The 461,373-nt window shown below is 54.7% G+C and carries 400 protein-coding genes, 3 tRNA genes and 1 pseudogene (2 of these 404 only partly in view); 147 read left to right on the top strand and 257 right to left on the bottom strand.

Going from position 1 to position 461,373, the window contains the following annotated elements:
* From K6123_RS09345 to K6123_RS09330, 4 genes are all read left to right on the top strand, one after another.
* A protein-coding gene (locus K6123_RS09345) for a DUF11 domain-containing protein (protein ID WP_221796955.1) crosses the window boundary here: on the top strand, positions 1-3 show its end. The gene continues 465 nt to the left of window position 1, outside the view; 3 of the gene's 468 nt are visible here — the last part of the coding sequence; the start codon falls outside the window, past its left edge; the stop codon is at positions 1-3.
* 18 nt (positions 4-21) lie between these two features.
* Complete coding sequence (locus tag K6123_RS09340) at positions 22-1,242, top strand: DUF11 domain-containing protein (RefSeq protein WP_221796953.1); 1,221 nt, start codon at positions 22-24, stop codon at positions 1,240-1,242.
* Between the two features lie 105 nt (positions 1,243-1,347).
* On the top strand, positions 1,348-7,116 hold the full coding sequence (locus tag K6123_RS09335; RefSeq protein WP_221796951.1) for an OmpA family protein: 5,769 nt from the start codon (positions 1,348-1,350) through the stop codon (positions 7,114-7,116).
* 136 nt (positions 7,117-7,252) lie between these two features.
* A complete protein-coding gene (locus K6123_RS09330) occupies positions 7,253-8,254 on the top strand; it encodes a hypothetical protein (RefSeq protein WP_221796949.1) in 1,002 nt (333 codons plus the stop codon).
* 436 nt (positions 8,255-8,690) lie between these two features.
* Here the strand turns inward: K6123_RS09330 and ccmI are convergent, their stop codons facing one another.
* The 9 genes from ccmI to ccmA are packed head-to-tail and all read right to left on the bottom strand — an operon-like array spanning position 8,691 to position 15,769.
* On the bottom strand, positions 8,691-9,896 hold the full coding sequence (ccmI, locus tag K6123_RS09325; protein ID WP_221796947.1) for a c-type cytochrome biogenesis protein CcmI: 1,206 nt from the start codon (positions 9,894-9,896) through the stop codon (positions 8,691-8,693).
* Between the two features lies 1 nt (position 9,897).
* Positions 9,898-10,392, bottom strand: a complete 495-nt coding sequence (locus K6123_RS09320; RefSeq protein WP_221796945.1) for a cytochrome c-type biogenesis protein — start codon at positions 10,390-10,392, stop codon at positions 9,898-9,900.
* A complete protein-coding gene (locus K6123_RS09315; protein ID WP_221796943.1) occupies positions 10,389-10,913 on the bottom strand; it encodes a DsbE family thiol:disulfide interchange protein in 525 nt (174 codons plus the stop codon). Before K6123_RS09315 ends, K6123_RS09320 begins: the two co-directional genes overlap by 4 nt.
* Positions 10,910-12,904 (bottom strand): heme lyase CcmF/NrfE family subunit, encoded by a 1,995-nt coding sequence (locus K6123_RS09310; protein WP_246624691.1) that lies wholly within the window; start codon positions 12,902-12,904, stop codon positions 10,910-10,912. The genes K6123_RS09315 and K6123_RS09310 overlap by 4 nt, the downstream gene beginning before the upstream one ends.
* Complete coding sequence (gene ccmE, locus K6123_RS09305; RefSeq protein WP_221796941.1) at positions 12,904-13,422, bottom strand: cytochrome c maturation protein CcmE; 519 nt, start codon at positions 13,420-13,422, stop codon at positions 12,904-12,906. The genes K6123_RS09310 and ccmE overlap by 1 nt, the downstream gene beginning before the upstream one ends.
* Position 13,423: 1 nt before the next feature.
* Positions 13,424-13,642 (bottom strand): heme exporter protein CcmD, encoded by a 219-nt coding sequence (gene ccmD, locus K6123_RS09300; RefSeq protein WP_221796939.1) that lies wholly within the window; start codon positions 13,640-13,642, stop codon positions 13,424-13,426.
* On the bottom strand, positions 13,642-14,403 hold the full coding sequence (locus tag K6123_RS09295; RefSeq protein WP_221796937.1) for a heme ABC transporter permease: 762 nt from the start codon (positions 14,401-14,403) through the stop codon (positions 13,642-13,644). The genes ccmD and K6123_RS09295 overlap by 1 nt, the downstream gene beginning before the upstream one ends.
* A 20-nt stretch (positions 14,404-14,423) precedes the next feature.
* Positions 14,424-15,092: a heme exporter protein CcmB gene (gene ccmB / locus K6123_RS09290; protein WP_221796935.1), complete on the bottom strand. Its 669-nt coding sequence runs from the start codon at positions 15,090-15,092 to the stop codon at positions 14,424-14,426.
* A complete protein-coding gene (gene ccmA, locus K6123_RS09285; protein ID WP_221796933.1) occupies positions 15,089-15,769 on the bottom strand; it encodes a cytochrome c biogenesis heme-transporting ATPase CcmA in 681 nt (226 codons plus the stop codon). Before ccmA ends, ccmB begins: the two co-directional genes overlap by 4 nt.
* 272 nt (positions 15,770-16,041) lie before the next feature.
* Here ccmA and K6123_RS09280 point away from each other — a divergent pair, with 272 nt between their 5' ends.
* Both K6123_RS09280 and K6123_RS09275 read left to right on the top strand, forming a co-directional pair.
* Entirely contained in the window at positions 16,042-17,766 is a 1,725-nt protein-coding gene (locus K6123_RS09280) for a flagellar hook-length control protein FliK (protein ID WP_221796931.1), read from the top strand.
* Positions 17,763-18,053: an EscU/YscU/HrcU family type III secretion system export apparatus switch protein gene (locus tag K6123_RS09275; RefSeq protein WP_221796929.1), complete on the top strand. Its 291-nt coding sequence runs from the start codon at positions 17,763-17,765 to the stop codon at positions 18,051-18,053. Before K6123_RS09280 ends, K6123_RS09275 begins: the two co-directional genes overlap by 4 nt.
* Positions 18,054-18,060: 7 nt before the next feature.
* Here K6123_RS09275 and K6123_RS09270 read toward each other — a convergent pair whose 3' ends face one another.
* The gene (locus tag K6123_RS09270) at positions 18,061-18,723 is read right to left on the bottom strand and encodes a TetR/AcrR family transcriptional regulator (protein WP_221796927.1); all 663 of its coding nucleotides are present in this window, start codon (positions 18,721-18,723) and stop codon (positions 18,061-18,063) included.
* A gap of 310 nt (positions 18,724-19,033) precedes the next feature.
* Between K6123_RS09270 and hemN the strand changes: the two genes are divergently transcribed.
* Positions 19,034-20,428 carry an oxygen-independent coproporphyrinogen III oxidase gene (hemN, locus tag K6123_RS09265; protein WP_221796925.1) on the top strand — a complete coding sequence of 465 codons (1,395 nt, stop codon included), beginning with the start codon at positions 19,034-19,036 and terminating at the stop codon, positions 20,426-20,428.
* A 73-nt stretch (positions 20,429-20,501) separates the two neighbouring features.
* Positions 20,502-20,984, top strand: coding sequence for a TlpA family protein disulfide reductase (locus K6123_RS09260; protein WP_343223979.1), 483 nt, complete (start codon positions 20,502-20,504; stop codon positions 20,982-20,984).
* A gap of 8 nt (positions 20,985-20,992) precedes the next feature.
* Here the strand turns inward: K6123_RS09260 and K6123_RS09255 are convergent, their stop codons facing one another.
* Positions 20,993-21,712 (bottom strand): hypothetical protein, encoded by a 720-nt coding sequence (locus K6123_RS09255; protein ID WP_221796921.1) that lies wholly within the window; start codon positions 21,710-21,712, stop codon positions 20,993-20,995.
* A 59-nt stretch (positions 21,713-21,771) separates the two neighbouring features.
* Here K6123_RS09255 and K6123_RS09250 point away from each other — a divergent pair, with 59 nt between their 5' ends.
* Together K6123_RS09250 and K6123_RS09245 are read left to right on the top strand one after the other, a co-directional pair.
* Complete coding sequence (locus tag K6123_RS09250; protein WP_221796918.1) at positions 21,772-22,545, top strand: GNAT family N-acetyltransferase; 774 nt, start codon at positions 21,772-21,774, stop codon at positions 22,543-22,545.
* A 72-nt stretch (positions 22,546-22,617) separates the two neighbouring features.
* Positions 22,618-22,944: a hypothetical protein gene (locus tag K6123_RS09245; RefSeq protein WP_221796916.1), complete on the top strand. Its 327-nt coding sequence runs from the start codon at positions 22,618-22,620 to the stop codon at positions 22,942-22,944.
* Between the two features lie 3 nt (positions 22,945-22,947).
* Here K6123_RS09245 and K6123_RS09240 read toward each other — a convergent pair whose 3' ends face one another.
* Positions 22,948-23,868: a GGDEF domain-containing protein gene (locus K6123_RS09240; protein WP_221796914.1), complete on the bottom strand. Its 921-nt coding sequence runs from the start codon at positions 23,866-23,868 to the stop codon at positions 22,948-22,950.
* Positions 23,869-24,065: 197 nt separating this feature from the next.
* On the opposite strand from K6123_RS09240, the gene K6123_RS09235 reads away from it, so the two are divergent.
* The 6 genes from K6123_RS09235 to K6123_RS09210 all read left to right on the top strand — a co-directional run bounded on the left by K6123_RS09235 (position 24,066) and on the right by K6123_RS09210 (position 28,802).
* On the top strand, positions 24,066-25,001 hold the full coding sequence (locus K6123_RS09235) for a glucosaminidase domain-containing protein (protein WP_221796912.1): 936 nt from the start codon (positions 24,066-24,068) through the stop codon (positions 24,999-25,001).
* 21 nt (positions 25,002-25,022) lie between these two features.
* A complete protein-coding gene (locus K6123_RS09230; RefSeq protein WP_221796910.1) occupies positions 25,023-25,418 on the top strand; it encodes a PilZ domain-containing protein in 396 nt (131 codons plus the stop codon).
* A 92-nt stretch (positions 25,419-25,510) separates the two neighbouring features.
* Positions 25,511-26,398, top strand: a complete 888-nt coding sequence (locus tag K6123_RS09225; RefSeq protein ID WP_221796908.1) for an acyltransferase — start codon at positions 25,511-25,513, stop codon at positions 26,396-26,398.
* A gap of 97 nt (positions 26,399-26,495) precedes the next feature.
* Positions 26,496-27,443: a cysteine synthase A gene (cysK, locus tag K6123_RS09220; protein ID WP_221796906.1), complete on the top strand. Its 948-nt coding sequence runs from the start codon at positions 26,496-26,498 to the stop codon at positions 27,441-27,443.
* 213 nt (positions 27,444-27,656) lie between these two features.
* Positions 27,657-28,181, top strand: coding sequence for a hypothetical protein (locus tag K6123_RS09215; RefSeq protein ID WP_221796904.1), 525 nt, complete (start codon positions 27,657-27,659; stop codon positions 28,179-28,181).
* Positions 28,182-28,211: 30 nt separating this feature from the next.
* Complete coding sequence (locus tag K6123_RS09210; RefSeq protein ID WP_221796902.1) at positions 28,212-28,802, top strand: alpha-ketoglutarate-dependent dioxygenase AlkB family protein; 591 nt, start codon at positions 28,212-28,214, stop codon at positions 28,800-28,802.
* Here the strand turns inward: K6123_RS09210 and K6123_RS09205 are convergent.
* The 9 genes from K6123_RS09205 to K6123_RS09165 form a co-directional block, all read right to left on the bottom strand.
* Positions 28,799-29,869 carry a hypothetical protein gene (locus tag K6123_RS09205; RefSeq protein ID WP_221796899.1) on the bottom strand — a complete coding sequence of 357 codons (1,071 nt, stop codon included), beginning with the start codon at positions 29,867-29,869 and terminating at the stop codon, positions 28,799-28,801. The genes K6123_RS09210 and K6123_RS09205 overlap by 4 nt on opposite strands.
* A gap of 3 nt (positions 29,870-29,872) precedes the next feature.
* Positions 29,873-30,739: a cation diffusion facilitator family transporter gene (locus K6123_RS09200; RefSeq protein WP_221796896.1), complete on the bottom strand. Its 867-nt coding sequence runs from the start codon at positions 30,737-30,739 to the stop codon at positions 29,873-29,875.
* 114 nt (positions 30,740-30,853) lie between these two features.
* Positions 30,854-32,179, bottom strand: coding sequence for a sensor histidine kinase (locus tag K6123_RS09195; RefSeq protein ID WP_221796894.1), 1,326 nt, complete (start codon positions 32,177-32,179; stop codon positions 30,854-30,856).
* 2 nt (positions 32,180-32,181) lie between these two features.
* Entirely contained in the window at positions 32,182-32,871 is a 690-nt protein-coding gene (locus K6123_RS09190) for a response regulator transcription factor (RefSeq protein WP_221796892.1), read from the bottom strand.
* Positions 32,865-36,026, bottom strand: a complete 3,162-nt coding sequence (locus K6123_RS09185) for an efflux RND transporter permease subunit (RefSeq protein ID WP_221796891.1) — start codon at positions 36,024-36,026, stop codon at positions 32,865-32,867. The genes K6123_RS09190 and K6123_RS09185 overlap by 7 nt, the downstream gene beginning before the upstream one ends.
* On the bottom strand, positions 36,019-37,350 hold the full coding sequence (locus K6123_RS09180) for an efflux RND transporter periplasmic adaptor subunit (protein ID WP_221796888.1): 1,332 nt from the start codon (positions 37,348-37,350) through the stop codon (positions 36,019-36,021). The genes K6123_RS09185 and K6123_RS09180 overlap by 8 nt, the downstream gene beginning before the upstream one ends.
* Position 37,351: 1 nt before the next feature.
* Positions 37,352-38,866, bottom strand: coding sequence for a TolC family protein (locus K6123_RS09175; protein ID WP_221796886.1), 1,515 nt, complete (start codon positions 38,864-38,866; stop codon positions 37,352-37,354).
* A 122-nt stretch (positions 38,867-38,988) separates the two neighbouring features.
* Entirely contained in the window at positions 38,989-40,137 is a 1,149-nt protein-coding gene (locus K6123_RS09170) for a DUF4377 domain-containing protein (protein ID WP_221796884.1), read from the bottom strand.
* 37 nt (positions 40,138-40,174) lie between these two features.
* On the bottom strand, positions 40,175-41,320 hold the full coding sequence (locus tag K6123_RS09165) for a 1-acyl-sn-glycerol-3-phosphate acyltransferase (protein WP_221796882.1): 1,146 nt from the start codon (positions 41,318-41,320) through the stop codon (positions 40,175-40,177).
* 142 nt (positions 41,321-41,462) lie between these two features.
* On the opposite strand from K6123_RS09165, the gene K6123_RS09160 reads away from it, so the two are divergent.
* Positions 41,463-41,870 carry a hypothetical protein gene (locus K6123_RS09160; RefSeq protein ID WP_221796881.1) on the top strand — a complete coding sequence of 136 codons (408 nt, stop codon included), beginning with the start codon at positions 41,463-41,465 and terminating at the stop codon, positions 41,868-41,870.
* A gap of 37 nt (positions 41,871-41,907) precedes the next feature.
* Here K6123_RS09160 and K6123_RS09155 read toward each other — a convergent pair whose 3' ends face one another.
* Positions 41,908-43,983, bottom strand: coding sequence for a response regulator (locus K6123_RS09155; protein ID WP_246624720.1), 2,076 nt, complete (start codon positions 43,981-43,983; stop codon positions 41,908-41,910).
* Between the two features lie 59 nt (positions 43,984-44,042).
* Positions 44,043-44,549: a hypothetical protein gene (locus K6123_RS09150; RefSeq protein WP_221796879.1), complete on the bottom strand. Its 507-nt coding sequence runs from the start codon at positions 44,547-44,549 to the stop codon at positions 44,043-44,045.
* Positions 44,550-44,751: 202 nt separating this feature from the next.
* Between K6123_RS09150 and K6123_RS09145 the strand changes: the two genes are divergently transcribed.
* From K6123_RS09145 to K6123_RS09130, 4 genes are all read left to right on the top strand, one after another.
* Positions 44,752-46,620 carry a response regulator gene (locus K6123_RS09145; RefSeq protein WP_221796878.1) on the top strand — a complete coding sequence of 623 codons (1,869 nt, stop codon included), beginning with the start codon at positions 44,752-44,754 and terminating at the stop codon, positions 46,618-46,620.
* 50 nt (positions 46,621-46,670) lie between these two features.
* Positions 46,671-46,928: a hypothetical protein gene (locus tag K6123_RS09140; protein WP_221796877.1), complete on the top strand. Its 258-nt coding sequence runs from the start codon at positions 46,671-46,673 to the stop codon at positions 46,926-46,928.
* 140 nt (positions 46,929-47,068) lie between these two features.
* The gene (locus K6123_RS09135) at positions 47,069-49,909 is read left to right on the top strand and encodes an insulinase family protein (protein ID WP_221796876.1); all 2,841 of its coding nucleotides are present in this window, start codon (positions 47,069-47,071) and stop codon (positions 49,907-49,909) included.
* Between the two features lie 57 nt (positions 49,910-49,966).
* Positions 49,967-51,439, top strand: coding sequence for a protein adenylyltransferase SelO (locus tag K6123_RS09130; protein ID WP_221796875.1), 1,473 nt, complete (start codon positions 49,967-49,969; stop codon positions 51,437-51,439).
* A gap of 213 nt (positions 51,440-51,652) precedes the next feature.
* On the opposite strand, the gene K6123_RS09125 is transcribed toward K6123_RS09130, so the two are convergent.
* The 8 genes from K6123_RS09125 to K6123_RS09090 all read right to left on the bottom strand — a co-directional run bounded on the left by K6123_RS09125 (position 51,653) and on the right by K6123_RS09090 (position 62,329).
* Entirely contained in the window at positions 51,653-52,228 is a 576-nt protein-coding gene (locus K6123_RS09125) for an AraC family transcriptional regulator (RefSeq protein WP_221796874.1), read from the bottom strand.
* Positions 52,228-54,027 (bottom strand): TIGR03545 family protein, encoded by a 1,800-nt coding sequence (locus tag K6123_RS09120; protein ID WP_221796873.1) that lies wholly within the window; start codon positions 54,025-54,027, stop codon positions 52,228-52,230. The genes K6123_RS09125 and K6123_RS09120 overlap by 1 nt, the downstream gene beginning before the upstream one ends.
* Positions 54,028-54,033: 6 nt before the next feature.
* Positions 54,034-54,540 (bottom strand): TIGR03546 family protein, encoded by a 507-nt coding sequence (locus tag K6123_RS09115; protein ID WP_221796872.1) that lies wholly within the window; start codon positions 54,538-54,540, stop codon positions 54,034-54,036.
* 141 nt (positions 54,541-54,681) lie between these two features.
* Complete coding sequence (locus K6123_RS09110; RefSeq protein ID WP_221796871.1) at positions 54,682-57,795, bottom strand: efflux RND transporter permease subunit; 3,114 nt, start codon at positions 57,793-57,795, stop codon at positions 54,682-54,684.
* Positions 57,796-57,809: 14 nt separating this feature from the next.
* Positions 57,810-58,958 (bottom strand): efflux RND transporter periplasmic adaptor subunit, encoded by a 1,149-nt coding sequence (locus K6123_RS09105; protein WP_221796870.1) that lies wholly within the window; start codon positions 58,956-58,958, stop codon positions 57,810-57,812.
* Between the two features lie 204 nt (positions 58,959-59,162).
* Complete coding sequence (locus K6123_RS09100) at positions 59,163-59,642, bottom strand: DUF4124 domain-containing protein (RefSeq protein WP_221796869.1); 480 nt, start codon at positions 59,640-59,642, stop codon at positions 59,163-59,165.
* Positions 59,643-59,698: 56 nt separating this feature from the next.
* Positions 59,699-61,420 (bottom strand): single-stranded-DNA-specific exonuclease RecJ, encoded by a 1,722-nt coding sequence (gene recJ / locus K6123_RS09095; protein WP_246624689.1) that lies wholly within the window; start codon positions 61,418-61,420, stop codon positions 59,699-59,701.
* A gap of 57 nt (positions 61,421-61,477) precedes the next feature.
* Positions 61,478-62,329, bottom strand: a complete 852-nt coding sequence (locus K6123_RS09090) for a DNA ligase (protein ID WP_246624688.1) — start codon at positions 62,327-62,329, stop codon at positions 61,478-61,480.
* 214 nt (positions 62,330-62,543) lie between these two features.
* Here K6123_RS09090 and folK point away from each other — a divergent pair, with 214 nt between their 5' ends.
* Positions 62,544-62,948 carry a 2-amino-4-hydroxy-6-hydroxymethyldihydropteridine diphosphokinase gene (gene folK / locus K6123_RS09085; protein ID WP_221796867.1) on the top strand — a complete coding sequence of 135 codons (405 nt, stop codon included), beginning with the start codon at positions 62,544-62,546 and terminating at the stop codon, positions 62,946-62,948.
* 12 nt (positions 62,949-62,960) lie between these two features.
* Here the strand turns inward: folK and K6123_RS09080 are convergent, their stop codons facing one another.
* The 3 genes from K6123_RS09080 to K6123_RS09070 form a co-directional block, all read right to left on the bottom strand.
* Positions 62,961-63,686 (bottom strand): SDR family NAD(P)-dependent oxidoreductase, encoded by a 726-nt coding sequence (locus tag K6123_RS09080; protein ID WP_221796865.1) that lies wholly within the window; start codon positions 63,684-63,686, stop codon positions 62,961-62,963.
* 583 nt (positions 63,687-64,269) lie between these two features.
* Positions 64,270-64,346: transfer RNA gene (locus tag K6123_RS09075), tRNA-Met, on the bottom strand.
* A 43-nt stretch (positions 64,347-64,389) separates the two neighbouring features.
* Positions 64,390-64,466, bottom strand: a tRNA-Met gene (locus K6123_RS09070).
* Positions 64,467-64,642: 176 nt separating this feature from the next.
* Here K6123_RS09070 and K6123_RS09065 point away from each other — a divergent pair.
* Positions 64,643-65,695 carry an AraC family transcriptional regulator gene (locus tag K6123_RS09065; protein ID WP_221796864.1) on the top strand — a complete coding sequence of 351 codons (1,053 nt, stop codon included), beginning with the start codon at positions 64,643-64,645 and terminating at the stop codon, positions 65,693-65,695.
* Between the two features lie 82 nt (positions 65,696-65,777).
* Here the strand turns inward: K6123_RS09065 and K6123_RS09060 are convergent, their stop codons facing one another.
* From K6123_RS09060 to K6123_RS09040, 5 genes are all read right to left on the bottom strand, one after another.
* A complete protein-coding gene (locus K6123_RS09060; protein ID WP_221796861.1) occupies positions 65,778-66,314 on the bottom strand; it encodes a hypothetical protein in 537 nt (178 codons plus the stop codon).
* A 45-nt stretch (positions 66,315-66,359) separates the two neighbouring features.
* Positions 66,360-67,013: a class I SAM-dependent methyltransferase gene (locus K6123_RS09055; protein WP_221796859.1), complete on the bottom strand. Its 654-nt coding sequence runs from the start codon at positions 67,011-67,013 to the stop codon at positions 66,360-66,362.
* A gap of 3 nt (positions 67,014-67,016) precedes the next feature.
* Positions 67,017-68,114 carry a murein transglycosylase domain-containing protein gene (locus K6123_RS09050; RefSeq protein WP_221796857.1) on the bottom strand — a complete coding sequence of 366 codons (1,098 nt, stop codon included), beginning with the start codon at positions 68,112-68,114 and terminating at the stop codon, positions 67,017-67,019.
* Positions 68,115-68,169: 55 nt separating this feature from the next.
* Entirely contained in the window at positions 68,170-69,534 is a 1,365-nt protein-coding gene (locus K6123_RS09045) for a DUF1329 domain-containing protein (RefSeq protein WP_221796855.1), read from the bottom strand.
* Positions 69,535-69,726: 192 nt separating this feature from the next.
* Complete coding sequence (locus K6123_RS09040; RefSeq protein ID WP_246624718.1) at positions 69,727-70,497, bottom strand: TatD family hydrolase; 771 nt, start codon at positions 70,495-70,497, stop codon at positions 69,727-69,729.
* A 412-nt stretch (positions 70,498-70,909) separates the two neighbouring features.
* Between K6123_RS09040 and K6123_RS09035 the strand changes: the two genes are divergently transcribed.
* The gene (locus K6123_RS09035; protein WP_221796852.1) at positions 70,910-71,287 is read left to right on the top strand and encodes a hypothetical protein; all 378 of its coding nucleotides are present in this window, start codon (positions 70,910-70,912) and stop codon (positions 71,285-71,287) included.
* Positions 71,288-71,308: 21 nt separating this feature from the next.
* On the opposite strand, the gene K6123_RS09030 is transcribed toward K6123_RS09035, so the two are convergent.
* Together K6123_RS09030 and msrA are read right to left on the bottom strand one after the other, a co-directional pair.
* Entirely contained in the window at positions 71,309-72,043 is a 735-nt protein-coding gene (locus K6123_RS09030) for a ParA family protein (protein WP_221796849.1), read from the bottom strand.
* 120 nt (positions 72,044-72,163) lie between these two features.
* Complete coding sequence (gene msrA / locus K6123_RS09025; RefSeq protein ID WP_221796846.1) at positions 72,164-72,796, bottom strand: peptide-methionine (S)-S-oxide reductase MsrA; 633 nt, start codon at positions 72,794-72,796, stop codon at positions 72,164-72,166.
* A 59-nt stretch (positions 72,797-72,855) separates the two neighbouring features.
* Between msrA and K6123_RS09020 the strand changes: the two genes are divergently transcribed.
* Together K6123_RS09020 and K6123_RS09015 are read left to right on the top strand one after the other, a co-directional pair.
* Complete coding sequence (locus K6123_RS09020; protein ID WP_221796844.1) at positions 72,856-73,599, top strand: MBL fold metallo-hydrolase; 744 nt, start codon at positions 72,856-72,858, stop codon at positions 73,597-73,599.
* Positions 73,600-73,613: 14 nt separating this feature from the next.
* A complete protein-coding gene (locus K6123_RS09015) occupies positions 73,614-74,264 on the top strand; it encodes a class I SAM-dependent methyltransferase (protein ID WP_221796841.1) in 651 nt (216 codons plus the stop codon).
* 84 nt (positions 74,265-74,348) lie between these two features.
* Here K6123_RS09015 and K6123_RS09010 read toward each other — a convergent pair whose 3' ends face one another.
* Entirely contained in the window at positions 74,349-76,217 is a 1,869-nt protein-coding gene (locus K6123_RS09010) for an alkaline phosphatase D family protein (RefSeq protein WP_221796838.1), read from the bottom strand.
* 201 nt (positions 76,218-76,418) lie between these two features.
* Between K6123_RS09010 and K6123_RS09005 the strand changes: the two genes are divergently transcribed.
* Positions 76,419-78,350 carry a VacB/RNase II family 3'-5' exoribonuclease gene (locus K6123_RS09005; RefSeq protein WP_221796835.1) on the top strand — a complete coding sequence of 644 codons (1,932 nt, stop codon included), beginning with the start codon at positions 76,419-76,421 and terminating at the stop codon, positions 78,348-78,350.
* A 143-nt stretch (positions 78,351-78,493) separates the two neighbouring features.
* On the opposite strand, the gene K6123_RS09000 is transcribed toward K6123_RS09005, so the two are convergent.
* A complete protein-coding gene (locus K6123_RS09000) occupies positions 78,494-78,952 on the bottom strand; it encodes a hypothetical protein (protein WP_221796833.1) in 459 nt (152 codons plus the stop codon).
* 349 nt (positions 78,953-79,301) lie between these two features.
* Here K6123_RS09000 and K6123_RS08995 point away from each other — a divergent pair, with 349 nt between their 5' ends.
* Both K6123_RS08995 and feoB read left to right on the top strand, forming a co-directional pair.
* Entirely contained in the window at positions 79,302-79,535 is a 234-nt protein-coding gene (locus tag K6123_RS08995) for a FeoA family protein (protein WP_221796830.1), read from the top strand.
* Positions 79,535-81,832 carry a Fe(2+) transporter permease subunit FeoB gene (feoB, locus tag K6123_RS08990; RefSeq protein ID WP_221796827.1) on the top strand — a complete coding sequence of 766 codons (2,298 nt, stop codon included), beginning with the start codon at positions 79,535-79,537 and terminating at the stop codon, positions 81,830-81,832. The genes K6123_RS08995 and feoB overlap by 1 nt, the downstream gene beginning before the upstream one ends.
* A gap of 30 nt (positions 81,833-81,862) precedes the next feature.
* Here the strand turns inward: feoB and K6123_RS08985 are convergent, their stop codons facing one another.
* A complete protein-coding gene (locus K6123_RS08985) occupies positions 81,863-82,462 on the bottom strand; it encodes a flavin reductase family protein (protein ID WP_221796824.1) in 600 nt (199 codons plus the stop codon).
* A 173-nt stretch (positions 82,463-82,635) separates the two neighbouring features.
* On the opposite strand from K6123_RS08985, the gene K6123_RS08980 reads away from it, so the two are divergent.
* Both K6123_RS08980 and K6123_RS08975 read left to right on the top strand, forming a co-directional pair.
* Positions 82,636-83,010, top strand: coding sequence for a hypothetical protein (locus tag K6123_RS08980; protein WP_221796821.1), 375 nt, complete (start codon positions 82,636-82,638; stop codon positions 83,008-83,010).
* A gap of 38 nt (positions 83,011-83,048) precedes the next feature.
* Entirely contained in the window at positions 83,049-84,011 is a 963-nt protein-coding gene (locus K6123_RS08975) for a bile acid:sodium symporter family protein (RefSeq protein ID WP_221796818.1), read from the top strand.
* Here K6123_RS08975 and K6123_RS08970 read toward each other — a convergent pair.
* Positions 83,996-84,880 carry a class I SAM-dependent methyltransferase gene (locus tag K6123_RS08970; RefSeq protein WP_221796815.1) on the bottom strand — a complete coding sequence of 295 codons (885 nt, stop codon included), beginning with the start codon at positions 84,878-84,880 and terminating at the stop codon, positions 83,996-83,998. The two genes, K6123_RS08975 and K6123_RS08970, sit on opposite strands and share 16 nt — an antisense overlap.
* Positions 84,881-85,182: 302 nt before the next feature.
* Here K6123_RS08970 and K6123_RS08965 point away from each other — a divergent pair, with 302 nt between their 5' ends.
* A complete protein-coding gene (locus K6123_RS08965) occupies positions 85,183-85,392 on the top strand; it encodes a cold-shock protein (RefSeq protein WP_221796811.1) in 210 nt (69 codons plus the stop codon).
* Positions 85,393-85,461: 69 nt separating this feature from the next.
* On the top strand, positions 85,462-85,923 hold the full coding sequence (locus K6123_RS08960; protein ID WP_221796808.1) for a DUF1289 domain-containing protein: 462 nt from the start codon (positions 85,462-85,464) through the stop codon (positions 85,921-85,923).
* Here K6123_RS08960 and K6123_RS08955 read toward each other — a convergent pair whose 3' ends face one another.
* From K6123_RS08955 to K6123_RS08935, 5 genes are all read right to left on the bottom strand, one after another.
* Positions 85,924-86,715, bottom strand: coding sequence for a hydroxypyruvate isomerase family protein (locus K6123_RS08955; RefSeq protein WP_221796806.1), 792 nt, complete (start codon positions 86,713-86,715; stop codon positions 85,924-85,926).
* Positions 86,699-87,586, bottom strand: coding sequence for an NAD(P)-dependent oxidoreductase (locus K6123_RS08950; protein WP_343223975.1), 888 nt, complete (start codon positions 87,584-87,586; stop codon positions 86,699-86,701). Before K6123_RS08950 ends, K6123_RS08955 begins: the two co-directional genes overlap by 17 nt.
* Positions 87,587-87,906: 320 nt before the next feature.
* Positions 87,907-88,890, bottom strand: a complete 984-nt coding sequence (locus K6123_RS08945) for an alpha-L-glutamate ligase-like protein (RefSeq protein ID WP_425517704.1) — start codon at positions 88,888-88,890, stop codon at positions 87,907-87,909.
* Positions 88,890-90,419 carry an inactive transglutaminase family protein gene (locus K6123_RS08940; protein WP_221796801.1) on the bottom strand — a complete coding sequence of 510 codons (1,530 nt, stop codon included), beginning with the start codon at positions 90,417-90,419 and terminating at the stop codon, positions 88,890-88,892. Before K6123_RS08940 ends, K6123_RS08945 begins: the two co-directional genes overlap by 1 nt.
* Positions 90,416-91,084 carry an ATP-dependent zinc protease family protein gene (locus tag K6123_RS08935; protein WP_221796798.1) on the bottom strand — a complete coding sequence of 223 codons (669 nt, stop codon included), beginning with the start codon at positions 91,082-91,084 and terminating at the stop codon, positions 90,416-90,418. The genes K6123_RS08940 and K6123_RS08935 overlap by 4 nt, the downstream gene beginning before the upstream one ends.
* Positions 91,085-91,560: 476 nt before the next feature.
* Between K6123_RS08935 and lrp the strand changes: the two genes are divergently transcribed.
* A complete protein-coding gene (gene lrp, locus K6123_RS08930) occupies positions 91,561-92,049 on the top strand; it encodes a leucine-responsive transcriptional regulator Lrp (protein ID WP_221796795.1) in 489 nt (162 codons plus the stop codon).
* Between the two features lie 32 nt (positions 92,050-92,081).
* Positions 92,082-92,675: a TetR/AcrR family transcriptional regulator gene (locus K6123_RS08925; protein ID WP_221796792.1), complete on the top strand. Its 594-nt coding sequence runs from the start codon at positions 92,082-92,084 to the stop codon at positions 92,673-92,675.
* Positions 92,676-93,110: 435 nt separating this feature from the next.
* Here K6123_RS08925 and rarD read toward each other — a convergent pair whose 3' ends face one another.
* The 3 genes from rarD to K6123_RS08910 form a co-directional block, all read right to left on the bottom strand.
* Positions 93,111-94,058 (bottom strand): EamA family transporter RarD, encoded by a 948-nt coding sequence (gene rarD, locus K6123_RS08920; protein ID WP_221796789.1) that lies wholly within the window; start codon positions 94,056-94,058, stop codon positions 93,111-93,113.
* Positions 94,051-95,094: a nucleoside recognition domain-containing protein gene (locus K6123_RS08915; RefSeq protein WP_221796787.1), complete on the bottom strand. Its 1,044-nt coding sequence runs from the start codon at positions 95,092-95,094 to the stop codon at positions 94,051-94,053. The genes rarD and K6123_RS08915 overlap by 8 nt, the downstream gene beginning before the upstream one ends.
* 241 nt (positions 95,095-95,335) lie before the next feature.
* Positions 95,336-96,196 carry a siderophore-interacting protein gene (locus tag K6123_RS08910; protein WP_221796784.1) on the bottom strand — a complete coding sequence of 287 codons (861 nt, stop codon included), beginning with the start codon at positions 96,194-96,196 and terminating at the stop codon, positions 95,336-95,338.
* A gap of 94 nt (positions 96,197-96,290) precedes the next feature.
* On the opposite strand from K6123_RS08910, the gene K6123_RS08905 reads away from it, so the two are divergent.
* On the top strand, positions 96,291-96,731 hold the full coding sequence (locus K6123_RS08905) for a MarR family winged helix-turn-helix transcriptional regulator (RefSeq protein WP_221796781.1): 441 nt from the start codon (positions 96,291-96,293) through the stop codon (positions 96,729-96,731).
* 36 nt (positions 96,732-96,767) lie between these two features.
* Here the strand turns inward: K6123_RS08905 and K6123_RS08900 are convergent, their stop codons facing one another.
* The 3 genes from K6123_RS08900 to K6123_RS08890 all read right to left on the bottom strand — a co-directional run bounded on the left by K6123_RS08900 (position 96,768) and on the right by K6123_RS08890 (position 100,585).
* A complete protein-coding gene (locus K6123_RS08900; protein ID WP_221796779.1) occupies positions 96,768-97,313 on the bottom strand; it encodes a glutathione peroxidase in 546 nt (181 codons plus the stop codon).
* A 27-nt stretch (positions 97,314-97,340) separates the two neighbouring features.
* The gene (locus tag K6123_RS08895) at positions 97,341-97,856 is read right to left on the bottom strand and encodes a MarR family winged helix-turn-helix transcriptional regulator (RefSeq protein ID WP_221796776.1); all 516 of its coding nucleotides are present in this window, start codon (positions 97,854-97,856) and stop codon (positions 97,341-97,343) included.
* A gap of 284 nt (positions 97,857-98,140) precedes the next feature.
* Positions 98,141-100,585 (bottom strand): membrane-bound PQQ-dependent dehydrogenase, glucose/quinate/shikimate family, encoded by a 2,445-nt coding sequence (locus tag K6123_RS08890; RefSeq protein WP_221796775.1) that lies wholly within the window; start codon positions 100,583-100,585, stop codon positions 98,141-98,143.
* Between the two features lie 455 nt (positions 100,586-101,040).
* Here K6123_RS08890 and K6123_RS08885 point away from each other — a divergent pair, with 455 nt between their 5' ends.
* Both K6123_RS08885 and K6123_RS08880 read left to right on the top strand, forming a co-directional pair.
* Positions 101,041-102,420, top strand: a complete 1,380-nt coding sequence (locus tag K6123_RS08885; RefSeq protein ID WP_221796772.1) for an NAD(P)-binding domain-containing protein — start codon at positions 101,041-101,043, stop codon at positions 102,418-102,420.
* Positions 102,421-102,587: 167 nt separating this feature from the next.
* A complete protein-coding gene (locus K6123_RS08880; protein WP_221796769.1) occupies positions 102,588-102,935 on the top strand; it encodes a cupin domain-containing protein in 348 nt (115 codons plus the stop codon).
* A 269-nt stretch (positions 102,936-103,204) separates the two neighbouring features.
* Here K6123_RS08880 and K6123_RS08875 read toward each other — a convergent pair whose 3' ends face one another.
* Positions 103,205-103,612: a DUF2750 domain-containing protein gene (locus tag K6123_RS08875; RefSeq protein ID WP_221796766.1), complete on the bottom strand. Its 408-nt coding sequence runs from the start codon at positions 103,610-103,612 to the stop codon at positions 103,205-103,207.
* 517 nt (positions 103,613-104,129) lie between these two features.
* Between K6123_RS08875 and K6123_RS08870 the strand changes: the two genes are divergently transcribed.
* Together K6123_RS08870 and K6123_RS08865 are read left to right on the top strand one after the other, a co-directional pair.
* Positions 104,130-105,218 carry a BMP family ABC transporter substrate-binding protein gene (locus K6123_RS08870; protein ID WP_221796763.1) on the top strand — a complete coding sequence of 363 codons (1,089 nt, stop codon included), beginning with the start codon at positions 104,130-104,132 and terminating at the stop codon, positions 105,216-105,218.
* A gap of 195 nt (positions 105,219-105,413) precedes the next feature.
* On the top strand, positions 105,414-106,388 hold the full coding sequence (locus tag K6123_RS08865; RefSeq protein ID WP_221796761.1) for an isopenicillin N synthase family dioxygenase: 975 nt from the start codon (positions 105,414-105,416) through the stop codon (positions 106,386-106,388).
* A 167-nt stretch (positions 106,389-106,555) separates the two neighbouring features.
* Here K6123_RS08865 and K6123_RS08860 read toward each other — a convergent pair whose 3' ends face one another.
* From K6123_RS08860 to K6123_RS08850, 3 genes are all read right to left on the bottom strand, one after another.
* Positions 106,556-107,275 carry a DUF1266 domain-containing protein gene (locus tag K6123_RS08860; RefSeq protein ID WP_221796758.1) on the bottom strand — a complete coding sequence of 240 codons (720 nt, stop codon included), beginning with the start codon at positions 107,273-107,275 and terminating at the stop codon, positions 106,556-106,558.
* Positions 107,262-109,457 (bottom strand): tetratricopeptide repeat protein, encoded by a 2,196-nt coding sequence (locus K6123_RS08855; protein ID WP_221796755.1) that lies wholly within the window; start codon positions 109,455-109,457, stop codon positions 107,262-107,264. Before K6123_RS08855 ends, K6123_RS08860 begins: the two co-directional genes overlap by 14 nt.
* A gap of 220 nt (positions 109,458-109,677) precedes the next feature.
* Entirely contained in the window at positions 109,678-110,202 is a 525-nt protein-coding gene (locus K6123_RS08850; RefSeq protein WP_221796751.1) for an ureidoglycolate lyase, read from the bottom strand.
* A gap of 253 nt (positions 110,203-110,455) precedes the next feature.
* On the opposite strand from K6123_RS08850, the gene puuE reads away from it, so the two are divergent.
* Complete coding sequence (puuE, locus tag K6123_RS08845; protein WP_221796748.1) at positions 110,456-111,400, top strand: allantoinase PuuE; 945 nt, start codon at positions 110,456-110,458, stop codon at positions 111,398-111,400.
* 8 nt (positions 111,401-111,408) lie between these two features.
* Positions 111,409-112,431: an allantoicase gene (alc, locus tag K6123_RS08840; RefSeq protein WP_221796745.1), complete on the top strand. Its 1,023-nt coding sequence runs from the start codon at positions 111,409-111,411 to the stop codon at positions 112,429-112,431.
* Positions 112,432-112,595: 164 nt separating this feature from the next.
* On the opposite strand, the gene K6123_RS08835 is transcribed toward alc, so the two are convergent.
* Both K6123_RS08835 and pip read right to left on the bottom strand, forming a co-directional pair.
* Positions 112,596-113,120 (bottom strand): HugZ family pyridoxamine 5'-phosphate oxidase, encoded by a 525-nt coding sequence (locus tag K6123_RS08835; protein ID WP_221796742.1) that lies wholly within the window; start codon positions 113,118-113,120, stop codon positions 112,596-112,598.
* A 145-nt stretch (positions 113,121-113,265) separates the two neighbouring features.
* The gene (pip, locus tag K6123_RS08830; protein ID WP_221796739.1) at positions 113,266-114,240 is read right to left on the bottom strand and encodes a prolyl aminopeptidase; all 975 of its coding nucleotides are present in this window, start codon (positions 114,238-114,240) and stop codon (positions 113,266-113,268) included.
* A 313-nt stretch (positions 114,241-114,553) separates the two neighbouring features.
* On the opposite strand from pip, the gene K6123_RS08825 reads away from it, so the two are divergent.
* Together K6123_RS08825 and K6123_RS08820 are read left to right on the top strand one after the other, a co-directional pair.
* The gene (locus tag K6123_RS08825) at positions 114,554-115,942 is read left to right on the top strand and encodes a uracil-xanthine permease family protein (RefSeq protein ID WP_221796736.1); all 1,389 of its coding nucleotides are present in this window, start codon (positions 114,554-114,556) and stop codon (positions 115,940-115,942) included.
* Positions 115,943-116,075: 133 nt separating this feature from the next.
* A complete protein-coding gene (locus K6123_RS08820; protein WP_221796733.1) occupies positions 116,076-116,729 on the top strand; it encodes a TetR/AcrR family transcriptional regulator in 654 nt (217 codons plus the stop codon).
* A 30-nt stretch (positions 116,730-116,759) separates the two neighbouring features.
* Here the strand turns inward: K6123_RS08820 and K6123_RS08815 are convergent, their stop codons facing one another.
* The 3 genes from K6123_RS08815 to K6123_RS08805 form a co-directional block, all read right to left on the bottom strand.
* Complete coding sequence (locus tag K6123_RS08815; protein WP_221796730.1) at positions 116,760-118,556, bottom strand: ATP-binding response regulator; 1,797 nt, start codon at positions 118,554-118,556, stop codon at positions 116,760-116,762.
* A gap of 3 nt (positions 118,557-118,559) precedes the next feature.
* Positions 118,560-119,189 (bottom strand): response regulator, encoded by a 630-nt coding sequence (locus K6123_RS08810; protein ID WP_221796727.1) that lies wholly within the window; start codon positions 119,187-119,189, stop codon positions 118,560-118,562.
* Positions 119,190-119,450: 261 nt separating this feature from the next.
* Positions 119,451-120,095 carry a DJ-1/PfpI family protein gene (locus K6123_RS08805; RefSeq protein WP_221796724.1) on the bottom strand — a complete coding sequence of 215 codons (645 nt, stop codon included), beginning with the start codon at positions 120,093-120,095 and terminating at the stop codon, positions 119,451-119,453.
* Between the two features lie 83 nt (positions 120,096-120,178).
* On the opposite strand from K6123_RS08805, the gene K6123_RS08800 reads away from it, so the two are divergent.
* Complete coding sequence (locus tag K6123_RS08800; protein WP_221796721.1) at positions 120,179-121,546, top strand: aminotransferase-like domain-containing protein; 1,368 nt, start codon at positions 120,179-120,181, stop codon at positions 121,544-121,546.
* Between the two features lie 99 nt (positions 121,547-121,645).
* On the opposite strand, the gene K6123_RS08795 is transcribed toward K6123_RS08800, so the two are convergent.
* From K6123_RS08795 to xdhA, 8 genes are all read right to left on the bottom strand, one after another.
* Positions 121,646-123,148 carry an immunoglobulin-like domain-containing protein gene (locus K6123_RS08795; protein WP_221796718.1) on the bottom strand — a complete coding sequence of 501 codons (1,503 nt, stop codon included), beginning with the start codon at positions 123,146-123,148 and terminating at the stop codon, positions 121,646-121,648.
* Positions 123,149-123,286: 138 nt separating this feature from the next.
* Positions 123,287-124,474, bottom strand: a complete 1,188-nt coding sequence (locus K6123_RS08790) for a urate hydroxylase PuuD (protein WP_221796715.1) — start codon at positions 124,472-124,474, stop codon at positions 123,287-123,289.
* Positions 124,474-125,790, bottom strand: a complete 1,317-nt coding sequence (gene guaD / locus K6123_RS08785) for a guanine deaminase (protein ID WP_221796712.1) — start codon at positions 125,788-125,790, stop codon at positions 124,474-124,476. Before guaD ends, K6123_RS08790 begins: the two co-directional genes overlap by 1 nt.
* Before the next feature lie 2 nt (positions 125,791-125,792).
* Positions 125,793-126,128 (bottom strand): hydroxyisourate hydrolase, encoded by a 336-nt coding sequence (gene uraH, locus K6123_RS08780; protein ID WP_221796709.1) that lies wholly within the window; start codon positions 126,126-126,128, stop codon positions 125,793-125,795.
* Between the two features lie 20 nt (positions 126,129-126,148).
* A complete protein-coding gene (gene uraD, locus K6123_RS08775) occupies positions 126,149-126,661 on the bottom strand; it encodes a 2-oxo-4-hydroxy-4-carboxy-5-ureidoimidazoline decarboxylase (RefSeq protein ID WP_221796706.1) in 513 nt (170 codons plus the stop codon).
* A complete protein-coding gene (gene xdhC / locus K6123_RS08770; protein ID WP_221796704.1) occupies positions 126,658-127,572 on the bottom strand; it encodes a xanthine dehydrogenase accessory protein XdhC in 915 nt (304 codons plus the stop codon). The genes uraD and xdhC overlap by 4 nt, the downstream gene beginning before the upstream one ends.
* Positions 127,569-130,025: a xanthine dehydrogenase molybdopterin binding subunit gene (xdhB, locus tag K6123_RS08765; protein WP_221796700.1), complete on the bottom strand. Its 2,457-nt coding sequence runs from the start codon at positions 130,023-130,025 to the stop codon at positions 127,569-127,571. The genes xdhC and xdhB overlap by 4 nt, the downstream gene beginning before the upstream one ends.
* Positions 130,018-131,538 (bottom strand): xanthine dehydrogenase small subunit, encoded by a 1,521-nt coding sequence (gene xdhA / locus K6123_RS08760; protein WP_221796697.1) that lies wholly within the window; start codon positions 131,536-131,538, stop codon positions 130,018-130,020. The genes xdhB and xdhA overlap by 8 nt, the downstream gene beginning before the upstream one ends.
* 301 nt (positions 131,539-131,839) lie before the next feature.
* Between xdhA and K6123_RS08755 the strand changes: the two genes are divergently transcribed.
* The 4 genes from K6123_RS08755 to K6123_RS08740 all read left to right on the top strand — a co-directional run bounded on the left by K6123_RS08755 (position 131,840) and on the right by K6123_RS08740 (position 137,119).
* Entirely contained in the window at positions 131,840-133,396 is a 1,557-nt protein-coding gene (locus tag K6123_RS08755; RefSeq protein WP_221796694.1) for an ABC transporter ATP-binding protein, read from the top strand.
* The gene (locus tag K6123_RS08750) at positions 133,393-134,520 is read left to right on the top strand and encodes an ABC transporter permease (protein ID WP_221796691.1); all 1,128 of its coding nucleotides are present in this window, start codon (positions 133,393-133,395) and stop codon (positions 134,518-134,520) included. The genes K6123_RS08755 and K6123_RS08750 overlap by 4 nt, the downstream gene beginning before the upstream one ends.
* Positions 134,521-134,523: 3 nt before the next feature.
* Entirely contained in the window at positions 134,524-135,450 is a 927-nt protein-coding gene (locus tag K6123_RS08745; protein WP_221796688.1) for an ABC transporter permease, read from the top strand.
* 313 nt (positions 135,451-135,763) lie between these two features.
* Positions 135,764-137,119, top strand: a complete 1,356-nt coding sequence (locus tag K6123_RS08740; protein ID WP_221796685.1) for an 8-oxoguanine deaminase — start codon at positions 135,764-135,766, stop codon at positions 137,117-137,119.
* A gap of 616 nt (positions 137,120-137,735) precedes the next feature.
* Here the strand turns inward: K6123_RS08740 and K6123_RS08735 are convergent.
* The 12 genes from K6123_RS08735 to K6123_RS08680 form a co-directional block, all read right to left on the bottom strand.
* The gene (locus K6123_RS08735) at positions 137,736-138,362 is read right to left on the bottom strand and encodes a C39 family peptidase (protein WP_281423926.1); all 627 of its coding nucleotides are present in this window, start codon (positions 138,360-138,362) and stop codon (positions 137,736-137,738) included.
* Positions 138,363-138,634: 272 nt separating this feature from the next.
* Positions 138,635-138,913, bottom strand: a complete 279-nt coding sequence (locus K6123_RS08730) for a hypothetical protein (protein ID WP_221796679.1) — start codon at positions 138,911-138,913, stop codon at positions 138,635-138,637.
* A 124-nt stretch (positions 138,914-139,037) separates the two neighbouring features.
* A complete protein-coding gene (locus tag K6123_RS08725; protein WP_221796676.1) occupies positions 139,038-139,643 on the bottom strand; it encodes a DUF3592 domain-containing protein in 606 nt (201 codons plus the stop codon).
* A 352-nt stretch (positions 139,644-139,995) separates the two neighbouring features.
* The gene (gene scpA / locus K6123_RS08720) at positions 139,996-142,101 is read right to left on the bottom strand and encodes a methylmalonyl-CoA mutase (RefSeq protein WP_221796672.1); all 2,106 of its coding nucleotides are present in this window, start codon (positions 142,099-142,101) and stop codon (positions 139,996-139,998) included.
* Entirely contained in the window at positions 142,094-143,062 is a 969-nt protein-coding gene (locus K6123_RS08715) for a Pnap_2097 family protein (protein ID WP_221796670.1), read from the bottom strand. The genes scpA and K6123_RS08715 overlap by 8 nt, the downstream gene beginning before the upstream one ends.
* A 161-nt stretch (positions 143,063-143,223) precedes the next feature.
* Entirely contained in the window at positions 143,224-144,501 is a 1,278-nt protein-coding gene (locus K6123_RS08710) for an MSMEG_0569 family flavin-dependent oxidoreductase (protein ID WP_221796667.1), read from the bottom strand.
* 128 nt (positions 144,502-144,629) lie between these two features.
* A complete protein-coding gene (locus K6123_RS08705; RefSeq protein WP_221796664.1) occupies positions 144,630-144,923 on the bottom strand; it encodes an MSMEG_0570 family nitrogen starvation response protein in 294 nt (97 codons plus the stop codon).
* A gap of 84 nt (positions 144,924-145,007) precedes the next feature.
* Positions 145,008-146,009, bottom strand: coding sequence for a sll0787 family AIR synthase-like protein (locus tag K6123_RS08700; RefSeq protein WP_221796661.1), 1,002 nt, complete (start codon positions 146,007-146,009; stop codon positions 145,008-145,010).
* Between the two features lie 39 nt (positions 146,010-146,048).
* On the bottom strand, positions 146,049-146,687 hold the full coding sequence (locus K6123_RS08695) for an MSMEG_0567/Sll0786 family nitrogen starvation N-acetyltransferase (RefSeq protein WP_221796658.1): 639 nt from the start codon (positions 146,685-146,687) through the stop codon (positions 146,049-146,051).
* 38 nt (positions 146,688-146,725) lie between these two features.
* Positions 146,726-147,922, bottom strand: coding sequence for an MSMEG_0568 family radical SAM protein (locus K6123_RS08690; RefSeq protein WP_221796655.1), 1,197 nt, complete (start codon positions 147,920-147,922; stop codon positions 146,726-146,728).
* Complete coding sequence (locus tag K6123_RS08685; RefSeq protein WP_221796652.1) at positions 147,882-148,913, bottom strand: Nit6803 family nitrilase; 1,032 nt, start codon at positions 148,911-148,913, stop codon at positions 147,882-147,884. Before K6123_RS08685 ends, K6123_RS08690 begins: the two co-directional genes overlap by 41 nt.
* Before the next feature lie 14 nt (positions 148,914-148,927).
* Complete coding sequence (locus K6123_RS08680) at positions 148,928-149,410, bottom strand: MSMEG_0572/Sll0783 family nitrogen starvation response protein (RefSeq protein WP_221796649.1); 483 nt, start codon at positions 149,408-149,410, stop codon at positions 148,928-148,930.
* Between the two features lie 380 nt (positions 149,411-149,790).
* Here K6123_RS08680 and K6123_RS08675 point away from each other — a divergent pair, with 380 nt between their 5' ends.
* On the top strand, positions 149,791-151,191 hold the full coding sequence (locus tag K6123_RS08675) for an aminotransferase-like domain-containing protein (protein ID WP_221796646.1): 1,401 nt from the start codon (positions 149,791-149,793) through the stop codon (positions 151,189-151,191).
* Between the two features lie 52 nt (positions 151,192-151,243).
* Here the strand turns inward: K6123_RS08675 and ccoG are convergent, their stop codons facing one another.
* Positions 151,244-152,722: a cytochrome c oxidase accessory protein CcoG gene (gene ccoG, locus K6123_RS08670; RefSeq protein WP_221796643.1), complete on the bottom strand. Its 1,479-nt coding sequence runs from the start codon at positions 152,720-152,722 to the stop codon at positions 151,244-151,246.
* Between the two features lie 105 nt (positions 152,723-152,827).
* Here ccoG and K6123_RS08665 point away from each other — a divergent pair, with 105 nt between their 5' ends.
* The 3 genes from K6123_RS08665 to K6123_RS08655 all read left to right on the top strand — a co-directional run bounded on the left by K6123_RS08665 (position 152,828) and on the right by K6123_RS08655 (position 156,535).
* On the top strand, positions 152,828-154,270 hold the full coding sequence (locus K6123_RS08665) for an aminotransferase-like domain-containing protein (RefSeq protein WP_221796640.1): 1,443 nt from the start codon (positions 152,828-152,830) through the stop codon (positions 154,268-154,270).
* Between the two features lie 115 nt (positions 154,271-154,385).
* Complete coding sequence (locus K6123_RS08660) at positions 154,386-156,080, top strand: nitrite/sulfite reductase (RefSeq protein WP_221796637.1); 1,695 nt, start codon at positions 154,386-154,388, stop codon at positions 156,078-156,080.
* Positions 156,080-156,535 (top strand): DUF934 domain-containing protein, encoded by a 456-nt coding sequence (locus K6123_RS08655; protein ID WP_221796634.1) that lies wholly within the window; start codon positions 156,080-156,082, stop codon positions 156,533-156,535. Before K6123_RS08660 ends, K6123_RS08655 begins: the two co-directional genes overlap by 1 nt.
* A 236-nt stretch (positions 156,536-156,771) precedes the next feature.
* Here K6123_RS08655 and K6123_RS08650 read toward each other — a convergent pair whose 3' ends face one another.
* Positions 156,772-157,872, bottom strand: a complete 1,101-nt coding sequence (locus K6123_RS08650) for an oxidoreductase (RefSeq protein WP_221796631.1) — start codon at positions 157,870-157,872, stop codon at positions 156,772-156,774.
* 150 nt (positions 157,873-158,022) lie between these two features.
* On the opposite strand from K6123_RS08650, the gene K6123_RS08645 reads away from it, so the two are divergent.
* On the top strand, positions 158,023-158,913 hold the full coding sequence (locus K6123_RS08645; RefSeq protein ID WP_221796628.1) for a LysR family transcriptional regulator: 891 nt from the start codon (positions 158,023-158,025) through the stop codon (positions 158,911-158,913).
* A 149-nt stretch (positions 158,914-159,062) separates the two neighbouring features.
* On the opposite strand, the gene cydB is transcribed toward K6123_RS08645, so the two are convergent.
* The 5 genes and pseudogenes from cydB to K6123_RS08620 form a co-directional block, all read right to left on the bottom strand.
* Complete coding sequence (gene cydB, locus K6123_RS08640) at positions 159,063-160,067, bottom strand: cytochrome d ubiquinol oxidase subunit II (protein WP_221796625.1); 1,005 nt, start codon at positions 160,065-160,067, stop codon at positions 159,063-159,065.
* Position 160,068: 1 nt separating this feature from the next.
* Complete coding sequence (locus K6123_RS08635) at positions 160,069-161,496, bottom strand: cytochrome ubiquinol oxidase subunit I (protein ID WP_221796621.1); 1,428 nt, start codon at positions 161,494-161,496, stop codon at positions 160,069-160,071.
* Between the two features lie 124 nt (positions 161,497-161,620).
* A pseudogene (locus K6123_RS08630) lies at positions 161,621-161,785 on the bottom strand (DinB family protein); the annotation flags it as partial.
* A gap of 11 nt (positions 161,786-161,796) precedes the next feature.
* Positions 161,797-162,738 carry a DUF1848 domain-containing protein gene (locus K6123_RS08625; protein ID WP_221796618.1) on the bottom strand — a complete coding sequence of 314 codons (942 nt, stop codon included), beginning with the start codon at positions 162,736-162,738 and terminating at the stop codon, positions 161,797-161,799.
* Positions 162,735-163,529 carry a hypothetical protein gene (locus tag K6123_RS08620; RefSeq protein WP_221796615.1) on the bottom strand — a complete coding sequence of 265 codons (795 nt, stop codon included), beginning with the start codon at positions 163,527-163,529 and terminating at the stop codon, positions 162,735-162,737. The genes K6123_RS08625 and K6123_RS08620 overlap by 4 nt, the downstream gene beginning before the upstream one ends.
* A gap of 629 nt (positions 163,530-164,158) precedes the next feature.
* Here K6123_RS08620 and K6123_RS08615 point away from each other — a divergent pair.
* Positions 164,159-165,250 (top strand): CobW family GTP-binding protein, encoded by a 1,092-nt coding sequence (locus tag K6123_RS08615; protein WP_221796611.1) that lies wholly within the window; start codon positions 164,159-164,161, stop codon positions 165,248-165,250.
* Between the two features lie 66 nt (positions 165,251-165,316).
* Here K6123_RS08615 and K6123_RS08610 read toward each other — a convergent pair whose 3' ends face one another.
* From K6123_RS08610 to K6123_RS08600, 3 genes are all read right to left on the bottom strand, one after another.
* Positions 165,317-166,009, bottom strand: a complete 693-nt coding sequence (locus K6123_RS08610) for an aspartate/glutamate racemase family protein (RefSeq protein ID WP_221796608.1) — start codon at positions 166,007-166,009, stop codon at positions 165,317-165,319.
* A 59-nt stretch (positions 166,010-166,068) separates the two neighbouring features.
* Positions 166,069-166,539 carry a DUF4231 domain-containing protein gene (locus tag K6123_RS08605; RefSeq protein WP_221796605.1) on the bottom strand — a complete coding sequence of 157 codons (471 nt, stop codon included), beginning with the start codon at positions 166,537-166,539 and terminating at the stop codon, positions 166,069-166,071.
* A 178-nt stretch (positions 166,540-166,717) separates the two neighbouring features.
* Positions 166,718-167,215: a P-loop nucleotide/nucleoside kinase family protein gene (locus K6123_RS08600; RefSeq protein ID WP_221796602.1), complete on the bottom strand. Its 498-nt coding sequence runs from the start codon at positions 167,213-167,215 to the stop codon at positions 166,718-166,720.
* 215 nt (positions 167,216-167,430) lie between these two features.
* On the opposite strand from K6123_RS08600, the gene gpt reads away from it, so the two are divergent.
* The 3 genes from gpt to K6123_RS08585 all read left to right on the top strand — a co-directional run bounded on the left by gpt (position 167,431) and on the right by K6123_RS08585 (position 170,289).
* The gene (gene gpt, locus K6123_RS08595; protein WP_221796599.1) at positions 167,431-167,934 is read left to right on the top strand and encodes a xanthine phosphoribosyltransferase; all 504 of its coding nucleotides are present in this window, start codon (positions 167,431-167,433) and stop codon (positions 167,932-167,934) included.
* Positions 167,935-168,499: 565 nt separating this feature from the next.
* The gene (locus K6123_RS08590; RefSeq protein ID WP_221796596.1) at positions 168,500-169,228 is read left to right on the top strand and encodes a DUF5020 family protein; all 729 of its coding nucleotides are present in this window, start codon (positions 168,500-168,502) and stop codon (positions 169,226-169,228) included.
* 602 nt (positions 169,229-169,830) lie between these two features.
* On the top strand, positions 169,831-170,289 hold the full coding sequence (locus K6123_RS08585; RefSeq protein ID WP_221796593.1) for a DUF3237 domain-containing protein: 459 nt from the start codon (positions 169,831-169,833) through the stop codon (positions 170,287-170,289).
* 81 nt (positions 170,290-170,370) lie between these two features.
* Here the strand turns inward: K6123_RS08585 and K6123_RS08580 are convergent, their stop codons facing one another.
* The gene (locus K6123_RS08580; protein WP_221796589.1) at positions 170,371-170,856 is read right to left on the bottom strand and encodes a LabA-like NYN domain-containing protein; all 486 of its coding nucleotides are present in this window, start codon (positions 170,854-170,856) and stop codon (positions 170,371-170,373) included.
* Positions 170,857-171,135: 279 nt separating this feature from the next.
* Between K6123_RS08580 and K6123_RS08575 the strand changes: the two genes are divergently transcribed.
* A complete protein-coding gene (locus tag K6123_RS08575) occupies positions 171,136-174,366 on the top strand; it encodes an AAA family ATPase (RefSeq protein WP_221796586.1) in 3,231 nt (1,076 codons plus the stop codon).
* A gap of 22 nt (positions 174,367-174,388) precedes the next feature.
* On the opposite strand, the gene K6123_RS08570 is transcribed toward K6123_RS08575, so the two are convergent.
* Complete coding sequence (locus K6123_RS08570; RefSeq protein ID WP_221796583.1) at positions 174,389-174,841, bottom strand: DUF1842 domain-containing protein; 453 nt, start codon at positions 174,839-174,841, stop codon at positions 174,389-174,391.
* Between the two features lie 320 nt (positions 174,842-175,161).
* Between K6123_RS08570 and K6123_RS08565 the strand changes: the two genes are divergently transcribed.
* Positions 175,162-176,910: an FAD-binding oxidoreductase gene (locus K6123_RS08565; RefSeq protein ID WP_221796581.1), complete on the top strand. Its 1,749-nt coding sequence runs from the start codon at positions 175,162-175,164 to the stop codon at positions 176,908-176,910.
* A 163-nt stretch (positions 176,911-177,073) separates the two neighbouring features.
* On the opposite strand, the gene K6123_RS08560 is transcribed toward K6123_RS08565, so the two are convergent.
* A complete protein-coding gene (locus K6123_RS08560; protein WP_221796578.1) occupies positions 177,074-178,000 on the bottom strand; it encodes an AraC family transcriptional regulator in 927 nt (308 codons plus the stop codon).
* A 488-nt stretch (positions 178,001-178,488) separates the two neighbouring features.
* On the opposite strand from K6123_RS08560, the gene K6123_RS08555 reads away from it, so the two are divergent.
* Both K6123_RS08555 and K6123_RS08550 read left to right on the top strand, forming a co-directional pair.
* The gene (locus tag K6123_RS08555; RefSeq protein ID WP_246624687.1) at positions 178,489-179,592 is read left to right on the top strand and encodes an aldo/keto reductase; all 1,104 of its coding nucleotides are present in this window, start codon (positions 178,489-178,491) and stop codon (positions 179,590-179,592) included.
* Between the two features lie 41 nt (positions 179,593-179,633).
* Positions 179,634-180,014 carry a RidA family protein gene (locus K6123_RS08550; RefSeq protein ID WP_221796574.1) on the top strand — a complete coding sequence of 127 codons (381 nt, stop codon included), beginning with the start codon at positions 179,634-179,636 and terminating at the stop codon, positions 180,012-180,014.
* Between the two features lie 147 nt (positions 180,015-180,161).
* Here K6123_RS08550 and K6123_RS08545 read toward each other — a convergent pair whose 3' ends face one another.
* The 4 genes from K6123_RS08545 to K6123_RS08530 form a co-directional block, all read right to left on the bottom strand.
* Positions 180,162-181,817, bottom strand: a complete 1,656-nt coding sequence (locus tag K6123_RS08545; protein WP_221796571.1) for a tannase/feruloyl esterase family alpha/beta hydrolase — start codon at positions 181,815-181,817, stop codon at positions 180,162-180,164.
* 454 nt (positions 181,818-182,271) lie between these two features.
* The gene (locus K6123_RS08540) at positions 182,272-183,510 is read right to left on the bottom strand and encodes a serine hydrolase domain-containing protein (RefSeq protein ID WP_246624686.1); all 1,239 of its coding nucleotides are present in this window, start codon (positions 183,508-183,510) and stop codon (positions 182,272-182,274) included.
* Between the two features lie 274 nt (positions 183,511-183,784).
* The gene (locus K6123_RS08535) at positions 183,785-184,903 is read right to left on the bottom strand and encodes a helix-turn-helix transcriptional regulator (RefSeq protein WP_221796565.1); all 1,119 of its coding nucleotides are present in this window, start codon (positions 184,901-184,903) and stop codon (positions 183,785-183,787) included.
* 62 nt (positions 184,904-184,965) lie between these two features.
* The gene (locus K6123_RS08530) at positions 184,966-185,640 is read right to left on the bottom strand and encodes a TetR/AcrR family transcriptional regulator (protein WP_221796562.1); all 675 of its coding nucleotides are present in this window, start codon (positions 185,638-185,640) and stop codon (positions 184,966-184,968) included.
* A gap of 106 nt (positions 185,641-185,746) precedes the next feature.
* On the opposite strand from K6123_RS08530, the gene K6123_RS08525 reads away from it, so the two are divergent.
* The 8 genes from K6123_RS08525 to K6123_RS08490 all read left to right on the top strand — a co-directional run bounded on the left by K6123_RS08525 (position 185,747) and on the right by K6123_RS08490 (position 194,910).
* Positions 185,747-186,235 (top strand): DUF3237 family protein, encoded by a 489-nt coding sequence (locus tag K6123_RS08525; RefSeq protein WP_221796559.1) that lies wholly within the window; start codon positions 185,747-185,749, stop codon positions 186,233-186,235.
* A gap of 54 nt (positions 186,236-186,289) precedes the next feature.
* Complete coding sequence (locus tag K6123_RS08520) at positions 186,290-187,399, top strand: extracellular solute-binding protein (RefSeq protein WP_221796557.1); 1,110 nt, start codon at positions 186,290-186,292, stop codon at positions 187,397-187,399.
* A gap of 123 nt (positions 187,400-187,522) precedes the next feature.
* On the top strand, positions 187,523-189,154 hold the full coding sequence (locus tag K6123_RS08515; protein WP_221796556.1) for a carboxylesterase/lipase family protein: 1,632 nt from the start codon (positions 187,523-187,525) through the stop codon (positions 189,152-189,154).
* Between the two features lie 288 nt (positions 189,155-189,442).
* Positions 189,443-190,219, top strand: coding sequence for a TorF family putative porin (locus K6123_RS08510; protein WP_221796553.1), 777 nt, complete (start codon positions 189,443-189,445; stop codon positions 190,217-190,219).
* Positions 190,220-190,582: 363 nt separating this feature from the next.
* Positions 190,583-191,803, top strand: coding sequence for an ABC transporter ATP-binding protein (locus K6123_RS08505; RefSeq protein WP_246624685.1), 1,221 nt, complete (start codon positions 190,583-190,585; stop codon positions 191,801-191,803).
* 15 nt (positions 191,804-191,818) lie between these two features.
* A complete protein-coding gene (locus tag K6123_RS08500) occupies positions 191,819-192,712 on the top strand; it encodes an ABC transporter permease (protein WP_221796550.1) in 894 nt (297 codons plus the stop codon).
* Position 192,713: 1 nt separating this feature from the next.
* A complete protein-coding gene (locus K6123_RS08495) occupies positions 192,714-193,526 on the top strand; it encodes an ABC transporter permease (RefSeq protein ID WP_221796547.1) in 813 nt (270 codons plus the stop codon).
* A 55-nt stretch (positions 193,527-193,581) separates the two neighbouring features.
* The gene (locus K6123_RS08490; protein WP_221796544.1) at positions 193,582-194,910 is read left to right on the top strand and encodes an MATE family efflux transporter; all 1,329 of its coding nucleotides are present in this window, start codon (positions 193,582-193,584) and stop codon (positions 194,908-194,910) included.
* 104 nt (positions 194,911-195,014) lie between these two features.
* Here K6123_RS08490 and K6123_RS08485 read toward each other — a convergent pair whose 3' ends face one another.
* Positions 195,015-195,428, bottom strand: a complete 414-nt coding sequence (locus tag K6123_RS08485; protein ID WP_221796542.1) for a PH domain-containing protein — start codon at positions 195,426-195,428, stop codon at positions 195,015-195,017.
* Positions 195,429-195,779: 351 nt separating this feature from the next.
* On the opposite strand from K6123_RS08485, the gene K6123_RS08480 reads away from it, so the two are divergent.
* A complete protein-coding gene (locus K6123_RS08480) occupies positions 195,780-197,135 on the top strand; it encodes an alanine/glycine:cation symporter family protein (RefSeq protein ID WP_221796540.1) in 1,356 nt (451 codons plus the stop codon).
* Positions 197,136-197,223: 88 nt separating this feature from the next.
* Here K6123_RS08480 and K6123_RS08475 read toward each other — a convergent pair whose 3' ends face one another.
* The gene (locus tag K6123_RS08475; protein ID WP_221796538.1) at positions 197,224-197,559 is read right to left on the bottom strand and encodes a hypothetical protein; all 336 of its coding nucleotides are present in this window, start codon (positions 197,557-197,559) and stop codon (positions 197,224-197,226) included.
* A gap of 188 nt (positions 197,560-197,747) precedes the next feature.
* Between K6123_RS08475 and K6123_RS08470 the strand changes: the two genes are divergently transcribed.
* Positions 197,748-198,329, top strand: coding sequence for a hypothetical protein (locus K6123_RS08470; RefSeq protein ID WP_221796536.1), 582 nt, complete (start codon positions 197,748-197,750; stop codon positions 198,327-198,329).
* 378 nt (positions 198,330-198,707) lie between these two features.
* Here the strand turns inward: K6123_RS08470 and K6123_RS08465 are convergent, their stop codons facing one another.
* Positions 198,708-200,105 (bottom strand): aldehyde dehydrogenase family protein, encoded by a 1,398-nt coding sequence (locus tag K6123_RS08465; RefSeq protein WP_221796534.1) that lies wholly within the window; start codon positions 200,103-200,105, stop codon positions 198,708-198,710.
* Between the two features lie 218 nt (positions 200,106-200,323).
* Positions 200,324-200,674 (bottom strand): cupin domain-containing protein, encoded by a 351-nt coding sequence (locus K6123_RS08460; RefSeq protein ID WP_221796532.1) that lies wholly within the window; start codon positions 200,672-200,674, stop codon positions 200,324-200,326.
* Between the two features lie 487 nt (positions 200,675-201,161).
* Between K6123_RS08460 and K6123_RS08455 the strand changes: the two genes are divergently transcribed.
* The 5 genes from K6123_RS08455 to K6123_RS08435 all read left to right on the top strand — a co-directional run bounded on the left by K6123_RS08455 (position 201,162) and on the right by K6123_RS08435 (position 206,092).
* The gene (locus tag K6123_RS08455; protein WP_221796530.1) at positions 201,162-201,311 is read left to right on the top strand and encodes a hypothetical protein; all 150 of its coding nucleotides are present in this window, start codon (positions 201,162-201,164) and stop codon (positions 201,309-201,311) included.
* Between the two features lie 504 nt (positions 201,312-201,815).
* Entirely contained in the window at positions 201,816-202,793 is a 978-nt protein-coding gene (locus K6123_RS08450; RefSeq protein ID WP_221796528.1) for a TRAP transporter substrate-binding protein, read from the top strand.
* 4 nt (positions 202,794-202,797) lie between these two features.
* Positions 202,798-203,322: a TRAP transporter small permease subunit gene (locus K6123_RS08445; protein ID WP_221796527.1), complete on the top strand. Its 525-nt coding sequence runs from the start codon at positions 202,798-202,800 to the stop codon at positions 203,320-203,322.
* Complete coding sequence (locus tag K6123_RS08440) at positions 203,322-204,635, top strand: TRAP transporter large permease (RefSeq protein ID WP_221796525.1); 1,314 nt, start codon at positions 203,322-203,324, stop codon at positions 204,633-204,635. Before K6123_RS08445 ends, K6123_RS08440 begins: the two co-directional genes overlap by 1 nt.
* A 392-nt stretch (positions 204,636-205,027) precedes the next feature.
* Positions 205,028-206,092 carry a GlxA family transcriptional regulator gene (locus K6123_RS08435; RefSeq protein ID WP_221796523.1) on the top strand — a complete coding sequence of 355 codons (1,065 nt, stop codon included), beginning with the start codon at positions 205,028-205,030 and terminating at the stop codon, positions 206,090-206,092.
* 1 nt (position 206,093) lies between these two features.
* Here the strand turns inward: K6123_RS08435 and K6123_RS08430 are convergent, their stop codons facing one another.
* From K6123_RS08430 to K6123_RS08420, 3 genes are read right to left on the bottom strand one after another with little or no spacing between them, the layout of a single operon-like run.
* Positions 206,094-207,383 (bottom strand): TRAP transporter large permease, encoded by a 1,290-nt coding sequence (locus K6123_RS08430; protein WP_221796521.1) that lies wholly within the window; start codon positions 207,381-207,383, stop codon positions 206,094-206,096.
* Positions 207,380-207,889: a TRAP transporter small permease gene (locus K6123_RS08425; protein ID WP_221796519.1), complete on the bottom strand. Its 510-nt coding sequence runs from the start codon at positions 207,887-207,889 to the stop codon at positions 207,380-207,382. Before K6123_RS08425 ends, K6123_RS08430 begins: the two co-directional genes overlap by 4 nt.
* Before the next feature lie 17 nt (positions 207,890-207,906).
* Complete coding sequence (locus K6123_RS08420; protein WP_221796517.1) at positions 207,907-208,953, bottom strand: TRAP transporter substrate-binding protein; 1,047 nt, start codon at positions 208,951-208,953, stop codon at positions 207,907-207,909.
* Positions 208,954-209,542: 589 nt separating this feature from the next.
* Between K6123_RS08420 and K6123_RS08415 the strand changes: the two genes are divergently transcribed.
* The 3 genes from K6123_RS08415 (at position 209,543) to K6123_RS08405 (ending at position 210,946) form a co-directional block, all read left to right on the top strand.
* Positions 209,543-209,698, top strand: a complete 156-nt coding sequence (locus K6123_RS08415) for a hypothetical protein (RefSeq protein WP_221796515.1) — start codon at positions 209,543-209,545, stop codon at positions 209,696-209,698.
* 443 nt (positions 209,699-210,141) lie between these two features.
* Complete coding sequence (locus tag K6123_RS08410) at positions 210,142-210,420, top strand: L,D-transpeptidase family protein (RefSeq protein ID WP_221796514.1); 279 nt, start codon at positions 210,142-210,144, stop codon at positions 210,418-210,420.
* Positions 210,421-210,424: 4 nt separating this feature from the next.
* Positions 210,425-210,946 carry a hypothetical protein gene (locus tag K6123_RS08405; protein ID WP_221796512.1) on the top strand — a complete coding sequence of 174 codons (522 nt, stop codon included), beginning with the start codon at positions 210,425-210,427 and terminating at the stop codon, positions 210,944-210,946.
* Between the two features lie 63 nt (positions 210,947-211,009).
* Here the strand turns inward: K6123_RS08405 and K6123_RS08400 are convergent, their stop codons facing one another.
* From K6123_RS08400 to K6123_RS08390, 3 genes are all read right to left on the bottom strand, one after another.
* The gene (locus tag K6123_RS08400; protein ID WP_221796510.1) at positions 211,010-211,393 is read right to left on the bottom strand and encodes a DUF3127 domain-containing protein; all 384 of its coding nucleotides are present in this window, start codon (positions 211,391-211,393) and stop codon (positions 211,010-211,012) included.
* A gap of 211 nt (positions 211,394-211,604) precedes the next feature.
* Positions 211,605-212,852, bottom strand: coding sequence for an ammonium transporter (locus K6123_RS08395; RefSeq protein WP_221796508.1), 1,248 nt, complete (start codon positions 212,850-212,852; stop codon positions 211,605-211,607).
* A gap of 310 nt (positions 212,853-213,162) precedes the next feature.
* Positions 213,163-214,407, bottom strand: a complete 1,245-nt coding sequence (locus tag K6123_RS08390) for an ABC transporter substrate-binding protein (protein ID WP_221796506.1) — start codon at positions 214,405-214,407, stop codon at positions 213,163-213,165.
* Between the two features lie 283 nt (positions 214,408-214,690).
* Here K6123_RS08390 and zwf point away from each other — a divergent pair, with 283 nt between their 5' ends.
* The 3 genes from zwf to pgi all read left to right on the top strand — a co-directional run bounded on the left by zwf (position 214,691) and on the right by pgi (position 218,768).
* On the top strand, positions 214,691-216,166 hold the full coding sequence (zwf, locus tag K6123_RS08385; RefSeq protein WP_221796504.1) for a glucose-6-phosphate dehydrogenase: 1,476 nt from the start codon (positions 214,691-214,693) through the stop codon (positions 216,164-216,166).
* 99 nt (positions 216,167-216,265) lie between these two features.
* On the top strand, positions 216,266-216,916 hold the full coding sequence (locus tag K6123_RS08380) for a bifunctional 4-hydroxy-2-oxoglutarate aldolase/2-dehydro-3-deoxy-phosphogluconate aldolase (RefSeq protein ID WP_221796502.1): 651 nt from the start codon (positions 216,266-216,268) through the stop codon (positions 216,914-216,916).
* Positions 216,917-217,109: 193 nt separating this feature from the next.
* Positions 217,110-218,768, top strand: coding sequence for a glucose-6-phosphate isomerase (pgi, locus tag K6123_RS08375; RefSeq protein ID WP_221796500.1), 1,659 nt, complete (start codon positions 217,110-217,112; stop codon positions 218,766-218,768).
* Positions 218,769-218,851: 83 nt separating this feature from the next.
* Here the strand turns inward: pgi and K6123_RS08370 are convergent, their stop codons facing one another.
* The 3 genes from K6123_RS08370 to K6123_RS08360 all read right to left on the bottom strand — a co-directional run bounded on the left by K6123_RS08370 (position 218,852) and on the right by K6123_RS08360 (position 221,845).
* Positions 218,852-220,924: a TonB-dependent receptor domain-containing protein gene (locus K6123_RS08370; RefSeq protein WP_221796498.1), complete on the bottom strand. Its 2,073-nt coding sequence runs from the start codon at positions 220,922-220,924 to the stop codon at positions 218,852-218,854.
* 285 nt (positions 220,925-221,209) lie between these two features.
* Positions 221,210-221,626 (bottom strand): GNAT family N-acetyltransferase, encoded by a 417-nt coding sequence (locus K6123_RS08365; protein ID WP_246624684.1) that lies wholly within the window; start codon positions 221,624-221,626, stop codon positions 221,210-221,212.
* A gap of 27 nt (positions 221,627-221,653) precedes the next feature.
* A complete protein-coding gene (locus K6123_RS08360) occupies positions 221,654-221,845 on the bottom strand; it encodes an oxidoreductase-like domain-containing protein (protein ID WP_221796494.1) in 192 nt (63 codons plus the stop codon).
* 284 nt (positions 221,846-222,129) lie between these two features.
* Between K6123_RS08360 and K6123_RS08355 the strand changes: the two genes are divergently transcribed.
* From K6123_RS08355 to K6123_RS08340, 4 genes are all read left to right on the top strand, one after another.
* Entirely contained in the window at positions 222,130-222,939 is an 810-nt protein-coding gene (locus tag K6123_RS08355; RefSeq protein WP_221796492.1) for an amino acid kinase family protein, read from the top strand.
* A gap of 4 nt (positions 222,940-222,943) precedes the next feature.
* Complete coding sequence (locus tag K6123_RS08350; RefSeq protein ID WP_221796489.1) at positions 222,944-223,768, top strand: amino acid kinase family protein; 825 nt, start codon at positions 222,944-222,946, stop codon at positions 223,766-223,768.
* A 289-nt stretch (positions 223,769-224,057) separates the two neighbouring features.
* Entirely contained in the window at positions 224,058-228,548 is a 4,491-nt protein-coding gene (locus K6123_RS08345) for a beta strand repeat-containing protein (RefSeq protein ID WP_221796485.1), read from the top strand.
* Positions 228,549-228,730: 182 nt separating this feature from the next.
* On the top strand, positions 228,731-230,617 hold the full coding sequence (locus tag K6123_RS08340) for an ATP-binding response regulator (protein ID WP_221796483.1): 1,887 nt from the start codon (positions 228,731-228,733) through the stop codon (positions 230,615-230,617).
* 12 nt (positions 230,618-230,629) lie between these two features.
* On the opposite strand, the gene K6123_RS08335 is transcribed toward K6123_RS08340, so the two are convergent.
* The 5 genes from K6123_RS08335 to K6123_RS08315 form a co-directional block, all read right to left on the bottom strand.
* The gene (locus tag K6123_RS08335) at positions 230,630-231,277 is read right to left on the bottom strand and encodes a response regulator (protein ID WP_221796480.1); all 648 of its coding nucleotides are present in this window, start codon (positions 231,275-231,277) and stop codon (positions 230,630-230,632) included.
* 246 nt (positions 231,278-231,523) lie between these two features.
* Positions 231,524-232,141: a LysE family translocator gene (locus tag K6123_RS08330; RefSeq protein ID WP_221796477.1), complete on the bottom strand. Its 618-nt coding sequence runs from the start codon at positions 232,139-232,141 to the stop codon at positions 231,524-231,526.
* Positions 232,142-232,220: 79 nt separating this feature from the next.
* Positions 232,221-233,198, bottom strand: coding sequence for a quinone oxidoreductase family protein (locus K6123_RS08325; RefSeq protein WP_221796474.1), 978 nt, complete (start codon positions 233,196-233,198; stop codon positions 232,221-232,223).
* A gap of 210 nt (positions 233,199-233,408) precedes the next feature.
* Positions 233,409-234,293 (bottom strand): arginase family protein, encoded by an 885-nt coding sequence (locus K6123_RS08320; RefSeq protein ID WP_221796471.1) that lies wholly within the window; start codon positions 234,291-234,293, stop codon positions 233,409-233,411.
* A gap of 122 nt (positions 234,294-234,415) precedes the next feature.
* Positions 234,416-235,336 carry a DMT family transporter gene (locus K6123_RS08315; protein WP_221796468.1) on the bottom strand — a complete coding sequence of 307 codons (921 nt, stop codon included), beginning with the start codon at positions 235,334-235,336 and terminating at the stop codon, positions 234,416-234,418.
* 373 nt (positions 235,337-235,709) lie between these two features.
* Between K6123_RS08315 and K6123_RS08310 the strand changes: the two genes are divergently transcribed.
* Positions 235,710-236,630, top strand: a complete 921-nt coding sequence (locus K6123_RS08310; protein ID WP_221796465.1) for an AraC-like ligand-binding domain-containing protein — start codon at positions 235,710-235,712, stop codon at positions 236,628-236,630.
* Positions 236,631-236,662: 32 nt separating this feature from the next.
* Here the strand turns inward: K6123_RS08310 and K6123_RS08305 are convergent, their stop codons facing one another.
* Positions 236,663-237,136, bottom strand: coding sequence for a GNAT family N-acetyltransferase (locus tag K6123_RS08305; protein WP_221796462.1), 474 nt, complete (start codon positions 237,134-237,136; stop codon positions 236,663-236,665).
* Positions 237,137-237,556: 420 nt separating this feature from the next.
* Here K6123_RS08305 and K6123_RS08300 point away from each other — a divergent pair, with 420 nt between their 5' ends.
* The gene (locus tag K6123_RS08300; RefSeq protein WP_221796459.1) at positions 237,557-238,459 is read left to right on the top strand and encodes a transporter; all 903 of its coding nucleotides are present in this window, start codon (positions 237,557-237,559) and stop codon (positions 238,457-238,459) included.
* A 598-nt stretch (positions 238,460-239,057) separates the two neighbouring features.
* Here K6123_RS08300 and K6123_RS08295 read toward each other — a convergent pair.
* The 4 genes from K6123_RS08295 to K6123_RS08280 all read right to left on the bottom strand — a co-directional run bounded on the left by K6123_RS08295 (position 239,058) and on the right by K6123_RS08280 (position 243,671).
* Complete coding sequence (locus tag K6123_RS08295; protein ID WP_221796456.1) at positions 239,058-239,741, bottom strand: energy-coupling factor ABC transporter permease; 684 nt, start codon at positions 239,739-239,741, stop codon at positions 239,058-239,060.
* Positions 239,742-239,913: 172 nt separating this feature from the next.
* Complete coding sequence (locus K6123_RS08290; protein WP_221796453.1) at positions 239,914-240,645, bottom strand: helix-turn-helix transcriptional regulator; 732 nt, start codon at positions 240,643-240,645, stop codon at positions 239,914-239,916.
* Between the two features lie 202 nt (positions 240,646-240,847).
* Positions 240,848-242,128 carry an MFS transporter gene (locus K6123_RS08285; protein WP_221796450.1) on the bottom strand — a complete coding sequence of 427 codons (1,281 nt, stop codon included), beginning with the start codon at positions 242,126-242,128 and terminating at the stop codon, positions 240,848-240,850.
* A 13-nt stretch (positions 242,129-242,141) separates the two neighbouring features.
* Entirely contained in the window at positions 242,142-243,671 is a 1,530-nt protein-coding gene (locus K6123_RS08280) for an amidase (RefSeq protein ID WP_221796447.1), read from the bottom strand.
* Between the two features lie 224 nt (positions 243,672-243,895).
* Between K6123_RS08280 and K6123_RS08275 the strand changes: the two genes are divergently transcribed.
* From K6123_RS08275 to K6123_RS08260, 4 genes are all read left to right on the top strand, one after another.
* Entirely contained in the window at positions 243,896-245,059 is a 1,164-nt protein-coding gene (locus tag K6123_RS08275) for a substrate-binding domain-containing protein (RefSeq protein WP_221796444.1), read from the top strand.
* Positions 245,060-245,111: 52 nt separating this feature from the next.
* On the top strand, positions 245,112-246,737 hold the full coding sequence (locus K6123_RS08270) for a sugar ABC transporter ATP-binding protein (RefSeq protein WP_221796441.1): 1,626 nt from the start codon (positions 245,112-245,114) through the stop codon (positions 246,735-246,737).
* 3 nt (positions 246,738-246,740) lie between these two features.
* Positions 246,741-248,777 carry an ABC transporter permease gene (locus K6123_RS08265; RefSeq protein WP_221796438.1) on the top strand — a complete coding sequence of 679 codons (2,037 nt, stop codon included), beginning with the start codon at positions 246,741-246,743 and terminating at the stop codon, positions 248,775-248,777.
* Between the two features lie 189 nt (positions 248,778-248,966).
* Positions 248,967-249,767, top strand: coding sequence for a helix-turn-helix transcriptional regulator (locus K6123_RS08260; protein WP_221796435.1), 801 nt, complete (start codon positions 248,967-248,969; stop codon positions 249,765-249,767).
* A gap of 70 nt (positions 249,768-249,837) precedes the next feature.
* Here the strand turns inward: K6123_RS08260 and K6123_RS08255 are convergent, their stop codons facing one another.
* From K6123_RS08255 to glnT, 15 genes are all read right to left on the bottom strand, one after another.
* Positions 249,838-250,317, bottom strand: coding sequence for a nitrile hydratase accessory protein (locus tag K6123_RS08255; protein ID WP_221796432.1), 480 nt, complete (start codon positions 250,315-250,317; stop codon positions 249,838-249,840).
* Positions 250,310-250,996: a nitrile hydratase subunit beta gene (gene nthB / locus K6123_RS08250; RefSeq protein ID WP_221796429.1), complete on the bottom strand. Its 687-nt coding sequence runs from the start codon at positions 250,994-250,996 to the stop codon at positions 250,310-250,312. Before nthB ends, K6123_RS08255 begins: the two co-directional genes overlap by 8 nt.
* Positions 250,993-251,625, bottom strand: a complete 633-nt coding sequence (gene nthA, locus K6123_RS08245) for a nitrile hydratase subunit alpha (protein ID WP_221796426.1) — start codon at positions 251,623-251,625, stop codon at positions 250,993-250,995. The genes nthB and nthA overlap by 4 nt, the downstream gene beginning before the upstream one ends.
* Before the next feature lie 330 nt (positions 251,626-251,955).
* The gene (locus tag K6123_RS08240) at positions 251,956-252,858 is read right to left on the bottom strand and encodes a cyclase family protein (RefSeq protein WP_221796423.1); all 903 of its coding nucleotides are present in this window, start codon (positions 252,856-252,858) and stop codon (positions 251,956-251,958) included.
* A gap of 125 nt (positions 252,859-252,983) precedes the next feature.
* Entirely contained in the window at positions 252,984-253,310 is a 327-nt protein-coding gene (locus K6123_RS08235; protein ID WP_221796420.1) for a DMT family transporter, read from the bottom strand.
* A gap of 3 nt (positions 253,311-253,313) precedes the next feature.
* Positions 253,314-254,045, bottom strand: coding sequence for an aminomethyltransferase family protein (locus K6123_RS08230; protein WP_221796417.1), 732 nt, complete (start codon positions 254,043-254,045; stop codon positions 253,314-253,316).
* Between the two features lie 185 nt (positions 254,046-254,230).
* A complete protein-coding gene (locus K6123_RS08225) occupies positions 254,231-257,248 on the bottom strand; it encodes an FAD-dependent oxidoreductase (protein ID WP_221796413.1) in 3,018 nt (1,005 codons plus the stop codon).
* The gene (locus K6123_RS08220) at positions 257,245-257,586 is read right to left on the bottom strand and encodes a sarcosine oxidase subunit delta (RefSeq protein WP_221796412.1); all 342 of its coding nucleotides are present in this window, start codon (positions 257,584-257,586) and stop codon (positions 257,245-257,247) included. Before K6123_RS08220 ends, K6123_RS08225 begins: the two co-directional genes overlap by 4 nt.
* 208 nt (positions 257,587-257,794) lie before the next feature.
* Complete coding sequence (locus tag K6123_RS08215; RefSeq protein WP_221796409.1) at positions 257,795-259,051, bottom strand: FAD-dependent oxidoreductase; 1,257 nt, start codon at positions 259,049-259,051, stop codon at positions 257,795-257,797.
* A 24-nt stretch (positions 259,052-259,075) separates the two neighbouring features.
* Positions 259,076-259,942: a bifunctional methylenetetrahydrofolate dehydrogenase/methenyltetrahydrofolate cyclohydrolase FolD gene (folD, locus tag K6123_RS08210; RefSeq protein ID WP_221796406.1), complete on the bottom strand. Its 867-nt coding sequence runs from the start codon at positions 259,940-259,942 to the stop codon at positions 259,076-259,078.
* Positions 259,943-259,952: 10 nt separating this feature from the next.
* Positions 259,953-260,819 carry a formyltetrahydrofolate deformylase gene (gene purU / locus K6123_RS08205; RefSeq protein ID WP_221796403.1) on the bottom strand — a complete coding sequence of 289 codons (867 nt, stop codon included), beginning with the start codon at positions 260,817-260,819 and terminating at the stop codon, positions 259,953-259,955.
* Positions 260,820-261,165: 346 nt separating this feature from the next.
* Positions 261,166-262,503, bottom strand: coding sequence for an FMN-binding glutamate synthase family protein (locus tag K6123_RS08200; protein ID WP_221796399.1), 1,338 nt, complete (start codon positions 262,501-262,503; stop codon positions 261,166-261,168).
* A 24-nt stretch (positions 262,504-262,527) separates the two neighbouring features.
* Positions 262,528-263,211: a GltB/FmdC/FwdC-like GXGXG domain-containing protein gene (locus tag K6123_RS08195; protein WP_221796396.1), complete on the bottom strand. Its 684-nt coding sequence runs from the start codon at positions 263,209-263,211 to the stop codon at positions 262,528-262,530.
* 32 nt (positions 263,212-263,243) lie between these two features.
* Positions 263,244-264,140 (bottom strand): class II glutamine amidotransferase, encoded by an 897-nt coding sequence (locus tag K6123_RS08190; RefSeq protein ID WP_221796393.1) that lies wholly within the window; start codon positions 264,138-264,140, stop codon positions 263,244-263,246.
* A 221-nt stretch (positions 264,141-264,361) separates the two neighbouring features.
* Complete coding sequence (gene glnT, locus K6123_RS08185; protein ID WP_246624683.1) at positions 264,362-265,711, bottom strand: type III glutamate--ammonia ligase; 1,350 nt, start codon at positions 265,709-265,711, stop codon at positions 264,362-264,364.
* 288 nt (positions 265,712-265,999) lie between these two features.
* Here glnT and K6123_RS08180 point away from each other — a divergent pair, with 288 nt between their 5' ends.
* Positions 266,000-266,590: a helix-turn-helix domain-containing protein gene (locus K6123_RS08180; protein WP_221796389.1), complete on the top strand. Its 591-nt coding sequence runs from the start codon at positions 266,000-266,002 to the stop codon at positions 266,588-266,590.
* 21 nt (positions 266,591-266,611) lie between these two features.
* Here the strand turns inward: K6123_RS08180 and K6123_RS08175 are convergent, their stop codons facing one another.
* The 3 genes from K6123_RS08175 to K6123_RS08165 all read right to left on the bottom strand — a co-directional run bounded on the left by K6123_RS08175 (position 266,612) and on the right by K6123_RS08165 (position 269,649).
* Positions 266,612-267,502, bottom strand: coding sequence for a LysR family transcriptional regulator (locus tag K6123_RS08175; protein ID WP_221796386.1), 891 nt, complete (start codon positions 267,500-267,502; stop codon positions 266,612-266,614).
* Between the two features lie 131 nt (positions 267,503-267,633).
* Positions 267,634-268,299: a TetR/AcrR family transcriptional regulator gene (locus tag K6123_RS08170; RefSeq protein WP_221796382.1), complete on the bottom strand. Its 666-nt coding sequence runs from the start codon at positions 268,297-268,299 to the stop codon at positions 267,634-267,636.
* 66 nt (positions 268,300-268,365) lie between these two features.
* Positions 268,366-269,649 (bottom strand): NAD(P)/FAD-dependent oxidoreductase, encoded by a 1,284-nt coding sequence (locus K6123_RS08165; RefSeq protein ID WP_221796379.1) that lies wholly within the window; start codon positions 269,647-269,649, stop codon positions 268,366-268,368.
* 451 nt (positions 269,650-270,100) lie between these two features.
* On the opposite strand from K6123_RS08165, the gene K6123_RS08160 reads away from it, so the two are divergent.
* The 8 genes from K6123_RS08160 to K6123_RS08125 all read left to right on the top strand — a co-directional run bounded on the left by K6123_RS08160 (position 270,101) and on the right by K6123_RS08125 (position 280,491).
* The gene (locus K6123_RS08160) at positions 270,101-271,447 is read left to right on the top strand and encodes a glutamine synthetase family protein (protein WP_221797033.1); all 1,347 of its coding nucleotides are present in this window, start codon (positions 270,101-270,103) and stop codon (positions 271,445-271,447) included.
* A gap of 231 nt (positions 271,448-271,678) precedes the next feature.
* Positions 271,679-272,803, top strand: coding sequence for a polyamine ABC transporter substrate-binding protein (locus tag K6123_RS08155; RefSeq protein ID WP_246624682.1), 1,125 nt, complete (start codon positions 271,679-271,681; stop codon positions 272,801-272,803).
* A gap of 445 nt (positions 272,804-273,248) precedes the next feature.
* On the top strand, positions 273,249-275,318 hold the full coding sequence (locus K6123_RS08150) for a TonB-dependent receptor plug domain-containing protein (RefSeq protein ID WP_221796376.1): 2,070 nt from the start codon (positions 273,249-273,251) through the stop codon (positions 275,316-275,318).
* A gap of 57 nt (positions 275,319-275,375) precedes the next feature.
* Positions 275,376-276,572: an HmuY family protein gene (locus tag K6123_RS08145; protein WP_221796373.1), complete on the top strand. Its 1,197-nt coding sequence runs from the start codon at positions 275,376-275,378 to the stop codon at positions 276,570-276,572.
* A 5-nt stretch (positions 276,573-276,577) separates the two neighbouring features.
* Positions 276,578-277,690 carry a hemin-degrading factor gene (locus K6123_RS08140; RefSeq protein ID WP_221796370.1) on the top strand — a complete coding sequence of 371 codons (1,113 nt, stop codon included), beginning with the start codon at positions 276,578-276,580 and terminating at the stop codon, positions 277,688-277,690.
* A complete protein-coding gene (locus tag K6123_RS08135; protein WP_221796367.1) occupies positions 277,687-278,556 on the top strand; it encodes a heme/hemin ABC transporter substrate-binding protein in 870 nt (289 codons plus the stop codon). Before K6123_RS08140 ends, K6123_RS08135 begins: the two co-directional genes overlap by 4 nt.
* A 10-nt stretch (positions 278,557-278,566) precedes the next feature.
* Positions 278,567-279,628, top strand: coding sequence for a FecCD family ABC transporter permease (locus K6123_RS08130; RefSeq protein ID WP_221796364.1), 1,062 nt, complete (start codon positions 278,567-278,569; stop codon positions 279,626-279,628).
* Positions 279,625-280,491, top strand: a complete 867-nt coding sequence (locus tag K6123_RS08125; protein ID WP_221796361.1) for a heme ABC transporter ATP-binding protein — start codon at positions 279,625-279,627, stop codon at positions 280,489-280,491. The genes K6123_RS08130 and K6123_RS08125 overlap by 4 nt, the downstream gene beginning before the upstream one ends.
* A 154-nt stretch (positions 280,492-280,645) precedes the next feature.
* Here K6123_RS08125 and K6123_RS08120 read toward each other — a convergent pair whose 3' ends face one another.
* The 4 genes from K6123_RS08120 to K6123_RS08105 all read right to left on the bottom strand — a co-directional run bounded on the left by K6123_RS08120 (position 280,646) and on the right by K6123_RS08105 (position 285,293).
* Positions 280,646-281,761 (bottom strand): ABC transporter substrate-binding protein, encoded by a 1,116-nt coding sequence (locus K6123_RS08120; RefSeq protein ID WP_221796359.1) that lies wholly within the window; start codon positions 281,759-281,761, stop codon positions 280,646-280,648.
* Between the two features lie 521 nt (positions 281,762-282,282).
* Complete coding sequence (gene alr / locus K6123_RS08115; RefSeq protein ID WP_221796356.1) at positions 282,283-283,371, bottom strand: alanine racemase; 1,089 nt, start codon at positions 283,369-283,371, stop codon at positions 282,283-282,285.
* 106 nt (positions 283,372-283,477) lie between these two features.
* Complete coding sequence (locus K6123_RS08110; protein ID WP_221796353.1) at positions 283,478-283,858, bottom strand: RidA family protein; 381 nt, start codon at positions 283,856-283,858, stop codon at positions 283,478-283,480.
* A 178-nt stretch (positions 283,859-284,036) separates the two neighbouring features.
* Entirely contained in the window at positions 284,037-285,293 is a 1,257-nt protein-coding gene (locus tag K6123_RS08105; protein ID WP_221796351.1) for a D-amino acid dehydrogenase, read from the bottom strand.
* A gap of 431 nt (positions 285,294-285,724) precedes the next feature.
* On the opposite strand from K6123_RS08105, the gene K6123_RS08100 reads away from it, so the two are divergent.
* Positions 285,725-286,762, top strand: a complete 1,038-nt coding sequence (locus K6123_RS08100) for an LLM class flavin-dependent oxidoreductase (RefSeq protein ID WP_221796348.1) — start codon at positions 285,725-285,727, stop codon at positions 286,760-286,762.
* 142 nt (positions 286,763-286,904) lie between these two features.
* Here K6123_RS08100 and K6123_RS08095 read toward each other — a convergent pair whose 3' ends face one another.
* The gene (locus tag K6123_RS08095) at positions 286,905-287,717 is read right to left on the bottom strand and encodes a helix-turn-helix domain-containing protein (RefSeq protein ID WP_221796345.1); all 813 of its coding nucleotides are present in this window, start codon (positions 287,715-287,717) and stop codon (positions 286,905-286,907) included.
* Between the two features lie 152 nt (positions 287,718-287,869).
* On the opposite strand from K6123_RS08095, the gene K6123_RS08090 reads away from it, so the two are divergent.
* The 7 genes from K6123_RS08090 to K6123_RS08060 all read left to right on the top strand — a co-directional run bounded on the left by K6123_RS08090 (position 287,870) and on the right by K6123_RS08060 (position 294,114).
* Positions 287,870-288,466, top strand: a complete 597-nt coding sequence (locus K6123_RS08090) for an amino acid synthesis family protein (protein WP_221796342.1) — start codon at positions 287,870-287,872, stop codon at positions 288,464-288,466.
* Positions 288,467-288,478: 12 nt separating this feature from the next.
* Positions 288,479-289,327, top strand: a complete 849-nt coding sequence (locus K6123_RS08085; protein ID WP_221796339.1) for an alpha/beta fold hydrolase — start codon at positions 288,479-288,481, stop codon at positions 289,325-289,327.
* Positions 289,324-290,802: an aldehyde dehydrogenase gene (locus K6123_RS08080; protein WP_221796335.1), complete on the top strand. Its 1,479-nt coding sequence runs from the start codon at positions 289,324-289,326 to the stop codon at positions 290,800-290,802. Before K6123_RS08085 ends, K6123_RS08080 begins: the two co-directional genes overlap by 4 nt.
* A 50-nt stretch (positions 290,803-290,852) precedes the next feature.
* Complete coding sequence (locus tag K6123_RS08075; RefSeq protein WP_221796332.1) at positions 290,853-291,395, top strand: flavin reductase family protein; 543 nt, start codon at positions 290,853-290,855, stop codon at positions 291,393-291,395.
* The gene (locus tag K6123_RS08070; RefSeq protein WP_221796329.1) at positions 291,395-292,849 is read left to right on the top strand and encodes an NAD-dependent succinate-semialdehyde dehydrogenase; all 1,455 of its coding nucleotides are present in this window, start codon (positions 291,395-291,397) and stop codon (positions 292,847-292,849) included. The genes K6123_RS08075 and K6123_RS08070 overlap by 1 nt, the downstream gene beginning before the upstream one ends.
* Positions 292,850-292,879: 30 nt before the next feature.
* Positions 292,880-293,290: a 4-carboxymuconolactone decarboxylase gene (pcaC, locus tag K6123_RS08065; RefSeq protein WP_221796326.1), complete on the top strand. Its 411-nt coding sequence runs from the start codon at positions 292,880-292,882 to the stop codon at positions 293,288-293,290.
* Positions 293,291-293,382: 92 nt separating this feature from the next.
* A complete protein-coding gene (locus tag K6123_RS08060; protein WP_221796323.1) occupies positions 293,383-294,114 on the top strand; it encodes a GntR family transcriptional regulator in 732 nt (243 codons plus the stop codon).
* A 94-nt stretch (positions 294,115-294,208) separates the two neighbouring features.
* Here K6123_RS08060 and ribBA read toward each other — a convergent pair whose 3' ends face one another.
* The gene (gene ribBA / locus K6123_RS08055) at positions 294,209-295,333 is read right to left on the bottom strand and encodes a bifunctional 3,4-dihydroxy-2-butanone-4-phosphate synthase/GTP cyclohydrolase II (protein ID WP_221796320.1); all 1,125 of its coding nucleotides are present in this window, start codon (positions 295,331-295,333) and stop codon (positions 294,209-294,211) included.
* 64 nt (positions 295,334-295,397) lie between these two features.
* Here ribBA and K6123_RS08050 point away from each other — a divergent pair, with 64 nt between their 5' ends.
* Positions 295,398-295,688 (top strand): DUF1330 domain-containing protein, encoded by a 291-nt coding sequence (locus K6123_RS08050; RefSeq protein ID WP_221796317.1) that lies wholly within the window; start codon positions 295,398-295,400, stop codon positions 295,686-295,688.
* A gap of 175 nt (positions 295,689-295,863) precedes the next feature.
* Here K6123_RS08050 and K6123_RS08045 read toward each other — a convergent pair whose 3' ends face one another.
* A complete protein-coding gene (locus K6123_RS08045; protein ID WP_221796314.1) occupies positions 295,864-297,492 on the bottom strand; it encodes a BCCT family transporter in 1,629 nt (542 codons plus the stop codon).
* Between the two features lie 175 nt (positions 297,493-297,667).
* Here K6123_RS08045 and K6123_RS08040 point away from each other — a divergent pair, with 175 nt between their 5' ends.
* Positions 297,668-297,844 carry a hypothetical protein gene (locus K6123_RS08040; RefSeq protein ID WP_221796311.1) on the top strand — a complete coding sequence of 59 codons (177 nt, stop codon included), beginning with the start codon at positions 297,668-297,670 and terminating at the stop codon, positions 297,842-297,844.
* 337 nt (positions 297,845-298,181) lie between these two features.
* On the opposite strand, the gene K6123_RS08035 is transcribed toward K6123_RS08040, so the two are convergent.
* The 9 genes from K6123_RS08035 to K6123_RS07995 form a co-directional block, all read right to left on the bottom strand.
* Positions 298,182-299,168 carry a glycine betaine ABC transporter substrate-binding protein gene (locus K6123_RS08035; protein WP_221796308.1) on the bottom strand — a complete coding sequence of 329 codons (987 nt, stop codon included), beginning with the start codon at positions 299,166-299,168 and terminating at the stop codon, positions 298,182-298,184.
* 235 nt (positions 299,169-299,403) lie between these two features.
* A complete protein-coding gene (locus tag K6123_RS08030) occupies positions 299,404-300,402 on the bottom strand; it encodes an NAD(P)-dependent alcohol dehydrogenase (RefSeq protein WP_221796305.1) in 999 nt (332 codons plus the stop codon).
* The gene (locus K6123_RS08025) at positions 300,399-300,650 is read right to left on the bottom strand and encodes a hypothetical protein (RefSeq protein ID WP_221796302.1); all 252 of its coding nucleotides are present in this window, start codon (positions 300,648-300,650) and stop codon (positions 300,399-300,401) included. Before K6123_RS08025 ends, K6123_RS08030 begins: the two co-directional genes overlap by 4 nt.
* Positions 300,651-300,660: 10 nt before the next feature.
* Positions 300,661-301,236 carry an outer membrane beta-barrel protein gene (locus tag K6123_RS08020; RefSeq protein ID WP_221796299.1) on the bottom strand — a complete coding sequence of 192 codons (576 nt, stop codon included), beginning with the start codon at positions 301,234-301,236 and terminating at the stop codon, positions 300,661-300,663.
* A gap of 159 nt (positions 301,237-301,395) precedes the next feature.
* Positions 301,396-304,026 (bottom strand): winged helix-turn-helix domain-containing protein, encoded by a 2,631-nt coding sequence (locus tag K6123_RS08015; RefSeq protein WP_221796296.1) that lies wholly within the window; start codon positions 304,024-304,026, stop codon positions 301,396-301,398.
* A 94-nt stretch (positions 304,027-304,120) separates the two neighbouring features.
* Positions 304,121-305,767: a sensor histidine kinase gene (locus K6123_RS08010; RefSeq protein ID WP_221796293.1), complete on the bottom strand. Its 1,647-nt coding sequence runs from the start codon at positions 305,765-305,767 to the stop codon at positions 304,121-304,123.
* Complete coding sequence (locus K6123_RS08005) at positions 305,760-306,332, bottom strand: hypothetical protein (RefSeq protein ID WP_221796290.1); 573 nt, start codon at positions 306,330-306,332, stop codon at positions 305,760-305,762. Before K6123_RS08005 ends, K6123_RS08010 begins: the two co-directional genes overlap by 8 nt.
* Positions 306,333-306,386: 54 nt before the next feature.
* A complete protein-coding gene (locus K6123_RS08000; RefSeq protein WP_221796287.1) occupies positions 306,387-308,426 on the bottom strand; it encodes a TonB-dependent receptor plug domain-containing protein in 2,040 nt (679 codons plus the stop codon).
* Positions 308,427-308,470: 44 nt separating this feature from the next.
* Positions 308,471-308,869 (bottom strand): response regulator, encoded by a 399-nt coding sequence (locus K6123_RS07995; RefSeq protein ID WP_221796283.1) that lies wholly within the window; start codon positions 308,867-308,869, stop codon positions 308,471-308,473.
* Positions 308,870-309,106: 237 nt separating this feature from the next.
* Here K6123_RS07995 and K6123_RS07990 point away from each other — a divergent pair, with 237 nt between their 5' ends.
* On the top strand, positions 309,107-310,660 hold the full coding sequence (locus tag K6123_RS07990; protein ID WP_221796280.1) for a sigma-54-dependent transcriptional regulator: 1,554 nt from the start codon (positions 309,107-309,109) through the stop codon (positions 310,658-310,660).
* 67 nt (positions 310,661-310,727) lie between these two features.
* On the opposite strand, the gene K6123_RS07985 is transcribed toward K6123_RS07990, so the two are convergent.
* Positions 310,728-312,806 (bottom strand): DNA topoisomerase III, encoded by a 2,079-nt coding sequence (locus K6123_RS07985; protein WP_221796277.1) that lies wholly within the window; start codon positions 312,804-312,806, stop codon positions 310,728-310,730.
* Positions 312,807-313,019: 213 nt separating this feature from the next.
* Here K6123_RS07985 and K6123_RS07980 point away from each other — a divergent pair.
* A tRNA-Gln gene (locus tag K6123_RS07980) sits at positions 313,020-313,094 on the top strand.
* A gap of 122 nt (positions 313,095-313,216) precedes the next feature.
* Here the strand turns inward: K6123_RS07980 and K6123_RS07975 are convergent.
* The 9 genes from K6123_RS07975 to K6123_RS07935 form a co-directional block, all read right to left on the bottom strand.
* Positions 313,217-313,681 (bottom strand): hypothetical protein, encoded by a 465-nt coding sequence (locus K6123_RS07975; RefSeq protein WP_221796274.1) that lies wholly within the window; start codon positions 313,679-313,681, stop codon positions 313,217-313,219.
* A gap of 230 nt (positions 313,682-313,911) precedes the next feature.
* A complete protein-coding gene (locus K6123_RS07970; protein WP_221796271.1) occupies positions 313,912-314,472 on the bottom strand; it encodes a CBS domain-containing protein in 561 nt (186 codons plus the stop codon).
* Between the two features lie 88 nt (positions 314,473-314,560).
* On the bottom strand, positions 314,561-314,842 hold the full coding sequence (locus K6123_RS07965; protein ID WP_221796268.1) for a hypothetical protein: 282 nt from the start codon (positions 314,840-314,842) through the stop codon (positions 314,561-314,563).
* 778 nt (positions 314,843-315,620) lie between these two features.
* Positions 315,621-316,598 carry a choline ABC transporter substrate-binding protein gene (choX, locus tag K6123_RS07960; protein ID WP_221796265.1) on the bottom strand — a complete coding sequence of 326 codons (978 nt, stop codon included), beginning with the start codon at positions 316,596-316,598 and terminating at the stop codon, positions 315,621-315,623.
* 330 nt (positions 316,599-316,928) lie between these two features.
* Entirely contained in the window at positions 316,929-317,840 is a 912-nt protein-coding gene (locus K6123_RS07955) for an adenine nucleotide alpha hydrolase family protein (RefSeq protein ID WP_221796261.1), read from the bottom strand.
* Complete coding sequence (locus K6123_RS07950) at positions 317,830-319,149, bottom strand: electron transfer flavoprotein subunit alpha/FixB family protein (protein WP_221796258.1); 1,320 nt, start codon at positions 319,147-319,149, stop codon at positions 317,830-317,832. The genes K6123_RS07955 and K6123_RS07950 overlap by 11 nt, the downstream gene beginning before the upstream one ends.
* Entirely contained in the window at positions 319,149-321,080 is a 1,932-nt protein-coding gene (locus tag K6123_RS07945; protein WP_221796255.1) for a (Fe-S)-binding protein, read from the bottom strand. The genes K6123_RS07950 and K6123_RS07945 overlap by 1 nt, the downstream gene beginning before the upstream one ends.
* Before the next feature lie 21 nt (positions 321,081-321,101).
* Complete coding sequence (dgcA, locus tag K6123_RS07940) at positions 321,102-323,165, bottom strand: dimethylglycine demethylation protein DgcA (RefSeq protein ID WP_221796253.1); 2,064 nt, start codon at positions 323,163-323,165, stop codon at positions 321,102-321,104.
* 292 nt (positions 323,166-323,457) lie between these two features.
* Complete coding sequence (locus K6123_RS07935) at positions 323,458-324,036, bottom strand: 4-vinyl reductase (protein ID WP_221796250.1); 579 nt, start codon at positions 324,034-324,036, stop codon at positions 323,458-323,460.
* Between the two features lie 700 nt (positions 324,037-324,736).
* On the opposite strand from K6123_RS07935, the gene K6123_RS07930 reads away from it, so the two are divergent.
* Entirely contained in the window at positions 324,737-325,099 is a 363-nt protein-coding gene (locus K6123_RS07930) for a hypothetical protein (protein WP_221796247.1), read from the top strand.
* A 121-nt stretch (positions 325,100-325,220) separates the two neighbouring features.
* Here the strand turns inward: K6123_RS07930 and K6123_RS07925 are convergent, their stop codons facing one another.
* The 15 genes from K6123_RS07925 to hsdR form a co-directional block, all read right to left on the bottom strand.
* The gene (locus tag K6123_RS07925) at positions 325,221-325,814 is read right to left on the bottom strand and encodes a hypothetical protein (RefSeq protein WP_221796244.1); all 594 of its coding nucleotides are present in this window, start codon (positions 325,812-325,814) and stop codon (positions 325,221-325,223) included.
* Between the two features lie 22 nt (positions 325,815-325,836).
* On the bottom strand, positions 325,837-326,070 hold the full coding sequence (locus K6123_RS07920; protein WP_221796242.1) for a hypothetical protein: 234 nt from the start codon (positions 326,068-326,070) through the stop codon (positions 325,837-325,839).
* A gap of 148 nt (positions 326,071-326,218) precedes the next feature.
* Positions 326,219-327,184: a restriction endonuclease gene (locus tag K6123_RS07915; protein WP_221796239.1), complete on the bottom strand. Its 966-nt coding sequence runs from the start codon at positions 327,182-327,184 to the stop codon at positions 326,219-326,221.
* 37 nt (positions 327,185-327,221) lie between these two features.
* Positions 327,222-327,914 carry a hypothetical protein gene (locus tag K6123_RS07910; protein WP_221796236.1) on the bottom strand — a complete coding sequence of 231 codons (693 nt, stop codon included), beginning with the start codon at positions 327,912-327,914 and terminating at the stop codon, positions 327,222-327,224.
* A gap of 106 nt (positions 327,915-328,020) precedes the next feature.
* The gene (locus K6123_RS07905) at positions 328,021-329,547 is read right to left on the bottom strand and encodes a restriction endonuclease subunit S (RefSeq protein WP_221796233.1); all 1,527 of its coding nucleotides are present in this window, start codon (positions 329,545-329,547) and stop codon (positions 328,021-328,023) included.
* Positions 329,548-329,812: 265 nt separating this feature from the next.
* Positions 329,813-331,480 carry a class I SAM-dependent DNA methyltransferase gene (locus K6123_RS07900; RefSeq protein ID WP_221796231.1) on the bottom strand — a complete coding sequence of 556 codons (1,668 nt, stop codon included), beginning with the start codon at positions 331,478-331,480 and terminating at the stop codon, positions 329,813-329,815.
* 51 nt (positions 331,481-331,531) lie between these two features.
* Positions 331,532-332,068 carry a hypothetical protein gene (locus tag K6123_RS07895; protein ID WP_221796227.1) on the bottom strand — a complete coding sequence of 179 codons (537 nt, stop codon included), beginning with the start codon at positions 332,066-332,068 and terminating at the stop codon, positions 331,532-331,534.
* An 18-nt stretch (positions 332,069-332,086) separates the two neighbouring features.
* Positions 332,087-333,271, bottom strand: coding sequence for an AAA family ATPase (locus tag K6123_RS07890; protein WP_221796224.1), 1,185 nt, complete (start codon positions 333,269-333,271; stop codon positions 332,087-332,089).
* Between the two features lie 144 nt (positions 333,272-333,415).
* Positions 333,416-333,988, bottom strand: coding sequence for a dTMP kinase (locus K6123_RS07885; protein WP_221796221.1), 573 nt, complete (start codon positions 333,986-333,988; stop codon positions 333,416-333,418).
* Entirely contained in the window at positions 333,966-335,339 is a 1,374-nt protein-coding gene (locus K6123_RS07880) for a B12-binding domain-containing radical SAM protein (RefSeq protein ID WP_221796218.1), read from the bottom strand. The genes K6123_RS07885 and K6123_RS07880 overlap by 23 nt, the downstream gene beginning before the upstream one ends.
* Positions 335,291-335,647, bottom strand: a complete 357-nt coding sequence (locus K6123_RS07875; protein WP_221796216.1) for a hypothetical protein — start codon at positions 335,645-335,647, stop codon at positions 335,291-335,293. The genes K6123_RS07880 and K6123_RS07875 overlap by 49 nt, the downstream gene beginning before the upstream one ends.
* A 75-nt stretch (positions 335,648-335,722) precedes the next feature.
* Positions 335,723-336,370, bottom strand: coding sequence for a hypothetical protein (locus tag K6123_RS07870; protein WP_221796213.1), 648 nt, complete (start codon positions 336,368-336,370; stop codon positions 335,723-335,725).
* A 9-nt stretch (positions 336,371-336,379) separates the two neighbouring features.
* Positions 336,380-336,775, bottom strand: coding sequence for a hypothetical protein (locus K6123_RS07865; protein ID WP_221796210.1), 396 nt, complete (start codon positions 336,773-336,775; stop codon positions 336,380-336,382).
* Positions 336,776-336,847: 72 nt separating this feature from the next.
* The gene (locus K6123_RS07860) at positions 336,848-337,393 is read right to left on the bottom strand and encodes a hypothetical protein (protein ID WP_221796207.1); all 546 of its coding nucleotides are present in this window, start codon (positions 337,391-337,393) and stop codon (positions 336,848-336,850) included.
* Between the two features lie 74 nt (positions 337,394-337,467).
* Positions 337,468-341,016 (bottom strand): type I restriction-modification system endonuclease, encoded by a 3,549-nt coding sequence (gene hsdR, locus K6123_RS07855; RefSeq protein WP_221796204.1) that lies wholly within the window; start codon positions 341,014-341,016, stop codon positions 337,468-337,470.
* A 183-nt stretch (positions 341,017-341,199) separates the two neighbouring features.
* On the opposite strand from hsdR, the gene K6123_RS07850 reads away from it, so the two are divergent.
* On the top strand, positions 341,200-342,153 hold the full coding sequence (locus K6123_RS07850; RefSeq protein ID WP_221796201.1) for a helix-turn-helix domain-containing protein: 954 nt from the start codon (positions 341,200-341,202) through the stop codon (positions 342,151-342,153).
* A gap of 94 nt (positions 342,154-342,247) precedes the next feature.
* Here K6123_RS07850 and K6123_RS07845 read toward each other — a convergent pair whose 3' ends face one another.
* From K6123_RS07845 to K6123_RS07825, 5 genes are all read right to left on the bottom strand, one after another.
* Positions 342,248-342,835, bottom strand: a complete 588-nt coding sequence (locus K6123_RS07845) for a DUF2889 domain-containing protein (protein WP_221796199.1) — start codon at positions 342,833-342,835, stop codon at positions 342,248-342,250.
* 171 nt (positions 342,836-343,006) lie between these two features.
* Positions 343,007-344,227, bottom strand: coding sequence for a nucleoside recognition domain-containing protein (locus K6123_RS07840; protein WP_221796196.1), 1,221 nt, complete (start codon positions 344,225-344,227; stop codon positions 343,007-343,009).
* Between the two features lie 82 nt (positions 344,228-344,309).
* On the bottom strand, positions 344,310-345,383 hold the full coding sequence (locus K6123_RS07835; RefSeq protein WP_246624681.1) for a TRAP transporter substrate-binding protein: 1,074 nt from the start codon (positions 345,381-345,383) through the stop codon (positions 344,310-344,312).
* A 148-nt stretch (positions 345,384-345,531) separates the two neighbouring features.
* A complete protein-coding gene (locus K6123_RS07830) occupies positions 345,532-346,503 on the bottom strand; it encodes a PDR/VanB family oxidoreductase (RefSeq protein ID WP_221796193.1) in 972 nt (323 codons plus the stop codon).
* A 3-nt stretch (positions 346,504-346,506) separates the two neighbouring features.
* Positions 346,507-347,574 (bottom strand): aromatic ring-hydroxylating oxygenase subunit alpha, encoded by a 1,068-nt coding sequence (locus K6123_RS07825; RefSeq protein ID WP_221796190.1) that lies wholly within the window; start codon positions 347,572-347,574, stop codon positions 346,507-346,509.
* Between the two features lie 259 nt (positions 347,575-347,833).
* Between K6123_RS07825 and K6123_RS07820 the strand changes: the two genes are divergently transcribed.
* On the top strand, positions 347,834-348,541 hold the full coding sequence (locus K6123_RS07820) for a GntR family transcriptional regulator (protein WP_221796187.1): 708 nt from the start codon (positions 347,834-347,836) through the stop codon (positions 348,539-348,541).
* Between the two features lie 11 nt (positions 348,542-348,552).
* Here the strand turns inward: K6123_RS07820 and K6123_RS07815 are convergent, their stop codons facing one another.
* On the bottom strand, positions 348,553-349,458 hold the full coding sequence (locus tag K6123_RS07815) for a LysR substrate-binding domain-containing protein (RefSeq protein ID WP_221796183.1): 906 nt from the start codon (positions 349,456-349,458) through the stop codon (positions 348,553-348,555).
* 172 nt (positions 349,459-349,630) lie between these two features.
* On the opposite strand from K6123_RS07815, the gene K6123_RS07810 reads away from it, so the two are divergent.
* Positions 349,631-349,855, top strand: a complete 225-nt coding sequence (locus K6123_RS07810; protein WP_221796180.1) for a hypothetical protein — start codon at positions 349,631-349,633, stop codon at positions 349,853-349,855.
* Between the two features lie 143 nt (positions 349,856-349,998).
* On the opposite strand, the gene K6123_RS07805 is transcribed toward K6123_RS07810, so the two are convergent.
* The 4 genes from K6123_RS07805 to K6123_RS07790 all read right to left on the bottom strand — a co-directional run bounded on the left by K6123_RS07805 (position 349,999) and on the right by K6123_RS07790 (position 352,578).
* Positions 349,999-350,844 carry a class III extradiol dioxygenase family protein gene (locus K6123_RS07805; protein WP_221796178.1) on the bottom strand — a complete coding sequence of 282 codons (846 nt, stop codon included), beginning with the start codon at positions 350,842-350,844 and terminating at the stop codon, positions 349,999-350,001.
* On the bottom strand, positions 350,844-351,209 hold the full coding sequence (locus K6123_RS07800) for a protocatechuate 3,4-dioxygenase (RefSeq protein WP_343223974.1): 366 nt from the start codon (positions 351,207-351,209) through the stop codon (positions 350,844-350,846). The genes K6123_RS07805 and K6123_RS07800 overlap by 1 nt, the downstream gene beginning before the upstream one ends.
* A gap of 107 nt (positions 351,210-351,316) precedes the next feature.
* Positions 351,317-351,757: a nuclear transport factor 2 family protein gene (locus tag K6123_RS07795; protein WP_221796175.1), complete on the bottom strand. Its 441-nt coding sequence runs from the start codon at positions 351,755-351,757 to the stop codon at positions 351,317-351,319.
* A gap of 110 nt (positions 351,758-351,867) precedes the next feature.
* Positions 351,868-352,578 (bottom strand): alpha/beta fold hydrolase, encoded by a 711-nt coding sequence (locus tag K6123_RS07790; protein WP_221796171.1) that lies wholly within the window; start codon positions 352,576-352,578, stop codon positions 351,868-351,870.
* 172 nt (positions 352,579-352,750) lie between these two features.
* Between K6123_RS07790 and K6123_RS07785 the strand changes: the two genes are divergently transcribed.
* Both K6123_RS07785 and K6123_RS07780 read left to right on the top strand, forming a co-directional pair.
* Positions 352,751-353,656, top strand: a complete 906-nt coding sequence (locus K6123_RS07785) for a LysR family transcriptional regulator (protein WP_221796168.1) — start codon at positions 352,751-352,753, stop codon at positions 353,654-353,656.
* Positions 353,657-353,807: 151 nt separating this feature from the next.
* Positions 353,808-354,704, top strand: a complete 897-nt coding sequence (locus tag K6123_RS07780; protein ID WP_246624680.1) for a delta-class carbonic anhydrase — start codon at positions 353,808-353,810, stop codon at positions 354,702-354,704.
* A 96-nt stretch (positions 354,705-354,800) separates the two neighbouring features.
* Here the strand turns inward: K6123_RS07780 and K6123_RS07775 are convergent, their stop codons facing one another.
* From K6123_RS07775 to maiA, 6 genes are all read right to left on the bottom strand, one after another.
* Positions 354,801-356,075: a TRAP transporter large permease gene (locus tag K6123_RS07775; RefSeq protein ID WP_221796164.1), complete on the bottom strand. Its 1,275-nt coding sequence runs from the start codon at positions 356,073-356,075 to the stop codon at positions 354,801-354,803.
* Entirely contained in the window at positions 356,072-356,608 is a 537-nt protein-coding gene (locus K6123_RS07770) for a TRAP transporter small permease (RefSeq protein ID WP_221796161.1), read from the bottom strand. Before K6123_RS07770 ends, K6123_RS07775 begins: the two co-directional genes overlap by 4 nt.
* Positions 356,609-356,698: 90 nt before the next feature.
* Positions 356,699-357,694, bottom strand: coding sequence for a TRAP transporter substrate-binding protein (locus tag K6123_RS07765; RefSeq protein ID WP_221796158.1), 996 nt, complete (start codon positions 357,692-357,694; stop codon positions 356,699-356,701).
* 100 nt (positions 357,695-357,794) lie between these two features.
* The gene (locus K6123_RS07760) at positions 357,795-358,493 is read right to left on the bottom strand and encodes a fumarylacetoacetate hydrolase family protein (RefSeq protein WP_221796155.1); all 699 of its coding nucleotides are present in this window, start codon (positions 358,491-358,493) and stop codon (positions 357,795-357,797) included.
* 90 nt (positions 358,494-358,583) lie between these two features.
* Complete coding sequence (locus tag K6123_RS07755) at positions 358,584-359,630, bottom strand: cupin domain-containing protein (protein ID WP_221796151.1); 1,047 nt, start codon at positions 359,628-359,630, stop codon at positions 358,584-358,586.
* 101 nt (positions 359,631-359,731) lie between these two features.
* On the bottom strand, positions 359,732-360,373 hold the full coding sequence (gene maiA / locus K6123_RS07750; protein ID WP_221796147.1) for a maleylacetoacetate isomerase: 642 nt from the start codon (positions 360,371-360,373) through the stop codon (positions 359,732-359,734).
* Positions 360,374-360,506: 133 nt separating this feature from the next.
* On the opposite strand from maiA, the gene K6123_RS07745 reads away from it, so the two are divergent.
* The gene (locus K6123_RS07745) at positions 360,507-361,433 is read left to right on the top strand and encodes a LysR substrate-binding domain-containing protein (RefSeq protein ID WP_221796145.1); all 927 of its coding nucleotides are present in this window, start codon (positions 360,507-360,509) and stop codon (positions 361,431-361,433) included.
* Between the two features lie 56 nt (positions 361,434-361,489).
* Here the strand turns inward: K6123_RS07745 and K6123_RS07740 are convergent, their stop codons facing one another.
* From K6123_RS07740 to K6123_RS07730, 3 genes are read right to left on the bottom strand one after another with little or no spacing between them, the layout of a single operon-like run.
* The gene (locus K6123_RS07740) at positions 361,490-362,812 is read right to left on the bottom strand and encodes a TRAP transporter large permease (protein ID WP_221796143.1); all 1,323 of its coding nucleotides are present in this window, start codon (positions 362,810-362,812) and stop codon (positions 361,490-361,492) included.
* A complete protein-coding gene (locus K6123_RS07735) occupies positions 362,809-363,327 on the bottom strand; it encodes a TRAP transporter small permease (protein ID WP_221796141.1) in 519 nt (172 codons plus the stop codon). Before K6123_RS07735 ends, K6123_RS07740 begins: the two co-directional genes overlap by 4 nt.
* The gene (locus K6123_RS07730) at positions 363,324-364,376 is read right to left on the bottom strand and encodes a TRAP transporter substrate-binding protein (RefSeq protein WP_221796139.1); all 1,053 of its coding nucleotides are present in this window, start codon (positions 364,374-364,376) and stop codon (positions 363,324-363,326) included. The genes K6123_RS07735 and K6123_RS07730 overlap by 4 nt, the downstream gene beginning before the upstream one ends.
* 667 nt (positions 364,377-365,043) lie before the next feature.
* Here K6123_RS07730 and K6123_RS07725 point away from each other — a divergent pair.
* Positions 365,044-365,955, top strand: coding sequence for a helix-turn-helix domain-containing protein (locus K6123_RS07725; RefSeq protein ID WP_221796136.1), 912 nt, complete (start codon positions 365,044-365,046; stop codon positions 365,953-365,955).
* A 423-nt stretch (positions 365,956-366,378) separates the two neighbouring features.
* Here K6123_RS07725 and K6123_RS07720 read toward each other — a convergent pair whose 3' ends face one another.
* Positions 366,379-367,476 (bottom strand): hypothetical protein, encoded by a 1,098-nt coding sequence (locus K6123_RS07720; RefSeq protein ID WP_221796133.1) that lies wholly within the window; start codon positions 367,474-367,476, stop codon positions 366,379-366,381.
* Between the two features lie 444 nt (positions 367,477-367,920).
* On the opposite strand from K6123_RS07720, the gene pobA reads away from it, so the two are divergent.
* Positions 367,921-369,126, top strand: coding sequence for a 4-hydroxybenzoate 3-monooxygenase (pobA, locus tag K6123_RS07715; protein WP_221797023.1), 1,206 nt, complete (start codon positions 367,921-367,923; stop codon positions 369,124-369,126).
* Between the two features lie 189 nt (positions 369,127-369,315).
* Here pobA and K6123_RS07710 read toward each other — a convergent pair whose 3' ends face one another.
* From K6123_RS07710 to K6123_RS07700, 3 genes are read right to left on the bottom strand one after another with little or no spacing between them, the layout of a single operon-like run.
* Positions 369,316-369,816, bottom strand: a complete 501-nt coding sequence (locus K6123_RS07710; RefSeq protein ID WP_221796130.1) for a hypothetical protein — start codon at positions 369,814-369,816, stop codon at positions 369,316-369,318.
* An 11-nt stretch (positions 369,817-369,827) separates the two neighbouring features.
* Positions 369,828-371,207, bottom strand: coding sequence for a class II fumarate hydratase (locus tag K6123_RS07705; protein ID WP_425517702.1), 1,380 nt, complete (start codon positions 371,205-371,207; stop codon positions 369,828-369,830).
* Positions 371,208-371,224: 17 nt separating this feature from the next.
* Complete coding sequence (locus K6123_RS07700) at positions 371,225-371,596, bottom strand: hypothetical protein (RefSeq protein WP_221796124.1); 372 nt, start codon at positions 371,594-371,596, stop codon at positions 371,225-371,227.
* Positions 371,597-371,787: 191 nt separating this feature from the next.
* Between K6123_RS07700 and K6123_RS07695 the strand changes: the two genes are divergently transcribed.
* The gene (locus tag K6123_RS07695; RefSeq protein ID WP_221796121.1) at positions 371,788-372,330 is read left to right on the top strand and encodes a flavodoxin; all 543 of its coding nucleotides are present in this window, start codon (positions 371,788-371,790) and stop codon (positions 372,328-372,330) included.
* Positions 372,331-372,401: 71 nt separating this feature from the next.
* On the opposite strand, the gene K6123_RS07690 is transcribed toward K6123_RS07695, so the two are convergent.
* The 7 genes from K6123_RS07690 to betC all read right to left on the bottom strand — a co-directional run bounded on the left by K6123_RS07690 (position 372,402) and on the right by betC (position 382,230).
* Positions 372,402-373,286 carry a heme/hemin ABC transporter substrate-binding protein gene (locus K6123_RS07690; protein ID WP_221796117.1) on the bottom strand — a complete coding sequence of 295 codons (885 nt, stop codon included), beginning with the start codon at positions 373,284-373,286 and terminating at the stop codon, positions 372,402-372,404.
* Positions 373,287-373,534: 248 nt separating this feature from the next.
* On the bottom strand, positions 373,535-375,130 hold the full coding sequence (locus tag K6123_RS07685; protein ID WP_221796114.1) for a BCCT family transporter: 1,596 nt from the start codon (positions 375,128-375,130) through the stop codon (positions 373,535-373,537).
* 30 nt (positions 375,131-375,160) lie between these two features.
* On the bottom strand, positions 375,161-376,237 hold the full coding sequence (locus K6123_RS07680) for a hypothetical protein (RefSeq protein WP_221796111.1): 1,077 nt from the start codon (positions 376,235-376,237) through the stop codon (positions 375,161-375,163).
* A gap of 332 nt (positions 376,238-376,569) precedes the next feature.
* Positions 376,570-377,676, bottom strand: a complete 1,107-nt coding sequence (locus K6123_RS07675; RefSeq protein WP_221796108.1) for a hypothetical protein — start codon at positions 377,674-377,676, stop codon at positions 376,570-376,572.
* A complete protein-coding gene (locus K6123_RS07670) occupies positions 377,673-379,559 on the bottom strand; it encodes a SulP family inorganic anion transporter (protein ID WP_221796104.1) in 1,887 nt (628 codons plus the stop codon). Before K6123_RS07670 ends, K6123_RS07675 begins: the two co-directional genes overlap by 4 nt.
* 106 nt (positions 379,560-379,665) lie before the next feature.
* Complete coding sequence (locus tag K6123_RS07665) at positions 379,666-380,619, bottom strand: choline ABC transporter substrate-binding protein (RefSeq protein ID WP_221796101.1); 954 nt, start codon at positions 380,617-380,619, stop codon at positions 379,666-379,668.
* Between the two features lie 75 nt (positions 380,620-380,694).
* Entirely contained in the window at positions 380,695-382,230 is a 1,536-nt protein-coding gene (gene betC / locus K6123_RS07660) for a choline-sulfatase (protein ID WP_221796098.1), read from the bottom strand.
* A 136-nt stretch (positions 382,231-382,366) separates the two neighbouring features.
* Here betC and K6123_RS07655 point away from each other — a divergent pair, with 136 nt between their 5' ends.
* A complete protein-coding gene (locus K6123_RS07655) occupies positions 382,367-383,260 on the top strand; it encodes a LysR substrate-binding domain-containing protein (RefSeq protein ID WP_221796095.1) in 894 nt (297 codons plus the stop codon).
* Positions 383,261-383,433: 173 nt separating this feature from the next.
* Here the strand turns inward: K6123_RS07655 and thrC are convergent, their stop codons facing one another.
* From thrC to K6123_RS07625, 6 genes are all read right to left on the bottom strand, one after another.
* The gene (gene thrC / locus K6123_RS07650) at positions 383,434-384,843 is read right to left on the bottom strand and encodes a threonine synthase (RefSeq protein ID WP_221797021.1); all 1,410 of its coding nucleotides are present in this window, start codon (positions 384,841-384,843) and stop codon (positions 383,434-383,436) included.
* A 164-nt stretch (positions 384,844-385,007) separates the two neighbouring features.
* The gene (locus K6123_RS07645) at positions 385,008-386,387 is read right to left on the bottom strand and encodes an NADPH cytochrome P450 oxidoreductase family protein (protein WP_221796091.1); all 1,380 of its coding nucleotides are present in this window, start codon (positions 386,385-386,387) and stop codon (positions 385,008-385,010) included.
* 44 nt (positions 386,388-386,431) lie between these two features.
* Positions 386,432-387,262: a DUF4198 domain-containing protein gene (locus K6123_RS07640; protein WP_221796088.1), complete on the bottom strand. Its 831-nt coding sequence runs from the start codon at positions 387,260-387,262 to the stop codon at positions 386,432-386,434.
* Positions 387,263-387,314: 52 nt separating this feature from the next.
* A complete protein-coding gene (locus K6123_RS07635; RefSeq protein ID WP_221796085.1) occupies positions 387,315-387,836 on the bottom strand; it encodes a DUF2271 domain-containing protein in 522 nt (173 codons plus the stop codon).
* Positions 387,837-387,972: 136 nt separating this feature from the next.
* Positions 387,973-388,602, bottom strand: a complete 630-nt coding sequence (locus K6123_RS07630; protein WP_221796082.1) for a PepSY-associated TM helix domain-containing protein — start codon at positions 388,600-388,602, stop codon at positions 387,973-387,975.
* A 291-nt stretch (positions 388,603-388,893) separates the two neighbouring features.
* Entirely contained in the window at positions 388,894-389,415 is a 522-nt protein-coding gene (locus K6123_RS07625; protein ID WP_221796079.1) for a flavodoxin, read from the bottom strand.
* Positions 389,416-389,746: 331 nt separating this feature from the next.
* On the opposite strand from K6123_RS07625, the gene K6123_RS07620 reads away from it, so the two are divergent.
* From K6123_RS07620 to K6123_RS07610, 3 genes are all read left to right on the top strand, one after another.
* On the top strand, positions 389,747-390,661 hold the full coding sequence (locus tag K6123_RS07620; RefSeq protein ID WP_221796076.1) for a helix-turn-helix transcriptional regulator: 915 nt from the start codon (positions 389,747-389,749) through the stop codon (positions 390,659-390,661).
* A gap of 115 nt (positions 390,662-390,776) precedes the next feature.
* Positions 390,777-392,903, top strand: a complete 2,127-nt coding sequence (locus tag K6123_RS07615; protein WP_221796073.1) for a TonB-dependent siderophore receptor — start codon at positions 390,777-390,779, stop codon at positions 392,901-392,903.
* Between the two features lie 30 nt (positions 392,904-392,933).
* Entirely contained in the window at positions 392,934-394,100 is a 1,167-nt protein-coding gene (locus tag K6123_RS07610) for a PepSY-associated TM helix domain-containing protein (RefSeq protein WP_221796070.1), read from the top strand.
* On the opposite strand, the gene K6123_RS07605 is transcribed toward K6123_RS07610, so the two are convergent.
* Both K6123_RS07605 and K6123_RS07600 read right to left on the bottom strand, forming a co-directional pair.
* Entirely contained in the window at positions 394,097-395,314 is a 1,218-nt protein-coding gene (locus K6123_RS07605; RefSeq protein WP_221796067.1) for an ABC transporter permease, read from the bottom strand. The genes K6123_RS07610 and K6123_RS07605 overlap by 4 nt on opposite strands.
* Before the next feature lies 1 nt (position 395,315).
* Positions 395,316-396,026, bottom strand: coding sequence for an ABC transporter ATP-binding protein (locus K6123_RS07600; protein ID WP_221796065.1), 711 nt, complete (start codon positions 396,024-396,026; stop codon positions 395,316-395,318).
* A gap of 64 nt (positions 396,027-396,090) precedes the next feature.
* Between K6123_RS07600 and K6123_RS07595 the strand changes: the two genes are divergently transcribed.
* Positions 396,091-396,714 carry a DUF3299 domain-containing protein gene (locus tag K6123_RS07595; protein ID WP_221796061.1) on the top strand — a complete coding sequence of 208 codons (624 nt, stop codon included), beginning with the start codon at positions 396,091-396,093 and terminating at the stop codon, positions 396,712-396,714.
* Between the two features lie 61 nt (positions 396,715-396,775).
* On the opposite strand, the gene K6123_RS07590 is transcribed toward K6123_RS07595, so the two are convergent.
* The 4 genes from K6123_RS07590 to K6123_RS07575 all read right to left on the bottom strand — a co-directional run bounded on the left by K6123_RS07590 (position 396,776) and on the right by K6123_RS07575 (position 401,079).
* Positions 396,776-397,411 carry a ZrgA family zinc uptake protein gene (locus tag K6123_RS07590; protein ID WP_221796058.1) on the bottom strand — a complete coding sequence of 212 codons (636 nt, stop codon included), beginning with the start codon at positions 397,409-397,411 and terminating at the stop codon, positions 396,776-396,778.
* Complete coding sequence (locus tag K6123_RS07585) at positions 397,408-398,583, bottom strand: acetyltransferase domain-containing protein (RefSeq protein WP_221796054.1); 1,176 nt, start codon at positions 398,581-398,583, stop codon at positions 397,408-397,410. Before K6123_RS07585 ends, K6123_RS07590 begins: the two co-directional genes overlap by 4 nt.
* Positions 398,573-400,723 (bottom strand): TonB-dependent siderophore receptor, encoded by a 2,151-nt coding sequence (locus K6123_RS07580; RefSeq protein WP_221796051.1) that lies wholly within the window; start codon positions 400,721-400,723, stop codon positions 398,573-398,575. Before K6123_RS07580 ends, K6123_RS07585 begins: the two co-directional genes overlap by 11 nt.
* 158 nt (positions 400,724-400,881) lie before the next feature.
* Positions 400,882-401,079 (bottom strand): heavy-metal-associated domain-containing protein, encoded by a 198-nt coding sequence (locus K6123_RS07575; RefSeq protein ID WP_221796047.1) that lies wholly within the window; start codon positions 401,077-401,079, stop codon positions 400,882-400,884.
* A 215-nt stretch (positions 401,080-401,294) separates the two neighbouring features.
* On the opposite strand from K6123_RS07575, the gene K6123_RS07570 reads away from it, so the two are divergent.
* Both K6123_RS07570 and cueR read left to right on the top strand, forming a co-directional pair.
* Positions 401,295-403,772 (top strand): heavy metal translocating P-type ATPase, encoded by a 2,478-nt coding sequence (locus K6123_RS07570; RefSeq protein ID WP_246624678.1) that lies wholly within the window; start codon positions 401,295-401,297, stop codon positions 403,770-403,772.
* 21 nt (positions 403,773-403,793) lie between these two features.
* Entirely contained in the window at positions 403,794-404,183 is a 390-nt protein-coding gene (gene cueR, locus K6123_RS07565) for a Cu(I)-responsive transcriptional regulator (protein WP_221796044.1), read from the top strand.
* 10 nt (positions 404,184-404,193) lie between these two features.
* Here the strand turns inward: cueR and K6123_RS07560 are convergent, their stop codons facing one another.
* From K6123_RS07560 to ffh, 9 genes are all read right to left on the bottom strand, one after another.
* Entirely contained in the window at positions 404,194-404,580 is a 387-nt protein-coding gene (locus K6123_RS07560) for a hypothetical protein (protein WP_221796042.1), read from the bottom strand.
* Complete coding sequence (locus K6123_RS07555) at positions 404,567-404,899, bottom strand: rhodanese-like domain-containing protein (RefSeq protein ID WP_221796039.1); 333 nt, start codon at positions 404,897-404,899, stop codon at positions 404,567-404,569. Before K6123_RS07555 ends, K6123_RS07560 begins: the two co-directional genes overlap by 14 nt.
* Entirely contained in the window at positions 404,899-405,300 is a 402-nt protein-coding gene (locus K6123_RS07550; protein ID WP_221796037.1) for a hypothetical protein, read from the bottom strand. The genes K6123_RS07555 and K6123_RS07550 overlap by 1 nt, the downstream gene beginning before the upstream one ends.
* Before the next feature lie 91 nt (positions 405,301-405,391).
* On the bottom strand, positions 405,392-405,910 hold the full coding sequence (locus K6123_RS07545; RefSeq protein ID WP_221796034.1) for a DUF3087 family protein: 519 nt from the start codon (positions 405,908-405,910) through the stop codon (positions 405,392-405,394).
* A gap of 58 nt (positions 405,911-405,968) precedes the next feature.
* Positions 405,969-408,716, bottom strand: coding sequence for a pilus assembly protein (locus K6123_RS07540; protein WP_221796031.1), 2,748 nt, complete (start codon positions 408,714-408,716; stop codon positions 405,969-405,971).
* Positions 408,717-408,735: 19 nt separating this feature from the next.
* A complete protein-coding gene (locus K6123_RS07535) occupies positions 408,736-409,374 on the bottom strand; it encodes a pilus assembly PilX family protein (RefSeq protein ID WP_221796029.1) in 639 nt (212 codons plus the stop codon).
* A 4-nt stretch (positions 409,375-409,378) separates the two neighbouring features.
* Positions 409,379-410,386 carry a PilW family protein gene (locus tag K6123_RS07530; RefSeq protein ID WP_281423923.1) on the bottom strand — a complete coding sequence of 336 codons (1,008 nt, stop codon included), beginning with the start codon at positions 410,384-410,386 and terminating at the stop codon, positions 409,379-409,381.
* A 14-nt stretch (positions 410,387-410,400) separates the two neighbouring features.
* On the bottom strand, positions 410,401-410,904 hold the full coding sequence (gene pilV / locus K6123_RS07525) for a type IV pilus modification protein PilV (RefSeq protein WP_221796026.1): 504 nt from the start codon (positions 410,902-410,904) through the stop codon (positions 410,401-410,403).
* 269 nt (positions 410,905-411,173) lie between these two features.
* Entirely contained in the window at positions 411,174-412,589 is a 1,416-nt protein-coding gene (gene ffh / locus K6123_RS07520) for a signal recognition particle protein (RefSeq protein WP_221796023.1), read from the bottom strand.
* Between the two features lie 276 nt (positions 412,590-412,865).
* On the opposite strand from ffh, the gene K6123_RS07515 reads away from it, so the two are divergent.
* The 3 genes from K6123_RS07515 to K6123_RS07505 all read left to right on the top strand — a co-directional run bounded on the left by K6123_RS07515 (position 412,866) and on the right by K6123_RS07505 (position 415,132).
* Entirely contained in the window at positions 412,866-413,588 is a 723-nt protein-coding gene (locus K6123_RS07515) for a hypothetical protein (RefSeq protein ID WP_221796020.1), read from the top strand.
* Between the two features lie 92 nt (positions 413,589-413,680).
* Positions 413,681-414,499, top strand: a complete 819-nt coding sequence (locus K6123_RS07510; RefSeq protein WP_221796017.1) for a cytochrome C assembly family protein — start codon at positions 413,681-413,683, stop codon at positions 414,497-414,499.
* Positions 414,500-414,520: 21 nt separating this feature from the next.
* Positions 414,521-415,132 (top strand): trimeric intracellular cation channel family protein, encoded by a 612-nt coding sequence (locus tag K6123_RS07505; protein WP_221796013.1) that lies wholly within the window; start codon positions 414,521-414,523, stop codon positions 415,130-415,132.
* A gap of 70 nt (positions 415,133-415,202) precedes the next feature.
* Here the strand turns inward: K6123_RS07505 and K6123_RS07500 are convergent, their stop codons facing one another.
* The 3 genes from K6123_RS07500 to K6123_RS07490 all read right to left on the bottom strand — a co-directional run bounded on the left by K6123_RS07500 (position 415,203) and on the right by K6123_RS07490 (position 419,408).
* Positions 415,203-415,859, bottom strand: a complete 657-nt coding sequence (locus K6123_RS07500) for a carbonic anhydrase (protein WP_221796010.1) — start codon at positions 415,857-415,859, stop codon at positions 415,203-415,205.
* Between the two features lie 307 nt (positions 415,860-416,166).
* A complete protein-coding gene (gene oadA / locus K6123_RS07495; RefSeq protein WP_221796007.1) occupies positions 416,167-417,978 on the bottom strand; it encodes a sodium-extruding oxaloacetate decarboxylase subunit alpha in 1,812 nt (603 codons plus the stop codon).
* Positions 417,979-417,992: 14 nt separating this feature from the next.
* Entirely contained in the window at positions 417,993-419,408 is a 1,416-nt protein-coding gene (locus K6123_RS07490) for an acetyl-CoA carboxylase biotin carboxylase subunit (RefSeq protein ID WP_221796005.1), read from the bottom strand.
* A gap of 135 nt (positions 419,409-419,543) precedes the next feature.
* Here K6123_RS07490 and K6123_RS07485 point away from each other — a divergent pair, with 135 nt between their 5' ends.
* Positions 419,544-420,539 (top strand): LysR family transcriptional regulator, encoded by a 996-nt coding sequence (locus K6123_RS07485; RefSeq protein WP_221796002.1) that lies wholly within the window; start codon positions 419,544-419,546, stop codon positions 420,537-420,539.
* Positions 420,536-420,967 carry an MAPEG family protein gene (locus tag K6123_RS07480; protein ID WP_221795999.1) on the top strand — a complete coding sequence of 144 codons (432 nt, stop codon included), beginning with the start codon at positions 420,536-420,538 and terminating at the stop codon, positions 420,965-420,967. Before K6123_RS07485 ends, K6123_RS07480 begins: the two co-directional genes overlap by 4 nt.
* Positions 420,968-421,018: 51 nt before the next feature.
* On the opposite strand, the gene K6123_RS07475 is transcribed toward K6123_RS07480, so the two are convergent.
* The 4 genes from K6123_RS07475 to K6123_RS07460 form a co-directional block, all read right to left on the bottom strand.
* The gene (locus tag K6123_RS07475; RefSeq protein ID WP_221795997.1) at positions 421,019-421,711 is read right to left on the bottom strand and encodes a response regulator; all 693 of its coding nucleotides are present in this window, start codon (positions 421,709-421,711) and stop codon (positions 421,019-421,021) included.
* A 22-nt stretch (positions 421,712-421,733) separates the two neighbouring features.
* Positions 421,734-423,197, bottom strand: coding sequence for an ATP-binding protein (locus tag K6123_RS07470; protein WP_221795994.1), 1,464 nt, complete (start codon positions 423,195-423,197; stop codon positions 421,734-421,736).
* Between the two features lie 3 nt (positions 423,198-423,200).
* Complete coding sequence (locus K6123_RS07465; protein WP_343223971.1) at positions 423,201-424,649, bottom strand: TrkH family potassium uptake protein; 1,449 nt, start codon at positions 424,647-424,649, stop codon at positions 423,201-423,203.
* A 253-nt stretch (positions 424,650-424,902) separates the two neighbouring features.
* Positions 424,903-425,337, bottom strand: coding sequence for a PaaI family thioesterase (locus tag K6123_RS07460; protein ID WP_221795991.1), 435 nt, complete (start codon positions 425,335-425,337; stop codon positions 424,903-424,905).
* Positions 425,338-425,524: 187 nt separating this feature from the next.
* Here K6123_RS07460 and K6123_RS07455 point away from each other — a divergent pair, with 187 nt between their 5' ends.
* Entirely contained in the window at positions 425,525-426,523 is a 999-nt protein-coding gene (locus K6123_RS07455; protein WP_221795987.1) for an LLM class flavin-dependent oxidoreductase, read from the top strand.
* A 39-nt stretch (positions 426,524-426,562) separates the two neighbouring features.
* Here the strand turns inward: K6123_RS07455 and K6123_RS07450 are convergent, their stop codons facing one another.
* The gene (locus K6123_RS07450; RefSeq protein ID WP_221795984.1) at positions 426,563-427,501 is read right to left on the bottom strand and encodes a 2-hydroxyacid dehydrogenase; all 939 of its coding nucleotides are present in this window, start codon (positions 427,499-427,501) and stop codon (positions 426,563-426,565) included.
* 308 nt (positions 427,502-427,809) lie between these two features.
* Here K6123_RS07450 and K6123_RS07445 point away from each other — a divergent pair, with 308 nt between their 5' ends.
* Entirely contained in the window at positions 427,810-428,784 is a 975-nt protein-coding gene (locus K6123_RS07445) for an MBL fold metallo-hydrolase (RefSeq protein ID WP_221795981.1), read from the top strand.
* A 15-nt stretch (positions 428,785-428,799) separates the two neighbouring features.
* Here the strand turns inward: K6123_RS07445 and K6123_RS07440 are convergent, their stop codons facing one another.
* Positions 428,800-429,441: a glutathione S-transferase family protein gene (locus K6123_RS07440; protein WP_221795978.1), complete on the bottom strand. Its 642-nt coding sequence runs from the start codon at positions 429,439-429,441 to the stop codon at positions 428,800-428,802.
* Positions 429,442-429,562: 121 nt separating this feature from the next.
* Between K6123_RS07440 and K6123_RS07435 the strand changes: the two genes are divergently transcribed.
* A complete protein-coding gene (locus tag K6123_RS07435; RefSeq protein ID WP_221795975.1) occupies positions 429,563-430,117 on the top strand; it encodes a TetR/AcrR family transcriptional regulator in 555 nt (184 codons plus the stop codon).
* Between the two features lie 113 nt (positions 430,118-430,230).
* Here K6123_RS07435 and ahpF read toward each other — a convergent pair whose 3' ends face one another.
* Together ahpF and ahpC are read right to left on the bottom strand one after the other, a co-directional pair.
* On the bottom strand, positions 430,231-431,784 hold the full coding sequence (ahpF, locus tag K6123_RS07430; protein WP_221795972.1) for an alkyl hydroperoxide reductase subunit F: 1,554 nt from the start codon (positions 431,782-431,784) through the stop codon (positions 430,231-430,233).
* A gap of 471 nt (positions 431,785-432,255) precedes the next feature.
* On the bottom strand, positions 432,256-432,813 hold the full coding sequence (ahpC, locus tag K6123_RS07425; RefSeq protein ID WP_221795969.1) for an alkyl hydroperoxide reductase subunit C: 558 nt from the start codon (positions 432,811-432,813) through the stop codon (positions 432,256-432,258).
* 454 nt (positions 432,814-433,267) lie between these two features.
* Between ahpC and K6123_RS07420 the strand changes: the two genes are divergently transcribed.
* Genes K6123_RS07420 through K6123_RS07405 form a run of 4 tightly spaced genes read left to right on the top strand, consistent with a single transcriptional unit; the run spans position 433,268 to position 439,936 of the window.
* Entirely contained in the window at positions 433,268-434,422 is a 1,155-nt protein-coding gene (locus tag K6123_RS07420) for a hypothetical protein (RefSeq protein ID WP_221795966.1), read from the top strand.
* Positions 434,419-435,708, top strand: coding sequence for a cytochrome P450 (locus tag K6123_RS07415; RefSeq protein WP_221795963.1), 1,290 nt, complete (start codon positions 434,419-434,421; stop codon positions 435,706-435,708). The genes K6123_RS07420 and K6123_RS07415 overlap by 4 nt, the downstream gene beginning before the upstream one ends.
* Positions 435,709-435,714: 6 nt before the next feature.
* Complete coding sequence (locus K6123_RS07410; RefSeq protein WP_221795959.1) at positions 435,715-437,685, top strand: carbamoyltransferase C-terminal domain-containing protein; 1,971 nt, start codon at positions 435,715-435,717, stop codon at positions 437,683-437,685.
* The gene (locus K6123_RS07405; RefSeq protein WP_221795956.1) at positions 437,678-439,936 is read left to right on the top strand and encodes a tetratricopeptide repeat protein; all 2,259 of its coding nucleotides are present in this window, start codon (positions 437,678-437,680) and stop codon (positions 439,934-439,936) included. Before K6123_RS07410 ends, K6123_RS07405 begins: the two co-directional genes overlap by 8 nt.
* Here the strand turns inward: K6123_RS07405 and stpA are convergent.
* The 8 genes from stpA to K6123_RS07365 all read right to left on the bottom strand — a co-directional run bounded on the left by stpA (position 439,928) and on the right by K6123_RS07365 (position 451,708).
* Complete coding sequence (stpA, locus tag K6123_RS07400; RefSeq protein WP_221795953.1) at positions 439,928-441,172, bottom strand: glucosylglycerol 3-phosphatase; 1,245 nt, start codon at positions 441,170-441,172, stop codon at positions 439,928-439,930. The two genes, K6123_RS07405 and stpA, sit on opposite strands and share 9 nt — an antisense overlap.
* A gap of 70 nt (positions 441,173-441,242) precedes the next feature.
* On the bottom strand, positions 441,243-441,551 hold the full coding sequence (locus tag K6123_RS07395) for a hypothetical protein (protein WP_221795949.1): 309 nt from the start codon (positions 441,549-441,551) through the stop codon (positions 441,243-441,245).
* 142 nt (positions 441,552-441,693) lie between these two features.
* Positions 441,694-442,953 carry a mechanosensitive ion channel family protein gene (locus K6123_RS07390; protein WP_221795946.1) on the bottom strand — a complete coding sequence of 420 codons (1,260 nt, stop codon included), beginning with the start codon at positions 442,951-442,953 and terminating at the stop codon, positions 441,694-441,696.
* A 189-nt stretch (positions 442,954-443,142) separates the two neighbouring features.
* Positions 443,143-444,654 (bottom strand): chorismate-binding protein, encoded by a 1,512-nt coding sequence (locus tag K6123_RS07385; protein ID WP_221795944.1) that lies wholly within the window; start codon positions 444,652-444,654, stop codon positions 443,143-443,145.
* A 376-nt stretch (positions 444,655-445,030) separates the two neighbouring features.
* Positions 445,031-446,845 carry a GGDEF domain-containing protein gene (locus tag K6123_RS07380; RefSeq protein WP_221795941.1) on the bottom strand — a complete coding sequence of 605 codons (1,815 nt, stop codon included), beginning with the start codon at positions 446,843-446,845 and terminating at the stop codon, positions 445,031-445,033.
* A gap of 104 nt (positions 446,846-446,949) precedes the next feature.
* Positions 446,950-449,949, bottom strand: coding sequence for an ATP-binding protein (locus K6123_RS07375; RefSeq protein ID WP_221795938.1), 3,000 nt, complete (start codon positions 449,947-449,949; stop codon positions 446,950-446,952).
* A gap of 41 nt (positions 449,950-449,990) precedes the next feature.
* Positions 449,991-451,088, bottom strand: coding sequence for a response regulator (locus K6123_RS07370; RefSeq protein ID WP_221795935.1), 1,098 nt, complete (start codon positions 451,086-451,088; stop codon positions 449,991-449,993).
* Positions 451,085-451,708 carry an Hpt domain-containing protein gene (locus tag K6123_RS07365; protein ID WP_221795932.1) on the bottom strand — a complete coding sequence of 208 codons (624 nt, stop codon included), beginning with the start codon at positions 451,706-451,708 and terminating at the stop codon, positions 451,085-451,087. Before K6123_RS07365 ends, K6123_RS07370 begins: the two co-directional genes overlap by 4 nt.
* Before the next feature lie 285 nt (positions 451,709-451,993).
* On the opposite strand from K6123_RS07365, the gene K6123_RS07360 reads away from it, so the two are divergent.
* A complete protein-coding gene (locus K6123_RS07360; protein ID WP_221795928.1) occupies positions 451,994-452,815 on the top strand; it encodes a hypothetical protein in 822 nt (273 codons plus the stop codon).
* A gap of 71 nt (positions 452,816-452,886) precedes the next feature.
* Here K6123_RS07360 and rlmB read toward each other — a convergent pair whose 3' ends face one another.
* The 3 genes from rlmB to K6123_RS23165 all read right to left on the bottom strand — a co-directional run bounded on the left by rlmB (position 452,887) and on the right by K6123_RS23165 (position 456,961).
* Positions 452,887-453,624 (bottom strand): 23S rRNA (guanosine(2251)-2'-O)-methyltransferase RlmB, encoded by a 738-nt coding sequence (gene rlmB, locus K6123_RS07355; RefSeq protein WP_221795924.1) that lies wholly within the window; start codon positions 453,622-453,624, stop codon positions 452,887-452,889.
* A gap of 69 nt (positions 453,625-453,693) precedes the next feature.
* Positions 453,694-456,417, bottom strand: coding sequence for a ribonuclease R (rnr, locus tag K6123_RS07350; RefSeq protein ID WP_221795921.1), 2,724 nt, complete (start codon positions 456,415-456,417; stop codon positions 453,694-453,696).
* Between the two features lie 172 nt (positions 456,418-456,589).
* Entirely contained in the window at positions 456,590-456,961 is a 372-nt protein-coding gene (locus tag K6123_RS23165) for a gamma-butyrobetaine hydroxylase family protein (protein WP_343223970.1), read from the bottom strand.
* 146 nt (positions 456,962-457,107) lie between these two features.
* Between K6123_RS23165 and K6123_RS07340 the strand changes: the two genes are divergently transcribed.
* From K6123_RS07340 to K6123_RS07330, 3 genes are all read left to right on the top strand, one after another.
* Positions 457,108-458,748 carry a methyl-accepting chemotaxis protein gene (locus tag K6123_RS07340; protein WP_221795916.1) on the top strand — a complete coding sequence of 547 codons (1,641 nt, stop codon included), beginning with the start codon at positions 457,108-457,110 and terminating at the stop codon, positions 458,746-458,748.
* 157 nt (positions 458,749-458,905) lie between these two features.
* A complete protein-coding gene (locus K6123_RS07335; RefSeq protein WP_221795913.1) occupies positions 458,906-460,543 on the top strand; it encodes a methyl-accepting chemotaxis protein in 1,638 nt (545 codons plus the stop codon).
* A 366-nt stretch (positions 460,544-460,909) separates the two neighbouring features.
* Positions 460,910-461,373 carry the 5' portion of an aminomethyl transferase family protein gene (locus tag K6123_RS07330; protein WP_221795910.1) on the top strand. The gene runs 676 nt beyond the window's last position, so the window shows 464 of its 1,140 coding nt (coding positions 1-464); its start codon is at positions 460,910-460,912; the stop codon falls past the right edge of the window.

Raw genomic sequence — 461,373 nt, 5'->3', positions numbered from 1 at the left:
TAATCCCAGGAGAGAACCATCATGAAATTGCAACAAGCCCTTTGGCTGCCAGCAGTTGTGGCCCTCAGCGCCGTATCTCTGAATGCAGCAGCAGTAGGTACCGTCGCTGGTACTGACGTTGATAACGTCGCGACCCTTGACTACAAAGTGGGTAACACCAGCCAGCCAACTGTAAGCTCCAAGCCAACCGATACCGGTACCGAAGGCGACCCGACCAGCTTCACCGTTGACCTGAAAGTCGACTTCGATCTCACCAATGACCTGCCAACCCTGCAAAGCGTTGACAACAGTGGTGGTGCGAGCTTTGTCGTTTCCCAGATCAAACTGCTGAACAACTCCAACGGCCCGGTTGATTTCAGCCTGACCTACAACGAGCAGAGCGGTGACTTCTCACTGGACGACGGTACCAGCTACACAGGTACCAACGGTGATACCCTGAACTTCGGTGGCCTGACCTATGGCAGTTCCGTCGCCAACACCGTGACCTTCTACCTGTCCAACTCCTCAACCCTGAACACCGCTACGGCTGTTCAATTGACTTCTTCAACCACCACCGCGACGACTTCAGCTCTGTCGCTGACCGGTAAGTCTGATGAAGTCAGCGGCGCCGCAGCAATGCTGACTGGCGGTATCCCGGCTGACGATGGCACAGGTACCGTCGGTTACGTATACCTGTTTGCAGTAATGGACGTGGAAGACGGTTTTGTTGGTGACGACGGTGCCAAAGCCGCGCTGCTGGCAACCGTCAACGCCGACACCGCCTATGACAAGGATGGTGGTAGCTACCCTGCCACTGCCGGTGCCACCGGTACCGCCGCCAACATGGAAGTGGTTGAAGTTGTGATGGCTGACGATGACCTCGACAACGAAGAAACCGCCATGTCTGGTATTCAGCTGACCTTCCCGGATCTGGAAGTGATCAAAACCGTTGAAGTCACCGACGACTCCCTGGGCGGCTCTACCCAGTCTGCCATTCCTGGCGCGACTCTGACCTATACCCTGACCGTTAACAACCTGGGTTCACTGGCAGCCAGCAATGTGGTGGTTGAGGATATTATCCCGGCTAACACCACTTACGTTGCCAGCTCAGTGAAACTGGACGGCGCAACTCCAGCTACCAGCTCCTACGATGACACCACAGATCCTAGTAACCCGGTTCTGAGTGTGACCATCCCGACCATCACCGCAGCTGGCGGTTCTGACGATCAGGTCGTGATCACTTTCGAAGTGACCATCGACTAAGCCATGACTCTGTTTCCTGGGATAAACAGCGTGTGGACTACAGCATTCGGGGCTTTGCCCCGGGTGCTGTCACGTCCGTCGTTTGGCCAGGGAATAGTGGCCGGCATGCTGATGGGTATTAGTGGGTGGAGCCAGGCTGTAACACCCTCCAATACCGTCATCACCAACCATGCCATCGCCAACTATCAGGTTGGTCAGGCTGCCATGCGTCAGTCTGATTCAGCCAGCTTTACCGTGGGAGAAATCAGCTTTTCTCCGGTGGCCACCAGCGCCACACTGGAATTGTTACACCTCAGCCAGGCCAGTGCCGCTGAGCAAATCAGTCTGGCCGCTTCCGAGTGTTCAGACAGCAGCGGTAATTTTACCGCCAACACCAGCTTTACCAATTTTTCTGGCAGCAGCTCAAGCCTGCCCGGCAGCTATGGCATCAGTAGCCAGGACTATGGTTTCAAAGTCGGCGAGCCGCTGATTCTGATGGTCGAAGACCAGGACAAAAACCTCAACCCGGTACGAGCCGATCAGCTCGATGTCGATCTGGTTAACGCCGACGGCAGTGATCTGGAAACCGTGCGACTGACCGAGTCCGCCGTCAACAGCGGTATTTTCTACGGCGTTATCAACACCACCGCGCTGGACTCATCCGTACTCAGCTATAACTGCGTCTTGTCCGTCGGCACCAGCGAAGTAGTGACCGCCACCTACACCGATCCGACAGACTACACCGACACCATCAAGGACACCGGTTATTTTGACCGCTACAGCCGCGTCTTTGATGCCACCAGTGGTGCCCTGATTAGCGGTGTTGTAGTGCGTATTATTGACGCCGATACTGGCGAAGAAGCCACCGTCTATGACGACGATGGTGTCACAGCCATGTCTGCTGAGACGACCACGGGTAGCGGCAATACAACCGCCAGCGCAACTACCACAGCAACGACCACCGCAACCAATCCGCTCGGCAGTTTCCGTTTCCCCTATTTGCCAAACGGTAACTATCGACTGGAGTTTGAGCCACCCAGCAACTATCAGATCCCCTCCGAAGCCAGCAGCGCCGAACTGGCCGCATTGGGCGATGACTATCTGATCAACGATATTTCGCTGGGTAACGATTTTACCGTCAGCGACCATATTTTTGCGGCTGACATCCCGGCAGACCCACTGGAAACCGGTGTCCTGCTGAGTAAGACCGCCAGCCCTTCCACCGCCGGTGTCGGTGATTTTGTGCAGTTCACCGTCAGCCTGACGCTGGCAGATGTCGCCCTTACCGATGGCCAGTTGCGTGACCAGTTGCCAGTCGGCATGAAATACAAAAGCGGCTCGGCCCATTGGGGCGGCGAGTCTATCGACGACCCGGTGATCAGCAGCAACGGCCGCACCCTGCTGTTTTCGATTCCCGACACAGCCGCTGAAAGCACCACTTCACTGACCTATGTGGTACAGATCAGCACCAACGCCAAAGGCACCCTGACCAACAAGGTTGAGCTGGTTGACGATGTCCTCAGCGCCAACGTCGCCAACGCTCGCGTTGACATTGAAGACGACTTTTTCAAGGACTACGCCCGTCTGTATGGCCGTGTCTACATCGGCGACTGCCAGAATGAAACCCCGCAGGAAGGCGTAGCCGACGTTCGTATCTATATGGAAGACGGCACCTATGTGGTGACGGACGAAAACGGTGAATGGCACATCGAGCAGGTAACCGCAGGCAGCCACGTCGTGCAGCTCGATACCGTCACCATTCCCGGCGACCTCGAACTGCAACGCTGTGACAACCTCGGCTTCCACGCCGGTCGCGACTTCTCCCAGTTTGTCGATGTTCAGGCGGGCAGCCTGTGGCGGGTCGATTACACCCTCAAGCGCAAGCAACCGCCAGAAGCCGAGTTGACCCAGCAACTGACCCAGTCGCTGCTGCCACTGGCTGCTGACGATGCCGCCGCCAAAGCACTCAACACCATGGTGAAGGAACAGCTGGCTTATCAGGTGGATGTCAGCGGTGAAGGTGGCCTGGCGGTTCAGAACGTGCGTCAGATCATATCCTTGCCCGCAGGCGTGGTTTACCGCAGCGGTTCAACCCTGATTGATGGCCTGCCAGCCCAGGACCCGGAGTTGTACGGCAATGCGCTGGTGTATCGTCTGGGCGACAAGCCGGAGGTCTGGCAGCAGCAGATCACCTTCACGGCGATCGTTTCTGGTGAAACCAAAGCCGGTGAACTGGAAACCCGTTCACTGACCAGCTTCGATGTGGACGATCAGAAAGGCCTCAAAATCAAACCGGTTGTGACCACTGCCCGACTGCGTATTCCGCCACCGAAAGGCATCGTCAAACAACCGGCGCAGCCTAAATTCGAGGTCTTTTTTGCCAGCCTGTCCGATGAAGACAAGCTGACTCTCGACAATGTGGTGACCTCACTGGCGGACTTGCAGAGCATTCAGCTGGAAGTGATTGGCCATACCGACAGCACCCGCATTGCGCCGCGCAGCCGTCATATCTATGCCGACAACCAGGCGCTGTCGGAAGCCCGTGCCGACTCGGTTGCCGATTATCTGCAGCAGCAGCTGCAATTGAACGATAGCCAGATCGACTCCTCTGGCCGTGGTCAGGACGATCCGATCGCCAGCAACGCCACCGCCGAAGGCCGTGCCCTCAACCGGCGGGTAGATGTGAAACTGCTGGCCGCCGAACCAACCGTCAAACTGGAATCCATCGGTGCCCAGATTGAATCGGAGCGCGCCCAGGCCAGCCTTGAATCGCTGCGAGTGCAGGGTCGTCTGCGTAAGCCAATCAAACCAGACAACTATCAACCGCCACAGATGCCGGACTTCGATGAAAACTGGTTCAGCCAGCAGCCTGAATCCGCTGGCTGGGTATGGCCAATGCTGGATCGCAGCCCGGATATCAGTGCGGTTAACATCGCCGTGCGCTATCGCAAGGACCAGACAATCAAGCTGCTGCTCGACGGTAAGCCGGTTTCCAGTCTCAACATCGACCAGGTCTACCGCAGCAACAGCCGTAACCTGATGGTTACCACCTGGCGTGGTGTTGATATTGACTCCGGCGCCAACCGCTTCCAGCTCAAGGTGTTCGACAAACAGAACCAGCTGACAGAAACCCTCGACTACCGGGTGCAGCTGGCCGAAACCGCCGTGCGGGCCGAACTGCTGGAAGATCAGAGCGAGCTGGTGGCTGATGGTATCAACCCGCCAGTGGTTGCCGTACGGCTGTTCGACAAGGATGGCTACCCGATTCGTTCGAACCTGCAAGGTGCCGTGGCGGTTGCCTCGCCATATGCGCTGTATTCCGAAAAAGTACAGGCGGAATCGTCACCACTGCTGGAAGATGCCCAACCGATGTACACCGTCGGCGGTGATGGTATCGCCAAAATCCGGCTGGCGCCGACCAGTCGCTCTGGCGAAGCAGAGCTGACCTTCAACTACGCCACCGGCCAGACCGACACCATTCGGGTGTGGCTCAAACCCCAACCACGGGAATGGATTCTGGTTGGCCTGGGTGATATGACGCTGGGCTACAACCAGAGCAAGGGTGACGCTGCCAGCCGTCGTGCTGCCGGTATTGATGACAACGTCTATCAGGATGGTCGGGTCGCTTTCTATGCCCAGGGTCAGGTGTCTGGTGACTGGTTGCTGACCGCTGCCTATGACAGCGCCCGCCCAGAATCAGAGGCCTTCTCTCACCTGATTGACGCCGACAAGTATTACACCCTCTATGGCGATGCCAGCGAGCAACAGCTCGAAGCCAGCTCTGGCCGCAAGCTCTACGTGCGGGTCGATCGAAATCGTTTTTATGCCATGTTTGGTGACATCACCACCCACATGACGCAGACCGAACTGGCCGATTACAACCGCCGTATGACCGGCTTGCAGACTGAATATCACGGCGAAGTCTTTGAAGGCACCGCCTTTGTGTCGCAAACCGACAACGGCTTCATCCGCGATCAGATCCAGGGCGATGGTACTTCCGGCCTTTACCACCTGAGCCGTGAAAAACTGGTTTCCAGCTCCGAACAGATCACCATCGAAGTTCGTGATCGTTACCGCAGTGAAGTGGTGGTCAGTTCCACCCCATTGGTGCGGGATTACGACTATGTGATCGACTACGACGACGGCACCATTTATTTCAAACAGCCGATTCGCGCCAATGATGAAGACTTTAACCCACGCTATATCGTCGCTGAATACGAAGTCGACGGTGAAGAACTCGGCTATGTGGCTGGCGGCCGCGCAGGCGTCAAACTACTGGATGACACCGTCAAGGCCGGGGTTTCCGTCATCAACCAGAATCAGCCGGATCATGAAGGCCGCCTGACAGCGGTTGATACCACAGTCAAGCTGGGCAACACCGAAATCATCGCGGAAATGGGCCAGAGCAACCAGAGTACGGTTGAAGGTGACTACACCGACTCCGCTCACCGGCTTGAAATCAACCACCGCTCCGATGCCCTGCAAGCCAAGGTTTATGTGCGCCGTCAGGGTGAACACTATGGCGTTGATGACACCGACGACAGCGAAAATGGCAGCCGTAAGGAAGGCATTGAGGCGACCTGGTACATCGACGACCGCGACCGTCTGAACACGGTGATATTCCACCATAACGACTTGGACACCGGCCTCGACACCTACCAGAGCCAGGTTGAAATGTCCCATGCGATTACCAATGAGCAGCGCATCAAGTTCAGCCTGATCAACTCCCAGGCTGAAGGCACTGACAGCACCACCTATACCGATCAGGCCGGTGTTGGCGTCACCCAGCAACTGTTGCGTAAACGTCTGCAGTTGGGCGCAACCTTCCTGGCCAACATCAGCAAGCGCAGTGAAGCCTACGACCAGATGATTCTGACCGGTGATTACAAGTTCACCGACCGTACCAGTCTGTTCTCCAGCTTCGAAACCGGCTTCAGCAGCTCAGCCCCACAGCGTATGAGTGTTGGTGTTCGCACCACCCCATGGAAAGGGGCGACCATCGAACAAAGCGTTGAGCAGCTCAAGCAAGACGACGCTTATCAGTTAATGGCACTGTCTGGTCTGGCGCAGGACTTCGCTATCACCGATGCCTGGACCGCCAGCCTCGGCTTCGACCAGGCCGTTAATATCGAGGCCAATGCCCCGGCAGAGTCCAGTGACCTGACCGAAGACTATTACGCCATGTACACCGGTATCAGCTACAACACCCGTATCTGGCAATGGAATAACCGTATCGAATACCGCGACGGCAGTGACACCGATAAATGGGTCGGCAGCAGTGCGATCTACCATCCGTTCAGTGAATCACTGGCAGCCGGTGCCAGCATCGACTATTTCCGTTCCATCACCAGCGGCGCCTACGACCAGCAGACTGACGCCATGTTCGACCTGGCACTGCGACCTCAACAATCGCGTTACGCCGTACTGTGGCAAACCCGTTGGGTGCAGGATGCCAGCGGCGACAGTGGTGCACCGGACCGCACCCGCAAGCTGATCAATAATGTCCACGCCAACTGGGTCGTCACCGATGACGATCAGCTCGCGGGTCAATATGGTATCAAACGGGTACTGAGCCAGTACGACTCGGAAGACTATGCCGCCACGGTGGACTTTGCCGCCCTCGAGTGGCGCCGTCACCTGACGGATCATTGGGATATTGGCGCCCACGGCCGCCGCCTGCATTCCTATGAAGCAGGCCAGAGCAATCATGGCATGGGCATGTCCGTCGGCTGGATTCCGAAAACCAACACCTGGCTGGGGGTTGGCTACAACTTTACCGGCTTTATCGACAGCGACTTTTCGGCCACCAACTTCACCGCCCAGGGGCCGTTTATCAAAATCCGTATCAAGGCAGACCAGAACTCACTGGCTGGCATGAGATCAGCGTTCAACTGATCCTTTTGACGGCTGTGGCACATAGATGAGTGGCAGGATCAGCCACTCATTGACCAGATCAAGTTTCAAGCAAACCTGAGTTCGACTATGCTCTTTTTGTATAGTTCAGTAATCAATTTCCTGCAGGAAGCTACTTATGAATTCACAGTTTCTGAAATTACTGTCATCGGGCCTGACAGTATCGGCCTTGTCTGCTCTTGCCATGCCCTGCTGGGCGGAGTTTGAAAACCGTTCCTTCAGCGTCTTTGGCGCTGCTGGCATGCAGTACGTCAACTACAGCGAAGAACTGAAAGACTGGTACGGCGTCGACATGAAATCGAAGTTCGAAACCACCAACTTCGTACAGCGTTCCGGTGGTTACACCGCCGTTAATGACACGCTGGGGTTTTCGATTATTTCCACCTCAACCCTGTTGAGCTTCGAAGATAATGAAAACTGGAAACTGGCCGGTAGCGACGGTTACGTGCAGGAAAACACCACCTCACTGGACTTCCAGACCCTCGACGTGATGATGTCGTATCACTTCCACAATGGCTGGTACACCACCGCCGGCATGCATTACCAGAAAACTGCATTTTCCCGTTTTGACTGGAAGGTTGGCAGCGCCAACGACACCTACAACCAGACCATCGAAAATTACATTCGCAACAACGCCGATATGATGAACGTGGTGCAGCAATACATTGATGCCCCAGGTAACAGCATCAATAGTGCAGATGATTATTTCGCTGAGATTGCCAACGACCCGGAAGCCAACCAGACCGTAGTATTTGAAGACGCCAGCAGCTTTGGCGTGATGGTGGGTATCGCCTATGACAGCTACTTCATGAAGCAGTCCGAAGGCATGCGCTACCAGTTCTCACTCGACGTCGGTACGCCAATGTACGAAAAAGTCATCAACAGCAGTGTTGAAGGCAGCCTCGACCGCGGCTTTGGTGGCGGCCTGGATGTGACCGGTAAACTGGGTATTGGCTACCAGTTTAACCACCAGTTCAGCACCATGTTGCTGGTGACCGGCTTCTACAGCCACCGCGACAAGATCCAGGAATGGTACGACGACCTGAACTCCGTCACCCTGCCAGAGAACGTAATCTACGGTGGTGCGGCCTACCTGTCACTGGGCTGGAATTTCGACTGATCCGGTTCGTATTCAGTCCCGGCATGCCGGGACCCTACAGAATGAATCAGGGAAGGTTGCTGTAGGGGTGGCAATGCTGGCGCGAGTCCGATTCAAAGACACAAGGCTACAATGGAATGGCTAACGCCTTATGCCTCTTGGGGAGAACTTCTCTCCCCGGCGGCAGGCCTCCCGCCTCTGCCTTGCGCTACCGATTCGCTAATCAATTTTCACTTCAAACTCACAACGAGCCACCCGGATGCGGCATCCCTGCCTTAGTCCGGGTTATCCGGCCATCCATGGCGGGAACTCTGCTCGTTTTTTGCTCAAATTGGCTCATCTTGAGGCGCTTTGGATTGAACACGGTAATCCGTGTTTTCCAACTCTGTTGTAGGGGCAAGGCATGCCTTGCCAGCGGTAATCCTAAAAATCGCTCGAAAGACGAATCAGAACCCGGTCACTCGACCGGGTTGCTGATCACCAGCTGGTAAGGACCGGCTTCTGAGGTGTTCACCGGCGACAAGGTGATTTCCCAGTCGCCAGGCTGTGGCATTGGTTGACCGGATTTCGACACCCGCGCCACCAGGGCGACTTGCTCGAAACTACCGATGTTCATGCCAGCCACCATCGCCATGGAATTATCCAGCGTCAGCTTGACCGGCAGATCCGCCACCGTCAGACGCTGAACCGCCAGCGGTGCCGGAGGGCCACTGACCGCCCGCGCCAGCACAAACACAGTATCGGTTGGCGCTACTGCGGCCCTGGCTTGCGGACTGATGTCCACGGCAACCCGCAAACCGGCACGTTCAAGCCAGCTGAGATCCACTTCGGTACCCTGCTGTTGCAGCTCTTCCGCCGCCCGCTGGATGCCCTGCACCAGAATCTGTGATTCCGGCCCGGCTGGCAGACTCATCCACAGCTGCTTCCAGTACTGAATCGCCTGCTCAAGCTTGCCCAGTTCAAACGCCATAATGCCTGCCAGTCCCAGCGCCTGACGGTTGTTCGGGCTGAGGTCGATGGCCTGCTGTAACAGTGCATATGTGGTTGCATCAGCTTGCTGATCGGCGGCGAAAAAACGTGCTTCGGCCAGCAGGGTCAAAGTGGCGGCACGATCGGCAGTAGCGTCTTCCGGCAAGCCGGAGAGAATCTTCTGGAACTCAGCAACCGCCTTGTCGTAGTCGCCATTGGCGCTCAACAAGCGGGCATTGAGATAGGCCCACTCCGGATTATCACTGTGTGCACGGGCGGCAACGGCCATCCGTTGCATCAGTTCATCACGTTCCTTGCTGGTCAGCTCGACCTGGCCACCCTTGTTCAATAAGGCGGTAGCCCGCAGTTCGTTGTCCGCCCCCCAGAAGCCGTACAGCAGGAAGGTACCGAGCCCGGCGATCAACACCATAACCAGCAGCAGTGGCCACTGGCCCTTGCCAATAGCCAGCTGTTCTTTTTCGGCAGTGGCGCTGGCGAGAAACTCGCGGTCCAGTTCCAGCTGCATGACTTGCCGCTCATCGTCTTCAAGGTCAGCGGTTTTCAGTTCTTCGGTACGCTCCTGATACAGCCGACGGTTTTCTTCCGACTGCACATTCGCCTGTGGTTGGTACCACACAGGACGCAGCAACAGCAGTGCCAGTGGCACCAGCAAAACAAGTAACAACCAGATCATGTTAAGCCTTTGGATCGGTGTGATTGGGCTGAGCGGCCTTCAGGCGCTCAAGCTGTTGTTGTTCTTCTTCAGTGAGTGGCGCCAGTTTGCGCGAACCCTGGCTGCGGCGCAGCTGACGCAGCACCAGCAGGCCGAGCAGGAACACAATCACAGGCCCAAACCACAGCAACCAGGTATCCTTGCGGACCGGCGGTTTGTAGTGGACAAAATCACCATAACGGGCAACCAGATAATCGACGATCTGGTCGTCGGACTGGCCCCCCTGCATCAGTTCATAAACCTTCTCGCGCATGTCGCTGGCGACCGGCGAGTTGGAATCCGCGAGGTTCTGGTTCTGACACTTGGGACAACGCAACTCTTCCGCCAGCGTATTAAAACGCTGCACATCGGTTTCACTGTCGAACTGGTATTTGTAGCCTTCCACCACCGCACTGGCGGCGGCACTCAGCAACAGGCTGGCGCACAGCAACAAAAAACGGCCGTAAATCTGTTTCATTGCAGGCTCTCGAACTGGGGTTGCAGTTGCTTCCACACCTTGGCATTGAGGTCGCCAACGTGCTTGCCACGAATCACTCCGGCGGAATCAATCAGGAAGGTTTCCGGTGCCCCGTAAACGCCCAGCTCCAGCCCCAGCTTGCCATCCGGGTCGGAAATATTGCCCTGGTACGGGTTGCCATAGGACGCCAGCCATTGTTTGGCCTTGTCGTCTTCATCCTTGTAGTTGATGCCAATAATGCGAATGCCTTGTTCAGCTGCCAGCTGATTCAGGAAGGCGTGTTCGGCCTTGCAGGTTGGGCACCAGGTGGCCCAGACATTCACCAGCGCCGGTTTTCCCAGCAGATCGGCACGCTGGATCGGCTCACCGGTTTCCAGCGCCACCATGTCAAATTCAGGGAATAGCTGACCAATTAATGGCGACGGCAGTACGTCCTTGTCTTCCCGGTCGATGGTGAGGAAAAACAGCCCCGCCATCACCAGAAAGCCAATCAGGGGGACAAACAGATAGACCCGTTTCATGCAGTTGCCTCCTGCAGGGCAGCATCCGCTGCCGGTTGTTCCTTACGACGGTAACGTTTGTCGAACATCGCCAGCAGGCCACCCAGGGCCATCAGCACACCGCCAAGCCAGACCCAGCGCATAAACGGCTTGATCTGCAGACGCATGCCCCAGGCTCCGTTATCGAGTGGTTCGCCCATGGAAACGTAGACGTCGCGCAGCAGGGTAACGTCGATGGCGGCTTCGGTCATGATCGAACCACGAGCCAGATAACGACGTTTTTCCGGGTGCAGGTCAGCGATCAGCTTGTCACCGTCGTAGACCCGGAAGTGGGTTGCGTCAGAGACATAGTTAGGGCCTTCGATATGACCACCTTCGACAAACTGGAAGCGGTAACCATCCAGTGTGAATTCCTCGCCCGGTGCCATTTTGACCGACTCTTCAATGCTGTAGTTGGCCACCATGGTGACGCCAATGACTGTCACGGCGACGCCCAGGTGCGCCAGAATCATGCCGTTGAAGCTGGGACTCAGCGCTGGAATCCGGCTGATCTGGCCACGACACTTGCTCCACAGATCACGCAGACTGACCAGAATCAGCCAGGCGGAAATACCAATGCCCAGCACCACTGACCAGTTCATATCACCACTGGCCAGCAGTGGCGCGGCGAAACCCAAGATCAGTGAGGCAACCGCCACCAGCCCGGTTTCACGGGTCAGACGGTCGAACTTGTCCTGCTTCCAGCGGCTCATGGCACCAACACCAATAATCAGCGTCAAGGCCACCGACAGCGGCACAAACATCAGGTTAAACCAGCTGGCGCCCACCGAAATCTTGCCCATGCCAAGGAAGTCGATCGCCAGTGGATAGAGGGTACCCAGCAGAATCGCAAAGGCGGCCACCAGCAACAGCAGGTTGTTCATCAACAGGAAACTTTCCCGCGACAGCCATTCATAACGACCAACCGAGGCTACCGTTGGTGCCTTGATGGCGTACACCAGCAGTGAACCACCCACGACCAGCCCCAGCAGTGCCAGTACAAACACACCGCGCTCAGGGTCTGATGCAAAGGCGTGTACCGAGGTCAGTACGCCGGAACGCACCAGGAAGGTACCCAACAGACTCAGCGAGAAGGCAAAGATAGCCAGCAATACTGTCCAGCTTTTGAACAGACCGCGTTTTTCCGTTACCGCCAGCGAGTGCAGCAGTGCGGTCGCCACCAGCCAGGGCATCAGCGAAGCGTTTTCAACCGGGTCCCAGAACCACCAGCCGCCCCAGCCAAGTTCGTAATAGGCCCACCAGCTGCCAAGGGCGATACCAATGGTCAGGAATATCCAGGCCGCGGTGGTCCATGGTCGCGACCAGCGCGCCCAGGCAGCGTCCAGTCGACCGCCCAGCAAGGCCGCAATGGCAAACGAGAACACCACCGACAGCCCCACGTAACCCATATACAGGGTTGGCGGATGAACGATCAGACCGAAGTCCTGCAACAGCGGATTAAGGTCAGCCCCTTCCGTCGGCACTGATGGCAGAATCCGTTCAAACGGGTTGGAGGTTTCCAGCGTGAAGGAAATAAAGCCGGTCGCCACCAGGCCCATGATGCCGAGCACCCGCGCCAGCATCACCAGTGGCAGTGAACGGCTGAAGACGGCAACGGCCAGGCCCCAGCAGCCCAGCAAGGTCACCCACAACAACAGCGAACCTTCGTGAGCACCCCACACCGCGCTGATCTTGTACGGCGTTGGCAAGGCGGTATTGGAGTTGGCAGCGACATAGGCGACCGAGAAATCATCCTGCACAAAGCAGTAGGCCAGCACCACCAGACTGATCATCAGAAACAGCGCCTGGGCGGCTGCCAGCGGGCGGGCGTAAGACATCGCCAGAGGATTACCGGCAGCAACTCCCCACAGTGGTACCAGGGTTTGCAGAAACGCAGCCATCAGCGCCATGATCAGCGCCAACTGGCCAAACTCGGGCAGCGAACTCAGCATGCCGTAAACATCTCCAGGCATCAGTTTGCTCCACTCATCGACTCATTCGCGGAATCATTCCCGGAGTCATTCATTGCCGCTTTCATCGCTCCCTGCATGGCCGCGCGACCTTCCTTGTCGGCTTTTTCCAGCGCTTCCTTCACTTCTGGCGGCATGTAGTTTTCATCGTGTTTGGCCAACACTTCAGAGGCCTGCATCATGCCGTTATTGTCGAGCTGGCCCATCGCCACAATGCCCTGACCTTCACGAAACAGGTCCGGCAAAATGCCTTCGTAGTGAATCGGCACCGTGGCGGAACCATCGGTCACTTCAAAAGTTACCGCCAGGCCATCGGTCGAACGCTTGACGCTGCCAACCACCACCAGACCACCGGCACGAATGGTACGACCGTGAGGCGCTTCTCCCGACGCCATCTGGGTCGGGGTATAAAACAGATTGATATTCTGAGTCAGCGAGTACATCAGCAGCCCGACGGCAACGCCAAATCCGATTACCAGAAACAGGATTAACTGCAGGCGTTTTTTACGCTTGGGGTTCATTTTACTTCTCCTCACTGGCCAGCGAACTGGCCGCCGATTTATTCCCCTGACTGCGTTCACGACGCAGCCGGCGGTTTTGTTCTTTGATCAGGCGGCGGCGCTGCATCAGCGGCTGCACCACATTGGCCGCAATCACCACGGCGGTCAGACCATAGGACAACCAGACATAAAAGCCGTGTTTGCCCATCGCCAGAAATTCACTGAAGCTATGGAATTCCATCAGCGTTTGCCTCCTGCCATCTCCGGCAACTGCTGAACCCAGCTGCGTTTGCGTTCCTGCCAGAGGATTTCATTACGGGTCCGCAAGATCACCAGCAGCGCAAAAAATACGTAGGTCGTGACAATCATGATCAGCAAGGGCCACAACATATCCGGCGCCATACTGGGTTTTTCGGTCAGCTTGAGGGTGGCTGGCTGATGCAGCGTGTTCCACCATTCCACCGAATATTTGATGATCGGAATATTCACCAGCCCCACCAGCGACAGAATTGCACCGGCCTTGTGGCTGGCTTCTTCGGATTCAATCGCCCGTTGCAACGCCATCACGCCGAAATACAAAAACAGCAGCATCAGCATCGACGTCAGGCGGGCATCCCAAACCCACCAGGTGCCCCAGGTTGGCTTGCCCCAGATAGCACCGGTGAACAGGCTGATCAGGCACATGCTGGCACCAATCGGCGCAATCGCCCGAGCGACCCAGGCCGCCATCTTCATACGCCAGATCAGGAATACCGCACCCGCCACCGCCATCATCACAAAGCCGCTCTGAGCCACAATCGCCGCTGGCACATGGATGTAGATAATGCGGAAACTGTTGCCTTGCAGGTAATCCGCCGGGGCATACAACAGACCCAGTGTCAGGCCAATCACAGTGCCAATAACGGACACCAGCGCCAGCCAGAAGATCCAGCCGGAGGTCAGCTCATAAAACCATTTCGGCGATCCCAGACGGTGATACAACCGGACAAGCCACTGCCACATACTTCAAACCCCAATAGCGACTAGCGCGATAAATTCAGTTTCAGCGCTGCCGCAGCAGCAAAGGGCGTCAGACAGACCGCCAGCGCCAGCATGGCACCGAGGAAGCCAATCTGGCCATTGTAAGTCATGCCAAGCCCGGCGTGATAAACCGCACTGGCCGCAAATATCAAAACCGGCACATACATAGGCAGGATCAATAGACTCAATAGCAATCCGCCACTACGAACGCCCGCCGTTAATGCTGCTCCAACCGATCCCAGCAAACTCAGAATCGGCGTGCCAATTAACAGACTCAGCAACATCGCCCAGTAGGCATCATTCGGCAATGCCATCATCAACCCCAGTACCGGCGCCATGATCGTCAGCGGCAAACCACTGCAGAGCCAATGCACCAGCGCCTTGCCCAATGCCAGCAAATACAGCGATTCCCCTGATGCCAGCCACTGTTCCAGCGTGCCGTCGTCAACGTCAGCTTTGTAAAGAGCGTCAAGAGACAATAAAGTTGCCAAAAGTGCTGCAACCCAGATGACACCACCGGCAATACGGGCAAGAAATTTGGGATCCGGGTCCACCGCCAGAGGAAACAAGGCCACCACCATCAGGAAAAACATCAGTGGATTAAGCCATTCGCCCGGGTTGCGGGCAGCCAGCAACAGGTCGCGGCGAATTGTCGCAGTCACCAGACTCATGCGGCACCTCCACGGCGATTGGCCATCAGGGCACCCAGATCCAGACGTTGCAGGGACGGAATATTTTGCAGGGCATGGTGGCTGGTAATAATGACCGCCCCATTACGATTGATGTGTTGCAGGATACGTTGTTCGAGCCACTCGACACCGTAAACATCGAGGGCGGTAAAAGGTTCGTCGAGAATCCACAGCGGTGCCGGGATGACATCCAGCCGTGCCAGTCCGACCCGCCGCTGCTGCCCGGCCGACAACTGGTTGCAGGGAGTTTCTTCATAACCACCCAGCTCCACCTGCTCCAGCGCCTGCCACAGTTGCTCGTCGTCGATACCGGCTTCGGCCTGCCAGGGGCTGACCAGCCAGCGCAGGTTTTCAATCGGCGTCAGCGCCCGCTTGATACCGGCCAGATGGCCCAGGTACAAACGACAGGCGGCGTATTCGGCAAACACGTCCTGCAAGGCTTCGCCCTGCCACGACACATCGCCTTCGTACTCACGGTTGAGCCCGGCCAGCAGTCGTAACAGGGTGGTTTTACCCGCGCCATTGGGTCCGGCCAGTTGCAACAGATCACCATTGCCAACCGCAAACGACAGGGATTCAAACAACACCCGATCATCACGCTCACAATACAAATCTGTAGCGCTGAGAGACACACTGTTATTGTCGTACCGATCGAGCATTTATCCCCCGCCGCCCTGGTTTGATCCACACTGATTACTAATGGTCTGACCTTTGTTCCACCGGTCAGTCAGAAAAAGGCGCGCCATTATATACAAAAACGACAATCACTGCGGCTTGACTCAGGTGGGTCTCTGGATCAATTTGACCCGTAGTGGCTGACACTTAAGAACAAGATCGAATGGCCGATAGCAATGGCACAGGATCTCTGGCCAACAACCAGTTCCGGGTTAACCATGACACCAATGTGTTTTACCAGGCTGCCGTTTAGCCGATGACAACCCCACTGATTCCGCCCGCCCTGCTGCAACAGGCCGGACTGGTTTCCGACCGCAACACGAGTGCTGCTCCAGAGCGCTTTGTGGGGGAAGTGGTGGCCAGCAAACCGGCCGCCGATGGCCAGTCGCTGGTGACACTCAAGGTTGGCAACGAAAAACTGCAGGTGATGAGTGAACGGCCGCTGGCCAATGGCAGCCAGCTGACCCTGCAGCTGCAACCCGATCAACAACTGGACGTTGTTGATGTGCGCCCGCCGGCGGCCAATGGTCAAACCCCCACGACCAATTCAGTATCAGCCGCACTCGCCAGTGCGATTGAACGGCTGTTGGCATCACGTCAGGGATTGCTGGCCGATACCGCAGGGAAACCTGCGGTGGCCACCAACCCATTGACCTACAGCCAGACCACCATCAGCAACGGTACTGCATCCCCCCGAAGCAATGTCACCGCAACTGCCCTCAACCAGCTGGTCCAGCTGTTGGCCAATAGTGCCAGCAACTCTGCCACTCAAGCGGCTCCATCCGCGAATAACAGCCTGACGCCAACACAACTACAAAATTTTCTGCAGCAACTGCCCACGGCTGCCGAACCGACCCCGGCGCGGGTGCAAAATGCCATTCAGCAGTCGGGTGTTTTTCATGAACAGCAGCTGCTTAAACAACTGGGCAACCATCAATCCACCACACCTGCCCCAACCAGCACAACTACTGTGGCCACCGCGACGGACCCGGCCACCGGCACCGCAACGTCTAACCGACAAGCCAATAACTGGTTTCAGGCCGCGTTACAGGGATTGGGCATCAACAGCCGACTGACCCAGCCAGGTCAGCCAGACAGTGCCGGAATCAGCCAGCCAACAGCCCCGCTCAACACCGGGACAGCTGCTGCGCAGCCCTCCCCCCAGGCCAGCATAACGACCAACAGCCTGCCGCCGGGCACCGATATCCAGCAAAATCTGGCCAGTCAGGGCCAGCAATACAATCAACGCTTGCAGGCCGCGGTGGCCGAACTGGCGCTGACGAAGCCGGAGGCTACACCTACCAACCTGAAAACAATCTTAACGCTGGCACTGGCGGCAAGTGGTGGTTTACCTACGGATCAGAACCAGCAGCCATTACCACTCAAGGACGGCATCAATGGATTTCACGGTAATGAACTGACACGGCTGTTACACAGTGCGCTGGCAACGATTGAGCACAACCAGATCAGCATGCGACAGGCGACCGAGCATTCGTTATTGAAGACCCTGTTACTGTTCCAGCATGGGGATGAACTGCAGCAAGCTGAGCTGGAGCTACGCCACCCAGCCGAGCAACGTAGCACCGAGCAACGACCTGCAGATCCACGCGACGGCAGTTGGGCCGCCCAAAACGGCTTGCCGCAGAGCCATGCAGATAATCACCAGCAAACGTCATCTGATGCCGACAAACCTGTGGCAAATCACAACCAGCAGCGCATCTGGCAATTAAAACTACACTTTGATCTGGCCGATTATGGCCCGCTGGATGTCGAGGTCAGCCTTGGCTGGCCAGCCATCACAGTCACATTCTGGTCGTTACAACAGCACACCCGTCAGAGTCTGCAACAGCAGCTGCAACCATTACGGCAACGGCTTGAAACACTGGGGGCCAAGGTCGAACAGCTGGAAGTCCGCCACGGTGCCTTGCCGGTCCAACAACATAACCAGATCAGCCAGCGGCTGGTGGATGTCCGCACATGAGCATTCCTGAATCACTCAAGCAGTCAACTCAGGCAGTGGCACTGAAATACCGGCCAGAGCAGCAGCAAACTGCTCCCAAACTGGTGGCAAAAGGAGAAGAGGAGCTGGCGCAGGCAATTATTGAACTGGCGTTGGCACACGAAGTACCCATTTACGAGAACGCCAGCCTGACCCAGTGGCTGGGCCAGCTTGACGTTGGCGAGGACATCCCTGAAGCGCTCTATCAGGTGATCGCTGAAATTCTGGCGGTGGTCTATCAGCTGCAAGGCAAGCAGCCAACCTGCTAGACGTTAGCTAAACACCGACCGAAACGCGGGTTTTCACTGCATCGACCAGCCAGCTGGTATAGGTGGCCACCATGTCGTCCGGGATCAGATCAATATCCTGCAACAGTAATGGCAGTGAATTGTGATGGTAACAGTCGATCAGGCCATGCAGGGCACTGAGGAAATACAGCGTCACCTGACGACGCTTGTTTTCGGCAGTATCAGCCATGCCACCAACCGCATCAGTCAGCACACTCTGGACGTGTAACTGCCACTCTTCCACCAGCCGGTCCAGCAGCATACTGACCGTTGCATCTTCCTGATTCAGTGGTCCCTGACGAATCACGGGGGCCTTGAACATCAGCTGGAAATAACCGGCATGCTGGCGTGCAAATTCGAGCATCTGACGGCACAGGCGATAGAGCGCATCCTGAGCATCCTGGCTGTCCAGCAAACTCAGATTGGTATCGTGGAACAGCATTTCAAAACCGCGCTGGCGAATATGCAGCAGCAGCGATTCCTTGGAAGGGAAATAGTTGTAGATATTACTGGCCGTCATATCCAGTTCGGCCGCCAGCTTGCGCATCGATAACGAATGAAACCCCTGTTCCGCCATCACCGCAGCGGCGCTGTTCATGATGCGTTCACGCTGATAGGCAACTTCTTCGGGAGAGAACGGTTTTTTCGGCATGACGGCTCCTGGTCTGTGCTGGGGTTGTCGGCTGGGACTCTGATTCCTTGAGGCCGACCAAATACCGTAAATTAACAGTGTCGTTTTATCTTGCAGGCGTTCGAGGGTACCCCAGCTTACTGTCAAATCAATAGATAAGCTGATAAAACACTATGGTCCGTTAGTAGAGTTATTGATAATGGTCAACAGGTTTGACCCAAGACAAGACTAATTGCGCCAACAGGGATTAGCATCGATATCCTTTTCCCTGCGGCTGCTGTTTGAGCACCCTGCTGCAGGCGTTCTGTTCACCGACCCGTTGAGTTGCCGTATGAACACACAGGTTTCCTGGGATCCATTGCTGATCCAACGCTACAACCGTCCTGGCCCTCGTTATACCTCCTACCCGACTGCGGTGGAATTTGCAGCCGTCGATAACGATCAGACCGAGCTGCAGGCATTTGCCGAACGAGATCCGGCCAAGCCGCTGTCGCTGTATCTGCACATCCCGTTTTGTCGCCATGTTTGTTATTACTGTGGCTGCAACAAGATCGTGACCAAGGACACCAGCAAGGCACGGCCGTATCTGGACATTCTCAAACGCGAGATCGATGCCAAGGCAGCCCTGCTGGAACAGCACGCCAACGGCCAGCCACAAATCGTCGAACAGTTGCACCTGGGCGGTGGCACACCAACCTTCCTGTCCGATGACGAGTTACAGGAACTGGTCGAGCACCTGCGCCGTCGCTTTGCCTTCAGCAACGCTGCCAGCGCCGACTATTCCATCGAAATTGACCCGCGCGAGCTGCGCCCGGGCACTCTGGTTTTATTGCGCAAACTGGGCTTTAACCGCGTCAGTTACGGCGTGCAGGATCTGCAGCCGGAAGTACAGGCGGCGGTGAACCGTGTTCAATCCGAAGAAATGATTCGCGAAGTGATGGCCGAGGCCCGCGCGCTCGGTTTCCGCTCAATCAATATCGACCTCATCTATGGTTTGCCACATCAGAGCCTGGCCAGCTTCGACCAGACGCTCGACACCATTATTGATATGCGGCCAGACCGCTTATCGGTGTTCAACTACGCTCACTTGCCAGAACGCTTCAAGCCGCAGAGACGGATCAATGGTGATGACTTACCCGATGCCCAGGAAAAACTGGCAATTCTGGGTCACTGCATTCAGCGTCTGGGCGCTGCTGGCTACCAATACATTGGCATGGATCACTTTGCGCTGCCCGATGACGAACTGTCGGTAGCGCAGAACTCAGGCAAGCTGCACCGTAACTTCCAGGGCTACACCACCCATTCACAATGCGACCTGATTGGTTTTGGTGTCTCGTCTATCAGCCAGATTGGTGATTATTACCTGCAGAATCAGGTCGGTATTGAGGGTTATGAAAAAGCCCTGGCCGCAGAGCAGCTACCACTGGCACGGCAGATCAAGACCAGCCACGACGACCGGGTGCGCCGTTATGTGATCACCCAGCTGCTGTGTCACCTGCAAGTGAGTTTTGCCAGCATCGATCAGCGGTTCAACATCGACAGCCGCACCTACCTGGCGGATTCGCTGCAACGCCTGCAGCCAATGATCGACGATCAACTGGTTGCGGTAGACGCCGATTCCATCCGGATTCTGGACAGAGGCCAGCTGCTGGTGCGTAATGCCTGTATGGCATTTGATGAGTACCTGCAACAACATGAGCAACAACGCTTCTCCAAAGCGATCTAGACTCCGGTCTCTCCCTTCCTACTGGCAAGCGCAGTCCAGATGGCTGCGCTGGCCGGTCGAACTGTTGCTGCTGGTGCTGTTGATCACACTGGCCAGCCAATGGCTCAGCCGACATATGCTGGCCAAGCAGAGCCAAATTCCCGACCTCTCGCTGACTACCCTTGATGGTCAAACCACCAGCCTTTATCAACAGCTGGCAGAGCTGCCACAGCAGCCAACACTGGTATATTTATTCGCTCCCTGGTGTAGTATCTGCAAGGTCAGCATGCCCGGCCTGCCACTGGTAACCGGCACTCATACCAACCTGTTGACGATTGGACTTTCCTGGCAAAGCCGACAAGAGGTGGCAGAAATGGTCCAACCCATGAATTTACCGGACAAGCCCTTGCTGGGCGATGTAAACACAGCTGCCAAACTGGCCATTAGTGGTTTTCCCAGCTATTACCTGATTGATCCACAAGGCCGGATACTGACGTTGGATCGCGGCCTCACGACCCCCGTCGGGCTATGGCTGAAACTGCGCTGGCAACAGCTGAAAAGCTGGTGGCACAAATAATATATCGGTCAGCTATCCGGCTGTTCCCAGAACTGCCAGCCCGCTTCGGTGAACTGCAGATAGACCGAGCGCGTGAAAGGTTTTTGATAGGATTCGATGCTGCGACGGAACAACCGCTCACGTTTGAAAACAGGCAGCTTGGCCCAGTGCGCCAGTCCGGCGACGTGCCATTCCACCACGGCCTCAGCGTACCAGGCATCATCGACCCAATACGCCGGACTCAGCGAAACCAGTTGCTGCAATTCAGGATAACCGTAGACCAGCCGCTTGCCATCCGGGTATTGGCGCCAGTCAGCCTGCTCCGATAACTGGTAATCCCACACCGCTTCAAACAGTATGCCGCCATCTTTGGAACGGGATTTCTGCATTTTTCCGGTACGGCTGACGACGCCATCAGAACTAAGATTGTCCAGCCACTGCAGCCGTTGCCCCTGTTCGTTGCGGGGGATCTGAAGTGGAAAGGAAAGCTTGTCCCACACCAATGCGTGGCTGCGTATGCCTTGCTCAATCAGACGCACGGCGTCGGCCTTTAAAAGCGGCGGCTGTTCCTTCGGTGGATTCCAGGCGCCCACCCAGCTCGGCAGCATCAGTAAACCTGCCGCCAATAAAAATTGGAGGTAGCACTGATTCCGGCCAATTAATCCGAAATATTTTTGTAACAAGTATTCACCCACAAGGTCCATACCAATACCATAGCGCTTCCTGAGCCAAATGGGCGTCAATGTCACCCAAATGTCACACGTGCCCCGTACATTCGGCCGGATAAATTCAACAGTCAGGTACTAACATGCAACATGCCACTGCTGCCCAGAGTGCCGCGAGCAGCGACTCTCCACTCGTGGCCCGTATCACCCAGGACCCTACTGAAATTCGTCAGGCGCTGGAACTGCGCTACCGGGTATTTGCTGAAGGCATGGGAGCCAAGATCGACAGCGGAGAAGCGGGCATTGATCGTGACCGTTTCGATGATGTTTGTCTGCATCTGATTGTAAAAGACGTCAATAACGATTGTGTGGTTGGTTACAGTCGTATCCTTACCAACGATTTGGCTCAGCAAGCCGGTGGTTTCTATTCAGCCAGCGAGTTTGACCTCAGCAAGATCATTCAATCCGACAAGACCTATATGGAAATTGGCCGCACCTGCGTCGATCCGAACTTCCGCAGCGGTGCCGTTATTGGTTTGCTGTGGTCTGGTATCGCCCAATTCATGTCGGCGCACAACATTGATTATCTGATGGGTTGTGCCAGCATTCCCTTGAACGAAGGTTATGCCCGTGCTGTGGCCATCATCAACCACCTGCGCGAAAAGCATTACACCAGTGCAGATGTGCGTGCCGAGCCACGTGTTCATATGCCACGTATCGATACCGATATTGATGGTGCCCGACTGGTACCACCGCTGTTGAAAGCGTACCTGCGTATTGGTGTGAAAGTGTGTGGCGAGCCGTTCCTCGACAAGGACTTCAACGTCGCCGACGCCCTGATTCTGCTTAACCGCGACAACATCAACCAACGCTATCTGCGCCACTTCGCCAAAACCGAAGGTCAGGATCAAGCCTGATTTTGCGGCAGTCTGCGGATCCTTTGCTAGGCTGAATAAAACAACCTTTTATTCAGCCTGGCGGGAACCGGTATGAGCAAGCTTGTGATCAGCACAGCCCTGGAATCGATCTGGGAAACCATCGAAGCTCTGGAAGACGGCTATTGGGAAGCCTCTGCCATGGCCGACAAGGATCTGCTGTTCAGTCTGATCCAGATGCTGTACCGCGAGTACAACGAACTGCTGAAAGTCAGCGTGCAGGATCACCATTTCCCCTACGAAGTCATCGGCGTACCGCAACAGCAATTTATCAGCTTACTCGGACGCATCAGTCAGCAATTGCCACAGCTGTGTCAACGCCCAACCACCCAGGACAGGCTGCAATCGCTTTGCAGCCTGTTGTTGAGGTCGATTCAATAACTTCTAGAGGCTGACTTCACCAGCATCCACATGGCGATTGCGACCGCTGCGCTTGGCCCGGTATAGCGCCTGGTCGGCGGCATCCAGCAAGGTCATGGCGTCATCGCGGATACCCGGCTGACACCAGGCACTGCCAATGCTGACGGTCAGCCACTCACTCACAGGCGAGCCCGGGTGGGCAATCTGTAATTGATGCACAGCGGCCATCATACGTTCGGCAATAACTCCAACACCGCTGAGTTCAATGGCTGGCAAGACCGCTGCAAACTCCTCACCGCCATAACGGGCGACCAGGTCGTGAGCGCGTTTGACAGACCCCTGCAGCGCCTGGGCGACCTGCAGCAAGGCCTGATCACCAGCCAGGTGACCATAGCTGTCGTTGTAGAGTTTGAAGACGTCAACATCGATCATCATCACCGCCAGACCACTGCCCTGGCGCTGGGCCCAGCGCCATTCGGAGGCAAATACCTCGTCAAAGCGGCGGCGATTGGCAATGCCAGTCAGACCATCGGTGACCGACATGCCTTCCAGCCGCTGAATCAGGGTACGTTTCTGTAACAGCACCCCGAGGCGGGCTTCGACAAGAGCACGATTCAAAGGCAAGGGGAGATAGAGGCTGGCACCGGCAACCAGTATGGCAGCTTCTGCAGTGGTATCGTCAGCACCGATCACCACCAGGTCCACCGCGTGACGATCAATAAAATGACGCCAGCGATCCATAAACACCGGCAGCCGGATACCCGGTAAGTTATCCGCCAGCAATAACAGGTCTGGCTGGAATTCCGGTTGCTCAAGACAGCGTTCGAGCTCCTGCAACGAGCTGATATTTATCACCCGACAGGCAGTCGGAAAAAGCTCGCCAAACAGGGCCTGACGGGCCAGGCTGGCATCGGCCAGCAACACGGTTACGGGTTGATCCATCATTTTGCAGGAACCATTTAAGCAGCGAAAACTTCTTAATCCATATAATCATGAAAACGCCCGAATGGTAACTCACAGATATATAAGATTGCGCATTTAACAAAAATCCGGGCCTTCATTAACGCTTTTTGGAACTGGCCGTACCTTTTGCCACAACATGGCTATAACATCGGCCCCAGCAATTTTCTCAAGGAGTTTACATGCCTGTTCAATCATCCCTTTCGCGTCCAACCCGTTTGCTGGCCTCCACTCTGATGGGCGGCCTGCTGTTGTCTGTCGCCAGCTGTGGCCAGGCTGATGAAAAAACAGCGGAACAACAAAAAGCTGAACAGGGCCAGCCTGCCATGCAAGTCAGCAAGATGCCCAACCCCTTGCTGACGGAAACCGACAAGCCGATTACCCTCGCGGCCGCCCAGCCAACTACCAGCCCAACCAGGCCTGCAACCGAAAAAGCGGCTGCCCATTCCAGCAGCGAGTTGCCAGCCATTCCCAACTTCGCCTCCTACACCGACGTCAAGCAGAAGAAAAAAGTCTTCTTTGATTTCATGCTCGATCTGGTCAAGCGGGTCGATGAAGACGTTCTGAAAGAGCGCCATCTGGTCGAAAAATGGAATCCGGCTGACGGCATGAGCAATGACATGCTGGCACTGGTTGAAAAATACCGGGTTGATGAAAACCTCGACGCCAAAGCCACCAAGGCCGAACTACTGAAGCGCGTGCAAGTGATTCCACCATCACTGGTATTGGCCCAGGGAGCCAATGAAAGCGCGTGGGGCACTTCCCGCTTTGCCCGTACCGGTAACAACTATTTTGGCCAGTGGTGTTTCGTCAAGGGTTGTGGTCTGGTGCCACAACAGCGCAACGATGGTGCCATTCATGAAGTTGCCAAATTTGATCACCCGCTGGAATCCGTGCGCAGCTACGTGCTCAACCTCAACCGTCACTACACCTATGAAAAACTGCGCACCTTGCGTCAGCAGGAAATAGCCAAGCAAGGTTACCCAACCGGCATCAACCTGGCTGCCGGGCTGGAAAACTATTCCGAGCGTCGGATGGAGTACGTGAAGGAAATTCGCAGCATGATCAGCTATAACAAGTTAGACAAACTTGATCCGCAACTGCTCAGCCTGAAGTAATCGGCTGCAAGGAACCCTGACTTGAACGACCGCGAAAGACGTTTTGCTCCCCGTTACGATGCCGCCCCATTGCAGGTGGAACTGCAATGCCGTCGCTTGCTGGGGGGCTGGCAGGCTCCTCATCGGGCCATTGGTATCGACATCGCCCGTGGTGGTCTGGCGATTCTGTCACCGCTGAAACTCAAATCCGGCAGCCGGGTACGTCTTTCGCTGGGCAACCGGCATCTGCGTCTGCACCAGGTACCAGCCCGTATCCTGCGACAGACCAGCCGTGGCAGTGATTTTATTTATGGCATCAGCTTTGAACTTGATGATCTGCCAGCATCGGCTCGCCAGAGCGCCGATGAAATCCTTGCCCAGTTATTGCAGCCGCTGACACATCTGCTTGCCAAGCCGCCAGCGGAGCAGGTTGCCTGAGCGCTCATTGGGGTACATCAAAGCCTTGACCCCGGCCTGCGGCTGGGGTTTTATGCGGCCGATTTTCCGCCAAGCCACAAGAAGAACACACGATGCCAATACTGACGGGAATACTGGCTTTTCTGCTGCTGATTCTGAATACCCTGTTCTGGGCCCCCCTGCTGATCCTCGCAGGTTTGCTCAAGGCAGTGGTCATCCCTTACCAGAAACAACTCACCATCCTGGTTAACTTCTGTGCCGATGCCTGGATCAAGGGCAATGTGTTGTGGATGAAGCTGGCCCAGAACACTCGCTGGACCATTAACGCTCCAGCCCAACTGAACAAGCGTGGCTGGTATTTTGTGGTCAGCAACCACCAGAGCTGGGTCGATATTCTGGTGCTGCAATACTGCCTCAACCACCGTATTCCGCTGCTGAAATTCTTCCTCAAGCAACAGCTGGTATGGGTACCGATTCTGGGCTTCGCCTGGTGGGCGCTGGATTTCCCCTTTATGAAGCGTTACAGCAAGGCGTACCTGGCCAAATACCCGGAGAAAAAAGGCCAGGATCTGGAAACCACCCGCCGCTCCTGTGAAAAATTCCGTCAGCTACCGACCAGCGTAATGAACTTTCTGGAAGGCACCCGCTTTACTCCGGCCAAACATGATGAGCAGGCATCCCCCTTCCAACATTTGTTGGCACCCAAAGCGGGCGGCATGGCGTTTGCGTTAAGCGTTATGGGCGACAGCTTCCATTCCATGCTCGACGTCACCATCTATTACCCGGATGGAGCCCCTACCATGTGGTCGTTTATGAAAGGCCAGATGAAACGCTGCCACGTCGACATCCAGGAACTGGAAATTCCGCCGGAATTCCAGCATGGCGACTATCAGAACGACGAAGCCTTCCGGCTGCAATTCCAGTTGTGGGTACAGCAACGCTGGCAACAGAAAGATCGTTTGTTGAGCGAACTTGAGCTTATCTATCACCCTGCGTCATAAGCTAATAGTCGAGAAGTATTACGATCTGCCAGAACATTGGTGTATTAACCCAGTCTGTTTGATACGAATTTGCACCCAACAGGAACAGGAGCTTTCCGTGAAGGTTTATGAAGACATCAGCCAATCCATTGGCAATACACCGCTGGTTCGCATTCGCCATCTGAGTGACCACCCGCATATTTACGCCAAACTGGAAAACCGCAACCCGGCTCATTCAGTCAAATGCCGTATCGGCGCCAACATGATCTGGCAGGCCGAGCAAGACGGTAAACTCAAGCCTGGTATGGAAATCGTTGAACCGACCAGTGGCAACACGGGTATTGCGTTGTCGTTTGTTGGTGCTGCCCGTGGTTACAAGGTCACCCTGACCATGCCGGAAACCATGAGCATTGAGCGCCGCAAGGTAATGATGGCACTGGGTGCCAATCTGGTGCTGACCGAAGGTGCCAAGGGCATGAAAGGTGCCGTCGACAAGGCCGCTGAGCTGCTGGCAGAAGATCCGCAAAACCGCATCCTGCTGCAACAATTCGAAAACCCGGCCAACCCGGCGATTCACGAAAAAACCACCGGCCCGGAAATCTGGAACGACACCGATGGCGAAGTTGACGTGCTGGTTGCCGGTGTTGGCACTGGCGGTACCATTTCAGGTACCAGCCGTTTCCTCAAGCAACACAAGGCGATCACTGCGGTTGCTGTAGAGCCTTCTGCTTCGCCGATCATTACCCAGAAACGCGCCGGTCAGGACCTGACGCCAGGGCCTCACAAGATTCAGGGTATCGGCGCCAACTTCATCCCGGGCAACCTGGATATTGATCTGCTTGATCGCGTTGAACAGGTCGACAACGACGAAGCCATGGCAATGGCCCATCGTCTGATGGCTGAAGAAGGTATTCTGGCCGGTATTTCCTGTGGTGCAGCCATGGTTGCCGCATTGCGTCTGGCCGCAGAAGATGAATTCAAGGACAAGAAGATCGTGGTGATCCTGCCGGACTCCGGCGAGCGTTACCTGACTTCGCCACTGTTCGAAGGATTCTTCGACAAGTAAGACAGAATGGTACTATCTATGAAGAGGGACGCTTGGCGTCCCTTTTTCTTTTCTGGCCGCAGCCAGACACTGAATCAGCAACAGCCGCTTTTCCTTGATCCTGATTATCCAGAAAGGCACTAAAACCTGCGTTCTCTCCATCTATAAATTGACTATTCATATAACAACTATCTATATTCCGCTGCCCTATTTATTCATTAATCAAGGATGCGAATGATGAAATCCACAATGCTTTCTGCTGCCATCGCAGCTGCCCTGCTTTCCAGCACTGCCAACGCCGAGAACCTTGCCATTGGCATTGGCGCCGGTATTCCCTATGGCGGCATTACCGGTGCCAATATTTCCTACCAGGTGGCAGACCATGTCGACGCACTGGGAGCCCTGGGGTTGTCACTGGATGGCCTGGCCTGGGAAGTCGGTGGCCGAGCCTATTTGTCTGCCGCTCAGGAGAAGCATAAAGATTGGCGCCTGACTGCCGTATACGGCACCAACGCCGTGATCGAAACCAAGGTTTGTAGCTGGTGGGACTGTGAGTCTGAATACGAGTCCTTTAACGGCCTTACTCTGGGCGTCGGCTGGGGAACCCGTGCGGGTTACCGCGGCTGGAACTTCGACCTGCTTTACATCGTTACCACAGGTGCGGATGATCGTGCCGATGAGCTGCGTGATGAAGGTTATGAAGTCGATAAACAATCCAACGGTCTGGCACTGTCGTTCGGCTACCAGTGGGGGCTGTAACCTCACTCCGAATCTGACCGGTGTTCCGTCATGATTCAGCTGGATCATGGCGAAACCCTGTTGGATGGCTTGCTGGATTATTATCCGCAAGCCATCTGCGCGGCCGATCAACTACTCCGGCAACTGCTGACAGAACTGCCCTGGCATTCCGATACCATTACGGTTTACGGCAAACAGCACGTGATTCCACGCCTGCAATGCTGGCTCGGTGACCCCGGCCTGAGCTATTGCTATTCCGGTAAAACCCTCAGCACCCAACCCTGGCATCCATTGTTGCAACAACTCAATCAGGCACTGAACCAGAAGCTTGGGCTCAACAATAATTCCGTGCTGTGTAATCTTTATCGGGATGGCCAGGATGTCATGGGCTGGCACAGTGATAATGAGCCGGAACTCGGAGCTGAGCCGGTTATAGTTTCTGTCAGTCTTGGAGCCATACGGGATTTTGCCCTGCGCCGCCGCGGTCACAGCCGAATGGACTGTAAATTACCCTTGCCGCACGGCTCTGTACTGGTAATGCAGGCGGGGATGCAGCGCAGCTGGCAGCATTCCTTACCAAGACGAGCCGGGATAAGCCAGCCGCGGATCAACCTGACCTTTCGACGGTTAGTAACCGGTTAGTGTGAGATCACACTCTCAAGCCGGAACATGATCACCGGGGTGGTTTCGTAGTCCTTGCCACGTTCCCACACCAGCTCGGGGGCAAATTCGCCAAACACCCAGTCCTGATAGAGTTTGCGGCGATAACGCACGCTGGCGCTGTAGTTATAGAAAGTTGCGCCATCGGCAGTATCACCGGATGCCCCGGCAACATAACCCAACGCCGCTCGCGAACTCAGCTCGTGGTAAAGGCCACCACTGTAGCTGAGCTTGAAATAGTCGTCGTTGAGCAGGTAGGCTGCCTTGGCCTTGAAACGAAACAGCTTCTCGATATTGAGCGGATAGTCGAGCTGCAGGCTGGAGTCCTCACCCCAGCCCTTGCTGGTGTAATAGGAAACTGTTTGGGTCAGTTTCATCTTCCAGGCGTCCATATAGGCATAACGACGGGTACGGAAACGGGTGAAGGGATCTGGTGGCAGGCCCCAGTTAATGCCGGAGTCAATGCTGGTTTTCCATTGCTCGGATTCCTGCAGAATAAACCGCAGTGCCGCACTGTAGTTGTTGTTTTCGACGCTTTCGAATGGATCGGATTCCCGCGCCTCCTCATCTTCTGATTCCAGCAGCAGATTGAGGCGATCACTGATATTGGGCAATTCCAGTTTAACGCTGACGCTGAACTTGTAGTCGACCGGATCACCCAGCTCGCGGCGGGTATAAAAAGAGACTTTGGCACGACTGCCACGAACATCGTCGTTGAGGATGTCTTCGCTGAAAAAAGCGTCGACAAAAAAAGCGTCGAGATCCCCCGACAGGTTATCCAGATAGTCCGCGATCCAGTAGCGCGAACGCTCAACCATATCGTCGGTAACGCGGGTTTCTTCGGTGTAATGATCAGACGCCGGTTCCGAGCTTGCCAACGGCACCCGCACGCCCTGCTCTTCAACCAGCCGGGGTTCAAACCCCACCGCCAGTGCCACACCTGGCAGCAGCGTTAATAACAGCCCCGCCAGCAGCGACAACGACCACACTGTTACCGGCGCTAAAACGCCCGATAACAACAGTGACAACCGCATCCCGGCGCTATTCACCAATCAGACCGGGTCGTGGTGAACCAATATTTCGGCACGTGGGAACTGCCGTAAAATCGCGGCTTCCACTTTTTCCCCCAGATCATGAGCGACCTTGAGTGGCAGCTCACCATCGAGATCAAGGTGCATCTGGATAAACTGCACAGCACCGGACTGCCGCGTCCGCAGGTCGTGATAACCCTTGATACCCGCAACCGAATGAATAGCCTTATCAAGCAGCTCGATGTCTTCGTCCGGCATCGCCTGGTCCATCAGCACAGTCAGGGCCTCGCGAATGATTTCATAAACACTGTGCAGCAGCACTGCCGCAATCAACAGCGCCACCACGGGGTCGAGCCAGAATTGGCCAAACCAGGCAGCTACCAGTGCGACCACCACCGCCAGACTGGTCATGATGTCGCCGTAGTAGTGGGCTGAATCGGCTTTTACCGCCAGCGAGCCGGTTTGCTTCACCACCCAGCGCTGGTACATAACCAGCCCGCTGGTCATCAAGGTAGAGAACAGCATCACCGCGATACTTTCCGGTACTGCCGTCAGTGCCTGAGGATGCACCAGACGATCCATCACGTGAATCAGCAGCGCCGCAGCAGAGCCCAGAATAAAGGCAGACTGCACCAGCGCAGCCAGACCTTCAGCCTTGGAGTGACCGAACGGGTGATCGTCATCAGCAGGCATCAGTGCGTAACGCACCGCAAAAAAATTCACCACTGACGCTGCGATGTCCATCATGGAGTCCAGCAAGGAGGACAACACACTGGTGGAATCACTTACCAGCCAGGCGGCTACCTTGGCCACCAGCAGAATCGCCGCCGTGGCAATAGACGCCATGGCGGCGCGCTGAATCAGGGTCGAATGCGCAATCGCTGTCATAGTGTTGGTTCCGGCAACAGTTGGTCTGGATTATGCCAGATAGTCAGGCAACATGCTGCCCGCCATCCGAATTCGTCACACTGGCGCAAGCCGGATTGCTGACACAGCCGGGATTTATACGGGCGCTGCAGGCGGCTGATATTCGCGCAACTGCAAGCTGACCCGGTGGCCATCAGCACAGCTTTCGTTGCGGTAATCCCAGCCCAGCCGACGGGTCAGGTCCGCCGTCAGAATCAGCCCGAGGCCAAAGCCCTGATTACCTTGCTCCAGCGCCTCGGCAGTGGCCTGACTGATGTAGGACTCGTGGTTGTTGATCTGGATAAGCCCCTGCTGCTGACTGATCACCACCCGTCCTTCCCAGGTATGCTGAAAGGCGTTGCGAATCAGGTTACCCAGCACAATGCGTAGCGGCGTCAGCGGCAAGCGAGCCGACCAGTCATCGTCCAAATGCAGCTCCAGCACCACCTGCTTGTTATCCAATAGAAACGCCAGTTCTTCGGTTAGCTGCCGAGTCAATTCTCCCGGCGTCACTGCGCTGGCTGGCAGCGCCTCAATGTCATCACGACTCAACCACAGCAGGGTTTCGGTCAGCTGCGACATGGTAATCCCGGCTCGCTCCAGCCGATGCAGGGTCGATTCAACCCGGCTATCGGTCAGCGCCATGCCCTTGTCGGCCAGCCGTGACAACAGCTCGGTATTATTGCGAATTACCGCAATCGGCGTGCGCAGCTCGTGACTGGCGAACGATAAAAAGGATTTTTCCCGCTGCAGGCTTTGCTGCACCCGCGCCAGGCCACTGTGCATGATGCGGGCAAGCTCGTTGAGTTCGGTGTAGCCAAAATCGGGCAACGGCTGTTGCAGACCTTGCTGATCGAGTGTGTGGGTCCAGTCGAGCAATTTTTGTGCGGGCCGTGAAATCATCCGGTACAACAGCACCGCAATCGAAAACACCAGCAACAAGGCGGCGATGCCAATCATCCAGATGTCACGGCGACTCTGATAAAACTGCTCATCCACCACACTGGGTTCCTGTGGTCGCTGCAGGGTGGTCAGAATAAACCAGGTGCTACGCTTGCCCTGCTGCTGCACCTCATACGGCATGACGAAATGCAGCCTGTGTGGATAACTGCCACCGTCTTCAGCAACTGCCCGTGCCTTGTAGAGAACACCGGGTTCTTCCGGAATATTGCCAAAAGCGCTCTGATATTCTGCCGGTGCCTTGGTCCACTGATCGGTAATGAAATAGCCTTCATATTGGCCACTGGACAGCTGTCCACGCTGCTCCAGATGCTGCAAGGTAAGTTCCATGTCACGGCTCAACACCAAATCCATGCCACGCACCAGAAAGTCGGCCGTCAGCATTGAATAGCCAATCGCCAGCACCACACCCAGCAGCAGGAAGGCGGTGATCAGCAAGGTGCGCAGACGAATTCGTAACATTTTCAGCGATCGCCAGCCGGGGCTGTCGGGCAACGAATCACCACGCCCTGCCCGGTGATGGTTTCAATCAGGGCGATTTCGAAGTCACCATCGACGGCCTTACGCAGATTGAACAAGTGCACCTTGAGGGCATTGCTGTCTGGCTGTTCATCCCCCCAAACGGCGCGTCCCAGCTGTTCCCGACTGACCACGGCAGGCGACGCCTGCAGCAGACATTCAAGCAGCTTCCAGCCGGTTGGCGCTATTTTCAGGGGCTGGCCAGCACGCGTCACCTGATAACTGTCGAGATCCATCACCAGATCACCACAACTCAGACGGGTCGCCTGAGCGCTGCGACGTTTGGACAACGCCAACACCCGCAACACCAGCTCCTGCATTTCAAACGGTTTGACCAGGTAATCATCGGTGCCAGCCTGAAAACCTGCCACCTTGTCGGCCAGCTGATCACGGGCGGTCAGCATCAGCACCGGTGTCTGATCGCCTTGCTGCCGCAGCCGTTCACAAACACTGAGGCCGTCCAGCCGTGGCAGGTTGAGATCGAGCAAGATGACATCATAGTGGTTGTCGTTAATCAGATTCAGACCCGCCACACCATTGCTGGCGTGATCGCACTGGATATCCTCCAGCGACAGGTAGTCGATCAGCGTTGCCGCCAGATCAAGATCATCTTCAACCAGTAACACTGTCAGCATGCATTGGCCTCATCAGCATCGGCCGCCGCACGGCGGCCGAATTTGCGCATTAACCAGCGGCGGCCTTCATTACCGTCTTCCTGAATGGCCACCAGTGCCGGAATCAGAATCAGCGTAATCACGGTCGCAAACATGATGCCGCAACCCAACGATACCGCCGCCGGAATCAGGAACTGCGCCTGCATATCGGTTTCACCCAGCAACGGCATCAAACCGGCAAAGGTGGTAAACGAGGTCAGCAACACCGCCCGCAAACGATCACGACAGGCAGTGCTGATCGACTCATGGTTATGCACCGCACCGGTCTTCAGATCATTATAGCGGGCCACCAGCAACAGGCTGTCGTTCACCACCACACCACTGAGGGCGATGATGCCGTTGAAGGACTGAATGCCGAGCGCAATATCAAACAGCCAGTGGCCCAGAATCGCGCCGACGATACCAAACGGGATTGCCGTCATAATGATCACCGGCTGCACGTAGGACTTCAGCGGAATCGCCAGCAGCATATAAATCACCAGCAGCGCCAGCAGCGACAGTCCAATCATGCTCGACTGTGTTTTGGCCTGTTCTTCGGCTTCACCGGCAAAATGCATACCCAGGCCGGGGAAGGTTTTCTTCATCTGCGGCACCACATCACGCTTGATCATGCTGACCAGCTCGTTGGAGGAGATGATGTCCTTGTCGACATCGGCGGTCATGTAAACCGCCCGCTTGCCATCAATACGGGCAATAGACTTGCGTGAATAGCCATAACTGATGGTCGCTACCGCCGCCAGCGGCACCACGGTACCGTCACTGGTGCGCACCCGCGCACTGAGAACATCGGATGGATTCTGACGGTCGGCTTCCGGATAACGTACCTTCACCTCAATTTCATCGGCACCGCGCTGGTAACGCTGTACCACCTGGCCACTGAACGCCTGTAAGACCTGCTGCGCCAGCATTGCGGTGGTGAATCCCAGCGCTTCGCCCTGGGCGTTAAGCTTGAGGCTGACCTGCGGCTGGGTCGGATCAAGGTTGTCTTCCACCCCACTGACGCCGGGTATATTCAGCAATTGCTCGCGGAAAGCCTCACCGGCATTGGTTAACACGTCATCGGCACTGGCACGCAGCTCCAGCCGGAAAGCAGAAATATCATCACGGCGGGACTGGATCTTGAGGCTGCGGACACCTTCCGGATTTCCCACCAGCTGTTTCCACTTGCGGGTAAAGTCGGACAGGCTGTAAGGAGCATCTTCGGTCAGCTGCACGGTAATCGTGCCCGACTGATCCGACTCCGACATCACCTGCAAATAGGCCAGGCCATTGCCACCTAACGCCTTGTCGACTTCATAGGCTTGCTGTTCCATGGCCAGCAAATGACTGTGGGTAAGGCCATAACTGGCGTCCTGTTCCATGGTCAGGTTGGCTCGTACCGTGTCACCTTCCACTTCCGGGAAAAAGCTGATCCGTACCGCACCGGTAAACGGCATGCCGATCACCAAAACAAACAGGCCGATAAAGGCGATTGCTACGGCATAACGATTGGCCAGCGAAAAACCGATCACACGACGATAAATTCGCTCGGAGAACCATTGCAAACCACCATCACACTGACGCTGAATCCATCCCCAACCGCGAGCCAGCGGGTTGGTGCCCGGCTTGCGGTGAGTATTCAGGTGGGCCAGATGCGATGGCAGGATCAGCTTGGATTCCACCAGCGACAACAACAGGCAGATGGTCACGATGGAGGCGAACTGGCTGTAGAGCTGGCCCATATGCCCTTCGACATTGGCCAGTGCAAAGAAGGCGGCGACAGTGGTAAACACCCCAAACAGGGTTGGCACGGCTACCCGCAAGGTGCCACTGATGGTGTTGCGCAAGGTATCGCCATGGCGGCTGCGTTCGGTATAAATACTTTCCCCCACCACCACAGCATCGTCGACCACGATCCCCAGCGCCATGATAAAACCAAAGGTGGTCAGGGCATTAAGCGACAAGCCGGTCCAGGAATCCCCCATAAAATACAGGGTGCCAAAGAAGATAAACGGCAGTCCCATCGCCACCCAGAACGCTACGGTCAGGTTGAGGAACAACGCCAGTAGCAGGAACACCAGCAAAATGCCGCCAACGGCATTTTTGACCAACAGCTCCAGTCGCTGATTGATGTTTTTACTGCGGTCATACCAGGTTTCCAGCTCTACCGAAGCAGGCAGACGACCGTCGTCGATCCACTCCTTCACCACCGCCCGGGCCGCTACCACGGTATCGGAAATATCATCCTGACCTGTGGTGATCACCTGCAGGCCAATACTGTTCTTGCCCTGAAAGCGTGACAGCACAGCGCTGCTGTCGTCATAGGTATCGCGGATGCTGGCAACATCCCCCAGCAGCAGCTGTTTGCCCGACGCCAGGCTGATCAACGGCAGCTTTTCAAAGTCGGTGATCTGATACGCCTGCTCGGAAGCCTGCAATTGCAGGTACAGCTGCTTGCTTTTCAAAACAGCCGTCATGCTGGACGTAGAACCGGAATTGATAGCGTCTTCAACATCCGACAGTGTCAGCCCATAGGCCTGCAGCTTGCCTTCGTCTATTTCCACCACCATTTGAGGATCACGCCAACCGGCCTCGTCCACTGAGGTGATATCCGACTGCGCCAGCAGATCAGACTCCAGTTCAGCCCCCAGCATCTGCAAGGTATGACGATCAACGTCGCCGTAAAGCTGAATCCACAGCGAGTGTTCCTCGCGCTGGGCCTTGGAAATCACCGGATTCTTGGCATCGGCCGGAAAGCTGGAAATACCATCCACTGCCGCCCGCACATCCCGCATCAGGATATCGAGATCGTAGTCGCTCTGGCGTTCCACCGTGACCGTAGCCCCTGTGGTACTGGAGGTCGAGGTGACACTCTCGATGCCGACCACGCCACGCAGGGCCTCTTCAATCTTGATCGCCAGACCTTCTTCCGACTGTTCCGCCGAACCACTGTCGTAGCTGATCGATACCGTTACCGAATCCGGCTCCATGCTCGGAAAGGCCTCACGGCGCAGATCGCCCATCTGGAAAATGCCCAGCGCGATCACCAGGATCATCAGCAGGTTGGCGGCCACCGGATTGTCGGCAAACCAGCCGATCACTCCACCGCCGGTAAGCGGTTTGTTCGGATTACTCATAGCCAGCTTCTCCGCTGTGCTGCTGGTCATCCTGGGTCAAACCAGAAGCGCCAGCCTCGACCACTTTCGGCTCAACCAGCGAACCTTCGGCATAGCTCGACAGCGGCTGCATCACCACCAGCTGTTTGCCGGTCAGTCCTGCAGGCACCTGCACATAAATCGAACTGGCGTCCGAGAACAACACGCTGGCAGCACGACGTGCCAGCTGCTTGTTATCGCCAACAAACCAGATATCACCGCGCTGGCTCAGCGCCGAGGCTGGCAGTTTCCAGACCTGGTCAACCTGTTTGCCCTGCAGACTGATTTCCACAAAGGTGCCTGGCGGCAGGATTGGCTGTTGCTCAAATGGCTTGTCGAGCGCGACGATCAAGGAGCGCTGGCGGGTATCGGTATCCAGATGTTGTTCCACCCGGTTGACGTAACCCTGCCATTGATAGCCAGATTCCACCGCGCGTATCTGTACCGGCCAACGCTGCTTCTGCAACGTCAATCCATCCGGCAGCATCAGCCATTCACGTTCGGAGAAGGCCACCGGAATTTCGATACGATCCGTGCTGTAGAGGCTCGCCACTTCACCACCGGTGCTAACATAACCGCCCGGAATCAGGCTACGGTTCACCACCAGCGCGTCAAACGGCGCTGTAATTCGGGTTGATTGCAGATCCTTGTTGGCAGCTGTCAGGCTTGCTTGTGCCGTTGCCAGAGCAGCTTCGGCGGCCTCCAGCTGTGGTTTTCGCAACAGTAACGGAGAGTCCGGTTCACCATCTAATCCGGCGGCTTGCCAGTCGGCCGCAGCCTGCTGATATTCACGCTGTTCTTCCAGCAAGGTGACTTTGGCATCAGCAAGGTTTTGTCTGGCAGTGGCCACCGCCGAGCGGTAATCACTGTCTTCCAGCTGCGCCAACAGCTGATTACGCTTCACCAGAGTGCCGGATTCGAAGTCGGCCGCCAGCGATTCCACCACGCCACTGACTTTAGCGGTCAGTGTCAGTTCAAAGCGGGCTGACGCTGCACCATAACCGCTGAGCTGGGCCTGATACTGGCCAGCAGTGGCTTCAACCACACGAATATTGGCAGCGTCGGTATTGGTGGCGGGCTTGCTGCCGGACGGCTTACCCGCAGGCTGACCGGTTGCTGCTCCTGATGACGCCGGTCCTGATGACGCCGTCGGTGCTCCACCAGGCTGTCCGCCGGGCATCGGTCGACTTGACTGCGCCGCCATCTGGCTGCTGTTCCAGAACCAGACGATTGCGACAAAAACGACGGCAACACCAACCCAGACAAATTTGACTGACGAGGATGAGGGGGATTGTTGGGCACTCATCTCAGCGAGCCTCCGATGCATCTGACAGGGTTGAAGTGGTGGACAGGTTGGATTGATTCGAGCTAACACCCGGCAGGCCAAGCGCCAGTCCCAGAGTGATACGGTTATTCAGACGTTGATAGGTCAAGCTGTTGAGCTGGCTTTGCTGGCTGTAGCGGCTCTGCTGTACGTTCAACAGTTCCAGCAGTGTTGCCAGCCCGGCGCGATAGCGTTGCTGATAGCGTTGTTCGTTGCGAATGGCCGTCTGCAACGATTGTTCGGTCGCGGCTTGCTGAAGCTGCAGTGAGCGTTCAAGGTCGAGTGCATTTTCGACTTCCTGCACCGCAGTCAGCAGGGTTTCTCGATAGCTCTGGGCTGACTGGGCAGCGCTGTATTCCGCCGCGTCAGCCGCCGCCTGCAAGGCACCGGCGCGAAACAGCGGTGCTGTCAGCTGCCCAAGAATGGTCCAGACCGGATTATCGAACAGTGCCGCCGACGGCGAGCCACCGGAATCTGACAACGAGGCCGACAAACTGATACTCGGCAGCATGTCCTTATAGGCGATATCAACACGCAGCTCGGACGCTTTCAGCGCATGCCAGGCGGCCAGTAAATCCGGCCGCCGCGCCAGTGTCTGTTCCGGCAGTTCGATCAAGGGCATACCAACGGCAGGAAAATCCGTCGGAATGGTCAACCCCAGAGCGGCGAGTTCGGTATCGTCGGCCAGTCCCAACAGCGTCCGCAAACTGCGTTTGGCCGCCACCAACTGATATTGATTGTCGGCCTGGGTGGCTTCGGCACTGGCCAGCGAGGTGCGAGCGCTGTCGAGGTCATCCAGCTCGCCAATACCGGAACGATAACGGCTGAGGATGGTTTGTTCGTTATTCCGCAAGGTGACCAGCAACTGCTGCTGAATACTGATCGCCTGCTGCAGCTGGATCAGCTGCAACCAACCAGACATGACTTCGGCCACCAGCGTGTCACGGGCGGACTGAAAGGTCGCCAGCTGTTCAGCAACATCTTCGCTGGCAGCTGAACGGTTGTCTGCCAACTGCGCCCACAGGTCCAGTTCCCAGCTGACACTGACTGCAGCATTGAAGCTGTTGCCAGAGTCCTTGCTGCGCTGACCCGAAAACGACAGATCCGCTTCCGGCCAGCCATTGGCATCGGTCACTCGTCGCTCAGCACGGGTTTTACGTAAGGTATACAGGGTCTGCTGCAATCCCGGATTGGCTGTCAGGCTCTGCTGTACCAGTTGTTCCAGCTGCTCGCTCGCCAGCAGTGCAAGAATACTGCTGCTGTCCGCAGTGTTAGGCGCAGAGTTGTCGTCAGCAGGCTGGGCAGCCTGCCAATGGGCCAGCTGCGACTGCTGTTGCTGGATATCCTGCTGATAACCCGACTTGTCGGCAAAGGAGCTGCAACCACTGACAGTCAGCAGCAAGAGCAGCCCGGACAGGTGTTTGATGCCCATGGAAGGTAAGGGGATTTTGTCAAAGTGCCCTGGCGGCATGGTGGCAGCTCCGGTGCGATAATCCATTCGATGAATGCTGCATCATACCTGCATTAGCGTTAATACAGGGTTAACAGTCGCACCAGCGCAATTGACGCCAGGTAAAGAAACGCAAAGTGGCCGCAGAAGGCAGCCACCATCAAGCGGCATCAGATGCCCCAGGTTACTTCATCAAAGCTGCTGATACAGGACTGGAAGGAAGTCAGGGATTCCCGCTCACAGTCATAGTCCGTCGCCACCAGCGTGCCGTCGGAATCCACGTACACCTCTACCAGCATGTATTTTTCCGTCACATCGTCGTCGAGGTCACTGATTGCATCATTGATGTCATCACAGTAGCTGTGGGAGCTACAGTCCATTGAGATGCCTTCATCATAGAGAGTGATATAGCCGCCGCTGCTTTTGCTCAGGCCACTGGCCCGCAGCACAATACGATAATCGTAGCTGCTGCCAAAGCGCTCATCCGGGCTGTCATCGTCTTCATCCAATACCGCTGCCGTAATAATGCCGCCGTTGCTGACGGTTTTGACCACATCGATATGGTAGCGATAACCCCAGCTCGGGCTGAAGTCTTCGATATCATCTTCCAACGGCAACAGTTCCCAGTCATCCGAGCTGTTGACCTTGAACAACAGGCACAGCATGGGTTCGGACAAACCGCAGTCGGATTGCACCGGCGCTATGTACCAGGAAACATTGGTTTCACCTTCACAGTCGCTGGAGAAGTCATCTTCGGAGGCGGCACAAATCACCGAATCAAGGCTGATGCCTCCTTCACCATCGACACTGAACTGCAGCTGGGTTACGTAGGCATTGGAGACTGCACTGTCGAGGTCATCACAGGCGGTGTTACAGGCAAAGTCGACTTCACTGCCCATTTCCCAGTTATCGGCATCCAGCGCGTAGACAATGCCAACGTCGCTATAGAGCGTCAGTGCAAAGCTTTCTTCAGCAGCACTGACCGCGACGGCGCTTTTGGTCGATTTGTAGGTGTAGCCGTCAGGGTCGCCGTTGTCGTCGTAGGAGATGGTGACGGTGGCGGTGTAGCGATAGCCCCAGAGGAAATCATCAAGGCCGCTGAAAGGAACGTCGGCGACTTCCCAGCTGTCATCGGTATCTTCCCGCACACGGAAGCACAGGCTGGTACTGTTGCTGTCACACTGTTCCTTGTAATAGTCGATGTAGAGGGTTTTGGTTTGGTCATCCCAGTGACGCCCGAGCTCCGGGCAACCACTCAACATCAGGCAGGACAGCAATAACGCCATTCCTGCGACAATCCGTTTGCTTACAGCCAACATAGAGTTTCCTGCGCCGATCAAGCTCGGCGGCCGAGATTTATTCTGTGTAACCGTGTTGCAGCAGGATTGGCATGGCGTAACCCATCAGCACCTGCCGACGAACATCACGGTCTTCGTGTTCAATACGTTGCAGCAGTCGATTTTCCAGCTCAGTGCTGACCATCGCCGCCTTGAGTTCGGTATGACTACCAAATTCACGCTGCAACAGACCGAGCGCCGCATTGTGCACCGGTAATATTTCAGTCATATCACGAATTTGCTGGTCAATGGCAGCCGCCATGGTATCCGCCGACTCCATTTCGACAGCCGTCAGCGGACGACCAAAATCGACATGCACCACGCCTTTATGCCCAGTAATACCGGTCAACAGGCTGCGGGTGTCTTCGCCGTCTTCCTTGCTGTAACTGCCATAACGGGCACGAGCTACCAACTCACGCGCCTTCATGACATCACACGGGTCCCATTCGTACTGGATACAGACCGGCACCGGCCGCAAGGCCGTCATGCTGGCGCAAAAGTCTTCGGAACGCTCACGCCCCTGCAACGCCATCATTTTCAGCACGGCGGTATCGGTCTGGTCGATACCGTTCTTGGCCCGACCTTCACGCTGGGCAATCCACACCGAACCCGGTTCATCGAGAGTAAAACGGATGAAATTGGACAGCTTCTGCAACGCCGCCAGTTTCTCACGCTTGTTGGTAATGTTGCGTTTAACAATGAAAGACTTGTTCAAACGCATCACATCTGCAACATCGGGGTGGCTCAGCAGGTTGTCACCAATGGCAATGCGCGAGGTTGGCCAGCCGGCTATATGCAGCGAATAGTTAATCAGGGTTGGATCCATGGCGATATCGCGATGGTTGGAGATCCACAGATGGCCCTGATTCGGTGCCATACTATCAAGCCCGCGCACCACCACATCCGTGGTAGTTTTGGCCAGCAGCTTTTCCACCCATTTACCCATCCAGACCTGAAATTGCTGCACTGTCTGAACATCCGCCATCTGGCGCTCCAGCAACTTGCGGGCAAGCGGCAGCATCAGCTCGCGCAGCCAGTGCGGCAAGAACCCCAACCGGTACTTCAGCAAAGCACGATGGAGAGTCTCGGAACGACAAATACGATCCAGTACGACAGCAACTTCATCATCCTGGTAGGGGCGAATATCGGCGTATAAATCTTGCATTGGAGTTTGGGAGTTCAGACAGAAAAAAGGCGGCGTGGATGATGCCTGAAGTCGACGCTCCTGTTAAGGCGAATTCGGGACTGTGGTAGTGTAAAGGCCGTTTTATTGAGCAGTGTCGCTCTATCTTTCGTGGAGAATCCCGATGATCGAACAATGGCAACCGGCCAGCAGCAGTAGTTCCGGCCCTGATGCCAGTACCCTTGGCCGCCTGATCAGTGTGATCCCGGCCGAGCTGTCAGCTGGCCTGCAATTAACCCAGAATCAACAGGACGCCAGCGACCTGCAACAGGCCAAACTCTGGACCCAGCTGGATGAAAGCCAGTGGGCCAATGTCTGGAGCCAGCTGAGTCTGCAACAGGTGTGGCAGGTAGCCGTCTGGTACGTCTGTGCTGAGCAGCAGTTTGACGGCTGGCATTGCGGCAATCGTAATCCCGCCATCTGGGCATTCCGCTGGTTGAAACAGCAGGGTCAGGCCGCCAGCAAGGACTCAATCCGTACCATCAAAAGCATGACCAGTAACCGCTTTATTCCTTACGGCAGCGTGCTCTGAGCGTTTGTAAACCCGGCGTTAGCATGCTTAGAGGCAATCAGCGGTGAATTACCGGTGCCAGAAACTCCGGTAATTCACGCCGCAAATCTTCCAGCCGGATCGGTTTGGCCAGATAACCGTTCATACCCACCGCCTCACATTCGGCCTTGCGATCCGCCATCACATCGGCGGACAAGGCCACAATCGGCAAGGCGACCAGCCCTTGCCGTTGCTCGCGCTGGCGAATCTCCTGACAGGCCTGCATGCCATCCATCACCGGCATATGACAGTCCATCAACAGCAGATCAAATTCCGCCTCGGCACTCTTCTGTACCGCCTGCTGGCCGTTATCAACAATGGTGACCTCACAGCCCAGCCGTTTCAGCATCTGGCCAGCGACTTTCTGGTTCACCGGGTTATCTTCCGCCAGCAGAATCCGACAGCCTTGCAGTACGTCAGCGTTATCCGCAAGGACCGGTGCCACCTGTTCGTCGTGGCGACGGTGAAGATAACGACTGGCGCGGGTAATCAGCTGGGGCACCGGCAAGGCAGTATGCAGTAGCACGTTCAACAATTCTTTCAGGTTGCTCTGGCTGATCGGCCAGTCCCAATAGGCGCCAATGCCCGCTGCCAGCAGCTCGTTCTTGCCAGTGGTCAACACATCCGGTGACGACAGCCCAACATGCATCTGCCGTTGCTGCAACAGGCGACGGAATTCAGCCGGACTTTCTTCGTAACAGCGTTGGGAAATCACCAGCAAGGCGGGCTGCTCATTGGCCAGCAACGGTAATAGTTCAGCGGCACTGGTGAAATCGCGGCTCATCATATCCATGCTGCGAGCCACCGAAATCAACAGGGTGCGGTTGACCAGCAGGTCATCGACGATCCAGATGGATTTTTCGGTTGGCAGCAGCGTGGCAGGTTGCGGTTTCTGCTCACAAACGGCCACCGGCAAGGTAACATCAAACCAGAAGTTAGAGCCAATGCCAGGGCTGCTGACCACGCCAACGTGGCCATTCATCAGTTTTGCCAGCCGCTGACAAATACTCAGCCCCAGACCACTGCCGCCTGCATCCGCCGAAATACGGCCATGAGCAAAGCTGTATTCCTCAAACAGCGCCATCACCCGGTTGGCACCAATCCCAATGCCCGAGTCTTCCACCGAAAAACGTAATTGCACCGAACTGTGCAGATCGCGCACCAGCGCCACGCGCAGCAAGACATGCCCTTCGCGGGTGAACTTGATGGCGTTGTTGAGGTAGTTGATCAGAATCTGGCGAATCCGCATGGGATCGCCAACCAGCTTGTCAGGCAGCTGATCGTCAACAAAAGACTGTAATGACAGGCGCTTTTCCTGCACCTTGCCAGACACCATATCGAGCAGGTTTTGCACCAGCTCAGGCAGATCGAACACTTCCTCTTCCAGGCTCATCTTGCCGGCGTCGATACGGGAAATGTCGAGGATATCGTTGATGATCGCCAGCAAATGTTCAGAAGAACTCTGGATCACTCGCTGAAAACCCTGCTGTTCCTCGTTGAGATCGGTCTGCTCCATCAACGACACCATGCCCAGCAAGCCGGTCATGGGGGTACGGATCTCATGACTCATACTGGCGAGGAAACGGCTTTTGGCCAGATTCGCCCGCTCAGCCTGATCCTTGTCAGCAATCAGCTGCTGACGGCTGACAGCAATGCGAGTGAGATCATGCACCACCACCATCACTTGTCTTTCACCGTCCGAACTGATGCCGGTCAGAAGAATTTCACTAGCGCTGAGACCATCTTCATGAAGCACTTCAAAAGCATCGGGAGCGGCGCCTACCAGCGCGCCCTGAAAGGCTTGCAAGAAATAATCACGACTGCTTTCAGGCAACAAATCTATGAACAGCGCGTCATCGCGCAGATCCAGACCCGCCCCGGCGTGGTTGAATTCCAGTATTTTGCCGCCAGCATCGAGCCGTACCAGCAAGTCCGGGCCTTGCCACCACCAGGCCATACGATTGCGATTCTGCTGATGCAGACAGCGGTTATCACGTTCCAGCTGGCGATTGCGCAACAGCAGCCAGGCAGCGACCAGCAACAACAATAGCACCAGCAGGATGCCTAGCCAGTAATATACCGAGAGTTCTGCCATCACCTGTAAATCTGCCTTCCCTGAGACTGCGCCCGCGTTTATTAACCGCAGGTATTATGTCATGCCGGTCGTTGGGCAGGGCTTTCACTCATGTCCAACAAACCGCTGAAGCGTTTCTGTTCTGTTGGCCATTGTATCCGACACCAGCCATCTGTGCTCACCCCAACCGGCGTGTCGGCACTGGCAAGAATACAGAGGATTTCCGGGCTTTCGGCATCACGCCGCAAGCGGTTGAACGCCTGCACCATATCCTCACCCGATACCACCACCGCCGACGGCTGTTGTTCCGCCAGCGCATAGCCAAATTGCATCGGATCGGCAGCAACCATCGGGTCCCAACCCGCCCGGCGGGCGGTAGACGCCAACTCGGCGGCCAGATCTTCCGGCTCAGCCATAATCAGCAATGTTTTACCGTGCTCACGCAATTCATCGGGCACCGGCATCTGGTTGCTTTGCAGGAAACTGATAAAGCCCGGCAGCGGAATACGGTTATCCCCACGCCCCGGCAATTTGTACGCTTCCAGGTGACCGCGCTCAATCCAGCGGATCACAGTTCTGAAATTCACACCACAATATTTGGCCACTTCACCTGTGGTAAGAGCTTGTTTTCCCCTCACGACACCGCCCAGCCTGTCTGTTACTTTGATTTCAGTATAGATAGCCTTTGGTCTTTGCAAGTCCAAAACAGTATTCTGATAGAGGAAAGATCAGCAAAGCATGAGATCTGAACCGTCAGGTCTTTTACGCGTGGATGAGGAATTACACAGCGTGACGCAAACCGTATTGCTAGTGGACGACGAGCAGGGAATTTTACAGGCCGTATCAACGATTCTGCGGCAGCAAGGCTTCACGGTCCTGACAACCACCAGCCCGATCGAAGCCCTGCAACTGTTGCAGGATCGTGCCGTGCACTTGTTGATCAGTGACTATCGTATGCCAGAGATGGACGGCCTTGAGTTTTGCCGTCAGGCCCGCGACATCAGCCCCGGCAGTTACCGTATCCTGCTCTCCGGCAAGGTCGACAACACCACCTTGCGACACGCTCGCCAGAACGGCGATATTCACAAGTTTATTGCCAAGCCCTGGGATAACCAGCAATTGCTGCTCGATGTCGAGGAAGGCCTCAGTCAGGCCGTGCTGATGCGCCGCTTGCTGAACCTGAAAGCGGCGGTCAACAGTTGCCAGCTGACCATGATCACCGACCGCAACTGGATTATCCGACTGGCCAACAAATCGATTTGCGAGGCGCTGGGGCAGACCGAGAGCAACCTGATTGGTCGCAACCTGTTCGCCAGCGCCATCAGTAACATGCCGGTGGCACTGGAAGCGGCGGTCACCCAGCAGGTTGAAAGCGGCCAGACCTGGCTCGGCTATTTCAACTTGCAGGACCAACAACAGCAGCAATTATCGCTCTGGACGTCCATTACAGCGCTTAGCGAAGACTACTGCATTTGTATGTTCGAGCAGCCCAGCATGGCGATTACACAGCGCTCAGAAAGTCACGAGCTGCAACGCTTTGCCGGTCACCACCAGCTCAGCCTGCTGGAAAGTTTTATCAGCCAGTCTGAAGGCATCAACTGTCTGTTTTCGGTGGTTTTCGACGCCGCTGAAGTCAATAACTCGGACCTGTCGAGTTTCTGCCTGGCACGCCTGATTCAAGCCGCTGGCCATCAGCAGACGATTTTTCGTCCCGATCATCACATCTTTTTATTGCCACTGGTTACGGATGAAAAATCCACCAAATGCGCACCGGAACTGCGGCAACAGATCGCTCATCAATTCGAACAGGCAATCCGGAGCCAGCACGGCGAACATCGCCTGACACCACATATCCAGTGCTATGTGATTGATCTGGACAATAACGACAGCCCCAATCCGATTGACGCCATCCGCCAGCAATTACAGCAAGCAGCTGAGGCACAGGATCCGGCGCCACTGCCAGCCAGTGAACAGTCCGCCGTCGACGAAGAGCGCAGCCGACTGGAGCAGGAATGCCAGAACTACCGCGCCAACCCGGTGTTCAACCCGATGGGCGGACTAGTCGGGCTGGAGCTACTGCCGGAATACATGCACGACAAACAGCTCTGTCATATCTGGCTCGAAACCATGCACAAACAATGGCGTAAACAATTCGCCACCACGATGCGAGTCGTTATTCGTATTGACAGCCTGACCAGCGAACACTGGACTGAAATGAGCCTGTGCATTGCCAGCTGGATAGCTGAAAACCCACAGAGCAATCCCCAGTGGGTGGTGATCGTCCCCTGGCAGTTCGACAGCCTGCCAGCGCCACAAAGCAATGCCAACCTGCGACGGCTGGGCATTGAGCTGATGCTGGAAATTGACGTACCGGAACCCGGCCAGCGAATTCCCGGATTCCGTACCCTGCAGCAGCTGGACTGCACCGGTTTTGCCATGCCGCCGGAAGTCCTCAGCTACTGGCGTCGCCAGACTGCGGCTGGCTCATCGGCGATTCGTCAGCTGATCGAACATGGCAAATCCGTCTATGCCTATAACATCAGTTCGACCGAAGCACTGGCCGCCGCTCATCAAAGTGGTGCCGACTGGCTTGGTGGCACCGCACTGTCTCGGCCGATTGGCGCCCATCAGCTGCACTGGTTTGCCACTGATGACTGATTTCCCGGTGGCCAGTCATGTATCATGGCCGCCCAACAGGAGGACCGCCCGTGAATAAAGACCAAGCCTACCACCAGATTGCACTCGCCTGTCTGAAGACCCTGCGTAACACCAACGCCAGCAGCTCAGACGCCGTGACCGAGCTGTACGACACCATCGACGCCGCTTTCCAGCAACAATTTGCACTGCTGCTGGCGGAGCTGGAAGAAAATCGCGACCGTCTCAATCGCATTTGTGAGCTCGACCCTAACACTTGTACACTGGCCGACGCCCAGGCCATTGCCGAGATTCGTGGTACCGCCCACTGAACCCGACCGGAAGCCAGCCAGTCGGCTGTTTTCCGTGTCACCCAACCGGACCAGCCCAGCACGCTGACTCAGGAGCCAACATGCTTTCGCCTCGATATTGGGCCTTTTTAATCATTGTCCTTGCAGCCATTGGATATTCCATGTTCAAACCAGATTCGCAATCCGACAATGCCAGTGCCGCCCCTGCTTCAGCGACACCCGGCTGCACCGACACCGCGCCCTGGAACTGCCGCAGCGCTGACGACCAGAGTCTGATCGTCAGCCCCGCCGATCCGTTCAGCTACCAACAGCTGCAACTGGATAACGGCCTGCAGGTGCTGCTGGTATCAACGCCCAACACCGACAAGGCTGCCGCAGCGATGACAGTCGCCACCGGTAGCGGCGATGATCCGAAAGGCCGCGAAGGCCTCGCCCATTTCCTCGAACACATGTTATTTCTCGGCACTGAGCCATATCCACAAGCCGGTGAATATCAGGCCTACATCAGCCGCCACGGTGGTAATCACAACGCCTTCACCGCCAACCAGCAAACCACCTATTTCTTCTCGATTGATAACGACGCCATGGCCGGCGCGCTGGACCGCTTTGCGCCCTTCTTCATTTCGCCAACCTTCGACGCCGCCTATGTCGATCGTGAAAAGAACGCCGTCAACGCCGAATACACTGCCAAGATCCGGGATGATTTCCGCCGTATCTATTCAGCCGAAAAACAGGCCTATAACCCGGATCACCCCTATTCGCACTTTTCGGTCGGCAACCTCGACACCCTCGCTGACCGTCCCAACAGCAAGGTGCGTGACGACCTGATCAATTTCTACAACAGCCATTACAGCGCTGATCGCATGACGCTGGTGCTGGCCGGCAACTATCCGCTGGAACAGCTCAAGCAATGGGCCAGCAGTCATTTCAGCGCCGTACCCAAGCGCCAGGTTGAAGTCGTCGATTCACAGCCACCGCAATTTGTGCCCGGCCAGCTGCCACTGGATATGAACATTGAGCCAGTGAAGGAAATCCGCCGCCTGCAATTCACCTTCCCGATGCCGGAAAGCCAGTCGCTGTATGAATCCAAGCCACTGAGCCTGCTGTCGAGTCTGATTGGTCACGAAGGTGAAGGCAGCCTGCTGGCGTTGCTGAAAGAAAAAGGCTGGGCTGAAGGACTGAGCGCCGGTCGCAGCATCAACACCCGTTTTGAAGCCAACCTGGTGATTCAGGTGCAGCTGACCCAGGCCGGTCTGCTGCATGTGGAAAACATCACCCAGATGCTGGAACACTATTTTGGCCTGCTGAAAAAAGGGCCGCTGCCACAGTACCTGATGACCGAGCAAGAGCAGCTCAACGAAATCGCCTTCCGCTTTATGGAACATGGTTCACTGTCGGATTACGCTGTGCGCCTGAGCAGCAATATGCAACTGTATCCGGTGCCGCAGATCATTCACGGTGATTATCTCGCACTGCCGATCAGCCAGACCAAACTACAACCGTATCTGGACGCGCTCAGCATGAACAATGTGCTGCGTACCCTGATTGCACCCGGTGTTGCCACTGATACGTCAGATCCCTGGTACAACACACCAATGCGTATCCGGCCGATGGATTACCAGCCAGACCAGGTCGTCACCAAAGACCTTGAGCAGCTGAGTCTGCCAGCGCCAAACCCCTTTATTCCAGAACATTTCGGCCTCAATCAGGAACCAGAACAAACCATCCCGTCGAAACTGATCGATCAGGATGGCCAGCAGCTCTGGTATTACCCTGAGCATGAATTCAAGCAGCCGAAGTCGCGCATCCTGATCGAGTTACAGCACGCTGATAACGCCAACGCGCGCAGCATGGCTATTGCCCAGCTCTATACCCGCGCAGTCAACGAAAATCTCAGCAGCTACAGCTATCCCGCCCAGCTGGCCGGACTGGCCTATAACCTGGTGCCAAGGGCCGACGGTTACCAGCTGCTACTGTCCGGTTACGAAGACAAGCTGCCAGAATTGCTGCAGCGGATTCTCGACAGCATGCAACACCTCAGCCTCACCGACGAACAGTTCGAGCGTTACAAGGCGTCGCTGAAGCGACGGCTGGAAAATGCGCTGAAGTCGAAGCCTTACGAGCGTGGACTGGCGGAACTGAAACGCTGGATCAACACCCCCAGCTTCAGCGAAGCCGAATTACTGGAAGCACTCGACAGCATCAGCCGTACCGATGTCGAAGTACTGGCAAATACCCTCAAGGGCCAGACCACCAACCGTATTTATGTACATGGAAGCATGAGCGCCGACGACGCTACCAAGGTGGCGGCGCAAGTGAACAGTTACTACCCGGGCAACCCGGATGATCAGGCGATTCGCGATGTTGTCCACTTGCCAGAAGGCCAGTACGTCAAGGACCTGCAGCTGGATCACGACGACGAAGTCATGGTGCTGTACCTGCAAGGGCAGGATAACAGCGACCATAACCGGGCTCGTTTTGCGCTGCTGGGCCAGATGATCAGTGCGCCTTATTACCAGTACATGCGTACCGAACAGCAGCTGGGTTATATCGTTTTTGCTGCTGCCTTCCCGCAACGTAGCGTGCCAGGGCTGATCTTTATTGTGCAGTCGCCTGCCGCCCAGCCAGCCAACATCCTCAAGCACAGCGAGATCTTCTGGAAGACCTATCAGGACACCCTCGCCAGCATGAGCGAGGAAGAGTTCACCAGCTTCAAGGAAGGCTTGATCAGCCGTTTGCTGGAGCCCGCCAATAACATGGGTGAAAAAGCCGACCGCTTCTGGGCCAATCTGGATATGAACCGCACCAGCTTCGACAATAACGAAGCCATTGCCGCCGAAGTGAAGCAACTCAGCCTTGCAGAAATCCAGCAGTTGTATCAACGTCTGATTATTGACGCTGAAGTGCCCCGGGTGATGTTCAGCCAGGGCCAGCCGGTTGACTGGCAGCCACTGGATCAGGTGATCCGTGAGCAACAGCCAACCTACAATCTCAAGCAATAACGCAGTCGGGGCAGCGCCACTGCCCCGACTACTGCCGTCCAGCGACAGGAGCCCGCAATGACCCAATGGCAACCACTGCAGTCACTGTCACTGGAAAATGATTTTTCCCGTCTGCCCGGCCACCTGTATACCCGTCTTGATCCAACGCCATTGCCGGACCCAAGGTTGGTAAGCGCCAACCCCAAGGTCGCCGAAATGCTCGGCCTGGACCCCTGTAGCCTTGACCCTGAATTGCTGGCCGGCCTGCTCGGCGGCCATCAGCTACCTCAGGGTGCACAACCACTGGCGATGAAATATGCCGGTCACCAGTTCGGTATCTATAACCCGCAATTGGGTGACGGTCGCGGCTTGTTATTGGGAGAGCAGCCAGTCAATGGCGAGTTATGGGACTGGCATCTGAAAGGCGCCGGTCAAACGCCGTATTCACGCATGGGTGATGGTCGCGCGGTATTACGCTCCAGTTTGCGCGAATACCTGATCGGCGAAGCCCTTACCCATCTTGGAATCCCGTCGACCCGCGCACTGGCGCTGGGTGTAACCAGCCAGAAGATCCTGCGTGAGCGGGTTGAGCCAGGCGCGACCATTTTGCGTATCAGCCGCTGTCACGTGCGTTTTGGCCATTTCGAACATCTGTTCTATACCCGCCAGCACGATGATCTCAAACTGTTGGCTGACTACTGTCTGCAGCGCTGGTATCCAGAGTGTCTGGAGGCCGAAAATCCTTATCTTGCGATGTTCCGCGCCATCAGCAAACGCAGTGCTGAAATGGTTGCAGGCTGGATTGCCTATGGCTTCCTGCACGGCGTGATGAACACCGACAACATGTCGATTCTGGGCGAAACCTTTGACCATGGTCCGTTTGCCTTTATCGACCGCTGGAAGGAAGACGCTGTCTACAACCACACCGATCAGGAAAGCCGCTACGCCTTTGAGCAACAGCCCTATGTGATTCACTGGAATCTGTCAGCACTGGGTCAGGCGTTAACGCCGCTGATTGACGTTGAACTGCTGAAAGAAGAGCTCAACCGCTATTCCGGTTATTACAACAAAGCCTATCTGCAGCGCATGCGCGACCGTCTGGGGCTGGCACTCAGTGACCCCGGCGACAAGGATTTTATCCGCCGCTGGCGGGCGCTGCTGAACAGCAATCAGGCAGACTTCAACCCACTCTACCGGGCCTTGTCTGAAGCCCAGACAGAAGAGGATGGCAAGCCGGTGATCAACCGCCTGGATGTCGCGGCCTGGCAAACCATGCTGGCCGACTGGTTACCGGAATACGAAGCCCGACTCGCGCTGGAAAGCCGCAGCAGTGCCGACCGCAAACAGGCCATGTTGCAAACCAATCCGAGCTATATTTTGCGCACCCATGTCACCACTCATCTGGTCGATCAGGCTGAAGAAGGAAACTTCCAGCCAATTCACGACTGGCTGAAGATTTTGCAGAATCCATACGAAGAGCACGCCGGGTTTGAAGAATGGAAACGCGCACCAGACAGCAAGCGGCTGATTATGCTGAGCTGCTCGTCCTGACAAGCCAGGTTTGATCGGGGATAACCTTGATCGGGAATAAATTCCCTCCTACACATTTTGATGGCGTCGTGTAGGAGGGAATTTATTCCCGAACAGCGACAGCAGCACGTCATTATGACAAGCGGATTTACGGCTTTCTGTAGGGTCCCGGCATGCCGGGACTGCGGCCTGAATCATTCGCAGGGAATGATTCCCGCCCGCTTTCAGACAAACTCAAATCCGGGCTTCTACCGGCACCAGAATATCAACCAGGGCCTGTTCCGGCTCCACAAACGGCGGAAACTGTAGCCGTTCAAACAGCACGATACCTTCCGCCATTTCATAAGCGGATTGGGGTAACCAGTGTTCAATCAGCCACTGTGCCGCCAACATCAAACCGGCTTCGCCTCCCTGCAAGCGCAGCCGGGCGTATTCACCGGCACCAAACAGGTGTAGCCGGAATCCCTCAGCCAGTTTGCCAGCATTGATCGCCGCCTTGCGTTGCGGTGGAATTTCCGCCGCAATGCCGATATGCCAGTTGCCGTCAGCATCCGGCGCCCGCCGATAGTTGAGACTAAAGGTACGGCTGATGTTTGGAAATAACTCCAGCTGTTTACGCTGTTCAACAAAATGCCGAATGCTTTGCTGTAGCTGCTCAATCGGACCACGATGATCGTGAACCAGCAGACTCAGCGACGGCAGTTCGGTAACGTCGACAACCTCGTTTGACCACTGGCGGCTGCTGTCTGTCCAGTCAGCCGACAGGGTTACCTGTGGGGTGGTTTGTTTGCTGGTATCGGTAGCGGTCATCAGAATAGTCCTTTCAGTTTGTCAGTCGCTTTGGATTTCAGCTCATCCTTGGCCTTGCTCTTCTGCTGGTCAACATAGTCATCCAGCTTGGCCTGAGCCAGATCTTCCAGCTGCGCCAACTTGTCCGTCAGCTTGGAATCGTTGTTGTTGAGTGCCTGCAGATCATCAGCATAGGCACCGGCATACTGACTGATCTTGTCGTTCAGCTGGCTTTGCAATTTGGCTTCCAGCTCATCCTGTTTGGCACTCAAACGCTTCTTGAAAGCAGCGTTGAGCTGCTTGTCGAGATCCGAGCCAAATTCCAGTTTCGGGCTACCCAGCGGGCCAGTGGCACGGCCATCAATGGTGAAGCTGCTGATGCTGTTAAGCGCGCCTAGCAGCTCCTTGGCAAAGACAGTTTGGCCGTTGCCGTCGAAACGGGTCTGGCCAAACTGGCCTTCCAGGCGGCCAGTCAAGGCATCACCGGTTTTATCGGTTTGCACCTGCGCCATGCCCTGAATCTGCGCCATGGCGGAATCCAGTTTGGTATCGCCAAGGCCCAGATTGACGCCATCGAGTTGCCAGTCACTGGCTTCCAGGGACACCAGATCCGTGCTCGGGCTGCGGGTATGATCAAGAGTGATGTTAATGGCCAGCGCCTTGACGGTTTTCAGCTCGCTGCCATCAATGTCGATACGGGCCGGACGTCCCAGTACGCGCTGCTGGCTGGTCAGGTCTGTACCTGTAATGGCCAGATTACCGGCACTGGTGATGGCACTCATGCTGGTATGACGAATCAGGAATTCCGGCCATGGGTCATCCGTCGGGAAATGCACAAAGCGGCCTTCCGGACGCAGGTATTCGGCTTGCTGTTCTTCATCACCGCCACTGCTGAGGAAAGGTTTCACCTTCTCATACCAGTACAGCGCCTGCTGCGCCCATTCACCGGCTTCGTCACCAAACAGCAGGGACGACAGGTTGGCAGCGCCCGTGGCGTTCAGCTGGTACTTGTCGCGGATGCTGGCAAGGTCTTCACCCGGAGCGGCTTTCAGTTGCTTCAGCCGTTCGGTGATTTCTGTACGGGAGTCACCAATCAGATCCTTGGCAGTATTGATCGACTTCTTGTCGGCCTTGAACTGCTCTTTCAGGGCATCGAGCTTTTTCTTGCGCTCATTAAAGTCTTCCAGCGAAGCGACCTTGCCCGAAGTGATGGCTTTGACGTCAACCTGATATTGCGCCAGACGGGCATCGTCAGGCACCGCCGCCAGCGCATCGTTCACCTGCTGCTGACGACGATCGAAGGTTTCTTTCAGAGCCGAACCGGCAGCGTCGGTTTTCAAAGATTCACGGGCCAGAATCTCACTGGCAGATGGCAAATTACCCACCACTGAATCTTTCACACTGGCTGCGGCATCCGCAACGGCCGAAGATTGTTTGCTGGTCGAGCTGCTTTTCTCCAGTGCTCCGGACGTGGTGCGAGTGGTGTTGAACTGCAGGCCGTTAACGCTGAGATCACGGATAATGCCCTTGCCCAACAACAGCGGAGCCAGATCAACAGTGGCCGCCGCAGACTGGAACTCAAGCAGGTTTTCCATTGGCTTGTCGGCGTTGGCGACGGTCATACGGCCGAGTTCAAAGCCCAGCGGCGACAGGTTAAATGCCACATCATCGACGTCTACCCTGGCACCGGCAGCTTTGGAGCCAACACTTTCAATCGCCATTTTTACCAGCGGTCCGGCCGCCAGCACAAAAAACGCCGCCAGCAAAGCTACAACCACCACAAAGCCAATCAGGCCGGACCAGCGAATCCATTTCAACATAATCGATTACCCCGCCAGCGACTGATAGAGGTTGTAGAACTTGCTGGCTTTCAGCACTTGTACCACCTTGAGCTTGTTCACCCATACCATCACTCGATGACGGTATTGATTGATCAATACCCGCAGCACCACAAACAGCGGCGCAAATGCCACCATGGCAATCACAAAGCCACCCAGGGTCAGGGTGTGGTTAAAGCCCATCAGGCGCCAGAAGTCGTTCTGATACAGCGAAGTCCAGGTGTCTATTAATGCCGGATTAGCCAGCAGGCTTTCACCCAGTCGTACTGACAGCGGGTCAACCACCATCGCCAGCAACGAAAACAACGCCAGCCCCACCAGAAAGCTGCTGAAGTTGCAGCGAATCAGCAGCGCTACTAACAGGATCAAGAGGTTATGCAGTCCCCAGAACGGGGTCAGGGCAACCGGCAACGCCAGGCACAGAGCCAGAGCAATTTGCCAGGGGGCAGTTTCAGAGTTGAGCGCTTTGAGCAGTTTGGCCAGAGAGCTGAGCATATGCAGTTCCTTGAGCTTTGGCGGCGGGCGTATGAATGAAGAACAATACGAGCGGCCAATATAAAACCGGGCGGAGGATAAATCCACCGCCCGGCTCTCATCTCAGCTAGCCCCGGATATTCCATCATCCGGGCAGTTGGATCAGGCTTGCTGATCCTTGTTACCGCTAATGAGGCGCGACAACTTCATCACCAGCAGGTAGAACACCGGCACAAAGAAGATGGCCAGGAAGGTTGCGGTCAACATACCACCGATGACCCCGGTACCAATCGCCTGACGGCTGGCGGCACCTGCGCCGGTGCTGATTGCCAGTGGCAATACACCCAGCATAAAGGCCATCGAGGTCATGATGATCGGCCGCAGACGCAGACGGGCAGCTTCCAGTGACGCTTCCAGCAGCGACTTGCCGGCTTCATATTCCGCCTTGGCGAATTCCACAATCAGAATCGCGTTTTTGGCAGACAGACCAATGGTGGTCAGCAGACCGACCTGGAAATACACGTCGTTGGCTAGGCCACGACCATAGGTCGCCAGCAAGGCACCCAGCACGCCCAGAGGCACGACCAGGATTACAGCGAACGGTACCGACCAGCTTTCGTACAGAGCTGCCAGACAGAGGAACACCACCAGCAACGACAGGGCATACAGCATTGGCGCCTGGGAGCCCGCCATTCGTTCCTGATACGACATACCGGTCCATTCATAACCCACACCGGCAGGCAGTTTGGCAATCAGCTCTTCCATTGCCGCCATCGCATCACCGGTACTCAGACCCGGCGCGGCTTCACCCTGGATGTTCATTGACGGAACGCCGTTGTAACGCTCCAGTCGTGGTGAGCCGTAATCCCAATAGGTGGTTGCGAAGGAGCTGAACGGCACCATCTCACCCTTGTTGTTACGCACGTACCACTTCTCAAAGTCTTCCGGCAGCATCCGCGCCGGAGCATCACCCTGAACATAAACCTTCTTGACCCGACCGCGGTCCATGAAGTCGTTAACGTAGGCAGAGCCCCAGGCTGTACTGATTGTGCTGTTAACGTCAGACACATTCAGACCCAGTGATTTAACCTTCTCGTAGTCGATATCGAGACGGAAAATCGGCACGTCCTGCATACCATTAGGACGCACACGTACCAGCCGTGAATCCTGTGACGCCATGCCCAGCAGCATGTTACGGGCCTGAGTCAGTTTTTCATGGCCAATGTTGCCACGGTCCTGCAGCTGCAGGTTGAAACCGGTAGCCGTACCCAGCGCAATGATCGGCGGCAGGTTGATCGGGTAGATCACCGCATCCTTGACCTGGCTGAGTGCTCCCCAGGCTCGACCAATAGCCGCTCCCACAGACAGACTCGGATCCTTACGTTCATCCCAGTGCTTCAGCTTCACAAACGCCATGCCCTGGTTTTGGCCCTGACCAGCAAAGCTGAAACCAGACACGGTGAACACAGAATCCACGGCGGGATCCTGTTTGAAGTAGGCGCTGATCTCGTCCATTACCTCATGGTTACGCTCCATGGTGGCACCCGTTGGCAGCATCACCAGGTTGAGGAATACCCCCTGATCTTCGTCCGGCAGGAATGACGCTGGCAAACGCACATAAACCACAGCCAGAATAGCGATCATGCCTGCATAAACCAGCAGCATCCGAATCGGCGCATTCAGAGTCCGGCGTACACCGTTCTGGTAGCGGCCAGTCGCCTTGGCAAACATACGGTTGAAGAAACCAAACAGTCCTTTTTCACCATGATCGTCTTTATGTGGACGCAGCAACATGGCACACAGAGCTGGCGTCAGTGTCAGTGCCACCAGAACCGACAGCCCCATGGCAGACACAATGGTCAACGAGAACTGGCGGTAAATCGCACCGGTAGAACCGGACATAAAGGCCATCGGCACAAATACCGCCGACAGCACCAGCGCAATACCAATCAGGGCACTGGTGATCTGCTCCATCGAACGACGAGTCGCTTCACGTGGTGGCAGACCTTCTTCTTCCATCACCCGTTCAACGTTTTCCACCACCACGATGGCATCATCCACCAGCAGACCAATCGCCAGCACCAGACCAAACATGGTCAGGGTGTTAATGCTGTAGCCAGCGGCAGCCATAATCCCGAAGGTACCCAGCAGGACGACCGGCACCGCAATGGTTGGAATCAGGGTTGCGCGGAACTTGCCGAGGAACAGGAACATCACCAGGAACACCAGTACCACAGCTTCAAACAGCGTGTGTTCAACCTCGGCAATGGAGATTTCCACAAACGGTGTGGTGTCGTACGGATAGATAATTTCCAGCCCTTGCGGGAAGAACGGCTTCAGCTCATCCAGACGCTTGCGAACGGCATCGGCGGTGTCCAGTGCGTTGGCACCAGAGGCCAGCTGGATACCCAAACCGGTAGCCGGTTTGCCGTTGAAATAGCTGTCAACGGAATAGCTTTCAGCACCCAGCTCAATACGGGCGACGTCTTTCAGACGTACCTGGGAACCATCCGGGTTTACTTTCAGCAGAATGTTTTCGAACTCGTCGACGTTCGACATCCGCGTCTGCGCCACAATGGTCGCGTTCAGTTGCTGACCATCCACGGCAGGCAGGCCGCCCAGTTCACCGGCCGGAAATTGGGTGTTCTGCTCGGAAACAGCCTGACGAACTTCCAGTGGCGTGAGGTTGTAGGCGGTCAGCTTTTCAGGCTGCAGCCAGATACGCATGGCGTACTGGGCACCAAATACGGTGATGTTACCAACACCGGGAACCCGTGACAGTGGCTCTTTCAGCTGGCTGATACCAAAGTCAGCGAGGTCACCCTTATTAAGGCTACCGTCACCGGAAACCAGACCAACCACCATCAGGAAGCCTTCACGGCCCTTGCTGACGGAAACCCCCTGGCGCTGCACTTCTTCCGGCAGCAGAGGCTCGGCCTGGGACAGTTTGTTCTGCACCTGAACCTGGGCAATATCCGGGTCGGTACCGGCTTCAAAGGTCAGCGTAATGGTCGCGCGGCCGGAGCTGGCACTGTTGGACGACATATACAGCAGACCGTCCAGGCCAGTCATGTTCTGCTCAATCACCTGGGTCACGCTGTCTTCCAGGGTCTGTGCAGAAGCACCCGGGTAGGTCGCTTCAATGGCCACGCTTGGCGGCGCAATCGTCGGGTACTGCTGTACCGGCAGATTCACAAGGCTCAGGCCACCCGCCACCATAATGATGATGGCGATTACCCAGGCAAATACGGGTCGATCAATAAAAAACTTTGCCATGATCCTGCGACTCCTCAGTGGCCCGCTTCAGTGCCAGCACTGACAGGGTTCGGGCTCACTGGAATCCCAGGCTTGATCTTCTGCAGGCCGGAAACAATCACGCGCTGGCCTTCTGACAGACCGGAAGCCACCAGCCACTGGTCACCCACCGCACGGGTTACCACTACAGGGCGCATCTGCACAGTGTTGTTTTCATCCACCAGCATTACAGTGGTGCTGCCATCCGGGTTACGGCTGACGCCACGTTGCGGTACCAGAATGGCACTATCAACATGATCGACGGCAATGCGGGCACGCACGAACATACCAGGCATCAGAGCGTGGTTCTTGTTCTCGAAAATGCTGCGCACGTTAACGGTGCCAGTGCCCTGGTCAACACCCACATCGGCAAACTGGATCTTGCCGGTTTCCGCCAGTACTGAGCCGTCCTGCATTTCCAGTGCGACGTTGGCAGAGACACTTTCCTGCTGCATCTTCACAACGCTCAAAGCCGGTGCCTGAACGTCGACATAAACCGGTGAAGTCTGACGGATAACGGTCAGCGGAGAAGCCTGCTGGGCAGACACCAGTGAACCTTCGGTAATGGTAGAGCGGGAAATCACACCGGAGATCGGTGCGGTGATTTCGGTATAACCCAGGTTAACCCGGGCGCTTTCAACCGCAGCCTTGGCCGCTTTAACCTGGGCTTCAGCCTGCAGTGCAGCGGCTGATGAGTCATCGACGTCCTGACGGCTGATGGCTGATTTTTTCGACAGCTCAGCGTAACGGTCAGCTTTCAGACGAGCGCTATAGGCATTGGCTTCCGCCACTGCCAGTGAGGCTTTGGCGCTTTCCAGATTGGCTTGATAGAGGGTTGGGTCAATCTGATAAAGCTTGTCGCCGGCCTTGACGCTGGTACCTTCTTCAAAGAAACGACGCAGGATAATGCCGTTAACCTGAGGGCGAATTTCAGCAACACGGTAGGCAGTCACACGACCAGCCAGTGTATCGGTCAGCTGGAAAGACTGTGCACTGACGGTGACCACATCCACGGCTGGTGGTGGCATTTGCTGTGCTGCAGCTGCCGGTGCCGCCTTTTCTTCCTGACAGGCACTCAGTGTAACGACCAGAGCTGCCATCAACGGGAGTTTGAGGTAACCCGAACCTGCGTACTTTCTTCCCATACCATCCTCTTGAAATTAAAAAGATTCTGCTGGAGAACCTGCAAATATTGCTATTGGCCACTGCTCAATGGCGGTGACACTTTATGGATTCTGGCCAGAATTCTGGTGTAGCTGACCTTCAAAAACTAGGTTGTACTGACGGAATGAATTGTTAGCATAATTGAGAAAATAATCATCTTGAGTTTCACTGATGGATCGATGCAACTAGTAGCAGTACTCAATGATTTTGTTTCTCAGCTGCTGTTGGCGCTTTGATCCATCCACGGCAGCCTTGGCATCGTTATAGATCTTGTAACTGGCAGCACGGTGCTGCTCTCGATAACGCTCGCATTTGGCGTCGATGGCAGCCTGTCGTTTTTGTTCTTGTTCCAGTTTATACGCTTTGTATTGACGGCTTTGGCTGCTGTCAGTAGTTGAGGAAAATTCCAGCGCCTGCTTGTGTAACTCAGGCGTCTGATATTCCGACATCGGCTTAAGCTCCACGGCCTCGGCCTTGCTGGTATCTGCTGGCGGCTCGTCACTGAAATGCAGCTTGCCCTCTGCATCCGTCCAGCGGTAGATCTCGGCCTGCACCAGGCCACACCAGCTGAATATCAACGCCATTAATAGAATGACAGTATTTAAATTAATAACACCGCGCTGCCACCGGCAAGCTGAACGCATGGGTCGTGACAAACCAGCCATCCTTGGCCTCCTTTATCCATTCACAAATAGCAGCCCGTCGGCATGTGCCGCATGAGTCATCCAGCGACCGCGTGGCGCACCAGCAACTGTACCGAACGACGGCCACGAAAATCATTAACATCGAGCTGAAACACCAGCTGAGCCTGCTTTTGCGGCGATGGCCATTGACTGATATCGACATTAAACCAGATAGCATCCAGCAACAGATCTGTACTTTCGGGTTGCACCACCATTTTCAGATGTTTTGCCCCAACCAGCCGTTGTTGCACCAGTGTGAAACGCCCACTGAACACCGGCTCCGGGAATCCCTGTCCCCAGGGGCTGGCCCAACGCAGCTGTTCTGCCAACCCCAGGCTGAACTCTTCTGCCGACAGCTCGCCGTCCACTTCAATGATCTGATCCAGTGCTGCCGGTGTCAGCAACTCTTCGCAGACGCTGGCGAACGCCTGACTGAAACGCTCAAAGCCGCCTGCTTGCAAGGTCAATCCTGCGGCCATTGCATGACCACCAAATTTCAGCATCAGACCAGGATAACGCTTATCGAGCAGGTCCAGTGCATCGCGCATATGCAAACCGGCAATCGAGCGAGCCGAACCCTTGAGGTTGCCATCATCACCGGGGGCAAAGGCAATCACCGGGCGATATACCTTGTCCTTGATGCGCGACGCCAGAATGCCAATCACGCCCTGATGCCATTCCTGATTAAACAGACAGACACCGGCAGGACAGGCCTGGGTCATTTCCAGCTGCTGCAAAAAGCGTTCGGCATCCGCCGTCATGCTGGCTTCGATTTGGCGACGGTCACGATTCAGCTCATCCAGCTGGGCAGCCATTTGTACCGCCAGCTGCGGCTGCTCAGTCAACAAACATTCAATCCCCAACGCCATGTCGTCGAGTCGGCCTGCTGCATTCAGCCGTGGCCCGACCACAAAACCAAAGTCGGCAGCGACCACTGCATTGGCATCCCGACCGGCAACCTCCAGCAGTGCACGAATGCCTGGCTGACAACGGCCTGCCCGAATCCGCCGCAAGCCCTGTTCCACCAGAATACGATTGTTGTAATCCAGCGGAACCACATCCGCGACCGTTGCCAGCGCCACCAGATCCAGCAGCTCTGCCAGATTCGGCTCTGGCCAACCACGGGCGTTAAAAAAGCCAACACTTGCAAGACGCGACTTCAATGCCAGCATCAGATAAAAAATAACGCCACAGCCACAGGCAGCCTTGCTGGGAAATTCACACCCTGGCTGATTGGGATTGATGATCGCTTCGGCCTCTGGCAGTTGCTCACCCGGCAGGTGGTGATCAGTTACCAGTACCCGGATACCTTGCTGGCGCGCCGCCGCCACACCGGCTACGGCAGCAATGCCGTTATCAACGGTAATGATCAGATCTGGTCGCATGGGTATCGCCACCGCCACCAGCTCAGGAGTCAGGCCATAACCAAAATCAAACCGGTTCGGCACCAGGTAGTCGACTTGCTGCAAGCCCATACTACGCAGCGCCCGAATGGCCACTGCGGTACTGGTGGCACCATCCACATCGAAATCGCCCACCACCAGCACTCGCCATTGCCGCTCGAGTGCTTGCTGTAATAAATCCAGCGCGGGCTGTAATCCCTTGAGGGAATGGTAGGACTGCAGGTTTTTCAGGGTCAGCTGCAGCTCAGCGCTGTCAGTAACACCACGGGCAGCATAGATACGCTGCAGCAGTGCCGGTAGATCCGGCAACTGCCAGCGGTCAGGCAGGGAACGTTGAATAATGCGCGGTTGTTGCAAGGTCAGCCTCCAGTCGAAGCTGGCAGTATAACAATGCCGTCAGGCTGGCGCAGGACCTCATTCCAGCGGTCGCACCCGCTCAAAACGGGCAAAGCGTGGCAGGCCGCTGCTGGTATAACCATTATAGGAATAGGTAACCCGTGTGCCCTTGTCAGGAGGGTCACGGCGCAGGTCATCCGTCAGGCCTGAGCCCAGCCGCATCACCCGACCATTGTCGAGCCGGACTTCCAGTGAGCCGGTCATGCCTTCATATTTGCCTTTGCCTGCAACATAGCCGATGACGATTGCCTCGCCATCCTGATGTATTTTGAGCTTCAGCATGTCGTCACTGCGACTGGCCTGATAAAACGAAGCCCTCCGTTTCAGCATCAGACCTTCACCACCCGCCTCGACCATCTGCTGTAACTGTTGCTGCAGCTCACCATCATTACTGACGGCCTGCTGACTGACGACCTGAACCCACGGGTTCCCCAACTCTGCCACCAGGGTTTTCAACACCCAATAACGATCCTCGAAAGCTGCCGGGTTACTAGGCAAGTCAAACACCATAAAGCGGACCGCTGCCCAGGCTTCATCATCCGGCACGCCCATTTGCTGTACCAGACTGCTGACCTGCTCAAAACGATTACGGCCCGCCCACAGCTCACCATCCAACGGCGTATTGGGCAAATGAGCAATAAACCAGGCTGGTGCATTAATCTTCAGGCCGCTACGGCTGCGCAACTCGGAACCCGTCCAATAAGCGCGTACACCATCGAGTTTTTCGCTGATGAAATAGTCTGCCGGGTTATAGGACTGCTGCCATTCTTTGGCGAGCATTAAAGGAGGGACTGACGGCGAGGCGCTCCACAAGGGCGTCGATACCATCAGCAACATAACAATCATCAAGCCAGCGAGTGCCAAATCCATAGCAACCTCCATCCGGTTCCATTTACACAGGGGATCTTGCGGGTAATTGCTCCTGCTACCCGAGGCTCTTTATACCCTGCCAAAGCATCAATTTCCCACCGCTTTTACAAAACCGGGGCGCTCACCTCAACTTTTGCCAAGGAGATCAAACTTGACAGTCGCTGTACAACTTTCCCATGCTTGTACAACTTATTCAGGGATTAGCGGAGCCGCCATGCGCTTCTATTTGCTGGGGCTGGGCAGCAACATCGACCCGGCCAGTAACCTCAACAAGGCCATGCAGTTGCTCCAGCAGCAACTACAGGTACTGGACTGTTCGCCGGTAATCGACACCGCCGCCGTCGGTTCCTGCTTTAATGCCGCGTTCAAGAACCAGCTGATACTGGCGGCCTGCCCACTCTCGCCCGAGCACCTGAAGCAGCAACTGCTGCAAATGGAAGAACGCCTGGGAAGAGAACCCAAAACGCCAGAACGCCAATTTCACGACCGGCCAATCGACATCGACATTCTTGCCTATGCCGACGAGCCCGAGCCATGCCTGCAAACCGAACTGAGTGAAAGCTATTACCAGACCGCGCTGCAGCGCTGGCAACCGCAACTGGCACTCAGATCCGTCTGAACATCACACCACTCAGAGACTGAAGGTTTGATCGTAGCGGTTAGCAACAAAACGACCGCCATCAACCCGCATCGCCGAACCTGTGATTGCATCGTTATCAATCAGATAATCACAGGCCTTCACAATCGAGCCATAACCGAGTTCGCGTCGAATCAGCGACTGCGACAACACCTGTTGACGATAGGCTTCGTCATGATCCGGCAGAAACTGGATTGGCCCCGGTTGCAGCATATTTACCCGCACCTTGCCCGCCAGTCTCTGCGCCATACTCAGCCCCCAGTTGTGCAACGCCGCCTTGCTGGCACAGTAGGCCGCAAAACGTTCGTTAGGAATTTCCACATAGATGTCGGAAATCACAATCATTGAAGCGTCTTCACGCCAATGATTGGTCAAGGCCTGGGTAATCAGCATCGGTGCTGTCACATGCACGTTCAAATGCTTGTTGATATGAGCCGCCTGCTCAGCCGGGGTAAAACCGGCAGAACTGTCGGTGGCAAAACAGGAAGCGTTGTGAATCACCACATCGAATGGCTCTTCTTTGGCCAACTCGACACACAGCCGAATGGTGTCGGCGTTATCACCCAGATTGCCCTGAATCACCCGCAACGATGGATGCGGTGCCAACTCATTACGGGTGTTGTAATGAGCAACCACCTGCCAGCCTTGCTCCAGATAATGCTCGGTCAGGGTTTTGCCCAGACGACGGGCACCGCCGGTAATCAGAATTCTGCGTGACATACACCAACCTCATTTGAAAACCTGCTCAGGGTACCGAGCGATGGTCAAAATGGAAAGGTGGCTATAGTCCCCATAAATGAGGGTGATGGCGTCTGAAGGAATGATGGGAATCCAAATTTCAGACACAAAAAACCGACTCAAGGCCGGTTTCTATGAAAATCGATGATGTTCTTATAAATGATTGCGGGAGCCGGATTGAACGGGGGCGCTCAGCTCGACGGCCGTAGGTCGGTGGTTCGCAACAGAGCGTGACGGCAGCAATCGGGAATAAACTCCCTCCTACAACACCGACAAAGCTAGAAGGTCATTGGCCACCCTAAGCTCCAGACACAAAAAGAACGACTCAGGCCGGTTTCTTTGAAAATCGATGATGTTCTTATAAATGGTTAGCCGGATTGAACGGGGGCGCCCAGCTCGACGGCCGTAGGTCGGCGGTTCGCAACAGAGCGTGACGGCAGCAATCGGGAATAAATTCCCTCCTACAACACCGACAAAGCTAGAGGCTAATTAGCCCCCTAAACTCCAGACACAAAAAAACCGACTCAAGGCCGGTTTCTTTGAAAATCGATGATGTTCTTATAAATGGTTGCGGGAGCCGGATTTGAACCGACGACCTTCGGGTTATGAGCCCGACGAGCTACCAGGCTGCTCCATCCCGCGACATCATCTTGCTACTCTGACTTAAACCTTCACTACGAAAAATTGGTTGCGGGAGCCGGATTTGAACCGACGACCTTCGGGTTATGAGCCCGACGAGCTACCAGGCTGCTCCATCCCGCGTCAGAGGCTGCGTATAATACGGATAGAATTTTCTAAGTCAAGCATATTTATTCAGCGAGACATAAAAGAAGAGACAGGCAGAAGATTCACAATAAAAAGCCCAAGATGGGGCTGGCCTGATGGCAGATGTGGTGTTAGGTTTAGATGCAACAAAAATAACAACAACGACATTGCTTATGAGTGCTTACCTTACACCGACATTGACGTCGGCTGCATTGCACCCTCTGTTCGCGCTAATGCGTGATCGTGGCCTCAACCCCGAAGAATTACCGGAGTTAGCCAACGACTGGGGGAATAACCAGACACAGTTTCCGGTGCCGGTTTTCGATCGGATTCTGGAGCAGGCCAGCAATTCACTGAGGCTTCCCGCCATCGGTGTGCAGCTTGGCAGCCGTCTCGACTGGAGACGCTTCCGTCTACTCGCCTATCTCCTCAGCGAGTGCCGTACCGGCCGGGATGCCCTGTCTCAGTTACGCCGCTATTACCCCCTGATCAGCGATAGCCATCCACCCGATGTGTTTATCGGCCAACATTCCGTCAAGGTCGTTTTCTACGTCAGTGACGGCAGCCCAACCAATAAACAAACCCGTGCCGAACTGGTTGCCGCTGGCATCCACGACGTTGGTTCGCGTTTGGGCGATGGTTTCTACAAGATTACCGGCATTGGTTTCCAGCAGCCTGCTCCGGCCTACCGCGAGCAGCTCGACCGCTATTTCACGGTACCGGTTCGGTTTGGTGAAAGCTGCAACTGGATCAGTTTCTCCAGCGACTACCTCGACAAGTCGATGAAACAGGCTCAGCCATTCCTGGAAAGCATGCTGGAAGGCGCGGAAGTGCCGTGGAAATCAGAAGACCGCGAACGGCCATTCAGCCGCAAGCTGCGTCATATTCTGTATTACTGGCCAACCTGTTTGCCGATGACCAAGGAAGCGGTAGCGGATCTGCTGGGCACCAGTGCCCGCACCCTGACCCGCCGCTTGCAGGAAGAAGGCAGCCAGTTCTCTGAACTGAGCAAACATTGTCGCCTGGTTCGTGCAGCCGCTGCGCTCAAACGCACCAGCAAGGACGTCCAGCAACTAGCCAATGAACTGGGATTTTCGGATCGACGGGGATTTGAGCGGGCGTTCAAGCAGTGGACCGGCCAGACTCCGGCAGCCTTCCGCCGCCAGTGGCGCAACCAGAGCAGCGCTGTAAGCGGTGCCACCATGGAAGCCAGCGGCTTTTACTAGCCACTGCTCTTCGCAGTCGTTATTCACTGCTCTGCAACAACACCCGTACGACCAGCATAGCTGGCCCTACGGGTGTTCGTCGTTATTCCATTATGGATTCAATATCGTCCTTACGACGCTTGACCATTTCCAGCACATCTGTCGGAACCTGATCCGCTTCAGCCAGAATCTGCAAAGATGATTTTAACAGCTGCTCCATCGAATCCAGCTGTTCAGCTGGCATGGCATTGCTGCTGCGCAGCTGTTGCAGTTGCGCCAGCTGCTGCTGGATTTGAGCGCGAGCGCCTTCTGGTTCGTCATTTTCCAGCGCCAGCATGGCCATGCTGATATCGGTGCTGACTTCAGCCCAGTGCTCTACGGAATTAAACCCGTACTGCATCACCTGACTGTTAAACTGGCTGTATAAACCGGCACTTTTCAGAGCATTGATACCCTGTTGGTAAACTTCTTTCAGTCCCTGCCCCGGTTGCATGGTCTGCTCCGGAGCAACATTGGGATGTTGCTCCATCCACTGATCCAGCTTGGGCATCGAAGTGATCCACTGATCAATTTCCTTGTCGGTCAGTGCCAGAGCCTGGGAAGCCGTCAACAGGGCCGCCACTGCAATCGCTAAACGCATAATCTGTCTCCTTGATATTTTTGCCGACACCTTAGCAGAAAGCCTTTACGGATGATCAGCCACAGCAACAATTTCTATCGTGACTGACTCGTCAAAATCACCGATAACCGGCAGCGTTGAACTGGCAAATGTCGCCAGTACCTTGGCGTCGCCAATGGCGGCCTGACGGTAACCACTGGCTGATATCGGCTCGGCCAGCAAACCGGCTGGAATCTGTCGGCACAGCTCGGCTAATAACGGCCGGCAGTCGGGGTCATACAAGAGGTCACTGCCCAGAAACAGGTCGATCTCACTCCAGTCCTGCCCTTGCCATGGCCGCCAGTCAACGCCATTCAATGCGGCATTGTATTGACTCGCCTGCAAGGCCAGCAGGTCAATATCCATCCCCCAGACGGTCGCTCCGGCGCGCGCGGCGGCAATACCGGCAATACCGGAGCCGCAGCCCACATCAAGAACCCGCTTACCAGATACGGCTTGTGGATTGGCCAGGAGCCATTGTGCCAGCGCCCGGCCACCGGCCCAGGCAAATGCCCAATACGGCATATTGGCCCACATTTCCGTGATTTGCTGGCTCTCAAATAGCTGGTCATCCGGCACCTGCAACAACAACAGTCGTAACGAGTGCAGTTCCGTCTCACTCAGATCCGCAAAGTTCCAGCCTGGCAGCTGCTGCAGGCATTGGCGTAGCTGTGCAGGCATACCTCAGCCTCCAGCCGCATAACGACTTTGTGCTGCGCTGACCTTCTTGAGGTAGTTACGTGATTCCTCACTGGGATGAGAAGTCAGGATAGTGCGGTACACCTGGCTGGCTGGCATGGCATTGATGCGATCAATGGCGCGGCGGCGGTCACGGTTAAAGGTTTTGAACAGATTGCCGGCGCCACCGTTATAAGAGGCAATCACACAATAGAGCCGCTTCTGCGGGTCGATAATCCCACTGAGATAACGATCTCCCAAAATCGACAGATAGGCGGTACCAATATCAATATTGCGCTCCGGCCGAAACAGCTCATCGCGAGATGGATGACCAGACTGTTGATATATCTTTTCGTAAACATCCTTGCCCGCGGTCCGCTGCATCACCTGCATCAGCCCATAAGCTCCCACTGGCGATACCGCAAACGGGTTAAAGCTGCTTTCGGTTTCAATCACCGCCAGAATCAGCGACGGATCAACACCATAACGATTGGCGGCCGCATTGACATAACTGCCGTACTGACGGGCACTGACCTGCTTGAACTGTCGCACCATCGGAATGGTCAGCCAATAACGGTCACCGGATTGTTGCAGCCGATGGGCCAGCAAATAATCGGCATAGCGCTGCGCCCGCCAGGCGTATTCCACCGGCTTGCCATCCTGATCCACTACCTTGCCCGCCAGAAACGGCTTGCCGGTCAGACCAAAATCCGCAGCGGTATAAAGATCAACATCCGATGGATTGGCCGGTGTCAGCAAGGTTGCCTCCACCGCATGACGCATCGACTGGATCGGCGTTTTGCTGCCGCGACTTTCAATTCGGATCAGTCCCTGATCAAAGTCAATCCGTACCTGGGTATGGAAGTCATCGAGGTATTTAACCAGCGAATAAACGCTGGAGACCTGTAAATCCTGCCCCCAGACCTGGTTGGCCTGCTCCGGAAAAAACATAAACTCCAGAATCACCGATTGCACATCACTGGACAGATTGACGAAGTCATCCGGTAGTTCGGGCGTCGCTCGCGCCGACCAGCCCGGCAGCCACAGGCCAACAACCAACAGCAGCCCGCGAAGCTGCCAAACGGCGGGAAAGTTCAGGGTCATATAGTTACTTCAGAAATCGTTACAGGCCGCAGTGTAGCGGCCTGCAGGAACAGTGTCAGCGTTTCGCCTGACGACGCACTGCACTGGTGGAAAAATCGCGTTCGGAGAGACCGGTATCGAAGAATTTCAGGGGGTGTCCACGTTCGTTATCCAGCCCCTCAGCGTAATAGCGTCCGGATGGAAAATCGTAGGTGACCTCCAGCGTGGTGTAAACCATCTGGATATCATAATAATTAATCACATGTGCTTCAGTCAGCTGCTGTAGCTCGCCGTTGGCGTCGTATTCTTCGGCATAGATGATCTGCCAGGAATCCTCATCCAGGTAGTAGCGACGCTTGGCGTATTTGTGACTGAAACCGGTACGCAGGTTAGCTTCCAGCACCCATACCCTGTGTGGCTCATAACGCAGCCATTGCGGATCCGGGTGACGGGCCGCCAGAATATCATCGACCTTCAGATCGCCCTGATGTACCCGATAGGCGTTGTAGGGAATATAGATTTCCTTTTTGCCTTCCAGCGTCCAGTCGTAATAGTCCGGCGCGCCATTAAACATATCCACCTGATCAATGGTCCGTAGCGCCTGGGTATTAGGGTCTGCCGTATCGTAAGCCAGATCCGGAGTGCGTCGCAGACGACGGGCATCAGCACTGTAAATCCACGACTTGCGCGGTGAACGCATCTGATCCAGTGTTTCATGCACCAGTGTCAGCGTACCAGCATGTTGCGGCGGTGACAGCGTCTCACGGGTCAGCAGGAATATCTTGTTGTCGAGATCACCTGGTGCAAGCCCAGGCTCACTGTATTTGAAGTAATAATTGTATTCGCGCAGGGTGTCCATACGCTGGCCATTAGCCGTTACCAGCGAGCTTACGGCTTCATAGGACACCGTCAGCCCCCGGAATCTGAGCGTATGATTCCAGAGCACCTCCAGGCCATTGTCGGGTATTGGAAACGGCGTTGCCATAGTCGCACCGGTAACACCGGAACCATAAGGCAAGAGTTTCGCCCGATTGGCATTTGCCCGAATGGCGTCATAAACATATTGCGGATACGACGCACTGCGATGGGATGGATATACATTGATAAAATAATCAGGAAATTCCTTTAACAGCTTTTGCTGGCCGAACGTAAGGCGGTCCAGATGCTTTTGCATATTGCCAGCATCAATACGGAACAGTGGCTGCTCCCTGCCATAGGGATCAGGATGAAACGGCGTATCCCACGGCCCTTTATCCTGGGCCAACCCGCCACTCCAGGCGGGGATATCCGAGCCATTGCCGGCACGCTCAGCACCAACCGGCGTTAAATCATTATCAAGACGGCTAACATCCCTTGTTTCACCATGAGAATTGTTATTGATTACCAATAACAAGGAAAACACCGACGCAATCGCAGCGCGGGAGATAGTGATACATTTCATATTAAATACGACGTCCTGAACCGGCGGGGTAACCGGTTTGGTTATTGTAATTGTTATGTCGCCGAGCCTAGCCCAAGCTTGCTCGGGCAATCAATTTGATACTACAAATCACTACAATCCTCTGATTTTAAATATTCCCACCGAAGCATGAATAATACTTAAGAGTGATAGCTGGAACAATGTAACCAGCAGTTACCGATGAAAAACCTGCTGAATCAGCTGCCACTGCTGCTCTTGTAACTCTGCCATTGTCACCTCCTTCATGGCCGCCAAGGCCGCGGCGGTCAGAGGAATAAACTGCGGGGTGTTACGCTGTAATGAGGTGATAGTGGGAATCATATCGGGCGCATCGGTTTCCAGTAACCAGCTGTCGAGCGGTAGGGCCGTTACAGTTTGCCTCAAGCGGGTCGCACGCGGTGACAACAACAAGCCGCCCAGCCCCAACCGGACCCCCAGCGCGAGATAATTGTGCGCCTGCTGCAGGCTGCCACTGAAAGCATGAATCACGCCGCCACCGGTAAATCCCGACCGTTTAATCCGTGTGGTGATTTCGTCATGAGCGCCGACACCGTGCAGTATTACCGGCAAGCCGTGCTGTTTCGCCAGTGCTAACTGGGCATCAAACCAGAACAACTGCTGTTGCCGCAGCTCTGCGGTCTGGCCCTTGCGAAAATCCAGGCCGAATTCCCCCACTGCAATCGCATCCGTCTGGCCCAATGCCATATCCAGCCAGTCGAGATCTGGCTGCTGATGGCGCGCCAGAAAACAGGGATGCAGTCCCAGTGCAAACCACCAGCCCTCCGGGCGACAAAAATCCGCCAGTCGTTCACCCTGATGGCGATCGACCGCCGGAATAATCAGCTGTCTCACCCCTAGGTCGCGGCAATGCCGCCAGATTTCATCCCTGTCCTGGTCAAATAACGGGAAATCAAAGTGGCAGTGTGTATCGATCCAACCCGGCATATTGGAATATTTTGTCATCTAAAAGCCCGTAGTTAGACAAAGTTTAACTAATTCCGCTCAGCCACGTAACGGGCCGGTTACGCAGCACCGGATAACCAGCACAAGCCAGATCTGACGCCATGCACCAAACTGAACCCGGATTTGCCAGAATGCTCTGCCAAATAACCCGATTAACCTGATCTCACAGGCTTTCATCGCAATAAAGGATCGAATATAAACCCCAAGGAACATATTGCTGAAATATACCGAACACAGCACAAGGATAAATATTGGCAAGTTGTTTGCTGAATGCTTTTACAGAGCAACAGCGGCAAATAACGATCCATCAGCTAGAATTCTGGTTGAGTCAATATGACTGGTTGTTTATTGCCAGCGTGCTATTACTGAATTACCTCGATAACGGGAGGACGCTATGAAACTTGCGCCTCATGAGCTTCGTGATTGTGTTATTCGCCCTACCATGAAATATCTTGGTTGCGATTCCATTGCAGTAGAAAACTTCCTGATTGCCTTGTCACAAATGCAACAAGTTGATACCACTGCCGACAATAGCCATTGTTCGATTTACCCCATTAACCGCAATATGCACCGCGTTTTGTGGGATGAACATCTGGCATTTGATCCGGATCGTGCCAGCCTGGTCAGAGGACTGGCATCTCAGCGTCAGTTCCTCAACGACCCGGATATTGAATTACAAACCAACCTGGCCTACGCCACCGCCATTGCCTGGGCAATGTACGTGGTTTACCCCGGTGCCAGTGAATTACACGCGATCGCCCGACCGGGCTGACTCAGCGCTTGCAGACGAGGGTTAAAGCTTCAGCTGCTGCCGAACAGCCTGCCACAATTCCCGGTAGGCTCGCGACAGCGGCACATGCGGCAAGCAACTAACGATCGGCGCCTGCAACTCCAGCATCCGTTCGGCACTGGCTGAATGGCCAATCTGCACCGGTAACAGCCCGGCAATGGTTGGCGCGGTTTCTTCCACCCACCGAATATGCGCGGCCTTGCGGCGATCAACCTGGGTAACGAACGGCATCCACTGCTTTTTCTTCAGCCAGTCGAGATGCTCAACGCTTTGTTCATAGGCACGGATCGACAGAATCGATGGTTCTATTGGCACCAGAATACGATCCACTGCCTGCAGTACGCCTTCAATCTGGGGCGTCAGCAGCGGCGGACAATCAATAATAACCAGCTGATATTCTTCACTCAGGCGACTGATAGCGTCTGCCATGGTCTGCCGGGCTGCCCGTTTATCCTCGACGCTTTGGTGAAATTTGCGTAACGACAGGTCGGCGGCCAGCACATCCAGATGATCGTACTGAGTATGCTGGATGAAACGCCCGATAGGCTTCCCTTCACTCCAGACCTTGTCCTGCTTCTGGTCAGCGGCAACCCCCAACAACCAGGTCGCGGCACCCTGTGGATCAAGATCCCACACCAGAGTACGCACCGAGTCGGCTGCCGCCAGGGCCGCCAGGTTCACAGCGGAGGTGGTTTTCCCCACCCCTCCCTTGAGCTGAAATACCGCCAGAGCTTTCACCAGCTGTCATCCCTAAATAATCAAAAAGTACCAGTCTAGCAGAGTTTTCTGACAGCCTGATTGCGACACAAGCCGCATAGCCACAACATCTAACAGTGGTTAGCTGCCATCAAACAGCTGTTAAATTTCCAGCTCAACACCACAACCACCGAGGCCACAATAACCATTCGGGTTCTTGGCCAGATACTGCTGATGATAGGCTTCCGCCAGGTAATAAGCCGGTGCCACCATGATTTCCGTGGTGATATCCGGCTTGCCAGCCTGTTGCAAGGCCTGTTGGTAGACATCCCGGCTGACTGCCGCACGAGTTAGCTGATCGAAGTCTGGCAAATAGATACCGGAGCGATACTGGGTGCCCACATCGTTGCCTTGCCGCATTCCCTGAGTCGGATCATGGCGCTCCCAGAACACCTTCAGCAACTGCTCCAGGTTGATCTGTTGTGGCTGATACCAGATCCGTACCACTTCGTTGTGACCAGTCAGCCCGGTGCAAACTTCGTCGTAAGTTGGGTTCGGCGTATGACCGGCGCAATAACCCACCGAAGTTGAATAGACACCTGGCAAACTCCAGAACGCCCGTTCGGCCCCCCAGAAGCAACCCATTCCCACAATCAGTTCGTCCATCCCCTCTGGTCGTTCACCAGCAATACGATTGCCATTCACAAAGTGATGACTGGCGGTTTGCATCGGGGTCGCCCGGCCCGGCAAGGCTTCTTCCGCTGTCGGAATCGCCATTAATTTTGGTCGCCACATGGCCTTCTCCTGATTCTATTCGGTGTATGCTTGAGCGAAAGCGCAATTCGAAACAGTCTATGACAACACAACTCCAGCCTCTATCCCTGTTCTTTCATGGCACCGGCAGTGGTGGCCATCTGGCTTTGGGCAGCGCCGCAGCAACCTTGCAGGTGGATCAACAACCCTTGTTGCTGATTGATTGTGGCCCCGGCACACTGGCAGATTTTCAGCGCCGCTATGGCTGTTTGCCACCGGCGTTGTTTATGACACACGCTCACATGGATCATATCGCCGACCTGGAAATTCTCTCGGTACGGGCACGACTGCAACAACTGCCACCGATTCCGATGTTTGTGCCCTTGCAGGTCATTGCCATCCTACACCAGCGGCTGGCGACCTATCCCGGTGCCATGGCCGAAGGCGGTCATAATTTCTGGCAATCCTTCCAGTTGATTCCGGTCAGCAGCAGTTTTGAATGGGCAGGCAAAACCTTCACGGTGTATCCGGCGCGCCATCATGCGCCGGGCTCGGCCTGGTCACTGCATCTGCCTGGTTGTTTCTTTTATAGCGGCGACACCCGGCCAATTCCGGAAACCCTGCATCATTGCCTCTGCGGTGGCGAACGGATTTTTCATGACTGTGGTCTGATCGCCAATCCATCCCATACCGGGCTGGATGATCTGGCGCGGGAATATACCGACGCGGTCCGTCAGAGACTGGTGTTGTATCACTATGCCGATCAGGCAGCTGGAGAACAATTGGCTGACGCCGGTTATCAGGTTGCCAGCCCCGGTGACTGTTTTGAATTACCAACACTGTAGCCGTATCACTGGTGATGAAATTTCCCCAACCAATGCAAACGGCCCTGCAGCGAATGTTGGCCGACGCCCGACTGGAAAACCAGCCATTACAGGCCTGCCCGCCAATCAGTCTGGCCTTGATTGCGGCTGAATGTCTGGAGCGACCATTTTCTGCTGATGAGCAACTGCGCATTGCTGATTTTCCGGCTTACTGGAGTGTTTGCTGGCCCGGCGGCCTGGCATTGGCCAACTTTATTCTGGCCAACCCTCAACTGGTTGCCGGCAAAACCCTGATGGACGTTGGTGCCGGTTCCGGGCTGGTGGCGATTGCCGCCATGCTGGCGGGCGCCAGCAAAGCCATTGCCTGCGACCTGGACCCGGCTGCGCTGGTTGCCTGTGAATACAATGCGGCCTTGAATCAGGTCCCCGTGGTGTCACTACAGGACTACCGGGAAGCTGGAGAGATGGATGTGATTTGTGCTGCCGATCTGCTTTATGACGACTCGAACCAGCAGTTATTATCGGATTTTCATCGTCAGGCAAGCAGTGTCTGGCTGGCCGAATCCCGCCAACCGGATATCCGCCATCCGGACTATGAACTGATCCAGCAAAGTGAATTTGCTACCGAACCCCTGTCGAGCCAACCAGACCCTTACCGATTCGCAGCACTCTATCGCAGTCGTTAAATGAAAAACGTCCGCTACCTGCAACAGATAACGGACGTTAGATTTTGATCAAACAGCACGCTCAGGCTGCTACCAGCTCCAGGCTCAGGACAAGGCAACGTTTTCCAGTTGCAGATTACCGCTGTCCGCCATCACCTGCATGCGTTTGGCTGTGGTGGCGGTATAGTCGCTGCTGGCGATGGTATCGACGAAAATCCAGTCACAGCTGGCTTTTTCTGGTGTAAAGGTCACCAGTGTAAAACCACGCTGACCGGCGTTGAGGTATTCCAGATCGTCGACCAGCGTCTGAATCACCATTTCAAACTGGGCTTGTGCAGTCTCATCCGTACCAAAACCGGCGTACAGCTCCAGCCCCGGCGAGGTCACAGATGAAGTCGCAAACTCAACCCCGATTGTCGCAGTACGATCAACCGCCAGCGTGCTCATATCGAGAGGATAGAGATTGCTGGCCCAGGCATTGTGCGTATCACCGGCCAGAGATATCAGATTAACGTTGCCGGAGCCGGCCGCCGCTTTGATCTGGGCAAACAATGATTGCCGGGCGATTTCATAACCGTCCCAGGCATCCAAGTTGTAAGGTGCTGTGGTGTTAACCAGTGCAATTTGCTCGTCCGTCAGCGTGCTTTCATAGCCAGCATCAATTGTGGCTTTGATGGTATAGAGATTGGTCAGTTCGGTGGTCAGCTGGGTCTGTAAAGCGGCCACGGTTGTTTCGTCTTCAGCAGCTTCCAGCTGCCCCAACAGCAACAGCAGGCTTTGCGGCACGTACATACGGCCCATCAAGACTTGCTGGCCCAGTACATCCCACTTGGCATCCGAAGTAGCGATGCTGTCGCCAAACCAGGTCGATTGCTCGGCTCCCAGCAGTACCCGACTGGTATCGGCCATGGCGGTCATAAAGGCGGTGGTATCGACAGAATAGCTCGCGGTAGTCGCGTCGTAGGTGAGGTAATCGTTGTAGCTCAGCTGTTTGCTGCGAGCAACGATACGGGTATCAAGCATGTGCAAACGCACCAGATCACCAAAATCGAAAGCCCGGTAAATTTTGGTGGTATCTGAACCGCTGCGAATTGGCAGCCATTCATGATAGGCCTGAATCGCGGCTGCACGACGTTCCGCAAAGCTGCCTTCGGTTGCCTCATCGTGGTTTTCAGCACCATCAATATAAGTATCGTTGGCCAGTTCATGGTCATCCCAGACACAGATAAACGGCTTGGCCGCATGAGCTGCCTGCAAATTGGTATCCGTGTGGTACTGGGCATAACGATGACGGTATTGATCGAGCGTCAGCAGCTCGGCAGCTGGCTCTGGCTGGCGGCCATCAGCATCCTCAGTAGGATATTCATTGGAACCATATTCATAGATGTAATCGCCCAGATGTACCACGGCATCCGCTTCACTATTGGCGATCTCGGCATAGACGTTAAACAGCCCGGCCGGGAAGTTGGAACAGGAGCAGACCGCCAGCTTAACGCTGTCGACCGAGCCTTCTGGCAAGGTTTTGGTGGTACCCAGCGTGGATGTTTCACCATCGGCGGCGGAGAACTGGTAATAGTACGTGGTATTAGCGCTCAAGCCGGTCACATCAACCTTGACGGTGTAGTCGGCGTCGGCTGTAGTCGTAACCGTGCCAGAGGCCACCACACTGGTCAGCGCTTCGTCAGTTGCGACCACATAGTCGACCTCTGCCTCGGCATCATCTTCGGCATCTTCATAGGGTGTGACACGGGTCCAGATAATCACCGCATCGGCCAGCGGGTCGCCGGAGGCCACACCATGACCAAACACATAAGCAGTCGTATTGGTTTGCTCTTGCTGTTCAGCCGCCGAATTGTTGCTGTTGTCATCATCGCCAAAACAACCCGTAATGACGGCTGGCACAGATACTGCTCCAGCGGTACCGGCAGCTGATTTCAAAAAACGTCGACGACTCAATCCAATAAAGCGTTGCATACGGAAATCCCTGGAAGTGTGGAACCTGGCCTGCCACGGTTTGCGACACGGGTTGGTAGCCGGGTTTATTTTTGATCTTGGGTCCATATTCTTTCCAAAGTGTTAAGAATTAAAGACAGCGACACAGATACCAAACTGGCCTAAGCGGAACCGCTCCATTACACTCTACGACCTTTTTTTGAATGGCCGGGATTGATCGGGATGCTAGACAAAAACGCACTGTCACAACTGCAATCGCTCAAACAGGAAATCCACAACAGCATTCCCAGATACGAAGGCAAGGTTCGTTCAACCGCCGGTCGCTTTGGTTTTGCTGTCACCGACGACAACCAGCAGTTTTATCTGGCTCCGGAAGAGATGGATAAAGTGCTGCCGGGTGACCGGATTGAATTTCGCGTTGAGCAGGTTGACGAGAAAAAATCACAGGCGTTGATCGAAAAGCTGGTCTGTTCAGAAATCACCCGTTTCTGCGGTCGCTACCTGGTCAAGGGCAAGGGCCACTTTATTGAAGCGGATCACCCTGCCCTCAACCGCTGGATTTTTGTTGCGCCCAAGCAACGCGCTGGCGCCCAGGACGGTGACCTGGTCGCAGCAACCCTGTCACAGCATCCCTACCCGCATGGTAAAGCCCAGGCATCGATCACCCAGGTAATCGGTCAACCCGGTGATGCCGGTGTTGAAAACCGCTTTATGTGTGCCAAGTGGGAACTGCCAACCGAGTTTACCGAAGCCCAGCTGCAAGCGGCTCGTGCTGAAGTTGAAAAAGGCATTAGCGAACAACTGGAACAGCGTCTGGATCTCAGTGAGTTACCGCTGGTGACCATCGACTCTGCATCCACCCGTGACCTCGATGATGCCCTGACCGCGACGGCCAACGACAACGGCTGGTTGCTGCAGGTTGCCATTGCCGACCCGGCTGCCGTGGTAACACCCGGCTCCGAGCTGGACCAGTTGGCCCAGCAGCGCGCCACGTCTGCCTATTTCCCCAACATGATGCTGCCAATGCTGCCAGCTGAATTGTCGGAACAGCTGTGTTCACTGCAGCCAGGTCAACGCCGGTTGGCACTGGTCGCGGATATTCAGGTAATGGCCGACGGCGCCAGTGAACTGCTGCAACTGCGTCAGGCCAGCGTGATCAGCAAGGCCAAACTGAGCTACAGCCAGGTTGCCGAATTTATGGCTGACTCACAGCAAGGCGATATTCCGGCCGAACTGCAAGCATCCCTGCAGGCACTGGCCGACTGCTACCGGGCACTGGCCAGCTATCGTCAGGCAACCGCCCTGATCATGGATGAACGTCCGGACTATCGGCTGGCAATGAACGAACACGGCAAGGTCACTGAAATCCTGCGCCTGGATCGTAACGATGCCCAGAAGCTGGTGGAAGAATGCATGCTGGTGTGTAACCGCCAGACCGCCAACTGGATGGCGACCCGCGAGACCGGTATTTTTGTGCAGCATAAAGGTATCCGCAGCGAACGTATTGGCGATGCCAGTGCCTTGCTGAAAGACACCCTGCAGCTGGAACAGAAGCCCAAGTTCAAAACGCTGGAAGCCTATGTTGATCTGCTCAAACAGGCGGCCGCTTACGAGGGCTCGCTGAAGTTGAAAGACATCCTCAACCGTCAGCTTGATCGCAGCGTACTGGTCACCGAAGCCACCCCACACATGGCGCTGGGCTTCAGCAGCTACACCACCATGACGTCGCCACTGCGCAAGTATAATGACTTGCTGGTGCACCGCATGATTGCTGCCAGCCTGCAGCAGCAGGACAAACTGACCGTCAGTGACGAATTACTGGGCAGCATCCAGGAACGTCAGGGGCGTGCCCGCGTGGCTGCCAACCAGGCAGAATACTGGCTCAAACTGCAGTGGCTGCAAACCTTGCCAGCAGGTGCACAGTTTGATGCGGTCATTCATTATGCCAACCAGTCATCGATTACGGTTCGGCTGGATGACTTTGGTATCGATGGTCAGATTGATCGTCGTAAAGCCAAAGAGTGGAGTTTTGACAGCAAGACCTTTACCCATAGCAAGGGTGAAGAAGCCTTTGTCATTGGTCAGGCAGTGCGCGTCAGCATTGAAAATATTGACCCGGCCAAACGGGAACTGAAGTTCAAACTGTGCCAGTAACAATAACCGGCAGTAATAAACCGGGTGCCTTACAGCCGCCTGGTTTATACCCCGATTATTGTTGCCTGGCATACCGCAGACATAAAAAAGCCGGTTCGTTATGAACCGGCTTTTTTATTGGGCAAGCACTCAGCAGCAAACGATCAGTTTTGCTGCCAGTCTTTTACAGTTTCAATACCGAATTCGGCAATCCACTGATCCAGCTGACGAGGGTTACGCTTGATTTTTTCAACGCGCTCGCCGCTGTTTGGATTAACATATACACCAACCGCCAGTTTGGCTTTTGGCTGGGCTACTTTCTTTTCACGTTTGCCGGAACGAACACCAGCGCGCTCAAAATGTTTGCGCAGGCTGCTGTAAATGGCTGCAGGAACGTCCTGTTTTGCCATGCTGGTAATCCAGCTTTCAATCTGCTCGGCACGAGAAGCATATAACTCTTCTTCGCTAACGGCGCTTTCGGTACAAAGACGTTTGATTTCGTTATCAAACTCCTGCAGACCTTCCAGCTTCTTTTCGTGGTCTTTTTTCAGTTGCTCCAGTTCCAGAATTTTCTGCTGGTGCTGCTGAATTTGTTTATCGATATCGTTATCCAGGATGCTCACAATCACCTCAACAACTTTTGCAAGTATAGTTATTTAAGTTACCGGGCCCGATCCATGAACCACCTGTAACATGTTGTTTACAAAACCAACCCGCAAAATTATCTGCAGGAGTGATACGACAATAATAAACCAGTTATTTCGATTTATACAAATACTGATAACCGTCAAGTTGGTAATTTCAGAATAGATGAATATCTATTTTGTGAATATTAGCCGTGAAAATTTCCGACAACAGGGCAGCATGCTGACCTGAATGGCCACTTGCCACAAAGAACGAGAACCGCTTGCCCAACAAAATGATAAACATTATCATCTATTTTCACATTTTCTTAACTTCGGGGTCCGCCGTATGAGTACATCACTGGATCAGGCCGCAATCGGTTCCGTCGTCAGGGTCACGGGGTTCGCTGCAACCGAAGCGCAATTCCGTCGCAAACTGTTGTCACTTGGGGTTGTCCCCGGCGCAGAACTCACTGTCTGCCGCGTTGCGCCGCTCGGCGATCCGATCCAGATCCAGCTCAAGGGTCGTTCCGTCAGTCTCAGGAAATCAGAAGCCGCGATCCTGCAAGTGGAGGGCATTTAATGAAACCAGCCACAATTGGCCTTATCGGCAACCCCAACTGCGGCAAAACCACTCTCTTTAACCAACTCACCGGTACTCGTCAGAAGGTCGGTAACTGGCCCGGTGTTACGGTTGATCGCAAGGAAGGCGCAGTTACCATTCGCGAGCAGCAACACGTGCTGGTCGACCTGCCAGGCACCTATGCGCTGGACTGTAACGACGAAGAACTGTCACTCGACGAAAAGATTGCTCGCGAGTTTATTCTTTCCGGTGAATCGAGCCTGATCGTCAATATTCTCGACGGCAGCAACCTCGAACGTAACCTTTATCTGTCAAGCCAGCTGCTGGACATGGGCGTGCCCATGATCGTCGCAGTGAATATGCTGGACGTGGCTGAGCGTGAAGGCATCCATATCGATGTGCAACAGCTGTCCAACCTGCTGGGCGTACCTGTGGTGCCAATTGTCGCTGCCAGCGGTGAAGGTATCGATGAATTGCGCCGGGTGGTTGGCCATGCGCTGGAACATTCTTCCGTACCAACCCCGGTTTGGCGAATCGACGGCCCTCTGCACGAAGCAGTAGAGGAAATCCTCCACAGTTTCGGCACCACGGCTACTCACCCTCGCTGGTACGCGGTGAATATGCTGGAAACGTCCGCTTTGCCAGATAATTGTGGTATTCCCGGTAACGACAATCTGTCCTCGCTGGCAACCCAATGGCGCAACCGGCTGGAAAGCGAATATCACCAGCCTATTGACGTTATTATCGCCAATTCACGTTTTCAGACCCTGCAACGCATTGCCGGTCAGGTGACCACCCACAACGGCAAAAGCAAAACCATTACCGAGCGGATCGACGATATTGTTATCAACCGTTTCATTGGTATTCCGTTTTTCTTTGGCGTGATGTACCTGATGTTCACCTTCGCCATCAATATTGGTGGCGCCTTTATCGACTTTTTCGATATCGCCTCGGCAGCCATTTTTGTTGATGGAACCCATTATGTGCTAGAAGCTATTTCATTGCCGGATTGGCTGGTAACCATTATTGCCGATGGTTTTGGTGGTGGTATCCAGTTGGTTGCGACCTTCATTCCGGTTATTGCCGGTTTATACCTGTTCCTGTCGATCATTGAAGATTCCGGTTATATGGCGCGGGCGGCCTTTGTAATGGATCGTCTGATGCGTGCAGTTGGATTACCGGGTAAATCGTTTGTCCCCCTGATTGTAGGTTTTGGCTGTAACGTGCCTTCAGTTATGGCTGCCCGTACCATGGACACTCAAAAAGATCGTTTATTGACCATCGCCATGGCGCCTTTTATGTCCTGTGGTGCCCGGCTGTCTGTATTCGCTCTGTTTGCTGCCGCCTTCTTTACCGATAACGGCGCAACCATGGTATTCAGCCTTTATATCCTGGGTATTGTTATGGCACTGCTGACAGGTCTGGCTTTAAAGAACACCCTGTTCAAGCCTGAGCTGACGCCATTTGTGATGGAATTACCGGCTTACCACATTCCAACAGTCAAAGGCGTGTTGCTGAAAACCTGGGAACGTCTGCGCTCCTTTATTCGCCGTGCGGGTAAAACCATTATTATCGTTGTGACCATCCTGTCGTTCTTTAACTCGATTGGCAGCGACGGTTCCTTCGGTAACGAAAACAATGAGAAGTCCGTATTGTCCGGCTTCGCCCGGGTAGTAACACCAGTACTGCACCCGCTCGGTGTTGAACAGGATAACTGGGCAGCAACCGTGGGTATTATTACTGGCCTGTTCGCCAAGGAAGCTGTGGTCGGTACGCTGGATGCGCTTTATAACCCGGAAGATTCTGCGGATGACGGTGAATACGACCTGATCGGTTCACTGACAGAGGCAGTAATGACCATCCCGGCTAACCTGATTGATGTATCCCACAATCTGCTCGACCCATTGGGTCTGAGTCTTGTGGGTGCAGATCAGACCGAAGAACAAGGCGTGCATGCCAGCACCTTTGGTGCCATGGCTAGCCTGTTTGGCAGCCAGCTCGCAGCCTTCTCCTATCTGGTTCTGGTGCTGCTTTATACCCCATGTGTCGCCACTCTGGGAGCCATGGTTCGTGAAGCGGGTAGCCGCTGGATGCTGTTTGTTGCGGGCTGGAGCACCGGTTTGGCCTACACTTCCGCAGTACTGGTTTATCAGATTGGCAGCCTGCCACAGCATCCGCTGAGTTCAAGCCTGTGGATTCTCGGCTGTATTGGCTTTATCGGCGGCTCACTGCTGTTGATGCGTCGTCACGGCAAACGCCGCGACGCCCAGTTGATTCCAATCGCCCAGATTGGTTAACAGCTGTTCCTGAATGCTGGGGCCAAGGCCTCAGCCAGGACGCTTGCGGGTCAGCAGCTCACCCAGCAAGCTGTATTCGGCACCGCCTAGACGTGCCAGTGGCGCCAGTAATTCCGGATCGATTTGCTGGCGCTCCCCCACCTGCATCATCACCTCTTCAGCCACATACATAGACTCGACCTGCAGCAACGTCAGATGCTGCTCGCCCAACTCCAGCTGTTGTTGAAAATGGCAGGCGAAAGCGACCGGAGTATCCACCAAACGCTGCTGTTCGCCGAATGGTTGTAATCGCAATCCCAGACGCTCCACTTCACTGTCACCAAGTGCCAGACTGGCCGAACTTTCATTGAGGCTGTCGATCTGGCTGGCCGTCGCAATGTGCACCACCGCTTTGCCGGTGCGCTGCAAATTCACCCAGGTATCCTTGTCTTCTCCGGACGGCTTTTTGCCGATCGATACCAACAAGGTTGGCGGGTTGGAGCATACCGGTGTGAAAAAAGAAAAAGGGGCCAGATTACTCGAGCCATCTTCGTTGTCGGTCAGAATCCAGGCGATGGGTCTAGGGATCACCGCCTGGGTCATCAGGAAATAACGCTGGGCGGGGTTGCAATCGTCAAACTCAAAAATCATCTAGTGCTCTCCAGTTGGTTGCTTAATCCATTGCTGGTTTGTCAGGCCAACGACTGCTTCAAAAATCCGGGGACATGGTCACTGCCCTGCCATCAAAACATCATAGACACGCCATCAAGGCGTCATTGCCATGGTGAGTAATCAGCGACACAACCCAGCCGGAGTATTAGTGCATGATTGCACGCTTTATCCGTCACAGCCTGATCGCCTTTGTCACCGTCGCCGCACTCTTGCTCAGTGGCAGCCAGAATCTGCCGTCATACTGGCACAACTGGCAACAGGCCCAAACCCGCTGGCAATATCTACAGCCAGACTGCAAGCAGCTCCAAAGCCCGAACTGTTTGGCCCACTGGCGACTATTCCTCAGCCGCACCATGGACTACAACCGTGAAGCCAATCAACTGCCCGGCTTTTTATGGCGCCGTTGGCTTTATCCTGAGCTGCCCGACTGCCTCAGTATTCCAGCCGCCTTGATTCCAGCCGCCAGTCAACTCAGCGTGATAACCAGCCAGCGGTTATGCCAGCCTGACGAGCGGATTGAATCCTGATAAGGTCAGCGCTGATTTTGACTGCCCTCCGGTGATCCATGTTTTCCCTCCAATCCCTGTTTCCACTCTTGGCGATGCTGGTCAGCTTGCTGGCCTGGCATGACCCTCAGCCCCTGATCGTCTGGAAAGGTGCCGTGATCCCGTTGCTGATGGTGATCATGTTTGCCATGGGGCTGACCCTGCGCTGGCAGGATTTTCGCCGCATCGCCCGTAAACCCAAGCCTCTGATGCTGGGCGTGGGATTACAATTTACTGTGATGCCACTACTGGCCTGGCTGCTGGCCCGGGTGCTGGCCTTGCCGCCGGAACTGGCGCTGGGAATCCTGATGGTCGGTGCCTGCGCAGGCGGCACAGCATCCAATGTGATGACCTATCTGGCCAACGGTGATGTGGCCTTATCGGTCAGCATGACACTGGTTTCGACCCTCGCCGGCATTGTGCTGACTCCAGCCCTGTTGCTGCTACTGGCCGACACCAGCATCCAGATTGATGCCATGGCGATTCTGTTTACCACCGCCAAAATCGTCGTTTTACCGTTAGCCGCTGGTTTGCTGATCAGCCAGTACCTGCCAGACTTGCGACGTCAGTTGTTTCCCCATCTGGGCAAGGTTGCTACCGCCGCTATTTTGGCGATCATCGCCATTGTGGTTGCTCTCAACGCCGACGAACTGGCCGTGGTTGGTACCACTACGGTGGTTGCTGTGATGCTGCACAACCTGCTTGGTATGAGCATTGGTTATGGCGTCGCCCGGCTAAGCGGTATGACGGCAGCCGAATGCCGTACCATTGCCATTGAAGTGGGCATGCAAAACTCTGGTCTGGCGGCGGCATTGGCGTTGAAATACTTCACGCCAATGACGGCCTTGCCAGGTGCCTTGTTCAGCATCTGGCACAACATCAGTGGTTCGCTGTATGCCAGTTACAGCCACTGGTACATCCAGCGGGCAATTCGCCAACAGCGCCAGCAAGCCAAACAGTCAGGCTGTCACGGGCACGAATAACGCAGCACCTTGAGGCCAGCGGTATCGGTGGCCTCAACAAAGACTGACGGCGTGGCAATTCGCTCGACAAATGTCCAGTCTGGACATTCCTGCTCGACACAGTGATGTAAAAAGGCTTCACCCAGCTCCGGCGCATTCAGGCACAGCAGCAGCTGGGCTGACGGCGCCAGCATTTCCCGCAAGCGGCGTAACAGGCGTGGATAATCCTTGCGAATACCAACACTGCCCTTCTGGAAAGTTGGCGGATCACAGACCACCAGATCGTAGGGGCCGTGTTTTTTCAGACGTCCAAACGAACGGAAAATATCGACGCCTTCAAACACTACCCTGGCAAGGTCGTGCTGGTTGAGACGGTGATTTTCCCGCCCAATGGTGAGTGCCCGGCGGCTCATATCAACATTAACCACTTTGTCAGCCTGACCTGCAATCGCAGCCACCGAAAAGCCACAGGTATAAGCAAACAGATTCAGTACCCGCAGGCCGTTGGCGTGCTGTTGTACCCACTGGCGACCATTGGCCATATCGAGAAACAGCCCGGTGTTCTGAAACTGACCGAAGCTGAGCTGATAATTTAGGCCGTGCTCTTGCGCTACCATTTGGTCAGGAATCTCGCCGTAGAGAGCTTCCAGCGGCGCCATTGGCCGGCAGCGATACTGCACCAGTACATCACGAGCCGCCGGAATATCTGCCTTCAGGCGGGCCGCGAGCTGGGCCAGCTCACCCACGTCCATTTCATCGTAGAGCGTGATCAGCACCAGTGGTGCATACCAATCGATATTAATGAACTCATAACCCGGGTAGGCATGGCCACGACCATGGAATAACCGACAGGCTGAGTCCGACTCTGGGAGGGAAAACGTAATCATCATTTTTTTATTCACAAAACAAGGCCAAACGGGCCAACTTTGGCCATAACTGATCCAACTTTCTGCCAAAACGACTGAACAAAGAAACTATTTGACAAGAGTTCTTGGTGCCATGCTTCCGGTAGGCTACTATGAGTGTGCGCTTCGACAGCGTTATCGACGATTGCTCAATAACCACTCAACGGTGAACCAGCAGAAAATCGATAGCGGCATTGCTAGATTGCTTTCCGGACCTCCGGCCAGTACGACAGTGCCAGAAACAATGCATTAATTGGCTTCGGCCAGCACTACCCAAGGATATACCAATGGCAGAACAAGTTCAGGGCACTGTAAAGTGGTTCAACGATGAGAAAGGATTCGGTTTTATCGAGCAGGAGTCCGGTAAAGACGTATTCGTACACTACAGCGCCATCAATGGCGGTGGTCGTCGTACACTGGCCGAAGGCCAAAAAGTTACTATGGAAGTAACTCAAGGTCAGAAAGGTCCTCAGGCTGAAAACGTAACTCCTATCTAATCAGCCTCGCTGTCAGAGTCCGGCCTGCCGGGCTCTGCAGTTTTTCCAGCCTTCCTACCAGAGCGAATAGTGACTTTGACAGTGCTTGATCAAGGTGAGCTGTTCGAGATTCCCAATCCCTGTGTTGGTATTTGTACCAGCAACAATAAGGGGTATTGCAAAGGTTGCCTGCGCAGTCGTCAGGAACGCTTTCACTGGAATGACTTCACACCTAATCAGCGCCAGCTGGTCATTAACCTGTGTGAAAAACGTCGCCAGAAAATTCTCGCCGCCAGAGTTCCGAAACCAGCTGAAGAAGTCGTGCCGGAAAACTCTCCACAGACAGACCTGTTTGCCGAGATGCCAACCGGTGTTACCACGGCTGGAACAACCGAACAGACTATAGCCGTGATACCAACAGAAGCGGTCCCAGATCAACAATCTGCTCCAGCGAGCCAGCCTGCAGTTCCTGCAACCATTGACGTAAATACTGAGCGAGCCTCGACCCAGCCGCCATCACCGACAACCGGGGATCAGCTCGGTTTGTTCTGATCAGCCTTGCATCTGCAGGGGTTCAAAATACTGCAGCCAATCCAGTGTCGCTGTCGTCGCCTTGCTGGGACGATATTCCGCCCCAACCCAGCCTTCATAGTGGCTTTGCTCAATCGCCTCAAACACTTCACGGAAATGAATGCGGCCGGTACCCGGCTCTTGCCGCCCAGGCATATCAGCAAACTGGATATGACCAATTTTGCGACCGTGTCGCTTCAGAAAACCCAATACATCTACGCCCATACGGGACATATGGTAGACATCAAACTGGGCCTTGATATTGGGATGTCGCAGTTCAACCATGATCGCCAGCATTTCCCGACCGGTACAGACCAGAAAATCCGGCATATCAAAGCGGTTAATGGCTTCAAACGTGGTGGTAATACCAAACGGCGCAAAAGCGTCAGCGGTAATCTTGAGGTTGGTGGTAAAGGTTTTCATGTATTCGTCGCGCAGTTCCGGCTGCTTGCAGCGGCCTGGCAACACATTCACCGTCGGCACTTTTAAGGCCCGAGCATAGGACAAACATTCCACCATGGCCGCAGCGTATTCGGCCGTCTTGCGCGGTACACTGGCAAGCCCTTCGCCACCATCCATCAGGTCACCAGCCGGGACATTGATCAGCACCAGTTCCTGATCGTTATCCACCAGCTGGCGTTTGATATCGGCAATCGGGTATTCATAGGGGAACTGGATTTCGACAGCCCGAAAGCCGTCACGTCGAGCCGCCGTAAAACGCTTCATAAACGGCAGCTCTGAATACAACATCGACAGGTTAGCGCTTGGTTTCACCCAGTGTCTCCATATACAAGTGAACCAGTGTCGCCGGATCCTGGTCAGCAAAGCCCTTGCCAGCATGCTGACGCATCAACTCTGCGCCCAGGCCAGCCATTGGCACGGCACTTTGCAGGGATTGCGCAAGCGTATTGGCAAGGTCCAGATCCTTTAGCAGGGTTTTCACATGCCAGCGAATCTCTTCAAAATCGTGTTTGGCCATTTTTGGCCCGGTTAACTGCAGCGGGATAGAGTCGGCGAATCCGCCCTGCAAGGCGACCGGTAAAAGTTCGGTTTGCACTCCCGCTTTGGCAGCCAGGGCAAACACTTCGGCCATAACCAGTACATTACAGCTTACTAACATTTGGTTACAGACCTTGGTCACCTGACCAGAGCCAACGGGTCCCATATAGGTAACCCTTTGTGACAATGGTGCCAGTAATTCGCGCAGGCTATCGACAGTGGACTGCTGCCCGCCGACCATAATTGCCAGCGTGCCTTGCTCGGCACCGGCCACACCACCGGAAACCGGTGCATCAACCCATTCCATGCCGGTTTGCTGCTGCAGCCGAGCGGCCATATCGCGGGTTGCCTGCGGCGCAATGCTGGAGAAATCAACCAGCAGCTGGCCCGCCCGGGCACAGCTGGCAATCCCCTTGTCACCGAATACCAGCTGCTCAACAGCGGCGGTATCCGACACACACAGCATCACCACGTCAGACTGCTCAACCAGATCCGCGACCGATGCCGCCGCAACAGCGCCTGCTGACGTAACCGCTGCCAGCTTGTCCGCCGAACGGTTCCATACCCTTACAGGATGCCCGGCCGCTAACAACCGCTTGGTCATAGGCACTCCCATCAGCCCCATGCCAATAAATCCAGCTCTCACTTTGACCACTCCAGCCACAACCCCGTAATAATTAGTGTTTTTTATCCGCCTTTGCCGGGTTTGCCAAGGGCCATATTCCAGCCAATATTGACCTGAGTAGCCTATCAAACCAGACAGCAAATCTGCTGGCGGTACGGAAAGCTGGCCAGTATATGCCAGATTCCGGCACGGGTAGGTGAATTTAATGTCAGATTGTGACGGTCAGGCCGTCGGAGCAGAGCTTGCAACGTGACCCCTGTCGCAACCTGTTTCCAGAGTTATGGAAGGCGTTGCGTCAGGAGCCAGAAAAGGGGATACAAAAAGGACTAAGCGATAGCTGACTAATCAGCAAACCATTGCTGACTCAAACGTACCCGTTCAGCCACCGGTTTGCGGATTTCGGCGTGGCTGAGCTGATCAATTTTGCGCAAACGAGGTAACAGCCCCTGACCATTGGCCATCTGAATCGCCAGCCCTGGACGGGCGTTCAGTTCCAGTAACATAGGGCCACGTTCGGCGTCGATCACCACATCAGTGCCCAGATACCCCAGGCCGGTGACATCGTAGCAACGGGCCGCCAGTTCCAGCACGGTTTGCCAGTGTGGGATCTGCAGTCGAGCGAGGTCTTCACCGGTATCCGGATGAATTTTCACCCGCTGGCCCTGCATCACACCAAAAATCGCCTTGCCGGTCAGCAGCGAAATCCCCACCCCTACAGCGCCCTGATGCAAATTGGCCTTGCCGTCAGATGAATGGGTCGCCAGTCGTGTCATTGCCATGACCGGGTAACCACGACAAACAATCACCCGAATATCCGGCACGCCTTCATGGGAAAAGCCAACTAACGACTGATCGAACTGGATGCAATGTTCAATGATGGCGACATCTGGCGTACCACCCAGGCTGTAAAGACCAGCAAGAATATTCGACACATGACGCTGAATTTCCTGCAGGCTCACCAACGCGCCACTGGATTTGATCCAGTGATCACCATCACGCCCCTGCAACACCAGAATGCCTTTGCCACCGGAACCCTTTGACGGCTTGATCACAAAGGAATTCAGCAGCTGCAAATAGCGTTGCAGATCAGCAACCTGGTGCTGCGACTCGATCACATCAATCAACTCCGGCACCGGAATATCAAATTGCTCCGCCAAGCGTTTGGTTTTCAGCTTGTTATCGACCAATGGATAGAAAGCCCGGTTGTTATAACGGCTGATATACAAACGATTGCGGGCATTCATTCCCAGCACACCGTTACGACCAAGAACCGCCGGAGCAATCAGCATCTTGCGCAGCGGTTGCCACCAATTCAGCAGCGCCATCAACGGGTCTCCATATCCACAAAACGCCGTAACTCCAGCAGGCGATAACCTGTGTAAGTGCCCAGAATCAGTACCAGTGCCAGCACCACCAACTGAACGCCGATAAAGTTGAAGGTGAGGTGCTGAATCAGCGGATTATTCATTGCCCAGAACGCCAAAACCGCGGTCAGCAACGAACCACCACCCTGTTTTACCACTTCACGCGGGCCTTCTTCTTCCCACAGAATGGACATGCGTTCGATGGTCCAGGACAGGATAATCATTGGGAAGAAGGTAATTTTCAGACCTTCGGTCAGACCAAACTTGTAGGCCGCCACACTGAACAGACCAATAATTGCGATCACGGTAATAATCACCGCCGATATTCGCGCCACCAGTAATAAATTAAGCCGCGACAGATAACTGCGAATCACCAGTCCGGTCGCCACCACCACCAGAAAGCCGACCAGCCCGGTGATCAGCGAGGTCTGGATAAAGGCCAACGCAATCAGTACCGGCATAAAGGTCCCCGAGGTCTTGATCCCTACCAGCACCCGCAACAGACACACCACCAGCGCGCCAATTGGAATCAGCAGAATGGTTTTGAACATCGCCTGTTCTTCCACCGGCAAGCTGTGGATCGAAAAGTTCAGCAGCTCATGCTGGTCCGACAGCCGGTTAGCCACTGAAGCAAAAGCCGACTCTTCCTTGCGGATCATCGAAAAACGCAGCTGTGAATTGTCAGCGCCAGTAACATCAATCACCGGATCGCCACGCTGCTCCCACAACAAGAGCGGTGCATCGGGATCGAACAGCGCCGGATTACGCTGTTGCAGTGGCACATCAAATACCTGGCTGGACTGTCCCTGCCAAACCCGGATGTAGGGTTCCAGCAATTGCTGGCGACGACCGTCCTGCAGCCGTAAGCCATAAACCACCCGCGCCGGAACTCCGGCCATATTGAGCATGTTGACCAACAACCCTGGCAATTTGTCGTGGTACTGGCTGACCAACAGCTGCACATGCTGGGCCTTGGGTTCCGCTTCAAAGGCCTTCAGTAACTCGCGGGTCAGACTGAAATGATCGGCCGACGTGCTGTAGGCCTCTTTCACCACCTGAGCAACCGCGCTGGCATAAGGCTCCGGCCAGCTGGCCTGCATGATCGGCGGCGCCTTTTCGGTCATCAGGTCGTGGGCATCACTTTCGAGTAAATCGACCCGATAGAACAGTACCTGACGGCCCTCCGCACTGCGCTTGGTCCATTCCGCTGCCGAGTGCTCCCCCTGAATAAAGTTGAGGCCATAGCCCGGTGAGGCACCACTGTCACGCAGCACCATAAAACCCGGCTGCGAATCTGGCGTCGCCAATCGAACCCGCACCGGTTCGCCATGAGCAGTGAATTCCAGCTTGGCTTCAACCGACCAGATGCTCTGCGACTCGCCCGGTAGCAAAGGCACATCAAAAACCCAGTGGCGATGCAGAATCTGGCCGATACCAGCGGCCAGTAACACCAGTACCAACAAGGCATAGGGTAAATTACGTTTGATCATGAGGGATTTTTCTCGACCGGTACCACGGTCTCATTGGGGTGGTACTTTTCGTTGAGGAACTGTTTACCGACGTCGATCAGGGTGATGTCGCGAAGGAACGAACGTCCCAACAGGATTGGATAGGTCATGTGCGAACGGTCGGTGAGGGTAAATTCGGTCTGCTGCTGCAAGGTCTGACCGATATGCACGGTCAGTTCAATTACCGGACGGCGATCAGCCTCGTCAGCAGAAGACTGACGGATCAGAACGTTACGCACGACCGGCGCTTCTATTTCGATCGGCTCAGCTTCGTCATCATGCTGCAGCTGGAAACGCACCCAGGGTTCACCGTTCCGCTCGAAGCGCACAATATTCCGGGCACTCAACGATGAGGTGGTTGCGCCGCTGTCGATACGAGCCCGGTAGTGATGTCCCGGTGGAGCCAGATAAATCCACTCGGTAGCCCCAACAATCAAACGACCGTCCAGCTCGTTTTGCTCAGCTGGTTGCGGTTCACAAACCGGCTGCTCGGCTTCCAGCGTTTGCTGCACATCGCCGAGCTGACGGGTCAGTGACTTCAACTGCCGCCGCTGCTGCTGCAACTGCTCAGATACCGAGGAAATATCCGGACAGGTCAACTCAATCCGCGGTTGATTACGGCTAACCACCGCTTCAATCTTGTCCATGGTCACATCCCGGTGGGCTGGGCTGGGCCAGCTACTGCATCCTGCAAGAATCAAAAAACACACAGCCAGTACAGCTCGCCAGGCAGGCACAAACATTCAATTACTCCAGGCAAAAACCGGATTATCCAATACAAATGGCCGCCATTCTGCGGCCGATTAATCCAACTGATGAGATGCTTTGTTGGTCGTTGGCGAACCACACTGCCGTAATAGCCGGAATTCTGACCTTACAGACGTTTCATGACGTTCAAGCCCGTATTCACAAGTCTACAATGCCTCCGACAAACGCCTTTTAGAGTACTATCAGCACCATCGCGGTAGCCGGATTTGTGCCAAAAGGTTGAGACCTGGCGCAAAATCTGTCCTATTAATGGTGGGATTGCCCGATAGTACAATTAACAAAAGCTGAAAACTCCACCAGAATGCTCATGGTTGGATATTTCCACCAGCGTATGAAAACAGCAGCGGGAAATTTCATGAAAGCGACGGGTAAAAAGCGGCAGCTGGATCGTCTCGACAAACGTATTCTGAATGAGCTTCAAAAAGACGGCCGGATCAGTTACGTCGATTTGGCAGACAGAATTGGCCTGAGTTCCACCCCTTGTATTGAAAGGGTCAAACGACTCGAAAAAGAAGGTTATATCCTGGGTTATTACGCCCGTCTTGATCCAGCCATGCTGGATTACAGCATGCTGGTGTTTGTAGAAATCTCACTTTCTTACCAATCTCCCGACGCGTTCCAGAAATTCAATCAGGCAGTTGCTACCCTGCCCTATATTCTGGAGTGCCATCTGGTATCAGGTGATGCAGACTATTTGCTCAAGGCACGTATCAACGATATGTCAGAATACCGGGCGCTGCTGGGCGACCTGTTATTGACGTTACCAGGCGTAAAAAACTCCAAGAGCTATATTGTTATGGAAGAGGTGAAGGAGAGCTCGCTGCTTCCAATTGAGGAACGCTGATTCCAGCCCAACGATAAAAAACGGAACAAGATATGGATACCAGAAGGCTCAAGAGTCGCGCCAAGTTGCGCAAGGCACTGGCAGAACTGCTGCAGCAACATTCACTGGAAGATATCAGTATCGAACAAATCGCCGAGAGTGCCGGGGTAACCCGGCCGACTTTTTATTCCAACTACCAGTCTCGCCAGGACATCGTTAACGAACACGTGCGTGATTGGCTCGACCAACGCCAGCAGCGTCTGGATCAGTTTGTATTTGATGACAGCCTGCCATCACCGCAGCGAATCAAGGCTCTGATCGAACAGACCTGTCTGCTGGCAATTGATCCCAACGACACCCTGCTACACCTGGCCTTGTCTGGCCGGGCTGGCAATACTGCGCTGGAACTGGTGGAACAACAGAACCTTGAATATTTCCGCCGTCGCGCCAGCCAGCGCTTTATGGTCGATCTGAGTCAGCAACAGCTGGAACTGATGTCGACCTTCTATAGCAGCGCCACCATTGGCATCATGCGGGCAATCTTTCTGAAGCGGCTGGATTACCAGCCGGAGCAACTGGCCGAAGACATCGCCAATATGATTTATGGTGGTATCGGCCACATGTTTCTCAGCCATACCCCAACCTGATCAGATCCTGATCACGGCTCCCCTGCGCTGAATTGCGAGCAAAAAAAAGCGCAGCCATTGGCTGCGCTAAAAAACCTCGATTAAGAGACTAGAGGTAACCGTGTAGACCACGGGTTCTTGCCACGGTGATGAAGGGCACCGCCACAAGAGTCGATCAGCAGATCGAAAACACATGAGTGTCAGAACCGCTACAGGCGCGGAATCCGGGCCGACTGATAGCTGCCGAAGCTAGCGGACATCCGGGGGCGCGCTGTTGCGAAACTGTGCGCATAGTACGCAAACTCCCCCAACAATTCTGAACAAATAACAACCAGTTCGTGGTTATTTGCCCCGTTTTCGACATTTATTTGGTGAAAACCACTATCCACGATATAGGACAGGATAAAGCCCTTCAGAAAGGTATCATTTCGAGCCAGATCGGCATGTTTCATCCGTTCAGAGAGTCATTTGGTTCTTGCTGGCCTGCATCTTCAGGCGCCGGGAACGAATGCCCTCGACAGTGAATACCAGCAAGGCAATCCAGATGATCACAAAGGTCATCAATTTGGCCGAATCAACGGGTTCGTCGTAAACCAGTACTGCCAGCGCAAACGAAATCGTCGGCACGCTGTATTGCAGAAAGCCCATCATCATCAGCGGTAAACGCCGTGCAGCAGCAGCAAACAACAACAGTGGCACACTGGTTACCACCCCGGACAACAGCAGCAAGGTGTCCTGATGCCAGTTATCCGCGTGCAGAAATACCAGTTGCTGGTGTTGCTGCAACCACCACATATAAATCAGCGCCAGCGGTAGCAGGATAAGGGTTTCGACAAAGAGTCCGAGAATCGACTCAATCGCAATACGTTTGCGCATCAGGCCATACAAACCAAAAGAAAATGACACCCCCAGTGCCACCAGTGGCAGGCTGCCAAATACGATCACCTGCAGCAACACACCAAAGGTAGCCAGCCCCAGCGCCAGCCACTGCCCCTTGCGCAGCCGCTCCGACAAAAACACCATACCGAGAAAAATGCTGATCAGTGGATTAAGGAAATAGCCAAGGCTGGTTTCGAGAATCCGTTCATTGGCAACCGCCCAGATAAATACCAGCCAGTTGGCCGCCATTAGCACCGCACTGAGCGCCAGCGAAGCCAATAATTTCGGCTGCCGCAACACCTGCAAAAACGCCTTGCCACGCCGGGTAGCCAATACCAGCAACAGCAGAAATCCCACTGACCAGACCACCCGGTGCAACAGCACTTCAAACGCCGGGACGTTTTCGAGCCATTTGAAATAGACCGGGAATAATCCCCACAGTCCATAGGCTGCCATCGCAAACCAGATACCGGCACTGGAATAGCCAGCGGCGGTCGTTGCCCTGGCCGTCACAGAATCAGTCATGAGTTTGTCCTCTTGCGGTTGTAGCAGTCGTGGTAGCAGCAGTTGTCGCGGTCGTTGCTGCAGCCGCTGTTGGATACACCAGCCAACGTTGCCAGAATTGTTCACTGCGACGCCCCAGCAAGCGGGTCGCCAAAGCGACCACCAACAGCGCAAAGCCCAGCCGGAACCACAGTACGCCGGAAATATCCGCGCCCAGCAGCAGGATCAGCAGGGTGTCTTCGATCAAGCTATGGCACAGCCCCAATAACAGCATGGCGGAAAAAATATCCTGCCGGCGGATATGGCCTCGACCAGCCTCCTGAATCAACAAGCCGCCACCAAACGACAACCCCAGCGTCATGCCAACAATGGTCAGGCTGGCGGCCTGATTACTGATGCCTAACAGGCGTAACAGCGGCTGCAGCAGCCAGATCATGGCTCGTTCAACATGCATCCAGCGCAACAACTTCAGCAAGCTGATCAGTGCCGCGACCACCAGCAGAATCATCAACAGACTCTGGATTTGATGCCCGGCCCAGGCCAGCAGGCCCTGCGACTGGGGTTCTGGCTGCCACAAACTACTCATGGGCTGCTGTAACCAGTCACCCGTCTGATACACACTGCTCAGCAGGGCACCGTACAACAAGGCGCCGACCACCCGAATCGCCAATGCCACCGCCAGCCGCACACCGGACTTTTGAACAATACGAACCTCGACCGGCAAACCATGTGCCACCAGCATCATGCCGCCCAGTACCGTCACCTGGGCGACCGATAACTGGCCATTCAGGCCGAGGTCAAAAAATACGATCATGCCGCCATAGATATTGGTCACCATGGTGGTAGCCCATACCAGCCCGGCGGTTTCCGGCAGCCCGACCAGACTCATCAGTGGTGCCAGCAACTGGCTCAACAGTGGAATCGCACCCAGCTCCTCCAACAGTTTGACCACCACAATGACCGGCACCATCAGCTTGAACAGGGTCCAGTAAACAGACCAGATTTCACGCGCCAGCGCAGGCAGAGTCTGACGGCTAAAACGACTTATCAGGGACACAGACGTCTCCAGCGTTATTTCCGCACACCAATACCGGGCCAGACAGGCAACCGGCATAACAGGGAAATTCGCAATAACGGGGAAACTGACAGGATTCGTCAGCAAAGGCGGGATTCTACCTGAGCCGTTGCTCAGGCATAGATACAGATCCGTTCCATACAGGCGTTACAGCGACCAGTGGCTGCAACAATCGATCATAAACAGCGGATAACCGCTGAGCCAGCAACTACAACAACCGCGATCAGCCTTTTTCACTGAAGCCTTGCTGGCCCAGCTTCCAGTAAGAAGAGATACGTACCGCATCCGATGGCTGCTGTTTTTCAGCCACAATAATGCGGCGTAATTCGCTCATGCAGTGACCTTCACCAGCTCCCCAGACAAAACCCTCACCAGCCGGTAACTCAAGCCGACGAACCTGTTCCAGCAGGGTTTCATAATCAGCAACCCACAGGGTATCGAGACTGGCGCGGCTGTTGAAAATGCGCTGGTCGGTCGGGTGTTCGGTCTGGATCACAGCAATTACCCGGGTACCCTGCTCAGCCTCATCAAGAAAACGGTGGATCGCTGGCAAGGAAGTCGGATCACCTACCAGTAGATACCAGTCAAAGTCCTGCGGAATAAGCATTGAGCCCTTGGGGCCACCAATCTGCACAGCGTCACCGATTTCCAGAGTTTGCGCCCAGTCACTGGCAGCACCACCCTGATGGACGGCAAATTCCAGTTCCAGACGACCTTCCTGCGAATCAAACGCCCGTGGCGTGTAATCGCGCATCAGCGGTTCGCCGTGCTGTTGCGGCACAAACACCTTGATATGGTCATCAAACGACTGCGACGGGAAACCCTTGAGGTCATCACCGGCGACGGTCACTTTTACAAACCCGGTCGACAGCTGTTCAACCTGCTCAACCCGGGTGTGGCGAAATTTCAGTTCGTGACGAACCCGTTCGAAACGGCGGCGACTGCCGTTTGCAGCAGTCTGTTTTGCTGTTGCTGGCGCTATAGCAGCAACCGGAAAAGGTTCAACATTGGCAGACAGGGCAACAGCTTCCCGGCTGTCGGCTTTCAGCGCCCGGTTTTTCAGATTGGCCATCAATCTTTTCATTGAGACAACTCCATTTAGTTGATAATGTCATCGAAGTTATTCTTACCCATATTGGTTGATACTGTCAACCAATAATGTTTTGGCGACAGATTCAATGAAAAAAAACATTGCCCGGGATATTTTTGATGCCATCAGCGAACTCAGCCACAACCTGCGCAGCCAGCATCATCAGGCCAGCCGTGAGCAGGGCAGCAATGTTGCAGGCATGGGATTCAAGGCGCTGGCGTTTATTGCCAGTCATGAAGGCGCCACCCAGAAAGATCTGGTGGAACGCTCCGGCCGCGACAAGGGCCAGATTGCCCGGATCGTCACCGAGCTGAAAAATCAGCAACTGGTAGAAGCCATCGCCGACAGCAAGGACCGCCGTATCTCACGCTTGCGGGCGACCGCACAGGGACAGGCACTGGCACAACAGTTTGAAAGCCGCCATACGGAACTGGCCGAACGGGCGGTTTCGAGTCTCGATCAGCAACAGTGCGAACAGTTGCTGGCGCTGCTGAAGCAGCTGAACATCAATCTCGATCAGAGCGAATAAATCGCCACCGTGGTGGCGATTTATCGGCACAGCCGCTTACTTGGCCAGTTCGGCTTCGATAGCGCCTTTCAGCTCGGCATCAGCTGGCGTCATGTCTGGCGCAAAACGACCAACCACCTGACCGTCAGCGTTCACCAGGAATTTCTCGAAGTTCCACATGATGGCAGTTTCGTCGTCAGACAGCAGGTTCATACCCGCCAGCTTGGCCTTGAAGCCAGAGCCTTCAGCGGTAGTGCGAGCTGGCTGGGCAGCGATCAATGACTGATACAGTGGGTGGCGACCTTCACCGTTGACTTCGATCTTGGAGAACATCGGGAAAGTCACGTTGTAGGTCAGTGAGCAGAATTCTTTTACTTCTGCATCGCTGCCGGGTTCCTGACCCAGGAACTGGTTGCAAGGGAAACCCAGGATTTCCAGACCCTGTTCTTTCTTCTCCTGGTACAGAGCTTCCAGCGCTTCGTACTGGGGAGTCAGACCACACTTGGAAGCAACGTTGACGATCAGCAGGGTTTTGCCCTTGAAGTCAGACAGTTGCTGGGTTTGGCCATCAATAGTGGTAACTGCGATATCGTGAATGCTCATAACAGGGTCCTCCTGCGAGTGGTTTGGTTAGTTGCCGGATCCGGCGTCGTCTTGTGACAAGCGCCCAATCAGCAAATTCAGATTGTCCTGCAGCTGCAGCAGCCATTGCGGATCGGCCGCCAGCTTGCAGGCCATGGCCTGAGGTACGGCCGTTGCCGCCTGACGAAGTTCCATGCCCGCAGTGGTCAGGCTCACCAAAACCCGCCGTTCATCTGCGGGACTGCGCTGGCGTTTGATCAGGCCGTTGTTCTCCATCCGTTTCAGCAGCGGCGTCAGGGTGCCGGAATCCAGATGCAACTGTTTGCCCAGCTCGCCAACCGCCAGACTCTGGTGCTGCCACAACAACAACATCACCAGATATTGCGGATAGGTCAGCCCCAGCGGCTTCAGCAACGGCCCATAGCTTTTCACCACCAGGTTGGACACCGCGTAGAGCGGAAAACAGATCTGCTGTTGCAGTAACAAGTGATCCTGCGCCAGCGACTCAGCCGTCAGTGCTGAATCAGAAGAAATCTTGCTGTGCTGGCTTGCCGGTGTGGTCATGGAAAATTGCGGGGCTGGCGAATGATGACCAAAACCATAAACCGATTTTACATTGCACACAACTTAATTTAGTAAAATTAAAATCCCGGTCCCGTTCGGGTACATCTGAGCAACTAAAGAACAGACAACAAAACCCGACAACCAAAAAGCCGCTGACAGACAGTGAAGCAAACAGGCTGCAGAACAAAGACAGTCAGCCTGTTCAAGCGCAATGTTGGGAAAAGAGGGGTAAGCCGATCGAGCAGCAGGGCAAGGCGATTGCCCTGCCCTGTGTATAACGAGGATTAATGCGGCAGTGCGTAAGCCACTACATAGTCACCACGATCCGGTGACTGACGAGCGCCGCCGGCCGAGATAACAAGGTATTGCTTGCCATCGGCAGGTGAACGATAGGTCATTGGAGTGCCCTGACTACCAACCGGTAAACGAGCCTTCCAGACTTCCTCACCGGTGGCGCTGTCGAAGGCACGCAGGTAATAATCCTGAGTCGCAGCAAAGAAGATCAGGCCACTCTGGGTAGTCAGCGAACCACCAATGGTTGGCATGCCAATCGGGATCGGCATCTTCATCTTGATGCCAAATGGGCCGGTATCCTGCACTGTGCCCAGCGGCGCTTCCCAGGCAACCTGCTGGGTCTTCATGTCAATTGCGGTCAGCGTGCCGAATGGTGGTTCCTGACATGGAATTCCCAGTGGCGACAGGAAGCGGTTTTTGTTGACGGAATAAGGTGTACCTTTCAAAGGCACCGCGCCCATCCCGGTATTCACCGCTTCGCCACCATCAGATGCCTTGGCATTTTTCTGCTGTTGCACCATCTGAACCCACAGACCCAGACGCATATCATTCACCACCAGCAGATCAGCAACCGGGTCGTAGGACAGACCACCCCAGTTCATGCCACCGAGGGAGCCCGGGAAGCTCAGTGATACATCCGTATCCGGGGCAGTAAACAGACCTTCATAACGCATGCCCTTGAAGCTAATCCGGCAAATCATCTGGTCAAACACGGTGGCTCCCCACATGTCCGCTTCGGTCAGGTGTGGAGTACCGATTTGTGGCATACCGACAGATACAGGCTGGGTCAGCGAGTATTTTTCATCCGGGATAGTGGCCGCCTTGACCGCCGTTTCCTTCACCTCGGTGAGTGGTTTGCCGGTTGCTCGATCAAGTACAAAAATCTGTCCTGCCTTGGTACCCACTACCACTGCTGGCACCTTGCCATTGGCCGTCGGGAAGTCAATCAGGGTTGGCTGCATCGGCACGTCAAAGTCCCACAAATCGTGGTGAACGGTCTGATACACCCATTTTTCGTTACCTGTGGCAGCGTCGACTGCCAGCACTGAAGCGCCGTATTTTTCATCCAGTTTGGTACGGTCAACGCCCCACAGATCCACTGCGGCACTGCCGACCGGCATAAATACGGTGTTGGAATCGGCGTCATAGGTCATGCCGGCCCAGACGTTTGGTGTTGAACGAGTGTAGGTTTCACCATCAGCCGGAGCCGAACGTTGATCCGGATTACCCGGGTCAAAAGCCCACTTGAGTTCACCTGTGATTACGTCGAAACCGCGCACCACACCACCAGGCATATCCAGCGCAACGTTATCGGCAACCCGGCCGCCCACCACAATGGTGGTACCCGCCAATGTTGGCGCGGAGGTCAGTGAATACAGGTTGTCAGCACCTTCGCCAATACCCTGCTTCAGACTCACACGGCCAGGCTTACCGGCCTCGCTACCAAAATCCGGGCAGAACTCACCGGTATTGGCATCCAGCGCAATCAATTCTCCGGTGTTGGTATTGGTGAATACCCGTTGATGACACAGGCGGTTATCCGGATTAGCGACGAATGCCTCAACCGTATCCAGCGGCACCATGGAAGCACCATCAGCCACAGGTTGTTGTACTGGCTGGTCGGCGTCGAAATAAGCCAGGCCACGACAACGCATCCACACCTTGGTACGGGAGTCGATAATGGTTTTCCACTTTTCTTCGCCGGTCGTAGCGTTCAGGGCAATCACATTGTTGTGTGGCGTACACAGGAACAGGGTGTTACCAACCTGCAGCGGAGTCTGCTGGTCTTCAGCACCGTTACCGGTGCTTTCAGCAATATCGCCGGTGCGATAGGTCCAGGCGACCTGTAATTCGTCAACATTGTCGCGGTTGATATCATCCAGCGCCGCAAAACGCTGACCTTCGGCAGTATTGCCATAAGCCGCCCAGTTTTTCTGTTCGGTTGCCGGAGTCACGGCGGTCTTACCGGTCTCGGCGACGAAGTTGTGCTGGCCGTGTGGCAGGAACATCCCCCAGAAACCGGCAATCACAGCGACTGCAAAAACAGCAGCAACCGACCAGTTTTTGCCAGCGTTGGTAAAATGTCCGGCTTGTTTGCGAATAATCGGATTCACCAGCAGTAATAACAGCCCCATTACCGTAAAGGCATATAAACGGGCGTGTAATGGCCAGAATTCGAACCCGGCTTCCCATATTGCCCATATAACGGTTAATACGTAAGCGCTGAAAAATACAGTAACCGCCGCTGGCCTGGCACGAGCAACCTGCACACCGGAAACCAGCAACGCCAGCCCCATCAACAGGTAATACCAGCTGCCGCCTTCACTGATCAGTACCACACCGCCAACCAGCAGACCGAGGCCTGACAGGGCAAAGAGAGCACCAACCAGCCAGAGCAAAAGTCTTGCCCCACCCGATACGTTGGAATTTGTCATATTGAATTTCCCGAAAAAGAATCCGGCCGAAGTGGTTGCAGAAAAGGCAACGAGGCCGAAATGATCGCTATTAAGCACGACGATATATTACCGCGTTAAATCATTTAATTCAGGCTGCAACAATCATTTCCAAAGAATATGTCATTCCATATATAAAAAGATACATAGCAATTCTGGAATAATAAATAACACCACTAATTAAAGGGATATATGAACAGTGAAATAAATTCACCATATATATTAAATATAAGTCAGCATTGGCTGTTGCAGCCTCGTGGTGGAGGCATCTATCCCCTTTTGTTTACCCTCTTTTTACCCTCACTGGGGAATACCTTGCCCCGCGCCACGCGCTTAGTGTTTTCCCCACAATAAATTTTTTGTCGCCTAACTACATAAACCGAAGCAGAAATTCGAAGCAGAAATTCGAAGCAGAAAACAGAACGAGGGAAACAGCCATGACTCAACGCGTTGCTATTATCGGTGCAGGCCCAAGCGGCCTGGCCCAACTCCGTGCATTCCAGTCAGCCCAGGCCAAGGGGGCCGAAATTCCGGAACTGGTGTGCTTTGAAAAACAGGCCGACTGGGGCGGTCAGTGGAACTACACCTGGCGCACAGGCCTGGATGAAAACGGTGAGCCGGTACACAGCTCGATGTACCGTTACCTCTGGTCCAACGGTCCAAAAGAAGCGCTGGAATTTGCCGACTACAGCTTCGACGAGCACTTCGGCAAACCCATCGCGTCCTACCCGCCACGGGAAGTGCTGTGGGATTACATCAAGGGCCGGGTAGAAAAAGCCGACGTGCGCAAGTACATCCGCTTCAACAGCCCGGTTCGCCACATCGAATTCAACGTCGACAAGGACAACTTCACCGTCACTGTTCACGATCACAACGAAGACAAGGTCTACTCGGAAGAGTTTGACTTCGTCGTGGTCGCCAGCGGTCACTTCTCGACGCCGAATGTGCCGGAATATCCTGGCTTCAGCAGCTTCGGCGGTCGCATTCTGCACGCCCATGATTTCCGCGATGCACTGGAATTCAAAGGCAAGAATGTACTGGTCGTTGGCTCCAGCTACTCCGCCGAAGACATCGGTTCCCAGTGCTACAAGTACGGCGCCAAGAGCATCACATCCTGCTACCGCAGCGCGCCAATGGGTTACAAGTGGCCAGCCAACTGGGAAGAAAAGCCAGCCATGACCCATGTTGATGTGGATAACGTCTATTTCTCCGACGGTTCCAGCAAGCAGATCGACGCCATCATTCTGTGTACCGGCTACATCCACTCCTTCCCGTTCCTGCCAGAAGAACTGCGACTGAAAACCGACAACCGTCTGTGGGCCATGAACCTCTACAAGGGCGTGGTGTGGGAGCCAAACACCAAACTGCTGTATCTCGGCATGCAGGATCAGTGGTACAGCTTCAACATGTTTGATGCCCAGGCCTGGTTCGCCCGTGACGTAATTATGGGTCGAATCCCTCTGCCTGCACTGGCCGACATGCAAGCCGACAGCCAGCTGTGGCGTGATAACGAACTGAAGGTGTCCAGCGACAAGGAAGCCTACGAATATCAGGGCTCCTACATCCAGCACCTGATCGACGCCACCGACTACCCCAACTTTGATATTCCGGCGGTTAACGAAACCTTCCTGCAGTGGAAGAAGCATAAGAAGGAAAACATCATGACCTTCCGTGATTTCTCCTTCCCGTCCGTGATGACAGGCACGCCGTCACCAGCACACCACACCCCGTGGCTGTATGCGCTGGACGATTCACTGGAAGCCTACCTGAGCGATACCGCCAAGCCTGAAGAAATGCAAAAGGCGGCCGGGGAATAACAACGTCTGACGTCGGAAGACTGACGTCAGAGGCTGCAGATTCCGTCTCCCCCATAGCCGGGAAGAGCGCAAATCCAGCGGCTCCCAAATGCGTATGCGGGAGCCAGCAATATAAATAGCGTCAGACGTCTGACTTCCAGCGTCTGACCGCAAACCGAGAATCACATATGACCATTAGCAAAATTCCGGCACCGTCTGTCGAGCCCATCACGACCGACCTGCCGGGCTGGACCAAGGCCGACGGTAACCCAACCATGACCACCTGGATTGAATACACAGCTCCGGACGGTTCCATGATCGCCGGTTGGTGGGAAGCCACTCCGGGTACCTATTACGCGGAATATTCCGGCTGGGAATTTGTTCATCTAATTGAAGGCAAGGCCATCATCACTCCTGACGGTGGCGAGCCGGTCGAAGTAGGCCCGGGTGATGCCTTTGTGTTTGAAGCGGATTTCAAAGGCCACTGGCAAATTGTTGAACCGGTGAAAAAGCATTTCACCATCAAGCTGAAATAAGCAGATTCCCTCGCGCTGGCAGCGCTGTTGATTGTTGTTTTCGAGGCCGTCCATATAAAGTAAAAACAGACGCAAGACAAAAACAGGAGAAAAGAGGGAGTTTATGCGTAATAAATGACCGACTTGAGCCTGTTTTTAACGCCGCAGTGGCAACGCAGATAGAAAATCAACGCCCTGCCAGAGGGAATCGGCAACCGAGTTGCGGTAACCAGGCCACGCCCCGGTCTGGTTACCCGGCTTTTGTCCGGATTTGAACCCGAACGACCCCATCAACCTTCCAGTCGATATTCCCCGGCATCCTGCATGCCTTCCAGAATCCCCGCCAGCTGCCTCGGAGTAATCACACAGCCCGGCTGGTCTTCACGCGGCATCACATCAAACAGAATATTGCGGGCTTCCAGTTCGGCGATTTCACTGTCCATAAAAAATTCCAGCGACATGGCATCCGGTCGGCAATCCATCCAGACATCCAGCGCGGCATCACTGGCGTAACGCTTGTAGGGCCACAACGGCATCAACAAAACACCATCGACCTCGCGGGCAAACCAAGCCTTGCCCTGCCGCAGCGCCCAGATATCTTCGGTCTCGAAAGCCCGCATCAGAAAATAATCGAGCCGGTCGGTATCCGACAGCGTGGGTATCGCAGCGTACTCAACATCATAGGGTTCAAAGCGCATCCCGAAATCCTTTGCTTTATCTGGCTTACTGAAAACTGAGGGTTAGCGATAGCCTGTTGCAAACAGCAAACCAGTTTAAAATCAAAAATAGTCTATGTTTTTCAATAGCTTATATTTATTCAAAAAGGATCAAACCAGACCGGATGAAGTTTTTGTAGCAAACCCGACAAGGCAAACGCCAGTGCCAGGCTGAGCCATGCCCAGCAATTGTTGGGCTCGGCCCAACCTACTTCAGGCACCAGATCCGAACGCGGCCCGGCAGACGCCCGACTCCCAGAGCCAAGCTCTACAAAAGTGCAATCCAGCAACATAAATGCACTACTTAAATGCACATCAAATCAATTTCCGCCTGAATTTTCTGACTGCAATCTGGCTCACGAGCCGCCAGCACACTAGTATTGGGAGTTTGGCAAAAACATGACAAGTTGGTCAGCATCTTGCTTCTGCGAAATACTGTCCAAACGGTCAAATTATGAAAAACATTGGCTTTGCCAAGCCACAACAGGAGAGAGGACGGATGAAGCGACGTCAATTCCATAAACTGCTTACCGGTCTGGCCGCCAGCGCCATGATGGCCCTGTCGATTCCAGCTGCACAGGCACAAGACCCGGTGAAAGTTGGTTTCGTATACGTAGGCCCAATCGGTGACCACGGCTGGTCCTACCAGCACGACCAGGGTCGTAAATCCCTGGAAGCCTATTTCGGTGACAAGGTAAAAACCACCTACGTTGAAAACGTTGCTGAAGGTGCCGACGCCGAGCGTGTGATCCGTAACCTGGCCAAAGCCGGTAACGATATCATTTTCACCACCTCTTTCGGTTTCATGAACCCGACTGTCAAGGTTGCCAAGCAGTTCCCTAACGTCAAGTTTGAGCACGCCACCGGCTACAAGATGTCCAAGAACCTGGGCACCTACGTATCCACTACCTATGAAGGTCGTTACGTAGCTGGCTACGTGGCTTCCCAGATGACCAAAACCAACAAGATCGGTTACATCGCTTCATTCCCGATTCCTGAGGTTATCCGCGACATCAACACAGTGCAGCTGGCACTGGCCAAGTACAACCCTGAAGCCGAACTGAAAATCGTCTGGGTAAACACCTGGTTCGATCCAGGTAAAGAAGCTGACGCCGCCAACGCCATGATGGACCAGGGTGTTGACGTGATTCTGCAGCACACTGACTCTCCTGCGGCCATGCAGGCTGCCGAACGTCGCGGTGCCTACGCCGTAGGTCAGGCTTCTGACATGACTCACTTCGGCCCACATGCCCACCTGCTGTCTGTAGTAGACGAATGGGGTCCACACTACATTCACCAGGTTCAGGCTGTGATGGACGGTACCTGGAAATCCGAAGCCATGGTTGAAGGTATGAAAGAAGGTGCCATCGTGATCCCAGGCTTCAACGAATCCATTCCAGCCGACGTGGTAACCCACGCCAAAGAGCTGATTGCAGGCATCAAGGACGGCAGCGTTTACCCGTTCACAGGCCCACTGAAAGACAACAAGGGCGAGCTGAAAGTGCCAGCCGGTACCAAGTTGACGTTTGCTGATCTGGAAAAAATGGACTGGTACGTCGAAGGCATCAAGGCCGATATTCCTAAATAATGCCTGCCAGACGCCTGTAAAAGGCTGCCAGAAGATAGATGCAATACCAGCAGCCAGCGCTGATTCAGCCGCTGGTTGCACGTAAAAAAGGTTGCCGCCGGAACGGGTTCTCCGGCGCAGCCCTATGTCCTGACGAAAAGCAGGACGGATCGGGAGCCACATTCAAGCAACGCTCCCTCATTGGACTCAACTCAGATGAACATTCCACTGATCGACATATCCCCGCTTTACAACAACGACTCTGCCACTCAGCAAAGCGCCAAACTGGCGGTGGCCAACGCCATCGACGGTGCCTGTCAGCAAAGCGGCTTTTTCTACATCACCGGACATCCCATCCCGGCTGAACGCATGGCAGAAATGCGCCAGCTGGCGGAGCAATTTTTTGCCCTGCCGATGGAAGAAAAACTCAGCATCAACATCAAGAACTCCGCCAACCACCGGGGTTATGGCGAAGTTTCGGCCGAACAGCTCGACCCGAGCAAACCGGGGGATTGCAAGGAATCCTTCGACATGGGTCTGAACCTGCCCGCCGACCATGCCCTGATTGGCCCGCAACGACCACTCTACGGCCCCAACCAGTACCCGGCAGCAATCGCCGACTTCCAGCAAAAAATGGAACGCCACTACTGGGACATGCTGGAACTGGGCAAGAAGGTACTGAGCGCACTGGCGCTGGCACTCAAGATCGACGAAAACTTCTTCGCCGACAAATTCGAACACCCGCTCAGTGTGCTGCGTTTCCTGCATTATCCGCCGCGTCCGGCGACCACCGAAGAAGCGCCGATTGGCGCTGGTGCGCATACCGACTACGGCTGTATCACAATTCTGTGGCAAGACGAAATTGGCGGCCTGCAAGTGCAGGACCTGCAAGGCAACTGGGTTGATGCGCCGCCGATTGACGGCAGCTTTGTAATCAACATCGGTAACATGATGGCGCGTTGGAGTAACGACCGTTACAAGTCGACGCCACACCGTGTCTACAGCCCATCCGGTGCCGAACGTTACTCCATGCCGTTCTTTGTAGAACCCGACTTCGACACCGACGTCAGCTGTCTGCCGAACTGCTGTGAAGCCGGTGAAGCACCCAAATACGCACCAATTTCCGCCGGTGACTGGATGATTTACTGCTTTAACACCACCTATTCCTACCGGCAGGAAGAAGAAGCCTGATCGAAAACCATGCGATGGGCACTTCTGCCCATCCTATGGTTATCCGCAGCGCGGTGCGCATTGTACGGTGCGCACCACGCACCAAATACGTCGGAGGCAAGCCTTTCCTACAACATGATTCTCGATCCCCCGTAGGGTACGCACTGCGCATCAAACGAGATTTGAAATCACAACCCAGGAAAAACCGGTTTCTGCGGCTCGGATGTCTTCACCCCAAAGCCAGATTCTGACGGGGTATCCCAGCTCAACCAGTTCCAGGGATGTTCAGGATCATTCTGGATCGAACGCAAATGATCAAAAACACCATCACAGTAGGCATTATCGTGATAGCCAGCCTGCCAATAGGCGCGGCCAACCGTATAGCTCAACCCATACTGCAACCAACCGCTGAAACGCGGATACACCAGTTCCGTCAATCGGTCCATTAACTCCCAGCAACGCTGTTCCGAGATCATGCCGGTATAAAAACCACAACGAGCCAAGTGGGCACCTCGGCCAATATCCCAGGCGAAAACACCACAGCCCTTCAACGATTGCTGATGCTGAGTAACCAACTGCAGTTTGCTGATATATTTATCACCTTCATGACGACGCGACACTTTTTGAAGCTCCATTTCGGAGACACCCTGCCATTCCTTGGCCATTTCCTGAAAGCTGTCGTTATGGCCCTGCTCTTCCAGCCACTCAATCATGTCAAGCAGTTCGGCTTCATTGTGAATGCCCCAGTCGCGGTGCATCGACATGGTCCAAGACTCGATCATGTTGGCATCTGACATCCCTTCCAGCGCCAGACAGTGGTGACGGCTGTTATTCATTTTTGCCAACAGGCCAGACAGGGAAACCTGCCATAATTTCAGACCACGGAGTGGTTGCTCAGCTGCGTGCATATTGATCTCCCTTCAATTCAGCCATTAGCTCGTCCAGATTCAAATTCAGACTGTGTTCGTGAAGCCCGGGGCACTTTTTCAGATACATCTCCCGGAAATGATCAACGCCATAGCCGTCATTTGACTCCCCCTCAGTCAGCTCCGCCGCCAGCTGGAATAACACCGCGAGGTCTGCGGCCATCTCACGGGTTTTGGAATAGAAAGGATTGATAACGACGAACAATTTTTGCAAAAGCTCAACGTCCAGCTCTGGCTTGGCAGCCACCAGATACCGTGCCATCAAGGGCACAGCAGTCCCCAGTGCGTCACGGTATTCAGGGTGATTGCGGTAATGTTCCTTGTAGGTATCCAGTACGTCCTGAATCTCCCCACAAGCCCCTTTGGCAATCAACAGCCTGGTACCCGCGTCGAGACGGTTTTGGTCTTCCAGGTTTTCCATACCCAGGTAAAATTCCAGGTTAGGAATGGCTTCCTGATAGTCTTCCAGTTCGAACAAGGCAAAGGCCAGGTTGTGGCGCAGGTTGTAATTACTGCGATAGGCAGGCACGGCCAAAAAGCCACTCTCGGCCGTGGCCTGATAATCGCCGTGCTCGAATTTCAACAAGGCCCGTTCGAAGTTGTACCGGGCATTCAATGGTTGGGTCTGTACCGCCATATCAATAAATTCAGTGGCTTTGAGCTTGAAAGGTCGAGCTGCATCACCCGTCAGGTTCTGACTTTGAATCAATCGTGTGTAAACCTGGTTCATCGCAAAGGCATATTCGGGATCAGACCGCGCCATTTGCTCCAATGCATCAAGTTCGTTGCTGCAAAGTGTATTGACCTGCGAGTAGTAATATCGACCGCCAAAATTGAGCACGTAATCAAAAATCAGCGAGATGGTATCCGTGCCAGCGGCTTTGGCCTGCTCATACATGGCAATGGCCAGTTCACCTGCTTGCTTGTGTTCACCAGATTGGCCAACACAGCGACCATATAAGGTGTCGGACTCAGCCAACCAACGATCCGCCTGCGGTGCCAACAATTCAGCGGCTTCGGCATAGCGGCCGTTTTCATACATCAGCTCGGCAATCTCGTACTCACGTCCTGTAATCCCTTCCTGATGCAAGCTCTGGATCAGACGATTACAGGCGTCATAACACAGCTGCCTGATGGCAAAGTCGTGCGGGCAAGCGACCAGACACTCTGAGTACAGAGCCGCTGCGACTTCGTAATGCCCCAGGTGATAAAAGCAGTGAGCAATGTTCTGTTCGCACAATTTGCGACTGGCATCCGGCAGTTGCAGCTGGGTGAGCTGATAGGCTCTGAGCGCTTTTTCGTACTGCTTTTGTGCCAGCAAACTGTGCCCCACCAACAGCCAGTTATCCGCCGTAATGTGCTCACTGAGTGACATCGGCAGCAACTGTTCGACCAGATCATGACGATCTTCATCAAGGCAGCGGCGAGCAACAAAATTGGTAAGGTCTGGATGTTCCTGCACATTGAAATGTTCGGCATAGCGACCTACTAGTTCGTCAATATCGCACTTGGCGAAAAGCCACTGGTCTTCCAGATAGCGGCGGGCTTTCCACTGCTGAATGTGGGCACCGATATCCGACTGGTCAAGGCCAGACTCATCCATTCGATAACGACGTGTTTGAACGACCCCGAATAGATACCGAAGCGGATTTTCAAGCTCGCTACCTGCAAATTTTTCAAAGGTTTCAGCAACAAAGAAAAACGACAGCACAGCACTCAACACGGAAGCCGACAGCAAATGATTGCGAGCGACAAACTCCAGAATGTGCATCTCGAATTGTTGGGAAAGTTCTGCCGACAGTGGCTGTCGAAAGATTCTGGAAAACGTACCGACCCAGGCTTTTGACTCGTTTCTGAGTTCCAGGTCGACGTACAGCGCTTCCAGTACACCTGCCAGTTGTTCATGGTCCTGCACAGCTCCGAAATCAGGAACTTCAGGTTCACTTCGAACTGTTTCACTGTTACTGAAGGAGGACGCCGCAGAGATCCCTGCAGCCTGCTGGAATCGGGCTTCAGACAGCGCTTGCCGATAAGCTGATGTCAATTCCCGGAACTGTTTGCCGATATTCTGCGGGTCGATCAATTTCAATTGCGCAGTGTACTGCCGCTTGATTTCAAGGCGATTTGGGGTCGCTGTTATCCCCAGTTGTTTCCATGCATCCATACATTTGATTCCTGTTCGAATGAGTGAACCAAACTATACGGACAGCACTCAATATGAATGTCTGGCATTGGTAACTATGTGACGGACTCACGGACTGGGTGCTATCAATTTCGTGTTTTGTGAGCGATATCCAGTACCGGGGCCCCTCCACTCTGTACAGCTCTGCGCGAGTCCTGAGTTATTCAGAGGGTCCCCAACAGGCCAAAGCAGGACCATACATTCAGATAATTTCTCCACGCACCCCATCGGCAAAATAATGCAGATCGCAGTTTTTCTCTGGGCCACCACGGTCAACAATCAGAAACTCCTGATCGACTTTTTCCACCAGCAGCGGGTAATGCCAAACACCGCGAGCGAAGTTCACTCCCTGACGGCCATTCGTTCGGAACAGCGTCAGATTCTCCGGTGACGGCGCTTCACCCGCCGGTGCGACTAACACCAGAAATGGTGTATCCGACAACGGAATAAAAGCCTGGCTCGACATCGGATGACGCTCCATCATTTCCACCAGCAACGGCCGAGGGCGCGGCCGGGCGCGGAAAATACTCAGCAGCGGCTTGCCATCGGCTTCGGTCAGATCGACCTCAGCAAGATTGTGAAAACGCTCGGCATAACCGTCGTTGATGGTGAAATGGTCACGATCTTCGGTCTCAATAACATCACCAAACGGCGCAAACGCTTCCCGGGTCAACGGCTGTGGCGTCAGGCTCACATAACCGGAAGGCTGTTCAACAAAAGATTCCATAGCGGGTTCCTGCAATAAAAATTGAGCTGCCAGATCGACGGAAAACACGCTTAAAAGCGACTCCGGTCCAGCCATTGTAGTCGACGGATTTAGCGGATTATGAGTGCAAATGTCGGATTTGACCAATCGGTCAGGATTTTTCATTGAGCGAAGCCAAAGGACAAGCTAATCTGCCCACATTGTCATTAGCACTCGCATTTTCTTCCTGCCCGGCAGCTTCCTGCAGCGCGGCAGTTTCCGACTGGAGAACACAATGTCTGTGGATTATCCCCGCGATTTAATCGGTTACGGTGCCGAACCACCACACCCTCACTGGCCAGGTGATGCCCGTATCGCCATCTCGTTTGTCCTCAACTATGAAGAAGGCGGCGAGCGCTGCATTCTGCATGGCGACAAGGAATCTGAAGCCTTCCTGTCCGAGATGCCAGCCGCTGTAGCACTGCCGGGCGTGCGTCATATGAGCATGGAATCCATCTACGAATACGGCAGTCGCGCTGGCGTCTGGCGGGTTCTGAAGCTGTTTGAACAGCACAACATTCCGCTGACCATTTTTGCCGTAGCAATGGCTGCCGAGCGTTACCCGGAGGTCATCAAGGCGATGCACGCCGCCGGTCACGAAATCTGCAGCCATGGCTACCGCTGGATCGACTACCAGCACATGAGCAAGGAAGAGGAAACCAAACACCTGCACAAGGCCATCGAGATCCTCCAGAACATCACTGGCGAACGCCCACTCGGCTGGTACACCGGTCGTACCGGCCCCAACACCCGTGACATCGTTATGGAAGAAGGCGGTTTCCTGTACGACTCCGACACCTATGACGACGACCTGCCCTACTGGGTCAACGGCCCGGCCGACGCCACCGGCACCAGCAAGCCGCATCTGGTGATTCCCTACACGCTCGACACCAACGACATGCGCTTTGCCACCCCGCAAGGTTTTAACAGCGGCGAACAGTTCTACCAGTACCTCAAGGACGCCTTTGACGTGCTGTATGAAGAAGGCAGCAACGGCGCTCCCAAGATGCTGTCGATTGGCTTGCACTGCCGCCTGATCGGCCGCCCGGCCCGGTTGGCCGCCCTCAAGCGTTTTGTTGAATACGCTGCTGGCCACCAACAGGTCTGGTTCCCGCGCCGGGTCGATATTGCCCGTCACTGGTACGACAACCACTACCCAACCACTTCTGCACAGAGCTGAGCCCAACCATGAGCAACACCCAACAACCTTCTTTCGACGTCGAAACGCTCAAGCAATACGTCAACCTGGCGAACAGCCGCCTGGGCACCGAAGTGATTTACGTAACGGACGACTGGTTTGCCGAAGCCAACCGGATGCTGAACCCGGACGCGCCGGTCTGGAAAGAAGGCGTCTACGACGACAACGGCAAGTGGATGGACGGCTGGGAATCACGCCGCAAGCGCCAGGCCGGTTACGACCACGCCATCATTCGCCTTGGTGTTACCGGCATGATCAAGGCTGTGGACATCGACACCAGCTTCTTCACTGGTAACTACCCGCCATCAGCTTCACTGGAAGCCTGTTTTAGCGCTGCCGGTGATCCAACCGCCGACACCGAGTGGACGGAAATCCTGCCAGCAGTGAACCTGCAGGGCGACAGCCACCACCTGCACACACTGGCCGGGCAATTCAGCGAGCAGCCATGGACGCACCTGCGTCTGAACATCTTCCCGGACGGCGGCGTTGCCCGTCTGCGCGTTTACGGCGTGCCATTCAAGGACTGGTCCAGCCAGTCTGCCGATGAACTGGTCGACCTGGCTGCCGCCCTCAACGGTGGTCGTGCACTGGCCTGTAACAACCAGCACTTCGGCCATATGAGCAACATTATCCAGCCGGGCAAAGGCATCAACATGGGTGATGGCTGGGAAACCGCCCGTCGCCGTACTCCAGGCAACGACTGGGTGATTCTGGCCCTGGGCCACGCTGGCACCATCGAGGAAATCCTGCTCGATACCAACCACTTCAAGGGCAACTACCCGGACAAGTGTTCGATTCAGGCGGCCTACGTCACCGGCGGCACCGACGATCAGATCGAAACCCAGAGCCTGTATTGGCAGGAACTGCTGCCACAGCAGAAGATGCAGCCGAACCAGGAACACAACTACAAGGCGGAAGTAAACGACCTTGGCCCGGTGACCCACGTGAAGATCAACGTCTTCCCGGATGGCGGTATCAGCCGTGTGCGCTTGCTGGGCAAGGTTTCAAAATAAGGGACAGAACTGCAGGCACTCCGCTTGCAGTTCCCGGTGTGGGCGGGACTCCCGCCCTCCCAGTGTTGTAGGTCAGATAAAGACGCGAAGCGGCTGCCATCTGACAACGCCGTGTTGGATGGCACTCACTGCGCTCGCATATCCACCCTGCAATCGTGACCATATCAACGCTGCTGCAGCGTTACCTCAGCCAGCCCATCCCCCTCCAGCCGATACGCCTTGCCAAAACCCACCACAAAACCGGCACTTTGCGGCTGCAGTTCAAACAAATGGAAATCGGTCAGCTGACGTACCAGGCCAATCATATCGCCCAACTGTTCGGCCATCTGGTCGAGTATCCGTTGCCAGTCTTCGGCATCCCGTGAAATCACCTGGGCGTGAACCTGAATGGTCGCGCGCTTGCGGGCAAACAGGTTACGGGCGTCCTGTTCAGCCTCGATCAGTAACAGGCTGGCCACAGGCTTGACCAACAAATTCTGCGTGTGACTCGCCAGTTCAGAGATGTAGATATAGAAGCGGCCATCAAGCTGAATAAAGGGCGCATAGCTGGATTCCGGCAAGCCGTCGGCGGACACCGTGGCCAGAATCAGGCTGTTAAAACCACTGATAAAGGCGTGAAAGTCGTCGCGAATTTGCGCCAATTCCTCTGCTTCTGGAGTCCGGCTCGATCCTTCAGATGTTTTGCTCATCGTTGTTTCCTTGCTTGATCCAGCGTGTTTGCCAATTCTGCATTGCGACTCGATGTATTACGCGTTCCGCTAATACATCCTACCCGTTAATCAAATAGCACCGGTGTAATACATCCGGCCAGGAAGTATTACACCAAGCGCCGATTTACCCCGCAAACCGGTCCGTCGCCCGGATCAGCTGATCGAGAATGCCCGGCTCGCTCATGGCGTGGCCAGCGGCTTCGACAATATGCAGTTCGGCATCCGGCCAGGCTTTGGACAGGTTCCAGGCGTATTTCAGCGGGCATGGCATATCAAAGCGGCCGTGCACAATCACGCCAGCAATGCCGTGGAGTTTATAGGCGTCACGTAGCAGCTGGCCGTCTTCCAGCCAGCCCTTGTTGATAAAGAAGTGGTTTTCGATGCGGGCGAAGGCCAGTGCAAACTGGTCACCGCCAAAGTCGTCGACCAGGTTTTCGTCCGGCAGCAAGGTGACCGTACCGCCTTCCCACTGGCTCCAGGCTTTGGCGCAGGCAAGCTTTTCAGCTTCGTTATCACCGGTCAGACGCTGGTGATACGCCAGCATCATATTGTCGCGTTCGCCTGCCGGAATCGGTGCCTGAAACCGCTCGAACTTTTCCGGGTGCATTTCCGAGACGCCGTACTGGTAGTACCAGTCCAGTTCAGCCTGGGTGAGGGTGTAAATACCACGCAGCACCAGTTCGGAGACGTGTTCAGGGTGGCTTTGTGCATAGGCCAGCGCCAGCGTAGAACCCCAGCTGCCGCCAAATACCAGCCATTTGGCGATGCCAAATTTTTCGCGCAGTCGTTCGATATCTGCGACCAGATGCCAGGTGGTGTTGGCGTCAAGATTGGCATGCGGCGTCGAGCGACCACAGCCGCGCTGGTCAAACAGCACAACGTCGTATTTGGCCGGATCAAACACCCGTCGGTGAGACTCATTACAACCACCGCCCGGGCCTCCGTGCAGAAACACCGCTGGTTTGGCACCCGGTGTGCCGACACGCTCCCAGTAAACCTGGTGGCCATCGCCAACATCCAGCATGCCGGAGTCGTAGGGTTCAATGGCGGGATAAAGGCTACGAAGCTCGGTACTGGCATCGCTGCTGACAGTTGTCATGGACAGTTCCTTATGCGGGCAAACAATGGAAAAAGCCAGATTACCACCAGCTGGCGGAGATGCGTATCCATACTGAAATGGCCCGGTTTTTGTGCGGTTTCCCGCTGAGTGTACACTTTGAGGGCGTGTCAAAAAATTCTCACAAGCTCTGAAAGCCTCAACAAAAAACCCCTAAATAATTGTTTTTAAACGATTAAATAAATTATCCACATGAATCTGACCGATTGGCCAAGTTTTTGCTCTTCTGGTACCCATCTGACCATTTGGTCAACTGACATATCGACGACTGCTGACGACTACCAGGGAGACAATCATGTCCAACCACCCCAACGAGCTGCTCTACCCGCTCGATTCCCGGCCCGGTGCTGTGGAATCCGCTTTTGCCGCGATCCAGCATGTGCTGGCCAGTTTTGTTGGCATCATTACGCCAACCCTGATTGTTGGTGGCGTGCTGGGGCTGGGTGAACATATTCCCTACCTGATCAGCATGGCGCTGATGGTTTCCGGTGTCGCGACCTTTATTCAGGCCCGTCGTCCAATGGGCATTGGTACCGGCATGATCTGTGTGCAAGGCACCAGCTTTGCGTTTCTGAGTTCAGTGCTGGCAGCCGGTTTTGTTGCCAAGGGCCAGGGTGGCGGGCCAGAAGAAATTCTGGCGATGATTTTTGGTGTCTGTTTCCTCGGTGCCTTTGTAGAGATTTTCCTGAGCCAGTTCCTGCACAAACTGAAGACCGTTATCACACCGCTGGTCACCGGTATTGTCATCACCATTATTGGTGTCAGCCTGATCAAGGTGGGGATGACTGACCTCGCCGGTGGTTTCAAGGCACCAGACTTTGGCAGCCCGGGCAACCTGATGCTGGGTGGTCTGGTACTGGTGAGCATTATTGCCATGAACCGTTCTTCCAACAGCTGGATCCGTCTGTCATCCATTGTTCTGGGCCTGGCAATTGGTTTTATCGTTGCTGCGTTTATGGGCAAGATCAGCTTCAGCAACCTGGCTAACCTGCCACTGATCAGCATCCCGGTACCCTTCAAATATGGCTTCTCGTTCGACTGGACTGCTTTCCTGCCGATCTCACTGATTTACCTGATCACTGCAATTGAATCGACCGGTGACATCACTGCCAACTGCATCGTTTCCCGCCAGCCAATCAAGGGCGACAGCTACATCCAGCGCGTCAAGGGTGGCGTACTGGCCGATGGCCTGAATTCCATGCTGGCGGCATTGTTCAACAGCATGCCAAACACGACGTTCAGCCAGAATAATGGTGTGATTCAGCTGACAGGTGTTGCCAGCCGTCATATCGGTTATTACATTGCCGCCATTCTGTTTGTACTGGGCATGTTTCCGGTCATTGGTGGTGTGCTGCAGAACATTCCCAAGCCGGTTTTGGGTGGCGCAACGCTGGTGATGTTCGGTACTGTGGCGGCTGCGGGGATCAAGATTCTGGCGACTGAACACCTCGACCGTCGCAAGATGCTGATTATGGCTGTGGCCTTTGGTATGGGCCTGGGTGCCATGATGGTACCGGATGTACTGTCACAAATGCCCAAACTGGTACAGAGCATCTTTGGCTCCGCAATTACGACCGGTGGTCTGGCGGCCATTATCCTGAGCGCCGTACTGCCAGAAACCAAAGCCGTTGCGGCGGCAGAGGAACCTTCGGCTGATGAAACGGCCGAAGCACAGGCTTCATGATCCGAATCGGGTTGCTGATGGCAAGGGTGTGATCACCTTTGCCAACCCCGACTTTACCGCCTTCGGGCGGCTTTTTCGGCTCTGGAGTGTTTAAGGCTACAATGCCTCATCTTTGTATAAACCCGACAGATCCATGCCATTAAATATCGCCTCTCATCGTAATGAGAAACCGGCTGGCGACATCCGTCAGCGTAACGAAAAAGTGATCATCGCCGCCGCCGAGCAGGAATTTGCTGCATTTGGCTTCAAAGGCGCCAGCATGCGCGAAATCGCCAGACGGGCGGATTTGCCAAAAGCCAATATTCACTACTACTTCAAGAACAAGCTGGGCCTGTATCTGGCGGTACTGAGCGACATCATCGATTTGTGGGACAGCAGCCTCAGCCGCATGACCGCTGACGATGACCCGTATGAATGCCTGCAACGCTATATTCGTCAGAAGATCGAGTTTTCCTGGAAACACCCGCTGGCATCACGCATCTTCGCCAGTGAAATCATCAGCGGTGGTCCGAATCTGGAGGGCTATTTCAGTGGCCCTTACGTCGAATGGTTCAACTCCCGTCTGGAAGTGTTCCGCGAATGGCAACGACGCGGCAAGATGGACGCCGAAGTTGATCCGACTCACATGATCTTTTTGCTGTGGTCCAGCACCCAGCATTACGCCGACTTCAACTTCCAGATCACTTCAGCGCTTAACAAGCCGGAAATGAGCCCGGAAGATTATGAAAGGGCCACCACCACTCTGACGCATATCATCCTCAACGGATGTGGTATTCGGCCGGGCTGATCGCTGCAGACGACCGACAGCAGCAACCTGTCAGCGGCTGCTGGCTTCGGTCTGGTACTTCGCCAGCATCCGGGACGCCTTGATTCTGAGGCGTGCCGGTTTGATCGGCTTGTGCATAAACCCCAGCTTGCGGGAGCTGATTTCCTCCACCACCTCAGGGCTGGTATCACCGGTGATGATCAGTGCTGGCAGCTGCGGCAAATGCTGATGAATCTGTGCCACCAGATCACAGCCATTGGCAATCCCCGGCATCCGGTAGTCCACCAGCAGCAGATCTGGCTGCAAGCCCTGTTCTATCGCCTCCAGTGCCGCCCCGGAACTGATAAAGCCATGGCAAATGCTGCCCCAGGAGTGCAGTAACTCCTTCATGGCGTCGACAATCACCATTTCGTTATCCACCACCAGCACTTTCAGGCCGGTGAAAATATCCTCTGTCAGGCTGATGCCGCGATCAGCAACAACGGGCTGCGGCAATGAGGCAGCCAATGGCAGTGTCAGCGTAAAAGTGGTTCCCAGCCCCGGACTGGACTGCACATCTAACGGATGATCGAGCATGGCCATGATGCGTCGCACAATCGCCAGCCCCAGACCCAGACCGTGGCGACGATCGCGTTCCGGGTTATGCACCTGAAAGAACTCATCAAAAATACGCTTGAGATCATCAGACGAAATACCCACGCCGGTGTCACGGATATGCAGCTGCACAAGCTGGTTGTCCAGTAGCTCGGTATCAACCGTAACGCCTCCTCTATCGGTATAACGAAAGGCATTCACCAGCAGATTGGTAAGCACCCGCTCCAGCAACACCGGGTCTGAATCTACCGTCAGATTGTTGCAAGCGAGCTGGAAATCCAGCCCCTTGAGCCGCGCTTCCAGTGCAAACTGGCTTTCCAGCTTGCCGATAATATCGTCGAGCCGGAAGTTCTGGCGACTCACTGTCACTATGCCGGAATCCAGTCGGGACACGTCGAACAGGGCATCCAGCAATTCATGTAATGAATCCACGCCCTGTTGGATATTTCGCAAGCCCTTGTGCTGTTCAACCGTATTCAGCTGACCCGCCAGCGACTCACTGTAAAGACCAATCGCCTGCAACGGCTGGCGCAAGTCGTGGCTGGCGGCGGCAAAAAAACGCGACTTTTCGAGGCTGGCGGCGTTGGCCCGCTCGGTTTGCTGACGCAGGTCTTCGATCAGATCGAGGTTTTCATATTGCAGCTGAATTGAACGATCCATAACCCGGTGAATAGTGCGACTGAAACCAAAGGTCGCCAGTAAATACACCGTTGCACCAAAGCCCATCCAGTTATAAAACTCCTCCTGAGCCAGCACCATGCGGGCAATCAGCGGTGTCATCAGGGCGGCTGCAAACAGCATATAGGACAGCGGTCGTGACGACAGCGATACCAGACTGCCAGCGATCATGCTGACAAAGGTCAGAATCAGGAAAGAGACGTTCTTGATTTCATTGGCATCAAAGAAGTGCCAGCCGGCTGCGCCCCAGATAAAACCAGTCAACAAGATCAACAGCATCTGCTGGCGGTCATACCCACGCAGCTCATCAGTGCCAGCCGCCTCCGCCAATTGCGGTTTATGCCACAAGAAATGCAACAGCCGCAGGGCCAGCAGAGCGACCAGTGCGCCTTCCCATAGCAGCACGGAATTCGCGTGGCGTTGCTCCCAAAAAATAATCAACAGCGGCATGCTGCCAAACAGGTTACCGAGCAAAATCAGCGGCGTGTTACGTTGCACAATGCGGATTTTTTCTGCTTCAACCTCGCTATCGAAAGTTGGTTTCGAGCGCTTGTCAGCAGCGGATCTCAGCGACATCAATCAGTCGAGCCCCAACTGGTGAGCCTTCTTGCTGGATTCAGAGCGACTCTTCGCCCCTAGCGCCATGAAGATGGCACTGAGATGGGTTTTGACAGTTGCCAGGCTCAGATGCAACTGATCGGCAATTTCAAGATTGGAAAGCCCCTTGCGCACCAGTCGCAACACTTCCAGCTGACGCGGCGTAAGATTATGCAGCGAAGCCCACTGCTCATCGGATAACGATGCCAAATCCTGCTCTTCAGCGGTTTCTTCGCTGTACACCAGCTGGCCGGCCAGCACAGCCTCAATCGTTTGCACAATACGCTGGCCAGAAGAAGATTTGGGGATAAAACTCATGGCTCCCAGAGATTTGGCACGACGAATATCGTCCGGGTCACGAGAAGCAGAAACAATAATAACGGGGGTCAGGTTTTCACGCCTGCCCAGCTCTTCCAGCAAGCTGAAGCCATCCATGATAGGCAAGCGCAAATCGATCAGGGCAATATCAAAATCGACCGCCAGCATCTGCTGCAGGGCATCACGACCATTGTGTACGGCTTCAACTTCGGCTTGCAGATCTGACGAACCCAGCAACATACCGCGCAGTCCGTCGACAAACATCTGGTGATCATCCACCAACAAAATCTTCATAGCAGATTTTCCCTAACCTTTCTGACAGCTGCCTATGATGCCGTACCAATCCGATCAGGAAGTAGATCTCAGTAACAAATTGGTCAATATTCACCCAAACAAGTGAATATAAACGCCAAAAACACCCGCCAACCAGCGAAATAAAGTCGGCGAGTATAGAAACCAGCCCGGCCAATCCCATCAGCCAAAAGGATGATTTAATTACGAATCGTTACAATTTCTCCAATGCGCAAATAATTGGCAAACTTCGACACCATCCAGTCAATGAATTGAAGGCTCTGCCGCCTGGCAAGCTGATCGAACAACATCCTGGAGATAGGGGGAGATATGACTGATTGCCCGTTCAACATAGGCAATTTTCTCCCCAACCGGGGCAACGTAATGCAATGCCTGACGAGCTGCTTCAAGACCTTTGAGACGGGCAATCACCCAGCCAGCCAGATACTGGGAAGCCAGGCAACCACCGGCTGTTGCCACATTGCCGACAGCAAAAAATGGCTGCTCAACGACTGCAACACCCGCTTCCTCAACCCAGGGTTTGGTGGTGAGATCGGTACTGGCTGCGCGCTCCGGCAGCAAACCCAGTCTGGCCAGCACTAAAGCACCTGAACACTGGGAACCAATCAACTGGCGCTCTGGATCCATTTTCAGACTATGCAACAAGTGCTCATCGGCACAGATTTCACGGGTTTTGACACCGCTGCCCACCAGTACAACATCGGCCTCACAGACCGCTTGCCAATTCATCTGAGAGTGCAGCACAACACCATTCATCGACGTAACGGTATCTGTTGGACAAGCGATAGAAACCGTCCAGTCCGGCGATTTCACCTGCCTGAGAATTCCCAACGCCAGCAACGAATCCAGTTCGTTAAAGCCATCAAAGGTCAAAATTGCAATATTCATAGCAGCTCCATGTTCGGTTTTGGAAGCCGCTATGCTATTAGCAGCAATCAATACAAAGAAAAAATTGTCATGGATACAATTGAATGGCCAAAGCACGCTACAAACAATTAGTTGATAGCCTGGCTGGCGATATTCGCAGTGGTCGCATTGCGCCCGGCAGTGCCTTGCCAACCCACCGCCAGCTAGCCAGACAACATAAAATGGCGCTGGTAACGGCCTCTCGGGTGTATGCAGAACTGGAAGCAATGGGGCTTATCAGCGGCGAGCCTGGCCGTGGCACCTTCGTCAAACAGCCGGATATTTCCGCCGCCCATGGCATCGACCAGCCTGTGGTCAGCAGTGATATGGTCGACCTCAACTTCAACAACCCGGCTTTGCCAGAGCAGACCCAGTTGTTACGCGAAGCCCTGCGGCAACTGTCTGTCGCCGGTGATCTGGAAGCCATTCTGAAATACCAGCCCCATGCCGGTCGCCCACACGAACGACTGATCATTGCCAACTACCTGCAACGCCAGGGCGTACAGGCAAAGGCAGATTCACTGTTTATTGTCAGCGGTGCCCAGCACGGTATAAGTCTTGCTCTGATGGCGTTATTCCGGCCCGGCGATGTGATCGCAGCAGATTCCCTCACCTACTCCGGCTTCAAGGCCGCGGCGGAGCTGTTTAATATCGAACTGGTTCCCATCCCGATATTACAGACAGACGAGTACCACGGCCCGGATTTACAGGCACTCGACAAACTTTGCCAACAGCGAGACATCAAGGCGATCTACACCATTCCAACGGTACACAATCCGTTAGGCTGGGTACTCGACCGCCACACACGGACAAGACTGGTCGAGATTGCCCGCCAGTACGATCTGCTGATTCTGGAAGACGCCGCCTATGCGTTTCTGCATCCCAGTCCGCCACCTGCGCTGATCAACCTGGCTCCCGAACGGACGTTCCACATCACGGGCCTATCCAAGAACCTGGCCACTGGCTTACGGATCGGTTTTCTGGTTGCACCAACACCGCAATGCGAACAGAGCAAACGCTGGTATCGAAACATCGAACGAGCGATTCGAGCGACGACCTGGAATACCCCGGCCCTGGTTACCCGGCTGGCCTGTCAGTGGATTGAAGATGGCACGCTGGAGAAGCTGCAGCAGGCCAAACGACAAAATGCCGCTCAAAGACAAGCAATTGCCCGGCAAATATTCGAAGGCATAACCCTTATCAGTCATCCAGCTTCCTATTGCCTGTGGATACCTCTCGGCAATGAGATTCGCGCCGATGCCATCCTGGCGGCCTTGCTACAGCAAAATATCGCCGTCTCCAGTGCCGAACCATTCGCCATCAGCCAGCATATTCCCCATGCACTCAGGATTGCACTGGCCTCGCCGAAGATAGCAGAACTGGAGGTAGCACTAAGGGCTGTCAAACAGGTATTAGACAGGTTTGATTGGTAGTAATAGCAAACGCCCTCTGACGAACTGCCGGCAGAGGGCGTTTTTAGTGTTTGCTGGTTATTGGCTTGCCGTCAAACAACCGCAATATTCAGATAAAAATTAATAGACGTAGTCATCACCAATGTACAGGGAACTCAAGGTATTGGCCGCAAATAAACTGTAATAATCATTACCAACAACATACACCTTCCCCTTATACATAAATGAATCCTGATATTTTTGAGAGTCCCCAATCATAAGAACATCCTGATAGACATCACTCTCGGTATCGTATCTATGAATTTGAAGAGTCCGGGTTTCCTGAGAAATTATCAGATATATATACTTCCCTGAACGTACAGCTGTATCAAACGACCCCAGGGAATTTAGGGAACTGATAAAAGACCATTCATTAGCCGAAATATCATAAACCTCGGCAGTATCCGAGGAATAATTACCGCCAAAAACATAGATACTGTCATCCACAACAGCAGATGCTCCACCGTATCGCTGCTGATTCATCCCTTGCTTTCGGGACCAGACTCCGTTTAAAAAATTATAGGTAACGGTGGTTGTACTGGCTTCCCCAAATTGATCAACTTCAACATGCCCACCAAAAACAAACAGCTCATCACCTACCACCTGAATTTCGGATGTCCATTCGAGGTACCACGGAGATTCAGATATCTTTTCAATGGAAAGCGTGTTTACATCTATTTCATATAGAACGCCTTCGGAAAATACATAATGCTGGCCATTATATGAGGCCGCATCAGCATAACCGGAGAGAGAATAATCAGAGTCTACTTTTTCGATTGTCTGATCCGATACAAGATCATATTTTTCAACATCTCCAGCATCAGAAACAATCATATAGTCACCAACAACGGTAGCAACGGGATTAAAATAGTCACCGGCCAATCCCATATGGGCCACTGGTTGCTGGGTTGTATCATCGAGAGTTACAAAGATTTCTTTATAAAAACCATAACCATCCGTAATTTCCAGGACTATGGACTCTTCACCCTCATAGTCATCATCATCCAGGATCTCAAGACTGAGATATGCAGTATTTTCACCTGCAGGAACAGTAATTTCAGAATCAACAAGATTAAAATCTTCAGTTTCCTGAGCAGTCGACAAACCTGAGACAGATATAGAAAGAACACGATCTAACTCATATGTATCATCAAAATTCAATTCATATGAATGTGTGTAGTAGCTTTCATACAAGGTTAAATCCTTGTCGCGTAATACCATAATCGACGAAAGTACAGTAATGATACGAGAAACAGAAGCCTGGTTACCCGCGCTATCTGACACCTTGTAGACCAACTCGTAACGACCTTCCTGACTCGTATCCACTTCACCGGAAACAGTGATGGCACTCGTTAAATTGCCATCAACATCGTCTTGAGCGGAAGCTCCCTGGTCAACATAATCACTGCCAAGAGTAACGGGTAATGAAGCGGAGCCAATCAGCGTAATGACGGGAGCAATAGAATCGGCAACATTGGTATTATCTCCGGTAGAATCTGAACCGCTTCCGCCACACCCGGACAAACTTACAGCTGCGGCCAATACAGCAAACCGTAGATACGACCAGCATAAATTCCCTTTCATTCTTTCTATTCCCTACAATAATTGACCAAGCGAATAATAGTGCCTGAAAAAAACCGACAATTCACCTGGTCAATTACTCAGCCCTGATCAGCGACCAGCCATAAAGCCGTCTGCCAATTTCAGGTTATCCAGACAAGATTATTGCTGTTCCAGCCAGCGTCCCAGCACGGCCCTCTCATCGTCGGTCATTTGGGTCTTGTTGAGGAATGGCATATCGTGGGTATGTACCGAACGCGCCAGAATACGATCTTTCATGGCCTTGATCTGGTCGAGATTGTCGAACATCACCCCGGCAGGTGCCACTTTGAAAACGTCGTCGGTGGCGTTGGCACTGTGACAGGCGGTACAGCGATCACCAATAATCGACAGCGCCTGAACGTCTGTTACCCGTGGGCCGTCAGTGGTTGCCGCAGCGGCCTGCTCTGCTGGTTTGGCCAGCCAGGCGATAACAACAAAGGCAGCCAGTGCAGATACCAGAATCATTGGTTTGGTCTTGCCATGATGACGCAGGTTGAAGAAGTGACGTGCCCAGGCACCGGTCAGGATCAATGCCGCCAGAATCAGCCAGCCGTATTCATGGCCGTAGGTGATCGGGAAATGGTTGCTGAGCATGATAAACACCACCGGAATGGTGGCGTAGTTGTTGTGGGTTGAACGCAACTTGGCCTTATTGCCGTAATAAGGGTCCGGAGTCTCTCCTTTGGCAGCCGCCTCTACCATCACCCGCTGTGACGGCATAATGGTGTTGAACACGTTACCAGCCATACAGGTGCCAATAATCGCACCGATGTGAATGTAGGCCGCGCGGTCGCCCAGCACCTGACTCAGTGCCCAGGCCATCACCGTCAGGAATGCCAGCATCACCAGGCCAAAGGCCAGATCGTGTTTGATCAGTGGCGTACGACAGGCGGCTTCGTAGAAACCAAAGCCGAGCAGCAATGAGCCAACACCAATGCCAATCGCCTGCCAGCTGGTCAGGTCAACCTTGGTGCTATCAATCATGTAGCTTTGAGCACCGACGTAGAACACCACAATCAGCAGCGCCATACCGGTCAGCCAGGTGGAATAGGCTTCCCATTTAAACCAGTGCAGATGCTTTGGCAGCGTCGCCGGAGCATTCCGGTACTTGGCGATTTCATAGAAACCACCGCCGTGAATGGCCCACAGGTCACCCTTGATGCCCTTGTCGGCTTTCTCTTTGGGCGGCGTTTCCAGTGAGTTATCCAGCCAGACGAAATAAAACGAGGCGCCAATCCAGGCAACGGCGGTGATCACGTGCAGCAGGCGCACCAGCAGGTGCAGCCAGTCGTGAATATAGGCTTCCATCAGTTGTCTCCCTCGACGGTAGCAGTGCTATGGGCCAGTTGGCCCAGAATGTAAGTGGCGGCGATCACGCGGTCGTCTCCCAGTGTATTAAGTACAAATAAAAGTTCTTTCAGGTTGCGGCAGTGTTCGGTACGGAACGCCAGGAAGTCGGTTGCCTGCGGGTCGAGCACAATAAAGTCGGCTTCCATCCCGGCCTGAAAACTGCCGATCTGATGATCCAGCGACAGCGCTTTGGCACCGCCTAACGTCGCCAGATACAAGGCCCGGAACGGATCCAGATTGACGTTCTGTAACTGCTGGATCTTGTAGGCATCGGCCAGTGAATCAAACGCCGAGAAACTGCTGCCACCACCCACATCGGAACCAATCCCGACCCGGATGCCGTAGTCATCCATTTTGCTGAGGTTGAACAGGCCGGAGCCGAGGAACAGGTTCGACGACGGGCAATGGGCAATCACCGAATCGGTCCTGGCCATGCGCTGACATTCGTCGTCACAGAGGTGAATGCCGTGGGCAAACACGCTGCGAGGCCCCAGCAGTCCAGCCTGATCATAAACGTCCAGATAGTGGCTTGATTCCGGGAACAGCGACTGCACCCAGGCCAGTTCATCGCGGTTTTCCGACAAATGCGTGTGCAGATACACGTCCGGATATTCTTCTAACAAGCGTCCGGCCTGAGCCAGTTGCTCCGGCGTGCTGGTCGGTGCAAAGCGCGGCGTTACCGCATAGCTGAGGCGGTCGACACCATGCCATTTTTCGATCAGTGCCTTTGATTCGCTGTAGCTGCTGGCGGCGCTGTCGAGCACGCTGTCCGGTGCGTTGCGATCCATCATCACCTTGCCCGCAATCATCCGCAGCTGACGCTGTTGCGCCACGGTAAAGAAGGCATCAACCGATTCCGGATGCACAGTACCGAACACCAGTGCGGTGGTGGTGCCGTTACGCAGCAGCTCGGTGCAGAAACGCTCGGCGATTTTGACGCCGTAGTCGTAATCGCTGAACTGGCTTTCAACCGGAAAGGTGTGGGTTTGCAACCAGTCCAGCAGCTGGGTGCCGTAAGCAGCGATCATTTCCGTTTGCGGGTAGTGAATATGGCAATCGACAAATCCCGGCATCAGCAGCTTGCCACGGTGATCAGTGATCACCGTGCTGCTGTCGAGCTGATCGACCAGACTGGCGTAGCTGCCAACCTGACGAATCAGACCGCTGTCATCAACCACCAGCAAGCCATCTTCGATGTATTGCCAGGCCTGTTCACCGGCATCTTTTGGGTCCGCCGTGAAGAACAGCAAGTTGCCGCGAAATGCGTTTGCCATGATCACGATCCCCGGTAGGTCGAATAGCTGAACGGGCTGACCAGCAGCGGAATATGGAAATGTTCGGCCGGGTTCTCAACACAGAACACCACTTCCGCCCAGGGATAAAACACACTCTGGCCCTGTTTGGCGAAATAGTCCTGCATTTCGAAACGGACCCGGTAAGTACCGGCTTGCAACGCGGGTTTGCCATCCAGCCAGTCACGAATACGGCCGTCGTCGTTGGTTTCGCCGCGAGTCAGCTCGACCCAGTTGTCCTGTTGCAGCAGCGCCAGTGACACCGGAATCGCCACACCCGGCTTGCCAAGCGCGGTATCCAGTACGTGAGTTGTAATCATGGTGAAGTCCTGTACTGCGCTCAGGCAGCAATATCGAGTAATTTGTTGATCCGGATGCGGGTGATTTTGGCCTGCTCATCGGCGGCGTTCTGCACCTCTACCGAACGCTCGTTACCGAGACGGGCCTGCAGCAGTGCCAGCATTTCAGCAGCACTCTTGCCGGTGGCACAGACGATAAAAATAAAGCCATAGCGGTTTTCATAATCGCTGTTGCCAGTCGCCAGCGCCTGGATCACCTCATCAGTCGCGTCGTTTACGCTGGACTGTTCACCGGCGGCCAATGCCTTGGTGCTGGCATATTTCTGTTTCAGAGAGGTCACATCACCAATCTTTGGATGGCCTTCAAAGGCTTCCAGATAATCGGCTTCTTCGAGGTCCTGCCAGATGCTGTCGGCAAGCTGATACAGCTGTTCGAGCGAAACAAATGGCCGCGCGGCGACCATGCCTTCGATCCAGCGGCTGGCAACACAACAGTTGGCAAACGCTGTAGCAGCATCGTCTGCCGACAGTTGGTTGAGTTGTTCGAGGTTCATGATTGAGACACCTTGTTGTTCTCTGTTGCCTGTGGAGAGGTTGCTAATTGGGGATTGGCACCGCGTTCAAGTTTGTCCTGCTTCATCAGTGCCTTCAGCGTTGGCAATGGCACACCGGTACTGCGAGCAGGTTTGCTTTGCTCGCTCTGGTACTGCTGAATCAGCTGGCCCGCCACCGAGACAGCCACTTCCATCGGCAACTTGCCGCCGACCTCAGTCAGGCCAATCGGGCAGATCAGGGTCGCCATTTGTGCTTCCGAAACGCCACTGCTGACCAGTCGGTGACGGAAACGGGCGGATTTGTTGGCTGAACCGATCACCCCGACCGAGGCAAAACGATCCAGCTTCAAGGCAGTTTCGGCGAGTCGGTAATCGAGGGCGTGGTCGTGGGTCAGAATCAGCACCCGACTGCCTGGCGCAGCGTTCTGCAGCAAGTCTTCCGGGGTCTCGGCATAGACGCATTCGATATGCGAAGGCAGGCTGCCTGACGCCGGGAACAGTTCTGGACGGTTATCGATCCAGCGAGTCGCCACCGGCAACTGGCCGAGAATCTGCACCAGCGCCTTGGCAACGTGGCCCGCACCAAACATCAACAGCTGGGCTTCACGCGCCGGGTAGCTTTCAAACAGCAGGGTGGCGTAACCACCACAGCATTGTCCCGCGTCGGCCCCCAGCAACACCTGCTTGATCAGCTGTTGCGGCTCATGGGCCAGCAGCAGTTCACGGGCAATATGGGTTGCCTGATATTCCAGCTGACCGCCACCGATGGTGTCGATGGTGTTTTCGTCGAGCACCAACATCTTGCTGCCAGCAGCGCGCGGGGTCGATCCACCGGTGCTGATAACAGTCACCAGCACATGGGGTTGCCCGCTACGCTGGCAGTCGGCCAGCGAGTCGGACCAGATCTTCATACGCTGACACCCTGATTATCCGTCTGTAATTGTTGACGTTGCACATCCATCACCGCCTTCAACACCCGCTCCGGTGTTGCCGGAGCATCAAGGTCCGGGCTGATGGAATAATTCGACAGGCTGCTGATGGCATCGCGCAGAGCTGACCAAACCGAGATGGCCAGCATGAAAGGCGGCTCGCCCACGGCTTTGGAGTTGTAGACCGTCTCCTCGTCGTTGGCGTGTTCGTACAGCTCGACGTTAAACACTGGCGGCGTATCGCCAATGGCCGGAATCTTGTAGGTCGCCGGGTTATTGCTCAGCAGGCGACCGTCTTCGTGCCACACCAGCTCTTCGGTGGTGAGCCAACCCATGCCCTGAATAAAGCCGCCTTCGATCTGACCACGGTCGATGGCCGGGTTAATGCTGCGGCCAACGTCGTGAAGAATATCCACACGGCTGACCTTGTATTCACCGGTCAGGGTATCCACCAGCACTTCGGAAACCGCAGCTCCCAGAGCAAAGTAGAAGAACGGACGGCCCTTGGCCTGACTGCGGTCGTACCAGATTTTCGGAGTGCGATAGTAGCCAGTCGAAGACAGCGAGATACGGCCGACGTAAGCGGCCTGAACCAGCTCGGCGAAGGTCATGCTGGTTGGCTCGTTTGAGTCGTCAGACAAGCCCCAGCTCACCACGCCGTCTTCGAATTTAATGGATTCTTCAGCAACGGATTTTTCACCTGCAAGAAACTCGACCAGCCGTTGCTTCAGTGTCAGCGCCGCATTCTGGGCTGCCTTGCCATTAAGATCAGTGCCGCTGGACGCTGCGGTTGGCGAGGTGTTCGGCACCTTGTCGGTGCGGGTCGCCGTGACCTGAATGGATTCCAGTTTGACTCCCAGGGTTTGGGCCACAATCTGGCCGACCTTGGTGTGCAGCCCCTGCCCCATTTCGGTACCGCCGTGGTTCACCTGAATCGAACCGTCGGTGTAAATATGGATCAGTGCCCCGGCCTGATTCAGATGCTGCAAGGTAAAGGAAATACCGAATTTGATGGGCGTCAGCGCCAGACCTTTCTTCAGAATCGGACTGGTTTGGTTGAATTCGGTAACGGCCGATCGACGGGCACGATAGTCACTGCTGGCTTCCAGCTGTTCGATAATCTCTGGCAGGTAATTGAATTCCACCTGCTGGTGATACGGCGTCATCGAACGTTCGGGATTGACCGTATCTGTGCCATATAAGTTGAGCTTGCGAACGTCGAGCGGGTCCTTACCCACCGCGCGGGCAATATCGTCCATCGCCCGTTCGATGATCATCATGCCCTGCGGGCCACCAAAGCCACGATAGGCCGTGTGCGACACCGTGTTGGTAAAGGCACGATGACCGGCAATCTTCGCATTCGGCAGGAAGTAGGCGTTGTCGGCATGGAACATGGCGCGATCGACGATGGCATCGGACAGGTCTGGTGAGTTACCGCAGTCGCCAATCACCTCTATGTCTGCTGCCTGAATCAGCCCCGCGGCGTCGATACCAATGCGATACTGGTTGGCAAACGGATGGCGCTTGCCGGTCATGATCATATCGTCCTGACGTGGCAGACGCAGCTTAACGGCCCGACCGGTCTTGTCGGCCAACAAGGCTGCCAGACAGGCCCACTGGGCTGCCTGACTTTCCTTACCACCGAAACCACCGCCCATACGGCGCATATCCACAGTGACGCGATTGAGCGGAATATCCAGTACTTCGGCCACCAGCTTTTGTACTTCACTGGGGTGTTGGCTGGAGGTGTACACCAGCATGCCGCCTTCTTCGGTCGGCATCGCCAGCGATACCTGACCTTCGAGATAAAAATGCTCCTGACCACCCACATGCTGTTTGGCTTCCAGCACCAGCGCGGACTGTGCAAATGCAGCATCAACATCGCCAAGGGTCATGTAATGGCTTGGTCGCACCAGAGTGTTTTCAGCCACGGCTTTACGTGGGTCGAGCAAGGGTTTGTTTTGTTCGGGAGCCTGTTGCTCGAATTCAATTACGGCTTTTTGAGCCGCCCGGCGCGCCTGCATTTCCGTCGTCGCGGCAACCACGGCTAACACCTGTCCGAAGAATTTCACCTCGGTTGAGGTCATCAGCGGATCGCCTGGGAATACCGGACCAATATCCTTATGGCCATGCACTTCGTCGATGGTCATCACAGTGACCACACCCGGGCTGGCTTTGACGGCGCTGAGATCGAGTTTGCTGAGGGTGCCTTTGGCAATCGGGCTGCGAATCACCGCAGCGTACAGGCCGTTGGCCGGTTCGATCAGGTCATCAACGTAACGGGCGCTGCCGGTGACATGCTGCACCGCGCTTTCGTGTTTGGATGGCTTGCCGACAGCACCGCTGACGACATTCACCCCCGCTACATCTGCACCGCTGCCATCATTCAACTGGCCAAGCGGGCTGCTGGCGCCCTGCAATTCAACCTTACGCATGGGCAGAGACCTCGCTTGCCAGAGTGAGTGACTGATCAGGGTACACGTATTCCAGCACCGCGCGAGTCAGCAGGTTCTGGGCGATTTGCAGCCGGTATTCTGCCGTTGCCCTAACGTCCGACAGTGGCTTGAGTGTATTGGCCAATTCGGCCTGTGCTGCCTTGATACCGTCCAGTGTGGCTGGTTGGCCAATCAGCGCCTGTTCGGCAGATTCAACTCTCAACGGCACAGCTGCGACACCACCAAAGCCCAGCCGGGCATCGACGATCAGGCCGTCTTCGACCTTGAACATAATGGCGGCCAGCACGGCGGAAATATCGTCTTCCAGCCGTTTGGAGACCTTGTAAACCCGGCGATGCCAGTCGGTTTTGGTCAACGGAATTTCAATCGCGGTAATCACACCGCCGGCTGGCAAGGTGGTCTGACGGTAACCGGTAAAAAAGCCATTCACAGGGATCACAGCTTCGCCTTCTGGAGAATGCACATGCAGCAAGGCATCCAGAGCCAGCAGTACCGGCGGGGTATCTCCAATCGGCGAGGCGTTGGCGACGTTGCCTGCGATAGTGCCCTGATTGCGCACCTGCAGCGCCGCAAAGCGCTCCATCATGGTGGCAAATTCCGGCAGTACTTGCTGGATATAAGGAATCGCCTCAGACAGCGACACCGCACCGCCGATAACCAATGCATCGTCGGTGAGAGAAACCGTTTTCATCTCTGCGACTGCGCCGGTGTACACCAGTACATCCAGCGGCTTCAGCATCTGGGTGTATTCCAGCGCCAGATCCGTGCCGCCCGCGACCAGCCGCGCCTGTGGATATTTCGCCAGCAGGCCGGTTAATTCACTGATGGATTGTGGCGAGAAGAAATGGCGTTCTGTTGGCGAGCCGCTATTGGAAGCAACCTCAGTAACAGAACCAGCGGCCGAATCCTGCGCCCGCAAGGCCATCAGCTGATGCCAGGTGTTGGCTTCCTGTTCATCGAACTGATCGGTTTCTTCAGTTGAGAGTACTGTGGCGGCCGCATCAATAATTGGCCGGTAGCCGGTGCAACGGCAAAGGTTGCCGCCTAACGCCAGCTCGATGTTATGACGTTGAGACTGGCTGGCAGGCTCAAAGTCCTGCACGACAGAGTCTGGCGCGTTTTTCTGCAAGGCAAACAGCGACATCACAAATCCGGGAGTACAAAAACCACACTGGGAGCCATGACAGTCAACCATTGCCTGCTGGGCGATATGCAGTTCCTTGCCCTGTTTCAGTGCTTCTACTGTGATCAGTTGTTTGCCATGCAGGCTGCCAACAAAGGTAATGCAGCTGTTCACGCTGCGATAACTGAGTTTGCCAGTAACGGCAGACGGCTCTGCCACCACAACCGTACAAGCACCACAGTCACCGGAGGCGCATCCTTCTTTGGTTCCTCTTTGCACCTCAATGGTGCGAAGATATTCAAGGATGGTCAAGTCAGGGGCAATATTTTCAATTTCCCGCAACTGATCGTTAAGTAAAAAACGAATCAAGGGTGATCCCTCCGGTTACTCGGCAAATTTGCCTTAAAACCTTTAAGTACATGATTTTTATAAGAATTTTTCAAATCCATCAAAATCATTCCCAAATTTAGTGGCTCAGGATGGAAACACTGCTGCAAGCCGCGCAAAACCTGACCGATCGGTCATGTATTGCATTTAGCATACCAGCCACTCAAGCTATTGCATAAAATATTCTGACCAATTGGCCAGCTTTTTGCTCACTGGTCTCAGATCGCTCAGAATAGCGCCTGTTAAACAATCCCTGGGACCCGGACCAGAGAGGAAATTCCTAGTGTCAAATCACCCCACACCCCCGCGGCTGAGCCTGCGGGGTATCACCAAACAGTACCCCGGCTGTTTGGCCAATGATGACATCCATCTCGATATTGCAGCGGCTGAAATCCATGCCCTGTTGGGCGAGAACGGTGCCGGGAAAAGCACCCTGATGAAAGTTATTTATGGCCTGGTCAAACCCGACCATGGCGAAGTGTTGTGGGACGGCCTGCCACTGGACGTCAAGGACCCGGCCCATGCCCGCAAGATGGGTATCGGCATGGTGTTCCAGCACTTCTCACTGTTCGACACCCTGACCGTGACCGAAAACATTGCGCTGGCACTGGGCGATGACGCCGGTGATCTGACCAGTCTGGCCAACAAGATCCGCAGCGTGTCCGAAAAGTATGGCATGGCAATCAACCCGGAGCGGGAAATTCACACCCTCTCGGTGGGCGAACGCCAACGGGTCGAAATTGTCCGTTGTCTGGTGCAGGACATCCGTTTACTGATTCTGGATGAGCCAACTTCGGTACTGACGCCACAGGAAGTGGAAACCCTGTTCGTGACCCTGCGACAGCTGGCCAGCGAAGGCTGCTCGATCCTGTTTATCAGCCACAAGCTCAATGAAGTGAAGGCGCTTTGCCATCGCGCCACCGTACTGCGTGGCGGCCGTGTATCCGGTGCCTGTATTCCGGCCCAGGAAGACACCATCAGCATGGCCAAAATGATGGTCGGCGATGACACTCCGGTGAGCACCACCTATCCCAAGGTGCTGGGTAGCGAGCCGGTCCTGACCATCAAGGATCTCAGCCTGCACAGTGACGATCCGTTTGGCGTGCATCTGAAAAACCTCAATCTGACCGTCAACGCCGGGGAAATCGTTGGCATTGCCGGTGTTGCCGGTAATGGTCAGGAAGAACTGTTGGCCAGCCTCAGCGGCGAAACCCTCAGCCCCGCTGGCACCATCAGTTTCCGTGACACCCAGGTCGCCACCCTGACGCCGGAAAAACGCCGCGCCATGGGGCTGGGTTTTGTACCGGAAGAGCGTCTTGGCCGCGGTGCGGTGCCGGAAATGAGTCTGACCGAAAACGCCCTATTAACCGGCTTCCTCACCGGCATCGTTAACAAGGGCATGGTGGCCTGGAAGAAAACCGAGGCCTTTGCCGACCAGATCATCAGCGACTACAAGGTCAAGACCGCCGGGCGTCACGCCCAGGCCGATAGCCTGTCGGGCGGTAATCTGCAGAAATTCATTATTGGCCGGGAAATCCTCCAGAACCCGAAAATCCTTATTGCCGCACACCCGACCTGGGGCGTTGATATTGGCGCTGCAACCGCGATTCACAAGGCGCTGATCAAGCTGCGCGACCAGGGTGCAGCAATTCTGGTGGTTTCCGAAGACATCGACGAGCTGTTCCTGATTTCTGACCGTATCGGTGCCATCTGTGACGGCCAGCTGTCGCCATTAAAACCGACACCGGAATCATCGATTGAAGAATTGGGCCGCATGATGGCGGGTGATTTCAGCACAACCCCGGCCCATGCCCAGAGCAGTCAAGCGGAGCACTCATGATCAAACTGGAACCACGGGGCGAACGCTCCAAAACGATGGCCTATTTGTCGCCGGTATTGGCGATTCTGCTGACCATGCTGACTGGCCTGATTCTCTTTACCGTGCTCGGCGTTGCCCCCTGGGAAGCGCTGGTCACCATCGTCTATATGCCCATTTCCGATACCTATGGCATGGCCGAGCTGGCCGTCAAAGCGACGCCGATTCTGCTCTGTGCGATTGGTCTGTCCGTCGTCTTCAAGGCGCAGATCTGGAACATCGGTGCGGAAGGCCAGCTGCTGATGGGCGGCCTGTTCGGCAGCTATATGGCGCTGCAACTGCTTGATGTGGAAGGCGGCTGGGTACTGCCAATCGTACTGCTGGCCGGTATGGTCGGTGGCATGTTCTGGGCCGGTATCGCTGCGCTGCTGAAGGTGAAGTTCAACACCAACGAAATTCTCACCACCATCATGATGAACTACATCGCCCTCAATATTTTGCTGTGGGCGGTACACGGGCCGCTAAAAGACCCGGAAGGCTACAACTTCCCGGAATCGGCGATGTTCTCCGATTCCTCCATACTGCCGATCCTGATTGACGATACCCGTATTCACTTTGGCCTGGCGTTGGCGCTGCTGGCGGTTGTCGCCGTGTGGGTGCTGATGAGCCGCGCCTTTATGGGTTTCCAGATCAAGGTGATGGGGCTCGACAGCGGCGCTGCCCGGTTGTCTGGCTTCAAGGATAAAAAGCTGGTGTTTTTCGCCCTGCTGCTGAGCGGTGCTCTGGCTGGTCTGGCCGGTGTGGGTGAAGTGACCGGGCCAATCGGCCAGCTGATTCCCAGCATCTCACCGGGTTACGGTTACGCAGCCATTATTGTGGCCTTCCTCGGTCGCCTGCATCCGGTCGGCATTGTGCTGGCAACCCTGCTGATGGCACTGCTCTACATGGGCGGCGAGATGGCCCAGATCAACCTCGGCCTGCCACTGGCACTGACCGATATGTTCCAGGGCATGCTGCTGTTCTACCTGCTGGCCTGTGACGTGCTGATCGGCTTCCGGCTGCGCTGGATCAGCAATCGCCCGGGCACCCAGGGCAACAGCACCGCACCTTCCCAACCTATGACTTCCGTTTCCACAGGGGCCAAGTAACCGATGGATATTGATCTGATTACCAATGTTCTCTACGCCATGGTGCGTACCGGTACGCCACTGTTGATTGTCGCGCTGGGTGAGCTGATTTGTGAAAAAAGCGGGGTACTCAACCTCGGCCAGGAAGGCATGATGCTGATGGGTGCCGTGGTTGGCTTTATCGTCACCCTCACCACCGGCAGCCTGATGCTGGGCTTTGTACTGGCGATGGTCGCCGGGGTGCTGATGTCGCTGATCTTTGGCGTCATCACCATGGAACTGAGCGCCAACCAGGTCGCCACCGGTCTGGCACTGACCATCTTCGGCACCGGTCTGTCGGCGTTTATTGGCGCCGGTTACGTTGGTAAGCCAATCGAAGGTCTGGACCCAATCTATATTCCGGTACTGACCGACCTGCCGATTATCGGCCGCATGCTGTTTGGTCAGGACCTGCTGGTGTACCTGTCGTTTGTGCTGTTCGCTGGCGTTTACTGGTTTATCAACCATTCCCGTCCGGGGCTGATTCTGAAAGCCGTCGGTGAAAACCCGCATTCTGCCAACGCCATCGGCTTGCCGGTCTTCAAGACCCGCTACCTCGCCATCATGTTTGGCGGCGCCATGGCCGGTCTGGCTGGCGGTTACCTGTCACTGGCCTACACTCCCCTGTGGGTTGAAAACATGAGCGCCGGTCGCGGCTGGATTGCACTGGCCCTGGTGGTCTTTGCCAGCTGGAAAGCCGAACGGGTGTTACTGGGCGCCTGGCTGTTTGGCCTTGCCAGCATCCTCCACCTGGTATTCCAGGGCATGGGCTTTGCCGTTTCACCGAACCTGCTGGCGATCCTGCCGTATCTGGCCACCGTGGTGGTGCTGGTGATCCTGTCCAGCAACCAGAGCCGCAGCCGACTGGTCGCACCGATGTCGCTGGGCAAACCGTTCCACGCCAAGAGCTGAGGCAGAACCCGGCCTCAGCGGGAATAAATTCCCTCCTACAATATTATTCCCGAACAGGAAAACCGAACCCGCAATGGCCTTGTAGGAGGGAATTTATTCCCGAACAAGGTAAACAATTTGAACAACCGCAGGCCGGATAAATGAGCGCAGAGGGCGCCATCCAACGGTTAGGTTAATCGCATGGTCGCTGCCATTGCACAGCGGCCTGTGGCTTTATCCGACCTGCACCCAACATCCGAATAAACCGTAGGTCGGATAAACGGCGTCTGGTATCCCGCAGTGGGGCCAGCACGCCTGCACCAAAGAGCACGACATGAACCATCAAAAGCTCTGGATCGCCAACCCTCTGGCAATCCACACCAACACCTCCGACAACTGTGGCGGCGGTCTGGTTATCCAACATGGCAAAATCATCGAAACCGTCGCCGCGGGCCAACAGCCAACGCACTTTGACGTGAAATTCGATGCCAGCCGCCATGTGCTGATTCCGGGCCTGATCAACACCCACCACCACTTCTACCAGACCCTTACCCGCGCCTTGCCAGCGGCGTTGAACAAGGAATTGTTCCCCTGGCTGCAAACCCTCTACCCGGTTTGGGCAGGTCTGGAACCTGACATGCTGCAACAGGCCACCCGGCTGGCATTGACGGAACTGCTGCTGTCCGGCTGCACCACCGCCGCCGACCACCACTACCTGTTCCCGCAAACCCTGACCGAAGCCATCGACGTCCAGGTTGCTGCAGCGCAGCAAGTTGGTATGCGTGTAACCCTGACTCGCGGCTCCATGAGCCTGGGCCAGGACGACGGCGGCCTGCCGCCACAACACGTAGTCCAAACCGAAGCAGCCATCATGGCCGACAGTGAACGCCTGATCAGCCGCTACCACGACGCCGCCGAAGGCTCGATGGTACAAATCGCGCTGGCTCCTTGCTCGCCATTCTCGGTCACCCGCGACATCATGATCGCCAGCGCTGAACTGGCGCAGCAACACGACGTGCGGCTGCACACGCACCTGGCCGAAACCCTCGACGAAGAAGCCTTCTGCGAGAAAATGTTTGGCCTGCGTACCGTCGATTATCTGGAAAGCGTCAACTGGCTGAACAACCGCACCTGGCTGGCCCACGGCATCCATTTTGATGCCTCTGAAATCCAGCGCCTCGGCGCAGCCGGCGTTGGTATCTGCCACTGCCCAAGCTCCAACATGATGCTGGCCTCCGGCATCTGCCCGGTGAAAGATCTGGAAGCCGCAGGCAGCCCGGTCGGTATTGGCGTTGACGGCTCTGCCTCTAACGACTGCTCGAACCTGATTCAGGAAGCCCGTCAGGCCATGTACCTGCAGCGGCTGAAATACGGCTCATCCAACGTCACCCACCAGGACGCCCTACGCTGGGCGACCCAGGGCTCCGCCAACGTGCTTGGCCGTACCGACATCGGCACCCTCGCCGTTGGCAAACAAGCCGACCTGGCCTTGTTCAACCTCGACGAACTGCGTTTCTCCGGCAGCCACGACCCACTTGCAGCACTGCTGCTGTGCGGCGCCCATCAGGCCGACCATGTCATGGTCGCCGGTGAGTGGAAAGTCAGCGCTGGTGAAGTTATTGGTGTCGACATCCGCAAACTGCGGGCGGAACACCAGCAAGCGGCTGAAAGGCTGGCAGCGAAGGTGTAAGGCTGGCGGGAATCTCACAGGTCTTGTAGGAGGGAATTTATTCCCGCCGGGTACGTTCGCGAATAAATTCGCTCCTGCGTCCACATTCAATCAACAGCACAGACCTTGTAGGAGGGAATTTATTCCCGCTGGATACGTTCGCGAATAAATTCGCTGCTGCGTCCACAGTCAATCAACAGTACAGGCCTTGTCGGAGGGAATTTATTCCCGTTGGATGCGTTCGCGAATAAATTCGCTCCTACACCCACAGTCACTCAACAGTACAGGCCTTGTAGGAGGGAATGTATTCCCGCTGGATGCGTTCGAGAATAAATTCGCTGCTACGTCCACATTCAATCAACAGTGCAGGCCTTGTAGGAGGGAATTTATTCCCGCTGGATGCGTTCGCGAATAAATTCGCTGCTACGTCCACATTCAATCAACAGTGCAGGCCTTGTAGGAGGGAATTTATTCCCGCTGGATGCGTTCGCCAATAAATTCGCTGCTGCGTCCACATTCAATCAACAGCACAGGCCTTGTAGGAGGGAATTTATTCCCGCTGGATGCGTTCGCCAATAAATTCGCTGCTGCGCTTTATCGTCTGAATCTCCGCACAGCTGCCGTTAGATTTTTGATTTTATAACTGTACATCCAAAGAGCTGCGATCCAGATTAAATATGATTGCGTTGTAGTGCAACCACCGCTGATCAAAATTCCAGAGCTGCATGAATTCCTCATATGTCTGGGTGATCTTTCGTCCGGGGTTGGCATCATTCAGATATACTATTTTCTTGTCTTCGTCATACCCTGTTACGACACGATAATGCCCCCTAGACGTAGGCATCCTCCAATATTGATGAACAATCACAGGTATTCCATCAGAAAGATATTTTTTGACTACGTAGAACATTTTATTTTTTTGCTCAGCTGAAACCGGCCCATATTCCAACATAATATTCTTTGTTTCTCCAAAGCGTTCAAGAAACCCACGCATATTAATAGTACCTGTGCCTGGATACCTACTCCAATCGATGGGGTTTGTTTTTAAAATACCCGAATCTATATACCTTCTGGAGTTTGAAAACTGCACCAGTATCGAGTCTGCTATATCATACTGGTTATACTCATTCACGCCCCAATACCTGAACAACATTTCTATCGTCGCGGGACCACAGAGTGATTCCCCCTGCTTTACCACAGGAACATTTAGCTGAACCCGATTTTTGATGGATGCCCCAGCCGATACACTAATCAGACATATCATCAATATTGAAAATATTTTTATCAAAATTAATTCCCTCCGTGGAAAATCTAATCCCCCAGTCACCAGGCCAGAGTAGTGGAGCAATTTTTTTAGAATAAAAGAGCGTAACGAAACCACAGGAATTTCGCATAGCTTATTGACCCCAGGTCGGGTGGGTAGCAGGCAGGTGGAATGATCGGAGTTTGAGTGATTCCAGCAGATAAAAATCCGCTTTAGTGATAACAAAAGCGGATTTTTTCAGCCATAAACAATGGCTGCCAATTGTTGTACTTCTATTCAGATTTCTGTTTGCACTGCGTTTTTGCGAGTTCTTTAAGATGTTTTAAAAAATCTTCGCCTTCAAAAGCAGTACAGTTACCCATCGCATTATCGGAACTATAACGCTTGGCACATGATGCTCTGACGAACTCTTTATTTTCAGCAGTTAAACTCAGATACTCCATATCAACCCAATCTCCGCACTGCTCATTCGTAAGTTGAACAGTCGGTAATGCTTCTGCATGGACGTAGACACCAAACAGACAAAATATTACGGCAATATATTTTTTCATTTTTCCTTCCATTGGATAAGAGACTAATATTTATATAGTACTGAAAACAGAGGAAAGGCCAGCGACTCACCGCATTTTGGCCTTTTTCCTTCGGGGTACGGCGAGTGCTTGCCAAGTTTCCTTGTTATAGGGTTTGTGCCGCCATGACCCGACGCATTTTCATACCGACAAAAACACGAATTACTTCAAAAAACAGTAGGACGACTACAAACAGGATGAATGCGCGCTTAAAAACACCAAAAACAGATAGCTGCTTTTCAATCACACTCATGCGCTGATGGTTATCAACGTCGTCAGGCATATAGCGCATGGTAATTTCATCACCGACACCTAGCGATTCAAAAAAGCTCGAACCAGTTTCCATATCGTAGATATGTTCGGCCCCATTTTGGTCGGTAAACTTGTAGTAAACGACGTGTACCTCTTTTATTTTCCCACCCTTCTTAAGTCGGTGGTCAATTTGAAGGTCGGTAATTACCGCGCTGGTTTCCAATCCTTCACTCATCAGAAGCTTCGCATTTTCCATGGAGTTAAAGCCAATACCGATTCCAACGATGACCAGTATAACGGCTATTATGATTCCCACCTTTCTGAGGCCAGCCATCCGCCCAGCTATTATCTCAGGAGTTATTACAGTTACTTCTTCTTTGGCTTCAGTTGTCATTACATATCCTTGTTTATTAACACTGAGTAAAAGTATTTCGACGCAGGCATGGGCAAAGTCAGACATCTTTCTGCCTTGCCTTGTTATAAATCACTTCCAACAACTCTAAAATGAGCCCTTAAGCTATCAATAAATGCAAAGTTGAGCAATTATTTATATCAAAGTGCAAACACAGTAGTGATATTTGTCAATGATAGAGCGCCTGACAGATAAGGAAATGCAGAATTATGGGATGAGGAGATGGCTCATACAGCACGATTGTGAATGAATTCACTGCTACAGGTTTAGCGCCTGTGTTGTAAGAGTGAATCCGAACGCGGGGTCTTATTCCTGATAAAATTAAAATCACCAAGCGCAGGCATGGCCGTGTTCTGAATAGCACTCGCCATGCTCATGATCCGGCACTCCAAAGCGACACTCAGGCCTGACGCAAGCCTGATTCTTCTGCGACAGCAACCGCTTCAACAATCACTTTGGCAATTTTCTCTAATGGCGTCCCCGGCCCAAACACGGCTGCAATTCCCTGCTGTTGCAGGCTGGCGGCGTCATCATCACTGATTACGCCACCCACCAGCAAGGGCAACGGCCATACCGGGTACTGTTGCAGCTGGGACTGAAATTGCTCTAGCAGTGTCATATGGGCTCCCGATAACAGCGATATGCCCATCACGTCCGGCCGTTGTTGCTGGCACTGACGAGCGACTTCCGCAGGCGTTATAAACAGCGGCAGCACCTCAACGTCAAATCCCAGATCAGCCATTCCGGCCGCAATAATCCGAATGCCCCGATCATGACCATCCAGCCCCAGCTTGCTCAGTAGCAATCGTGGAGCCCGGCCCAGTCGCTGCTGCAGACGGCAAGCCTGTCGGCGTACCTGATGCCAGAGATGATCGTCCTGGCGGATATCCGCGTATATCGATGCCTGCCACTGCTGCGGCCGTTGATAGCGTGGCCACACCTGAGTCAGTGCCGATACACATTCCCCCACGGTAGCTCGAACCCGTATGGCGGCAATCGTCAGGCTCAACAAATTATTATTGCTGTCGCCTGAATCGCAGTGCTGTGCGGCCTGTTGAAGATTATACAACGCCTGTTCAACCGCTATTGGGTTGCGCCCCGCCTTGAGTCTCTGCAGGCGCTGCTTCTGGTTGGCAGCGGTCAGGCTGGCGTCGATGCTACGTACAGCAACCTGGGGCTGGTCTTCCGAGCGGCAGGTATTGACGCCAATAATCGGGGTTTCACCACGATCGAGCCGGGCCTGGGTCACCAGTGCCTGTTGATGCAGGGTGCGCTGGACCCAGCCGGATTCAATCGCCGCCACGACGCCACCCTGCTGCTCAATCTGTGTCAGCCAGTCGCGGACTTCATTGACCAGTCCAGCGGTCAGGCTTTCCATCATGTAGGACCCGCCCCAGGGATCAACCACCTCAGTCAACCCCGTTTCCTGTTGCAAGATCAGCTGGGTATTACGGGCCAGCCGGGCCGATTCATCGGTCGGAATCGACACCGCTTCATCGTAACCATTGGTATGCAGGGATTGAGTACCGCCAAACACCGCCGCCATCGCCTCGATGGTGGTACGAATCAGGTTGTTGTGGGGCTCCTGAGCCGTCAGCGACCAGCCGGATGTCTGACAATGAATTTTCATCCGCGCGGATTTGGCCGATCCACCACGCCCCAGTACTTCTTCACTCCACAGCAAGCGGGCTGCCCGTAACTTGGCAATTTCTTCAAAGAAATTCATACCAACGCCGAAGAAAAAACTCAGTCGCGGGCAAAAATCATCCAGATTCAGTCCGGCCCCGGTCATGCGATCAAGATATTCACGGCCGTTGGCGAGGGTCAGCGCCAGTTCCAGTGAAGCACTGGCCCCCCCTTCCTGAAAGTGATAGCCCGAAATCGATATGCTGTTAAAACCTGGTGCATGCTGACTTAGCCAACGGACAATATCCGTGCTGATGCGCAATGACGGTTCAGGCGCATGAACCCAGGTATTACGCACCATAAACTCCTTAAGAATGTCATTCTGAATGGTGCCGCGCAGCTGTGCGGGCGAGTAGCCAGATTCTTCAGCAGCCACAATAAACGCCGCCATTACCGGCAACGCCGCACCATTCATGGTCATGGATACTGAAGTAGTGGACAGATCAATACCATCGAACAGCTGCTTCATATCTTCCACGCTGTCGATAGCGACGCCGGTTTTGCCAACCTCGGCTGCCGCCAGCGGCTGGTCGGAATCAAAACCCAGATGGGTTGGCAAATCGAATGCCACCGACAACCCCTGACCACCTTCCGCCAGGCTGGTTTTAAAAGCCTGATTGGTTGCCGCTGCTGAGCCAAAGCCGGTGTACTGGCGAATGGTCCAGGGCTTGTCGCGATACATGCTCTGGTAAGGGCCGCGAGTATATGGCGGAACACCCGCACTGGCCGCCAGCTGCTGCTGCAGCCGGGGCTCCAGCTGCTGCCAGTCTTGTTGGCTGTAGAGCCCGGATTTACGACCGTTAGATGAAAAATCAGCCATTTTTCATCACCCTGATCAAAGTGCTGGCAGACTGCTTGCCAGGAGCATCAGCACTTGTCATGGCACGACGATAGCCTGAGCTATCCAGCGCTTGCTTGAGTGTAACGATATCGGCAATACAGCGACCATCTGACAACCGATAGATGCGCTGCCAGTGACGCAGTTGCTGATTATCCTGCTGACGCGCACACAGCATGACCCGCAATTGATCACCCGGATTGATATTGCCGTAATAATTGAGCTGACGCTGGCTGGTTTGCCATAACCAGTCCTGGCTGCCAGCACTGGTTTGCTGCTGCCATTCAGCCCGGTCAACAAACTGCTGGAAGTTGGCGAAATACAAAAAATCCGCGCCGTTAAAATCACTGTGCGGACAGGGAGCAAACTGGCTTTCGGCCAGCACGCCCGGTGTCGGTTGCCAGTCGGTCAACAAGGTAAAATCAGGCTGGCGCCCCTCCTGCAGTCCACGGAACTGACGATAAGACTGCATCATGGAATCAGCAGCCGTAGCCAGCGCCACGCTGGAAGAATCAGGCTCTGGCGCGGACGAATCGGCATGGCGCAGAATATCCGAACGGGCGACAGACTGGTTATTGCCCGCTTCCCGGCGGCTCACCAGCGTCGAAATCATCTCGATTTCGCAAAAAGCTCCCGCCGGGCCAGACAACCGGTGGCGGGAGAAAAAGCGTGCCTTGCCAGCAGGACACAGGCACGTATCCATCACCAAAGCATCGTTTTCATTAATCAGCTGCAGACGGGCATCTCGTAGCGCCACACATACAAATGCCGCATAAACCGGATCACCGGCAGCATTACGAAAATCCGGTTGTGCTTGCCCCATCAACCTGGCCAGTGCCAGCCAGTGCTGATGGCCACACTCTTTCAGCAGCCAGTTCTCCGACAAACCAGCCAGTGACAGGTTGGGCATACCGGCGTAGAACTCCGCCGTGCGTCTGATCATATTGGGCTCCGTTAAAACAGGTGACTGGTTGATGGCGACATCAAACACAGATGTCGGATGGCGCTCGCTGCGCTCGTTTATCCGACCTACGGTCCGAGCATGGTTTGTAGGTCGGATAAGCCAGAGGCGTCATCCGACACGCGGTTGTGCGGTGTCAGCGTTTACGCCGCGCTTTCGGTGTTGCGGTTGTGGCTGTATACCTTGATCGCTTCACACAGGTAATCGGCATCCTGCTTCACCGCACCAAAGCGGCCAGAGCCCCAGGTGTGCAGCCATGGCAGGCCGATAAAATACAAACCTGCCTGGGCTGTTACACCGCGGTCGTGTTTTGGATGGCCCTGGCCGTTGAAGACCGGCGCATCCAGCCAGCTGAAGTCCGGCCGGAAGCCAATGCACCAGAGAATGGTAGTGATGCCGGATTCGGCCAGATTCAGGGAGGTACGTTCTTCCGGCACTTGCCACACAGGTTCGTAACGGGATGGGCCTTCGGCGGTTTCAATGCCTTGCTGTTCGATCCAGGCGTCGATGCGGGCATTGATGTTGTTATAGGTGTCGTCGGCTTTCTGCAGGTTGCTGGCCAGATTAGGCTGGAAGATCAGGTTTTCGCCGTCGAAGTCGGTCATCAGGCCGTAGAGTTCCATGCCTTCAGTGGCGAACTTGCGCAGGTCGATATCACGACCGCCGTCACGACCGGTGACGTAATGGTTGGTTTTGGCAGCAACGTTCTTGCCCAGCGGGTGATCCTTGACGGACATTTCGTAATAACCCATGTCGTACAGCCATTCGACCACATCCTTGCCGCGGTAGAAACGGGCCACCCGTGGTGCATCACCAGTAGCGAGATACACCTTGCGACCTTCCAGGTGCAGGTCTTCTGCAATCTGCGCACCAGACTGACCGGAACCCACCACCAGCACCGCGCCTGCTGGCAGTTGGGCGGCATTCTTGTATTGGGCCGAGTGAATCTGATGCACGGTTTCCGGGATGCGTTCGGCCATACGCGGAATCACCGGCAGGTGGTAACCACCGGAAGACACCACGACCTGATCAGCGGTGTAGTCACCTTCACTGGTGCTGACGTGATAGAGGCCGTTGTCGTCACATTCGACCATTTTTACCGCCACGCCCTCACGTACCGGCGCATTCACTTTGGCAGCAAAGCGCTCCAGCCAGGCGACGGTCTGTTTGCCGGTCATAAAGCCTTTTGGATCGTCGCCGTCGTACGGCAGGCCGGGCAGATCACATTGCCAGTTTGGCGTGACCAGGGTGAAGGAGTCCCAGCGTTCGTGCTTCCAGCCGTGCAGAATGGTGTTTTTCTCGAATACCAGATGGCTGAGGTTGGCCTGTTGCAGGAAGTAGCTCATGGTCAGGCCAGACTGGCCACCGCCAACGATGATGACGTCCAGATGCTTGCTGTTGGATGAGGCTGTGAGTGTCATGGTGCTCTCGCTTTTTCAGTCTGTTTTTGGTTTTGGCCTGACGTCCCTGTTTTTCAGCGGGCTGTTGAACAGGGAGCAGGCTGATACGGATGTCTGTTTATTCGTGCTCAGGGGTGCTCGGCCCAGAATCAGCGGGCGATGTCGCTCATCGACAAAATGGTGATCAGCTGGCTGTGATCGTCGTACTCACTGGCCCGCCGCTGCAGCTGACCACTCTGGTCAGCAGCACTGGAGCAGTAATAGCCATAACTGGCCTTGACCCGCTCGCTGGCCTGTTCCAGTGCAGCTTCGGCCTTCTGCATAAATTCACTCAGCGGCATGCTGTCGCCCGGTTTGAACGCCTGATAGATCACAGTGGATGGCGAGTAGCACTGCTCTTCCTTGCCATCCGGCCATCGAATGTAAAAGTTAACTGCGGGCATAAGGTCTCCCTGGCAGGCTCATGGCCGCCATAATGTGTAATGAATTTAATGTGGGGTGTTGTCTGCCGACGCTGCTACAGCGGCTCAGGTAAAGCCGGTCAGGCTCTGCTCCCGCAGGTTGTAGAAGCAACGCTGCTCGCCTTGCCAGCTGACCGTCAGGGTCTGACTGTCATTGATCTCGCCGATCGCTGCTGCGGTGATCTCGCGTTCGGCAAAGGTCGCCAATAACTGCGGCAAGCGCTCGGCATCCGTGGTGAGCAAATAGCCATAGCTCGGGAACGCACAAAGCCAGTCATTGAGGCTCGCCAGCGCAGGCACCGGTAGCCGATCCAGGTCCAGTTCGGCACCGCACTGCGAGCTTTCCAGCAGCATGATGACGGTACCCAGCAACCCGGCCTGACTGATGTCCTTACAGGCGTAAGCCAGCTGCTGTTCGGCAATCAGGGGCAATAATTCCAGATCACCGCGCAGCCGTTCAGCCGGAGCCATGGTGGCGGCGTTCCAGTTAAGACTGCCGTTCTGGAAGCGACCGCGATGGTCGATGGCAGCCACCAGAATTTGTCCGGGCCTGGCCGCAAAAGCACTCAGCAAGCGGTTGGCATGACCGATGATAGAAACCGCCAGATTGGCTTCGACAGAGCGAATATTGGTATGGCCGCCAACAATGGGGACACCCAGATGGCTGGCCGCATCGCGCATACCGCGCAACAGTTCCGCCAACAGCTTGTGGTCGCCATTGCACCAGAGCGCATCCACGACCGCCGTTGGTCGCCCGCCCATGGCAGCAATATCACTGCAATTCACCATCACGCTGCACCAGCCAGCAAACCAGGGTTGCTCCGTCACCAGCTTGCCTTGCATGCCTTCGATGGCAAGCAGCTGATAACCAGCCCCGGAATCTGAAGCGCCGAGGGGAATGGCGGCGGCATCGTCACCGTTGGGATGCCAGCCAGCCGGTAATGGCGGCAGATGTTGACTGACCGCAGCGATGTCCTGCTTGAGCGCGATGCCACTGCGTTGTGACACGTCCTCTAACAGTTGCTGCAATGAGAGTGAGACCGGCGGTTTTTTCATCATCATATTCATGGGCTGTTCCCCCGCTGTTTTACTACTGGCCATGCTGGCTCAGACCGCCAGCGCAACCAGATCCGGCTGCTGTTCGTTTGCCGCAGACGCCAACTCGGCGGCCATTTGCGGGTCGAGCAAGCCGGGCCAAAAACCGGTGTACTGGTGCTGTTTACGAGCCTGCAGTACAAAGCCGCTGGTCGGCGTATGACATGGCGGATAGGCCGCCAGATCGGCTTCCATCACTGCGTGTTTCATACCCAGAATGTCGCGATAGCTGTGAGTGCTCCAGTTGAGGCGCTGGAACAAGGGTTCGTTCTGAATCTGTACCGTCGCCATAAAGGTTTCGCAGCCCAGCGCATGCGCACTGCTGACAGCCAGCTTGATCAGCGTTGATCCCAGCTGGCCCTGGCTGCGAAAGTCCGGATCAACCGCCAGCCGCGAGCCATACCAGAGGTTCGCTGCCGCTTCACCTTCACGATGAATACGCACGGTTCCCACGACCTGCTGATGCCAGCCGCCGTTATTGCCGAGGGCGACCAGAATCCGGGCATGGTCATCGGTAGCATCGCGGTCATCCGCATCGAACAGCCGTTGTTCTTCGCAGAACACCTTGCGACGCAAGGCATACGCCTGTTCAACTTCCCAGGGCAAGGTTGCCCACTTGATGGTGTAGTCAGAGTAATCCGGGTATTTCATGGCGACGTCCTCTTTGCAGCGCGTAGTTGGAAGCATGGTCAGTTACAGGCACCAGACAGAGTCAGCGGGCCGGTTTCCATTCGATCAATACTTGCTTCAGTGCTTGCGCCTGCTTCAAGCGCCGCCGCCTTTTCATAGCCAGACAGCGTTGAGCAGGCACCACACTTGCTGCATCCGGCCTTGCCGGTGTCAGCAGTCATGCCAGCTTCAAATAGCCGCTTGCCGAGCGGCTTGAGGATGGCTTCCATAAACTCCGGCGTTGGTGATGGATGATCTTCCAGTGGCGTACCGCGAATCGGTACGAACGGCACCACAAACGGGTACACACCAATCTCGATCAGCCGTTCGCTGACCTCCAGAATCAGCGCTTGCGAATCCCCCAGTCCAGCCAGAATGTAGGTACTGACCTGACCACGGCCAAACACTGCCACCGCCTGTTTGAAGGCTTCGATATAGTCTTCCAGCGTGTCTTCGGCCTTGCCGGGCAGAACCTCTTCCCGCAGCGCCTGACCCAGCACTTCGATGTGCATGCCGAGGCTGTCGATACCGGCGTCTTTCATCACCTGATACCAGCCTGGGTCTTTGGGTGGTTCGCACTGGCCCTGAATCGGAATATCCACCACCGCCTTGATGGCACGGGCACTGTCCGCCATGACTTTGGCACCGCGATCGGGCGTCGCCGGCGTACCTGTGGTCATGATCATCTGGGTCACGCCATCCAGCTCGACCGCCGCTTTGGCAACCTCGGCCAGCTGGGCCGGGGTTTTCTCGGCGATGGTGCGACCAGCACGCAGCGACTGACCGATTGAGCAGAACTTGCAGGCTTTCTTGCGGCTTTCGTAGCGAATGCAGGTTTGCAGCACCGTGGTCGCCAGCACATCCTTGCTGTGCAGGGTGGCGATGTGCGAATACGGCACGCCGTCAGCCGTTTGGCCGCTATAGAACCTGGGTTCACTGGCGAAGCTGACGTTCTTGAGTGGAATCAGCTGGTTATTCTGACGCTGGACGATTTGCTCGCCATTAGTCAGCGATTCCACTTCAAACGGCGACTGCCAGGCCGATTCGGTATAAATCGGCACCATCACCGTGGTGCCATCAATGGTCACCGCCTGATGGTCGGATGGCCCTGCGCCGCCCCGACGGGCGACGTGGCGCTGGTCCGGCCGGGTCAGCCGCAAGCCGCGGGTCTGTAACTCAGTGATCAAACGCTGGGGTGATTCGATAGCCTGATTCATGCTCTTCTCCTGCCACGTTGTGCTGGGTGGATTCGCTCTGCGGTACTGCAAACATGTCCTGCTTGTAGGCGGTGGGCTGATCATTGATGGCCAGCCGCAACAGTTCCGGGCGGGCGTAATGACCAACGGAATCCATCATGCGTTTGCGTTTGGTGATCAGGCGGAAGTCGAGATCGGCGATCACCATGCCTTCGCCAGACGTCAACGCAGGCGCCAGATGCTTGCCTTCCGGCGAGATAATCGCGGTGTTGCAACCATCACGCAGGGCTTTCTGCAGCTTCTCGTCCGGGGTAATGGATTCGATCTGCTCGTCAGTCAGCCAACCGGTGGCGTTGACCACAAAGCAGCCGGACTCCAGTGCATGATGGCGAATGGTGGCTTCAATCTGGTCGCCAAACACCGGCCCGACCAATGAGCCCGGGAACTGACTGCAATGGATCTGCTCGTGCTGGGTCATCAGCGCATAACGAGCCAGCGGGTTGTAATGCTCCCAGCAAGCCAGCGCGCCAACACGTCCAACCGCTGTTGCAGCGACCTTCAGACCAGCCGCATCGCCCTGACCCCAGATCATGCGTTCGTGATAGGTCGGGGTAATCTTGCGACGCTTCAGCAGCAGCTGACCGTCGGCATCAAAAATCAGCTGGGTGTTGTAGAGACTGCCGTGGTCGCGTTCGTTAACGCCCAACACCACCACCATGCTGTGTTTACGGGCACGCTCGGCCACCGCATCGGTAATCGGGCCGGGCACCACCACCGCTTCGTCGTACAGGCGCAGGTGTTCAGGTCCGCACTGCACGGCGGGCAATACAAATGAAAAATACGGATACCAGGGCACGAAGGTTTCCGGGAACACGATCAGCTCGACGCCTTTGGCGGCAGCTTCATCCATCGCGTTGAGTACATTGGCCAGCGTACCGTTGGCACTCCGGAGATCCGGAGCGATCTGAACGGCCGCGGCCCGCACTGTCTTGTGGTTATCGCTATAAGACATGGGCCGCGTATTCCTTACAGAGTCCAGGTGTCGATGATCACTGCGTTGTCACGCATGTGCAGCAGTTTCAGATCCATCACATCCAGCGGGTTGATCGGCGTGATGCCTTCGATCAACGATGGCTCGCCGTGGCCATACAGCGCCTGCAGGGCAAAACGACAGCAGTACACTTTGCCGCCTTCTGCCATGAACTTTTTCAGCTGGTTGGCGTAGTTCTGGTGGCCGGGGAAAGCCTCATCGCCCAGGGTCGGGAAGCCGCGCTGGATACCCAGAGTCACACCCGGGCCGTACAGCAAAATGGAGGTTTCATAGCCTTTACGTTGCAGACGAGTGGCTTGCAGCATGTTCACCAGACCGATGGAGCCTTCGAAGGCAACGGTGTGGAAAGTCACCAGGGCTTTTTCGCCGTCACGAGCCTTAACGTCTTCAAATACCTTCTCTTCGTAATCAACGAAGAAATCACCCGCTTTGTGTTTTGGCTGAGTCACTTGTGGCATGTTTCTGCTCCTTTCGATTGTTAGAGAGACCGCAAGCTGTTGTTTTTCATGCGATCAATTTGTGCGATCAAGTAAGAGCAATCAAAGGGCCAATATTGATTCAAGTGATTGCAATCAAGTTGCAATCAAGCAGTCATACGAAGTTCTTAAACGCCACAAAAAAATTTTAAAAAGGTTAAAAAGCAATCAATAACCGATCAATTCAATCAGGTATTTTGCCCCCAGATTGTGCCTTTTTATAACCATGCGCCCAGTAAAAATGCCACCTACATGCCAATATACTTATTTATTTCTTTACTTCAGCTGGCAGTCACAATCAATCAGTGCAATCATTACCGAATTGATCGCATTAATTGATTTGTAAACAATTCTGGAAGGCTATGAAAAATACCGAGCTGGCGCGTTGGGCACGGCGTCTGAAAAACAGTCAGGGGATCCCTGCCTATCGCCTGATTGCCGATCTGATTGGTGAAGATGTCGACAGCGGCCGCCTGCAAGCCCGTGATCGGCTGCCGACGCTGCGGGATCTCGCGACCGCCACCGGTATCAACTACACCACCGCCGCGCGGGCCTATCAGGAAGCCAAAACCCGCGGCCTGATCGACTCTCACCCGGGTTCCGGCACCTTTGTAAAAGGCAAAACCGCCACCGTGCGCCCCAGCCTCGGCAGTTACGAAATGACCATGAACCTGTTGGTCGAGCCAGCGATTCCGACTCTGGTCGAACAGATTCGTGACAGTGCCATCGGGGTGCTGGCACAGCGCGACCTCTACGCCATGCTGCGCTATCAGGCGTTCGGTGGTACTCGTGAAAACAAGGAAGCGGCGCTGATCTGGCTCGACCAGCGGCTGCCCAATCCGCAGCTGGAACAACTGCTGATCTGTCCGGGTATTCACTCGGCACTGGTAGGGCTGATGAGCACATTGATTGAAAAGCATCAGGTGCTGTGTGTCGAAAGCCTCGCCTATCCTGGCATCAAGGCCATTGCCGCCCAGCTGGGGATTCAGCTGCATTCACTGGAGCGAGATAACGACGGCCCGCTCGTACGGCCGTTCGAGGAATTCTGCAAACTCGGTGCTGTCGGTGCCATCTATCTGAATCCAACCATCCAGAACCCGACCACCACCACCATGAGCAAAAGCCGTCGCGAAGCCATCGCCGACGTTTGCCTGCGCTACAGCATTCCGATTATTGAAGACGAGGCCTACACCATGCTGGCGGAAGAAGCTCCCGTCAGCTTCGTTGAACTGGCACCGGAACTGAGCTGGTACATTACCGGCACCTCCAAATGCTTTGGTCCCGGCGTACGCTCGGCCTTTCTCTACACCCCGGGCAAACGCCACCAGCAACGGGTTGCCGCAGCAATGCGCGCACTGCACGTGATGTCCAGCCCACTGACCGATGCTCTGGTAAGCCAGTGGATTCTGGATGGCACCGCCGATCAGATGGTGAAATGCATCCGCCGTGAATCCATCGCCCGCTTGCGTATCGCCGAAGAACAACTCGGCAGCCGCAATATTCGCTCGGCCGAAGGAGCCTTTCATTTGTGGCTGCAGATCCCCAAAAGCTCCGACTGGAACCCGTCGGAACTCGCCGTGCAACTACGCCAGCTGGGCGTCAGCGCGGTCTCCAGTGCCGCCTTCTCCACCGACAACAACCCACCCAACGCCGTCCGCCTGTGCTTCGGCGGGCCGATCAGCCGGGACCAATGGCAGGAAAACCTGCATCAGGTAGCCGATTTGATTGAGCAGCCGAGTTATTTGAGCACCGGGATGCATTGAATAGGCAGTAGTCGGATAAGCCTGCGCCATCCGACAAGCCCGGCAACCGCCCTCATCTGGGCACGATAAATTTGGCTTCGCGCTGCTGCTGAATGCCATCCATATTGAAGTTAAACACCAGCATATCCGGGCGGGCTTGTTCGGAGCTGGAACATACCCGGAAATTTTGCCAATGGCCCTGGTTCTGGTGGAGGTCGAGCTGTTCCGGCCCCATCAGTTCAAAGGCTGCCCCGCTCTGGCTGCTGACGCTGATGTTTACCAGTTGGGAGCCCGCCACAAAGCTTTCGAGTTTGATTTCAAAGTCGTTGCACCAGCGGTCGTCCGGCCGTTGCACATACAGTTGGCCACGGCTGCGGTGGACTTCCGCCAGCAGTTCGGTTGACTGCAAGAAGCCCCACAGTACAGCACCGACACACACGGCCATCACAGCACCGTAACTGAGCAATTTCGGCCGAATAAAGGGGCTGCTTTTGCCCAGCAGCTGGTTTTCCGAGGCGAAGCGGATCAGGCCGGTGGCTTTGCCGAGTTTTTTCATCACACCATCGCAGGCGTCGATGCACGCTCCGCAGTCGATACACGGCAGTTGCAGGCCGTTGCGAATATCAATGCCGACCGGGCACACCTGCACGCACAGCGAGCAATCCACGCAATCCCCCTGCGCTTTCGCATCGCCCTTCTCGCCCGAGCTGCCACAACCACTCTGTTGCGCCCGGGCTTGATGGCGGCTACGTGGCTCACCACGGGCAATGTCGTAGCTGACGGTACGGGTGTCAGCATCAAACATCACACTCTGGAAACGGGCGTAAGGACAGGCATGGGTACAAATTTTTTCCCGCACCAAACCAGCATTGGCGTAGGTCAGCAAGCCCATGATGATGGTCCAGGCCCAGGCCAGCGAGAGGAAATCAAAGCTGGCCATGTCGACCAACAGCTCAGGCATCGGCATAAAATAACCGGCGAAGGTGACAGCGGTTACCAGTCCAACCGCCAGCCAGGCCAGATGTTTGAATCCACGCCGCAGCCATTGCACAGCCGTCAGACCCTGCTCATCCATCTTTTTCAGCTTGCGCGCATCCCCCTCTACCAACTGTTCGATACGGATAAACAGCCAGGTCCAGACACTTTGCGGGCAGGCGAAACCACACCACACACGGCCGTAGGCGACTGCCGCAAAAAACAGCAGCGCTGCTCCGGCGATCAATAGCCCGGCCAGCAATGGCAGGTCGTACCAGCTGAGCGTCAGGCCAAACAGGAAAATGCGGCGCTCTGCAAAAGAAAACAGTACCGCAGGATGATCACCCCACGGAATCCACACCGTCGCGAAGAACAGCAATAGCAGCGGCACACTCACCAGCCGTCGCAGATTCTGATACAAGCCACTGACCAGCCGCACATAGAACTTGCCATTCACCTGGTAGTTCTTCTTCGGCGGCAGCATGCTGCTGAGGGTTTCGCTGGTCAGTGCTTCGGAAAGCCTTGCTGGAGTGTCTTCATTCACCAGCGGAATTCGTGCCGTGCGGGTATTTTCCATCGTCAGGGCCTCTCATCGAATAATCATTGCCCCCAGACTAGAGATTTGACAGCAATCGCATCAGGCCTAAAAATTTTAAAAATAATAGGTACAGATGGAAAACCCATGTCAGCACCATCCCGCAGTTATCGCTATCAGGATCTCGAACAAAAATTATTACAAGGCATCCAGCAGCAACGCTGGCGGTTGGGTGAACGGCTGCCTTCCATCCGTAGTTTGTGTGAAGAATTTGCCGCCTCCAAAGCCACCGTCCAGCACGCCCTGCAACGGCTCGAAGCCCAGGGCTTGCTGGAAGCTCGCCCCAAGTCCGGTTTTTACGTCACTCTTAAACCTCACACCATCAGAACACCCACCACCAGTGCGCGCCTGGAGCCACCACGGCCGGTTAACGTCAGTGAACTGCTGTTAGATATCATGCGCCGCAGCGCCGCCTTTGATATTTTGCCAGGCCGCCCATCCGGCGACCTGCCGCCTGGCATTGTGGCTCTTAACCGTTCGATTGGCCGGGCCTTGCGACGCCAGCGCGGTGATGATTATCTGTATTACGATGACCCGGCCGGTCTGCTTGCCTTGCGCAGCCAGCTGCAACTGATGTTAGGTCGGCGTGGCTGCGCGCTGGAGCTGGATCAGATCGCCATTACTTGCGGCTGCCAGAATGCCTTGTTTCTGGCGCTGTCAGCCTGTTGTCAGCCCGGTGATGTGGTGGCGGTAGAATCACCCGGCTTTTACGGCGTGATGCAGCTGCTGCAACAACTGCAGTTGCAGGTGATTGAAATTCCCGCCCATGCCGACAGCGGCATGGACATCGACGCCCTGGAATCCGCCCTGCAGCAATGGCCAATCAAGGCCTGTGTGGTGTCACCGGCATTCGCCACACCGACTGGTGCACTGATGCCAGTGCCACAACGTCAGCAGCTATTGCAACTGGCCGACCAGCACGATCTGGCGATTGTTGAAGACGACATCTATGCCGACACCGCCTTCAACCAGATTCCCGACCCGCTAAAAGCGCTGGATGCAGGCCCAAACGGCCGGGTGATCCTGTGCAGTTCCTTGTCGAAATCACTGTCGCGTGACCTGCGTATCGGCTGGGTCTGCGGCGGCCGCTGGCATCGCCAGATCCTTCAGCTGAAAATGATCACCCAGCTGGCTTCCAGCCGCTCACTGCAACAAGGCATCGCCGACTTTATCGCCGAAGGCCACTACAGCGCCCATCTCAAACGGCAGAAATATCAACTGCGCTATCAACGCGACCAGCTATTGGCCTACCTGCGTGGCTGGCAAACCAGTCACAAAATCAGTGTGCCGGAAGGCGGCCTCGCGCTGTGGCTGGAGTTTGGCACTAAAACCGGACTGCAACAGCCAGCAGATACCGACGCTCTGGCGCTCTATCCCAAAGCCTTACAGCAAAAAATTGTGATTACCCCGGGGCCGCTGTTTTCAGCTTCCGGCCAGTTTGGTCACTGTATCCGCCTCAGCTTTGCCCATGACTGGAACCCGCAACGTCTGCAGGCACTGACGACCTTGCGGGGGTTGATGGAAACCTGAATCTGTCCCCATTTATTTTTATTTTTTTGAGCCTGATCCTAAATCACATCAAACCGTAGCCTGTAACAACCCCAATCCAACCCCCAATACAACCCAATGACTCAGGCTGGTGTTTGTGTACCAATACAACGACTACGACGATGCTCTGGTGCTGTCCAGAGTGGAAGAATTCCGCGATCAGGTTGCCCGCTATCAGGGCGGCGAACTGAGCGATGATGAATTCCTGCCGCTGCGACTGCAGAACGGCCTTTACATGCAGCGCCATGCCTGGATGCTGCGTGTTGCTATCCCCTACGGCACTCTGTCGGCAGATCAGCTGCGCTTGTTAGGTAATATTGCCGACCGCTACGACCGTGGTTATGGCCACTTCACCACCCGCCAGAATCTGCAGTTCAACTGGATTGAACTGAGTGATGTGCCCGACATTCTGGAAGCTCTGGCCGGTGAGCATATGCATGCCATCCAGACCTCCGGTAACTGCGTGCGCAATATCACCACCGAAGCCTTTGCCGGTGTCGCTCATGATGAAATCATGGACCCGCGCCCGTTCGCCGAACTGTTGCGCCAGTGGGCCACCATCAACCCGGAATTCCTTTTCCTGCCACGCAAGTTCAAGATTGCCGTGTCATCCGCCGATGAAGATCGCGCTGTTATTCGTGCCCACGACATAGGCCTGTATCTGTACCAGCACAAGGGTGCCGCGTATTTCCGCATCATGGTTGGTGGCGGGCTTGGGCGCACGCCCATCCTCAATCAGATGCTGTTCGAACAGGTTCATTGGCAGGACTTGCTGGGCTGCCTTGAAGCAACCTTACGGGTGTACAACCGCTTTGGCCGTCGCGACAACAAGTACAAGGCTCGCATCAAGATTCTGGTGAAGTCGCTTGGCATTGATGCGTTCCGCGACGAAGTCGAACAAGAGTGGCAGAAAATCCGCAACAGCAACTCGGCTCCCGTGGTCAGCGAGCAGCAACTGGCTCGTATCAGCGCCGGTTTTGAGCGGCAATATCCAGTGGTCAGTGCCGAACTGGATCTTGAATACGGTGCCTGGCTGGCCCGAGACCAGGACTTCGCGCAGTGGATTCAGCAAAACACCCGGCCGCAGAAACAGGCGGGTTATGTCGCCGTGGTTGCATCCACCAAAAGAGGCCCTGCCAGCTATGAAACCTGCGCTCCCGGCGACCTCAGCAGCGACCAGATGCGCGAACTGGCCGCTCTGGCCGACCGCTACAGCTGCGGTGAAATCCGCGTCACCCATGAGCAAAACCTGGTGCTGACCGACGTTGCCCGCTGCGATCTCTACCCGCTCTGGAAAGCCTTTCAGCGCATTGGCCTGGCGACGCCAAACATTGGTCTGCTAACAGATGTTATATCCTGCCCCGGCGGTGATTTCTGCGCCCTCGCCAATACCAAAACCCTGCCGGTCGAACGCCAGATACAACGCCAGTTCGACCAGCTCGACTACCTCCACGAGCTCGGCGAACTGAGCCTTAACATTTCTGGCTGCATGAACGCCTGTGGCCATCACCATGTTGGCAATATCGGCATTCTGGGCGTTACCAAAAACGATGAGGAATGGTTTCAGGTGACCATTGGCGGTCAGCAAGGCAAAGCAGCCCGAATCGGCAAAATCATTGGCCCGGCCTTTCGCGCGGAGGAAATTCCGACCGTACTGCAGCGCCTGACCGACCATTACCTCAGCGCCCGTGAAGGCGATGAAAACTTCGCCGACTGCATCGCCCGGCTGGGCGTCGAACCGTTCAAACAGGCGGTCTACCAGACCAACGAAAAATCGGAGGAAAGCTGCTGATGAGCCAACTGATCGCCATTCGTAACGGCGTTGCCGAACAAGTGTTTGATGACCCTTGGTATGTCCCGGCCAGCAATCAACAAACCCAGGTGCTGAAGGTTGAGGATTACCGCCAATGGCTGGCTGAACAAGCCGGCACAAGCAGCAGTCTGGTCCCGGCGCTGCAGCTGAGCGCCGCCGACGAACCGGAAGAACTCGTCGAGCTGCTGCAACAAGCTCCAATGGTGGCACTCAACTTCGAGAAATTTACCGACGGCCGGGCCTACTCACAAGCAGCCGTATTACGCCGCAACCTGGGTTATCAAGGGGATATTCGAGCGGTCGGCGACGTCCTCCGCGACCAGCTGGTGCTGATGCAGCAATGCGGCTTCAGCTCGTTCCTGATCCGTGCAGATAAAAATGCCGAACAGGCGTTACAGGGGCTGCAACGGTTCCGTTATGGATTTGCCCGTTAAGGGCAAATGGTCGACAGGATCTTTTGGGCAGGGCTATACCACCTGAAATCCGAAAGGGCAGTCCTTACCTGCCGACTGTTTCCCGCCCCGGCAGACTCATGTCAGGGCGGGCTTTTTGGTGCATATCTAACAGAAGATAGCCTGAGCAGAGGAAGCAGCCTGGGCCAAGGTCCCAGTCTTATCCGTGGCTTTGAAATCCGTTCCCGCAATTCCAGGAGCTCAAGACCCCGGCAGCGCTATTCGATGGTCGCCGGGAAATTGATACGGATATTATCAATCATCACCTGCGGTACGGTACGCTCCAACGAATCCGTTGCTTTCATCGTGGAACGAACCGGTAACCCTTGCTGTACCAGACTCAACCAACGCGGCTCGGTAACCAGAGCGCGACCAACCGCCACCAGGTCATATCCCAGCTCAAATGCATGGTTTAAGTCATCACCGCTTTTCACCATGCCCACGCCAATCACTGGCAAACGCCCCTCGACAATCTTCAGAATGCGATGTGCTACCGGCTCGGTTTGCTGCGGATTACGACGTGAGGATTGGTCAAATTGCTGCAACGACAGATGCAGGTAACTGATGTTTCGTTGCGCCAACTGCTCCACAAACACATCGGCATCTTCCAGCGTCAGGCCCGGTTCCATTTGCGGTACTTCTTCTGGCGTTAAACGGTAACCAATCACAAAGTCTTCCCGGCCGGATTGCTTCACGACGTCTATCACCGCATCCACCACTGCCAGCGGAAAACGCATACGGTTTTCCAGTGAGCCACCCCATTGGTCATCACGCTGATTGGTTGCTGGCGACAAAAACTGTTGCAACAAATAGCCATTGGCGCCGTGCAGTTCAATACCGTCAAAGCCTGCCTCCATGGCCCGCCGAGAGGCCCTGGCAAACTCGTCAATCAGCGTCTGTATCTCACCTTCGGTCAACGCGCGCGGGTTGGTGTGATAGGCAAAGGTTTCCGGAATCGCCGAGGCACCGACAATATCCTCGTTCAGCTCGGTACTGGTAGAACGCCCGGCATGAAATAACTGCAGAATTGCCCTGGCACCACCAGACTTCAGAGTGATGGCCAGCTCCTTAAGCTGTGGCAGGCAGTGGTCGTCACCAGCGTAAAACTGGCCACTGAAACCGCGGCCATTTTCCACTACATGAGCCGTAGCACTGATAACCATCCCCACGTCTTTCACCCGTTCACGGTAATAAGCCAACTCGGTGGCAGTCAGCTGGCCATCACTGGACCCAGCCCAGGTGGTCATCGGCGCCATTACCACAGCGTTTTTCAGCACAACACCGTCTTGTAGTTGAAATGCTTCATACGGCTTTTTCATTATTTCCCCTCAATCATCAGGCGCGGTCGAATGACCAGTGTGCAAAGAATGAAGCCATGCTAGCGCAAGGGGCTGACGACAAATATGCTACAGTCAGGAATCAAAAATTCCTGTTTTGGAATAATTAGCACATCGAAAGAGATCTCCAGCATGAGCGCCAGCATCGAGAAATTGAAAATATTTTGCGTATGCGCTGAAAGCACCTCGTTTCGCGAAGCCGCCATCAAGCTGAATACCTCGCCGCAATCCGTTACCCGAGCCATCCGCGATCTGGAAACCTCCTTCTCTGAAATCCTGTTTGTACGCAGCACCCGCAATATCAGAATTACCCAATTCGGTGAGCATATTTACCAAAAGGCAAAACCGGCCATCAGCGAAATATCCAGCCTGCTGGAAGGTGTCAGCGACCAGGACATTCCGATTCGTATTGCCGCGCCCTCACTGATTTGCAGCCACTTCATCATGCCAATGCTGCCCAGGCTGCATCAGCAAGACAGCCGCCTGCGATTTGAATTCCAGCTCAGCGACACTGTCAGCGACGTGGTGGACGACCGTATCGACATCGGTATCCGGCTCGGCCCACAAATTCGTGATGGCCGCTTTATCGCCCGCTCCATCGGCAAACTGAGGTTCTCGATTGTGGCAACCCCGGCATTGATTGAACGCTGCGGTAAACCCGAACATTTGATCGAACTCGACCAATTCCCCATCGTCGCCCTGCAAGACACCCACAGCGCCAGGCTGTGGCCATGGCGCTTTGCCCACAACCATTCCTACACTCCGGCGTCGCCGCTGGTGGTATGCAACGACGCTGAAGCCGAATTACAGGCGGTACTGAATGGTATGGGATTTGGCCGCATCCCCAGCTGCCTGGCCGACCCATTGATTGCCGACGGCAAACTGGTCGCGGTGCTGGAAGACTTCGCAGCAGATAGACCCTGGGACGTATTTATCTACCGCCCTCAACGGGGGCCGGTCTCCAGACGGGTCCGGCTGGTGTACGACTTTATGATAGAAGAGTTGCGGATGAGATGGAGCTAGCGATTAGCACATCGGAAAGCTCAATGACCTTGAATGGTTCAGTGCTTTGAGAGGGTTACAAATCCATTTCCACAAACCATTCCCTCAGATACAGCGCCGGAGCTGGTCCGGCGCTGTGTGCGTATAAATTAGCTAACGACTGACAGGATTCAGTGATAGCCATCCTCCATATTCACCTTGCCGCGGAACACATAATACGACCAGGCGCTGTACATCAGGATCACCGGGATAATCAGCAAAGCGCCGACCAGGGCAAAGCCCTGACTGGAAGCCGGTGCAGCGGCATCCCAGATACTGACGAATGGAGGTATCACGTTGGGCCACAGACTGATGCCTAACCCGGCGTAACCCAGCGCCATGATCAATAGCGAGTACATAAACGGCGCCGATTCACCCTGCTTTACTGAACGCAGTAGCTGGATCGCTGCCAGCAGCGTCAGCACAGGCATGGGGAGTAGCCAACAGATATTCGGGAAGGAAAACCAGCGCTCGGCAATGGCCGGATGTTCCAGCGGGGTCCAGATGGAAATGCCAGCAATAAACACCAACAACCCCCACACCAGTTTGGCGCTGATAGCGCGCATCCGGGTTTGTAGCCGATGTTCGGTTTTCATAATCAGCCAGGTACTGCCTAACAGGGCATAGGCGGCGATCAACGCCAGCCCACAGAAGACCGAAAATGGGCTCAACCAGTCCAATGCACCACCAGCGTATTGGCCATTTACCACGTCGAGGCCAGCGACATAACCGCCCAGAATCAGGCCCTGACAAAAGGTCGCAAGGATTGAACCGGCAAAGAACGACAGATCCCATAAATGACGGCTGCGAGGGCTGGCCTTGCCACGGGCTTCAAACGCCACGCCACGAAAAATCAGCCCTACCAGCATCAGCACAATGGGAATATACAAAGCGCTCAGAATCACCGAATAGGCCATAGGAAAAGCCGCCAACAAGCCTGCACCACCGAGTACCAGCCAGGTTTCGTTGCCATCCCAGATAGGGGCAACACTGGCCATCATACGGTGTTTGTCGTGGTCCGATTTTACCAGCGGAAAGAGGATGCCAACGCCCAGATCAAAGCCGTCAGCCATCACATACAGCATCACCCCAACCAGAATGATGACTGCCCACAGCAGCGAGGTATCAATGCCCATGTTATTTGCCTCCACGTGGCTGGTCGGGAATATCCCGGATGCTCGATAACGAGAAGTGACTGGCCAATTGCAGAGGGTTTTCTTCCGCACTGACGGCAAGATCATCCGGGCCAGCTGCAATCAGCCGCAACAGGTAACGGATACCCACGCCAAAGATGGCGAAGTACACCACTACAAACAGCAGCAGAGTGAAGCTGAGCACCGGTACACTGTGGTTGCTGGCGGCCTGGTCAGTACGCAGCAGGCCGTACACCACCCATGGCTGACGGCCCAGCTCGGTAGTGAACCAGCCAGCCAGCAGGGCAATCAATCCGCTTGGCCCCATCAGCAGGACAAATGTCAGCAATGCTTTTTGTTTGAACAGACTGCCGCGCCACCAGCTCCAGACGCCCCACACACCCAGTAACAGCATCAACAAACCAAGTCCCACCATGACCCGGAATGACCAGAACACCGCTGCCGCATTCGGACGCTCGTTAGCCGGAAATTCTGACAATCCCTTGAAGGTGCCATCAACGCTGTGGGTCAGAATCAGACTGGCTGCGTGGGGAATTTCCAACGCGAAGCGGGTGGTTTCGGTGTCGTTGTCGGGCCAGCCAAACAGAATCAGTGGCACACCCTCTCCCGCCTCGCCATTGCGCCAGTGACCTTCCATTGCGGCGATTTTGGCAGGCTGATGTTCCAGCGTATTGAGGCCGTGCGCATCACCGGCGATGATTTGCAGCGGTGTGGTAACGACCAGCATCAACAACGCCATGGTCATCATCTTGCGAATGGCCGGGCTGTTGTTGCCACGCAGCAGATGCCAGGCAGCGCTGGCGGCAACCATCAGCGCCGTGCTCAAAAAGGCAGCCAACACCATGTGGACCAGCCGGTACGGGAAAGACGGATTAAAGATAATCCTGAACCAGCTTTGCGGCTCAACAACCAGCCCATGAGCACCCTGTACCAGGCTGTACCCGGCGGGTGTGTGCATCCAGCTATTGGAAGCAATGATCCAGGTAGCGGAAATCAGCGTGCCAATGGCCACCATTACCGTAGCGAAGAAGTGCAAGCGGTTGCCGACCCTGTCCCAGCCAAACAGCATCACCCCCAGAAAACCGGCTTCCAGAAAGAAAGCGGTCAGTACTTCGTAGGCCAGCAAGGGGCCGGTAATACTCCCCGCAAAGGTCGAAAACCCGGCCCAGTTAGTACCGAACTCGTACGCCAGCACCAACCCGGCCACCACCCCCATCCCAAAGTTAAGAGCAAAAATACGCGACCAGAAAACATAGAGGGTTTTGTACACAGGTTGCCCGGTGCGCAACCAGAGAAATTCCAGCACTGCCAGAAAACTTGCCAGGCCGATGGTGATGGCCGGGAAAATAATATGAAAGGAGACCGTGAACGCGAATTGAAGCCGCGCCAACATCAAAGCCGTTTCGTCCATTCTGAGTACCTCCGCAACAGACATAAACCCGAATTCGGGAATGTCAGGTTAGGAGGACGAGCGCATTAATGTCAGGGGTAAAAAAATCAGAATGAATGGGTACAGATGTAAAAACCGGCGACTACTACGTCGCTGATGAACTGCCAGGAATATCCACAAGAAAGTCCGTCACGCCAATATCTTTGCCGTGCTGGCTTAGCAAGGTGCTGACCTGACCACGGTGATGGGTCTGGTGGTTGAAGAAGTGGGCAACCAGCTCACCGAAGTTCTTGTTGAACTTATGGCCTTTGGTATTTTGCCTCAGAACAAGGAGCCTTGAGGTTCGTCGCTGTTTAACAGCGCCGGATCAACACCCTCGATTCCGCCAAGCAAGAAAGGACTCGATGGGTCGTGTTTCTGCTGATTCTTGATTACCGTATCGTGATTGAAAGTTGCATAGCAGTAAGAACAGCCATGTAAACATGTGTTATAAACACCAATATCGATACTTTTTATGCAACCACATTCTTCGCGCTGACCACTATCTTTTTTCCCATCAAGACTTAGGCCGAAAACATCTTTAATCAATGTATCATCAATGCACTTACCATGAGGCACCCCAGCACTAGCGACATCGACGGCTTCTGCACAACTTTTTATTTCCATGCCATTCGCAACAGCTACCTTCGCCATGTAAGTCGATAGATCCAGTAGCTGCTCATGTTGTTGAGTGATATCCGAGCAAATCAGACGATCAACCTGTTTCAGGTTCTTTTCGGTTTTCTTATAAAAGTCGGCGAAACTTATCACCACTCGACTAGTTTTTCCTGCCAACGCACTAGCAATTTTACTGAACAAGCGTTTATGTTCACCCAGAGGTAACAGATTAGACAGCAATATCGGGTCATAGCGCCACACTACCCTGTCTGGGCCAATTTGTTGGCTAAGGTGGATGAAGGTTTCGATCGCACGGTGGGGATTAGGTACCGACTTTTCGACCGTGCGTGGATAACCTGTAATGGTGTATTGGAAGTAGTAGCGATAACCCTGGGCATCCATCTCTGGCAAAAAAGGCATAAGTTTGGACGGATTTCTGGTCCAGAACACTAGTACCTCAACATCCTCTGGCTTTAACGAGACTCGCTTAATCTGATGAGCGTTAAATGGGTTACGAGTAAGTAAGAAACCTTCGCGCATGCGATTGACAAACCAGTCGGAGTAAAAAGCCGGAATATCTGTGCGGCGGCTAGCGCTGATAATCATTCCTTGACTCCAATAAAAATGCTTGAGTTCATATTGAATTTCGGGCCTACAACATCGGCAATATCATTTGGGTAACGATACCCAGCCCAAGCAGATAAAGAATATTCCTCGTAGCTCACCTCAATTCGATCAAACATAGATCGAATATCTTGTTCTACAACGTCCTCAGGGCGGTCATTGATCATGAGTACTCCTCCATCAACAAGCAAGGAATCCACCTCATCAGCCAAGTTCAAACATGCCTCCGAGCTCAACTCAGAAGTTAGGTAAGAAAGTGTTGCCATGTCAAAGTTACCATCAGAGCTCAAATCAATGCCGTCGTTCACATCCAAATGCACTGTCCGATAACTAGCCCAAGGAAAGAAACGTTCCATTACATCGTCGAATACTTCGTCCCATTGATCCTCGATATCCAGTCGCACTACATCAACAGACAAGTCAACCTGTCGACTTCGTGCTTCATCCTCCAGGTATTCCAGAACACCACAAATGTCTGACCCCGGTCCACCTCCGACAGATAATATGTTTACGTGTCCATCTTCAAACCAGTTATCAATCACATCACTAGGAATGTTTTTTGCTCCACGATAATTCTCCGCGCAATGAACAGGAAAATATCGCAGTACATAGAGTTTTCGTTTTTCCTCACAGTCATAACTTATTTCATTTCCACCAAAAAACTGGCTTTGAAAACAGTCCAAACAGCTGTTGCTTCTGGGTGTTCGGCATTCACAATCTGAAAATGCTCCTGGATTTAAATTGTCGTAATAATCAGTGATCAAATCATTCATTAATCAATCCTTCGAAGATAAAGATCAAACCAGTAGGGAAGCAGTTGCAAAGATAGCGGTAACTTCCATGCTCACATAGGACACATAACAGCATTAGTGCGCATGCGCACTTTCTGGGTGAACCAGTTTCTGGAAAGGTGCTGTAACCAGCTGAAATATAGGATGTAAATTCCATTTCCAGATCAATCCATTCTGAGAAAGCGCGTCCGGCCGGGCAGGCTGCGCATTAACTCCGGATTTCGTTGCGCACTAACACCTGTTTCGCTTACACATATAGCTGTAAACCTGCGCAATAACCTTCCGGGTTTCAAGGTCTTACCCTATTAGCGCTCAGGAAAGCGCACAAGCCTGCTGAAAGAGCGTACATTAATCTGAGTCCCCATCCTATTACACTGTATGCATGCACTGTGTTTCTCGGGAGACAATCAGTGGTTTCCAGTTCCTTGCTCAGCGACATTCGTCGGTTCATGCGTACACGCAGTCAGCACCGAAAACTGGTTACCGGTCTGACTATACCCGCACAAACCCGCAAATCTCTTTTACCCAACACCTGTACCAGCTGCTATAGGGTAACATTCGGCTCGGCAGCAGAAGTTTTTCCCGGTTTTATCGAGCAGCAAAGAGTCACTATGAACGAACAATCCAGAGTCATTCCGACCAATATCATCACCGGCTTTCTGGGCGTTGGTAAAACGACGTCGATTAATTCACTGTTGGCGCATAAGCCAGCGGGTGAGTCCTGGGCGGTGTTGGTGAATGAGTTTGGTCAGGTGGGGATTGATCAGGAAATGATGCCTGATCAGGACGGTTTGCATGTGAAGGAGTTGACCGGTGGTTGTATCTGCTGTGCCATGGGGCCTTCGCTGAATAAAACGCTGCAGGCCCTGATTGAGCAAGCCCAACCCGACCGGCTGATTATTGAGCCAACCGGTATCGGTCACCCGGAAGGCATTATCGACACCCTGATGGGCCCGGCCTTGCGGGACAAGCTCGATCTGCGTGCCACGGTTTGTTTGCTGGACCCACGTCTGCTGGAACAGCCAGACGTGATCGACAATGAAACTTTCCATGATCAGCTGAACCTGGCCGATGTAGTGCTGATTAACAAATGCGATCTGGCCGATGCGGCACAGCTGGAGCTGGCCGAAACCAGCCTCGGCAATATGTTCCCGCCGAAGCAGTACGTTGGCCGTACTACCCGCGGGGTTATCGATCCGGCTCTGCTGGATCTGGTGCGCGATGGTCAGTTACAGGCGCAGTTCCCGGATGCGCATAAACATCAGCATCACGATCATGACCATCAGCATGACCATGCGCATAACCACGGCCATGATCATGACCATCAACACGGTCATAACCACCAGCACAGCCACGACCATTCACAGGCATCACCAGCGGAGCAGATTCCTGAACCGGGCAAACCGATCCGCAAGACTGGTAATGGCAGCGGTTTGTTCAGCTGTGGCTGGATTTTCCACCGTGACGATTGTTTTGATTATTGGGCGCTGGAAGAGGTTCTGAACAGTCTGGAGGGGATCAGCCGTATTAAAGGCGTGATTCATATTGATGGTGCCTGGGTGTTTTATAACCGGGTGCAGAACGAGCATGATTTCGACAAGGTGGCCTACCGTCGCGATAGCCGCATTGAAATCATCAGCTCTCGCGAGCTGGACTGGCCACAAATCGAACAGGATATGATTGCCTGTATGATTGAAGCCTGAATGATTGCCATCCGACGCGGCAAGTTGTCGGATGGCCCTCGCTACGCTCGGTTATTCGACCTACAGTTAACCCAGCGCAAATTCAACGGCTTTCTGGGCATGAATAGCGGTGGTGTCGAATAAGCGAACGCGGGTGTCACTCTGACTGACCAGCATGCCGATTTCGGTACAGCCCAGAATCACAGCTTCGGCACCTGCGGCTGCCAGCGCTTCAATAATGCGCAGGTATTCTGCTCTGGAGTCCGGGTTGATGGTGCCAAGACACAGCTCGTCATAAATGACCCGGTGGACAATGGCGCGATCCTGTTCTTCTGGCACCAGTACCTTGAGGCCGTGGTTTTCGGTCAGGCGGCCTTTGTAGAAGTCCTGTTCCATGGTGAACGCGGTACCCAATAATCCAACGGTTTGGATACCGGCCTGCTGCAAGCTGGCGGCGGTTGCATCGGCAATGTGCAACAGCGGGATTTGTAGTTCAGCTTCGATTTGCGGGGCGACTTTGTGCATGGTGTTGGTGCAGATCAGCAGTACATCGGCACCAGCGGCCTGAATATTTTTTGCCGCAGCCGCCAATATCTTTGCAGTGCCCGGCCAGTCGCCAGCATGCTGGAGTTTTTCAATGGGTTCAAAATCAACGCTGTAGAGGGCAATTTGGGCGGAGTGCAAACCACCCAGCGCCTGTTTTACCCCTTCATTAATGGCCTTGTAATAGCCTTGCGTGCTTTCCCAGCTCATACCGCCCAATAATCCGATGGTTTTCATTTAACCTCTCTGGTTATCTCTGTTCATACTGATTTTTTATGAATCAATAGCGCTATCCGTTATTTGGCGTCCGGAAAACTGACATTGGTAAAAAATCCTTCGGTGTTTGCGGCAGTGATAGCCTGAGCCGAGCGGAGAAATCTCCTGGAAGCCTCAAAATGCTTTTTGAGGCTTTCTGATGTATCTGGCAAAGATCTGGTTTCCAGACACTCCAGTTTCCAGATAGCGAACAGAGACTCCAGATTCAGTTTGGCTCCCATGTTCAGCTTCCACGTTTCATCTGGTTTGAAAAAGGTCGATATACCAGTCACGACTGTAATACCAAGCGACAGGCCAGTGATCCAAAGTGATTTATGTTCCAGCGGAAGCTCACTTTGAGAAATAAACGGAATAGCGACACTCAGAAAAAGCGTTGATGTACCAAGTATCCGAAAGCTCAACCTGGGACCTGCCACATGGGTCGCGTAGAACGAGTGGGCAACGTTCATTTCGCTAATAATCAGTTGTTCGATCTCATCCAGTATTTCCATATCCGACTTTTCCCTGCCAGCAGTTCGGTGTCCCGATTTAACAGCCAAGCGACGTCCCGATGACCTCGCCAATAGAGTAACAAATGATACTTGAGCCAATAGCCAGTTTACTCACAAAGGATCAGAAAACGATCAATGATTCGGGTTTTGCGTTACCAATGCCAGTCTATGTTGCCCTTCAAAGGCAGCCATGTGCCATTCGAATAACGTTAAACCCTTCTTCCGCCTGCGGCGCTACAAAATACTGATTCATGGCAGCAAACATCTCGGGGGTATCCGTCGCCGCCCGTTGCGGTTGTTCGATGCTACGTTGGGCAATCCGTTGCAGACAAACGTTATCCTCTATATCCAGCCAGATCAGTTGGTGTGGAGCCTTTATTTCGCTGAACAGTTGCTGGAACCAGCCACGCTGATTAAAGGTATTGGCAGGGAAATCCATCACCACATGGGTTCCCGCCGCCAGCATGGACTGCACCAGTTGTTTGATCGGTGGCTTCAGCAGGTTGCTGTAATGAACATAGTCGCCCAGCGATGTGATTTGTCCCGGATAGAGGGCTGCCAGCCACTGGTCTTCTGATAGCAAGACGGCATTTTGCTGCCGGGCTATCTCACCGGCTTTGGTCGATTTACCGGCGCCCATTTTGCCGCAGAAAAAAGTGAGGGTTCCTGTGGTCATTCCGGTCTGGCTCCTGTGGCGATAGTTGGCGTTATACCATCCTGTTGGAACAAGGCTGTAGTTGCCGGTTCAATCCTGTAACCCAGCTGGCCAGCCAACCGCTTTCTGTACTATTTTTAATCATGATCAGTCGCCTGATACTTGAACCCTGCGCGCTCTGCGAATAAAGTGACCGATTGGTCAGCTTTTTCAGAAATTCAGACAGGTTTTGCCCTATGCCAGATCTCACTTATTCCATGGATTACCCGGTCAGCTGGGAAGAATTACATCGTAATGCCCGCGCGCTGTCGCTGCGTTTGCTCGATAAAGGCCCGTGGAAAGGCATGATTGTGATTACCCGTGGTGGTCTGGTGCCCGCAGCGATTTTGGCCCGCGAGCTGAACATCCGTTTGATCGACACCATTTGTGTCACCAGTTATAAGCCCGCGGCGGACGACGATGCCACCCAGTCGGTGCAGGGCGAGCTGGAGTTATTGAAAGGTGTTGATGGTGATGGCGAAGGCATGCTGCTGATCGACGATCTGGTCGATACCGGCAAGACCGCCCGTTATGTACGTGAGATGCTGCCGAAAGCACACCTGGCAACCATTTATGCCAAGCCTGCCGGTGTTGATCTGGTGGATACCTACATTACCGAAGTGAGCCAGGATACCTGGATCCGTTTCCCCTGGGATATGGAGTACACCTTCTCGACGCCATTGGCGGATCGTAACAAGTAAGATCCTGGCGGCTGGGCCACGCTGTGGCTCGGCCTGATTTCGGGAATAAATTCCCTCCTACGCTTCCAACCATGTAATGGGCGCAGCCCATTCTGCTTTAATGTCCATGCAGGTCAGATAAGACCACGAAGTGGCCGCCATCCGGCAAGCCGTCGTTGGATGGCTCTCGCTACGCTCGTTTATCCAACCTACGTACGCTGATTTCGGGAATAAATTCCCTCCTACGCTCCCAACGGTGCATGGGCACGCCTGCCGGCTTCGAAACTCTCAGTTGCGCTATTTGCGCCAATTCTGTGCTGACCGTTTGGTCAAGTGCACTATCCACAGGCATTTTTTTACAGACGTTCAAACTTCAAACGCTGGCTGGCATGCGAAAACCCGCGAATTCCGGGGTATCAGTAACTTTTTTCACAACACCTGCCCAGTTGGTCAGGAAATTGCTATTTCAGGTTCACTGTCCAAACGGTCAGGTTTATGACCATGACATTGGCTGGATCGGCTCAATAACAACCGCCGTCCGCAGAGTGATTTACCGAACGTTAATCCTGTGAATAGAGAGAGAAGCATGAAAAAACAGATTCTGGCCCTGGCCGTTGCTGCTGCCGCTATCGTCCCTGCCGCTCACGCTGAGCGTTATTTTGCTGACAACAGCATTTCTGTACTGATGGGTGGTGATTTCAAAATCGAATCCGAAGACTGGCCGCAGAATAACGACGACCATGGCCTGACTACCTACACGGTTGAGCACGTATCCGGTTACAGCTGGGGTGGTCTGTTCTTCTTCATGGACCGCGATCAGGGCGACGATAACTTCACTGCCAGTTACAGCGAATTCTCGCCAAAGTTCTTCCTGACCAAGTTTGATAACAGCATCATCAAGAACATCAACCTGGCTTTCACTGTTGAATCCGGCTCCAACTCCAGCGGTTTCAGCCAGGACAACTACCTGTTCGGTATCGGTGCCGACCTGGCGATTCCTGGTATGAACTACGCCAGCGCCACCGTGTACCGTGCCAAGAACGACAACGATGTTAACGACGACAACCAGCTGACCCTGACCTACGGTGCCAACTGGGGTAACGTCGCTTTGGAAGGTTACATCGACTACTCCACTGGCAGCGACGACCACAAGTCCAGCTTCAACTTCAACCCACAGCTGACCTACGATATTGCTTCCCTGATTGGTTACGACAACAAGTTCAAGGTAGGCGTCGAAATCAGCTCCTGGCACAACAAGTACAACAGTGAATTCGACGAAGACACTGTCAGCGCGCTGATCAAGGTACATATGTAATTCGGTTGCCTGCAAAACAGGCGAACATTGGGCCAGGTACCGGCTCAAACAAGTGTTAGGGGGTTCGCGGCCGGTAATTCTCCGGCTGGCTGCGAAAACCCCGACATTCGTCGGTCAGTACAGATAATCGGCCAAACAGTTAACCTCTACTCCACGAAAATTGTTCTATTACCGGATGGGCTATTAGCTGCTGCCAATTGCCATCAGTTCTTCCACGCCCTCACATTCAGCAATCTGCGAAGGCCCTGCGCAAATGGATGATATTTGCCGCAAAACATGCCGATCTCCCCCCCTGATCCCCCTGTCGTTATTAAAAACCCGGTTTTGTCAGCCAGCAGTCCTGTATGTTCATAGTCTGCTGGCGTTTTCTGGATGGAACCTGACACTGGTCAGATCCCTCTGGATTATCCGGCCAACAACATTTCACAACTGGCTTTTCTACAAAGTAGAGATCGTTAAGATCTAACGATCGATACAGAACTATATAAAGCTTCATTTGCAACACCTTGTTCAGAGCCTGTGGAATACACCCGGGCGCAGCGTGCCTGAAACCATCACACCACCAGAGCCATTGGGCCCAGACGGTGCCTAAGGAGATTTTTATGCAGCAACCTCAACTCCGTTTCTTCGCCCGTCTGAAGGTGACGGTCGATGGGCCGCAGGAGATTGGTCAGATCAGCCAGGGCCTGCGCCGGGTGATTCCGATTACCGGTGGCACTGTCGAAGGCGATGGCTGGAGCGGTAAGGTACTGCCAGGTGGTGCTGATTTTCAGCTGGTAATGACACCAAGGATGGCTGCACTGGACGCCCGTTATATATTGGAAAGTACGTCCGGAGAGCGGATTTTCATCGAGAACCGTGCGGTCCGGGTGGCGGAGCCGGAAATCACCGCCAAACTGGTAGCCGGAGAAGTGGTTGATCCGGCGCTGATTTATTTCCGCTGCACCCCGCGGATGGAGAGTGCTGCCGAACGTTTCCAGTGGGTTAGCGAGCGCATCTTTGTCGGTACCGGAGTTCGTCACCCGGACAGTGTGGAGCTGACCTTTTACGAAGTATTGTGAAACCCGCCAACATCCCCTGCTTGCTGGACGGCCTGACTCTGGTGCAGCAGACCGGACCGCTTCACCGGTCTGTTGAGCCGTTTACAGCAGCAGCTCACCTTCAATCGGAACATATTCACTGGCGGCAGCCACCAGCGAGGCTGCCGTCAGTTTTTCCACGCCGTAAACTTCAACCCGTTTGCCTTCCTGGCCAGCAATCCCCTGGCGCAATTTTTTCACCAGCAAGTCAAAATCGCCATCACCGGATACCAGCACCACCACATCCGCTGCGGCACCATATTCCAGCGCATCAATGGTAATACCCACATCCCAGTCGCCCTTGGCAGAACCGTCCGAGCGCTGGATAAAGGGTTTCAGTTTTACCTCAAAACCAATCGCCCGCAGGATATTCTGGAATTCCCGTTGTTTGGTATCACCTCGATCCGTCGCATAGGCAATCGCCTTGACGACCTCGCGGCCTGCCGTTGCCCGGGCCCAGAAGCGGTTGTAGTCGAAGTTACGCCGAAAGGCGCTGCGAGTGGTGTAATAGACGTTCTGCACATCGACAAAAATAGCGACACTGGTCATGAATAAATCCGGCGGAGTTAACCTGCTGAGGTGAGTCTGTTCAGACTACAGGGTTGCTTGGGCAACGACTACTGACTGGCCGGAATGAGCAAGATGCGCCGTCAACCTATGGATCAGAATCAAGCCTTTACAATAACTGACAGCTATATTAGCAATCTGCCTTTAACGCCTCTGGCGCCACCCCGGTGATCGCGGGTAATCTCTCATACTTGTGACTGATGTCACACTTAACACAGCCAGTGGCCCACCAGATCGGTCAATCCAGAGGACGGAACACGCATGAGCAGTAAGGACGGACGCATCCCCCTGAACGTTGCGGTATTGAAGGAGCAGCGTAAACGCATCGGTCTGAGCCAGGAAAAACTCGCCGAACTGTGCCAGGAACAAGGCTTTCTGGTCTCCGTCTCTTCCATCAAGCGCGCCGAATCCGGTATGAACGTGCTCTATCGCACCGCCACCAATCTGGCCGAGTTTTACGGTATCGCTATCGAACAGCTGTTACTGACCGATGATAACGGCGATGTCGATGCACAAACCCATGCAACGCTGGCCAGTCTGCCTTTCTACGAACGCTCCTTGCTGACGCTGGTGTTGGAAAGCCCGGAACCAGCCGTATTTGATCAGCTGGCGACCCTGCTTGATGGCAGCCACAGCCACTTTGGCCAGCAACATCAGCAACTGGTGCTGGGCTGGAGTGTGGATAACAACGACGAATACGTGTTCGAACGTATCAGCCAGCTGTGTGCCAGCCTGCAACAGCGCTTTCAGGACTCCGTTCGGATGTTCGTTGAAGCCACAACGCTGGAGCACAGCAGCCAGCCACTACCGGCGAACAACACGGAAGTCAGCCTGTTGCCCGTCAGCGAGCGCATGCAAACCATTCTGCAGCGGGTACCCTGGGGCCAGATCATTGCCTGCCCGTGTTTTGTATCGTCTAACCGCATGACTCCAGAAGCCGTGGTAGACCCGGCAGACCCGCAGTTCTGTTATTGGTATCTGGTGTCCACTCATTCACACGACAGCGACCGCTTTGTTGGCCGTCAGGAAGAACTGGCAGCCTTGCGCGAAGGCATCAACCGGCTGCAACACAGTGGCCAGGGCCGTGGTTATTGCCTGTCCGGCATGGCCGGTATTGGTAAAACCCGGTTGTTACAGGAAGCACTGGAATACGCCGCGACCACAGGCTGCCCGCTCACCCAGGTACAACTGCTCAATCACGGGGTGGTCGACAGCCGCTCGCCGCTGACGATTCTGAGCCGGGCGCTGTTTGGCTTCGACAAGGACGAATCCGACGAGCTGATTCGCGGCCGTATTGCACTGTCCGAAATTCCCTCTTCCCATCACCTGTTTATCTACTGGCTGATGGGTCTTGGCCTGACCGACTCGGAAAAACAGCTGCTCGACCTGATCGACTTCAATTCGCTGCAGCAAGCCATTGTCAGCAGCGTTGAACTGCTGCTCAACGCCCGTCGTCAGCTGCCTGCAGCCATTATTGCGGTTGAAGATATTCACTGGGCCGACGATGCCCTGATGACGGTGTTAAAAGCCCTGCTACAGCAGAGCAGCCAGACCAACCTGTTACTGCTGCTGACGTTCCGTCAGCAAAACCGGCTGGCAGTGCGCCAGAGCTGGTTTGACCATGTCGAACTGATTGAGCTGGACGCCCTTTCCAGTGCCGAAGCCTGGGAACTGGCGGAACATATGGCACCGCAACAAAGCGAGTTGATTCGCCATTGTGTTGAACTGGCCCAGGGCCATCCGCTGTTCCTGCGCCAGACCCTGCTGTGCGCCAACCTCGGCAGCGATATTCCGGAATCGCTTGAGCATCTGGTGATCGCCCAACTCAAGCAGCTGGAGCCACTCGACCTTGAAGCGGTGAAATCGGCCTCGGTATTCGGTCAGGTATTTGGCCTCGAACAACTGAGGTTTGTGGTGAACAACCCGGGCTATACGCCAGAACGGCTGTTAGCCAAAGGCCTGATCAAGGACATCGGCCAGCAGTACATGTTTCACCACGATCTCATCTGCGGCGCGGTCTACAAGCAACTGACCGATGGAGAGCTGGTTGAGGTAAACAAACTCTGCGCCAGCTGGTACGAACCACGCGATAAGTATCAGTACGCCCTGCACATCAGGCAGGCCCAAAGCCAGGACGCCTTCGACGTACTGGTCACCACAGCACGCCATTACCTTGATAACTTCCAGTTTGAAAAAGCCCTGCGGCTGATCGAAGAAGCCATCGCCATCGCGCCACCAGCACAGCTGGCCTTTGCGCTCAACTTTCAGGGCAACTGCCTGTACACCATGGGACGCATGGAAGACAGCATAACGTCGCTTGAAAAAGCCCTCGAACAGGCCCAGAGCACGTCAGGATCAGAGCAGGAACACAGCCGTTATTACCTCGATCTGGTCAAGCCCTACCGACTCACCGACAACAACGACAAGGCCATGGCATTGCTGGATCAGGCCCAGACCCTGTCGGAACAGCACCAGCAATATGTACAGCTGGCGGAAATTCATTCGATGCGCGGCAACATGCTGTTCCCTACCGGCCAGATGGATGCCTGTGAACGCGAACACCAGCAGGCGCTGGCCTACAGCAAACAGTCCGGCAGCCAGGCCACCATCGCCAAATCTCTCGGTGGTCTTGGCGACTGTTCCTATGCCCAGGGCAAGATGACCACGGGTTATCAGTATTTGCAGGAGTGTTTGCAGATTTGCGAGCAGCAAAGCCTGCTCAATGTCGAAACCACCAACCGTTACATGCTGGCGACTGTGATGATTTATCAGCTGGCGTCAATTCCGGCGTTGCAGCAAGCCCAGCAGGCTTCCAACCAGGCCTACCTGACCGCTAACCGACGGGCGGAAATTGTTTCGCGGTTAACCGCTGGCTGGATCTTTCTCGACAGCAATGCGCTGGTGCAGGCAGAAAACGAAATCAACACCGCCTTACAGCTATCCGAGCAGCTCAAGGCCAGTCGTTTTATCGCCTTTATGCTGGAATCCAAAGCCCGTTTGCTGCACTACAAGGGCGACCACAGCGGTGCCGAAGCCTGCATCCAGCAAGGTCTGGAACTGGTGCGTGAATACCGTATGCAAAGTTTTATTGGCCCCTGGTTATGCGCTACCCGAGCGCTGGTCAGCCAGCAACCGGAACAGATACGGGCAGCCCTGGCGGAAGGCGAGCTGTGGCTGCAATCTGCCTGCGTTGGCCACAACTATCTGCGTTTCTACCAGCAAGGTATTCAGGTCGCCTGGCAGCAACGGGACCCGCTTTTACTGCAACGCTACCGGACTGGTCTGGCCGACTTCACCCGGGCTGAACCCAACCCCTGGAGCGAATTTCACATCGAACGGGCGGATCTGCTACTGGGGTTGCTGAACCCGCAAGCCAACCAACAAACATCGGTGGCCGAGCTGTTGCGCTTTAATCAGAAAGCCACCAGCTGTCATATCAATCAGGCTCAGATCGACCTGACGGAGCTGCAACAGTTGTTGCAAGAAAACTGAAAACGGCTAGCTGTTCGGCGGCTCAACCGGCAGCCTGCTGCTGAAACCGGGCATCCTGTTTTACCTCCAGCAGCTGCACTGGCTGGCTTTCAACATCAACCCAGTTACCGTCCTTTTCCTTGTAGCGGTAGCTGGCGATACCGGTTTTCCAGCCCTCGTTCAGCAGGATGGAAGCGCTGATATTCTGCATATCCAACCCGACCGGGGGGACGCCTGGAAACGGATGATTACCCTTCAGCTCCAGCATGATATGGCAGGTCTTGATGCCATATTGATACTGGTATTCACCGGCAATCATCGACTGGATATTCACCGCACTATCACCATCCTGCGACACCCGCCCCTGACCGGCAATGGTCTTGGCAGCAGTGCCCACCAGCACGTTCAGTTCAAACGCCTTGCTGCCAGGGCGTTGGTTGCCAATTCGATAACGAGCCAGAAAAACACCAGCAGTCTGCATATCCCTTGTTCCCATAACTTGTCCTCCTGACTGGTCCAGACCCTGAGTGGTAATGACCGTGAGTGATAGTGCCGTGATTGATGGCCACACAGTAAAGCCTGACTGATCAGTCGTCAGGTTCAGTTCAGTATCATTTGCACTGAACGGGAGACAGGAACATTAGCGTAGGCTGGGCCGTGCCCAGCAAATGTTGGGCGTGGCCCAACCTACTTCCGACGCCCGACACCTGAGCTGTCGCACCACTCCCGCCATCTGACACCAAACTGATACTGACGCCCGACTGACCGGATACTAATGTAAGCATCACTAATTGCTGACATGACGATGGAACGAGCATGACCAACAAGATCCCCCAGGATTCATCGACCACGACTAATCCGATTCCGGAACTGCAACGTCTGGGGGTGCTGGCAACCTATGCCCTCTCTGTGCGTAACGCCCGTCAGTTTCGTCACCATATGCTGGATAACGGCTTTCCGGTCGAACGACTGCTGACGCCACTGGATACCCGCGAATCCAATCTGCCAGGACTGGCCGGGCTAACCCACTACCAGACCGAAACCCTGATTTTTAACACCCGTTACCAGTATCAGCCGTTTGCCATTGTGATGTGCAGCTCCACCGACGAGGTGGTACTGGCCTATAACACCGCTGTCCGTTTCAACCTGCCGGTCCGTATTCGCGCCGGTGGCCATGACCATGCTGGCGAATGCAGCGGTGATAACGTGGTGCTGATTGACGTTACCGGGCTGCGCAAATTTGACATCGACGACGACGGCATCGCGACCATTGGTGCCGGCTACCGCTTCTATCAACTGACCCCCTTACTGGCCAAACACGATCGCATGATTGCCCACGGCACCTGCGCAACCGTTGGTTTGGCTGGCTATATTCAGGGTGGCGGCTGGGGACCCTGGACCCGCAAATATGGTATGGGCTGCGAACGCCTGATCGGCGCTACGCTGGTACTGGGCAACGGAACCGTGGTCGAAGTCAGTGAGGAATCACATCCCGAATTGCTGTGGGCGCTGCGTGGTGGCGGCGGTATGAGTTACGGCATTGTCACTGAGCTGAAAATGCAGACCTTCCCGTTACCTGCGGAAATTCATCGCTTTGAGCTGGAGTGGAATATCCCCGCCAAAACCTCAGCTGGTCCGGACTGCACCCCACAGCAAGACGTCACCACGCTGACCCTGTTGAAAAACTGGGAAGCCGTGATTCAGTCTGACCAGACCAGTCAGTTGCTCGGCACCAATCTGAAGATCAACGCCATTCCGGCACCGGCTGGCGACTATGACCTGAAACAGCTGTTTCATAACAGCCTGATGTACGGCTACTGGGACGGTGACCAGAATACGCTGGAAGCCTTTATTGCCAGCCAGTTCAGCAACACCCCACCCAGTCGGGTGCAGATTCACAAGGCCGGGGGCGCTGACTCAACCGTTAAATACGACCATTCCCTGATGGGCAACTGGGACAGAAACTCGCTCGCTGATGCCAGCGCCGAACAGGGACACATCGCCTTTGCTGCCGTTGGCGGAACCCCGTTTGTGCCGGATTACGATGCCCCGGCACCGCACAAGCTGACTTCCCGTCTGGTATCTGCTGGCGGTCTTGGTGACGGTGACGATGCTGAACAGGGTTATCTGCAACTGCTACAGACCCTTACCTCGCCGCTGCTGCAACTAAACAACAGCGCCAGTGGCCTCTACAGCTACGTCACTCTGGGTGCGATCGATGGTGACTTTTACCGCAACCAGCAGCAGCTGTCTGAGATGGCCTTTCCCTATCGCCGCTGCCAATACACCATCCAGTACCAAACCTGGTGGAACGAGAGCCTGCGCCTCAAGATCGAACAGCAGAACAACGACGTCTATGTCGACACCAACCGCGCGATGGACTGGATTGATGCCTGCCGGGATGCCGAGATTCAGGGTACCTACGGCGCCTTTATCAGCTTTAAGGATGCATCGATCCCGACCGAGGTTTATTTCGACAGCAGCTATCAGCGGCTGGTACAGATCAAGCAAGAGTACGTAGAGGACAAGGATAACCACCTGCGTACCCGGAAAACCATTATCTGATGGCTGAACCCAACGGCTGATGTGCCTCCCAACACAGCAGCCTTTCTGCCACGCCTGACCACAGGGAGGATCCAATCAAATCTGTACCAATGACCCAACCAAGCCGGACTGTCCCCCCAGTCCGGCTTTTCTATATGGGCAATATGCTGCTCTGGCAACAGGGCTAGATAGCCGTTTCGATAGCAATTTCCGACCGCATGATCGCCTTGTCCTTGCCCGGCGGGGCACCAAACAACTTGCGATAATCACGGCTGAACTGCGACGGGCTTTCATAACCAACCTGATATCCCACGCTGGCGACTTCCTGATCGCCCAACAACAAGCGGCGAGCCTCCTGCAACCGCACCAGCTTCTGAAACTGAACTGGCGTTAGCTGGGTAATCGCCTTGAAGTGACGATGAAACGAAGCCGGACTCATATTCGCCATCTGCGCCAGCTCAGCCACCTGAAAGGCCTGCTGAAAATGTGTACGCATCCAGGCCGCGACCTGGCCAATACGAGCGGTTTCACTGTCCTTGATGCCAGTTTGCTGCAACGCCAGCGCCAATGGTGAACGCAACAACCGCCAGCAGATTTCCCGCCGGATCAAGGGTTCCAGTACCGGACGGTCGTCCGGCTGGTCCAGCAGCTGCAACAGCCGGATGACAGGATCGTACAAGTCTGCCGGTGCTGTCGCCGTAATCAGCGCCTGCCGGGAAGTGCTCGAACGCGGTGCCCGGCTCACCACCTCCGGATGCGCCAGCAGCAGCTCAGCCACCATCGCCGGATCGATTTCCAGACTCATGGCCAGATACGGCCGCTGCTCGGACGCTTCAATAATGCGCGACACCACCGGCATGTTGACCGAGGCAAACAGACACTGGCCAGTGTGATATTGCAGCGCAAAATCCCCCGCTGCAGTCTGCTTGGCACCCTGTAACACCAGACAGAATGACGTCTGATACAAGGCCCGGATCGTGCCGCTGGGGGCGGTCGCCCGGGTCAGCCGCAGCCCGGCAATCGCACTTTCAGAACCGTGCTGCAGCCATTGCTGTTCCACCAGCTGACGCAGCTGTTGGTGCGGTTGTGAAATTACAGTGGTCGCCGTCATAGGTTGATTCCTTATGGTCGATTATCACAGCCAGCCGTCATCACGCAGAGCATGGCAACGAGGTGAAATTCGTAGGGTCAGGACATGTCCCGACAGCCACTGAGATATCATCAGAGTGTTGTCCAGGCATGCCTGGACCCTACGGCATAAATTCCCCGGTATCATCCTGCGCCTCTGGTGTCACCATGCAGAGCGTGGCAACGAGGTGAAATTCGTAGGGTCAGGACATGTCCCGACAGCCACTGAAATGTCATCAAAGGCGTTGTCCAGGCATGCCTGGACCCTACGGAATAAATTCCCCGGTATCATTGGTGTCATTACGCACAGAGTGGCAAGGAGTCGATCCTTCGTACTCTAGCGAGTCCGCTCACAGAAACCAGCCCTTGCAGATCATCCTGAGAGGATCGTGCAATTCTGTGCGAGTTTCTGCCAGCCTCAAAAGCCGCACCGCCGTCTAGCATGGACAAACACTCAACGAGGACTTTGCCATGACGGATTCAGCACCTGTAATGAACAACCTGCCACAATCAGCAAAACCAACCAGCCTGTCTTATCGCACGCTTGGCCACTCCGGCCTGTTTGTCTCCGAACTCTGCCTCGGCACCATGACCTTTGGCGGCGGTGATAACGACATGTGGGGCATGATCGGCAAGCTGCAACAACAGCAAGCCGACGAACTGGTGCAGGCCGCACTCGACGCCGGTATCAACTTTATCGACACCGCCAACGTCTACGGCTTTGGTAACAGTGAACGGATTGTCGGCCAGTCACTGCGTAATCTGGCGGTGAATCGTGAAGATGTGGTGATTGCCACCAAGGTGCTCGGGCCAATGGGCGCTGGTCCCAACAACCGTGGCGCTTCCCGTGGCCACATCATCAACCAGTGCAAGGCCAGCCTCAGCCGCTTGCAAACCGACTATATCGACCTTTACCAGATTCACGGTTTTGATCCGGCGACACCGATGGAAGAAACCCTGATGGCGCTGAATACACTGGTCCAGCAAGGCCATATTCATCACATCGGGCTGTCGAACTGGGCCGCCTGGCAAATGATGAAAGCCATTGGCATCAGTCAGGCGCGCCAGCTCTGCCCGATCATTTCCCTGCAAGCCCACTACACCCTTGCCGGTCGCGATCTTGAGCGCGAAGTCATTCCCATGCTGCAGTCCGAAGATGTTGGCCTGATGGTCTGGAGTCCGCTGGCCGGTGGCTATTTGTCGGGTAAATACGAAGGACAACCGGCCAGCACCGATAACCGCCGCGCCAGTTTCGATTTCCCGCCGGTGAACCGTGAACGCGGCAGTCAGGTAATTGCAACCTTGCGCGACATCGCCGCTGGCAAGCAGCTTGATGGCAAAGCCGTCAGCGTCGCCCAGCTGGCACTGGCCTGGCTGTTACACCAGAGCGCTGTCAGCAGCGTGATTATCGGCGCCAAACGTATCGATCAGCTACAAGACAACATCGCTGCCGCGGCCATTCAGCTGACGGATGACGAGCTCGCCGCGTTGGATCAGGTCAGCCGTTTACCCGCGGAATATCCCGGCTGGATGCTGGAACGGCAGGGCGAATATCGCTCCCATATGCAGGGCTGAACCACACCCATATGTCCAAACAGCTAAAACAGGGACTCGATATGCAACTGGAGAGAATCAATTATCCGGCGCTGGCGGCGCCGGTCGGCCCCTATGTGCACGCGGTAAAACACCAGCACACGCTGTATCTGTCGGGTCTGACGGCCTTTGGCAGTGCCGCTCAGGGGCAGCCAGTCGCACAACAGGCAGCAGAAATATTCCGTCAGATAGCAGCAATTGCCGCGGCTGAAGGCAGCGATTTGGGCAGCCTGATCAAGGTGACCGCCTTTGTGACATCATTCGACGACATCGACTCATTGCGCCTGGCCTTGTTTGAGATCTATCAGCAACGGCTGCCAGCCAGTTCTCTGGTACAGGTCGCGGCGCTGTTCAGCCCGGCGATTGATATCGAAATCGAAGCCATACTGGCGTTGCCGAGATAGCTCATTGATCAGAGCCAGCTGTCGCTGCTTGTTTGTCTGTAAACTGCCAAAAGCCGGATGGGGTTAATCATCCGGCTTTTGGAGTTCAATAGTTGGGGCATCCCTGCCTCCGCTCTCTTTATGATCCTGACTGGTTAACCCCGCCGGTTATTCGGCAGTCGGGGTCTGGCAGCTGAAGCTGTCGGCGCTTTCAATATCACCGCTGCCGTTGTAAACCGCTTCCTCAGGGTAAGGACACAATGGACGGGTACGGCCCGGCCAGGAGGTGTCATCACCTGCAGTAGCGATGATTTCTGCCGGTTCGTTGTCTTCTTCGACCCAGGCCTGCAAGGCACTGAATGAGTCGAATTCATCGGTCGCATCACCACCGGAACAGTGGCCCATGCCAGGCACAAAGTAGGCTTTGACGAAGTCTGCCGTCTCGGTGCCGTAGCGAGCTTCCAGTTCGGCGTAATAGGCTTCAACGTCTTTCAACGAGAACGCCAGATCCGCGGAACCGTTCAGAATCATCAGCTTGCCACCACGCGCCAGGAAAGCATCCAGGTCTGGCGATTCGCCATTGGTGAACTCCACACCGGAACGTTGGAAAGTACCGTTGGTGGCGTACATTTTGGCGAATTCGGTGTCGATATCCGCATTCAGGGCATAGCTTTTCAGGTCTTCGGTAATGGTTGGTGGTGTGGTGTAGATGTGGGAAGCTTCACCCGCAAAAATGGTCAGGAAGGGATTGGCAAACTGGCTCGACATGCCAGGGTCAAACGGCCAGGCCGCATAGATAAGTTCGCCTTCGCTGGTATAGGCACCGGCAAACATCTTGCTGACGTACTCGGCTTTTTCTTCGCTCAGGCAGTTGTCCGATTCACCATCCGCACAGACCCAATCCATCGGGTCCGGATTACAGGACGAAAAGCTGCTGACCATACCGTCTTCAACCCCATCCAGTGCATCACAGCTACTGAAAATACGGGTTTTCAACGTGGTGATTTCAGCAGCAGTCAGCCCCTGGGTCAGATCCGGTTCGCCATCGTCACCGGTTGGAGCCACGGCCGCTGTCAGCTGCGCCTGATACAGCGCTTGCACGGACGATTGCGCCAGCTTGAAACCTGGCGCCGAGGCGATGATACCGTCGAACAGGTCAGGATATTCCTGCGCCGCAACCATTGCCTGACGGCCACCATTGGAACAGCCAACAAAGTAGGCGTATTCATCTTCGCTACCGTAGAAGGATTCAATCAGGGTACGTGCCGCTGCGGTAACCTGCGGGATCTGCATATCGCCGTATTCATCACGGGCCTGAGGATCGGCACCAAACAGGTAGGAGCCATTGGCAACGCCGGTTTCGGCAATATGGCCGGAGTCTGTGGTTACGACAGAGAAGCCGTCAGACAGCGCATTACTCGTATTACCGCCACCCGCGTACTTACCGACGGCAGTAAACAAGGTGCCATCAACCCCACTGCCCCCCTGATAATACAAGCGGTTATTCCAGTCTTCCGGCATCCGCACTTCAAACTGCAGCTTGTAGTCCTTGCCGTCGATCCCGGTACGTTCATTCATCGCCCCCCGTACCAGACAGTGATTGGGCCACAAGGCGCTGGAGGCATCGCCGTCACTGGCTTCGGTATAGGTAGCCTCGGTCACGGTACCACCGCTGACTTCGAGCCCGACCAAAGCTTCACACGACTGCTGAAAAGCAGAAACATCCGAACCAGCAGAGCCACTGTCTGACGAGCTGCCACAGCCAGCCAATACCCCTGCCAATATTGTTACCGAACCAGCGATCAATGGTTTTGAAATCTTCAACCCTGTCTCTCCTTCTTTTGGATTTTATGACGTACACATCAATAAACCTTGCAATCCGAGAACCAGAAAGATGATTCAAATCAATTTAATTACAATGTAGACACTATAAAAATAGATTATAAAAAGCCCACTAAATCGACCTAAAGCCGCTTAAAACCTGACTAAACTGCATAAAAAACAACAGACAAAAGTTGTAGAAGCAGTGTAAACAAAGGATTTTCAGAAGCTGACAATAGTGTCAATCAAACCTTTTCAGCTCAACAACCAAACCTGACTGCCAGCATAAAAATAAGGTGTATGCACCATTTTAAGAAATAAATTCAGCAGAACGCACCAGATCGATACCCGGCAACTGCCAGCAACAAAGGTAAAATGTCAGAAAAACACCCGCCGGCTGCAGAGGGCAAGCAGTGCAGCGGGCAGGTGTATCCTCAGGCGTTCGCCCTGAAGATTCTTACTTGGCAGGATTCCAGTGGGAAGCCGCCATAAAGAAGCCGAAGGTTTCACCCATCAGGATTTCTTCATCCACGTCGAGCGGGAAATAGCTCAGTTTGACGATCACGGTGTTGGTGGATGGATCGACAAATACGAACTGACCTTGCAGGCCAATGGCTGAGTAGGCTGGTGTATGGGAAACGGTCCAGAACTGGTAGCCGTAATCCACCACTTCGTGTTCGTCACCAGCGGGTTTGGAAGCGGCTTTCACCCACTTTTCAGAAACGATACGACGACCTTCGATTTCACCGCCGTGCAGCATCATTTTGCCGAAACGGGCAAAGTCACGCAGGGTGGCGTTGAAACCAGCACCGCTGAATTCGCGGCCCACACCTGGCTCACCGTCCATGATGAAGAAGCCATCGTGTTCTGCACCCAGCGGTTCCCACAGGTTTTCCGCCATGAAGTGCGCCAGTTTCTGGCCGCTTACACGCTCCAGCAGCAGACCCAGTACGGCGGTATCAATGGTCTTGTAAGCGAACACTTCACCCGGCTTGTGAGCACGCTTGATGTCTTTGGCGACATCAACAAAACGCACTACGTTCTTGATCAGGGCTTCGATGTGGTTTTTGGCAGCGATGCCTGGCTTGGCGAAGTCATAGCTTTCTTCGTAATCAACACCAGAACGCATTTCCAGAACCTGACGAATGGTCACGCCTTTGTAGCCGCCTTTCTTCAGTTCCGGCAGGTATTTGGTAACGTCTTCGTCGATGTCCTTGATCAGGCCCTTATCCACCGCGATCCCCACCAGAATACTGACCACGGATTTGGTCATCGACCAGCCCATGAAAGTGGTCTGCGGGTTGCTGTGGTTGAGGTAGTTTTCATAGACGATCTTGTCGTCTTTCATGATCAGCAAGGCGTTGGTGTAGGTACGATCCAGAAAATCTTCCGGGTCCATCTGCTGACCATTGAACTCGTATTTGAAGTTCAGTGGCTGCTCATCTTTCAGCAAGGGTGTCACAGCACCGGAACGACCCACTTTGCGGGTCGTGAAGAGGGTATCCATGGAACGGAATGTCAGGGTGTTGATGCCCTTGTCGTTCATGTGCCAGCGTGCATTCTGGATGGCAACCGGTACTGAAGATTCAGGGCCAATACTGGCGACCAGCGGGTTCAGTTCAACACCATAGGAAGGCAGGGAAATAGCCACAGCAGCGGCGGCACCCAACAGAGGCTTGCTATTGATAATCGGCATGGGGAACTCCATACGAGCCGAACAACCGTTCGATTGTCGGCGGGTTAACGATGGAGTGGATGTTAGAAACCGCAGTAGCCGAGCGTCATATCCCAAACAGGATATGCCAGCGCGAACACGTTGGTTTGACCCGCAAAGACACACAGGAACAGCGGACAAAGCGGTCTATTTAAACGTCTGGAGTCAGGAATATCAGGCCCGGCGCACGCAAGGTTTGATCGGCCTGCACAGAGTCGGCATTTGGAACGCCGGCCGCGTCCCGGGTGGTATGACTTCAGCCGATGGAAAACGCCGACAGTGCCGTCATGGTGCTGCTGATCTTGCTGACCAGCTCCGCCTGACGGTTCACGCCCAGCTTGAGGAAAATGCTTTTCAGCTGAATCCGTACCGTCCCCACCGACACCTGGTAACGATCAGCGTGATCCTGCAGTGTCAGACCATTACACAGCGAAGCGGCCAGCCGCGACTCCGCCGGAGTCAGGCCAAAGGTAGTGCGAATGGTGTCGATGCTGGCACCGCCACGACGTGGCAAACCGCTGAGGTTCAGCAACAGTACCGGCCGCTGGGCCGCTGTTGGCAAGCGACAGGCCATTAAATAGAGCGGATTTCCCGGATCGCCGTCGAGGCGGGTATAAAACCGTTGTTGCTGCTGGCACTGACTGGCCTGAGTCAGGGTTTGCAGAAGGCGCTGCTGGTCTTGCGGTTGCCGACAGCGTAAGCGGCCATGTTGCAGCTGCAGGGTATCGAGCAGTTCCAGGCCATCACGGGCGCTCTGGTTCATCCATTCCAGCCGCCCGTCCGGTAATACCAGCAAGGTCGCCGTGGCGGTCGTATCCAGCGCCGACGTCATGTTCTGTTGTTGTTGCTGTAACTCGATCACCTGCTGTTGTAACTGTACCGTCTGACGCAGATGCGGGGCGATACGCGTCAGCAGTTGCCCGGCACCGACTTCAAACTCATCGTTGTTAGTCAGGCGTCGGTGCATGATCAGACTGAGATACTGGTCGGTGCCCAGGTCCATGGTGACGCTCAGCGAACGCCCAAGGCCGATCAGCGCCAGCCGTTGCCGCAACTGCTGGAATTCCCCTGGCTCGGCCGGGCTGCTGTCTGGCTCCTGAAACACCAGCAGCGCCGGAATCCCTGCCAGGTAACGGGCGTCCAGACGTGGATTATCGGCGTTGTTCACCACCTGATCATGCCACTCGGCCATTTCGGTGGATTCACTGTCACGGACCGTCCAGACCTCGTTGAGGCGGTCGTTATGGCGCTGAAACAGCTGCACCGCCACATTACCAACGCTGAATTCCTGTTTGATCTGATCCAGTACGGAAGGCCACTGCTGCGGCTGTTGGACAGCGCCATAAAGGTCGCTTAACAAGGATTCAACAAACACTGGACACCTCTTTTTCAGCGGTCTGAACGGCCATCAGAATCGACCGTCTCTGCCAGCCAGGGTCAGATTAACCAGGGGCCGATCAGCGTTGAGAGCATGCTGTGGAGATGCTGATGCAGGGTTTCCCTGTCATCAAAGCCACCACTGACGTACTCCTGAAACTCATGGGCACTGATGCAATAAATAATGTCGGAGATCTTTTCCAGCGGACATTCTGCTTGCAGGCTGCCGCTGTCTATCAGCCGTTGCATCGCCACAATCATCTGCTGGCTATAAAAAGAACGCTCAGACTGCAGACCTTCAACGCGCTCCTTATCTGTCTTTAATAACAGCGACGCGGCCAGAATTTCCCGCCACATCGCCTTGTCGACGGTTTCCCCGGGCGGGTGCAGGGCTACCAGAATAATCTCCAGCATAAACGCCACCGCATCACTGATGTCGCCCTGGGTCGCCTGTTCAACCGCTGCGACCGAACGCTGCTGTTCATCTTCCAGCAGGCCCAGCAACACCGACTGCTTGGATTCGAAATAATTATAGAAGGTCGCAATCGATACGCCGGCCTGCTTGCGCAGACGGGTAATGGTTGCGGCCTCGTAACCCTCTTCCGAGATCAATTGCCGGGCCGCCGCCAGAATATTGCGGCGAATTGCCAGCGCATTGGCTTCGCGTTTTCCCATCTTGGCCGTTTTCCCACCAGCTTTGTCAGCTTTGGCCGCACTACCTTGCGTTGCCGTCATATTTTGTCCCGCTTTGCCGCCTTGTTAGCTAAAACAGAATGTGTTCTACTTTTTAAAACAGAACGCGTTCTACTTTAAATACTAATAGATTCAAGAAGATTATCAAATGACTCCAGATATCGAAAAACGTCTGACCGCCGCTGACGATTCCAATCGTTTCGAAATCGAGCTGGCATTTCGTCTCTATGTAGAAATTGGCGCGGAAGAAATTATTGGTAAAACCCACGACGGTTTCCGTCGTAATTATCCGATTACCGGTGGCACTTTTATTGGCCCGGATGGCATGCGCGGACGAGTGATTGGCAGTGGTGCCGATATTTCGCTGGAACGCCACGATGGTGTCACCGAGCTGGATGCGGTCTATCGCATTGAGACCGATGACGGCGTCGTGATCGTCATTGATAACAAGGGTATCTGGCGCAAGGCCGAAGCGCAGGACCATTCCGCTGATGGTCATTACCTGCGCACCGTACCGCGCTTCAAGGCGCCACAAGGCAAGTACGAGTGGCTGAATAAAAGTGTTTTCGTCGGCATGGTCGATGACTTCAGCGACAACGCCCTGATTGTTTCCATGTACCGTCTGTTTGGTGCCTGATTCGGCTAACGGACTTATTTAATCGACACCGGTCAAGGCCGGAGAGAGGCTCACATGAACACATTGAAAAGCGCGATTCTGGCAACGTCTCTGGTAACAGGTCTGACGGTCACAACAGCTGCTGCCATGGCTGCAGACGAAGCCCTGCATCTGTACACCTGGGCAGGTATTTTCGATAGCAAGGTTCTGGCTGACTTCACTGCCCGTACCGGCTTCAAGGTGCAGGAAGACAACTACGATTCCGATGAAATGCTGGAAACCAAGTTGTTGGCCGGTGCCCAGGGCTACGATATTGCCATCCCCACCGCAGTGCCGTTCCTGCAGCGGGAAATCAAGGTTGGAGCCATGCAGAAGTATGACCCGGCCCAGGTTCCCAATATGAAAAACCTCGACCCGGACGTAAAAGAACTGCTGAAAGTGGCCGACCCAACGCTGCAATACGCCGCGATTGCTGCCTGGGGCACAACCGGCATGGGCCTGAACAAGGCCATGATTGCCAAACAATTCGGCAACACGGAAGCCCCGCTCAACAGCTGGGATCTGTTCTTCAAGCCAGAATATGCCAGCAAGCTGTCGGGGTGTGGCTTCTATATGGTCGATTCCGCCACCGACGTCGTGCCGGTGGTGGCAAATTATCTGGGGCTGAACCCGCAGAAACTCGACAAGAAAACCGTCGACACTGTGATGGCCGAGCTCGACAAGATTCGTCCGTACGTTTATCTCGACACCGGCAAGTACGGCCCGGAACTGGCGAATGGTTCAATCTGTGCGGCGCTGGGTTGGTCTGGTGACGTGATTCGCGCCCAAATGAATGCCAACGAAGCCAACAATGGCGTCCAGCTTTCCTATGTGATCCCGCAAGAAGGCTCAATGGCCTGGCTGACCGCCATTGCCATTCCGGCCGGAGCCAAAAACCCGGCAGCTGCGAATGCCTTTATGAACTATCTGCTGGAGCCTGAAGTGGCCGGTTATATGTCGATGCAAACCGGCTTTCCGACGCCGGTTCTGGGAGCACGGGATTATTTGCCGGAAGCCATGGCCAATGACGAAGCCCTGTTCCCATCGAAGCAGACCATGGCCAAGTTGTTCTCCGGCTCTGCCCAGACCGACCGCGACAGCCGTTATCTGAATCGTAAATGGGCGCAATTCCGCAGCGCCCAATAACCACCGTCGCAACTCATTAATAACCGGGGCACGGCCCCGGAACACAGAAATATCCAGGCCAGATCAGGAGGCAGGCTGTCTTCATGTCTGCCGCCTGCATATCTCTTCAGTAACGAGGTATACATGACAGCTTTTAACTATTCCGACATCGTCCAGACCACTTCCGGTCCGGTCGTTGGTCGCCGTATCGAAGCACTCGATTTGTCGGCCTGGTTGGGTATCCCCTACGCCCAGCCACCGGTTGGCAATCTGCGCTTCAAGCCGACTGTGCCGGTCAAGCCGTGGATTGAAGTGCGCGAGGCCCTGAAGTTCAGCCCGCCATCCATGCAGGTATGCTTCCCGGACATGGATGTCAGCGACTTTGTTGACCAGCCACAGCAACCAGCGCTTGGCTGTATCGGTTCTGAAGACAGCCTGACCCTGAATGTCTGGCGTCCGAATGCAGCGAGCCAGCACAAACGTCCGCTGTTTATCTGGATACACGGTGGCGCCAACCATCTGGAAGGCAGCCGCAGCCGTATGTACAACGGTGAAATGCTGGCCAGCAAGGGCGACCTGGTATTCGCTTCGCTGAACTACCGTCTGGGGCCACTGGGCTTTATGGACGTCAGTGAACTGGGTGGCGTCGAATACGCCGGTTCTTCCTGCAATGGTCTGCGCGACCAGCTGACAGCGGTTGAGTGGATTCTGGATAACGCAGAAGCCTTCGGTGCGGATCCGGACAACGTCACCCTGGCAGGTGAATCCGCTGGCGGTATGGACATCAGCTGGCTGCTTGCCAGTGGCCGCCTGAAGGGTCGGATCAAACGCGCCATCATTATGAGTAACGTCAAGGGACCTTGCGGTTTTGGCGAGAATACCGATGGTATGTCGCGCCATGACAAGCGTTTCTCCCAGCGCATTGCCCGCCAGCTGCTGCAACGTCTGGACTACGAAAACTTCGAGGCCTTGCGCAGTGCACCAGCCGATGAGCTGTTCCAGCGACTGGCAACCCGTTCTGCAGACAGTGATCTGATCTTCGACCTTGATGGTCTGTTCTATCCCTGCGTGGATGACAGCTTTGCCAGCGAAGAGCCATTCCGGGCCATTCGCTCCGGCCAGCTGGACGGCCTGGATGTGATGATTGGTTACACCAATTACGAAGCCGGTTTGTGGCTGATGATGGAACCCGCCATGCTGGACTGGCCAGCCCAGAAGATGGCCGACCGTTTCGGCAATCTCGGTGAACAGGTCAAGGCCGACATCGTTGAGGCCTATCGCCAGTTCCACCCGCAGCTGGATGAAGGCCAACTCGGCATGACCATCATGAGCGACTGTGGCTTTGTATTCCCGCAAATCTGGTTCGCCGAAGAACTGGTGAAGCGTGGCAACAAGGTCTGGATGTACCGTTTCGACTGGCCGGTGAACGACACTCTCAAGGCCATGCATTCAGCCGAACTGCCGTTCTTCTTTGGCCGTCCCAACGATGAAGCGGCGGGCGATGTGATTGGCAAACCAGCCAGTCATGCGATTGCTGCCGAACGCTTGCAGTTGTCCCACGAGTTCTGTCAGCGGGTTATCAGCTTTGCCCGTCAGGGTTTGCCCAAGCCCAATGCACTGACTTCCGGGCATCTGTGGCCAACCTATGATCTCGACCAGCGGCCGATGCTGCGGCTGGATCTGCAACCGGAAATTATCCATGACCCCGACGCCAACAAGCGTCAGTGGTGGACTTCACGGGTATATAGCCCGGTGATGAATCCGGCAGAAGAATAGGTCAGTCGAGTACTGGTTATTATGACCAGATATTCATAGCCCGGATAAAACCCCGGTTGTTAAGCGGATATTTTTCAGACAAGACCCGAATTACAAACAAGATTAAAAAGGCAAGCCGGTCCCCAGTGACCGTTTTTATACCAGGCAATACAGGCTGAATAAGCAGCCAATCAACAGGTGTTTGTTAATGGCAATCGATAAGCTGCCAGGCATTGCTGCAGCTGCCATTAGCAAACCCGATATATAACGCCAAATATCTATTATGATAAGGCAGAGTGGAGATATATCATGAAAGACCTGAATAAAATAATGATTGCAGTATCCCTGGCCACCCTGGCAAGCCAAACGCTGGCGGCCCAGACAGAAGAAAGCCAGCCACCACAGGACGCTCCGCCAATGGCTGGCCTGCCGCCAGAAGGCTTGCTGATTGCCGGTGTCTCCGTCACCAGCAACTATATGATTGGTGGTGTCACCATCAGTGGTAACCAGTCATCTGTCCAGCCTTTCATCGAATACGACACACCATTCGGGCTGTACGTTGGCGCCTGGGGCGCCAGTGGTATTGTCGACGTCGATAACAACAAGTGGGAGTACGACTACTTCCTCGGTTACCGTACCCAGCTGCTCGACAAACTCCACGTCGATGCCAGCTACTGGCTCTATAACTACGATAAAACCGCCTACTTCGGCGAAGCGGGTTTCCTGAATCTGGATTACGACCTGACTGACAAACTCAGCGTTGGTCTGGGTGTGAAGCATGACACCTTCTTCGACAACCAGATCTTCACAGCCCGCTTCAACTACAACATCAACCACCAATGGCGTATTTCCGGCAAGGAAGAAGCGGTTAACCAGCGCAGTACCATGGAAGTTGCCGGTTACGGTGAAGTGGAACTGCAATCCGGCAAGGAGCTGAACTGGGATCTTGGTGTCACCCACCAGTTCGACCGTACCTGGTCTGTGGATATGCGCATGTATGACTCCAACTTTGTCGACCCGAATACCGGTGATACCGGCAGCCGCTTTGTATTAACCCTCAATGCCTATACGGATTTACTGCATTAACTGGAAAAAGGCCTTTATCCGATAAAGGCCAAACGATTTCTTCATCAGAGTTCTTCGTGCTTTGGGGTCTTCGGGCCCCCTTTTTTAAATTCACGAAACACCGATAATCGTTTATAAATATCAGCCGGATATACCCCAATGGGTATTTATAAAATGACTGGAATATCGTTTTATAGGCAATAGCAAGATAACCACTCCCGGTTGGTCTGGCCCATTGGCTGCCCACCTGGCAGAGCCTGCAGGTAAAGCCTGTTACCGCTGGACGGTTATAAAAATACACACATGATCGAATCTATATCAGGTAATCAGCCATACTGATCTGCCTGTGTACGAACATCAGCAACAAATGGTGAGGGCCTCCGAATGTTGGCTTTATCAGAAGTGCCCGGAACCGGGGTTGTGACACCCGCTTCCCACAAAAAAGAACTGGCGACACCCCTGGTGGAAATTCGCTCGGTATCCAAACACTACGGTGATTTCACCGCCATTGGTGATCTCTCGCTGCAAATCCATCGCGGTGAGTTTTTTGCCCTGCTGGGGCCATCCGGCTGTGGCAAGAGCACCCTGCTGCGGATGCTGGCCGGTTTTGAAACACCAAGCTCCGGTGAAATTCTCCTTAACGGTCAGGATATGGTGCCCATTGCGCCCGAGAAACGGCCAGTCAACATGATGTTCCAGTCGTACGCGCTGTTCCCGCACCTGTCACTGGCCGACAACATCGCCTTTGGCCTCAAACGTATGAAGCTGCCAAAGGACGAAATCGCCAGCCGCGTCGATGAAATGCTCAATCTGGTACAGATGACTGCCTTTGCCAAACGCAAGCCACATCAGGTTTCCGGTGGTCAGCGTCAACGTATTGCCTTGGCCCGGTCGCTGGCCCGCCGTCCCCAGATGCTGCTGCTCGACGAACCGATGGGCGCGCTCGATAAAAAGCTGCGCCGAGAGACCCAGCTGGAGCTGATGGATATTCAGCATCGTCTTGGAACCACCTTTGTGATCGTTACCCACGATCAGGAAGAAGCCATGACCGTCGCCAGCCGTATCGCCATCATGGACCACGGCAAACTGGTGCAGGTGGCTACACCGCTGGAAACCTATGAAAATCCCAGCTGCCGTTACGCCGCTGAGTTTGTTGGTGACACCAATATTTTTGAAGGCCGGATCAGCCCCGATAGCAGTACTGCCAGCACTTCCGCGACGGATAAAACCGCGTCAGACAACAGCCCGGATAACCACTGGAGCTTTGAGCTGACAGGTACTGACCGCAAGGACGCCGGGCAAAGATTGATGGCCAGCGCGCAGCCAGGTATCGACAGCAGCAGTGTCCGCTTCCTCAATATCCGCCCCGAGAAAATGGCCGTCAGCAGTGACCGCATCGACGATGGTTCCAACTATCTGCGCGGCGTTGTCGATGAAGTCGCCTATCTGGGCAATCTGTCGACCTACTATGTCAACGTCGGCCTGCCACAACGATTGATGGTGCAGATGACCAACAGCCAGCGCCTTGGCAAGGAACGTTTTGTCGAGGGTGATTCTGTGTGGGTGTCCTGGTATCCCCAGGATGGCCAGTTGCTGGCGCGCTAGGCGAGGAACATCATCATGTCTGCACAACGTCGCTGGATGCTGATTGGCGTCCCCTACAGCTGGCTGCTGCTATTTTTCCTGATTCCGTTTGTGATTGTGATGGGGATTTCCCTGTCCGATCCCGCGATTGCCATTCCACCCTACGCCCCAGTACTGGATGTACAGCAAGGGCTGGCAGGTATCTGGCAATATTTCAGCCAGCTGGATTTTGAAAACTTCCAGATGGTGCTGGAAGACGAGGTCTACTTCACCTCGTATCTCAACAGTTTGAAAATGTCGTTCGTGACGACCTTGCTGTGCCTGCTGCTGGGGTACCCGATTGCCTATGCCATTGCGTCAGCGCCGGGCAGCTGGAAGCCAAACCTGATTATGGCCATCAACCTGACCTTCTGGTGCTCCTTCCTGATTCGCATCTATGCCTGGATTGTCTTGCTCAGCAACCAGGGCGTGATTAACCAGATCCTGCTGGCGCTGGGCGTTATTGATACCCCAATCCGCATTCTCAACACCGATTTCGCAACCTACCTGGGGCTGGTGTACGCCTATCTGCCGCTGATGATCTTCCCGATCTACGCCACGTTAGAGAAGCTCGACAACAGTGTTTACGAAGCCTCGCGCGATCTTGGCTGCAGCCATATTGGCTCCTTTGTGAGAGTCACCCTGCCACTCAGCCGCCCCGGCATTCTGGCCGGTTGCTTCCTGGTCTTTGTGCCAGTGACCGGCGAATACATAGTGCCAAGCCTGCTAGGTAACTCCTCCACGCCAGTTATCGGACGGGTGTTATGGAATGAGTTTTTCTCCAACGGCGACTGGCCACTGGCAGCGTCCATTTCAGTTTTGCTGATGCTGGTACTGGTGGTGCCCATTGTGTTGTACCAGTTCTTCCAGAACCGTAACGCGGAGTCCTGATATGAATCGTAATCTGACCTGGTTTGGCATTACCGCGCTGACCTTCGGGCTGGCCTTTATGTACCTGCCGATTCTGGTACTGGTGATCTACAGCTTTAATGATTCCGAGATGGTGACCCTGTGGTCGCATCCGTCACTGCGCTGGTATCAGGCGCTGTTCAACAACGGCACCTATTGGGGCCCGGCCTGGACCACCTTGCGGATTGCGCTGGTGTCGTCGGTGCTGGCAACCATTCTGGGCATCATGATCAGCCTGGTGGTGACCCGCATGCGTAAATTCCGCGGCCGCTCGCTGTTTATCGGCATGACGATTGCGCCACTGGTATTGCCGGAGGTGATTACCGGCCTGGCGCTGTTGCTGCTGTTTATTGCCATGGGGGTGGAGCGCGGTTTCCTTACCGTGATTATTGCCCACACTACCTTTTCGATGTGCTTTGTCTCTGTGATTGTGACGGCCCGCATGGCCGAGTTTGATATTGCGACGGAAGAAGCTGCCCGTGATCTCGGTTGCGGCCCGGTAATGGCGTTTTTTCACGCCACCCTGCCAGCGATTCTGCCAGCGGTAATTTCGGCCTTTTTGCTGGCCTTTGCACTGTCGCTCGACAATCTGGTGGTCACCACGTTCACAACCGGGCCGGGTATCACTACCCTGCCAATGCGGGTGTTCTCGGAAATTCGAACAGGTGTTAAACCCGAGATCAACGCACTGTCGACCTTGCTGATTGTACTGGTAACGGCCGTTGCAGTGACCAGTTCGCTGATGACCAAACGCGCAGCCAAACGGCAACAACAGTTGCTGGCTGCCACCGCCTGATCACAAGTTCAGGCAAAAGCCCGGGCAAGGCCCTTGTAAAGGACAAGCAACAAGCATGACTCAACCGAGTGTTCAGCGCGAATTCTGGCGCTACACCCTACCGTCGATCGGCGCGCTGATGGTCAATGGCCTCAACGAACTGGTCGACGCTGCCTTTGTTGGCAGCCACGTCGGCTATCAGGGGCTGGCCGCCATCACCCTGTCATGGCCGATCATCTGTGCAGTGATCGGCGTTGGCCTGATGATCGGCGCTGCCGGTGGCAGCCTGATGTCGATTCATCGTGGTGCTGGCGAGCACGATCAGGCACAGCGGATTCTCAACCGCAGCGTTGGTCTCTGTTTGCTGTTGGGGCCAGTGTGCGCGCTGATCGTGATGCTGGCGGATGGCCCCTTGCTGCAACTGCAAGGCAGCGCCGGTGAAACCGCCCGGCTGGCACAGCTCTATTCCGGTGTATTTGCGGCAGGCTGTGTGATCAATCTGGTCGCCATTGCGCTGCCAATGATGGTGCGTAACGACGGCAGCCCAATGGTTTCTACGCTGATCATGGCCAGCAGTGCCCTGGTGAATCTGATCGGTGACTGGCTGCTGGTGAGCTGGCTCGACCAAGGGGTCGCCGGTGCCGCGCTGGCCAGTATCGTTGCCAAAGCCGCAGCACTGGCTGGCGGCTTGTTGTATTTCTGTCGCTACAGCCCACAACTGCGCTTACGCCGGGCGGAAATGCTGCCTGATCTGGCTTTTGCCAAACGCGTCGTCGGGCTCGGTGCCTCGACCTTTATCATGTATATCTATGCCGGAGTCGATATCAGTATCCACAACGCTCTGCTGATGCGTCTGGGGACGCCGCTGGATGTGGCGGCACTGGCCATCGCCGGTTATTTGATGATGCTGTTTTATTTTCTCTCGGAAGGCGTCGCCAATGGCATGCAGCCACTGGTCAGCTTTCATCATGGCCGTGGCAACCCGCAACGGGTGCACACCACCATCACGTTGGCGATTCAGGTGATTCTGGTCGCCGGGCTGAGCTGGACAGCGCTGGTGTATCTGGCGCCGGAATGGCTGATCAGTTTGTTCTCGAACGACAACCCGCAATTAACCGAAGTCGCCCGCAACGGCATGTATCTGCATTTGTACGCCATGACCATCGACGGCTTGCTGGTGCTGTCTGCCGTGTATTTTCAGGCGCTTGATCAGGGCCGCCGCTCGCTGTTTGTCTCGGTGGGGAATATCGCCATCCAGATTCCGTTTTTCCTGATACTGCCCTGGTGGCTGGGAATTGATGGCGTCTGGCTGGTACTGCCGACCTCAACCACGGTGTTGTTTCTGATTCTGTTGCCTATGTTCTGGAAACAATGGCAGCAAGATCGTTGTGCCTTGAGGGTGTAGTAACCGGGAGCAACAGGGCTATCGGCAGGGTGCCAATAGCCGCAGACATATTGCACCTGAACGAGGTATTCCTCGTTGGAACACAGGAACCAGAAAACAGCGAATCAATCCGTCGCCGCTTCCTCATAATCGGCACTCTCAATATCCCGTTTGGCCTTGACCGGATTCGCCATCCAGGTCATGACCACATCGCCGTCACCGCGGCCGGAGATGGTCAGCGTGCCGAATCCCAGAATCCGCCCCCAGATGCCCTGGTTGATCTCGATCGCTTCAATCGCGCCCAGCTTCATCTCATCCGTCTTGCGGGAAATAATGCCGCTCTTGCGAATCACCCGCTTGTTGGTGACGCCCTGTTCGGTGAATTTCCAGCTCAGCCAGTAGTACAGCGCTACCGGAATCCACACCACCGTCAGACACAGGATCAGGTGTAGCACCAGAAAGAATTTGATCACCCAGTGATGTTCAAAAACCCGGTAGATTTTTTCGCCTTTGGAGAGCGAATTTTCGATATAGGACACCCGTTAGCTCCTTGTGGTACGCATTGTCATGTTGTCACCGCTGACAATAATTCAGCCAGAAAAGGACAACGCTGACCATCGGAAATTCCACCCCGTCCGATCAATCCTGAATGCGCAATCTGACATTTATATACAAATAGCTGGCCGACAAAGTTACCTTTTGATCTGGCTAAAAAATAATTTATCTACACCGGGGTATTGTGTCTTTCAAAAACCAGTTCCACCACCCAAATTACACGTAAAATTCAGAAAAAATCCCTGCTGAAATTTAACTATGGTAGCGAAATCCTTTTAACCATCGCGTTAAACGGATTATTAAAAGATCAAAATTAAAAAAGCACGGGATTACACATGGAATTATTTAACCAATGGGTCGGCGCCATAAATGGCGTGGTGTGGGGACCCATGATGCTGGTACTCATCCTTGGCGTCGGTCTGTTCCTGCAGATCGGCCTCAAATTGATGCCTATACGAAAATTAGGCACCGGCTTCAGCCTGATGTGGAGTGGCCGCCAGACAGCCGAATCCGACAAATCCGAAGGCGATATTTCCCCCTTTCAGGCCCTGATGACCGCCATGTCGGCCACGGTCGGTACCGGTAACATCGCCGGTGTGGCAACCGCCGTTTTTCTGGGTGGCCCTGGTGCCTTGTTCTGGATGTGGTGTACTGCGCTGGTCGGCATGGCAACGAAATACGCGGAAGCTGTGCTGGCGGTGAAATACCGTGAAGTCGATGCCGACGGCAACCACGTTGGCGGCCCCATGTACTACATCAAAAACGGCCTCGGCAAGAACTGGGCATGGATGGGCGCGGCTTTCGCCATTTTTGGCACCATCGCCGGGTTTGGTATCGGCAATACCGTACAATCCAACTCGGTCGCTTCCGTACTCGAAAGCACCTTTGCGGTCCCCTCCTGGATTACTGGCCTGGTACTGATGGTGTTAACCGGCGCAGTCTTGCTGGGCGGTATCAAACGGATCGGCTCCGTTGCTGGAGCCCTGGTACCTTTGATGGCAGTGGGTTATCTGGTGATTGGCCTGATCGTACTGGCCATCAATGCCGCTGAGATTCCCCATGCGCTGAGCCTGATCATCAAATATGCCTTCACTGAATCTGCCGCTGAAGGTGGCTTTGCCGGCGCAGCAGTTTGGGCAGCCATTCGTTTTGGTGTCGCACGCGGGGTATTTTCCAACGAAGCCGGTCTGGGTTCAGCACCCATCGCCCACGCCGCTTCACAAACCAAAGACCCGATTCGTCAGGGCCTGATCGCCATGCTGGGTACCTTTATCGACACCATCGTGATCTGCTCCATCACCGGTCTGGTGATCATCACCTCCGGTGCCTGGACTTCTGGTGCTTCCGGTGCCGACCTGACTTCCGCTGCCTTTGCCGCTGCCTTGCCCGGCGTGGGTAACTATCTGGTGGCCGTCGCACTGGCGATTTTTGCCTTCACCACCATTCTGGGCTGGAGCCTCTACGGCGAACGTTGTGCCGAATACCTGTTCGGCGTGAAAGTGATCCTGCCATTTCGCATCCTCTGGATTCTGGCAGTACCACTGGGCACCGTCGTCAGCCTCGACACCGTCTGGCTGTTGGCCGATACCCTGAATGCCATGATGGCAATTCCAAACCTGATCGCACTGGCGCTGCTCAGCCCGGTCGTTTTCAAATTGACTCGTGAGTACTTCATCAAGTCACAGGGATGATGACATTCACCTGATTGAAGCAGGCCAGCTGCGCGGATGGCAGTGCAGTTGGTCTGGTACTTTCTGCCTCGCATTGCAGGCAAAGCAGTTACAGCCCCAGCCAGCGTTTCCAAACCGGCTTGGGAGTATTTTGAGCAGCATTCGTCTGTGACACAGAATCAAACTGCCGCTGTAATTCACCTATCGCTTCGATGGCGATCATTCCTTGCAGACGACGTGCCGCATCCAGGTGCTCGCCACAGAAATATTCCAGCCCTCCTGGATGAGACAAATCAGAAACCTCGCTGGCTTTAAAATCTGCAAACGCAAGCCAGTCACCGTCCTGAGAAGATTTTGGTGCTTTACCACAAACCGTACATATCACTGGTTTCATAATAATCACGAGTGTAGAAATCAGAGCCGAATCGAATCCCAAATTATACATTGCTAAAAGCACCGGTCGAATTCAGATTCAAGTCCATTACATACCAAATTCCATGCACATATCATGAAGCATTGACATGTGCAGCCCAAAATTGTTAAAACTCAGTGTTCTGCCTATCAAAAAGAAGAGCCAAATCAGGGCATCAAATAAACCTTTTACTTATTTTCCACCTGACTTAATGAGATAAAATGGACTTACAATCAGAATATCAAAAGGATTCACAACATATAAAAAAACTGATACTGACAATACTGATAATGTGCTTTATTTCTCCTTTAAGCCATGCAAAGGAAAAGCTGAATTTAGCAGTAGACGATAGTCAGGTTTATCAGGATAAAAGTTACCCAGGCTGTGATTGGGACCATTGTCTAAAAAAAGCCAAGAAGATCGAGAAAAATTATTTAAAAAAACGCATTCTGAAAGAATTTAATGGCGATAAATCATTTACTATTAATGAAATTGATCCTGATAAAATCAAAAATGGACTAAAAATAACTATTTCATTAAGTATGACCGCATCTGGTCGAGGCTACGCAGAGTTCACCACCGGTTTAATCACAATGGGAACAGCCCCGTTAAAGCAAAAAGGAACATTTAAAATAACATACGAAATATATAAAGGTGGAATCATCGCAGAATCCAGAAGCAAGGAATTTACAGAAAATAGAAATATATCAGTATTGCTTGACATCCAAGAGTACAAAAAGAAAGCTGCAGGTAGAATTTATAAGTCCGGAAAGGCATTTTGGAAAGATTTCAAGAAGAAATAATCCAATCAGGAGTGTTTAAAATGCGTACAAAAATATTTGCGTTCTCAAGCAGCATAATATTTATCATAAGCTTCATATACTTCAACCACGTATTAACATCTATTTATGAACCTGGCGTAAAAGTCAGTTATTATTCAGTGATCCCATATACAATAACACATGTATTTTTATCAGCATTACTGGCACTTGGCATATGGTTATTTAAAAAAAGAGACTACATAAATTACTTTTATAAATCACTGTCAGGATTTTTTCTTGCCGGTGTTATTCTAAACCTGATAGCCGTTTATCTGATGTTCTGGTCAAAAAACCACTAAAATAATCAAAAAACCGCCATTTGAGCGGGTTCGATCAGATCAATAGTGACAACCTCTCTACCTAGCCAACCCAAACCTGTTTGGCGTTGGTAAATTCGCGAATTCCCTGTGGCCCCAGTTCGCGGCCGTAGCCGGATTGTTTGATACCGCCGGATGGCAGCCGTGGGTCGGTTTTGACCATACCATTGATGGCAACCTGCCCCGCCTGCAGATTCAGAATAGCCTGCCGCTTGTTACGCGGTGTACGGGTCCAGATGCTGGCAGCAAGGCCATAGCGAGTCTGGTTGGCGACGGCTAACGCTTGCTCGAATGTATCCACACAGGTGACGGCCAATACCGGCCCGAAGGTTTCTTCGTCAAAAGCAGGCATGCCTGGCTGTACGTCTACCAGCAGGGTTGGCGGGTAATAAAAACCCGGCCGCGCCAAAGGTTCTCCACCCAGCAGGCATTTGGCGCCCGCAGCAATCGATGCGGTGACCTGATGCTGCAGGGTGTTGAGTAACTCCTGACGGGCGATCGGGCCGATATCCGAGTCCTGCAGCAGCGGATCGCCGACCTGTAGTTTGGCCATACGCTGTTTTAGCAGCTCGATCACCTGTTGATAGACTGGCGCTTCTACCAGCACGCGTTTGACCGCCAGGCCAGACTGACCGCTGTTTTTCATGCGCGACTGCAGTGCCATATCGACCGCCTGTTCGAGGTCGCCATCGGCCATCACAATACAGGCGTCAGAACCCGACAGTTGCAGTACTGTTCGTTTGATTGCCGAAGCCGCCACGGCTGCCAGCTGAGCGCCAACCGGGCTGGAGCCAGCGAACGACAAACCCTGAATCGCCGGATGGCGAATGGCTGCTGCAACCTCGCTATCGGCAATCGGCAAGTTGACGACGATGCGGGCATCCGGCACTTTCATGCGGCCACACACCTGTTGAATGAGTTCGACGATCAGGTTGGCAGTGCCCTGTACCTGAGCCGCGTGTTTGAGCACACAGGTGTTACCGGCCATCAGGGTTGGTGCCAGGAAGCGGAATGCCTGCCAGACCGGTTCGCTGGCATCAACAACACCCAGCACCGGGCCGATCGGCTGATAGGTAACATAGTGGTCGCGGGGGCTCTCGGAGCCGCTATCAGGGCTGGTATCAACATGTTCACTGCCCAGATAAACCGCCGCCTGATTGGCAAAGTACTCCACGCATTCGATCGCCTGGGCAACTTCACGCCGCCCTTGCCGTATCGGTTTGCCCATTTCCAGCGCCATCAGTTCGGCCAGCTCCTGAGTCTGGTCGCGCAGCTTTTCGGCCACCGCCATCATCACCTTGCTGCGCAGGTTCATGCGTGCCAGATTCCAGCCTGGCCAGGCATCTGCCGCCTGATTGATACGGTCGTTCAGTTCTTCAGCTTGCAGAGCCGGGTATTGTTCCAGCACCAGTCCGGTGGCCGGGTTAGTGGATGTCAGCATAGTTCCCCCTGCATAGTTTCCCCTGCATCGTTCCTCTCGTCGCAGACCCACCGGCCCACTATTGAGTATGACTTTGCGGAACAGGCAGCGACGGCAACCAGACCGCGATACCGGCATCAGACGCCTGTTTCCTTTATGAAGGGCCTTGTACAGGGATTCTCCCGCTGCGCCAAGTTCTCTGGCCATATCCGGTCACTGGCGCTGAACAGTCTGACGCCTCAGTGGGCTTCGTAAACGGCGTAAAACTTCTGCACCTGGCCAACAGTTTCCCAGCTACCGCTGAAACCGGCGGGAATCACAAAGGCCTGACCGGCAGTCACTTCCTCAACCGCGCCACCATCGGAGCGAATAATCGCCCGGCCTTTAACGATGTAGCAAAACTCGTCTTCGGTGTATTGCACCCGCCACTGGCCAGAGTCCGACGACCACACACCACAGTGGAAATTGTTGTCTCTATTGGTGAACAGGTTCAGCAGCAGTTCTTTAGGGTCGCCAGACAAAACCCGCTCGGGCTTGATCGGGCTGTTTGGCATGCGGCAGGAAGGGGTAATACGTTGCAGGGTTTTCATAAGGATCCTTGAAAGCAGTCTCTGTAGCACCCGGATAAACCGAGTAATTGTTCGAATTATACCGACAGCAAGGGCTCCATAAGCTACCTCCACGGGGATACTTTACTCTTGTTGAAATGCGGATCATGACAATTGCCCGACTACGACCGCCTTCCAACGAGAACCCCCAAATCACCCCACAACCGCCCGAAATCTATCCGCAAACCACCTGGTAACAAGATCAAAAAACTTGGCTTTAAATGTAACCAGAGAGTAACAGAATGGTTTCCATGTTTTGTCAAAAACTGGCTATAGGCCTTTATCTATAAGGGTTTTCCAGATTCCCATGGTGATTACAAATGCTGGCCAGATGTTTTCCAGATAATTATTGATCAGTTTTTCTCAGCATTAGCGTGAAAAAGCATCGCTTTTTCAAAAGTCTGGCCGGAACTACTATGCACTTATCGAAAGACAACACGCACAGACAACAACCCTTGAGGTAGACGCTATGAACAACGCTTATGTAGTAGACGTAGAAAAAGCCATCGAAGACGCCAAAGCCGCTCGTACTGCCCTGCTGGCTGACATCTGTTCTTCCCTGGTTGCCAAAACCAAAGTATCCCTGAAGAAAGCTGAAAAAATGGTTGCTGCTCACTAAGCAGAGCTGAGCAAACCAATACCCGCCAGGTGAACGGCCGACTGTAAGGACCCAAACCAATTTCGGTTAACCAGATTCCTTACTGTCAGGCACAACCTGGGGCGCAAGTCCGCTGATTTATCCCCGCACGACCTCTGAACATATCCCTCTGCAAGACCGACTGAAACCGAATATTTCCTTATCTGGCTCCCTCTATACCCATCGCTAAACCTGCTGCGAACGGCATTGAAAATACATGCCTGGACAACGACCGTTGAAAACATCACAGCAGCTGTCGGGACATGTCCCGACCCTACGCACCGGTGCTTCACACAAGATGGCCACGCTCATCGCCAAGCCGGGTAATCGCTGGCCACGGCACAACGCACTATCTCCACCACAACTGAAATTCCACTGCGGACATTCTGGCGGAAACAGGCCAGCAGACTCCGTGACTGGTCAATTGGGAATGGCTGAAATCCCGTCTGCTAGGGCTATCAAGAATCCTCGCAGCCGGAGACCACCATGCAGCCACTACGCAACCTGCTTACCGCCAGCCTCTTGAGCCTGTCCGCCGCGACCAGCTTTGCCGCCAGCCTGGAGTTTTCCAACGAATATAACGACCAGTCGATTCACGCCCAGGGCGATGCCTATTTCATCGAACAGGTGAAAGAACTGAGCAGTGATGACGTCGAAATCACCTTGCACACCAGTGGCGCGCTGGGTTTCAAATCCGCTGACCATTTCTATGCGGTGGCCGATAACGCCATTCAGCTGGCGGATACCCTGGCGGGCACCATGGGCGGTATTGATCCGATCTTCCTGCTGTCGTCATTGCCATTTGTGGTGAATAGCGTCGATCAGGCTGAAAAGCTGTATCAGATCGCCCGGCCATACTATGAAAAGGTGTTTGAAGATAACGGCCAGATTTTGCTGTACGCCTCGCCATGGCCTGCCAGCGGTATCTGGTCGAAAGTGCCGGTCAATTCAGTGGCCAGCCTGCAGAACCTGAAAATCCGTACCTACGACAAGAACGGTACCATCACTTTCAAGGAAGCTGGTGCGGCGCCGGTACTGTTGTCGTGGGCGGATGTGATTCCGCAACTGTCGACCGGTGGTATCAGCTCGGTACTGACATCTGCGGAAGCTGGTGCCAATGGCAGCTTCTGGGAGCATTTGAGCAGCTACAGCGAAATCCGTTACGCCATTCCGCTGAATATGGTGCATATGAACCGCGATACCTTCGACGAGCTGTCAGAGGCTGATCAGCAAGCGATTCTGGACGCCGCCAAGCGTACCGACGCCCACAACTGGCAAACCGTACGTAACCGTCTGCAGCAGAACTACGCCGAATTGAGCGAACACAAGGTCAACATCATTACCGAGATTGATCCAGCCATGGCGGCCAAGCTCAAGGCAGCAGCTCAACCTGCGCTGGATGAATGGCTGAAAAGCACTGGGGCTACCGGCGCCAAAATCCTCAAGCAACTGACAGCCGAATAAGCCCATGGCACGCCTGTTTATTTTGCTGGTCAAGCGTATCAATCAGGTCGCCGGTTTCATCGCTGGCGCCCTGATGATTTACATGGCCGGGCATATTCTGCTGGAGATCGTGCTGCGCTTTTTTGATTCCTCGACCTTTGTACTGAACGAGTTTGTTGGTTATGCGGTTGCCACCATGACGTTTTTTGGGCTTGGCTACAGCCTTGAGCGCGCCGGGCTGATCCGGGTCGATATGCTCACCAGTCGCTTGCCCGATGGTGCTGCGGTGTTGGCCGATTTGCTGGTATCAACAACCTGTCTGGTGATGTTCAGCTGGCTCAGCTGGAGCTGGTTGCAGAACGTCGAACGCAGCTTCAAACGCGGTATCAGCAGTGGCTCACTGGCGGATACCCCGATCTGGATTCCGGAAGCCCTGGTGTTGATCGGGCTGGTGATTTTCTGTCTCAGCCTGCTGGCGCGGGTACTCAGTCTGGCGCTCTATCGGCAGCCGCCCCGCTACGTTATCGACGGTCATTCGGGAGTCGAATAATGGATACCCTGACAACCACTCTTGGCCTGGTGGCACTGATTTTTATTGTGCTGGGCTTTGGCACCTGGGTGTTTGCCGGGTTGGTGCTGGTGTCGGTGTTGTCGCTGTTCTGGCTCGGTGATTTCAGTTTTCAGCGCATCAGCGTGACGCTGACGCGGGTGCTGTTCCGGGCCGGAAATTCGTGGGAGTTATCGGCCATTCCATTGTTTATTCTGATGGGCGAACTGATCTTCCGTTCGGATATATCCGAACGCCTGTTCAAGGGGCTGGAGCCCTTTGCCCGCCGTATTCCCGGCGGCATTCTGCATACCAATATTTTTGGCTGTACCTTGTTCGCGGCAGTGAGTGGCTCCAGTTCGGCAACCACCGCTACGGTTGGCAAGATCACCACCCGAGAGTTGCAGCAACGTGGTTATGACCGCCAGCTGTCGATTGGCTCGCTGGCCGGTGCTGGCAGCCTCGGGCTGCTGATTCCGCCGTCAATTGTGATGATTGTTTATGGCGTACAGGCGGAAGTGTCGATCAGTAAACTCTTTATGGCCGGTGTGCTGCCGGGTTTGCTGATCGCTGCGCTCTACTCCGGCTATTTGCTGGTTCAGGCTTTGATTCATCCGCACAAGGCACCCCGTCAATCCCGATCAGAATCCACCAATCAGGTAACCCTGTTGCAAAGTCTCGGCTTGCTGGCACCGGTATTGGGGCTGATTGTGGTGGTGATTGGTTCTATTTACAGCGGCCTGGCCACACCGTCGGAAGCCGCTGCCGTTGGTTTGGGTGCTGCCGTGCTGTTGCTGGCATTTGAACGCCAGCTCAGCTGGCAGCTGTTTATCGACGCCACCCGTTCGGCGCTGGTCAGCAGTGTGATGGTGTGTTCGATTCTGGTGTGTGCCGCATTATTGGCCACTGCCGTCGGTTACCTGCACATTCCCCAGGATATCGCCAAGGTGATTGGCGGCATGGATCTGAATCCGGCTCAGCTGCTGCTGATTCTGGCGCTGTTTTATATTGTGCTGGGGCTGTTTCTGGACGGCATTTCCATCACCGTAATGAGCTTGCCGATCACCATGCCACTGGTGTTGCAGGCCGGTATCGACCCCATCTGGTTCGGCGTGTTTCTGGTGATCATGGTGGAAATTGGCCAGATCACTCCGCCAGTCGGCTTCAACCTGTTTGTATTGCAGGGGCTGACCGGTGAAAAACTCGGCAAGGTGGCGATTGCGGCACTGCCGTTTTTTGCCTTGATGTGTCTGGCAGCGCTATTGATTGCCCTATTCCCAGCCATCGTGCTGTGGCTACCAGGATTATCGGGGTAAGCGTGGATTCCAGAGCAGGTCTGGAATGACGGCTATTCGAATACGCGAAAGACATCAGACAGCCGATAGATGCACCAAAAGCAAACTTGCGGTATTCACAAGCCTGCCGATGCCGCACCAATTCAGTCCGGTGATCGCCCTATAATCATCCAGTGAGTTATATTGTATACACCTGTTTAATCATGCAGTTATGTGTCTATGGCCAGCACGGTCCAATTTCCTACTAAACCAGTCAGATAAATACGACAAATTCCCTGTAAACACAGTTTTTATCACACATTCATCTGATCTGGCTTGCCAGCGGACCCTGCTGGCACGCAAGCTGCTATTTACCACCAGGAAAACTATCTACCTGACAGTCATAGACAGATATTTATCAAAGGCACGCATACATGAATATCTCCTCAGCCGCCAGCCCTGCCGTCAGCCCAGCGACCAACTTCAAGAGCCCTTACCGCAATGCCAACCACGCTTACGTTCGTAATGGCGGACCCACGGCTGAACCTGGCAACCATCGGAAAGTGGCCGTGGTGTTGTTGGAGCACTTTTCGATGTCCGCCTTTTCCGTCGCCGTCGATGTGTTGATCACCACCAATCTGGTGAATCCGGTCAAGCACTATGAAGTGCAGACCTGGGGGGTCGAACGCCCGGAGGTGATGTCTGATTTAGCCTTCAGCCTGCCGACCCAGGGCGTGCTGGCCGACTTGCAGCTGGATCAGGATACGCTGCTGGTAATTTGCGGCGGCTACCGTAACCGGCTGGAGCACCACCCGTTGCTGTCACAAAAACTGCAGCAGGCCGCCATGGTCGGCGCCACTCTGTGTGGCATCTGGAACGGTGCCTATTATCTGGCCGAAGCCGGGGTGATGAGCGACATCGAGATTGCCATTCATCAGGACAACCACGCACTGATGAGCGAACGCTTTCCGACTCAGCCCCTGGCCAGTAAAACCTGGCAGGTTGGTCATCAAAGGCTCAGCTGTGCCGGCCCGAACAGTGTGCTGGATATGATGCTGGCATGGGTCGCCAGCCAGCATGGCCAGCGTTGTGCCGATGCGGTTGAAGAGGTAATCGGCAAGGACCGTGGTCGCACGCCATCCAGCAGTGGCAATCCATTACTCGATGGCTTGCGGGTGCCGGAAATTCTGAAAGAGTCGATCCGGCTGATGCAGAATAATATCGATGAGCCATTGGGCATCGACGAACTGGCAGAGCTGGTTGGCACCTCTCGGCGGCAGCTGGAGCGGCTGTTCAACAACCACACCAGTGCCTCTCCTGCGCGTTATTACATGGAGCTGCGGCTGAATCATGCCCGCCAGCTGCTGCAACAAACCAATCTGCCGATTACTGAAGTGTCTGTTGCCAGCGGCTTTGTCAGCTCCAGCCACTTCAGTCGCAGTTTCCGACGCTTCTTTGGCATCCGGCCAATCGACGCCCGGGTACTGCCATCTCGCTAGCTCAGGACAAAACCTCCGGCAACCACAGGGTAATCTGCGGAAACAGCGTCAATACGGCCACCGCTGCCAACAGAATCAGCCAGTAAGGCAAGGATGCCCAGGCTGCTGACGGCACACTGACATCGCCTTTGGTGATCGAACTCAGCACAAACAGGTTGAGGCCAACCGGTGGCGTGATCATGCCGACTTCCATCAGCAGGGTCACCACAATGCCGAACCAGACCGGATCAAAGCCGAGGCTGGTGACCATCGGGAAGGTGATCGGCAGCGTCATCAACAGCAATGAAATGCCATCGAAGAAACAACCTAACACCAGATAGACAACCACTACCATCAACAACACGCCGTAACGATCCAGCCCCAGTTCGGAAATCATGCCGACGGCTTCACGCGGCAACCCCAACAGGCTAACCGCCTGTGCCAGAATCACAGTGCCGACCAGAATCAGCGCCACCGCACTGAACATCATGGCGCTGCTGCGCAGTGCCTGCCACAGCAGTTTCCAGGTCAAATCGCCCCAGAAAAAGCCCAACAACACAGATACACCAACGCCCATCGCAGCCGCTTCGGTGGGCGTTGCAATGCCCATATAAATGGTGCCCAGCACAAAGAAAATCAGGATCGGCAACGGCCATACCTGCAGCAAGCCCTGACCAACGTCTTTCCAGCTGAAGGGCTCGGTGTTTGCTGGAGCGACCTGGCTGCCAACACGGGCACGGATATAGATCCAGACAAAAAATGCCGTCGAGATCATTAGCCCCGGCAGCAAGCCAGCGAGGAACAGACGGCCAATCGACACTTCCTGGGTAGCACCATAAATCAGCAACGACAGACTCGGGGGAATCAGCAATCCCAAGGTGCCACCGGCCGCCAGAGACCCCACCACCATGTTGGGTTCATAACCGCGCTGTTTCAGTTCCGGGTAACTGACCGAACCAATCGCCGCAGCCGTTGAGGTACTGGAACCACTCACCGCACCGAACAGGGTACAAACGGCAATATTGGTATGCAGCAATTGCCCCGGCAGGCAGCGAAACAGCGGCGTCAGGCCGTTATACACCCGGGTTGAAACACCACTGGCCAGCAGAATATCGCCCAGCATAATAAACAGCGGTACGGCGCTGAGGGTAAAGTCTGTCAGCAGGTTCCAGGCCGAGTTGATCGCCAGCGATGTCGCTCCATTGGCCATAAAGTGCAGCAGAATAAAGCCGGTCAGGCCCAATGCTGCCCCCAGCAGGGCACCACTGGCAAGCAACACCGCCAGACTGGAACCCAGAATCATCCAGCTCATATACGCTCCTCCCCGGTCTGGATTTCACCCGTGGTAATCAGCCGCCACAGCGCCCGCAACTCAACCAGCAAACACACCGCCATGGCCGCTGGCATCAGCGCCATCCAGGGCCACAACAGCAGGCCACTGACGTCCGAACGGGACTCGATCATTTTCGAGAAGTCCATGAAATTCCAGGACTCATAAACAAACACCGAGGCAAAGGTAAAAAAGATCAGGCAAGCACCAAAGCGGCAGAGCCGCTGCCCTAATGGACCAAATCGCTCGGTCAGAATCGTCAGCCGGATATGCTCGGCACGATCCATCACGTAGGGAAAGGTGGTAAATGCCAGCGTTACGAACAGCAACCCTGCCAGCTCGTCAGAAAAGGAAATCGGCGCTCCGGCCAGATAACGCAACAGGGCACTGGCCAGAATCAGCAACGCCATGGCGGCGCCAGCCAGTACCCCGATGTAGAACAGCGCCTGGACCATACGATCCAGGGCTTTTGACAGCAAACCAGTCATCGATCAAACCGGTCCGGTTATTCGGCCTTGGCCGTTAACTGCTGTTGTTGCTGGGCCAGGGTGGAGACGGTGTTGTAGTACTCCATACCTTTCTCACCAGACTTCTCGGCCATTTCTTTCCAGGCATCCATGGCAGCTGCCACAAAGGTCTTCACATCGGCATCGCTGAATGGTGGCAAGACGGTAATGCCCAGCTGTTTGCGTTCTTCACGAGCGGCCGCTTCGCGAGCCGGATCGACGGCGACTGCCTTGCTTTCCTGCCAGGTTTCTTCACCGGCGTCAGTGATGGCCTGCTGCTGTTCAGGGGTCAGGGAATCCCAGGTCTTGTCGCTGACACCAAACATCCATGGTGAGGCTGCCCAGGGGTGCAGGTAGGATTCGTATTTGGTCACTTCCTGCAGCGAGACGGTTTTGGCCACTGTCGACAGGTAATAGGCACAATCAACCACTCCGGTTTGCAGCGCCAGATACATATCGTTCTGGCCAATCACCTGAGCGGAAATGCCCAGTTTCTTGAAGGTATCGACCAGGTGACCGGACCATACCCGCACTTTCTTGTCTTTCAGTTGCTCCAGCGAATCGACCGGCTCCTTGCAGTGCAGGCCCACATCAAATACCGGTGCCACCACGCCGCCAGCGGTATGGATACCCCAGCCAGCATAGGCTTCACGGTAGATGCTGCGCAGGGTTGGCAGCAGCGCCAGATGCTGGGATGACTCAGTAATTGCGCCCTGCGCATAAACAGACGCCAACGCTGGTGCATCGCGCTTGTAGTACTCACCGTACATCAGCGCCATATCCACCATACCGGCCTTGAGAATACGCAGCATATCGGCTTCTTTCAGGCCCAGAGAACCGGCGTGATACACCTCAACCTGCAGACTGCCGTGGGTTTTTTCCTTTACCCGCTCGGCGAATTTTTCGATATAGGCCGCTTCCGGGCGCGTTTGCGCCAGACCACTGTGAAACTTCAGAACCCGCACGTCATCTGCCAGCGCACTTGCGGTTAACGCAATGCTGCCGAGCAGGGTGGATCCCATGACCAGTTTTTTGAATAAACCCATAAAGGTACTCCATAGCTGTTGGCTGACCTGCAACGCAGGCTTGGACAGGTGTTCTATGGATGCTATGGAGGCTATTGCCAGACGATTCGACTGGCTGCGACGGATCTGTCGCAATCAGGCGATCAATAACAAGAAAGGGGGCTTTGGCAGCATTGCCCTGACAACCGCAAATTCCCAGACAGAATCGGAGAGCACTACCATCCAATGAAATCCTTTTGCACAACAGCTCAATAGCGACACATTAATGGCAATTACAGACATGCGCTGGTTACCACGCGGCGTTCCAGCAAGATTGATTCCATAAAGTCATTAATCGAGTTCCATCAACGAAATACTCATAAGCGCAAAAAATTTGCCTTTTGACGTTTGTCTGACAATTGGGTCGTTTTTGATCAAACAGGCTATAAATCCAGTATCTATGCGGGTTTATCTGTTGTGACCCAGTTCATGAAAATGTCACAGAAATACCAAATAGCCATTACAAGTTAGTTTTTCTCATCATTAAGCTGAAAAACACTCGCTTTTTTAAGACCAAGGTCTAGTGCACTATGCACTCATCGACAGACAACAACCTTTTGAGGAATACAAAATGACCAACGAATTCGTAGTAGACGTAGAAAAAGCCATCGCTGACGCCAAAGCTGCCCGTTCCGCTCTGCTGGCTGAAATCTTCTCTTCCCTGTTTGCCAAAGTTAAAGTTGCCCTGACCAGCAAGAAAACTGAAAAACTGGTTGCTGCTCACTAAGAGCCCAACAACCTGATACCCGCCAGGTGATCGGCCGACTGTAAGGAACCAAGAACAACTCCTCCTTGCTGTCAGGCACAACCTGGGGCGAAAGACCAAACTCCTCCGCAAGACCTCTCAAAACATCCCAAACGCAGCTCGTTTTACAATCTCCGTAAGATCACATTTCATTCTGCTGATGTACTGGCTTTACCTGCCGGTTGTTTGCTAACGAAGCCACTCTTCAAGTTCAAAACTCATAAAACCATCACATTGATTCCTCCCCGGCTCTTCAAAATCAGAGCAAGGTCCCGTATTGGCACGAACAGGAGGAAATCATCGTTGATTGGCGTTAGCTTGAACCCAAAAGGAGTTGACGTTATGGACTATAAAATCAGTATTTTGAGAAATGATAAAAGCGGCACCTTGAAGTTTGTTGGTAACGGCAAAGAAGTCAGCTGTACATGCTATTGGAATCTGAGCAAAAAATTCCTGCCGGTGTTTATCCAAAATGTTCAGCAACAACCATGGCCAGAAAGAAAAACTCCAAAGGACTACCTCGGGAGGCCATTTTCATACCAAAGGTAGAAGGCTTCACGGGTATTTTTATTCATATGGGCAAACCCCCATACGAAAACTGGTCGGATGGCTGTATCGTTGTTGATGAAGAAAAAATAATTGAAATTTATAACTCGATCGATTCCAAAGATGCCCAGAACGTAACAGTGACTATCACAGGATAATCCCATGAAAGTTATTTCAGCGATGATTGTCCTGCTACTATCGCTAGGTGCCAACCAGGCGCTTTCAGCCGCTATGGATCAGCCTCTTTCAGCTGATGAAAGCTACCTGTTCAAAGCCTATTTAAATCAGCTGCCAGACAACGAACTGAAGACATTCAAACAGCTGGAAAGTATCTACCTGTCACTGCTGCAAAAAGACAATCCACCGGGCCAGCTAAATGAAGACGATATCAAGCTGATTCTTTTATTTGCCAGATATTCCAACGATCACAACAATGCTGCTTTTCAGGAATACCTGAGATCCGACCTGCTCCCTGTATACCAGCACAACGAAAAGCAGTTCATGAAAGTATTGAAGGATTTGCCTTTTTTTCTGACTACGGCCTGTGATTTCTTTAACAGCCACTTCGGATTTGAAGAAACAGGAAGCGAAGGTAAACCCGCTTTTATTCGTAACCTGAAGCAAAATCTGGAAAAGGACTTCAATTCCAGCGACACCGACTCATGCCTGTCAGAATTCAAATAGAACACTGCCTGGCAACACTTGAGCTTACCGGCTGCCTCACAGAGGCAGCCGGTAAGCCTGAACTCAGAACGGTACGTCTTCGTCGTAGTCCGGCATCATCTGGGAGAATGGGCCACCGCCATTATTAGCCACAGGCTGGTTACCACCGGCGGCTTCCACTCGCCAGGCTTGCAGGCTGGTGAAACATTTTTCCGGCTTGCCCGGAGAATTCCACAAACGGCCAGTCAGATTGAAGGTCACCATCAGTTCGTCGCCAGGCTGGAACTGATCCATCAGGGCGCACTTGTCCTTCACCAGCTCAAAAGCCACGTAGTTAGGATATTCAGCGCGCTCACCTTCGCCAGTCAGCTTGATGACGAATTCACGCTTGGTAAAACCGTTCTGACCGTAGGATTTGGTTTCGTCGATCGAGTGCACAACACCCTGGACTTCGAAGCTTTTGGACATGAGTAACTCACCTGTGAAATTTGCCGGGAATCATAACATTGATACCGGTAACAAAAACCGCAGCGGCGGATTTTCTCCGGCGGCTGTCACAAATCGATACGCTGGCGGTTCAGGCGGAAAATATAAGACGTCGGCCCGAAGGCCGACGTTGCGGGGGGCGCAGGCCACCGGGAAACCTCCCGGCCACCATGCTCGTTGTCAGGCAGGACGATTACTTCTGGAATTCCGGATAGGCTTCCATTCCGCATTCGTGCTTGTCCATACCTTCCATTTCTTCTTCCTCGCTCACGCGCAGGCCAATGATCGCCTTGATCACCAGCAGCGTGATGAAGGAAGCAACAAACATCCAGGCGAAAGTCGCCGCAGTACCAATCAACTGGCCCATAAAGGTGGCGTCCTCGTTGCTCAGCAGCACAGCGAAAATGCCCCAGATACCAGCGGCACCGTGGACAGAAATCGCACCAACCGGGTCATCCAGCTTGAGCTTGTCCATGGTCAGTACAGAAATCACCACCACCAGACCACCGACCGCACCAATCACAGAGGCCATGCCAGCACCTGGCTGCAATGGTTCAGCGGTAATCGCGACCAGACCGGCCAAGGCACCGTTGATCGTCATGGTCAGGTCAGTCTTGCCGAACAGCAAACGGGCAAACAGTGCCGCAGCCACCATACCGGCAGCCGCCGCGGCGTTGGTGTTGACAAAGATTTTGGCCACTGCGTTGGCTTCATCAACATTGGCAATTTTCAGCTCGGAACCGCCGTTAAAGCCGAACCAGCCCATCCACAGAATGAACATGCCGAGCGTCGCCATTGGCAGGTTGGCACCGGGAATCGCCCGAACTTCACCATTAGGACCATAGCGTCCCTTGCGTGGACCAACCAGCAGTACCGCCGCCAACGCCGCGGAAGCGCCAGCCATGTGAACCACCACAGAACCCGCGAAGTCCTGGAAGCCCAGTTCGTCGAGGAAACCACCGCCCCATTTCCAGTAGCCTTCAACCGGATAAATCACCGCAACCATAACCACGGAAAACGCCAGGAAAGGCCACAGGCGCATACGCTCGGCCACGGCACCGGACACAATCGACATGGTCGCGGCAGCAAAAACGGCCTGGAAGATAAAGTCAGCCATGCTGGAGTAATAAGGCGCGTCATCACCACCAGCGGTGACAGCAGCCACGGTGTTGTCGTCGCCCAGCAGCATCGACAAGCCCGGAATAAAGCTGTTTACCGGGTCCGCCGGATACATGATGTTGTAGCCAACCAACAAATAAACAATACAGGCGATGCCATACAGCAAGGCGTTCTTGTTAAGAATTTCAACCGTGTTTTTGCCTCGTACCAGACCGGCTTCGAGCATGGCGAAACCGGCCGCCATCCACATCACCAGCACGGTGCACATGAGGAAATAGAAGGTATCGAGCGCGTACGACAACTCGATCGGTAATGTATCCATAAAGGACTGCTCCTGACTCTTTCATATTAAGAATTTTTATTTCTTTTTAGGAATATGAAAGAAGCATGCCAACTGACAGAAATCGACATAAAACCCCCAGTCTTGCCGCCAAAGTGCCCTTTTGGCTTTTGAGGATGCACCAAAGAACTACATGATATTTTTATTCTGCACAGGAATAAGTCATAAATATCAGTTGGTTGAAGGTCTTATTTGCGCAGTTTTCAGGAAAAATGCTGCCCGCTGATCCGACTCGCACCTGGATTCCAGAGCAAATCGACAATGACGCTGAAGCCCGACTCAGCGGTCCTGTTCAACGCAGCGCCTGAATCCCTTTGGCCATTTGCGCAACGGCCTGTGACGCGGTCATCGTCCGGCTGTGATAGAAACGGCTGGTTGAGCTGACAATCAGATCGCGGATAGCGGGTGTCTGGGCCATGCCGTGAGCAATGGAGGGCACCAGCTTGCCCATTGCAGCGGCCGCCATAAAATCGTTCATGCTGGCCTGGGCGCAGCTGTCAAACGGCTTACGATCCATCCCCTGACGCGCCGGAATCGATCCCTTGGCAAGGTTAAAAGCCTGCTGGAATGCCGGTTCCATCATCAGTTTTGCCATATCCGCCTGCGCCTGGCGGGCGCTGTCGCCGCTGAGCTGGAACATGGCAAAGCTGTCGACGTTATAGATAAAGCCGTCGCTGGTATCGGGTGCAGCGATACAAACAAAGTCCACCCCGGGGTTTTTGCCAGCACTGGTGAATTCGCCTTTGGCCCAGTCACCCATGATCTGCATCGCTGCCTGACCGTTCACCACCATACTGGTGGCAATGTTCCAGTCGCGGCCGAGCACATCAGCATCGATAAAATCGCGGCTGCGTTTAAAGGTTTCAAACACCTTGATCATGGTTGGCCCGCTCAATGCGGCCGGGTCCAGCTCAACCAGTGCACGGCGATAGAAATCCGCGCCGCCAATGCCCAGCGCCATCACTTCGAACAGGGTACCGTCCTGCCAGGCTTGCCCGCCTTGAGCCAGCGGCGTGATACCGTATTCCTGCAGTTGCCTGGCGACATCGAAAAACTCATCCCAGCTGGTCGGAATGGCCAGCCCGTATTGCCGAAACAGCGCCGGATTGGCCCACAAGCCATTAACCCGATGAATATTGATAGGCACGGCGACGTAGTGCCCCTGATAAGTCACCAGCTCACGTATCACTTCAGGCAAGCGTTGATCCCAGTGTCCGGCAACGGCAACGTCGTCCAGCTCAGTCAACAAGCCCTCACGCGCCCATTGCTGGATCAAAGGTCCCTTGAGCTGTGCAGCCGAAGGGGGAAAACCGGCGACAATGCGCGCTTGCAAGGCCACCATGGCGGAATCACCGCCGCCACCCGTTACGCTGGCGTCTTTCCAGTGATGGCCCTGCTGCTCCAGCTGTTGTTTCAAAACCTGAATGGCCGACGCTTCGCCAGCCGATGTCAGAAAGTGCAGCACTTCCACATCGCCTGCCCTGGCGTTGGCGGTCATCAGAATCGTCAACAGCAGCAAAGCTGCAATTCTATGCATAGTCCCAGTCCTTTTTATGCCTGTTATTCTGCTGTCTATAACCAGACAGCACTTGTCTGAGGTTAGCATGGCCGCAGCAACAAGGCCGACAGACCTGCCATGCCTTGCGCCGTGTCAGTATTGATGGTGCTCAACTGCATCAGTGACGAACCAATGTCCTACCGAAACAGTTACGTAAATTTCACAAAAATCCATTTGAATCCAAAATAGCAGCTGCCTAATATCAGATCAGATTTGTTAAATAATCACCAAAAAGCATCTTTTTATTGCTACCGAGAACAGCATGAGTTCCCAAGCTTGTGACATCGTCATATTTGGCGCACTGGGAGACCTCACCCAGCGCAAATTGATTCCTGCCCTGTTTCAACTGGCACGCGCCGGACTGTTGCACGAGCACAGCCGCATTGTTGGCGTCGCCCGTAATGAGCAGGACAGTACGGCGTTTATTCAGACCTGTCTGGCCAGCCTGCAGCGCTTTGTGGCGGCCGATTACCGTAGCGACAGCGAGCTCGACGCCTTTGCCAAACGCCTGAGTTATGTGCAGGTCGATTTCAAACAGCCAGAGCAATATCAGCCGCTGGCGCAGCAATTGGAAAGCGGCTCGCAGGAACGGGTATTTTATTTTGCCACCGCTGCCAGCCTGTTCGGGCTGGTGAGCGAGCACTTGCACAATGCCGGTTGCCTCAATGGCCAATCCCGTGTGGTGCTGGAAAAACCACTCGGTCACGACACCGAGTCGTCCAACCGCATCAACGAATACGTTGGCCGCTATTTTGAAGAGCGCCAGATCTTCCGTATCGACCATTACCTCGGCAAGGAAACCGTGCAAAACCTGCTGGCGCTGCGGTTTGCCAACCCGCTGTTTGGCAACCAGTGGTCGTGCAAGAACATCTCCCATATCGAAATTACGGTAGCGGAGAAAGTAGGTATTGAAGGCCGCTGGGGCTATTTTGATGAAGCCGGTCAGATGCGCGACATGGTGCAGAACCACCTGTTGCAGCTGCTCTGTCTGACCGCCATGGACCCACCGCTGAACCTCAGTGCCAATGCCATTCGCAACGAAAAGGTAAAGGTGTTACAGGCACTCAGCCCGGTGATCGCCAGCGGCCCCAACCGGGAAGTGGTGCGCGGTCGTTATGTCGATGGCCAGATTGATGACAAGCCGGTCCCCGGCTACCTCAATGAACCCGGAGCCAATCAGGACAGCTGTACCGAAACCTTTGTGGCGATCAAGGCCGAAATCCGCAACTGGCGCTGGGCTGGTGTACCCTTCTATTTGCGTACCGGCAAACGCATGAAGAAAAAGCTGTCGCAGATTACCGTGCACTTCAAACCGCCCAGCCACTATATATTTGACGAAGAGCAGCGTAACCAGGCCCACAACCGGCTCACCATCCGTTTGCAGCCAGACGAAGGTATCTCGCTGCAGATCCTCAATCAGGATCAGGATCTTGGTCACGACAATGGCCTCAAGGCCGGTTCATTGCGACTGGATTTTGCCCACGACTTTGGCAACCGCCGCATCCCGGATGCCTACGAGCGTTTGCTGCTGGAAGTGATCCGCGACAACCAGAACCTGTTTGTGCGGCGTGACGAAATCGAATACGCCTGGCAGTGGGTCGATCAGCTGCAGGCCCAGTGGGCCAATGACAGCACTCCGCCACAGCCTTATCCCGCCGGTAGCTGGGGGCCGAAAGGGGCGGACTTGCTGACGATGAAAAATGGCCACTGCTGGCACGAGGATTTGCCTGCGGGCTAATCCCACAAAACTGCCCGGAGCGCATCTTGCATTCAGTTTCCAGCCGCTGGCCAACCACCCTCTGACAGCCATCCGTTGGACAATAACAAGGAGTCTTGTATGACAACCACAGCCTATCCGCAGGACTTTATTCGCCAGATCGACGAACTGGTTGCGCTGGCACCGGTGGTGCCGGTAATCAAGATCGAACGGCTGGAAGACGCAGTACCACTGGCCCGCGCGCTGGTTGCCGGAGGTTTGCCGGTGCTCGAAATTACCCTGCGTACGGCCGTGGCGCTGGATGCCATCAAACACATCGTCGCCGAAGTTGAAGGTGCCCGGATTGGTGCAGGCACAGTGACCAATGTCACCAACCTGCAGCAAGCCATCGACGCTGGCAGCGAGTTTATCTTCACTCCCGGTGCCACACCTGAGCTGCTGGCAGGTGCGATTGCGGCCAATATCCCGATGATTCCCGGCATCCAGACCGTTTCAGAAATGATGGTGGCAATGGATCTGGGCTACCGCCGCTTCAAGTTCTTCCCGGCTGCCGCTGCCGGCGGCACTGCGGTGCTGAAATCCATCGCCGGGCCATTCCCCGATATTCGCTTTTGCCCCACCGGCGGCATCAGCCTCGCCAATGCCAACGAATACCTGGCGCTGAAAAACGTCATGTGTGTTGGCGGCAGCTGGGTGGTACCGGATGATCTGATCAAGGCAGGCGACTGGGCTGGTATTGAAAAGCTGGCGGCGGAAGCAGCGGCCTTGTGAGCCGTTTTTGTGCTCACGCAGGAGCAGGCTTTGTGGGTTGGGCCACGCCCAATGCACCGGGATCATGGCGCTAGCCACCGGCGCGTTACCAAGGTCGAATATTCACGCTAGCCCATAACCGCTGAACTTCTGTTTGTCACAGCCCGTCACCAGACTGAATGCTATTGGAAAATAGCCAAGGAGGCACCCAGCCATGTCCGCCGTTACTCGCTTACCCGCCTGGCAAGCGTTGCAACAACGTATCGACACAGCCCTCAATACGCCGATCAAATCCCTGTTCGATGACCCGGCGCGCTGCGGCCAATACACCCTCAAGGTGCAGAACATCCTGCTGGACATCTCCAAACAGCCAATCGACAACGACACCTTCGGGCTGTTGCTGCAACTGGCTGCAGAAGTCGATATCGAAAGTCGCCGGGAAGCCATGTTCAACGGCCAGCATATCAATGTCACCGAAGACCGGGCGGTGTTGCACACAGCGCTGCGTAATCGCAGCAATACGCCGGTGTACGTCGATGGCGAAGACGTGATGCCAATTATCGAGCATGAACTCAAGCGCATGCGGGTGTTCGTCAAGGCGGTGCGCAGCGGTCGCTGGCGCGGCTATTCCGGCAAGCGTATTACCGACGTGGTGAACATCGGCATCGGTGGCTCGGACCTTGGCCCACGCATGGTGACCCAGGCGCTCAAGCCCTATGCCGACGACCGTATTCGGGTGCACTTTGTTTCCAACGTCGACGGTGTCGAAATCGCCAATGTACTGCGCGAACTGAATCCGGAACGAGTACTGTTTGTGGTGGCGTCGAAAACCTTCACCACCAGCGAAACCATGACCAACGCCCAGACTGCTCGTAACTGGCTGATGGCTTCCTCCTTCGACAGCCGCGCCGTAGCCAAACACTTCGTGGCAGTATCCAGCAATGTGGCGGCGGTAAAAGCCTTTGGCATCAAGCCGGAAAATACCTTCCAGATGTGGGACTGGGTCGGCGGCCGCTTTTCACTATGGTCCGCGATTGGTCTGCCGATTGCGCTGTATCTGGGCTTCAAACAGTTCGAGGAACTACTGCAAGGCGCCCATGAAATGGACCTGCACTTCCGCCATGAACCCCTGAACAGCAATGCCCCCGTCTGGCTGGCGCTGACCACGCTGTGGAACAGTACTTTTCTGGGTCGCCAGAGTCAGGCAATTTTGCCCTACGACTGGCCGCTGGCGCGTTTTTCCGCCTACCTGCAACAGGCGGAGATGGAGTCCAATGGCAAGTCGGTTGATAGCCATGGCCAGCCAGTGCCCTACGGCACCGGCTCGATCATCTGGGGCCAGCTCGGCATTGATGGCCAACACGCGTTTTACCAGTATCTGCACCAGGGCAACGCCGTGGTTCCCGCCGACTTTATTGGCTCCATCGAATCCAGCACGCCGGTGCAGGGCCACCACGAAAAGCTGATGGCCAACTTTTTTGCCCAGACCGAAGCGCTGATGTGCGGCATCGACGCCGACCACGTGCGCACCGAACTGGCCGCCAAAGGGCTGGATGAAGCCCGCATTGAACAGCTGATTCCACACAAGGTGCACGAAGGTAACCGGCCTACCAACAGCCTGATTCTTGACCGCCTCGACCCGCGCACGCTGGGCGCCCTGATCGCCCTGTATGAACACAAGATTTTTGTACTGGGGTCAATCTGGGATATTTGTTCGTTTGACCAGTGGGGCGTGGAACTGGGCAAGACTCTCGCCAAAGGGATTTTGCCGGAGCTGGAAGAAGGGGTACTGCGGGAAGGTCACGATGATTCCACTGCCAGCCTTATGACGTATTTTATCGAGCAGCGTCGGGCATTAAAGGCTCGGGAGTAAAGCAAAATCGGGAATAAATTCCCTCCTGCATAGCCTGCGGGAGAGAATTTATTCGCGAGCCAATCAAGGCCTCAGGCCAAACCTCAGAAATCGTAGGTTGCGCCCAGGTTAATCCGACGACCATCCAGTACAACACCGTAGCTATCACTGGTGATTTCCACATTGGCAACGTTGTACACACCACCAATCAGCCGCAGCTGCTCGGTTGGCTGCCAGGTCGCACCAATATCACCAACGGTATAGGCAGGCGTACCATCACTCATGGACGTGCGGCTGAGGTAGTCCGAGGTTTCACCACGATAGTTCACCCGACCCCAGACGTTAACGTCGTACATGGCGTACCAGTCGAGGCTGACGTTGGCCATTTGCTTGGGAATCTTGTTCAGCGGCTGGCCCTTGTAGTCACCGGTTTTCTGTTCGGAGTCTGTGTAGGTGTAGCTACCGTTAAATTCCACGCTGTCGCTCAACCAGCTGTTGAGAGACAGTTCCACGCCATGCATTTCCGCTTCGCTGATATTGCGGTAGGTGCTGAGGAAGTAGTAGTTATTGCCGCCGTATTCACATTCGTAATCGGTGTAGTCGTTACGACCAACCGTATCACTGCTTTCGCACAGACGATCTTCAGCAATCTTGTTTTTGAAGGTGGTCTGGAACACGGTCATGCTGGTGTTGACGATGTCGTTATTGAAGATCAGACCAAATTCATAGTTCACACTGGTTTCCGGATCGAGATCCGGGTTACCGATAATCAATGCCCGCGCAATTGAAGTGCCGTCTGCAGTCACGTTGGGAGAGCCGCTGCCTCCGGTTCCCTGACCAAATCCTTCGGTGGCATTCGGCAGCGATGGCTGCGAATAACCGGTGGAAATCCCACCCTTGACCGTCAGCTCATCCGTCGCCCGCCAGTTGGCGTAGACCCGTGGAGAGAAATGGCCGCCGAAGAACTCGTCATCGTCGTAACGCAGGCCGGTAGTGATGCCGAGGTTCTCAATAAAGCGCCATTCTACTTCGGTGAAAACCGCGCCAATCCAGCGATCCATGGTGTCCACCGCACCATCAACGCTGGCACTCAGCAAACCATTGGTTTCGTTGACCAGTTCTTCGTGTTTGTAGCGGCCACCAAAGGTGTAGGTGTGGTTCTCACCCATGTAGGTGGCCTGGCTGTTGAGGGTGATGATTTTTTCCTGCTTGTCGGAAGTCTGTACCTTGTCCGAGGTGTCTTGCTGCAAATAGCTTTCGACGATCAGATTGCCGTAATAACCGGAATGGGTGACCGCCTGCATGACCTTTTCATATTCATAGGAGGTTTTGTCATCATCCTCTGCCAGCGATTTGCCTGGCGTATGGGTGTAACGCTGCTTCGAACGGTCGTAAGAAATACCAAGACGGTTGCTGTCATCAACCTGCCAGTTCAGCCGACCACCCAGAGAACGGGTGCTGGAATCCGGATTACTGGCGGCAGAATCATCCTCGCCTGCATAGTCACTTTCATCGGTGTGCTGGAAGCTGCCGGTCAGCTCCAGGCCCAGCTTGCCATCGATCAGCGGACCACCCAGATACAGATCGGTGTTGTATTCGTCATTACTGATGTCATTGACCGATTTGGTGTAGTCAGCAGCAATCGAACCGCCCCACTGCTCGGGGGCTACCCGGGTAATGACGTTGACCACACCACCCATGGCTTCAGAACCATAAAGCGACGACATCGGCCCGCGAATAACCTCGATTCGCTCAATCATCGACAGCGGCGGCATACCAATCTGCTTGCCACCATCGGTGCCATTGGTGTTGACGTTACGACCTGAGGAAATCGGCCGACCATCAACCAGATAGAGGGTGTAGGCATCGTCCATACCACGGATGGTAATGTCCTGCATGTTGCCGCCGCCATTGACGTAAACACCGGGAATATCCTTCACCGCATCGACGATCGAGCTGTAGGATTTCTTGCGTAGCTCTTCGGCGGAAATCACCGTAATCGACGCCGGAGCATCAATCACTTCCTGAGCGTGACCAGCAGCAGTAACAACAATTTCTTCAACATCGTCCTTGTCCGGTGCCGCCAGTGCCACCGGCACACCACCAACACAAAAAGAAGTTGTCACCAAAAACAGTTTGCTGCGTGCAAACTTGCCAAGTGGATTGCCAGCCATCATTTGCTATCTCCGATACATCCGATCCGTTCTCAATGCCCCGGGTTCAGGCATCGACCAATATTTACGCAAATGATTAATAATCTCATTTGCATTGAATATATAAGGAAATAGAACGATGTATCCAATTGCGCCAAACCGGGCGTGAGATAGCTTGAATACTGGATTGATCCATCCAGGAAACAGTGATGATAAATTTTGTTAAATGCTGTTAAGTTTCATTAAATGTTTATCAACAGACATCAAAAACTGCCAACAATCGTCACTCCGTTGCCAGATAGGGTCCGCTCAGGAGTTCAGATCGGTACCTGAGGTATAGGAATAAACCTCCAGATCCTGACGCTGTTGCCAGCCAAGATGCTGCCAGAACGCCTGTCCACCCGGGTTGGTTTTGAAAACAAAGACATGGGACTTATCAATCGCCTGCTGCTGCAGGGCAGCCAGACAGGTTTGCACCAGCAAACGGCCAAAGCCGTTACCACGCCAGGCGGATGCAACCGCCAGATGTTGGAGATAACCACGCTTGCCATCATGGCCAGCCATCAATGACCCCAGCAGTTCGCCATCGCGTTCAATAACAAAACTGAGGCCGGGGTTGCGATCAAGATAGCGGCTGACTCCTGCACGAGAATCCGCCGTGCGGATACTGATGCCATCGGTCTGCTGCCAGAGCTGCAACAAGGCATCGTAGTCATTGATATTCATCGGCCGCAGCCACTGATTGACCAGCATTTATTGGGACTGGCTCACCTGAACATCAGCGCCTTCACTGTCAGCCTGATTGACAGATGCCTGCTGTTCACGCGCCTTGCGGGCAGCTTCCCACTCCGCCACTTCTTCACGGTAAATATCCCAAACGCAGCGGTCACAACCGCTTTCACAACATTCGTTATCACCCGGTGGCAAAGGTTTGTCGTCACACATAACAGGCTGCTCTCTGATGAAAATGAGCCGTCAGTATATCACCCGGCAGGCATATCACTATTGGTCTGACTGCACTACCGAATTCCGTAATCCACCCCATATCCGCTAGAAACCCTACTATTTGTACTGTTAGCAAATAACGATCCTGACCAGCCGTTCACTCTATATTGACCCAAATATCATCCCAATTGGCTCATTTTGAGACATTCGGATTTGTGACAGAAAAATGACGGCGTATTTTGCCTTGTAGCAATCGTGAACAAGGATCCCATATGGAAACCACAATGACGGAGTTGGAAGCGCTCCTGATGCAACGGTCACTGACCGATCCTGAATTGCTCGAAGCCGCTTCCAAAGCCAGCGATTTTCGCATTCTGCCCAACGCCTCCGTCATCAAAATTGGCGGCCAAAGCCTGTTTGACCGTGGTCGGGCGGCTATCTACCCACTGGTTGATGAAATCATCGAAGCCCGCAAGCAGCACAAAATGCTGATCGGTACCGGTGCCGGTACCCGCGCCCGCCACCTCTATTCCATCGCCGCCGACCTCGACCTGCCAGCGGGTTTCCTGTCCCAGCTGGGCTCGTCGGTGGCTTCACAAAACGCCGAAATGCTCGGTCAGCTGCTGGCGCAGCACGGTATTTCCACCGTCAGCGAAGCCGGTTTATCCACCGTGCCGCTGTTTCTGGCGGAAGTGAACGCGGTGATTTTCTCTGGCATGCCGCCGTACAAACTGTGGATGCGCCCGGCCGCCGAAGGCGTGATTCCGCCTTATCGTACCGACGCTGGCTGCTTCCTGATGGCGGAACAGTTCGGCTGCAAGTCGATGATCTATGTGAAAGACGAAAACGGCCTCTACACCGACAACCCGAAAACCGCCAGCAACCCAACCTTTATTCCAAAGATCTCGGTCGATGAAATGAAATCCCTCGGGCTGCATGACTCAATTCTGGAATTCCCGGTGCTGGACTTGCTGAAGCAAGCCAAGCACGTGCGGCAGGTGCAGGTCGTCAACGGTCTGGTGCCCGGAAACCTCACCAGAGCCCTGGCAGGCGAACACGTCGGCACCATTATCACTGCGGATCAGGAGGCATAAGGCCATGACAGACAAACGCAAACACGTCGCCTCGCCACTGGCCCGTCAAACCCTGCTCGACAGTGACCTCGTTCGCCCTATTGCCGGTAAGCGGCCAATGCGGCTGTTACCCTGGCTGCAGGTTGTGAAAATCGGTGGCCGCTCCATCATGGATCGGGGCCGTGAAGCCATCGTCCCCATCGTTGAAGAGCTGCGTAAGTTACTGCCGGAACACCGCTTGCTGATTTTGACCGGTGCCGGTATTCGCGCCCGCCACCTCTACAGTGTTGGTCTGGATCTGGGGTTGCCGGTTGGTTCTCTGGCACCAATGGCCGCCAGTGAAGCCGGTCAGAACGGCCATATTCTGGCTGCCATGCTGGCCGCCGACGGCGTCTCCTACGTCGAGCATCCAACCGTGGCCGACCAGCTGGCGATTCACCTGTCAGCCACCCGCGCAGTCGTTGGCAGTGCCTTCCCTCCGTACCACCATCACGAATTCCCCGGCAGCCGCATTCCACCGCATCGGGGTGACACCGGCGCTTTCCTGCTGGCCGATGCTCTGGGAGCCGCCGGATTGACCATTGTCGAAGACGTTGATGGTGTCTACACCAGTGATCCCAACGCTGACAGTGCCGAAAAACCCGAGCTGTTGCGCGACGTCAGCTATACCGAGCTGGCCGCCATGCAAGGCACCCTGCCGTTTGATCGGGCGATGGTTGATGTGATGGCTAACGCCCGTCACCTGGAACGTATCCAGATTATCAATGGGCTGGTGCCAGGCCGCCTGACCGCTGCCCTGCGCGGCGAACACGCCGGTACCATTGTTCGTACCGGCGCGTATCCCGGCTGACACCTGTAGGGGGCATCTATTTAATCCAGTGCCCCCTGTAGTTCCGGCTTGACCTCGTTGCCACGTTCCGGCGTGGCAACACCTGCGCCTGTTCCTTTCCCCCATTGCCTGTCCAGACGGTCAAATTTCACCCGATCGGGTGAAGCGCTCCATTGACCAGATCATTACGCTGCAGACGTTTTCTGACACGAATATCTGTCAGTTCCCCCCTGCTTCCGCTTTTGGTGGTTTCCCTGTCTGCGGGATGGTGCCAACGGTCGCTCAATCATAGTGAAACATGGATAGGACAATGGAACTCAGCAAACTTATGCTGGCTGTGATGGCCGCATCCTCCCTGACGCTGACCGCCTGTGGCGGCTCCAGCTCAAGCTCCGGTAACAACAATCAGGAACAACCAGACGATAATACCAGCGACAATTCATCCTACCTGACCGGTACCGCAGCTACCGGTCTGGCGATGGACGGTACTGTGTACGTCTACGATGCCGACGGTCGCTCCACCAACGTAGTGATCGAGGATGACGGCAGCTTCAGTGTTAACGTTGATGGCATGACGCCGCCGTTTATGCTGGAAGCCCGCCCTGACGACACCAGCCTGGCGATTCAGTATTCCTTCGCTGAAGCTGCCGACATCACCGTCAACGTGACCCCATTGACCACCCTGGCGCTGTTTCTGGCCAACGACCAGCAAAGTCTGGCAGCACTGCTGAGTGCCTGGGATGACGAAGCAGAAAGCTTTGATGAAACCGCCCTGGCGGCTGCCGAACAGGTGATTCTGGCCAACTTCGCCGACCAGTTTGAAGAGCAGGACATTGATCCGGCCACCTATGACCTGTTCAACAACATCTTCAGCGCCGACCAGACCGGCTTCGATGCCGTGCTGGACGATGTAAAAATCGTTTTTGATATGGATGGCGGCAGCTTTGAAGTCGATGTTGACGAAACCGACTACAGTTTTGATGAAGAAGCCGAACTCGATGATGGCAATAACGGTGGCGGCGACAACACCCCGGATACGACCCCGGACAGTTTCGGCTTCACCGCTGCCACTGACGTTGAACCATCCACCAGTGTAACCAGTGGTGTCGTCACTCTGGCCGGTTTTGATGATTCCCTGACCCTGACCGTCAGCAACGGCTCACTGCTTGTGAATGGCAGCAGCGCTGGTACTTCCGCATCAGTCTCCGCCGGTGACCAGATCCAGATCGTTCACACCAGCAGCGCGGATTTTTCCACCGCCGTTACCAGCACAGTAACGCTCGGTGATACTTCTGCCAGCTTCACCTCGACCACCCGCGCCGCTGACACCACACCGGAAAACATCAGCTTCAGCGCCCTGACTGACGTTGAACCCGCCACCAGTGTTGAAAGTAATCTGGTCACGCTGGCAGGCTTTGAAGGCACTCTGCCGCTGTCCGTCAGCAATGGCTCTCTGCTTGTGAATGGCAGCAGCGCGGGTACTTCCGCATCAGTCTCCGCTGGTGACCAGATCCAGATCGTTCACACCAGCAGCGCGGATTTTTCCACCGTCGTTACCAGCACAGTGACGCTGGGTTCAGTCACCACAGACTTCACCAGCACCACCCGTGCCATTGACATCACTCCAGACAACTTCGCCTTCGTGACCCTGCTCAACCGCGAACCCAACGCCACTGTGACCACTGCAGCGGCAACGCTGGCCGGTTTTGATGGTGAGCTGACCATCAGTGTGGATAGCGGCGCCAGCCTGATCATCAACGGCAGCGCTGCCGGAAGCAGCGCCCAGGTATCCGCCGGTGACACCGTCAGGGTCGTACAACAAGCCAGCTCTGACTATGACACCGAGGTGGTTAACACGCTGACGCTGGGCAGTCTGACTGTCTCCGTTACCAACCGAACCCGAGCTGCTGACACATCAGCCAACAGCTTCAGCTTTAGCGCCCAGAGCGATGTTGAGCCTGACACCATTGTGAGCAGTAACGTCGTATCCCTGGCGGGTTTTGATGAAACACTGGCACTCACCGTCACCAATGGTTCAGTGACCGTCAATGGCAGCACCGTAAGCAGCCCTGTTCAGGTTGCAGCAGGTGATGATATTCAGGTCAGCCACACCAGCTCGAGCGACTTCGACACCAGCGTGACGACCACCGTTTCGCTCGGTGACGTCAGTGCCAGCTTTACCAGTACCACCCGTGCCGCCGATACCACACCGGATGCCATCAGCTTTACCCCACAGATGGATGTCGAACCCTCCATTGCACTGCAAAGTAACCTGATCACTCTGGCAGGCTTCGATGGCAGCCTGACCGCCAGCGTGAGCAATGGCGAACTGATTGTGAATGGCAGCAATGCCGGTACTTCCGCCAGCGTCAGCGCCGGTGACCAGATTCAGGTCGTGCACACCAGCTCGTCTGACTTTGGTACCCAGCTAACCAGCAGCGTTTCCCTCGGTGATGTCAGTGCCAGCTTCACCAGTACCACCCGTGCCGCGGATACCACACCAGACAGCATCAGCTTCAGCAGCCTTGACGAGCAGCAACTTGCCACTGAGGTTTACAGTAATGCCGTTACCCTGAATGGCTTCGATGGCAGTGCCAGTGCCAGCGTCAGCAACGGCGAACTGCAGGTGAACGGCGGTTCGTGGACCAGCTCGGCCAGCGTTGCCGCTGGCGACAGTGTGCGTTTGCGTCAGCTGACCTCCAGCGCCTATGCAACCACCAGCGTGACGGTTCTGACCGTCAACAGCAGCAGCTTCAACTTCTCTACTACCACCAAAGCGCAGGATGTCACTCCAGCCAGCTTCAGCTTTGCCGCCCAGGCAGACGTTGACCCGGCAACCGTAGTGACCAGTAACAGCGTCACTGTGACCGGTTTCGACGGCCCACTGCCATTAACCGTCAGCGGCGGCACCATCCACTACAACGGCACCGCCTATACCAGCAGTGTCAATGTGCAGCCCGGTGACAGCTTCACCGTGTCTCACACCAGTGCCAGCGATCCAGAGCAAGTGACGACCAGCACAGTCACGCTGGGCAGCTACAGTGCTGACTTCACGTCCACCACCCGGGCGGCAGACACCACCCCGGATGTCGTGGTGTTTGACAGCGTGACAGGCGCCAGCATGAACCAGTTGGTCTACAGTAACAGCGTCATACTGACCGGCTTTGATGGTAATGCGGACATCAGCGTCAACAATGGTTATTACGAGCTGGATGGTTCCGGTAGCTGGGTGAATAGCAGTGCTACCGTCACAGCGGGAACCCAAATCATGCTGCGCGCCAATACCGCTAGCGGCTATGGTGCCACCACGACCGTCACCCTGTTGGTTAACGGCACGCCGTTCACGTTTGATGTCACCACAGTCGCGGCGCCAACGCCGGTGCTTGGCAGCCAGCTCTATCACCTGATTGATGGCACCATCGTCGATCCGGGTTATACCAGCACGGCTGAAGAGCAATGGCTGAACGTCAAGGATCAAATGGAGCAAGGTGCTGAGGTCGAAGTCCGCTACAGCGTCGATTCGGCAGTACAGGGCACACCGATCAACGTCTACAACGGTGAGTACAGCCTCAACTACACCAATGTCTGGCATCAGGGTACTGCCACGTCACCGACCGATATTGGTAGCTACAGCCATACCGTGACTTCCGACGACCTTGTTAAGGTTCGCCACTTCACTGCTGACAACGACCGTGAAACCGTCGAAACCACTGTCATTATTGGTGGTGCCAATGGTGCCGGTATTGCTGCTGATACGTTCACCACCCGTACCTATGATGTCGACTTCTTCAAGGTGCCTGTCATCGACAGCAGCTGGAGCGTCGGGGTTGATGAGGTGGCCGGCCTGGAAGTACCAATCGGTTATGAACAAACCGATATTACTGACGACTTCCCGATCTATACGTTGAAGTCCACCAGTTCTGGTATCAGCCTGATGAAGGGTCAAATGACCTCCAACCCGGGCAGCATTGACCAGGCATCAGTCTCTGGCAGCCATATCAACGGCGGAGACCTGACGGCTCTGAAAGTCAGTGATACCGATACCCTGCTGTTCGGTTGTATCAACGTCACCAACCAAAGGGCCAACGTTTATGTGGCTTTGGAATCAGCCGCAAATTCCGGTATTCACCTGACTTTGACCAATGTCAGCAACTGGGAAATAACCAGCTGTCAGAACCTGGCAGTGACCGACGTCGTTCACAGTGGCAGTGACATCAGCTTTACGCTGGTTGCCGCAGGTGAAGGCACCAATAATGGCACCTCCGCCTATCTGATCAGCACCACTGACTTCACCTATGACAGCAGCGCCACTGGTTACCTGACTAACCGGGTGACTCGCACCGTTCCTTCCTTGTTGACCCAAGTCGACACTACTGACCGTACCGTGCTGGCCATGGGCGCGATTGACAGCAACAACGTTGTTTACGCTGTCTCTCAGCCAAACGAAGTTTATAACGGCACCAGCGCCCTGTATCACTACAAGGCTGCCGATGGCTCCACAGATCAGCTGATTGGTAGCAATGTCGAACCATTCAACAACTGGAATGGTGTGACCTGGACGGTGGACGACATCTTTGTCTGGAACAAGCCAAATGATCCGCAAATCTATCTGGTTTCCGGTAACCGCGGTGTGATCAAGGTGACGCCGGATAACAGCAACCTGAGCGACTTCGACGTATTACCTGACGGTTCAACCTGTATTGATGGCATTACCGGTATCCCTGCCGATGACAAGATCACGTTGTATTGTCACGACCGCGATGGCGACCCAAGCCACATCATCAACTTCGACGATCAATAATCGTCCCCGCCCCGTCAGCGAGCGCTTGCTCGCTGACGGACCCATATTCCGCTATCAGTCAACTTGCCAGCCTGACGGGAGGCCGATAAGGTCACCCTCGGGCTGACACCGGCGCAGTCGGGATCAATAAAGGGGCGCAAGCCGGGATAAACCAGGACAAGGCCAGCAAGGAAGTAACCGCTATGACCACCAGCCATCCCCCTGATCACAAGCTGATAACCCGTCCATCTGGCAACCGCGGCAAAAAAACAGGTTTTGGCCGCCTGGCCAATCTGGGCTTTGCCGACCACCCGCTAGCAGATGAAATCCAGTGGGAACGACATCAGTTATTTATGAAAGAAGTCGGCCCGCGCATGATCGCCACCGTGGTCGTAGCGGTGGTTGTCGGGCTGCTGTTTATCAATTCTGCACCACTACCAGCCCTGCTGACCTGGTTCGGGCTGAACCTGTTTGTCAGCCTCAATTCCTGGCTGATTATTCGTCGCTACCATCGCCATGAGGCCAGCACTGAGCGCAGCCAGGGGCGACCGGACATTCACGACCCGCAACAGCAACAATCCATTCATCGCTGGCACCTCGCCAATCTCTATCTGGCGCTGATCTGGGGCTTCCAGTGGGCTGCGGTGCCACTGTTGTTCTTTCCGGATGCCTCACTGGTACAGGTGTTCTCATTACTACTGGTCATCACCATTACGTCGTCCATGCCATCAATGACCATGGGCCTCTACCCCGATGTGTATATCGCCTTTCTGACCCCGGTACTGGGGGCTTTTGGCTGGCACCTGTTCAATATGGATCTGGGCGACGTCTGGTTACACAAGGCGATGGCACCAGGCATCTGGATCTCGCTGGTCGGCTTCAGCTACGCCATGTTCAAAACCCAGATTCACTCGCTGATCCTGCGGCTCGAACTGCAACAGTCGAAGCAGGAAATCGAACAGGCCAACAATGCCAAAACCCGTTTTCTGGCCGCTGCCAGCCACGATATTCGCCAACCGTTACAGGCCGCTTCGTTGTACTGGAGCGCCATCAACGCAGACACCCTCAGCAAGACGCAACAACCGCTGTTTGAACGTCTTGGTGCCAGCCTCAAGGCGACCAATGAACTGCTCAATCACCTGCTGGATGTCTCGCGGCTTGACGCCGGAGTCGCCCAGCCCCGCTATCAGGCCGTGAAACTGGCAGACTTGCTCACCGAACTGAAAGTGGTGTTTCTGCCACTGGCAGAACAAAAAGGGCTGGAGTTGCTGATCCAGACCGACGACCTGACTCCGGACCAACCCGTGATGGTCAGCTGCGACCCGGCCATGACCCTGCAGATATTCAAGAACCTGATCGCCAACGCCATTCAGTACACCCCGCGTGGCAAGGTGATTGTCAGCACCCGACGTCAGGGCGAGCAGATCCAGGTCGATGTAAAAGACACCGGCATCGGAATTCCGCCAGAGCATCAGCAAGCGGTGTTTGAAGAATTTGTTCAGCTGGCCAACCCCGGTCGTCAGCGCAAGAAAGGTCTTGGCCTTGGACTTTCGATCGTCAGCCGCCTGTGCCGGGTACAGCAACTGCCACTGCAGCTGACATCAGAATCGCAGCAAGGCAGCTGTTTCAGCGTCAGCCTGCCATTGGCGACCGGGCAGGACTGCCATGCCAGCGCCAATCGCAGCAGCGCCAGCCAGCAACCAGACAACAGCCTGAGCGGCCTGAAAGTCCTGGTGGTCGATGACCATGAAGATATTCTGGATGCCCTGTCGATGCTGCTGGTGAGTTGGGATTGTGATGTCTGGATTGCCGACAGTATCAGCAGCCTCAACAACCAGCTGCGACAGCCAGCCTGCCAGCCCGACGTTGTTATCAGCGACGATATGCTGGGTGACGACGGTCAGCTGGAACAAGTGATCGCCAGCCTGCAGGCCGGTCTGGATCACGACCCGGAAATCATCATCATGACCGGTAACACCCGTCCGGAACGTATCCGCCAGCTGCAACGCTTTGGCGCGCCGCTACTGCACAAACCACTGCAAAGTGAGCAACTCTGGCAGACCCTGCTGGCACTGAAGAGTCGGAGCTAACAGAGTCAGGAATCAGACATGGATATAACCACGCTCATGCGCCACCGTCAGACATTCAACCCGGTTGTTAACACCGAGTTTTTCGAACATCAGACGAATATGGGTTTTGACCGTGTTAGGACTGAGAAACAACTGGCGGGCAATTTCCGGGGTGCTGTGGCCTGCCTGCATCAAGCGCAAAATCGCCAACTGGCGCTCACTCAGCACATCTGCCTGATGGGGTTCAGGTATGCTCAAGGCTTGCTCAGCTTCCGGTGCCAGATATCGAATACCCGCCAGCACAGCATCGATCGCCTGCAAGACTTCCTCAGCCGACTGGTTCTTGGTAATCAGCCCGGAAGCGCCCGCCTGCAACACCCGCTTCAGAACAACAGGACGGGTTTCACCGGTGCACACCAGCAAGGGCAAGGACGAATGCTGCTTGCGCACCTGCTCCAGCAATGCCAGCCCATCCATATCCGGCAGGCCCAGATCCATCAGCAGCAACTGCCAGGCTTGCTGCTGCAATTGCTGCAAACCTTCATTGGCAGAATTAACACAACGGACGCTGGCCGCTGGCCAGCACTGCCGAAACAGGTTCATCATGGCGTCGGCAAACATACGGTGATCATCAATGATCAGAATAGCGAGCGCGTCTCCGGGTAAATCGGCAGAAGTCACGACAATTCAATCCAGTTATTAAAACGATCAAAAATAGTACCGTAAAGAAGCGCCAATGTGTGTAAGCCGGAGACCAAAGCAGGTCACATACCGATATATCTCACACAATCGTCAGGCAAACACCGCCGGGCTGAGTGCCAAAGTCGACGGTTCGGGAAAACTCCACACGGTCTTGTTGTACGCCGTCGGTCTGTCTTACAGGTGTCAGACAGACCATCAAACCAGCGTCGCCAACCAATCAGCCTCTCAGTGCTGCCGACTAAACAGCAAGCTGATACCGGCCAGCGCCAGCAACGAAGCACAACCCTGGTTAAACCGCTGTGCCATTTGCGGGTGAGCAAACCACTGCCGCAGATACAGCCCAAAGATCGCGTATATAGCAATTGCCATCAGCTCAAGCGTCAGAAACGTTGTCCCCAACACCAGGAACTGCTGGTCAACATCGCCGCCGACATCGACGAACTGGGGCAAAAATGCAGTAAAGATAAGAATCGCCTTGGGGTTACCAGCGGCCAGCAGAAACTCCTGTTGCACCAGCCCCAGCTGATTGCGGGTGTTTTCAATGTCCGTCAACGGCCCGGCGCTGGAACGCCACAGCTTAAAGGCAATCCACAACAGGTACAGAGCGCCAACGATCTTGATCAGCAGAAACAGGATTTCTGAGGTATAGAGCACAACCGCCAGACCAGAAGCCGCCAGCGCAATCATTCCCGCAAATGCCGTTAGCCGCCCCAACCCGGCAATCACCGTCGGTTTAAAGCCGTAACAACGGGCATTGTTCATCGCCAATAAATTATTCGGCCCCGGCGACATATTGAGCGCAAAGCAAACCGGTACAAAAAACACCAACGTCCAGATGTCCATAAAATTTCCATGATTGAATTCGAGCCACAAAGACTCACTAGCAGTGTGAAGCTTGCCTGACCGATTACCAATTTCCGCCTTAATCCTCCAGCCGTAACAGGATTGGCCCCATCGCCTGGCGCGATTCCAGCCGCGCGTAGGCAGCTTCAAATTGCCCTAACGGGTAAACACTGTCGATATGCGGACAGATTTTTCCCTCAGCAGCCAATAAATACAGCTCTGCCAACGCATCCATTACGTCCTCATCGGTTTCCAGATGGGCATCGAAACCGAGAATGCGTTTTTCAAACACCACCACGTCCATCAGGTCGATATTGGCGTGGGTGCCTCCCGCAAAGCCGATCGAAACCAGTGCCCCGCGGGTTTTCAGGGCACTCACCAACTGCCCCGTCAGTTCTCCACCGACCGTATCAAAGGCCAGATCAACACCAGCACTGTTGGTGTATTCATACACCGCATGGGAAAGCAGGCGGGACGACAAATCAATGACCTGATCGGCCCCCATACGGCTTGCATGTTCCGCTTTCGGCACGGAGGACACTGTCGCCAGCACTATTGCACCATACGCCTTGCACAGCTGAATCAGGGCACTGCCGACCGAACCGGAGCCACCGGAAATCAGCACCGTCTGGTCTGGCTGCAGCTGACCAACCCGCCGAATCGCCTGCAAGGCGCTGACATAGTTAATAGGCAACGCCGCAGCCTGTTCCAGACTCAGGGTCTCAGGCACCATCATCAGCCAGTCATTACGAACCACTGCCAGCTGTTGCTGCAACCCGTCTTCGGTAATACCCAGTGCACCGGCACCATAGATAGCGACTCGTTGCCCCACTGCAAATACATCACTTTGCAATACCACCCCGGCACCGTCATTACTAAGTACCAGTGGTGCAGTCGACTGCGGTACCAGCCCATGACGAATCTGGTTAGAAAGTGGATTCACCGTCGTTGCATGAACCTGAATCAGGCTATGACCCGGCCGAATTACAGGCTCTGGCCGTTGTTCAACAGCCATTTGTGGATGCTCGCCAAAATGGCGGGTTACCAGGGCCTTCATGATTTAATCACCCCATTTTCAAACAACACATTAACTAAAAAGAAGCCCGGCTCGCAGCTCGCGAATACATTCGCTGCTGCAGTACAAAAACAAGGCTCAAAAACCAAAAAACCCCGTCAGAGCTAACTGACAGGGTGGCCAATATACGGGTTGGGCCAACAACCAGATCACACAGGAAGTGGGTCTGGTAAGGACTTGGATAAAGCGACCTCAGTCACCCAACAGCGGCAAGGCACGCATCATATTGCGCAAACGCAAGGCGTCCCATGGCAGGTGTTCCGCAATGCCCATACCGACCGTTTTGGTATGAGCAGTCGCTTGTTGAATCACCTGCAGCACTTCTTCAATGGTCAGCTGACCCTGAGCAATACCTTCAAAAGCATCGGCCGCAACATCCGGTCGATTGAACAGCAGCGGGCCAAATTTGCTGGCGTCGAGCACGTCGAGGTCGAGGTGAATCGCCAATACTTCGATGCCCTGATCCTTGATCCACTGGCCGATTTTCGCGGCCGAGGAACCATCACGAATCTCATCCGGGCGACAGACCTGCATCGCATGTTCGATCAGGAAGTTGGCTTCGTACTCGGATTCGTTGTTCACACCGGCATACATCACCTTGCTGGCCGCAATCGGCGCTTTCACAAAGCCGGTCAGGTCACTGTCGCCAACGCCCATCAGCGCTGCCAGTACCGTGGCGTGTGAATGATTAAACTGCGCTGAGGTCATGATGTCCGGGTGGGCATCAACCCAGAGAACGCCAAGCTTGTCGCCGTATCGTTCGCTCAGGTAGGCAAACGGAGCCAGGTCAACCAGACAGTCACCGCCCAGTACCACCAGAGAATCAGGCTGATGTTTGTCGATCAGGGTACGGCAGTGGTCAATTTGCTTCAGAATCTGTGCGCGGCCCTTGATACCGTTTTCGTCTGCAACGCTATTGGCGCTTTCGTCGGTGTGGTTAAAGGCAACATCGACGGTTTCGCTTGGGCCGTTGGTCGCCGGCGCCAGCCAGCTCAGCAGCTCGGAGCCAAAGTGATAAACCGGATTGGCACCGCCCTGCCACATCGGGAAATTCAGTCTCAGGGTTGAGGAAGTCATGGAGGCAATCTCCGTATCAGAAAAGGTTTGGAATCAGCATAAGCACCGCGCTGTGGCGGTGCTTGCCTCTGCTGGCCAGACTCTGTGACTGACCAGCCAAAGCGTATTCAGAGTGGTTTGAATCAGGAAATTTTGGCCAGGCTGACGTCGTCGCTGCTCATCTCTTCCACTTCATGACGGGACTCCGCCAGCAGGATAGAAACCAGCACCATGCCCAGTGACAGCGCGGCCATCATGGTCAGGGACTCACCAAAGAAGATGATCGAGAAGAAAGTCGCCGCCAGCGGAATCACCGCGAACGCCATGCCGGTAGCACTGGCCGGAATTTTGGTCACCCCCTTGTAGAAGCAGACGTAAGGAGCCGCCCACACCAGCGCACCGTAATACACCAGCACCAGCCAGTTGGAACTGGTCAGTGAGCTGATCGAGAAATCAGCCATTTCAGTCAGTGCCGGAACCAGGCTGAACAGCGTGCCAGTGATACACACACCGGCAGCCATGGTAACCGCAGGTAGATGCACGTCCAGCTTCTTGGCCGCGATCACACAACCACCAGTAGATAGCGTCGATAGCGCCAGGAAGACGTACCCCAGCACCGACGTTGTGCCTGAGCTTTCCGCCCCCGGAACCGTCAGCACCAGCACACCCGCAACCGCTAATCCGATCGCCAGCAGCTTACGCATACTGATCGACTCACCCAACATCAGCGCTGACAGAACCAATACCACCGCAGGCGCCAGGCTGGAGAAAATTGAACTGGTAATCACCGTGGCATATTCAAAGCTGTACAGCAGGAAAGCGGTATATAACACAGCACCCAACAGCGCCTGCACTGCAATCGCCAACCAGGATTTGGCAGGAATTGCAGTGAAGCGGGTCTTGTCGACCAATTTGGCAATCGGCAGCAAAATCACCGCACCAATCAGAAAACTGATAAAGGTAAAGGTCCAGGGCGGGATGCTGTTCATCGCATCGGCCGCAATCGGATAGCTGACGCCCACCAGGGCGTAACAGAGAATGACGTAGATGTAACCCATGTTCATGATGGCGCTCCCCAGGAGTTATTCATGGTTGATGGAATCAATCTACGGCTGGCCTGGCACAGCAGCTTGTTGTTTCAGGACAGCCATTTGGACCAGCAGGACAAGCACCGGCCAGCTACGAACAAAGTGGCCAAAATAACGTTATACTGACCAGAGTATCAGAACATTGCAGGAGCGGGTTCATCCCTGAACAGGCTTCGCGGTCGCACCCTCTGCGACAGCCACGAACAAGCCACCCTCAGGCATATTTCCTGCTTCACAAGCAGGGCTGCGATGGAGTAGCAGTAAAAGAAACGGCTCGATAAAAGCCGACAACGCCAGTTTTCTGGTCCTTTCACACCCAACCAGACGCCCAATGCATCGGGAATAAATCATGAATGTGACGCTGGATACCAACCAGGTAAAGGGATTCGATTACTGGCACGAAGTCATCTGCCGCACCTATGCACCGTGTTTGGGCATTGCCGATAACACCGACCAGTTTCGTGCCACTCTGAACGTCAGCGACCTGGGTTCACTGAAAATCAGCCAGATCCAGACCTCTGCCATTCGTTATGAACGCCGCCTGGAAGACCTCAAACTCGACCATCAGGACGATATTTTCCTGTCACTGATGGAGTCCGGTTCTGGTCATTTTCGTCAGGATGGCAACACAGTACACCACCAGTCGGGCGACGTGCTGGTGTACGACTCCGGTAAACCCTACCAGTTTGATTACGCCAGCGAATACCAGTCGACGCTGCTGCGGGTACCACGCTCACTGATGCAGTCGCGACTGAATAATGTCGATAACATCGGTGGTTTGATCCTGCCCGGCAATAGCGCTTTTGGTGCGCTGGTCGCCTCACTGATTCGCCAGAACGGCCTGCTGGCCAACTCAGCTGAATTGAAAGATGGCGCTGCCCTCAGCGCCCCTATGATGGATATGATCGCCACCTCTATCCTGCAATCGACCCAGGGCAGCTTCGACCGCAGCACCCCACAGCAGGATTTGCTCGAACGTATCCGCAGCTACATCAAAGCCAACCTCACCGACGACAGCATGACGCTGGAACAAATCGCCAGCAGCCACAACATCTCCGTACGATCACTCAGCCGGTTGTTCGCCCAACACAACGAAACCCCGCGCGGCTGGCTGCAAGCCCAACGATTGGCCCACGCCTACAACGCCCTCGCCACCGGCCAGGTGCGTAATGTCACCGAAGCGGCTTTGTCAGCCGGTTATCGGGACCTGTCGCACTTCAGTCGTTCGTTTAAAAAGACCTATGGGAAAACACCGAATTCGTTGTTGTAGCTTTCTACAACAGCCTCCGAATCAACCACTTCCTACAAATCCTTTTCGTAACACTGTTCCAGCTGCATTTTGCCCCACAATTCCCGTTCCGCTTCTTCCACCAGCTGAAAGCCATTACGTAAATACAACGCCTTGGATACTGCCAGACCTGCAACGGTCCAGAGTATGACTTTGGAGTAGCCTTGTTCAGCGCAGAAACCCAGGGCGCTATCGATCAGCTGTTTGCCGAGCCCTTTGCCACGGGCGACGGGATCGATGGAAAACCAGCGCAGTTGGGCGACCGTTGGGGATTTTTCGCAGATGCAAATGGAGCCAACCAGATTGCCGTCCAGTTTGACCAGCCAGATACGTTCGCGGGGGTTGTTGCGGATTGCGAACTGCGCCAGTGGCTCGGCGACATAGGCTTCGAAGGTATGATCATAGCCATATTCCCGGGCATACAATAAGCCGTGCTGGCGTACGATTTGGCCGAGATCGCCGGGTTCCAGGACGTTGGTGATAATCATTGCGGCTCCTTGAAATAATCGAATTATTTTTATAGGTGCTGGTTAACAGCACTGTTACTTTTTATCTGTGTCTCCATGTGGCCATTTACCACACCCGCTCGCACCGTTTTCTGCTGTTTTTATATTGCAGTAACCGCCCCGAAAACAGAAATCAATAGCCCGCAACCCCATTGGGCAACAGGCGAGTGGATAGACGCCCAGTCTGGCGTCAGCCGACATTCCACTAATGACAAAGTTGACCATCATTCCACTGGCCGCCCCAGTCCAGTGGCTGACCAACCCAGCCAAGTCGGTGAGAGCGCTGCTTCTTACTATCTCCCCAGAGATACGGTTTCAAACCACGGTCGTCATCTTCTGGCACCGGCTCTGAACCCTCGATTACCTGTGACTCCACCTCTAACGACACTCTGGGGAATAATAATGAAGACTCTGACTCAATGGATTCGAAACACTGGCTCTGTAGCTACGGCTCTGACTGGCGCGGCGGCGGTGATATTGCCTTCCCTGAGCCACGCAATTGGCAGTGACAGTGATGGCTGGATTACCCCACAAGTTGGACATCCTATGGCGATCACCTACTTCTCTCACAACAGCACCAGCGAAGCATATTCCGATGGTAAAAAAGTCTCTGACAACACCAATATCGACAGCAATGTCGCTATTTTGCGCTACTTATACCCTGTTGATGTAGGTAAAGACGTGATCTGGACGCCGAATTTTTTGCTGCCGTTTGCCAGCGTCGAAACCGCCGGTGATGCTGGAGCCCTGGGCGACAAAAAAGGCATGGGCGATCTTGGCCTGGTATCCGGCTTCTGGCCAATCCACGATTATGCTGCCCGCAAGCATTTAGCCATCGTGCCTTTCCTGTGGCTGCCAACCGGTGACTACGACAAGGACGACGCGCTGAACCTTGGCGAAAACCGCTACCGTTTCGCGCTGCAGGTGGGTGGTCAGTTTGCACTGGGCGAATCCTGGGATTTCTCCGGTTCCGTGGACACCACCTGGTACGGTGAAAACGACGATACTGAAATGAAGCAGAAGCCACTGACTCAGGTAGACGGCTGGCTGAAGTACAATATGAAGTCTGCTATGTATTCCCACGTAGCCTTTGGTCTGTCGCAGAAGTTTGGAGGTGAAACCGAAGTAGCCGGTGTATCCCAAAACGATCGAACCAGTACCACTACGGCCAAACTGCAATTCGGCACTCTGATCGACGACTCAAAAACCCGCCACGCGTTGTTTACAGTAGCCCGCGATCTGAGCGTCGAAAACGGAACCAAATCCGATGCCTACTTCGAGCTGCGTTTGACTCAGGTGTTCTGATAACCCGCTATCCAATTGGCATTGGAAAATGATTTTGGGAGGGGACCGATCACTCCGTTCGGCATCCCCTTCCGGTAACACTCATTACGACCACAGTTAGCCACCCATCCAGCCCCTTCCTCGATTCACCGTAGCCAAACCCGCACCTCTTTAGCCACTACGGCAAACCACAGCACCGTTATATCCATCCAATACCCTGCAACCCCGGCTATCACTTCAGGCGCAGCGATCCCAACCAGCCCTGTTACACATAATATCCACCAGATAAGCCAATACCGCTCTGATGATCAACTTGCCAGAAACCACTGGCATCAGAAAAAGCCCGCCGCTGAACAGCCCGAAGTGACAATCAAAGGATCACGGCAGGTCGAACTAGTCACAATCGCAATAAACACGCGCAGGTACCTGACCCAGCCACAGCAGAGGTTTAATTTCATGCGGAAAGGATCAAGAGGAACGATGGGACGTAAAGCAGGCAGCTAGCGAGGATAGCGGAAATAACAAGGAGTGGTTGCTCTGGTGGCCAGGCAGCTTTCATCGAATGTCAGCCTCTCCTGCAAGCAGTTCATGTTGCTTGCTGGAGAGGCGTCAGGCGGGATCAGTTAGCAGCGCTGAATACACGCTGCTGAATAACACCCGCACGGTCGTGACGAGCCAGGGTTTTGGCGCATCCCAAAGCGGCCAGATCGATCAACGGTTCCAGCAGGATCACGCTCATATAGGCTGCAGCAAAAGAGGCAACGGCCATTACAGACTCTGCAGTAAAGCCCATTCCATAGAAACTCCAGAATGCAACCCAGCTAACAATACCCGCCTGGTAGGTAGTAGAGAGCGCCAGTGCTTGTTTATAACTGATGTCCTTGTAGGCGGTATCGGACGCAATCAGGCGTTTGGCCAACATATGAATTGCCAACAGTGGAGCAATCAGGGTTGTGACGTTCATGCTGTATTGCGGCAGGTCAAATGGAGCAAACAGCAGGCCTTGCAGTAATAAGCCGCCTGCCAGACCGGCCGCAGCAGGCCCGGCACCAAACAGCAGGAACAGTGTTGAGCCGAGGATCAGATGCACTTCCGATACTCCGATTGGAGGATGTGGTAACACCTGAAACATAAACAGCACAGCCAATGTAGCAATAACGCTACGGATACCAAAAGCCAGCAGCGTTGAGGGGGATTTGATCGAGGATACGGCCAGATGACCAACCACAGCCAGTGAACCAGCCGCGGTTATTGATCCGAGTATGGCTTTGGCGCCGACGACCATTCCAGGTTCGATATGCATGAGGAGTTCTCCATTGAATTGTCCAGAGGCAGCCGGAGCAGTCGCTACCGGCTCTGTTCAAACAGTAGCGCCTGGGCAACTGTCTGGGCATCGACAAAAATGGGGATCATCGAAGGTAAATGCAGACTTTGATGTAGCAGCAACTATCACCAGTAACTGCGAACTGCAGTAATCAGTTCACGCCCTGGAAACACTGGCCGTAGCGAACCGCCAGTTCAGCACGGTTGGCGCACTCCAGTTTGGCGAGGGATTTGTTCAGGTGGGTACGTACGGTGCTGAAGCCAATATTAAGATAATTGGCAATTTCACGATCTGTTAGCCCCTTGCCAACCAGTTGGGCAACGTCTTTTTCGCGTGCAGTCAAACAGGAAATATCCAGTTGGCTCTGTTTCTGCCGCATGATTCCTCGACATAAATGAGGCTCCAGTACTCTTAGCAGCAACTTCTCACGCTCACTGAAATTTTCCTTTTTGTGGCTACGCCAGATACGCAGGTCACCAATGTCCTTGCCCTGATCGAACAGGTACAGGTTAATCCCGTGACGAAGTCCTTCAGGCTCCATATGGCCCTGGTAGTAGTCGGTTTTGTAAAACTCATTGGCAGGCATCACTTCCGAGGCCACGGAGCACACCCGCCTGCGCATCTCAAAGGTGATGGGATCGTGGAACTGGTAATAATTGCGATAGCGAGTCACCGACTCTTCCGACAGGTTGAGGTTGAAGCAGTCGTCAAAGATTTTCTTTTTACTGTCCCAAACATAGGAACAGGCAAATTCAGCACGCATCAGTTCGGCAATATCGCCCAGCACCATATTACGCACATCGGTTTCACCGTTCATGCGTTCAAGGTTAGCGACAATGTCGGTCAGTAGCCTGACCTCCTGAAAACTCATGTCTGAAATCATGATCGATTCCCCGTGTGGATATGCTGGCCAATGGCAGGATTCAAGGCATTTTCACCCCGGCATCAGTAACAAAAACATATCCAGCAAAAACTGTGCCCCATAAAAACGGCCATTTTAGGGGCATAACGCACAAGTATCAGGCAGATCATTCAAATCACCAGATCTTGTGCCAGCTTATGGCGCAAGCCCGGTATCAGAGGCATCAGACAATATTGAACGAAAAAATATCGCGACGGCGCATGTGGGCAACGCCCAAAAGCAGGGCAGTCATAAGCAGAATCCAGGCTCCAAATACCAGGTAAGCCCAATCCAGATTGATAGCATCAATCATGGCTCCAACAGACATGGCCGGAACAGCATTTCCAAGCACGTAGCCAAAGATGTAATAGATCGACATCAGCCTGGCCCGATTGTGGGAACCAGAACTCAGGTTGACCAATGCCGTAGCCCCCACAAACGACAGTCCATAGCCAAAACCAGACAAACAGATAAGCACCGAGAACGCCATTGCAAACTGGCCTTCGGCAGACATGATGGCTCCGATCAACGCCAACGTAGATATCACGACACCGACCACGATGGAGCGGGACTGACTGATCCTGCCACCTACTACCTGCCCCACAGCAGCCAGAAACTGAAAAATGGAAATCAATGCAGCAGCCCAGACGATGCCGTCAACAGTGGCAATTTCGATCGCAAAGCGGGTACCCGATGCCATAAATACAGAACCAATAGCCCAGGCTTGCAGCAACACCAGTATCGCCAGAGTCATTGGCCAGAAGGAAGTTGTTGAAGCAGGCTTGTGATTATCAGACTCTGCAACCACATCATCAGCCCCGGCTGCTTCAGGAGCGGTTGTTTTCAGCACTGGCACCGGAGTCAGCCAGACTAATAGAGCTGCAATCAGTGCCGTAATACAGACTGGCAGATACGACAAATGCAGCGGCCATGCATCGAGTCGGAGCATGACGCTACTGATCACGGGTCCCAACGCCGCTCCCAGAGTAAAGCTCACCGTCGCGTGTACGGCTGCCACCCGGGCAGACTTATTCGGGTGCAATTCCAACAATGCAGCACTGGCAGAACTGACCATCAAACCCGTGGCGATACCAGCAAAGACCCTACCGACAAATAACAGTAACGGGCCGGGCGCAAACGCCATAATGCCATTGCCTAGCAGAATCAGGGCACAACCAGAAACAATTATATAACGCCTGTCAGAGACCTTGTCGCCGTAGCGGCTGGTCATCAGTAAGCTGATCAATACACCCATCGCATAGCTGGCAAACAGAACGCTGATCCAGAAGCTGCTGAGTGACCAGAGCTGCTGATATTCAGCATACAAAGGTGATGGCAAACTGCTACTCATCAGCGTGGTGCAAATGGCAGTAGCTGCGCCCAGACGGCTCCAGTTGGCAAAGCGGGAAACCGGCTCAGGTGCTGCCGCAGCAGCACCCGGGTCGATGGTTGAGGATATGGCCATTCAAATCGCCTGTTTAGAGAGCACAGTCGCTTTTCCAGTCGTAGGTGCTGGCAAAAGCTTCTGCCGCTGAGATAAGAGTTGCGTCATCCATGATTTTTCCGACCAGCATCAGCCCTACCGGCAACCCCTTGAGAGTGCCACAGGGAATCGAAAACGCCGGATGGCCGGTAACATCGAACGGCATGGTGTTTTGCAACATGTTGCTGGCATCGATCAATTCCGACACCGGTGCATCAGCTGGCGGCAGCTTGTCGGCAGTGTGCGGGTTCGTCGGCATCACAATCATGTCGTACTCCGCGAACACCTGGTCATAGGCATCTCGCAATGCCATGGCCAGATTCTGGGCCTTGGCATGGTAACGACCGTGGTATTTGGTGCGCATGTGCTCGCCAAGGAACAGCATTGATGTGGCGGTGTACGGCAGCTGATCCGGACGTGAACGCCAGCGACTGCCAAAGGCTTCGACCAGTGAAGTGGCGTACAAGCCGTTCCAGTTATCACCCTGGCCACTGCCGTGGAAAATCAGCTGCGCCGCGCCTTCCATCACAATGCCGGTGTGAATGGCACAGCCGTCGAGATGCATCGGCACACTGACCTCATCAACCTCGGCACCTAACGCCCGATAGTGGTCCATGGCGGTATGCACCACAGCTTCCATCTCGGCATCGCTGTTGGCGTGGCCAAACCCTTCTTTCAGCACACCAATTTTCATGCCCTTGACGCCGTTGCCCAGCGCCGCCAGGTAGTCCTGCGGGCGGGAACGCACGGTGCGTGGATCATAAGGGTCTTCACCAGCGATCACGGTCAGCAGTTTGGCGACGTTTTCCGGGCTGTCACACATCGGACCCAGGTGGTCCATGGAGTAAACAATCGGCATCGCACCGGTGGCGGGAACCAGGCCCCAGGATGGCTTGAGGCCATATACACCACACCAGGCGGCAGGGGTACGTACTGAACCGCCCTGATCACCACCAATCGACATGGTGACTTCACCGGCAGCGACCAGAGCTGCGTTACCACCAGAAGAACCGCCAGCGGAATGTTCCGTATTGCGTGGATTCAGGATCGGGCCCGTCTCACAGGTATAGCTCTGGCTGGAGGTACACAGGGCTTCGCATGCAGCTTTACCGGCAATGGTACCACCAGCGGCCAGTACCCGGCTGACAACGGTAGCGTCGATATCTGGAACAAACCCTTCCAGCACCCGTGTACCGTTCATCATCGGTACGCCAGCGACACAGATGTTGTCCTTGATGGCTATCTTGTGGCCCGCCAGCAAACCGCTGCTGGCGCCTTTGATATCGGTTTTCCAATACCAGGCCTTGTAAGGGTTTTCTTCATCCGTTGGGGCCCAGCCGGTATCTCGCGGATAGTCAGTACGTGGCTTGGGTTCGTTGAGTTCATCGATACGATCGTAGTCACGGGCAATCGGCTTGAGAAACTCCGCATACATGGCTGCATCGTCAGCCGTGATGCTCATTCCAAAGCGTTTCGCCATCTCCTCAATCTGTTGTTGGCTTGGTGCCAGTACCTTGCGTGACATGGGTGTGTCCTTGTTCAGGGGTAAAAATCCCGTTCATAAGACGTCACCGCGCTCGCTCTGAACATCAACATTTATGTCGATACTCCGCTTCTCATCGCTGCGGCACGATGAATAACGAAGATGCAGAAACTCGTCTGTGGCCTTGCCGACGAGCAGAACGACAACAGGAAGCGGGGAACTCCCGACTATCCATTCATGGAATTTGATCAAGAGCGAGAATCACTGTGAAGCAACTGTTTACCCGTACCACCAGCACCCTGCCCCCACTACGCCGTCTGCTCACCCCTTTCGTTATGGGCGCGGCGCTGATGGGCGCAACGCTCAATACCCAGGCTGCCGAAGACAAGCTGAACGTTTATGTCAGCTTTGGTTTTTATGGCAATACCTGGATGGAACAAAACCGCAACATGATGGAAGCCCTGGCGGCCAGCAAGGACTATAAGGACAAGATCAATCTCAAGGTTCAGGTGGTTGGCAACGGTGATCCCCAGCGCCAGTCACAACAGATCAACGCCATGACAGAAGCTGGTGCCGATGTGATTGTGTTGTATCCGGTTTCCCCTACAGCTCTTAACCGCGCCATCAAAAACGCCTGCCGTCGTGGTGTGACTGTGATGACCTGGGATTCCACCGTTACAGAATCCTGTGCCACCAACGTACACGCCGACAACAAGCTCCAGGCTGAACATCAGGCCCAGTGGATCGCCGACAAACTCGAAGGCAAAGGCAATATTCTGATGATCAACGGCCTCAATGGCGCTGCAGCCAGTGATGACCGGGTGAAAGCCGCCAAGGCGTTGTGGTCAAAATATCCAGGACTCAAGGTTGTTGGTGAGGTCGAAGGCAAGTGGAGTGACCCTGTCGTCCGTGAAGAAGTCAGCAAGTTTATGGCGGTGCGCAGCTGGAACGACATCGACATGGTCTTTGCCCAGCTGGGTTGCTACCCGGTATACGCGCTGCAGGATGAAGCCGGTATCGCCGATGCTGACAAGGTGCCTTGTGCCGGTTCAGCAGAAAATGCTGAGCGCCTGGCATTACTGCCAGCGGATACCAAAGTGGATGGTGCCAGCGGTTCCTATCGCCCGATGGGAATCGATGGCTACACCTTTGAAGTTGGACCTGCCATGGGGGCGCAGGCGTTGAAATATGGTGTAGATGCCAAACTGGCTGGCAAAAAACTGGACCATGACATAGTCATGCCAGCCAAAGTCGTTACAGCAGATAACGCCAAGCTGTGTACGACGGCTGACTTTGCCGATCTGTCTTCGGGTTGCAATACCTTCTCACCAGCACTGGCTCCTAATCCGGAAACCTCAACCGCTGTCTACAGCGAAGAACTGCCTCAGCTGAATCTGAACGCCTCCCTGACCGGTACCCCGGAATACTGAGTTAACCCAGCCACCTGGCCGCGGCCGGGTGGCAATCTCCGCAGGATATCTCATGAACGCAATTGAAATGATCGGGGTACGCAAGGCATTTGGCCCCACTGTCGCGCTGGAAAGCGTGTCGACCAAAATTCACGCAGGTACCGTTCATGCCCTGCTGGGCGAAAACGGTGCCGGTAAATCCACCACGGTAAAAATGCTCAGTGGTCTGCTCCGACCAGATCAGGGCCAGCTGATGGTGCATAACCGCGAAGTCATTCTGGAAAGCCCGCAGCAGGCGCATGCCCTCGGTATCCAGACTGCATTTCAGGAAATGACCCAGATCCCTGATCTGACGGTTACTCAAAATCTGCTGATTCCCTACGAGCCGCGCAACCTGCTCGGTTTGCTGGATCGCCGTGCAGCCTATCAACAGGCCAGCAAGATTCTGCAAGACCTGGATCTGGCCGAGATCAACCCGAATGCGATTGTGGGTGAGCTGGATCTGGCACTGCGCCAGAAAATCGAAATCGCCCGAGCGGTGTCGCGTCAGCCGAAAATCCTGTTGCTGGATGAGCCGACCTCGGCGCTGACCGGTAAGGATATGGAATGGCTTGGCCGCATCATTGCGCGCTTAAAAGCCCAGGGCACCACCATTATTTTTATCTCTCACCGGATGATGGAAATTCGTGATTATTGCGACCGCCTGACGGTACTGCGCAACGGCCAAGCCGTACACGAAGGTGCAGTGGAAGACGTGACTGACGAAGAGATTGTGCGGCTGATCATTGGTCGCAGCCTCACCGCCACCTTCCCCGTGCGAGTGGATAGCAGCCGTGATGAGGTACCGGCGCTGGCCATTAATAACGTCTCGGTCGGCAAGCGCCTGCGTAACGCCAGCTGCCAGCTCAAACAGGGCGAGGTGCTGGGCGTTGCCGGTTTGCAGGGCATGGGACAGCTGGAACTGTTCAAGGCCTGTTTTGGGGTCAGTTTGCCGACCGCCGGGTCGATTTCGGTGTATGGCCAGGACATCACCATTACTTCACCGGCGGATGCTATCAAGTCCGGTATTGACATGGGCTTTATCCCGGAAGACCGCAAAACCGAGGGCCTGTTTATGCCCCTTAGCGGTCGTCACAACATCAGTTTGCCGATTATTGACCGTTTCGCCCGCTTCGGACTGGTTAACACCGAAGCCGAGTCCAAAGCGGTGGCGGAATCGCTGGTCACCATGCAGGTCGCCGAACGTGGCTTGACCATGCCGCCTTCTGCTTTCAGTGGTGGTAACCAGCAAAAGATGATCATGGCGCGCTGGCTGGTGGCCGGTAGCCGCATTCTGCTGATGTACGACCCGACTCGTGGCGTTGATATCGGCACCAAATCCGAGATTTACAAACTGATTCGCCAGTTCGTGGCCGATGGCGGCTCGGTGCTGCTGTATTCCACCGAAATTGAAGAAGTAGTGAATCTCTCTGACCGGGTGCTGGTGTGTTACGACGGCGAGATCGCCGCCACCCTTGGAGGCCCGGACCAGCAAGAGGAGATCAGCGAAGAAGCGATTATGGAAATTGCGCTCGGCCACAAACACCCAAGCCAGCACGAACCACAAATTGCACAACAGCAGTCGCCAGCATCCGCGCCATCGGCGGCGGAGCCTGCGTCACAAGTCCCGACCGACAAGCTTGCGGTCGAAGGAGTCTGATTGATGAATACCCAGGTTATGAATTCCCCGGCAATTAGTCCGGTCAGTATCGACTGGCGAGCCAATCTGAAACGCAATCAGGGGCTGGTGCTCAGCGTCGGTTTTTTCGCTCTGCTGATTCTTGTGACTGCACTGGTGAACGGTCGTGCGCCAAGCTATTTCGGCATAAGCATGTTGATTGCCAGCGCGACAACATTGGCACTGGCGGCCATTGGTCAGTCGGTCATTGTGATTGGTGGTGGTCTGGATTTGTCGGTCGGAGCGATTGTGGGCTTCACCCAGGCCATGATGGTGATGTATTTCACCGATCTGGGGCTGCCGCCTTATCTGCTGATCGCCATTGCGGTTGGCTTCGGCATGCTGGCTGGTGCCATTAACGGCTTTTTTGTCTCCGTGGTCGGATTGCAGCCCATTATCGTGACGCTCGCCACCATGTTTACCCTGCAGGGCATCACCCTGTTGATCCTGCCGCAGCCAGGTGGCCTGGTGCCGGATGAGCTGATGGCTACCCTGCTTGACGACCTGGTTATGGATGTTATTCCTGGCCCGGTGGTGGTACTGGTCGTCGCGCTGCTGGTGTGGGGGGTGATCAAAAAGACCTCTCTCGGTACCAGTATTTTCGCTGCTGGCAGCGATAGCCATTCTGCCCAGCTGGCCGGTATCAAGGTCAAAACCGGTGTTTGGGCCAGCTATGTGATTGGTGGTGGTTTCTACGGTGCTGCCGGTGCCTTTGTTGCTGCACAGTCTGGTGCCGCTGATCCATTAATTGGTGCGCCGCTGCTGGTGTCCAGCCTCACCGCTGTGATGCTGGGTGGCACCTTGCTTGGTGGTGGTCGTGGTTCAGCTATTGGTTCGGTATTTGGTGCCCTGACCCTGATCGCCATGGTCAACCTGCTGCTGGCGCTTGGAGCCCCCAACTATCTGACGGCTGGTCTGGAAGCTCTGGTATTGCTGTTGGCGGTGGTGATCAATCGCCAGGCTGGCAACAGCAGCGAAAGTGAAATCCGCCGTCTTGGTCTGTCGCTCAAGCAACTGGGCAAATCCGTATCGTCAGGTAGCAAAGGCGTGGCACCGGCGTTCCGTCTGCCTTCCCTGCAAGACCTGATTCCCAAAACCGATCGCAAGTTTATCCTGCCCGCCTGGATCGGCATGCTGGTGCTGGCCGTTGTCGCAGCGCTGTATTACGGCGATGCCTTTAACGCACTGCGTTATGTCGACCGCCTGTTGCTGTTGGGTGCGTTCCTGGCGGTACTGGTACTGGGGCAGGGCACAGTGATCATGAGTGGTGGTTTTGACCTGTCGATCGCTGCCAGCGTCACTCTCTGTGGTGTGGTCGGTGCGATGCTGATGAACGGTTCTGATATCGCACTGCTGTGGGCAGTACCTGTGACGCTGGGCGTTGGTGTACTGATTGGTTTGGCCAATGGCCTGCTGGTGGCTGTGGTCGGGTTATCGCCGATTGTCGCCACACTGGCGGTAGGCGGCATTCTGCAAACCCTGTCGATGTTTGTTTCCGGCGGAACGCCTTCTGGTGACGCGGCCCCCCTGCTGCACTGGCTGGTGAACGGCAAGCTGGGTGTCTTTACTCCACTGTCTTTGCTGATCTTCCTGTTTGTGCTGGGTGGTGTGGTGTTGATGTCCTGCACTACGTTCGCCCGCCGTCTGGTGTCGGTGGGTATCAACGCCCGTGCGGCGATGATGTGTGGCGTTAACGTGCGCAACCTGACCATCGGCTGCTATGTGATTTCAGGTCTGTGTGCTGGTTTGGCCGGGCTGCTTTTGACCGGCTTCCTGGGTCGCGCCAGTCTCTCACTGGGTGATAACTATCTGTTGCCCACCGTGGCGGCGGTGGCTGTGGGTGGCACCTTGATCACTGGTGGTCGTGGCCACTATCTGGGCATGTTTGGTGGCGTACTGGCTCTGACTGCACTGCAAATCCTGCTCAGTGGTACACCTCTGCCTCCGGCGGTACGTGACATCACACTGGGACTGGCCGTGATGTTGGCGGTGATTTTCCTGCGCGACAAAGCACAACGATAAACAGCACCGGCTGCTCCGGACACCCGAATGTCCGGAGCCCTACCCGATCCTCTTTTGCCACCGCAGGAATAAACCGTGCTCGCCATCCATTATTCTTCACAGCATCAGCCTTCAGCCACATCCGTCAATCAAACGGCTGTACAGGCGCTCCCGAAAAGAGCGATAAGTACCCATAGCCCTGCTCAGGTCATGCATATCCAGCATCTGGGGCCTGTCCGGGCGTATCCGTTGTGCTCCGAGAGCATCAGCGCCATTGGCCGTAGCGCTCAGAACGATGTGCTGCTAATTCGTCTGGATCGTGGTTTTCTAAGCCTGAACCTGGCTGATCGACAGCTTTGCCCAGCGGTAGGTGACTGGATTATTTTTGATGCCAGTTTCCACAACAGTTTCCGAACAGCAGAAGGGTTTGTCGGTCTCTGCGTGCGAGTTCCGAAGGAACGACTGGCAACACGGATTGCCACTCTCACAGATTTTCGCCCCCACGACCTGACAAACAACAGTCCAATGGGCAGCCTCGCTTGTCGACTGATTTCAGAATCACTGGAATTGCGGCTGAGTGGAGACTCTGGCACTGCCTGGCACCTGGCCAACGCTATCATCGACGCTCTGGCTGCGGCACTGAATGACAGTATCTATGTCCAGGGCCCGGAAACGAACGGCCGTGGTGCCAGTCAACTTGAACGAGCCAAATCGATCATGCTGGCTGGCCTCGATGACCCATTGCTGAACATTGACCTGGTCGCCGGACAGGTCGGTGTTTCCCGCCGAACTCTCAACCGTCTGTTCAACGCTGAGCAAACCACGCCGACTCGCTGGCTGTGGGCACAACGACTTGAACGTAGCAAGGTAATGCTGGAAGCTCGCCAGGACATTCGGGTAACGGATGTTGCACTGAACTGTGGGTTCAGTGATTTTTCGCATTTCAGCCGGGTGTTCAAATCCCGCTTTGGCGTGACCCCACGCAGCCTGTTGGCCGCAGCGGATGAATAATTACCCCTGATCAACAGGCATAAAAAAGCGGCTGATTTTCAGCCGCAAAACGTGTCAGGCAACGGCTTCCTTAAATAGCTTCGCTCACAGCTACAGGTTTCGGCGGCTCGGCGGGCGCATGGTGGTGATGGTGATGGACGTGGTCATAATCCGGTTTTGGCAAATCACGACGGAAAACAATCGGTTTGCCATGTTCGGTATGCAGGAATGATCGGCGCCACGCTTCAACGGCTTCTGCCATTTCAGCATCGTTCATCATGTCGAGCGATTCCAGCAGTTCAAACAACGCTGTAGCCCATTGGCGGTAATAGGCGTCTTCGCTGGTTTCATCAGGGCGCTGCGGGTTGGCCTTGATTTCCTTGCTGAAAGTATCAACCCAGGTATCGCGGGTGAAATGGCCCGCTTTCGACAAGGCAAACGCCAGACCAAACACCTGGGCATGCCAGGGTTCGCCAAATTTTGGCGCGTCCATGCCCTCGGCCAGCAGGTTGCTGCCCTGGCGGCAGGGATCAAGCGCTTCGGCCAGGGACTGGCTTTCAAAATCAGTCATCGGCTTGCTCCTGTTCCGGGATCAGATAGGTCTCGTACATTTCGATGTACACAGCGTCTTTCGGGCCTGCGGATTCGCCCCACAATTCTTTGCCGTCAAAGCGCACTGAGTAGGTGTGGCAGGCCACTTCCGGGTCATGAATGGTGCGCTTGTCGGCGTAGAAAAACGGCCCACGATATTCGTGAATAACTCCCACATGACCACGAATATAGCGTGGCAGACGGGTGTGGGTTTTCGGGTGGATGTTTTTGGTACGTACCCGATCACCTTTTTTGAACAGTGGCGCGTGATCGACCTGGCCATGCTTGTTGTGATTGGTGGCGACGATAGCGGCGACAGCTTCAGCGGGAACTGCTTTCAGTTTGGCCACCCAGTCAGGCACGCCTTCAGTGGCCTTGCCGGTGCGCAGTTCTTCTTCGGTAGCGATACCCAGTTCAACCAGCAGGGTGGCGGTACCGTCCAGCCAGTGTTCGTAGTAGGGCGACTTCAGCCAGCGCAAGGCGGGGATGCGCTCCATGGCATGACGGGATTCATCCGCAGTATACAAGCCTGCCATCAACGACAGGATGTTGACTCCGAAGGTGCGCCGTTCCCATTCTTCGTGGAATACCGGTTCGTTATCTTCAAACGGCATTGGCCCGAAGCCGGTCATGCCACCAAGGTCGTGGATGCTGTTCATGCGGATGCCTCCTGAGCGGCCAGTTGCTCTGGTGTCAGTGGCAGGCCGGTACCGATCATGGAGTCACGGGTCACCAGTTTCGCCAGTTGCTCTTCGCTCCAGCCGTCGGTGCCAGCAGGGCGCATTGGCAGCACCAGATAGCGCAGTTCGTTGTTGGAATCCCAGACCCGTACCTCGACGTCGTCGGCGATGGTCAGGCCAAATTCCTTCAGCACTTCACGCGGTTCAATCACCACTCGCGAACGGTAGGCAGCGGTTTTGTACCACATGGGAGGCAGGCCCAGCGTCGGCCATGGATAGCAGGAGCACAGGGTGCAGACGGTGACGTTGTGGACCTCGGCCGTGTTCTCGCACACCACCATGTATTCGCCATCAAAGCCGCTGTAACCCAGCTCCAGAATCGCCGCGGTGGCATCTGTCATCAGCCGCTGGTGGTAAGCCTCGTCGCTCCAGGCACGGGCGACGACACGGGCACCGTTCTTCGGCCCCAGCTGGTGTTCGAAGATATCGACAATGGTATCGACCGCCCCGGCTTCCAGCAGGCCTTTTTCAATCAAGACCTGCTCCATCGCCTTGATGCGTAATGCCGCTTCCGATGGTGGCTCTGTGCCGTGATGTTCATCAGTCATAACAATTTCTCGCTCCCATATAACAGGTGCTCAGGCTTGGAATAGCGCCCAAGTAACGTCACTATTGGCCAAATTTCAACGTCAGACTTGGACGGGTTGGTCAGATTATTGGACTCTGTTGGCCATAACAGGCGATCCAGAGACAATCCTGACAAAGGAAAGTAAAGACCCAAAACAAAGCGATCAGGGAAGGAAATTGATCCTTGTCGTCAGCTAATGCAAATCGTACATGGATCTTTCAAAAGGCTCTGGTTCGCCAGAGTCGGAGACGAGCTTACTGAGGGAGCGGTTCAGGACGTGCTGCCTCAACCGCTAAATCCCGCAATCAAATCACTTGTACACAGTCGCAAAGACACGCGCCGGGAAACTGGCCATTTCAAGTCGCGGTGGTACGGCAGTCAAGTAAGCACCGGTCTTTGGCAACGCTTTCAGATTCGTCATGTCTTCAATGATAATGATCTTGTGTTCCAGCAACAGGTGGTGCACCGGAATGGTTTCATTCTTGTCGATGTTATCCACCAGTGGAGTATCAATTCCTACCATAGACGCACCGTGATCCACCAGCCACTGGGCCGATTCCACCGACAGGTACGGCGGTTTGTTGGCATATTCCGGGGTGTCAAACTTGTCAGAGTGACCGCTGGCAAACATCACGGCCTTGCCTTTTACATCCAGTCCCTTGAGATCTTCCACTTCAAATGTCTGACGACTGTCAGGCTTGTTCACGACAACGATCGGAACGTTTACCAAACGCTCTAACGGATACTCAGCAATGGTCATTCCGTGCTCATCTCCATGGTAGGGAGCATCCAGATAAGTCCCGGTAATACCCAGCAGCTTGATGCCGTCTACCAGAGCGCCGTTACCAAAACGCGGCGCGACAGTGTAGTAGTCGGCTTCGCTGAGGCCCGGGTAGGTTTGCATCCCGTTGGTAATTTTGTGGTTCAATTCAATGTAACGCTCGACTTCAGCAGGAGCACCGGCTGATACCGACCCGGCAACCCCCACTCCGGCAGTTAACATCAGGGTTTGGATGCTGCGACGGGCAGCGGCAGATAGCGTAAAAGTCACGTCCATATCCTCCAATGGATTACGAGATTTCATGCCATCAAGGTACGTTGCGGCAGCCAACTGAACTCGGCTTATCTGGCCATCACCTTGTATCTCACGGCCAGCATCTGCAGCACCAGCTTCAAAGTGGACAATGGCTGTGCACGCAATCAACTTCGTCATATCGACAGTTGGCGAGATACTGGTGCCACAGGCTGATCAATTAACGAGAATAAAAAAGTGGTTGGCGCACAGGCAGCCAACCACGAAAGGGTCCCACGGAGGGATGAGCGTCGAAACAAGCAGTATCAGCCGGGTTGGCTATCGACCAGTTTGAGGCCAACGGAGCCGATAACGATCATGCCGATGCAGAGAATCCGGATCAGGCCACCGGGTTCTTTGAGAAACAGGATGCCGACCGCAGTCAGCAAACAGGCACCAATGCCAGCCCACACCGCGTAGGCAGTGGCAACCGGGATGGTGCGCATCGCCAGCGACAGCAAGGTCAGGCTGGCGATGATGAGTATTGCGGTGATAATCGAGGGCCAGAGTCTGGTGAAACCATCACTCTGTTTCAGACCAATCGCCCAGGCGCATTCGAGCACTCCGGCAATCAGCAGATAAACCCAGCCCACGGATCAGGCGCTCCGCAGCACGTCGATGCCCACGGCGCCACCATCGAACTCCTGTACGGCGTCCATCAACACGGTCCAGAGGTAGTCGCTGGAAGCCACGTCACAGAGGATCGAAATCGCTGGCAAGCCGTTGATTTGCTGACGCACCATCACCGCATTCACACGGGCGATAGAGGTCTGGGCAATGCTGCCGAGCGGGAAGTGTTGTTCACGCATATCGACAGCACTGAGCTTGGACAAGACCTCGCCCACGTGTTCGCCAGTCAGCATCAGCCAGGCATGGGAGTCCATGCAGAACAGCGGATAACAGCCCGCCGGGGTTTCGGTCATGCTGGTTGGCAGTTCGCTGATGGCCTTGCCAAGGTCGTTGGGGTTGGCCAGCAGCCAGTATTCACGCTGACTCAGGCGCAGAACCCAGTTGCCTTCGGCGCAGGCAGCGGCGAGGTTCGGCCGTACCGGAATCGGGTACTCCTGACCTGCCAGCCATTCGGCAGTGGCGTTACCACGGAAACCGGTGCGTGGCAGCATGGTCAGTTCAACCACACCGGCTTTTTGGGCGCGGGCAGCGTCGTTGGCGTCAACACGTTTGACAACGCTGGAACCGGAGGCAGTTTTGATCATCTCGGGTTCGCCAGCGGCCGTTTTTGCCAGTCGACGGTAGTTGACGCTGCGGGCGATTTCGTCTTCTGCCCAGCCAACGTGAGCAGGTTGTTCGGTTTTATACAGTTCAGACATGGGTTGTCTCCTGCCGGGCCTGGGCCCGGCCTGCAAATCTGGTTCGGGTGTTGGGCATGGCCCAACCTACAATCGGGTTTGGCGAACGTTCTGTTGGGCATGGCTCATGCCTAACGGCTAATTCGGGGATAAATCCCCTCCTACTGGAGAGGAATTTATTCCCGGCCTGATTGGCTGCCGCCGCATTACATATCCTGGCGAGCCTGCTCTTTATCGAAGAACGGCATTTCCACCACTTCAGCCATCACCACTTCGCCACTGTCGACGCGGATCGGGATCAAGGTGCCCGGTTCGGTCTGGTTGCCCTTGGTACCGAAGCCAACGTAGGCCATACCAATCACGGCACCCACAGTCGGTGAGTATTCACAGGAAGTGACGTTGCCGGTGATATCAGCGGCAGTCAGGTTCTCGGCCAGCACAATGTTGCCCTCTTCCGGCTTGACGCCACGAGCGACAACATCGGCAGGCAGACGGAAGCCGACCAGCTTGCGGCTTTGTGGCCGTTTCATCACGATGTCGACCGCACGCATGCCATTGAAGTACGGCTTCTTGTTGCTGATCGCCCAACCCAGATCCAGTTCGCCCGGATGGCTCATGCCGTCGGTGTCCTGGCTAATGATGATGTGGCCTTTTTCCAGTCGCAGCAGACGCTGGGTTTCAACCCCGAACGGCTTGATGCCATAACCTTCACCGGCGTTCATCAGCAGGTCCCACAGTACTTCGCCATAACGGCTTGGTACGTGGATTTCATAGCCCAGTTCGCCAACAAATCCGACCCGCAGGAAACGCGCAGGAATCGTAGCGCCAGATGGCACCTTGATGCTGCCTTCACGACACGCTAGGTACGGGAAACCGTCCTTGCTGAGGTCGATGTCGGTCAGTTGTTCCAGCACCTTACGGCTGTCAGGGCCTGCCAGGTTAACCGCTGCGAACGCTGCACTGACGTTGGTAATGTCTACCTGCAAGCGCCACTGGGTGTTCCAGAAGGTCATCAGGCGGTACACCGCATCAACACCGGACGTGGTCGCAGTGACGTAGAAGTGGTCGTCGGCAAAGCGACAGGACACACCGTCGTCAACCACCACGCCCTGATCATTGGTGAGGATGGCGTAACGGGTTTTACCAACCGGCTGCTTGAGGAAGCCGAAGGTATAGATGCGGTTCATCAGTTCTGCCGCATCCGGGCCACGGACTTCAATGCCTCCGAGGGTGGATACGTCGATCAGACCGACCTTGCTGCGTACATGCAGGGATTCGGTTTCAATCGCGGTGTTACGAATCTTGCGGGCTACCGGGTTCAGCGGGCTGCCTTCCGGGCCGGTCATCAGCTGGCCAGCCGGTGGATAGAAACCAGGACGTGCCCACACACCAGCAGGAATCATCTTGGCACCCAGCTCAACATGACGGTGGTGCATGGCGGTCTGACGGTAAGGGTCGAAGTTACGACCAGCCATATAAGACAGCTTTTCCGGTGTCAGCGGTGGACGCGCGGTAGTCACGCCGGTTTCTGTCACGGTACGGTTGGTCGATTTGGCCACCAGACGTGCAGTTGGCAGCGCCGAGTGACGGCCTTGTGACGGCCCCATACCCACGGTTGAGAAACGTTTTACCAGCTGTACATCGCGGTAACCCATGCGGGTAGCGTTGATGATGTCCTTGGCTTGCAGGTCTTCGTCGAAATCAACGAAATCCTTGCCTTTGGGATGCTTGAAGATCGGCCACTCAAAGTTCACCACCTTGCCGCAGCTGACGTCGGATTCGCGCTCTTCGGTTTTACCTAACAGTCGCAAGGCTTTAATCGCTGCCTGTTCGCCATCAGCCATCACCGCCTTGAGGCTGTGTTTGGCGTTAACAGAACCGGCAATGTGCAGGTGATCCGGCAGGTTGCGAATGGCAAATTCAGCCCGCTCGTCGTCGTAAGACAGCTGACCGCCAGCCTGACACAACAGCTGGTAGGCTGGCATGTAACCGGCGCTCATGCACAGCAGGTCACAGCGCATGCTTTCACCAACCGGAGCCACTTCGCCCTTGCTGGTGATGGCACGGATTTCAACGCCTTCCAGGTGCTCTTTACCTAACGCTTCATAGACCGTATGACCAAAGCGCACCTTGATACCGGCTTGTTCAACCTGCTTCAGCAGCACGGCGGAAGTCGCTTGTGGACGCATGTCCAGCAAGGTTTTCACTGCGACGCCTTGTTGATGCAAAGCCAGCGCGGTCAGGTAGCCATCGTCGTTACCGGTCAGAACCACAGCGCTCTGGCCCGGCTTGATGGCATACAGTTTCATCATCCGCATGGCGGCAGAACACATCACCACGCCAGGGATATCGTTGCCACGGAACACCACGTGTTGTTCGTAGCTGCCGGTGGCCATGATGCATTCTTGCGCCCGTACCTTGTACAGTCGCTTGCCGTGCAGCACTGGCAGCCAGTTGTCGGCAAACCAGGCGTTACAAACGGACTCGGTCATCACGGTGATGTTGGCATGATCCTGCACTCGCTGGATCAGCTGCAGACGCAGGGCTTCCGGATCAGCCAGATCTTCAAAGGCGGCGTAGGTCAGCGAACCACCCAGTACGGAGGTTTCTTCCAGCAGCAGCACGTCAGCACCACCGTCAGCCGCTTTCAGCGCTGCCGTCAGACCGGCAGGGCCGGAGCCCACCACCACCACGTCGTGATGGAGGAATTGTTTGTCGTGGTAGTCCGGTTTGAAATCCAGGTCGGCAATGCCCAGACCGGCTTTCTTGCGGATAAAACCTTCCCACTTGTCCCAGATGCCTTTTGGCTTGTAGAACGCCTTGTAGTAGAAGCCCACCGGCATAAAACGGCCGAAGTGACCCAGAATCGCGTCCTTGTCCTTCGCCAGGGTGCCGTTAACGTTCTGGCCAGTGACTTTCATATTGCTGGCAGCGGCCATGCGGTCGGCCAGTACGTTGGGTTCGCTGGGCAGCTGCACCAGTGAGTTGGCGTCGTGGCCAGCCATGGTCAGCGGGCCGCGTGGACGGTGGTACTTGAATGAACGTGACCACATCCAGAAATTGTTGGCCAGCAAGGCGCTGCCAATGGTGTCGCCCTTGTAACCGCTGACGGTCTGGCCTTCGAAGCTGAATTGCACGGTCTGGCTGCGATCCAGCAACAGACCCATAGGTTCAGGCAGACGGCTTTGCTGGCCGCTGGCTGGCAGGGAAGCAGCAGTACTCATTCGGTAATCTCCTCTTTAACAGCTTCGGCAGAGGGTTGGGTTGCTGCTGCAGCGTCAGTAGTTGCGGCTGCAGGGAACAAGGTCCGGTCTTCGCTGGGGTCGTAGGTGCGCAGGATCTGGTCAGTGACGCGATGACGCTCGGCAATAAACCAGTAGCCGGAAGCGACGTGATACCACCACTCCTTCGCCACACCGGTACCGTTGTAGGCATAGAAAGTGTGTTCCGCCCACTCCTTGTCCGGGGCGGTTTCAACGTCCGGCAGGCTGGTGACCTCACCGCCGTAGACGAATTCGCTGATGTTGCGTGGCCCGTTTAATGGGCAGGGCATGATTTTCATACATCACTCTCGCTTGCGTATGGACGTTGGCTAACGTCCTCGCATGTTGTTCTGGTGTGCTGTTCTGGTTTGCGGTTGGGCACAACCCAACCTGCAAAAATCGTAGGAGCGAATTTATTCGCGATACCTTCCGTATCGCTGCGGGAATAAATTCCCTCCTGCAGAGCTCCCGTTGGGCATGGCCCAACCTACCGGCTTGCTGCGCCGATCAATGCGATGCGGCGGTGGCACCCATTTCGTTAACCTGGCGGAATTCGCTGAAGCGATCAGCGCCAAATGGCTTGATCAGTTCAGGCACCTTGCCGGTGGCAACCAGCTCGGCCATGGTCTTGCCGCAAATCGGTGTCGACTTGAAGCCCCAGGTGCCCCAGCCAGCGTCGAGGTAGTAGTTCTCGACCGGGCTCAGGCCCATGATCGGCGAGTAGTCGGAGGTCATGTCGGTCAGACCGGTCCACTGGCGCATCAGCTTGAGGTTGGCAACAAACGGGAACAGCTCGACGGCATGGGCCAGCAGTTGTTCTTTCAGCTCCAGCGTCGAACGACTGTTATACAGTGGGTACGGATCGGAACCGCCACCGAACACCAGCTCGCCACGGCCGGTCTGCTGCACGTAGCAGTGGAACGCCGGAGAAGACACCAGTGGGTCGAGGAACGGTTTGACCGGCTGGGTCACCATCGCCTGCAGTGGATAAGTCACGATCGGCAAACGGAAACCGGCTTTTTCAGCCAGCAGTGAGCTGTGGCCAGCTACCGCCTGTACGGCGATTCCACATTCGATGGTGTGCTCGGCACTGCCCTGTTTGGCTTTTACGCCCTTGACCTTGCCGTTCTCGACGATCACATCGGTCACTTCGGTCAGCTGGTGCAGTTCGACACCCCGCTGGGTCGCGCCCTTGGCATAACCCCAGGCAACGGCATCGTGACGGGCAGTGGCGCCGTCGATGTGCCAGAGGCCGCCCAGTACCGGCTGGTGACCCGGATTCATGTTGAGGGTTGGCACCAGCTCACGGATTTGTTGCGGGTCGATCAGCTCGGTCTTGCCGCCGAAATGTTTGTTCACTTCGGTACGCTGACGGAAGCCGCGAATGGCAGCATCGGTATGCGCCAGGGTCAGCTGACCGCGCTTGGAATACATGATGTTGAAATCAAATTCGTTCGACAGATCGCGGAACAACTTCACTGACTCGGCGTAGAACTTCACGCCGTCAGAGGTCAGGTAGTTGGAACGAATAACCGCGGTATTACGAGCGGTGTTACCACCGCCCAGGTAACCCTTTTCCAGAATCGCGACATTGGTGATGCCGTGATACTTGGCAAGGTAATAGGCGGTGGCCACGCCGTGACCGCCGCCGCCGATAATGACCACGTCGTAACGCTTTTTCAGCGCGGTCGGCGGTGGCAGGTCGGCGTCTTTCTCGAATGGGTAGTTATTGCTTAACCCGTATTTCAAGAGTCCAAAAGGCATGGCCTTCTCCTTAAAGCGTCCGGTTCAGGACGCAGATTGCAGCCGCCGTGCGGCGGTCAGGGTGTTTTTCATCAGGCAAGCGATGGTCATTGGGCCAACACCACCGGGAACCGGGGTAATGGCATAGGCCAGCGGTTCAACCGCGGCGTAATCGACATCGCCCACCAGCTTGCGCTGGCCATTGCGTTCAATCACGTTGATACCCACGTCGATGACGGTGGCACCTGGTTTGACCCAGTCGGCACCAATCATTTCCGGGCGACCAACCGCAGCGACGACGATGTCGGCCTGGCTGGCCAGCTCGGCCGCATTGGGAGTACGTGAATGAACAATGGTGACGGTGCAGCTGGCACGCAGCAGCATGGCCGCCATCGGCTTGCCCACGATATTGGAGCGACCCACCACCACAGCGTGCTTGCCGCTGAGGTTGCCGAGGGTCTGTTCCAGCATGATCATGCAGCCCTGCGGGGTGCAGGGTTCCAGCGACTCTTCACCAATGTGCAGGGCACCGACGTTGACCGGATGGAAACCATCAACATCCTTGGCCGGGTCAATGGCACGGATGATCTGGTCTTCGTCGAGATGCTCCGGCAGTGGCAGTTGCACCAGAATACCGTGTACCGACGGGTCGGCATTCAGTTCAGCGACCAGCTGGTTGAGCGTGTCCTGAGTAGTGTCTGCCGGCAGACGGTGTTCAATTGAGTTGAGACCGGATTCGGTAGCGCGGGCAATCTTGTTGCGCACGTATACCTGGCTGGCCGGGTCTGAACCCACCAGCACCACTGCCAGTCCTGGCTTGAGTCCAAATTGTTGCTCGAACAACGCCGCATCGGTCGCTACGTTGTCTAGCACCTGCGCCGAGACGGCTTTTCCATCAATACGAATGGCCATGACCGCTCCCTTATTTAAAGACCACGGTCTTGTTGCCATCGATAAACACACGGTGTTGGGTGTGCAGTTTGACGGCGCGCGCCAGCGCAACGGTTTCGGTGTCACGACCTGCAGAGGTCAGTTGCTCTGGACCCATGGTGTGGTCAACCGTCTGCACGGACTGCTCAATGATCGGACCTTCGTCCAGATCAGCTGTCACATAGTGAGCGGTCGCACCGATCAGCTTCACACCACGGTCATAGGCCTGGTAATAAGGACGCGCGCCTTTGAAACCTGGCAGGAAGGAGTGGTGAATGTTGATCGCGCGGCCTTTCAGTTCGGCACACAGACTGTTGGACAGAATTTGCATGTAGCGCGCCAGTACCACCAGTTCAGAACCGGTTTCCTCGACGATATCCAGCAATACCTGTTCCTGGTCGAGCTTGTTTTCCTTGGTGATTGGCAGGTGCACAAAGCGAATGCCTTCACGTTCGGCCATTGGACGCAGGTCCTGATGGTTGGAAACCACTGCGGTGATTTCCATGTTCAGGTCGCCCTTGTTCTTGCGGTACAGCAGGTCCGCCAGACAGTGGTCCGCCTTGGAAACCATGATCAGGGTTTTCACTGGCGAGCAGGCGTTTTTGAGTGTCCAGTCCATACCAAATTTGATTGCGACGTCCTCGAAACCAGCCTTGATGGCTTCGCACTGGTCGTCACCATCAAAGTTAAAACGGGTACGCATGAAGAAGGTGCCGCTATCAACGTCGTCAAACTGGGACTGTTCGCTGATATAGCAGCCTTTCTCTGCCAGGAAACCGGAAACAGCAGCGACAATACCGCTGCCCGCCGGGCAGGTGGTTTTTAATACGTATTCGTTTTTTGTGTTTTCGTGTGGCATGTCGTTCACCTTGCTATAAGTATTAAGAGGAATCTCCGGGCGCTGGTTATTGATATTTGAACCGCATGCGACCCGCAGAGATGTCTCCCTGCTATTTCTTATCAATCTGTCAGACGTTGCATCTTGTACGTCTAACGCCCATGAGGACGGGATTTATCCACCCTCTTGAGGACGCTAGCAAGTCGCTTGTGATATGCATTGCCACAAACGACCAGAATCTTGCCGATACCGGCTCCAGACAGCAGAGACCGGTATTTATCAGAGTCCGGAGCTGGCAGTCCGGGGTCTGGAGCGAAGCGTTAACTCACGCCACCAGACACCTGTCTCTCCGCTCCTACGAACGGGATCAATAACCGCCGTTCTGGCCTGGAATCCAGCTGGTACCGGCCAGTGGTACACGGGCCATGGCAGCCGCTTCAACGTTCAGGGCAACCAGGTCTTCCGGCTCCAGGTTGCGCAGGTCGTTCTTGCCACAGGCACGCGCCAGGGTTTGTGCTTCCATGGTCAGTACCCGCAGGTAGTTGGCCAGACGGTGACCGGCTTTAACCGGGTCCAGACGCTTGGACAGCTCTGGGTCCTGGGTAGAAATACCGGCAGGGTCCTTGCCTTCCTGGTAGTCGTCGTAGAAACCGGCACCGGAGCCCAGCTTCTTGTATTCGTCTTCCCACTGCGGGTGGTTGTCACCCAGAGCGATCAGCGCAGCCGTACCAATGGCAACCGCGTCAGCACCCAGCGCCATACACTTGGCAACGTCGGCACCGTTACGGATACCACCGGAAACAATCAGCTGAACCTTGCGGTGCATGCCCATTTCCTGCAGTGCCTGTACGGCTTGTGGAATAGCCGCCATGGTTGGGATACCCACGTGTTCGATGAACACTTCCTGAGTCGCCGCAGTACCACCTTGCATACCGTCAACCACGATCACGTCAGCGCCTGCCTTAACCGCCAGCTTGACGTCGTAGTAGGTACGGGTTGCACCCACCTTGATGTAGATAGGTACCTGCCAGTCGGTGATTTCACGCAGTTCCTGGATTTTGATGGCCAGATCGTCCGGGCCAGTCCAGTCAGGGTGACGACAGGCAGAACGCTGGTCGACGCCCATTGGCAGGGTACGCATCTTGGCAACACGGTCAGTAATCTTCTGACCCAGCAGCATGCCGCCGCCGCCTGGCTTGGCGCCCTGGCCCAGTACCACTTCGATGGCGTCAGCCTTGCGCAGGTCATCCGGGTTCATGCCGTAACGGGATGGCAGGTACTGATACACCAGCTTGGTAGACTGACCACGTTCTTCCGGAGTCATACCGCCGTCACCAGTGGTGGTGGAGGTACCGACTTCAGATGCACCACGACCCAGTGCTTCCTTGGCGTTGGCAGACAGTGCGCCAAAGCTCATACCAGCGATGGTAACGGGTGTTTCAATCACGATAGGCTTCTTGGCGAAGCGGGTGCCCAGAGTCACCTGGGTGTTGCACTTCTCACGGTAACCTTCGAGCGGGTAACGTGACATGGAAGCGCCCAGGAACAGCAGGTCGTCAAAGTGAGGAACCTTGCGCTTGGCACCAAAACCACGGATGTCGTAGATGCCGGTTTCGGCAGCGCGACGGATTTCAGCCATGGTGTTCTTGTCAAAGGTTGCTGACTCACGCAGGCCGGTTTGTGTATACGGATCTTTTTCGCTCATCTCTATATCCTCGTATCTGCGTAATCAGTAAGCGCTAACGTTGTCGACTTTGAAGTTGTACAGCTGACGGGCTGAGCCATAACGCTTGAAGCTGGCTGGGTCCTCGTCGATGCCTGCACGGTTGAGCAGGTCAGCCAGGTAATCCAGATGTTCCTGACGCATTTCCTTCTCGATGCAGTCAGCACCCAGAGAAGAAACACTGCCTTTCACAAAGATTTTGGTTTCGTAGAGGGAGTCGCCCAGCGCATCACCAGCGTCACCACAAACCACCAGTGCACCAGCCTGACCCATGAAGCAGCTCATGTGACCAACGCTGCCGCCAACCACGATTTCCACACCTTTCATGGAAATACCACAACGGGCACCGGCGTCGCCTTCGATCACCAGCAGACCACCGTGAGCCGTGGCACCAGCAGACTGGGAAGCCTGGCCTTTAACGCGCACGGTGCCAGACATCATGTTTTCAGCCACGCCCTGACCGGCGTTACCGTGGATCACCACGTGGGCTTTTTTGTTCATGCCAGCGCAGTAGTAACCGGCATGACCTTCAATATCGACGCTCAACGCGGCGTCCAGACCACAAGCGATGTTGTGGTCACCTTTGGCGCCAGTGATTTTCCACTCACGCTCGGTACATTCCTTGGCCTGGTCATGCAGCGCCTGATTGATTTCGCGCAGTGATGTGGTTGCCAAATCCAGAGTTTTCATCGTTTCTACCTCTCTCTTTATTCAGCCTGGGATCAGCTGCGTTCCCAAACGTAGATTTTTGCTGCTTCCGGTTCCCATACCTTGGCGTTTTCAATGCCTGGCAGAGTGGTCAGCGCCTGATACTCAGATGCCATGGCAACGTAGTCTTCGGTTTCTGCCAGTACCGCTGGCTTACAGGCGATCGGGTCACGCACTACGGCAAAACCGTCACGGGTACCGATGGTGAAGGTGAAGAAGCCGTCGAGGTTCTTCAGTGCGTTTTCCAGCGCCTGGGTCAGGGTGTCGCCCTGTTGCAGGCGGTACATCAGATAACCAGCGCCAACTTCGGAGTCGTTTTCGGTTTCGAAGTGAATGCCTTCGCGCTTCAGTTCCAGACGCAGACGGTTGTGGTTGGACAGCGAACCGTTGTGTACCAGACACAGGTCCTCACCGGTGGAGAACGGGTGTGAACCAGCCATGGTGACAGCAGATTCTGTCGCCATACGGGTGTGGCCAATGATGTGAGTACCCTTCATGCCTTTCAGGTTGAAGGTGCCAGCGATCTGTTCTGGCAGACCCACTTCCTTGAGGATTTCGATGGAGTGACCAGCACTCAGGATCAGTACTTCTGGCGCCTTGGCTTCAATGAAGGCAGTCGCAGTCGCTGCATCACAATGCATTTTGAAAACCGCCACGGTGGCGTTCTGGAACCAGCTGACTTCAGCGTTCAGTTCGGCGCGAGCCGCTTCTGCCAGCGCTTCCCAGTCGTAGTTAACGTCTTCGTGACGCAGGGTCAGTTTGGTGCCGTCGGCCACTTCGTCGCCATAGATTGCAAAACCGGCACTGTCCGGGCCACGGTCAGTCATGGCGATCAGCATGGGTTCAAACAAGGCACCCAGCTGGCTCTCCAGAGCCGGATTTTTCAGGTAAAGACCAACGATTCCACACATGGCGTTTTCCTCGTTAATTCGGAGTCAAAATATGTTTTAAAAAAGCTTCGATAACGGCATTCAGGCCGAGCGAAGCCGAGCTGCACTTATCGAAATAAAAGCAGCGGTTATTTTTGGTCAGGTGTCTGGCCTGTTCAGCCAGGGGATTTCTGGTTACCACGCGAGCGTGGTAACCGAATCCACAGGGCTACCACGCAGAGCGTGGGAGCCAGTCGAAGCGCTTAGAAAAACTCGCTGTAACGCTCCACTTCCCAGCTGGATACATGACGGCAGTAATCAATCCACTCATCACGCTTCAGCTTGATAAATTCACCCATCACTTCCTTGCCAATGGCGTTGGTCAGCACGGTATCGGCTTCCAGCGCGTCGATAGCGGCACCCAGGTTCTGTGGCAGGATTTCCACGCCCAATTCATCACGCTGTGCCGCGCTCATGGTGTAGAGGTTTTCGTTCAGTGGCTCACCCGGCTCCAGTTCACGCTCAACACCGTCCATACCAGCGGCGATAATGGCGGCGTGCACCAGATATGGGTTACAGCCGGAGTCTGGCAGGCGGAATTCCAGACGACCGTAAGGAATACGTACCATTGCCGAACGGTTGTTGTCGCCGTAACAGATGTAGGCTGGTGCCCAGGTTGAACCGGAAGCAGAACCACCAACAACCAGGCGTTTGTAGGAGTTCACGGTTGGCGCTGCGATAGCACACAGTGCCTTGGCGTGATGCAACAAACCGGCAGTGAAGTGGTAAGCCAGTTTGGACAGACCCATGCCGTACTTGTCGCTGTCATCACCAAACAGGTTCTTGCCGTTTTCATCCGCAATCGACAGGTGGAAGTGCATGCCGTTACCGGTACGGTTGGCGGCAGGCTTTGGCATAAAGGAGCAGATCATGCCCATTTCGTTAGCGATCTCGCCCGCTGCCATACGAACAAAGGTGAAACGGTCGGCAGAGGTCAGGGCATCGCTGTAGGTGTAGTTGATTTCAAACTGGCCGTTGGCGTCTTCGTGGTCGATCTGATAAACGTCCATATCGACGGCTTGCAGACTTTCAACAAACTTTTCCAGGAACGCACGGGAACGAGACAGGCCTTTGTAGTCGTAGCAAGGCTTGGCCAGGTTATCGGTTTCATCAACCGAACCCAGTGAACCATCGGCGTTACGAGTGAACAGGTAAAACTCAGGTTCCAGACCGGTATTCAGGGTCCAGCCCTTGGCATCCAGACGGGCCAGCTGCTTCTTCAGTACCACACGGCTGTCGTATGGATGCGGCGCACCATTAACGTAACCGTCACAGGCGACACGGGCATAACCCGGCTGCCACGGTACGATGCTGATGCTGTCCAGATCACCACGAGCCAGGAAATCTGGACCATGTGGTGCCATACCCAGACCCCAAACAGCGAAGCCCGCAAAACCAGCGCCGCTTTCTACCACACTCTTCAGGTGCGCTGCCGGAACAGATTTGGTTTTGGCGACACCATGAATATCGACGAACTGTGCCAGTACGTACTTAATGTCGTTATCTACCAAAAACTTTTCTGCTTCGCTCAGTGTCATGGTCGAACTTGCCATACCTAACTCCTCAAGTGCTGGCCAGTGTACCCATTAGCCAGAGTTTCTCAATAGGAAATTTATTTTCTTTTTAGTCATAGCAACTCGCGTGCCAGCACTTTCCTGAAAGGAATATTTTTTTCAAATTGCGCTCAAACCCTTGATTTCCCTATAGTTGGTTAAGAAATTTTCCTTCTGAGAAACCTGTTTCAACCATTTTCAGATAACGTGATCGACATATCAGCGCATCACAAAAGAACACAAAGCTTCAAAAGAGCACCAGGGTTGGGCATAAAAGGAGAAATACCGATGAGTGAGAACGACGACCGCTTCAATCTGGACCAGTACATCGCCATGAAGGTCAAAAAGGCCCGCCTGGAAGAAGGTCTGAAAATCACCGACGTCGCACGAATATCCGGTATCAGCCAGGGAATGGTCAGCAAGATTGAAAACGCCCAGGTTTCCACCAGCCTGGAAACCCTGTCACGACTGTGCACCGCGATTGGCCTGCCGATCTCAAAACTGTTCAATGACTACGACCGGCCGGACGGTGGCGCGCACTTCACCAAATCTGGTGAAGGCCTCGAAGTGGTACGGCGTGGCACCGATAAAGGTCACACCTACCAGCTGCTGACCTATCAGCGCGGTGGCAAGCGCAACTTTGAACCCTTCCTGATCACCATGGATGACCTGTCGGAAGTTTTCCCGACCTTCTCGCATCCCGGTGAAGAGTTCATTTATCTGTTAAAAGGCAGTCTGGTTTACCGTCACGGCAACCATTTGTATGAGATGGGCCCTGGCGACAGCCTGACCTTTGATGCCGAAACCCCGCATGGGCCGGAAAAACTGATCGAAGTACCATTGCAGCTGCTGTCGATCATTCACTACGGCGAAGAGTAACCGTCTTTGCTGATACGGGCGTCAGCTCGCCAGTGTCTCCACCAGCACGTCGACCAGCGCCTGCGCGGCTACCGACAATTCCTGGCCCTTACGGGTCAGGATGCCCACCGAACCAATAATTTTTGGTTCAGTCACCGGCACACACACGGCTCCCATCTCTTCCATCTGTTGTTTGCATAAAGAAGGCACCACACTGATACCCAATCCGGTTGCCACCATTCGTCCGACCGTTGCCAGCTGATGGGCATCGAACACTACGTTGAGGGTATTACCCTGCTCGGCTAACTGGCGTTCGAGCATCAGGCGAACAACGGATGGCCGCTGCAGCGCAATAAAGTCCTGCGTCAGTAACTGATCCCAGCACAGAAAGGTCGGCTGGCCTTGCAACAGCGGCGAAGCGGCGGGCAATACAGCAACGTATTCGTCATCGAACAAGGGCGTGAAATCGAGATCATGCGCGCCTTCCGGAATCAGCGAAACGCCCACCTCAATGCGCCCGGAGCGCACCATACCGACCACCTGTTCGGCAATCACATCGTGCACTTCAATACGAATCTGTGGGAAACGGTCGCGGTAAGCCTTGAGCGCCAGTGGCAGCAGGCTGGAGGCAAACGACGGCATCGCCGCCACCGCCACCTGGCCCATCTGCAGGGCAAAACGTTTCTGGAGCTGCTCCTGGGCGTTATCCCACTCGGCCATTAAACGGCTGGCGATAGGCACCAGCGCCTCCCCTTCCGGCGTCAGTTTGACCGACCGGGTGGTACGGATCAGCAACTTGCCACCCAGTGAGTCTTCCAGGCTTTTGATCGCCAGACTCAAGGCTGGCTGGGACAAAAACACCTGGGTACTGGCTTCCGCAAAACTGAGCGTGCGGGCAACGGCAAGAAAGGCACGTAGTTGTTTGGCAGTCATAAACAGGCTCCGGTGGCTTGTCGGCATCATAGCTCAAACTCTACGCCGGAGCGTTGGGCACGGCCCAACCTACGGATCGGACATGGCTTTGTAGGATGGGCCATGCCCATCAACCCTGGAGGTGAACGAAGTTACGCCGACGGCTCCAGATGCCGCTGCAGCACATTCACCAGCATGAAACGCAGGTCTTCGAGGGTACGGGAAGCCCGGTTGGGATTCTGGTTCACGATCACCAGATAGACGGCGTGGCTTACCTCCAGCACAAAGCGGCCGATCCGTTCGCGTTCCTTGATATGGCGGTTAATGCCGATGCGTTTGAACAGCTTGGCCATAAAGCGAATGACGATTTCATCATGCTGTTCATCCAGCTCACGTAATTCCGGTACTGCAAACATCGCCTGCACCAGGGTTAATACCGCTTTCTGGCGCTTGTAGGCCCGCAGGTTGGCGGCGGTGAGCTGCTCCACCAGTTCTTCGATGCTGTAGCTTTCCACTGGCAAGGCTTCAACTTCAGCCAGCATGGCGGAGATTTCTTCCAGCCAGCGTTGCCCCATGGCGTACAGAATGGCGTGTTTATTGGGGAAGTAGTGATACAGCGATCCCACCGAGATGCCCACTTCGCGGGCAATGATATTGGTGGTGAGGTCATCCATGCCGAGCCGCTCCAGCAGTTCACCGGTGACGTCGAGAATCTGTTGAGACCGTTTGATTGAGCGCCCCTGCACTGGCTCGTTACGCGGTTGCAGGTCCTGCCGCAGTCGCGGTGAGGCCTGTTTGCTGTCAGGGGCATCGGTCATATCAGTGCGGGTCCACTAAAATAAAAACGAGAGAGTCAGGCTTGTGCTCTCCCGTGTCAATTTTATTCAGAAGAAGCGATCCCGCATAGAGTAGTACAACATGCCCGCCACCAGCCCCGGCCAACGCAGCAAGGTGCCGCCCGGGAAGGTCGGCGTGGGTACTTTGGCGAAGACATCAAAGCGTTCGGCGGAACCGGCAATGGCTTCCGCCATCAGTTTGCCGCCAAGGGTCGCCAGCGCGACACCATGACCGGAATAGCCCTGCGCCACAAATAAGGACTGATCAACCCGCTCGAAATGCGGCATGCGGTTAAGCGTAATGGCCAGTGTGCCGCCCCAGCCGTAGTCGATTTTGACGTCTGCCAGTTGCGGATAAAACTGCAGCATGTACTGACGTACAAAGGCTGGAATGTCGTCAGGAAAGCGCGAGCTGTAGTTTTCGCCACCGCCCCACAACAGCCGGTTATCACCGGAAATGCGGAAGTAGTTGATCACAAAGCGGGAATCGGCAATGGCCAGATCTTCACGGTTGATCTGCTGGCACAGCTCGTCTGACAGCGGTTCAGTGGCGAGGATAAAGTTGTTGATCGGCATTATCTTGCCCGCCACCCGGCGTTCCAGTGAACCCAGATAACCATTGCAGGCCAACAGTACATATTGGCAATTGACCCGCCCCTGCTCACAACGAACCTGCGGTTTGGCTCCGGTGCTGTAACCCGTCACCCGGCTGTGCTGGTAGAGCCTGGCACCGGCCTTGGTGGCTGCCGCTGCCAGCCCCAGCGCATAGTTAAGCGGATGCAAATGCAGCGCTTTGGTAAACCACTCGCCAGCGAAGTATTTGTCGGTGCCCAGCATCTGCTGTACCTGTGCTGGTTCGACGTACTGCACATCTTCGTAACCCAGCACCTTTTGCTTGTAGTCCACAGCTTCCTGCAGGTGATGATTGTGGGCCGATTTCGCCGCCACGTGCATCACGCCCTGCTTGAGATCACAGTCAATCTGATGCTGTTCGATCAGCTCGCGCACCAGCTCGACAGACTCCAGCGACATCTGCCACAACCAATCAGCATTGGTCTGCCCCACCTTTTTAACCAGCTCGGCATGCTCCATGTTATGACCCTGGCAGACCTGGCCGCCATTACGGCCGGACGCTCCAAAGCCCATGGTTTCAGCTTCCAGCAGCACCACTGAATAACCTTGTTGAGCCAGATGCAGCGCCGCCGACAAACCGGTGTAACCACCGCCGACAATACAAACATCGGCTTCAACGTCACCCTGCAGGGATTCATATTGAAGCGGATTTTTAGCCGTCGCCTGGTAATAAGAAGCGTCAGCCTGGTTAGCGGTCATGCGGCACCCTCCACAGCGTTAAACGCCAAAAGATTCAAACTTGATCAAACCAACAACCCTCAAACAGTCTTTGAGATTTCATAAAACCGAATGATAGTTCGGTTTTTAAGTATGAACAAGGTGGTCAATTTGAGCAAATCAGTGCGTTTTATATTGACCTTTATCGGGACTGTGATTAACTTAAAAACCGAATCATGCTTCGGTTTTGGTCTTTGCAAAGAGTCTCACAAGAGACTCCCTCAGCAAGGGCCAGAAACCGAGTCATGTTTCTCTGAGCGTGTGACAGGCCGTTGATTTTTGTTTTCGAGGCACCTGGAGTAAAAAAACAGGGCAACGCAGATAGACAATCAACAGCCTGTCAGGGCCTATAATTCCATGGCCTATACGGATCAGCTGAAACCAGCGCGCCAGCCCGGCTCGTGACCCATGCAAACTAAACAGGTGATTTATGTTGGAAGCCGTTGAGAGCTTTCTGAATGAAAATGGCATTACTGAAGTGGAATCCACTTTCCCGGACATGACCGGGAATGCCCGAGGCAAGTTTTACCCTACCCGCAAATTCCTGGCGGAAAATGGCGGCAAGATCCCCGAAACCCTGCTGGTGCAGACGGTTACCGGCGACTGGGCTGCCAACCACTATGAACTGGTCGACTCCAACGACCGCGACATGATTCTGTCGCCCGACCCCAGCACCATGCGAATTGTGCCCTGGGCCGACGAGCCAACCGCGCTGGTGATCAACGACTGTTATGCACCCAGCGGTATTCCGCATCCGCTGTCGAGCCGAGCCGTACTGCGTCGGGTATTGAAGCTGTACGAAGACGAAGGCCTGAAGCCGATCATTGCACCGGAAGTAGAGTTCTATCTGGTGCAGAAAAACATCGACCCGGACTATGAGCTGAAGCCAGCCACCGGGCGTTCTGGCCGTCGTGAAAGCGCTCGCCAGTCCTACAGCATCGACGCTGCCAACGAATTCAATCCGGTAATCGACACCCTCTATGCCTACTGTGAAGTGCTGGGGCTGGACGTTGATACCCTGATTCACGAATCCGGTGCGGCACAGATGGAGATTAACTTCCTCCACGGCGATGCCCTCAGCCTGGCCGACCAGGTGTTCGTATTCAAACGCACACTGCGTGAAGTGGCGCTGAAGCACGATATGTACGCCACGTTTATGGCCAAGCCGATGAAAAACGAACCGGGCAGCTCGATGCACCTGCACCAGAGTCTGGTCGACGTTACCACTGGCGAGAATATTTTTGCCGGCCAGCAGGAAGGCGAGTTCTCCGACGCCTTCTACCACTATATGGGTGGTCTGCAGCGTTTTACTCCGGCGGCGATTCCGTTCTACGCCCCGAACGTCAACTCCTATCGTCGGTTTGTGCCTGAGAACGCCGCACCGGTGAACTTCAAGTGGGGCATCGATAACCGCACTGCCGGTTTGCGTGCACCACACGCGCCGCTGCGTGCGACCCGTATCGAAAACCGCTTCCCCGGCGCAGATACCAACCCTTATCTGGCCATTGCTGCCAGTCTGGCTTGCGGTTATCTGGGTATGAAGATGAAGATCAAACCAAGCTCGCCGACCGATGGTCTGGCGGCCGAAGAAGGCGACACCGTCGAAGTATCCCGCACGCTCGAAGAAGCCCTGCGGCTGCTGGAAGACTGTGAAGAATTGCAGGAAGTGATTGGCCCGCATTTCGTCAAAGCCTATATCGGCGTCAAACGCGCCGAGTTCGAAACCTTTAACCGTGTTATCAGCTCCTGGGAACGTGAGTTCCTGCTGATGAACGTATAAGCGTTTAATCCCGCTCCACCCTGGTTTTGCAACTGCCACCGCAAGGTGGCAGGGGTTTCGTTCGGCCTGCAAAACCGGTTTTGGGTCTTCGCTCACCGCCCAGACCCGCTGGTAACCGGCTGTTGCAGTCGATGATTGCCAGCTGCAAGCAACAGGTCCCTCAGGGCCATGGAAATCCGGCTGGTGTGCAAGCAGTACCCGGCCGACGACACTCACATGAAGGCAAGCAACATGACTACAAGCATCTTTCCACAGATAAAGAAACTCGCTGCAACTGCCCTGATGACTGCCGCAGTTGTTGCTCCGGTTACCCATGCTGAAGAAGCGGTTCTCAACTTCTACAACTGGTCTGACTACATCGGTGAAGAAACCATCGCCAACTTTGAAAAAGAGTTCGGCATCAAGGTCAACTACGACGTTTACGACAGCAACGAAGCCCTTGAAGGCAAGCTGCTGGCGGGTAACACCGGCTTCGACCTGGTGGTGCCAACCTCCAACTTTATGGCACTGCAGATCAAGGCCGGCATCTTCCGCCAGCTGGATAAAAAGCAACTGCCGAACCTCAAGAATCTTGATCCGGGCCTGATGTCACGACTGGCCAAAAAAGACCCGGGCAACCAGTACGGCGTACCTTATCTGTGGGGTACCACCGGGCTGGGCTACAACCCGGCACTGGTCGCCGAAGCACTCGGTGAAGACACGCCGATCGACAGCTGGGCGGTGGTATTTGAACCGGAAAACATGAAGAAGCTGGCCAAGTGCGGAGTTACCTTCCTCGACTCCTCCGATGAAATGTATCCGTTCACCATGCTCTACAAGGGCATTGATCCGAACACCAAATCGGTCAAGGAATTCAAGGACGACAGTCTTGCTTCCAACACTTTGCGAGCGGTACGCCCATACGTCAAACAGTTCACCTCGTCCGGCTACATCAGTGACCTTGCCAACGGTGATATCTGCGTCGCGGTCGGTTTCTCCGGTGACGTATTCCAGGCTGCCGCCAACGCTGAAGAAGCGGATAACGGCGTCGAGGTTTCCTACGTGATCCCGAAAGAAGGTTCAGAAGTCTGGTTCGACATGCTGATGATCCCGGCCGATGCCAAACACCCGGAAGCGGCCCACAAATTCATCAACTACCTGCTGCGCCCGGATGTGATCGCCGACATTACCAACTATGTCTGGTACGCCAACCCAACGCCGGCTTCCAAAGACATGGTGGATGAGGAAATTACCTCAGACCCGGCGATTTACCCAACAGACGATGTGATGGACAAGCTGTTCGTCTCTGATGAGGAAGATCCAAAAATCGCCCGCGTCCGTAACCGCACCTGGTCGGATATCAAAACCGGTCGTTAAACAGTTCCAGTCATGTCGACGGACGTCGGCATTCTCGTGTTGCCACCGCTTGCGGTGGCTTTTTTATGGCTGTGAACTTCCTGTTCACCGCTCCGGATCAGCTTGAATCCACCGTTATCCCGAACATCCGTCTTCCAACACCCGTCCTCCAACACCCGGGCTTCACATATCAGTATTCCCGTACCGCCTCTGCAGCAGCCGCTTGCGCCGAAATCCAGATGTATCTCCCCCCTCCCATCAGTCGCTGGTCATTCTTCCCGCCCACAAAAAATGACAACCCTATCAAATAAGAATTATTTTCATTGACACAAGACAACCAATGCCATTTAAATAATAACAATTATCATTTACAAATATGGGGTTGTGAGTGCTTAAACCTTGGCAGCTGTACGCCGGAACCTTGCTCGTAACCAGCCTGACCCAAGTCCAGGCCGGGACAACGTCAATGGTCGACGGGAACCCTATTCACATCGAAACCATGGTTGTCACAGCCAGCCGGGTGCCGCAACCGCTCGCGGATACCACCATGCGTACCCAGATACTCGACAGCGACACCATCGAACGGATGCAAAGCCGTGATCTTGCTGAAGCCCTGCGACTGGTACCTGGCCTGCAACTACGTGAGATTCATGGCAAGACCGGCAAGGAAGTTCAGCTGCAAGGCTTTAACGGAGATCGGGTATTGGTACTGGTGAATGGCCAGCCCGTCTCAGCGACAACCGGCTCCACCGTAGACGTGACGCAGCTGTCTGCACTGGATGTCGATCGCATTGAAATTGTGCCCGGTGCCACGTCGTCGCTGTATGGCAGTGCCGCCATGGGCGGGGTTGTTAACATTATTACCAACGAAGATCCCTCCCGGCTGCGATTGCTGGGCGAGTTCGGCAGCTATGGCGATGATGAACTCAGCGACGGCCTGGCCCCACAACGCCATTATCTCGCCAGCGCCGCAGGGCAATGGGGTGGCTGGAATGGCCAGATCAGCAGCGACCAGCGCCGCAGCTCCGAAACAGACTTTAACCCGGATACCTATGCCTCCAACGGCTTTGGCGGCAGTAAAACCAATTCTGGCGCCAGCATCGGCTATGACTGGAACAGCAATCGGCTTGACAACGGCGGTGTTCGTGTTGGTTTTCAGCACTATCTGGAAGATTTACAACAGCGCCTGAGCGAAACCGTCAATAAACACGAAGATCTGGTTCGTCGCCGCCTTGATCTGAGCAGCCATCAGAATACCAACAGTGGCCGTTGGTCATTAGCGCTGCTGGCCGAGCAACAACAGGATGCCACCCTGCAACGCAATCGCGACAGCAGCATTCTGGCAGGCTTGTTAGAACGTAAGGCGCATTACCGCCAGCAGAAAGCCAGTCTCGAATGGGCTTCGCTGGATGATCTGTTGAGCCTGTCCAGGGGGCCAACCCTGAACCTGGTTGCCGGAATCGAATATTTCCATGAGGACATCACCCAGCATAAACGCCAACTCAAGCTGGGCGACCTCGCCGACTACGCCACCGATGAGGATGATGGCTCTGATGGTGTCGTCGTCACCGACAGCGTCACCTATACGGATATCGGCGACGATTTGCTGGAACTGAGTTCTGGCGAAGTCGCAGGCAATCGCAGCAGCACCGATGTTTTCAGTCAGTCGACCCTGTCTTTCAAACACGGCGACCAGGAGTTTGATCTTGGCCTGGGACTGCGGCTACAACGCGACAGCGACTTTGGCAACCATCTCGCCCCCACGCTCAGCAGCCGCCAAAGCTGGCCCCTGAACAACGGCTGGCAACTGCAAACCCGCCAGAGTCTGGGAATGGGCTATCGGGTCGGTAACCTGAAAGAACGCTATTACGAATTCGATCACAGCATTTATGGCTACAAGGTGATCGGCAACCCCGATCTGCAACCAGAACAATCGCGCAGTACCCAACTATCCATTTCACTCAGCGACCAGCAGCGCTGGCACGTCGAGATGTCGGCGTTCCAGAACCGTATTGGCGACCTGATTGAAGCCGTCGACAGTGGCGACGTCGATACCTCCAATGGCAGCTACGTCGTAATTTACCAATACGCCAATATTGATCGGGCCCGCACTCGCGGCTTTGAGCTGTCGTCCCAGTGGCGTTTCAACCGATACCTGCAACAGCGGGCTTCCTTCAGCTATCTCGATGCCTGGAACCTGGGCGCAGATTTGCCACTGCCCAATCGCTCCCGCCAGCAAGCCAAAATTGCCTGGCTGTGGGACCCGACCGCCAGTCTCAGCCTCAATCTGATGACGGAATATCAAGGCAGCTTTTATTCCTCGGTGAACACCGATGATCGTACCACCGAGCGCTCTCCGGGCTATTGGCAATGGGACCTGACTGCCAGCCTGACCAGTTTCTGGTACAGCCACCAGCAACGCTGGTTCACCGGCATCAAAAACCTCACCGACAGTGTTCGTGAAGGTGATGACAGCTATGACCGCCGTCCCACCCAGGGGCGCTATATCTACGCCGGATTTGACCTGCGCTATTAAGCCAACCAGCCACAACCAACAACAGCAATAACCATCACATAGAGGAGCCAGACCACCATGAAAACGCGTGTAAACCTGACCACGGAACCTAACGTCCTGCTACTGGCCTTGCTGGCAACCCTGGCTCTGACCGGCTGCGGATCGGACAGTGATTCTGACAGCACCGACAGTGCCTCCGATACCTCAACGGATACCGACACCGATACTTCGACAGACACTGAAAGCGACTACACCACGCTGCAGGTCAACTCCGCCAGCTACTCCAGCTGGAAGTACATCGACCTGAGCGCCGGAACCGTCCTCGACCTCAGCGACGAAGAAGCGGCATCCTCCACTGAGTGGGATATCGCCCTGCAGCGCTACAACGTCAAACTCAACGGCGGTGATTCCGGCCCGGGTAACGTCCAGGCAGCGCTGGCAGATGCCCAGGATGAATTCTACGACGACGACGGCAACGCCATTGCCTCGGTATTCACCAATGCCGACGCCGATACCGAAGCTGCCGCCCTCAGCGTGGTATATGACACCAGCAGCCTGAGCTATCAGGCCGATGCCTATGAACCTGCCACCACCGACTGGTATGCGTACGATTTCACCACCCACACCATCAGTGCCGACACCAGCGTCGGCTACCTGGTACGTCATGCCGATGCCGCCACTTACAGCCGGGTCTATATCACGGCGGTTGGCTCCACTGGCATCTCGCTGAGCTATATCACCCAGGCCGCCGACACCGTGCAATTCGCCGAGACGGAATACAGCTTCAGCGCCACCTTTGCCGACGATGCCAGCAGCTCTGACAGCACCCTGATCTGTCTCGATCTGGACAGTAGCGCCGCGGTTGACTGTGACAGCAGCGACGACTGGGAATGGATGTACGAGTACAACGCCAGCAGCCACGCGGTGAATATCTGGACCAACGGTGGCGTCTATGGCGATGGCAGTGCCGCTGTGTTTGGCCCCATCGACAGCACCGAGCTGGCCGAATACACCAGCGCTACCTTGGTCGACAGCACGGATATCTCCGGCCACTACAGCACCGACAGCAGCACCGGTCTGTTCTCGGAGCAAAGCTGGTGGGAATACAACCTGACCAGTTCACATTTGCTGTGGCCCAACTTCCGTACCTACCTGATCGACCTCGACAGCAGCGATGACAGCAGTGACCAGATCGCCCTGCAAATCAGCGACTACTACAGCCTCGGCGATTCCGGCAGCCCGGAACTGCGCTTCCGCTCACTGGCCACGGAGTAATCCTTATGAACCCATCCATTAACCTCAGTGAACTCCCACTGGCGCAAGCCTGGCTCAAACTGGTTGATGAACAGCCAAAACTGCGCATTCGTGATGCCGCCAACCTGCTCGGCGTCAGCGAAGCCGAGCTGCTGGCCAGCCAGATCAGTGCCGGTGATGACCAGCAACAGCAAGTGACTCTGCTGCAAGGGCCATTTGGCCCACTGATGAAACAGCTCGAAGCGGTCGGTGAAGTCATGGTGCTGACCCGCAATGACGCCATGGTTCATGAGAAAACCGGCCAGTTCAAAGACCTGACCCTGCATGGCCCGGTCGAGCACCAGATGGGGCTGGCACTCGGCACCATTGACCTGCGGCTGTTCCTTAACCACTTCGTGTTCGGTTTTGAAGTCATCAACAACACCCCGGCAGCACCCCGCCGCAGCCTGCAGTTCTTTGACGCCAGCGGCACTGCGGTGCACAAGGTTTATGCCCGCGACAACACCGATATGCAGCAGTGGCAGCAACTGGTTGAGCAGTTTCGTGCGGGCGATCAGCTCACTTCGCTGGTCACCACCAGCAGCGCCGAAGAATCCTTGCTGACGAGCCCGGCCGGGCTCGACAGTGCGGCGCTGTTGCAGGACTGGCAAAACCTCAAGGACGTCCATCATTTCCAGGCGATGCTGAAAAAACACCAGCTTGCACGAGTTCCGGCCTATCAGGTGATCGGTGAAGAATATGCCGTGCCGCTCGCCACCAGTGCCTTTGAACAAGCCCTGGAAAGTGCCCGCGAAAGCGGCCAGCCGATCATGGTGTTTGTTGGCAACCGCGGTTGTATTCAGATCCACACCGGCCCGCTGCATAACCTCAAACGGCTGGGGCCCTGGTTCAATATTCTTGACGGAGACTTCAACCTGCACGCCAGCACCGACCAGATCGCCTCGCTCTGGCTGGTTCGCAAACCCACCAGTGACGGCATCATCAGTTCGCTGGAAGCCTACGACAGCCATGGTCAGCAACTGGCGTTGCTGTTTGGCCAACGCCAGAACGGTGAAGCGGAACGACAACAATGGCGCACCCTGCTGCAGAAGCTGGCCAGCCGCTATCGTCTTGACAGCACCGAGGAGCAATCAGCATGAAAAACCAACGAGTGCTGAGGCTGCTGATGGTCTGCAGCAGCCTGCTGGCACTGTTGCCACTGACTGCCAGAGCGGCAACCCATGATCAGCCCCAACGCGTCATCAGTATCGACGGCTCCATCACTGAAATCGTCTACGCACTCGACCAGCAACAACAGCTGGTTGGTGTCGACACCACCAGCCGTTACCCGGCAGCAGCCCAGCAGTTGCCGCAGGTTGGTTACATGCGCCAGCTGTCAGTCGAAGGCATTCTGTCACTGCAGCCGGACCTGATCCTCGCCAGCGAAGACGCTGGCCCTGCCAACGTCTTCGAACAGTTGCAGCAGGCCGGAGTGACGATTGTCCGAACGCCTCGGGAATATAGCCTGGCGGGCGTACTGAACAAGGTCGAGGTGATCGCCAGAGCACTGCACCAAAGCCAGCGCGGAGCCGTGCTGCAACAGCAGATTCAGCGCCAGGCACAACAAGCGCTGGCACGCATTCCCGCACGGCCGGCTCCCAGCGCGCTGTTTTTGCTGGGCGCCGGTAACCGTGGACTGATGGCTGCCGGTCAGGGCACCCAGGCCAGCGCCATGCTGCAACTGGTACAGGCCAGCAACGCGGTGAACTATCAGGGCTACAAGCCACTGAGTCCGGAAGGCGCGATTCAGGCGGCTCCCGACGTGGTGATTGTTGGCCACACCCAACCAGACGCCGGATCACAAATCATTGAGACACTGGCGATGACGCCGGCACAGCAGCACAACCGGGTGTTTGCCGTGGACGTCAGTCTGATGCTGGGTTTTGGACCACGCCTGCCACAGGCCATTGACCAGCTGGTCGACCTGATCTGGTATCCGCCACAACAAACTGCCGCCAGTCACTAACGGAATCATCATGTCGCTCAGCCGTCCAGCTAATGATTCCCTCCGACGCGCCGGGGTCTGGCTGCTGCTCTGCAGTGGCCTGCTGGCGATGGTGCTAACAGCCCTGTGTTGGGGGCCAGTAAAGATATCTGCCGCTCAGGTGTTCAGCGCCATCGCCGGGTTATTACAGGCGCAGCCGCTCGACGGAGCCAACGACTGGATTATCCGGGAATTGCGTTTGCCACGAGTGCTGCTGGCACTGCTGATTGGGGCCGGACTGGCGGTCGCCGGAGTGCTGACCCAGGGCGTCTTTCGCAACCCGCTGGCCGACCCCGGACTGATTGGCGTTGCCAGTGGTGCGGCGCTGGCAGCCGTAGCGGTGATCGTGTTGTCTGACAGCTGGCTGCTGCATTGGGCCAGTCTGACCGGCCCACTGGCACTACCGCTGGCAGCCTTTGCGGGTGGCCTGCTGGTCACCTGGCTGATGTACCGGCTTGGCACCTGGCGGGGAGAAACCCAGGTCGCCATGTTGCTGCTGGCCGGGGTCGCGATCAATGTACTTACCGGCGCCGCCACCGGGGTACTGACGTATCTGGCCGATGACCAGCAACTGCGCAGCATGACCTTCTGGTCGATGGGCAGCCTGGCCTGGGGCCGCTGGCCGGAAGTCGCTGCATTGAGCGGCCTGATCCTGTTACCACTGTTGCTCTGTTTACGCTACGGCCGGGCGCTCAACGCCATGCTGCTGGGCGAACAGGTGGCCGGTCATCTGGGGCTGGATGTTCAGGCTTGCAAGCGCTGGTTGCTGGCCGCTGCGGCCCTGATGGTCGGGGCCGGGGTAGCGGTCGCCGGGGTGATTGGTTTTATCGGTCTGGTGGTTCCACACCTGCTGCGACTGCTGGTTGGCCCGGATCACCGGCTGCTATTGCCGATGTCGGCGTTGGCCGGTGGCCTGCTGCTGCTGCTCGCAGATACCCTCGCCCGCAACCTGATCGCGCCGCAGGACTTGCCGGTCGGGCTACTGATGGCACTGATCGGCGGCCCGTTGTTTTTGTCGATGTTATTACACCAGGTACGCGGGAGAATGGGATGAACACAGCCACACCCTTGTTGTCTTGCCCACCACCGGACAGCCATTTGATCCGACAGACAGCAGTCCCGCCAGCCCTGCTAACAGTCGCCAACCTGAACGTCGAACGTCATGGAGCCAAACTGCTGCAGCAGGTCAGCCTGGCGCTGGCTGGCGGTGAACGGCTGGCAATTCTTGGCCCGAATGGCGCAGGCAAGTCGACCTTGCTGAAATGCCTGTCCGGTGAGATTGGTGATTACCGCGGCCATATGGAGTTTGGTCGCCAGCCGTTGCAACATCTGTCCAGCAGCCAGCGGGCACAACGAATAGCCGTTATGCCACAGCATACCGACATGCTGTTTCCGTTCAGGGTTCATGAAGTCGTCGCCATTGGCCGCACCCCATTTGCCGACGAACAGACCAGCCTCGAATGGCAACGGCAGGCCATGCAGCTGACCGAATGCTGGCACCTGCGGGATCGCCGTTATCCGGGCTTGTCCGGTGGCGAACAACAACGCGTGCAGCTGGCACGGGTACTGGTGCAGATCTGGCAGGCGCTGGATCAGCCACAGCGCAACAACCCGGACCGCAGCCATCTGTTATTACTCGATGAATGCACTTCCGCTCTCGATCCAGCGCATCAGCACAGCATTATGAATGCTGTAAATCGCTTTGCCGCTGCCGGGGTTGGTGTTATTGCCGTCATGCACGACATTGCCCTGGCAGCCAGCTGGGCCGACAAGGTGCTGATTCTGAAACAGGGAAAGGTGGCTTACCTCGGCGGCCGCGAAGGCCTCAATGACCCACGACTGCTGGCCCTGGCCTACGACCTGCCAGCCGATCTGGCCCGTCGTTACGCCAACAGCAATCAGCTCTGGTGCCAGTAAAAAACAGCTCTTCTGATAACAACAAAGCCCGGTTAGCTTGCGATAACCGGGCTTTGGCGACGTCCCTGTCGTACATGATTGATCCCTTAATCCGTCATTCAGTCATCCGTCCAGTAATCCGACATCAGCAGTCTGCAATCAGAGAAGCTTGAGGTCAGAAGTTGGAGGACAGCGGTACTGAACACCATTCACCCCGGCTACACAACGCAGTCACCCACAGCCGGTGCATGATACGGGTGGTTTTACGATCCCGTGGCGCCAGCGCTTCCATTTTGGTCAGCGAGGCAACGGATGGGTAAATCACATCGTTGTTGAGGATATCCGGGTTAACGTACTGGGCAGAGCTGGCCATTGGGTTCGGGTATTCCAGATAGTTGGAGTTGGCCGCCGCCATTTTCGGTTGCATCAAGTAGTTGATGAAGTCGTAAGCCAGATCCGGTGACTGGGCAGTCGTCGGAATGGCCATGGCGTCAATCCACAGGGCATTACCTTCACGCGGAATAAAATACGCCAGTTGCGGATCATCACCGGCAGCCAACAGCAAATCACCTGAGTAGCCAACCGACACACAGATCTTCTTGTTAGCCAGGTCTTCACGGGATTGGGTAGTCGCCAGGTAGTTCACATCGGCGACGGTTTCCTTCAGCAGCTCACCCGCCCGTTCCAGTTCTTCCCGCTTCAGCGAGTTGATGGAATAACCCAGATAGGCCAACGCTCCGGCGAACAGCTCGTCACGTTCGTTCAGCAGGCCAATACCACACTGGGCAGCCTTGGCACGAACCTTGGGATCAAACAGCAGCGACCAGGAATCCTTGTATTCCGCCAGTCCCAGCTTTTGCAACTCGGCAACGTTAACGCCCAGTCCGGTCGTACCCCACATATAAGGAACGCCGGATGGCGCACCCGCGTCCTGCAAAGCGTATTCGTTCACGATGTCCGGCCGCAGATCCTGCATGGCGGCAATACGGCTGTTGTCGAGATCACGAATCAGCTGCTTTTCAGCCAGCGAATTAACGATACGGGACGGTGGGAAAATCAGGTCAAAATGGTTTTCCGGATTGATAAATTTATCGGCAAATTCATCCAGGTTGGTGTATTCGGTGTATTCAATCCGAACCCCTTTTTCCTGTTCAAAAGCCTTGATGACTTCCGGTGCAATGTAGTCGTTCCAATTGAGGATTTTCAAAACCGGAACGTCGGTAGCGGCACTTGCCGGCAAGCAGCAGGCAGCCAAAAGACTGGCGCAAGCCAGCTTCAGTGTGGTTTTCATAGCAGTAAGTACTCCGTAAGAACAAACCACTCGGCTTTCCTCTGCCTGCCACAGCAAGCCATTGATTCACACGGGATCGGTGGGAAAGTGACGGTGGTTTTTGTAAATAAGCGGTCTGACGCCGCCTGTAAGAAACTTGGGTTTTCAACTGAATAGGTACAGTTTTCTACCAAGGGCGCGGAGGATATATACCTCTCAGGAAATAGGACAGGTGTTCGAAACGAACGTATGAACCAGTTCCTGAAAAATTACTTGATGAATGCTGGGCTGACGCGCTACCGCTCCATTTCAGGCTATTGAATAAGTGACTAAAAATTGTCCGCTCTGTTCAGCCGTCGGCACCATCTTGCGACGAATAAAAAAGGCGACCGTTTGAATGGCCGCCTTTTTGATTTTTTGCGTCGGATTTACCCCAACTTGTGCGGGTATGCCTGGACCCTACGCCCCGGAGCTTGCATCACATTTGTGTAGGGTCGGGACATGTCCCGACAAATGTCAGCCCCAGATCAGCTTGTCCCTGCTCAGCTGTTGTAATCACGTGGCACCCGACGGGTGACACCAGTAAACAGATGGTAGGAGATGGTGTCGCAATGAGCGGCTACCAGGTTGGCATCCACCTGCTCTCCCCACAGTTCAACCCGGCTGCCAACACCGGCACCTTCGATGCCAGTAAGGTCAACGGTCATCATGTCCATTGAGACACGACCGATCACCCGGGTCATTTTGCCATCAACCGCAACCGGCGTACCTTCAACCGCCTGGCGTGGATAACCGTCGGCGTATCCCATGGCGATTGTACCCACCAGAGTTGGCTTGTCGGCGACAAAACGGCTGCCGTAACCAACGCTCTCACCAGGTTCAACCACCCGGGTGGCGATCACTTTGGTTTCCAGCGTCATGCCTGGCTTCAGCTGCAGCGACTCGGTGGTCTGCTGATCCAGCGGTGAAGATCCGTACAGAATGATGCCAGGACGGACCCAGTCGAGACGGGTTTGTGGTGCCGTCAGCAGTGCCGCTGAGTTGGCCACACTGAAGCCGATATCCAGACCTTCGGCAGCCAGCGCCACCCGTTTCATCTGTTGTTCAACGTCGATACCGGCAGGGTCGGTAACGTCAGCGTTGGCAAAGTGGGTCATCATGGTGACGGACGCCACGTTATCCAGCGCTTGCAGATCCTTGCAGGCCTGACCGGCCAGTTCCGGCGCAAAGCCCAGACGGTGCATACCGGAATCCACTTTCACCCATACCGGGATCGGTGCTTTCAGCTCAGCTGCGGCAATCTGTTCGATCTGGAACTGGCTGTGCACTGCGGTCCAGAAATTCTGTTCCGCCATAATCGGCAGTTCGTCCGGTGTGAAAAAACCTTCCAGCAGTACGATTGGCTTGTCGATGCCCGCCGCGCGCAGTTCCAACGCTTCTTCGATACAGGCAACGGCAAACGCAGGTACGTGCTCGGCCAGGGCTTTGGCAACCACTACAGCACCATGCCCGTAGGCATCAGCCTTGACCACTGCCAGTGCCTGGGTAGCCGCCGGGCAGACAGATTTGGCCAGCAAATAGTTGGCAACGATGTTATCCAGATGAATTCTGGCAACCGCAGGACGGGACATAAAACGGATTCTCCACACGCTACCCGGACGGGCAGACCAAGACTATCAATCACAACCGCAGCCACAGCAACCGGGCGGTTACTGTGGCTGCGATCAAACCGGCAAATTACAGCGCCAGAACAGCTTCGACTTCGATGTCGGCATCTTTTGGCAGGGCTTTGACTGCGAACGCAGCACGAGCTGGGTATGGCTCGTCGAAGTAACGGGACATCACTTCATTTACCTGTGGGAAGAAGCTCATGTCAGACAGCAGAATGGTCAGCTTGGCAGCAGATGCCAGAGAACCACCGGAAGCTTCAGCAATCGCCTTGAGGTTTTCGAACACCTGTACAGCCTGGGCTTCGAAAGACTCGGTAACCATTTCCATGGTGGCCGGATTCAAAGGGATCTGACCGGAAACAAATACCAGATCGCCCACTTTAACCGCCTGGGAGTAGGTGCCAATTGCTGCTGGAGCCTTGTCGGTGTTGATGATTGTCTTGCTCATAAATACCTCTGCCAAAATATGGGTAAATGTTGTAATTGGTTTTTTAGGTGTTCGTTGTCGTTACGCCTGGCGTTGGATGGGCATAACCCATCCTACAGATACCGTAGGTTGGGCCGCGCCCAACGGCGCATGACCCATGCCTGCAATCTTGTGCCGCGAGGCAACCCGACGCAAAACCTTACAGGTAACGGGAAACCGACATACCCTCGGTGCTGACTTCGGTTTCCTGCTCGTTAACGATATCCGCCAGCAACTTCGCAGAACCCTGCGACATGGTCCAGCCGAGGGTGCCGTGGCCGGTGTTCATGTAGAGTTTCTTCACCGGAGACTTGCCAATCACGGGCACGGAATCCGGTGTCATCGGCCGCAGGCCACACCAGAATTCAGCATTCTCCAGATCCCCAGCACCCGGGAAAAGATCGCTCACCACAAATTCAGTTGGCTTGCGACGCTCAGATTTCAGGCTCAGGTCGAAAGAAGCGATTTCGGCGGTACCACCCACACGGATGCGGTCGTCGAACCGGGTTACCGCTACCTTATAGGCTTCGTCCATCACGGTAGACTGAGGTGCCTTGCTTTCGTCGATGATCGGCAGTGTCAGTGAGTAGCCTTTCATCGGGTAGATCGGCAGGTTGATACCCAGTGGTTTCACCAGCATTGGTGAATAGCTGCCCATACACAGTACGTAGGCATCTGCCTGCATCTTGCCTTTGGAAGTCACCACTGACTGGATTTCGTTATCACGGGTTTCCAGTGCCTTGATTTCAGTGCCGAACTCAAATTTAACGCCAATCTGCTTGCAGTACTCTGCCAGGTGCTGGGTGAACTTGCGGCAGTCGCCAGTACCGTCTTTCGGGAACAGCAGACCACCAACGAATTTTTCGGAGACATTGGCCAGCGCTGGTTCGTACTGGATACAGGTCGCGTGGTCGATCACTTCGTGCTCAACACCACATTCACGCAGCGACGCCAGGTCAGCACCAATGGAATCCATCTTCTGCTGGTCACGGAACAGTTCAACCGTACCCTTGTTGCGGTGGTCGAAGTCGAGCTCCAGTTCGCTGGTCAGACGATCCATACAAATGCGGCTGTATTCAGAAATACGCAGCATGCGGTTTTTGTTGACGCGGTAGGCATCTTCAGTGCACTGACCCAGCATCTTCATCATCCAGCCAGCGGTGTGGGCGTTAAACGCCGACTTGCTCACCAGAATCGGAGCCAGATCCTGCAGCATCCATTTGATCGCCTTGAAAGGTACACCCGGTGCCGCCCATGGCACCGTGTAGCCGTAAGACAACATGCCGGCATTGCCATAGCTGGTTTCGTCAGCCACACCTGGCTGGCGCTCAACCACAGTCACTTCATGACCAGACTTTGCCAGATACCAGGCAGACGACACGCCCAGCACACCACCACCCAATACCAGAATTTTCATGCTGTCTTTCTCTCATTCAAAGAATCATTGACACACTGATAAGCAAGTACTTACTCAGCGCTTTATATTTTTCAATTTTAGTAAAATCACTATAGGAAAAGACTTTGTTTTTAAGACAAAAGCAGATGAATCAACTGCAAAACAAATACACTTCAGATGATAAACCCAAGCCGATGACAGACTGGACAAAGCGAGCCAGAGCAATCTGCCACACAGCCATAATCCTGCTCCGGTCAACCAGCTTGTTCACCCATCAGTGACTTCAAACAAGGGGCAAAAGCGCCAATGTGGCCATTGAGGCCAGCCTGAACTTCCTTGCTCCAGCCTGGTCGTATTATGGTATACCATCAGACAAGGTTAATTCGGCGGCAGGGTTATGACGACCTGCGAGACCGGATAAGATCAGTCACGAGATCAAGAAGGACGCAAAAATGAAGTTTTCCCTGTTTCTGCAAATGGAACGCTACAGCCCGGACAAGCCCCATCAGGAACTGCTGGCCGAGTTGGTCGAGCTGGTTCAGATCGCCGAACGCGGCGGCATGGAAACCGTCTGGATTGGTGAACACCATGCGATGGAGTTCACCATTGGCCCTAACCCGCTGAGCTTTCTGGCCTACCTGGCACCGCTGACCAGTACCATTCGCCTGGGTCTGGGAACCGTGATTGCGCCCTTCTGGCACCCGATCAAGCTGGCCGGTGAAGCCGCCCTGGTCGACATCATGTCTAACGGCCGTCTGGAATTTGGTATCGCCCGCGGTGCCTACCAGTGCGAATTCGACCGCCTGGCCGGTGGCCTGTCGGCCAAGGACGGTGGCGGTCATTTGCGTGAAATGGTGCCACTGCTGCCAAAACTGTGGCAGGGCGATGTTGCCCACGAAGGCCAACACTGGCAGTTCCCGACTTCGACATCAGTACCCAAGCCACTGCAGGCTGGCGGTCCGGCAATCTGGGTTGCCGCCCGCGAGCAGGAATCCCATGACTACGCCGTTGCCAACAACTGCAACGTGATGGTGACACCGCTGTTCAAGTCCGATGAAGAAGTTGGCGTACTGATGGACAAGTTCCTCACCGCCTGCAGCAAGCATCCGGAAAAACCACAGCCGAAAGTCATGTGTCTGCGCCACACCTTCGTTCATGAACAGCCAGAAGACTGGCGCATTGGTGTCGACGGCATTCGTAACTGGTACGCCCACTTCCAGGGTTGGGCCAAGAATGACCAGACTCCGGTGAATGGTTTCTGCAAGCCGATTTCCGAGCAGGAACTGGACGAAATGGATGCTCTAAAACCTGAGGTACTGAAAGAAAATCTGGTTATTGGTACACCAGAATCCGTGATCGAGCGTCTGAAGTATTATGAAGCCACCGGCTTAACCGAATACAGCTTCTGGGCCGATAACAGCCTGTCCCATGAAGAGAAGAAGAAATCGCTTGAGCTGTTTGTGAATCAGGTTATGCCAGCGTTTGCATAAGCCATAAAACATTTTAAAACAGCATATAAAAAAGGGAATATCCAAACGGATATTCCCTTTTTGAGCTGGCTTTTATTTTTACCGGCGCATTATCCAGTTATTATCCGCTGATAATAACTGGACTGCTCGGTATAACCGGCTATCAAATGATAACCGGTGTCCGTCCAGGCGCTACGCCAAACTCGGTTTTATACAAGCGGGAAAAATGTGACACCGAATTGAAACCGAGTCGATAGGCGATGTCAGTGACGTTACCGTCCCCCAACTGCAGGCAGGTACGGGCCAAATCCATCTTCATGCGGGTGAAATATTTGCCCGGCGTGGCCTCAAAATACTTCTGGAACAAGCGCTCCAGCTGGCGTACCGACACACAGGCTTCACGGGAAATTCGCTCACGATCCAGTGGCTGATCAATGTCACGTCGCATCATCGCCAATGCCCGCTGGACGCGGGAATCGCACAGACTCAGGCGCACTGGTGCAACCTCCAGCCGCGCCAGTAAAGCATCACCCTGCTCCACACTGAGGTCGGCCATAAAGATCCGCACCATGATTTCATCCAGCTTGTCGCGACAGGCGGATTCCTGAAACAAGTAGTAGTCGCTCTGGTAAAGACTGGCGCCCAGCCATAACAGCGGTGATCGACCACGCTGTTGCAGGCTGTGCAGCAACTGGTAGTCAAATTCAGGGTTGTCAGCGCCGCTGATCACCAGCAGGCCAATATGACTATCCAGGACAGATTCCAGTGCAGTGGGCGCCATCAGTAACATGCCGTCATTACCACGCACAAGGCCGCCGTCGATTGAACATATTGTCCAGTTAATACGGCTTTCAATAACCGATTTACGGGCTTCCATCCACTCCAGTACCCGTACCAGATCCGCTAATCGAAATCCCGGCCGTAACAAAACTGCATATTCTTTTATGGAATCAGATGCCCCTGAATGGATTGCCATAATTCAACCTCCCCGGTGCTGAATTTGCATTTTAATATTGCTCAAAAATTATTTTGTATTATGGTATACCAAAACACAGAGCAAAAGATAATACCGAGTCCGACAAAGCGGTCGATCGCTCTGACCTCTCACTCAGCACGCAGGAATCCGACATGGCCTTTGAAATTCGCAAGATCGTTACCACTATCGAAGAAACCTTTATTGAAGGTGGCAAGGCGGCTGACAAGCCGGTCACTATGGTGGGCGTTGCCGCCATCATCACCAACCCATGGGCTGGCCGTGGTTTTGTTGAAGACCTGAGCCCGGAAATTCGCGACCATTGCTCCGAGCTGGGCGCCCTGATCGTTGACTACATCGGCCGTTACATCGGTGGTCACGACCAGATCGAAGCCTATGGCAAAGCCGCCGTTGTGGGTGCCGAAGGTGAAATCGAACACGCCTCGGCAGTGATCCACACCCTGCGTTTTGGTAACCACTACCGCAACGCCGTCAATGCCAAGAGCTACCTGTCGTTCACCAACAAGCGTGGTGGCCCGGGCACTTCGATCCAGATCCCGATGATGCACAAGGACGACGAAGGCTTCCGTTCCCACTACATCACCCTGGAAATGTCGATTGAAGACGCGCCGCGTGCCAACGAAATCGTGGTCTGCCTCGGCGCTGCTACCGGTGGCCGTCTGCACCCACGTATCGGTAACCGTTACCAGGATCTGAAAGACCTCGAAGCTGAAGCCCAACTGGCCAAATAAGAAGGCAGCTACATGAGCAATCGAACCGGAAAGAGCCCGGCAGGTACCGCCTACACCGTCATCGGTGAAGGCGAAGCTGTGGTGCTGATTCATGGTGTCGGCCTCGACCACTCCATCTGGGGTGGTCAATGTGAAGGGCTGAAATCCGCTTTCAGCCTGATCACCTACGACATGCTGGGTCATGGCCAGAGCCCGTTGCAGAATGACAATGCAACACTGGAAGACTACGCCGAACAACTGCTGGAGCTGCTGCAGCACCTGCACATCAGCAAGGCTCACATTGTCGGCTTTTCGATGGGCGGACTGGTGGCACGGGTGTTCGCCATCCGTTACCCGCAGTATGTTGGCAAACTGGTAATCATGGGCAGTGTGTTCAACCGCTCGGATGCCGTTCGTAATGCCATCATCAGGCGCACAGAAGAAGTTGCCGTGCATGGTGCCAACGCCAACCTGCAAACCGCGCTGGAACGCTGGTTCAGCCCTGAATATCGGGCCGCCAGTCCTGGCCAGATTGATCAGGTGCGCGAGCTGGTGCTGGGCAATGATCCGCAAGGCTATCTCAATGCCTATCGGCTGTTTGCTGGCGCCGACAACTATCTGGCCAGCCAGGTAACGTCCATTCAGTCACCCACTCTGGTGATGACCGGTGAACTGGACCCGGGCTCAACCCCGGCAATGGCTGCCGAACTGGCGGCGCAACTGCCTAACGGCCGTTGTCAGATCCTTGCTGGTCAGCGTCATATGATGCCAATGGAATCCCCGCAGCTGGTCAACCAGGTGTTGCTGGAATTCCTGCAAGCCAAACCCGGCAGTCAGGCTGCCCGAACCCAAATACCTGTTTCAACGGAGGTCAGTCTATGAGCCTGCAAAGCTTCCAGATGTACATCAACGGTGAATCCTGTGAGGCCGTTTCGGCAGCCCGCTTTGACAGCATGGACCCTTCCTGTGCCCAGCCCTGGGCCAGTTTCCCGGATGCCAATGGAGACGACGTTGATATCGCCGTCAAGGCTGCCGACGCCGCCTTTAATGGCCGGGCCTGGCGCTCATTGACCGCCACCGCCCGTGGCAAGTTATTGCGTAAACTGGGTGATTTGATTAGTGAAAATGGCGAGCAACTGGCGCAGCTGGAAAGCCGTGAAAACGGCAAACTGATCCGCGAAACCCGTGGCCAGCTGGCCTACTTGCCAGAATTTTTCTATTACATGGCCGGTCTGGCCGACAAGATCGAAGGCGAAACCCTGCCGATCGACAAGCCGGACATGATGGCCTACACAGTGCGCGAGCCAATTGGCGTCGTGGCTGCGATTATTCCCTGGAACAGCCCGCTGTATCTGACTGCGATCAAGGTGGCACCGGCTCTGGCGGCGGGTAACACCATCGTCATCAAGCCGTCTGAACATGCGTCAGCGTCCATTGTTGCACTGGCCCAGCTGGCTGAGCAGGCAGGCTTCCCGGCCGGTGTCCTGAACGTCGTGACCGGTTATGGCCCAAGTGCTGGCTCAGCGCTGACTTCACATCCGTTAGTACGGCACATCGCCTTCACCGGCGGTGCCGCTACCGCCCGTCATGTCGTGCGTGCCAGTGCCGATAACTTCGCTCACCTGTCACTCGAACTGGGTGGCAAGTCGCCGCAAATCGTTTTCCCGGATGCCGATATCGACAGCGCCGTGAACGGTATCGTTGCCGGTGTATTCGCCGCTTCAGGCCAAAGCTGTGTGGCCGGTTCGCGGCTGCTGATTCACGAATCCATCTACGAAGAAGTGCTGCAGAAAGTGGCCGACCGTGCTGCCCGCATCAAGATCGGCAAGCCATCGGATGCCGACACTGAGATGGGCCCGATGACCACGGAAGCCCAGCTCAATATTGCCGAAAACATGGTTGCTACCGCCCTCGAACAGGGTGCGGTGCTGCGTCATGGCGGTAAACGCCCGGACGTCAACGGCGGCTGGTACTACGAACCGACCCTGCTGGAATGCCAAAGCCCAACCGACACCCTGATGCAGGAAGAAGTGTTTGGCCCGGTGGCTGCCGCCATTCCTTTCAAGACCGAGGAAGAAGCACTGGCATTGGCCAACGACAGCCGTTTTGGTCTGGCTGCCGGTATCTGGACCCGTGACATCGCTCGCGCTCACCGTCTCTGCCGTGACGTTCGCAGCGGCATTATCTGGGTTAATACCTATCGGGTGGTTTCTGCCATGGCGCCGATTGGCGGCTTTGGTGACAGTGGCTATGGCCGCGAAGGCGGTATCGATGCCGTGCTGTCCTACACCGAAAAGAAAACCGTCTGGATCAACCTGTCCAGCGAGCCAATGGCCGATCCATTTGTGATGCGCTAGGCCCGGTTTCAACCCCAAACGACCAGCGCCAGAACAAACAAGAGGTCAATATGACGACTCAAACCGAACAGCAACAGGCTGAGCAACAAGAAGCCACCCAGGCACTCTACAAACGCACGCTGGGTTCATTCCCCAGCGGCGTCACCGTGGTAATGGCCTACGACAGCGACGGCAAGATCAGCGGTTTGACCGCCAGCGCCTTCTCGGCCCTGTCGATGAATCCGCCGCTGGTGCTGGTATGCCCGCAATACAACTCGGAAAGCTATCAGGCACTGAGCCAGGCGGAATATTTCTCGATCAATATTCTGGCCGACAACCAGGCCACTGAAGCGTTCGCCTTCGCCAAAAAAGGCGATGCCAAGCAGCAGGCCATCAACGAACTCGATATCCGCCAGGGACTGAGTGGTGCGCCCGTACTGAACAATGCCGTGGCGACCATGGAATGTGCCCGCTGGCACGAGTATGAAGGTGGCGACCACGCCATTCTGATCGGCCGCATCGAACACATGCACTGTAACGACGAGCAAACCCCGATGGTGTATTGCCGTGGTTCCTTCAGTGCCCTGCATACGCCCGAGGAGGCGCTGGCCTGATGACCTTGCAACTGTTCCGCCAGCAGGCCTACATCAATGGCCAGTGGCGCGATGCCATCAGTGGCGCCAGTGATCCGGTATTCAACCCGGCCACGGGTGAGCAACTGGGCAGCGTGCCACGGATGGGCAAAACCGAAACCGAACAGGTGATCGAAGCAGCCAATAACGCTCGTCAGGGCTGGGCTGCCATGACCGCCCAGCAGCGCAGCAAGATTCTCTATCGCTGGTACGACCTGATGGTCGCTCACGCTGACGAGCTGGCCCGTATCCTGACGCTGGAACAGGGCAAGCCACTGGCCGAAGCCCATGGCGAAATCCTCTACGCTGCCAGCTTTATTGAATGGTTCGCCGAGGAAGCCAAGCGGGTTTACGGTGATGTTATTCCAAGCCCCAACCCGAACGCCCGCATTGTGGTGGTACGCCAACCAATCGGGGTAGTGGCTGCGATTACGCCGTGGAATTTCCCGGCTGCCATGATCACCCGCAAGTGTGGTCCGGCACTGGCCGCTGGCTGCAGTTTCATCTGCAAACCGGCCCCCGATACGCCATTTTCAGCGCTGGCATTGGCTGAACTGGCCCATCAGGCTGGTATTCCGGCCGGTGTTTTCAACATCATTACCGGTGACGCGGTGGAGATTGGCAACGAGCTGACTTCCAGCCCAACGGTCGCCAAACTGAGCTTTACCGGCTCCACCAAAATCGGCAAGTTGCTGCTGCGCCAGTGTGCTGACACCGTGAAAAAGGTGTCGCTGGAACTCGGCGGCAATGCGCCCTTTATCGTTTTCGATGACGCTGATATCGACGCTGCGATCAAGGCCGCGATGGTATCCAAGTTCCGCAACGCCGGTCAGACCTGCGTCTGCACCAACCGCTTTCTGGTGCAGGCCGGTATTCACGACGAATTTGTCAGCCGCCTGGCCAGTGCCGTCAGTGAACTCAAGGTCGGTAACGGCATGGTCGCCGGCATCGAACAGGGCCCGCTGATCAACCAGCATGCGGTCGACACCGTCCAGCGTCACGTCAGTGATGCCATCAGCAAGGGCGCAACCCTGCATGTCGGCGGCGAACCGCACCCGGCAGGCCAACATTTCTTCCAGCCCACACTGGTGAGTGGTGTCAGCGCCGATATGGCGGTCGCCAACGAGGAAACCTTTGGGCCACTGGCCGCGGTGATGAAGTTCGATACCGAAGCCGACGCCATTGCCATTGCCAACAATACCGACGCCGGTCTGGCAGCCTATCTGTTCACCCGCGATCTCGGTCGTGCCTGGCGGGTTGGCGAAGCACTCGAATACGGCATGGTGGGCATCAACGAAGGGCTGATCTCAACCGCTGTGGCACCGTTTGGTGGTGTCAAAACCTCTGGCCTGGGCCGCGAAGGTTCACGCTACGGCATTGATGACTACACCGAAATCAAATACATGATGATGGGTGGCCTCGGCGCTCCTGTCTGAGCTGCTCGCCCGCGATTAACGGAGTCCGTTATGACTGATAAATTTGATGCGGGCCTGCAGGTCCGCCGTGAGGTGTTGGGCGACGAATACGTCGATAACAGCCTCAACAACAACCGTGATGAATTCGCCTGGCCGATGCAGGAACTGGTGACAGAATACTGCTGGGGTGATATCTGGAACCGTGAAGGTCTCAGCCGTCAGCAGCGCAGTCTGATCAATCTGGCCATGCTGACAGCACTGAATCGTCCACACGAGATCAAGGTGCACGTGCGTGGTGCCATCAATAATGGCCTCACCAAGGAAGAAATCCGCGAAGTCTTCATGCAAACTGCCATCTATTGCGGCGTGCCAGCAGCGATAGATAGCTTTAGAATTGCCAAAGCCGTCTTTGCCGAGATGGACGCCGAGAATGGTGTTGACGACGACAAGCCGCTAGCCTGAGCTCAGGCCATGACTCCCGGCCCGCTCCGGGAGCCCTCTTTGATCAACCGATTGTGTGCCGACGGGCATGCTGTGGAAATTGGAACCAAGATATGTTGCAGCGACAAGCCAGGGAAGAATTGGGCAAGATTGAACGAACGGCCGTGACCTTGCGTGAAAAGGTGCTTGAAGCCTTGCGCAGCGCCATCATGAGCTTCCGCTTTCTGCCTGGCGACCGCCTCATCGAGCGTGATCTCTGCGACATGCTGGGCGTTTCCCGTACGTCCGTTCGGGAAGCCCTGCGCCACCTTGAATCCGAAGGTCTGGTTGAATACCTCGACGGCAAAGGCCCTCGAGTAGCCGTAATTACCATGGAACAGGCGCGGGAAATCTACGAACTGCGCTGTGCCCTCGAAGGTCTGGTGGCGCAATTGTTCACCGTCCGCGCCAGCGATGAGCAAATGCTCGACCTCGAATATTCCCTGAAAAAACTGCACAGCCGTTTGAGTAGTGGTGATATCAACACCATCATCCAGGCCGTCAGCGATTTCTACGATGTGCTGTTTACTGGCTGTGGCAACGCCACCGCCTGCAGCGTGCTGCGTCAGCTGCAAGCCCGGATCAGCTTCCTGCGCGCCACCTCGGTGTCACAGAACGACCGTTATAAAGACAGTGGCGCCGAGATGAGTGCCATCTTCGACGCCATCCAGTCCCGCGATGCCGACGCCGCCCACAAGGCCAGCGTTGAACACGTACAGAAAGCCGCCGCGGTGGCATTAAAAGTGATGGCCGAACAAAGCGGTATTGATCCAGCCAGTATTGAGCCGATTTACGCTGCCAAATAAACCGTCAGCCACAAGTCATCGGGAATAAATTCCCTCCTGCGCCAATCGCCCACCGGCAAAGTGGGCGAGCCGCCCACTTGCTGCTTCTGACCGCTTAACTTGCCTTGCCGCTCAGCATTGAGGCATCAAACGGCACGCTTTCAACCAGCTCCAGGTCATAACCTTCCAACCCGACAAATCGCCATGTTGCGCCCAGGTGACGAATCTTGCTGGCTCCCAGATCACGCAGAATCTGCGCCCCGGTACCAACGTCACTGAACACTTTATGGTTGGTACTCGGCTTCGGCTGGATCAGCTGTGGCGCTCGTTGCAGCAAGGCGCTGGCAGAATCTTCACGGTCGAGCAGCACCACAATCCCCTTGCCTTCGGCTGCCACCGCTTCCAGTGCCGACCACAGACTCCAGTTCGATGGCCCGGTGTAGTTGGCACCGATCAGGTCGCGCAGCGGGTCAATCGCATGGACTCGCGCCAGTACCGGCTCGTCCGGCTGAATGTCACCCATCACCAACGCGATATGGGCAGCGCTGCTGATCTTGTCTTCGTAGGTCACCATATTGAACATGCCGTGCATGGTCGCCAGTGGCTGTTCGCCAATACGCTCAACAGTGGCTTCGGTGGCAATACGGTACTGGATCAGGTCCGCGATGGTGCCAATCTTGAGGTCGTGTTCAGCTGCAAACTGCAGCAGGTCATCGCGGCGCGCCATGGTGCCGTCCGGGTTCATGATTTCGACAATCACACTGGCAGCTTCGAAACCAGCCAGCTTGGCCAGGTCGCAACCAGCTTCGGTATGACCAGCGCGGGTCAACACCCCGCCCTTGCGGGCCCGCAGCGGGAAAATATGCCCCGGCTGCACCAGATCCGCGGGTTTGGCATCCGCAGCCACCGCTGCCAGTACGGTACGAGCACGGTCAGCAGCAGAAATCCCGGTGGTGACGCCCTCTGCTGCTTCAATCGACACGGTAAACGCTGTGCCATAGGTACAACCGTTCTGCGGCACCATGGCGTACAAACCCAGCTGGTCACAACGCTCTTCGCTGAGCGTCAGACAGATCAGACCACGGGCTTTCATGGCCATAAAGTTGATGGCTTCCGGGGTGACGGCACTGGCCGCCAGAATCAGGTCACCTTCGTTTTCACGGTCTTCGTCATCCATCAGGATGACCATCTTGCCGGCACGAATGTCCTCAATGATTTCCGGGATGCTGTTCAGCTTCATATCGATTACCATCTCGCGATTATTGTTTGTATTATGGTATACCAAATACAATAAGGAGCATACGATGAAAGCGTATTGGATTGCTTTTGTAGAAATTGATGAGCCTGAGCAATATGCCCGTTATATGGAAAAGTCGCCGTTGGCATTACAGAAATACGGTGCCCGTATTCTTGCCCGCGGCCAGCAAATGACCTGCCTGGAAGGTTTTGAGCGAGTTCCGGACCGCGCTGTGGTGTTTGAATTCGACAGTTATGAACAGGCCATGGCCTGTTATCAGTCCGAGGAATATCAACACGCCCGCCAGCATCGTATTGAGGTTGCCAGAGCGCATATCCTGATATTGAAAGGGATGTAAATAAATAATGGCAGAGAGCGCTTCTATTCAGGAGCGTTCCTGCTCAGGAGCATTGCCTCACAGGAGCCCGGGAACAAGAAGGAGCCTGGGAACGAGAAAGAAAATTCCAGCCATAAAAAAAGCCACGACAGAGTCGTGGCTAAGCGGAGGCTTATCGCTTGTTTAAATCGGGCTATCAGGCCTTGGATGCTTCAGCAGTCACCAAACCACCTTCGTCATCTTTCAGCACATCCGGATTGGCCAGGTCGGTTTCGCCGTAGAACACACCTTCGCGTTCATCACGGAAACCTTTCACCAGCGCCACACACATCACCAGCAGCACTGCCGAGAACGGCAAGGCCGCAGCGATAGTGGCAGATTGCAGGGCTTTCAGACCACCGGCCAGCAACAGTACGGCGGCAACCGCACCCAACAGCAGACCCCAGATAATGCGCAGTGACATTGGTGGCTCTTTGGCGCCCATCGACAGGATGGTGGCAATCACCAGGGTGCCGGAGTCCGCTGAAGTGACGAACCAGGTAACAATCATCAGGGTTGCCAGTGCCGCCATCGGCCAGGTCAGGGAATCCACACCAATCGCTTCAATGGTGTGATACAGCGCCATGGTCATGTTGTTATTGACCGCATCGACAATGCCACCGGCACCGTAGAGTTCGATATGCATGGCGGTACCGCCAAAAGCAATGATCCACAGGAAGCCACCCAGAGGCGGGATAATCAGCGCAGACAGCAGGAACTCACGGATAGTACGGCCACGGGAAATACGGGCAATAAAGATACCTACCAGCGGACCCCAGGACAGCCACCAGCCCCAATAGAAGATGGTCCACCAGCCCTGCCATTGGCCTTTTGGATCCGGATCAGTCCAGAAACCCATTGGAATCACGTTCCACAGGTAGTCACCAATGCTGGTTGGCACCAGACCCAGCAGATACACGGTAGGGCCGGCAATCACAAAGAAGCCGATCAGAATCAGGCTCAGACGGATGTTCCAGACGCTCAGCAAACGAATGCCACGCTGCAGACCACTCATGGTAGAGAGGGTCGCAATGATGGAGATAACAGCGATCAGAATGACCTGGGTGGTTTTTGAAACCTCAATACCGAACAGATAGTTCAGACCGGCATTCATCTGGGATACGCCCAGACCCAATGCGGTAGCGGTACCAAACAGGGTGCTGAAAATCGCCAGCAGATCGACCGCATGGCCAACCGGACCATAGATCTTGTCGCCCAGAATTGGATACAGCGCCGAGCGAATGGTCATTGGCAGACCACGACGACAGGAGAAATAACCAATCATCAAACCAACGATGATGTAGATGGCCCAGCCATGCAGCCCCCAGTGGAACAGGGTGATACGCAGTGCCACCTGAGCAGCTTCCGGGGTACCGGCGGCGATACCGGCCATTTCGATAAAGGGGTTGCCCTGCAGATGATAGATCGGCTCGGCAATACTCCAGAACAGAATGCCCACGCCGATGGCGCAGCTGAACAACATGGAAAACCAGGTGAAGAAGCTGAACTCGGGACGCTCATCATCCGCACCCAGGCGGATGTTGCCGTAACGGCTGAAAGCCACCCAGATAGAGAAGAACAACACCACGCTCACCACAGTGACGTAGTACCAGTTCAGGGTTGTCTGAATCCAGCTTTTGATATCGCTATAAACGCTGCTGGCGAGGTCCACATTGAGGACAGTAAAGAGTACAAAAGCCAGAATCATGGCCTTTGCCGCAATACTCATCCCCTTGTGCATACCAGCAAACATGCCGCTGCTAACTAACATATTCTGGGGTTGCATCAATCCGTGCTCCCTTTGAATCCGTCTCGACGGATGTTGGATTTTTTTAATCCAGAAGCCCTGTGGTAGCGGGATCAGAGCTTCTGAGACTCATGTTAGCGATGTTGTGTATTATGGTATACCACTCGAAAAATCTGGAACCAACCGGTATTGGACGCTTTGTCAGCCGGGTGGCGTGTTTGGTTACAAAAATGTGGAATTGGCCAGACACTCACTGACACCAGCGGCGCTGGCCAATTCAGCAATTGCCGAAATCTCTCCAAAACGTCACTGCCTGACGCTGATAAAGAAAACAGCCGGCGTGCTTTTGGATACCTTGATGACAGCGATGTTGTTGATTGAATTTCAGTAGCCGATTCCTGATTGGCTGCTTCCCCTCCGCTACGGGTGGTTATCCGCCTGTAGCGGGGTTCCTCAGCCTTACGGCTGTTAGCTGGCTACGCCAGAGTCTGTGAATACAAACCCACTAGACTATGAAGCTGGTCAGGCCATGCCTGCATTCCGGCGTTTCTTGTTTTGGCAATGAGTTGAGAGAATAAGAAAGTCTGGGAGCGCAGGCGTCTGGCCTGCATATGCGGCCAGACGCTCACTCACCCGTCAGGCTTGTTCACGACAACCGCAGAGGCGTTCCCACGCAGAGCGCGGGAGCGAGAATACCCGGAGGTATGGGAATAAGAGGAAAAAGCCGATCAGTCTTCCAGCTTGCCCCAGCCGACCTTCAGCGATTCAGCCAGCGCAAAGGCATCCGGCTTGTCACCACTAACGGTCGTTACACCAGAAAGCCACTGCTGTAATTGCTGCGGATTCTTGTTCATCCAGATCCGTACCGCACGCTCCAGAGGTACAAAGCCATTGCTGACCTGATCCATGATGGCTTCTTCCACACCTGCATCAAACTGCAGGTTACGCAGCAGCTTGGTGACATTCTGGCAACTCTGGTCAAACTCCGGCCGCACATTGGTAGCCACCGTGGCCTTACCCGAATTGGGGCCAAAAAACTCATCACCACCGGACAGGTAACGAATATCGAAGTTCTTGTTCATTGGATGTGGCGACCATCCCAGAATCACCACCCAATCGCCTTTTTTGATACGGCCGTTCAGTTGCGCCAGCATGATGCGTTCGGAGGTTTCAATCAGCTTGAAGCTACCCAGCCCATAGGCGTTGCTGTCGATCATTCTCTGGATCGCCCGATGGGCACTACTACCCGCTTCAGCACCGTAAATGCGGCCTTCAAACTTGTCCTTGTGAGTAGCCAGATCGGCCAGACTGTGAATCCCCTGTTGATACACATAATCCGGTACCGCCAGCGTCATTTGGGCCTGTTCCAGATTGGTTGTCAGGGTTTCAAAATCACCTTTCTGCATGTAAGGCGCCGCCATGGTCTGCTGTGATGGCAGCCAATAACCCATAAACACATCAAGCTGGTCATCAGACATGGCTTTGTAAAGGTCGCCCAGTGAATCCATATCCCGCACTTGCGGCTGATACCCCAGACGAGTCAGTAAGGTATCGGCAATTTCGGTAACGACCTGCAAGTCGGTCCAGGCAACCTGGCCGAGGCGTACATCCATGCACTGATTATTGGCTATGGTAGAGGCCTGTACAGGACTTACCAACGAACTGGTAGCCAGAGCAGCTGCCAGCAGCAAGGGTTTGAAAGCGGGTTTGAACATGGCTCTATTCCGGTCACTTGTATCAAACAAAGAAACCCCGCCTCTGACGACGACCCAGACAGTTCCCGTCTCCAGCCATAGTGGCTGGCGTAGCGGCAAAACGGGAAAGCTGACAACCTGGAACCAGAGCGCAGGAATGGACCCTTATCTTCCGTGTCGGGCCACACCTGCTTTTGGAATTGAGCGACAATCAATGTCGCCAGATCAAAAAACCTTCAGATTTTTAAAATACTCATTACAGAGCGGACAAAGCTGTCACTCTCACCACCACACTACCGCGCTTGTGACCACTGTCGGTACGCCGATGGGCATCAGCTATCTCGCTGAAGGAATAAATGCCGTCAATCACCGGCACCAATGCTCCTTCAGCCACCTGCTTTCCCAGCTGCTGCAACACCTCGGCAGATTCGCTGGCGACTCCGGCAATCAGTTGCTTGCCAGCCAGAGCCTTGTGGAAAGTCGCCTTCAGGGTAATTGGCAAGTCAGCGACCACCAATAAAGCCCGACCTGACGGTTTCAGGGCCCATTCCAGTCTCTCAATGGTATTACCGCCAACAGCATCAAAAATCACGTCGTAGCGCTCGGCCTGTTCGAGCGGGTCCTGCTGCTGATAGTCGATCACGTCAGCAGTACCGAGACTACGCACCAGTTCAGCATTGGCAGCACTGCAAACCGCTGTGACCTCGGCGCCCAAATGATGTGCCAGCTGCACAGCAGCACTGCCTACTGCCCCGGCGGCACCAATCACCAACACCTTTTCGCCAGCCTGCAAACGGCCTTTGTTGACCAGAAAATCCAGCGCGGCGGTACCACCAAAGGCCAGTGCGGCGGCTTCATCTACTGCCAGCCGGGCTGGTTTGGGTATCACCGCATCGGTTTCCCGAAACAGCCGATACTCGGCATGGCAGCCGAGTTTGCTGCCGCTGTAGCCAACCACCAGATCACCGCATTGAAAACGGCTGACCCGGTTGCCGACAGCGACAACCTCGCCAACCATTTCGGTTCCCAGCACGCGGATGCGTGGCCGACAGAGTCCAAACATCAGCCGCATGATCAGGCCATAACCTTTCGGTACGGTGAGACTGCGAATACGACTGTCAGCGGCCGAAACCGTGGTAGCCAGTGTTTTGACCAACAGCTGATCAGCACCGACAGAGGGCATCGGCCGCTGCTGCAGACTGACCTGTTCGGGGCCGCCATATTCCATAAATTCAGCGGTTGTCATGGTATTCATGGGTTGTCCTCCCGGTTAACAGGCTGAGTGGATGTGGCTGACAGCGGATTCAGCGACAGCAAGGTCAGGCCCAGATCCCGCAATTGCCGCAACAGCCCGAACAGGGCTGCCTGATCCAGTTCCGGGGTATGAATCCTGGTCGTGTCGGCCAGCACCTGACAGGCACATTGCGCCAGTGCCGGACGGTGCAGCACGGCATTCAGCTGTCCTGCCACTTCAATGCAATAAGGTCGGGCTGTGATCGTCATCCCGTGCTCCTTACCAGCGATAACCAGCACCGATGGCGAAGTTGCTACCACCCGCCTGGCGCTCGTTATCATCAATGGTGACAGTGGCATCCGAATAACGGACGTCCAGTACCGCCTGAAAGTGCTCATCAAACTGGTAACGCACACCGGCTCCGGCCCACCAGCCGTTACCACTGTCTTCCTTGTCGGCAATATCGTCATCATCGTTTTCAATCAGTACGTTTACCGCCACCACCCCGGCACCCAGATAAGGGGTAAAAGCACTGCTGTTATCGATATACCAGCGTGGCCCCAGATGCAGCTCGGCGGTTCCGGCAGTGATATCGCCTTTTTCTTCGGCCGAAAACATCAGGTCTGCCGCCAGCGCCACCGGGCTGGCCGCCGGGCGAATATCAAAGGTCAGCAACATTGAACCTTGCTGGTCCATGCCTGGCCAGTCATCACTGTCGAGCTGTTTGCTGCCCAGCAGCAGGTTGATGCTGCCGTCCCATTCCACCGCATTGGCGAGGGGAGATGTGAACGCCGCCAGGCTGATAAGCGTGGTTATCGCAGCCATATGGGCCGCAGAAGTTGGTGAAAATTTCATCGTTGCTGTCCTTGTACTTGAAGGTTCTGGAAGGTGTTGAATGAACAGGGACAGATTAGAAATTACGGCCGCAGGCCACATCGCCAGATGATGTGATTAACGATGTGATTTTGTGGCGCTCACATTAACCAGGATCACGGCCCCGGTGATGCAGCGGCCTCATTCAACCAGCAAGCCGAGGCTTTTGGCCTTGCGAATGGCACCCTGACGGCTGTTAACCGCCAGCTTGGCGTAGATGTTCTTGTTGTGGCTACGAAAGGTATTCAACGAGATAAACAGCTGATCGGCGATTTGTGGGCCACTGAGTTCGGAGTCCAGCAATCTGAGTACATCCAGCTCACGGTTGCTGAGGGATTCTGGCTGTTCCACTGCGATCACCTGAACAGCTGACGGCCGGGAACTGATGTTCTGGCTGCTGCCAAACCGCTGTTGCAAGGGTTCAAACAGGCGCTGCTGCAGCGGCTGTTGTAAGCCGGTTTGCTGCGACAACCGCTGTGCTTGCTGCCAGCACGTGGCGGCCTGCTGCTCATCCCCCTGCTGCAACCAGCCCAGCGCCAGCAGCAGTTGCAGGTCGAGCTGACTGGCCAGCCGCTGTTGTTGTTGTGCCAGAGCCAACCACTCCAGCAAAACAGCCGTTACCGGTTGCTGCAAGGCCAGTTGCTGCCGTACCAGCGTCAGAAATTCAAACTCCCGAAAATAAGCCGGTTGCAGTTGCAGACCCAAAGCCTGAGCGTCGGCCCACTGCTGTACCCGATGCAGCTGGCCGCTCTCAATCCACAGCCGCGCGCGCCAACAGTGAAGCGGCCGCACATCCGGCGTCGGGCAGTCAACATGCAGGGCATCCGCTTCGTCGAGCCAACGGCCAGCTGCGTCAAAATCACCACGTGCCAGTGCAATCCGGCTACGAACCAGCGGAGCGTGGCGAGCCGACTGTGGTAACCGCGCAGCCAGACCAAGCGCTTCCGCAGCCTGTAAATGTTCTTCTGCCGCAACCAGCCCGGACCGCTCCAGCGCCAGTTCCGCCTTGATCACCCAGGTATCCGCACAGGCCTGCAACAGCGGTTGGTCATGCTGTTGCAAGGCGGCTAACGCCTGTTCATTCTCCTGCTCAGCCTGCTGCAGATCACCCTGCTGAATCAGGATGTCAGACAGTACATAGCTGGCCGCCAGCCGGGCACTGAGATCGCCGGATCTGAGCATATCGCCGACACTGAGCCGCAAACCGGCCGCTGCCCGGGCCAGTTCACCAGCCGCCCACTGCACCATGCCTTGCATCGCCGCAGCCGCCCCGCGCCAGACATAATCCGTCGCTGGTAATAACTGCAGCGCCTGCTGGCAGGCCTGTAACACGGCAGGCATATCACGACGGGAACCGGCCATGTAGGCATCACCAATCGCCAGAATACCAGCCACCGAGGCAAAGGCGTTGCGGTTACGTACCAGCAAACCGGAGCCATCCGGGGCCTGTTCCATCAACGTCCGGGTATCCGCCAGAATCTGACAGCCGCGCTCAACGTCCCACGACAACAGCGTCAGGCCGTAATAGACGCTGACCACCGGACACTTCTGCCAACTGACGGCGGGCAACTGCGCCATCCAGTCGACAAACAGGTTTTCAATCGAATAGAAACGCAGCCCAGGCCAATAACGTTCCAGTAATTCCACCGCCAGGGCGTCATCCGCCAGAATCGCGTGATCAATGGCTTCGCTGAACATCTGTTGCTGTTCATACCAGCCGCTGGCACGGCGATGCAGCTGTTGTAACCCGGCTTCAGACAGCTGAGCCTGATTGCGCAACACTTCGGCAAACAGATGGTGATAACGGTACCAGCGGCGCTGACTGTCGAGTGGAATCAGAAACAGGTTATTGCTTTCCAGCCACTGCAGCATGGCCAGGCTGTCGCCGTCTGCAGCCGCCGTAACAGCATCACACAAGCTGGCTTCGAGCCGCTCCAGCACCGAGGTGGTGAGCAGAAAATGGCGTTGTTCCGGGGTCAGTTGTTGCAGCACTTCTTCCAGCAGATAGTCCAGTACAAAACGGTTGGTGCCGGAAAACTGTTGCACAAAGGACTCTGCGTCGGCATGGCCCTGCAACGATAAGCCGGCCAGCTGCAGTCCGGCGATCCAGCCTTCAGTACAATCCGCCAGCGTAGAAATTGCCTGCGGCGACAAATTCAGCGCCATGGTGGAGTGGAAAAACTGGCTGGTTTCCTGTTCATCAAAACGCAGATCGGGCTGCCGCAGTTCGTTCAGCAAGCCGCGCATACGCCAGCGCGATAACGGCAGCCCCGGGTCTTCGCGACTGGCAATGGCCAGGTGACATTGGCCTGGCAGACGTTCAATCAGCCAGCCCAGCCATTGCTCCAGCTCACGGTTGTCGAGACAGTGGTAATCGTCCAGCACCAGCATGGTGGGGCTGGCCAACTGCGTCAGCTCATTCAGCAAGCGGGTCAGCCAGCGTTCATCGAGCGCTTGTTCAGGGGATAATAACGCGGCCAATAACGACTGCCCGAAGTCAGTCTCAAGCCGTTGCAGGGCGGCGATCAGATAGTGGAAAAAACGTTTCGGCGAACTGTCGGCGGTTTCCAGTGACAGCCAGCCGACCTGACAACCCGAGCCGCGGGCAAATTCTGCCAGCAAGGTACTTTTGCCAAATCCTGCCGGTGCCGAGATCAGCGTCAGGTGACCATGCAGACCGCTGGCCAGCCGCTGCAGCAATGCCGGGCGGGCGACCTGCCCCGGACGCGCGGCCGGGGCAAACAGTTTGGTGGCGAGAATAACGTCAGTCATGGTCGGCATCCGGCTGATCAAACTTCACTCAAGGTGAGCCATTGTGACCAAAAGCGCCACAGAATCCAGCCCCATCAGCGGTAACGCCGACAGCTCATCCCTCAACCAGCGACTGTAACCACTCGGCCAGCGCCTTGAAACGGTATTGCGCCACCATCTGCTGGGCCTGCTGATAAAATTGCTGATATTGCTGCTGTTGTTCCAGCTCGTTCATCAGGCTGCGAATAGCCAGAATATTGTGCTGCCTGGCAGCTTCCAACAGCTGCTGCAGTTGCTGCGGCGGCGGCAATTCCATCTCGGCCTGTTCGGCTTTGGCCGGGTCGTCCGGTACCGGCTCAGGTCGTACCGTTGAGGTCATCTCATGACTCAGCAGTGGCAAGGTGACGTCAAACCAGAATTCCGAACCCTGTCCTGGTTCACTTTCAACCTGCAGCCGACTGCCCATCAACTGCAGGATGCGCTGGCAGATACTCAGGCCCAGACCGGAGCCTTCGGCACGAGTGATGTTGTTATCCAGCTGCTGGAACGGAATAAAGATCTTCTTCTGGTCTTCGGCAGCGATGCCAATGCCGGTATCAATGACGCGCCAGCGAATGGTCACCTGCTTGCTGCTGCGGTTGAGGATTTCCATCAGAATGGTGACCTTGCCGCGTTCGGTGAACTTGATGGCATTGCTGGTGAGGTTGAGCGCCACCTGCCGCAGCCGCTTTTCATCTGCCAATACCAGGGTCGGGATTTCATCCGGACCAATGCATTCCAGTTCGATGCCCCGTTCGCGGGCCCGTACTTCGGTCATCTGGATCAACGCCAGCAGAAATGACGGCAGGTGCAATTCCTGCGGGTGTAACTCCAGCTTTTCCTCATCAGCGCGGGAAAAGTCGAGGATGTCGTTGATCATCAACAGCAAGTGACGGGCACAGCGATCAATCGTCTTGATGCCCCGCTGGTGCTGTTGCATCAGCGGATCATCGGCTTTCATCAATTGGGTGTAGCCCAGAATGCCATTCAGCGGCGTGCGTAGTTCGTGGGTGACGTTGGCCATAAAGCGGGTCTTGGCGCGGTCCGAAGCCTCAATCTGGCGTTTGGCCTGATGCAGCCGGTGAAATACCACCAGCATCACGATCCAGACGCACAACAGTAACACCACCACCAGCGCCGATTCCCGAAACAGGCGGCTTTTCATATCCACAGCCAGCTGGTGATAATTTTCGTTACTGAGTACAAAATCTGCCACGCCCAGCATGGCACCATCGCTGTTGATTAATGGCAACGACGCTTTAAAGCACTCGTTACATAACAACTGGCCATCCGTCAGATCCAGTGAGCCTGGAGCCACCGGCACCAGCTCGTAATCAACCTGCAGGGCAACGCCCTTGACCACCTGGGTGGCGGTGGCCGGATCGACCACGACCAGCATTTCCTGTACGGCATCGTCGAGCTGGCGGGCCAAATCACGGTTATCGGCATGCTCCAACAGCTCAATCAGGACGGCGGTTTGTGACTGGGCGATGATATTGGCCTGCACTTCAGCAGTCGCCCGCAAGCGCGGATTGAGCGTGCTTTCCCAATAGTTATTAAGGGAAAACCACTGGGCCCCCAGCAGCAGCACAAACACCAGGCTGATCAGTAAATGCTGGCGCAGCTCCAGCAAACAATCACCGGCATTGGCCAGGCAGGAACCCAGTGATTGCCACCAGCTGCCATGGCTACTCAGCAGCTGTTTGATATCTGCCTTATTCATAGAGCCGTGCCACGCTGAGGTAAAAACGTTTAAAGGCCAGCCGACTGGCCTTCATGGTAGAGAGATTGACTGCGGGCTTGACGCTGGCAGTGACGGACAGGCCACCGAGGATGCCGTTTTCAACGTCACCTTCAAAGGGCGAGAAGACCGCAATACGATGCTGAATCGCAAAGTTGACCAGCTGCTGGCGCTCGTTGTCGTCGAGTCGCTCGGCCACAAAGGCCGACGCCGGCATCTGTTCAGCAGGCAGTTTCAACAACTGCTCTAATGGCAACACCTCGAGTTCCAGCGGCAGCGCCGTATCACCAAGCGCTTCCCCCAGTGACTGCTGTAACACCAGCAGATAATCCTTCGCCTGATGGTCACGGGCAACATACAGCACCACAATCCGTAATTTGCCCGCCACCGTAGTGCGCTGCTCCAGACTCATATCGGTCGCCACAAAAGTACGGAACAGGTTAAGCCCGACCCGTACCCGCCGATCACTGGCGGCATCAGCAAACAGGCTGTGTGACGGCGTCGACAGCAGCAGCAGTACCAACAACAAACGGCTCAGCAAAAACATGCAGGAATCCTTTCCCCGCCAGGTATTCATATCAGATATCCCGGATTCTACGCATCAAAAGTCATAACTCATGGCCACTGTCAGCTGCCGCCGTCCATGTGGCAGACCGTCCGGAAACTGCGACGGTGACGGCACCGTGCGATATTCGCGGTCAGTCAGATTCTGGCAAGCCAATACCAGCTTGAGGGGGTCAACCGCCAGCACCCGCCGCCATTCCAGCCCTGTGTCGAACAACCAATACGCCGGGTAGCGCCGCTCATGGGCAACCTGGCCACTGGTTTCCCAGCCTTCCTGCTGGCCCACAAAATGACTGCTGAGCGACCAGCTGAGGTTATCGTTGAGGTGCCACAGGCTGGACATATGGGCCATCCAGTCGACCGCCCCCAACAGCCGGTAATCCGGGTCGAGATAGTCTTTGGCATTGCTGTAGGAAACATTGCCACGCCATTCGAACGCCCGGTTCAGCTGCTGTTGCCACTCCAGTTCGGCTCCGGCAGTCATGATATTGCCGCGGTTGCGCCAGATCGGCTGACGACCTGGATAGATGTAGAACTCGATCAGGTCGTCCACCCTGGTGCGAAACAGCGTCAGCCCGACACGTTCACTCTCACCGCGATACACCCAGGCGGCTTCCCATGAACGCAGGGTTTCCTCATGCAGGGATGAGGCATCACCAGCGTTGGTCGAGTTACTGCCGGGATTGTCTTCCTGCAAGGACGGTGGCCGAAAGGCTTCGGCATATTGCAGCTTGAGAATATGAGCATCACTGAGCTGCCAGACCGTCGCCAGTCGCGGCGAAACATGATGGCCCCAGTCACTGAAGTGGTCATAACGCACACCGGCAGTCACCGCCAGCTGCTCACTGGCCTGCCATTGATCCTGCAACGCCAGACTGCTGATCGTTCGACTGGAACCTGGCAGCACGGTATTGCGGTCGCGCTCGCCATAGATCGGGGTTTGCTGATTGATGGAACGGTAGTTATAGGCCGACATCACCCGTAAATGGGAAATACCCAGTTCGCTGTACAACAGGTGCTGGTCGCTGGCCTGCCAGGTCAGATGGCTTTTCCAGTGATAACCACGATCCTCATTGCCAGTACCACGATAAACATCATTGACCAGCGGCTGAGTGCCTCCCGGAGGCACCACACCTTTCGGCACCGGTATATAAGCGGCCTGATTGAGCCCGGTACTCTGGTAACCCAGCCGACTGCCGAACGTCAGGCTGTCAGCCAGTTGCCATTGCTTCTCCAGCGCCAGCATGGTCGCCCGTTCCACACGGGGCCGATATTCATCTGGCAGAGCTGAGGCGTAGCCATAACCCGGGCCCATTTCGGTTGAGGCCATTTGCCAGCTGAGCTGATAGCCCTGCCAGTCGAATCGTGACAACAGCGCCAGCCCCTGATGATGGTCGTAAACGTCACCCGTCGGATGGTCATAGCGGGCAGCAAACACGTCTTCTTCAGATTGCAGACCGGAGTTGCCCTGACGCCAGCCAGACAACGTCAGTTGGGCATTGATTCCATTGCCCCACTGTCCTTGATAGCTGGCGTTAAGCGCCCGGCTGTCACGGTTACCCGCCGCCGCACCTGCCACGGTATCGGCGCGGGGAATCACGTTGACCACGCCGGAAAAGGCAAAGCCGCCATAGAGAGATGAGCCTGGCCCACGAATCACTTCAATACGATCAACCATACTGAGCGGTAAACGAAACACCCAGTCGGCCGAGCCATCCGTTGGTCGGTTGGCCTCCAGACCATTAACCAGCAATTTGAGATTATTGGCGTTCTGGGTGGCACCAACGCCCCGTACTATGGTGCGCTTTTCACCGTCATTGGTGTCTGAGACATAAACACCGGCAACTTCTGCCAGCATGTCGGCAACCGTCTGCTTACCGGCCCGTATGGCATCTTCGGCGTACAGCACACTGACCGAGCCCGGCACATAGTCGGCGTTCATGCGGGTTTGGGTTGCCAGCTCGGTTTCCTGTTGCAGCAACGCCATCAGCGCCGCCAGATCATCTTCACCAGCCAAGGTATTGGCTGATAGTCCGGCGGCGGCCAGCGTCAGCAGGGTTCTCAGGGTCAAAGACATGTCGGGGTTCCAGACTCACTTCCGTTTCAGGGTGTATATCACACTCAGGCAGCGGCCAGATGATTCCAGATACTGCTTTTCAATTCAGCGGCGACAAAGGGTTTTTGCAGGTAATCGGCTGCACCAACCCGCAGGCCATGATCTCGCCGTACAGGTTCACCGAGCGCCGACAGGAAAATGACCGGAATCTTGCTCAGTTGCGGATCACGCTTTAGACGACGGCAAACCTCGTAGCCATTCATGCCAGGCATCAGCACATCCAGCAAAATCAGGTCTGGCTCAAGAAAGCGGGCCAGCTCCAGCCCTTCTTCGCCTGACGTTGCCGCCCGCACATCAATGGCCTCCTGACCAAGATGCTCAATCACCACATCGAGATTGACCGGGTTGTCGTCAATCACCAGTACCATTGGCAAAAATTCCACCATGTTCTGCAGAAACATCATAAGGCACCTCATGGAAAAGCTATAAGTGTTATTGTTTGTATCTTTACAGAGCTATAGCCAGGATCGGGCCAACTAATTTTTATCCTTTACTTTCAATAGGTTAATAAAAACCTTAGCTATTTCTCGTGTAACTCGCTTATAAAAATCAGTAACAATTCATTATAGATCGCTTATAGTTTCGTATAACTTCCTATAGCTGCTTATAGCTACTCACCCTAATCCCGGATCACCACTGCCATGACACCGCCACGCCTGCTGATCGTTGACGACCAACCGGATAACCTCGATGTCCTGGTGACCTTTCTGGCTGAATCCAACCTGCAACTGGCGATTGCCACCAGTGGCGAGGAAGCCCTTGAGCTGGCGGCTGAAATGCCTCCCCAGCTGGTGTTGCTGGATGTGATGATGCCCGGTATCAATGGCTTCGAAACCTGCAAACGACTGAAACAACTGCCGGGCTGCCAGCAGCTGCCGGTGATTTTTCTCAGTGCCCTGTCCGACCCGGACAGCCGGGTAAAAGGCTTTGCAGCCGGAGGCATCGACTACATCAGTAAACCGCTGCACCGCCAGGAAGTACTGGCACGGATCCAGGCGCAATTAACCATTCAGCAGCAGCAGCAGGAATTACAACGCCGTAACCAGCAGCTGGAAGAACTCAATCGCGAGCTGCAACAGCAGATCGACCGCCGCCAGCGAGCAGAAGCCGAGCTGACCCTCAGCCAGACCACCCTCAGCGCGCTGACCCAACAGGAAGCCCGCCGCTGGGGGCTCGACGCTTTTGTTGGCCAGAGCAGTCGTATCCTGGCCTTGCTGGAACAGCTGCGAAATCTGCAACAGGCACCCGATACCAATGTGTTGGTACTGGGTGAAAGCGGTACCGGCAAGGAACTGGTTTCGCGTGCCATTCACTACGGCAGCCAGCGTTCCGACAAACCCTTTATTGCGGTCAACTGTGCGGCGATTCCAGCGGAACTGGCCGATGCCGAGTTTTTCGGCCACAGCAAGGGGGCCTATACCGGTGCAGTGTCCGACCGCATTGGCTATTTCGAACAAGCCAATGGTGGCACCCTGTTTCTGGATGAAATCGGCGACATGCCACTGACGCTGCAAACCAAGTTGTTACGGGTGCTGGAAGATGGCCTCGTGACGCCGATTGGCAGCCAACGCCAGAAGCGTGTCGATGTGCGAGTGGTGGCGGCCACCAACGTCAATCTGCTGCAACGGGTACAGCAACAGCAGTTCCGCCAGGATCTTTATTACCGCCTTACCGGCTACCGGCTGGAATTACCGGCCTTGCGCCAGCGCTCCAGCGATATCGCCCTGCTGACCCAGCACTTTATTGAACAGTTGAGCCAGCAAATGCGCCGCGCGGCACCCAGAATCAGCCAGCAGGCACTCGACGCCCTCAGCCGCTACCACTTTCCCGGCAACGTCCGGGAGCTGCGCAATATGATCGAATTCGCCCTGATCGCCTGCCGCGACCAGTGCATCGACCTGCCACAGCTGCATTTTGCCGAGCCGCTGGATGCCAGCCTGCCTGAGCCAGCAGCGACGACAGTGGCCACCTCCCCCGCAGTGATTCCGCCAACCCCCTTGAATCCGGTCAGCAATGACGAACAACAACTGCTGGCCTACGTGCGCCAGCATGGCCGCATCGACAACACCAGTGCCCAGCAACTGCTGCAAGTAGATCACAGCCGGGCGTCGTACTTGCTGAAGAAGTTGTACAAGGAAGGTCAGTTACAGAAACAGGGCGAACGACGCTGGAGTTATTACCAGTTGCCAGAGTGAACGGATCAGGGACTGGTTGTCCGCGTCAAGGCCGTTAGGCAGGACGCCTGCGCTCCCACTCCAGACCCTAGCTGGCGGCTTTTTTGCGGCTTCGCCCAGTTGTTTTCGATGTCGAGGTTTTCGAGGTCGAAGTTCTGGAGGTAGAGGTTCTGGATGTCGGGCTTTTTGTAGCAGGCTTGCGCCGATAACCTCCGGATGTTTTCCGACGTGCTCCGGCTACTGGCACCTGAATGCCCTGAAAGGCGCGAATATCCAGCTGGCTGGCCTCACTCACCAGTCGGTTCAGCTCCCCTAACATAGGTTGCATAAAGCCGTCGTAGTTCAGCACCCGCTCGCTAATGTCATTAAGCTGACGCTCCCACTGAGCGGTCATATCCGGCACCGTGGTGCTTTCCGGTAAGGAGCCAATCAGAGCCTTGCCCAATTCGGTTGCCCGAATCTGTTTGCCCTGACGTTGCAGGAACTGGCGTTTGAACAACAGTTCGATGATCGAAGCCCGGGTCGCTTCGGTACCCAGGCCATCGGTATCACGGAGGATTTTCTTCAGCGAGGCATCCTGCACAAAACGGTTAATACCGGTCATCGCCGCCAACAGCGTGGCGTCGGTAAAGGGCTCCGGCGGCTGGGTATGCTTTTCGTCTACCACCGGCTCACCGCTCCAGACTTGCTGGCCAGGTTGCAGGGCTGGCAAGCGTCGGCCATTCCCCGGTTCATCTTCATCATCGTCGTTATTGCTACTGTTACCGCCATTACCAGCCGATTTTTTACGCACCGGCATGGCCGCTTTCCAGCCCGGATCCAGCGTTTCACGCTCGCTGGCAACAAACAAACCACCAGCGATGGTCAGTTCAATTTTATGGTCGGCATAACGATAAGCCGGATAAAACTGCAGCAGGTACTGACGGGCGATCAGGCCATACAACTGCTGTTCAACACGCCCCAGCTTGCTGATATCAAACGACTTTTCGGTAGGAATAATGGCATGGTGAGCACCGACCTTACTGTCGTTCCAGGCCTTGCTGCGCAAACCCAGATTAGCCTGCCCGGCGACAGTGCCAAGTTGCCTGTCACTGCTGACAGAGGTTTGAATCGCCTTCACCACCGCATGACGCTGAGCATAATGCTCATTTGGCAAATAGCGGCAATCGGAACGCGGATAGGTGATCAGCTGATGTTTTTCATAGAGGTTCTGACAGCCGTCCAGTACCGCCTTGGCACTCAGGCCAAAGGCTTTGGCAGCATCGATTTGCAGCGCTGACAGGTTATAGGGCAAGGGCGCTGGTTGCTGTTTCTCCTTGCGCTCAACCTTGTCGACGTTGGCAGGCTGCTGACGAATACGATTGGCAACGTTATGAGCCAGCTTGGGATTCAGCACCCGGCCGTCTTCATCCTGATGTGGGGCACAGGCTTCACTGGGCTGCCATTTGGCATAAAACGCCAGTGGCTGGTTGGCATCCAGATGAATCGCCGCCCGCACTTCGTAAAACGGCCGTGAGACAAATTCATCGATGGCCTGATCCCGCTTCACCACCAGTCCCAGAACCGGTGTTTGTACCCGGCCAACCGACAATACTTGCTTTAAACCACCTTGCTGACCCTTGATGGTGCAGGCCCGGGTCAGATTGATGCCGTACAACCAGTCGGCCCGGCTGCGCGCCAGCGCCGACACAGACAGAGGTACAAACTCACTATTAGGACGTAATTGCTGCAAGGCGCGGCTGACCGCCTGCGGATTGAGGTCACTGACCAACAACCGCTGCATGGTCTGTTTTTTGGCTTGTGGGACTTTCAGGAAACTGATGACTTCATCGACCAGCAGCTGGCCTTCACGATCCGGATCGCCGGCATGTACCAGCGAGCTGGCGTCTTTCACCAGCTTGCGTAGCACCGTGAGTTGCTTGCGAGTCTGGCTTTTGGGTTGCAGCTGCCATTGCTCCGGCACAATCGGCAGATGATCGAGCCGCCATTGTTTGAACACTGGATTGTAGGCATCCGGTTCCGCCTGTTCGAGCAAATGGCCAATACACCAGCTCACCACATCGCCGTTGGCCGCCCGCACGAAGCCTTCACCGTTCTGATGAGGTCTGGGCAATACGGCGGCGATGGCTCGTCCAAGAGAGGGTTTTTCGGCGATAAACAGGCGCATGAGCTAAAATACTGGTTAAACGTCCAGTGAAATTAACGAATTTGCGGGTTCAGTGGAAGCCTTGCCAGCGACTTACGAAAAAAAATCAAATTATTTCGATTTTTCCAACACTTTGATATTGCGGAAGTATTTTTCCACTGATAGTATGCGCGACCTGAAGTTGAGGCACAGCTTGAACTTCTCTCGAAAAGTATTCAGTGCTTTTCACTCTGCTGGGGTGTCGCCAAGTGGTAAGGCAACGGGTTTTGATCCCGTCATTCGTAGGTTCGAGTCCTACCACCTCAGCCATTAATCTTCTGTTTTATCTCTCTTTTTTCCAACTGTTTTTTTACTGATCTGACATTCATTGTAAATTCGTCGGGGCTTTGTCATTTCCGCCAGCTTGCCATGCTCAGCCAGCGGAGCTGATATCAGCGCTGAATCTGAATACCAGCAAAGGTTTCTTCCAGGGTTTCCATCCGCCGCCACAATTCCGCCGCCCGCACCGACGTCAGCGGCTTGAAAGGCAATGGAAAACGTTCAACATCAAGAAAATAGGAATCCGGCCCGGATTCAATACCAACACTGATCGCCAGCGAACCGCTCAAAGGGCGAATTCCCAGCTGCAGACTGCCTTCGGTCAACAACAGCTCGCGCGCATCCCGTAACGCCCTGACGGCATCCTGATCCTGCCGCGAAGCCAGAATCAGCCCTTGGCGATCTTCCAGCCGATCCAGCATCCACTGGTTTAGCCGTGCCTGCTCCGGCCAGGAGGAAGTCCGGTATTTGAGTGCGGCCTGTGACAAGGCCTGATTAATATCTGCCGGAGAATGCAGTCGGAAAGGAAACTGATAACGCCGCTCAGGGCAGCTTACCAGTACAAACAAGCCAGCCATGATAGTCCTGCCTGAAAACACATCTAACTTTTACACCTTTAGTATAAACACACTGGTCTGACACATGTCAGGTGCAATATGGGCCCACTTTGTAATCAATGAACGAGTGTTACCGTTGTTGGTAACAACGGCGAAAAAGAGTCGCGAAAAATCGGGGAAAAGAATCAGGGTAAGGAAGGCGGGCTCTCGCCCGCACCTGTGTGGAATAAGCAGCGCGGAATGGGCCGCTATCAGGATACCGCGCCAAACACCCGGGCAAAGCTGGATTGCTCCTGAATATCCAGTGGCAACCGCAGTTTGCGAGAGATATCGCTGGCGGAAAAGATGCCGCGAATCTTGTGGTTCTCTGAATCCAGCACCAGACAGTGTTGCTGATGAACATCGCGGAGGAAGTTCACTACATCACCAATGGTGGATTTTTCCACTTCACTGATATCAAACGCCGCCAGATCTTTCTTGCGCAGCATCAGGTCAGCAACCAATACGTCGTTACGAGTGCCATGAGTACTCGCCGCCTCCTGCAGAATCTGCTGGTCTGACAGCTGTTCGGCAGAAATCACGCCAACAAACTGCCCCAGCTCGTCCACCACCAGCTTCAGCCGTACATGGGTGCGGATCATCATTTTACGCGCTTCAATGGCCGGGACGATGGCATCGATCACCAGAGGTTCGGTCTTATTGAAGTCGGTAAAAAAGGCTTCCGCTGGGCTGGCCAGGGAAATATGAACGGTGTGGGAAGGGCGCGCCAGTTCATCAATGGCAGATACGGAGTGCAATTTCAGCTTATGCATAGGTAATTCTCCTGCGGAACCACCAGCGACAGGGACAGGTAATGCGCCAGTGGTCTGAGTACGTGTTAATTATGTAAGAGAGACAGAATCAACAGCTCGCGGGAGGAGCTCGGGCACGACGCCATTCAGTGTGCGCATCGTACGTGCCAACCAGCAGGTTCGGGTTGGCAATCCAGTGTTGGGGAATAACCGCAACAAGATCAGGATTCGACACCAGTGCAAGGTGATCGGTATCCGGGTTGTCATCACCAGCTACCAGCAGTTTGACGGGATCGGAAGACGCAGACGCCACGGAAAACCCGAGGGGTTCCGCATTGGGCATAACAATGAAGTTCAGCAATAAGCCGAACAACAAAATTAACCGCTTCATCCACATCCTCCGCCTGCAGCAGGCCAGGAAAAAGAAAAGTCCTGTTGCTGAACCGGAGAGAGTCAATTCACCAACAGGTAACGCCATTCATGACAATATTGATCTGTGTCATCGAATAGTCATCTGTTGAGTAAATGTAGGAGAGGAAAGTTCAATCCGCCAGTGGCAAACAGGACAGATTGGGCCTGAAACAGAATTGTCGGGTGTATTCACGCACTCGAATACACGTCACTCCAGACTTGCTCTGGAATTCAGACGGCGGGTAATTTTCTACGCCGCATGGATCCCAAATCTTGCAGGCTCGTTTGGGAAGACGGGGTAATTTGCTGGCATCTGGCGTATTCACGCACTCGAATACTCGTCATTCCAGACTCGATCTGGAATCCAGACGGCGGGACAATTTTCTACACCGCATAGATCCCAAATCTCGCAGGCTCGTTTGGGAAGACGGGGTAGTTTGCGCGTGTGGGGACTGGCGTATTCACGCACTCGAATACACGTCATTCCAGACTCGCTCTGGAATCCAGACGGCGGTGGCAATTTTCTACGCCACATGGATCCCAAATCTTGCAGGCTCGTTTGGGAAGACGGGGTAATTTGCTGGCATCTGGCGTATTCACGCACTCGAATACTCGTCATTCCAGACTCGCTCTGGAATCCAGACGGCGGTGTCATTTTCTACGCCGCATGGATCCCAAATCTCGCAGGCTCGTTTGGGAAGACCGGGTAATTTGCTCGCCTGCGACCATATTACTAACGCCCGCCACCCGGAGCGTGATCAGTCTTTCAAACGGCCCCAGCCGACTTCCAGCGCCTTGGCCATTTCAATGCTGTTGGGAACCTGGCCGTCGATGGTTTTCACGCCGTTCAGCCAATGGGAAAGCTGCACTTCGTTCTGGTTCATCCACATCCGCACCGCCCGCTTGGTTGGTACAAAGCCGTTCATCACCTGATCCATCACTTTCTCTTCCATATCCAGTGAGAAAGTCAGATTAGTCAGCAGACGGGTAACGTTTGGACATTCGGTTTCATAACCCTTACGCACAATGGTACGCACATGGGCACTGCCTTTGTCCGGGCCAAAATAGTCATCAGCACCGTCCAGATAGGCAATGTCGAAATTGCGATTCATCGGGTGTGGTGTCCAGGCCAGGAAAGCAATCCACTCACCTTTTTTGGTTTTGCCCTTCACCTGCGCCAGCATCAGTCGTTCAGAGGTTTCAATCAGTTCAAAATCCTTCAGACCGAAGGCGTCCTTGTTAATCATATCCAGCACCAGTGCATTACCACCGTTGCCCTTCTCCAGCCCATAAATGCGGTTTTCAAACTTGTCAGCATATTTGGCCAGATCAGCCACACTGGTCACGCCCTGGTCATAAACGTACTTCGGCACAGCAAGGGTATATAGAGCACCGTTGAGATTGGTTTCCAGCACTTCCAGCTGCCCCTTCTCCAGAAACGGGCCAATCACGCTGGCGTTGGCAGGCATCCAGTTGCCGAGAAAAATATCAGCGTCTTTGGCTGCCATCTGGCCGTACACACCACCAACACTGTCGGTAACGGTGTGAACTTCATAGCCAAGTTTTTCCAGCAGTACTTCCGCCACCGTACTGGTGACCTCAAGGTCGGTCCATTCAACCAGCCCCAGGGTGACACTCTTGCAACTGGCCGGGTCAGCCTGGGCACTGGCAACAGCGCCAAATTGACCCGCTACAGCAGTCAGTCCGATCAGAAAAAGTTTAGTGAGATGTTTCATTCGTTCCCCTCCGAGACAATAGCGGTACCTCTGTGGACACCTTCAACTGACTGATCTTGCCAGCCAACTACCAGCAAATGATCACGGAATATACAAATCGGCAGTTGCTCGTATGCGTCGCAAAATGCCGCATTGGTGATCAGAGAATTTATGAGCGGGTGCTAAATGGGACAGTGGCGACAAAGACGAGAGGTAGTTCACAAAAAGGTCAGGTTTGATATATGCGAGCTTTGTTATCGAGAGATAGTGCGGCCATGCCAGCAAGCCACTGGTATCTGACACAAGCCTTGCCAGATACCAGATCAGAGCAAATCAGATCAAAAAAGCCACTTAACGCGCTTTCAGCACGCCCTGACTCAGCAGCATCTGATAAATCGCTTCGGCTTTTTCTTCAGCACTTTCCTTGACCAGCACAGCACCACCTTTCGATGCCGACTTGGCCGTTGCAGCCTTGAAACGATCCGCTGCCGTTTTGGCCTTTTTGGCTCGGGCAATACGCTTGGGACGTTTGCGAGCTGGTTCAACGGCTGCTTCAGCCAGTACCGCATCATCGTTGGATGACAACGTCATATGCTCCAACGCACCCCGCTGACCGGCCGCCCAGGCCGTTTGACGGGCTTCAGCGGCGGCGGCATCAATACTGGCAACAAACGGCGCACGGACTTTCAGCAAGCGACGTTGACCACGTGGCAGGGCTTGCAGGATCTCAAATTCCCCTGAGCCCACAGCGGTAATTTCTACCGCTGCCGGAACCATTGGCCAGCCGAGTGACTGGGCAACCAGATACGGCGTCATACCGGAGCCTTCACCGGCTTCGGCACGGCTACCCGTCAGCACCACATCAGAGCCACTTTTACGTACCGCATCGACCAGCACCGGAATCACATCCGCACCGTCGCTTTGTTTCAGCACCCGCATTTGGCCAACGCCCATACCCAGATAACCGCGCAGCACCAGTTGCTGTTCAGCGGTCGCGGTACCTGCATGGATCAGGTTTATCTGACTTTTGCCTGCGCCAGCCTCGCCTTTGCCAACAGCCGCCGTGCCCTTTCCTGCCGACAGCGACAGTGCCAGTTCCAGTGCCTTGGCATCCTGATCAGCCACACGAGCACGGCCGGATTTGGGATGCTGTCCCACCGATACCAGAGTCGTGATCGTCAGCGGCTTGCCGGTCTGGCCGGTTGAGCTGTTCAGATTGCTGGCCAGAGTGGCTGCTGGCGATTTGATAGAATCACGCGACATTGTGGTTGCTCTCCCCGTCAGCTTTGCCTTGTTGCGGCTCAGAAACCGCAACGGCCCCTTGCTCAGCCCGGGCTTTCAGCGCTGCCAGGATTTCCTGACTGTCACCGATCACACTCAGATCTGCGCGTTTAACCATGTCACAACCGGCATCGGTGTTAATGGCGATCACTTTTTCACAGGAACCAATCCCCTGCAGATGCTGTACCGCACCAGAAATACCGACGGCGATATAGACACGCGCAGTAACCCAGGTACCGGTAGCACCGACCTGGCGGAAGCGCGGCATAAAGCCGTTATCCACAGCCACCCGGGAAGCACCTTCGGTCGCCCCCAAAGCAGCAGCCGTCGCATGGAACTGATCCCAGTCGTGAATACCATTACCGGCCGACAGAATAAATTCCGCTTCGCCCATGGCGATCTGATTTGGATCCACCGCCACAGCACCAGCATCCTTGATACGAACCATGGCATTCGGTACCGATGGCAGTGGCAGCAAACGGGCTTCGTAACGCGCTTCATCGACGGGCAAGGCACATTCGGATGCCAGCGCCAGAATGCGTGGCGCAGTCGCCGCAGCCAGATCACGGGTAATGTCGGTCATTTCGCTGCCACCACGACTGGTGACCTTGCCGTCCTTAATCTGCCAGGCGTGCATAGCCGGGCGTTCACCCAGTCGGGCTGCCAGACGCAGGGCGCGATCGTTACCACTCAGGTGGGTATCCGGGAACAGCCAGTTAACCGGAGACAACTGACGATCAACCGCCAGCATGGCTTCCAGTTGTTGCTCTGGTGCAAAACCGGCGTAACACTCGTCGTCAAACAGCATCACACGGTCAGCACCGGCCAGACCAAATGCATGGTCCGGGTTGGCGGCTTCGCCCAGCGCAGCCTTCAGCGCACCAAACACCAACGCTACGACGGCAGTATTCTCAGCACGACCATCGGCCAGCAGACGTGCCTGACCCAGAACATCACGGTCGTGAGCAGACAATTCACCGTTAGCCGCATCGACCACCACAACCACATACGACTGTGGCTGCTCGATAGCGATGATTGGCAGTTGTTCCTCTTGTTGCTCGCGTTTGGCTGAAGCCGCGGCCGAACCGGAACCACCCAGACGGTCAATACGCTTGATACCATTCGGGCCAATAAAACCAACCGCGTGTGGATTCTTGCGAATCAGCCCGGACGGGCCGCGAACCACCGCGGCCGGTCCGTTCATTTCGGCGACAACCTGTTCATGCAGCGGGTGCAGACGGTTACGCAGAATCCAGTTCTTGCGAGGGTCTTTACGAATCACATCACTCATCAGGCCACCTCACGCTTGCTTGCAGGTTGCTCAATCTCGACCAGCTGGGCAGCCACCATTTCGGCAATGTCCTGCACCTGTGGACGAGGCTCAACCACACCTTCGAGCATCGCAGTACACTGCTGACAACCCACGGCTACCAGATCGGCACCGGTTTCACGAATGTCGTCCATCCGCATGTCAGCGATACGACGTTCACCCGGAATATCCGTGATCGGAGCCGCACCACCACCACCGCAGCAGCGTGAGCGGAAGCCGGAGCGTTCCATCTCAGCCAGCTCGATGCCCATGGCTTTCAGAACATCACGCGGAGCATCATACTCACCGTTGTAACGGCCCAGATAACAAGGGTCATGATAGGTCACTGTGCCCGCAGTGGTCAGCGCATCCAGCTTGATCTTGCCGCCAGCCACCAGTTCGTTGATCAAACGGGTGTGGTGCAGAACTTCATAGTTACCGCCGAGGTCCGGGTACTCGTTCTTCAAGCAATGGAACGCGTGCGGATCAGTGGTAACGATACGCTTGAACTTGTATTGCTTGAGGGTCGCAATGTTGCGCTTGGCCAGGCTCTGGAAGGTGGCGTCATCACCCAGACGACGGGCAACGTCGCCGGAGTCACGTTCTTCGTCACCGAGGTAGGCGAAGTCCACATTGGCCGCTTTCAGAATCTTCACGAACGAACGCAGGATACGCTGGCTACGCATGTCGAAAGCACCGTCAGAGACCCAGAACAGCACATCAGCTTCTTTCTTTTCAGACATCAGCGGAATGTTCTGGTCAGCCGCCCACCAACTACGGCTTTGCGGGTCGTTGCCGTTGGGGTTGTCAGTGGCAATCAGGTTTTGCAGGGTTTCAGAACCCTTGCCCGGGGTAGAGCCTTGTTCCAGCGTCAGGAAGCGGCGCATGTCGACGATGGCGTCAACGTGCTCGATCATCATCGGACACTCTTCCACACAGGCACGACAGGTAGTACAGGACCACAGGGTTTCCTGGCTTACCAGACCTTCGGTGATCACCTCAATCGGTGAGCCCTTGGCGTTACCCACGTCTTTGCCAGGGTATGGAGAACCGGCATATTTGGCGTCAGTACCACCCGCCAGACCGACAACCATATCCTGAATCAGTTTTTTCGGGTTCAGTGGCTGACCAGCCGCAAAGGCCGGACACATGGCTTCACAACGGCCACACTGCACACAGGCGTCGAAGCCCAGCAGCTGGTTCCATTTGAAGTCAGTCGGTTTGGCCACGCCGAGGGTTTTGCCATTGGAAGTGTCCAGATCCAGCAGTTTCAGACCAGTCGAACGGCCGCCACCAAAACGCTCCGGACGACGGTGGAAAGCCAGGTGCAGCGCGCCCGCAAAGGCGTGTTTCATCGGACCTGCCCAGCCCATGCCGAACAGCATTTCACCCAGACCGGCAACAATACCGGCCAAAAGAATGAACGCCAGCACGCCAGAACCAAAACCGTCAGGCAGCACACCAGCCGCTGGCAACGACACCACAAAGAAGGTCGCAGCAAACGTCAGCAGGCTTTTTGGCAGCCGCATCCACGGGCCTTTGGACAGCCGTGAAGGCGGGTTCAGACGGCGACGGAATACAAACAGCGCACCAATGAACATCACCACAGTGGTCAGCAGCAGTGCTCGCGCCAGCCAAACGCTGTCGAGACCAAAGCCGTGCACCAGAATGATCAGCAGCATCGACGCCACGAAGCCACCGGCGGTGGCCACGTGAGTGTTCGACATCACCTTGTCACGGTCGACCACATGGTGGAGGTCGACCAGGTAACGGCGTGGCATGGCCATCAGGCCAGCCACCAGATTAACTTGTTGCGGCTGGCCAGCGCGCCACAGCGAAATGCGGCGCAGCATGCCTGCCACTAGTACAGCTATGAACCCGGCCAGCAGCCAGGGGATGACAGACTCCAGCATCCTGGGATCCTCGCGGCTAGATTACAGGTGCATGCACAGACGCAGGGCGTCGTAGATGGCAGCATGGGTGTTACGCTGGGACACACAGTCACCCAGACGCCACAGGATCATGCCTTCACCACTTTCAGCCAGGACAGGTTGCGGCTTGATATCGAACAGGGTTTCAACGTCGATCTGACCCTTGTTGCGAGATTCAGCCTTCAGCTCGTAGTACAGCGCTTCGTTTGGACGAGTGCCGTTTTCCACCACGATCTGGTCAACTACACGCTCTTCCTGCTGACCTGTGTATTCGTTTTCCAGCACAGCGACCAGCTTGTCGCCTTCCTTGTACACCTTCTCCAGCATCAGGTCGGAAGTCATGATGACTTCTTTCTCGTACAGGGAACGGTAGTAAGTCGGGAAGGTAGTACCACCGATGCCAACACCCGGTTTGATATCGTCAGTCACCAGTTCAACCAGCGAGCCTTTCGACAGCAGGTAATCGGCTGCAGACATACCGGAGAATTCACAGATGGTGTCGTAGATCAGTACGTTTTTGCCTGGCTCAACGGTGCCGTTGAGGATGTCCCAGGTCGATACCACCAGACCTTCCTCAGCACCCCAGTGCGGGTTCTGCTCCAGGAATGGACGGCCGCCAGTCGCCAGAATACAAACGTCTGGCTTCAGATCACGAACCATATCGGCGTTGGCTGCAGTACCCAGACGCACATCCACACCCAGGCGATCCAGTTCCATCGCCAACCAGCGAGTGATACCCGCCATCTGGTCACGTTGAGGTGCCTTGGCAGCGATAGTCACCTGACCACCCAGTTCGTCGGCTTTCTCAACCAGCGTCACCTTATGGCCACGCTCGGCAGCCACACGAGCTGCTTCCATACCACCAGGACCACCGCCAATCACCACCACGTTACGGATTGGACCGGTGGTTTTTTCGATGATGTGCGGCAGACCCATGTATTCGCGGGAAGTCGCGGCGTTCTGGATACACAACACGTCCAGACCCATGTACTGACGGTCGATACAGTAGTTGGCACCGACGCACTGACGAATCTGGTCAACCTGATCCATCTTGATCTTGGCGATGAAGTGCGGGTCAGCGATATGAGCACGGGTCATACCGACGAAGTCCACGTAGCCTTCTTCCAGAATACGCTTGGCCTGGTTTGGATCCTTGATGTTCTGGGCGTGGATAACCGGCACAGACACCACTTCCTTGATACCAGCAGCCAGATGCAGGAATGGCTCAGGTGGGTAGCTCATGTTTGGAATAACGTTAGCCAGCGTGTTGTGAGTATCACAACCGGAGCCAACCACGCCGAAATAATCCACCATGCCAGTGGCATCGTAATACGCGGCGATTTTCTTCATGTCTTCGTGGTTCAAACCGTCCGGGTGGAACTCGTCACCGGAGATACGCATGCCGACAACAAAGTCAGGGCCAACCGCTTCACGCACGGCTTTCAGCACTTCGATACCGAACTTCATACGGCCTTCGAAAGTACCGCCCCATTCATCAGTACGCTTGTTCACCCGTGGCGACCAGAACTGGTCAATCATGTGCTGGTGCACGGCAGACAGTTCCACACCGTCCAGACCGCCTTCTTTGGCACGCACAGCAGCCTTGGCGAAATCGCCAATCACACGCCAGATTTCTTCCACTTCGATGGTTTTACAGGTCGCGCGGTGAACCGGCTCACGGATACCGGAAGGAGACATCAGGTTCGGCCAGTTTTCACCGTCCCAACGGGAACGACGACCCATGTGGGAAATCTGGATCATGATCTTGCCGCCATGCTTGTGGACGGCATCAGCCAGATTCTGGAAGTGAGGAATGATACGGTCGGTAGACAGGTTCACCGAACTCCACCAGCTCTGCGGGCTGTCGATGGACACCACCGAAGAACCACCACAAATACACAGGCCCGCACCACCCTTGGCTTTTTCTTCGTAGTACTTCACATAACGGTCAGTGGTCATACCGCCATCGGTGGCATACACCTCAGCGTGAGCAGTACTGACGATACGGTTACGAATGGTCAGCTTATTGATGTTCAGCGGCTGGAACAAAATATCAAACTGGGACATGAGTTCGGCTCTCTCACTAATCCCCGCCATCACGGTTGAGCGGGGTTGGAAAATTCTTTGCTCCGGCTATTGTTCAGTGAACCGGAGACCGTAGGATGGGCCTCGCCCATCTCTTGTTGGGCATGGCCCAACCTACATCTGTCTATTCATCAAACCGCAGGATGGACTTGACTGACCTGCGCTTGTGTATCCATCAACCCGTAGGATGGGCTTTGCCCATCAGCTGTTGGGCAGGGCCCAACCTACCAGTGGAGATTCCGGCTGCCAGGCAGACCAGAACCCCGATTCACAATCAGAAACCTGGCTGCAGAGATTCCCACAGCGCGGCATCTGCTTCAGTCACAACCGGCTTCACTTCGAAATAACCGACGTCACAACCTTCCTGGGCGGCACACTGGGTTTGTGCAGTCAGCGTGCGAGTGGCGAAGCCCTGAGCCTTGGCAATCTGATCAATGGCACCAGAGAACCAGCCAGTGAACATGTAATCGACCATGCGATTCACCTTGCCGTACTGGTAAACGAAGGAAGAGTTTTCCAGACGTACTTTGGCAACACCGGCTTCAATATCCAGCTCTTCAGTAATGAACAAACCCCAACCACGCTGGGAAATACGCTTCATGTAATGATGAAAAACGTCATCGCCAGACAGACCGTGACACTCGGCTTCCTTCTCACACCAGTACCAGGCGGACTTGTAACCAGCGCGATAAAGGATCTCGGCATACTTCTCCGCACCCAGCTCGTTCTCGATCGCCATGTGGTTGTTCACAAAGAAGTGACGCGGCACATACAGCATCGGCAGAGCGTCGGTAGTCCAAACGCCAGTTTCATCATCCACCTGGATCGGCATCTCGGGGGCGTGGTAGCTCATGATCTTGTCTCGCTTCAAAAATTGGGAACGAACCCAAGGGCAAAAACGGAAAAACCCAAGGGTTCGGTATACAGATCAGTCTATGGATGAGGGGATTTTTGGAAGTTACCAAAAACGACAGCGGAGAATCTGGAAGCGAATTGGCGGCTTCGGCGGGTTGAATTGGTAGTGGCGGCTTGAGAGGGATGAGAGGAGAAACCCTCAGTGAGCGACGGAGTAACAGCAAAGCCAGCGCCAGCGTCCCTCACCAGCACCAGGAGGAACGCTGCCTTAGTGGCGTATGGCCTAAGGAGGCACGGATTTTCAAAACAGACACAAACATCAGCAGCGACTCAAATCCGTCACCGTGGAATATTTCAAACCCCATCTGACTGGCTGGATTTACCCCATAAGCCACCGGGGATGTGCTATATAAATCCTCGATAGCAGAATATCATCGAATAACTTCACAGCTTCAGGAACGCGTATACGAGATCTGATAAATATTAATCTTTAACGTTGACATTCCTACTCACCAAACGCGGAGCGTCATTAAGAGCAAAGTTGGGTGACGATTTTAATTTCGCCAAATTGCTCACATATTCCTACAGAAAGTTGATTTAAGGGTATGACATTTATGATGCGCGCTTGAATTTGAGAACCAACCCAAGGATGCAACATAATTAAATATAATATTATCCATTAAAAACAAGGAGGACTTATGAGCCAAGATACATGGCAAGCTATCGCCTTCCTCCTTGCAGCTTTTGGTGTAATAGTAGCCCCTATCATTTTGGGCTTCACACTTGGGAAAAAAGTAAAAAAAGCGGCTGAAGAAAAATTCCAGCCGCCTGACATAATGACTGGCCTATATGGCAAATTTTTAAGATCAATATTTTTCGCTCTGGCCGTCACTGTTCCTATTTACAACAAGAATCACCCATGGGTCAAAGACCATTATGGAAATATCGATATAAAAAAGTGTGCATCTATTTTTGATTTTATCCTGTCGTACTGGATGGTAATCGGATTTCTTTATATGATTTTTGGCGCGATATTTATCGGTGGAGCAAGGCACCATTAGAGGAAATGGATTTATTTAAAATGGTCGCAGCACCCTTTTCATCTTAGCCAATAGCATAAGCTTCAGCGGTAGTTCCCCCCGCCAGGATAGGAAAGGAACGCAGCCTTGGTGGAGTAAGGCCTCAGGAGACGCGGATTTTCAAAGCAGACACAAACATCAGCAGCGACTCAAATCCGTTACCGTGGAATATTTCAAACCCCATCTGACTGGCTGGATTTACCCCATAAGCCACCGGGGATGTGTCTGCATCAATGACCAGAAAAAGCCAATCATCAACATGTAACAAGCGCGTTCTGGTACCAACGGAAATACCCAATGCCTGACGATAAATAGTCAAATCAGCAGAAGAAATACCAGCATCGGCCAACCGGCTCAGAAATACATCCACTCCAATTCCCAACCGTTCAGGCCCGCCGTGAAACAACGACGTCAGGGTATTCTTGCTCAGCAGAAAGCCACTGTCTGTGTCTTTCCCAATCAATACATTGGCGCCAGCATCATCACCAGTGAAGCTGAAAATTTCCACAGTTTCCCCCTGCTCCAATTCAATGGTGAAAGGATCAATCACCAATAAACCGGCATCAGAGGACTTGGATATAGAACTACACCCCGTGATCAGCAGCGCAGTGATCAGAGCCAAAGGAAATATATTCATAAGCCGAAACGAGAAAGCTCCAGATCGGTTTTTTTCTTCAATAGCACTGCTTTTGAACAAGTGAGAGAAACCTTCCGATCCTTTAGCTCCCTGATAAAACTCCCCCCAAATTTCTGATTACCCAGCTGATTGTGGCCTTGCCACCCGTTGGCCTGGGAACCCAGCTCATAGAACTGCTACAGGAGCGAATATTTTCAACAATATCTCCGACAACTGCTGCCGTTTTTTCCGTAACAAGGCCAGAATACTGATATTTAATACCTGCTACATCGTAAATACCATTAATAACCGAACGAATATCTTCCTGCTGAGACATAACCTTTCCTTTGTTCCAATAATTTCGTCCACCGTATTGGAATGAAATACCACTTACGAATCCAAATCAGCCTTTCCGGTTTGAGAGAATCTTCATATCAGGCAGACATGAGTTTCTAGTGATGTGAATATCATCATGTTTTGAAATATCAGTCTGAATCCAGCATATCGTCCCAGTAATCTGCATCCATTTTCTTTACTACCAATGCCCGTTCTTCCTGCATCCCAAGGCCGTAGTCGTAGATGAAGCCAGCCAGTTGTTCGCCATCAATCAGCACGATGGTCGTGATACCGTTGAGATTGGCAACGTAGTTTCGGGCTTCTTTGGTGAAATACGAAGTGGTGATAAATACGCCTTTCTGGGATTGGGCAACCGCCAGCGCGCCAACAAACTTCTGAATGTCTTCGCGGCCGATGCCATTGTCACGTTTATACCGTTTGGCTTGCAGATGAATACGGCCCAGGCCTAATACATCTTCCTTGATGATGCCGTCGATACCGCCGTCACCAGAGGCTTTGGTTACCTGAGCTGCGTCGGCAACCTTACCGCCGTAACCCATGCGGTCGAGCAGGCTGACCACCAGTTTTTCAAACTCGTAGGGCGACTTGCTCAGAATCGTATCCAGAATCTGCTCACACACCGTGGAGCGGATCGCCTCGTAAGCGTTGTTGAGCTGCTCGCTCGGAGTCGCATCCGACTCCGCGATAGCTTCCGTAACAGGCGCAACAGCAGTTTTCTCCGAGCTGGTATCAGCCATCTGCTGATGCCGTTGCTTTTGATATTCGCGCCGAAAATCCTTCATATAACCGTCGATCTGCTGCGGCGTTTCAATCAGTTCCTGGCCTTTCGCTGTGATTTGGCAAACGCCTCGTTTGGGGCGCTGCACCAAACCCGCGTTCACCAGAAAACTGATGCTCCACGACAAACGATCAAGAAACACGGTGCCGTTACCGGACGCATATTCCAGCGCCAGATCTTCTTCGGTCAGGTTGAAGTGATCGGCTATAGGACGTTCCAGCTTGCGCCACTGAAAAGCCTGCTCCGCATACTGATTCAGGTAGTCAAGAATCGGAACAAACAGATCATCGAATTTCGGCAGGTGGGTGTAGCTCACAGTATCGGTCCTTAATCTGAATAAGCCGGAACAGGTTTTAACGATATTTCTTCAACAACAGCACAACACCAGGGTAAACCTTGCCGTCACCCTTGATACCCTCTTCAAAACCTTCTTCATCCGGGGTGTAGCGCATTTCTTTGGGGAAACACCAGGCCGCAGCCTGATAATTGTTGGTATCCAGAATGGCATCGATATATTCCTCCAATCGTTGGTGGTAAACATATTCTTCGTCAGAATCATCAAGCCTTTTGACCTGGTTCAACGTGATCGATGGCACAATAAACAGCGTCCCCAGACTATCCACATCCATGGTGCTTTTGGACTGACGGGCATCTTCCAGCGCGATGCCCAGTTTTTCTTCAACAAACCCGGACACGTCCTGATTGTGTTCAACCGGCAGGTTATTCAGCTTGGCCTCAAGTATTTGCTCCTTGCCATTGCTGTACAGCCATAGGTCAACACGACCAGTCCACTTAGGGCGGTGCTTCACGCCTTTGGTCGCAACATACTCCTGGGTGGCGATACCACCACTGCGCCATACTGCAGCGGCCAGCAAACCCACATTGGCGACTTCAGTAAACACAAATGGCGCCTCCCGGCCTTCGCACAAACGGCTATAACGCTCGATAGTCAAAATCCATTCTTCCAGAATGGCGCTCCAGTGGTCCATGCCCTGACGGGATTTCACGTGATAGCCACTGATGGTAAATGCGTCGTATGTACTCATGGTCTTCCTTGTCTTTGTCAGATGTCTGTTACGGGCTCGAACACGCATGCGTGGAGCCCAGAGCTGGAGCTGTTACATTCCTACGCGGAGCGTGGGAACGAGGTTATCAGGCCTCGGCTTTCTCTTTACGCCCGCCTGTTTTACCAGAGCCGCGTTTTTTCGGCGCTTGTGACTCGCGTTCCTGTTTGATCCGCGCCAGGAGGGCCTCCGCCGAGTTCTCACCGCTGATCAACTCAGGATTCGCCGCCCGCCAGTCGGCGGTCAACTCACCCCGAAACGCCTTCGCCAGAATAGACTGGGTTAACTGACTCACCCACTGCTGCGCCGCCTCGACCTGTCGTTCGATGGAATCAGCGTAGGCAAAGAGCTGCTCCACGCGGCGGACGATTTCTTGTTGTTCGGGGATGGGGGGGAGTGGTATCGGAAATCTTTTAAATAAAGAAATATCGATTCGCAATCGGGTTGCCCCAAAAGCAGCATCGGATACTAATCGTTTACTTTCGGGAGAGTTGAAAAAGTGTTTCAGATAAGTTTTATCAGCAACTACTTCGTCAACTGCCATTTTCAACACATCGGGAGTGACCATTGCAGCCCCATTACCCTCAGGATATTCACAGCACTCTCCAGGCGGATCTCCTAGCTTTGTAATCAATAGCTCGCCGCCATGTATTGTGTACTCTTGATGCAAATCTGCCCAAACATTTTCATCCATGTAGTTGGGCTTGTTTTGATTGAATCCCTCTTCTTTTACGTGTCTGAGAAAAATAATTGGGATGCCTTCATCCCTGAAATCTTTTGCTTTGAAAATTGTACCAAACGGGCCAGCACAAATTGCATTTGAGGAATCACAAGCCAAATTGTGGTTTTCAATCCAAGCCCAATTTTCAGGAAGCTCATAAAGGTTTATATCATTCCAGCTATTTTTACCTCTTAGTTTAAGGTTGCCTTGCTTGGATTTATTCCTTTTTTCTATCGCACTCAATACGTTCTCGGTGACGTTAATAGTTCTCCACCCCTCAGTCAGCTTCCCACTGACCGCTGCCGCCAGCACGGATTGGCGGAAGCGTTTGAGTACGTCGGGGATGCGTTCGAGGCGGGTTTTGGTGGCCTCGACCTGCGCCAGCAGGGTGTCGAGCTGATCGGCGATCACCTGTTGCTCGGCTAGCGGGGGGAGTGGGATTTCCAGTTTCTTTAACGTTGCTGATTTGATACCGCTAACCGTTGTACCAGTTGCGTTCTCAGTCAGTAGTTTTTGAAATATTGGGCTTCTCAACGCGTAATGAAGATATCTCCCCAAGCCTGCCTCATAGGTTTGAAGGCAGATTGCTCGCTGTGCAAGGGCAAACTTTTCCTCTATATCAATAAGAGCCACATTTCCCATAGGAGCTTCAGTGGTAATAACGACATCGCCTACGTTTGGAATGCCTCTGGTCATCCAGTCATCGTAATCCGCATCTGCAATAAACTCGCGAGGTTCTCGGCTAATGAATCCGTCACGAATATTCTTCGCTGTGATTAAAGGAATGCCATCAGCGGTCTTTTTCGGAGTCCTACCTCTGTAATCGATAAACTTCGCAAGTGACTCAACTGAGCACTCAACCCACCCCTCCGGCAGCTTGTTTTCTACGCTCATACCCAAGCCTCCTGTGCCGGGAGCGCGGGCCGCTGGCCCGCATCAATCGCAGGCAAGCCAGCTCCTGCATGGAATGCAGAACGTAGGTCGGATAAACGAGCGAAGCGAGAGCCATCCGACAAAGCGGTGTTGTCGGATGGCGCTGCGCTTATCCGACCTACGAGTGCCGGTATGCGTCCGGCTTCAGACGTCCAGCATCCAGCGACGGTATTCACGCAATATGCGGGCGAGCCGCCCGCGCTCCCGGCAGCGATTTTATGCAAACTCATTCAGCATCCTCCGCGCCTTTTGCGGGCGAGCCGCCCGCGCTCCCGGAGCTTTCCCCCAGAACGGCTAACAAGCCTTCCAGCTCGGCTAACGCTTGTTCGAGTTCGTCTTTGGCTTCCGTGGCGAGTACCGAGGGTTCCGGCAGGTTACTGGCGTCGACGCTGTCTTTGTCTTTCAGCCAGGAGATATCCAGCGAGTCGCCTTTGTTGCTGGCGATCCAATCGCGGGAGAAGCAGCGCCAGCGGCTGTGATTGAGGCGATCATCGTCGGTCAGGGCGGTATCAGTTTCTGCGTTTTGTGAGTCGAACGACCAGTCACCTTCGGTGCGGTTGCTGATGTTCAATGGATTCCGGCCTTCGCCAGAATGACAAGGCTCGCTCCCGGTGAAATAACAGGCTTCAAACGGGGCGAGGTGTTTTTCGGTGAAAGGTGTGCGTTTACCGAAGCTGGGCATGTTGGTGCGCAGGTCATAGACCCAGACGTTTTGAGTGCAGCCTGCTTCTTGCAGCGGGTCGGCTGCCGAGCCTTTGGTGAAGAAGAGTACGTTGGTTTTCACGCCCTGGGCGTAAAAGATGCCGGTGGGCAGGCGCAGAATGGTGTGCAGGTTGCACTTGTTCATCAGGTCGCGGCGGATGTCGGTGCCCTTCCCTGCTTCGAACAGTACGTTGTCCGGCAGCACCACGGCAGCGCGGCCACCGGGTTTGAGGTTGCGGTAGATGTGCTGCAAAAACGCCAGTTGTTTGTTGCTGGTCTCAAAGGTGAGGTCGTCTCGGGTGATGCTGGCTTCGCCACCTTTGGCGGTGCCGAACGGCGGGTTGGCGAGAATGATATCGGCGCGGGGCAGATTGGCACCGACCTGACCGAGGGCGTTGCCCAGTAACACTGCGCCTTCGTTGCCGCCTTCCATGCCATGCAGCAGGCAGTTCATCAGTGCCAGTCGACGGGTGCCGGGCACCAGTTCGACGCCGACGTAGGCTTGTTTCTTCTGGAATTCGGCTTGTTTGTCGGTGAGGTCGAAGAGGTCATCGGTTTGCTCTTTGATGTATTCATGGGCGGCAATCAGGAAGCCTGCGGTGCCTGCCGCCGGGTCTTGAATCACTTCACCGGGTTGCGGGCGAATACAGCGCACCATGCTATTGATCAGCGCCCGTGGGGTGAAGTACTGGCCCGCGCCGGATTTGGTTTCGTTGGCGTTCTTTTCCAGCAGGCCTTCGTAGAGGTCGCCAAGGCCGTCTTTTTCGTCGCTGAACCAGTCTTCGATTTCATCAAAGCGTTTGATGATCTGCTCCAGATGGCGCGGCTCGCGCAGGCGGGTTTGGGCATCGGCGTAAATGGCGCTGATCAATGGGTCTTCGTGCACCTGAAGCTCAATGGTTTTGCTGGGGTCGGTGAGGTCGGCAACCGTGCGCTTGCCGGTGGAAAGCGCCAGCAGAATGGCCTTGTATTCGTTCAGCAGGTTGATACCGGACTTGCTATTCAAATCCGTCCAGCGGCAGCCTTCCGGCAGCGGGTGCTTGTGCAGGGTGCCGAAGTCTTTGTTCTCGTGCACCATTTTCAGAAACAGCAGCAACACCAGCTCGGTAACGTAATCGCTGTAGTTGATGCCGTCGTCGCGCAGTACGTCGCAGAGGTTCCAGAGTTTCTGAACGATATCGTTATTGGTCATGGGGTGTCCTTGGGTCAAGCTCAATCCTGTGGAGAGGCAGATGCTATGTGTTCAGGAAGCTGTGACGTATTTTACCGCGTCTTTTACCGCAATAATGGATGCGTTTTGGGTGTTATCCAGCACGGGTTTGGTAAACAAAACGCCGTAGGCTTCCGGTTTGGTGTGATGATCTGCCAACTGCGGATGTAATCGGGCTTTCAGATTCTGGCTGGTTTCATGGCTATTCACGGTCTCGCCCAGTACGTCGAGTAGCGCGCCTTCCAGACATTGAGGTGCCCAGAGGATGATTTCAAAACCGGCTTCTTCTGCCTTTCTTGCTTTGGCCAGTGAAGGCGGCAGGTCTGAATCCAGCACCAGTAATTTGCGGTTGTAGGCGGCATTACGAAACGTACGCAGCGAGTTGGTGATGATGACATCGGCAGAGCCGCCATCACCGGCTTCGATTTTGGGGCCTTTCTGGCCGGGCTGGCGTTGGTAAAACAGCCCTTTCATATGAGTGATAAAAGCTTTATCGTCCGCGCCTTCGCCGACAACCAGTAATGTGGTTTCGGCGACTGTACGTTGTTTGCTGTTCTTCTGTCTGGCCATGGAGTGCTTCCTGCGCGGTCAGAGATCGGGTACGGCACCCAGTGCCCCGGCCATATATTTGGCGTAGAGGTTATCGTCTGCGCGCAATCCTGCAACCTCATCCAGCCGCCAGGCTTCCGAACATTGATTTTGTTTCTCGACCAGATACACCTGATGCTTTTGTAAACGATCCAGCACTTCCGGCGAATGGCAGGTAAAAATCAGCTGCGCCTGATGGGGGTTGGTGTGCTCAAAGCGGAACCAGTCCATCAGCTCAGGCACCAGGTGGGGGTGCAGGTCATTATCGAGTTCGTCGATGACGGCGATGCCACCGTGATGCAGGGTTTTCAGAATGGGTTCCAGCAGCACAAAGGCTGATTGGGTGCCGCTGGATTCTTCGAAAAATGGCAGTTCAAACTTCTGGCCGTCGTCGCTGCTATGCTGGCCAAACGGCAGGTAGATGGTTTCTTCCTGGCCGCTGCTATTACGGCCCATCGCCTTCCGAATATCGACGCCGGTCAATCCCAGATCAAAGCGGCTCATCACTTCGGACATGCGGGTTTTCAGCTCGGACTGCTTCTCAAACTTTTCAGCACTATGAATGACGGCATCAAACTGGAAATGACGGCGGCCGCTGCTGTTGACGTTGGTTTGGATACGATCAAAAAACTCCACCAATGCGCGCGCTTCTTTTACGTCGTAGCTGTGGGCAGCGCTGATCAGAGAGGCATTGCCACGTAGTTCTTCGGCTTTGGTTTTAGCGAAAGGGAAACCTTTTTGTTTGAAGCGGTAGCCGGTTTCGGCTTTTTCCCGTTTGAACAAATAGCTGAACTGGCTGCTGGTTTTGGCAAACAGGGCTTCGTTGATAACTTCTTTGGGCGTCAGCTCCAGCTGGTAGCGGTAATCGACACCGTCGAGCAAAAACTCCAGTTCAAAACGCGTTGGCTGATCTTTCTGCAGCATATGAGGCGAACAAGGAATCTGGTCATCCGGATCGTTCTTCAGAAAGGAGTTGGAAACAAACCAGCTCAAAAACGCCAACGGCTTCAGTAATTGGGTTTTACCGGAACCGTTGGCACCAACGATGGCAATCGCCTTGTTCCAGCGCTCACCGGCGATGTCGATATCGTAGCCAGATGGCGTTGGCTTTTTGCCCAAACCGAAGTCGATGATGGTTTCTTCAGCAAAACTGTAGAAGTTTTCGAACACCAGATTTTTTATCATATTCTTTAACAATCAACAAAATTTTGTTGATTTTGGTTTTTTTTGAAAGATAAGGCAATGGGGTTTATGCAACCTGTATAGAAAAACCGGTTTTCTATACAGGTCGGCAGTGTTGTTGATAGAAATCAGGAAAATCTATACAGGTCAGCGGTTAACCCTGTCTGGCAAGGCACTGATCAGCTGCCATACGGCCATCAGCGCCTGTGGTTCATTGAGACCGGATACATCCAGCTCTATATCGCAGTGCTGGCGCAGCCCGGACATCACTTGTTGGCGGAATCCCGGTTGCAGGGTTTCCAGGTCTTCAGCGGTGGTGCCACGTTGACCCAAGCGCATTTGGCGTTCTTGCTCATCCAATGTCAGCAAGATGGTGAGGTCAGGTTTAACAGCCTGTGAGAGCGCTGATTCCACATCCGCAGTGACGCCACGGGCTTTGGCATAGGCAATCGTGGAGGCTCTGTAGCGATCCATCACGACACTCTGGCCTTGATGGCGCAAGATTCCGGCACGCTCCCCCTCAGACTGAACCGTAGCGGCGTAAAACAAGGCCCGTGCGGTTTGGGAGTCGCCCAATCCCTTGATGATGTCTCCGCGCAGCGGTTGAAGCTCTTTGCCGGGCGTGGTCAGAAATGTGTAGCCATAGTGTTCAGCCAGATTCTTGGCGAGTGTGGTTTTACCGACGCCGTCTAGGGCTTCAAGCACGATAAAAGATGGCATGATTCAACTCCTTTGGAGGTTTATTAGAAATGTGCGCCACCTGAATGTTTTCGGGGTTGCAAGCGTCGGCGAGCGCTTGCATTTGCAGGTATTCCGTATGACTGAAGCTGTTGCTGGCGACCACGTGCGGTATGGCTTCGTCGGATGATTCGATCAATCCGTATTCTTCTCGTTGGTGGTCGAGTTCGGTGCCACGAAGAATCATCAGCGGCCAGGCGCGGATATTCTCAACACCTTGTTCCCAGCACCAGGAGAGAGACTTTTTGAAGCTGGCGAGCGTTTGTCCCGGCAAGCCATAGATCAACGACACTTCGAAGCGAATGTTGCGAGCTTTCAGTTTTTGGATAACTGCTTCGGCTTTGGTCAGGTCATTCGGTCGGCCAATGAGTTTGCCCTCGTTTTCAATTGCTGTTTGCAAACCGAATTCGAGCACAACATTGAGGCCTCGCAGGGCATCCAGAAACTCGTCTTTGACCGATTCAAATCGGCACTGCAATGCCAGCTCGGCGGTCAGGCCAATCTCATTGAACAATATCAGAAGCTCAACGGTGCGTTTGACGTCGAGGTGAAAGATTGGGTCGAGAATCGAAATACGCTCTACCCCACTCTGGGCAAATAAACGGGCTTCCTTGACGATGCGCTCAAAGTCGAGTTGATGGTTTTTGAGCTTGTAGCGGTCGGTCGAGCTTCGATGTTGGCAAAACGAGCATTTGAATGGGCAGCCACGCATGGTTTCCCAGCGGACTTTTTTGCCCGGCTGCAGAATGCCTGTGAGGTAAGGCGATGGCAGTTCTTCCAGTGTGTATTCTGCCTTTTTGCCTAGGTCTGTTTGGCCCGCAAAGTGAATTCCTAAATCGTCTGGCAATGCTCCTGTAGCTAGGGCGACCATGGCTTTTTCTCCATGACCACGGACAAACACATCAGCAAATGGGTAGAGCCTTTCCAGATCTCCGGCTTTTGCATAGGAAATTTGTGGCCCGCCCAGAACGATGGCAGCAGAAGTTGAGTTGTGAATGGCTTGGGTCAGCTGCTGGGTAACGGGTTCATTCCAGATAAAAGCCCCGATACCTACCAGACATTCATGGCCCTCTGAGTTGCGCAAATCGATCTGTTGCATTACTTGTTGCTGGAAAGCCTTGTCATCAAAGTCATGGTCATTAACAGCGGCCTCGATCAGATCGAAGGGAATGTTGGCTGTTTTCAACGATGCGGCAATGGAAGCAGTGCCCAGGCTGGAGCGACCATCTTGCGGCCGCTCCCAATCCAGTGAAATCAAAATTACATACTTGGTCATAGCGCACCTCACCACAGATCGTTCTTGGTCAGGTGCCAGCCGCGATTGTGGCAGCACTCGTACACATTCAGGAGAACCCCATCCTCCTCATAACGAAGTTGGGCACGTTTTTTGGCGGATTCGTAAGTTAAATAAAGCTGTTTGGGGCGGCCATTGCCATCGGTGCAGTGATTGCAAATTGTGCTGGGTGTATGCCGGTCCTTAGGGCAAAGGTGCCAATAGGAACATCGATTACAGAAATAGGGCACCATGGCATTGCCATAGGCTGACTCTGCATAGTCTGCAGCGGATTGGGCCTGCTCTTGTGTGGAGTAGCAGGCGCGTGGCTTGCCAGTGCGGGTGGTGCAGAGGGTTGAGTTATTCATAAGAGACTCCGTTGGTTAAGTACGAAGTCATCTTTTGTTAGTGCATTGCACTAACAACGCTTGCTGAACAATTTTTTAAAAAAAATCGTCCAGCAGTTTCGAGAAGCGCTGAAGCTCGTGATACCGATTTCTGACCATGTCCAGAAACGGAGCTACTGGCTCAGAGTTATCGATCTTGTTGGCCAGTTGGTAGGCGCGTTCTATGTCGCCAGCGACCCAGGCTGCGAGTACAGAGTCGACGGGGTCCAATACCGAAGCCTGAGCCAACAAGGCATTTAGCAAGTTGGTGTGAGGTCCGAGCAGCATTTGCGGTAGTGTTTCAAATGGGTTTGGGAGCTTTTCCGTGTAGAGGTCGAAGTTGCCTTCCAGTGATGTAACCAACAGGGTTGTTTCTGCGCTGGCCAATGCCATGCCGCAAACAGTGGTGCGGTTTAGTAACATGGATCGCAAGGTTTCTGCTGCGTCAGCTCGGGCCTTGGGGTTTTCGAATATTTGTTTAACCTGTTTAGGGTCGGTGAACACCGAATTAAGTAAAAGGGCATTGAAGAGGACGACCTCCTGTTCTTTGCTGATATAGGTTGTTGCCCTTTGTACACCTGACTTTTTTTCGACCTTAAATAGCTTGTTTCGATGAAACGAGTTGGCCTTATCTGCCAGAAATTTGCTTTCCGCGGCAGACTCTATGCCAAACATGTCTCGAATGGCTTCAGGGATTCTTTTCATTAAATTGGTCTATTGACAACCAGAGACAATAATATCTTCTACATTAATACTCTCATTATAATCAATGTCTGATTCGGGTTCCTTGAGAGCAATTTTTTTTGCAATATTGTACCAGTTTGATTCGGAACACAGTTGCTTCTGGCAGTACTCGTTGTTATATCTGCCACATCTATATGCACGAACCGATGCGAACGATATAAATGAATCAATTACTCCCTTGCAATATCCTGCCATCAGGGTGTCTGATGGTGATAGTGTTATATTGTTCAGAAAGTTTAAATCCGAACGATTGTCGTACATGTTGGCCAGTTGCTTACAACCTTCTATTAAATAATCTGTTTCTTTATTGGCGAAAGAGGTACCGGAAAACAAGGTCAATACAATCATCAAAATCGTGTTTTTCATATCAAATATCTCTGGATTCTCTGTTTATTCCGCTTTTTCCGAAGCCACTTCGATGTTTTGTGTCTTTTCTTCTTACTGGTCTTGTTGTGCTGATGCAGGCTTGACTTCAGGAGCACTGTCATCAGATAAGACTTCATCAGCAACGGATGAAAAATGAAGATTAACATTACGAATAATGAGGGGTATTATTACTATGAGCAATAATATTGTAGACCTGTTTGTGTCAGTAAATACAACCTCTGCTGATTCGATGCCGTAATTTTTTTTTGAAATCTCCCTAACTAGTAGAATAACAAGAGTAATACTCATGTAAAAAGCCGGCAATCCAAAATATATGAAATCTGTTTTTAATGAATGGTGTAGTGGCAAGGAATGAATTTTTGAATATTTATAGTTTGAAATCATCAGATAGGCAATCAGGATAAAACCCAAAAGTTCCAGCTTGGAAAGATCAAGAAACCAGAATTCACCATTAAATGCGAAATTAAACACTAAAAACAAGATGATAATGCCGAATATTACGTATAAAAACTCACGTACGAATTTGAATTTAATGAATATCAATATAAAACCAGTCGTTGCGACTATATATATGAATTTTATTAGGTTCTCGATCATACTCTCTTCCTTGTTTATGAATATCATTTTTAGCAGCATTACTGCATAAAAATACCATTATTCTTCCTATTCGTTTACCCGGCCTCTGGCCAAATGCTTTCGCCCAGTTCTTTCAGTACCTGATCAAGCTGCCCTTGCAGAATCTTGTCGAGCTGTTTGGCACCGCCCTGGTCTCCAAAGCGCTGGTTGACGAATTCATGGTCGATGATGACTTCGTGTACCAGTTGTTTGGCGAGGCGGTCGAGCCATTTTTTCTGGGCCGGTGTCCAGGCGTGGTTGGTCAGCAGGTTTTGCATGGCGTCGTTGACGCGTTGTTCAAACGGCTTGAGAGCTTCGCCCAGTGCCGCACGGCGGATATGGCCGACGATGCTGGCGGCGATGTCCTGGTTGGTTTGGTTGCGCCAGGCCGTTTGCAGTTTGGCTTCGCTGTAGCCAGCCTGGTCGAGCAGTAGTTTGATGTCTTTTAGCTGGGCTCGGGTGAGGTCGCGCGGTTTGTTGACCACGGCGCTGAGCGCGGCCGACTGGTTGATGTGATCGCGTACAAACTGGCTGAAACTGCTCAAGTAGTCTTCCGGCTTTTTGTGTTCTCCGTAACTCTGGGTCCGTTCCTTGATGGCGTCTTCGTGATTTGAAATCACCGGCAGGCGCTCGCTGCCAATCAGCACTTTGACGTCGGCGAGCTGGGTTACCAGCCCGGCATTGCGGCGGATAAAGTCGGCGGCCTGCTGTGGGCCAAGATCGTGCAGATGCTGGTGCAGCTTGCTTGGCTCTACACCCCACAGGTCGTGCAGCTCGTCGAGCTTTTGTTTTAGTTGCGGATATTTGGCCGGGTTATGTTCGGCTTTTGAGCTGGCCTTGCGCAGTACCCGCATGACCTTCTGACTCAGTTGGCTAAGCACGGCATCGGCTTGACTGGTACTAGCTTTTTCACCCGGTGCGTTGAGTGCTTTTTGCAGCGACTCCGGGTCGGTCAGCTCTTCGGCCAGTTGCTCCAGTGTAATGTTGGGGTCTTTCACCAGCGGTTTCATGGTGTTGACCGCATCCAGCGCTGCGTAGATGTCGACCGGGTCGTAGATGCGGAAAACGGTTTTGCCAATGTCGTCGCAGCGGCGAGTAGCTCGACCAATCATCTGCTCATAGAGGATTCGGGATTTAACCCGGCGCATGAACACAAGGTTGCAGATTTTCGGGACGTCGATGCCGGTGGTCAGCAAGTCGACGGTGATAGCGATGTTGGGATAGCGCTCGTTTTTGTAGCGCTTTATCAGCTGGTCGACCTTGTCACTTTTACCGGTAATTTTTTCGACGGCGGCCTGATTGTATTCCTCGTCATACAGGTCTTTGAAAGCCTGATCGAGTAACCGTTTAACCATGTCGGCGTGCAGGTCGGTGGCGCAGAAAATCAAGGTTTTCTCGTCACTGAACGGATCCAGTTCGTGTACCAGTTGCTCGCAGATAACTCGGTTGAAGTTTTCGTTGATGACCCGCTTGTTAAAGGCTTCTACTTCGAAGTTGAGTTCGTCGTCCAGTTCTTCCGCTTTGACCTCGCCGGTTTGGGTATTGACCACATCAACGGTATCTCCCTTGTCGAATTGGATGCCGTTCTGGCTTAACTCGGTGATAAAGCGGATTGGCGGTTCGTGGTCGATCAGCCAGTCGTCGGCGACGGCTTCACGATAACTGTAGGTGTAGACCGGTGCGCCAAAAATATCGCTGGTATGTTTGGCCGGTGTGGCCGTCAGGCCAATTTTTACGGCGTCGAAGTAGTCCAGCACGCGGCGGTAACTCGACAGGTACTGGCTGGCGTCTCGTGTCGCCAGCTCGCCTTCGCTCATGTCCTGATCGAGGGTGTAACCACGGTGGGCTTCGTCAATGATGATGCAGTCGAACTGGTCTACTGATGGCGGAGTATCACTGGCGAACAGGCGTTTGACCATGGCCTGTACCGTCGCCACCTGCACGCGGGTTTCCGCTTCGGCTGCCATGTCGCCAAGTTCGGCGACATTGTAGATTTTGCTCAGGGTCTGGTTTTGCTCCAGCGGCGCTTCGTTGAAGGCGTCGATAGCCTGGGTGCCGAGTGCAGTGCGGTCGACCAGAAACAGGATGCGCTGGAATCGCTCGGCTTTCAGGAAGCGATACATCAAGCCAATGATGGTAAGGGTTTTACCAGTGCCGGTGGCCATCGCCAGCAGCGCTTCTCGTACGCCCTGGCTGAGTTTGTTTTCTACCGCTGTAATGGCTTTTTGCTGATAGTCACGCAGCTTCAGGTAGCCAAAGGGCTCGTTTTTGAGTTGCTCTTCTGCCAGTTGCTTGCTGCGTTTGAGGCGATCCAGCAGACCGGCTGGAGTGTGGAAGCTTTGCAGAGGCTGTTTCAGGTTGGAGATGCTGCGCACATCGCGGAACCAGGTGCCGGACTGTTCCGCTAACTGCTTCACATAAGGTCGACCATTGCATGAGTAAACAAAGGGGACCTGATAGTGGCCTTCCTCTTCATCCGGCCATGCGACCGTCATGCCTGCCAGTTGCCATGCAGGAGTCAGGTCGGGGGAGATATTCAGACCGCGGCTATAGCGCTCAGCCTGGCCGATTTTTCCGGCCACATTGGTGTTTTCGCGCTTGGCTTCGACGACGGCGACGGGGGTTAATCCGCAGAACAGCACGTAGTCGGCGCGGCCATTTTCAGCTTTGCCATTGTTGCCAACCAAGCGTGTTGGCCATTCGGCAATGGCCATGTTCTTGCCTGCTTGCGGACGCGCGCCTTTGCGATAGTCCAGCGCATCGGTGTCGGCTTGCCAGCCCGCTTCCTGCAATTGCTGGTCGATCAGAATGCGGGTCAGTTCTTCGCTGAGGGTAATCTGGTCGCTGGCGGAGCGGGTGCTCTTGCGCAGCTGGTCTTTCTGCTCGCTACGTTGTTTGGCGTCTTGCTCGGCCAGTTGTTGTTGCAGGGTTTTTATACGGGCTTCGTACTCCTGCTCCTGCTGCTTGAGTTTGGCTTCGTGCTGTTTGGCTTGTGCGGCCAGGGTGCGGGATTCTTCATCCATCGCCATTGCCAGCGCTTCGTACTCGGATTTTTCCTGCTCGATCAGCTGGTTCAACTGCTGGTTGTTTTCCAGCTGCTCGTTGGCGTTTTCGAGCTCGGTTTTCAGTTTGGCAATGTTCTGCTGCAGGGCTTGCAGTTGTGCGCTGGGGTCTTGCGGTGGAACAAAGGGGCCGGGCTTAAAGCCATGCGTGTTTTTACCAAATGTACGATGAAACCAGATGGCCAGATCACGCGCGACCACCAGACCTTTGATGGCCTCTTTATGCAGGGTTCGGAATTGATGCGTGGCTTTGTTGCCTTCGATACGCAGGGTGTGAAACAGCTCTTTCACAACCGGCTCCAGCCGCAATTCTCGCTGCAGCCGATAAAGCAGGTCGGACTGCGATGTCTGGCTATCAAATTCGATACCAGCACGAGCAGCCAGGTGTTGCGCCAATGCTTCGCCCAGCTGGCGTAACTTGATCAGCGTGGTATTCGGATCACTTGCAAAGGCCCGTTCTGCCGCTCCAGCCAGCTCGACAAACAGCGGGTCATGTTCATGTAAAAAAGCAAAATTACTGGCAACTGGGTTTGTCGATTCCATACTGCATCCCTGACAGATATTGGCTCATCAACATTACCCCAGATACCGTCCTCACGGTAGTTAGAAAATCGGAGTATTGTCCGGCGGCTCAGACTGAAGCGACTCCGCAAGACTCATGATTGTTGAATCCCGCCAATTCCGCCATCATATCCCTCTGAACCCCACCATTTCCGGGCGCGCAGTATGGTCGACCAGCAGCATTTCCAATGGAATTCCGACGAGCAGGCTCAGGACGTTAACAGCCTGGCAGCCGCTTTGGTTGGCTGGAACCAGGAGTATGACCAGGTCGATGTAGGTGCTTTCAAGGGGTCGCTCAACAGCGTGCAGCTGGAAGGCATTGAGCTGTTCCGTGAACAGTTGAATATTACGGTTTCCCAGCAGGCCACCACACCGTCTCATCGCATCAGCCTGTTTGTGCCGCTGAGCCTGCAGGACGATGGCAAAACCACGGATCAGTCGCGCTGTATTGCCTACGATGGCCTGACGCTGTTGCCGTATGAAAGTGATGTCTATTGGGTCAGCCCGGCCCATGCCGATTACGCCATGATCGCCTTCGATCAGGATTATTTGCAGCCTTTGCTGAGTGATGCCGATTTCGCTGCGCTGATGTCGGTGCAGCGCACCCATGCTGCGCAATTGTCTTCCAGTCACCTGACGATCTTGCAGAACAACTTGCGGCAGCTGCTGAACCCGAATCAGTCGCTGTTACTGGACGAGCGTCAGTTCAGTCATTCCCTGGTGGATGTATTGCTCGATCTGACGGCCAACCGCAACCAGGGCGAGCAGCGCTGGAAGCCACTGGGTAACCAGCATTTGTATATCGTCCGCCAGAGTCTGGCATATGCGCTCAGCAGTGAAGGCTCCGCTGCCAGTGTGCTGGACTTGTGCAAGATTCTGAATATTCCGCGCCGCACGCTGAATTACAGCTTTGAGAAGGTGACCGGTATTGCGCCGTCGAAATACCTGCGTTACATCCGCCTGAACCAGATCCGGCGGGCCTTGCTGGGTTCGGATGAGCCGATTGGGGATATTGCGGCCCGTTATGGTTTTTCCCATCAGGCCTATTTTGGCAAGGAATACCGCGTGTTGTTTGGCGAGACGCCGTCGGCAACCCGGCAGAAAAAGCGTTTGTGGTGAGTGTTGCTGGACGGCCATAGATGGTCGGATGGCGACCACTACTGGTCTTATTCGACCTACAGGGTTTATTTTTCATCCCCTGCTTCTCGTTCCTTTATTCCTCGGCCCCCTGTTCTTTAGCCCCCTGCTCTTCGGCCCACAGGGAATTCCACGCCCGGCCGCCTTCACGGTAGCCATAACAGGTGTTTTGCATATGTCTGCGGTTGCGGCCACTGCTGGCGTATTCGCGGTCATTCTGCAGCCGGTAGCCCTGAATGGTCTGGAAAGCGCCCGTTGCCAACACGGGTAATAGCTCGGTCAGATGGGTACAGGAATGCTGTTTGCCAAGCTTTTCCTTCACTTCGTTCATCCAGCCGCCACGAATTTTCATGCCGATCAGCTGCTCATAACGGGGCTCGGCACCGGAGCAATCGCGATAAGGGGTCGCCCGCATGCTGGCGCGCACATCCTGAATCACCAGCCGGTCATCGACCACCAGCGTCAGGGTCATGTCGTGAAGGTATTCGCCAATCGGCAGCAAACCACGATCGCGCAGGTTGAAATCGTAGTTTTTGGTGTCTTGCATGACGGCTTCCACTTCCCATAAACCATCGCTGCGCAAATAGCCCTGCACGTCGATCTGGCGGCGGTGCAGAGGTGTGCGGGTAACAGTGTCGTTGGTGTTGCGGGTATCAGTAGTCATGGCAAGTCGTAACAGCTGGACGAAGTGGAATCGTCCATCATACTCCATTCCAGCCAATTGATTAGTCTTGCCAACAATTGCCGCAGAAAACAGTTTGTATCAGTGGCTGGCTCGTATAGGCCATTCAGGTCCAGACCCTGTCACAGCCACTGTCTATCCAGCCCAAAACCGTCAGCCAAAAAACCAGTGACAGATCAGGATCGCCGCTGTCATGCCAGCAGCGTCACAAGCCAGCCCGGCCCACAGGGCGTAACGAATCCGGCTGATGCCAACAACGCCGAAATACACTGCCAGCACGTAGAACGTGGTTTCGGTGCTGCCCTGCATCACCGCTGCCAGCAGGCCCGCCAGCGAATCAACACCATGGCTGCTCATCACATCCAGCATCATGGCGCGGGCACCACTGCCACTGAAGGGTTTCATAAAGGCGACTGGCAAGGCGTCGACAAACCAGCTGCTCAGCCCCAGCCCGGCAAGCGCCCAGCGCAAGCCATCGAGTAACAGGTCAAGCGCACCACTGGCACGGAAAACCCCGATTGCCACCAGCATGGCGACCAGATAGGGAATCAATTGTACGGCGGTTTCAAAACCGCTTTTGGCACCGTCAATAAAGTCTTCGTATACCGGCCGTTTGGCGCTCAGGCCCGCCAGCAGAAAACAGCCGACCACCAGCAACAGCACAGCATTGGCCAGCTGGCCGGAATAACTCGCCAGCACATCGGATGACAGCGACCCCAGCCAGAACACCAGACTGGCCACCAGTGCCACCAGCCCGCCCAGATAAGCAATCACAACCCGGTCGATACGGATTTTCTGGATCCACATCACCAGCAACAAGCCGGTCAGGGTCGAGGCCATGGTGGCCAGTAGAATCGGGATAAAAACGTCGGCAGGATTGGCCGCTCCCAGCTGGGCGCGGTACATAAAAATCGTGACGGGCAACAGCGTGACCGATGAGGTATTCAGCACCAGAAACAGGATCTGGGCATTACTGGCGGTGTGCTTGAACGGGTTAAGATCTTGCAGCGCCTGCATCGCCTTGATGCCCAATGGCGTAGCGGCGTTATCGAGCCCCAGCATGTTGGCAGCCAGGTTCATGGTAATGGCACCCTGGGCAGGATGATGAGGCGGAATTTCCGGCATCAGCCGACGGAACAGCGGCTGCAGGCCACGGCCCAGAATATCGATCAGCCCGGCGCGCTCAGCAATCCGGAACAGCCCGGACCAGAGCGCCAGCACCCCGACCATGCCAATGGCGATTTCCACCGACAGTTTGGCCATATCGAAGCTGGCAGTCACCAGCAGCTGGAAGATGTCGGTTTCGCCGCCGAGCCAGCGAATGGCTGCGACGGCGATCCCCACAAGAAAAAAACATGCCCAGACCAGATTCAAAACAGCTTCCTGTGCGCGCGGTGCAAAGACGCCCACAGTGTGCCTGCAATGGCGGGCATGTCCAGTATCGGAATACTGGAAATCAGAGTGCTTCGTACTTCTCGATCAGATCATTGGCTTTCTTGTACAGCGCCTTGCCGTCGTAGCCTTCCTTATCCATTTCGGCGATCCAGTCGTCGGTGACCGGCTGCATAGCTTGTTTCCAGCGCTCGGTCTCTGCTGGCGACAGCACATTGATCTTGTTGCCGTTGTCGACCACAGTCTGGCGATTACGCACTTCGGCGGTATCCCAAACCTGACCAATCCAGCCCGCAGTTTCGATACCCGAGTTGTTATCAATCACCTTCTGCAGATCCGCAGGCAGCTTGTCGTAGCTGTCCTTGTTCATGGCGAAGATAAAGAACTGGGTGTACAAACCACGCTTGCCATGAATTTCGGTGGCGTATTTCACCATTTCATGGATTTTCAGCGGTGTTACCACTTCGTAGGCCAGCAGTGCGGAATCCACAACGCCTTTGGAAATAGCCGATGGCAGCGACGGTACTGGCAGGAACACAGGAGACGCGCCAACGCGCACCAGCGCTTCCGCCATCAGCTTGTTAGGCGCCCGAACTTTCAGGCCTTCCATATCTTTCATGCTGTTGATGGCGCGGTCACGTACCAGAATCGAACCGGCATAGTGAGTGTGCAAAGCTAACAGGTGTACATCTGAGAACTCCTGCTGCATTTCCTGCTCGGCGTATTCCTGTAAGGCCTGGCTACTGACCTTGCCTGAGGTGGCCATAAACGGCAGCTCGAATGCCCCCGCTTTCGGGAACCGGCCAGGTGTGTAGCCACCGACGGTCCAGACGATATCAGCGACGCCCTTGCGTGCCTGATCGTACAGTTGTGGTGGTTTGCCACCCAGTTGCATGGAAGGATAGATATCAATCTTGATACGACCGTTAGACTCCTTCATCACCTTCTCGGCCCATGGCTCAAGGAAGTTCATATGCGCATTGGAAGTCAGTGGCGACATATGATGAAGTTTGAAAGTGTATTCAGGTTCGGCTGCCAGGGCAGCGGATGCTGCTCCGATAGACACGGTCATGGCCAGAGCTTTTGCCAAAGCGGAAGCCCGCAATGGCAATGATTCCATTAAGGTTTTTATCTTCATACCTTTGCCTTTTTATAATTATCGTGCGCTTGTTGAAGCAGTTTCTGCTTTTATTTTAGTTATGTTTTATTGGTTGTTTCGGTGTTGCGATCGAGCAGGTTTTCCTTCGGTCAAAAATTGGTTAGACGAACTCAAATATCACCAGGAATCAGAGATCCAGTACCAGTAGCGGTGATTTTGAACGCGAGCAACATGGCGTGAACTGATCGTTGGCAGCCTGCTCTTCTTCCGTCTGGTAAAGGTCACGATGGTCTGGAATGCCGTCGATCACGCGAGTCAGACAGGAACCACAAATACCCTTCTCACATGACAGCGGAATATCCACACCGGCAGCCATCAACACCTCGGCAACAGACTGGTCAGCCGGAATATCGTACTCGGCACCACTCTGGTTCAAACGCACACGGAATGGCGTTTCATCGCTTTCAGCCTGCGGCTCTGGCGCGTCGAAATATTCGCGATGCAGCTGGCTGTTGGCCCAGCCCAGGGCCTGTGCTTCTTCCCAGATAAAGTCCATGTAGCCAATCGGACCACAGGCGTACAAATGCGTCGTCATACCCGGTTTGGACAGCACGCGGGACGGATCCAGCCGACTGTTGTCTTCCGCCAGGTACACATGCACACGGCTGGCAAACGGTGCCTGTTGCAGCTCACCGATAAAGGCCGCATCAGCCAGTGAACGTACGCTGTAGTGCAACTCGAAAGACTTGCCCGCAGCGTGCAGCTGCCACGCCATTGCCATTACTGGCGTAATGCCGATACCACCACCCAGCAGCACCGAATGGGTCGCTTCCGGGTTCAGCTCAAACAGGTTACGTGGCGTGCTGATTTGCAGCCGGGTGCCGACTTTCCAGTGCTCATGGATGTAGGAAGAACCACCCTTGGATTCCGCTTCACGCTGGATACCAAGACGGTAAACCGCTGGATCAGAACCGTCCTGGCAGAGTGAATACTGGCGAATCAGGGTTTTGTCAGCGCTAACTGGCAGGTGCACATCAATGTGTGATCCGGCGGTGGCAGCAGGCAACGGCTGGCCCGACAGCGCCACCAGCTCATAGCTGTTGACGCGGCCAGACTGACGCTGCACTGAACGAATTTCAACGTCGATCAGAGCAGTCATAATTTAGGCTCCTTTACGCAGGGAGTCGGAGGCAATCACTGACGAATCACGTTCTTCCTCCAGCAACCGATCAATAATGCGACGGGACTGTACGCCACCGGCGTCGATGTTCAGTTTCAGCAAGTCACGTTCTGGCCATTGCAGCAGGTTCTGCTGCTGACGCTCGAGCATTTCCAGGTCTTCGCCAAAGATCTTGCCCTGACCTTCGCGAATGGAAGCGGTGAGTTCAGCATCTTGCGGCTTGAAGTTACGGGCCATGCCCCAGAAGTACCAATGCGAGGTTTCGGTTTCAGGAGTAATGAAGTCAACCACGGTGCTGGAGGCACGATCTTTCAGCTCGGCATTGATGCCACCTTTACCGGCCAGTGCAACACCCACATCGATCATGACGTGGCTTGGCGGAGTGAAGCGACAGACCTGCCAGCGATCTACGGTTGCTTCTGGATCCAGATCGTTGGCGCGCATGGCCATCTGCCAGAATGGTGGCGCCTTGATGCCTTCCATTTCACGCAGGGTCAGCACCTGTTCGCCTTCAACTTTGGTTTCCGGTGCCGCTTCGTCGATCTCTTTCTGACCGATAGATGTTGAGTGAACGTAGGTTTCGTGGGTCAGGTCCATCAGGTTGTCGATCATCAGCTTGTAGTCACAGTTGATGTGGTACAGACCGCCACCGTAGGCCCATTCGTCACTTTCGGCCCATTCGTAGTGATGCATTTTGGCGGGATCGGCGTCCGCCTTGTTACCCGGCCAAACCCAGATAAAGCCATAACGTTCAATCACGGCAAAAGACTTCACGCATGGGAAGGCGCGCACACGTTGACCCGGCATGCTGGCAGTCGAGCCATCGCTGTTCATCGCCAGACCATGGTAACCACATACCAGCTTGCCATCTTCAACATAGCCCAGTGACAGCGGCGCGCCACGGTGAGGACAGAAATCTTCAACAGCCACAGCAGTACCGTTTTCATCACGGTAGAAGGCCATTTTCTCGCCGCAGATGGTACGGCCAAGTGGTTTGGATTCAATATCGGCTGGGGTACAGGCAACGTACCAGGCATTCTTGATAAACATGGGCAACCTCTGTTGTTTTTATTGCTGTGGCTGAATCATCTCGCCAACGGTTATTGGATCCAATTAAATACAAATTTCAGATCCATATCAGCAAATCACCGCTAAAATGGCTTATTTTGGTACATTTAAAGGTCATTCGGGATCCAGAAACCCGAGATAATTAGCCATTCAGACATTTTGTTGCAGCCTGTTTTACAATTCGGATCCAATAGCCATTCAATTCAGCCCAGCTGTCAGACCCAAAAGGAACCCCCGCACCATGGCATCGACCGGCAAACAGGTACTGGTAACCCTGCGCAAACAGATTGCCGATGGCATCCTCAAGGGCGGCCAGCGACTGGCAGAAATTCCCACAGCCGAGTCCCTTGGCGTCTCCCGTATGCCCGTGCGTATGGCCTTCAAGGCGCTCGAACAGGAAGGCTTCCTGACCAAGGCCGGGCGTGGCTACACCGTCCGTGAAACCTCCCCCGAGGACATCACCGGCGCCATCGAGGTGCGCGGTGTACTCGAAGGACTGGCAGCCCGTCAGGCGGTCGAACGCGGACTGGATCCAAACGTGCTGCCAACACTCAAGCAATGCCTGCGTGATGGCGACGCGCTGTTCGTCAAGGGCCACCTGACCGACGACGACTTCGGCAGTTACCACGATATGAACTGCCTGTTTCACGACACCATCGTCAACGCCAGCCACAACCCGGCGATTGCCGAAGCCCTTGCCCGCAACCAGCACCTGCCGTTTGCTTCCGTAAAAGCGCTGGCGGTTGACCCCAACCAGCCTGAGCGCGAATTCCGCCGTTTCTATTACGCTCACCTGCAACACCACTCCATCGTTGATGCGCTGGAGCGTGGCCAAAGCGCCCGCGCTGAAGGCCTGATGCGCGAACACGCCAACACCACGCTCAACTATGCCGACGAAGAACAGCAGAACGAACGCAGTCGCCGGATCCGCCGCAAGACTTCCAGCTGATCCTGTTTGCGCTAGCCCTGATTGATGATCTTCGGAATCTCTTCCCGTAAATAGTCAATCAGGCTGCGCACCGACGGCAGCATGCCTCTTGGACGAGGGTAAACGAGATGAATCGCATGGCGAGAGCCGCTCCACTCCGGCAAGACACGAATGAGCTGTCGATCCCGCAACGCCGTTGCCACCAGAGGCTCAGGCAGCAAGGCGATGCCCATCCCGTCTATCGCCATTTCAACCTGCACACGCAGATCGTTTGATACCAGCCGGGGCTTGAGCTGCACCGACTGCGTCCGACCGTCCGCAGTCGATAGCAACCACTGCGCACCGCCATCCTGAATATCCGTAATACTCGCCAGTGCACCAAGGTCCGTTGGCGAGTCCAGGTCACCATGACGTTGCAGATACCCCGGGCTGGCGATCAGAATCCGACTGGCACCACCAAGCTCCCGAGCCACCAGGGTCGACGAATCTTCAATTACCGGGGTCGCACGCAATGCCAGATCAAAGCCTTCCTCAACCAGATTGACCTGCCGGTTGGTCGCCGCAACCACCAGCGACACCTTGGGGTATGCCTCCATATAACCCGCCAAAATTGGCGCCAGGTAACTCTGCGCCAGAATCACCGGGCAGCTGAGTTTTATTCTGCCGCTGGGTTCATGCTGCAGCTCGGCAACACTTTCATAGGCGTTTTGGGCGTCTTCTACCAGCTTCTGGCATTGCAGATAAAAGCGTTCGCCCGCCTCGGTCAGCCTCATGGAGCGGGTAGAACGATGCAGTAACCGCAAGCCCAGCCGTTTCTCCAGCTCTGCGACACGTCTGCTCAGGCGGGTTTTTTCTACCCCGATCGCCCGCGCCGCTGCCGAAAAGCCGTTGTACTTAACCACCGCACTGAAGAAAAAAAGGTCGTTCAGATCGTCCATTTATTGTTGCTCTCATGCACTAATCTTTGGTATTTCTGCCATATTATCGAGACACACCCACAACAGTAGAATAGCCTCAGGTTAAAGAAACGCCGAACGATCCCTTCGTAAATCAGCTTTTCCCTGCCCCCCTTCCTGCTTGAAAAAGCGCGTCATAAAAGAGGTACATTCAATGAAAGGTCTCGAAAAATTCACCCTCGCTGCTGCACTGATTGGTCTTGCTGGCATCGCTCAGGCAGCGCCTGCTGAAAAGGTAAACTCAAATAACGCCCAGAGCGAAACCCAAGCCAAAGCGTCCACCGTTGCCGTCAAAAATGTTAAGGCCGACACCAAACACGAAGAAATGACCAGCGCCGATCGCGATTTGCAATTCACCCTGACTCATCCGAACTATTAATCACCATCAGGGTACCGTTTCAGGGAAATAGCTTCTGGGCCGGACTGCCCGGACCCTGACGGCTTGCTCAGCGAATCGAGTCAGGCGAGCCCACACCGCCGACCCGCCAGGTTCTTCAGCAAGACCTATTTATAGTCCACTCATTATTCCTTGTTCTCTAACGCCAGTACGGCGATGCCGGTGGTCATAGGCGCATAATAAAAACGGTGTTTCTCTTCCACCTCGTCAGCCATGGCTCCGCGCATCACCAGCCACATAATAACTTCACCACCTTCGGCTCCAGCGGCTTCCATCACTTGTTTGTGGGTCTGATTGGCCAGAGACAGCGGCTCACTCTGGATCTTGTCGAGCCATTGCTGATCCCACTCTTCATTGATGTAACCAAAGCGTTCGCCATTGAGCTGATGTGACAGCCCGCCAGTTCCAACAATCGCCACCCGCAGGTCGTCCGGCCAGCTTTCGATCGCCCGTTTCAGTGCTTGCCCCAGCTTGTAACAACGCATGGCGGTTGGCATCGGGTGCTGAATCACGTTCACCAACAGCGGCACTACCTGCACTGGCCATTCGTCTTCCGTGTGGTTCCACAACAGCGGCATGGCGGTCAGGAAACCGTGGTCGAGGGCCATTTCCTGACACAGCGTCAGGTCGAACTCATCCGCCACCAGCTGATTGGCCAGGTGATGGGAAAACTCAACGTTGCCACGGAAATCCGGCAGCGGCCGCCGCCCATAACCTTCATCAGCAACCTGATAACTGTCAGCAACGCCCATTGCAAAGGTTGGGTAACGATCAAGGAAAAATTCGGTGCCATGGTCGTTATAGACAAGGATCACTACGTCAGCCTTGACCTCTTCCGCCAGCCAGCGTTTGACCGGCTCATAGCCGTCAAACAGTGGCTGCCAGGCCGGATCAGTTTGTTTGTGCTGGTCATAGGCACGACCAATGGAAGGCACGTGAGACGAGCCAATACCTGCAACCAGTTTTGCCATCAGACTGCTCCCGGAACCTGTCGTGTTGCCATAAATTCTTCGTAGCTTTCACCACGCATTTCGGCGCCAATCTGATACAGACCGTAGCCCAGCGTGGCCGCCAGTTTGAGGAAGAAAAAAAGGTTGCCGCCGAGCTGGGTCAGCTTCAGCCAGTCGCGCTCGCGAATCGCCTGCTTCTGTTCTTCACTTAATTGATATTTCGCCATATAGGCTTCTTCATCAGCCAGATATTCATCGCGGTTCTGTTGCGACTTCAGCGAATTACACATTTTATTAACCGGATATCCCTGCCGTGATAATTGCAAATCAAACACGTAGGTACCGGGTATTCCCCATTTGTCGACGTTATCAACAGGTGCAGTCACAGGATTTGTCTCCAGCGGACAGCCGCCAACCCTCTTTATCAAATCAATAAAAGAGCAAGAGTGCGGCTGGTTTTAATGAAATAAAGTCCGTATTTTCGGACGGGCGGTTACATCACAAAACGCGCGGAGCGTTCGGCAATCAGCCAACGGCCATCTTCAAACACGCACAAATCGTCAAATTCACCCACTTTCACTTCGACCGCCGCAGGCTGGTCAGCCGTGGCAGTGGTAGTCTCAGTTGCAGAGGACAGACCCGATGCATGCAGCAACACATAGCTGGTCACCCGCATACGGCCATCCGCTTCCGGCAGCACCCGCATATTGGTGCAGATATGGCGGGTCATTCGAGTGGCCGGACGGCTCAGATAAGCAGCCAGAATGGCTTCACGACCCTGCAGCGGTTGAGGCTGACCGGGACGAAACAATTTGCCCTCACGGCTGAAGCAGTCGGCAAAGGCTTCAAATTCGCGGTTATCAACATAATGCACGGCATCAAGAATCAGCCGCTGGCAATCACGTTCAATTTGCAGTTGGTTTTCAGTATTCATAGCGGTACCTGCCAGGCTGCCGGATAGGTTTTATCGCCATATCCAGCGCCGTATTTTTTCATTGTTATTATTCACGCCAGGCCAGCCGATATGGCCGAACCGGTTTATTGTTAATGCGCTGCCAACCAGTCCCTCATAACCCGGGTCACTGCTGCGGGTTGCTCCATGGTGCTCATATGACCACTGTGCTCGATAATTTCCAGGCTTGAACCCGCCACCAGCTCGGCCATATCGGCATGACGGGCGGCAGGGCTCCAGCTGTCTTCCCGACCACAAATCAGCAGCGTTGGGCATTTGAGTGCCTGCAGCACCGGAGTAGCGTCCGGGCGATTCAGCAAGGCGTTGATCTGGGCGGCAAAAATCTCCGGCGTCTTGCGTTCAATCATCGCCAGAATCTGTTCAATAAACTCAGGCTGCTGCAAGCGCTCGGGATGCACCATGCCCTGCACCCAGGTTTCACCCACAGCGCGCATGCCGCGGGTCAGGGCGATTTCCAGCAAGGCCATACGACCGGCTTTTTCTTTCTCACCGGCGGCACCAGGGTCACGGCTCTGATAACCGGTATCCAGCAGTATCAGGTGAGTGACCCGTGCCGGAGCCAGCCGACAGACTTCCAGTGCAATACGGCCCCCCATCGAATGACCCGCCAGCGCAAATTGTTCTGGACTGTTCTGCAACACCTGTTCGGCCATGGCGGTGATCGAGTCCAGCTGACCATAGTCCGCAATGGTGCAATGAACCGGCGCCAGACCGGCAACCTGATCCGGCCAGACTGCGTCGTCACACAACAACCCCGGAAGCAACACCAGCTCGGAAACCATAAATACCTCTGCCTTGTATCAGCCCGTAGAATCCGGGCCGTCATCTTGTTATAGGTTTGACTTGCCAACCATGCTAGCCGATCCTGATCGCAACTAAAAACGCCATTTTGAGCGCTCTGTAAGCTCGATCTGGAATCAATCTTTGTTACAGACTGATCAGTGTCAATCATCCATGGATACGCTTACCAATTTTCGCACCTTTATGGCCGTCGCCAGTTACGGCAGTTTTGCTGCCGCCGCCCGCAGTTTGCATGTGGTGCCATCGGTAGTTGCCAAACGTATCGCCCAGCTGGAGCAAACCCTTGGCTGTCGGCTGTTTGAACGCACCACCCGCACAGTGGTACTGACGGATGCTGGCACCAAACTATTGCCCGGCGTGCGCCAGTGCGTGGCGGAGTTTGATGGCCTGATCAAGGATGCCAGAGCTGATGATGGCAAGCTCGAAGGCCATATACGCATCATGCTGCCGACCACCTTGTCGATGGCTACCCTGTCCCGCTCGATCACCCGTTTCATGGCGACTCACGACCGCATCACCATTGAAACCCTGATGACGGATCGTTCGGTCAGCCCGCTGGAAGAAAACATCGACATCATGATCAGCGGCCGGCTGGCCCATTACGACGGCGTGGTACAGGTTCCGCTGGCACCAACCCGGGTGTGTTTGTGCGCCTCGGCGGATTATCTGGCCCAGCGTGGGCCTATCAATCACCCCAGTGAACTGGTCAGTCACGACTGCCTGGTATTCAGCCCACAGGGCAACACCTGGGCCTTTGAATCCGAACGCGGGCCAGTTTACGTCGATGTCCAGCCACGCCTGAGTGCCGACGACAACCACACGCTGCTTCTGGGCGTACAACAGGGCCTGGGGGTATCGATTCTGCCGGGCTACATCGCCCGTCATGGGCTGGCATCGGGTCAGCTGATGACAGTGCTGCCGCAGTTTCCGCCCCAGGATCGCTGGTATCGCGCCCATATCCCCAAGCGCAATGAAAAGCTCGCCCGCGTAGTCGCCCTCTGTGAATGGCTGCGCCAGGATATCGAACAACTGAATGAAGCCGGTGCCGACTGGAGTTGAATGCGGCTTTATTGGTAACAAATTGGCAGCAGCTCGCAGCCAGGCCATACAGAACAACTTATATCTGTACAAATAATGTGGTTTTTCTATGATGCCGGACGTTCTTCCAATGGACGGACAACAACAAGAATCAGCACAAGGACCTGCTCCAATGCCCAACATTGCCATTCCTACAACACTTTCCTTGCTGACGGCCACCTTGATGCTGTCAGCCTGTAGCAGCACTCCTCATCACGATAGCCACAATGGCCATGAGGATCAGCAGCCACAAACAGCCGTCAGTGACACCGTGATTGAACAACAACGTCAGGCACTGGCTGCCAACAGCCAGCTGGCCGGACCGCAGTCGCCGCGGGATATTGATTCCGGTTCAGGCAGTAATCCGGTGCAGTTTGCCAGCGCTCCAGAGCGCAGTCGCATGAACCTCTGCAACATCCACCTGCATAAGGGCGCCGAGCATAAGGGCGGTGAATTTACCCGTTATGCGGGCAACGGCGATGGCCATGGTTATGGCTCGGGTTATTTGTATAACGGCCAACTCAGCGCAGCCGAACGGCAGCCTTTGCCGCAACCGGTCTGCCACGGCGAACATGGAGCCTTGCAAAGCGGCGACACCATTGAAGTGCACTATGTTTACTCCAGTGCAGAAGTCGCGCCCGGCTATTCCCTCAATGCCTGTTTCAACTCAGCAATTAACAATCCCCAGCTGCGGGTTGAAACCCAGGTTTATGTGCTGGTGAATGATCGCGCTGCTCTCGACTTCAGCCAACTGGCTGCCGTTGGATATCAGCAAGGTAAACATCAGGCGACCGGTATTCCTGCCAATACCGGCACTCCCGTCAGTTATGAAGGTTCCACCACCGGCCCTAAATACAATGAGCAAAGCTCACCGTTTCAGGTCAGCTGGAACGTTCGCCCGAAAGTCGCCAAAGTGGATATCAACAGCATGCAAGGCTGGTGTGACAGCAATCCCTTTGATGAAAAATACGCCCACGGCGTGCGTAATCTGGTCATCAACCCTGCCCTGTTGGCACCGTTTGGCAACTAACCCTGCCCTTCTGGCACCGCTTGGCAATTAACCCTATACGAAAAAAGGCAAGCCATCTCTGGCTTGCCGAAGACCAAACAACAAGGAGGAATTGAATTATTTCAGTAAGGCCGCAGGTAACCAGAGCGACAGTTCAGGCACCAACGCAATCACAATCATGCTGATCGCCATCGCCAGCAGGAACGGCACCATGGCGCGAAACAGCGGCATCATCTTCAGGTTGGCCGAAATCATGGCTATATACAGCCCCGGCCCCACCGGCGGTGTTACCAGCCCCACCAGCGTCGCCAGGCTGATGATCACGCCAAAGTGAATCGGGTTAATGCCAAAACCAACCGCGGCAGGCAGGATGATCGGCACCAGCACAATCATCACCGCGATACTTTCCAGGAACATGCCCAGCACAATCACCAGCAGGTAGACCAGCATCAGGAACACCACCGGAGAAGTCGTCAGGCTGGCGATCCACTCCACCATCATGTCCGGAATACCTTCGAACGACAGCGCCCAGCCCATCACAGATGCCATCGCAATCAGGCCGGTAATGGTGGCGGTGCTGGTCGCCACGGTAGCGAAAATATTGCCAAGGTCACTGAGTTTGATGCTCTTGTAGACCAGCCAGCCCATCAGGAACGCCATCACGGATGCAATCGCACCGGCTTCGGTAGGAGTCATCACACCACTGATGATGCAGATAATCACAGTGACCGGAATCGCACCCGGCAGCAGCCCGTTCAAGACATCTTTTTTGATATCACGATGGGCCAGCTTTTCACCTTTTGGCAGCCCCTTGATCACGCCGGTCAGAAAGATCACCAGCGCAAAACCGGCGATGATCAGCAGCCCCGGCAGAATCCCGGCAATAAACAGATCAGAAATTGGCTGATAGGCCACCACCCCATAAATAATCATCAGCATGGATGGCGGAATAATCGGCCCCAGCAGACCACCAGCGATGGTCACCGCACCAGAGAATTCCTTGTTGTAACCCTTCTCCACCATGGTCGGGATCATCAGCTTGCTCATCACCGCAATCTGGGCAGTTGCCGAACCCAGAATCGATGCCGCCATGGCATTGGTCATCAGGTTGACGTACGCCATACCGCCACGGAAGCCACCAAAAAACACGTCGGCGGCGTTCATCAGACGGGAGGTCAGGCCGCCCTTGTTCATCAGCTCACCGACCAGCATAAACAGCGGGATCGCCAGCAATCCGTTCTGGCTCAGCGAACCAAACAACTGGATCGGCAACGAGCTGATCAGCATGGTCAGCTCGGTCTGCTGAAGGAACACCAGCGTGCCCAGCAGCAGCACGATAAAAATCGGCAAGCCGGCCAGCAGCGCAATAAAAAATGCCGCAATGGTTGTCATGCGCTGCGTTCCTCTGAGGGGGTTTGGGTTTCGGCTGGATGTGGCTGATGGTCATCCTGGGTTTCAGGAATCAGTACTTTGACGCATTGGTGAATCGTCATGCAGTAGATCGACGCCACCAGCACCGAGTAGTTGTACCAAAGCGGAATACCCGTGGTCGGCGACACTTCACCCTTCACTTCCGGCCGTAAAATCCAGTCGGTGGCGTACCAGGCCAGAATGCCGAAACAGATCAGGCCCACCAGATCGAGTAACCGCAACAACCAGATCCGCGCCGCAGGTTTCAGCGCCAACAACAGAATATCGACCCGCACCAGCTTGCCGGTATGCACCAGATAGCTGACCCCCATAAAGGAAATCATGATCAATAATTGCACCGAGACTTCTTCAGCCCAGAACAGTGGCGCGTTAAAGAAATAACGCAGAATGACCTGCGCACAGAGAATCAGCGTCATGGCGGCAGTCAGCAGAATCATCAGACTCCGCTCGGTCCAGCCCAGACCCCGATCCAGCAAATTGACAAGCCCTGGCATGGCTACCTCACTACAGCAAAGAGGGTTCAGCCGGAGCCATCGAACGATCGTTCGATCGATAACTCAATAGCTCCGCTGACTCAGGTTGGATCATTTATTCTCGGAGTAAAACGCCTTGATATCAGGGTTTTCTGAGAGGTATTTGCCAGAGATCTTGTTCATCACCGGCTGCAGGCTGGCCTTGGCGAAGCTGTTCACCTGAACACCTTCTGCTTTCAGCTTCTCAAGGTTGGAAACCTCGGCTGCTTCCTGCTGCTTGAAGCCCCAGCTTTCGGCTTCCTTGAAGGACTTCATAACGGTCTCACGTTTTTCATCCGTCAGTGAGTCCCACCATTTCTTCGACGCCACCACGATGCCCGGGAAAGCCATGTGGTTGGTCAATGTCAGGTTCGGTGCCTGCTGATACATCTTCAGGCCCACCACAACGTCGAGGTCAACATCAACGGCATCCAGCAGATTGGTAGTCAGCGCTGGTGACACTTCGGATAACGGCATTGCGGTTGGTGCTGCTCCCAGCTCTTGCCACCAGTCGTTGAAGACCTTGTTCGGGAAAGAACGGATTTTCTTGTTGGCAAAATCATCCACCGACGTCATCGGCTGCAATGAAATCACGTGGCGCATACCCGCCAGCGTGTAACCCAGACCAACCAGTTTGTCGGCCTCAAGTTTTTTCAACATTTTCTGGGCTTCAGGGCGCTGGGTGGCAGCGGCGGCATCCGCCACGCTGTCGAACAGACCCGGCAGGAACCAGCCAGAAATGGAATCTTCACGGTTGGACAACACACCGGCAGTCAACACCGCCAGCTGGATACCACCGGATTGCAGCAGGTCGATCATCTGCTGCTCGCCGCCGAGTTTCGACAGCGGGAAAATCATGATTTTGGTCTTGCCGGAAGTCGCCGCCTGCAGATTGTCGTTAAAGTGCTCGGAGGTCTTGTTCCAGATATGGGTTGGTGGCGTCACCATGCCCATCCGCAAGGTTTCTGCCTGAGCCGTCAGGCTTGCCGTGGCAGTGGCTGCCAACAGTGCGACGGACAGAACTGCCTTGCCGAATGCACGCGGAATTTGATTGAAGCTGTTTTTCATTGTTTGGCCTTTTGCAGGATCTTGTTGTTGTTAATTGCGCCAAAGTGCTGGGGTCGATAACCAGCCAAAGCCAGCAGCATCAGCTGCTGGCCAGACCAGCTCATGCGATGGTCAGTTTGATGTCGCCGAGCTTGTCGATGCTGCCAGTGATAACGTCACCAGCTACCACAGGACCCACACCTTCCGGTGTGCCTGTGTAGATCAGGTCGCCAGGTTGCAAGTGATAGAACTGTGACAGGTGAGCGATAATCTCACGCACGTTCCAGATCAGCAGGCTGAGGGTGGACGACTGTTTTACGTCATCACCAACTTTCAGTTCGATCTTGCCGTCAGAGATCACACCTACGTCTTCCTTACGGAAAATTGGCGACAGCACGGCAGACTCTTCAAAGTCCTTGCCCAGATCCCATGGACGGCCACTTTCGCGAGCTTTCAACTGCAGGTCACGACGGGTCATGTCGAGGCCACAGGCGTAGCCATAAATGAGGTCTTCGGCGTTTTCTTCGGCAACTTCAAAGCCTTCCTTACCGATTGCCACAACAAATTCCATTTCATAATGGTAATTGGCAGTCTTCGGTGGATAGGCCACGGTGGCACCTGACGGCACCAGCGTTGAGCTGTCCTTGATGAAATAGAAAGGCTCGGCAGTGGACTTGTCCACAGCCACACCCATTTCCGCTGCGTGGGCCAGATAGTTACGGCCAACGCAGAAAATGCGGTTCACGGGAAAACGTTGCTCAGTGCCTGCAATTTCAGCACTAACCGGCGGCTTGGCCGGAAAAACCAGATTATCAGTCATGCTTGAGTACTCCAGCTGTTCAGTCGTGGGCAGCCTGGGCTGCCCTTTGTTGTCGTTATCTATCAGGTGTTCCGGGACAGGTTTTCTGAATCAGAAAATGCCCAGGTACTGGTGCAATGGCGCTTCGTCTGCGGTCATGATGAAGGCAGGTTCGGTCACAGAGGCATTGCGCAAGGTAATGTGGCTATAACCCGGGGCCGCCAGCGTGTCTTTTTCAACAAATGCCAACGGCTCACCGTTACTGGACGGATGCCCTTCAACCTGCATTTGGCCAGCGCCTTCGATGACGTGGAAAATGGCTGGAGTGGTGCGCTTCGGCAGTGTCACGGTTTCGCCCGGACGCAACATCAGCGCCCCAAAACCAATGCTCGGGAACAGACTGGTACCGTTTTCCGGATTCACGTAGCTGATGCTCAGCAGGCCTTCGCGGTGATCGGCAGCCATTTCAACCAGACAGGCACGGGTTTTGGACCATGGGTAACGCAGCATCGGGGTATCGGTTTTGCCACGCTTCAGGTTGATGTTTGGCACCACTCCGGCCGCACTGTAATCGGCGTAGGATTTGTCGCGAGTCGCATCGGTTTGCTGCAACTCGCCTTCCATAGCCCAGGAGCTGTTGAGGCGGTAGATCAGCGGCAAGTCCAGCACGTCGAGCCAGACGATCGGGCCATCACCTTCGTGGTGGTGCTCATGCCATTTGCCGGACGGAGTCAGAATCAGGTCGCCGCGTTCCATCTTGCAAGGTTCACCGTCAACCGTGGTGAACGCACCTTCGCCTTCAACGATTACCCGTACCGCGTTTGGAGTATGACGGTGGTTAGGTGCAGTTTCGCCCGGCAGAATCAGCTGCATACCCAAGTAAATGCTGGGTGTTGCCTGAATGTTGTCGAGGCCGTGACCCGGGTTGGCCAGAATCAGTACCCGGCGTTCAGCCTTTTCCATCGGCGTCAGCTCACCGGCGCGCATCAACAGTGGTCGCAGGCTTTCATAATCCCAGTTCAGTACCGAAGTATCACGGGTCGGTACATTGGGCGGCAGCACTGAACGCATGGAAGGCCAGAGCGGCACCAGATTTCGTTCCGTCAACGCTTCGCGGTATTCCAGCGGCAGATCTTCGAGTTTACCCAGTTCATTCATTATTTTTACTCCTGGTTGGACGACGCTAATGTGATCGCAGTGAATCACCGTACTTTAATGAGTACTTCTGCGCGGTTCCGGTGCTGTCTGCAGCACTCTCTTTATTTGATCAAATCAGGCTGATTGGCTGGCGCTGCCTGTTCAAAGGCTGGCAAGGTCAGACAATATTCATAGATGGCCATCAGGCGTGGATAACCACTGAGGTCACAGCCGAAACGCAGGGCATTACCAACCTGGGGGACCAGACAGACGTCAGCCAGAGTCGGTTCATCACCAAAGCAGCAACGGCCATGGCCGTAACGCTCAAGCAGGGCTTCGACGGCATCAAAGCCTTCCTTGATCCAGTGGTTGTACCAACCGCTCTTGTCTTCGTCGGAAACACCAAGGCGCTTGGTCAGGTAGCCGAGAATTCGCAGGTTGTTGACAGGGTGCATATCGCAGGCAATCAGGTTGGCGATTTCCAGTACCCGGGTTTTCTCAATCAGGTCTGTCGGAATCAGCCGAGGCTCAGGGTAACGCTCGTCCAGATAACTGATGATCGCCATTGACTGGCTGATCATGGTGCCGTCGTTCTCAACCAGCAGCGGTACGCCCTTGCCAGGGTTTTTGGCAACGTATTCCGGCTCACGCTGTTCACCCACACGGATGTTGACGCCGTGGTAATCGTAAGCCAGTCCTTTGAGTGCCAGCGCGATACGAACCCGATAGGAGGTCGAGCTGTTGAAGAAACTGTAAAGCTGCATTCTTGTTATCTCCTGTTGCAGTCAGGCTGCGCGGGCCAACGGATGTTGTCGCTTGCTGGAGATGATTATTGACCAAGCAGGGTAGAACGAATAATGATAGTTTTCGATATAGCCATACCCTGGAGGATATACCTTGAGCTGGACCAGACAATTACGCCTCAAGCACCTACAGCTACTGATTGAGCTGTCCGAAAGCGGTAGCCTCAGTGACGTCGCCCGCAGCAGCCACAGCACCCAGCCAAGTTTGTCGAAATGGTTGAAGGAGCTGGAAGACGACATCGGTGCACCGCTGTTTGAGCGCCACGCCCGCGGCCTGCGGCCAACCGCTCTGGGCGATCTGATGGTGGCGCACGCCCGCCGGATGTTGTCGGAAGTACAGCGGACGGAGCAGGATCTGCATTCGGTCATGCAGGGTGGCAACCGGATTCTGGCGGTTGGCACCTCACCCGCCGCTGCCCCCAGCTTTGTACCTGCGGCCATCATGCAGTTTCTCAGGCAACAGCCACGCGCTCGCATTCGGGTCGAGGAAGGCACCATGAACCAGATGCTGGAACAGCTCGAACTCGGCAAGCTGGATCTGGTGGTGGGTCGTATGGATAACTACAAGCCACGGCCAACCCTGCGCAGCGCCATCCTCTATGATGAACGCCTGAAGGTAGTCGCCCGGCCGGATCACCCGCTGACTCACAAGTCGTCGCTCAGCTGGGAAGATCTCTATCAGTATGAGTGGATTGTCTGGCCGGATGGCACCCCGATTCGCAGCAAGCTCGACAATTCCCTTACTGCCGCCGGCCAAAAACCGGCACCTTTACGGGTTGAGTCTTCGTCACAGATTGCCAACCTGTGGATGATCAAATACAGCGACATGCTGTCGATCAGTTCGGAGCGAGTAGCCCGTCACTTTACCGAACGCGGCCTCGTGGTGCCGCTGGATATGGATATTGAGCACGCCGAGGGCAATGTCGGAATCTGCTGGCGCGACGAAGCCGCCACCGACGCCTTGCTGAACGAGTTGCTGGACTGCTTCTCGCAACAGGCCAACCATCTGGATGAGTATTAGAAAATGCAGGGTATAAAAAAAACCGGGCAAGCCCGGTTTTTTTTATGTCGCGGTGATCAACCGATCAGATGAACCAGCCAGAGCGTAATGCCCGGGAACAGAATCATCAGGATTACCCGGATAATGTCGGAGATCAGGAATGGGATAACGCCGCGGAATGCTTCGGTCATCTTCAGTTCCTTGTCGAAGGACTGAATGATGAACACGTTCATACCAACCGGTGGCGTAATCAGACCAACCTCTACCACTACCAGCGCGATAATACCGAACCAGATGCCCAGGTCGCTGCCAGACAGACCAAAATCCATACCCATAATGATCGGGAAGTAGATTGGAATGGTCAGCAGGATCATCGCCAGACTGTCCATGAAACAACCCAGAATCAGGTAGCTGATCAGCATGATGGTCAGCACCATGTATGGAGAGTAACCAGAGTGAGTGATCCACTCAGCGCCCGCTGCAGGCAGCTGGGTCAGAGCCACAAACACACTGAACAGGTCAGCACCCAACAGGATGAAGAAAATCATCGCGGTGGAAACGGCAGTCTTCAGGATACTTTCCTTGAAGCCTTCCCAACGCATACCACCATGGGTGAACGCCAGAACAGCGGTCAATACCACACCAACGGCTGCCGCTTCACTTGGAGTGAAGATACCGGCATAGATACCACCCAGTACAATCAGGAAGATGATGGTGATGTGCCATACATCCAGCGTCGAACGGAATTTCTGTGCCCAGGTTGTTTTCTCACCGGCAGGACCGGCTTCAGGTTTGATACGCACAACCACAGCAATTGCCAGCAGGTAACCGAAGGCTGCCAGGAAGCCTGGAAGAAACGCTGCGATAAACATTTTGGCAATGTTCTGCTCAGTCAGTACCGAGAAAATGATCAGCACCATGGATGGTGGAATCAGAATACCCAGGGTACCGCCAGCCGCCAGAGCACCAGCAGACAGGCCGCCGGAGTATTTGGCTTTTTTCATTTCTGGCAGTGCAACCTTACCCATGGTAGAGGCAGTTGCCAGAGAAGAACCACAAATTGCACCAAACGCCGCACAACCGGATACCGAGGCCATTGCCAAACCGCCACGCAGCTGACCGATCCAGGTATTACAGGTACGGAACAATTCACTGGTGATACCGGCCCGCGTGGCCAGTTCACCCATCAACAAAAACAGTGGTACAACCGACAGGTCGTAGGTTGAGTACTTGGCAACCGGTACGCTGCCGAAATAATCCAGTACCGATTCATAACCGGCCAGGATGCTGTAACCCAGGGCACCACATGCCATCATGGCCAGGGCAATCGGGATACGGAAGGCCATCAGCACCAACAAGAGTGCGATCATGCCGAAAGCCAGTTCAACATTCTCGTTCATTCAGACACCCCCATCAGATAGCTGACAATTCGTTCCAGCGCGCGTAAGGCAACCAGTACACTGACCAGTACACCTGCGGCATATACAACCCACAGTGGCAGCTCAAGAATCATGCTCTGCTCCATGTAGTCATAGGCGTCGAAACCAGCCAGGGTCATCTGCCATGCCATAACAATGGACACGACCAGGAACACCACTTCGCCGATGGTTTCCAGGGTTTTCAGAGCCTTGTGGCCCAGGTTATTGGTGAATACGTCCACCACAACGTGACCGCAGGCGCGATGGCCTTCGGGCAAAAACAGGAAGATCGCAATCCCCAAGCCAGCCTCTACCAGCTCATAGTCACCGCTAATAGCGGTCGAAAATAAGGCGCGCCCGGTAACACTGACCACCGTCATGATGGCCAGGCCCAGCATGATCACTCCACCCACCAGCGCGAGCTGGCGGGCGAGCCATGACAGGACGGAGCGCACCTGCAGCAGCCATACAGGCTGATTCAGGGCAATCTCATTCATGGTTTGTTAACTACCTTTTTATACTTCTCGATCAGATCGTTGGCTTCTTTGTACAAACGAGTGCCATCCTTGCCTTCGTCGTTCATGTCTGCAATCCAGTCATCAGTGATTGGTTGCATTTTCGCCTTCCAGCTGGCGTATTCTTCAGGAGAGATGGTGTAGAACTTGTTACCTTCTTTCTTGGAGACGTCGTAGCCTGGCAGCTCAGCCTGATCGAACTCGTAACCCATGCGACGGGCTTCGTCGAGGCCTGAGTTGTTATCGATCACTTTCTGCAGGTCAGCAGGCAGGCTGTCGTAGGTCTTCTTGTTCATCACAAACAGGAAGAACTGGGTGTACAGACCACGGTCGCCCTTGATTTCAGTGTGGTTAGGCGCCAGCTGATGAATCTTCAGCGGGTTCACCACTTCGAACGGCATTACAGCGACATCAACCACACCTTTGGACAGCGCGCTTGGCAGGGTTGGAACCGGCATAAACACTGGGCTGGCACCCAGAGTGCTCAGAGCCTCAGCCATCGCCTTGTTTGGTGCACGCATCTTCAGACCATCAACATCAGCAGCGGTCTTGATCAGCTTGTCGCGGGAGTGGAATGCGCCTGGCGCGTGAGTGTGGATAGCAATCAGATGAACGTCAGACAGCTCGTCCTGCATTTCCTTGTCAGCGTATTCCTGCAGGGCCATGGAAGTGGCTTCCGCATTCACTGGCATGAAAGGCAGCTCAAAAGCGCCCGCTTTAGGGAAACGACCCGGGGTATAACCACCCACAGTCCAGACGATATCCGCAACACCCTTACGAGCCTGATCGAACAGTTGTGGCGGCTTGCCACCCAGCTGCATGGCTGGATAAATGTCGATCTTGATACGGCCATTGGATTCCTTCATCACCTTGTCTGCCCAAGGCACCATCAGTTTCTGGTGAGTTGGGGAGAGTGGCGTCAGGAAGTGATGCAACTTCAGAGTGAATTCTGGTTCAGCTGCCTGAGCCGTAAAAGCAGTCAGACTGCCCAACGTGAGGCCCAGCGTCAGCAGTAGCTTCTTAAGTTTCATATTTTGCACCTTGTTATTTTTATGGGTTCAGATTCAAAGCCGAACCCATAAGTGGGATGGACTTTAAAATCATACAACCTCTGGACCGTGTTGGTAGCCAACACAGTATTTTTTTCAGCATGGTGTTGCGAAACACCCTGTTATCAAACAGAAGGGTCAGGCATACCATCCTGTGATTACGCAAGCTAGCATCCAAGCCAGGCCACAGGTAATTAATTAAGCAGGAACGTCATTCGTTTTTTGCATAGACATATACCAAAAGCTATAAAAAGAGGTTGCCAGACACAAACCTGAAATGTATCAAAATAGCCAGCAAAGCCGCATTACAGCTGCTTATCCCTATTCTGAAAATGGCCCCTCAGAAGCTCTCACAGGCGATAGCTGGGCTATCAGATCCAGTTATAAAATTCCCCGACGAGAGATAGTTAACAGCCACAACTATCGCAAAAACCAATACCAAAAACGTGAAAATTCAGTACCGTCTGGCGACCAGGCATTCATACCATTATCAATATAAATAGCGCTACCAGGGCCATCCAGCAGCAGCTGACGAGCCTTCGAAGACCGCTAAAATAATCTGCGACTCTGGTCGAAGTGTTGTTTTCGTACCAGTAAAAGAGGCTAGAATGCGAGACAGTCCCACCTAACGATAACAATGAGGGATTCCATGTTAGCAGGTATGCAAAGTTCTCCGGTAACACCCGCAAGACGACAGGAAAGCCGCTCTAACCCGGCACTGGTAGTACTGCAAGCGTCGCTGGCACAGCCGTTTCAGCTACTGCAAGCCGATTCCAAAAGCAGCCCTGCCGGTTTTCTGGAACACTGGCAATTTGGTGACGTGCTTGCGTGCAAGACCTATTTTCAACGCGACTGCCAGCTGCAGCTGCAATGCCCGGCCGGCTGCCGCCTGTTAGCCTGGGAAATAGCCAACCAGGCAGCTCCGCCTTGCTGGATTACCCCCAAGACGCCACAGCAAGAAAGTGCATCGGCTCATTCTGAATGGATCTTTGTGGTATTGCCGGAACAGCGCATCCAGACCAGTTTGCCTGAGCGACTGGAACACTCGCTGCTGCTTGAAGGTAGCCTGAACGGCACCATCAAACCGCTGTACTATCTGCTGTTATCCATCACGGCAGACAGCGGCAACGGCTTCACCTGTTACAACGACAGTGCCTATGCCGAGCTGTTTTATCGCAACCTCTTTCTGGCAATGAATGGTGAGCACCGCGGCAGCCAGCAACCAGCACAGAGTGAACACCCGAGAGTGCGGCAGGTTCGCAACCTGATCGAAGCACGTATTACCGACGACATTGAAATCAGCGAGCTGGCGGACGCCTGTCAGGTGAGTGTTAAAACCCTCTACAACCTGTTCAATCGCGAATTGAACATGACGCCATCGGTGTTTATGCGCAACCTCAAGTTGATGGCTTCCCGCAAGGATCTGCAACAAAGCCCGGAACTCAACATCACCACCATCGCCACCCGCTATGGTTTTACCAACCTGTCACGATTTGCCTCGCACTATCGCCAACAATTTGGTGAAACGCCGTCCGACACCCTGCGTCAGAGTCGCCAGTAAGCCGTCGTCTGGCGTATTAATACACGTCATTCCAGACTTGTTCTGGAATCCAGACGGCGGAGCAATTTTCGACGCTGCATGGATCCCAAATCTCGCAAGCTCGTTTGGGAAGACGGTGGAGTTTATAACCGTCACCCTGAACGCGCAGCGATTCAGGATCCATACGGCCAGGATTTGACAAGCCGCATGAAACCAAAGCTCGCCTGGGAAGACGGTGTAAATTGCTGGCGTCTGACGAAAGCAACAACAACCCAACAAATGACAGCCATAAAAAAACCCGCTTGCGCGGGTTTTTTTATGGCTGCTGCCGTATTTCTGCACGCAGAAAAGCCCGGAAACCGGGCCCTCTGGTACACACTACGGAGAACAGTGTTGATCTGATGTGATGCTGCCAGTACTAACTGACAGCATCCGCCAATGTCATCAGAACTTGTACATCGCCATGATCTCGAGCTGCTTGCCTTTTGGACGCAGGTTCGGGAACGGAGCGGCTGCTGGAGTATTCAGAGTGTCGACGTCCTGTTTACGGAATTCAACGCCAATATCCAAACCTTTGGTGTATTTGTACACCAGGTTAGCATTCATGGAGTTCAACTCGGAATCAGCATCGTCGTCTACACTGATGTGCGCCATACGGATGGTCGCATCCAGCTTGTCGCTGATTTTGTAGCCAACGCCAGCAGTGTAACCGGTCTGGGAAACCAGCTTGCCATCTTCCACGTCAGCGTTCTTGGAACCAGAGTACGCGCCGTTAACACCGATACCGGTGAATACGCCCAGACCCTTACCAGTGTAAGCACTACCGTACAGGGTCACATCGCCCAGACCCAGCTTACCAGCGAAAGAAGCACCGGCAGCAAATACAGACTCATCATCAACAGAAGTGTTGGTGCCATCAGCCTGACCAACATCACGACCAGTCACAGCCACAGTGAAGCCAGTACCGCCTTCGTAACGCTGGGTGAAGGCTGCAACCATATCCGGGTAGGAAGCTTTTTTGTTCACTGGATCTTGCAGGCTCACGCGTACAGGACCAGAGGTGTAATGCAGAACCAGATCTGGACGAATAGTACCGCCGTTACCACCAATGGTACCCAGGCCAGGACCCCAGAAGTTAATTTGGTTAGCATCCATCGGCGCAGTAGCGAAGAATGCACCACTCCAGGTTTGACCAACAGTTACGTTATCAACAGCCAGATAGGCGTGACGCAAACGCCAGTTGTAGGTTGTACCTGCAGTGAATTGGCCGCCGTAGAAGTCACCTTCAATAAAGGTCTTGATCTTGTGACCTTCAATTTCACGCTCGGTAGCAAAATTCAGACGAGATTGACGAGCAGTCGCATCAAAGCTGTTAGACGCGCTATTGGCTGCATCGGCATCAGGACGGTTGAATACACCTTCCACCTTGATATAACCACCAACGCTGTACTTAACACCGTTAACGGTGGCAACTTCACCAGCAGTAGCAGCAGAGGCCAGAATAGTCGATGCAATGGCCAGAGCCAGAGAGTGCTTCTTCATGATTGTGCCTTTTTATTTATTGTTTTCACTATTGTGATTAACGACCCTGACCAACAAAAGCCAGTGTCGCGAAATTCAACTCCGTCAGTGTGGTCCAGCTTCGAGCGCTTGGCTGTACATATATTGAAAGGAACATACACCAGTTGTAAAAAGCTATTGTTTTACTACATACATATATAAGTTTTTTAGATATCTCATATGCTTTAAACGGATAAATAACAATCATCTCCCCCTCCGCCAGCCCGCGTGACTGCTACAGTTATGTAACCAGAACACTTGCTCAGAAATTCTTCAAACGCTTTGAGAGAAAATTTCACAGGTTAAAAAAGTACCAGTGATAGATGAATTTCTCCATTCAGAACCCTACTACTACAGGGGATTATGCAAACCAGACGCAAGCAATCATAAAAATAGTACTTTCCGCAGAGGCGTATTATGAAAACCATCAAAACTCAGGTTGCCATCATCGGTTCCGGTCCTTCCGGTCTGCTGCTGGGTCAACTGCTGCACAAGCAAGGCATTGAAAACGTCATTCTGGATCGCGTAGATCGTGACTACATCCTTGGTCGTATCCGCGCCGGTATTCTGGAACAGGGTTTTGTGGATCTGGTTCGCGAAGCTGGTGTATCCGAGCGTATGGATGCGGAAGGTCATGTACACGAAGGCGTTGAGCTGTCCATCAACAACGATCGCTTCCGTATTGATCTGAAAGAACTGACCGGTGGTGACACCGTCATGTGTTACGGCCAGGTAGAAATCACCCGCGACCTGATGGACGCCCGTGAAGCTGCCGCACTGCCAACCTACTACAACACCGAATCTGTGCAGCTGCACGATGTTAAGTCTGACAGCCCATACGTCACCTTTATTTACGAAGGTGAAGAATGCCGCCTGGAATGTGACTACATTGCTGGTTGTGACGGCTTCCACGGTGTTTCCCGTCAAACCATTCCGGCTGAACTGCGTACCGAACACGAACGCGTTTACCCGTTTGGCTGGTTGGGCCTGATGGCCGACGTACCACCTTGTAACGAAGAACTGATCTACGCCATGAGTGACCGCGGCTTTGCTCTGGCCAGCCAGCGTTCCCTGACCCGTTCCCGTTATTACCTGCAGGTTCCACTGACCGACAAGGTGGAAGAGTGGTCTGACGAGCGTTTCTGGGAAGAGCTGAAAGCCCGTCTGCCAGCCGAAGTGGCCGCCACCATGCAAACCGGCCCAAGCATTGAGAAGAGCATTGCCCCGCTGCGTTCATTTGTGTGTGAACCAATGCAGTACGGCAACATGTTCCTGGTCGGCGACGCAGCTCACATCGTACCGCCAACCGGTGCCAAGGGTCTGAACCTGGCGGCTTCCGACGTTGCCACCCTGTACAAGATCATGCAGCGTGTTTACAAGGAAGGCGACAAGTCCTGCATCGAGCAGTACTCCGAAATCGCCCTGCGTCGGGTCTGGAACGGTGAGCGTTTCTCCTGGTGGATGACCAACATGATGCACGATTTCGGTGCTGAGGTTTCCGGCTCTGGCATGGACCCACTGATGCAGAAACGCTTCATGCAGTCTGAACTGCACTACTACCTGAACAGTGAAAATGGCCGCAAGGTAATTGCTGAGCAGTACGTTGGTCTGCCATACGAAGAGCTGAAGTAAGCGAAGACCTGAAGTAAGGACGCTAGACGGTTAAAAGCAAGACGGTTAAAAGCAAGACGGTTAAAAGCAAGACGGTTAAAAGCAAGACGGTTAAAAGCAAGACGGTTAAAAGCAAAAAGCCCGCTCCCCCTGAGCGGGCTTTTTGCTATCTGACGTTCTGAAGCAACCAGGCAATCAACCGCAGTAAACTCAGTGAATCGTGATTGTTCCGCCATGAGACTGGCGCTCCAACAAGACCAGCATCGGCAACATGTCTGGCCGAGTATGCTGAACTTCCGGCATCAACTGCAGGCATTGCTCTCCAGCCAGTGCCAACAACTGATCCACACACTGGTTGCGATACAGTGACCCTTGTGGGCTCTTCTCACTCATCAGCAAACTGATACAGCGATTCAGTCGCACCATGGCCATTTCCGCTCGCTCTTCAGCCAGATAGCTTTCGACCAGATTCAGCAGCGGTGTCACAACCCCCAGCAAAGACTGTTCGTACAGGGAATCCGGGCAAGCGATTGCCGAAGACTGCTCCAGCAAGTCATAGCCCTGATCAAGCGCATCCAGATAATGCTCACTGGCACAGGCCGGAAATCCGGCGGATAACGCCTGATCGCCTGCTTGCAAGGATTCCAGCCAACCTTCAGGCAGCTGGTTGATCATATCGTGCAACCCTGACAGGGTTTGTCGCCAGGCCATGTTTGCCTCCGTTAAATTCCACCTTGGGTCAGTTTGGCAGGATCCAGCAATCGCTCCAGTTCCTCACGCGACAAATCTGTTTGCTGTTCCGCCACATCAAGCACAGGTCTCTTCTCTTTATAGGCCTGCTTGGCAATTTCCGCCGCTTTCATATAGCCAACAATAGGATTCAGCGCCGTTACCAGAATCGGATTACGCGCCAGTGCCTGCTGCAATTTGTCATCGTTGACCCTGAATGAAGCAATCGCCTTGTCGGCCAGCAAACGGCTGGCATTGGCGGCCAGCTGAATACTGATCAGCAAGTTGTTGGCAATCATCGGCAGCATCACGTTGAGTTCAAAGTTACCCGACTGGCCACCAATGGTGATGGCGCTGTCGTTACCAATAATCTGCGCTGCCACCATCGCCGTGGCTTCCGGAATCACCGGGTTAACCTTGCCTGGCATGATCGACGAACCCGGTTGCAACGCTTCCAGCTCGATTTCACCCAGACCCGCCAGCGGCCCGGAGTTCATCCAGCGCAAATCGTTGGCAATTTTCATCAGCGCCACTGCCAGGGTTTTCAGGCTGCCGGAGGTCTGCACCGCAGTGTCCTGAGAACTGATCAGGGCAAACAGGTCAGTACCTGGCTGGAACGGCAGGCCAGTCAGCTTGCTCAACTCATGACTGAACAGTTCGGCAAATTCAGGGTGAGCATTAATCCCGGTTCCGACCGCAGTCCCTCCCTGTGCCAGTCGCTGCAACTGCATCAGCTGTTGCTCCAGCTGCTTGCGTACCGCACGGATTTGTTCTGCCCAGCCACCCAGGCTCTGGCTCATCCGCACCGGCATGGCATCCATCAGGTGAGTACGGCCGGTTTTGACATAGGGCTCCACTTCCACTGCCTTGGTTCGAATGGTGCCTTGCAGGTGGTCAAGCGCAGGCAAGAGATCTTCACTGAGACTGAGCGCTGCACTGACGTGAATACAGGTTGGAATCACGTCGTTACTACTCTGGCCACAGTTGACGTGATCATTGGCACTGACTTCCACTCCCAGTTGGCGACTGGCAAGTGTTGCCACCACTTCGTTGGCATTCATGTTGGAGCTGGTACCGGAACCGGTCTGAAACACATCCACCGGGAAGTGATCCATCAGCCGAGGATCGTCCAGTAGCTGCTCGACCGCACTGACGATAGCGGCGCCGATCTGTTCTTCCAGTAAACCCAATTGCACGTTGGCCTTCGCCGCCGCCATCTTGATCAGCAACAACGCCCGCACAAAGCCCAGCGGTAATGGCTGGCCACTGATTGGAAAGTTGTTGATTGCCCGCTGGGTCTGGGCACCCCACAAGGCATCTTCAGGGACCGAGAGTTCACCCATGCTGTCTTTGACGGTTCGGAAATTCATCACCTGTTCCTCGTTGTTTGTCACCGGTACTGAAAGGAATAGCGTACCTGCGTACGCATTTCGCGGCGCAGCCGCTGAACACTTTGTTGATGCTGTGGTTTAACCGCTATTGCAGCCAGGCCATTCAGTGGCCGCGACAGGTAATCCAGACACAGCTGACGCCATAATTCCGGTACCAGATCATCCATCACAGCTTCGATCAGAAGATCGTACTGACGACGATAAACCCGTCGTTTGACACAATTACACACCCGTGGAAATGATGCTTCCTCCAGCTCAAACCAGCGCTGGATATGGCAAGGGCTGTCTGGCTGCTCACCAAAACGGACCAGATGCCGCATCTCTATGAGCTCAAGATAATTCTCCAGTGCCTGTTGGTCTGACATCGTCATCTGCCTCCATATCCCTGGTCGTCGAGTATTGGTTCGTCGATCTGTCATTTAAATATCAGCCAGAAACACAGAATCCTGAATTTCTGGTTGGATTTATTAATGATAATGATTAGCATTTAATAATTAGTCAACAAACTGCTTCAGCAGATTGCTGATCGACCCGATAGCGTTACTGAATTGAAGGGAAAACCATGAGCACTCCACACACCGGCATTATTTTTGGCACCGACACTGGCAACACCGAAGAGCTGGCCAACCGCATTGCTGAACAGCTACAGAGCCACAATATCGAGGCCGACATTCACAATATTACCGATGCTGAGGCAGACCAGTTCGACGACTACGAACTGCTGATTCTGGGGATTCCGACCTGGGACTTTGGCGGCATTCAAGCGGACTGGGAGGATTTTGAAGACGTGCTCGCAGGCCTGGATCTGGCCAATAAGGTGATTGCCCTGTACGGCCTCGGTGACCAATTCGGCTACGGTGACTACTTTGTTGATGCCATGGGCTGGCTACATGAAAAGCTGGCTGACAGCGGCGCCCGCTTCATTGGCTACTGGTCAACCGAAGGCTACCAGTTTGATGCTTCACGGGCATCGATAGAAGACGGCAAGCGCTTCTGTGGTCTGGCCATTGATGAAGACCAGCAATGTGAGCTGACCGATGAGCGGGTTGCCCGCTGGGTTGAGCAAGTCGTCAGTGAGTTTGGCCAGCAGGCTAACGCAGCCTGATTGGCATCTGACGTATGGCATAGTGAACAGCCCGGCGAATGGCGGGCTGTTCTGCATAATGTCATACCCGATCAGAGCATTTCGGTGTGGTAAACCGGTTCAATCGGCGCACCACCTTCATAGTTCACCGGCTTGACAGCCCCCGGGTACAAGACATCCACCAGCTCGCGTAAGGTCACTGGCAAACGAGGGCCGAAGCCCAGCAACAATTCTTCGCTGAACACATGGATGCGACCGCTGCGGTAAGCCGGTGTATCAGCAAACAGACCTGTGAAATTTTCCTGATGCAGGGCCGGATTTAACGCCAGAATCACCACTTCCGGTGCAGCGTCCAGTGCCAGCTGGGCATCCATTGGGTGATATTTGTAACCATCATCCACGTTGCTGGCCTGCATCAGCTGAATCAGCTGGTCAGCGTGTGTATCTCGTCCGGCAACCATCAGGTTTTGACGACCTGCGCCACGGGCAATCAATACTGACACCTTGCCATTCTGTGGCACCAGCGCCAGTGCTTCTTCAATATCCTGCATGATTTCGCGGCGCAGTTGCATACCGGCATCGACCACATCCAGCAGCTCGGCAACACGTTCAATTTTGTTCATCAGGCCGGTGACACTGATTTCCTCATCAATAACCACCACCTGCACACCGGCATCACGCAAGTCATCAATCACCACTGCGGGCTTGGCTTCCGAGCTCATCAGTACCAGATCCGGCCGGTGCTGAAGGATGTTGTCGACATTAAGGAACTGCATGTAACCAATATCCGGCAGCTGTTGGGCAGCAGCGGGGTAACGGCTGGACTGATCGACCGCGACCAGCTTGTGCTGCTGCCCCAGTCGATAAATGATTTCGGTAATGGCGCCATCAATGGCCACTATCCGTTCGGCCGAATTGGCCAGCAGTGATATCAAGCAACTACCCAGTACCAGCAAGGCACGCAAGGTTATGTTCATCAGAACGTTTCTCCAGACACGACAGATTTCAACTTTGATGGTTTGGCTAATTCACGACTTAGCCTGAGAGTGAGCTGGGAATGACCGGACGGTCGGCGCTCACTTTTTGTTATGTAAATAAAATGTAACAAAACGTGCCAGTCGGAACTATTAACTTGTCGACAAACGACTGTTGCTCCTGACAATAAAAAGCCCACTCAAAAGTGGGCCCTTTATTGCTACATGCGCATATTTTTCAATCTAATCAATCAATGACCTTTAAGACGGTTCAGCGCCATCTCATTTTTCAGGCCCAGATAGAGGCTTACGCACATTGCTAACAGCACCACGGTGAACGGCAGACCGGTTGAAATCGCACCGGCTTGCAGTGCACTCAGAGCCGCCTTGCCACCGCCGATCAGCAACGCAATCGCGACCAGACCTTCGGCAGAAGCCCAGAACAGACGCTGAGGAATCGGTGAGTCCAGCTTGCCACCAGTAGTAATGGAGTCCACTACCAGGGAGCCAGAGTCAGACGAAGTCACGAAGAAGGTCAGCACCAGTACAATCGCCAGGAAAGAGATGGCGCCTGTCATCGGCATATTTTCGAACATCTGGAACATGCTCAGGGAAACGTTGCTGATACCGTTGGCCAGCTGACCAACACCAGTGGTTGCCTGCTCCAGTGCAGTACCACCAAATACGCCCATCCAGATAATGGTAATCAGGGTTGGTACGATCAGTACTGCGGTCATGAATTCACGGACGGTACGGCCCTTGGAAATACGGGCGATAAACATACCTACAAATGGTGACCAGGAAATCCACCAGGCCCAGTAGAACACGGTCCAGCCGTGGTACCAGGTGCTGTCTTCACGACCAATCCAGTTGCTCAGCGGCAGAATGTATTCGGCATAACTGACCGCAGTGGTGCCCATCCACCCAAGGATGTCTACTGTTGGTCCAAGAATAAAGACTGCCAGTACCAGCAGTGCTGCCAGCAGCATGTTGATGTTACTCAGCAGTTTCACACCACCGTCCATACCACGCGCAACAGAAAACGCGGCTACCGCAGTAATACAAACGATCAGGAAAATCTGGCTGGTTACGGTATCTGGTGTACCAAACAGGAAGTTCAAACCGGAAACCGCCTGTTGTGCGCCCAGACCCAGCGAAGTCGCCAGACCAAAAATAGTTGCCAGAACCGCCACGATGTCGATGACGTTACCCATCCAGCCCCATACGCGTTCACCCAGCAGAGGGTAGAAGGCGGAGCGAATGGTCATTGGCAAGTCCTTGTTATAGGCAAAAAATGCCAGTGCAAGGCCCAGTACGCCATAGATAGCCCAAGGGTGCAGACCCCAGTGGAACATGGTGGTACCAATTGCAGCACGGGCAGCTTCCGGAGTGCCCGCTTCAACATTCAGGGGAGTGCCATACCAATTGGTAAAATAGGCCACGGGCTCAGCCACACTCCAGAACATCAAACCAATACCCATACCGGCTGCAAACAGCATGGCAACCCAGGACATGGTGGAATATTCGGTCTTGGCGTCTTTGCCACCCAAGCGGATTTTACCGACTGGCAGGACAATCAAGGCAAGGCAGAATACGACGAAAATGTTACCGCCGATCATAAACAACCAGTCAAAGTTGTTGATCGACCAGGATTTGGCGCCACCAAGGGCATCGCCCGCGCGCTCCGGGAACAATAATGTTCCCAGAACGAACAAGGCGATCAGCAAGGCGCTGACGAAGAACACACTCTTGTGCAGGTCCATACCCAGCACTTGAAGGTTGTCCTGGCCAGCTTCAAAGTCACTCTGATATTGCTCTTCAAGAGCTTTGATATCGGCTTTATTCATGCTGATCATCCTCTATAAGGATTTTAGTTATTAGAAGTAGTAATCAACTGTTACGTAGGCAGCGTCGAAATCGCCTTCAATCACATCGTTGTCAGAGCCGATGTAGCCGTCCATGGACAGGTACTCAACATAAACCCAGCCTGGGCCGTAGTTGTAGCTGACACCTGGAGCAAAGGCTTTGACGGTATCAACGTCATCGCTCTTGGCCATGTTGGCATCCAGATAGAAGTTGAAGTCACCCACTGCATAACCCAGTTCCAGCTGAGCACGCTTGGTTTCATTGTTGTCGTCTGCCAGACCGGCGGCAGTGACATAGTTGTCTGGCAGGTTACGGGAAGCCTTCAACAGCTCACCTTTTACAGAGAACGCATCAAAGCTGCCTTCGTAGTAAAGAGCGATGGCTGAGTGGCTGCCGTCGATTTCATTGGCATTGTTTGGATTGGTCAGATCCTGCAGTTTGCCTGCCTGTACAGACAGACCCACTTTCTGGTTGCCATCAATACCGTAGGAAGCATCCGCTACCAGAGTTTGTACCTTGCGATAGGTAGTCGAGCTGCCCCAAGCAAAGTTGTCATCCATGGTGTCGGTGCTGGTTTCGCCCCAGTCGTCAGCATGGAAATACGCCAGGTTGTAGCTCAGGCCAGCAACACTGTCGGAATACTTCACACCCACATCCATCTGATCGCCGTAACCCAGCATCAGCATGTCGCCTGGCCAGAAGTTAACGTTCACCCAGCCAAAAGGAACGGCTGTTTTACCAATCGCAAACTTGCCGGTTTCAGAGACCTTGTAGCCAATCTCAGCCTGGTGGATACCGAAGTTGTCACCAGTCGAGTTGGTAGATGGGTCAGTAAAGGCACCTGGGCCGTAACGCACTTCGGCGTCGAAGCTGTAGGGTTTGCCTTCCGGTGCATCATTGATGTACAGGATCAGTGCCTCACCACCCAGTGCACCCTTTTCTTCATCCTGGGTAGCATTGTCCTTGGTGGCTGTGTAGTTGAACCAGACTCCGCCGCTGATTGCAGGAGAAGCCATCGCCGCAGGCGCTCCCAAAACCGCTGCTACCAAAGCAGCCGCAAGAGTCGATTGTGGTCCGAATTTTTTCATCGCTCGTTCATCCTCCGTTAGGTCTGCGCATAACAATCCTCATCCCCACTGGAGCTGTCAAAGCGCTCTGGTCGCGTTTGAACAAACTGGTCGCAGACAGGCTTTTGCACGTCGTATCCGGCAAACCTGATAGCCATCAATTATAACTAAACGATCATTTAATTTTAACTCTAAATATTAGAACTATATTTAAAATAACCGTAAATGACCAAGTTGAAGCGTTAAACAAGCTATTTCGTCCAGATTTGATCGCTTTGTCAGTCAAGGTGCTATGACTCTTCTCGTCAGATCAAGATATTGATTCACAAGACACCTTGAGAGACTCATTAGAGTTAGAAGTAGTAGTCGACCGTAACGTACATGGCGTCATAGTCTGAGTCTTCGACGATGTTGCCGTCGCGACCGACATAACCCTGCATGCTCAGGTATTCCACATAGACCCAACCCGGGCCGTAGTTGTAACGCACACCCGGCGCCCAGGTATTCACGATTTTGGTCTTGTCACCATCGGTTTTGGAGTTGGCCCAGTTGCTGTCCAGATACAGGTACCAGGGGCCTTCACCCCAGGCGACCTCCAGTGCAGCACGCTTGCTGGAGATGTCCTGACCACCGGCATTTTCCGGCAATTCCCGTTTGGTCATCAGGTACTGGCCTTTCAGCTTCCAGAGATCGAAGTCCGCGGTGTAATACAGCACCCCGGCAGAATGGCTACCGTCTACTTCAGCGACTTCCTCTGTGCCAGTCAGGTCCTGCAACTGACCAGCCTGCACAGAAGCTCCGACCCGGATACCTTCAGCGACCTGCAGCGAAGCGTCAGCAGCCAGGGTGTGAACCTTGCGATAGGTTGTCGGGCTGCCCCATTTGCCGTTGTCGTCCATGGTATCGGTACTGGTTTCGCCCCAGTCGTCAGAGTGGAAATAGCCCACGGAATACTTCAGATCATCGCTGCTGGCGCTGTAACGCACGCCTAGATCCATCTGGTCGCCGTAACCGCCCATCAGCATATGACCCGGCCAGAAGTTGGCTTTTTTCCACGCCCATGGCAGCTGGATCTTGCCAAACGACAGACTGGCAGAATCGGATAACGCATAGCTGATATTGAGCTGGTGGAAACCAAAGTTATCACCGGTAGAGTTTTCCGCCGGACGGGTAAAGGCACCCGGGCCAAAACGGACTTCAGCATCCATCGACCACGGCGAGCCTTCCTTGTGGTCATTGATGTAGAGAATCAGGGTTTCCGATTCGATACTGCCGAGCGTGTCGTCATGGGTTTTGTTGTCTGGTTCATATTCATAGTTAAACCACACACCGCCACTCATCGATGGCGTCGCCAACACGGCGGGAGTGGCTACACTGCCAGCCATGGCGATGGCCAGCAGCAATGACGAACCCGGAACTGACAGATTCAGCTTGGTCATGGTGTTACCTCTTCTCTTCATGATTGGGTTCCTGGTTGTAATGGGTCATCCAGGTATGACGGGGAGCGAAGACCAGGGAGAATTCGGGAGGATGACGCCTCCCCGGCCTTCGAACTCGGAGACTCCGCCAGCGCCATTGGGCAATAGCGGAAAATACGGCTCTGACAGTGCAGACAGGGGGAATCCTGCTGATTGACGCGCAACACCAGTTGCTGCAGTGCGCTGTCGATATCTTCAAATACCGCATTTGGGCCAAGAGCCTGCACCAGTGCTGCGGCGTCTGTCTGTTGTTGCACCAGTTGTTTGAGCCAGCAGATCGACAGCTGAATGCCCTGCTGCTGCAGACGCTCAGCCTGCTGTTGCAGCATGTCACTACCGGCCAGATCAATATGGTTCACACCGGTACAACTGAGCAGTAACTGACGGGTGTTCGGGTATTGGTTACAACAACGCTGAATGGCCTGCTGAACGTGATCCGCCGAACCAAAGAATAATGGCCCATCAATACGCAGGATGCGGATCGCCGGGCACAGCGCCAGCCCCAGCCGGGCGGCATTACGTAATTCAGCGGAACCGGCTTGCAGCGGTGCCACTTCCACCACGTTCGGCCGTGCGGTTTTATCCAGATGCAGCAGCAAGGACACCACGACGCCCAGTAACACTGCGAATTCGAGCCGGATGGTCAGAGTCGCCAGCAGGGTGATGACAAACACCAGCCACTCGCGGCGATCGGATTGCCGCAGATGACGAATCTGCTGCAGGTCAAACAGATTCCAGGCGATCAGCAAAATGCCACCGGCCATCGCCGGTAACGGCAACCAGCGTGTGATATCCGGCCACAGCAGCAGGATCAGCAGCAGAAATACAGCAGAACTCACCACCGCCAGCGGCGAACGGGCACCGGCGTCATAATTCAGTCCGCTGCGGGTAAAGGAACCGGAACCAGCAAAACAACTGAAAAGACTGCCGACAGTGTTGGCCAGCCCCTGACCGATAAACTCCTGGTTGGCATCAATACGCTGGCCGGAACGAATCGCTATCGAACGACTGATAGCAGCGGCTTCTACCAACCCCAACAGTGCGACAGTCAGGGCACCGGGCAACAACAAGGCCAGCGTCTCCAGTGACCACTGCGGCAGATGCCAGACCGGCCAGCTGCTGCTGATCTCACCCACCATGGCGACGCCTTGCTGTGAGCCATCGAGCCACCAGCACAGCAGACTGCCAGCCAGCATTCCGGCCAGCATCGAAGGAATCCGTTTGACCCAGCGTTTACAGGCCAGGGTTGCCAGCATGGTTGCAACGGCAATCAAAAGTGAACGCCAGTCCGTTAATGGCAGCTCCGCTAACAGCTGCTGCCACTGTTCAAACAGCGAACCAGCCGCTAGCCGCTCCAGCCCTAACGCATGGCCGAGCTGGCTGCTGGCAATCAGAATCGCAGCACCAGAGGTAAAGCCAACCACCACGGTGTGGGAAATGTAGGACACCAGGTTGCCAGCCCGTAACAGTCCCAGACCCAGCTGAATCAGCCCGGCCAGCAAGGTCAGCAGCAGGGTCATTTCAATAAACTGCGCCGAGCCCGGCGTCGCCAGTGGTGCCAGTACGCTCAGCAACATGATCGACAGCGCCGCAGCCGGGCCCGTCACCATATGGCGCGAACAACCAAACAGTGCCGCCAGTGCGGCAATCACCATGGCGCCGTACAAACCGTATTGCGCTGGCATACCGGCAATCAGCGCGTAAGCAACCCCTTGTGGCAACACCATCACCGCACCGGTAAGGCCAGCAACCAGATCCGCCCGCACGTCAGACCCGCTCAACTGCGGCGCCCATTGCAGGAATGGCAACCAACGCGGTAATCCTGTTCGCACAGTGTCTTTGGCAGAAGCAGACTTCGTGTTCATGAAATCTCCGGTTGCAGGCAAGCCGAACCCCTGCCTGCCATTGGTGGGCAAGCACAGGTAAATCAGTTCAGGGAAATGGCGGGCGAACGCCCGCCGTCAGATCCTGTTAAAGGCCGAGGTAGCCTTTCACCGCCGTGATGCCATCTGCACCCTGGTAGGTGGTGACGCCCTCTAACCAGGGTTTGATAACGTCTGGATTGGCCTGTAGATATTTACGTGCCGCAGCACTGGCCTCCATGCCGTCGTTCATGATGTAGCCCATCATGGTGTTTTCCATGGTGAGGCTGAACTGCAGATTCGCCAGCAGCTTGCCAACGTTGCCGCACTGTTCGCGGTAGCCCTTGCGCGCCAGCGTATGAATGGTGGCACCGCCATAATCCGGGCCGAAGTAGTCATCACCACCGGACAGGTATTTCATATCAAAGGTGGTGTTCATCGGGTGCGGTTCCCAGCCGAGGAACACAATGAAGTTATTACGGCGCACCTGGCGTTTTACCTGCGAGATCACCCCCTGCTCACCGGATTCCACCAGCGTCCACTCCTTCAGATTGAAGTCGCCGCTGTCGATCATTTTCTGCAGGTTCTGGTTGGCCGGAGCGCCCGGTTCGATGCCATAGATTTTCTCATCGAACTTGTCTGCAAATTTGGCCAGGTCGGCAAAATCATGCACCCCGGCATCGTAAACATAGGATGGCACCGCCAGCGTGAACTTGGCACCGGTCAGGTTGGTACGTACCTCTTCGACCTGACCCGAGCCCACATACTGGTCGATAAACTTCTGTTGGGCAGGCATCCAGTTGCCCAGAAAGACATCGATTTCGGCGTTTTTCAGCGCTTCAAAACCAATCGGCACTGCCAGTGTGCTGATCTCGGCCTGATAACCCAGCCCTTTCAGTACTTCACTGGCCAATGCATTGGTTGAACTGATATCCGTCCAGCCCGGATCGGTAAAGTGAACGGTCTGACAGCTGGCAGGCTCCGCTGCCTGAACGGCTCCGGACAACAGCAGTCCTGCGCATACCAGGCCCAGCGAGTGATGGTTCAGAATGGCCTTGCTCATACGATGAATACTCCTTGGATCGCGTGCGGGTTGCTGGCAGCATCGGGTCTGCCACTCGTTCAGTAAATCGTCCGGTCAATCAACCTGCGGGAAGCGTGCACGCTTCTCCAGATCATCCAGATCGACGTTGTTACGCATGTACATGGTGCTGGCATCAAAGATCGGCTGATGATCCCACTGTGGTTGTTTGCCCAGCTTGTGCGCCGCTGCGACCAGTCGGCGGCGGCGCTGGCTGATAATCACATCACGGGTAATGTCAGCCGGGTCCCAGCGCTGTTCGGCCTCTGTACGGAATTGCAGCAGCCGTTCAGCACACTCCGGCAGTTGCGCCAGGTTGATGCGTTCCTGCGGATCATCCTTCAGGTTGAACAGCTGTTCGGGGTCATCGCCAGAGCAGATGTATTTGAAGTCACCACGGCGGATCATAAACATGGGTGCCACCACGCCCTCACCCATGTACTCGCCAATCACCTCATCATGAGCCTGACTGCTATCACCCGTCAGATGAGGGTTCAGACTGCGGCCATCCAGTGGCATGGCATAAGGGTAATCGGACTGGCCGGTGGCCCATTCAACAAAGGTGGGCAGCAAATCCATGGTCGAGATGGACTGGCTGACACGCCCCGTCTGGAAGCGCTCTGGCGCACTGATGATCATCGGCACCCGGGTTGACCACTCGAAATAACTCATCTTGTACCAGAGCCCGCGCTCACCCAGCATGTCGCCGTGGTCACCGGAGAACACCACAATGGTATTGTCGGCCAGACCGGCGTCTTGCAGCGCCTTTAACAGCAAACCAATCTGGTCATCGACATAGCTGCAGTTGCCGTAATAGGCGCGACGGGCGTCCTTGATCTGCTGATCAGTAATCTGGCTGCGGTCTTTCTGATAAACATGCAACAGCCGTTTGGAATGCGGGTCCTGCTCGTCATCCGCCAGTTCAAACGATGGCATATCAATTTCTTCATCGCGGTAACGATCCCAGTACTCCGGCAGACAGGCATAAGGATCGTGCGGATGGGTCATGGAAACCGTCAGGCAGAACGGCCGTGAGTCACTGCCACGCGCATGGTCGAACAGGTAACGGCGGGCGTGGAAAACCACCTCGTCATCAAAATCCAGCTGGTTGGTGCGGGTGGCCACGCCCGCCTGGGTCACCGATGACATGTTGTGATACCAGGTCGGTCGGACATCGAAGTTTTCCCAATCCGGGAACCAGCCGTAGTCGGCTGGATAGATGTCGGTCGTCAGCCGCTCTTCAAAACCGTGCAACTGGTCCGGGCCACAGAAGTGCATCTTGCCGGACAGTGCAGTGCGATAACCGGCATGGCGCAGGTAGTGCGCGAAGGTTGGAATATCGGCCGGGAAATCCGCCGCATTATCGTAGGCGCCGATCTTGCTCGGCAGCTGGCCAGTCATCAGTACATAACGGCTGGGAGCACACAGCGGACTGTTGCAATAAGCTGACTCGAATACCACACCGCGCTGGGCCAGCGCATCCAGATGAGGGGTTTTGGCAACCTTGCCGCCATAGACGTTGAGCACCGGCGCGGCCATCTGGTCGGCCATGATGAACAGAATGTTGGGTTGCTTGTAATCAGACTGGGACATAACTGCTCCACCAAACTCGGGATACCTAAAAACCAATAAACAGGCCGACAAAATGGCCCTTCAGTGGCTCTCAATGTATCTCGTACAAGTTCGCTGTAAACTCCAGCCAAACTAATGCCATCCATAAGATCAGCTAATGTCACTACATAATAGATTGCCCACATTGCCTGCCCTGTTGGCATTTGAAGCGGCGGCACGCCATCAGAATTTCACTGCAGCAGCCCGTGAATTGGGAACCACCCAGTCGGCCGTAAGCCAGCAGATTCGCGGCCTTGAAGAGGATTTACGCAGCACTCTGTTCCACCGGATTTATCGCGGTGTCCAGCTGTCGGAAGCCGGTCAGGAATTGTACAAAGTGGTCAGAGGCAGTCTGCGTGATATCGCCGACTGTGTTGAAAAGTTGCGCGCTGACGAGGGTAAAAAATATCTCAATGTCGCAACTGATTTCGCTTTTGCCGCTTTTTGGCTACTGCCCAAATTGCCGGCCTTTCGGGCCTTACACCCGGACGTCGAAGTCCGCATCATTACCTCCCAGGAACGCCATCTGTTGTGCGGGCCGGATATTGATGTCGCCATGCTGTTTGATCGGCCGGATAACCAGCCCGGAGCCTTACGACTGTTCGGTGAAGAAGTCTTTCCGATTTGCAGCCCCGGCTTCCTGCAGCAACACGGTCCGATCAAGAGCCACAAGGGATTGGCAGCCTTGCCGATGCTGAAGCTACGCGCGGAAGGGGTACAGGACTGGTATCAGTGGAGCAGCTATTTTCGGGCTCGTAACAGTCAGGTCGAACCCGGCGAGCCAGTGCTGGTGTGCGATAACTACACCCTGGTGATTCAGGCGGCGATTGCCGGACAAGGGCTGGCGCTGGGCTGGCGCAGTCTGGTGGATGAAATGCTGCGTACCGGCTTGCTGATCGCACTCGAAGACTTCACCGTCAGCTCGGCGAATGGCTATTACGCGGTCGAGCCAAACCCGGACAACCGCAGCGAACAACGTCAGGCGTTACTGCAATGGCTGGCGGACCTTTGATTTGGGTGTCGGGTGTGGTGAGTGCCGCGCAGGCCAGGGTGTCGGACGGCGGGAGTAGGTTGGATAAACGAGCGTAGCGAGTGCCATCCAACAACGGTTTGCCGGATGGCTACGAAAGCAGGCCGTGTCCGGCAATGTTGGGCATAGCCCAACCTGCCGGACGCCAGACTGTATCAGTCTTTGAAGGTGTTTTTGGCGATAAAGGCCTGGACTGCCTTGAGGTCGGCAGGCAGCACTTCCAGACGCTCCTGACGTTCCATCAGGTCGGTCAGGTGGTGTGGCAGTTTTGGCATTTCGAAACCGGCACGCTGTACGGCTTCCTCGAACTTCACTGGATGCGCAGTGCCCAGGGTGATCATCGGAATGCGGTTGTTACGACGACATTCACGGGCAGCTTTCACACCAATCGCGGTGTGTGGGTCCAGCAGGTAACCGGTTTCACCGTACACGTCCTGCATGGTCTTGACGATCACGTCTTCGGTCACGGCATAGCTGTCGAACAGATCACGGGCCTTGCCCAATTTCTCTTCAGACAGTTCCACTTCCACAGAGCGGTCGGCCATTTTGTTCATCAGCTCGGCCAGCGCAGCGCCGTCCCGATCGTACAGATCAAACAGCAGACGTTCGAAGTTGGAAGAAACCGCGATGTCCATGGATGGTGTAATGGTGTGCTTCAGCGGCTCAACCTTGTAGAGGTTGTTGCTCATCAGACGGTGCAGCACGTCGTTTTCGTTGGTGGCGATGATCAGCTGTTCGATTGGAAGACCCATTTTCTTCGCCATGTAACCGGCGAAGATGTCACCGAAGTTACCGGTTGGCACTGAGTAGGCCATCGGACGAACCGGACCACCCAGGTTCAGCGCGGAATAGAAGTAGTAAACGATCTGGGACATGATGCGCGCCCAGTTGATGCTGTTTACCGCCACCAGCTTGCGCTCGCCACGCAGGAAGGCCTGATCGCCAAACGAGGCTTTCACCATATCCTGCGCCTGGTCGAAGTTACCTTCGATGGCGATGTTGTGGATGTTGTCACCCACCACGGTGGTCATCTGGCGACGCTGAACTTCAGATACCTTGCCGTGCGGGTGCAGGATGAAGATATCAACGTTCTTGCAGGTCTTGGTGCCTTCAATCGCGGCAGAACCGGTATCACCGGAGGTGGCGCCCATGATCACCACTTTTTCGTCACGCTTGGCCAGAACGTAGTCCAGCAACTGACCCAGCATTTGCAGGGCGAAGTCCTTGAACGCCAATGTAGGTCCGTGGAACAGTTCCAGCACGTATTCGTTGTGATCAATCTGCTGCACCGGGGCGATGGCCTTGTGACCAAACACCTCGTTGTTGTAAACAGATTCCAGCATACCTTTCAGTGCATCGGATTCCACACAGCCTTCAACAAACGGGTAAATCACCTTGTGAGCCAGTTCGGTGTAAGGCAGGTCGCGCCAGGACTCAATCTCTTCAAGCGAGAATTGTGGCACTTCCTTCGGTACATACAGACCGCCGTCAGCAGCCAGACCGGTTAACAGAACGTCGTCAAACGCCAGCTCTGGCGCGTTACCCCGAGTGGAGATGTATTTCATCATGGTGTGAAAACCCGAATGCTTTGGATTTGTATCGTTGGACGCGACCGGGCTATCGCCGGGCACCCTGCACAGAAAGTGCGCTAGTGTACCCGCTTTGGCGCAAGAGTGCAGTGTGAGCAAGGTATTTAATGGGGTTGCCGCCAGGCTGAACGGGTTTACGTCTAATACACGTCACGCCGATAGCGTCCTTCAAGGTCAAGCCGGTCCACCAGTTCATCACCCAGCTCCTGCCGCAATGCCCGGTCTACATCGGTCGCCATGCCTGCCTGACTGCCACAAACGTAGAGACAGGCGCCGTTGTCGATCCATTCCTTCAACAACCCGATACGCCGTTCGATCACATGCTGAACATAGCCATGGGTCAGCTCACCACAGAGTGCTGTGTTCATCGCCAGGTGGGCGGCGGAAGTACGGGAAAAGGCCAGATCCAGCTGACCCAGTACGCCATCCTCCAGCCAGCGAGCCAGCTCCTGCTGGTACAGGGCATCATGCTCGGCACTGCGTTCGCCGAAAATCAGCCAGTTACGGCACCCCGGTATCAAACGCTGACGAATATGCGCACGCAAGCCAGCCAGCCCGGTGCCATTGCCAATCAGAATCATTGGGATGTGACTGGCGGGTGCATGAAAATTCGGATTATGAATGATTTCAAAGCGGGCTTGCTGCGCTGCCTGGATGGTATGGGTCAGCAGCCCACTGCCATATCCCAGCTGGCTGTTTTCGCCGCGGTGGCGGAACTGCTGTCGCACCAGTAACTGCAACCGTCCTTCATCTGCCAGACTGGCGATGGTGTAATCCCGATGCAGCGGTTGCCCATGCTCATCCTGCAAATGCAGACGGGCAATGTCACCGGCCTGCCATTGCCGAGCCAACGGCTGATCATCAGGCACGCCAAACGTCAGCTCAAAAATACCGTCACCTGGGCTGCCATCATTGAGCTGCTGACGTGCAATCAGCGGGTAGTCAAAAATCAGCGGAGAGCTATGAGAGCAGTGATTTTGATTCAAAGACTGCAGACTCATAGACAATGCCAGTTGTTCATGAAAACGGGCTATGTCCCCGGCATTGAGATCATCGACACACATGGCCTCAAACAGGGCCCGGGCTCCAGCTTGCTGAAGTGCCTCATGAACCAGCAAACCAAACCGGCAATAGTGCGGATATTGCCGGTCACCCAGAGCCAGCACGGCATACTGGACACCTGTCCAGCTTGTTTGCGCCAGTGTTGACAGAAAGCGGCTGCCATTAGCGGGCGCATCCCCCTCTCCAGTCGTGCTGACGAACAGCAGTACGGTCACTGGAGCCATACCCTGCTGAGCTGCCAGCGCAGCAGACAGCTGGTTGAGAGGCAACAGTTGTACTGGCCGCCCCTGTTGCTGTAACTGCTGCTGGCATAGTTCTGCCAACGAACGGGCATGACCGGTTTCACTGGCATAAGCCAGCCAGACCGGCTGCGTGGTTGGCCTGGTCTGGCGTTCAAAGCGCTGGGACAACGGCCGCCGATAACACCAGCCGGTCAACACCAGCCAGGCCAGAAGCAACAGCGTTGCCTGCCACGCACCTGCCAGGCCAAGCCCTGTAACCATTACTGTGGCAGTACTTCAAGTACGGCGGAATAAGTGCCTTGTCGTTCGGTTGCTGGCGCAACGGCCTGGTTATCCTTGTATTCGGCTTCCAGGAAATAACGACCGGCTCCTTTCCATTCAATGGTGAATTCACCCTTGTCGTTGGTGGTTGCCTTGATCTCATCCTGACTGTCGCGATAACGCGAGCCTTCGCGCAGCAATACCACTTCGGCTCCCGCAACCGGCTTGCCATTCAGCATAAAGCTGAAGGTCGCGGGTTCACCGTTATAGAGGTCGGTCGGGTGAGAAACCGGCTTCATTTCAAAGCCCTTTCCGGTGATTTGCATGACGTTGTCTGACGGAGCACCATTGGTCACAAAGGTTTCCAGCCGGCGATAGTACTGGCTGATAACCAGGCCATCGGCCTTTGGGGGCACCATCTTGTCAAACTCTGCCTGTACAAACGGTTTACCGCGCTGCGGATACATATGACGTTTGCCATCAGCATCTTTCCACATCGCCCGCAGCCCTTCTGATGCACTGAACACCCGATAGGTACCCTGCTGCTGCAGAGTGACATCAAAGACACCGCGATAACGCAGCTTGGCGGCATTTTCTACTTCAACAGCACGGCCGTCAGGCCCGATCACCTGAAACATTTTAGGATCCAGTGCAACGTGATCGAAGTTGAAAATCTCATTGGATACCGCAGCATCAAACGTGGCCACCGGCTTTTCAGCCGAAAAACTGGCCGTATCCGGCAATACCCACGCCCGGTGTGCATGAACTTGAGAGGCAATAAGAGTCGTGGCGGCCAAAACGGCAGCGCCCAGTAATCCTGGTTTCATCATGGATATTCCTGTTGGTTTGCAGAGAAGAAGAATCAAGCCTCAGTCAGGCGAGTCAGGGTTGAATGCTCAACACCACTTCAGCCAGCTCACTGGAGCCTGATGTCTGGGTACTGAAAGCCGTGGTTACCGGCCAGCTGAAAGGAATGGAAAGCATTTCCCGGCCACCGACTTCGCGGGCAGCTTCTACTCGTAACAGGTAGTTACCGGCACTGAGATTAACAAGACGGGCGTCATCCGCTTCAAAAGTCAGGTCGTACTTGCCCGGTCCCCGGGTTGCGGCGGTAATTCCATCCACCGGCATCTCAAGGGTGCGACCACTTTTACGCCACCACTGACGCATGTCCTTGAGCCATTTATTGCCTTCATGCTCTTTCATCGCAGCGTCGTACCAGACTTCAAGATTGGTCACTTCCCGGGTGTCCTTGTTTTCAATCCAGATGGCGACATAGGGCTTGTGATATTCCGCCACCGCCAGTTGTGGCAACTCGACGCCAACACGTAATTCTGTTGCCTGGGCCTGAAATACCAGCAAGCTGGTTGCAGCTGTCATCAACAAGGGTTTTGCAGCAAGCATAAGGAGTCCTTTTGGGCTGTCTGATCCGTTAGGGGTCAAGTACAGATAAAAATGATTTTGAGAATTAATATCATAATGAAACTTAAAATAACGTTAATCGCAGTCAGCGGCTGCAGCGCTGACTGCAACGCACTGTTCAATGGATTGTCAGGACAATCACCAGCAAGGGAATCAATACACCCAGCGATACCATCGGCCAGGTCCCCGGCCGATTACGGGCATAACGGACCAGCAACCAAAGGCCGCTGAGAGAGAAAATCAGACAGGTAACCGAAAAAACATCCAGAAACCAGCTCCAGGCAACACCGGTATTGCGCCCCTTGTGGAGGTCATTCAACAAGGACACCATCCCCCGATCTGTTCTTTCGTAGATCAGCTCTCCGGCTTCGAGATCAATGCTGAGCCAGGCGTCACCACCCGGTCTTGGCAAGGCCAAATAGACTTCGCTGCCATCCCACTCGGCATCACGGGCTGGAATATCCAACTCATACTGCTGTTGCAGCCAACGCCGCAGAGGAACCGGTAAAGGCCCAGTGTCGTGCCCTTCCAACACCTGCTGCAGGCCGTGTGTCAAACTGGCTTCGATGGTAGTAGTGCGAGGTTCTGCCGCAATATGAGCCGCGTTATTGAGGGTAATGCCCGTCGCGGCAAACAGTATCATGCCAACCAGACATAGCGCCGAGCTGACCCAATGCCATTGCCGTATTAATCCGAGCGCAATCCCGCTGTTGGAGGTTTTGGTGTGGGAATGAGGATCAGACGTCATGGTGAATAAGCAACTCGTTCAGATAACCATACAGTCAGACGTTTGCCTGACAGCGAACAATCAGCAGACAGCCTAATCAGCACCGGGTTAAGCCAACGTTAAAGTCGCTGTGGGTTGTAACCGAGTTGGTAAGAAGCGAACAATTGAATTTATTAATGATAATTAATATCAATTAAAAATGATAACTCCGGTACCTGGCTAACCCTGACAAGTAGTGGCCTGGCCAGCATCTGTCGCTGTAAACGGAACAGTGTAATCAACACAGATAGCGGAGTTCTCTGCTGGCACCGTTTATTCGGCCAGCTCTGCTTTCAAGACCTGTAACCAGCGCTCCAACCGCTCCGCGGTTTTGTCCTTTTCGTTGACCTGATCGAACGGGAAACCAACAAACTGGCCATCGCGCACGGCATTGGAGTACTGGTAGGTGTAGCCATCGGTAGAGAATGGCGCGATAAAGCGGGCACCGCGTTCGCTGAACTTGTCGTACAGCAAGCCCAGCGCACTGACAAACTGTTCGCCATGATCCTTGCAGTCACCCGCGCCAAACAGGGCAATGGTGGCGCCACTGAAATCTGGTTTGTCGTTGTACAGATCCTGTAGCGGCTCGACCCAGTTAAACTGCACTTCGCCAGATCCCCAGGTCGAACAGCCGAAAATCAGTACATCGTATTCGAGCATTTCATCAAAGCCGAGATAGTCATCTTCCAGATCCAGTACATCGCAGCTGTGCTCTGTCAGCGCTTCCTTGATTTGTTTGGCCACCGCCATGGTGATGCCATTTGAGCTTCCAACATACATTCCAATATTGGCCATACCTTCGACTCACTATTTGTTTATACAAAATCTGACCGGCGTTACCCGGTGACCGCTGGTTTGTGCCAACAAGACGGACGAACCTGTCGGTCAAACCACCACAATAACCTTACTTTATTAATGGTTAATATTCATGCAAATAACAATCAGTATTATTTGATCAAATGAACAAAGCTGCCCATGCCACAACAAAATTGTGCCCAGGGCCTCACTGATAGATAATGAGAATTGATCTTGATTAATTCTGGTTATTGTCCTTCAAACCCGCTCCGGCTGCTCACCGGCGGGTTGTAAGAACAGCCGCACCAACCAGATTCAACAGCAGCCTTGTATGTCCAGAAACTTGCCATCGCCAGACAACAACTCGGTATTACAGACATACCAGCAGCTGCAACAGCTGGGCTATGGGCAGCCGACACCGAGCCACAATGCCCGTTATTACGAACGGCCGCTGCAGAACACCTCCATCAGTCTCTGCCTCGCCAGCCCGCTGACCAGCATTCGCACTCCGGCTATCGCCGCCGCCCTGCCTGCCGACTACTGCTCTGTGGTATTGATCAGTCATGGACTCGGCTACTGGATTAACGATGCCCATATTCACCGGCTGGATCAGGGCTGCGCCTTGTTGATGAACGCCAGCACGCCGTTTGCGTTTCATTTTCCAGGTCACTACAGCGCCCTGAGCTTTAACTTTCCGGCCCATTTGTCACCATGGGACCCACAACAGCCAGGTGCTCCCCTGCACGGTTCACGCTTGCAGTTATCCAGAGCGCAGGCCAGTCATTTGCGCAGACTGATGACACTGGCGCTGAATCACCCACGCAAGCAGGATATTGAGCACTTGCTGTTCCGGCTGCTGAGTCAGTTGGCCAACGCCCAGCCAGAGCGGATGCAGCAACTCAAACAGCAAATTCAGCAGCAGCTGCGACTGCGGGGAGATTGTGATGTGGAGTCTTTACAGACTGCCACCGGCTGGTCTCGCCGGTATCTGTTCAAGCTGTTCGAACAGCAGCAATACAGCCTCAGCCAGTACATTCAGCTACAAAAACTGGGGCAAGGGTTTGGCCGTCTGACCACCCAGCAGCACAGCCACCTGAGCATCAACGACATTGCCCTGGATGCCGGTTTCGCCAGTCAGGCACACTTCGCTCGCCAGTTCCGCCAGCACTTCGGCATTACCCCAACCCAGCTACGTCAGCAACTACAGCAAACCCTGGCAGAAAACTGGGCCGCTCAGCTGGGCTGAGATAGCAGACGTTTGTAACCATGGTTTTCGCCAAAGTGCACTCTCAGACAAACGATCGCCTTACAAATGAGTAGAATTCGCATTTGTATCCATTAAGCATCAGGAATTCGTTGTCATGACCCCAGTGTTTTCCCTCAAGCCTGCCGTCGTCGCGGTATTGGGCTACAGCGTTTTATTGTGCAGCAGCCAGAGCCAGGCAGAACAAACCAGCACTGATGACGACGCCGATAACAACCTCGAAGAAGTGGTCGCCTACGGCAGCAGCTACCGGGCAACCGGCACCAAAACCACGCTGACGCCAATGCAGTCGCCGATGAGTTATGAGGTCTACGACCGTGAGCTGCTGGACAGCCGTCAGGCCGATAGCGTCAGTCAGGCGCTGCGCTATGTAACCGGTGTTACTCCGGAAAGCCGGGCCACCGTCTCGGTGTTCGACCAGTACAACATTCGCGGTTTTGAGAGCTACTACAACTATTACGATGGCTTGCCGCTACAGACCAACGGTTCCTGGAACCTTGCTCCCCAGGTCGATGCCTTTGCCACCGATGCCGTAGAAGTACTGAAAGGGCCAACCTCCGTGCTGTATGGTTCCGCCCCTCCAGGCGGCATGATCAACCAGATTGCCCGCACGCCGCAGCAACAACCACAACACCAGCTGCGAGGCCGTCTCGGTAGTAACGGCCTGCGGGAACTGGCGCTTAACAGCAGCAGTGCCATCAGCACTGACCTGGCTTACCGGCTGATTGCCCTTAAACGCAGCCAGGATGGCCAACAGCAAACTACCGAAGAAGAGCGTACGGTATTGGCTCCATCAGTGACCTGGTGGGCAACGCCTGACACCGAAATCACCGTCAGCCTTTACCACCAACAAGATCCCAAACTGACGCCATCAACACCACTGCCGTACCAGATTAACGGTCGTACTCCGCGCGCTAATGCCTATGCCGGTGACAGTAACTGGTCTGGCGTTGACCGCGAAATCACCCTGGTCGGTTACAAGATCAGCCATCAGCTGACCGACACCATCAGCCTGTTGCAGAACTTCCGCCACAGCTCCGGTAACCTGCTGCAAAAAAATACCTATAACGGTGGTTTTGTCAGCGGCAGCGAATCAGAAATGCTGCGCTCCGCCTATCAGACTGACGAAGCCATGCAAGGCTTTGTGATCGACAACCAGCTCGGCTGGTATCTGGACGCGGGTGCCAGTCAGCACAATTTGCTGGTTGGTATCGACTACAACCGCCTGACCTCATCAGCGCTCTACAACGACACCCTCTACCTGGATACGCCGACCATTGATCTGGCCAATCCGGATTACAATCAAATCGACCCCAATAGCCTGCCGCTGGATAACTACGAAGAAGACCATCGTATTCAGCAAAGCCAGGTTGGTGTCTATCTGCAGGATGAGATCCGCTTTGACCAACTGACCCTGCTGGCCGGTTTGCGCTGGGATAAATATTTCGCCCGTGATCGCGCCGACAATCTCTACATGGGTTCTGGCTACAGCTCCGACAGCCGCATCAGCCAGACCAATCTCAGCAAGCGCCTGGCAGCCATGTACCAGTTCAACAGCGAGATGGGCGGTTACCTGAATTATTCCGAATCATTTGAGCCGACTGCAGGAGCCGATTCCGCAACGGGCGAAGCCTTCAAACCAACCACTGCCCGCCAGTGGGAAAGCGGCCTCAAATTCCAGTCTGCTGACCTGCTCAGCAGCGCCACCCTGGCGGTATACGACTTGCGCAAGCAGAACGTGGTGGTGAATTCTGCGGATTACACCCAGAAAACCCAAACCGGTGAAATCAGCTCCCGTGGTGTCGAGCTGACGCTCAATCACTGGCTCACCGACAGCCTCGCCATTGATGCCAACGCCAGCTGGCAGGATGTTGAAATCACCGACAACGAACTCTACCCACAACTGCAAGGCAACAGCCCGGTGTGGGTCGCCGACACCCTGGCTTCGGTATGGCTCGACTATCACGCCAGTGACGCGCTGATCATCAGTGGCGGCGTGCGCCATGTTGGCGAAAGCCAGCTGGATGCCGCCAACTCCGACACCGTACCCGGCTACACTCTGGTCGATCTGGCCGCCAGCTGGCAGGCCCATGAGCAGGTTAAAACCGGCCTCAGCGTCAGCAACCTGGCCAACAAGCAATATGTCGGAGCTTGCTACGATGCCAGCAACTGCTGGATGGGAGCCGAGCGGGCCATCGAAGCCAGTGCGACGGTCAGCTTCTGATGACGGTCAGATCGGTACGGGAATAATCGCATGAGCGTTCGCAAAACGTTATTCCGCTGGCATCGCTGGCTGGGTCTGATAGCGGCCCTGCCGCTCCTGCTGATCAGCCTCAGTGGTGCCATTCTGGTATTCAAGGCACCACTGGATCGCTGGCTGTTGGCAGATCAGGTTGCACTCAGCGCCAGCCAGCAAGGGCAGCGACTGCCGCTGGACCAGCTGCTGCAATTGGTGCATCAGCAAATCCCCGGCTATCAGGTCGGTAGCTGGGAGCTGTTTGACGACGGCATCGAAGCGGATCGCCTGTATATGATCCGCTTTGGCAGCAGCGACTGGTTCAAGGCCTATCTCAACCCCTACAGCGGTGAAGTACTGCGCCAACCCGTCGGCCTCAATGAGGACTTCAGCGACTGGTTACTGCAACTGCATTACACCCTGCTGCTGGACGAACAGGTACCAGGGCTGCCCTGGCTCGGACTGACACTGGGATTACTGAGTGCCGCAGCCTTGATCGTGCTGGGAATCTCCGGGCTGTTGGTGCAACGGCGCTGGCTGCAAAACCTGTGGCAAAAACCCTGGCACGCCAGGCCGTCGGTGGGCTGGCGCAAATTACACCGTTTCAGCGGTGCCTGGGTGAGCCCGGTCTTATTGGTGTTAGGGATTACCGGCGGCTATTTCAACCTGATGGAGCTGATTGAGGAAGTTGGTGAAGACCAGCATGAAATCGTCAGTCACTATCTGTATGAACCACAGCTGCCTCTGCAACAGCTGTACGAACAGGCTCAACAGCAATGGCCGGGTTACCGTATTCACTACCTGCTAATGCCTTATGAAAGCGGCGGCCAGCTGGTGTTTTACGGCAAGTATCCCCACGCCAATGCCGCCGTGGAGATGCTCGCCAGTGATTATGGTTCCAGCGTCTGGTTCAACCCTCACAGCGCTGAACTGGAGGGCAGTTTTGCGATGCCGACAGCCGATTTTGGGGTACAGCTGACCGACAGTTTTCGCGCACTGCATTTTGGCAGTTTTGGTGCCTTCGCCAGTCAGTTGATCTGGACCCTGTCTGGCCTGTTGATAGCGCTACTGGCTATCAGTGGCTGCTGGAACTGGCTGCGAACCACCAGACTGAAGCATCAGCCGCAGCGGCCATACCAGCCATCTGACCAGCCATCTGACCAGCCTGGCAGACGAGGCGCTTAATGCGCCTCGCTGTACAACTGTTTCAGCAACACCTTGCGGCTGGCGCGCCAGGCCAGTGGCGCAGCGATCAGCAGCGTTAACAACAGCAAGCCGCCAATCCACTCCAGCAGAGCCAGATCAATCCGCATTCCCGGTAATGGAATGCCAGCCCATTGTTCCAGCCAGTAACCGGCGACTTCGGTGCCAACAAACGTCAGCAATAACGCCAGCAACAATGCCAACAAGGTGATCAGCAGTACTTCGATCTCAATCAGCAGGAACAGTGTCCAGGGGCCTGCACCGAGGGTTCGCAAGGTGGCAAATTCGCCCTGCCGTTGCTGCAGGTTCACCAGCAGCAGAGTCACCATCCCCAGCAACGACGACACCAGAACCAGCATGCCGATGCTGCGCAGACCGTTCTCCACCCAGCTGAGGTTATTCCACAGCAGACTCAGCTCGACACCAGGCAGGATCGCCATCAGGGCTTCGCCGTTATAGTCATTGATCTGGCGTTGCAGGATAAAGGTGTAAACCCGGTTTTTCAGCCCCAGCAAGGCAGCGCTGATTTCCGTTGGATGAGTGCAGCCACCTGCCGAATGCGGGTGACCATGAATGGTGTCCATGGCGTCCAGATTGATAAACAGGGTTTGGTCCACTGGCGTGCCGGTGGGCTGTAGAATCCCGACCACAGTAAATGGATGGTCACTGTGTTGGGTAAAGCTGGTTTTGCCCTGGCCATGTGACAACACCAGCTGACTACCCATCTGATAATGCAATTGTTTGGCGACCGCCGAACCCAGTACCACATCGGCATTGGTCTGGAACGCTTGACCATCTGCCCACTGCAGCGGCCGTTGCTGGCCGTAGCGGAAGCGACTGAAGAACTCATCGCTGGTTGCCAGCACCCGATAACCCCGGTGGGAATCGCCCATCGACAGCGGCACTGCCCAGGCCACCTGCTTCTGCTCACGCCAGTGCTCAAACGCTTGCCAACTGACATTACGTACCGGGCTGCCGATGCCAAACAGGGAGCTCAGCAGCAAGTTGGTCGAACCGGTACGGGCACCAACAATCAGATCAACGCCAGAGACAGTGCCCTGAAAGGTTTGCTGGACGTCCTTGCGGATATGCTGCACGGCCATCTGTACCGCAAAGGCCAGTGCCATGGCAGCGATGATTAGGCCGACGGTCACACGACGGTGCCAGAGGCTCTTGCGGGCAATACGCCAAAGCATGTTATTCAGCCTCCCTGGTCGTCATTGATTGGTCAGTGCCAGCAGCTAACAGCTGTTGTAATGACACGGCCTGATCAAACAGCGGCGCATGACGCTGGTCGTGGCTGATCATCAGTACCGTCGTGTCGGGTTCAAGGGTTTCTAACAGCAGATGCATAAAGGCATCGGCGGACTGGTAATCCAGCGCCGAAGTCGGTTCATCCACCAGCACCAGTGGCGGCCGGTTAATTAGCGCGCGGGCAATGGCCACCCGTTGCTGCTGGCCCTGACTCAGCTGCTGTGCCGGTTGCTGTAATAAATGGCTGCCAAGATGCAACTGTTCCAGCAGCCTGACCATATACTCCTGGCTGGCCTGCACCGCGGCTTTACTGAGACCGGCCAATTGCGGCGCCAGCTGGATATTTTCAGCCACGCTCAGATACGGCAACAGATGTAACTGCTGCGACACCAGCCCAATATTGCGGGCGCGGAACTGATCCATCCGGGCAGGCTTCAGTTGTGTAATATCTTCACCCAGCAAGCGAATACTGCCTTGCTGCGGCGGCATCAGACCGCACAACAGTCGCAGCAGGGTTGACTTGCCGCTGCCGGAACGGCCATACAGAAAACAGCGCTGACCCGCCTGCAACTGCCAGGAGGGAATGTCCAGCACCGGCTGGCTGCTGTCAGCAGCATAGGAAAACTTCAGATTTTGTATATCAATCGCGGCCATGGTCTGCTCAAGGTCCGGGGTTTGTTATAGAGTAACGGCATTCAAAGACAGTGGATATTACCGAATGATTCCCAAGCTTTACGTTTCTGCCCGTTTGAGCCAGAGCCCGGCTGCCAAAGTTCGTTCACTGGCAGCCGTCCTGCTGCTGGGGCTGAGCCTGCTGACCGCGACATCCAGCGCCAGCGCTGACGATTACCCGGAAATCAACTGGACCGACCTGCTCCCCGCCAGTGACCTGCAGGCACTGGAAAACCGGCCGGACTTTATCGATAACATTGAAGAAGGCTCCAGTGCCGACAGCCAGGCCGGTGGGCCTCCAAGCGGATTGGATGTGGATCAGTCAGCCGCCTGGCAACGCTATGATGCGGCGCTGAAGTCCACCAACACCCGCCCTGAATTTGAAGGCCGCAAGGTGAAAATTCCAGGCTTTGTTGTACCACTGGATTTTGACGATCAGCAGAATGTCAGTGAATTTTTCCTGGTGCCTTTCTTTGGCGCCTGCATCCACGTGCCACCACCACCACCAAACCAGATCGTGCATGCCCAACTGGCAGCCCCTTACGCGCTGGAATCCATTTACGATCCGGTCTGGATTACCGGCACCATCCATTTGCAGACCAACCGCAATGATCTGGGCGTGTCGTCCTATTCCATCGACGTGAAAACCATTCAGCCCTACTACGATTGATTTACCAGCGGGGCTGAAGACAGGGCTTCAGCCCTCTGATGGTATCAGTCGTCGGCAAACATCAGTCGTTAGATAAAACCAGCGGCTGATCCTGCTGCCAGGTTTCAGCCCCCTGACGACTGTCAGTTAGCCATTGTACCCGCATGCTGCTGATCCCCGGGAAGCTGTCGAACAGGCGACTGTGCAATACCACCGGCACACCGGCCTGGCACTGGAAGGTCCAGCTGGCTTCCAGATCCATATGAGCATCGTGCTGATGTTCTTCATGATCGTGTTCGTCGTGATCATGGTCGTCATGGTCGGCGTGTTCTTCGTGATCATGCTCCTCGTGATCTCCGTGCTCATCATGATCATGCTCTTCATGATCGGCATGTTCTTCGTGACCATGATCGTCGGACGCCATCAGCGCAGCCGGTAATGGTGCCTCCAACGATACCTGCTGACAGCCGGTCACAGCCAACAACGGCGATTGCAGTTTCGCCTGCAAACCCGCCACTGCCTGCTGACGTTGCGGGCTGTCTGCCGGACCTTCGAAGCCCACCAGGTTGGCCATTGGACTATCCAGTTGAATCAATAACTGGTTGTCCGCCAATGCCACCGTCAGATCCGCAACGCCATGCTCATGAGCCGCCGCCACGGTAGACTCAGCCAACAGCGGCAAGCTCAGCAGAGCCAGTCCCATCGCGCTTTTGTTCATAAGTATTTCACCCATTTCAGTCGTGTCGCCTGTTTGAATTGACCAAACCAGCGGGTCGGCCCATACAAGGCCAGCGCCAGTACAGCGCTCAACAGCCAAACCCAGCCGATATGATCAACCCCGAGATAATCACCATGGTTACGTCCCCAGACCGCTACACCGATGCTGTACATCAATAACAGGCAGTAGAGGTGCAGCAGATAAAAGAACAAGGGGGCCGAACCGAAACTCACCAGCAACCTTTCAACCCTGCTTGCCAACCGCCCTTGAACACGCTCCAGACCCCACAAAATCAGCCCCATGCAGCCCAGCGCCAGCAGCAGGAAATTCAGTGATGGCGGATATTTCGTGAAGTTGAGGAAATCCATCAGGGTCAGCCAGGCCGAAGCCTGCAGCTGCCAGTCGAGGGTTTCACCATAGAGGTTAAAACCGCGCAGCAGCAGTAACAGCACCAGACTGCCGATTGCCAATGCCAGCAACCAGCGTTGACGGCGGGTAGCACTCATCGACTGTGCATACAAGGGCCCGGCACAATAGCCCAGCAGAATGACACCAATCCATGGCAAAACCGGGTAACTGACCTTGATGTTGAGCCATTCAGATTGCAGCAGATAACCGCGGTCATGCAGCATGGTCCAGAGGCTGTAGCCCCACTCGCTATGGTCAAACTGGACAGGTGTCAGAGCGTTATGGCCAAACACGATAACCAGCCCAATGACCAACAACCAATGGGCTGGTAATCGACACAGCAGCGCCAGTGCCAGCATGCTGATACCGATCGCCCACATCACCTGCAGATAAACCGTGTGATAGCTGCCGAGCCAGGAGAAGGTCACCAGTGTGACTTCCAGTGCCAGAATAAACAGCCCGCGTTTGGCCAGAAAACCGGCGGCTGATCGCTGTCCGGCTGCCGGGTTGGCGTATAACCAGGCCGACAGGCCGGTCAGAAACACAAAGGTCGGCGCACACAAATGCGCCGCCATCCGACTCCAGAACAGCGCTGGCTCAGTAGCGTTGATATCCATCGGATCACTGACCTGACGATGCAGGAAAAACCGTTCCCGCACGTGATCCACCAGCATGATCAGCATCACCAGACCACGCATGGCATCGATGCTTTTGATGCGGCTTCGAAGCTGGCTATCTTGCCCGCCAGCCAGCTCAGAAGGCATAGGTCACACTGGCTTTGACGGTGCGCGGCTCACCCGGCTGAGTCCACCATTGGTTGTAGCTGTTGGATACATAAGACTTGTCGAATACGTTACTGACAACCAGCTTGCCACTGAAACCATTGGCGATATCCATACCGGCATTGAGATTGATCAGCCAGTAGGATGGCAGGCGATAGCTCTGGTCCACTGTGTCTCCCAGACGGTCATCCACATACAGATAGGAAGCACCGATATTGGCATCACGCCCACCAATCACCAGTTCCTGACGCACACTCAGGCTAAGGGTGTTTTCTGGTACGTTGATAATCGGCGAGCCTTTTTCGATGGTGGTCCACCAATCGTTATCTTCGTAGGCCTTGTTGGTTCGGGTGTCCAGCCAGGCGTAGGACATACGGGCAGACAGACTTTCTGTCACATAACCTTCCAGATCCAGTTCGACCCCGGTGCTGCGAATCTGGCCCAGTTGGGTCGATCCAGACGCTGCATCACTGGCCGTGTTGGCGGTCAGGATATTGGACTTGTAGGCATCAAATATCGCCAGGGTACCGGTCCAGCCAGCCACCACAAACTTGCTGCCGATTTCCCGTGAGAAGCTGATTTCAGGGTCAAACATTTCACCGGTAATGCTGTCCAGCCCGGTCAGTGGCATGAAACCGGTCGAATAGCTGTAATAGACCATCCAGTCAGGCTGGATATCATAGGTGATCCCCAAACGCGGGCTGAACCTGTGACCCTTGCCGCCATCACTAACAGCCGTTTTGTGGTTGTCTACCCGCTGGTAATAGTTGTCGTAACGCATGCCCAGTAATACATGCAGGCTGTCAGTAACATCCAGCTGGTCCTGCAGGTACAGACCATAGGCAGAGTGGAATTCAGAGGTATCGGTATTGACACTCATCGCCGGAGCCTGGGAACCGTAAACCGGGTTTTGCATATCGAGGTTATAGTCAGTCCCGCGGTAGCGCAGCATGGTGTTGTCGAGGAAATAGCGGTAACCATCCACGCCCACCATCAAGTGGTGGCTGATGCCGCCGGTATCGAGGCTGCCACTGACTTCAATCCGTGCTGAGCGATCCATAGCGTTGTAATCCCGGTACCGGCGCTGCCGTGCCACTTCGGTGTCTGTGCCACTGGCACTGTCCGTCACACTGGGCTGGCGACTACTGGCGGGATCAACTTCGGTTGAATAACCTTCCAGCGACGAATAACGCTGGTTCAGACCGGCATTCAGATTCCAGCCGTTATCGAACGCATGTTGCAGGCTAAGCTGATGACCCCAGGCCCTGGTGGTGATTGGGCCATCGGCGGGTTCACCCAGAAAGCGATCCTCTGACACGGTGTCGAAATCATTGTCGAGCACCACAATGCCACGATCCAGTGGCTGCTGTTGTTTGACGTATTCCAGCTCATACAACAAGGAGGTGCTATCGCTCAGATCAACCCAGATGGATGGGCTGAGAGTCTGCTTTTTCAGATACACATGATCGCGGAAACTGTCGCTGTCCTGCCAGGCACCATTGATACGCCCGGCCACATTGTCGGCCAGCGCACCGGTAATATCGGCTTCAACCCGTTTGTGGTTGTAGGAACCGGTTTCTGCCTTGATATGGCCTTCTGTGAAGTATTGCGGTTTCAACGTAGTAATGTTGACCGTACCACCCGGTTCTGAACGACCGAACAGCGCCGATCCCGGTCCCTTCATGACTTCAACCGATTCGATGTTTGAAACATCACGGCGGCCACTGTAACCACGCCCACCGCTAAAACCATTCAGCAAATAGCCGGATGGCATGTTTTCATTGCCCGGAAAACCACGCATGGCAAAGCTGTCGAACATGCCACCCATGTTGTTCTGACGGGACACAGTGGCCGACATATCCAGCACACTCTGAAAGTCGTTCAGACCAGCATCAACAATGGCTTCGCGGCCAAGGTTTTCTGATGCCTGCGGACGCTGCTGTTCCGGTACATCACCACGATAAGATGGCGTGTAGGTGGCAACCACCTCCTCCAACGGCTGATTGTCAGAATTACCGGAATCCCCATTCAGGTCCGATTCCTCCTGGTTATCCGCCTGGCTGCCAGCAGCACACAACATCAGGGCCAAAAACAACGGGGAGCGCAACATCGGGGACTTCACGTTCTATCCTTCACAATTTTAAAAATGTTATGTTATTTCATCTAAAATATGAATGAAAGATATTCCTGTTTACTCCAACAACACAAACAAAAAAGGGAGCCGAAGCCCCCCTTTTTACCGTGTTTACTGTTCAACCCCGCCGACGCAGGAGGAGCAGCTCAGTCCGCCGTTTTGGCTGGAAACCCGGCGTCGTCCAAAGCTTCGGCAACCGCTTCAACACTGGTTTTGGCGTTGGTTTCGACCAATCCGGTTTCCAGGCTCACCTGCACGTCAGCAGCTTCGTCCAGTTCCTTGATGATGGCGGTTACGGACTTGACGCAACCACCACAGGTCATACCTTCGACTTTCAATTTCATAGTCTTGCCCTCTCGACAGATTGTTTTCCCAGGCCGCTTTGGCTCTGGACAATGGCTTCAATCTAAAGGTTGCCATTATGGCAAGGTCAATCGGCAAAACCGCTTTTATTGATCTGACCAGAGGGTATTTCCTGAACCGCCTATTTACCTTGCCAAGGTTGGAAGGTTTACCATAACCGCTCTAACGAACAACGGATCAAGACCGGAGGCCGCCAATGCCAGAGCAAGATTCCCCGCTGATTCTCGATATCGACGGTATGACCTGTGCCTCCTGCTCGACCCGCCTCGAACGCGTGCTCGGCAAGGTCGAAGGCGTCGAAGCCGCTAACGTCAATCTGGCCACCGAAAAAGCGACGATCACCGGATCGGCTGGCGTCGAACAACTGCTGGCGGCCGTCAAAAAAGCCGGTTTTGAGGTACGCCCAGCCGCACCGGTCGAACTGACCATTGAAGGCATGACCTGCGCTTCCTGTTCCGGTCGCCTTGAACGGGTGCTCGGCAAACAGGCTGGGGTTACCGCCGCCAGCGTCAATCTGGCGACCGAAAAAGCCCATATCGAGATCCTGCCCGGCACCCGCACCGAAGATTTAATCGCAGCGGTACGCAAAGCGGGCTTTGATGCCAAACCTCTGCAACAACAAAGCGCTGGCCAGTCGTCCATTGCCACCAGCAATAAACGTGATGATGAAGCCCGTCTGTACCGCCGCGACCTGCTGATTGCAGCGATACTGACGGTGCCGGTATTTATACTCGAAATGGGCGGTCATCTGGTTCCGTCATTCCACCACTGGGTGAACCAGACCATCGGCCAACAGACCAGCTGGCTGCTGCAGTTTGTGCTGACCAGTCTGGTGCTGCTCGGGCCGGGCCTGAGATTCTATAAAAAAGGCCTTCCAGCACTGTTACACACCGCACCGGATATGAACTCACTGGTTGCGGTCGGTACTCTGGCGGCCTGGGGCTTTTCCACTATCGCCACTTTTCTGCCGCAGCTGTTACCGGCTGGCACGGTGCACGTCTATTTCGAAGCCGCGGCGGTCATCGTCACTCTGATTTTGCTCGGTCGCCTGCTGGAAGCCAGAGCCAAGGGGCAGACGTCCAGTGCCATCAAACATCTGGTCAGTCTGCGGCCGCAAACCGCGCGTATCGTTCGTGATGGCCAGTTGATCGAGACCCAACTGGCGGAGGTTGTGAACGGCAACCTGCTGGAGATTCGCCCGGGTGAGCGCATTCCGGTTGATGGTGAAGTGGTCGAAGGTAGCAGTTATGTTGATGAATCAATGATTACCGGCGAGCCGATTCCTGCCCAGCGCCAGCCCGGCGACACTTTGGTTGGCGGCACCCTTAATCAGACCGGTGCCCTGACCATGCGAGCCACAGCCGTCGGCGAAGACAGTGTGCTGTCGAGGATTATCCAGCTGGTCGAACAGGCGCAAGGCTCGAAGCTGCCGATCCAGACGCTGGTTGACCGGGTTACACTCTGGTTTGTCCCGGCCGTGATGGGGCTGGCAACACTGACCTTTGTGATCTGGCTGATTTTTGGCCCGGATCCGGCCCTGACCTTTGCACTGGTGAATGCGGTCGCGGTACTGATTGTCGCCTGCCCTTGCGCCATGGGGCTGGCCACTCCCACCTCGATTATGGTCGGCACCGGTCGCGGCGCTGAAGCCGGAGTGCTGTTCCGTAAAGGCGAAGCGCTGCAACGACTGGAAAGCAGCGCCATGGTGGTATTCGATAAAACCGGCACTCTTACCGAAGGTAAACCCGCCCTCACCGACCTGCACAGTCATGGTCAGTTCGACTCACAACAGGTGTTAGCCGCCATTGCCGCACTGGAGCTGAAGTCTGAACACCCGATCGCGCGCGCGATTGTCACGGCAGCCGAACAACAGCAATTGACTCTACCGACCCTGCTCAGCTTCAACTCGCTGACCGGCATGGGGGTTGAAGGCCAGCTGCAAGCTGACGGCGAGTCGTTCCAGCTCTTACTCGGAGCCGACCGCCTGATGCAGCAACAAGGTATTGATATCAGCCCGCTGCAGCAAACGGCCGAGCAGCTGGCCCAGCAGGGAAAAACGCCCCTCTATGCGGCAGTCAATCATCAGCTGGCGGCGGTGCTGGCGGTTGCTGACCCGATCAAGGAAACGACCCCAACCGCCATTCAGGCGCTGCATGCCATGGGTCTGCAAGTCGCGATGGTCACCGGCGATAACCAGCACACAGCCAACGCCATTGCTCGCCAGCTCGGCATTGATCAAGTCGTCGCCGAAGTTATGCCTGCCGGGAAAGTTGATGCGATCAAGCAGCTGAAGCAGTCACTCAGCAGCGAACAACAACTGGTATTTGTCGGTGATGGTATTAACGATGCCCCCGCCCTGGCCGCTGCCGATGCCGGTATGGCGATTGGTACCGGCACGGATGTCGCAATTGAGTCTGCTGACGTGGTATTGATGTCTGGCAGTTTGCAAGGTGTGGTCACCGCTATCAGTCTCAGCCAGGCAACCATGCGCAATATTCGCCAAAACCTGTTTTGGGCCTTTGCCTACAACAGTGCGCTGGTACCGCTGGCAGCCGGAGTGTTCTATCCGGCCTTCGGCTTGCTGCTGTCGCCAGCCCTGGCCGCTGGCGCCATGGCAATGTCATCGGTATTTGTGGTTGGCAATGCACTGCGGTTACGCCGGATTTCGCTTTAATCCAGAGGGAGGAACAGCACCATGAATATTGGCGCCGCCGCTGACGCTTCTGGTATCAGCGCCAAAATGATTCGTTATTACGAAGAGATCAAACTGATTCAACCAGCCAGTCGCACCAGCTCTGGTTACCGACAATATTCCGAAGCCGATATCCACACCCTCAGATTTATCCGGCGAGCCCGTGATATGGGCTTTGCGGTTGAGCAGATTGGAGAACTATTGGCCTTGTGGCAGGATGAATCCCGTCATAGTGAAGATGTAAAACAGCTGGCCCAGCAGCATATCAGCACCTTGAACCAGAAGATCGCCGAACTGCAATCCATGGTGAACACCCTGCAGTCACTGGTCAGTTGTTGTGCTGGCGATGAACGGCCGGACTGCCCTATTCTGCAGGAGTTCGCTGCGCAGTAGGTGTGAAAACTCAATGCATCACAGGTAATGGCAGCACTTCGTCAACGTCCAGATGTACTGCCAGAATATGCACCAGCGATTCCAGCGACTGGTTTTCATAGGCATCAAAAATCTGGTTGGCTTCCGACGAATCCGGATATTCCAGATGCACACCATAACGACCATCAGTCTGACCTAGCGTGTACAGGTAAGCCCGCATGGAAGGGTCTTGCAGCTCACAGATGTAAATCGCCCGGCAGTCGGTTTCGATCCGCTGGTCGACAAGAAAAGCGCCACCGAGACGCTCTTCCAACAACAACAGCAAATGCCGAATGCTCTGGTGTTTGGCCATCGCCCAGATATTGCAGGGGCGGGTTACCGTCACACCCGTATTGGCAATCTCATTAAGTTGCAGCATGAGAGCCACTGACCTGCTGCGTTTCCTGCCAGCGCATGTAACCACCCGCCAGGTTGTAGACCTGTTTGAAACCAAAACCAACAAACAGCTCGCAGAGGTTTTCACTGCGATGGCCCGCGTAACAGTAGATCAGAATTGGACGCTCAAGATCGCGCTTGCGAATCAGGCTGGTCACCAGATCATCATGGGCATGCAGGGCGCCGTCCAGATGGCTGGCCTGATAATCGCGTACGTCACGACAGTCCAGCAGTAACAAATCCGGCTTCTCCAGCAGGTTGCCGGCATCTTCACACAGGATCATACGAATCGGCTGACTCATCAGGCAGCCCTCGCCAGTTGACGCAAACGCGACGACCAGCCCAGGTAATCAAACTGGATGTTTTCACTGGCGAAGAACTCAGCCGCGTTTTCCAGCGCATCTTCAATCGCCGCCAGCACATAGGCCTGACAATGGCGGGATTCCAGCATATGGGCAGGAACCGAGGACTCGATACGCAAGCGCATATGTTCGCGATCGAAGGAGTGAAACCGCATGCCACGAAACGGAGGTATCTCTTCGCCATGCGGCAACAGGAAGTACAAATCAAGGTGGGCTGAAGCATCTGCAACAGCCTTGGTTGGCAATCTTGTAAGATTTGCAGCAACCCGTGTCAGAGCTCCGACAAACGGACTATCAACCAAACCACTTTCGGGCATGTAAGCCCCGCAAAACAAGGTCATAACGGCATCCTCCAGGATTGACACCAAAGGTTATGAAGGTCATTGCAAGGAGTCTGCCAGTCCGTGAGCTATCGGGAAGCAATTGCCCGTTTTAGCGATAGCGCTGTTTGATCTCGTCGATCAGTTCCGGCCGGTAATCGGCGACGCTGACGACCAGCTGGCGCTGTCGCAAGGTTTCATCCAGCTCGGCGATTTTTTCCTGCAATTCCGGTACGGTCAGGGTGTTGTCTTCGATACGGTATAGGTGCAGTGATCCATGAAGACTGAAAAAATGCACCCGAAAAGCATTTTCGTCGCCGTCGGCCAGGGCTTTTTCCAGCACCTTGCTGTGACGATAAATCCGGTTCAGTTCCTGCTTCAGCTGCCAGGTATAACGAATGTCAGCCATCCAGGGCTGCTGTCGAATAAGACTGAACAGCGCTGCCAGCACCACCACCGCCGTAATCACAGCCAGCAGGTTCAAGCCGGTATTGGACTCACCGTTCCCCCACCAGCTGCGATAAAGAGATGACAGCCCGAGAGCCAATACCAACAACAGGGCGACACCACCAAACTGCAGCAGATTCAGGTGCTTCTTGTAGCTGGGTTTGTCGATGGATTTGAGTTCCAAAGTTGATCTCCGACGATTACTGAGGCCTGCAGCATACAATAACCGTCAGTATCCAGCCTTACTCGTCTTTGACCTCGCGCCAGCCGCTACGGCCACCCGGGCTACTGGTGAAGGTAAAGGCGTCATCAATACCAAGCAATGAGTCAGTGTTGTTTTGACTGTTGCCCTGCACCACAACATCACCATTCAGCACCATCACATTTGCTTGATAGGCAGCACCTGTTCCGACTTTGACATTATCGGTTACAACCGAGGAGCTATAGATGGTATTGCTCGGGAAATAGCCATCGGACAGCTGGTAGAGGTAGTAATAGGCATCACAGCTTGAAGTTGTTTCCACCTGAACTGGCAAAAAGACCACACTTGCCGCAATAGTGAGCTTATCCGTGATTGTAGCGCCACTGCTCGGCAATTTCTGGATATGCTCGGTGTTGGGCGTAAAGGTGGTTTCCGAGGTATAGCTGCTGCCGCTATCATCCCAATAGCCGGAGCCGCCAGCATAGCTGGTCCAGTCAGGTAGCCATTCATCATCATCCGAAGGAATACGGAATGTCTTGAGGCGAGTTGTACTCTGGGCCGTCAAATACTCAGCATCGGTCTCTGTTGCATGCTCCAGATATAATACCGGGTCAGAAACGTTTGAATTTGTTCCGATGTTTCCAAGTGTTTCAAGCTTTACTGTCGTTTTAAACTTACTGTTACTGACCAGAGTTGTCTGGTAAACATAACCTGCGTTGTCTCCTGCATACAGTTCTGCCTCCTGAACCCTGGCGTTGCCGCTGCTGTCCAGCACATACTCGACAACGGCAATGGGTTCAGCCACCAGGCTGGAATCACTATCCTCCAGAGTATTGGCAACATCCCAACTATCTTCGTCATAATCTTGCTCAAGACTACGAGCAACTATCTCGGATGTATCGCCAATGTAAGTTGCCGTTGGAGTACTGCCCACATACATCAGAATCGGTCGATGAGCATTGCTACTGGTTCGTTCATCCACCCAGAGCAACTGCTCGAGATCTCCACTGCCATCAACCTCCAGCGCATAATGCAGGCTGCCACTAAGCGCAGAACCAACAATAAAACCTGCTGTTTCTGCCCCATCCTCATTCAGTACCGCAATTTGTCCGGCCATTGGATGGCTGGAGTAAAAGGAGTCATACAGCTGTAAACTGGCGACCAGTGGCCGTGGGATGAAACCCCATTTGAGGGCTCCGCTCTGGGAGTCAACGGCGTATACAAATCCATCATCTGTTTGAAAAACCACGATGTCCCCCATTACCACCGGCTGCGATATATATGGGGCTCCCATCATGGAGCTGCTGTCTCGATCACCCAAGTAAGCGCCCGAGCCATAAGATGGGTCAATGGTATATTCAATGATGGTATCAGTGCTGAGTGTACTGGAGACTGCGAATGCATCATCATCCAGTGCCGTCAATAACACCAGATTCCCATCGGTATCGGTTGACCACAACTTTGTACGCCGGTCATCGGCAGTCATCAAACTGTTGGCATCCCATGATGCTGTCGAACTGGTTTCACCATCTGATTGAATGGCAAAGGCTTTCAGGTGTCCTGTAATACCTGATTCATCCGTGTTATCTGTCTGTGACGGGATATACACATAGTCACCAGTTGAAACATTATCGGCAACGGCAGAGCCCGCCAGACTGAACTCACCATCTCTTCCGCTACTGGCAGAAGAATATAATTCAGCGAAAGTTCCGGTATCCTGATAAACAAAATCGACTCCGCTATTATTAATTACGGATATATTTTCCCCCAACATCTCACCGACAAAAGCAAACCCTGAGTTTGATCGAATAATAATATCACCGGAGTCTGCATATAGACTAGCGGCGATCTTGGCTCTGTCATATAGCACCAGATCTCCGTCATAGACAAAGATTGCCAGCCGCTCTGGATACTGACCAGATGTATCAATAGAGCCATCACTTATGTCACAATTTTCGAAATTAATACAGGCACCATTATTGAATATCTTGTTACCAGAATCATCCTGATCCTTTATATATAATTTAACCTGACCAGAACCGTCTCCCAAAGCATTACCATCCTGGTCTTTCGTTTTAACGACCAGATAGCTTGAGTCGACCTCCAGCGAGTCAATAAAGTAAGTTCCTGGTTCCATAATAAGAGTTCCGCCATTTGCGATGGATAACTCTCCTATATGGTATGAATCCTGGGAGCTGCTATAAGAAAGATACAAAGCCTGACTATCCGTTTCCAGACTGATTGATGCCCAATCACTATTTGTCAGAGTCACATAATCAACAGTCCCGGTAGACAGATCTGGGAACTGGACAGCATCAACCTGGGTATAGCCACAATCAGATGATCCAATACACCATTTACTACTACGCTGTTGATACTTGGTACCATCAATATAGATATAGGTTGTCGAATTCTTTACTTTCAGGGTTTTCGTCGAATCTGTAGATTCATAATCAGGCAAGTCCAATCGATCAATCGTTGTATCACTAGGCTCGATTCCACAATCACTTTTACTGGAACCGTAGTAATCATCAGATAATACGTTGACATTGGCACCGCCACTAAAAGTGACATTACATAGATCATCGGACTCTTTCCAGCTGGAAGCACTACCATCATTAATTTCGACCGAACCGCCGTCAAAAACACCCATGACCGCCCCAGTTACACCAGCGGTGCTACAAGCTCCGGCAATAACGATCGCAGAACAAAGCGTAATGATGAAGGTAAATAAAACTCTGAATACAGGTTCCCGCAGATTAGGGCCCGATACTGATACAATATTCATTGGCAAAAGCCTCTACTCATCATTGACTCACACTCCATGTTTCTTGCAAACGAACCTTGGTATTAGGACCTTTGCCATACCCAATTGCGGTAATCGTAAATCGAACAACCTCTACAGTTGCGGTGGAGTTACTGACACTATCGGAATAACCTGTAGCCACGGTACTGGAATAACAAGCGCTGGTTTGATCCGTTTCTGTTTCCAGACCGACCATGTATCTCGGATTTGTAGCAAGACCCATTTGATTAAATGGCGAGGTATTTTTTACGTCGACTTCGATAGAATCACTGTCATCCCAGCTGGCCTGGTCTGAAGTCCAATTCGCATAACTGACACATTCTCCATCAACAGCCTCAAGTCCTTTGTACAATCCATTGGTTGTTCCAAAACTTGCCAGCCCGGAAGAGCTATCAAGCAGCGCGTCAATCTTTGCTTCAGCCTGGCGTAATGCCTTTTCTGCAGCCTGAAATGCCCGAGCCCGATCTTCCTCATTCGTAGCCATATGTTGTTGTAACGAAGCACTCTGGGCACTGATCAGACTCAGAATAGACACCAGCAATAACATCATCATAGTAATAATCATTGCAGAGCCAGAGTATTTATTACTGGCAGGGAAAGCTATTACGACATTGTTGAAACTATTTCCTGTCAATAACATATTATTACTCGGTTCGGTTCCTTAAAGCAGTAACAAAACTCAGACTACGATAAATTCGATTATCAGTTGCCGTAACGGTTGTTCCATTAAAGTCATAGGTTTGTTTTTCGATGGTCAGATTATCTTCTGTACTGGTCATAAGCAAAGCCACTCGAATTGACAGTACATCATTCCAATCCGTTATATCTCCAGCCTCGACATATTCATCCACACCATCAGAAGCATCCGTATCTACGCCATAGGTTATTTGCATATCTTCAATACCGATAACCATCTCATTCAGACTGACAGTTCCACTTTCATTACTACGCTCTATCAATACTCGCTGTCCATCTTCATTATCCGTAAGGTAATAAACAACGCTATGTATTTTCAATACCTGAGAACCTGCTGAATAACTGTGATTAAAACTTTTTGTCGCATTACCTGGTTCAACGCTATTGCCTGTATTATGGACGATATTGCCATTGGCATCCGTATAGTTGGTTACCTGAAAAATGGCAGCGCTGGAACAATCTGTAAGCACTACAATATCACCGGTTGAAATAGGAGATGATTCCAGTGCAGTTGTTTTCAGGACTGCACTACTATCTGGCATTTCAGACTCAAGAGAAACCTGGGTACCATAACCGGAACGAATTACCAGAACATCAGACCCTGAGACAACATCACTGGCAACTTCGTCTGGATAGCCAGTATCAGAATCGTACCCTTGAATAGAGTCCTCAAAATCGTAATCCAGGTCCGTTGAATCATTTAGGGTATTGACGACGTTAGATATTGATCCGAGACACCCGAAGCCAGCTTCTCGGATAGTTCCGGAAATCAAATAATGCCCAAAACGCATGGCATCTTGCATATTCGCATTCGCTTCATCAACCCGGTAAGTTCGACGGTTATTGGCCAATAATTCAGAAGCACCGGCAATGACCAGCAAGTTGATAACCAGGGCGACCATCAGTTCGACCAGTGAAAAACCCGCCTGATGAGACAACCTTGATCGACAGGACATTCCCGCCAAGCGCCTCATAGCTCACTAACCATCGTCAGGGTTTTGACCTTGGCATCATCATCAATGGTGCCATCGCTCTCAATGTCGTTTTTGAGCAATTGTGCATCCCATTGGATGGTCAGGCTACAAACCGCGCTGCTATCACATTCAACACCGCCCTTTCCTCCTGGAAGCCATTCATTAATAGACCCCAGCCAATCAACAATATCCTGGCTGGCAAGGTTGCTACCGCTAGAGACGTCAGAAAGCGCCGACAGAGAAAGGTTGTAACTACCATCAATCACTGAGTCCCGGTTGGCAATCATGCGTTCAAACATGTCATAGGCAAGAATGTTCGCGATAGAGCGCTGCATCGCGTTGCTGTTGGTATTCAGCGCCAGGCTTTGCATTGAAAGAGCGCCTAAAATTCCAACCGCGAAAATAAACATGGAGATCAGAACTTCGATCAGCGAGAAGCCATACTGGCTGATACGACAAAATTTTTTTCTATCGTGAGAAGGGTATTGTTGAACAGCCATCCTGGCCTCTCATTCCGGTTCGGTCTTTGGAGCATTCTTTCACCCTGATAAGACCAAGTCAGCCACTAAGGGCCATATATTACCTTTTATTACGTGAGGTTATTAGGAAGCTGACAATTGCACATACTGTATTTTCGATTGGTTTTCAGCATTCAATCATAGACAGGTGTTCATCAATCACGGAGTTTCTGGCACCTCTTTTACCATAGAAGCAAAAATCCCCGCTTTTGCGGGGATTTTTAAGAGTAATTACAGGGTTAAACCGCCTTTCAGCGCATTGGAGGGAAACCGCCACCGCCCATCGGGGGTAGACCACCACCGCCACCCATGCCGCCGGGGCCGCCCATCGACCCCATGGCTCGCATCATTTTCTTCATGCCGCCCTTGGCAGTCACTTTTTTCATCATTTTCTGCATTTGCTTGTGCTGTTTCAGCACCCGGTTGACGTCCTGGATCTGGGTACCAGAACCATTGGCAATACGCTTTTTACGAGAACCTGTGATCTTGTCCGGGAAGCGACGCTCATCAATCGTCATGGAGAAAATAATCGCCTCCATCTGCTTGAACTGGCTTTCAGCCGCAGCAGTCTGCTTGGCCATCTGATTCATGTTGCCCATGCCTGGCAACTTGTCGAGCATGCCGGTCAGACCGCCCATATTTTTCATCTGCTGCAGCTGATCGAGGAAATCTTCCAGATCAAAGCCTTTGCCCTTCTGGATCTTCTTGGCCAGCTTGTCGGCTTTTTCCTTGTCGATCTTGCGTTCGGCTTCTTCGATCAGGGTCAGGACGTCACCGAGGTCGAGAATACGGGAAGCAACACGATCCGGGTGGAATGGCTCCAGCGCATCGGTCTTTTCACCCATCCCCATAAACTTGATGGGTTTGCCGGTAATATGACGTACTGACAGCGCCGCACCGCCGCGGGCATCACCATCGGCCTTGGTCAGCACCACACCGGTCAACGGCAGGGCTTCACTGAAAGCCTTGGCGGTGTTGGCAGCGTCCTGACCTGTCATGGCATCAACCACAAACAGGGTTTCAACCGGGTTGATGCTGGCGTGCAATTCCTTGATTTCCGCCATCATCTGTTCGTCGACAGCCAGACGACCGGCGGTATCGACCAGCAGCACATCGGCATAAGCCTTTTTCGCTGCTTCGATCGCGCCTTTGGCAATGGCGATCGGTTTTTCATCGGCACTGGACGGATGGAACAAGGCACCCACATCGTTAGCCAGGGTTTCCAGCTGTTTGATCGCTGCCGGACGATAAACGTCAGCAGAAACCACCATCACCTTTTTCTTTTCCCGCTCAGCCAGATATTTGGCCAGCTTGGCGACAGTGGTGGTCTTGCCAGCCCCCTGCAGGCCAGCCATCAGCACAATAGCCGGAGGCTGGGTCGCCAGGTTCAGCTTTTCATTCGCCTCACCCATGACCTTTTGCAGTTCTTCATGAACGATCTTGAGAAAGACCTGGCCAGGATTCAGGCTCTTGAGCACCTCGGTACCAATCGCACGCTCTTTCACCTGATCAGTGAAAGCCTTGACGACAGGCAAGGCAACGTCGGCTTCCAACAGCGCCATGCGCACTTCACGCACGGTTCCCTTGATGTTGTCTTCGGTCAGCTTGGCCTGGCCCGAAATACTTTTCAGGGCTTTGCCAAGTCGGTCGGTCAAACTCTCGAACATAGCAGCAACTCGTTATGGGGAAACGCCGGAGAACCCGACCCGCCCAAAATGGAAATATTGGAGAAAATTGTGCGAAGTATACCCTGATTGGGGACGGTTCTGCTAAAAGCAATCTATAGAGGACTATCAACGAATCCTGTCACTGCAACTCGGCTCGAACTCATCTCCCCACAACAGTTTCATAAAACATCAACTTTGGCATTTTTTTGTCAACAGTCATCCGTTAGCATAGCGACGACTCCCAGGAACAACCGATGCAATTAAGGAAGATTGGTAATGAAACAACTCCTGCTTATTGGCCTGTTGGCCCTGCTATCCCAATCAACGCTGGCTGCAATTTACAAATGTGACGTCAACGGTTCGACCGTATTCCAATCGTTGCCTTGTGAACAGGGCAACCAGGAAGTGATAGAGAAAGGCGGCTATAACGAATTTGGAATGCATTCCAGCTGGTTCAAACGCCCTCCATACCTGGCTGACACCCCGATTTGTAGCGAGCACGGCTGTTATTGTGGTGACGTTGAAATAAAGTTCTATCAGGATCGTAGCATCAGTCTGTTCAACGCTATGGGGAACATCCGCAACAGCTGGTCTACTCTCGACAGTAGCACTCAGGGCAGGAGCATCAAGTCATCATCCTATGGTTACAAAAACCAGTCATATGAAAAACCATCCCCTTATTTACAGCAATCCGCCTGCCGGGTAGCAATTTATCAAAAGATCATCCTCGATAACTACGAAAGTGTTGCTAACCAGATAACCCAGGAATACGAATACGGTCTGCTAAAGCAGCAGGTCAACACCATTATCAATGAGCAAAAGCAGTCAACCTGCGCCAAGCCAAACCTGTCAGGCTGGGCCAAGGTCAGCGAAGCACAGCGCTGGGCCGACTGTATTAAAAACAATAGACAGAGTATGAAGCTACGTACATCCAGCTATGTAGAACGTAATTTCAACACCCTGGTGACCGAGTCCGAACAACTGTCCCGTCATCGCTAAACCGCTATTCAGGTCACGACGGAACAGCGCCGCTCTCTTTGCTAACCCCACACCTTGTGCGACACTGGGGCCGAATTAATGGAACAGCGGTTATGTTTGAATTTCTTATCGTTTTGCCAGCCGTGTTGCTGTATGGCGCAGCCGCGCTGCGACAAGGGCTGGTAGTCACAGGGAAGCGTCCGGCCCAGCGCAATCAGGTTTTGACCATTGCCATGCTGGCGGCGCTGGCGCATTTTGGTTATCTGGCTTACGCACTGGTTTTCAGTCGTCCGGAGCATCCCGGAATCAATTTCGCCTTTTTTGACATTGGCTCGGTAATTGGCTGGGTGATCACCCTGTTACTGCTGTTCTCCAGCCTGAAGAAGCCGGTCGAAAACCTGTTTGTCGGGCTGTTCCCAATGATCATGGCCGTGCTACTCACCGCTGCGCTAACCAAGCAGTACGTTTCGCTGGATCATCTCAGCTACGGTCTGGTCTGGCATATTCTGTTGTCGATTCTGGCCTATGCCGTGTTTGTGATTGCGGCGGTGCAATCGGTGTTGTTGTATCTGCAGGATCGTCATTTGCGCCAGCACAAGACCCATGGCCTGATTCAGGCGCTGCCACCGCTGCAAACCATGGATCTGCTGCTGTTTGAAATGATCTGGCTGGGCGAAATCCTGCTGACACTGGCGTTTGCCATTGGCTGGCCAAGTGTGGTCGATCTGAAAGAACAACACCTGATTCATAAGGTGGTATTTGCCACTATCGGCTGGACGGTGTTTGCCGTGTTGCTGTTTGGTCGTTACCGCTACGGCTGGCGCGGCGTTACCGCCAGCCGCTGGACCCTGACAGGCACAGCGTTTTTGATTCTGTCGTATTTCGGTTCCAAGTTTGTGCTGGAATTTCTGCTCCATACACCCGGTAGCTGAACCAGAGCTATAAACCCAATCATGGAAATCCCTGCTGATACCTCCTTGCTGCTGTACTGGCTGACCATGCTGGCGTCGATTTTTTCCGCTGCCGCTGGGGTTATTGACGCCCGCAACAAGCAATTCGACCTGTTTGGTGTGCTGATTATCGCCTTCTGTGCAGCACTGGGGGGCGGTACCCTGCGCGACGTGATTCTCGATCGGCCGGTATTCTGGATTGGCGATTCCAGTTATCTGGTGTTTACCTGGCTGGGAGCGTTAGGCACCTTTTATATAGCCCGTAAAATTGAACTGTCACCGCGCTGGTTTGAAATTCCCGATGCCGTAGCACTGGCGCTCTATACCATTGCCGGTACCCAGGCTTCGCTGATGATGGGCACCGACTGGCTGATAGCCAGCTTTATGGGCGTCATTACTGGTGTTGCGGGCGGTATATTGCGGGATGTTTTGCTGAACGAAGAACCGCTGGTATTCAAAGGGCCTTTCTACGCCACAGCCAGTTGGTCCGGTTCCTTGCTTTATGCCGTGTTATGGCAGAAGGTCGACCCTAATGCTGCGGTGATGGCGACCGGCGTTTTGATTATTCTGATCCGCATCAGCGCCATTCGCTGGGATCTGCATTTGCCGCGCTGAAAACTGCGGCGCCACATCCCAACAAAAACGCCAGCAAATCGCTGGCGTTTTTGTTTGATTCAGAAGCCGATCAAAGCGTTTCGATAACGTTCTGGTAACGCTCATTAAATGGCAGGAATTTGGTGCAGTATTCATCACTTGCCTGGATCTTGCCGCTCTTGATGTCGTACACCCAACCGTGCACAAACACCTTGCCGGTAGCAACTTTGGCAGCCACTGCAGGATGAGTACGAATATGCTGCACCTGCTGCAACACGTTTTCACTGATGCACTCGTTCAGGTGACAGGCATCAATCGGCGCATTGGCGGCAATACCGTTACGTTCACGCACAATATCCATCGCCGAACGACAATGACCCAACCATTCGGTTACGTGTGGCAAGCCTTCCAGCTTGCTCATATCCAGTGCACCCTTTACAGCACCGCAGTCAGCATGACCACAGATAATAATATGACGAACACCCAACACGGCGACGGCGTATTCAATCGAGGCTGTCATACCACCCGTTTGATGGGCATGCGGAGGAACAATATTGCCGGCGTTACGGCAGATAAACAGGTCACCCGGGGCTGAGCCAGTCACCAGGTTCGGGTCGATACGGGAGTCGGAACAGGTAATAAACAGAACCTCTGGACTCTGGCCGTCTGCCAATTCCTTGAATAAGGATTTGTTTTCCGGATACACGTTCTTTTGGAAATTCAGTACGCCCTGAACCAGCTTCTTCATTTTGTGTCCTCAACCAGATTCTGGAGATCAATCGTTCAATTGCCGCGGAGATTACGCCAGCCGCCGACAATAGACACCTGCTGTTTATCACAAATTCACCAAACAGCAGGCAGGAATAAAAATTGTGACTGATGCGAACAGATAGGGACACTGGCATCAGCCACCAAAAAATGCTCCGGATGAGCGGTGGAGCATTTATCTCACCGCCAGCGCACGAGGGGTTCGGGACGCCAGCAGCAAAATTCCGGCCCGCAACGGGCCTGGCCAGCAGCCGTTATACGGCCAGCTGGCACTAGCGAAATGGCTATCAGCCGACTTCGACCAGGACTTCTCCCGGCGTTACACGATCACCCTTGGCGACATACACAGCCTTGACGGTACCGGCCACACTGGTGTGAATCTCGGTTTCCATCTTCATGGCTTCAGCAATCAATACCGCCTGACCGGCTTTTACTTCGTCACCTTCTTTCACCAGCACTTCAACAATGTTGCCTGGCATAGCAGCGGTAACATGACCCGGTTCAGTGGCACGCTTGCGGCCTTTACCCGCGCCCTGATCGACGTACTCATTCTGTGGCTCGAACACCACCTCTTGCGGAACGCCGTCCATGCTCAGATAGATCTTGCGTTTACCTGAGCCAAAATCACCCACACCGGTTACTGCGATGTCATAGCTTTCACCATGCACATCAATGGTGAACTCGGTAGCAATGCCCATTTTCTTGTCAGCCGCTTCTGGTGGCAGCAGCTGTTCTGGCTGCAGGGTGCCATCAGCACGCTGCTGCAGGAATTCACGGCCCAGATCCGGGAACATGGCAAAGGTCAGCACATCTTCGTCGCTCAGCGCCAGCGCACCAATATCGGTTTTCAGCTTGGCCATTTCCGGGGCCAGGTCGTCCGCCGGACGGTGCTCAATGGCAATTTCATTGCCAATGGCTTTCTTCTGCAGTGCCGCATTAACCGCCGCCGGAGCCTTGCCGTAACCGCCTTGCAGGTAGCGCTTCACTTCGTTGGTGATGGTCTTGTAACGTTCACCGGCCAGCACGTTGTAAACCGCCTGGGTACCAACGATCTGGGAAGTCGGCGTTACCAGCGGCGGGAAGCCGAGGTCTTCACGAACACGCGGGATTTCAGCAAACACGTCGCGGATCTTGTCGAGGGCGTTCTGTTCTTTCAGCTGGTTGGCCAGGTTGGACATCATGCCGCCCGGCACCTGATTAATCTGAACCGAGACGTCTTCACGAGTGAATTCAGATTCGAACTGGTGGTATTTCTTGCGTACTTCGCGGAAGTAATCGGCGATTTCGCCCAGCGCTTCCAGATCCAGACCCGTGTCGTACTCGGTACCTTTCAGTGCGGCAACCTGGGATTCAGTGGCGGGATGGCTGGTGCCGCTGGCGAAGGAAGAAATCGCGGTATCAATGCGATCAGCACCGGCCTCAATCGCTTTCAGCTGTACCAGTGGTGCCAGACCAGCAGTGCTGTGGCTGTGGATCACCACGTCCACATCAACCGCATCCTTCAGCGCCTTGACCAGGTCGTAGGTCGCATACGGCGTCAGCAGACCGGCCATGTCTTTAATGGCAATGGAATCGGCACCCATGCTGATCAGGTCTTTGGCCTGCTGGACAAACAGTTCCGGGGTATGCACCGGACTGGTGGTGTAACACAGCGTGCCCTGGGCGTGTTTGCCCGCCGCTTTCACCGCTTTCATGGCAGTTTCGAGGTTACGAATATCGTTCAGCGCGTCGAACACCCGGAACACATCCATGCCGTTCTCGGCCGCCTTGTGCACAAAGGCTTCAACCACGTCGTCGGCGTAATGGCGGTAGCCCAGCAGGTTCTGGCCACGCAGCAACATTTGCAGACGGCTGTTTGGCAGCGCCTTGCGCAACTGGCGCAGGCGCTCCCATGGATCTTCTTTCAGAAAACGGACACAGGCATCAAAGGTGGCGCCACCCCAGACTTCCAGCGACCAGAAACCAATGGCGTCGAGTTTTTCGCAAATTGGCAACATGTCTTCGGTGCGCATGCGGGTCGCAATCAGCGACTGGTGGGCATCGCGCAAAGTAACATCTGTTATTTGGATCGGGTTAACCTGTACTGGCTTCTTGCTCATGTTGTTTCTCCTTATCAGGCAGCCATATGGGCAGCAATCGCGGCGGCCAGCGCCAGGGCAATTTCACTTGGGTCACGTTTCTCGGAGTAATTCAGCAACTCCGGATGAGTCGGCACAAAGCTGGTATCAAACACCGCCGACTCAAAGTCCGGATGACTGAGAATCTGCTGGTAATAGGTACCGGTGGTCTTGATACCGCGCAGACGCATGTCATCCAGCGCACGCTTGCCGCGGGCGATCACTTCTTCCCAGGTCAGCGCCCAGCAAATCAGCTTCAGACACATGGAGTCGTAATAAGGCGGAATTTCGTACCCGGTATAGATAGCGGTATCGACCCGCACGCCCGGGCCACCCGGTGCGTAATAGTGCGTCACACGACCAAAGCTCGGCAGAAAATCATTCTTCGGATCTTCAGCGTTAATACGGAACTGCAGGGCAAAGCCACGATAGCTGATGTCCTGCTGGCGATAACTGAGTGGCAAACCGGCCGCAATACGCAGCTGTTCACGGACAATATCCACACCCGTGATCTGTTCGGTAATGGTGTGCTCCACCTGAACCCGGGTGTTCATTTCCATGAAATAAACCTTGTTGCCAGACAACAGGAATTCCACGGTGCCCGCGTTTTCGTAGCCAACCGCCTGAGCGGCTTTTACCGCCAGGTTGCCCACATACTCACGCTGCTCCGGCGTGAGCTGTGGACTGGGTGCAATTTCAATCAGTTTCTGGTTACGGCGCTGGATCGAACAGTCGCGCTCGTACAGGTGAATCACATTGCCCTGGCTGTCCGCCAGCACCTGCACCTCGATATGGCGCGGGTTCACAATGCATTTCTCCAGGAAGACGTCGGCGGAACCGAATGCCTTGGTGGCTTCGGAAATGACCCGCGGATATTGCTGGCGCAGCTCTTCTGGTGAGTCACAACGACGAATACCACGACCACCGCCACCGGAAGTGGCCTTGATCATCACCGGATAGCCAACCTGCTCGGCCAGCTCCAGTGCTTCTTCGACGTTGGCCAGGTTGCCGTCGGAACCGGGTGTCACCGGCACACCGGCTGCAGTCATCGAATCACGCGCCTGGGTTTTGTCACCCATCGAGTGAATCACGGCAGACTTCGGACCAATAAAGGTCACGCCTTTCTCTTCACAGAGACGGGCAAATTCAGCGTTTTCAGACAGGAAACCATAGCCAGGGTGAATCGCGTCACAGCCGGTTTCGACCGCCAGGTTAACGATGCGCAGCGGATCCAGATAACCAGCCAGAGGATCTTCGCCCAGCGAGTAGGATTCGTCAGCGCGTTTGACGTGCAGGGCATAACGGTCAGGCTCGGTGTAAATGGCGACCGAGCGAATTCCCATTTCAGCGCAGGCGCGCACAATACGAACAGCAATCTCGCCGCGGTTGGCGATGAGTACCTTCTTGAGCATGAGTCATTGCCTCATTGATTCCAGTCAATTCACAGTAAGGCAGTCGGTCATTAAGTTAAAATTGATATTATTTTAGTTAGCCATAAGCTAGAGCTTATACATAGCAATCCAGCAGTCATTCATGAGCCGGTCAGCATGCCCAACTCCGTACAAAAACTGGTCAATCGTTTGTCTTTCAGGCAGTTGCAGGTTTTCCAGTCAGTCTACCGTTACCGCAACTACAGCAAGGCCGGTGAAAAACTTGGCCTGACCCAACCCGCAGTAAGCTCCCAAATACGCCAATTGGAACAGGCACTGGGCCAGCCGGTATTTGAATACGCCGGTCGCAAGCTGTTTTGTACCGCCGCCGGGGAAAAACTGGCGAGCTGCATTGAGGTGATGTTTGGCGAGCTGAAAGAGCTGCAAAATGAGCTGATCCTGATGGGCAATCAGGTCGCCGGGACGCTGAATATTGCGGCGGTTGATACCGCCCACTGCGTGCTGCCATGGATGCTGCCGGGCTTTCTGGCCAGCCATCCGGAAGTGAAGGTACATGTGCGTATGGTACAACGGCTGGACGCCATCAAACGGCTGCAGGACAACGTCGACCACCTCACGGTGATGGGCATGGCACCGGTAGACAAGACCCTCGCCACACTGCCATTTCTCGATAACGAACTGATTCCGGTGATCAACCCGTCGCACCCGCTGGCGCAGCAAAAGCAGGTATCCGTGCAGCAATTTCTCGATGCTGGCCTGATAATGCGCGAGGAAGATTCCGGCACCCATCAGGCGCTCAAATTATGGGCCCAGCAGATTCGTGTCGGCCTTGAGCCGATCCTGCAAATTGACTCCAACGATGGCCTCAAGCATGCCGTTATGGCCGGTTTGGGAGTCACTGTTGTACCACGCTTGACGGCCTTGTCTGAATTGAACTCTGGACGTCTGCAGCAACTCCCACTGCCCGGTTTCCCCCTGCGACGCTCATGGTGCCTGGTGTATCTCAACGAAAAGCAGCCGAACCCGGTGATGAAAGCGTTCGTTGATTATGTGCAGGAAAACATCCAGCAATTTGAACAGCAATACAGTGATAGGGTGCGTAGCCACCTGAAACCCGCCCCGACTGATGCGATAACGGAGTCCATGTCATGACCGACCTGCTCAGCCAATACCATTTGGCCCTGCAAGCCCTGATGCTGATGTTTGCCACCCTGATGGTCCAGAGTCTGGTGGCGGCAACCGCTCACCGCAGTCAGCAACGCTATATACCTGGCGTGCTCGACAGCCAGCTTGGCCATGAATCCTTTGTATTTCGCAGCCATCGCACCTTTATGAATTCGCTGGAGAACCTGCCGTTAATGGTCGGCCCGGCTATCGTCGGGATGCTGGCTGGTTTTGATGCCGCACAACTGGGCATCATGTGCTGGATTTACGCCATCTGCCGCATCCTCCATATGGCGCTGTATTACCTGATTGCCACCGAGAAAAACCCCAGTCCCCGCAGTTATTTCTATATGGTTGGCTTGCTGGTAAACGTCACCATGTTAGTGGTGGTATTTATGCATGTGATGGAGGTTTGATAACCGGAGTGCAGTCCCGGCATGCCGGGACCTTGCGAAGTTATTGAGTTTTCAGCCAGTGAGTGACTCGCCCAGAAAACGGTAACCCACCCCGGCCTCGGTTTCGATATAGGCCGGTCGGGCCGGATCATCTCCCAGCTTGTTACGAATCTGGCGAATAAAAATCCGTAGGTAATGGGTATCGTCCAGATGCCCTTCACCCCAGAATTTTTTTAACAGCTGATGCTGGGTAATGATTTGCCCCGGATGCTGCACCAGCTCCAGCAACAGCTCGTATTCCCGTGGCGAAAACCGCACCCGCTCACCTTCAAGCTGGACGGTGCGGGATACAAAATCGATGTTCAGACGACCATCATCATAGCCGCTTTTAGCCGCAGGCTTGCCGCTTGACGTGCGTAATACCGCCCGAATTCGCGCCAGTAATTCCTTCACTCCGAACGGCTTTTCAACATAGTCGTTGCAGCCATTGTCGAGCGCCAGAACCTTCTCACGTTCGTGGTTACGGACCGACAACACAATCACCGGCACCTGACTGAATTCGCGGATCTGCTGCAGCACCTGCTGGCCATCGATGTCCGGCAGCCCGAGATCCAGAATCACCAGTTCTGGCTGCTCCAGCGCCACCATCGCCAGACCTTCGGCTCCGCACTGGGCTTCGCTGATCTGATGACCCTGAGACTCCAGGCTGATGGTCAAAAAACGGCGAATCTGCGGCTCATCATCGATTACCAGAATTCGGCTCATCCAGGTTCCCTATAAGCCTATATCAGGCTTCGTCAGCCGGAGCATTGACCGCCAATGGCAGCGTTAAACGGAAACAGGTGCCCTGTTCGGAAGAGCTGCTGACCACGGTGGCCGAACCACCATGGGCACCCAGAATACTCTGGCAAATCGTCAGCCCCAGGCCAGTTCCAGCAGTGTTGTGATCGCCTTGGGCAAGGGTGTAGAACATGTCAAAAATCGGCGCCCAATGCTCTTCCGGAATGCCCGGCCCGGAGTCGGTAATGTCCATCAGCAGATTGCCGTCTTGCTGGCGCACATCCACCAGAATGGCTTCACCGGCCGGGGTATAGCGCAGGGCGTTTTCCAGCACGTTAAAAACCGCCTGTTCAATCAAGGCGCCATGGACTTTTAACAGCGGCAGGTCCGGTTCAATGCGGGTTTGCAGAATCTGGCCGGACAACAGCGGCTCCAGCCGTCGTAACGATACACTGACGATTTCATCAACGCCCACCCAGTCACGCTCCAGCTTCAGTTCACCCTGCCCCAGCCGGGTCATATCCAGCAGTTTCTGGATATAACGATCCAGTCGGCGGGCTTCTGACAGGGTATTGTCCAACAACTCATCCTGCTGCTGCTGCGACAGACTTTCTTTCAACTCCACCAGCGAGCTGACCGAACCAATCATGGTCGCCAGCGGCGTGCGCAGGTCATGGGAAATCGACGACAGCAAGGCCGAACGCAGCTGCTCGCGCTCCTTGATCATGGTTTCCTGTTGCAGATTGCCAATCAGCAGCACCCGGCTCCAGGCCAGCCGCAGCAATTCAACAGCCGCATCCAGCTGGGCATGAATCAGGTTCGGACTGCGTTCGTCATACGTCAGCACCACACGGTCGTAGGCATCCGGCGGCGCGGGTAAACGTAATTCCATACTGTGTTCATGCTTGATCACAATCAGCTCGCGGCCGTCGTACACGGTGCAATCCGCCAGCACGTCCTTACGACCGTCGACCAGCTGCACATCGACTGGGCCGTCTTCAAACAGCACTCGTAATTCGCGAGCAAACACGGTCAACAATTCTTCCGAATTCATACAGGATGACAGCGACTGCGCCAGACTCATCTGGCGACGGGTCCAGCGCATGGTGCTTTCCAGCGTGTCGACCTTTTCCCGCAAGCCAGCGGTTAACTGACCAGTGACCAGTGCCACCAGCACCATCAGGAAAGCGGTCATCACTTCCTGCTGATGCATCATGTAGAGCGACAGACGCGGTTCGGTGAACCAGAAGTTATAGGCCAGAAACGACAGCACCGCGCTTAACAGGGCCGGCCGAGTGGCCGTACTGACACCCACCAGCAGCACCACCATCAGGTAAATCAGCACCAGACTGGCTTCAGGCACCAGCCCCCAGTCATTCAGCAGCCAGCACACCAGGGTGCCCAGCATGGGAGCCAGCAGCGCCAGCAACCAATGGCGCAACTGGGGTTTACGGGTTCGATAGGCAGGCATGAATTATCCTCTCCAGAAAACCGGTGACAGCAACACCACCAGCGTCAACAGTTCCAGCCGCCCCAGAATCATGGCCAGACTGAGAATCCATTTACTTGAATCGGGCAAGCTGGCGAAATTACCAGCCGGGCCAATGATGTCGCCCAGGCCTGGGCCAACGTTGGTCAACGCCGTGGCAGCGCCGGTCAGCGACGTCAACACATCCAGCCCGGTCGCCGCCAGTGCCAGCGTGGTGAGCGTCAGCACTACAAAAAACAGAAATGAAAACGCTACCGCCGAACCCATGATGTCGTCAGTGATCGGCTTGCGGTTGTAACGTACGACAAAAAAGCCGCGCGGGTGCACCAGCTTGCGCATCTGGTCGCGCAGGAACAACCATGACAGCTGGAAACGGAAAATTTTCATACCACCACTGGTCGAACCCGAGCAGCCGCCGATAAAGGTGACAAAGAAAAACAGCGCCATCGCAAACGAGCCCCAGAGGGTGTAATCCTCGGACGCAAAACCCGTCGTGGTAATCACGGAGACGATGTTAAACGCCGCCTGGGTCAGAATCTCGAACGGCTCTCTATCCGTTGTCAGCCACTGCTGCAGGAACAGCACACCTACCAGTACGATCACTATCAGCACAAAGCCCTTGATCTGATCATCCCGAAACACCCGCAAGCTGGGGCGGCTCACTAACCGGATGAAGATGGTAAAAGGCATGCCACCCAACATCATAAACAGGGTAGCAATCCACAGAATGGTATTATCGAAGCGCCCCATCGAAGCATCGTCGGTGGCATAACCGCCGGTCGAAACCGTGGTCATGGCGTGGTTGATAGCATCAAAAGCCGTCATTCCGGCAAACCAGTAGCTCAACGTACACAGCAGCGTCATGCCGAGATAAACCGCCACCAGGGAACGCGCCAGATGCTGGAAGCGCGGCAGCGATTTATCCGACCAGTCCGACGATTCCGTCTGGAACAGCCGCATACCACCGACCCGCAGGAACGGCAAGATCGACACCGCCATACCAATCACGCCAATCCCACCAATCCATTGCAGCATCGAGCGCCATAACAGCAATGATGGCGGCGTGTCGTGCAAGCCAGACATCACCGTCGAACCTGTGGTGGTGATGCCGGACACCGCTTCAAATACGGCATCAGTCAGAGTCAGAGGGTGATCGGTGAGAGTCAGCGGCAAGGCGCTGAAAAACGACAGCATCAGCCAGCTCAGGCTGGTGAGCAGATACAGCTGGCGGGCGTTGAGGGTGAAATCCCGCGAACGATTCGACATCAGCAGGACCAGACCAATACCGGCAGACCAGCCACAACCACTGAAGAATGCCATGGCTTCATGATCGTCCACGGCCATCGAATAGACCGCCGGAACCAGCATAAACGCAGCCATGCTCATGGCCAGGACGCCACACACAAACAGAACGGGTTTAAACAACGCCAGCACGGTTGCTCCCTGACCAGGGGGTCTTGCTTCCTCTGACACTGCAAGACCGGTTGAAAACAAGAAAATCGGATCGTCTATTCTCTGGATGATTGCGTAAAGAATCGAGTCCGCAAAGCAGAAGTTAGCGTAAAAATGCCGTAAACGGCGAGCGTTTTGCAGATTTGCCGGTCAGCAGCCTGCAAGCAAACGATGACAGTTTCAGGCGCAGGGCCTGAAACCGGGAGAATATTCAGCTGAGCCCGAGCCAGCCAGCTCAAGCCTTCGGATAAATCACCATGTTCGAACAACGAAACAGCGCCAGCCGTTTGCCATTACTCTCATCCCTGACCTCAGCATCCCAGACCTGGGTTGAACGGCCCAGATGCACCGCGCTGGCGACACATTCCACCACAGCTCCGGCTTTCACACTGGCAAAATAATTCGCTTTCAGTTCGATGGTGGTAAAAGACACAGCGCCTTCCGGCAAATTGGCCATAGTGCCGTACCCACAGAGGGTATCCGCCAGCGCCACCACACTGCCGCCATGGAGGAACCCATTGGGAGCCATGTGATGCTGATGGACAGGCATACGGGCCCGCACCTGAGCATCTGCAACAGACAGAATTTCCATCCCCAGATGCCCCGGCAAGCAGTCAGTACCGACCTGTTGCAGCTGTTCCAAAGTCGGGCTAAACGCAGATTTGGCCATATAAATTCCTTGCTTCAGAGATTGTTGTTATTCGTTCGGACAGCCTAACCAGACCATCAAATATGTTCACTATCATATTCTGAAACAATCGCTGGCCAATGCTGCAACAGTGAATATCAGCACAAGGGCTGTCACCACTGCCCGGCAGCTGCGAGCATGGCAACAATACAGAAAGATCGAGGTTGCCATGGCGTTGCTGCAAGACATTCCATTTTCGCTGCTGGAACTAGCGACCGTACCGCAGGGAATGGATATTCCCGCCACTCTGAAATCGGTTACCGAACACGCCCGTCGGGCTGACCAGCTGGGCTTCAAACGTCTGTGGCTGGCAGAGCACCACAACATGGCAGGCATTGCCAGCTCGGCAACCAGTGTACTGATTGGTCATCTGGCTGGCGCCACCACCAACATCCGGGTTGGTTCCGGCGGCATCATGCTGCCCAATCACCCACCATTAGTGGTGGCAGAACAGTTCGGGACGCTGGCCGCTTTGCATGGCGACCGTATTGATCTTGGTCTCGGTCGTGCGCCGGGGACGGATCCACTCACCAGCCGCGCCTTGCACCGTAACGACATGCGCGCCGAGCACTTCCCGGAAGAAGTTGCCGAACTGCAACGCCTGTTAGGCCCGGAAGACCCAAGCAAACGGGTCAAGGCTTATCCCGGCAGTGGCTCCAACGTGCCCGTGTGGTTGTTGGGCTCAAGCCTGTTCAGTGCCCGCCTGGCGGCCCAGCGCGGCCTGCCCTACGCCTTTGCCGCCCACTTTGCACCGCGTTATCTGCAGGAAGCACTGGAGATTTACCGCCGCCACTTCCAGCCATCAGCAACCCTCAGCGAGCCCTATGCCATCGCCTGCATTCCACTGATTGCAGCAGCAACAGACAAGCAAGCCCACTATCTGGCGACCAGCAGCCAGCAACGGGTGATGGCGCTGATGACCGGCCAACCGCTGTTCCTGCCGCCGCCAGTCGAGAATATGGATGAACTGTGGGATATCCCGACCCAGGCGCAGGTGCAGTCCTTTCTGGCGATGTCCGTGGTTGGCGGCCCGGCGACCCTGAAATTCAAACTGGAAGCGCTGGTGCAGGAACTGGGGGTCAATGAGCTGATGTTTACCAACGATATTTATGATCGCCAACAGCGACTGGATGCGCTGGAGATTGTGATGCAGGCGAAGCAGGGATAAGCCAGTCACTGCAGCCTGGACATCTCGCCATCTACAAAATTAATAGCCCTGCTCACTATCCACCAGATTCATCAGTGGCAGGCCTTCCAGCACATGGCGGCCATTGTCGACCAGTTGACCCAGAATCGCCTTGCCGGATGCCGATGACGCCATATGGGGCGTAATCACCACGCCCGGTGTGGTCCACAGCGGGTTGTCCTGCGCCAGCGGCTCCTTCGGAAATACATCCAGAATTGCCCCACGCAGATGACCGGATGCCAGTGCGGCAATCAGGTCTGCTTCATTAAGATGCTCGCCGCGACCACAATTCATCACCACCGCCCCTTGCGGCAGACGCTCGAACAGGCTGGCATTGAGGATGCCATCGGTCGCCGGTGTCAGTGGCAGCAGGTTGATAATGGCGTCGCAGTTGGCCAGAAATTCCGTCATTTCTGCTTCACCGGCATAACAGCTGACCTGATCGAAATGTCGGTCGGTGCGTGACCAGCCCGATACGCTATAACCAAACGACACCAGTCCTTCGGCAATATATCCACCCAGCTGCCCCAGCCCCATCACGCCGACCCGCATGCGGCCTGGCCGACGTTGCGGATGCAGCTTCCAGACCTTGTTGGCCTGATTGGCCAACGCCAGGTCAAAATCACGCTGGTAATGCAGCATGCCCCACAACACGTATTCCAGCATGCCGTGTTTCTGACCCTCGTCCACCACCCGGCAAATCGGCACGCCACTGGCCAACAAGGCATCACCGATATGATCCACCCCGGCCGAAATGGCCTGCAGCAACTTCAGGTTGGGACAACGTTGCAGCAAGTCTTCCGGTGGATACCAGCAAGCGGCGACTTCGGCCTCTGCAGCTGCCGGGTCATCCAGCTTGCAAACGCTGACGTGGGGATACCAGCTTTCCATTCGGCTGATCAGGCGATCCGCCAGGGCATTATCGTTAGTGGCAAAGACGATTTTCAGATCTGCAGACATGGTGGTGAAATCTCTGGTCAAATGACACAACCGCCACAGCGGCGGTGCAGTTTTTATTATTCCGGAGCTTACGCAGAGCCGCCGGCAAAACCAAGCGCCAGCCTTGATCGCGCCCACCTGCAACGAGCCAGCTACTGGCCAATCGGCAGCAAAGCGGCCGATCAGGTCATAAACAGCGCAGTTCAGGCTCTTCATAATGTCTCTGGTAATTTGGTCGGATTGAACAAATCCGACCAGCCGGGTTAACTGAACCCATAACAAAAACAATAAAATGGACATCCACAGCAAGGACTGCCGCAGGAGAAAATATGGCTGACTCAGCAAACAAGGCCCATCGTTACCCATCCCCCATAGCTCACCCCCAGGGCATCTGGCAACTGGATGCCGACTACGTCAGTGCCGGTGTTGCCAGCGTGTATCTGGTTGAACAGGGTGATCGACTGGCGATTATCGAAACCGGCACCAGTCACACAGTGCCGCATATTCTGGATCAGATTCAGGTGATGGGACTGACGCCGGAGCAGGTCGATTACATTATTCCGACCCATGTGCACCTCGACCACGCTGCCGGTGCCGGTCGCCTGATGGCCGAATGCCCGAACGCCAAACTGGTCATTCATCCACGTGGCGCCGCCCATATGATTGACCCGACCAGGCTTGAGGCGGGTACCCGTGCGGTATATGGCGATGAAAAATACGACCAGCTCTACGGCGCCTTGCTACCGATTGACGCAGCACGGGTGATTCAGGTTGACGACAACTTCCAACTCAACTTCCACGGCCGGACGTTCACCTTCTACGACACACCGGGGCACGCCAAACACCATTTTTGCGTCCACGACAGCAGCAGCAACAGCATTTTTACCGGCGACACCTTTGGTATTTCCTACAAGGTGTTCGACACCACTGCGGGCGACAACCTGTTGTTTGTCACCACCACGCCGGTGCATTTCGACCCTGTCGCCATGCGCGCCAGTATCGAACGCCTGGTCGCACTTGAACCAAAGTTTATGTACCTGACCCACTATGGCCCGGTGCGCCCGCACCGCCGTAACGTCGAACAATTGCTGGCATCACTGGATGCCTTTGTCGCCCTCGCCGAACAACACGCCAGCCCAATCGAAGGCCGCCACCAGCGCATTGCCGCAGCCATGCTCGATTGGCTGACAGCACAACTGGCAACCATCAACCCGGTGGCAGATCTGCAACAGGCCCGCGCCTGGCTGGCAACAGACGCCGACCTCAATACCCAAGGGCTGGAAGTCTGGCTGGACCGTCGTTAACACGGCCACAGCCACTCATGTCTCCGCCAGCACCCAGGCAGAGCTTCTGGCCCTGACCCGTTGCAGATAATCCGCACAGGCTGACCCCGCCGTAATAATCGGCCCCTGATCATCCAATACCGGCATTCGGGTGAGATGATCAAGGAATGGCGTCAGCATACTGTCAGCCATGCTGTAATACTCTCCGGCCAGCCACTGATGCTGACTCAGCTGCTGTTCAACAATCGCAATAAAGCTGCGGGCCTGCGGCAGATGATCACGGATCACGTCCATTCTCGGCTGACCGTTTTCACCTTTCGGGAACACCAGCTCCAGCATAAAACCGTCCATGGTGTAGAGCCGACCGTAAATCGCCATAGCGCCGGTCCACTGATCCACCAGCGCCCGCTGTTGTTGTGTTAACGGTGCCAGCAAACTCTTGTCACCCGCCAGGCTGTCGAGATAACGGCAAATCGCGGCGGTCTCGAACAGCTTGAAATCATCGGTCAGCAACACCGGAAACTTGCCAAACGGATTAAGCGCCTGATGCTCGGCGGAGCCGGGTTTAATGCGTTCGCCAAACGGCGCCATACTGCATTCCAGAGTCATACCCAGCTCTGCCGCATACAAGCGGGCAGCGCGGATATAGGGGCTGAACGCTGGTCCAAATAACATCATTTGAGTGATCTCCCTGACAAAATCAGCAACACAGAGCGGCCAGCAATGCCGCTCTGAAGACTTGATTCATTCTGGCGCCCGACACAATATGTTCAATAACATATTTTTTGGGGAATCACTGATGGCCTGGAACAAGGACCACAAACAGCAAAGCCGCCAGCGGATTCTCGACGCCGCCGCCAGTCTGTTCAGTCAGCGGGGTTTTGACGGGGTTGGAATTGATCAAGTCATGAGTGAAGCCGGCATGACACGCGGAGCGTTTTACAGCCACTTCCAGTCCAAGTCCGAACTCTATCGCCATGCCATGAGTCAGGCTGCTCATCGCATGTTTCGTCAGGTCCAGCCCGATGATGGCTGGCAGTTTGATCGCCGACGCCTGATCGAGGGTTATCTGTCAGATCCGCACGTCAACAGTGACGGGGTTGGCTGCCCATTGGCTTTCCTGATTACCGATGTCGCCCAGCAGCAGCCGGATATCCGCGACACCTACACAGCATTGTTCGCCAATATGGCTGAGCGTTTTACCCAGGACAGCCCAGAGCAACGGCAAAACGTATTGCAGAACATGGTGATGATGATTGGTGGTGTCGCGATTGCACGGGCCTTGTCAGAACCCGCACTGAAGCAGGAAGTCTTGCAAGCCGTACGCAGTGCACTGGAAGCAGAAGCGTCATAAACAAAAAAGCCACCGCGAACGGTGGCAAAACTGTACTGACCCAGTGGGCCAGACAAGGGACATCATGAATGCGGTTCTCAGCGCGACAACCGCATGCCATTGACTGCTTCTGATCAATTCCGAATCAGGTAATCGAAAGCACCCAGGGCTGCTGTCGCACCAGAGCCCATGGAAATAATGATCTGCTTGTAAGCAGAGGTGGTCACGTCACCGGCAGCAAAGACACCGTCCATGCTGGTACGGCCATGGGAATCGACCACAATCTCGCCACGGTTGGTCAGCTCCAGTGAACCCTTGAGGAATTCGCTGTTTGGCACCAGACCGATCTGTACAAAGATACCGGCAACATCGACCACGTGTGACTCATCGGTGCTGCGGTCGGTGTATTTCAGGCCGACCACCTTGCCATTGTCACCCAGTACTTCAGTGGTCATGGCTTGCTTGATGATCTTGATGTTCGGCATGGATTCGGCTTTTTTCACCAGCACCGCGTCTGCACGCAGGGTGTCACCAAATTCCAGTACGGTTACGTGTTCAACGATACCGGCCAGATCGATCGCCGCTTCAATACCTGAGTTACCACCACCAATCACAGCCACTGGCTTGCCTTTGAACAGCGGGCCGTCGCAGTGTGGGCAGAAACATACGCCCTTGGCCTTGTATTCAGACTCGCCCGGTACGTTCATTTCACGCCAGCGAGCACCGGTAGCCAGAATCACAGATTTGGCTTTCAGCACGGCACCATTGGCCAGTTCAACTTCTTTCAGACCATCAGCACCGGTGCGCAGGGCAGCAACACTCTGGGACTTCATGATATCGACGTTATATTCCTTAACGTGCTCTTCCAGATGTGCAACCAGCTTTGGACCTTCGGTGTAAGGTACAGAGATAAAGTTCTCAATGCCGACGGTATCGGAAACCTGACCACCAAAACGCTCGGCTACAATACCGGTACGAATGCCTTTACGGGCCGCGTAAATCGCTGCAGACGCACCAGCAGGGCCACCGCCAACAACCAGCACATCAAACGCTTCTTTATCCGCCAGCGCGGCAGCAGCTTTGGCATCGGCGTCGTCGTCAACCTTGTTGAGGATCTCAGCCAGAGTCATCTTGCCGTTGGCAAATTCTTCACCGTTGAGGAACAGCGAAGGCACAGCCATGATGCCTTTTTCTTCCACTTCTTTCGGGAACACACCACCGTCAACCATGGTTGCAGTAACGTTCGGGTTCAGAATCGCCATCAGGTTGATCGCCTGCACCACGTCCGGGCAGTTGTGACAAGACAGCGACACATACACTTCAAAGTCCAGCTTGCGAGTCAGACCCTTGGCCTGTTCCTGCAGCGCAGCATCTTCTTTTGATGGGTAAGCACCTGCCTGCAGCAGCGCCAATACCAGTGAAGTGAATTCGTGGCCCATTGGCACACCGGCGAAAGTAACGCGGGAGGTTTCACCTTTTGGTGCAACTTCCATACGCGGAGTGCGGCCAGCGTCACCAGCAACAACCTGCAGGGATACGTCCGCAGACAGCTCGGCAATATCACGCGCCAGACTTTCCAGCTCGGCAGACTTGTCATTGCCTTCTTTAGTAAAAACGGTCAGTTCAATCGGGCTAACGAGACGTTGGAGGTAGGTGCCCAGTTGCTGTTTCATGTTTGCGTCAAGCATGATGAGTTCCTTAAATAGCGTTGGATTCACCCAGACCACCACCGGTTCTGAGCGCCTTGATTCAGAGTACGCAGTTATAGTAACGCGGCTTTTTCAATTGGATAAATCAATCTTTCCTAAAGATGCGATAGCTATCAGCTAAAACAATTCTTATCAAATCAAACTATCAGTATCACCATTCCGGCAAGCTGAAACCTTGTCCGGGCGCAAACGATCGGGATTCGTGAAATAAGCACGAGCGAGAATAAATACCGGACAGAGCAAACGTCAGAGTAAGTGCCAATCGGCACAAGGCACAGCACAAAAGGCAAACGACTTGATGATTCAAAAATGTTCAGCCGGTGTTTGGATAACCGCTGTTTTGGTATGCCCCAAACGCAATCAGCCACATCCGGGGATGTGGCTGATTGTTTTGGCTACAGCGCCGAGCTATGGAAGTCCAGCCGCTGTGGTCTGACCAGAAAAGTCAGCTTAGATCTTGCCAACCAGATCCAGCGAAGGAGCCAGAGTAGCTTCGCCTTCTTTCCACTTGGCTGGGCAAACTTCGCCTGGGTGAGAAGCAACGTACTGAGCGGCTTTCACTTTACGCATCAGGTCTTCTGCGTCACGGCCAATGCCTTCAGCAGTGATTTCCATCGCCTGGATAACGCCTTCTGGGTCAACCAGGAAGGTAGCACGGTCAGCCAGACCAACGCCTGGACGCATTACACCGAAGTTGTTGGTGATGGTGCCAGTCTGGTCGCCAACCATGTAGTAGTTGATTTTGCCGATTGCTGGAGAAGTGTCGTGCCATGCTTTGTGACAGAAGTGGGTGTCAGTAGAAACAGAGAATACTTCTACGCCCATGCTCTGCAGAGCTTCGTACTTGTCAGCCAGGTCTTCCAGTTCGGTAGGACAAACGAAAGTGAAGTCAGCTGGGTAGAAGAAGAAAACGGCCCACTTGCCTTTAACATCCGCTTCAGTGATGTCTACGAACTCACCGCCTTTGAACGCGGTCGCTGCAAATGGCTTGATTTCAGTGTTGATCATTGTCTTTCTCCAATTCATTTGGATGGGGTTAGGAAACAGGGTTAATACTGCACCACAAAACTCAATAGACAAAATTGATGTTTTTAAACAGGTCGATAGGAAGCTACGATAAGGTCGGCATCAGCCCGTAATAATCCTTGTTTTCCCTGCTACACCGATTTTCCCGATTGCCAGCAAGCCTTCCTGTCAACTTGCCGAGGCCCGCCCCGGAGGATCACACATTCCGCGGCGTTCCGGTTTTACAAAGCCGGGCCATGCCCGGTCAAGACATTACTATCCTAATCATGTTTCAAACAGTGATAAACGTCAGCAGAAAGAAATTGAGATACAGCTAAAGGCCAGCCTTACAAATCCTGAATTATGCGGTTTTACATTGGCCATCAAAACTGCCATAACGGTTAGTAATACAGTGCATCTATTATTCCCTTTTGGATTTAGGCAGGAGCCATAGTCTGTGTCCCTCCCAAGCTCTTCCTCTCACTCCCACAACGCCCGACAACTTTCGCAAGCAATCTTGCGCTTGCTAAAACAGAATCCGGATTTAAAACCCCGTTATCAAAGAGCCAAGGATACCGTGCGGGCTTTCCGCAATCCGGCTTTTTACGAGATGGAAACCCGCTGCAACCTGAAGTGTGAAGGCTGTTACTACTTTGAAGGTGGCGACACCTGGAAGATCAACGGGAACCGGCCTTTGTCAGACTGGCAGCATTTTTTCAGCCAGGAAGCCGAACGTGGCGTAACCATGGCATATTTTGTCGGTGCCGAACCGGCATTGGCGCAAGAACGTTTGCTCGCTGCGGCAGAACATTTCCCCTGGGGTAATATTGGTACCAACGGCACCATTCCACTGGACAAGGATATTCCCTATCGAATCGGGGTTTCAGTATGGGCAGGAGATGATAACTCCGACCGTTTACTGCGCGGTGCCAGTGTATTTCGCAAGGCCCTCGGTAACTATGCCGGGGATTCCAGAGCAATCATGCTTTTCACGGTGTCCAGCCAAACCATCAACCAGGTGCCAGAAGTAGCCCGGTTATGTTATGAGCATGGAGTCGAGCTGACCTACAATCTCTACTCTCCAACCCACTCCTACCTCAACAAGCTGGCCCGCCACCAACAACACGACGACAAGTTTTTTCGCTTTAGCGACCTGACCCACTCGCCGATGTTTTCTGATGACGACCTGCACCGCACCCGGGAAATTCTGGGTGCCAGTATCGAAGACTATCCAGAAACAGTGGCTTACTGCCAGGAATATAACGACCTGATGTGCCAACCAGGACCACGTTACCAATTGGATGATCAGGGCATCGCCATTAACTGCCACTCACGGGTGATAGATCCGATGAAGTATTACACCTGTGACCTGGAACCAGGCCAGGTCAAGTGCGGCACCCCGGATATCGACTGTAGCCAGTGCCGGATGTATTCGGGTGGCTGGTCCTCACGCTTTACTCCTTCGCTGCAGGATGTCAGCTGCCGCGAAGCCTTTATTGGCTGGCTCAACACCATAGATACTCTCGGTCGCATCTTTTTGTATCCACGACCAGCCTGGTTACAACAAGAATCAGCGACTTCCCGGGCTGCTGAAGCGAGTGCACTGGAATGACAAGCATCCAACTACCACGGCTAAAATTTGCAGCAGCACAAGAGATTGACTGGTTGGCGTTGTCTGCCTCTGAGCTGATTCGCTTTCGACAGAACAATCGTCCTGTGGAATTACTCGAACAGCCATTCCATCAGCTCCAATTTGGCGAACGTACTTTGGTCTTTATCGCAGACCCGGCTGCCGCTCATGAAATTCTGGTCACTCATACAGACGATTTCCCCAAGGCTGTCGTACAGCAGCGGCTCGGTAGTCAGGCGTTTGGACCTGGAATCAGTGGCACCCTGGGCGCTCGCAACGAACGCCAGCGTATTGCCCTCAAAGCGCTGGTATCGGCCAAACAGGCACAACAAGTGGGCGAAGTCGCAAAGGCTGCCACCCAGGATGCGATTCAACGCTGGCTGGCCACAGGTGAAATCGACCTGTATCGGGAAATGAGCGAGCTGGCCCTGCAAATTACCTGGGACAGCCTGTTTGGCAACAACCAGTATCAGGGCCGCGACCCAGTGGTCACCCGCACCATCGACGAACTCCATCAAGCCGACAAATCGGATTTTGTCACATCCGCCAATATCGTTGCTCGACTGACCCAACATTTTCACGACAGTGGCCGTTGGCAACTACTCCCGCAAGACAATCCACTACGAGCCATTGCTGACGAGCAGGGCTGGCCAACCGCGCCGGGGCTCAGCCAGGCCGAAGTCAAAGCCAACGCTCTGGTGTTTGCGGCTTCAGGCCATGTCACCACCGGCCTGACGATGGCCTGGTGCGGCTGGCTGCTGGGACTTCACCCGGACATACAGCAAGACCTGGCTGAACGCTTGCTGGCAGACCCGGACGACGATCAACACCGCCGCGCCTTGCGCAATGTCGTTAACGAAACCCTGCGGTTATTCCCTCCCGGCACCGATGTTATGCGCGACGCCAAGCGTGCTATCACCATTCAGGGGCAGGAATTTCCGGCCGGTAGCATGTTGCTGGTGTCGCTGTATTTTCTGCATCGCCATCACAAGCTGTGGGATCAACCCGACCAATTTAACCCCCAGCGTTTCGCCCCGGATGCCAGCCCGATTGCCAAGGGTTCGTTTATGCCATTTTCGGGGGGCAATTACGGCTGCTCCGGGATGTCAGTCGCCTGGAGTGAAATCATGGCGGTAATGACCGAATGTCTGCGCAGCGTTCAGTTTGACGTATCCCCTGCAAGTGCAAGCCAACAGCGGCTGGAGCCCGGAGTCTGCCTGTACCCCACCAGCGCCTTGCGCTGTCGAGTAACTAAAAGAACAGCCTGAACTGCCATGAATAACGGTTATTACCTTTCTATTTATACCTATATCGACGCCATTGCTGCACAAAATGACATCGGCGTGCGCCATGACCAAAGCATGACCTTGTGGCACTTGCAGGATGATCAGCTGGAATTGGTTCGCAGCTGGGAATTCGAACGCCTGTCAGGCGTTAAGCATCACTCGTTGTCGTTTCCAACCATCGATGCCGCGCTCGGTTTTATCAATGAGCAACTGGCTGAACTGCAACTCAGCACCAATCAGCTGCAGGCGATTATCGGCACCCCTGGTCTGGGGGATACCCCATACAGCAACAGTCCCGATTCACGCTTCGCTTATCACAACCTCTGTCACCTGTTCAGCGGCCTGTTGATCGACAGCCAGAAGTTTCAGCAGCAAGCCATTTTAGGACTGGCGTTAGATGGCGGCCCAGACACCGTGTTAGACCCCGAGTGCCGCGCCAAAGACTATTACAGCGCTGGCTACGTCAAGCAGGGCCAGTTACAGCTGCGCCACATTCCATCTCCAGCCGTGCTATGGGCCAGTCTGCGGCAGCGCTTTAAAATGGCCGAAGGTAGCTTAATGGCGTTAGGTCCGGCGACCACCGCGGAATATTCAGGTGCGGTTTCGTCCTCGCCACGGCTGCGAACCATTGCCGATATTCATGCCGTCGCCCGCTGGATTGATGACCTGGTGGCCGCGATTTGGGCCACCGAAGGTGATGCCGACCACCCTCTGGTACAACACTGGGATGACCGCTTTTGCGCCGAAGATAACCGCCTGAGTATGTTGGTCAAACGGGTTCAGCAAGAATCGGTTGATGTCGTCAAAGAAGCCGTTAGTCAGTTGATCGCTGAGTTTGATATCAAGCCCGAACAAACCTGGTTATCGATTACTGGCGGCTATGCGCTGAATTGCCCCAGCAACAGCGCCATTATGGATCACTTTGGTTTCCGTGGTTTCAGTGCCCCACCAACCGTCAATGACTCAGGTATGTCGCTCGGCATTGGCCTGCAGCATTTCTATTACGGTCTGCAGGAAACTGGCAAGACCTTGCAGTTCCAACTGCCCGGTGCTGCCCTTGGCCCGGCTGATGAAGATTGGCAGCAAATCCTTCTCGCGCCGGAATTTGCCGCCCATATTCACAGCTGTCAGACGGCCGACCCGGCTCAACTGGCACAAGACCTTTGTAATAGCGCCATCGTCTGGTTTGATGGTAACAGCGAAGTCGGCCCGCGAGCACTGGGTCAGCGCAGCCTGTTGTCGGACCCTCGAACAGCCGCCGCCCGTGACCAGCTCAATCAGATCAAGCAGCGTCAATGGTGGCGACCAGTAGCGCCCATAGTGTTGGCCGAGCAAGCCGCCGAATGGTTCGATATTCGCTACCAATCACCTTTTATGCTGCACACCTTTGAGGTGAAAGCAGAACGTCGTGACTCCGTGCCCGGAATTTGCCATCTGGATCAATCCGCTCGGGTACAAACCTTACAGCGACAACAGCAACCACGGCTGTACCAGTTAATCAGCGCGTTTCATCAACTCACTGGTGTGCCGATTGTCTGCAATACGTCATTAAATGATAAAGGTGAGCCAATCGTACAAACAGCGGCGGAAGCACTTAATTTTGCCCTTCGCAAAGGCATTCCCGTCGTCTGTATCAATGGCCAACGAATTGAGCTGCAAGCGCATGAGACCTACCAGGCCACTGAGCCACGACCACGGCCAGCGCTTGGCTGGTGGCTGCCATCGGACCAACTTCCACCACCTGCGCTAACACGCAAGGAAGCCATGATTTATTTCCACAATCCGAGACTGCAGCGCTTCGATTTGAGTGACCCTGAACAGCTCAAACAATTGCAGCGGCGCCTGGCTCGTATTGACGAACAATTCGGCAAACGCGCCGACTTCCGTTTTATTGACATCTGGCATGTTCAGGAACATGCACACCAAATATGGAGTGTTCAGGAGCAAACAAATGAGTGAGATAACGAAAGCGGCAACCACTCAGGCGGAGTTTTTAAGATTAATCGACACTCAATTGGCTGCCAGACAATTTGACCTGGCATCCGAGACCCTGAAGCAAGCTTACGATGCCGATCCTTCAGCCCCAGAGGTGCGACTCAGGGAAGCCCTGCTTAACCAACAACAGGGACGACTGGAAGCTGCTGCGCAAACATTACAGAGGCTGGCCAGTGACTACCCGGCTTTTATCAGAGCCAAAGCCCAGCTATTAAATACCCTTTTGCTAGCGGACAGGCTGATAGATATTCCCGAGAACCAAGAGCTGGTTAACACTGTTCTAGAACACCAGAACAATAACTTCTACGCCTTAAAAGCACAGCTGAGCCTTGCTTTACAGAACACAAATAGCAGAGAGCATTCCAATAATATCGAAGAAGCATTAAGAATCTCTTTAAAGCACCACCCTTTTGGCTATCAATTTATTGATATTTGTATTAAAAAACTATCTCCCCCCCAAGTTGAACATTTATTTAATAACTGCAGTGATATACCAAGTCCTGCACTGAAGCTCCGTAATGCCCAACGACTGATTCGGCGTAACACCCCAAAAGCAGCCCTGCTTTTACTAAGTCAGGCATATGATATTTCTTCAGAGCACCTGCCAGTAATACGAAGCCTGTTACACCTGTTAATTGATCTCGATAAACATGACGAATTTTCAAATTTAATTGAAGCTTCATCCATTCACCTGAAAAGTGAAGAAGAAGTAATAAAATTCAAGCTTCTTTCATTATTAAAACAACGAAAGTTTCATGAAGCAATAACGCTTTCAAAATCATTAAAAAAGCACCCAAACCTAAAGCCAGAAACAATCGATGCTTATATTCAGCTAATTTTAAAAATTAACAAGGTCGATGAATTCAAATACATTCTTGAATCATTTGGCAACAAAATCAATCCAATACAGCAATGTGAAATTTACTATCGCCTTGGGGATTTTTCGTCATCGTTGCATAAAGCTGAGCAGGCCATGCAAAAACGGCCAGATGTCCAATCTATTACGGCTTATTACCAATCACTCCGGGCTCTTGGCGAGCAACAACGGGGTATCGATACTCTGGAACAAGGCATAAAGCAGTTTAAATCCATATCATTATATGGCCTGCTGATTAAAGCAAATGCCGAAACAGGAAATAAAGAGCGCTGTATTCAGCTACTGGAAATAGTTGAAAATCTGTTCAAAAAACCGAAAGCTTTTGCAGACATCCTGCATAGTACATGCATGATCCTGCGCTCAGATCTGGGCATGCTGGAAAAGTTTAAATTATGGGCCAACACATATAAATCCCCTCAATATATAACATATTATATCGACATCCTGAGAATTTGTGGCCAGCATCATGAAGCAAACCAGATTGATAATAAATTCCAGGTTCAACCAACTGACTTCGATAGAAAACTCAACCTGATCACCGAGCTACAAAAGATATCATTGGATAATGCCAACCATTTAACGCCTGCATCATGCTTCGCATGGATCAAAGCAGATAAAACACAATGGCAATTTATCGATTGGTACGGGCGGGCACGCTGGGGTCAGCAAGCCAACAGACTTTTCACAAAAGCATTCAGTACAGACTGCTCACAAATAGAACCCGATTGGGATCAATACCCTCTGATCAACACAGATATGTCACCAATAACGTCTCTTTTATCGAAAAAAAAAGGATTGGTGATCGCATCTTCTCACCGAGGTCCGGTAGCAGCCAGTATGGTTGCAATGAAAAGAGCAGGTATTAGCACCAGAATTATCGCAACGACCGGGCGTAGTCTGGAGCCTCATTTTCGCACCTCGTTTCTCACTGAGCAGCCCCACACTGCAATAAAACAGTTGATTGCTTCCCTGAAAGACAATGAAGCCATTATTTCCTCTCCAGATCTATCCAAAGGCAAAGGCGGCATAGAGTTTGATTTTATGCACGGCAAACTGACTCTGGCTCCAATCATGCCCAGACTATGCTATCGCAACCGAACGCCGTCATTATGGATGAAGGCTTACTGGACCGAGGCCAATGATATCGCTATCGAGTTCAGAGAGTTACCTTCCCCCGAACCAGAGGAGTTGGAGTCCGCTTTCATTGAACGTTGGGGCAAAGCCTACCTGGATTTATTAGAGCAACAGTTATGCGGTGATCCCGCCAATATCGGCTTTTCAGAAGAGTGGCGAAGCTGGGCAATCCCTCAACCCGGTGTTGCCAATGCCTTAGCGTGACATACCAATAAAAAATCTCAGGTATTGCTGATAACCCGCCGGGATAACAAAGTTGATTTTCAGCGGATCATCCTTGTCTGACAGCCCGGCTACCGCAGCATCAAATTGCTCTGTCAGCAGTGAACTGCTGACACCCGGCCGAATCACTTCACCGGCGCTGCTGTCGACCAGCACGGTGGCATTGTCAGAGCCGAAGCCTTGCCCCAGATCCTGCACCAGCGTCAGGAACCCCCGGTCGCTACCACCCCTCAAGGTGGTAGGCTGACCATCGAGATCAATGGTATGGGACGTAATGGTGTCGCCAACACCGATGATGCTGGGCATCAAAGCCGGGTCGAAGTGCTGTTGTGCCAGCGCCAATAGAGCCTGATGGTCAGCCGGAGCCGAACGGGCGTTAAAGTCCTCCCCTAACGGGTATTCGCCAGTTTGCTGAAAATAATAGCGATTCAGCAACACCATCACACCCGCCTCTTTCACCGCACCCTTGACCATAAACTGGAAGTCAGTGGTGCCCCAGCTATCCGTATCAGCCGGTTTAATACGCTCAATGCCGGTGCTGCTGTCACGTCCTAGGTTGGGGGCATAGTGAACAAAAAACGAATCATCCATACCCTGCTCGCGAGCTTCCGCCAACAATTTGTGCATAAAGCGCTGCACATCAGCCTGCAAGCGATTGACCGCTGAAACACTCCCCAGCACCGCGCTGAGCAGATTGATATTGATGGTTGGTGATACCCGGTTATCCAGCACCACACTGTTGGCCAGTAACTCGATGTTTTCCTTGGCCAGGTTATAAGGGGGATTGCCGAGCAGATTGATCAGAAAATAGCGGGCCTTGACCGGCACCTGTAGCAAAAAAGCCAGTTCCTGTGACTGCAGGCCTGGATGGCTGACCTTGCCAAAACGGTCTTGCCATTGCACGCCACCACCCGCCAGACCGGGTAAATACAGGCCCTCATGTTGCGCCAGATCCCGACCTACTGCCCGTTCGACAATCGGATTCACTCCACGCTTGCCGACATGCTCACCGTTGGTCAGCACGTAAAAATGGCCATCCAGCTGACGTACCGCACGAACATAGCCAGGGTCAATGTCACGATTGAGCGGATCGCGTACCAACCCCATACAGACGCCATCAAGGTCCTGGATAATCAGAAAGTCCTGCTGCTGATTCAGCTTGCGCGCCAGCAATGACAGATCGGTATTCCAGTGTTGTGACGACAGGCGTTCAGACATGCTTGCTCCGTGTAAGGCTTTGCCAATACGACCAGTGTAACCAGAATCCGTTGCACAATTGGGGGGAATGTCAGCCTGATCCGCTTGCAAGCCTCGATAGCAGCCAGACAAACCCAAACGCTGCCAACAGGCATAACAGCAGTATTACGCTATAGCGGTCGAACACAGGCCGAGGGAGAGCGCTGCGACGGCGGGTCAGCCGCCAAAGTGTGCGAGCTGGCTGGGATTTGAAGCCTGACCAGCGACTGCCAAAGTAAAAAAACACAGCCCAGCCGAGCATAACGCTAATCACGGTAGTCCAGCGATGCTGTTCAGGTAGTTCAGGAAAGGCCGACTTGAACGCTACCACAAGCACCATATAGGGAATCAGCAGCAACATCCGCATATCCCGGCCGCGGGCGGGTTTCACCTGCCTGAGGATGCGTAATGGCTGGCCACAGTGCGGACAGTGGGTTTTTGATGCCAACTCCCACCACCAGCGCGGAGGAACCGCCTGATGGCAGAAGCGGCAGCAAGGTGCCTCAGACCAGACTGGCTGGCTGCTGGTTACTGTTGTTGCCGTTGACGTTGTTGCCGTTGACGTTGTTGCCGTTGACGTTGTTGAGGCTGGCGTTTGAATTGCTGCTGGCGGCTCTGCCATGGCTGTGCTCCACCGGTCCTTGTGGGGTTGTCATGATGTTGGGCACCTGAGTATTGGCCTGCAGCATTTCTGCCGGCATAGAATCCAGATGCAGGGTACGAGTCGGGAAGGCACAGTCGGCACCGTTGGCGTGCACCACTTCGAGAATCTTCAGCATGACATCCTGTTTAATCTGGTGAAACTGAACCCAGTCCGTGGTTTTGGTGAAGCAATAAACAAAGAAATCGAGGCTGGATGCACCAAAGCTGTTGAAGTTGACGATCAGTGTCTGCCCTTGATCAATCTCCTCATGATTGCGCAGCATGTCCCGTACGCCATCAATCACCGCATGCATCACCCGGCTGTCCTGATAACGGATGCCAATGGTTTCATAAATACGGCGGTTCAACATCCGCGAAGGGTTTTCCACCGCAATACTAGTGAAGATCGAGTTTGGTACATATAACGGCCGCTTGTCGAAAGTGCGAATACAAGTAACCCGGAAGCCAATGCTCTCAACGACACCTTCGATATTGCGATCCGGTGAACGAATCCAGTCGCCAACCCGGAACGGACGGTCCATATACACCACAATCGATCCAAAAAAGTTGGCCAGCAGATCCTTGGCCGCCAGACCCACGACCAGGCCGCCAACACCACCAAATGCCAGCAAACCGGAAATGGTAATTCCCAGTGCCTGCAAAATTGGCAGCACCATCAGGATAATCACGACCACGCGGGCAATCTTGCCAACCAGCTCAATGGTTGTGGGATCCGCCCCACGGGAAATCTGCCGATGTTCAACCCGGTTAATCAACCGCCAGACAGCCCAGGACACCAACACGATCAACGACAACTGACGCGCCAACGGAATGCTGGTCATCACGCCAAGGTCAAAATTGCGGGCGGTAATGTCCGCCACCCAGCTGGCCCCCACCGCCAGAATGATCCAGTTAACCGGCACTGCGATGGCATCGACAACCACATCGTCCCAATGATTGCGGGTACGGGTAACCAGCTTCAGCAAACGGTGGCGGGCGATACGCCAGAAGAAACCGGCAGTCAAGGTGATGGTCAGCGCAATCGCAACATCCCAGAACCAGTCATAGTTCTGGCTCACCAGATCCTGCCACCAGCCGGTGGCGGAAATTTTTTCAAACATAAACAGAATCCATCAGCAGTCTGGTAGCGGATTATGCCACCCGGCCATATGAAAAAAATATCTTGCTGGCGTGGGGGCATTCTCAATAAGTCAATTGAAAACGCCTCTGGGACATCGATGGAAGGAATGTGTTGCAAGAAATTCGCTGGCAGACGGAGCCATCTGCCAGCAGGGTCAGCAGACCGACGGTTAATGGGTCGCCGACATCTGCATCTGGAACCAATAATCCTCCAGCTGACCAATCACAATGCCAGTGCCGTCGTCGTTGCTGCTGGAATCATCAATACCAACCCCACTGCAAACCCGGGCGGTGCCATCGCGAACCACCACACATTGGCTGGCAACACAGCTTTGCATGTCGCCTGCGCCAGACAGCACAGCCACAGTGCCACCATAAATATCACGGCGGCTGGAGATACAGTCCCGTACAAACGGCAAGCTGTTGATGCGGCGAATCTCGGCCACAGAGCCAACCTTGAGGTAACTTTCAAACACACCCAGCGCATCCAGCGACGGCGGAATATGCCCATGAACCCGAAAAGCAAACGGTGAACTCTCGGTATCCCGGGCCAGCACCAGCTCACGGGTCGCATTAGCGTCTGTACGACTCAATTCCGCCAGCATACGCATCGCGGCCTTTTCCTTGTCACCCACCCCCATGGCCAGATCCAGCCAGGCACTGGTATTGGCACCAGATCCCGGAATTGCCTTGCAGGGCATTACACCAACCCGGGGATAAACATCCAGACTGCGTTTTTGCGACTGAAACTCCACCGCGACTTCCGAGGAAGCACCATAGGCCTGACAGTCCGGACTGGAAAAATAGAACAGATAACCTTCGGTTTGCTGGCTGCCCAGATGCAGGTAATTCGCCAGCGGGTCCATACAGTCATAGGAAAAACTGCGCGACAGCAGCAGTTTCTGGATATCCCCGTCAGCAACACAACGGCGCGCCGATTCAACCCAGTCATGGAAAGCATCGTCTGCACCTTCCGCCATCAATGGCGCGACATGGGTTTCGAATTTCAGTTTCTGATTCAGGGCCCACTCATAACGGTCGGCAAAGTCGGTCAGCCAATAGCCCTGTTCAGCCCAGTCCATGGCATCAAACGCCAAAGCGCAGGTATGCAAGACTGCGGTAGACCGGGAATGCTCGACCTCCAGCCAGGTTTCGGCCAGATAGAACTCGTAATCCGGTTGTCCCTGGGCCTGCTGTTTGGTGGATGGCTGGGCATCATCATTGGCACGAGCCAGTAAATCAGCTGCAAAATAGCCTCCCATTAATACGGACTCACCGGCTGCTCCGCCACCAAACTGGAAAATCCGCAACGCTTCGAGATTTTGCAGGCTGGCAACGGCCGCAGATTCTGTCAGCGCCGGGCTTTGCAGCACCAGCAGGTCATCATCCGGATGATACAGGCGGGTGAACTCCGCCAGACGGGACTCAATCCAGCCAAGCCAGCGACGCGCCGAATAGGTACAGGCGCGAAATTCAATGCGGGCACCACGACACTGAATGTGCAGGGCCGGTTGCAGAATCACTTTGGAAGTCTGGCGATGGTGGCTGGCAGCATGGATGGTTTCCAGCACAAACAGGTATGACGTTTCCTTGTCGAAACAGTGTAACCAGTCCGACGATCTCGAATAGGTAACCGCTTTTTGTTGCCAGTTCAGGTTATCCGGTACTCGTAATGCCGACATGGTAGATATTCCTCAATCCCTGTGACGTCACCGGCCAGCCCGGACAGACGCCATCCGACACTGCTGTTCCGGCAGTGCCTTGCCAATAATTCATTTGGAGAGTTGCTATCCTTGTGGCCGGCTGCGGACGCAGTGCGACGATCCCTGATGGCCTGTCTCTGGAGAGAAATCCGGCTGGCGGGCACAAACCGTAGTAGCCCTGAAGACAAGCAATCCCCGGCTATGCTACCTCTGTACGTTTTCTGGTCAACGGCCGCAATTTGCGCCATTCATGGTATTGCTACCCAGATCACTGTTACGCCTGAATAATATTGGTTTTCGTGACAAATATCTCAATAAAATGTGCTATCAAAAGTGAACCAACCGACGCAGAGAGTCAGGATTCCAGTCCCAGGCCAATATCTCCGGGCGGAGTATATTCCAGAGCCGACAGGCGGTACTGGTCACGACCATTGTGTTTGGCTTCATAGAGGGCTTCATCAGCCCATTTGATGCACTGTTCCAGACTCGTTGCCGCAGTCGGGTTGTACATGGCAACGCCGATACTGCAACGCACCTGCAGGGTTTCGTCAGCGGTAACGGCGACTGCCAGCTGGCGCACCCGTTCCAGAATACGCTGGCACACCACTTCCGCTTCTTTCAGCGAATGACACACCACCAGCGCGATGAATTCCTCACCGCCATAACGATACAGATTATCCTGTTCCCGCAGGGTCTGGCCGACGGCGGCCGAAAAAGCCATCAGCACCTTGTCGCCAACGTCATGGCCCCAGCCATCGTTAATCCGTTTGAAAAAGTCGATATCGAGCAGTAATACCGCCATCTGCTCCTGGCCGCGTTTGAGCTGCTCCGGCAAGCTCTCCAGCCGTCGCTCCAGCGCCCGTCGGTTGGGAACATGGGTGAGCGCATCGAGCTCGCTTTCATCCCGCAAGGTGACAATTTTTTCCGCCAGCCGGTCGCCCTTGAAGATTACGGCGCCGAAATACACCCGCTTGCCGACAGTAATACGACTGACTGTCGCCTGAATCGGAATGGTTTCGCCACTGGCAGTCAGCGCCATGATGCGGCCGGGATCGTCCAGGTTGTAGCTGACGTTACGTCCCTTGGAGCCAAAGCCCTGCATCAGCTTGTCATGACGATGACGGGAAGCCTGGGGAATAAAGTCGTTTAATTCCATCTTTTTGAGCTGTTCCAGCGGCCAACCGAACATTTCCTCAGCTGCCCGGTTGGCTTCGAACACGTGTTTGTTTTCATCAAACATCAACAAGGCAGCGCCGCTGCTTTCCAACACCAGGCTGATGCGGGCTTCCGCCAGCTGACGGGTTTCACTTTCGTGCTGTAGTGCGTTTGCCCAGTCATCCATACTCTGGGCACCAAGGCTGAGCACCAGCAATCCGATGATCGCCATGCCCACCGCCAGCACCGCGATCGAGGTGGCATTATCAGTCAGGCCTTCAAGTACCAGCTGCTGTAATAGCCAGCCACCGAATAACGGCAGCAACAGCATCGGTAACACCAGACTGCGATAAAAACGGCCGCCAGCAGTATCGCGATAGATCAGCTTGTTCATCGAGCTGCGTCGCAGGCGCGCGCCCAGCAGCACAAAAAACGCCATAAAACCCAGACTGGCATGCCAGTCCATCAACGACGAGCGGCTCATGCCAGCAACCGCAAACGGCTGATAAATCCAGATAAACAGGGTCATCAGGGCTGGTGCGATACCGGCCAGGAGCAACAGGTCATTGACCCTTGGATCATGCCAGCCACCAACGGCAGAGCGCACCAGCAGCATGCCTGCCATCAGCATGCAAATGGCGGTCGATTTACTTGGCCGCAGAAACAGATCGGTATCCAGATCCGGCCGTAACCAGTGATCCGGCCCGGCATCAATACCGATCATGTATTCAGCCAGTGTCACCAGTCCAAGCAGTAACAACCCCCAACCGGCGGTGATCGACAGCCAATAACTGCGGGGCGACTGCAAGCCAACCAGGCCACAACCCGCCAGTGCCAGACCAATACCCGTGTTCGGTTTCATGGATGGGAAATCCGGCAAATATCCCTGAATCCAGACCAGCGGCATCCACCAGCCGACCAGCACCAGCAAACCAACCAGCGTCAAACCGCCGCCAAGCAAGGCAGACAGCCGCTCGACCCAGAGTTTGTTCAAAGCAAGTTTGGCAAATAACATGGCATTAACCTGATCCATCACCTGATGCTATTGGCATCGTTGTCGTATTCATTGGCACATCTGCTGTAGCCATTTGTTCTATTACCTTGCCCCGGCACAGGGAATCAGTGATTCGGGGCCAACAACTGCTGGATTTGCTGGCGGGTCTGTTGCCAGACCTCCAGAAATTCCAGCCACCAGGTTTCTTCAACAGGCGCCGCCTGGGAATCAGGTAACTGATCCAGCAGCTGGCACAGCGCCACCAGCTGCACATGTCCTGCAGCCTGACGCAGCCGTCCCGCCAGTTCACGGAAACCTGCCGGCTCCTGTCGTAGCGAGGCCAGCAAGCTATCTACCTGACCAAAACGATCGAGGAAGCGCTGCAGAAAACCGAGGTACTTCTGCTGCGAACCCCAGCTGGTAATCGCTGCTGCCAGATCCAGCATTGAGGTATCTGCCGCCTGCGCCGCAGCCGATAAGCCGGTCTCACTGTCCAGCAGTTGCGGCACATAATCACTGATCGCCTGCTGCAACTGTTGCAAGGTAAACGGCTTGGCGAGGAACCCGCACATGCCAGCATCAAGGGCATCGCGGCGTTGTTCATCAGTCACTCCAGCGGAGCAGGCCAGCACCGGCAAGTCTCGTCGATGTTTGATCAGATGCAGACGGCGGGTAGTCTGATAGCCATCCAGCTGCGGCATTTGCAGGTCCATCAACACCAGATCCAGCCGCGCTGATTCATCAGCCAGGAAATACAGCAGCTCACTGCCAGAGCTGAAGGTCAGCACGTCTGCGCCCCACAGCTTGAGGAACGACTCCGCCACTTCGAGGTTGAAATCGTTGTCATCCACCACCGCCAGCCGCTTGCCATTCAATGACAGCAGCGGAATTTCATCCGAGACCCGGGGCAGCTCGGATGCATCCATCAGCTGAGCCTGAATACGGAACCAGAAACAGGTACCCTTGCCGACTTTGCTTTCCACTTGCAAATGGCTGCCCATCAGTTCGACCAGTCGGCTGGAAATCGACAAGCCCAGCCCGGTACCACCAAACCTGCGGGTAATCGAGGTATCCGCCTGCGAGAAAGCCTGAAAGACCTGCTGGCATTGCTCGTCCGACATGCCAATGCCGCTGTCTTCAACCCGGAATTCCAGTTCACAGCTGTGATCCATCAGGTTTTCAGCTCTCAGCACCAGCCGTACATAACCGGATTCGGTAAATTTGATCGCGTTGCTGATCAGGTTGATCAGCACCTGCTCAAGCCGTAAACGGTCGCCGCGCAATACCATGTCGAGGCCAATGTTGTGCTGAACCTCGAATACCAGTGATTTGCGGCTCAGCCCGACTTCAAACATGGCGCGCAGGTTGTCAGCAACTTCCGTCAACGCGAACGGCACCTGCTCCAACACCAGCTTGCCCGCGTCGATTTTGGAGTAGTCGAGTACGTCGTTGATGATGCGCAGCAACGAGCTGCCGGCCTGGTTGATTTTGCGCACCATCTCCCGGTCCTGTGGCACCAGCTGACGGCTGAGACAAAGCAGCTCGCTCATCCCCAGGATGGCGTTCATCGGGGTACGAATTTCATGGCTCATGTTGGCCAGGAAGTCGCTTTTGGCCCGCGCGGTACCCAACGCTTGCTGTCGCGCCTGCTGCAGGAAGTCGATCTGCTGCTGGTGATTGGTCTCCAGCTGCTGCTCCGCCCGCAAGCGGCCAGTGGCGTCATCAATCCGTGCAATAACATGTGGCTCACCACCGATGAGACACTCTTTCAGCATGATCTCGGCAGTAAAGTCCGAACCGTCCTTACGACGGGCCTGGGTGCGATAGTCCTTGCCAGTGCGGCGGGCTTCTTTCTGGATGCGGGGAACCTCCATACGCCAGTTCCGTTTGTGACGCAGTACGGCCGACAACAGCATTTCCGCCTGACTGCCCTCCAGTTCCTCGCGCTGGTAACCAAAGATTTCGCATACCCGGTCGTTGACCATCAAAATCCTGCCACTGTAATCAAACACCAACATGCCACCCGCCGCCGCGTTAAAAACGCTGCGAATACGTTCTTCATCTTCCCGGTAACGATTGAGATGTTGTTGCTCTTCCAGCTGTTGTTTACGGAAGCCCAGCTGGCGCCGATACAACTCAAACACCACCAGCATCACCAGCCAGATCAGTGAAGCTACCGCCAAATAGCTGTAGCGGTAGCTGCGTTCCAGATTGGCCAGTTGCTTCGGGTTAATCTGGCTCAGCATCAAACCCATGACGGGGGCTGGCAGGACTGTATTGGCGGCTGATGGATAACCAATGGGTAATACCACCCAGTCATCCGCCAGATTGAGGCCATCTACCTGGCCCTGGCGATATTGTTCCAGATGGTGCCAGTCGAGCTGGCGGCGGGACGGCGGATCACCGAGCAACCAATGAGGATTATTTTCGTGCCGATAGGCGCTGACACCCGGCTCGAACACCAGCTCGATCATGCCCAGGTCACTATCGATCCATTCGCTCATCAGCTCCATGGTGTGCTGCAGGGCAATGTTGATCATGATAAACGCCCGCGTTTTGCCACTCGGGCTGGTAATCCGGGCCCCCAGCCTCATGGTCAATAACAGTGGCTGCTCAAGCTGGCCGTTTTCAACATTGAAGTCGACCGGGCTGATGTAAATCTGGCCAGGCTCCAGTTTTTGCAGCCCGCCCAGATAATAACGGGACTGCTTGTTCTGTAACTTGCCGGAATTCTCACGCGGCGATGACACCTGCACCGATGGACGCCCAAACAGCGGCCGTGGCTTGTCAACCCGGTAGAGTTCCTGACCGCTTTCATCCAGCAACCGCACCTGATAAATATCCGGGTTACGATGCAACAAGCTTTCGAAGGCGTTCAACCGACCGGAATCATCGCCACGTTCCCGTTGCTGCAGGTACTCGATTACCGGCCGTTCGGTCCTCACGCTGTCGAGCAAATCGATATCGTGGGAAACCTGTGACTGCAGCATGGAAACGGCCGCCGCCATGTGGAAGCGTTGCTGCTCAACCAGATCCAGTTTCTCGTCTCGCAGACGGATTTCAGCCAACCACCAGGCGGCCGCCAGCAGCAGCAGTAACAGGCCGATACTCCAAACCTGCCGCAATCGCTCCTGGCCCGGGAGTGGCGGTATTCTGCGGGCTGCCATCAGAGTTTGTTGACCGCATCAAGAATGGTTTGCAGATCCTGTTCCAGCGTTGTCGAGGCGTCTTCAAGATCCATGATTTCATCCACGCCACGCTCGACCGTCGTCATCAGCAGGTTTTCCTGGGTTTCTTCCAGCCCCCACGACAGGAAGGAGTCATGCAGACGCCCCAGTACACGCTCCAGAATTGCCCTGCTGCGCTGCCGATGCTGCTGGTTCGCCTGCTCAAAGCGTTGCAGCGCAGCACGGCTGCGCTCGATCAGATAACGACTCTGCTGAGCATGTACCAGCGCTTCCAGCTTGGGTTGCACGCCTTCCAGAATGGTCGGGATATGGTCGCGATAGCGGCCTCGCAGATCTTCATTGGCTGGCATGTTTTTCACCAGCAGCGACAACTTCTGGAAGTTGAAGATCGCCCGCTGGCCGCGTTCAACGATGCGCCCCGCCCCTTGCAACCGGTGTAACAGTTCCTGCTCCAGAGCCGTCGCGCTACTCGATGAACTGAAATGCTGCATGCTGTCGGCGTGGCGAATCTGCAACACGGTGTGGCAACCAAAACGGCCAATACAATCGACAATCTGCTGACCCAGCTGGGTCATGTTGGTGACCTGATTCAGTTGCTTCATAAAGTCCAGCACTATGCCCAGTTCACCGGCGTTGGTGAGCGCCGTCATGGCCGTCTGGAAAGCGTCATGCTGACGTTCCTGCAAGGCAACTGTTTGCTGCTGACGCTGCAGGCAGTTATGAATCTTGTTAAGCAGGATCTGGCTGTTGAACGGTTTGGTGATGTAATCCACCGCACCAGCTTCCAGCCCCATCAGTTTTTCTTCGGTGCTGGTGTTGGCCGACAGAAAAATGACATCAATATCGTCGTAGCGGCTGTCCGACCGGATCTCCCGACAGGTTTCGTAACCATCGAGCTCCGGCATCGACACATCCAGTACGATCAGATTTGGCAAGTCACCGGCTTGCAGCCATTGCAGGCAGGCCTGACCACTCAACACTGCGTTGACCCGGTACTCGCCGACCAGCTGATTCATCAGCAAGGCGATGTCGTCCCGGCTGTCGTCGACCAATAAAATATGAGGCTGGGCTTTCATTGATTGTCCCCCAGACGCGTGAGCAGGTTGGCAATCGCCTCACAGCTGCTGTCGATATCAAAGTCATAGAGGCAGTCCAGCAAGGCTTGCAGTTCGGTTTGCATACCCGCCTGCTGCAGCTCCGGCGCCAGTTGCTCAATCTGCTGCAAGGCCCGGCCATAATCCTTGCGAATCAGCTCGGCAGCCTCCTGCAGCGCCAGCTGCAAGCCATGCAGCTCCTCTTCCGGCCTGACCACGGCTGCCGTTGGCGGTTGTTGATCATGTACCTCAAGTGCCGCAGCCGTGCTGGCCAATAAACTGGCGAGCAGGTTTTCCAGCGCCGTCAGCTGCGCCGACGACGGCGGCTTGTGCTGCTTCAACTGCTGTTCCATGGTGCTGACCAGCTGCCACAACTCACTGGCGCACATATTGCCCGCCATGCCCTTGAGCTGGTGCAACCAGGCTCGCAGGGCTTCAGCATCAGCCTGCTGCAGGAGCTGCTGTAACTGCGCTGGCGCTGTCGCCAATTGCTGCTGGAAGCTGCCCAGCAATCGCCAGAACAGATCGTGGCGCTGGTTCATGCGTTCCAGTGCGGCAGCCGCGTCAATACCCACAACGACTGGTACAGAAGGAGCGTTCATCGAAAATCACCTGACAAAAGATACAATCCCTGTCGTAACGATAGACGTTATCCAGACAGGTGAAGCCGTCCTGACAGGAAAGGGAGATGTTAAGAATTCCGTAAGAATTGAGCCGCCGGGCGGATATTCAGAAATCAGCGACCAGACAGTGAGAAGCCCGTCATAGAACCGCCAGAAACAGACTCATGAACACCAAACTGTTCCATAAATGATCATTTCATTACGCTTTATGAAGTAATAACATCCACGTCCCTATCAATACCCGCACCCGAATTCAGGTCTTTCATGAAATCCGCTGTAACCCTGCTCATTTTTTGCTTGTCCCTGCTGCCCGCCATCAGTCAGGCCAGCCAGAACACCAACCTGCGCCAGCAAGGCCAGTGGTATGGCTACTGGGGCTGGAACAATGCCACCTACTCTGACTCGGATATTCATTTTGAAGGTGATGACTACGACTTCACTCTGCATAACGTCAGCGCCAGTGATCGCCAGACGCCATTCAGCTTTGCCCAGGTATTCCACAGCTACCTGAACCCGGGCCGTCTGACCATTCCGCAGTACAACTGGCGGTTTGGCTATTTTGTGCAGGACAACTGGGCACTGTCGCTCGGCTGGGACCACATGAAATATGTGATGGATCAGAACCAGGTGGTCACCATGACTGGCACCAACAACCGCAGCGGTTATGAAAAAACCGACCCGGCGCCGGAACAGAAACAGCTGACCGATGACTTCCTGACCTTTGAGCACACCGATGGCTTTAACCAGCTGTCACTGGAAACCGAAGTGTTCCTGCCGCTGCTGCAATTCGGCGAAGACATGGACATCGCCCTGTTTGTCGGTGGCGGAGCCGGTATTCTTTACCCGAAGAGCAACGTCAAACTGATGAGTGGTGTGCGTAACGACGAATGGCACGTCGCCGGTTACAGCACGCTGGTGAAAATCGGCGTTGAAGCCAACCTCTGGAAAGGCCTGTTTGTGCGCTTTATCGGCAAATACGGTTATGCCGATATGGATGACATCCTGACCAGCCCGGACAGTAGCGACCGCGCCAGCCAGACCTTCTATTACGATGAATATATTGGTGCCGTGGGTTACCGCTTCTAAGCCCTCACTGACAACCATAAAAAAGCGAGCCTTGAGCTCGCTTTTTGGTCTCTGCAAACCTTCAGACGCAGTTACAAACTGCGCTGACGCACGGCTTCAAACAGACAGATACCGGTCGCTACGGAAACGTTGACCGAGCTGACTTCACCAGCCATCGGAATATTGATCAGGTGATCGCAGTGTTCGCGGGTCAGTCGACGCATACCGGAACCTTCCGCGCCCATCACCAGTGCCAGCGGGCCTTTCAGATCCTGCTGATAGACAGAGGCTTGCGCTTCACCGGCAGTGCCGATGATCCAGATACCCCGTTCCTGCAGTTCTTTCATGGTACGCGCCAGATTGGTGACCTGTACGTAAGGCACCACTTCGGCAGCACCACAGGCAACCTTGGCAGCAGTCGCATTGAGCGGCGCAGATTTGTCTTTCGGCGCAATGACCAGCTGCACACCAGCAGCATCGGCGGTGCGAATACAGGCGCCGAGGTTATGCGGATCGGTAACCCCATCCAGAATCAGGATAAATGGCGTGCCTTCGATCTTGTCGAGAATATCCGGCAGGTTGCGTTCACTGGCCTGCTGAATCGGTTTACGGAAGGCAATCACGCCCTGATGGTTGCCGTCGACTTTCTGGTTCAGCAGCCCTTTATCGGCTTCACGAATGGCCACTCCCTGTTGCTGGGCTTCGTCCAGCACCCGCTCCATTCGCTGGTCGAGGCGGCCTTTTTGTACCCAGACTTCCACCACCTGATCCGGGCTGCGTTGCAGCAATGTGGTTACGGCGTGGAGTCCATAGACGGCTTCGAGTTTCATGCATTCTTCCAGGTGTTCGATTAGGGAGTAGCGGCCAGCAGACTGGCCACCGGGTTATCTCAGCCGCGCTTATTTGGCGGCTTTTTTCGGCTTGCTGCTCTTGCGAGCGGCTTTTTTCTTACCCGCCGCAGCTTTCGCTGGTGCGGCTTTTTTGGCATTCAGCTTCTGCCGTTTGCTGGGCTTTTTCTTGTCGGACTTTTTGCTGGCCGCTGCGGTACTATCACCAGTAGCTCCGGCAGCAGCACTCTTGCTGGTACCAGCCGGAGCCGCTTTACGGGCGCCAGCTTTCTTGGCTGGCTTGCGTTTCTGACCGGCTTTTTTCGGTCCGAAGGGACGGTCGTCAGCGATCACATCGACCAGTTCGCCAGTCATCGGATCAACAGCCTTGCCCATGTCAGCGCGGGTGCGGCTGGTCGGCGCTTTGCGAGTCGACGGCTTTTTACCCGGACGCAAGGTGCTTTCTTCAACGCCTGCCGGTGTCGCCACCCGCTTGCGTGGCAATCGTGCCGGTTCCGGTAAGCTGGCGCGTTTGGAGCCAGACGGCGCAGTGGCCATTTCAAAGTCGATCTTGCGCTCGTCCAGATCCACCCCGGTGACCATCACCCACAGCGAGTCGCCAAGACGGAAACTGCGCCGGGTACGTTCGCCCGTCAAACGGTGTTTGACGGCGTCAAAGTGGTAATAGTCGTTGCCGAGCGAGGAGATATGCACCAGGCCTTCGACATAGACGTCTTTCAGTTCAACGAACAAACCAAAGCCGGTTACCGCTGAGATCACCCCTTCAAAGACTTCACCAACGCGATCCTGAATGTATTCACACTTGAGGAAATCGGTAACGTCACGGGTGGCATCATCGGCGCGGCGTTCGGTCATTGAGCAGTGCTCGCCCAGCGAAATGATCTGCGCCATGTCGTATGGATAGATGCCTGGCTTGGCCAGCAGGCCGGCACCGTCTACCCGTACCGCATTACTGCATGGCAGCTCGGAACGAATCACGCTGCGAATCGCCCGGTGTACCAGCAAGTCCGGGTAACGACGAATCGGTGAGGTGAAGTGGGTGTAGGCCTTGTAGGCCAGACCAAAGTGGCCCTGGTTATCAGGCTGATAAACCGCCTGGCTCAGGGAACGCAGCAATACCGTCTGGATCAGGTGGGAATCCGGCCGCTCGCTGATCTGTTCAAGTAACGCCTGATAGTCTTTGGGATGCGGGTCGGCCTTGCCGGTGTTGATCGACAGCCCCATTTCACCCAAGAACGAGCGCAGGTTCTCGAGTTTTTCGGCACTTGGACCGGCGTGTACCCGGTACAGGCAAGGCACTTCGTATTTCTGCAGGAAGGTCGCCGTACAGACGTTAGCGGCCAGCATGCATTCTTCGATCAGCATGTGGGCGTCGTTACGTTCGGTCGGTACGATTTCCTGAATCTTGCGTTCAGAGTCGAACTGGATGCGGGTTTCGACGGAATCAAAGTCCATCGCACCGCGCTCTTCACGCTTGCCACGCAGCAGTTTGAACAAGCCGTACAGGTTGTCGATATACGGCACCAGTTCGGCGTAATGATCACGCCAGGCCTGGCCTTCGTCGGTGATTGGCTGCTGCAGCATCGACCAGACCTTGTTGTAGGTCAGCCGTGCATGAGAGTGGATGATGCCTTCCATAAACTTGTAGCCGGAGATATTACCGGCTTTGGAAATGGTCATCTCACAGACCATCACCAGACGGTCAACGTTCGGGTTCAGCGAGCAGAGGCCGTTGGAGAGTTTCTCCGGCAGCATCGGCACCACAAAGCCGGGGAAATATACCGAGTTACCACGGCCATGAGCTTCGATATCCAGTGCCGTCGCTGGTTTGACGTAATGGGAAACGTCGGCGATGGCTACGTACAAGCGCCAGCCACCGGTTTTCTTGTTCTGCTCACAGAACACGGCATCGTCGAAGTCGCGGGCGTCTTCACCGTCGATGGTAACAAACGGCAGGTGGCGCAGGTCGACCCGGTACTGTTTGTCGGCTTCGGCCACTTCGTAGGGGATGGCGTCGGTTTCGCTCAGTACTGCATCGTTCCACTCGTGGGGAATGTCATGGCTGCGAATAGCGACTTCAATTTCCATTCCCGGCGCCAGGTGCTCGCCCAGAATTTCAACCACTTTGCCCAGTGGCATGCCACCCGGATTTGGTTGCTGGGTGATGTCGACTACCACAAACTGGCCGTGCTCGGCACCATTACGACCTTCTGGCGGAATCAGCACTTCGAGGCTGACTCGCTTGTTGTCCGGCTGCACCACGCCAACACCAGCCTGATCGAAATAACGCCCCACCAGCTGTTTGGTGTTGCGTTCAAGGATCTGCACAATCTTGCCTTCCGGCCGACCACGACGGTCGAGGCCAAGGATCTGCACAGCTACCTTGTCGCCGTGAAAGACCTTGCGCATCTGACGGTTGGACAGGTAAATGTCATCATCACCGTCACGCAGAACAAAACCAAAGCCGTCCTTGTGACCCATCACCATACCGGTGATCAGATCGACTTTTTCCAGCGGGAAAAACTGGTTGCGACGGTTGCTCATCAGCTGGCCGTCACGACACATGGCGATCAGTCGCCGTCGCAGGGCTTCAACCCGCTCTTCCTCGGTTTCAGCCAGCGCCTCACAGACCTCTTCATGAGTCAGCGGTCGATTGGCCTGCTCCAGAAATGCCAGCAAAGCCTCACGGCTGGGTACCGGGTTGTCGTATTTCTGTGCTTCCAGCGCCGCATTCGGATCGTTGATGACTGGATGTTTGGAAGGGGAATCCGCCAAGAGTCGGCTCCTTATATTGATGATTGATGGGTGGTCACCCGACCACCAGCCAGGCGCATGGAAGGCCCGGCGGATTGATCTGTTTTCACGACTGCCATTGAGTATACCCTGAAGCAGCGTCAACACTGCTATCCAGGCCCGAATTATGGCTGATTACTGCGACCTGAAAACGTCACAGCGGACGAATATTGATCAGGCCGCTGTCACGGCTGGCACCTGCCTGCTGCAGCTGCTGCAGGTATTCCTGCCACAGGCTATCGTGATTCAGGCACAGGTGACGCAGGTAGTTCCAGTCGTAGAGACCGGAGTCGTGGCCGTCATCGAACACCAGTTTGAGGGCGTAATTGCCCGCCGGTTCGATACGTAACAACCCGACATCCTTCTTGCCGGTTTGCAGAACGCCATTGCCAGTACCATGACCACGAACTTCCGCCGACGGCGACCAGACCCGCAAAAACTCAAAGCTCAGGGCAAAGGTTTCAGCGCCCCAGCTTAATTCCACACAACGACTTTTCGTTCTGACTTTTATGCCATCAGGCTTCACAAATTTTTCTCCCGGCCGATTAAACCTGTTGAGGCCAAAATATAACCTAGACTTAAAAACAGTAGTAATAAAACCCAGTGACGCATGCCTACGCCCCTGGCTGTACGTAGTCATGGTTTCCGTCTTTCCCAGATAGGTAACGCATCATGTATTCGCTTCGAAAAATCAGTATCAAGGCCCGGCTCTGGTTGCTGTTGGCAGCCACCGTCGTCTGCATTGGCATTATTCTGGTTCAGTCCCTCAGCCAGACCTACGAAGCCACCCTGGCTGCCAAAAAAAACTTCGTCAAACAGCTGATCGATGACTCCTACAGTGTGGTCGAGCACTACGGCAAGCTGGCCAAAGAAGGCATTATGACGGAAGCCGATGCTCAAGATGCAGCCCAAAAAGTGCTGATGGCCAAGCGCTATGACAATGGTGAAGGCTACTACTTCGTAACCTCTCCGCAAAACATCATGGTCGCCCATCCGCTCAAGCCCGAGCTGGTTGGCAAGGACCTTAGCCAGAACCAGGATGCCAAAGGCAAGTACCATTTCCGTGAAATGACCCAGGTGGCAACGGCCAACCCGGAAGGTGGTTTTGTCCGTTATTTTTGGGAACACCCTAACTACAAGGAACCGCTGGAAAAGATCAGCTACGTCAAACTCTACAAGGACTGGGGCTGGATCATAGGCACCGGCGTGCACACCCAGGACATCATAGAAGCCAATAAAAAAGTCGCTACCGGGCTGATGATTACCACTGCCGTTTTCATGGCCTTGCTGATTGCCATCATCATGCTGATCGCCAGCAGCATTCGGCGTCCACTGAGCGATCTCAACAGCGCCATGGCCGATATTGCCCGTGGTGAAGGCGACCTGACCCGCCGCTTGCCAACCGACGGTAACGATGAAATTACCGCCATCGCCAATGGTTTTAACGGCTTTGTCAGCACCATTCACAAGCTGGTAACCGAAAGCCAACAGGCGTTGCAAACCCTCACCCGGTTATCCAGTGACATTACCTCCTCCAGTGATGCCACCCACAAAATGACCGATGGCCAGCTGCTGCAAACCGATCAGGCCGCCACCGGCTCCCACGAAATGAGCCTGACCATTCGCGAAGTTGCCGGTAATGCCGAACGTGCTGCCGAGTCCGCCCGCGACGCCGATGACAATGCCAAACGCGGTTTGCAAACCATGCAACAAACCCGTGAACGCATTATGGATCTGGCCACCAACATCGAAGAATCCAGTCGGGTGATTCGAGGCCTGCAGGCAGAAACCGAGTCGATTGGTTCGGTATTGGATGTGATCCGCGGTATCGCCGAACAAACCAATCTGTTGGCCCTCAACGCGGCCATCGAAGCTGCCCGTGCCGGTGAACAGGGCCGTGGATTTGCAGTGGTCGCCGACGAGGTTCGAACTCTCGCTTCACGCACCCAGGAGTCCACCGAAGAAATCAATTCAATGATTTCGCGCCTGCAACAACAGGCCAGCCAGGCGGTTGACTCAATGGAAGCCAACGCCCGCAACTCTGAAGCCACCTCGGAAATGTCGCGTTTCGCCAGCGAAGCCATCGACGCGATTTCCCATGCGGTTGGCACCATCTCGGAAATGAACCTCAGCATTGCCGGTGCGGTGGAGGAACAAAGTGCCGCCGCCAACGAAATCAGTGGCAGCATCAATGAGATTGCTGATGCCTCTCGCAACATTGCCAACAACATGGGTCACAACCGCCAGACTGCCAGTCAGTTGCAACAATGCACCCAGAATCTCAGCAGCCTGATTGAGCGTTTCAAGATTTAACGTCTAGGCTCCAGGTAGCCAGGGTCACAGAGAGCAACTTGCTCCTGTCAGCCTGCGGCCATCAATTTTAAAAATGATCACAAAGCCTGTCATGGACACGCAGGCTTTTGTTTGCACCAACCGCAGGATGCCAGCCGTTTGTTATGGAGACTCCGGCATGAATTTTTTACGACAATTTTCCATCGCCATGCGACTCTGGACTCTGCTAGCCATTGCCGTGCTATCCGCCTTGATCGTCTACGCGGTCAGCCTGAACAATAGCCGCACGGTGCTGGAACATTCCAAGCAGGACAGCATTCGCTACCTGGTCGACGCCGCCTTTTCCGTGCTGGAGCGGTATGCCGAGCTGGAAAAACAGGGCATGCCAACCGCAGAAGCCCAGCGCCAGGCCAAAGAAGCCATCAAGGCAATGCGCTACGATGGTGGCGTTGGCTATTATTTTATCCAAAGCCTCGACGGCACCATGGTGATGCACGCCACCAATCCCAAACTGGATGGCAAAGACATGCGTGATTCAAAGGATGCCAAGGGCGTATTGATGTTCCAAAACGCCAATGACGCCGCCATGAGCAGCCCGCAAGGCGGCTTCAGCTATTATCACTGGCAGCACCCGGGCCGTAATGAAATCGCCCAGAAAGTCTCCTTTCAGCGACTCTATAAGCCCTGGGGCTGGGTACTTGGTACCGGCGTTTATCAGGATGATATCGACGACCTCTTCTTTGATAACCTCAAGGCCGTGTTACCCATCATGATCACCCTGATCCTGTTGATGGTTGTCATCGCCTGGGTAATCTCCCGCAGCATTATTACGCCACTGGGACAAATCGACCGTTCAATGCGCAATATTGCCAGCGGCGAAGGTGACCTGACCCAGCGCCTGCACAAAGACGGCAACGACGAAGTCAGCGGCATCGCCAACAGCTTCAACATCTTTGTAGAAAGCATCCAGAACCTGGTACGGGAAAGCAAATCCACCGCCACCGCCCTCAGCTCACTGACTGGTGATGTTAAACAGCTGAGCCAGCAAACCCGTCATATGACCGAAAGCCAGCTGATGCAAACCGACATGGCGGCCACCAGCTCACACGAAATGAGCCAGGCCATTCAGGAAGTTGCCAGCAGTGCCGAACGTGCCGCCGAAGCCGCTCGCGATGCCGATGACAACGCCAAACGCGGCTTGCAAACCATGCAACAAACGGCGGAACGGATTGCTGAACTGGCTGGCAATATCGAACAATCCAGCTCGGTTATCCGCCAGCTGCGGACAGAGTCTGACTCGATTGGCTCGGTACTGGATGTGATTCGTGGCATTGCCGAACAAACCAACCTGCTGGCACTGAACGCCGCCATCGAAGCCGCCCGTGCCGGTGAACAGGGCCGTGGCTTTGCGGTGGTCGCTGATGAAGTTCGCACCCTCGCCTCCCGTACCCAGGAATCCACCGCCGAGATCAACAAGATGATCACCCGCCTGCAAGGCCAGGCGGCAGAAGCCGTACAAACCATGGAAAACAGCGCCAGCCACTCGGAAGCCACCTCGGAAATGGCCCGCTACGCCAGCGAAGCGATTTCCACCATTTCCGAAGCCGTCGGCACCATCTCGCAAATGAACCTCAGCATCGCCGGTGCGGTGGAAGAACAAAGCGCAGTGGCCAATGAAATTAGCAGCAACGTGCAGCAAATTGCCGGTGAAGCCAGCAGCATTGCCGACAACGCCAGCCATAGCGAAGATGCCGCTGCCAAACTGGATCACAGCAGCGCCAGCCTGCTGAAAATGATCGAACGCTTCCGCACCTGATCCCAGTCGCCTCAGGTCCACACAAAAACGCCGCTGCGGTTCTGCAACTGCAGCGGCGTTTTAATTCCCGCCAGAATCCTTACCAGGCTCCCGTCACCCCATACAGACCCAGCCATTCCCCTCTGTTTCAGCAGAGCTGTCCGATGAAATTTGCACCAAAAACAGCACCACAACAGCCTGGCGCCCTCTGGTGGAACAAAATCGACATCAAATAGACGCTCACAGAGATATAAAGAATATTAATTTCCTGTTAGGAATCATGACATTATCGATTATGGTGCGGGATTTGCTTTTATTTTGGAGAATATTTTTACCCTGCAAGGAAAACTCATAATCCTTGCAGCCTCTCATGTAAAGGAGCACGACATGGCAAACTCCTGGCGTATAGCCGCCCTGGCCAATAAACACAAAGCGATGGGTTCCAATCTGGAAGACTGGAATGGCATGCCCACCGCCTGGACTTATTCCAACAGCGGCTACACCCTGGCGGACGAGCATGAAGCGATCCGCACCAAGGCTGGCCTGATGGATGTATCAGGTCTGAAGAAAGTGCACTACGTAGGGCCTCATGCTGAAAGCTTGCTGGAATGGGCGACTACCCGCGATATTTCCAAGCTGTATCCGGGCAAGGCGGTTTACGCCACCATGCTCAACGATGCGGGCAAATTCATCGACGACTGCGTGATCTACCGCACTGGCCCGAACGCCTTCATGGTGGTGCACGGCACTGGCCGTGGCTACGAGCAGCTGGTCCAGGCTGCGCTGGGCAAAAACGTTGCCGTACTGTTCGATGACGACATGCACGATCTGTCGCTGCAGGGCCCTGCCGC

Source organism: Oceanobacter mangrovi (assembly GCF_019740315.1).
Taxonomy (GTDB): Bacteria; Pseudomonadota; Gammaproteobacteria; order Pseudomonadales; family Oceanobacteraceae; genus Oceanobacter; species Oceanobacter mangrovi.
Note: the sequence above shows the minus strand (reverse complement) of the source record. Positions and strands in the feature narration are given on the sequence as shown.

Excerpts from the sequence above, each read along its gene's own strand:
- K6123_RS09340 (WP_221796953.1), top strand. The coding sequence starts at position 22 with ATGAAATTGCAACAAGCCCTTTGGCTGCCAGCAGTTGTGGCCCTCAGC.
- K6123_RS09335 (WP_221796951.1), top strand. The coding sequence starts at position 1,348 with ATGCTGATGGGTATTAGTGGGTGGAGCCAGGCTGTAACACCCTCCAAT.
- K6123_RS09330 (WP_221796949.1), top strand. The coding sequence starts at position 7,253 with ATGAATTCACAGTTTCTGAAATTACTGTCATCGGGCCTGACAGTATCG.
- ccmI (WP_221796947.1), bottom strand. The coding sequence starts at position 9,896 with ATGATCTGGTTGTTACTTGTTTTGCTGGTGCCACTGGCACTGCTGTTG.
- K6123_RS09320 (WP_221796945.1), bottom strand. The coding sequence starts at position 10,392 with ATGAAACAGATTTACGGCCGTTTTTTGTTGCTGTGCGCCAGCCTGTTG.
- K6123_RS09315 (WP_221796943.1), bottom strand. The coding sequence starts at position 10,913 with ATGAAACGGGTCTATCTGTTTGTCCCCCTGATTGGCTTTCTGGTGATG.
- K6123_RS09310 (WP_246624691.1), bottom strand. The coding sequence starts at position 12,904 with ATGCCTGGAGATGTTTACGGCATGCTGAGTTCGCTGCCCGAGTTTGGC.
- ccmE (WP_221796941.1), bottom strand. The coding sequence starts at position 13,422 with ATGAACCCCAAGCGTAAAAAACGCCTGCAGTTAATCCTGTTTCTGGTA.
- ccmD (WP_221796939.1), bottom strand. The coding sequence starts at position 13,642 with ATGGAATTCCATAGCTTCAGTGAATTTCTGGCGATGGGCAAACACGGC.
- K6123_RS09295 (WP_221796937.1), bottom strand. The coding sequence starts at position 14,403 with ATGTGGCAGTGGCTTGTCCGGTTGTATCACCGTCTGGGATCGCCGAAA.
- ccmB (WP_221796935.1), bottom strand. The coding sequence starts at position 15,092 with ATGAGTCTGGTGACTGCGACAATTCGCCGCGACCTGTTGCTGGCTGCC.
- ccmA (WP_221796933.1), bottom strand. The coding sequence starts at position 15,769 with ATGCTCGATCGGTACGACAATAACAGTGTGTCTCTCAGCGCTACAGAT.
- K6123_RS09280 (WP_221796931.1), top strand. The coding sequence starts at position 16,042 with ATGACAACCCCACTGATTCCGCCCGCCCTGCTGCAACAGGCCGGACTG.
- K6123_RS09275 (WP_221796929.1), top strand. The coding sequence starts at position 17,763 with ATGAGCATTCCTGAATCACTCAAGCAGTCAACTCAGGCAGTGGCACTG.
- K6123_RS09270 (WP_221796927.1), bottom strand. The coding sequence starts at position 18,723 with ATGCCGAAAAAACCGTTCTCTCCCGAAGAAGTTGCCTATCAGCGTGAA.
- hemN (WP_221796925.1), top strand. The coding sequence starts at position 19,034 with ATGAACACACAGGTTTCCTGGGATCCATTGCTGATCCAACGCTACAAC.
- K6123_RS09250 (WP_221796918.1), top strand. The coding sequence starts at position 21,772 with ATGCAACATGCCACTGCTGCCCAGAGTGCCGCGAGCAGCGACTCTCCA.
- K6123_RS09245 (WP_221796916.1), top strand. The coding sequence starts at position 22,618 with ATGAGCAAGCTTGTGATCAGCACAGCCCTGGAATCGATCTGGGAAACC.
- K6123_RS09240 (WP_221796914.1), bottom strand. The coding sequence starts at position 23,868 with ATGATGGATCAACCCGTAACCGTGTTGCTGGCCGATGCCAGCCTGGCC.
- K6123_RS09235 (WP_221796912.1), top strand. The coding sequence starts at position 24,066 with ATGCCTGTTCAATCATCCCTTTCGCGTCCAACCCGTTTGCTGGCCTCC.
- K6123_RS09225 (WP_221796908.1), top strand. The coding sequence starts at position 25,511 with ATGCCAATACTGACGGGAATACTGGCTTTTCTGCTGCTGATTCTGAAT.
- K6123_RS09215 (WP_221796904.1), top strand. The coding sequence starts at position 27,657 with ATGATGAAATCCACAATGCTTTCTGCTGCCATCGCAGCTGCCCTGCTT.
- K6123_RS09210 (WP_221796902.1), top strand. The coding sequence starts at position 28,212 with ATGATTCAGCTGGATCATGGCGAAACCCTGTTGGATGGCTTGCTGGAT.
- K6123_RS09200 (WP_221796896.1), bottom strand. The coding sequence starts at position 30,739 with ATGACAGCGATTGCGCATTCGACCCTGATTCAGCGCGCCGCCATGGCG.
- K6123_RS09195 (WP_221796894.1), bottom strand. The coding sequence starts at position 32,179 with ATGTTACGAATTCGTCTGCGCACCTTGCTGATCACCGCCTTCCTGCTG.
- K6123_RS09190 (WP_221796892.1), bottom strand. The coding sequence starts at position 32,871 with ATGCTGACAGTGTTACTGGTTGAAGATGATCTTGATCTGGCGGCAACG.
- K6123_RS09185 (WP_221796891.1), bottom strand. The coding sequence starts at position 36,026 with ATGAGTAATCCGAACAAACCGCTTACCGGCGGTGGAGTGATCGGCTGG.
- K6123_RS09180 (WP_221796888.1), bottom strand. The coding sequence starts at position 37,350 with ATGAGTGCCCAACAATCCCCCTCATCCTCGTCAGTCAAATTTGTCTGG.
- K6123_RS09175 (WP_221796886.1), bottom strand. The coding sequence starts at position 38,866 with ATGGATTATCGCACCGGAGCTGCCACCATGCCGCCAGGGCACTTTGAC.
- K6123_RS09170 (WP_221796884.1), bottom strand. The coding sequence starts at position 40,137 with ATGTTGGCTGTAAGCAAACGGATTGTCGCAGGAATGGCGTTATTGCTG.
- K6123_RS09165 (WP_221796882.1), bottom strand. The coding sequence starts at position 41,320 with ATGCAAGATTTATACGCCGATATTCGCCCCTACCAGGATGATGAAGTT.
- K6123_RS09160 (WP_221796881.1), top strand. The coding sequence starts at position 41,463 with ATGATCGAACAATGGCAACCGGCCAGCAGCAGTAGTTCCGGCCCTGAT.
- K6123_RS09155 (WP_246624720.1), bottom strand. The coding sequence starts at position 43,983 with ATGGCAGAACTCTCGGTATATTACTGGCTAGGCATCCTGCTGGTGCTA.
- K6123_RS09135 (WP_221796876.1), top strand. The coding sequence starts at position 47,069 with ATGTTCAAACCAGATTCGCAATCCGACAATGCCAGTGCCGCCCCTGCT.
- K6123_RS09130 (WP_221796875.1), top strand. The coding sequence starts at position 49,967 with ATGACCCAATGGCAACCACTGCAGTCACTGTCACTGGAAAATGATTTT.
- K6123_RS09125 (WP_221796874.1), bottom strand. The coding sequence starts at position 52,228 with ATGACCGCTACCGATACCAGCAAACAAACCACCCCACAGGTAACCCTG.
- K6123_RS09120 (WP_221796873.1), bottom strand. The coding sequence starts at position 54,027 with ATGTTGAAATGGATTCGCTGGTCCGGCCTGATTGGCTTTGTGGTGGTT.
- K6123_RS09115 (WP_221796872.1), bottom strand. The coding sequence starts at position 54,540 with ATGCTCAGCTCTCTGGCCAAACTGCTCAAAGCGCTCAACTCTGAAACT.
- K6123_RS09110 (WP_221796871.1), bottom strand. The coding sequence starts at position 57,795 with ATGGCAAAGTTTTTTATTGATCGACCCGTATTTGCCTGGGTAATCGCC.
- K6123_RS09105 (WP_221796870.1), bottom strand. The coding sequence starts at position 58,958 with ATGGGAAGAAAGTACGCAGGTTCGGGTTACCTCAAACTCCCGTTGATG.
- K6123_RS09100 (WP_221796869.1), bottom strand. The coding sequence starts at position 59,642 with ATGGCTGGTTTGTCACGACCCATGCGTTCAGCTTGCCGGTGGCAGCGC.
- K6123_RS09090 (WP_246624688.1), bottom strand. The coding sequence starts at position 62,329 with ATGGATTTGGCACTCGCTGGCTTGATGATTGTTATGTTGCTGATGGTA.
- folK (WP_221796867.1), top strand. The coding sequence starts at position 62,544 with ATGCGCTTCTATTTGCTGGGGCTGGGCAGCAACATCGACCCGGCCAGT.
- K6123_RS09080 (WP_221796865.1), bottom strand. The coding sequence starts at position 63,686 with ATGTCACGCAGAATTCTGATTACCGGCGGTGCCCGTCGTCTGGGCAAA.
- K6123_RS09065 (WP_221796864.1), top strand. The coding sequence starts at position 64,643 with ATGAGTGCTTACCTTACACCGACATTGACGTCGGCTGCATTGCACCCT.
- K6123_RS09060 (WP_221796861.1), bottom strand. The coding sequence starts at position 66,314 with ATGCGTTTAGCGATTGCAGTGGCGGCCCTGTTGACGGCTTCCCAGGCT.
- K6123_RS09055 (WP_221796859.1), bottom strand. The coding sequence starts at position 67,013 with ATGCCTGCACAGCTACGCCAATGCCTGCAGCAGCTGCCAGGCTGGAAC.
- K6123_RS09050 (WP_221796857.1), bottom strand. The coding sequence starts at position 68,114 with ATGACCCTGAACTTTCCCGCCGTTTGGCAGCTTCGCGGGCTGCTGTTG.
- K6123_RS09045 (WP_221796855.1), bottom strand. The coding sequence starts at position 69,534 with ATGAAATGTATCACTATCTCCCGCGCTGCGATTGCGTCGGTGTTTTCC.
- K6123_RS09040 (WP_246624718.1), bottom strand. The coding sequence starts at position 70,497 with ATGCCGGGTTGGATCGATACACACTGCCACTTTGATTTCCCGTTATTT.
- K6123_RS09035 (WP_221796852.1), top strand. The coding sequence starts at position 70,910 with ATGAAACTTGCGCCTCATGAGCTTCGTGATTGTGTTATTCGCCCTACC.
- msrA (WP_221796846.1), bottom strand. The coding sequence starts at position 72,796 with ATGTGGCGACCAAAATTAATGGCGATTCCGACAGCGGAAGAAGCCTTG.
- K6123_RS09020 (WP_221796844.1), top strand. The coding sequence starts at position 72,856 with ATGACAACACAACTCCAGCCTCTATCCCTGTTCTTTCATGGCACCGGC.
- K6123_RS09015 (WP_221796841.1), top strand. The coding sequence starts at position 73,614 with ATGAAATTTCCCCAACCAATGCAAACGGCCCTGCAGCGAATGTTGGCC.
- K6123_RS09010 (WP_221796838.1), bottom strand. The coding sequence starts at position 76,217 with ATGCAACGCTTTATTGGATTGAGTCGTCGACGTTTTTTGAAATCAGCT.
- K6123_RS09005 (WP_221796835.1), top strand. The coding sequence starts at position 76,419 with ATGCTAGACAAAAACGCACTGTCACAACTGCAATCGCTCAAACAGGAA.
- K6123_RS08995 (WP_221796830.1), top strand. The coding sequence starts at position 79,302 with ATGAGTACATCACTGGATCAGGCCGCAATCGGTTCCGTCGTCAGGGTC.
- feoB (WP_221796827.1), top strand. The coding sequence starts at position 79,535 with ATGAAACCAGCCACAATTGGCCTTATCGGCAACCCCAACTGCGGCAAA.
- K6123_RS08985 (WP_221796824.1), bottom strand. The coding sequence starts at position 82,462 with ATGATTTTTGAGTTTGACGATTGCAACCCCGCCCAGCGTTATTTCCTG.
- K6123_RS08980 (WP_221796821.1), top strand. The coding sequence starts at position 82,636 with ATGATTGCACGCTTTATCCGTCACAGCCTGATCGCCTTTGTCACCGTC.
- K6123_RS08975 (WP_221796818.1), top strand. The coding sequence starts at position 83,049 with ATGTTTTCCCTCCAATCCCTGTTTCCACTCTTGGCGATGCTGGTCAGC.
- K6123_RS08970 (WP_221796815.1), bottom strand. The coding sequence starts at position 84,880 with ATGATGATTACGTTTTCCCTCCCAGAGTCGGACTCAGCCTGTCGGTTA.
- K6123_RS08965 (WP_221796811.1), top strand. The coding sequence starts at position 85,183 with ATGGCAGAACAAGTTCAGGGCACTGTAAAGTGGTTCAACGATGAGAAA.
- K6123_RS08945 (WP_425517704.1), bottom strand. The coding sequence starts at position 88,890 with ATGGCGCTGCTGAATTGGTGGCAACCGCTGCGCAAGATGCTGATTGCT.
- K6123_RS08940 (WP_221796801.1), bottom strand. The coding sequence starts at position 90,419 with ATGATCAAACGTAATTTACCCTATGCCTTGTTGGTACTGGTGTTACTG.
- K6123_RS08935 (WP_221796798.1), bottom strand. The coding sequence starts at position 91,084 with ATGGACAAGATTGAAGCGGTGGTTAGCCGTAATCAACCGCGGATTGAG.
- lrp (WP_221796795.1), top strand. The coding sequence starts at position 91,561 with ATGAAAGCGACGGGTAAAAAGCGGCAGCTGGATCGTCTCGACAAACGT.
- K6123_RS08925 (WP_221796792.1), top strand. The coding sequence starts at position 92,082 with ATGGATACCAGAAGGCTCAAGAGTCGCGCCAAGTTGCGCAAGGCACTG.
- rarD (WP_221796789.1), bottom strand. The coding sequence starts at position 94,058 with ATGACTGATTCTGTGACGGCCAGGGCAACGACCGCCGCTGGCTATTCC.
- K6123_RS08910 (WP_221796784.1), bottom strand. The coding sequence starts at position 96,196 with ATGAAAAGATTGATGGCCAATCTGAAAAACCGGGCGCTGAAAGCCGAC.
- K6123_RS08905 (WP_221796781.1), top strand. The coding sequence starts at position 96,291 with ATGAAAAAAAACATTGCCCGGGATATTTTTGATGCCATCAGCGAACTC.
- K6123_RS08900 (WP_221796779.1), bottom strand. The coding sequence starts at position 97,313 with ATGAGCATTCACGATATCGCAGTTACCACTATTGATGGCCAAACCCAG.
- K6123_RS08895 (WP_221796776.1), bottom strand. The coding sequence starts at position 97,856 with ATGACCACACCGGCAAGCCAGCACAGCAAGATTTCTTCTGATTCAGCA.
- K6123_RS08890 (WP_221796775.1), bottom strand. The coding sequence starts at position 100,585 with ATGACAAATTCCAACGTATCGGGTGGGGCAAGACTTTTGCTCTGGCTG.
- K6123_RS08885 (WP_221796772.1), top strand. The coding sequence starts at position 101,041 with ATGACTCAACGCGTTGCTATTATCGGTGCAGGCCCAAGCGGCCTGGCC.
- K6123_RS08880 (WP_221796769.1), top strand. The coding sequence starts at position 102,588 with ATGACCATTAGCAAAATTCCGGCACCGTCTGTCGAGCCCATCACGACC.
- K6123_RS08875 (WP_221796766.1), bottom strand. The coding sequence starts at position 103,612 with ATGCGCTTTGAACCCTATGATGTTGAGTACGCTGCGATACCCACGCTG.
- K6123_RS08870 (WP_221796763.1), top strand. The coding sequence starts at position 104,130 with ATGAAGCGACGTCAATTCCATAAACTGCTTACCGGTCTGGCCGCCAGC.
- K6123_RS08865 (WP_221796761.1), top strand. The coding sequence starts at position 105,414 with ATGAACATTCCACTGATCGACATATCCCCGCTTTACAACAACGACTCT.
- K6123_RS08860 (WP_221796758.1), bottom strand. The coding sequence starts at position 107,275 with ATGCACGCAGCTGAGCAACCACTCCGTGGTCTGAAATTATGGCAGGTT.
- K6123_RS08855 (WP_221796755.1), bottom strand. The coding sequence starts at position 109,457 with ATGGATGCATGGAAACAACTGGGGATAACAGCGACCCCAAATCGCCTT.
- K6123_RS08850 (WP_221796751.1), bottom strand. The coding sequence starts at position 110,202 with ATGGAATCTTTTGTTGAACAGCCTTCCGGTTATGTGAGCCTGACGCCA.
- puuE (WP_221796748.1), top strand. The coding sequence starts at position 110,456 with ATGTCTGTGGATTATCCCCGCGATTTAATCGGTTACGGTGCCGAACCA.
- alc (WP_221796745.1), top strand. The coding sequence starts at position 111,409 with ATGAGCAACACCCAACAACCTTCTTTCGACGTCGAAACGCTCAAGCAA.
- K6123_RS08835 (WP_221796742.1), bottom strand. The coding sequence starts at position 113,120 with ATGAGCAAAACATCTGAAGGATCGAGCCGGACTCCAGAAGCAGAGGAA.
- pip (WP_221796739.1), bottom strand. The coding sequence starts at position 114,240 with ATGACAACTGTCAGCAGCGATGCCAGTACCGAGCTTCGTAGCCTTTAT.
- K6123_RS08825 (WP_221796736.1), top strand. The coding sequence starts at position 114,554 with ATGTCCAACCACCCCAACGAGCTGCTCTACCCGCTCGATTCCCGGCCC.
- K6123_RS08820 (WP_221796733.1), top strand. The coding sequence starts at position 116,076 with ATGCCATTAAATATCGCCTCTCATCGTAATGAGAAACCGGCTGGCGAC.
- K6123_RS08815 (WP_221796730.1), bottom strand. The coding sequence starts at position 118,556 with ATGTCGCTGAGATCCGCTGCTGACAAGCGCTCGAAACCAACTTTCGAT.
- K6123_RS08810 (WP_221796727.1), bottom strand. The coding sequence starts at position 119,189 with ATGAAGATTTTGTTGGTGGATGATCACCAGATGTTTGTCGACGGACTG.
- K6123_RS08805 (WP_221796724.1), bottom strand. The coding sequence starts at position 120,095 with ATGAATATTGCAATTTTGACCTTTGATGGCTTTAACGAACTGGATTCG.
- K6123_RS08800 (WP_221796721.1), top strand. The coding sequence starts at position 120,179 with ATGGCCAAAGCACGCTACAAACAATTAGTTGATAGCCTGGCTGGCGAT.
- K6123_RS08795 (WP_221796718.1), bottom strand. The coding sequence starts at position 123,148 with ATGAAAGGGAATTTATGCTGGTCGTATCTACGGTTTGCTGTATTGGCC.
- K6123_RS08790 (WP_221796715.1), bottom strand. The coding sequence starts at position 124,474 with ATGGAAGCCTATATTCACGACTGGCTGCACCTGCTGGTGCGCCTGCTG.
- guaD (WP_221796712.1), bottom strand. The coding sequence starts at position 125,790 with ATGGCAAACGCATTTCGCGGCAACTTGCTGTTCTTCACGGCGGACCCA.
- uraH (WP_221796709.1), bottom strand. The coding sequence starts at position 126,128 with ATGATTACAACTCACGTACTGGATACCGCGCTTGGCAAGCCGGGTGTG.
- uraD (WP_221796706.1), bottom strand. The coding sequence starts at position 126,661 with ATGAACCTCGAACAACTCAACCAACTGTCGGCAGACGATGCTGCTACA.
- xdhC (WP_221796704.1), bottom strand. The coding sequence starts at position 127,572 with ATGAAGATCTGGTCCGACTCGCTGGCCGACTGCCAGCGTAGCGGGCAA.
- xdhB (WP_221796700.1), bottom strand. The coding sequence starts at position 130,025 with ATGCGTAAGGTTGAATTGCAGGGCGCCAGCAGCCCGCTTGGCCAGTTG.
- K6123_RS08750 (WP_221796691.1), top strand. The coding sequence starts at position 133,393 with ATGATCAAACTGGAACCACGGGGCGAACGCTCCAAAACGATGGCCTAT.
- K6123_RS08745 (WP_221796688.1), top strand. The coding sequence starts at position 134,524 with ATGGATATTGATCTGATTACCAATGTTCTCTACGCCATGGTGCGTACC.
- K6123_RS08740 (WP_221796685.1), top strand. The coding sequence starts at position 135,764 with ATGAACCATCAAAAGCTCTGGATCGCCAACCCTCTGGCAATCCACACC.
- K6123_RS08735 (WP_281423926.1), bottom strand. The coding sequence starts at position 138,362 with ATGATATGTCTGATTAGTGTATCGGCTGGGGCATCCATCAAAAATCGG.
- K6123_RS08730 (WP_221796679.1), bottom strand. The coding sequence starts at position 138,913 with ATGAAAAAATATATTGCCGTAATATTTTGTCTGTTTGGTGTCTACGTC.
- K6123_RS08725 (WP_221796676.1), bottom strand. The coding sequence starts at position 139,643 with ATGTCTGACTTTGCCCATGCCTGCGTCGAAATACTTTTACTCAGTGTT.
- scpA (WP_221796672.1), bottom strand. The coding sequence starts at position 142,101 with ATGGCTGATTTTTCATCTAACGGTCGTAAATCCGGGCTCTACAGCCAA.
- K6123_RS08715 (WP_221796670.1), bottom strand. The coding sequence starts at position 143,062 with ATGATCAGACGCACGGCGGAGTTCTACGCCGGTATGCCCAACCTGTCA.
- K6123_RS08710 (WP_221796667.1), bottom strand. The coding sequence starts at position 144,501 with ATGACACTCACAGCCTCATCCAACAGCAAGCATCTGGACGTCATCATC.
- K6123_RS08705 (WP_221796664.1), bottom strand. The coding sequence starts at position 144,923 with ATGCCCGCAGTTAACTTTTACATTCGATGGCCGGATGGCAAGGAAGAG.
- K6123_RS08700 (WP_221796661.1), bottom strand. The coding sequence starts at position 146,009 with ATGAATATGATGATGAAAAAACCGCCGGTCTCACTCTCATTGCAGCAA.
- K6123_RS08695 (WP_221796658.1), bottom strand. The coding sequence starts at position 146,687 with ATGAAATACCCGGATTACTCTGACTACACCATCAAGTGGGCAACCTTG.
- K6123_RS08690 (WP_221796655.1), bottom strand. The coding sequence starts at position 147,922 with ATGAATCAGGCTATCGAATCACCCCAGCGTTTGATCACTGAGTTACAG.
- K6123_RS08685 (WP_221796652.1), bottom strand. The coding sequence starts at position 148,913 with ATGTCTTATAGCGATAACCACAAGACAGTGCGGGCCGCGGCCGTTCAG.
- K6123_RS08680 (WP_221796649.1), bottom strand. The coding sequence starts at position 149,410 with ATGCCACAAGTGACTCAGCCAAAACACAAAGCGGGTGATTTCTTCGTT.
- K6123_RS08675 (WP_221796646.1), top strand. The coding sequence starts at position 149,791 with ATGAAAAATACCGAGCTGGCGCGTTGGGCACGGCGTCTGAAAAACAGT.
- ccoG (WP_221796643.1), bottom strand. The coding sequence starts at position 152,722 with ATGGAAAATACCCGCACGGCACGAATTCCGCTGGTGAATGAAGACACT.
- K6123_RS08665 (WP_221796640.1), top strand. The coding sequence starts at position 152,828 with ATGTCAGCACCATCCCGCAGTTATCGCTATCAGGATCTCGAACAAAAA.
- K6123_RS08655 (WP_221796634.1), top strand. The coding sequence starts at position 156,080 with ATGAGCCAACTGATCGCCATTCGTAACGGCGTTGCCGAACAAGTGTTT.
- K6123_RS08650 (WP_221796631.1), bottom strand. The coding sequence starts at position 157,872 with ATGAAAAAGCCGTATGAAGCATTTCAACTACAAGACGGTGTTGTGCTG.
- K6123_RS08645 (WP_221796628.1), top strand. The coding sequence starts at position 158,023 with ATGAGCGCCAGCATCGAGAAATTGAAAATATTTTGCGTATGCGCTGAA.
- cydB (WP_221796625.1), bottom strand. The coding sequence starts at position 160,067 with ATGGGCATTGATACCTCGCTGCTGTGGGCAGTCATCATTCTGGTTGGG.
- K6123_RS08635 (WP_221796621.1), bottom strand. The coding sequence starts at position 161,496 with ATGGACGAAACGGCTTTGATGTTGGCGCGGCTTCAATTCGCGTTCACG.
- K6123_RS08625 (WP_221796618.1), bottom strand. The coding sequence starts at position 162,738 with ATGATTATCAGCGCTAGCCGCCGCACAGATATTCCGGCTTTTTACTCC.
- K6123_RS08620 (WP_221796615.1), bottom strand. The coding sequence starts at position 163,529 with ATGAATGATTTGATCACTGATTATTACGACAATTTAAATCCAGGAGCA.
- K6123_RS08615 (WP_221796611.1), top strand. The coding sequence starts at position 164,159 with ATGAACGAACAATCCAGAGTCATTCCGACCAATATCATCACCGGCTTT.
- K6123_RS08610 (WP_221796608.1), bottom strand. The coding sequence starts at position 166,009 with ATGAAAACCATCGGATTATTGGGCGGTATGAGCTGGGAAAGCACGCAA.
- K6123_RS08605 (WP_221796605.1), bottom strand. The coding sequence starts at position 166,539 with ATGGAAATACTGGATGAGATCGAACAACTGATTATTAGCGAAATGAAC.
- K6123_RS08600 (WP_221796602.1), bottom strand. The coding sequence starts at position 167,215 with ATGACCACAGGAACCCTCACTTTTTTCTGCGGCAAAATGGGCGCCGGT.
- gpt (WP_221796599.1), top strand. The coding sequence starts at position 167,431 with ATGCCAGATCTCACTTATTCCATGGATTACCCGGTCAGCTGGGAAGAA.
- K6123_RS08590 (WP_221796596.1), top strand. The coding sequence starts at position 168,500 with ATGAAAAAACAGATTCTGGCCCTGGCCGTTGCTGCTGCCGCTATCGTC.
- K6123_RS08585 (WP_221796593.1), top strand. The coding sequence starts at position 169,831 with ATGCAGCAACCTCAACTCCGTTTCTTCGCCCGTCTGAAGGTGACGGTC.
- K6123_RS08580 (WP_221796589.1), bottom strand. The coding sequence starts at position 170,856 with ATGACCAGTGTCGCTATTTTTGTCGATGTGCAGAACGTCTATTACACC.
- K6123_RS08575 (WP_221796586.1), top strand. The coding sequence starts at position 171,136 with ATGAGCAGTAAGGACGGACGCATCCCCCTGAACGTTGCGGTATTGAAG.
- K6123_RS08570 (WP_221796583.1), bottom strand. The coding sequence starts at position 174,841 with ATGGGAACAAGGGATATGCAGACTGCTGGTGTTTTTCTGGCTCGTTAT.
- K6123_RS08565 (WP_221796581.1), top strand. The coding sequence starts at position 175,162 with ATGACCAACAAGATCCCCCAGGATTCATCGACCACGACTAATCCGATT.
- K6123_RS08560 (WP_221796578.1), bottom strand. The coding sequence starts at position 178,000 with ATGACGGCGACCACTGTAATTTCACAACCGCACCAACAGCTGCGTCAG.
- K6123_RS08555 (WP_246624687.1), top strand. The coding sequence starts at position 178,489 with ATGACGGATTCAGCACCTGTAATGAACAACCTGCCACAATCAGCAAAA.
- K6123_RS08550 (WP_221796574.1), top strand. The coding sequence starts at position 179,634 with ATGCAACTGGAGAGAATCAATTATCCGGCGCTGGCGGCGCCGGTCGGC.
- K6123_RS08540 (WP_246624686.1), bottom strand. The coding sequence starts at position 183,510 with ATGCCGATTATCAATAGCAAGCCTCTGTTGGGTGCCGCCGCTGCTGTG.
- K6123_RS08530 (WP_221796562.1), bottom strand. The coding sequence starts at position 185,640 with ATGACGGCAACGCAAGGTAGTGCGGCCAAAGCTGACAAAGCTGGTGGG.
- K6123_RS08525 (WP_221796559.1), top strand. The coding sequence starts at position 185,747 with ATGACTCCAGATATCGAAAAACGTCTGACCGCCGCTGACGATTCCAAT.
- K6123_RS08520 (WP_221796557.1), top strand. The coding sequence starts at position 186,290 with ATGAACACATTGAAAAGCGCGATTCTGGCAACGTCTCTGGTAACAGGT.
- K6123_RS08515 (WP_221796556.1), top strand. The coding sequence starts at position 187,523 with ATGACAGCTTTTAACTATTCCGACATCGTCCAGACCACTTCCGGTCCG.
- K6123_RS08510 (WP_221796553.1), top strand. The coding sequence starts at position 189,443 with ATGAAAGACCTGAATAAAATAATGATTGCAGTATCCCTGGCCACCCTG.
- K6123_RS08505 (WP_246624685.1), top strand. The coding sequence starts at position 190,583 with ATGTTGGCTTTATCAGAAGTGCCCGGAACCGGGGTTGTGACACCCGCT.
- K6123_RS08500 (WP_221796550.1), top strand. The coding sequence starts at position 191,819 with ATGTCTGCACAACGTCGCTGGATGCTGATTGGCGTCCCCTACAGCTGG.
- K6123_RS08495 (WP_221796547.1), top strand. The coding sequence starts at position 192,714 with ATGAATCGTAATCTGACCTGGTTTGGCATTACCGCGCTGACCTTCGGG.
- K6123_RS08490 (WP_221796544.1), top strand. The coding sequence starts at position 193,582 with ATGACTCAACCGAGTGTTCAGCGCGAATTCTGGCGCTACACCCTACCG.
- K6123_RS08480 (WP_221796540.1), top strand. The coding sequence starts at position 195,780 with ATGGAATTATTTAACCAATGGGTCGGCGCCATAAATGGCGTGGTGTGG.
- K6123_RS08475 (WP_221796538.1), bottom strand. The coding sequence starts at position 197,559 with ATGTATAATTTGGGATTCGATTCGGCTCTGATTTCTACACTCGTGATT.
- K6123_RS08470 (WP_221796536.1), top strand. The coding sequence starts at position 197,748 with ATGGACTTACAATCAGAATATCAAAAGGATTCACAACATATAAAAAAA.
- K6123_RS08465 (WP_221796534.1), bottom strand. The coding sequence starts at position 200,105 with ATGCTGACATCCACTAACCCGGCCACCGGACTGGTGCTGGAACAATAC.
- K6123_RS08460 (WP_221796532.1), bottom strand. The coding sequence starts at position 200,674 with ATGAAAACCCTGCAACGTATTACCCCTTCCTGCCGCATGCCAAACAGC.
- K6123_RS08455 (WP_221796530.1), top strand. The coding sequence starts at position 201,162 with ATGAACAACGCTTATGTAGTAGACGTAGAAAAAGCCATCGAAGACGCC.
- K6123_RS08450 (WP_221796528.1), top strand. The coding sequence starts at position 201,816 with ATGCAGCCACTACGCAACCTGCTTACCGCCAGCCTCTTGAGCCTGTCC.
- K6123_RS08445 (WP_221796527.1), top strand. The coding sequence starts at position 202,798 with ATGGCACGCCTGTTTATTTTGCTGGTCAAGCGTATCAATCAGGTCGCC.
- K6123_RS08440 (WP_221796525.1), top strand. The coding sequence starts at position 203,322 with ATGGATACCCTGACAACCACTCTTGGCCTGGTGGCACTGATTTTTATT.
- K6123_RS08435 (WP_221796523.1), top strand. The coding sequence starts at position 205,028 with ATGAATATCTCCTCAGCCGCCAGCCCTGCCGTCAGCCCAGCGACCAAC.
- K6123_RS08430 (WP_221796521.1), bottom strand. The coding sequence starts at position 207,383 with ATGAGCTGGATGATTCTGGGTTCCAGTCTGGCGGTGTTGCTTGCCAGT.
- K6123_RS08425 (WP_221796519.1), bottom strand. The coding sequence starts at position 207,889 with ATGACTGGTTTGCTGTCAAAAGCCCTGGATCGTATGGTCCAGGCGCTG.
- K6123_RS08420 (WP_221796517.1), bottom strand. The coding sequence starts at position 208,953 with ATGGGTTTATTCAAAAAACTGGTCATGGGATCCACCCTGCTCGGCAGC.
- K6123_RS08415 (WP_221796515.1), top strand. The coding sequence starts at position 209,543 with ATGACCAACGAATTCGTAGTAGACGTAGAAAAAGCCATCGCTGACGCC.
- K6123_RS08410 (WP_221796514.1), top strand. The coding sequence starts at position 210,142 with ATGCTATTGGAATCTGAGCAAAAAATTCCTGCCGGTGTTTATCCAAAA.
- K6123_RS08405 (WP_221796512.1), top strand. The coding sequence starts at position 210,425 with ATGAAAGTTATTTCAGCGATGATTGTCCTGCTACTATCGCTAGGTGCC.
- K6123_RS08400 (WP_221796510.1), bottom strand. The coding sequence starts at position 211,393 with ATGTCCAAAAGCTTCGAAGTCCAGGGTGTTGTGCACTCGATCGACGAA.
- K6123_RS08395 (WP_221796508.1), bottom strand. The coding sequence starts at position 212,852 with ATGGATACATTACCGATCGAGTTGTCGTACGCGCTCGATACCTTCTAT.
- K6123_RS08390 (WP_221796506.1), bottom strand. The coding sequence starts at position 214,407 with ATGCATAGAATTGCAGCTTTGCTGCTGTTGACGATTCTGATGACCGCC.
- zwf (WP_221796504.1), top strand. The coding sequence starts at position 214,691 with ATGAGTTCCCAAGCTTGTGACATCGTCATATTTGGCGCACTGGGAGAC.
- K6123_RS08380 (WP_221796502.1), top strand. The coding sequence starts at position 216,266 with ATGACAACCACAGCCTATCCGCAGGACTTTATTCGCCAGATCGACGAA.
- pgi (WP_221796500.1), top strand. The coding sequence starts at position 217,110 with ATGTCCGCCGTTACTCGCTTACCCGCCTGGCAAGCGTTGCAACAACGT.
- K6123_RS08370 (WP_221796498.1), bottom strand. The coding sequence starts at position 220,924 with ATGATGGCTGGCAATCCACTTGGCAAGTTTGCACGCAGCAAACTGTTT.
- K6123_RS08365 (WP_246624684.1), bottom strand. The coding sequence starts at position 221,626 with ATGAATATCAATGACTACGATGCCTTGTTGCAGCTCTGGCAGCAGACC.
- K6123_RS08360 (WP_221796494.1), bottom strand. The coding sequence starts at position 221,845 with ATGTGTGACGACAAACCTTTGCCACCGGGTGATAACGAATGTTGTGAA.
- K6123_RS08355 (WP_221796492.1), top strand. The coding sequence starts at position 222,130 with ATGACGGAGTTGGAAGCGCTCCTGATGCAACGGTCACTGACCGATCCT.
- K6123_RS08350 (WP_221796489.1), top strand. The coding sequence starts at position 222,944 with ATGACAGACAAACGCAAACACGTCGCCTCGCCACTGGCCCGTCAAACC.
- K6123_RS08345 (WP_221796485.1), top strand. The coding sequence starts at position 224,058 with ATGGAACTCAGCAAACTTATGCTGGCTGTGATGGCCGCATCCTCCCTG.
- K6123_RS08340 (WP_221796483.1), top strand. The coding sequence starts at position 228,731 with ATGACCACCAGCCATCCCCCTGATCACAAGCTGATAACCCGTCCATCT.
- K6123_RS08330 (WP_221796477.1), bottom strand. The coding sequence starts at position 232,141 with ATGGACATCTGGACGTTGGTGTTTTTTGTACCGGTTTGCTTTGCGCTC.
- K6123_RS08325 (WP_221796474.1), bottom strand. The coding sequence starts at position 233,198 with ATGAAGGCCCTGGTAACCCGCCATTTTGGCGAGCATCCACAAATGGCT.
- K6123_RS08320 (WP_221796471.1), bottom strand. The coding sequence starts at position 234,293 with ATGACTTCCTCAACCCTGAGACTGAATTTCCCGATGTGGCAGGGCGGT.
- K6123_RS08315 (WP_221796468.1), bottom strand. The coding sequence starts at position 235,336 with ATGAACATGGGTTACATCTACGTCATTCTCTGTTACGCCCTGGTGGGC.
- K6123_RS08310 (WP_221796465.1), top strand. The coding sequence starts at position 235,710 with ATGAATGTGACGCTGGATACCAACCAGGTAAAGGGATTCGATTACTGG.
- K6123_RS08305 (WP_221796462.1), bottom strand. The coding sequence starts at position 237,136 with ATGATTATCACCAACGTCCTGGAACCCGGCGATCTCGGCCAAATCGTA.
- K6123_RS08300 (WP_221796459.1), top strand. The coding sequence starts at position 237,557 with ATGAAGACTCTGACTCAATGGATTCGAAACACTGGCTCTGTAGCTACG.
- K6123_RS08295 (WP_221796456.1), bottom strand. The coding sequence starts at position 239,741 with ATGCATATCGAACCTGGAATGGTCGTCGGCGCCAAAGCCATACTCGGA.
- K6123_RS08290 (WP_221796453.1), bottom strand. The coding sequence starts at position 240,645 with ATGATTTCAGACATGAGTTTTCAGGAGGTCAGGCTACTGACCGACATT.
- K6123_RS08285 (WP_221796450.1), bottom strand. The coding sequence starts at position 242,128 with ATGGCCATATCCTCAACCATCGACCCGGGTGCTGCTGCGGCAGCACCT.
- K6123_RS08280 (WP_221796447.1), bottom strand. The coding sequence starts at position 243,671 with ATGTCACGCAAGGTACTGGCACCAAGCCAACAACAGATTGAGGAGATG.
- K6123_RS08270 (WP_221796441.1), top strand. The coding sequence starts at position 245,112 with ATGAACGCAATTGAAATGATCGGGGTACGCAAGGCATTTGGCCCCACT.
- K6123_RS08265 (WP_221796438.1), top strand. The coding sequence starts at position 246,741 with ATGAATACCCAGGTTATGAATTCCCCGGCAATTAGTCCGGTCAGTATC.
- K6123_RS08260 (WP_221796435.1), top strand. The coding sequence starts at position 248,967 with ATGCATATCCAGCATCTGGGGCCTGTCCGGGCGTATCCGTTGTGCTCC.
- K6123_RS08255 (WP_221796432.1), bottom strand. The coding sequence starts at position 250,317 with ATGACTGATTTTGAAAGCCAGTCCCTGGCCGAAGCGCTTGATCCCTGC.
- nthB (WP_221796429.1), bottom strand. The coding sequence starts at position 250,996 with ATGAACAGCATCCACGACCTTGGTGGCATGACCGGCTTCGGGCCAATG.
- nthA (WP_221796426.1), bottom strand. The coding sequence starts at position 251,625 with ATGACTGATGAACATCACGGCACAGAGCCACCATCGGAAGCGGCATTA.
- K6123_RS08240 (WP_221796423.1), bottom strand. The coding sequence starts at position 252,858 with ATGACGAAGTTGATTGCGTGCACAGCCATTGTCCACTTTGAAGCTGGT.
- K6123_RS08230 (WP_221796417.1), bottom strand. The coding sequence starts at position 254,045 with ATGTCTGAACTGTATAAAACCGAACAACCTGCTCACGTTGGCTGGGCA.
- K6123_RS08225 (WP_221796413.1), bottom strand. The coding sequence starts at position 257,248 with ATGAGTACTGCTGCTTCCCTGCCAGCCAGCGGCCAGCAAAGCCGTCTG.
- K6123_RS08220 (WP_221796412.1), bottom strand. The coding sequence starts at position 257,586 with ATGAAAATCATGCCCTGCCCATTAAACGGGCCACGCAACATCAGCGAA.
- K6123_RS08215 (WP_221796409.1), bottom strand. The coding sequence starts at position 259,051 with ATGCCTTTTGGACTCTTGAAATACGGGTTAAGCAATAACTACCCATTC.
- folD (WP_221796406.1), bottom strand. The coding sequence starts at position 259,942 with ATGGCCATTCGTATTGATGGAAAAGCCGTCTCGGCGCAGGTGCTAGAC.
- purU (WP_221796403.1), bottom strand. The coding sequence starts at position 260,819 with ATGCCACACGAAAACACAAAAAACGAATACGTATTAAAAACCACCTGC.
- K6123_RS08200 (WP_221796399.1), bottom strand. The coding sequence starts at position 262,503 with ATGAGCGAAAAAGATCCGTATACACAAACCGGCCTGCGTGAGTCAGCA.
- K6123_RS08195 (WP_221796396.1), bottom strand. The coding sequence starts at position 263,211 with ATGAAAACTCTGGATTTGGCAACCACATCACTGCGCGAAATCAATCAG.
- K6123_RS08190 (WP_221796393.1), bottom strand. The coding sequence starts at position 264,140 with ATGTGTGGAATCGTTGGTCTTTACCTGAAAAATCCGGCTCTGGAGAGC.
- glnT (WP_246624683.1), bottom strand. The coding sequence starts at position 265,711 with ATGGCAAGTTCGACCATGACACTGAGCGAAGCAGAAAAGTTTTTGGTA.
- K6123_RS08180 (WP_221796389.1), top strand. The coding sequence starts at position 266,000 with ATGAGTGAGAACGACGACCGCTTCAATCTGGACCAGTACATCGCCATG.
- K6123_RS08175 (WP_221796386.1), bottom strand. The coding sequence starts at position 267,502 with ATGACTGCCAAACAACTACGTGCCTTTCTTGCCGTTGCCCGCACGCTC.
- K6123_RS08170 (WP_221796382.1), bottom strand. The coding sequence starts at position 268,299 with ATGACCGATGCCCCTGACAGCAAACAGGCCTCACCGCGACTGCGGCAG.
- K6123_RS08165 (WP_221796379.1), bottom strand. The coding sequence starts at position 269,649 with ATGACCGCTAACCAGGCTGACGCTTCTTATTACCAGGCGACGGCTAAA.
- K6123_RS08155 (WP_246624682.1), top strand. The coding sequence starts at position 271,679 with ATGACTACAAGCATCTTTCCACAGATAAAGAAACTCGCTGCAACTGCC.
- K6123_RS08150 (WP_221796376.1), top strand. The coding sequence starts at position 273,249 with ATGGTCGACGGGAACCCTATTCACATCGAAACCATGGTTGTCACAGCC.
- K6123_RS08145 (WP_221796373.1), top strand. The coding sequence starts at position 275,376 with ATGAAAACGCGTGTAAACCTGACCACGGAACCTAACGTCCTGCTACTG.
- K6123_RS08140 (WP_221796370.1), top strand. The coding sequence starts at position 276,578 with ATGAACCCATCCATTAACCTCAGTGAACTCCCACTGGCGCAAGCCTGG.
- K6123_RS08135 (WP_221796367.1), top strand. The coding sequence starts at position 277,687 with ATGAAAAACCAACGAGTGCTGAGGCTGCTGATGGTCTGCAGCAGCCTG.
- K6123_RS08130 (WP_221796364.1), top strand. The coding sequence starts at position 278,567 with ATGTCGCTCAGCCGTCCAGCTAATGATTCCCTCCGACGCGCCGGGGTC.
- K6123_RS08125 (WP_221796361.1), top strand. The coding sequence starts at position 279,625 with ATGAACACAGCCACACCCTTGTTGTCTTGCCCACCACCGGACAGCCAT.
- K6123_RS08120 (WP_221796359.1), bottom strand. The coding sequence starts at position 281,761 with ATGAAAACCACACTGAAGCTGGCTTGCGCCAGTCTTTTGGCTGCCTGC.
- alr (WP_221796356.1), bottom strand. The coding sequence starts at position 283,371 with ATGTCCCGTCCTGCGGTTGCCAGAATTCATCTGGATAACATCGTTGCC.
- K6123_RS08110 (WP_221796353.1), bottom strand. The coding sequence starts at position 283,858 with ATGAGCAAGACAATCATCAACACCGACAAGGCTCCAGCAGCAATTGGC.
- K6123_RS08105 (WP_221796351.1), bottom strand. The coding sequence starts at position 285,293 with ATGAAAATTCTGGTATTGGGTGGTGGTGTGCTGGGCGTGTCGTCTGCC.
- K6123_RS08100 (WP_221796348.1), top strand. The coding sequence starts at position 285,725 with ATGAAGTTTTCCCTGTTTCTGCAAATGGAACGCTACAGCCCGGACAAG.
- K6123_RS08095 (WP_221796345.1), bottom strand. The coding sequence starts at position 287,717 with ATGGCAATCCATTCAGGGGCATCTGATTCCATAAAAGAATATGCAGTT.
- K6123_RS08090 (WP_221796342.1), top strand. The coding sequence starts at position 287,870 with ATGGCCTTTGAAATTCGCAAGATCGTTACCACTATCGAAGAAACCTTT.
- K6123_RS08085 (WP_221796339.1), top strand. The coding sequence starts at position 288,479 with ATGAGCAATCGAACCGGAAAGAGCCCGGCAGGTACCGCCTACACCGTC.
- K6123_RS08080 (WP_221796335.1), top strand. The coding sequence starts at position 289,324 with ATGAGCCTGCAAAGCTTCCAGATGTACATCAACGGTGAATCCTGTGAG.
- K6123_RS08075 (WP_221796332.1), top strand. The coding sequence starts at position 290,853 with ATGACGACTCAAACCGAACAGCAACAGGCTGAGCAACAAGAAGCCACC.
- K6123_RS08070 (WP_221796329.1), top strand. The coding sequence starts at position 291,395 with ATGACCTTGCAACTGTTCCGCCAGCAGGCCTACATCAATGGCCAGTGG.
- pcaC (WP_221796326.1), top strand. The coding sequence starts at position 292,880 with ATGACTGATAAATTTGATGCGGGCCTGCAGGTCCGCCGTGAGGTGTTG.
- K6123_RS08060 (WP_221796323.1), top strand. The coding sequence starts at position 293,383 with ATGTTGCAGCGACAAGCCAGGGAAGAATTGGGCAAGATTGAACGAACG.
- ribBA (WP_221796320.1), bottom strand. The coding sequence starts at position 295,333 with ATGAAGCTGAACAGCATCCCGGAAATCATTGAGGACATTCGTGCCGGC.
- K6123_RS08050 (WP_221796317.1), top strand. The coding sequence starts at position 295,398 with ATGAAAGCGTATTGGATTGCTTTTGTAGAAATTGATGAGCCTGAGCAA.
- K6123_RS08045 (WP_221796314.1), bottom strand. The coding sequence starts at position 297,492 with ATGCAACCCCAGAATATGTTAGTTAGCAGCGGCATGTTTGCTGGTATG.
- K6123_RS08035 (WP_221796308.1), bottom strand. The coding sequence starts at position 299,168 with ATGTTCAAACCCGCTTTCAAACCCTTGCTGCTGGCAGCTGCTCTGGCT.
- K6123_RS08030 (WP_221796305.1), bottom strand. The coding sequence starts at position 300,402 with ATGAATACCATGACAACCGCTGAATTTATGGAATATGGCGGCCCCGAA.
- K6123_RS08025 (WP_221796302.1), bottom strand. The coding sequence starts at position 300,650 with ATGACGATCACAGCCCGACCTTATTGCATTGAAGTGGCAGGACAGCTG.
- K6123_RS08020 (WP_221796299.1), bottom strand. The coding sequence starts at position 301,236 with ATGAAATTTTCACCAACTTCTGCGGCCCATATGGCTGCGATAACCACG.
- K6123_RS08015 (WP_221796296.1), bottom strand. The coding sequence starts at position 304,026 with ATGACTGACGTTATTCTCGCCACCAAACTGTTTGCCCCGGCCGCGCGT.
- K6123_RS08010 (WP_221796293.1), bottom strand. The coding sequence starts at position 305,767 with ATGAATAAGGCAGATATCAAACAGCTGCTGAGTAGCCATGGCAGCTGG.
- K6123_RS08005 (WP_221796290.1), bottom strand. The coding sequence starts at position 306,332 with ATGTTTTTGCTGAGCCGTTTGTTGTTGGTACTGCTGCTGCTGTCGACG.
- K6123_RS08000 (WP_221796287.1), bottom strand. The coding sequence starts at position 308,426 with ATGTCTTTGACCCTGAGAACCCTGCTGACGCTGGCCGCCGCCGGACTA.
- K6123_RS07995 (WP_221796283.1), bottom strand. The coding sequence starts at position 308,869 with ATGATGTTTCTGCAGAACATGGTGGAATTTTTGCCAATGGTACTGGTG.
- K6123_RS07990 (WP_221796280.1), top strand. The coding sequence starts at position 309,107 with ATGACACCGCCACGCCTGCTGATCGTTGACGACCAACCGGATAACCTC.
- K6123_RS07985 (WP_221796277.1), bottom strand. The coding sequence starts at position 312,806 with ATGCGCCTGTTTATCGCCGAAAAACCCTCTCTTGGACGAGCCATCGCC.
- K6123_RS07975 (WP_221796274.1), bottom strand. The coding sequence starts at position 313,681 with ATGGCTGGCTTGTTTGTACTGGTAAGCTGCCCTGAGCGGCGTTATCAG.
- K6123_RS07970 (WP_221796271.1), bottom strand. The coding sequence starts at position 314,472 with ATGCATAAGCTGAAATTGCACTCCGTATCTGCCATTGATGAACTGGCG.
- K6123_RS07965 (WP_221796268.1), bottom strand. The coding sequence starts at position 314,842 with ATGAAGCGGTTAATTTTGTTGTTCGGCTTATTGCTGAACTTCATTGTT.
- choX (WP_221796265.1), bottom strand. The coding sequence starts at position 316,598 with ATGAAACATCTCACTAAACTTTTTCTGATCGGACTGACTGCTGTAGCG.
- K6123_RS07955 (WP_221796261.1), bottom strand. The coding sequence starts at position 317,840 with ATGTCGCGTGATTCTATCAAATCGCCAGCAGCCACTCTGGCCAGCAAT.
- K6123_RS07950 (WP_221796258.1), bottom strand. The coding sequence starts at position 319,149 with ATGAGTGATGTGATTCGTAAAGACCCTCGCAAGAACTGGATTCTGCGT.
- K6123_RS07945 (WP_221796255.1), bottom strand. The coding sequence starts at position 321,080 with ATGCTGGAGTCTGTCATCCCCTGGCTGCTGGCCGGGTTCATAGCTGTA.
- dgcA (WP_221796253.1), bottom strand. The coding sequence starts at position 323,165 with ATGTCCCAGTTTGATATTTTGTTCCAGCCGCTGAACATCAATAAGCTG.
- K6123_RS07935 (WP_221796250.1), bottom strand. The coding sequence starts at position 324,036 with ATGAGCTACCACGCCCCCGAGATGCCGATCCAGGTGGATGATGAAACT.
- K6123_RS07930 (WP_221796247.1), top strand. The coding sequence starts at position 324,737 with ATGAGCCAAGATACATGGCAAGCTATCGCCTTCCTCCTTGCAGCTTTT.
- K6123_RS07920 (WP_221796242.1), bottom strand. The coding sequence starts at position 326,070 with ATGTCTCAGCAGGAAGATATTCGTTCGGTTATTAATGGTATTTACGAT.
- K6123_RS07910 (WP_221796236.1), bottom strand. The coding sequence starts at position 327,914 with ATGAGTACATACGACGCATTTACCATCAGTGGCTATCACGTGAAATCC.
- K6123_RS07905 (WP_221796233.1), bottom strand. The coding sequence starts at position 329,547 with ATGAGCGTAGAAAACAAGCTGCCGGAGGGGTGGGTTGAGTGCTCAGTT.
- K6123_RS07900 (WP_221796231.1), bottom strand. The coding sequence starts at position 331,480 with ATGACCAATAACGATATCGTTCAGAAACTCTGGAACCTCTGCGACGTA.
- K6123_RS07895 (WP_221796227.1), bottom strand. The coding sequence starts at position 332,068 with ATGGCCAGACAGAAGAACAGCAAACAACGTACAGTCGCCGAAACCACA.
- K6123_RS07890 (WP_221796224.1), bottom strand. The coding sequence starts at position 333,271 with ATGATAAAAAATCTGGTGTTCGAAAACTTCTACAGTTTTGCTGAAGAA.
- K6123_RS07885 (WP_221796221.1), bottom strand. The coding sequence starts at position 333,988 with ATGCCATCTTTTATCGTGCTTGAAGCCCTAGACGGCGTCGGTAAAACC.
- K6123_RS07875 (WP_221796216.1), bottom strand. The coding sequence starts at position 335,647 with ATGAATAACTCAACCCTCTGCACCACCCGCACTGGCAAGCCACGCGCC.
- K6123_RS07870 (WP_221796213.1), bottom strand. The coding sequence starts at position 336,370 with ATGAAAAGAATCCCTGAAGCCATTCGAGACATGTTTGGCATAGAGTCT.
- K6123_RS07865 (WP_221796210.1), bottom strand. The coding sequence starts at position 336,775 with ATGAAAAACACGATTTTGATGATTGTATTGACCTTGTTTTCCGGTACC.
- K6123_RS07860 (WP_221796207.1), bottom strand. The coding sequence starts at position 337,393 with ATGATCGAGAACCTAATAAAATTCATATATATAGTCGCAACGACTGGT.
- hsdR (WP_221796204.1), bottom strand. The coding sequence starts at position 341,016 with ATGGAATCGACAAACCCAGTTGCCAGTAATTTTGCTTTTTTACATGAA.
- K6123_RS07850 (WP_221796201.1), top strand. The coding sequence starts at position 341,200 with ATGGTCGACCAGCAGCATTTCCAATGGAATTCCGACGAGCAGGCTCAG.
- K6123_RS07845 (WP_221796199.1), bottom strand. The coding sequence starts at position 342,835 with ATGACTACTGATACCCGCAACACCAACGACACTGTTACCCGCACACCT.
- K6123_RS07835 (WP_246624681.1), bottom strand. The coding sequence starts at position 345,383 with ATGAAGATAAAAACCTTAATGGAATCATTGCCATTGCGGGCTTCCGCT.
- K6123_RS07830 (WP_221796193.1), bottom strand. The coding sequence starts at position 346,503 with ATGACTGCTCTGATCGACGTTGAAATTCGTTCAGTGCAGCGTCAGTCT.
- K6123_RS07825 (WP_221796190.1), bottom strand. The coding sequence starts at position 347,574 with ATGTTTATCAAGAATGCCTGGTACGTTGCCTGTACCCCAGCCGATATT.
- K6123_RS07820 (WP_221796187.1), top strand. The coding sequence starts at position 347,834 with ATGGCATCGACCGGCAAACAGGTACTGGTAACCCTGCGCAAACAGATT.
- K6123_RS07815 (WP_221796183.1), bottom strand. The coding sequence starts at position 349,458 with ATGGACGATCTGAACGACCTTTTTTTCTTCAGTGCGGTGGTTAAGTAC.
- K6123_RS07810 (WP_221796180.1), top strand. The coding sequence starts at position 349,631 with ATGAAAGGTCTCGAAAAATTCACCCTCGCTGCTGCACTGATTGGTCTT.
- K6123_RS07805 (WP_221796178.1), bottom strand. The coding sequence starts at position 350,844 with ATGGCAAAACTGGTTGCAGGTATTGGCTCGTCTCACGTGCCTTCCATT.
- K6123_RS07795 (WP_221796175.1), bottom strand. The coding sequence starts at position 351,757 with ATGAATACTGAAAACCAACTGCAAATTGAACGTGATTGCCAGCGGCTG.
- K6123_RS07790 (WP_221796171.1), bottom strand. The coding sequence starts at position 352,578 with ATGGTTTCCGAGCTGGTGTTGCTTCCGGGGTTGTTGTGTGACGACGCA.
- K6123_RS07785 (WP_221796168.1), top strand. The coding sequence starts at position 352,751 with ATGGATACGCTTACCAATTTTCGCACCTTTATGGCCGTCGCCAGTTAC.
- K6123_RS07780 (WP_246624680.1), top strand. The coding sequence starts at position 353,808 with ATGCCCAACATTGCCATTCCTACAACACTTTCCTTGCTGACGGCCACC.
- K6123_RS07775 (WP_221796164.1), bottom strand. The coding sequence starts at position 356,075 with ATGACAACCATTGCGGCATTTTTTATTGCGCTGCTGGCCGGCTTGCCG.
- K6123_RS07770 (WP_221796161.1), bottom strand. The coding sequence starts at position 356,608 with ATGCCAGGGCTTGTCAATTTGCTGGATCGGGGTCTGGGCTGGACCGAG.
- K6123_RS07765 (WP_221796158.1), bottom strand. The coding sequence starts at position 357,694 with ATGAAAAACAGCTTCAATCAAATTCCGCGTGCATTCGGCAAGGCAGTT.
- K6123_RS07760 (WP_221796155.1), bottom strand. The coding sequence starts at position 358,493 with ATGACTGATAATCTGGTTTTTCCGGCCAAGCCGCCGGTTAGTGCTGAA.
- K6123_RS07755 (WP_221796151.1), bottom strand. The coding sequence starts at position 359,630 with ATGAATGAACTGGGTAAACTCGAAGATCTGCCGCTGGAATACCGCGAA.
- maiA (WP_221796147.1), bottom strand. The coding sequence starts at position 360,373 with ATGCAGCTTTACAGTTTCTTCAACAGCTCGACCTCCTATCGGGTTCGT.
- K6123_RS07740 (WP_221796143.1), bottom strand. The coding sequence starts at position 362,812 with ATGAACGAGAATGTTGAACTGGCTTTCGGCATGATCGCACTCTTGTTG.
- K6123_RS07735 (WP_221796141.1), bottom strand. The coding sequence starts at position 363,327 with ATGAATGAGATTGCCCTGAATCAGCCTGTATGGCTGCTGCAGGTGCGC.
- K6123_RS07730 (WP_221796139.1), bottom strand. The coding sequence starts at position 364,376 with ATGAAACTTAAGAAGCTACTGCTGACGCTGGGCCTCACGTTGGGCAGT.
- K6123_RS07725 (WP_221796136.1), top strand. The coding sequence starts at position 365,044 with ATGTTAGCAGGTATGCAAAGTTCTCCGGTAACACCCGCAAGACGACAG.
- K6123_RS07720 (WP_221796133.1), bottom strand. The coding sequence starts at position 367,476 with ATGAAGAAGCACTCTCTGGCTCTGGCCATTGCATCGACTATTCTGGCC.
- K6123_RS07710 (WP_221796130.1), bottom strand. The coding sequence starts at position 369,816 with ATGGCCTGGCGACAAACCCTGTCAGGGTTGCACGATATGATCAACCAG.
- K6123_RS07700 (WP_221796124.1), bottom strand. The coding sequence starts at position 371,596 with ATGACGATGTCAGACCAACAGGCACTGGAGAATTATCTTGAGCTCATA.
- K6123_RS07695 (WP_221796121.1), top strand. The coding sequence starts at position 371,788 with ATGAGCACTCCACACACCGGCATTATTTTTGGCACCGACACTGGCAAC.
- K6123_RS07690 (WP_221796117.1), bottom strand. The coding sequence starts at position 373,286 with ATGAACATAACCTTGCGTGCCTTGCTGGTACTGGGTAGTTGCTTGATA.
- K6123_RS07685 (WP_221796114.1), bottom strand. The coding sequence starts at position 375,130 with ATGAATAAAGCCGATATCAAAGCTCTTGAAGAGCAATATCAGAGTGAC.
- K6123_RS07680 (WP_221796111.1), bottom strand. The coding sequence starts at position 376,237 with ATGAAAAAATTCGGACCACAATCGACTCTTGCGGCTGCTTTGGTAGCA.
- K6123_RS07675 (WP_221796108.1), bottom strand. The coding sequence starts at position 377,676 with ATGAAGAGAAGAGGTAACACCATGACCAAGCTGAATCTGTCAGTTCCG.
- K6123_RS07670 (WP_221796104.1), bottom strand. The coding sequence starts at position 379,559 with ATGAACACGAAGTCTGCTTCTGCCAAAGACACTGTGCGAACAGGATTA.
- K6123_RS07665 (WP_221796101.1), bottom strand. The coding sequence starts at position 380,619 with ATGAGCAAGGCCATTCTGAACCATCACTCGCTGGGCCTGGTATGCGCA.
- betC (WP_221796098.1), bottom strand. The coding sequence starts at position 382,230 with ATGTCCCAGTCTGATTACAAGCAACCCAACATTCTGTTCATCATGGCC.
- K6123_RS07655 (WP_221796095.1), top strand. The coding sequence starts at position 382,367 with ATGTCACTACATAATAGATTGCCCACATTGCCTGCCCTGTTGGCATTT.
- thrC (WP_221797021.1), bottom strand. The coding sequence starts at position 384,843 with ATGAAATACATCTCCACTCGGGGTAACGCGCCAGAGCTGGCGTTTGAC.
- K6123_RS07640 (WP_221796088.1), bottom strand. The coding sequence starts at position 387,262 with ATGATGAAACCAGGATTACTGGGCGCTGCCGTTTTGGCCGCCACGACT.
- K6123_RS07635 (WP_221796085.1), bottom strand. The coding sequence starts at position 387,836 with ATGCTTGCTGCAAAACCCTTGTTGATGACAGCTGCAACCAGCTTGCTG.
- K6123_RS07630 (WP_221796082.1), bottom strand. The coding sequence starts at position 388,602 with ATGACGTCTGATCCTCATTCCCACACCAAAACCTCCAACAGCGGGATT.
- K6123_RS07625 (WP_221796079.1), bottom strand. The coding sequence starts at position 389,415 with ATGGCCAATATTGGAATGTATGTTGGAAGCTCAAATGGCATCACCATG.
- K6123_RS07620 (WP_221796076.1), top strand. The coding sequence starts at position 389,747 with ATGTCCAGAAACTTGCCATCGCCAGACAACAACTCGGTATTACAGACA.
- K6123_RS07615 (WP_221796073.1), top strand. The coding sequence starts at position 390,777 with ATGACCCCAGTGTTTTCCCTCAAGCCTGCCGTCGTCGCGGTATTGGGC.
- K6123_RS07610 (WP_221796070.1), top strand. The coding sequence starts at position 392,934 with ATGAGCGTTCGCAAAACGTTATTCCGCTGGCATCGCTGGCTGGGTCTG.
- K6123_RS07605 (WP_221796067.1), bottom strand. The coding sequence starts at position 395,314 with ATGCTTTGGCGTATTGCCCGCAAGAGCCTCTGGCACCGTCGTGTGACC.
- K6123_RS07600 (WP_221796065.1), bottom strand. The coding sequence starts at position 396,026 with ATGGCCGCGATTGATATACAAAATCTGAAGTTTTCCTATGCTGCTGAC.
- K6123_RS07595 (WP_221796061.1), top strand. The coding sequence starts at position 396,091 with ATGATTCCCAAGCTTTACGTTTCTGCCCGTTTGAGCCAGAGCCCGGCT.
- K6123_RS07590 (WP_221796058.1), bottom strand. The coding sequence starts at position 397,411 with ATGAACAAAAGCGCGATGGGACTGGCTCTGCTGAGCTTGCCGCTGTTG.
- K6123_RS07585 (WP_221796054.1), bottom strand. The coding sequence starts at position 398,583 with ATGCCTTCTGAGCTGGCTGGCGGGCAAGATAGCCAGCTTCGAAGCCGC.
- K6123_RS07575 (WP_221796047.1), bottom strand. The coding sequence starts at position 401,079 with ATGAAATTGAAAGTCGAAGGTATGACCTGTGGTGGTTGCGTCAAGTCC.
- K6123_RS07570 (WP_246624678.1), top strand. The coding sequence starts at position 401,295 with ATGCCAGAGCAAGATTCCCCGCTGATTCTCGATATCGACGGTATGACC.
- cueR (WP_221796044.1), top strand. The coding sequence starts at position 403,794 with ATGAATATTGGCGCCGCCGCTGACGCTTCTGGTATCAGCGCCAAAATG.
- K6123_RS07560 (WP_221796042.1), bottom strand. The coding sequence starts at position 404,580 with ATGCTGCAACTTAATGAGATTGCCAATACGGGTGTGACGGTAACCCGC.
- K6123_RS07555 (WP_221796039.1), bottom strand. The coding sequence starts at position 404,899 with ATGAGTCAGCCGATTCGTATGATCCTGTGTGAAGATGCCGGCAACCTG.
- K6123_RS07550 (WP_221796037.1), bottom strand. The coding sequence starts at position 405,300 with ATGACCTTGTTTTGCGGGGCTTACATGCCCGAAAGTGGTTTGGTTGAT.
- K6123_RS07540 (WP_221796031.1), bottom strand. The coding sequence starts at position 408,716 with ATGAATATTGTATCAGTATCGGGCCCTAATCTGCGGGAACCTGTATTC.
- K6123_RS07535 (WP_221796029.1), bottom strand. The coding sequence starts at position 409,374 with ATGTTATTGACAGGAAATAGTTTCAACAATGTCGTAATAGCTTTCCCT.
- K6123_RS07530 (WP_281423923.1), bottom strand. The coding sequence starts at position 410,386 with ATGTCCTGTCGATCAAGGTTGTCTCATCAGGCGGGTTTTTCACTGGTC.
- pilV (WP_221796026.1), bottom strand. The coding sequence starts at position 410,904 with ATGGCTGTTCAACAATACCCTTCTCACGATAGAAAAAAATTTTGTCGT.
- ffh (WP_221796023.1), bottom strand. The coding sequence starts at position 412,589 with ATGTTCGAGAGTTTGACCGACCGACTTGGCAAAGCCCTGAAAAGTATT.
- K6123_RS07515 (WP_221796020.1), top strand. The coding sequence starts at position 412,866 with ATGAAACAACTCCTGCTTATTGGCCTGTTGGCCCTGCTATCCCAATCA.
- K6123_RS07510 (WP_221796017.1), top strand. The coding sequence starts at position 413,681 with ATGTTTGAATTTCTTATCGTTTTGCCAGCCGTGTTGCTGTATGGCGCA.
- K6123_RS07505 (WP_221796013.1), top strand. The coding sequence starts at position 414,521 with ATGGAAATCCCTGCTGATACCTCCTTGCTGCTGTACTGGCTGACCATG.
- K6123_RS07500 (WP_221796010.1), bottom strand. The coding sequence starts at position 415,859 with ATGAAGAAGCTGGTTCAGGGCGTACTGAATTTCCAAAAGAACGTGTAT.
- oadA (WP_221796007.1), bottom strand. The coding sequence starts at position 417,978 with ATGAGCAAGAAGCCAGTACAGGTTAACCCGATCCAAATAACAGATGTT.
- K6123_RS07490 (WP_221796005.1), bottom strand. The coding sequence starts at position 419,408 with ATGCTCAAGAAGGTACTCATCGCCAACCGCGGCGAGATTGCTGTTCGT.
- K6123_RS07485 (WP_221796002.1), top strand. The coding sequence starts at position 419,544 with ATGCCCAACTCCGTACAAAAACTGGTCAATCGTTTGTCTTTCAGGCAG.
- K6123_RS07480 (WP_221795999.1), top strand. The coding sequence starts at position 420,536 with ATGACCGACCTGCTCAGCCAATACCATTTGGCCCTGCAAGCCCTGATG.
- K6123_RS07475 (WP_221795997.1), bottom strand. The coding sequence starts at position 421,711 with ATGAGCCGAATTCTGGTAATCGATGATGAGCCGCAGATTCGCCGTTTT.
- K6123_RS07470 (WP_221795994.1), bottom strand. The coding sequence starts at position 423,197 with ATGCCTGCCTATCGAACCCGTAAACCCCAGTTGCGCCATTGGTTGCTG.
- K6123_RS07460 (WP_221795991.1), bottom strand. The coding sequence starts at position 425,337 with ATGGCCAAATCTGCGTTTAGCCCGACTTTGGAACAGCTGCAACAGGTC.
- K6123_RS07455 (WP_221795987.1), top strand. The coding sequence starts at position 425,525 with ATGGCGTTGCTGCAAGACATTCCATTTTCGCTGCTGGAACTAGCGACC.
- K6123_RS07450 (WP_221795984.1), bottom strand. The coding sequence starts at position 427,501 with ATGTCTGCAGATCTGAAAATCGTCTTTGCCACTAACGATAATGCCCTG.
- K6123_RS07445 (WP_221795981.1), top strand. The coding sequence starts at position 427,810 with ATGGCTGACTCAGCAAACAAGGCCCATCGTTACCCATCCCCCATAGCT.
- K6123_RS07440 (WP_221795978.1), bottom strand. The coding sequence starts at position 429,441 with ATGATGTTATTTGGACCAGCGTTCAGCCCCTATATCCGCGCTGCCCGC.
- K6123_RS07435 (WP_221795975.1), top strand. The coding sequence starts at position 429,563 with ATGGCCTGGAACAAGGACCACAAACAGCAAAGCCGCCAGCGGATTCTC.
- ahpF (WP_221795972.1), bottom strand. The coding sequence starts at position 431,784 with ATGCTTGACGCAAACATGAAACAGCAACTGGGCACCTACCTCCAACGT.
- ahpC (WP_221795969.1), bottom strand. The coding sequence starts at position 432,813 with ATGATCAACACTGAAATCAAGCCATTTGCAGCGACCGCGTTCAAAGGC.
- K6123_RS07415 (WP_221795963.1), top strand. The coding sequence starts at position 434,419 with ATGACAAGCATCCAACTACCACGGCTAAAATTTGCAGCAGCACAAGAG.
- K6123_RS07410 (WP_221795959.1), top strand. The coding sequence starts at position 435,715 with ATGAATAACGGTTATTACCTTTCTATTTATACCTATATCGACGCCATT.
- K6123_RS07405 (WP_221795956.1), top strand. The coding sequence starts at position 437,678 with ATGAGTGAGATAACGAAAGCGGCAACCACTCAGGCGGAGTTTTTAAGA.
- stpA (WP_221795953.1), bottom strand. The coding sequence starts at position 441,172 with ATGTCTGAACGCCTGTCGTCACAACACTGGAATACCGATCTGTCATTG.
- K6123_RS07395 (WP_221795949.1), bottom strand. The coding sequence starts at position 441,551 with ATGTTGCTGCTGATTCCCTATATGGTGCTTGTGGTAGCGTTCAAGTCG.
- K6123_RS07390 (WP_221795946.1), bottom strand. The coding sequence starts at position 442,953 with ATGTTTGAAAAAATTTCCGCCACCGGCTGGTGGCAGGATCTGGTGAGC.
- K6123_RS07385 (WP_221795944.1), bottom strand. The coding sequence starts at position 444,654 with ATGTCGGCATTACGAGTACCGGATAACCTGAACTGGCAACAAAAAGCG.
- K6123_RS07380 (WP_221795941.1), bottom strand. The coding sequence starts at position 446,845 with ATGTTATTTGCCAAACTTGCTTTGAACAAACTCTGGGTCGAGCGGCTG.
- K6123_RS07370 (WP_221795935.1), bottom strand. The coding sequence starts at position 451,088 with ATGAAAGCCCAGCCTCATATTTTATTGGTCGACGACAGCCGGGACGAC.
- K6123_RS07365 (WP_221795932.1), bottom strand. The coding sequence starts at position 451,708 with ATGAACGCTCCTTCTGTACCAGTCGTTGTGGGTATTGACGCGGCTGCC.
- K6123_RS07360 (WP_221795928.1), top strand. The coding sequence starts at position 451,994 with ATGAAATCCGCTGTAACCCTGCTCATTTTTTGCTTGTCCCTGCTGCCC.
- rlmB (WP_221795924.1), bottom strand. The coding sequence starts at position 453,624 with ATGAAACTCGAAGCCGTCTATGGACTCCACGCCGTAACCACATTGCTG.
- K6123_RS07340 (WP_221795916.1), top strand. The coding sequence starts at position 457,108 with ATGTATTCGCTTCGAAAAATCAGTATCAAGGCCCGGCTCTGGTTGCTG.
- K6123_RS07335 (WP_221795913.1), top strand. The coding sequence starts at position 458,906 with ATGAATTTTTTACGACAATTTTCCATCGCCATGCGACTCTGGACTCTG.